Annotated in this window: 429 protein-coding genes, 7 tRNA genes, 2 pseudogenes and 1 riboswitch (1 of these 439 cut by a window edge); of the genes and pseudogenes, 190 read left to right on the forward strand and 248 right to left on the reverse strand. The window is 71.0% G+C overall.

Features of this window, described 5'->3' with window-relative positions:
* Positions 1-270 precede the first annotated feature (270 nt).
* A complete protein-coding gene (sepH, locus tag ACFY1S_RS12195) occupies positions 271-1,359 on the forward strand; it encodes a septation protein SepH (protein WP_387116084.1) in 1,089 nt (362 codons plus the stop codon).
* A gap of 205 nt (positions 1,360-1,564) precedes the next feature.
* Here the strand turns inward: sepH and thpR are convergent, their stop codons facing one another.
* The 5 genes from thpR to ACFY1S_RS12220 all read right to left on the reverse strand — a co-directional run bounded on the left by thpR (position 1,565) and on the right by ACFY1S_RS12220 (position 6,136).
* Entirely contained in the window at positions 1,565-2,143 is a 579-nt protein-coding gene (gene thpR / locus ACFY1S_RS12200) for an RNA 2',3'-cyclic phosphodiesterase (RefSeq protein WP_387116087.1), read from the reverse strand.
* A 5-nt stretch (positions 2,144-2,148) separates the two neighbouring features.
* Positions 2,149-2,658 carry a hypothetical protein gene (locus tag ACFY1S_RS12205; protein ID WP_364368924.1) on the reverse strand — a complete coding sequence of 170 codons (510 nt, stop codon included), beginning with the start codon at positions 2,656-2,658 and terminating at the stop codon, positions 2,149-2,151.
* 80 nt (positions 2,659-2,738) lie between these two features.
* The gene (locus tag ACFY1S_RS12210; protein ID WP_387116092.1) at positions 2,739-4,022 is read right to left on the reverse strand and encodes an MFS transporter; all 1,284 of its coding nucleotides are present in this window, start codon (positions 4,020-4,022) and stop codon (positions 2,739-2,741) included.
* Positions 4,023-4,092: 70 nt separating this feature from the next.
* Positions 4,093-4,542: a MarR family winged helix-turn-helix transcriptional regulator gene (locus ACFY1S_RS12215; RefSeq protein WP_387116095.1), complete on the reverse strand. Its 450-nt coding sequence runs from the start codon at positions 4,540-4,542 to the stop codon at positions 4,093-4,095.
* 115 nt (positions 4,543-4,657) lie between these two features.
* Positions 4,658-6,136, reverse strand: a complete 1,479-nt coding sequence (locus tag ACFY1S_RS12220) for an NCS2 family permease (protein WP_387117608.1) — start codon at positions 6,134-6,136, stop codon at positions 4,658-4,660.
* Positions 6,137-6,224: 88 nt separating this feature from the next.
* Between ACFY1S_RS12220 and ACFY1S_RS12225 the strand changes: the two genes are divergently transcribed.
* Complete coding sequence (locus tag ACFY1S_RS12225; protein WP_139584040.1) at positions 6,225-6,470, forward strand: DUF2530 domain-containing protein; 246 nt, start codon at positions 6,225-6,227, stop codon at positions 6,468-6,470.
* Positions 6,471-6,488: 18 nt separating this feature from the next.
* Here the strand turns inward: ACFY1S_RS12225 and ACFY1S_RS12230 are convergent, their stop codons facing one another.
* Positions 6,489-7,418 carry a DUF3027 domain-containing protein gene (locus ACFY1S_RS12230; protein WP_387116098.1) on the reverse strand — a complete coding sequence of 310 codons (930 nt, stop codon included), beginning with the start codon at positions 7,416-7,418 and terminating at the stop codon, positions 6,489-6,491.
* Between ACFY1S_RS12230 and ACFY1S_RS12235 the strand changes: the two genes are divergently transcribed.
* Positions 7,417-9,018 (forward strand): MFS transporter, encoded by a 1,602-nt coding sequence (locus ACFY1S_RS12235; RefSeq protein ID WP_387116101.1) that lies wholly within the window; start codon positions 7,417-7,419, stop codon positions 9,016-9,018. The genes ACFY1S_RS12230 and ACFY1S_RS12235 overlap by 2 nt on opposite strands.
* Positions 9,015-9,665, forward strand: coding sequence for a futalosine hydrolase (locus ACFY1S_RS12240; protein ID WP_387116104.1), 651 nt, complete (start codon positions 9,015-9,017; stop codon positions 9,663-9,665). The genes ACFY1S_RS12235 and ACFY1S_RS12240 overlap by 4 nt, the downstream gene beginning before the upstream one ends.
* On the opposite strand, the gene ACFY1S_RS12245 is transcribed toward ACFY1S_RS12240, so the two are convergent.
* The gene (locus ACFY1S_RS12245; RefSeq protein WP_387116107.1) at positions 9,628-10,497 is read right to left on the reverse strand and encodes a GNAT family N-acetyltransferase; all 870 of its coding nucleotides are present in this window, start codon (positions 10,495-10,497) and stop codon (positions 9,628-9,630) included. The two genes, ACFY1S_RS12240 and ACFY1S_RS12245, sit on opposite strands and share 38 nt — an antisense overlap.
* 585 nt (positions 10,498-11,082) lie before the next feature.
* Here ACFY1S_RS12245 and ACFY1S_RS12250 point away from each other — a divergent pair.
* The gene (locus ACFY1S_RS12250; protein WP_387116110.1) at positions 11,083-11,913 is read left to right on the forward strand and encodes a 1,4-dihydroxy-6-naphthoate synthase; all 831 of its coding nucleotides are present in this window, start codon (positions 11,083-11,085) and stop codon (positions 11,911-11,913) included.
* On the opposite strand, the gene ACFY1S_RS12255 is transcribed toward ACFY1S_RS12250, so the two are convergent.
* Both ACFY1S_RS12255 and ACFY1S_RS12260 read right to left on the reverse strand, forming a co-directional pair.
* Positions 11,874-12,260, reverse strand: a complete 387-nt coding sequence (locus ACFY1S_RS12255) for a cold-shock protein (RefSeq protein WP_088986676.1) — start codon at positions 12,258-12,260, stop codon at positions 11,874-11,876. The two genes, ACFY1S_RS12250 and ACFY1S_RS12255, sit on opposite strands and share 40 nt — an antisense overlap.
* A 27-nt stretch (positions 12,261-12,287) precedes the next feature.
* A complete protein-coding gene (locus tag ACFY1S_RS12260; RefSeq protein WP_387116114.1) occupies positions 12,288-12,911 on the reverse strand; it encodes an HAD family hydrolase in 624 nt (207 codons plus the stop codon).
* Positions 12,912-12,995: 84 nt separating this feature from the next.
* Between ACFY1S_RS12260 and ACFY1S_RS12265 the strand changes: the two genes are divergently transcribed.
* On the forward strand, positions 12,996-15,482 hold the full coding sequence (locus ACFY1S_RS12265; RefSeq protein WP_387116117.1) for a helicase-associated domain-containing protein: 2,487 nt from the start codon (positions 12,996-12,998) through the stop codon (positions 15,480-15,482).
* A gap of 28 nt (positions 15,483-15,510) precedes the next feature.
* On the opposite strand, the gene ACFY1S_RS12270 is transcribed toward ACFY1S_RS12265, so the two are convergent.
* Both ACFY1S_RS12270 and ACFY1S_RS12275 read right to left on the reverse strand, forming a co-directional pair.
* Positions 15,511-15,747, reverse strand: a complete 237-nt coding sequence (locus ACFY1S_RS12270) for a hypothetical protein (RefSeq protein ID WP_387116120.1) — start codon at positions 15,745-15,747, stop codon at positions 15,511-15,513.
* Positions 15,748-15,842: 95 nt separating this feature from the next.
* The gene (locus ACFY1S_RS12275) at positions 15,843-16,721 is read right to left on the reverse strand and encodes a L,D-transpeptidase family protein (protein ID WP_387116123.1); all 879 of its coding nucleotides are present in this window, start codon (positions 16,719-16,721) and stop codon (positions 15,843-15,845) included.
* A gap of 137 nt (positions 16,722-16,858) precedes the next feature.
* Here ACFY1S_RS12275 and ACFY1S_RS12280 point away from each other — a divergent pair, with 137 nt between their 5' ends.
* Positions 16,859-18,538, forward strand: coding sequence for a DNA repair helicase XPB (locus ACFY1S_RS12280; protein WP_387116126.1), 1,680 nt, complete (start codon positions 16,859-16,861; stop codon positions 18,536-18,538).
* A gap of 138 nt (positions 18,539-18,676) precedes the next feature.
* On the opposite strand, the gene ACFY1S_RS12285 is transcribed toward ACFY1S_RS12280, so the two are convergent.
* Positions 18,677-19,249, reverse strand: a complete 573-nt coding sequence (locus ACFY1S_RS12285; protein ID WP_387116129.1) for a TetR/AcrR family transcriptional regulator — start codon at positions 19,247-19,249, stop codon at positions 18,677-18,679.
* Positions 19,250-19,337: 88 nt separating this feature from the next.
* Between ACFY1S_RS12285 and ACFY1S_RS12290 the strand changes: the two genes are divergently transcribed.
* Complete coding sequence (locus ACFY1S_RS12290; RefSeq protein ID WP_387116132.1) at positions 19,338-19,709, forward strand: DUF4267 domain-containing protein; 372 nt, start codon at positions 19,338-19,340, stop codon at positions 19,707-19,709.
* A 112-nt stretch (positions 19,710-19,821) separates the two neighbouring features.
* On the opposite strand, the gene ACFY1S_RS12295 is transcribed toward ACFY1S_RS12290, so the two are convergent.
* From ACFY1S_RS12295 to ACFY1S_RS12315, 5 genes are all read right to left on the reverse strand, one after another.
* Positions 19,822-21,159: a hypothetical protein gene (locus ACFY1S_RS12295; protein ID WP_387116135.1), complete on the reverse strand. Its 1,338-nt coding sequence runs from the start codon at positions 21,157-21,159 to the stop codon at positions 19,822-19,824.
* A 172-nt stretch (positions 21,160-21,331) separates the two neighbouring features.
* Positions 21,332-21,520, reverse strand: a complete 189-nt coding sequence (locus ACFY1S_RS12300) for a toxin-antitoxin system HicB family antitoxin (RefSeq protein WP_387116138.1) — start codon at positions 21,518-21,520, stop codon at positions 21,332-21,334.
* A gap of 1 nt (position 21,521) precedes the next feature.
* A complete protein-coding gene (locus tag ACFY1S_RS12305) occupies positions 21,522-22,547 on the reverse strand; it encodes a hypothetical protein (RefSeq protein ID WP_387116141.1) in 1,026 nt (341 codons plus the stop codon).
* Positions 22,548-23,026: 479 nt separating this feature from the next.
* Positions 23,027-24,094: a protein kinase gene (locus tag ACFY1S_RS12310; protein ID WP_387116144.1), complete on the reverse strand. Its 1,068-nt coding sequence runs from the start codon at positions 24,092-24,094 to the stop codon at positions 23,027-23,029.
* Positions 24,095-24,484: 390 nt separating this feature from the next.
* On the reverse strand, positions 24,485-24,712 hold the full coding sequence (locus ACFY1S_RS12315) for a winged helix-turn-helix domain-containing protein (RefSeq protein WP_387116147.1): 228 nt from the start codon (positions 24,710-24,712) through the stop codon (positions 24,485-24,487).
* Between the two features lie 452 nt (positions 24,713-25,164).
* On the opposite strand from ACFY1S_RS12315, the gene ACFY1S_RS12320 reads away from it, so the two are divergent.
* Positions 25,165-25,431: a hypothetical protein gene (locus ACFY1S_RS12320; RefSeq protein WP_387116150.1), complete on the forward strand. Its 267-nt coding sequence runs from the start codon at positions 25,165-25,167 to the stop codon at positions 25,429-25,431.
* Between the two features lie 56 nt (positions 25,432-25,487).
* Here ACFY1S_RS12320 and ACFY1S_RS12325 read toward each other — a convergent pair whose 3' ends face one another.
* From ACFY1S_RS12325 to ligD (ACFY1S_RS12340), 4 genes are all read right to left on the reverse strand, one after another.
* Complete coding sequence (locus ACFY1S_RS12325; protein ID WP_364368964.1) at positions 25,488-26,450, reverse strand: zinc metalloprotease; 963 nt, start codon at positions 26,448-26,450, stop codon at positions 25,488-25,490.
* Positions 26,451-26,609: 159 nt separating this feature from the next.
* Positions 26,610-27,362 (reverse strand): TIGR03089 family protein, encoded by a 753-nt coding sequence (locus ACFY1S_RS12330; protein WP_387116153.1) that lies wholly within the window; start codon positions 27,360-27,362, stop codon positions 26,610-26,612.
* A 534-nt stretch (positions 27,363-27,896) separates the two neighbouring features.
* Positions 27,897-28,811: a non-homologous end-joining DNA ligase gene (gene ligD / locus ACFY1S_RS12335; RefSeq protein ID WP_387116156.1), complete on the reverse strand. Its 915-nt coding sequence runs from the start codon at positions 28,809-28,811 to the stop codon at positions 27,897-27,899.
* A complete protein-coding gene (ligD, locus tag ACFY1S_RS12340; protein ID WP_387116159.1) occupies positions 28,801-29,742 on the reverse strand; it encodes a non-homologous end-joining DNA ligase in 942 nt (313 codons plus the stop codon). Before ligD (ACFY1S_RS12340) ends, ligD (ACFY1S_RS12335) begins: the two co-directional genes overlap by 11 nt.
* A gap of 85 nt (positions 29,743-29,827) precedes the next feature.
* Between ligD (ACFY1S_RS12340) and ACFY1S_RS12345 the strand changes: the two genes are divergently transcribed.
* The 6 genes from ACFY1S_RS12345 to ACFY1S_RS12370 all read left to right on the forward strand — a co-directional run bounded on the left by ACFY1S_RS12345 (position 29,828) and on the right by ACFY1S_RS12370 (position 35,140).
* A complete protein-coding gene (locus ACFY1S_RS12345; protein ID WP_387116161.1) occupies positions 29,828-30,835 on the forward strand; it encodes a Ku protein in 1,008 nt (335 codons plus the stop codon).
* Positions 30,836-30,907: 72 nt separating this feature from the next.
* Positions 30,908-31,546, forward strand: coding sequence for a DUF4241 domain-containing protein (locus ACFY1S_RS12350; RefSeq protein WP_387116164.1), 639 nt, complete (start codon positions 30,908-30,910; stop codon positions 31,544-31,546).
* Between the two features lie 100 nt (positions 31,547-31,646).
* Complete coding sequence (locus ACFY1S_RS12355; protein ID WP_387117611.1) at positions 31,647-32,366, forward strand: FKBP-type peptidyl-prolyl cis-trans isomerase; 720 nt, start codon at positions 31,647-31,649, stop codon at positions 32,364-32,366.
* Between the two features lie 183 nt (positions 32,367-32,549).
* Entirely contained in the window at positions 32,550-33,374 is an 825-nt protein-coding gene (locus tag ACFY1S_RS12360; protein ID WP_387117614.1) for a hypothetical protein, read from the forward strand.
* 32 nt (positions 33,375-33,406) lie between these two features.
* Positions 33,407-34,060, forward strand: a complete 654-nt coding sequence (locus tag ACFY1S_RS12365; protein WP_387116167.1) for an HAD family hydrolase — start codon at positions 33,407-33,409, stop codon at positions 34,058-34,060.
* A gap of 69 nt (positions 34,061-34,129) precedes the next feature.
* Positions 34,130-35,140, forward strand: coding sequence for an NADPH:quinone reductase (locus ACFY1S_RS12370; protein ID WP_387116170.1), 1,011 nt, complete (start codon positions 34,130-34,132; stop codon positions 35,138-35,140).
* 188 nt (positions 35,141-35,328) lie between these two features.
* Here ACFY1S_RS12370 and ACFY1S_RS12375 read toward each other — a convergent pair whose 3' ends face one another.
* Positions 35,329-36,963, reverse strand: a complete 1,635-nt coding sequence (locus ACFY1S_RS12375; RefSeq protein ID WP_387117617.1) for a fatty acid--CoA ligase — start codon at positions 36,961-36,963, stop codon at positions 35,329-35,331.
* 71 nt (positions 36,964-37,034) lie between these two features.
* Here ACFY1S_RS12375 and ACFY1S_RS12380 point away from each other — a divergent pair, with 71 nt between their 5' ends.
* Complete coding sequence (locus ACFY1S_RS12380) at positions 37,035-37,526, forward strand: NUDIX domain-containing protein (protein WP_364368992.1); 492 nt, start codon at positions 37,035-37,037, stop codon at positions 37,524-37,526.
* Positions 37,527-37,570: 44 nt separating this feature from the next.
* Here ACFY1S_RS12380 and ACFY1S_RS12385 read toward each other — a convergent pair whose 3' ends face one another.
* The 3 genes from ACFY1S_RS12385 to ACFY1S_RS12395 all read right to left on the reverse strand — a co-directional run bounded on the left by ACFY1S_RS12385 (position 37,571) and on the right by ACFY1S_RS12395 (position 41,805).
* On the reverse strand, positions 37,571-39,259 hold the full coding sequence (locus ACFY1S_RS12385) for a hypothetical protein (RefSeq protein WP_387116173.1): 1,689 nt from the start codon (positions 39,257-39,259) through the stop codon (positions 37,571-37,573).
* Between the two features lie 186 nt (positions 39,260-39,445).
* The gene (locus ACFY1S_RS12390) at positions 39,446-41,122 is read right to left on the reverse strand and encodes an MDR family MFS transporter (protein WP_387116176.1); all 1,677 of its coding nucleotides are present in this window, start codon (positions 41,120-41,122) and stop codon (positions 39,446-39,448) included.
* Between the two features lie 146 nt (positions 41,123-41,268).
* Positions 41,269-41,805: a type 1 glutamine amidotransferase domain-containing protein gene (locus ACFY1S_RS12395; protein WP_387116179.1), complete on the reverse strand. Its 537-nt coding sequence runs from the start codon at positions 41,803-41,805 to the stop codon at positions 41,269-41,271.
* A 139-nt stretch (positions 41,806-41,944) separates the two neighbouring features.
* Here ACFY1S_RS12395 and rfaE2 point away from each other — a divergent pair, with 139 nt between their 5' ends.
* Both rfaE2 and ACFY1S_RS12405 read left to right on the forward strand, forming a co-directional pair.
* The gene (gene rfaE2, locus ACFY1S_RS12400; protein ID WP_387116182.1) at positions 41,945-43,762 is read left to right on the forward strand and encodes a D-glycero-beta-D-manno-heptose 1-phosphate adenylyltransferase; all 1,818 of its coding nucleotides are present in this window, start codon (positions 41,945-41,947) and stop codon (positions 43,760-43,762) included.
* Complete coding sequence (locus ACFY1S_RS12405; protein ID WP_387116186.1) at positions 43,759-44,637, forward strand: glycosyltransferase; 879 nt, start codon at positions 43,759-43,761, stop codon at positions 44,635-44,637. Before rfaE2 ends, ACFY1S_RS12405 begins: the two co-directional genes overlap by 4 nt.
* Before the next feature lie 8 nt (positions 44,638-44,645).
* Here the strand turns inward: ACFY1S_RS12405 and ACFY1S_RS12410 are convergent, their stop codons facing one another.
* From ACFY1S_RS12410 to ACFY1S_RS12420, 3 genes are read right to left on the reverse strand one after another with little or no spacing between them, the layout of a single operon-like run.
* Positions 44,646-45,752 (reverse strand): glycosyltransferase family 9 protein, encoded by a 1,107-nt coding sequence (locus ACFY1S_RS12410; protein ID WP_387116189.1) that lies wholly within the window; start codon positions 45,750-45,752, stop codon positions 44,646-44,648.
* A 7-nt stretch (positions 45,753-45,759) separates the two neighbouring features.
* Positions 45,760-46,308: an Hsp20/alpha crystallin family protein gene (locus ACFY1S_RS12415; RefSeq protein ID WP_387116191.1), complete on the reverse strand. Its 549-nt coding sequence runs from the start codon at positions 46,306-46,308 to the stop codon at positions 45,760-45,762.
* The gene (locus tag ACFY1S_RS12420) at positions 46,305-46,811 is read right to left on the reverse strand and encodes a DUF2231 domain-containing protein (RefSeq protein WP_387116194.1); all 507 of its coding nucleotides are present in this window, start codon (positions 46,809-46,811) and stop codon (positions 46,305-46,307) included. Before ACFY1S_RS12420 ends, ACFY1S_RS12415 begins: the two co-directional genes overlap by 4 nt.
* A 154-nt stretch (positions 46,812-46,965) precedes the next feature.
* On the opposite strand from ACFY1S_RS12420, the gene ACFY1S_RS12425 reads away from it, so the two are divergent.
* Positions 46,966-47,583, forward strand: a complete 618-nt coding sequence (locus ACFY1S_RS12425) for a pyridoxamine 5'-phosphate oxidase family protein (RefSeq protein WP_387116197.1) — start codon at positions 46,966-46,968, stop codon at positions 47,581-47,583.
* Here ACFY1S_RS12425 and ACFY1S_RS12430 read toward each other — a convergent pair.
* Positions 47,574-47,918, reverse strand: a complete 345-nt coding sequence (locus tag ACFY1S_RS12430) for a VOC family protein (RefSeq protein ID WP_387116200.1) — start codon at positions 47,916-47,918, stop codon at positions 47,574-47,576. The genes ACFY1S_RS12425 and ACFY1S_RS12430 overlap by 10 nt on opposite strands.
* Before the next feature lie 47 nt (positions 47,919-47,965).
* On the opposite strand from ACFY1S_RS12430, the gene ACFY1S_RS12435 reads away from it, so the two are divergent.
* Entirely contained in the window at positions 47,966-48,610 is a 645-nt protein-coding gene (locus ACFY1S_RS12435) for a methyltransferase domain-containing protein (RefSeq protein ID WP_387116202.1), read from the forward strand.
* Between the two features lie 39 nt (positions 48,611-48,649).
* On the opposite strand, the gene aroA is transcribed toward ACFY1S_RS12435, so the two are convergent.
* A complete protein-coding gene (aroA, locus tag ACFY1S_RS12440; protein ID WP_387116205.1) occupies positions 48,650-49,903 on the reverse strand; it encodes a 3-phosphoshikimate 1-carboxyvinyltransferase in 1,254 nt (417 codons plus the stop codon).
* A gap of 199 nt (positions 49,904-50,102) precedes the next feature.
* On the opposite strand from aroA, the pseudogene ACFY1S_RS12445 reads away from it, so the two are divergent.
* A pseudogene (locus ACFY1S_RS12445) lies at positions 50,103-50,397 on the forward strand (DUF1330 domain-containing protein).
* Positions 50,398-50,526: 129 nt separating this feature from the next.
* Here the strand turns inward: ACFY1S_RS12445 and ACFY1S_RS12450 are convergent.
* Positions 50,527-50,600 (reverse strand) — tRNA-Thr (locus ACFY1S_RS12450).
* A 115-nt stretch (positions 50,601-50,715) separates the two neighbouring features.
* Between ACFY1S_RS12450 and ACFY1S_RS12455 the strand changes: the two genes are divergently transcribed.
* Complete coding sequence (locus ACFY1S_RS12455) at positions 50,716-52,452, forward strand: metallophosphoesterase family protein (protein ID WP_387116208.1); 1,737 nt, start codon at positions 50,716-50,718, stop codon at positions 52,450-52,452.
* A 12-nt stretch (positions 52,453-52,464) separates the two neighbouring features.
* Here the strand turns inward: ACFY1S_RS12455 and ACFY1S_RS12460 are convergent, their stop codons facing one another.
* From ACFY1S_RS12460 to tmk, 6 genes are all read right to left on the reverse strand, one after another.
* Complete coding sequence (locus tag ACFY1S_RS12460) at positions 52,465-53,304, reverse strand: stage 0 sporulation family protein (protein ID WP_387116211.1); 840 nt, start codon at positions 53,302-53,304, stop codon at positions 52,465-52,467.
* Between the two features lie 278 nt (positions 53,305-53,582).
* Positions 53,583-54,263 carry a hypothetical protein gene (locus tag ACFY1S_RS12465; RefSeq protein ID WP_387116214.1) on the reverse strand — a complete coding sequence of 227 codons (681 nt, stop codon included), beginning with the start codon at positions 54,261-54,263 and terminating at the stop codon, positions 53,583-53,585.
* Positions 54,263-54,568, reverse strand: coding sequence for a hypothetical protein (locus ACFY1S_RS12470; protein WP_387116217.1), 306 nt, complete (start codon positions 54,566-54,568; stop codon positions 54,263-54,265). Before ACFY1S_RS12470 ends, ACFY1S_RS12465 begins: the two co-directional genes overlap by 1 nt.
* A 1-nt stretch (position 54,569) precedes the next feature.
* Entirely contained in the window at positions 54,570-54,899 is a 330-nt protein-coding gene (locus tag ACFY1S_RS12475) for a YbaB/EbfC family nucleoid-associated protein (protein WP_007454690.1), read from the reverse strand.
* A 145-nt stretch (positions 54,900-55,044) separates the two neighbouring features.
* Positions 55,045-56,304 carry a DNA polymerase III subunit delta' gene (locus ACFY1S_RS12480; protein WP_387116220.1) on the reverse strand — a complete coding sequence of 420 codons (1,260 nt, stop codon included), beginning with the start codon at positions 56,302-56,304 and terminating at the stop codon, positions 55,045-55,047.
* Complete coding sequence (gene tmk, locus ACFY1S_RS12485) at positions 56,304-58,562, reverse strand: dTMP kinase (protein WP_364369045.1); 2,259 nt, start codon at positions 58,560-58,562, stop codon at positions 56,304-56,306. The genes ACFY1S_RS12480 and tmk overlap by 1 nt, the downstream gene beginning before the upstream one ends.
* A 149-nt stretch (positions 58,563-58,711) precedes the next feature.
* Here tmk and ACFY1S_RS12490 point away from each other — a divergent pair, with 149 nt between their 5' ends.
* On the forward strand, positions 58,712-59,920 hold the full coding sequence (locus tag ACFY1S_RS12490) for an alanine racemase (protein WP_387116224.1): 1,209 nt from the start codon (positions 58,712-58,714) through the stop codon (positions 59,918-59,920).
* A gap of 19 nt (positions 59,921-59,939) precedes the next feature.
* On the opposite strand, the gene ACFY1S_RS12495 is transcribed toward ACFY1S_RS12490, so the two are convergent.
* Positions 59,940-60,542: a TetR family transcriptional regulator gene (locus tag ACFY1S_RS12495; protein ID WP_364370744.1), complete on the reverse strand. Its 603-nt coding sequence runs from the start codon at positions 60,540-60,542 to the stop codon at positions 59,940-59,942.
* Positions 60,543-60,768: 226 nt separating this feature from the next.
* Here ACFY1S_RS12495 and ACFY1S_RS12500 point away from each other — a divergent pair, with 226 nt between their 5' ends.
* A complete protein-coding gene (locus ACFY1S_RS12500) occupies positions 60,769-62,085 on the forward strand; it encodes a D-arabinono-1,4-lactone oxidase (RefSeq protein ID WP_387116227.1) in 1,317 nt (438 codons plus the stop codon).
* A 50-nt stretch (positions 62,086-62,135) separates the two neighbouring features.
* On the opposite strand, the gene ACFY1S_RS12505 is transcribed toward ACFY1S_RS12500, so the two are convergent.
* The 7 genes from ACFY1S_RS12505 to ACFY1S_RS12535 all read right to left on the reverse strand — a co-directional run bounded on the left by ACFY1S_RS12505 (position 62,136) and on the right by ACFY1S_RS12535 (position 71,460).
* Positions 62,136-63,362 carry a CapA family protein gene (locus ACFY1S_RS12505; protein WP_387116230.1) on the reverse strand — a complete coding sequence of 409 codons (1,227 nt, stop codon included), beginning with the start codon at positions 63,360-63,362 and terminating at the stop codon, positions 62,136-62,138.
* A gap of 79 nt (positions 63,363-63,441) precedes the next feature.
* Positions 63,442-66,279 (reverse strand): type I DNA topoisomerase, encoded by a 2,838-nt coding sequence (topA, locus tag ACFY1S_RS12510; RefSeq protein WP_387116233.1) that lies wholly within the window; start codon positions 66,277-66,279, stop codon positions 63,442-63,444.
* Positions 66,280-66,630: 351 nt separating this feature from the next.
* Positions 66,631-67,356, reverse strand: a complete 726-nt coding sequence (locus tag ACFY1S_RS12515) for a hypothetical protein (RefSeq protein WP_387116236.1) — start codon at positions 67,354-67,356, stop codon at positions 66,631-66,633.
* Entirely contained in the window at positions 67,347-67,889 is a 543-nt protein-coding gene (locus ACFY1S_RS12520) for a hypothetical protein (RefSeq protein ID WP_364369060.1), read from the reverse strand. The genes ACFY1S_RS12515 and ACFY1S_RS12520 overlap by 10 nt, the downstream gene beginning before the upstream one ends.
* A gap of 102 nt (positions 67,890-67,991) precedes the next feature.
* On the reverse strand, positions 67,992-70,352 hold the full coding sequence (locus tag ACFY1S_RS12525; RefSeq protein WP_387116239.1) for a sodium-translocating pyrophosphatase: 2,361 nt from the start codon (positions 70,350-70,352) through the stop codon (positions 67,992-67,994).
* Between the two features lie 317 nt (positions 70,353-70,669).
* The gene (locus ACFY1S_RS12530; protein WP_364369066.1) at positions 70,670-71,107 is read right to left on the reverse strand and encodes an ATP-binding protein; all 438 of its coding nucleotides are present in this window, start codon (positions 71,105-71,107) and stop codon (positions 70,670-70,672) included.
* Positions 71,104-71,460, reverse strand: coding sequence for an STAS domain-containing protein (locus ACFY1S_RS12535; protein ID WP_387116243.1), 357 nt, complete (start codon positions 71,458-71,460; stop codon positions 71,104-71,106). The genes ACFY1S_RS12530 and ACFY1S_RS12535 overlap by 4 nt, the downstream gene beginning before the upstream one ends.
* A gap of 140 nt (positions 71,461-71,600) precedes the next feature.
* Between ACFY1S_RS12535 and ACFY1S_RS12540 the strand changes: the two genes are divergently transcribed.
* The 3 genes from ACFY1S_RS12540 (at position 71,601) to ACFY1S_RS12550 (ending at position 75,006) form a co-directional block, all read left to right on the forward strand.
* A complete protein-coding gene (locus ACFY1S_RS12540) occupies positions 71,601-74,021 on the forward strand; it encodes a DEAD/DEAH box helicase (protein WP_387116247.1) in 2,421 nt (806 codons plus the stop codon).
* Positions 74,022-74,121: 100 nt separating this feature from the next.
* Positions 74,122-74,328, forward strand: coding sequence for a hypothetical protein (locus tag ACFY1S_RS12545; protein ID WP_364369072.1), 207 nt, complete (start codon positions 74,122-74,124; stop codon positions 74,326-74,328).
* A gap of 99 nt (positions 74,329-74,427) precedes the next feature.
* On the forward strand, positions 74,428-75,006 hold the full coding sequence (locus ACFY1S_RS12550; protein WP_354816220.1) for a hypothetical protein: 579 nt from the start codon (positions 74,428-74,430) through the stop codon (positions 75,004-75,006).
* Between the two features lie 77 nt (positions 75,007-75,083).
* Here ACFY1S_RS12550 and ACFY1S_RS12555 read toward each other — a convergent pair whose 3' ends face one another.
* The 7 genes from ACFY1S_RS12555 to ssd all read right to left on the reverse strand — a co-directional run bounded on the left by ACFY1S_RS12555 (position 75,084) and on the right by ssd (position 80,358).
* Complete coding sequence (locus ACFY1S_RS12555) at positions 75,084-75,503, reverse strand: Rv3654c family TadE-like protein (protein WP_387117621.1); 420 nt, start codon at positions 75,501-75,503, stop codon at positions 75,084-75,086.
* A gap of 22 nt (positions 75,504-75,525) precedes the next feature.
* Positions 75,526-75,843, reverse strand: a complete 318-nt coding sequence (locus tag ACFY1S_RS12560) for a TadE family type IV pilus minor pilin (RefSeq protein WP_387117624.1) — start codon at positions 75,841-75,843, stop codon at positions 75,526-75,528.
* A gap of 116 nt (positions 75,844-75,959) precedes the next feature.
* Entirely contained in the window at positions 75,960-76,127 is a 168-nt protein-coding gene (locus ACFY1S_RS12565) for a DUF4244 domain-containing protein (protein WP_151492073.1), read from the reverse strand.
* A gap of 22 nt (positions 76,128-76,149) precedes the next feature.
* On the reverse strand, positions 76,150-76,803 hold the full coding sequence (locus tag ACFY1S_RS12570; protein ID WP_387116251.1) for a type II secretion system F family protein: 654 nt from the start codon (positions 76,801-76,803) through the stop codon (positions 76,150-76,152).
* Positions 76,803-78,047 carry a hypothetical protein gene (locus ACFY1S_RS12575; RefSeq protein WP_387116254.1) on the reverse strand — a complete coding sequence of 415 codons (1,245 nt, stop codon included), beginning with the start codon at positions 78,045-78,047 and terminating at the stop codon, positions 76,803-76,805. The genes ACFY1S_RS12570 and ACFY1S_RS12575 overlap by 1 nt, the downstream gene beginning before the upstream one ends.
* The gene (locus tag ACFY1S_RS12580) at positions 78,044-79,255 is read right to left on the reverse strand and encodes a TadA family conjugal transfer-associated ATPase (protein ID WP_387116257.1); all 1,212 of its coding nucleotides are present in this window, start codon (positions 79,253-79,255) and stop codon (positions 78,044-78,046) included. Before ACFY1S_RS12580 ends, ACFY1S_RS12575 begins: the two co-directional genes overlap by 4 nt.
* A complete protein-coding gene (ssd, locus tag ACFY1S_RS12585; RefSeq protein ID WP_387116261.1) occupies positions 79,252-80,358 on the reverse strand; it encodes a septum site-determining protein Ssd in 1,107 nt (368 codons plus the stop codon). Before ssd ends, ACFY1S_RS12580 begins: the two co-directional genes overlap by 4 nt.
* A gap of 213 nt (positions 80,359-80,571) precedes the next feature.
* On the opposite strand from ssd, the gene ACFY1S_RS12590 reads away from it, so the two are divergent.
* The 8 genes from ACFY1S_RS12590 (at position 80,572) to ACFY1S_RS12625 (ending at position 89,662) form a co-directional block, all read left to right on the forward strand.
* On the forward strand, positions 80,572-81,021 hold the full coding sequence (locus ACFY1S_RS12590; RefSeq protein ID WP_387116264.1) for a hypothetical protein: 450 nt from the start codon (positions 80,572-80,574) through the stop codon (positions 81,019-81,021).
* A gap of 1,202 nt (positions 81,022-82,223) precedes the next feature.
* Positions 82,224-83,381 carry a DUF4238 domain-containing protein gene (locus ACFY1S_RS12595; RefSeq protein ID WP_387116267.1) on the forward strand — a complete coding sequence of 386 codons (1,158 nt, stop codon included), beginning with the start codon at positions 82,224-82,226 and terminating at the stop codon, positions 83,379-83,381.
* A gap of 233 nt (positions 83,382-83,614) precedes the next feature.
* A complete protein-coding gene (locus tag ACFY1S_RS12600; RefSeq protein ID WP_387116270.1) occupies positions 83,615-84,643 on the forward strand; it encodes an HNH endonuclease in 1,029 nt (342 codons plus the stop codon).
* A 67-nt stretch (positions 84,644-84,710) separates the two neighbouring features.
* Positions 84,711-85,694 carry a hypothetical protein gene (locus ACFY1S_RS12605; protein WP_387116274.1) on the forward strand — a complete coding sequence of 328 codons (984 nt, stop codon included), beginning with the start codon at positions 84,711-84,713 and terminating at the stop codon, positions 85,692-85,694.
* Positions 85,684-86,196 carry a hypothetical protein gene (locus ACFY1S_RS12610; RefSeq protein ID WP_387116277.1) on the forward strand — a complete coding sequence of 171 codons (513 nt, stop codon included), beginning with the start codon at positions 85,684-85,686 and terminating at the stop codon, positions 86,194-86,196. The genes ACFY1S_RS12605 and ACFY1S_RS12610 overlap by 11 nt, the downstream gene beginning before the upstream one ends.
* An 898-nt stretch (positions 86,197-87,094) precedes the next feature.
* Positions 87,095-87,865 carry a DUF5131 family protein gene (locus ACFY1S_RS12615; RefSeq protein WP_387116280.1) on the forward strand — a complete coding sequence of 257 codons (771 nt, stop codon included), beginning with the start codon at positions 87,095-87,097 and terminating at the stop codon, positions 87,863-87,865.
* A gap of 30 nt (positions 87,866-87,895) precedes the next feature.
* Positions 87,896-89,056: a three-Cys-motif partner protein TcmP gene (gene tcmP / locus ACFY1S_RS12620; protein ID WP_387116283.1), complete on the forward strand. Its 1,161-nt coding sequence runs from the start codon at positions 87,896-87,898 to the stop codon at positions 89,054-89,056.
* 168 nt (positions 89,057-89,224) lie between these two features.
* Positions 89,225-89,662 (forward strand): hypothetical protein, encoded by a 438-nt coding sequence (locus tag ACFY1S_RS12625; RefSeq protein ID WP_387116286.1) that lies wholly within the window; start codon positions 89,225-89,227, stop codon positions 89,660-89,662.
* A 551-nt stretch (positions 89,663-90,213) separates the two neighbouring features.
* On the opposite strand, the gene ACFY1S_RS12630 is transcribed toward ACFY1S_RS12625, so the two are convergent.
* Together ACFY1S_RS12630 and ACFY1S_RS12635 are read right to left on the reverse strand one after the other, a co-directional pair.
* Positions 90,214-90,681 carry an NUDIX domain-containing protein gene (locus tag ACFY1S_RS12630; RefSeq protein ID WP_387116289.1) on the reverse strand — a complete coding sequence of 156 codons (468 nt, stop codon included), beginning with the start codon at positions 90,679-90,681 and terminating at the stop codon, positions 90,214-90,216.
* A gap of 24 nt (positions 90,682-90,705) precedes the next feature.
* A complete protein-coding gene (locus ACFY1S_RS12635) occupies positions 90,706-91,929 on the reverse strand; it encodes a helix-turn-helix domain-containing protein (RefSeq protein WP_387116292.1) in 1,224 nt (407 codons plus the stop codon).
* A 383-nt stretch (positions 91,930-92,312) separates the two neighbouring features.
* On the opposite strand from ACFY1S_RS12635, the gene ACFY1S_RS12640 reads away from it, so the two are divergent.
* The 4 genes from ACFY1S_RS12640 to ACFY1S_RS12655 all read left to right on the forward strand — a co-directional run bounded on the left by ACFY1S_RS12640 (position 92,313) and on the right by ACFY1S_RS12655 (position 94,611).
* Positions 92,313-92,573 carry a hypothetical protein gene (locus ACFY1S_RS12640; protein ID WP_387116295.1) on the forward strand — a complete coding sequence of 87 codons (261 nt, stop codon included), beginning with the start codon at positions 92,313-92,315 and terminating at the stop codon, positions 92,571-92,573.
* A 292-nt stretch (positions 92,574-92,865) separates the two neighbouring features.
* A complete protein-coding gene (locus ACFY1S_RS12645) occupies positions 92,866-93,276 on the forward strand; it encodes a hypothetical protein (RefSeq protein ID WP_387116298.1) in 411 nt (136 codons plus the stop codon).
* On the forward strand, positions 93,273-93,608 hold the full coding sequence (locus ACFY1S_RS12650) for a hypothetical protein (RefSeq protein ID WP_387116301.1): 336 nt from the start codon (positions 93,273-93,275) through the stop codon (positions 93,606-93,608). Before ACFY1S_RS12645 ends, ACFY1S_RS12650 begins: the two co-directional genes overlap by 4 nt.
* 199 nt (positions 93,609-93,807) lie before the next feature.
* Positions 93,808-94,611: an HAD family hydrolase gene (locus ACFY1S_RS12655; protein WP_387116304.1), complete on the forward strand. Its 804-nt coding sequence runs from the start codon at positions 93,808-93,810 to the stop codon at positions 94,609-94,611.
* Between the two features lie 58 nt (positions 94,612-94,669).
* On the opposite strand, the gene ACFY1S_RS12660 is transcribed toward ACFY1S_RS12655, so the two are convergent.
* Positions 94,670-95,416: an oxidoreductase gene (locus ACFY1S_RS12660; RefSeq protein WP_387116307.1), complete on the reverse strand. Its 747-nt coding sequence runs from the start codon at positions 95,414-95,416 to the stop codon at positions 94,670-94,672.
* A gap of 249 nt (positions 95,417-95,665) precedes the next feature.
* Here ACFY1S_RS12660 and acs point away from each other — a divergent pair, with 249 nt between their 5' ends.
* The 5 genes from acs (at position 95,666) to ACFY1S_RS12685 (ending at position 105,117) form a co-directional block, all read left to right on the forward strand.
* A complete protein-coding gene (gene acs / locus ACFY1S_RS12665) occupies positions 95,666-97,630 on the forward strand; it encodes an acetate--CoA ligase (protein WP_387116310.1) in 1,965 nt (654 codons plus the stop codon).
* 259 nt (positions 97,631-97,889) lie between these two features.
* Positions 97,890-100,685 (forward strand): immune inhibitor A domain-containing protein, encoded by a 2,796-nt coding sequence (locus ACFY1S_RS12670; RefSeq protein WP_387116313.1) that lies wholly within the window; start codon positions 97,890-97,892, stop codon positions 100,683-100,685.
* Positions 100,686-101,030: 345 nt separating this feature from the next.
* The gene (locus ACFY1S_RS12675) at positions 101,031-103,481 is read left to right on the forward strand and encodes an immune inhibitor A domain-containing protein (RefSeq protein WP_387117627.1); all 2,451 of its coding nucleotides are present in this window, start codon (positions 101,031-101,033) and stop codon (positions 103,479-103,481) included.
* Between the two features lie 59 nt (positions 103,482-103,540).
* The gene (locus ACFY1S_RS12680; protein ID WP_387116317.1) at positions 103,541-104,080 is read left to right on the forward strand and encodes a hypothetical protein; all 540 of its coding nucleotides are present in this window, start codon (positions 103,541-103,543) and stop codon (positions 104,078-104,080) included.
* 104 nt (positions 104,081-104,184) lie between these two features.
* A complete protein-coding gene (locus tag ACFY1S_RS12685; protein WP_364369166.1) occupies positions 104,185-105,117 on the forward strand; it encodes an alpha/beta hydrolase in 933 nt (310 codons plus the stop codon).
* Between the two features lie 22 nt (positions 105,118-105,139).
* Here the strand turns inward: ACFY1S_RS12685 and ACFY1S_RS12690 are convergent, their stop codons facing one another.
* The gene (locus tag ACFY1S_RS12690; RefSeq protein WP_387117630.1) at positions 105,140-105,505 is read right to left on the reverse strand and encodes a hypothetical protein; all 366 of its coding nucleotides are present in this window, start codon (positions 105,503-105,505) and stop codon (positions 105,140-105,142) included.
* On the reverse strand, positions 105,502-108,213 hold the full coding sequence (locus ACFY1S_RS12695; RefSeq protein WP_387116321.1) for an SseB family protein: 2,712 nt from the start codon (positions 108,211-108,213) through the stop codon (positions 105,502-105,504). The genes ACFY1S_RS12690 and ACFY1S_RS12695 overlap by 4 nt, the downstream gene beginning before the upstream one ends.
* Before the next feature lie 152 nt (positions 108,214-108,365).
* On the opposite strand from ACFY1S_RS12695, the gene mycP reads away from it, so the two are divergent.
* Positions 108,366-109,583, forward strand: coding sequence for a type VII secretion-associated serine protease mycosin (gene mycP, locus ACFY1S_RS12700; protein ID WP_387116324.1), 1,218 nt, complete (start codon positions 108,366-108,368; stop codon positions 109,581-109,583).
* 85 nt (positions 109,584-109,668) lie between these two features.
* Here mycP and ACFY1S_RS12705 read toward each other — a convergent pair whose 3' ends face one another.
* Together ACFY1S_RS12705 and ACFY1S_RS12710 are read right to left on the reverse strand one after the other, a co-directional pair.
* Positions 109,669-109,962, reverse strand: a complete 294-nt coding sequence (locus ACFY1S_RS12705; RefSeq protein ID WP_139586784.1) for a WXG100 family type VII secretion target — start codon at positions 109,960-109,962, stop codon at positions 109,669-109,671.
* A 22-nt stretch (positions 109,963-109,984) separates the two neighbouring features.
* The gene (locus ACFY1S_RS12710) at positions 109,985-110,305 is read right to left on the reverse strand and encodes a WXG100 family type VII secretion target (RefSeq protein WP_139586785.1); all 321 of its coding nucleotides are present in this window, start codon (positions 110,303-110,305) and stop codon (positions 109,985-109,987) included.
* 284 nt (positions 110,306-110,589) lie between these two features.
* Here ACFY1S_RS12710 and eccE point away from each other — a divergent pair, with 284 nt between their 5' ends.
* From eccE to rarD, 4 genes are all read left to right on the forward strand, one after another.
* A complete protein-coding gene (gene eccE, locus ACFY1S_RS12715) occupies positions 110,590-112,467 on the forward strand; it encodes a type VII secretion protein EccE (protein ID WP_387116328.1) in 1,878 nt (625 codons plus the stop codon).
* A 61-nt stretch (positions 112,468-112,528) separates the two neighbouring features.
* Positions 112,529-112,915, forward strand: a complete 387-nt coding sequence (locus tag ACFY1S_RS12720; RefSeq protein ID WP_364369179.1) for a phage holin family protein — start codon at positions 112,529-112,531, stop codon at positions 112,913-112,915.
* A gap of 126 nt (positions 112,916-113,041) precedes the next feature.
* Entirely contained in the window at positions 113,042-113,539 is a 498-nt protein-coding gene (locus ACFY1S_RS12725) for a GNAT family N-acetyltransferase (RefSeq protein WP_387116332.1), read from the forward strand.
* Positions 113,536-114,459, forward strand: coding sequence for an EamA family transporter RarD (gene rarD / locus ACFY1S_RS12730; RefSeq protein WP_387116335.1), 924 nt, complete (start codon positions 113,536-113,538; stop codon positions 114,457-114,459). The genes ACFY1S_RS12725 and rarD overlap by 4 nt, the downstream gene beginning before the upstream one ends.
* A 32-nt stretch (positions 114,460-114,491) precedes the next feature.
* On the opposite strand, the gene ACFY1S_RS12735 is transcribed toward rarD, so the two are convergent.
* From ACFY1S_RS12735 to ACFY1S_RS12745, 3 genes are all read right to left on the reverse strand, one after another.
* Entirely contained in the window at positions 114,492-115,208 is a 717-nt protein-coding gene (locus tag ACFY1S_RS12735; RefSeq protein ID WP_387116338.1) for an anti-sigma factor family protein, read from the reverse strand.
* Positions 115,205-115,720, reverse strand: a complete 516-nt coding sequence (locus ACFY1S_RS12740) for a sigma-70 family RNA polymerase sigma factor (protein ID WP_357990566.1) — start codon at positions 115,718-115,720, stop codon at positions 115,205-115,207. Before ACFY1S_RS12740 ends, ACFY1S_RS12735 begins: the two co-directional genes overlap by 4 nt.
* A 260-nt stretch (positions 115,721-115,980) precedes the next feature.
* Positions 115,981-116,763 (reverse strand): IclR family transcriptional regulator, encoded by a 783-nt coding sequence (locus ACFY1S_RS12745; RefSeq protein WP_387116339.1) that lies wholly within the window; start codon positions 116,761-116,763, stop codon positions 115,981-115,983.
* 154 nt (positions 116,764-116,917) lie between these two features.
* Here ACFY1S_RS12745 and ACFY1S_RS12750 point away from each other — a divergent pair, with 154 nt between their 5' ends.
* Positions 116,918-118,135, forward strand: a complete 1,218-nt coding sequence (locus ACFY1S_RS12750) for an MFS transporter (protein ID WP_364369194.1) — start codon at positions 116,918-116,920, stop codon at positions 118,133-118,135.
* On the opposite strand, the gene ACFY1S_RS12755 is transcribed toward ACFY1S_RS12750, so the two are convergent.
* From ACFY1S_RS12755 to paaA, 26 genes are all read right to left on the reverse strand, one after another.
* Complete coding sequence (locus tag ACFY1S_RS12755) at positions 118,111-119,196, reverse strand: polyprenyl synthetase family protein (RefSeq protein WP_387116341.1); 1,086 nt, start codon at positions 119,194-119,196, stop codon at positions 118,111-118,113. The genes ACFY1S_RS12750 and ACFY1S_RS12755 overlap by 25 nt on opposite strands.
* Positions 119,197-119,285: 89 nt before the next feature.
* Entirely contained in the window at positions 119,286-120,839 is a 1,554-nt protein-coding gene (gene nuoN, locus ACFY1S_RS12760) for an NADH-quinone oxidoreductase subunit NuoN (protein WP_387116344.1), read from the reverse strand.
* Positions 120,836-122,371, reverse strand: a complete 1,536-nt coding sequence (locus ACFY1S_RS12765; protein ID WP_364369203.1) for an NADH-quinone oxidoreductase subunit M — start codon at positions 122,369-122,371, stop codon at positions 120,836-120,838. The genes nuoN and ACFY1S_RS12765 overlap by 4 nt, the downstream gene beginning before the upstream one ends.
* Before the next feature lie 64 nt (positions 122,372-122,435).
* Positions 122,436-124,361, reverse strand: coding sequence for an NADH-quinone oxidoreductase subunit L (nuoL, locus tag ACFY1S_RS12770; RefSeq protein WP_387116348.1), 1,926 nt, complete (start codon positions 124,359-124,361; stop codon positions 122,436-122,438).
* 11 nt (positions 124,362-124,372) lie between these two features.
* A complete protein-coding gene (nuoK, locus tag ACFY1S_RS12775) occupies positions 124,373-124,672 on the reverse strand; it encodes an NADH-quinone oxidoreductase subunit NuoK (RefSeq protein WP_030486270.1) in 300 nt (99 codons plus the stop codon).
* Between the two features lie 58 nt (positions 124,673-124,730).
* A complete protein-coding gene (locus ACFY1S_RS12780; protein WP_364369210.1) occupies positions 124,731-125,501 on the reverse strand; it encodes an NADH-quinone oxidoreductase subunit J in 771 nt (256 codons plus the stop codon).
* Positions 125,498-126,139, reverse strand: a complete 642-nt coding sequence (gene nuoI / locus ACFY1S_RS12785; RefSeq protein ID WP_007454597.1) for an NADH-quinone oxidoreductase subunit NuoI — start codon at positions 126,137-126,139, stop codon at positions 125,498-125,500. Before nuoI ends, ACFY1S_RS12780 begins: the two co-directional genes overlap by 4 nt.
* A 1-nt stretch (position 126,140) precedes the next feature.
* Complete coding sequence (nuoH, locus tag ACFY1S_RS12790) at positions 126,141-127,493, reverse strand: NADH-quinone oxidoreductase subunit NuoH (RefSeq protein WP_387116354.1); 1,353 nt, start codon at positions 127,491-127,493, stop codon at positions 126,141-126,143.
* Complete coding sequence (locus tag ACFY1S_RS12795; protein ID WP_387116357.1) at positions 127,490-129,997, reverse strand: NADH-quinone oxidoreductase subunit G; 2,508 nt, start codon at positions 129,995-129,997, stop codon at positions 127,490-127,492. The genes nuoH and ACFY1S_RS12795 overlap by 4 nt, the downstream gene beginning before the upstream one ends.
* Entirely contained in the window at positions 129,997-131,313 is a 1,317-nt protein-coding gene (gene nuoF / locus ACFY1S_RS12800; RefSeq protein ID WP_139585189.1) for an NADH-quinone oxidoreductase subunit NuoF, read from the reverse strand. Before nuoF ends, ACFY1S_RS12795 begins: the two co-directional genes overlap by 1 nt.
* Entirely contained in the window at positions 131,310-132,467 is a 1,158-nt protein-coding gene (gene nuoE, locus ACFY1S_RS12805; RefSeq protein WP_387116360.1) for an NADH-quinone oxidoreductase subunit NuoE, read from the reverse strand. The genes nuoF and nuoE overlap by 4 nt, the downstream gene beginning before the upstream one ends.
* The gene (locus ACFY1S_RS12810) at positions 132,464-133,789 is read right to left on the reverse strand and encodes an NADH-quinone oxidoreductase subunit D (protein WP_139585187.1); all 1,326 of its coding nucleotides are present in this window, start codon (positions 133,787-133,789) and stop codon (positions 132,464-132,466) included. The genes nuoE and ACFY1S_RS12810 overlap by 4 nt, the downstream gene beginning before the upstream one ends.
* Positions 133,790-133,841: 52 nt before the next feature.
* A complete protein-coding gene (locus ACFY1S_RS12815; RefSeq protein ID WP_387116363.1) occupies positions 133,842-134,579 on the reverse strand; it encodes an NADH-quinone oxidoreductase subunit C in 738 nt (245 codons plus the stop codon).
* Positions 134,580-134,634: 55 nt separating this feature from the next.
* Complete coding sequence (locus ACFY1S_RS12820) at positions 134,635-135,312, reverse strand: NADH-quinone oxidoreductase subunit B family protein (RefSeq protein WP_364369227.1); 678 nt, start codon at positions 135,310-135,312, stop codon at positions 134,635-134,637.
* 14 nt (positions 135,313-135,326) lie between these two features.
* Positions 135,327-135,692 carry an NADH-quinone oxidoreductase subunit A gene (locus ACFY1S_RS12825; protein ID WP_007454588.1) on the reverse strand — a complete coding sequence of 122 codons (366 nt, stop codon included), beginning with the start codon at positions 135,690-135,692 and terminating at the stop codon, positions 135,327-135,329.
* Positions 135,693-135,827: 135 nt separating this feature from the next.
* Positions 135,828-137,105, reverse strand: coding sequence for a geranylgeranyl reductase family protein (locus tag ACFY1S_RS12830; RefSeq protein WP_387116367.1), 1,278 nt, complete (start codon positions 137,103-137,105; stop codon positions 135,828-135,830).
* Positions 137,106-137,244: 139 nt separating this feature from the next.
* Positions 137,245-137,469: a hypothetical protein gene (locus ACFY1S_RS12835; protein ID WP_387116370.1), complete on the reverse strand. Its 225-nt coding sequence runs from the start codon at positions 137,467-137,469 to the stop codon at positions 137,245-137,247.
* A 70-nt stretch (positions 137,470-137,539) separates the two neighbouring features.
* Positions 137,540-138,250, reverse strand: a complete 711-nt coding sequence (locus ACFY1S_RS12840) for a demethylmenaquinone methyltransferase (RefSeq protein WP_387116373.1) — start codon at positions 138,248-138,250, stop codon at positions 137,540-137,542.
* Positions 138,251-138,385: 135 nt separating this feature from the next.
* Entirely contained in the window at positions 138,386-139,612 is a 1,227-nt protein-coding gene (locus ACFY1S_RS12845; protein ID WP_387116376.1) for an LPXTG cell wall anchor domain-containing protein, read from the reverse strand.
* 412 nt (positions 139,613-140,024) lie between these two features.
* Positions 140,025-141,215, reverse strand: coding sequence for a cyclic dehypoxanthinyl futalosine synthase (mqnC, locus tag ACFY1S_RS12850; RefSeq protein ID WP_387116379.1), 1,191 nt, complete (start codon positions 141,213-141,215; stop codon positions 140,025-140,027).
* Positions 141,216-141,292: 77 nt separating this feature from the next.
* Positions 141,293-141,694, reverse strand: a complete 402-nt coding sequence (locus ACFY1S_RS12855) for a hypothetical protein (RefSeq protein WP_387116382.1) — start codon at positions 141,692-141,694, stop codon at positions 141,293-141,295.
* A complete protein-coding gene (gene paaE, locus ACFY1S_RS12860; RefSeq protein WP_387116385.1) occupies positions 141,691-142,800 on the reverse strand; it encodes a 1,2-phenylacetyl-CoA epoxidase subunit PaaE in 1,110 nt (369 codons plus the stop codon). The genes ACFY1S_RS12855 and paaE overlap by 4 nt, the downstream gene beginning before the upstream one ends.
* Positions 142,797-143,273, reverse strand: a complete 477-nt coding sequence (gene paaD, locus ACFY1S_RS12865) for a 1,2-phenylacetyl-CoA epoxidase subunit PaaD (RefSeq protein ID WP_387116388.1) — start codon at positions 143,271-143,273, stop codon at positions 142,797-142,799. Before paaD ends, paaE begins: the two co-directional genes overlap by 4 nt.
* Positions 143,267-143,992, reverse strand: coding sequence for a 1,2-phenylacetyl-CoA epoxidase subunit PaaC (paaC, locus tag ACFY1S_RS12870; protein WP_387116391.1), 726 nt, complete (start codon positions 143,990-143,992; stop codon positions 143,267-143,269). The genes paaD and paaC overlap by 7 nt, the downstream gene beginning before the upstream one ends.
* 58 nt (positions 143,993-144,050) lie before the next feature.
* Positions 144,051-144,338: a 1,2-phenylacetyl-CoA epoxidase subunit PaaB gene (paaB, locus tag ACFY1S_RS12875; protein ID WP_139585175.1), complete on the reverse strand. Its 288-nt coding sequence runs from the start codon at positions 144,336-144,338 to the stop codon at positions 144,051-144,053.
* The gene (paaA, locus tag ACFY1S_RS12880; protein ID WP_387116395.1) at positions 144,335-145,414 is read right to left on the reverse strand and encodes a 1,2-phenylacetyl-CoA epoxidase subunit PaaA; all 1,080 of its coding nucleotides are present in this window, start codon (positions 145,412-145,414) and stop codon (positions 144,335-144,337) included. Before paaA ends, paaB begins: the two co-directional genes overlap by 4 nt.
* 373 nt (positions 145,415-145,787) lie before the next feature.
* Between paaA and ACFY1S_RS12885 the strand changes: the two genes are divergently transcribed.
* Together ACFY1S_RS12885 and ACFY1S_RS12890 are read left to right on the forward strand one after the other, a co-directional pair.
* Positions 145,788-146,780 carry a hypothetical protein gene (locus ACFY1S_RS12885; protein WP_387116398.1) on the forward strand — a complete coding sequence of 331 codons (993 nt, stop codon included), beginning with the start codon at positions 145,788-145,790 and terminating at the stop codon, positions 146,778-146,780.
* The gene (locus tag ACFY1S_RS12890) at positions 146,780-147,739 is read left to right on the forward strand and encodes a hypothetical protein (RefSeq protein WP_387116401.1); all 960 of its coding nucleotides are present in this window, start codon (positions 146,780-146,782) and stop codon (positions 147,737-147,739) included. The genes ACFY1S_RS12885 and ACFY1S_RS12890 overlap by 1 nt, the downstream gene beginning before the upstream one ends.
* A gap of 75 nt (positions 147,740-147,814) precedes the next feature.
* On the opposite strand, the gene ACFY1S_RS12895 is transcribed toward ACFY1S_RS12890, so the two are convergent.
* Positions 147,815-148,666 (reverse strand): menaquinone biosynthetic enzyme MqnA/MqnD family protein, encoded by an 852-nt coding sequence (locus tag ACFY1S_RS12895; RefSeq protein WP_387116404.1) that lies wholly within the window; start codon positions 148,664-148,666, stop codon positions 147,815-147,817.
* Positions 148,667-148,737: 71 nt separating this feature from the next.
* On the reverse strand, positions 148,738-149,601 hold the full coding sequence (locus ACFY1S_RS12900) for a LysR family transcriptional regulator (protein ID WP_387117634.1): 864 nt from the start codon (positions 149,599-149,601) through the stop codon (positions 148,738-148,740).
* Positions 149,602-149,703: 102 nt separating this feature from the next.
* On the opposite strand from ACFY1S_RS12900, the gene ACFY1S_RS12905 reads away from it, so the two are divergent.
* The 4 genes and pseudogenes from ACFY1S_RS12905 to ACFY1S_RS12920 all read left to right on the forward strand — a co-directional run bounded on the left by ACFY1S_RS12905 (position 149,704) and on the right by ACFY1S_RS12920 (position 154,252).
* A complete protein-coding gene (locus tag ACFY1S_RS12905; protein WP_387116407.1) occupies positions 149,704-150,420 on the forward strand; it encodes an SDR family oxidoreductase in 717 nt (238 codons plus the stop codon).
* Positions 150,421-150,479: 59 nt separating this feature from the next.
* Positions 150,480-151,394 (forward strand): annotated as a pseudogene (locus tag ACFY1S_RS12910) (DUF222 domain-containing protein); the annotation flags it as partial.
* A gap of 73 nt (positions 151,395-151,467) precedes the next feature.
* On the forward strand, positions 151,468-151,731 hold the full coding sequence (locus ACFY1S_RS12915; RefSeq protein WP_387117637.1) for an HNH endonuclease signature motif containing protein: 264 nt from the start codon (positions 151,468-151,470) through the stop codon (positions 151,729-151,731).
* Positions 151,732-152,143: 412 nt separating this feature from the next.
* On the forward strand, positions 152,144-154,252 hold the full coding sequence (locus ACFY1S_RS12920; RefSeq protein WP_387116410.1) for a HelD family protein: 2,109 nt from the start codon (positions 152,144-152,146) through the stop codon (positions 154,250-154,252).
* Between the two features lie 29 nt (positions 154,253-154,281).
* On the opposite strand, the gene ACFY1S_RS12925 is transcribed toward ACFY1S_RS12920, so the two are convergent.
* From ACFY1S_RS12925 to ACFY1S_RS12940, 4 genes are read right to left on the reverse strand one after another with little or no spacing between them, the layout of a single operon-like run.
* Entirely contained in the window at positions 154,282-154,887 is a 606-nt protein-coding gene (locus ACFY1S_RS12925) for a hypothetical protein (protein WP_387116413.1), read from the reverse strand.
* A 2-nt stretch (positions 154,888-154,889) separates the two neighbouring features.
* On the reverse strand, positions 154,890-155,228 hold the full coding sequence (locus ACFY1S_RS12930; RefSeq protein WP_357982660.1) for a YbaB/EbfC family nucleoid-associated protein: 339 nt from the start codon (positions 155,226-155,228) through the stop codon (positions 154,890-154,892).
* Positions 155,229-155,238: 10 nt separating this feature from the next.
* The gene (locus ACFY1S_RS12935) at positions 155,239-156,165 is read right to left on the reverse strand and encodes a WXG100 family type VII secretion target (protein WP_387116417.1); all 927 of its coding nucleotides are present in this window, start codon (positions 156,163-156,165) and stop codon (positions 155,239-155,241) included.
* The gene (locus tag ACFY1S_RS12940) at positions 156,162-156,557 is read right to left on the reverse strand and encodes a type VII secretion target (RefSeq protein WP_357982654.1); all 396 of its coding nucleotides are present in this window, start codon (positions 156,555-156,557) and stop codon (positions 156,162-156,164) included. The genes ACFY1S_RS12935 and ACFY1S_RS12940 overlap by 4 nt, the downstream gene beginning before the upstream one ends.
* 133 nt (positions 156,558-156,690) lie before the next feature.
* On the opposite strand from ACFY1S_RS12940, the gene ACFY1S_RS12945 reads away from it, so the two are divergent.
* From ACFY1S_RS12945 to ACFY1S_RS12965, 5 genes are all read left to right on the forward strand, one after another.
* Entirely contained in the window at positions 156,691-157,329 is a 639-nt protein-coding gene (locus ACFY1S_RS12945) for a transporter (protein ID WP_387116420.1), read from the forward strand.
* A complete protein-coding gene (locus ACFY1S_RS12950) occupies positions 157,326-157,637 on the forward strand; it encodes a transcriptional regulator (RefSeq protein WP_387116423.1) in 312 nt (103 codons plus the stop codon). Before ACFY1S_RS12945 ends, ACFY1S_RS12950 begins: the two co-directional genes overlap by 4 nt.
* A complete protein-coding gene (locus tag ACFY1S_RS12955; protein WP_387116426.1) occupies positions 157,634-158,554 on the forward strand; it encodes an ABC transporter ATP-binding protein in 921 nt (306 codons plus the stop codon). Before ACFY1S_RS12950 ends, ACFY1S_RS12955 begins: the two co-directional genes overlap by 4 nt.
* A 12-nt stretch (positions 158,555-158,566) precedes the next feature.
* Positions 158,567-159,304, forward strand: coding sequence for an ABC transporter permease (locus ACFY1S_RS12960; RefSeq protein WP_387116429.1), 738 nt, complete (start codon positions 158,567-158,569; stop codon positions 159,302-159,304).
* 95 nt (positions 159,305-159,399) lie between these two features.
* Positions 159,400-160,164 carry a VOC family protein gene (locus ACFY1S_RS12965; protein ID WP_387116432.1) on the forward strand — a complete coding sequence of 255 codons (765 nt, stop codon included), beginning with the start codon at positions 159,400-159,402 and terminating at the stop codon, positions 160,162-160,164.
* An 18-nt stretch (positions 160,165-160,182) separates the two neighbouring features.
* Here ACFY1S_RS12965 and ACFY1S_RS12970 read toward each other — a convergent pair whose 3' ends face one another.
* The 4 genes from ACFY1S_RS12970 to ACFY1S_RS12985 form a co-directional block, all read right to left on the reverse strand.
* Positions 160,183-160,992: an ABC transporter ATP-binding protein gene (locus ACFY1S_RS12970; RefSeq protein ID WP_387116435.1), complete on the reverse strand. Its 810-nt coding sequence runs from the start codon at positions 160,990-160,992 to the stop codon at positions 160,183-160,185.
* On the reverse strand, positions 160,989-162,086 hold the full coding sequence (locus ACFY1S_RS12975; RefSeq protein ID WP_387116438.1) for a FecCD family ABC transporter permease: 1,098 nt from the start codon (positions 162,084-162,086) through the stop codon (positions 160,989-160,991). The genes ACFY1S_RS12970 and ACFY1S_RS12975 overlap by 4 nt, the downstream gene beginning before the upstream one ends.
* 13 nt (positions 162,087-162,099) lie before the next feature.
* Positions 162,100-163,029, reverse strand: a complete 930-nt coding sequence (locus ACFY1S_RS12980) for an ABC transporter substrate-binding protein (RefSeq protein ID WP_387116441.1) — start codon at positions 163,027-163,029, stop codon at positions 162,100-162,102.
* A gap of 354 nt (positions 163,030-163,383) precedes the next feature.
* A complete protein-coding gene (locus ACFY1S_RS12985; RefSeq protein WP_387116444.1) occupies positions 163,384-165,264 on the reverse strand; it encodes a M14 family metallopeptidase in 1,881 nt (626 codons plus the stop codon).
* A gap of 210 nt (positions 165,265-165,474) precedes the next feature.
* On the opposite strand from ACFY1S_RS12985, the gene ACFY1S_RS12990 reads away from it, so the two are divergent.
* Positions 165,475-166,812 (forward strand): C39 family peptidase, encoded by a 1,338-nt coding sequence (locus ACFY1S_RS12990; RefSeq protein ID WP_387116447.1) that lies wholly within the window; start codon positions 165,475-165,477, stop codon positions 166,810-166,812.
* Positions 166,813-166,887: 75 nt separating this feature from the next.
* On the opposite strand, the gene ACFY1S_RS12995 is transcribed toward ACFY1S_RS12990, so the two are convergent.
* The 3 genes from ACFY1S_RS12995 to mqnE all read right to left on the reverse strand — a co-directional run bounded on the left by ACFY1S_RS12995 (position 166,888) and on the right by mqnE (position 168,867).
* Positions 166,888-167,175: a DUF4229 domain-containing protein gene (locus ACFY1S_RS12995; protein ID WP_387116450.1), complete on the reverse strand. Its 288-nt coding sequence runs from the start codon at positions 167,173-167,175 to the stop codon at positions 166,888-166,890.
* A 61-nt stretch (positions 167,176-167,236) separates the two neighbouring features.
* Positions 167,237-167,674 (reverse strand): hypothetical protein, encoded by a 438-nt coding sequence (locus ACFY1S_RS13000; protein ID WP_364369327.1) that lies wholly within the window; start codon positions 167,672-167,674, stop codon positions 167,237-167,239.
* A 23-nt stretch (positions 167,675-167,697) separates the two neighbouring features.
* Positions 167,698-168,867, reverse strand: coding sequence for an aminofutalosine synthase MqnE (gene mqnE, locus ACFY1S_RS13005; protein ID WP_053652193.1), 1,170 nt, complete (start codon positions 168,865-168,867; stop codon positions 167,698-167,700).
* A 236-nt stretch (positions 168,868-169,103) separates the two neighbouring features.
* On the opposite strand from mqnE, the gene ACFY1S_RS13010 reads away from it, so the two are divergent.
* The 4 genes from ACFY1S_RS13010 to ACFY1S_RS13025 all read left to right on the forward strand — a co-directional run bounded on the left by ACFY1S_RS13010 (position 169,104) and on the right by ACFY1S_RS13025 (position 174,957).
* A complete protein-coding gene (locus ACFY1S_RS13010) occupies positions 169,104-170,639 on the forward strand; it encodes an NlpC/P60 family protein (RefSeq protein WP_387116455.1) in 1,536 nt (511 codons plus the stop codon).
* Positions 170,640-170,735: 96 nt separating this feature from the next.
* The gene (locus tag ACFY1S_RS13015) at positions 170,736-172,214 is read left to right on the forward strand and encodes a hypothetical protein (RefSeq protein ID WP_387116458.1); all 1,479 of its coding nucleotides are present in this window, start codon (positions 170,736-170,738) and stop codon (positions 172,212-172,214) included.
* Positions 172,215-172,408: 194 nt separating this feature from the next.
* Complete coding sequence (locus ACFY1S_RS13020; protein ID WP_387116460.1) at positions 172,409-174,229, forward strand: DEAD/DEAH box helicase; 1,821 nt, start codon at positions 172,409-172,411, stop codon at positions 174,227-174,229.
* A 107-nt stretch (positions 174,230-174,336) separates the two neighbouring features.
* Complete coding sequence (locus ACFY1S_RS13025; RefSeq protein ID WP_387117640.1) at positions 174,337-174,957, forward strand: putative glycolipid-binding domain-containing protein; 621 nt, start codon at positions 174,337-174,339, stop codon at positions 174,955-174,957.
* 4 nt (positions 174,958-174,961) lie between these two features.
* Here ACFY1S_RS13025 and ACFY1S_RS13030 read toward each other — a convergent pair whose 3' ends face one another.
* From ACFY1S_RS13030 to ACFY1S_RS13040, 3 genes are read right to left on the reverse strand one after another with little or no spacing between them, the layout of a single operon-like run.
* Positions 174,962-176,053 carry a PLP-dependent cysteine synthase family protein gene (locus ACFY1S_RS13030; RefSeq protein WP_387116463.1) on the reverse strand — a complete coding sequence of 364 codons (1,092 nt, stop codon included), beginning with the start codon at positions 176,051-176,053 and terminating at the stop codon, positions 174,962-174,964.
* 27 nt (positions 176,054-176,080) lie between these two features.
* The gene (locus tag ACFY1S_RS13035; RefSeq protein ID WP_387116466.1) at positions 176,081-176,911 is read right to left on the reverse strand and encodes an SDR family oxidoreductase; all 831 of its coding nucleotides are present in this window, start codon (positions 176,909-176,911) and stop codon (positions 176,081-176,083) included.
* A 47-nt stretch (positions 176,912-176,958) separates the two neighbouring features.
* A complete protein-coding gene (locus ACFY1S_RS13040) occupies positions 176,959-177,417 on the reverse strand; it encodes an Lrp/AsnC family transcriptional regulator (RefSeq protein ID WP_387116469.1) in 459 nt (152 codons plus the stop codon).
* A 269-nt stretch (positions 177,418-177,686) separates the two neighbouring features.
* On the opposite strand from ACFY1S_RS13040, the gene ACFY1S_RS13045 reads away from it, so the two are divergent.
* Positions 177,687-177,953, forward strand: a complete 267-nt coding sequence (locus ACFY1S_RS13045) for a BldC family transcriptional regulator (protein WP_007454516.1) — start codon at positions 177,687-177,689, stop codon at positions 177,951-177,953.
* Positions 177,954-178,014: 61 nt separating this feature from the next.
* Here ACFY1S_RS13045 and ACFY1S_RS13050 read toward each other — a convergent pair whose 3' ends face one another.
* Positions 178,015-178,659: a UbiX family flavin prenyltransferase gene (locus tag ACFY1S_RS13050; RefSeq protein ID WP_387116472.1), complete on the reverse strand. Its 645-nt coding sequence runs from the start codon at positions 178,657-178,659 to the stop codon at positions 178,015-178,017.
* Positions 178,660-178,818: 159 nt separating this feature from the next.
* Here ACFY1S_RS13050 and ACFY1S_RS13055 point away from each other — a divergent pair, with 159 nt between their 5' ends.
* A complete protein-coding gene (locus ACFY1S_RS13055) occupies positions 178,819-179,781 on the forward strand; it encodes a terpene synthase (protein WP_387116475.1) in 963 nt (320 codons plus the stop codon).
* 491 nt (positions 179,782-180,272) lie between these two features.
* Here ACFY1S_RS13055 and ACFY1S_RS13060 read toward each other — a convergent pair whose 3' ends face one another.
* A complete protein-coding gene (locus ACFY1S_RS13060; RefSeq protein ID WP_387116478.1) occupies positions 180,273-180,845 on the reverse strand; it encodes a TetR/AcrR family transcriptional regulator in 573 nt (190 codons plus the stop codon).
* 49 nt (positions 180,846-180,894) lie between these two features.
* On the opposite strand from ACFY1S_RS13060, the gene ACFY1S_RS13065 reads away from it, so the two are divergent.
* The gene (locus ACFY1S_RS13065; protein ID WP_387116481.1) at positions 180,895-181,677 is read left to right on the forward strand and encodes a class I SAM-dependent methyltransferase; all 783 of its coding nucleotides are present in this window, start codon (positions 180,895-180,897) and stop codon (positions 181,675-181,677) included.
* 29 nt (positions 181,678-181,706) lie between these two features.
* Here ACFY1S_RS13065 and mqnP read toward each other — a convergent pair whose 3' ends face one another.
* The 3 genes from mqnP to ACFY1S_RS13080 form a co-directional block, all read right to left on the reverse strand.
* Entirely contained in the window at positions 181,707-182,618 is a 912-nt protein-coding gene (mqnP, locus tag ACFY1S_RS13070; RefSeq protein WP_387116484.1) for a menaquinone biosynthesis prenyltransferase MqnP, read from the reverse strand.
* Positions 182,618-184,078 carry a menaquinone biosynthesis decarboxylase gene (locus ACFY1S_RS13075; RefSeq protein ID WP_387116487.1) on the reverse strand — a complete coding sequence of 487 codons (1,461 nt, stop codon included), beginning with the start codon at positions 184,076-184,078 and terminating at the stop codon, positions 182,618-182,620. Before ACFY1S_RS13075 ends, mqnP begins: the two co-directional genes overlap by 1 nt.
* 75 nt (positions 184,079-184,153) lie before the next feature.
* The gene (locus ACFY1S_RS13080) at positions 184,154-184,708 is read right to left on the reverse strand and encodes a carboxymuconolactone decarboxylase family protein (RefSeq protein WP_387116490.1); all 555 of its coding nucleotides are present in this window, start codon (positions 184,706-184,708) and stop codon (positions 184,154-184,156) included.
* Positions 184,709-184,781: 73 nt separating this feature from the next.
* Between ACFY1S_RS13080 and ACFY1S_RS13085 the strand changes: the two genes are divergently transcribed.
* Both ACFY1S_RS13085 and ACFY1S_RS13090 read left to right on the forward strand, forming a co-directional pair.
* Positions 184,782-185,258, forward strand: coding sequence for a MarR family winged helix-turn-helix transcriptional regulator (locus ACFY1S_RS13085; RefSeq protein WP_387116492.1), 477 nt, complete (start codon positions 184,782-184,784; stop codon positions 185,256-185,258).
* Between the two features lie 67 nt (positions 185,259-185,325).
* Positions 185,326-185,568, forward strand: a complete 243-nt coding sequence (locus ACFY1S_RS13090; RefSeq protein ID WP_387116495.1) for a hypothetical protein — start codon at positions 185,326-185,328, stop codon at positions 185,566-185,568.
* Between the two features lie 124 nt (positions 185,569-185,692).
* On the opposite strand, the gene ccsB is transcribed toward ACFY1S_RS13090, so the two are convergent.
* From ccsB to hemL, 6 genes are read right to left on the reverse strand one after another with little or no spacing between them, the layout of a single operon-like run.
* On the reverse strand, positions 185,693-186,667 hold the full coding sequence (ccsB, locus tag ACFY1S_RS13095; protein WP_387116498.1) for a c-type cytochrome biogenesis protein CcsB: 975 nt from the start codon (positions 186,665-186,667) through the stop codon (positions 185,693-185,695).
* Positions 186,667-188,292, reverse strand: a complete 1,626-nt coding sequence (locus tag ACFY1S_RS13100) for a cytochrome c biogenesis protein ResB (RefSeq protein ID WP_387116501.1) — start codon at positions 188,290-188,292, stop codon at positions 186,667-186,669. Before ACFY1S_RS13100 ends, ccsB begins: the two co-directional genes overlap by 1 nt.
* Positions 188,292-189,110 (reverse strand): cytochrome c biogenesis CcdA family protein, encoded by an 819-nt coding sequence (locus tag ACFY1S_RS13105; RefSeq protein WP_387116504.1) that lies wholly within the window; start codon positions 189,108-189,110, stop codon positions 188,292-188,294. The genes ACFY1S_RS13100 and ACFY1S_RS13105 overlap by 1 nt, the downstream gene beginning before the upstream one ends.
* Positions 189,110-189,679, reverse strand: a complete 570-nt coding sequence (locus ACFY1S_RS13110; RefSeq protein WP_387116507.1) for a TlpA family protein disulfide reductase — start codon at positions 189,677-189,679, stop codon at positions 189,110-189,112. Before ACFY1S_RS13110 ends, ACFY1S_RS13105 begins: the two co-directional genes overlap by 1 nt.
* Complete coding sequence (locus tag ACFY1S_RS13115; protein WP_354815974.1) at positions 189,679-190,326, reverse strand: histidine phosphatase family protein; 648 nt, start codon at positions 190,324-190,326, stop codon at positions 189,679-189,681. Before ACFY1S_RS13115 ends, ACFY1S_RS13110 begins: the two co-directional genes overlap by 1 nt.
* A gap of 5 nt (positions 190,327-190,331) precedes the next feature.
* Positions 190,332-191,669, reverse strand: a complete 1,338-nt coding sequence (gene hemL, locus ACFY1S_RS13120; protein ID WP_364369395.1) for a glutamate-1-semialdehyde 2,1-aminomutase — start codon at positions 191,667-191,669, stop codon at positions 190,332-190,334.
* A gap of 154 nt (positions 191,670-191,823) precedes the next feature.
* Here hemL and ACFY1S_RS13125 point away from each other — a divergent pair, with 154 nt between their 5' ends.
* Positions 191,824-192,159, forward strand: coding sequence for an STAS domain-containing protein (locus ACFY1S_RS13125; RefSeq protein ID WP_007454492.1), 336 nt, complete (start codon positions 191,824-191,826; stop codon positions 192,157-192,159).
* Positions 192,160-192,261: 102 nt separating this feature from the next.
* Here ACFY1S_RS13125 and ACFY1S_RS13130 read toward each other — a convergent pair whose 3' ends face one another.
* Both ACFY1S_RS13130 and ACFY1S_RS13135 read right to left on the reverse strand, forming a co-directional pair.
* On the reverse strand, positions 192,262-193,935 hold the full coding sequence (locus ACFY1S_RS13130) for an ABC transporter permease (protein WP_387116512.1): 1,674 nt from the start codon (positions 193,933-193,935) through the stop codon (positions 192,262-192,264).
* Complete coding sequence (locus tag ACFY1S_RS13135; RefSeq protein ID WP_364369402.1) at positions 193,932-194,828, reverse strand: ABC transporter ATP-binding protein; 897 nt, start codon at positions 194,826-194,828, stop codon at positions 193,932-193,934. Before ACFY1S_RS13135 ends, ACFY1S_RS13130 begins: the two co-directional genes overlap by 4 nt.
* Before the next feature lie 91 nt (positions 194,829-194,919).
* Here ACFY1S_RS13135 and ACFY1S_RS13140 point away from each other — a divergent pair, with 91 nt between their 5' ends.
* Positions 194,920-195,417, forward strand: a complete 498-nt coding sequence (locus ACFY1S_RS13140; RefSeq protein WP_387116515.1) for a GbsR/MarR family transcriptional regulator — start codon at positions 194,920-194,922, stop codon at positions 195,415-195,417.
* Positions 195,418-195,426: 9 nt separating this feature from the next.
* Here the strand turns inward: ACFY1S_RS13140 and ACFY1S_RS13145 are convergent, their stop codons facing one another.
* On the reverse strand, positions 195,427-195,981 hold the full coding sequence (locus tag ACFY1S_RS13145; RefSeq protein ID WP_364369408.1) for a response regulator: 555 nt from the start codon (positions 195,979-195,981) through the stop codon (positions 195,427-195,429).
* A complete protein-coding gene (locus tag ACFY1S_RS13150; protein ID WP_387116519.1) occupies positions 195,978-200,345 on the reverse strand; it encodes a HAMP domain-containing protein in 4,368 nt (1,455 codons plus the stop codon). The genes ACFY1S_RS13145 and ACFY1S_RS13150 overlap by 4 nt, the downstream gene beginning before the upstream one ends.
* 268 nt (positions 200,346-200,613) lie before the next feature.
* Here ACFY1S_RS13150 and ACFY1S_RS13155 point away from each other — a divergent pair, with 268 nt between their 5' ends.
* Positions 200,614-202,668, forward strand: a complete 2,055-nt coding sequence (locus tag ACFY1S_RS13155) for a SpoIIE family protein phosphatase (RefSeq protein WP_387116522.1) — start codon at positions 200,614-200,616, stop codon at positions 202,666-202,668.
* Positions 202,669-202,677: 9 nt separating this feature from the next.
* On the opposite strand, the gene ACFY1S_RS13160 is transcribed toward ACFY1S_RS13155, so the two are convergent.
* Positions 202,678-204,036, reverse strand: a complete 1,359-nt coding sequence (locus ACFY1S_RS13160) for an FAD-binding oxidoreductase (RefSeq protein ID WP_387116525.1) — start codon at positions 204,034-204,036, stop codon at positions 202,678-202,680.
* Between the two features lie 96 nt (positions 204,037-204,132).
* Here ACFY1S_RS13160 and ACFY1S_RS13165 point away from each other — a divergent pair, with 96 nt between their 5' ends.
* Complete coding sequence (locus ACFY1S_RS13165) at positions 204,133-206,229, forward strand: S9 family peptidase (protein ID WP_387116527.1); 2,097 nt, start codon at positions 204,133-204,135, stop codon at positions 206,227-206,229.
* A gap of 14 nt (positions 206,230-206,243) precedes the next feature.
* On the forward strand, positions 206,244-206,399 hold the full coding sequence (locus tag ACFY1S_RS13170; protein ID WP_387116530.1) for a hypothetical protein: 156 nt from the start codon (positions 206,244-206,246) through the stop codon (positions 206,397-206,399).
* A 1-nt stretch (position 206,400) separates the two neighbouring features.
* On the opposite strand, the gene ACFY1S_RS13175 is transcribed toward ACFY1S_RS13170, so the two are convergent.
* The 4 genes from ACFY1S_RS13175 to ACFY1S_RS13190 are packed head-to-tail and all read right to left on the reverse strand — an operon-like array spanning position 206,401 to position 209,757.
* The gene (locus ACFY1S_RS13175) at positions 206,401-207,924 is read right to left on the reverse strand and encodes an FtsX-like permease family protein (RefSeq protein WP_387116533.1); all 1,524 of its coding nucleotides are present in this window, start codon (positions 207,922-207,924) and stop codon (positions 206,401-206,403) included.
* Positions 207,921-208,622 carry an ABC transporter ATP-binding protein gene (locus ACFY1S_RS13180; RefSeq protein WP_387116536.1) on the reverse strand — a complete coding sequence of 234 codons (702 nt, stop codon included), beginning with the start codon at positions 208,620-208,622 and terminating at the stop codon, positions 207,921-207,923. Before ACFY1S_RS13180 ends, ACFY1S_RS13175 begins: the two co-directional genes overlap by 4 nt.
* Positions 208,619-209,155, reverse strand: a complete 537-nt coding sequence (locus ACFY1S_RS13185) for a PadR family transcriptional regulator (RefSeq protein ID WP_139587091.1) — start codon at positions 209,153-209,155, stop codon at positions 208,619-208,621. Before ACFY1S_RS13185 ends, ACFY1S_RS13180 begins: the two co-directional genes overlap by 4 nt.
* 32 nt (positions 209,156-209,187) lie before the next feature.
* Complete coding sequence (locus tag ACFY1S_RS13190) at positions 209,188-209,757, reverse strand: TIGR03086 family metal-binding protein (RefSeq protein WP_387116539.1); 570 nt, start codon at positions 209,755-209,757, stop codon at positions 209,188-209,190.
* 31 nt (positions 209,758-209,788) lie between these two features.
* Here ACFY1S_RS13190 and ACFY1S_RS13195 point away from each other — a divergent pair, with 31 nt between their 5' ends.
* The gene (locus tag ACFY1S_RS13195) at positions 209,789-210,598 is read left to right on the forward strand and encodes a DUF6597 domain-containing transcriptional factor (RefSeq protein ID WP_387116543.1); all 810 of its coding nucleotides are present in this window, start codon (positions 209,789-209,791) and stop codon (positions 210,596-210,598) included.
* Between the two features lie 10 nt (positions 210,599-210,608).
* Here the strand turns inward: ACFY1S_RS13195 and ACFY1S_RS13200 are convergent, their stop codons facing one another.
* From ACFY1S_RS13200 to ACFY1S_RS13225, 6 genes are read right to left on the reverse strand one after another with little or no spacing between them, the layout of a single operon-like run.
* A complete protein-coding gene (locus tag ACFY1S_RS13200) occupies positions 210,609-212,138 on the reverse strand; it encodes a SpoIIE family protein phosphatase (protein ID WP_387116546.1) in 1,530 nt (509 codons plus the stop codon).
* 11 nt (positions 212,139-212,149) lie between these two features.
* Positions 212,150-213,511, reverse strand: coding sequence for a sensor histidine kinase (locus ACFY1S_RS13205; protein WP_387116549.1), 1,362 nt, complete (start codon positions 213,509-213,511; stop codon positions 212,150-212,152).
* Positions 213,508-214,527 carry a SpoIIE family protein phosphatase gene (locus ACFY1S_RS13210; protein ID WP_387116552.1) on the reverse strand — a complete coding sequence of 340 codons (1,020 nt, stop codon included), beginning with the start codon at positions 214,525-214,527 and terminating at the stop codon, positions 213,508-213,510. Before ACFY1S_RS13210 ends, ACFY1S_RS13205 begins: the two co-directional genes overlap by 4 nt.
* A complete protein-coding gene (locus ACFY1S_RS13215) occupies positions 214,515-214,934 on the reverse strand; it encodes an ATP-binding protein (RefSeq protein WP_387116555.1) in 420 nt (139 codons plus the stop codon). The genes ACFY1S_RS13210 and ACFY1S_RS13215 overlap by 13 nt, the downstream gene beginning before the upstream one ends.
* Complete coding sequence (locus tag ACFY1S_RS13220) at positions 214,931-215,341, reverse strand: STAS domain-containing protein (RefSeq protein ID WP_364369450.1); 411 nt, start codon at positions 215,339-215,341, stop codon at positions 214,931-214,933. Before ACFY1S_RS13220 ends, ACFY1S_RS13215 begins: the two co-directional genes overlap by 4 nt.
* Positions 215,341-216,201 (reverse strand): STAS domain-containing protein, encoded by an 861-nt coding sequence (locus ACFY1S_RS13225; protein WP_387116558.1) that lies wholly within the window; start codon positions 216,199-216,201, stop codon positions 215,341-215,343. Before ACFY1S_RS13225 ends, ACFY1S_RS13220 begins: the two co-directional genes overlap by 1 nt.
* A gap of 166 nt (positions 216,202-216,367) precedes the next feature.
* On the opposite strand from ACFY1S_RS13225, the gene ACFY1S_RS13230 reads away from it, so the two are divergent.
* The gene (locus tag ACFY1S_RS13230; protein ID WP_007454464.1) at positions 216,368-216,724 is read left to right on the forward strand and encodes an STAS domain-containing protein; all 357 of its coding nucleotides are present in this window, start codon (positions 216,368-216,370) and stop codon (positions 216,722-216,724) included.
* 13 nt (positions 216,725-216,737) lie between these two features.
* Here the strand turns inward: ACFY1S_RS13230 and ACFY1S_RS13235 are convergent, their stop codons facing one another.
* Positions 216,738-218,021: an MFS transporter gene (locus ACFY1S_RS13235; protein WP_387116562.1), complete on the reverse strand. Its 1,284-nt coding sequence runs from the start codon at positions 218,019-218,021 to the stop codon at positions 216,738-216,740.
* Positions 218,022-218,071: 50 nt separating this feature from the next.
* On the opposite strand from ACFY1S_RS13235, the gene ACFY1S_RS13240 reads away from it, so the two are divergent.
* The 4 genes from ACFY1S_RS13240 (at position 218,072) to ACFY1S_RS13255 (ending at position 220,159) form a co-directional block, all read left to right on the forward strand.
* Entirely contained in the window at positions 218,072-218,788 is a 717-nt protein-coding gene (locus tag ACFY1S_RS13240) for a FadR/GntR family transcriptional regulator (protein WP_387116565.1), read from the forward strand.
* Positions 218,789-218,827: 39 nt separating this feature from the next.
* Complete coding sequence (gene mscL / locus ACFY1S_RS13245) at positions 218,828-219,301, forward strand: large conductance mechanosensitive channel protein MscL (RefSeq protein ID WP_387116568.1); 474 nt, start codon at positions 218,828-218,830, stop codon at positions 219,299-219,301.
* Positions 219,302-219,384: 83 nt separating this feature from the next.
* Positions 219,385-219,633, forward strand: a complete 249-nt coding sequence (locus ACFY1S_RS13250) for a hypothetical protein (RefSeq protein ID WP_387116571.1) — start codon at positions 219,385-219,387, stop codon at positions 219,631-219,633.
* A 154-nt stretch (positions 219,634-219,787) separates the two neighbouring features.
* Positions 219,788-220,159: a hypothetical protein gene (locus ACFY1S_RS13255; RefSeq protein ID WP_387116574.1), complete on the forward strand. Its 372-nt coding sequence runs from the start codon at positions 219,788-219,790 to the stop codon at positions 220,157-220,159.
* 10 nt (positions 220,160-220,169) lie between these two features.
* Here the strand turns inward: ACFY1S_RS13255 and ACFY1S_RS13260 are convergent, their stop codons facing one another.
* Positions 220,170-221,405: a benzoate/H(+) symporter BenE family transporter gene (locus tag ACFY1S_RS13260; RefSeq protein ID WP_387116577.1), complete on the reverse strand. Its 1,236-nt coding sequence runs from the start codon at positions 221,403-221,405 to the stop codon at positions 220,170-220,172.
* 56 nt (positions 221,406-221,461) lie between these two features.
* On the opposite strand from ACFY1S_RS13260, the gene ACFY1S_RS13265 reads away from it, so the two are divergent.
* The 8 genes from ACFY1S_RS13265 to ACFY1S_RS13300 all read left to right on the forward strand — a co-directional run bounded on the left by ACFY1S_RS13265 (position 221,462) and on the right by ACFY1S_RS13300 (position 227,872).
* Positions 221,462-222,067 carry a helix-turn-helix domain-containing protein gene (locus ACFY1S_RS13265; protein ID WP_387116581.1) on the forward strand — a complete coding sequence of 202 codons (606 nt, stop codon included), beginning with the start codon at positions 221,462-221,464 and terminating at the stop codon, positions 222,065-222,067.
* 36 nt (positions 222,068-222,103) lie between these two features.
* Positions 222,104-222,823, forward strand: coding sequence for a PP2C family protein-serine/threonine phosphatase (locus tag ACFY1S_RS13270; RefSeq protein ID WP_387116585.1), 720 nt, complete (start codon positions 222,104-222,106; stop codon positions 222,821-222,823).
* A gap of 103 nt (positions 222,824-222,926) precedes the next feature.
* Complete coding sequence (locus ACFY1S_RS13275; RefSeq protein WP_364369473.1) at positions 222,927-223,265, forward strand: PadR family transcriptional regulator; 339 nt, start codon at positions 222,927-222,929, stop codon at positions 223,263-223,265.
* Positions 223,262-224,107: an ATP-binding cassette domain-containing protein gene (locus ACFY1S_RS13280; RefSeq protein WP_387116588.1), complete on the forward strand. Its 846-nt coding sequence runs from the start codon at positions 223,262-223,264 to the stop codon at positions 224,105-224,107. Before ACFY1S_RS13275 ends, ACFY1S_RS13280 begins: the two co-directional genes overlap by 4 nt.
* Entirely contained in the window at positions 224,104-224,796 is a 693-nt protein-coding gene (locus tag ACFY1S_RS13285) for a hypothetical protein (protein ID WP_387116591.1), read from the forward strand. Before ACFY1S_RS13280 ends, ACFY1S_RS13285 begins: the two co-directional genes overlap by 4 nt.
* Positions 224,797-224,849: 53 nt before the next feature.
* On the forward strand, positions 224,850-226,040 hold the full coding sequence (eis, locus tag ACFY1S_RS13290) for an enhanced intracellular survival protein Eis (RefSeq protein WP_387116594.1): 1,191 nt from the start codon (positions 224,850-224,852) through the stop codon (positions 226,038-226,040).
* 191 nt (positions 226,041-226,231) lie between these two features.
* Positions 226,232-226,624: a hypothetical protein gene (locus tag ACFY1S_RS13295; RefSeq protein WP_387116597.1), complete on the forward strand. Its 393-nt coding sequence runs from the start codon at positions 226,232-226,234 to the stop codon at positions 226,622-226,624.
* A gap of 69 nt (positions 226,625-226,693) precedes the next feature.
* Entirely contained in the window at positions 226,694-227,872 is a 1,179-nt protein-coding gene (locus ACFY1S_RS13300; RefSeq protein ID WP_387117643.1) for a hypothetical protein, read from the forward strand.
* On the opposite strand, the gene ACFY1S_RS13305 is transcribed toward ACFY1S_RS13300, so the two are convergent.
* Both ACFY1S_RS13305 and ACFY1S_RS13310 read right to left on the reverse strand, forming a co-directional pair.
* A complete protein-coding gene (locus ACFY1S_RS13305; RefSeq protein WP_387116599.1) occupies positions 227,866-228,948 on the reverse strand; it encodes an NAD-dependent epimerase/dehydratase family protein in 1,083 nt (360 codons plus the stop codon). The genes ACFY1S_RS13300 and ACFY1S_RS13305 overlap by 7 nt on opposite strands.
* An 81-nt stretch (positions 228,949-229,029) precedes the next feature.
* Positions 229,030-229,332 (reverse strand): hypothetical protein, encoded by a 303-nt coding sequence (locus ACFY1S_RS13310; RefSeq protein ID WP_387116602.1) that lies wholly within the window; start codon positions 229,330-229,332, stop codon positions 229,030-229,032.
* A 222-nt stretch (positions 229,333-229,554) separates the two neighbouring features.
* Between ACFY1S_RS13310 and ACFY1S_RS13315 the strand changes: the two genes are divergently transcribed.
* A tRNA-Lys gene (locus ACFY1S_RS13315) sits at positions 229,555-229,626 on the forward strand.
* 85 nt (positions 229,627-229,711) lie between these two features.
* Here the strand turns inward: ACFY1S_RS13315 and ACFY1S_RS13320 are convergent.
* The 3 genes from ACFY1S_RS13320 to ACFY1S_RS13330 are packed head-to-tail and all read right to left on the reverse strand — an operon-like array spanning position 229,712 to position 232,694.
* Positions 229,712-230,932: a tyrosine-type recombinase/integrase gene (locus ACFY1S_RS13320; protein ID WP_387116605.1), complete on the reverse strand. Its 1,221-nt coding sequence runs from the start codon at positions 230,930-230,932 to the stop codon at positions 229,712-229,714.
* The gene (locus ACFY1S_RS13325; RefSeq protein WP_387116608.1) at positions 230,932-231,129 is read right to left on the reverse strand and encodes an excisionase family DNA-binding protein; all 198 of its coding nucleotides are present in this window, start codon (positions 231,127-231,129) and stop codon (positions 230,932-230,934) included. The genes ACFY1S_RS13320 and ACFY1S_RS13325 overlap by 1 nt, the downstream gene beginning before the upstream one ends.
* Positions 231,126-232,694, reverse strand: a complete 1,569-nt coding sequence (locus tag ACFY1S_RS13330) for a replication initiator (protein WP_387116611.1) — start codon at positions 232,692-232,694, stop codon at positions 231,126-231,128. Before ACFY1S_RS13330 ends, ACFY1S_RS13325 begins: the two co-directional genes overlap by 4 nt.
* 1,548 nt (positions 232,695-234,242) lie before the next feature.
* Between ACFY1S_RS13330 and ACFY1S_RS13335 the strand changes: the two genes are divergently transcribed.
* Together ACFY1S_RS13335 and ACFY1S_RS13340 are read left to right on the forward strand one after the other, a co-directional pair.
* Positions 234,243-236,390: a tetratricopeptide repeat protein gene (locus ACFY1S_RS13335; RefSeq protein ID WP_387116614.1), complete on the forward strand. Its 2,148-nt coding sequence runs from the start codon at positions 234,243-234,245 to the stop codon at positions 236,388-236,390.
* 409 nt (positions 236,391-236,799) lie between these two features.
* Positions 236,800-237,840, forward strand: a complete 1,041-nt coding sequence (locus ACFY1S_RS13340; protein WP_387116617.1) for a serine/threonine-protein kinase — start codon at positions 236,800-236,802, stop codon at positions 237,838-237,840.
* Positions 237,841-238,124: 284 nt separating this feature from the next.
* On the opposite strand, the gene ACFY1S_RS13345 is transcribed toward ACFY1S_RS13340, so the two are convergent.
* On the reverse strand, positions 238,125-238,349 hold the full coding sequence (locus tag ACFY1S_RS13345) for a winged helix-turn-helix domain-containing protein (protein WP_091269831.1): 225 nt from the start codon (positions 238,347-238,349) through the stop codon (positions 238,125-238,127).
* Between the two features lie 698 nt (positions 238,350-239,047).
* Here ACFY1S_RS13345 and ACFY1S_RS13350 point away from each other — a divergent pair.
* The gene (locus tag ACFY1S_RS13350) at positions 239,048-239,221 is read left to right on the forward strand and encodes a hypothetical protein (protein WP_387116620.1); all 174 of its coding nucleotides are present in this window, start codon (positions 239,048-239,050) and stop codon (positions 239,219-239,221) included.
* A gap of 460 nt (positions 239,222-239,681) precedes the next feature.
* Here ACFY1S_RS13350 and ACFY1S_RS13355 read toward each other — a convergent pair whose 3' ends face one another.
* Both ACFY1S_RS13355 and ACFY1S_RS13360 read right to left on the reverse strand, forming a co-directional pair.
* Positions 239,682-240,071, reverse strand: coding sequence for a hypothetical protein (locus ACFY1S_RS13355; RefSeq protein ID WP_387116623.1), 390 nt, complete (start codon positions 240,069-240,071; stop codon positions 239,682-239,684).
* Between the two features lie 218 nt (positions 240,072-240,289).
* Positions 240,290-241,048 carry an ATP-grasp domain-containing protein gene (locus ACFY1S_RS13360; protein WP_387116626.1) on the reverse strand — a complete coding sequence of 253 codons (759 nt, stop codon included), beginning with the start codon at positions 241,046-241,048 and terminating at the stop codon, positions 240,290-240,292.
* Between the two features lie 117 nt (positions 241,049-241,165).
* Between ACFY1S_RS13360 and ACFY1S_RS13365 the strand changes: the two genes are divergently transcribed.
* The 3 genes from ACFY1S_RS13365 (at position 241,166) to ACFY1S_RS13375 (ending at position 242,796) form a co-directional block, all read left to right on the forward strand.
* The gene (locus ACFY1S_RS13365; protein WP_387116629.1) at positions 241,166-241,384 is read left to right on the forward strand and encodes a hypothetical protein; all 219 of its coding nucleotides are present in this window, start codon (positions 241,166-241,168) and stop codon (positions 241,382-241,384) included.
* 141 nt (positions 241,385-241,525) lie between these two features.
* Complete coding sequence (locus ACFY1S_RS13370) at positions 241,526-242,017, forward strand: hypothetical protein (protein WP_387116633.1); 492 nt, start codon at positions 241,526-241,528, stop codon at positions 242,015-242,017.
* A 47-nt stretch (positions 242,018-242,064) separates the two neighbouring features.
* Positions 242,065-242,796: a hypothetical protein gene (locus ACFY1S_RS13375; protein ID WP_387116636.1), complete on the forward strand. Its 732-nt coding sequence runs from the start codon at positions 242,065-242,067 to the stop codon at positions 242,794-242,796.
* Positions 242,797-242,805: 9 nt separating this feature from the next.
* On the opposite strand, the gene ACFY1S_RS13380 is transcribed toward ACFY1S_RS13375, so the two are convergent.
* Genes ACFY1S_RS13380 through ACFY1S_RS13400 form a run of 5 tightly spaced genes read right to left on the reverse strand, consistent with a single transcriptional unit; the run spans position 242,806 to position 246,860 of the window.
* The gene (locus ACFY1S_RS13380) at positions 242,806-243,378 is read right to left on the reverse strand and encodes a hypothetical protein (RefSeq protein ID WP_387116639.1); all 573 of its coding nucleotides are present in this window, start codon (positions 243,376-243,378) and stop codon (positions 242,806-242,808) included.
* Positions 243,375-244,697, reverse strand: coding sequence for a hypothetical protein (locus ACFY1S_RS13385; RefSeq protein ID WP_387116642.1), 1,323 nt, complete (start codon positions 244,695-244,697; stop codon positions 243,375-243,377). The genes ACFY1S_RS13380 and ACFY1S_RS13385 overlap by 4 nt, the downstream gene beginning before the upstream one ends.
* Positions 244,694-245,494, reverse strand: a complete 801-nt coding sequence (locus ACFY1S_RS13390; protein WP_387116645.1) for an ATP-binding cassette domain-containing protein — start codon at positions 245,492-245,494, stop codon at positions 244,694-244,696. Before ACFY1S_RS13390 ends, ACFY1S_RS13385 begins: the two co-directional genes overlap by 4 nt.
* Before the next feature lie 11 nt (positions 245,495-245,505).
* Complete coding sequence (locus ACFY1S_RS13395) at positions 245,506-246,312, reverse strand: zf-HC2 domain-containing protein (RefSeq protein ID WP_387116648.1); 807 nt, start codon at positions 246,310-246,312, stop codon at positions 245,506-245,508.
* Positions 246,309-246,860 (reverse strand): RNA polymerase sigma factor, encoded by a 552-nt coding sequence (locus ACFY1S_RS13400; RefSeq protein WP_387116651.1) that lies wholly within the window; start codon positions 246,858-246,860, stop codon positions 246,309-246,311. Before ACFY1S_RS13400 ends, ACFY1S_RS13395 begins: the two co-directional genes overlap by 4 nt.
* A gap of 328 nt (positions 246,861-247,188) precedes the next feature.
* On the opposite strand from ACFY1S_RS13400, the gene argS reads away from it, so the two are divergent.
* From argS to ACFY1S_RS13420, 4 genes are all read left to right on the forward strand, one after another.
* The gene (argS, locus tag ACFY1S_RS13405) at positions 247,189-248,907 is read left to right on the forward strand and encodes an arginine--tRNA ligase (RefSeq protein ID WP_387116654.1); all 1,719 of its coding nucleotides are present in this window, start codon (positions 247,189-247,191) and stop codon (positions 248,905-248,907) included.
* A gap of 108 nt (positions 248,908-249,015) precedes the next feature.
* Positions 249,016-249,786: an IclR family transcriptional regulator gene (locus ACFY1S_RS13410; RefSeq protein WP_364369530.1), complete on the forward strand. Its 771-nt coding sequence runs from the start codon at positions 249,016-249,018 to the stop codon at positions 249,784-249,786.
* 280 nt (positions 249,787-250,066) lie between these two features.
* The gene (locus ACFY1S_RS13415) at positions 250,067-251,503 is read left to right on the forward strand and encodes an extracellular solute-binding protein (RefSeq protein ID WP_364369534.1); all 1,437 of its coding nucleotides are present in this window, start codon (positions 250,067-250,069) and stop codon (positions 251,501-251,503) included.
* Complete coding sequence (locus ACFY1S_RS13420) at positions 251,500-253,536, forward strand: ABC transporter permease subunit (protein ID WP_387116659.1); 2,037 nt, start codon at positions 251,500-251,502, stop codon at positions 253,534-253,536. Before ACFY1S_RS13415 ends, ACFY1S_RS13420 begins: the two co-directional genes overlap by 4 nt.
* Here the strand turns inward: ACFY1S_RS13420 and ACFY1S_RS13425 are convergent, their stop codons facing one another.
* Entirely contained in the window at positions 253,537-254,496 is a 960-nt protein-coding gene (locus tag ACFY1S_RS13425; protein ID WP_387116662.1) for a helix-turn-helix transcriptional regulator, read from the reverse strand.
* A gap of 107 nt (positions 254,497-254,603) precedes the next feature.
* Here ACFY1S_RS13425 and ACFY1S_RS13430 point away from each other — a divergent pair, with 107 nt between their 5' ends.
* Complete coding sequence (locus ACFY1S_RS13430) at positions 254,604-255,065, forward strand: VOC family protein (protein WP_387116665.1); 462 nt, start codon at positions 254,604-254,606, stop codon at positions 255,063-255,065.
* 16 nt (positions 255,066-255,081) lie between these two features.
* On the opposite strand, the gene ACFY1S_RS13435 is transcribed toward ACFY1S_RS13430, so the two are convergent.
* The 3 genes from ACFY1S_RS13435 to ACFY1S_RS13445 all read right to left on the reverse strand — a co-directional run bounded on the left by ACFY1S_RS13435 (position 255,082) and on the right by ACFY1S_RS13445 (position 258,016).
* On the reverse strand, positions 255,082-255,978 hold the full coding sequence (locus ACFY1S_RS13435) for a GNAT family N-acetyltransferase (protein ID WP_387116668.1): 897 nt from the start codon (positions 255,976-255,978) through the stop codon (positions 255,082-255,084).
* A 19-nt stretch (positions 255,979-255,997) separates the two neighbouring features.
* Positions 255,998-257,152 (reverse strand): low temperature requirement protein A, encoded by a 1,155-nt coding sequence (locus tag ACFY1S_RS13440; protein WP_387116671.1) that lies wholly within the window; start codon positions 257,150-257,152, stop codon positions 255,998-256,000.
* Positions 257,153-257,227: 75 nt separating this feature from the next.
* Positions 257,228-258,016: an SAM-dependent methyltransferase gene (locus ACFY1S_RS13445; protein WP_387116675.1), complete on the reverse strand. Its 789-nt coding sequence runs from the start codon at positions 258,014-258,016 to the stop codon at positions 257,228-257,230.
* Between the two features lie 145 nt (positions 258,017-258,161).
* Between ACFY1S_RS13445 and ACFY1S_RS13450 the strand changes: the two genes are divergently transcribed.
* A complete protein-coding gene (locus tag ACFY1S_RS13450; protein WP_387116677.1) occupies positions 258,162-258,626 on the forward strand; it encodes a hypothetical protein in 465 nt (154 codons plus the stop codon).
* A 17-nt stretch (positions 258,627-258,643) separates the two neighbouring features.
* On the opposite strand, the gene ACFY1S_RS13455 is transcribed toward ACFY1S_RS13450, so the two are convergent.
* Entirely contained in the window at positions 258,644-260,998 is a 2,355-nt protein-coding gene (locus tag ACFY1S_RS13455) for a glycoside hydrolase family 65 protein (RefSeq protein WP_387117646.1), read from the reverse strand.
* A 215-nt stretch (positions 260,999-261,213) separates the two neighbouring features.
* On the opposite strand from ACFY1S_RS13455, the gene ACFY1S_RS13460 reads away from it, so the two are divergent.
* Positions 261,214-261,843, forward strand: coding sequence for a phosphatase PAP2 family protein (locus ACFY1S_RS13460; protein ID WP_387116680.1), 630 nt, complete (start codon positions 261,214-261,216; stop codon positions 261,841-261,843).
* Positions 261,844-261,866: 23 nt separating this feature from the next.
* Here the strand turns inward: ACFY1S_RS13460 and ACFY1S_RS13465 are convergent, their stop codons facing one another.
* Positions 261,867-262,601, reverse strand: a complete 735-nt coding sequence (locus tag ACFY1S_RS13465) for a prepilin peptidase (protein WP_387117649.1) — start codon at positions 262,599-262,601, stop codon at positions 261,867-261,869.
* Between the two features lie 785 nt (positions 262,602-263,386).
* Here ACFY1S_RS13465 and ACFY1S_RS13470 point away from each other — a divergent pair.
* From ACFY1S_RS13470 to ACFY1S_RS13525, 12 genes are read left to right on the forward strand one after another with little or no spacing between them, the layout of a single operon-like run.
* Positions 263,387-263,848 (forward strand): hypothetical protein, encoded by a 462-nt coding sequence (locus tag ACFY1S_RS13470; protein ID WP_387117652.1) that lies wholly within the window; start codon positions 263,387-263,389, stop codon positions 263,846-263,848.
* Positions 263,842-264,783 carry a hypothetical protein gene (locus tag ACFY1S_RS13475; RefSeq protein ID WP_387116683.1) on the forward strand — a complete coding sequence of 314 codons (942 nt, stop codon included), beginning with the start codon at positions 263,842-263,844 and terminating at the stop codon, positions 264,781-264,783. Before ACFY1S_RS13470 ends, ACFY1S_RS13475 begins: the two co-directional genes overlap by 7 nt.
* Positions 264,780-265,439: an SAF domain-containing protein gene (locus tag ACFY1S_RS13480; protein ID WP_139583321.1), complete on the forward strand. Its 660-nt coding sequence runs from the start codon at positions 264,780-264,782 to the stop codon at positions 265,437-265,439. Before ACFY1S_RS13475 ends, ACFY1S_RS13480 begins: the two co-directional genes overlap by 4 nt.
* A 2-nt stretch (positions 265,440-265,441) precedes the next feature.
* Entirely contained in the window at positions 265,442-266,242 is an 801-nt protein-coding gene (locus ACFY1S_RS13485; RefSeq protein ID WP_387116686.1) for a ParA family protein, read from the forward strand.
* A complete protein-coding gene (locus tag ACFY1S_RS13490) occupies positions 266,232-267,779 on the forward strand; it encodes a CpaF family protein (protein WP_387116689.1) in 1,548 nt (515 codons plus the stop codon). Before ACFY1S_RS13485 ends, ACFY1S_RS13490 begins: the two co-directional genes overlap by 11 nt.
* A 4-nt stretch (positions 267,780-267,783) precedes the next feature.
* Positions 267,784-268,686, forward strand: coding sequence for a type II secretion system F family protein (locus ACFY1S_RS13495; RefSeq protein ID WP_387116692.1), 903 nt, complete (start codon positions 267,784-267,786; stop codon positions 268,684-268,686).
* A complete protein-coding gene (locus ACFY1S_RS13500) occupies positions 268,686-269,555 on the forward strand; it encodes a type II secretion system F family protein (RefSeq protein ID WP_387117655.1) in 870 nt (289 codons plus the stop codon). The genes ACFY1S_RS13495 and ACFY1S_RS13500 overlap by 1 nt, the downstream gene beginning before the upstream one ends.
* A 26-nt stretch (positions 269,556-269,581) precedes the next feature.
* Entirely contained in the window at positions 269,582-269,791 is a 210-nt protein-coding gene (locus tag ACFY1S_RS13505; RefSeq protein WP_364369572.1) for a hypothetical protein, read from the forward strand.
* Between the two features lie 10 nt (positions 269,792-269,801).
* Positions 269,802-270,251: a TadE/TadG family type IV pilus assembly protein gene (locus ACFY1S_RS13510; RefSeq protein WP_387116695.1), complete on the forward strand. Its 450-nt coding sequence runs from the start codon at positions 269,802-269,804 to the stop codon at positions 270,249-270,251.
* A complete protein-coding gene (locus ACFY1S_RS13515; RefSeq protein ID WP_387116698.1) occupies positions 270,248-270,715 on the forward strand; it encodes a TadE/TadG family type IV pilus assembly protein in 468 nt (155 codons plus the stop codon). Before ACFY1S_RS13510 ends, ACFY1S_RS13515 begins: the two co-directional genes overlap by 4 nt.
* The gene (locus tag ACFY1S_RS13520) at positions 270,712-271,140 is read left to right on the forward strand and encodes a pilus assembly protein TadG-related protein (protein ID WP_387116701.1); all 429 of its coding nucleotides are present in this window, start codon (positions 270,712-270,714) and stop codon (positions 271,138-271,140) included. Before ACFY1S_RS13515 ends, ACFY1S_RS13520 begins: the two co-directional genes overlap by 4 nt.
* 16 nt (positions 271,141-271,156) lie before the next feature.
* Positions 271,157-272,245 (forward strand): LysM peptidoglycan-binding domain-containing protein, encoded by a 1,089-nt coding sequence (locus ACFY1S_RS13525; RefSeq protein ID WP_387116704.1) that lies wholly within the window; start codon positions 271,157-271,159, stop codon positions 272,243-272,245.
* 24 nt (positions 272,246-272,269) lie between these two features.
* Here the strand turns inward: ACFY1S_RS13525 and ACFY1S_RS13530 are convergent, their stop codons facing one another.
* Positions 272,270-273,199: a DUF1963 domain-containing protein gene (locus ACFY1S_RS13530; RefSeq protein WP_387116707.1), complete on the reverse strand. Its 930-nt coding sequence runs from the start codon at positions 273,197-273,199 to the stop codon at positions 272,270-272,272.
* A 65-nt stretch (positions 273,200-273,264) separates the two neighbouring features.
* Positions 273,265-274,116 carry a Rieske 2Fe-2S domain-containing protein gene (locus ACFY1S_RS13535; protein ID WP_387116710.1) on the reverse strand — a complete coding sequence of 284 codons (852 nt, stop codon included), beginning with the start codon at positions 274,114-274,116 and terminating at the stop codon, positions 273,265-273,267.
* Positions 274,117-274,233: 117 nt separating this feature from the next.
* Between ACFY1S_RS13535 and ACFY1S_RS13540 the strand changes: the two genes are divergently transcribed.
* Positions 274,234-275,034, forward strand: a complete 801-nt coding sequence (locus ACFY1S_RS13540) for a crotonase/enoyl-CoA hydratase family protein (protein WP_387116713.1) — start codon at positions 274,234-274,236, stop codon at positions 275,032-275,034.
* 1 nt (position 275,035) lies between these two features.
* Here the strand turns inward: ACFY1S_RS13540 and ACFY1S_RS13545 are convergent, their stop codons facing one another.
* The 7 genes from ACFY1S_RS13545 to ACFY1S_RS13575 form a co-directional block, all read right to left on the reverse strand.
* Entirely contained in the window at positions 275,036-278,674 is a 3,639-nt protein-coding gene (locus ACFY1S_RS13545; protein ID WP_387116716.1) for a discoidin domain-containing protein, read from the reverse strand.
* Between the two features lie 167 nt (positions 278,675-278,841).
* The gene (locus ACFY1S_RS13550) at positions 278,842-280,491 is read right to left on the reverse strand and encodes a glycoside hydrolase family 13 protein (protein ID WP_387116719.1); all 1,650 of its coding nucleotides are present in this window, start codon (positions 280,489-280,491) and stop codon (positions 278,842-278,844) included.
* A gap of 98 nt (positions 280,492-280,589) precedes the next feature.
* Positions 280,590-281,477: a carbohydrate ABC transporter permease gene (locus ACFY1S_RS13555; RefSeq protein WP_387116722.1), complete on the reverse strand. Its 888-nt coding sequence runs from the start codon at positions 281,475-281,477 to the stop codon at positions 280,590-280,592.
* A gap of 13 nt (positions 281,478-281,490) precedes the next feature.
* Positions 281,491-282,447: a carbohydrate ABC transporter permease gene (locus tag ACFY1S_RS13560; RefSeq protein ID WP_387116725.1), complete on the reverse strand. Its 957-nt coding sequence runs from the start codon at positions 282,445-282,447 to the stop codon at positions 281,491-281,493.
* Positions 282,448-282,524: 77 nt separating this feature from the next.
* Positions 282,525-283,904, reverse strand: a complete 1,380-nt coding sequence (locus ACFY1S_RS13565) for an ABC transporter substrate-binding protein (protein WP_387116728.1) — start codon at positions 283,902-283,904, stop codon at positions 282,525-282,527.
* A gap of 283 nt (positions 283,905-284,187) precedes the next feature.
* Positions 284,188-285,192, reverse strand: coding sequence for a LacI family DNA-binding transcriptional regulator (locus ACFY1S_RS13570; RefSeq protein WP_387116731.1), 1,005 nt, complete (start codon positions 285,190-285,192; stop codon positions 284,188-284,190).
* Between the two features lie 91 nt (positions 285,193-285,283).
* Positions 285,284-286,759: a dihydrolipoyl dehydrogenase family protein gene (locus tag ACFY1S_RS13575; RefSeq protein ID WP_387116734.1), complete on the reverse strand. Its 1,476-nt coding sequence runs from the start codon at positions 286,757-286,759 to the stop codon at positions 285,284-285,286.
* Positions 286,760-286,850: 91 nt separating this feature from the next.
* On the opposite strand from ACFY1S_RS13575, the gene ACFY1S_RS13580 reads away from it, so the two are divergent.
* Positions 286,851-287,921, forward strand: coding sequence for a serine hydrolase domain-containing protein (locus ACFY1S_RS13580; RefSeq protein ID WP_387116737.1), 1,071 nt, complete (start codon positions 286,851-286,853; stop codon positions 287,919-287,921).
* On the opposite strand, the gene ACFY1S_RS13585 is transcribed toward ACFY1S_RS13580, so the two are convergent.
* Positions 287,922-289,244: a cryptochrome/photolyase family protein gene (locus ACFY1S_RS13585; protein ID WP_387116741.1), complete on the reverse strand. Its 1,323-nt coding sequence runs from the start codon at positions 289,242-289,244 to the stop codon at positions 287,922-287,924.
* A complete protein-coding gene (locus ACFY1S_RS13590) occupies positions 289,241-290,164 on the reverse strand; it encodes a phytoene/squalene synthase family protein (RefSeq protein ID WP_387116744.1) in 924 nt (307 codons plus the stop codon). Before ACFY1S_RS13590 ends, ACFY1S_RS13585 begins: the two co-directional genes overlap by 4 nt.
* 65 nt (positions 290,165-290,229) lie before the next feature.
* On the opposite strand from ACFY1S_RS13590, the gene ACFY1S_RS13595 reads away from it, so the two are divergent.
* The 9 genes from ACFY1S_RS13595 (at position 290,230) to ACFY1S_RS13635 (ending at position 296,911) form a co-directional block, all read left to right on the forward strand.
* On the forward strand, positions 290,230-291,372 hold the full coding sequence (locus ACFY1S_RS13595; RefSeq protein WP_387116746.1) for a polyprenyl synthetase family protein: 1,143 nt from the start codon (positions 290,230-290,232) through the stop codon (positions 291,370-291,372).
* A 28-nt stretch (positions 291,373-291,400) separates the two neighbouring features.
* Positions 291,401-292,882: a phytoene desaturase family protein gene (crtI, locus tag ACFY1S_RS13600; RefSeq protein WP_387116749.1), complete on the forward strand. Its 1,482-nt coding sequence runs from the start codon at positions 291,401-291,403 to the stop codon at positions 292,880-292,882.
* Positions 292,879-293,496 carry an isopentenyl-diphosphate Delta-isomerase gene (idi, locus tag ACFY1S_RS13605; RefSeq protein WP_364369624.1) on the forward strand — a complete coding sequence of 206 codons (618 nt, stop codon included), beginning with the start codon at positions 292,879-292,881 and terminating at the stop codon, positions 293,494-293,496. The genes crtI and idi overlap by 4 nt, the downstream gene beginning before the upstream one ends.
* Positions 293,486-294,430: a MerR family transcriptional regulator gene (locus ACFY1S_RS13610; protein WP_364370793.1), complete on the forward strand. Its 945-nt coding sequence runs from the start codon at positions 293,486-293,488 to the stop codon at positions 294,428-294,430. The genes idi and ACFY1S_RS13610 overlap by 11 nt, the downstream gene beginning before the upstream one ends.
* Positions 294,431-294,507: 77 nt before the next feature.
* Positions 294,508-295,296 carry a polysaccharide deacetylase family protein gene (locus ACFY1S_RS13615; RefSeq protein ID WP_387116752.1) on the forward strand — a complete coding sequence of 263 codons (789 nt, stop codon included), beginning with the start codon at positions 294,508-294,510 and terminating at the stop codon, positions 295,294-295,296.
* A 153-nt stretch (positions 295,297-295,449) separates the two neighbouring features.
* A tRNA-Glu gene (locus ACFY1S_RS13620) sits at positions 295,450-295,522 on the forward strand.
* 31 nt (positions 295,523-295,553) lie between these two features.
* A tRNA-Asp gene (locus tag ACFY1S_RS13625) sits at positions 295,554-295,627 on the forward strand.
* A 99-nt stretch (positions 295,628-295,726) separates the two neighbouring features.
* Positions 295,727-295,800 (forward strand) — tRNA-Phe (locus ACFY1S_RS13630).
* A 493-nt stretch (positions 295,801-296,293) separates the two neighbouring features.
* Positions 296,294-296,911, forward strand: coding sequence for a GNAT family N-acetyltransferase (locus tag ACFY1S_RS13635; protein ID WP_387116755.1), 618 nt, complete (start codon positions 296,294-296,296; stop codon positions 296,909-296,911).
* An 85-nt stretch (positions 296,912-296,996) separates the two neighbouring features.
* On the opposite strand, the gene ACFY1S_RS13640 is transcribed toward ACFY1S_RS13635, so the two are convergent.
* The 4 genes from ACFY1S_RS13640 to ACFY1S_RS13655 all read right to left on the reverse strand — a co-directional run bounded on the left by ACFY1S_RS13640 (position 296,997) and on the right by ACFY1S_RS13655 (position 300,861).
* A complete protein-coding gene (locus ACFY1S_RS13640; protein ID WP_387116757.1) occupies positions 296,997-297,794 on the reverse strand; it encodes a metallophosphoesterase in 798 nt (265 codons plus the stop codon).
* Positions 297,791-298,315, reverse strand: coding sequence for a hypothetical protein (locus ACFY1S_RS13645; protein ID WP_387116760.1), 525 nt, complete (start codon positions 298,313-298,315; stop codon positions 297,791-297,793). Before ACFY1S_RS13645 ends, ACFY1S_RS13640 begins: the two co-directional genes overlap by 4 nt.
* Before the next feature lie 62 nt (positions 298,316-298,377).
* Positions 298,378-299,448, reverse strand: a complete 1,071-nt coding sequence (locus ACFY1S_RS13650; protein ID WP_387116763.1) for a DUF5937 family protein — start codon at positions 299,446-299,448, stop codon at positions 298,378-298,380.
* A 369-nt stretch (positions 299,449-299,817) separates the two neighbouring features.
* Positions 299,818-300,861: a hypothetical protein gene (locus ACFY1S_RS13655; protein WP_387116766.1), complete on the reverse strand. Its 1,044-nt coding sequence runs from the start codon at positions 300,859-300,861 to the stop codon at positions 299,818-299,820.
* Positions 300,862-301,025: 164 nt separating this feature from the next.
* Between ACFY1S_RS13655 and ACFY1S_RS13660 the strand changes: the two genes are divergently transcribed.
* Positions 301,026-301,553, forward strand: a complete 528-nt coding sequence (locus ACFY1S_RS13660; protein WP_387116769.1) for an SRPBCC family protein — start codon at positions 301,026-301,028, stop codon at positions 301,551-301,553.
* A gap of 6 nt (positions 301,554-301,559) precedes the next feature.
* On the opposite strand, the gene ACFY1S_RS13665 is transcribed toward ACFY1S_RS13660, so the two are convergent.
* Positions 301,560-302,282: a DUF2786 domain-containing protein gene (locus ACFY1S_RS13665; RefSeq protein ID WP_387116772.1), complete on the reverse strand. Its 723-nt coding sequence runs from the start codon at positions 302,280-302,282 to the stop codon at positions 301,560-301,562.
* A 127-nt stretch (positions 302,283-302,409) separates the two neighbouring features.
* Between ACFY1S_RS13665 and ACFY1S_RS13670 the strand changes: the two genes are divergently transcribed.
* A complete protein-coding gene (locus ACFY1S_RS13670; protein WP_387116775.1) occupies positions 302,410-302,850 on the forward strand; it encodes a hypothetical protein in 441 nt (146 codons plus the stop codon).
* Positions 302,851-302,907: 57 nt separating this feature from the next.
* Here the strand turns inward: ACFY1S_RS13670 and ACFY1S_RS13675 are convergent, their stop codons facing one another.
* A complete protein-coding gene (locus tag ACFY1S_RS13675) occupies positions 302,908-303,297 on the reverse strand; it encodes a hypothetical protein (protein ID WP_139586146.1) in 390 nt (129 codons plus the stop codon).
* Positions 303,298-303,453: 156 nt separating this feature from the next.
* Between ACFY1S_RS13675 and ACFY1S_RS13680 the strand changes: the two genes are divergently transcribed.
* Complete coding sequence (locus tag ACFY1S_RS13680) at positions 303,454-304,797, forward strand: ABC transporter substrate-binding protein (RefSeq protein ID WP_387116778.1); 1,344 nt, start codon at positions 303,454-303,456, stop codon at positions 304,795-304,797.
* A gap of 62 nt (positions 304,798-304,859) precedes the next feature.
* On the opposite strand, the gene ACFY1S_RS13685 is transcribed toward ACFY1S_RS13680, so the two are convergent.
* Entirely contained in the window at positions 304,860-305,603 is a 744-nt protein-coding gene (locus ACFY1S_RS13685) for an enoyl-CoA hydratase/isomerase family protein (protein ID WP_387116781.1), read from the reverse strand.
* Complete coding sequence (locus ACFY1S_RS13690) at positions 305,600-306,457, reverse strand: 3-hydroxyacyl-CoA dehydrogenase family protein (RefSeq protein ID WP_387116784.1); 858 nt, start codon at positions 306,455-306,457, stop codon at positions 305,600-305,602. The genes ACFY1S_RS13685 and ACFY1S_RS13690 overlap by 4 nt, the downstream gene beginning before the upstream one ends.
* A 177-nt stretch (positions 306,458-306,634) precedes the next feature.
* On the opposite strand from ACFY1S_RS13690, the gene ACFY1S_RS13695 reads away from it, so the two are divergent.
* Entirely contained in the window at positions 306,635-306,922 is a 288-nt protein-coding gene (locus ACFY1S_RS13695) for a hypothetical protein (protein WP_030491406.1), read from the forward strand.
* Between the two features lie 50 nt (positions 306,923-306,972).
* Here ACFY1S_RS13695 and ACFY1S_RS13700 read toward each other — a convergent pair whose 3' ends face one another.
* The gene (locus ACFY1S_RS13700; RefSeq protein WP_387116787.1) at positions 306,973-307,752 is read right to left on the reverse strand and encodes a class I SAM-dependent methyltransferase; all 780 of its coding nucleotides are present in this window, start codon (positions 307,750-307,752) and stop codon (positions 306,973-306,975) included.
* Between the two features lie 54 nt (positions 307,753-307,806).
* Between ACFY1S_RS13700 and ACFY1S_RS13705 the strand changes: the two genes are divergently transcribed.
* Positions 307,807-308,196 (forward strand): PPOX class F420-dependent oxidoreductase, encoded by a 390-nt coding sequence (locus ACFY1S_RS13705; RefSeq protein ID WP_364369664.1) that lies wholly within the window; start codon positions 307,807-307,809, stop codon positions 308,194-308,196.
* A 66-nt stretch (positions 308,197-308,262) separates the two neighbouring features.
* Here the strand turns inward: ACFY1S_RS13705 and ACFY1S_RS13710 are convergent, their stop codons facing one another.
* Both ACFY1S_RS13710 and ACFY1S_RS13715 read right to left on the reverse strand, forming a co-directional pair.
* Positions 308,263-308,472, reverse strand: coding sequence for a BldC family transcriptional regulator (locus tag ACFY1S_RS13710; RefSeq protein WP_007073996.1), 210 nt, complete (start codon positions 308,470-308,472; stop codon positions 308,263-308,265).
* Between the two features lie 250 nt (positions 308,473-308,722).
* Positions 308,723-309,562: a hypothetical protein gene (locus tag ACFY1S_RS13715; protein ID WP_387116791.1), complete on the reverse strand. Its 840-nt coding sequence runs from the start codon at positions 309,560-309,562 to the stop codon at positions 308,723-308,725.
* A gap of 193 nt (positions 309,563-309,755) precedes the next feature.
* On the opposite strand from ACFY1S_RS13715, the gene ACFY1S_RS13720 reads away from it, so the two are divergent.
* On the forward strand, positions 309,756-310,838 hold the full coding sequence (locus ACFY1S_RS13720; protein ID WP_387116794.1) for a Glu/Leu/Phe/Val dehydrogenase: 1,083 nt from the start codon (positions 309,756-309,758) through the stop codon (positions 310,836-310,838).
* Between the two features lie 302 nt (positions 310,839-311,140).
* Complete coding sequence (locus ACFY1S_RS13725) at positions 311,141-311,356, forward strand: DUF3073 domain-containing protein (RefSeq protein ID WP_007454329.1); 216 nt, start codon at positions 311,141-311,143, stop codon at positions 311,354-311,356.
* Positions 311,357-311,500: 144 nt separating this feature from the next.
* On the opposite strand, the gene amcA is transcribed toward ACFY1S_RS13725, so the two are convergent.
* The 5 genes from amcA to ACFY1S_RS13750 form a co-directional block, all read right to left on the reverse strand.
* On the reverse strand, positions 311,501-311,737 hold the full coding sequence (gene amcA / locus ACFY1S_RS13730; protein WP_139586138.1) for a multiple cyclophane-containing RiPP AmcA: 237 nt from the start codon (positions 311,735-311,737) through the stop codon (positions 311,501-311,503).
* Positions 311,706-312,809 (reverse strand): cyclophane-forming radical SAM peptide maturase AmcB, encoded by a 1,104-nt coding sequence (gene amcB / locus ACFY1S_RS13735; protein ID WP_387117659.1) that lies wholly within the window; start codon positions 312,807-312,809, stop codon positions 311,706-311,708. The genes amcA and amcB overlap by 32 nt, the downstream gene beginning before the upstream one ends.
* 174 nt (positions 312,810-312,983) lie before the next feature.
* Positions 312,984-314,138, reverse strand: coding sequence for a phosphoribosylformylglycinamidine cyclo-ligase (gene purM / locus ACFY1S_RS13740; RefSeq protein WP_364369673.1), 1,155 nt, complete (start codon positions 314,136-314,138; stop codon positions 312,984-312,986).
* A gap of 61 nt (positions 314,139-314,199) precedes the next feature.
* The gene (purF, locus tag ACFY1S_RS13745) at positions 314,200-315,738 is read right to left on the reverse strand and encodes an amidophosphoribosyltransferase (RefSeq protein ID WP_364369676.1); all 1,539 of its coding nucleotides are present in this window, start codon (positions 315,736-315,738) and stop codon (positions 314,200-314,202) included.
* 156 nt (positions 315,739-315,894) lie between these two features.
* A complete protein-coding gene (locus tag ACFY1S_RS13750) occupies positions 315,895-316,260 on the reverse strand; it encodes a sterol carrier family protein (RefSeq protein WP_387116800.1) in 366 nt (121 codons plus the stop codon).
* 162 nt (positions 316,261-316,422) lie between these two features.
* On the opposite strand from ACFY1S_RS13750, the gene ACFY1S_RS13755 reads away from it, so the two are divergent.
* Positions 316,423-318,417: a carboxypeptidase-like regulatory domain-containing protein gene (locus tag ACFY1S_RS13755; RefSeq protein WP_387116803.1), complete on the forward strand. Its 1,995-nt coding sequence runs from the start codon at positions 316,423-316,425 to the stop codon at positions 318,415-318,417.
* A gap of 90 nt (positions 318,418-318,507) precedes the next feature.
* Here the strand turns inward: ACFY1S_RS13755 and ACFY1S_RS13760 are convergent, their stop codons facing one another.
* The 4 genes from ACFY1S_RS13760 to purS all read right to left on the reverse strand — a co-directional run bounded on the left by ACFY1S_RS13760 (position 318,508) and on the right by purS (position 322,924).
* Positions 318,508-319,263: a 2-phosphosulfolactate phosphatase gene (locus ACFY1S_RS13760; RefSeq protein WP_387117663.1), complete on the reverse strand. Its 756-nt coding sequence runs from the start codon at positions 319,261-319,263 to the stop codon at positions 318,508-318,510.
* Between the two features lie 4 nt (positions 319,264-319,267).
* The gene (gene purL, locus ACFY1S_RS13765) at positions 319,268-321,913 is read right to left on the reverse strand and encodes a phosphoribosylformylglycinamidine synthase subunit PurL (RefSeq protein ID WP_387116806.1); all 2,646 of its coding nucleotides are present in this window, start codon (positions 321,911-321,913) and stop codon (positions 319,268-319,270) included.
* A 67-nt stretch (positions 321,914-321,980) separates the two neighbouring features.
* Entirely contained in the window at positions 321,981-322,664 is a 684-nt protein-coding gene (gene purQ, locus ACFY1S_RS13770) for a phosphoribosylformylglycinamidine synthase subunit PurQ (protein WP_387116809.1), read from the reverse strand.
* Positions 322,661-322,924 (reverse strand): phosphoribosylformylglycinamidine synthase subunit PurS, encoded by a 264-nt coding sequence (gene purS, locus ACFY1S_RS13775; RefSeq protein ID WP_030332194.1) that lies wholly within the window; start codon positions 322,922-322,924, stop codon positions 322,661-322,663. Before purS ends, purQ begins: the two co-directional genes overlap by 4 nt.
* A 357-nt stretch (positions 322,925-323,281) precedes the next feature.
* Between purS and ACFY1S_RS13780 the strand changes: the two genes are divergently transcribed.
* Together ACFY1S_RS13780 and ACFY1S_RS13785 are read left to right on the forward strand one after the other, a co-directional pair.
* Positions 323,282-323,965 carry a S1 family peptidase gene (locus ACFY1S_RS13780; RefSeq protein ID WP_387116812.1) on the forward strand — a complete coding sequence of 228 codons (684 nt, stop codon included), beginning with the start codon at positions 323,282-323,284 and terminating at the stop codon, positions 323,963-323,965.
* A 24-nt stretch (positions 323,966-323,989) separates the two neighbouring features.
* On the forward strand, positions 323,990-324,553 hold the full coding sequence (locus tag ACFY1S_RS13785; RefSeq protein WP_364369697.1) for a YbjQ family protein: 564 nt from the start codon (positions 323,990-323,992) through the stop codon (positions 324,551-324,553).
* 11 nt (positions 324,554-324,564) lie between these two features.
* Here the strand turns inward: ACFY1S_RS13785 and purB are convergent, their stop codons facing one another.
* Positions 324,565-325,989, reverse strand: coding sequence for an adenylosuccinate lyase (gene purB, locus ACFY1S_RS13790; RefSeq protein ID WP_387116815.1), 1,425 nt, complete (start codon positions 325,987-325,989; stop codon positions 324,565-324,567).
* Positions 325,990-326,162: 173 nt separating this feature from the next.
* Between purB and ACFY1S_RS13795 the strand changes: the two genes are divergently transcribed.
* Positions 326,163-328,472, forward strand: a complete 2,310-nt coding sequence (locus ACFY1S_RS13795; protein ID WP_387116819.1) for a PKD domain-containing protein — start codon at positions 326,163-326,165, stop codon at positions 328,470-328,472.
* Positions 328,473-328,537: 65 nt separating this feature from the next.
* On the opposite strand, the gene ACFY1S_RS13800 is transcribed toward ACFY1S_RS13795, so the two are convergent.
* Both ACFY1S_RS13800 and ACFY1S_RS13805 read right to left on the reverse strand, forming a co-directional pair.
* Complete coding sequence (locus tag ACFY1S_RS13800; protein WP_387116822.1) at positions 328,538-330,883, reverse strand: hypothetical protein; 2,346 nt, start codon at positions 330,881-330,883, stop codon at positions 328,538-328,540.
* The gene (locus tag ACFY1S_RS13805) at positions 330,876-331,853 is read right to left on the reverse strand and encodes a glycosyltransferase family 2 protein (RefSeq protein ID WP_387116825.1); all 978 of its coding nucleotides are present in this window, start codon (positions 331,851-331,853) and stop codon (positions 330,876-330,878) included. The genes ACFY1S_RS13800 and ACFY1S_RS13805 overlap by 8 nt, the downstream gene beginning before the upstream one ends.
* 281 nt (positions 331,854-332,134) lie before the next feature.
* On the opposite strand from ACFY1S_RS13805, the gene ACFY1S_RS13810 reads away from it, so the two are divergent.
* A complete protein-coding gene (locus ACFY1S_RS13810; RefSeq protein WP_387116828.1) occupies positions 332,135-334,465 on the forward strand; it encodes a PKD domain-containing protein in 2,331 nt (776 codons plus the stop codon).
* Positions 334,466-334,533: 68 nt separating this feature from the next.
* Here the strand turns inward: ACFY1S_RS13810 and ACFY1S_RS13815 are convergent, their stop codons facing one another.
* Positions 334,534-335,826: an acetyl-CoA C-acetyltransferase gene (locus tag ACFY1S_RS13815; protein WP_387116831.1), complete on the reverse strand. Its 1,293-nt coding sequence runs from the start codon at positions 335,824-335,826 to the stop codon at positions 334,534-334,536.
* Between the two features lie 56 nt (positions 335,827-335,882).
* Here ACFY1S_RS13815 and ACFY1S_RS13820 point away from each other — a divergent pair, with 56 nt between their 5' ends.
* The 7 genes from ACFY1S_RS13820 to ACFY1S_RS13850 all read left to right on the forward strand — a co-directional run bounded on the left by ACFY1S_RS13820 (position 335,883) and on the right by ACFY1S_RS13850 (position 342,912).
* Complete coding sequence (locus ACFY1S_RS13820) at positions 335,883-337,250, forward strand: 3-oxoacyl-ACP reductase (RefSeq protein ID WP_387116835.1); 1,368 nt, start codon at positions 335,883-335,885, stop codon at positions 337,248-337,250.
* A gap of 131 nt (positions 337,251-337,381) precedes the next feature.
* The gene (locus tag ACFY1S_RS13825; RefSeq protein ID WP_387117666.1) at positions 337,382-338,197 is read left to right on the forward strand and encodes a MaoC/PaaZ C-terminal domain-containing protein; all 816 of its coding nucleotides are present in this window, start codon (positions 337,382-337,384) and stop codon (positions 338,195-338,197) included.
* A gap of 81 nt (positions 338,198-338,278) precedes the next feature.
* On the forward strand, positions 338,279-339,031 hold the full coding sequence (locus ACFY1S_RS13830; RefSeq protein ID WP_387116838.1) for an NUDIX domain-containing protein: 753 nt from the start codon (positions 338,279-338,281) through the stop codon (positions 339,029-339,031).
* Positions 339,028-339,999 carry a serine/threonine protein kinase gene (locus ACFY1S_RS13835; protein ID WP_387116841.1) on the forward strand — a complete coding sequence of 324 codons (972 nt, stop codon included), beginning with the start codon at positions 339,028-339,030 and terminating at the stop codon, positions 339,997-339,999. The genes ACFY1S_RS13830 and ACFY1S_RS13835 overlap by 4 nt, the downstream gene beginning before the upstream one ends.
* Before the next feature lie 9 nt (positions 340,000-340,008).
* Positions 340,009-340,968, forward strand: coding sequence for a hypothetical protein (locus tag ACFY1S_RS13840; RefSeq protein WP_387116843.1), 960 nt, complete (start codon positions 340,009-340,011; stop codon positions 340,966-340,968).
* Entirely contained in the window at positions 340,965-342,227 is a 1,263-nt protein-coding gene (locus ACFY1S_RS13845) for an adenylosuccinate synthetase (protein WP_387116846.1), read from the forward strand. The genes ACFY1S_RS13840 and ACFY1S_RS13845 overlap by 4 nt, the downstream gene beginning before the upstream one ends.
* A 64-nt stretch (positions 342,228-342,291) precedes the next feature.
* The gene (locus tag ACFY1S_RS13850) at positions 342,292-342,912 is read left to right on the forward strand and encodes a DedA family protein (RefSeq protein ID WP_387116849.1); all 621 of its coding nucleotides are present in this window, start codon (positions 342,292-342,294) and stop codon (positions 342,910-342,912) included.
* 12 nt (positions 342,913-342,924) lie between these two features.
* On the opposite strand, the gene ACFY1S_RS13855 is transcribed toward ACFY1S_RS13850, so the two are convergent.
* Together ACFY1S_RS13855 and ACFY1S_RS13860 are read right to left on the reverse strand one after the other, a co-directional pair.
* The gene (locus ACFY1S_RS13855) at positions 342,925-343,566 is read right to left on the reverse strand and encodes a response regulator (protein ID WP_387116852.1); all 642 of its coding nucleotides are present in this window, start codon (positions 343,564-343,566) and stop codon (positions 342,925-342,927) included.
* Complete coding sequence (locus ACFY1S_RS13860; RefSeq protein ID WP_387116855.1) at positions 343,563-344,714, reverse strand: sensor histidine kinase; 1,152 nt, start codon at positions 344,712-344,714, stop codon at positions 343,563-343,565. Before ACFY1S_RS13860 ends, ACFY1S_RS13855 begins: the two co-directional genes overlap by 4 nt.
* Positions 344,715-344,884: 170 nt before the next feature.
* Between ACFY1S_RS13860 and ACFY1S_RS13865 the strand changes: the two genes are divergently transcribed.
* Positions 344,885-345,529: a DedA family protein gene (locus ACFY1S_RS13865; RefSeq protein WP_387116858.1), complete on the forward strand. Its 645-nt coding sequence runs from the start codon at positions 344,885-344,887 to the stop codon at positions 345,527-345,529.
* Between the two features lie 11 nt (positions 345,530-345,540).
* Here ACFY1S_RS13865 and ACFY1S_RS13870 read toward each other — a convergent pair whose 3' ends face one another.
* Positions 345,541-346,179, reverse strand: coding sequence for a TetR/AcrR family transcriptional regulator (locus tag ACFY1S_RS13870; RefSeq protein WP_364369731.1), 639 nt, complete (start codon positions 346,177-346,179; stop codon positions 345,541-345,543).
* A gap of 68 nt (positions 346,180-346,247) precedes the next feature.
* Here ACFY1S_RS13870 and ACFY1S_RS13875 point away from each other — a divergent pair, with 68 nt between their 5' ends.
* The 3 genes from ACFY1S_RS13875 to ACFY1S_RS13885 all read left to right on the forward strand — a co-directional run bounded on the left by ACFY1S_RS13875 (position 346,248) and on the right by ACFY1S_RS13885 (position 349,671).
* On the forward strand, positions 346,248-346,700 hold the full coding sequence (locus tag ACFY1S_RS13875; protein WP_364369734.1) for an SCP2 sterol-binding domain-containing protein: 453 nt from the start codon (positions 346,248-346,250) through the stop codon (positions 346,698-346,700).
* Position 346,701: 1 nt separating this feature from the next.
* On the forward strand, positions 346,702-347,916 hold the full coding sequence (locus ACFY1S_RS13880) for an acyl-CoA dehydrogenase family protein (RefSeq protein ID WP_387116862.1): 1,215 nt from the start codon (positions 346,702-346,704) through the stop codon (positions 347,914-347,916).
* Between the two features lie 192 nt (positions 347,917-348,108).
* The gene (locus ACFY1S_RS13885) at positions 348,109-349,671 is read left to right on the forward strand and encodes an AMP-binding protein (RefSeq protein WP_387116865.1); all 1,563 of its coding nucleotides are present in this window, start codon (positions 348,109-348,111) and stop codon (positions 349,669-349,671) included.
* Between the two features lie 7 nt (positions 349,672-349,678).
* Here ACFY1S_RS13885 and ACFY1S_RS13890 read toward each other — a convergent pair whose 3' ends face one another.
* The 5 genes from ACFY1S_RS13890 to ACFY1S_RS13910 form a co-directional block, all read right to left on the reverse strand.
* Entirely contained in the window at positions 349,679-350,512 is an 834-nt protein-coding gene (locus tag ACFY1S_RS13890) for a hypothetical protein (RefSeq protein ID WP_387116868.1), read from the reverse strand.
* Positions 350,505-351,026, reverse strand: a complete 522-nt coding sequence (locus ACFY1S_RS13895; RefSeq protein ID WP_387116871.1) for a SigE family RNA polymerase sigma factor — start codon at positions 351,024-351,026, stop codon at positions 350,505-350,507. Before ACFY1S_RS13895 ends, ACFY1S_RS13890 begins: the two co-directional genes overlap by 8 nt.
* Positions 351,027-351,087: 61 nt before the next feature.
* Positions 351,088-352,338 carry a phosphoribosylamine--glycine ligase gene (gene purD, locus ACFY1S_RS13900; RefSeq protein ID WP_387116874.1) on the reverse strand — a complete coding sequence of 417 codons (1,251 nt, stop codon included), beginning with the start codon at positions 352,336-352,338 and terminating at the stop codon, positions 351,088-351,090.
* A gap of 79 nt (positions 352,339-352,417) precedes the next feature.
* Complete coding sequence (locus tag ACFY1S_RS13905) at positions 352,418-353,359, reverse strand: hypothetical protein (RefSeq protein WP_387116877.1); 942 nt, start codon at positions 353,357-353,359, stop codon at positions 352,418-352,420.
* 152 nt (positions 353,360-353,511) lie between these two features.
* The gene (locus ACFY1S_RS13910) at positions 353,512-354,801 is read right to left on the reverse strand and encodes an adenylosuccinate synthase (RefSeq protein WP_387116880.1); all 1,290 of its coding nucleotides are present in this window, start codon (positions 354,799-354,801) and stop codon (positions 353,512-353,514) included.
* A 124-nt stretch (positions 354,802-354,925) separates the two neighbouring features.
* On the opposite strand from ACFY1S_RS13910, the gene ACFY1S_RS13915 reads away from it, so the two are divergent.
* Positions 354,926-355,936: a diacylglycerol kinase family protein gene (locus ACFY1S_RS13915; protein ID WP_387116883.1), complete on the forward strand. Its 1,011-nt coding sequence runs from the start codon at positions 354,926-354,928 to the stop codon at positions 355,934-355,936.
* A gap of 69 nt (positions 355,937-356,005) precedes the next feature.
* Positions 356,006-358,315: a MinD/ParA family protein gene (locus tag ACFY1S_RS13920; protein ID WP_387116886.1), complete on the forward strand. Its 2,310-nt coding sequence runs from the start codon at positions 356,006-356,008 to the stop codon at positions 358,313-358,315.
* Between the two features lie 43 nt (positions 358,316-358,358).
* Here the strand turns inward: ACFY1S_RS13920 and ACFY1S_RS13925 are convergent, their stop codons facing one another.
* On the reverse strand, positions 358,359-358,787 hold the full coding sequence (locus ACFY1S_RS13925; protein WP_357990730.1) for a DUF3151 domain-containing protein: 429 nt from the start codon (positions 358,785-358,787) through the stop codon (positions 358,359-358,361).
* Between the two features lie 248 nt (positions 358,788-359,035).
* Between ACFY1S_RS13925 and ACFY1S_RS13930 the strand changes: the two genes are divergently transcribed.
* Positions 359,036-360,229 (forward strand): LOG family protein, encoded by a 1,194-nt coding sequence (locus ACFY1S_RS13930; protein WP_387116890.1) that lies wholly within the window; start codon positions 359,036-359,038, stop codon positions 360,227-360,229.
* A 57-nt stretch (positions 360,230-360,286) separates the two neighbouring features.
* On the opposite strand, the gene fbaA is transcribed toward ACFY1S_RS13930, so the two are convergent.
* Together fbaA and ACFY1S_RS13940 are read right to left on the reverse strand one after the other, a co-directional pair.
* Positions 360,287-361,312 carry a class II fructose-bisphosphate aldolase gene (gene fbaA, locus ACFY1S_RS13935; protein WP_357990736.1) on the reverse strand — a complete coding sequence of 342 codons (1,026 nt, stop codon included), beginning with the start codon at positions 361,310-361,312 and terminating at the stop codon, positions 360,287-360,289.
* 135 nt (positions 361,313-361,447) lie between these two features.
* A complete protein-coding gene (locus tag ACFY1S_RS13940; protein WP_387116894.1) occupies positions 361,448-361,831 on the reverse strand; it encodes a phage holin family protein in 384 nt (127 codons plus the stop codon).
* Positions 361,832-361,956: 125 nt separating this feature from the next.
* Here ACFY1S_RS13940 and ACFY1S_RS13945 point away from each other — a divergent pair, with 125 nt between their 5' ends.
* Positions 361,957-362,169: a hypothetical protein gene (locus tag ACFY1S_RS13945; RefSeq protein WP_364369779.1), complete on the forward strand. Its 213-nt coding sequence runs from the start codon at positions 361,957-361,959 to the stop codon at positions 362,167-362,169.
* 143 nt (positions 362,170-362,312) lie between these two features.
* Complete coding sequence (locus ACFY1S_RS13950) at positions 362,313-363,884, forward strand: LPXTG cell wall anchor domain-containing protein (RefSeq protein ID WP_387116898.1); 1,572 nt, start codon at positions 362,313-362,315, stop codon at positions 363,882-363,884.
* A 60-nt stretch (positions 363,885-363,944) separates the two neighbouring features.
* Here ACFY1S_RS13950 and ACFY1S_RS13955 read toward each other — a convergent pair whose 3' ends face one another.
* Both ACFY1S_RS13955 and ACFY1S_RS13960 read right to left on the reverse strand, forming a co-directional pair.
* Positions 363,945-365,009, reverse strand: a complete 1,065-nt coding sequence (locus tag ACFY1S_RS13955; protein WP_387116900.1) for an LCP family protein — start codon at positions 365,007-365,009, stop codon at positions 363,945-363,947.
* A complete protein-coding gene (locus ACFY1S_RS13960; RefSeq protein WP_387116903.1) occupies positions 365,006-365,491 on the reverse strand; it encodes a SigE family RNA polymerase sigma factor in 486 nt (161 codons plus the stop codon). Before ACFY1S_RS13960 ends, ACFY1S_RS13955 begins: the two co-directional genes overlap by 4 nt.
* Before the next feature lie 183 nt (positions 365,492-365,674).
* Between ACFY1S_RS13960 and ACFY1S_RS13965 the strand changes: the two genes are divergently transcribed.
* Both ACFY1S_RS13965 and ACFY1S_RS13970 read left to right on the forward strand, forming a co-directional pair.
* The gene (locus tag ACFY1S_RS13965; protein ID WP_387116906.1) at positions 365,675-367,234 is read left to right on the forward strand and encodes an LPXTG cell wall anchor domain-containing protein; all 1,560 of its coding nucleotides are present in this window, start codon (positions 365,675-365,677) and stop codon (positions 367,232-367,234) included.
* A 164-nt stretch (positions 367,235-367,398) separates the two neighbouring features.
* A complete protein-coding gene (locus ACFY1S_RS13970; protein WP_387117669.1) occupies positions 367,399-368,181 on the forward strand; it encodes a DedA family protein in 783 nt (260 codons plus the stop codon).
* A gap of 170 nt (positions 368,182-368,351) precedes the next feature.
* Here ACFY1S_RS13970 and ACFY1S_RS13975 read toward each other — a convergent pair whose 3' ends face one another.
* The 10 genes from ACFY1S_RS13975 to ACFY1S_RS14020 form a co-directional block, all read right to left on the reverse strand.
* The gene (locus tag ACFY1S_RS13975) at positions 368,352-368,729 is read right to left on the reverse strand and encodes a helix-turn-helix transcriptional regulator (protein WP_030332125.1); all 378 of its coding nucleotides are present in this window, start codon (positions 368,727-368,729) and stop codon (positions 368,352-368,354) included.
* A 57-nt stretch (positions 368,730-368,786) separates the two neighbouring features.
* On the reverse strand, positions 368,787-369,326 hold the full coding sequence (gene pyrE, locus ACFY1S_RS13980; protein ID WP_364369798.1) for an orotate phosphoribosyltransferase: 540 nt from the start codon (positions 369,324-369,326) through the stop codon (positions 368,787-368,789).
* A 167-nt stretch (positions 369,327-369,493) separates the two neighbouring features.
* Positions 369,494-370,303: an SDR family NAD(P)-dependent oxidoreductase gene (locus ACFY1S_RS13985; RefSeq protein WP_387116910.1), complete on the reverse strand. Its 810-nt coding sequence runs from the start codon at positions 370,301-370,303 to the stop codon at positions 369,494-369,496.
* Complete coding sequence (locus ACFY1S_RS13990; RefSeq protein ID WP_387116913.1) at positions 370,300-370,962, reverse strand: hypothetical protein; 663 nt, start codon at positions 370,960-370,962, stop codon at positions 370,300-370,302. The genes ACFY1S_RS13985 and ACFY1S_RS13990 overlap by 4 nt, the downstream gene beginning before the upstream one ends.
* 72 nt (positions 370,963-371,034) lie before the next feature.
* Positions 371,035-371,811 carry a hypothetical protein gene (locus tag ACFY1S_RS13995; protein WP_387116916.1) on the reverse strand — a complete coding sequence of 259 codons (777 nt, stop codon included), beginning with the start codon at positions 371,809-371,811 and terminating at the stop codon, positions 371,035-371,037.
* A 92-nt stretch (positions 371,812-371,903) separates the two neighbouring features.
* A complete protein-coding gene (locus ACFY1S_RS14000) occupies positions 371,904-372,485 on the reverse strand; it encodes a DUF4178 domain-containing protein (RefSeq protein WP_387116919.1) in 582 nt (193 codons plus the stop codon).
* Between the two features lie 82 nt (positions 372,486-372,567).
* Complete coding sequence (locus ACFY1S_RS14005; protein WP_387116922.1) at positions 372,568-373,422, reverse strand: hypothetical protein; 855 nt, start codon at positions 373,420-373,422, stop codon at positions 372,568-372,570.
* Positions 373,423-373,491: 69 nt separating this feature from the next.
* Positions 373,492-373,899, reverse strand: a complete 408-nt coding sequence (locus ACFY1S_RS14010; protein WP_387116925.1) for a hypothetical protein — start codon at positions 373,897-373,899, stop codon at positions 373,492-373,494.
* Positions 373,900-373,996: 97 nt separating this feature from the next.
* Positions 373,997-376,588 (reverse strand): ATP-dependent chaperone ClpB, encoded by a 2,592-nt coding sequence (gene clpB / locus ACFY1S_RS14015; protein ID WP_387116928.1) that lies wholly within the window; start codon positions 376,586-376,588, stop codon positions 373,997-373,999.
* A gap of 85 nt (positions 376,589-376,673) precedes the next feature.
* Positions 376,674-377,318 carry a TetR/AcrR family transcriptional regulator gene (locus ACFY1S_RS14020; RefSeq protein ID WP_387116931.1) on the reverse strand — a complete coding sequence of 215 codons (645 nt, stop codon included), beginning with the start codon at positions 377,316-377,318 and terminating at the stop codon, positions 376,674-376,676.
* A gap of 85 nt (positions 377,319-377,403) precedes the next feature.
* On the opposite strand from ACFY1S_RS14020, the gene ACFY1S_RS14025 reads away from it, so the two are divergent.
* Positions 377,404-378,537, forward strand: a complete 1,134-nt coding sequence (locus ACFY1S_RS14025; protein WP_387116934.1) for an epoxide hydrolase family protein — start codon at positions 377,404-377,406, stop codon at positions 378,535-378,537.
* A gap of 71 nt (positions 378,538-378,608) precedes the next feature.
* On the opposite strand, the gene ACFY1S_RS14030 is transcribed toward ACFY1S_RS14025, so the two are convergent.
* The gene (locus tag ACFY1S_RS14030; RefSeq protein WP_387116936.1) at positions 378,609-378,866 is read right to left on the reverse strand and encodes a hypothetical protein; all 258 of its coding nucleotides are present in this window, start codon (positions 378,864-378,866) and stop codon (positions 378,609-378,611) included.
* A 240-nt stretch (positions 378,867-379,106) separates the two neighbouring features.
* On the opposite strand from ACFY1S_RS14030, the gene ACFY1S_RS14035 reads away from it, so the two are divergent.
* The 3 genes from ACFY1S_RS14035 to ACFY1S_RS14045 all read left to right on the forward strand — a co-directional run bounded on the left by ACFY1S_RS14035 (position 379,107) and on the right by ACFY1S_RS14045 (position 381,399).
* Positions 379,107-379,607: a TrkA C-terminal domain-containing protein gene (locus ACFY1S_RS14035; protein WP_364369831.1), complete on the forward strand. Its 501-nt coding sequence runs from the start codon at positions 379,107-379,109 to the stop codon at positions 379,605-379,607.
* 5 nt (positions 379,608-379,612) lie between these two features.
* Positions 379,613-380,824: a cation:proton antiporter gene (locus ACFY1S_RS14040; protein WP_387116939.1), complete on the forward strand. Its 1,212-nt coding sequence runs from the start codon at positions 379,613-379,615 to the stop codon at positions 380,822-380,824.
* A 143-nt stretch (positions 380,825-380,967) separates the two neighbouring features.
* Complete coding sequence (locus ACFY1S_RS14045) at positions 380,968-381,399, forward strand: hypothetical protein (protein ID WP_139583603.1); 432 nt, start codon at positions 380,968-380,970, stop codon at positions 381,397-381,399.
* Positions 381,400-381,476: 77 nt separating this feature from the next.
* Here ACFY1S_RS14045 and ACFY1S_RS14050 read toward each other — a convergent pair whose 3' ends face one another.
* The 5 genes from ACFY1S_RS14050 to dnaK form a co-directional block, all read right to left on the reverse strand.
* Positions 381,477-381,671 carry a hypothetical protein gene (locus ACFY1S_RS14050; RefSeq protein ID WP_387116942.1) on the reverse strand — a complete coding sequence of 65 codons (195 nt, stop codon included), beginning with the start codon at positions 381,669-381,671 and terminating at the stop codon, positions 381,477-381,479.
* Between the two features lie 129 nt (positions 381,672-381,800).
* Complete coding sequence (locus tag ACFY1S_RS14055) at positions 381,801-382,241, reverse strand: heat shock protein transcriptional repressor HspR (RefSeq protein WP_030332087.1); 441 nt, start codon at positions 382,239-382,241, stop codon at positions 381,801-381,803.
* A gap of 30 nt (positions 382,242-382,271) precedes the next feature.
* Positions 382,272-383,459 (reverse strand): molecular chaperone DnaJ, encoded by a 1,188-nt coding sequence (gene dnaJ / locus ACFY1S_RS14060; RefSeq protein WP_387116945.1) that lies wholly within the window; start codon positions 383,457-383,459, stop codon positions 382,272-382,274.
* A gap of 82 nt (positions 383,460-383,541) precedes the next feature.
* The gene (gene grpE, locus ACFY1S_RS14065) at positions 383,542-384,300 is read right to left on the reverse strand and encodes a nucleotide exchange factor GrpE (RefSeq protein WP_387116948.1); all 759 of its coding nucleotides are present in this window, start codon (positions 384,298-384,300) and stop codon (positions 383,542-383,544) included.
* A gap of 47 nt (positions 384,301-384,347) precedes the next feature.
* On the reverse strand, positions 384,348-386,225 hold the full coding sequence (dnaK, locus tag ACFY1S_RS14070) for a molecular chaperone DnaK (RefSeq protein ID WP_387116951.1): 1,878 nt from the start codon (positions 386,223-386,225) through the stop codon (positions 384,348-384,350).
* A gap of 219 nt (positions 386,226-386,444) precedes the next feature.
* Here dnaK and ACFY1S_RS14075 point away from each other — a divergent pair, with 219 nt between their 5' ends.
* Genes ACFY1S_RS14075 through ACFY1S_RS14085 form a run of 3 tightly spaced genes read left to right on the forward strand, consistent with a single transcriptional unit; the run spans position 386,445 to position 391,227 of the window.
* Positions 386,445-388,262: an ABC transporter gene (locus ACFY1S_RS14075; RefSeq protein ID WP_387116953.1), complete on the forward strand. Its 1,818-nt coding sequence runs from the start codon at positions 386,445-386,447 to the stop codon at positions 388,260-388,262.
* Entirely contained in the window at positions 388,259-389,947 is a 1,689-nt protein-coding gene (locus ACFY1S_RS14080; protein WP_387116956.1) for a GTPase, read from the forward strand. The genes ACFY1S_RS14075 and ACFY1S_RS14080 overlap by 4 nt, the downstream gene beginning before the upstream one ends.
* A gap of 56 nt (positions 389,948-390,003) precedes the next feature.
* The gene (locus tag ACFY1S_RS14085) at positions 390,004-391,227 is read left to right on the forward strand and encodes a hypothetical protein (protein WP_387116959.1); all 1,224 of its coding nucleotides are present in this window, start codon (positions 390,004-390,006) and stop codon (positions 391,225-391,227) included.
* A gap of 97 nt (positions 391,228-391,324) precedes the next feature.
* Here ACFY1S_RS14085 and ACFY1S_RS14090 read toward each other — a convergent pair whose 3' ends face one another.
* Positions 391,325-391,945, reverse strand: coding sequence for a phosphatase PAP2 family protein (locus ACFY1S_RS14090; RefSeq protein WP_387116962.1), 621 nt, complete (start codon positions 391,943-391,945; stop codon positions 391,325-391,327).
* A gap of 87 nt (positions 391,946-392,032) precedes the next feature.
* Between ACFY1S_RS14090 and ACFY1S_RS14095 the strand changes: the two genes are divergently transcribed.
* From ACFY1S_RS14095 to ACFY1S_RS14125, 7 genes are all read left to right on the forward strand, one after another.
* Positions 392,033-392,695, forward strand: coding sequence for a hypothetical protein (locus ACFY1S_RS14095; protein WP_387116965.1), 663 nt, complete (start codon positions 392,033-392,035; stop codon positions 392,693-392,695).
* 642 nt (positions 392,696-393,337) lie between these two features.
* Positions 393,338-394,513: a pyruvate dehydrogenase (acetyl-transferring) E1 component subunit alpha gene (pdhA, locus tag ACFY1S_RS14100; protein ID WP_387116968.1), complete on the forward strand. Its 1,176-nt coding sequence runs from the start codon at positions 393,338-393,340 to the stop codon at positions 394,511-394,513.
* A complete protein-coding gene (locus tag ACFY1S_RS14105) occupies positions 394,513-395,502 on the forward strand; it encodes an alpha-ketoacid dehydrogenase subunit beta (protein WP_364369866.1) in 990 nt (329 codons plus the stop codon). Before pdhA ends, ACFY1S_RS14105 begins: the two co-directional genes overlap by 1 nt.
* 5 nt (positions 395,503-395,507) lie before the next feature.
* Entirely contained in the window at positions 395,508-396,971 is a 1,464-nt protein-coding gene (locus ACFY1S_RS14110; protein ID WP_387117672.1) for a dihydrolipoamide acetyltransferase family protein, read from the forward strand.
* Positions 396,972-397,190: 219 nt separating this feature from the next.
* Positions 397,191-397,328 carry a hypothetical protein gene (locus ACFY1S_RS14115; RefSeq protein WP_167517372.1) on the forward strand — a complete coding sequence of 46 codons (138 nt, stop codon included), beginning with the start codon at positions 397,191-397,193 and terminating at the stop codon, positions 397,326-397,328.
* Positions 397,329-397,662: 334 nt separating this feature from the next.
* Complete coding sequence (locus ACFY1S_RS14120; RefSeq protein ID WP_387116971.1) at positions 397,663-400,290, forward strand: hypothetical protein; 2,628 nt, start codon at positions 397,663-397,665, stop codon at positions 400,288-400,290.
* A gap of 124 nt (positions 400,291-400,414) precedes the next feature.
* Positions 400,415-402,253 carry an NHL domain-containing thioredoxin family protein gene (locus ACFY1S_RS14125; RefSeq protein WP_387116973.1) on the forward strand — a complete coding sequence of 613 codons (1,839 nt, stop codon included), beginning with the start codon at positions 400,415-400,417 and terminating at the stop codon, positions 402,251-402,253.
* Positions 402,254-402,256: 3 nt separating this feature from the next.
* Here ACFY1S_RS14125 and ACFY1S_RS14130 read toward each other — a convergent pair whose 3' ends face one another.
* From ACFY1S_RS14130 to ACFY1S_RS14140, 3 genes are read right to left on the reverse strand one after another with little or no spacing between them, the layout of a single operon-like run.
* Positions 402,257-403,006, reverse strand: a complete 750-nt coding sequence (locus ACFY1S_RS14130) for a LamB/YcsF family protein (protein ID WP_387116976.1) — start codon at positions 403,004-403,006, stop codon at positions 402,257-402,259.
* Positions 402,990-403,853 (reverse strand): biotin-dependent carboxyltransferase family protein, encoded by an 864-nt coding sequence (locus ACFY1S_RS14135; protein WP_387116979.1) that lies wholly within the window; start codon positions 403,851-403,853, stop codon positions 402,990-402,992. The genes ACFY1S_RS14130 and ACFY1S_RS14135 overlap by 17 nt, the downstream gene beginning before the upstream one ends.
* A complete protein-coding gene (locus ACFY1S_RS14140) occupies positions 403,850-404,563 on the reverse strand; it encodes an allophanate hydrolase subunit 1 (protein WP_387116982.1) in 714 nt (237 codons plus the stop codon). The genes ACFY1S_RS14135 and ACFY1S_RS14140 overlap by 4 nt, the downstream gene beginning before the upstream one ends.
* 172 nt (positions 404,564-404,735) lie before the next feature.
* Between ACFY1S_RS14140 and ACFY1S_RS14145 the strand changes: the two genes are divergently transcribed.
* Entirely contained in the window at positions 404,736-405,413 is a 678-nt protein-coding gene (locus ACFY1S_RS14145; RefSeq protein ID WP_387116984.1) for a hemolysin III family protein, read from the forward strand.
* A gap of 94 nt (positions 405,414-405,507) precedes the next feature.
* Here the strand turns inward: ACFY1S_RS14145 and ACFY1S_RS14150 are convergent, their stop codons facing one another.
* Positions 405,508-405,792 (reverse strand): DUF6458 family protein, encoded by a 285-nt coding sequence (locus ACFY1S_RS14150; protein WP_364369889.1) that lies wholly within the window; start codon positions 405,790-405,792, stop codon positions 405,508-405,510.
* A 112-nt stretch (positions 405,793-405,904) separates the two neighbouring features.
* On the opposite strand from ACFY1S_RS14150, the gene ACFY1S_RS14155 reads away from it, so the two are divergent.
* Complete coding sequence (locus ACFY1S_RS14155; protein WP_387116988.1) at positions 405,905-406,444, forward strand: SixA phosphatase family protein; 540 nt, start codon at positions 405,905-405,907, stop codon at positions 406,442-406,444.
* A 40-nt stretch (positions 406,445-406,484) separates the two neighbouring features.
* On the opposite strand, the gene ACFY1S_RS14160 is transcribed toward ACFY1S_RS14155, so the two are convergent.
* The 4 genes from ACFY1S_RS14160 to ACFY1S_RS14175 all read right to left on the reverse strand — a co-directional run bounded on the left by ACFY1S_RS14160 (position 406,485) and on the right by ACFY1S_RS14175 (position 410,888).
* Positions 406,485-406,754 carry a DUF6458 family protein gene (locus ACFY1S_RS14160; RefSeq protein WP_030332052.1) on the reverse strand — a complete coding sequence of 90 codons (270 nt, stop codon included), beginning with the start codon at positions 406,752-406,754 and terminating at the stop codon, positions 406,485-406,487.
* 286 nt (positions 406,755-407,040) lie between these two features.
* Positions 407,041-408,897, reverse strand: a complete 1,857-nt coding sequence (locus tag ACFY1S_RS14165) for an acyl-CoA dehydrogenase (protein WP_387116991.1) — start codon at positions 408,895-408,897, stop codon at positions 407,041-407,043.
* 129 nt (positions 408,898-409,026) lie between these two features.
* Entirely contained in the window at positions 409,027-410,154 is a 1,128-nt protein-coding gene (locus tag ACFY1S_RS14170) for a PP2C family protein-serine/threonine phosphatase (protein ID WP_387116994.1), read from the reverse strand.
* Positions 410,155-410,255: 101 nt separating this feature from the next.
* Entirely contained in the window at positions 410,256-410,888 is a 633-nt protein-coding gene (locus tag ACFY1S_RS14175) for a septal ring lytic transglycosylase RlpA family protein (protein WP_364369902.1), read from the reverse strand.
* A 188-nt stretch (positions 410,889-411,076) separates the two neighbouring features.
* On the opposite strand from ACFY1S_RS14175, the gene ACFY1S_RS14180 reads away from it, so the two are divergent.
* Genes ACFY1S_RS14180 through ACFY1S_RS14190 form a run of 3 tightly spaced genes read left to right on the forward strand, consistent with a single transcriptional unit; the run spans position 411,077 to position 413,182 of the window.
* Positions 411,077-411,628, forward strand: coding sequence for a phosphoribosyltransferase family protein (locus ACFY1S_RS14180; protein ID WP_387116997.1), 552 nt, complete (start codon positions 411,077-411,079; stop codon positions 411,626-411,628).
* Between the two features lie 33 nt (positions 411,629-411,661).
* Entirely contained in the window at positions 411,662-412,702 is a 1,041-nt protein-coding gene (locus ACFY1S_RS14185) for a hypothetical protein (RefSeq protein WP_387117000.1), read from the forward strand.
* Between the two features lie 48 nt (positions 412,703-412,750).
* Positions 412,751-413,182 (forward strand): ASCH domain-containing protein, encoded by a 432-nt coding sequence (locus ACFY1S_RS14190; RefSeq protein ID WP_387117003.1) that lies wholly within the window; start codon positions 412,751-412,753, stop codon positions 413,180-413,182.
* Between the two features lie 10 nt (positions 413,183-413,192).
* On the opposite strand, the gene ACFY1S_RS14195 is transcribed toward ACFY1S_RS14190, so the two are convergent.
* Positions 413,193-414,071: an LLM class flavin-dependent oxidoreductase gene (locus tag ACFY1S_RS14195; RefSeq protein ID WP_387117006.1), complete on the reverse strand. Its 879-nt coding sequence runs from the start codon at positions 414,069-414,071 to the stop codon at positions 413,193-413,195.
* Positions 414,072-414,252: 181 nt separating this feature from the next.
* Here ACFY1S_RS14195 and ACFY1S_RS14200 point away from each other — a divergent pair, with 181 nt between their 5' ends.
* From ACFY1S_RS14200 to ACFY1S_RS14210, 3 genes are all read left to right on the forward strand, one after another.
* A complete protein-coding gene (locus ACFY1S_RS14200) occupies positions 414,253-414,957 on the forward strand; it encodes a dihydrofolate reductase family protein (protein WP_387117009.1) in 705 nt (234 codons plus the stop codon).
* 31 nt (positions 414,958-414,988) lie between these two features.
* Positions 414,989-415,633, forward strand: coding sequence for a dihydrofolate reductase family protein (locus tag ACFY1S_RS14205; protein WP_387117012.1), 645 nt, complete (start codon positions 414,989-414,991; stop codon positions 415,631-415,633).
* Between the two features lie 106 nt (positions 415,634-415,739).
* Positions 415,740-416,270, forward strand: coding sequence for a DUF6886 family protein (locus ACFY1S_RS14210; protein ID WP_387117015.1), 531 nt, complete (start codon positions 415,740-415,742; stop codon positions 416,268-416,270).
* A 38-nt stretch (positions 416,271-416,308) separates the two neighbouring features.
* On the opposite strand, the gene ACFY1S_RS14215 is transcribed toward ACFY1S_RS14210, so the two are convergent.
* From ACFY1S_RS14215 to ACFY1S_RS14240, 6 genes are all read right to left on the reverse strand, one after another.
* The gene (locus ACFY1S_RS14215) at positions 416,309-416,980 is read right to left on the reverse strand and encodes an HAD family hydrolase (protein WP_387117018.1); all 672 of its coding nucleotides are present in this window, start codon (positions 416,978-416,980) and stop codon (positions 416,309-416,311) included.
* A 506-nt stretch (positions 416,981-417,486) separates the two neighbouring features.
* The gene (locus ACFY1S_RS14220; protein ID WP_387117022.1) at positions 417,487-417,948 is read right to left on the reverse strand and encodes a nuclear transport factor 2 family protein; all 462 of its coding nucleotides are present in this window, start codon (positions 417,946-417,948) and stop codon (positions 417,487-417,489) included.
* A 34-nt stretch (positions 417,949-417,982) separates the two neighbouring features.
* A complete protein-coding gene (locus tag ACFY1S_RS14225; protein WP_387117025.1) occupies positions 417,983-419,062 on the reverse strand; it encodes an LLM class flavin-dependent oxidoreductase in 1,080 nt (359 codons plus the stop codon).
* 235 nt (positions 419,063-419,297) lie between these two features.
* Complete coding sequence (locus ACFY1S_RS14230; protein ID WP_387117028.1) at positions 419,298-419,843, reverse strand: TetR/AcrR family transcriptional regulator; 546 nt, start codon at positions 419,841-419,843, stop codon at positions 419,298-419,300.
* A gap of 258 nt (positions 419,844-420,101) precedes the next feature.
* Positions 420,102-420,581, reverse strand: a complete 480-nt coding sequence (locus ACFY1S_RS14235; RefSeq protein WP_387117030.1) for a nuclear transport factor 2 family protein — start codon at positions 420,579-420,581, stop codon at positions 420,102-420,104.
* 753 nt (positions 420,582-421,334) lie between these two features.
* Positions 421,335-421,408 (reverse strand) — tRNA-Gly (locus ACFY1S_RS14240).
* 204 nt (positions 421,409-421,612) lie between these two features.
* Here ACFY1S_RS14240 and ACFY1S_RS14245 point away from each other — a divergent pair.
* Complete coding sequence (locus ACFY1S_RS14245; RefSeq protein WP_387117033.1) at positions 421,613-422,596, forward strand: zinc metalloprotease; 984 nt, start codon at positions 421,613-421,615, stop codon at positions 422,594-422,596.
* Between the two features lie 68 nt (positions 422,597-422,664).
* Here the strand turns inward: ACFY1S_RS14245 and ACFY1S_RS14250 are convergent, their stop codons facing one another.
* Entirely contained in the window at positions 422,665-423,222 is a 558-nt protein-coding gene (locus ACFY1S_RS14250) for a pyridoxamine 5'-phosphate oxidase family protein (RefSeq protein WP_387117036.1), read from the reverse strand.
* Positions 423,223-423,318: 96 nt separating this feature from the next.
* On the opposite strand from ACFY1S_RS14250, the gene dcd reads away from it, so the two are divergent.
* Complete coding sequence (gene dcd, locus ACFY1S_RS14255) at positions 423,319-423,897, forward strand: dCTP deaminase (RefSeq protein WP_364369958.1); 579 nt, start codon at positions 423,319-423,321, stop codon at positions 423,895-423,897.
* Positions 423,898-423,957: 60 nt separating this feature from the next.
* On the opposite strand, the gene ACFY1S_RS14260 is transcribed toward dcd, so the two are convergent.
* Positions 423,958-424,998, reverse strand: a complete 1,041-nt coding sequence (locus tag ACFY1S_RS14260; RefSeq protein WP_387117040.1) for an NlpC/P60 family protein — start codon at positions 424,996-424,998, stop codon at positions 423,958-423,960.
* Positions 424,999-425,011: 13 nt separating this feature from the next.
* Positions 425,012-425,147: riboswitch (cyclic di-AMP (ydaO/yuaA leader) on the reverse strand.
* A 234-nt stretch (positions 425,148-425,381) separates the two neighbouring features.
* Between ACFY1S_RS14260 and ACFY1S_RS14265 the strand changes: the two genes are divergently transcribed.
* Complete coding sequence (locus ACFY1S_RS14265; protein ID WP_387117042.1) at positions 425,382-427,361, forward strand: N-acetylmuramoyl-L-alanine amidase; 1,980 nt, start codon at positions 425,382-425,384, stop codon at positions 427,359-427,361.
* 70 nt (positions 427,362-427,431) lie between these two features.
* Here the strand turns inward: ACFY1S_RS14265 and ACFY1S_RS14270 are convergent, their stop codons facing one another.
* The 5 genes from ACFY1S_RS14270 to ACFY1S_RS14290 form a co-directional block, all read right to left on the reverse strand.
* Positions 427,432-428,445, reverse strand: coding sequence for an NlpC/P60 family protein (locus ACFY1S_RS14270; protein WP_387117045.1), 1,014 nt, complete (start codon positions 428,443-428,445; stop codon positions 427,432-427,434).
* A gap of 167 nt (positions 428,446-428,612) precedes the next feature.
* Positions 428,613-429,614, reverse strand: coding sequence for a hemolysin family protein (locus ACFY1S_RS14275; protein WP_387117047.1), 1,002 nt, complete (start codon positions 429,612-429,614; stop codon positions 428,613-428,615).
* Positions 429,607-430,920: a hemolysin family protein gene (locus ACFY1S_RS14280; protein WP_387117050.1), complete on the reverse strand. Its 1,314-nt coding sequence runs from the start codon at positions 430,918-430,920 to the stop codon at positions 429,607-429,609. Before ACFY1S_RS14280 ends, ACFY1S_RS14275 begins: the two co-directional genes overlap by 8 nt.
* A gap of 117 nt (positions 430,921-431,037) precedes the next feature.
* The gene (locus ACFY1S_RS14285; protein ID WP_387117053.1) at positions 431,038-433,236 is read right to left on the reverse strand and encodes a (Fe-S)-binding protein; all 2,199 of its coding nucleotides are present in this window, start codon (positions 433,234-433,236) and stop codon (positions 431,038-431,040) included.
* Between the two features lie 287 nt (positions 433,237-433,523).
* Positions 433,524-433,787, reverse strand: coding sequence for a cell division protein CrgA (locus ACFY1S_RS14290; RefSeq protein WP_357989847.1), 264 nt, complete (start codon positions 433,785-433,787; stop codon positions 433,524-433,526).
* Between the two features lie 222 nt (positions 433,788-434,009).
* Between ACFY1S_RS14290 and ACFY1S_RS14295 the strand changes: the two genes are divergently transcribed.
* The 4 genes from ACFY1S_RS14295 to ACFY1S_RS14310 are packed head-to-tail and all read left to right on the forward strand — an operon-like array spanning position 434,010 to position 437,421.
* Complete coding sequence (locus ACFY1S_RS14295) at positions 434,010-434,813, forward strand: DUF881 domain-containing protein (protein WP_387117057.1); 804 nt, start codon at positions 434,010-434,012, stop codon at positions 434,811-434,813.
* A complete protein-coding gene (locus ACFY1S_RS14300; RefSeq protein WP_387117059.1) occupies positions 434,810-436,480 on the forward strand; it encodes a class E sortase in 1,671 nt (556 codons plus the stop codon). Before ACFY1S_RS14295 ends, ACFY1S_RS14300 begins: the two co-directional genes overlap by 4 nt.
* Positions 436,481-436,483: 3 nt before the next feature.
* A complete protein-coding gene (locus ACFY1S_RS14305) occupies positions 436,484-436,768 on the forward strand; it encodes a hypothetical protein (protein ID WP_387117062.1) in 285 nt (94 codons plus the stop codon).
* 2 nt (positions 436,769-436,770) lie between these two features.
* Positions 436,771-437,421 (forward strand): aminodeoxychorismate/anthranilate synthase component II, encoded by a 651-nt coding sequence (locus tag ACFY1S_RS14310; protein WP_387117065.1) that lies wholly within the window; start codon positions 436,771-436,773, stop codon positions 437,419-437,421.
* Positions 437,422-437,424: 3 nt separating this feature from the next.
* Here the strand turns inward: ACFY1S_RS14310 and ACFY1S_RS14315 are convergent, their stop codons facing one another.
* Genes ACFY1S_RS14315 through ACFY1S_RS14350 form a run of 8 tightly spaced genes read right to left on the reverse strand, consistent with a single transcriptional unit; the run spans position 437,425 to position 447,124 of the window.
* Positions 437,425-438,111 carry a vancomycin high temperature exclusion protein gene (locus tag ACFY1S_RS14315; protein WP_387117068.1) on the reverse strand — a complete coding sequence of 229 codons (687 nt, stop codon included), beginning with the start codon at positions 438,109-438,111 and terminating at the stop codon, positions 437,425-437,427.
* A 27-nt stretch (positions 438,112-438,138) separates the two neighbouring features.
* Positions 438,139-439,956 (reverse strand): Stk1 family PASTA domain-containing Ser/Thr kinase, encoded by a 1,818-nt coding sequence (gene pknB / locus ACFY1S_RS14320; RefSeq protein ID WP_387117071.1) that lies wholly within the window; start codon positions 439,954-439,956, stop codon positions 438,139-438,141.
* Positions 439,953-441,368 carry a protein kinase gene (locus ACFY1S_RS14325; RefSeq protein WP_387117074.1) on the reverse strand — a complete coding sequence of 472 codons (1,416 nt, stop codon included), beginning with the start codon at positions 441,366-441,368 and terminating at the stop codon, positions 439,953-439,955. The genes pknB and ACFY1S_RS14325 overlap by 4 nt, the downstream gene beginning before the upstream one ends.
* A 1-nt stretch (position 441,369) precedes the next feature.
* Entirely contained in the window at positions 441,370-442,875 is a 1,506-nt protein-coding gene (locus ACFY1S_RS14330) for a peptidoglycan D,D-transpeptidase FtsI family protein (RefSeq protein ID WP_387117077.1), read from the reverse strand.
* Complete coding sequence (locus ACFY1S_RS14335) at positions 442,872-444,362, reverse strand: FtsW/RodA/SpoVE family cell cycle protein (RefSeq protein ID WP_387117080.1); 1,491 nt, start codon at positions 444,360-444,362, stop codon at positions 442,872-442,874. Before ACFY1S_RS14335 ends, ACFY1S_RS14330 begins: the two co-directional genes overlap by 4 nt.
* A gap of 30 nt (positions 444,363-444,392) precedes the next feature.
* Positions 444,393-445,847 (reverse strand): protein phosphatase 2C domain-containing protein, encoded by a 1,455-nt coding sequence (locus ACFY1S_RS14340; protein ID WP_387117083.1) that lies wholly within the window; start codon positions 445,845-445,847, stop codon positions 444,393-444,395.
* Positions 445,844-446,329, reverse strand: a complete 486-nt coding sequence (locus ACFY1S_RS14345; RefSeq protein ID WP_074315675.1) for an FHA domain-containing protein — start codon at positions 446,327-446,329, stop codon at positions 445,844-445,846. Before ACFY1S_RS14345 ends, ACFY1S_RS14340 begins: the two co-directional genes overlap by 4 nt.
* 6 nt (positions 446,330-446,335) lie before the next feature.
* Positions 446,336-447,124, reverse strand: coding sequence for a DUF3662 and FHA domain-containing protein (locus ACFY1S_RS14350; RefSeq protein WP_139586798.1), 789 nt, complete (start codon positions 447,122-447,124; stop codon positions 446,336-446,338).
* A 207-nt stretch (positions 447,125-447,331) separates the two neighbouring features.
* Between ACFY1S_RS14350 and ACFY1S_RS14355 the strand changes: the two genes are divergently transcribed.
* The 3 genes from ACFY1S_RS14355 to ACFY1S_RS14365 all read left to right on the forward strand — a co-directional run bounded on the left by ACFY1S_RS14355 (position 447,332) and on the right by ACFY1S_RS14365 (position 449,401).
* A tRNA-Leu gene (locus ACFY1S_RS14355) sits at positions 447,332-447,414 on the forward strand.
* 68 nt (positions 447,415-447,482) lie between these two features.
* On the forward strand, positions 447,483-448,598 hold the full coding sequence (locus tag ACFY1S_RS14360) for an NAD-dependent epimerase/dehydratase family protein (protein ID WP_387117086.1): 1,116 nt from the start codon (positions 447,483-447,485) through the stop codon (positions 448,596-448,598).
* The gene (locus ACFY1S_RS14365) at positions 448,595-449,401 is read left to right on the forward strand and encodes a WecB/TagA/CpsF family glycosyltransferase (protein ID WP_387117089.1); all 807 of its coding nucleotides are present in this window, start codon (positions 448,595-448,597) and stop codon (positions 449,399-449,401) included. Before ACFY1S_RS14360 ends, ACFY1S_RS14365 begins: the two co-directional genes overlap by 4 nt.
* Positions 449,402-449,466: 65 nt before the next feature.
* Here the strand turns inward: ACFY1S_RS14365 and ACFY1S_RS14370 are convergent, their stop codons facing one another.
* Positions 449,467-451,026, reverse strand: a complete 1,560-nt coding sequence (locus ACFY1S_RS14370; RefSeq protein ID WP_387117092.1) for a S8 family serine peptidase — start codon at positions 451,024-451,026, stop codon at positions 449,467-449,469.
* A gap of 218 nt (positions 451,027-451,244) precedes the next feature.
* Between ACFY1S_RS14370 and ACFY1S_RS14375 the strand changes: the two genes are divergently transcribed.
* On the forward strand, positions 451,245-451,829 hold the full coding sequence (locus ACFY1S_RS14375; protein ID WP_387117095.1) for a hypothetical protein: 585 nt from the start codon (positions 451,245-451,247) through the stop codon (positions 451,827-451,829).
* Here the strand turns inward: ACFY1S_RS14375 and ACFY1S_RS14380 are convergent.
* On the reverse strand, positions 451,812-452,026 hold the 3' portion of the coding sequence (locus ACFY1S_RS14380) for a hypothetical protein (protein ID WP_387117098.1). The gene runs 172 nt beyond the window's last position; the window shows 215 of its 387 coding nt (coding positions 173-387); its start codon lies beyond the right edge, outside the window; the stop codon is at positions 451,812-451,814. The genes ACFY1S_RS14375 and ACFY1S_RS14380 overlap by 18 nt on opposite strands.

A 452,026-nucleotide genomic window follows, 5' to 3' on the forward strand; every position in this document is an offset into this window, starting at 1 on the left:
GGGGGGGCGGCGGCCGCGGGCGGGGGGGGGGGGGGGGGGGCGGGGGGCCCCCCCCCCGGCCTGGGGGGGGGGGGGGGGGGGTTGGGGGGGGGCGGGGGGGGGGCGGGGCCCCCCCCCCCCCCCCCCCGACCGTGATCATCGTTGCAGCTCAGTCGCGACATGCGGGGTGTCGCTTCCCCCACCCCGAGACAGATGCGCGTACGGTGGTCCGAGACGCCTGGGTGGCCGACTCGTGGCGTGCGGCCAACGAAGCGGGACGGAGGCAACGCTATGCGCCCAGTACGCTTCGTCGCCCTCTCCGAGGACGGCCATGCCCTGGTTCTCGCCGACGAGGTCGGGCGGCTGCTCGCCCTGCCGATCGACGAACGGATCGCCGGCGCGTTGCACGCCGAGCCGGGCGCGCCGCCGCTCCCGGCCGCGCCGACGACCGTCGACCTGGTTCCGTCGCTGTCCCCTCGGGACATCCAGGCCCGCATCCGCTCCGGTGAGTCCGCCGAGGACGTCGCCCGGATCGCCGGGGTGCCCGTGGACCGGGTGCTGCGCTACGCCGGCCCGGTGCTCCAGGAACGCGCGATGCTCGCCCAGCACGCCCGCCGTACCCGGCTCAAGGGTGCGGAGAAGCCCACCCCGCTCGCCGAGGTGGTCAACGGCCGGCTGAGCCAGCACGGCATCGACACCGAGAAGATCTCCTGGGACGCGTACCGGCGGGACGACGGCACCTGGCGGATCATCGCCACCTGGCCGTCGGGCAAGGCCACCGCGCAGGCCATCTGGGATCTCGACAAGACCCGGCAGGCGGTCACCCCGCACGACGACATGGCGCAGTATCTGTGCGCCGAGCGGCCCACGCCGATCCTCGGCCAGGAGCCGGCGCCGGAGCGGGGTGGGCACGCCCTGCCCGGTCCCTCGCGGGGCGAGCCGAGCCGTGGTGGTCACGGGCTTCCGGCGGCGTCGGAGCACCCGCGCCCCGGCCGGGATCCGATCCGTGCCGGCCGGGACGCCCTGCTCGCCTCACTGGACCGTCCGCTCGGCTCCTCGTCGGGTCGCGGGCTGGAGCCACGTACGCCGGCTGCCCTCGCCGGTTCGGACGCTCCCCGGCAGCGGCCGGTCGGTGGCGGTGCGGCGGCGCTGCTCGGCGGCGGCCAGGGTTCGGCCTTCGACGACGACTCGGACGCGCCCAAGGAGGTGCCGGCCGTGCCGTCGCTTGCGGTCCTGCGGCCGCGTCGGACCGGCACCGCGGCGGCTGCCGCAGGCAGCGGTGGCGAGTCCACAGATGCCAACGGCAAGCCGCGTAAGCGGCTGCCGAGCTGGGACGACGTGCTCTTCGGCAGTGGCCCCGCCGCGCGTGAGTCCTCCTGACGCTTCGCGTTGACGGGTGGCGGTTCGCCACCCGTCGGCGCGAGGCACGCGGCGGGTCCGCTGCCCAACCTTCACCGACTGCTTGTGGTGTCGTCGGCGCCCCTCCGGTCGAGGTCCGCGACATCGCCCGCTTCCTCGACTTCATCAGCGAAAGCATCATCCGCGCCGCCGAACAGGTCCGCCAGGTCCTGCACACCAGTCCGGGTCAGAGCGGCCAGGCGGCGAGCCGGTCGTAGCGCGGTCGAGGGCCGAGGTGGCTGCGCACCAGCAGCAGCTCGGTCGCCGACCAGTCCGGCCCCTGGTAAGCATCCAGAGTGGCCACGTCGGCGTCGAGGTCCGCCGGGGTCATCCGGTCGCCGGGGCGGGCGATGGTCAGGTGCGGCCGGAACGGCTTGTCGTCGTACGGGAGGCGGGCCTCGCGCAATCGGGACCGGATCAGCCGGGCCAGGTCGCGCAGCGCCTCGACGTCGCCGCGCAGATCCACCCAGAGCACCGTGGACCGGTCCCGGCCGAACCGGCCGCCGCCGCCGAGGCTCAACCGGGGTACGGCGTACCGACCGTCGCGGAACCACTCGGCGGCCAGCCCGAGCGCGCTCTCCACCTCGACCAGCCGGGCGGCCTCGGCCACGCCGAGGAACGCCAGGGTGAGGTGCAGGTGTGCGGGGTCGGCGAGCCGTACCTTGACGCCGGAGGCGGCCGCCGCTCCGACCCGCAGCCGGGCGACCTGCGCCCCGAGATGGTTGACCGCCTCGACGGGCGGACAGACCGCGACGAAGAGCCGCACACCGTCTAGTGGTGCCGTTGCCGGTGCCCCGCCCGGGCCGCCGGCAGGGTCAGACCGGCGGCGTGCAGCACGCCCTCGACCCGTACCCGCTCGATCTCCTGGTCGACACCCTCCAGCTCGGCGAGGTGTTCGGTGATGCCCAGGGCGCGGCACGCCAGTCGCAGCCGGTCGTCGTACGCCTGGAGCACCGCGCCGTGCCACACCATGGACCGGCCCGTCCCGCCGAGCCGCTGGCCGGCGAGGCGGCGCAGGTCGGCGGCGAGGTGCTCAAGAGGCCGCCTGTCGGTCCTGTCGAACTCGCTGAGGTCGATGTCCCGGGTCAACGCGTCGGCTTCGATGGCCCGGTCGAGGCGGGCGATCGTGCGTTTCTCCCGTCTACGCTCACGCCACTCCGACCAGCCGCAGACCACCCGGTCGAGGATCTCGTCGTAGCAGAAGAGCAGCGCGAACGCCGCCGGAAGGCTGGCCACGGCGAGGAACGCCAGGGCCAGCATCAGCGCGCGTCCGACTCCCACGTATCGACGCTAAGCCCCGTCGTGCCGCCTCGCCAGCGATTTGGCCGCATCCGCGCCATCCGCTCATCAAGGCGGGTGCGTCAGCAGTCGGTGGAGGTGACGTAGAAGCGGGGCATCGGCAGCACCCGGAAGCGCAGCCGGGCGCCGGAGCGGCGCAGCTGCCAGGTGAGCGCGATCAGGGCTGCGGCCAGCGAGATGAGGCCGCCCATCCAGATGCTGGCACCGGCGCCGAAGCGCTCCGCGACCCAGCCGATCAACGGCGCGCCGACCGGGTTGGTGCCCAGGAACACCAGCACCCACAGCGCCATCACCCGTCCCCGGAACGCCGCGTCCACGCCCAGCTGGACCCGCTGGTTGGCGGCCTGGGCGAAGAAGACCATGAAGAACCCGGTCGGCACGAGCAGCGCCACGACCAGCCAGTACGTCCCGGCGAAGCCGACCAGGGTGCCGAAGCTGGCGCAGGCGATCGCGGCGCCGAGCACGAGCCAGACCGACGGCCGGCTACGCCTACCGGTGCCGCTGAGCGCACCACCGAGCGCACCGACGGCCAGGGCGGTGCTGAACAGGCCGAAGGAGGCCGCACCGGTGTGGAAGACCGTCTTGGCCAGTGCGGCGAGGGTGAGCTGGAAGTTGAAAAGCGACATGCCGATCACCGACATGACAGCCATCGGCAGCAGCAGGTCCGGTCGGCGCCACACGTACCGCAGGCCGTCGACCACCTTCGCGGACGCCCGCTCGTCGCGCGGCAGCAGGGCGTCGCGGTGCAGTTCGGCCGTCCGCATCCGTACGACGTTGACCAGCGGCGCGACCGAGCTGAGGGCCGTGAAGAGGAAGACCGGGCCCACGTCGAACGCGGCGATGGCCAGGCCGGCGACGGCCGGGCCGACGATCCGGGCCGAGTTGAACACGGCGGCGTTGAGCGACAGCGCGTTGGGCAGCAGGGGCGTACCGACCAGCTCGGAGACGAACGCCTGGCGGACCGGGGTCTCCACGGCGTTTGCCGTGCCGAGCAGCGCGGCGAACGCGAAGACGTGCCAGAGCTGCACCAGGTCGGTGAGGACCAGCACGGACATGCCCAGGGCCAGGACGGTCCAGAAGGCGTTCGCGGCGAAGAGCAGCACCCGCTTGTCGTACCTGTCGGCGAGCCGGCCGGAGAAGAGGGTGAGCAGCAGCACCGGGGTGAACTGGCACGCGGTGACCACGCCGAGCGCGGTCGCCGAGTTGTCGGAGAGGTCGAGGACGAGCCAGTCCTGGGCGATGAACATCATCCAGACACCGATCAGTTTGATCAGTTGCCCGGTGGCGAAGAGCCGGTAGTTGCGGACCTGTAGGGACTGGAACATCGTGCTCAGCTTGGCCTGCACTCTTGGTGCGCCTCCTCGGACGTACGCGTCATCGACAGGTGACGGCACGGCCCGGTGGCGCGGGCGTGGCTCAGGCGCGAGCGAGCTGCTGGAGAATCTGGGCGGCCCTGTGCAGGGTCTCCCGTTCGTCTTCGTCGAGCGCGGCCAGCCGGTGGGCCAGCCACTCGTCGCGGGCCCGCTCGAACTGGTCGAGCACGGCCTGCCCTCCTTCGGTAGCCGCGAGGATGACCTGCCGGCCGTCGGTCGGATGGGGTGTCCGCCGCACGAGGCCGCGGTCCTCCAACTTCCCGATGATCTTGGTCATCGTCGGTGGCTGCACCCGCTCGACGTCGGCAAGCTCCCGGGGCGTCATGGCGCCCGCCAGCCGCAGGCTGGTGAGCGCGGAGACCTGGGTGACCGTGAGGTCGCCGACCGGTCGGGCCTGGCGGACCCGCCGGTTGAGTCGGGTGATCGCATCACGCAACTGGGGAGCCAGCTGCGCCGGTGGCACGCGTTCCGCCGTCACCGTCCGCTCCATCACGTTAGTTAGCTTAACTAATGAGCATGGCTAACGACATCCGTTATGACCAGGCTCACGAGAATGTTTGTGCACGTCCGGGCGGGGAATCCGGTTCGATTCCCCGCCCGGACGCAGGTCAGAGCACCAGGGACTCGATGGGCCCGCGCAGGAAGTACAGCACGAACAGAGCGGCCACCCCGTACAGCAGCGGGTGGATTTCCCGGGCCTTGCCCCGGGCCAGTTTGACCACCACGAAGGTGATCAGACCGGCGCCGATCCCGTTCGAGATCGAGTAGGTGAACGGCATCAGCACGATGGTGAGGAACGCCGGGATGGCGATCTCGTAGTCGGACCAGTCGATCGTCCGAACCGCCGTCATCATCAGGAAACCGACCACAACGAGCGCCGTCGAGGCCGCCTCGAACGGCACGATCACTACGAGCGGCGCCAGGAACATCGCCAGCAGGAAGAGCGCGCCGGTGACCAGGTTGGCCACCCCGGTCCGCGCACCCTCCGCGACACCCGCGGCGCTCTCGATGTACGACGTGTTGCTGGAGGTGCTCGCCGCACCGCCGGCCGCCGCGGCGATCGAGTCGACGAGCAGGATCTCCTTGGCCTTCGGCGGGGTGCCCTTCTCGTCGAGCAGGCCACCCTCCTGGCCCACCGCCACCATCGTGCCCATGGTGTCGAAGAAGTCCGTGATCAACAGGGTGAAGACGAACATCAGCACGACAAGCCAGCCGGCGCGACCCCACGAGTCGAGCACGTTGAACTTACCGAGCAGCGACAGGTCCGGCAGGTCCACGACGGTCTTCGGCAACTCCGGCACGTTCAGCGACCAACCCTTCGGGTTGGGCTTACCGTCGACGAACGACGGCCCGATGTTGCCGACCGCCTCCACAATCACCGCCAGCACCGTCGACGCGAGGATGCCGATCAGGATCGCGCCCTTCACCCGGCGCACCACAAGCACCAGAGTGATCAAGAGGCCCACCACGAAGACAAGCATCGGCCAGCTCACCAGCTTGCCGCCGATGCCCAGGCCGACCGGGACCGTGGTGTTCGCGGCATCCGGGATCCGTCGGACGAAGCCGGCGTCCACCAGACCGATGATGGTCAGGAAGAGACCGATTCCGACCCCGATCGCGGTCTTCATTTGAGTGGGCACCGAGCGGAACACCGCGGTCCGCAGACCGGTCAGCACCAGCACCGCGATGATCACACCTTCGATCACCACGAGGCCCATCGCGTCGGCCCAGGTCATCTCCGGCGCGATCTCGTACGCCACCAGGGCGTTGACGCCCAGACCGGCGGCGAGCGCCAGCGGGAACCGGCCGACAACCCCCATCAGGATCGTCATCAGGCCGGCGACAAGCGCCGTCGCGGCGGCCAGCGCGGGAATCGGGAGGGTCTTGCCGTCCCCGTCGACGGCCCCACCGAGGATCAGCGGGTTGAGCACCACGATGTACGCCATCGTGAAGAAGGTCGCCAGGCCACCGCGTACCTCACGGCTCATCGTCGAGCCGCGGGCGGAGACCTCGAAGAACCTGTCGAAACCGTTACGCGGGTGAGCGGGGTCGGGGGTTGTGCCGTTCTCGGGCGGCGCTACTGCCATCGGGTCCTCGCAGGTGATCTTCCGGATGTCGCGCGCATCGTCCCAGATCACCGGCGGGCAGGGGAAGTGGATCGCGTACGCTTGCCCGATGCCGAACGAGCAGCCGCCGCGGCCCGCGCCACTCGACCCGCCGATGGTGCCGTTCGCTGTCGCCGGGCTGATCGCCTGGGCGGTGGCCGGGCTCGTCCTGTTGATCTTCTTCCGGGGCTGGCTGACCGACAACGGTCACGAGAACTGGCTCTGGACCTGCCTCGCCGGGTTCCTCTGGGGCTTCCCCGGCCTCGCCGTGATGCTGCGCCACGACGCCAACCGGCGCCGCCGCCGCGCGAGCTGACCCCGCCCGCGCGAACCGTCAGGGGTGCCCGTACGGCTCCGCCGGCTCGGTGGCCTCCACCGACCCCGGTGCGCGGCTCACCGACATGGCCTCCACGGCGCTGTCGTCGTACACCGTGGGCATTTCCTCGACGGCGGTCTCGACCGCTTCGATAAGCGTCTCGGAGTGGGCGCCACACCCGTGGTCGGCGCTGACCACCCGGCCGTCGTCGGGGGCGTAGAAGTTGCCACACGCGCCGAAGGCCTGCCGCATCGCACCCGCCAACGGCAGGTAGAAGCCGCAGGTGCCGCATCGGGCGGCGGCCGGCGCGGCCGCGGAGATCGCGGCGGACGGGCCGTGCTCACCGTCGTACCAGCGCTGCGCCGCCTCGATCCGGCCCTCCCGGGAGAGCACCCGCGCACGCCCCAGGCCCAACTCCCAGGCTGTCTCCTCGACGGCCGGGTCGTCGGAGAGCAGGTAGCCGGGGACCAGCCGGTCGTCGTCCGGCGGGGTCGGCAGCAGGTCACCCGGACCGAGGTCGCCCGGCTTGAGACGCTCCTGCCAGGGCAGCCAGCCGGGCGCGAGCAGCGCGTCCGAGCCGGGCAGCAGCACCGTCTCGCAGATCGTCACGGTCTTGCTGCGCGGCACCCGGGTGACGGTGACCGCCCACCGCCAGCCGCGGTAACCGGCGAGCCGACATTCGAAGTAGTGGGTGACCAGCCGATCGCCCTCGGCAACGACCTGCAGATGGTCGCCGACGTCGTCGGCGTCGACCTCGGTGATGCCGGCACGAGCCACCTCGACGGCGGCGGCGCAGACCTGGTCGAGACGAGCGGCGCGGGTGGAGGCGGGCCTGGTCACCCGACCATTGTTCCCCATGCCACCCGCAGGGGTGACAGGGACTCCCGGGGAACCTTTCCCCGCAGTGGTGCGGCGCACCTGGATCAGATGGGCGAGGATGGTGCACATGCCGTCGTACTCCCGCTCCGGGCGTTCCGTCCTCGGGCGGACCGTCGGCACCGGCATCCGGGCGGTCCGCCTGCTGCTGCGCGGTTCGGTGGGCAGCGGGCGCTGGGTGACCCGCCGGGCCGGCCGGGCCCGGGCGCGCGGCGCCGGCGGCGAGGTCGGCATGGTCCGCCTGTTCGATCTGCACGCGCTGTCCTGCGCCGGTGACACGCTCATCGCCATCGGCCTGGCCGGGACGATCTTCTTCAACGTGCCGCTGGGCGAGGCCCGCAGCAAGGTCGCGCTCTACCTGCTGGTGACCATGGTGCCGTTCGCGATGCTCGCTCCCGTGGTGGGCCCGCTGCTGGACCACTTCCGGCACGGCCGGCGGTACGCCCTGGCCGCCACCATGCTCGGCCGCGCGTTCCTGGCCTGGCTGATCTCCGACTACATCCACGGGTTCGGGCTCTATCCGGCCGCGTTCGGTGTGCTCGCGTTGTCCCGCGCGTACGGCGTGGCACGCTCGGCCGCCGTGCCCCGGCTGCTGCCCGAAGGGCTCGGCCTCTCGCAGGTGGGCGCGCGGGCCAGCGTCTACGGCACGGTCGCCGGCGCGTTGGTGGCGCCGATCGGGTTGGCGGCGTTTTGGTTCGGGCCGCAGTGGCCGCTGCGGGTCGCCTCGGTGATCTTCCTGGTCGGCATGGTGATCTCCCTGCGTCTGCCGCCTAGGGCCGACTCGGAGCCACCCGAGCGTGTTCCCCGGCCGCTGCGGGCACTGGGCCGCCGTGGCGGCGACCGGCCGCTGGGTCGGGGGCGACCCGCCGGGCGGCTGGTGATCGCCACCCTGATCGGTGCCGCGACGCTGCGCGCGGCGTACGGCTTCCTGCTGCTCTTCCTGGCCTTCGCGATCAAGAAGGGCGACCTGACCACCGACGTGTTCGGTCGGGAGCTGGGCGCCGAGTGGGCGTTGGGCCTGGTCGGCGGCGCGCTGGCGGTCGGCAGTTTCCTGGCCACCGCCGTCGGCACCCGGCTGCGCATCCACCGCCCGGCCACCATCCAGTCGAGCAGCATGGTCATCGTGGCCGGGGTGGCGGTGCTCGCCGTGATCCAGTTCTCGCTGCCGATGGTGGCCCTGCTCTGCCTGGTCACGGCGCTGGTGAGTGGGGTGGCGAAGCTGGCTGTGGACGCCTCGATCCAGGAGCGCATCCCGGAGCGGTTGCGGGCCAGCTCGTTCGCCCACTCGGAGACGGTGCTGATGTTGGCGTTCGTCGCCGGTGGAGGCCTCGGGCTGGTGCCGTTCGACGGGAGGATGGGCATCGCGGTCGCCGCCGGGGTGGCTGTGCTGGCCGCCACCCGGGGTGTGCTGGTGGCCGCCCGGCTGCGCGGCGAAAAGCTGGCGGGCCGGCCGCTGGGTGACGACGAACTGGCCGACGACGAGTCGGTGGACGAGGCGGCCGACCCGACGCCCACCTCCCCGGCACCCAACCAGGCCAGCTCGCCGCAGTACGACGGGTCGAGGCTGACCCCGCCGGGCTACCACATCTACCGGCCCTCCTCGGCGGTCGGCGGCCCGGGTGGCGGCACCGACGAGGAGTCCCGCCGGGAGTCTCCCGGGCCGCTGTCGTGAGTGGCCTGCTCGTGGTGACCGCGGTGCCGGCCGAGGCGGACGCGGTCCGGGCCGGCCTGACCGACACCACGGTGACCGTCGCTCCGGTCGGGGTGGGTCCGGCGGTGGCCGGTGCCGCCACCGCCCGGCTGCTGGCGCTGGCCGAGGCGGCCGGGCATCCGTACCGTGCGGTGGTCAGCGCCGGCGTGGCCGGCGGCTTCGCCGGGCGGGCCGCGGTCGGCGACACGGTGCTCGGCTCCGCAAGCATCGCCGCCGACCTGGGCGCGGAGTCGCCGGACGGGTTCATCCCGGTCGACGAGCTGGGTATGCCACCCGCGCTGCTCGGCGGTGGCAGCGTGGTGCCGGCCGACCCGAGGTTGCTGGCGGCGTTGCGCGGCGCCCTGCCGGCCGCCACCGTCGGCCCGGTGCTCACGGTCAGCACGGTCACCGGCACCGCAGCCAGCACCGAGGGGCTGCGTCTGCGGCATCCGGAGGCGGTCGCCGAGGCCATGGAGGGGTACGGGGTGGCGGTCGCCGCCGCGCAGGCCGGGGTGCCCTTCGCGGAGCTGCGTACCATCTCCAACCCGATCGGCCCGCGCGACCGCGATGCCTGGCGGCTGCGCGAAGCCCTCACCGCCCTGACCCTGGCGGCCCCGGCGCTGCGCTGACAGGCCCGACTTCGAGCGTGAGCGCCGACGGCCGACTTGGCTGTAGCTCGAACCCGCAGGCGAGCAGGAACTCGACGTTGCCGGCCTCGGCCATCGCGTGGGTGGTCCGGATGCCGGCCTCCGCCATCTCCCTGGCCAGCAGGCCGATCAGCTGCCGCCCGATGCCCAGGGTCCGCAGGCCGGGAGCAACGAGAACGCCCTCCAACACCAGCTCACGCCGGTCGCCCCAATCCTCGCCGAGGCGCAGATCGAAGCTCCGCTCATGGGCCCTCAGCTCACCGACCGGCCCGACACCTGGCACCTCCGCGAGAAAGCGCCACGATGTGGTCGGCAGCCCTTCGGTGGCACGCCGGAACCGCACCTGGGCCCGCGTCCGGTTCCGCAACCGTCGCTCGTCGCGCCGCGCTCGACCCAGGTCGTAGGTCAGCTCCGGGACGCGGACCGGCCACAACCGCTGCGAAAGCGTGTACGAGTGCACCCACCAGGCGCCTGGCCAGTCCTTGAGGGTGAGGACCCGACGGACGTCGAGGTGCGCCGGGTACCGACGGCCGGCCTCGTCCCGTGGCTCGTCCTCCCGCGTATGCTCTGGCTCGCTTACCGCCTCGCAGGAGGGGTCGCCGGGCATCGTGACGGCGAGCTCGCCGCCGGCCGCACGGACCAGCAGCTCCACCGTCCGGAACGCCGGCCGGGCACCCTGCCCCGCCTCGATCCGCGCCACAGTGCTCTTCGGGACCCCGGCCTGCTCGGCCAGCTCCCGCTGGCTCAGATCGGCGCGCCGACGAAGATCCCGCAGGGCCGCCCCCACGTCGATCGCACCCTTGTCGGCAGCCACCCCACAATGGTTTTCCGCTCAGATCGCGCCGTCAACAGCACCCCGTCCACCTGTGGACAACCCTGTGGATAGTGTCGCCGTCGCTGTGCACATCCCTTGCTGAGTGCCTGTAGAGCTGCCCCGTGGGTGGGGCAAGCCTGCCTGGCGCACGTCTTCGGCCGGGCGGGGCACGGCACGTCCCCGGCCGCGCCGGGCACGGGACGTCCCCGGCCGCGCCGGGCACGGCAGGTCCCCGGCCAGGCCGAGCCCGGCGGGTCCCCGGCCGCGCCGGGCACGGCAGGTCCCCGCCGGACCGGGCACGGCAGGTCCCCGCCGGGCCGGGCACGGCAGGTTCCGGCCGGGCCGAGCACCGCAGGTCCGCACCTCACCCTGACGCACAAGGTCCGGCCCACCCCGCCGGGTGGCCGTACCCACACGCTGATCATCACCGCCGCCATCGCGCCCCACTCACGGGGCAGCTCTACAGGGAGCAGCGGTGACCACCGCCACCCCGCCCAGGCCGCCACCCCGACGATGGCTGGCTCGCACCTCACAGACCCGGCACCACGAAGAAGGCGTCAGCGGGTGCGGGACTAACGTGAGGGCGTGGCGCTCTCTCTGGCGATCTCCCCCTGCCCCAATGACACGTTCGTCTTCCACGCGCTGGTGCACGGCCGGGTGCCGGGTGCGCCGCCGGTCGAGGTCACGTACGCGGACGTGGACGTCACCAACACGGCCGCCGAGCATGGCGCGTTCGACCTGGTGAAGGTGAGCTTCGCGGCGCTGCCGTGGCTGCTCGACGACTACCACCTGCTGCCCTGCGGCGGGGCGCTCGGGCGCGGCTGCGGGCCGCTGGTGCTCACCAGGGGCGACCGCACCGACCTGACCGGCGCCACGGTGGCGGTGCCGGGCGACCGGACCACCGCGTACCTGCTGTTCCGGCTGTGGGCGGCGGGTCAACCGCCGGCGCGGATCGAGGTGGTCCCGTTCCACGAGATCATGCCTGGCGTCGCGGCCGGCCGCTACGACGCCGGACTGGTCATCCACGAGGCCCGGTTCACCTACCACCGGCACGGCCTGACCGCGCTTGTCGACCTCGGCGAATGGTGGGAGGCCGACACCGGCCTCCCCATCCCCCTCGGCGCGATCCTCGCCCGGCGCGGCGCGGTCGACCCGCAAGCCGCCGCCGGCTGGGTCCGCGAGTCGGTCCGGCAGGCCTGGGCGGACCCGGCGGCCAGCCGGGAGTACGTCCTCGCGCACGCACAGGAGATGGAACTCGACGTGGTGGACCGGCACATCGGCCTCTACGTCAACGAGTTCACCGCAGACCTGGGCGAGGCCGGCTTCGCCGCGGTGACGGCGCTCCTCGACCGCGCCGCCACCGCCGGGCTGGTGCCTCAAACCTCCAGCTCGCGCGCGACCGCGTGGACCAGCTGAGCGATCTTCTGCGCGGTCTTCTTGTCCGGATACCTGCCACGACGCAGGTCCGGCTGGACCTTCGCCTCCAGCACCTTGATCATGTCCTCGACGAGGCCGTGCAGCTCCTCGGCCGGCCGGCGACGCAACTCCGCCATCGACGGCGGCGCGTCCAGCAGCTTGACGCCCATGGCCTGCGCGCCCCGGCGGCTGTCCACCACGCTGAAGTCGACCCGCTGACCACCCTTGAGGTCGGTGACGCCCGCCGGCAACGCGCCCTTGGGCAGGAACACGTCACCGCCCTCGTCACTGGTGACGAAGCCGTATCCCTTGGCCGTGTCGTACCACTTCACTCGACCCGTAGGCACCTGAAAACCCCTGCTTCACTTGAGCCGCTACTGCTCCAAGGCTAGCTGGATCATGCCGTCGAGCGCCCCTGGGAATCCGTAGAGATCGTCCAGAACCACTTTCGCACCCGCCGCGCGCAACTCGTCCGGCGAGCACGGACCGGTCGCCACGGCGATCCCGGGCACCCCGGCGACCCCGGCCGCCACCATGTCCGCCACATGGTCACCGACGTAGTGGGTGGCGTCGTGCTCCCGCAGGGCTGTCGCCTTCTGCTCGGCGAACAGGTCCCCGGCCAGCTCGTCGACAGGGAAACCGAGGTGCTCCAGGTGCAGCCGCGCCAGCCGGCCCATCTTGGCGGTGACGACAAGCACCCGACCGCCCCGCGCGCGGATCGCGTCGATGGCCTCCCGCGCACCGGGCATCGGGACCGTCGGGGTGATCGCGTACGCCGGGTACAGCTCGCGGTACGCGTGCACCGCCGACTCGACCTGCTCCGGCGGGAACCAGTGCGCGATCTCGGTGCGCAGCGGCGGGCCGAGCCGGGACACGGCCAGGTCGGCGTCCACCGGCACGCCCGTCCTCGCGGTCAACGCCCGGAACGTCGCGGCGATGCCGGGACGGGAATCCACCAGGGTCATGTCGAGATCGAATCCGACGGTCAGCGCAGACATGTCGAGAAACGTACCCGGAGACTCCCGACCGGGCGGACGTCCGAGGGGCGCGATGACCGGGTGCCGGGCTAGCGTGGAAAGACGATGAGCACCTCACTCGCCGACCACCTGCGGTCGCTGCCCGACGAGTCACTGGCCGCACTCCTGCAACTGCGGCCCGACCTCGTCGTGCCCGTACCGGCCGACATCTCCGCACTGGCCATCCGGGCCCAGTCCCGGGTCTCGGTGGCGCGCGCGCTGGACGGGCTGGACCAGTTCACCCTCCAGATCCTCGACGCCGCCCGCCTCACCCGGAACCCGGACGACGGCACCACGGCCACCGACGCGGTGCTCGCCATGGCGACCACCGGGCCGCACCCGCCGGCACCGACGGCCGTCCGGGCCGCCGTGGGCAGGCTACGGGCGCTCTTCCTGCTGTACGGCCCGGAGCACGCGCTCCAGGTGACGCCCGCCGTCGACGAGGTGGCCCCGTACCCCGCAGGACTCGGCCGGCCCGCCGCGGACCTGGACCCGCGCACGGCCGCGCTCTGCGCGGACGCGGCGAAACTGCGTCGGACGTTGCTCGCCGCGCCGCCCTCGGCCCGGGCGATCCTGGGCCGGCTGGCGGCCGGTCCCCCGGTGGGCAGCGTGCCCCCTGGCGCGTTGCAGGCGCCGCCCGTCGGCGCGGAGGACCCGGTCCTCTCCGACCCGACGAACGGCGGCGCCCCGGCCGGCTCCCCGGTGCGCTGGCTTGTCGACAACCGGTTGCTCGTGCCCATCTCGGCCGGCTCGTCGACGGCGAGCGGCACCGTCGAACTGCCCCGTGAGGTCGGCCTGCTGCTGCGCCGCGACAGCGGTCCGCTCGGCCCGCTGCGTACCAGTCCACCGCCGGTGGCCGCCGCGCCGCGCGAGGCGAAGGCCGTCGACTCGGCCGGCGCCGGGCAGACCATGGAGGTGGTCCGGCACACCGAGGGGCTCCTGGAGCAACTCGCCGCGGAACCAGCGCCGGTGCTGCGCTCCGGCGGCATCGGGGTACGTGACCTGCGGCGGTTGGCACGTACCGCCGGGCTGGACGAGCCGACGACCGCGCTGCTGCTGGAGGTCGCGTACGCGGCGGGGCTCGCCGGTGAGCTGGAGATGCCCGGCGCGGCCGCCACCCGGTACGGGGTGGATCAGCAGGTGATGCCCACCGGCGGGTACGAGGTGTGGCGGGCCGCGTCGCTGGCGCAGCGCTGGGAGCAGCTGGCTCGCGCCTGGCTGACGATGACCCGGCAGGTGGGGCTGGTCGGTCGCCGCGACGACCGGGACCGGCCGATCACCGCGCTCTCCGCCGAGGCCGAACGGGCCGGCGCGCCGGCCACCCGACGGGCGGTCCTCGGCGTACTCGCCGATCTGGAGCCGGCGACCGCGCCCACTTCGGAGGAGGTGCAGGACCTGCTGGACTGGCGTGCGCCGCGGCGCAGCCGGGGCCGGGAGGCGGGCCACCGGGAGGTGCTGGCCGAGGCGGCGCAGCTCGGCGTCACCGGGCTGGGGGCGCTCACCTCGTACGGGCGGCTGCTGCTGGGCGACCTCACGTCGGCCGACGAGCGAGGCGCGGACGACCCGCTGGGCGTGCACGCGGACGTCGAGAGCGGCGACCCGTCGGACGCCGCCCGCGCACTTGACGCGTTGCTGCCCGCGCCGGTCGACCACTTCCTGGTGCAGGCCGACCTGACCGTTGTGGTGCCCGGCCCGCCCGAACCGGCGTTGGCCGCCGAGTTGGAGGCGATGACCGAACTTGAGTCGGCCGGCGGGGCCAGCGTGCACCGGGTCACCACGGCGAGCGTGCGCCGGGCGCTGGATTCCGGCTACTCGGCAGGTGACCTGCACGACGTGTTCCGCCGACGCTCCCGTACGCCGGTGCCGCAGGGCCTGACCTACCTGGTGGACGACGTGGCCCGTAAGCACGGCGGGTTGCGGGTCGGCCTGGCCGGGGCGTACCTGCGCAGCGACGACGAGGCGCTGCTCAGCGAGGTGCTGGCCGACCGGCGGCTGGAGCCGTTGACGCTGCGCCGGCTCGCGCCGACGGTGCTGTGCACCCCGTACCAGGTGGGTCGGCTGCTGGGTGCGCTGCGCGAGGCCGGGTACGCGCCGGTGCAGGAGGACGCCACCGGCGGCACCGTGCTGTCCCGGCCCCGGATCCGACGGGCACCGGCCCGGGTGCCGATGACCACCCGGACGCTGGATCCGCTTGCCGCTCCGAAGCTGCCCATGCCCCGCCTGCTCGGCGTGGTGGAGCACATCCGGCGGGGTGACGCGGCGGCGCGGGCGGCCCGGCGGGCGCCTGCGGTGGTGCGCGGCGGCGCGGCGGGGCTGGGCGGCGGTCCGGTGCCGGCGCACACGCACACCGAGGCCCTCGCAGTGCTCCAGCAGGCGGTCCGCGACAAGGCGCTGGTCTGGGTGGGGTACGTCGACGCCCACGGGGCGACCGCGTCCCGGCTGGTCAAGCCCGTCTCGATCGGTGCCGGGTATCTCCGCGCCGAGGACGAGCGGACCGAGATGCTGCACACGTTCGCGCTGCACCGGATCACCGCGGCGGTGCTCGCGGACTGACCGGGCGTGCCGCCGCTGGCGTGGTCGGTCAGCGGCGGCTGCGGCGTACGGTGCCGACGACGGAGACGACGAGCAGCAGCGCGAAGCCGGCCCCGGCGGCCTCCCCGACCGAGTCGACGAAGCCCTGCTGGAGCACCAACCACCCGAAGAGGAACCACCCGAACAGCAGCATCGCCGCGACGGCGTACGCGATCACGGTCGCTCGGGACACCTCGTCGGGCGGCGCCTGCTCGTACTGCGCGATCACTTCACGGTCGACCGTCATGCCCAGCCTCCCCGCCCGGTCCGGCCCTGGACTCCCAGGGTGACACTCCTGGGACCGGTGTGACAGGGGATAAACCCTCGATCCGGGGGCGTCGGTCAGGTGCCGGGGCGACGGCCGACCAGCACGACGCGGGTGCCGACCTTGCCCAGCTCCCACATCCGCACGGCGTCGGCGTGCAGCAGGTTGACGCAGCCGTGCGAGCCGATCGACTTGTCGTGCAGGTAGGTGGTGGTCTCGTGGAAGCCCATCCCCTGGGTGAAGTGCTGCCAGTAGGGCAGCCACACCTCGTACGGGTCGGACCACTCCTTCGGGTTGCGGAAGTTGACCGTGTACGTGCCGGCGGGGGTGCGGTAGCCGGACATGCCGGTACGGGTCACGGTCGGCTCCATGACCACCTTGCCGCCCCGCACCGCCCAGACGGTCTGCCGGGTCAGGTCGACGCAGAACGTGGTGCCGGTGCCGGCCTTGCAGCTGGCCGGGTTGGTGGTGGCGAGGCGCTGGGCCACGTCGTAGGTGGTGGGGCCGGCGCGACCTTCGACGGGGCGGATGCCGTACCTCTTCTGGAACTTCTTGATGGCGGCGCAGTCGGCGGCGGACTGCCGGCCGTCCACCGTCACGGCCCCGAAGCCACCCAGGCGGGCCAGGTAGGTCTCCACGGCGCGCTGGTGCTGGCCCTGGGGGCAGCCGGCGACTGTCGACGTACTCGGGGCGGCTGTCGGCGTGGGGGCCTTGCGTGTCGGTTTCGGGGTGGGCTTCCGGGAGGGTTTCGGGGTGGGCGTGGTTGGCGTGGGTCGGCCGCGCTGGCCCGGCCCGGACGTGCCGCTCGCCCCCGTTGCCTGTTCCGCGACACCGGCTGGGGCGGCTCCCCCGCCGCCACTCCCGCCGGACTGCGGATCGAACGTGCACGCACCGGCACCGACCAGCACGACCACCAGCAGGGCAACCAGCCGGAAAGTGCTCTGGACACGCCTCATGGCACCTCCCCTGGACAGTTGTCCCTTTGCTAGACGTTCGTGGGTGCCGTCCCGGTTGCACCTGGTGAGCATCTTTCTTTCGACATCCCCCACCGTGCAACACTTGATGGTCGGCCAACCGAGGAGAGGACACTGGCGTGAGCGGTGGACCACTGATCGTGCAGTCGGACAAGACCCTGCTGCTGGAGATCGACCACCCCGACGCGCAGGCCTGCCGGATGGCGATCGCGCCGTTCGCCGAGTTGGAGCGTTCACCGGAGCACGTGCACACGTACCGGTTGACCCCGCTGGGTCTGTGGAACGCCCGGGCGGCGGGGCACGACGCCGAGGGGGTCGTCGACTCGCTGCTCAAGTACTCCCGCTACCCGGTGCCGCACGCGCTGCTTGTGGACGTGGCCGAGACGATGGACAGGTACGGCCGGCTCCAGCTCGCCAACGATCCGGCGTACGGGCTGGTGCTGCGTGCGCTCGACCGGCTGGTGCTGATCGAGGTGGCCAAGAGCAAGAAGCTCGCCGGGATGCTCGGCGACAAGATCGACGACGACACCATCCGGGTGCACCCGTCCGAACGCGGCCGGCTCAAGCAGGCGCTGCTGAAGCTGGGCTGGCCGGCGGAGGACCTGGCCGGTTACGTCGACGGTGAGGCACACCCGATCGAGCTGGCCGAGGCCGGCAAGGACGGGCGCAAGCCGTGGACGCTGCGGTCGTACCAGCGGGAGGCCGTCGAGGCGTTCTGGGCCGGCGGGTCGGGCGTCGTGGTGCTGCCCTGCGGCGCCGGCAAGACGCTTGTCGGCGCGGCGGCGATGGCCGAGGCGAAGGCGACCACGCTCATCCTGGTCACCAACACCGTCGCCGGCCGGCAGTGGAAGCGGGAGCTGATCGCCCGCACGTCGCTGACCGAGGAGGAGATCGGCGAGTACTCGGGTGAGCGCAAGGAGATCCGTCCGGTCACCATCGCCACGTACCAGGTGCTCACCTCGCGGCGCGGCGGCGCGTTCACCCACCTGGACCTGTTCGGGGCCCGCGACTGGGGCCTGGTCGTCTACGACGAGGTGCACCTGCTGCCCGCGCCGATCTTCCGGTTCACGGCGGACCTCCAGGCCCGCCGCCGGCTGGGCCTGACGGCGACTCTGGTACGCGAGGACGGCCGCGAGGGTGACGTGTTCAGCCTGATCGGGCCGAAGCGGTACGACGCGCCGTGGAAGGACATCGAGTCGCAGGGCTGGATCGCGCCTGCCGAGTGCACCGAGGTCCGGGTGACGCTTACCGACGCGGAGCGGATGTCGTACGCGACGGCGGAGGCCGAGGAGCGGTACCGGATGGCGGCGACCGCCCGCACCAAGCTGCCGGTGGTGAAGGCGCTCGTGGACCGGCACCCGGACGACCAGGTGCTGGTGATCGGCGCGTACATCGATCAGCTGCACCAGCTCGGCGAATACCTCGACGCGCCGATCATCCAGGGCTCGACGACGAACAAGGAGCGGGAGCGGCTGTTCGACGCGTTCCGCACCGGCGAGATCCGCACGCTGGTGATCTCGAAGGTCGGCAACTTCTCCATCGACCTGCCCGAGGCGGCGGTGGCGATCCAGGTGTCCGGCACGTTCGGGTCACGCCAGGAGGAGGCGCAACGGCTCGGTCGGGTGCTCCGGCCGAAGGCCGACGGGCGGCAGGCGCACTTCTACACGGTGGTGTCCCGGGACACGATCGACACCGAGTACGCGGCACACCGGCAGCGCTTCCTGGCCGAGCAGGGCTACGCGTACACGATCGTCGACGCCGACGACGTCCTCGGCCCGTCCCTACCGTCCTTCGACTGACCGCCCGCTCGGCGCTTGCGCCTTGATCGACTCCACGTCGCCGACGTGGCGGTATCCCAGCAGGTCGATGCCCCCACATCGGCGATACGGAGTCGATCAAAGGGTTGGCCGGTCCGCCACCCGCCGCGGGTGCCGCTCTCAGCGGGAGAAGCGGTCCACCAGCACCGCAAGTCGTCGGTCGTGGTCGGCGCGGCGGAGTCGGCCGCTGCGCATCAGCGTGACCAGCCCGTGCAGGCCGCTCCAGAACGTCTCGGTGACGGCCTCCAGGTCGTCGTCACCGGCGATCGGACGCACCGCGTCGGCCAGCTCGGCGAAACCCCGGGCCAAATCGGTCGGGACGTCCTGGCTGGCGAACGGCAGGTCCACAGCGAGGGTGAACATCGCGTCGTACAGCGCGGGTCGCTGTTCGGCGAAGGTGGTGTACGCCGCGGCGATGTCGGCGACCGCCTGCCGGGGGTCGGCGGCCGAGGTTCGGGCCGCGGCCAGGGCGGTGGCCAGCTCGGCGAAGCCCTCGACGGCGACCGCCGCCATGATGGCGTCCTTGCCCTTGAAGTGGCTGTAGAGGACGGGCTGGCTGTATTCGATCTCGGCGGCGAGCCGCCGGGTGGTCACCGCGTCCCAGCCCTCGGCCAGGGCCAGGTCGCGTGCGGCGGCGACGATGGCCCGTTCCCGCTCCGCCCGCTCGCGCTCCCGGCGCGTCTGAGTCGACATTACCGAATCCTAGCATCGCTAGCGTTCCTATCATCACTCTGCTAGCGTCGCTCACATATCTAGCGGCGCTAGAACATTGGAGCGGATCATGTTGTCACCCCTGGCCTACGGGCTCGCCGTCGTGCTCAGCCTCTTCGTCGTCTTCATCGGTGCGCGGTTCCTGCTGGTGCCGCAGGCTGCGGCCGCCGGCTACGGCGTGCCGGCCCGGCCGGATGGCGACCCGGCCTACCTGACGGTCAAAGGGCTGAAGGACCTCACCTTCGGGCTGATCGGCCTCGCCCTGATCGCCTTCACCACTGCCGACGCGGTCGCGTGGTTCATGCTGATCGTCGCGCTCGTCCCGCTGGGCGACACGCTCATCGTGCTGCGCAACGGCGGAACGAAGGCCGTGGCCTTCGGCATCCACTTCGCGACGGCCGTCGTCGTCCTCCTGGACGCCGCCCTGCTGTTCGCCCTGTAACCCAACCCCCTCCCCCTCCCAGGTTGATCGAAAGGTTTGCGTCACCGACGGGCCGATCGGTGACGCAAACCTCTTGATCACCGCGGCCGGGGCCAGGCCCGGGGGCCGGGGGTCAGGGGGTGGGGGGTGGGCAGCGGTCGGGGAGGTGGACCTCGCCGGGGCGGTGCTCGAAGGTGTCCATCGTGAACCACTCGTCGAGTTCCGGGTCGAAGAGGTTCTGCAGGCCGAACTGCAACACCTGCCACCACCGGGTCGGGTCGCGCTGGTCGACGTAGATGTCGCCGAGCGCGAGCGGGAACCGGAAGAACTCCCCCGGCACTGCGGAACCTCCGACCACGCCCACCCGCCAGTGGTCCACGTGCCGGTCCTTCTCTCCCTGCAGGATCTCCGGGCCGACGTAGCGGGCGGTCTTCAGCTTGTCGTTGAAGATCTGCCGGTTGAAGAACCCCGGGATCTTGCTGCACGCGCGGGGCGGGAACAGCGGGATGTTCGGCCACCTGTAGGTGAGCGTGTAGAGGGTGTTCTCGTAGATCAAGTTCGTGAACCAGATCGGGTGCTCCGGCCCGCCGGCGATCATCTGGCTGTCGCCGTCACGGCCCTGCCAGGTGAACGGGACGTCGATGCCGAGATCCCGCACGACGTACCGGCCGGTGCCCTGGAAGTCCGCCGGCAGCAGCGGAGGGCGCGGCTCGCGCGTGTCGGGGGCCGTCGGACCATCGGCCTGGGCCGCACGAGGCAATGGCGCCGCCGCCGGACCCGGCGCGACCACGCCGAGGGCGAACAGCCCGCCGGCAACCGCCGACACCACCATCCGATGTGTACGCCTCGAAGCCATCGACCCCTCCGCCAAGCCGTCAACATGGGCGGGCGCTCGCACCGCGCGCCTGCCTTCGGCGAAGCGTATGAGCAGGCCAAGCTGTGGAATGGCGGATCCTATCGGCTCCACCGGACGGGTGACGAGACGCGCACCGGCCCGGGACCAGAACGGTCCCGGGCGGCCCGGTCGCCACCGTCTGGCACGCGGGTCGAGATCGCTCAGCATCCGCACCTCGATGGCGGCCTTGCCGACCAACCCTGGGCAGGTGTAGCCGAAGTCCACACCGGAGCCCGCGAGGTCGTACGGCGGGTCGACGGTGCCGGCGCACAGGTGTCCGTCAGTGCTGACGGTCATCTCCCTGAGCAGGTAGTTCGCGAACGATGCGGACGAGGCGAGGACTGGCACGTCCGAAGCCTGGAAGGAGATCGCGCTGTCGAGCAGAACGCGGTCCTGCGGCAGCAGGCCGAGCCGGACGCCGAGCAGGGTCAGTTTGTCGACGCCGCCCGGCTTCCACGTCAGGTGCACCACCTCGTGGCGGTCCGCGTCCGCCACGATGGTCACGGTCTGCGGATAGCCGTACGGGTGGGCTGCGGCGGGGACCGCCGTGGCGAGCAGGGTAAGGGCGAACGCCACCGAGATCACGACGCGGCGGGCCACCGTCGATTGCGGGCATGCCAGCGCTCCGCTCCACAGGTGCTGTGGCACGCCGGTGGGCGCGGCCGTTCAGTGACCCCGCCGGCCGTCGGCGAACTCGCCAGACGAGCTTGATGAAAAACGGGCGCAGCGGGAGCGAGCAGTTAGTTGATCAACTGCGCTCTCCAGCGCGCCATAAGCTGCCCGACCGTTCAGGCGGGCGCTGAGCTTCCGGAGGACTTACTGGTTGAGGCTCAGGCCATCCGAGGCGGCGTTGATGGCGCGCGCGGCGCAGGCTCTCGCCGACGCGCAGGTTGAACTTGCCCGAGTAGCTGCGCTCGGCGAACGGCTGCGGCACCACCTCAACGACTTCGCGTTGCTAACAGTCTCGCGGATCGCGCCTTCACGGCAGCGGTGGCTGCCTTCTTGGCCAAGTCTCCAGCCCTAGACATTGCCTTGTCCACCTCGTCCGCTTGGCCAACCAGAAGCTCTTCCTCGGCCCAATACAGGGCCGCTAAAGCGGCAGCCTCATTTTGCCTGAAAGCCAGAAGCGCGCTAATAGCTCTCTGATAATAATCGCGACCTCTATTGATTTGCCCCAACTTAAAGAGGAGCAGCCCGCGAGTTGCGATTGAAATAGCAGAACTGGTGTCGCTCGGCTCTGTTGACCGGATACGGTCGAGGGCAGCCTCTGCCTCAGCCAGGCGCCCTGAACGAGCACAAGCGAATGCGTAGTTATTGAGAAGGATTTCAGCATGCGGATAGGCGCGCAAGCCAGCAGAAGCGGCTTCGGCGGCCCTGCTGTCGTCGCCCGCCAGCACCGCCGCAGTGTAGGAGGTAAAGATAGCAGGGTCGAGGGCAAATGGCTGATCAGCCAACCACATCATGCCATTAGTGACGGCCTTTTCGTAGTCACCCGTGCTGGCAAAGTAGAGAGCTCGTGCTTCATATCCAGTGGGCGCTTCAAGAAGGTCAGCCCGTTCTGCCTCCGCCGGTAGCGCAAGCCCGTGAGATGACGACCATTCGGCTTGGGCTAAAGAGTTTTCCGTCGGTTGCTCAAGCGCCACGGCCATCATCTTCCGCGCCTGGCGGATACGACCAGAGCGGAGTTCCACGGCAGATATAGCACTCGCAAGCTCACTAATGTGCCACGGCCCTATACTTCGATCTTCAATCATCTTCCGCCCACGACGAATATGCTTCGAGGTTCGGTCAGTGAAGTTCGACGTAGCAATTTCAGCAGACAGGACCCAGGGATCAGAAAGGTGACCATGATGATTGTTTAGCAGATATAGTGCTCGATCAGGCTCGTCTCGATAAATATAAAACCTTGCAGCGGCCCGCAATAAAAAGCGGTTGACAGGCCCTACGTGGAGCGCCACAATCATCGCCCTATGCGCCGCATCACCGGATCCTAGAGCGGCATGAGCACGCGCTAAGTCGGCCCACCTAATTGCGTTCTGCGGTTCGCGCGTGAGGATTTCGCGTAGGTGCCGAACCCGACTCCGAATACCTAATACGTCGAGTTGCGGCGGCGCTTCCGCCTGTACAAGGCCCTTCTGCTCACCGACCATGTGTCGCGCAAGCCGCTGCACTGAAGCAGGCGCGTCCCCTTTTGACAAAATGAGGGCCGCCGCCGAAGTTACGGCAGGTGAGCTAGACCCTACGACGGCGGCTGCCGAAAGGAGGTCTCCAGCCGTGTATACCCCTGGCCCGTTCTCAAAGGCTCGTTGGTGCTCGGCGAAGGCGTGAGGCGGCGGCTTACGATCGCCTCTTACCAAAGGGTCGAGCTCTCCGCTACGCCGCGCCAGCCCCCACTGTCTCCATCGAGGCAGAACATGCCGTGGTGTATGGTTTGGTAAGGCTGTCATCGAACACCGCGTCGTAGATCAATCTCAGCTCTCCTGGTCAGAAGGTCGAATCGGGTGACCACGCGACCTAAATCGTAAGGGTTACCGGAAATCTGTCTTCTACTTTCAGGGTGACCGCGACGGTCAGGGTCAGGGTCGCAGAGATAACGGATCATTTCTATGATCTCGCCCCTGATTGGCGCTGGGATATCCTCGGCTATGCGAGCGAGTACACGACCGAACGCATCTTGCAGGTAAGGCAGAACTTCATCGTATGTACCGCCCCAGTTGCGCCAGGAGTGCATTGGGTGCAACTCCTGGTGGAGGAGAGCGTTTATCGATGCCCCCGTAAAGAGGAAGGCGGTGAAGCTCCCGAGCTGATGTAGGTCGCATCCCAATCGGCGCGGGCCGAAATCCGCTGGAACAAATCCATACATTTGCTCAGGGGGCGCGTAGCTAGGGTCACCTGCAATTGGAAACTCGTCGTGGGCTGCGGGAATAGCCTTATCTGTTGCCCTGCCAAGGTCTGAAACCTTACTTACGTCCGCCGGCTCGGAGCCCTGACCGCCAAAGACAAGAACGTTCGAAGGCTTAAGATCCTGATGTGCAATCTGCTGCCTGTGTAGCTGCTGGAGGCCAGTCGCAACGTGATGCAGGCAACGAAGCCTCGCAGCAACGTCCACCTGAGCGGCTGCGTTGAGCGCGGCTCTGATGTCGCCGCCTGCCTGCTCGAAGATTATGTAATTTACCCTTGGGAAGGTAAACCCTGGAACATCCACCACGCCTTGATCAATTGCCAAGACTACGCGCGACATTCGGGCCTCGGCACACTTGTTGAGAATGTCGCATTCGAAATTGTAGGCTTTCGTCAACTGTTCGAGGAGTTTCGCGGGATCGGGCGAACTGAGGGCTCTCGCAAGGTTGAGCGCCTTGCAAAAGCCTCGCCGCCCCTCGTCGCTTTCAACCAGGTATCCGGTGCAGAAAGTGCCACCAGTTGCATAGGGGCCCGGTTCAAGCTTCTCCAGGACTCGCCATCCCCCATCCAGTTTTAGGCCTATAAGGTTTTCAGCGGCATCTGCGGTCATCCTCAAACCCTCCTCGGATGGGGAATCCTACCCCTTGGATGCCGACCTCCCGTTCTAGCGCACCACGAGCCGGCAAAATTAGGCCACACAGCCCAACAGGAGGCAGCCGATCGGTTTAACTTCAGAGTCGATTTGGTTGCTATGCCAGTAAAATATTGGATACCGGGCGCCCTTGACGGCTCGAAGGGTAAACCCATCATCTACGGCCGAGCCCGCTCGGATGACGCTGCCACACGGCGTGCCCAAAGGCGGAGGCGCATTACTTAGATGACACGGGAAGCTCTCGCACGTAAGAGCAACCGAAGCCACGAGCTGCAGAATCTCGCAATCGAGTTATCGGCGGTGTAGCAGTCGTTCTGCGGGCCGACTCGCCACCGGGTCTGGCCCCAATCAGGACCGTGGAGCCTCCGCCACAAAGACGCCCCGACCCGGACGGCCGACCAACACGCCCTGCTCACGCAGGACCGCCACCGCCCGGTGGATCGTCGACACCGACACGTCGTAGTGGTCGGACAGCTGCTGAGTAGACGGAATCTTTGACCCGGGCTGGAACTCGCCCACCTCAATCCGCCTCAGCAGATCGTTGATCAACTCGTCCATGGTCGGCGGAATCGGCACGTGGAGGCCCCTTGCAGTCGGTTGGCCCTCCCAGTATCGAGCAACAGGTGAAAGAGCGGCAACAACTGACGCAGGAGAAGCAGGTGAGCAGTGACAGCTAGATTCGACAGGTAAGAGAGCGTTGACAGAGGTGACAGATATCGGTAGCGTCACTGTCGGTGATGCGGTGCTGCTGCGGTCGGTTGGCGCCTCTCGTACCGGTCTCGCATCGCCGCCGAGACCTCACCCTCCGCGCTCCCCCGGCGCGGCCCTGCTGCCGTACCGCCGATGAAGGCTGCGGTCGCAGGGTGGGGCGGTCTCCGCCGCCCGCAACCGGCGGAGGCCGCCCTCTCCACTTCGACGCGATCCGAAGAAGGGCGGTGCCCCGTGCGCGACCTGAACCGCCGGCTGGCGAACCGACGCCAAGAACGACAACCGATGGCAGCAGGCCAGAACAAGTCCCACCGTTACCGATGACCGATCGCTGGGTGATCCACCTGCCGGTCACCGCGCCCGATCTGTTTCGGGCCCGGATCCTCGCCCGGACCGCCGCGCGCGTGCTGGCCCGGCTCAGCGCCCGCGTCGAGCCGGGCGGGGTGACCGTGTCGGCCGAGGATCAGCAGGGCGTACGCCACTGGGTCTTCTGCGACCGGCGACTAACCGGCGGCGGCCGGTGTGCCCTGCCGACCGACCACAACACGCCCTGCTCGCGGCGCCCGCCCTGGCTCAACCGGCGGTGAGGACGAACGCGAAGGGGCTGGCGGGACGCAGCCCGCCAGCCCCGACAACGCCTGCGTCAGCCGGCGCCGCCGGCGCGGAACGCCACCCAGGCGTCGCTCATCCGGTCGGCCTGACCGGCGGTGAACATGTTCATGCAGGAGTCCTGCGTGTAGTCCATGAAGTTGTGGATCGGGTCGAGCCCGGGCGCGGTGCAGGTGTCAGCTCCCACCGGGCAGTCGAACTGCGGTGCCGCCTCGCGCGGGGTGTCCGCGACGAAGTCGCCGGAGGCGGAGCAGCCGTGCGCGAAGGTGTGCTCCAGCATCAGCCAGTGCCCCACCTCGTGCGTCAGCGTGTCACCGAGTGCGTACTTGCCGGCCGTGCCGCCCGGCATCGACTCGTCGAGCATCACCACGCCGTCGATGTAGTCGCGGCCGTTGTTGTAGCCCTTCGGGAAGTACGCCCAGCCGAGCAGCCCGCCGCCGATATTGGCCGCGTACACGTTGAGGGTTTCCGAGTCACCGGTGTACAGCGCCTTCTTCATGTCCCGCTCGTTCTTGCCGGGCTCCACCGTGTACCAGGCGCTGTTCACCGTCCACGTGGTGTCGACGAGCGAGAACCGGAACGGCGTGTTGGAGGCGTCCGCCGCGGTGCGACCCGCGAACGAGTCGTTGAGCACCGTCATCTGCGCGGCGATCAGGTTGTTCCACCTGGTCGTCTCGGCGGTGGTGAGCGGATGGTCGGAGATCATGTGGAAGACCGTCGGGATGGTGACGCTGCCGTTCGGCAGGCGCGGAGCGTCCTTGACCACGCCGTAGGCGTTGGCTTCGTTCTTTGAGTACAGCTCCGGTTCCTGGGCGGTGGCGCCCTGGGCGAGCCGGGCCGCGCCGTGCGGGTCGGCGCCCGGCTCGCACGCCGCTACGCCCGGGGAGGCGGTCGCGGGGGCGGCCGTGGCGAGTGCCCCGGAGGCGCCGCCGGACGCCAGGAGCGTCGCGGCGGTGGCGGTGAGGACCGCCAGTCGGAAGGTCGGTCTCCTGCGCATCGGTGCACCTTTCAGTGAGGGAGGCGGTGCGGCGTCGATGACGTCCTTGCTCGGGTATGAGAACACGCCGACGACATCGACAACAGACCCTCTGAGCAGGGCGGACGGCGATGTAACGGATCCGGATCGGCAAGCGCTGTTTGGCCGCTCCGGCGGAGTTCAGAGGACCCGGGTGGCCTGCTCGGCGGCGACCACGGCGTCCCGCCGGGCCGGGTCGAGGTTGGCGCTGATGACCACTGACGCGCCAGCCGACAGCGGCGCGAGCAACCACTTCAACGGCTGCTCGTGTTCGGCCGCGTCGACGAGCAGCCGGTCACCGGGACGCAGGCCGAGCATCCCGGCGACCTCCCGGGCGAGCGCCCCCCACTGGCCGTAGGTGGTGCCGTCCGCGCTGGCCGGATCGGACGGGCGGATCGCGGTGTGGTCGGGCGTGACGTCCGGGTGGCGGAGCACCTCGGCGGACCAGTCCAACCAGCCCAACGGCACGTCGGCCAGCCGGCCCGGCCCGGTGCCGACCAGGTAGCGGTGCGGCGCGTCCGGCACGTCCTCCAGCCAGTCGTCCTGCCGCTGCGGAGTCACGAAAACCGCGTCGAACGGCCGGTCACCGCCGGGTTCGAGCACTGGCAGACCCGCCGTGGCGCGCGGCCGGAACGACACCGCCAGGCCGCACGCCCACGCGCCCAACAACACCGCAGCCGTACGCCAGTGCGGCGGCAGTAGCACCGCTACGCGGCTGCCGGGGCCGAGCCCGCAGCCGTCCCGCAGCAGACTCGCGCTGCGCGCCGACCAGGCGCCGACCTGCTGTGCGGTCAGGTCGACGCGTTCACCCGTCGCCTCGTCGCGGTAACTCAGCAGCGGGCTCTCGGCCGCTGTGGGCGGGACGATCGGGTCGGCCGTGGCGTGTGGCTGCATCTGCGTGCTCCCGGGTGACGACGTCGGCACCACCCTACGCAACGACGTTGGTGGTCAGCGTGCACCGGGAGCGGCGGCAGGTGCCCGCCGTCGTCGCGATCGCCCTGGTCGGCGGCGGCTGCGCCCCTGCTCGCCTGTTGGTCATCTCGTGGCGAGCGAGGACGGTCGCCCGCTGCCGCGCACCTCCCGGCTCGGTGCCCGCTTACGACGGATGTCCGGCCGATCACACAAGGTGACGCCGAGCGCGGTCCGCCACCCATCACCCCCGGCCTTTGCTCTGCATACCTGTACGCGACACTCACGCTGCGCGAGCACGACGATGGCCGCCGCCCAGGAAGGCCGGCATGAAGTCGCAGCTCAACGTGGGTGTTGCCTATTGGTATGCAGAGCAAAGGGGTTGGTCGGTCCGGCCGGGGGCACGGGCAGACTTGCGCTCAGTGACGTAGACCCCGTCGCGGAGCCTGGGAAACCCAGAGTGAGCCCTCGATCTTCGGACGATGGCAGAACCCTCATCGGGAACCACGCCGTCCCACCTCACCTCAGAGGCAGTTCCGGGCCGCCGTCGAGCAGCGCGGCCAGCAGGTCGCCGTACTCCTCGACCCGGTCCAGGACCTCGGCGGCGGTGAACTGGCGGACGGCAGGCCTCCGGCCGCGGGCGCCGGCCTCGACCTCGTCCCAGGTCAGCGGCGTCGACACCGACGGCACCGACTGGGCCCGCAGCGAGTACGGCGCCACTGTCGTCTTCGCCGCGTTGTTCTGGCTCCAGTCGATGAAGACCTTGCCGGGGCGCAGGTTCTTCGCCATCTTCGACACGATCAGCTTCGGGTGCGCCTTCTCCAGCTCCTGCGCGATCCGCTTGGCGTAGTCGGAGACGACATCGGACGACTGGGTGCCGGCGATCGGGCAGCAGAGCTGCATGCCCTTCTTGCCAGACGTCTTCGGGTACGAGTCGATTCCGTCATCGGCGAGCCGGTCACGCATCAGCACCGCCACCGGGCAGCACTCGGCGAGCCCGGCCGGCGGGCCCGGGTCCAGGTCGACAACCATCATGTCGGGGTGCTCGCCGACCTTCCACTGGGGCGTGTGCAGCTCCAACGCGGCCAGGTTGGCAAGCCAGACCAGGGTGGGCAGGTCGTCCGCGACCACGTAGTCGATGGTCTCCCGGCCCTTCGTGGAGCCGGGCGCGGGCAGATTCTCCACGCGTACCCAGTCCGGGGTCGCGGCCGGCGTGTTCTTCTCGAAGAACGACTTGTCGTCCACCCCGTTCGGGAAACGGATCCGGGTGACCGGCCGGTCCCGCAGGTGCGGCAGCAGCACAGGCGAGATCCGCGTGTAGTAGTCGATCACCTCGCCCTTGGTGAAGCCGGCCGCCGGATAGAGCACCTTGTCCAGGTTGGAAAGCTCAAGCGGGCGGCCCTCGACATCCACCCGTAGCCGCTCAGCCGGCATCGTCGACCTCCTCCGGCGGCTTGTCCGGGCGCAACCGCAGCACCCGGGGGAAGCGCAGCCGGCCGTCGGGGGTGCGCTGGCCGTACTTCACCTCCACCACCACCCTCGGTTCTACCCAGATGGCGCCCCGGGCATCCTCGCGCGGCACACCCGCCGCGAACGGCGACGCGCCGGAGCGCAGCGGCTCCAGCTCGGCGAGGAGCGCCCGTTCGATGGCCACGCCGATCCCGCCGCCGACCCGCCCCCGGTAGATCAACCGACCGTCCGGGCCGGGCACTCCGACGAGCAGACCACCGATCCGGCGCGCTCCCGGCCGCCAGCCGCCCACCACGAAGTCACCGGTCACCTCCAGCTTGACCTTCACCCAGTCCGGCGAGCGCACCCCGGGGCGGTAGACGGCGCCGACCCGCTTCGCCATCACCCCCTCCAGGCCGTGCTCACCTGCCGCCTCGTAGGTGGCCGGGCCGTCGGAGAAGACCGGCGGGATCGCCCACCGGGCACCGCCGAGGGCGAGCGCGTCAAGGGCCTCGCGGCGGCGCTCGTACGGCCAGCCGGTCAGATCGTCGCCGTTCCACCGCAGCAGGTCGAAGATCATGTACGTCACCGGCATGACCGCCGCCAGGCGGGCCGCTCTGCTCCGGTCCCGCACGTGCATCCGCTCGGCGAGAGCCGTGAACGACGGCTGCCCACCCTCGCCGAGCAGCACCACCTCGCCGTCGAACAGCGCGTCGTCGACCTGCTCGTGCAGCGTGGCCAGCTCCGGGTACGCGGCGGTGATCTCCGCGCCGGAACGGGCATACAGGCGCTGAGCACCGTCGGAGATGTCGGCGAGGGCGCGGATGCCGTCCCATTTGAACTCGTACACCCAGCCGTCACCGGCCGGGAGCGACCCGGTCATCGCGAGCATCGGCTTGAGCGGCGCGCCGGGCACGACCCGACTGTAGTAGCAGGCCGAACACCTCGCGTCCGGTTCTTTCGGATGCGAGCATGGTCGATACCGGGGAAGGGAGCGCAGGATGCGTGCCATCTGGAAGGGAGCCGTGTCGTTCGGGCTCGTCTCGATCGGGGTGAAGTTGTACTCCGCGACCGAGGAGAAGGACATCCGGTTCCATCAGGTGCACCGCGAGGACGGCGGGCGGATCCGCTACAAGCGCACCTGCTCGGTCTGCGGCGAGGAGGTCACCTACGACGACATCGCCAAGGGCTACGACATCGGCGGCGGCGAGATGGTGATCCTCACCGACGAGGACTTCGCCGACCTGCCGCTGACCAGTTCACGCGCGATCGACGTGCTGGAGTTCGTCCCCGCCGAGCAGGTCGACCCGATCCTCTACAACAAGGCGTACTTCCTGGAGCCCGAGGGCACGGCCACCAAGCCGTACGTGCTGCTGCGCGACGCGCTGATCGACTCGGAGCGGGTCGCCATCGTCAAGGTGGCGCTGCGCCAGCGGGAGCAGCTCGCCACGCTGCGGGTACGCGAGGGTGTGCTGCTGCTCAACACGATGCTCTGGCCGGACGAGATCCGTACCCCCGACTTCGGGTTCCTCGACGAGGACCTCAAGGTGCGTCCGCCCGAGCTGGCGATGGCCAGTTCGCTCATCGACTCGATGACCGGCGAGTTCGAGCCGGACGTCTTCACCGACGACTACCGGGCGGCGTTGCAGGAGGTCATCGACGCCAAGGTGGAGGGTCGGGAGGTCGTGCAGCCGGAGGAGGTCGAGGAGGCCCCGGCGGCGGCGGTCGACCTGATGGCCGCGCTGAAGGCGTCGGTGGACCGGGCCCGGGCGGCCCGCGGCGAGCAGCCCGCGCGTGGCGGCGGTGGCGAGCCGACGCCTATCTCGTCGGCCCGTTCGGCGCAGAAGACGGCCGAGAAGAAGGCGACGAAGGCGCCCGCGAAGAAGACGGCGGAGAAGAAGGCCGCCGAGCCGGCGAAGAAGACCGCCGCCAGGAAGACCCCCGCGAAGAAGGCGGAGCCCGCGAAGAAGACGACCGCGCGCAAGACCGCGCCCCGCAAGAGCGCCTGACCGTACGCCGCACCGGGGGTGTCCGCCGGACCGGGTACGCTCCGCCGGCCAGTGGCCACCGGAGGAGCCCCCATGCCGTACACCCCTGATCTGGGTCGGTTGTTGACGCCCGGCGCCCGATTCACGGACCAGCACGGCGCGTACCTGATCGAGGTCCACCCGGTGGGCGACATCGCGCTGCCGACCGGTCAGGTGGTCGGGTGCGACCCGCTGGTCCGGCCGGAGGCCGAGCCGTTCACGGTGACCGTGCCCCCGGGGCGGCATCCGGCCCGGGCCTGGGTGGCCGCGGTGCTCCGGGAGGACGCCGAGGTGGACCGGCGGGTAGCCGCGCTGGAGCTGGTGATCTCCGACGGGCCGACGGTCCGCTGGGAGCCGGCAGTCGTCGGCGACCAGGACGTCACCGACCTCGGCGCCGACGACTACTTCGGGTACGGGGTGGACGCGGGCGCCGGCACGCTGGCCGACCCGACTGCGCTCGCCGTCCTGGAGACCTGGGACGAGGAGCAGGTCGAGGAGGTGTTCATCCCGGCGGAGCTGCCCTCGTCGCCGGTCCCGGGGCTGATCACCGCAGTCCTGGACGAGGCGACCGGCGCGAACGTCGTCACCGTCGCCACCGGTTGGGGTGACGGTTGCTACGGCACCTGGATCGGTCGGGCCGCCGACGGGCGGGTCACCTCGTTCGTGACCGACTTCATGGTCGTCCCGGGATAATCGCCTCCGACGGCGTCCCTGGGCGATCCGTGCCGTCCGGGGCGGGCACGGTAGGCCGCCGGGCGGGTACCGTGTGCGTCGGCTTTCCCCCCGGCACCGGGTGCCGGCCACACCTTCGCAGCAGGGAGTCGACGACGTGAGCGAGCGGACGCAGCAGAACCGGTCGGAGGGCCAGAGCCCGGCGACGAAGGCGGGGCGGCGGCTGGCCGCCCAGCTGGCGGAGCAGAAGGCCGCCGAGGCGAAGCGCCGCCGCAACGCGTGGGCCGGCGGTCTCGCCGGCATCGCCGTGATGGCACTGCTGATCGGCGGTTTCGTGTGGATCGACAAGACGCGGGGCGACGACGACAAGTCCGCGAACCAGGCCGCCGCGACCCCGAGCGCCTCCGCCGCGGCTCCGGACGCGCCCACCGCGCCGCCCGCCCCGCAGCTGCCCGAGGGCGCCGACCCGGCGCTGGGCAGCAAGCCGAAGGTGACGGCGGGCAAGGGCGAGCTGAAGAAGCTCACGGTCACCCCCGTGATCAAGGGGACGGGCCCGGCGGTGAAGCAGGGGCAGACCATCACCACCAACTACGTGGGCGTGTTCTACAAGGACGGCAAGGAGTTCGACTCGTCCTGGAACTCCGGCCAGCCGGCCTCCTTCCCGATCGGTGTCGGCCAGGTCATCCCGGGCTGGGACCAGGGCCTGGTCGGCGTGACCGTGGGCAGCCGGGTGCAGCTCGACATTCCGGGCGAGCTGGCGTACGGCAACGACGAGGCCGCCGCCGGTGGACGCCCCACCGGGCCGCTGCGCTTCATGGTGGACGTGCTCGCCGCCCAATGACCTGCCCGGATCGTCCCGGTTGTCGCCGGGCCGCGATGGAGTTGTTCACATGGGGCTTCCGGCCCGTCACCCTCCGGCAGTAGGTTCGGCGTCACCCCGGGCGGCCCACCGTCCGGGGTGACCATGCGGACGCGGGACGCGGAGGTGCACGTGACTGACGAGCCTGGGCGTACGGCCCGGTTGATGTGGACGCATTTCGAGCCGGTGCACGCGGTCACCTACTTCCACCCCCGGGCGCGGGCCGCGTACGAGGCGGTCGGGCTGCGCGGCTACTGGCGGGGTTACTTCGCCGGGCGGGCCGCTCCGCTGGGCCCCACCGAGGCGGCCCCGGTGATCTCCGCGTTCTTCACCTTCGCGCCACCCATGGTGACCAGGGCTCTGCCAGCGGTGTGGCGGTTGGCCACTCCGCAGGAGGCGCTGCGTGCCCGGCTGACAGGCGCGGTGCAGGCCCTCGCCGAGCTGACGTACGAACTGCCGGAGACCCATCTGGTGGAGACCGCCGATCTGTTGGAGCGGGCCGCCGGGGCGGCGCAGACGGCCGGCCGGCTGCTCGGCGCGGTCAACGCGGCGCTGCCGGTAGGCGAGTACCCCCTGGCCCGGATGTGGCAGGCCGCGACCACGCTGCGCGAGCACCGGGGCGACGGGCACGTGGCGGCGCTTGTGGCTGCCGGCCTGGACCCGGTGGAGACCCTGGCGTGGCGGGTCGCCGTGGACATGTCGCCGGTGAACCTGCTGGGTCGGGGCTGGTCGGAGGAGCAGTGGGGGGCCGCCCGCGAGCGGTTGGCGCAGCGGGGCTGGTTGACACCGGACGGGACGGCCACCGAGCACGGCCGGGCCGGCTTCCAGGCGGTCGAGGACGCCACAGACCTCGCCGCCGCCCACCCGTGGCAGGCCCTCGGCTCCGACGACACGGACCGGCTCCGGGAGCTGCTGGAGCCGATCGCCAGGTCCTGCCACACGCTGATCCCGGAGGGCAGCCCGATCGGACTGCCCGCGCTGCCCGGCTGACCGGACGCCTCCGGGTCGGGCAGGATGGGCCCGTGGCGGATGCGGTGGTCTTCGACCTGGACGGCGTGATCGTGGATTCCGAGCCGGTGTGGGAGGAGGTCCGGCGGGCGTACGTGGCGGCGCACGGCGGCACGTGGCAACCGGACACGCAGCGCCGGTTGATGGGCATGAGCACCGGCGAGTGGGCGCACTACCTCAGCGGCGAGCTGGGGGTGGACCGCACCGCCGGGCAGGTCGCCGACGAGGTGGTCGAGGAGATGACCCGGCGCTACCGGGACCACGTACCCCTGATCGACGGCGCCGACGAGGTGGTGCGCCGGCTGGCCGCGCGGTGGCCGCTGGGGCTTGCCAGTTCGTCGCCGACCCGGCTGATCGCGGCGGCGCTGGCCGCCACCGGTCTCACCGACGCGTTCGTGACGACCCTGTCCACCGAGGAGACCGAACGCGGCAAGCCGGCCCCGGACGTGTACCTGAGCGTGGCGCGGCACCTCGGCGTCGACCCGGCCCGCTGCGTGGCGGTGGAGGACTCGTCGAACGGGGTCCGGTCCGCCGCCGCCGCCCGGATGCGTGTGGTGGCGGTGCCGCACGGGTCGTACCCTCTCGACCCGGACGCGGCCGGGCTGGCCGTGGTGTCGCTCGCCGCGATCGGCGAGCTGACCCCGGAGCTGGTGGACGACCTGGGTTGATCGAGGCTGAGCGGGGTACCGCAGCCGCGGTGCTCGGCGCGGAAGCCGTGCAGGGTGAGGAGACCACGGATGAAAGCCATCGTGTACGAGCGCACCGGCGATCCTTCGGTGCTGGAACTGGTCGACCGGCCGGTGCCGGAGCCGGGAGCGGGCGAGGTCCTGGTCCGGGTGGCGGTCTCGGGGGTGAATCCGACGGACTGGAAGTCCCGCCGCAGCGCCGCGCCGGACGGGTGGCAGATCCCCGGGCAGGACGGGGCGGGTGTGGTGGAGGCGGTCGGCGAGGGGGTCGGCCGTGAGCTGATCGGTGAGCGGGTCTGGATCTGGGAGGCGGCCTGGCGGCGGCCGTGGGGCACCGCCGCGGAGTACACGCTGGTGCCGGTCCGGCAGGTGGTACGCCTGGGCGACGCCTCGTTCGAGGTGGGGGCCAGTCTGGGCATCCCGTTCCTCACCGCGCACCGCTGCCTGACCGCCGGTGAGTTCATGCCTGACGCGCTGCGCGCCGGCGCCCTGGCCGACCACACGGTGCTGGTGCAGGGCGGGGCGGGCGCGGTGGGCAACGCGGCGATCCAGCTCGCCCGCTGGGCCGACGCCACGGTGATCACCACGGTGAGCAGCGCGGAGAAGGCGCAGCTCGCGGCGGCGGCCGGCGCCTCCCACGTGATCAATTACCTGGAGCAGGACGTGGTCGAGGAGGTCCGCAGGATCGCCCCCGACGGGGTGCACACGATCGTGGAGGTCTCCCCCGCCCGGAACGCCGCAGTCGACGTGCAGGTGCTGCGGCACGGCGGCGCGGTGTGCATGTACGCCGACGATGGCGGGGGCGAGGTGACCATCCCGGTCCGGCCGATGATGGCGCCGAACGCGCGTTGGCAGTTCGTGCTCGTCTACACCGAGCCGAAGGCGGCCAAGGCGCAGGGGGTGGTCGACGTGGCGGCGGCGGCCAACCAGGGCGGCATCCGGGTCGGCGCGGGCGCGGGCCTGCCGCTGCACCGCTATCCGCTGGCCGGGACGGCCGACGCACACCAGGCGGTGGAGGACTCGGCGGTGGGCAAGGTGCTGATCAGCACCAGCGACGCCTGATCGGGTCGCTCACCACCCGATTTCCCCGTCATCGGGACAGAGGCGAACAAGTTTCGCAACAATGACAGTGCGGGTCGCCCCGCGTGGAACGGGCGGCCCCGGCGCGGTGCGAACGCCGGGGCCGCCCCCCTGGGGAGGAATGTCAGGAGTAATCCCTCACCCAACAGGCGACGGTGCCCGGAAATACGTTACGGGGCTGTCAGCTCCCGGACAGTCAGCTCGCCCCCGGCGTACTGCGAACGGACGACCTTCTTGTCGAACTTGCCGACGCTGGTCTTCGGCACGGCGTCGATGAACGCCCACCGCTCGGGCAACTGCCAGCGGGCCACCGAACCGGCCAGGAACTCGCGCAGCTCCTCGGCGGTCACCGAGGCGCCCTCCCGGACCACAACGGTGGCCAGGGGCCGCTCGTCCCACCGCTCGTCCGGCACACCCACCACGCATGCCTCAAGCACCGCCGGGTGGGCCATCAGCGCGTTCTCCAGCTCCACCGACGAGATCCACTCGCCACCGGACTTGATCACGTCCTTGGCGCGGTCGGTCAACGTGATGTACCCGTCCGGCGAGAGGGTGCCCACGTCCCCCGTACGCAGCCAACCGTCGCGGAACTTCTCCTCGTCCGGGACGTCGTCGCCGACGTACCGGGCGGTCACCCAGGGCCCTCGGACCTCCAACTCCCCCACGGCCGTGCCGTCGACGGCAAGCGGCTCGCCCAACGGGCCGACGATCCGCGCCTGCACCCCCGCCGGCACCCGCCCCTGCGTGTAGCGGTACCGCCACGCCTGCTCACCGCTCGCGCCGGCCGGTGGACGCGAGACCGACCCCAGCGGGGACATCTCCGTCATCCCCCAGGCGTGGATGACGTCGATCCCGTACCGCTCGTCGAACGCGTGCATCAACGCCGGCGGACAGGCCGACCCGCCGACGATCACCTCGGTGAGCGAGGAGGTGTCCACGTCGTGGTCGTCCAGGTAGGCCAGCAGGTCGGTCCAGATCGTCGGCACCGCGCCGGCCAGGGTGGGCCGCTCCGCGGCGATCATCTCGGCGATCGGGGCGGCCTGGAGGAACCGGTCCGGCATGATCATCGACGCGCCGGAGAGGAACGCCGCGTACGGCAGGCCCCACGACATGGCGTGGAACATCGGCACGATGGCCAGCTCCCGGTGGGTCGGCCCGAGACCGAAGCCCTCCGGCATGCAGACCTGCAAGGAGTGCAGGTAGATCGACCGGTGCGAGTACGCGACACCCTTCGGGTTGCCCGTGGTGCCGGAGGTGTAGCAGAGCGCCGCCGCGTCGCGCTCGTCCACCTCGGGCCAGTCGTACACCTCGGGCCGGTCGGCGAGCAGCGCGTCCCAGTGGTGCACGGTGATCCGGTCACCGGCGGCCGCGACGAGCGGCGCCGGATCGCCGCCGCCGACCACCACCACGTGCCGAACCGTGGTCAGCTCGCCGATCACCCGGGCCAGCAACGGGATGAGGGTGGTGTCGACGAGCACCACCCGGTCCTCGGCGTGGTTGGCGATGTAGACGACCTGGTCGGGAAAGAGCCGGATGTTGAGGGTGTGGAGCACCGCGCCCATGCTCGGCACCGCGAAGTAGGCGACCAGGTGCTCGTTGTTGTTCCACATGAAGGTGGCGACGCGCTCGTCGCCGGTCACCCCGCACTCGTCACGCAGCGCGTGCGCCAGCCGGGCGGCGGCCCGACCCACCTCGGCGTACGTCATCCGGCGGGGTTCGGCGCCGGTCCAGGTGACCACCTCCGCCGCGCCGTGCACGGTGGCGCCGTGGTCGAGGATCCGGGAGACCTGAAGGGGGGCGTCCATCATCGTGCTACGCATGGGTAACAAGCTAGTGTCGCCGGTCACACCTTGGGAACCCCCGTAAATTGTCGCAGGTGAGCATCTCCTGGGCCGATTCGTACGTGGGACAGTTACGCGCGCTCGCCGGGGACCGGACGCTGATGTTCGTCGGCGCCCGTGCCGTGGTCAGCGACAACGCCGGACGCATCCTGCTGATCCAACGCTCCGACAACGGCCAGTGGGCCATGCCCGCCGGGGCCATGGAGCTGGGCGAGTCGATCGCCGACTGCGCGGTGCGGGAGGTCCGCGAGGAGACCGGGCTGAGGGCGCTGCGGGTCTGCGCGTTCGCCCTCTACACCGGCCCGGACCGGACCAGCACCAACATGTACGGGCACACGTACCAGGTCTTCACCACGGCGTTCAAGGTCGAGGAGTGGGACGGGCAGTTGACCCGGACCACCGACGAGACCACCGACGCCGGCTTCTTCCCCCGGGACCGGTTCCCCGCCCCGCTCTCCGGCTCGGTCCTGGAAACCCTGGCCGACCTGGACGTCTTCGAGAAGACCAACCGCCTGATCCTCAAGTAGGAAGGCCCCGGAGCCGGTCGGCTCCGGGGCCTCACCAGGTCGGATCAGGTCGCCGGCACCACACCGACGTCGATCGTCACCACACCGCCGTCGACCACCTCGATCACCGTGCTGTCGGCGTACGGGGCGTTGTACGGAGACTCCGGCACCAGCGTGACGTCCGAGTCGGTCGCGTCGTCCCCGACGTCAGGGGTGGTGGGCAGCCAGCCGTAGGTCAGCCCGGCCCGGACCACGTACCGTCCCGGCGGCAACGCGCGCTCGTAGTCGCCGTAGATCGAGAATCCGGACCTGGGCGCCTCGATCGGGGACCCGCCCTCGGGGATGAACGTCAGCGTGTTCACCGGCGGCTCGTAGCCGATCAACGGCTCACCGGCGTCCCGCTGGCCGTCGCGGTTCTCGTCGTACCAGCCGGTGCCGCGTACGGTGCCCTGGGGCAGGTAAGCAGTCGTTGCCGAACGGGTGTTGTTGGCCTGGTCGGTGTCCGGGTTCGCGGAGGTCACCGCCGCCGTCAGGGTCAGTGGGCCGGCGGGCGTACCGGCGCCGACGGTGACGTCGAGCGGGAGGTAGTGGTACTCGCCTCGGTACACGGCGTCCCGCTGGCACTCCCAGTACCAGACGCCGCTCCCGGCCTCCTGCCCCGGCTCACACGTCCAGTCCGGATTGCCGGCACCGCCGGCCGTCGGCCGCACCGTGGGGGCGAGCAGCAGACGGACCCGGACGTCCTCGGCCGGCTGGTCGGACAGGTTCTCCACCACGACACCGACAGGCACGGTGTCGCCCGCGACCACCTGGTCGTCGAGGAGCACCACGTTTGTGACCGCGATGTCGGTGGCGTCCACCGGGCCGGGACCGACGTAGCGGTACAGCACGTCCGTCTCGTTGTTCGAGTCGGTCATCCACTCCCGGCTGGACGTGGTGACCCGTCCGTGCACGGAGAAGCGCTCGTCGTCGACGCCTGCCGCAGCCCGCATGGGGATGGTGATGGCGGCGGTGGCGTCCGGGGCCAGCGGACCGGCGGTACAGATCAACGGCGTCGACGCCAGATCGCAGGTCCAACCGTCGGCGCCGGACGGCTCGCCGTCAAGCGTGACGCCAGTCGGGCGGTCGACGACCAGCCGAAGATCCTGCGCGGTCGCTGTACCTGTGTTCTTGACCGTGAACATCGGCTGGAGCAGGCCACCATCGACCGGCACGTCCGTCTCGCCCCACACTCCGGTGTCCGGGCCGGGCAGCAGGTGCAGGTCCGCGGCGAGCGCGTAGGTCGTCCGGACCTGGTCGGTGTTGTTGGTCCTGGTCACCTCACGCGCGCTGGTCGAGGCCGTCGCCGCGATGGTGGCGACCTTTCCGGCAGGTCCGGCCGGGAGGTTGAGGTAGATCAGTAGCGGCTCCGCCGAGCCGCCCGCCGGCACCGCGCCGTAGGAGTGGACGCATTCGAATGTGGTGTAGTCGCACTGCCAGGATGCTCCGGCGATCGAACTGCCGGAGGGCAGCTTGAAGGAGACCCGGACATCGTCCACGCCCGCCGTGCCGATGTTGTCGACGCTCGCCCGCACGACCACGGTCGTCCGGTCCGGCCAGATCATGGCCGAGGAGCTGACTGTGGTCAGGTCGAGCCGTAGGTCGGCGCGGCCGGCGGCTGCGGCTGGCGTGGCCTGCGTCGTCGCGACTGCCGCAGCTGAGGTGAGCAGCGCGAGACCGACGCCGAGCAGGCGGCGTCCGAGGTACTGAGGCATGCACGTCCCCCGAGTAGGTAGGAAGACCGCGCGCGGCCGGCGGAGCCGCCGCGAGCGGCGCCGGCCGGTACGCCCCGTGCGACCGGCCGGGGGAACCGCTGATCGGCCGTTCCCCCCTGAAGGACGTCGAAGGTCGTGATTTCGTTACGCGGTCCACACGCCGGGACGGGGCCCGGAGGGGCCAGGTCAGATCATCGTCTGGGACTTGGCCTCCATGTCAGCGGCCGCCTCGTCCTTGGACTCGCGGGTCAGCGGCTTGCCGCCGGGTGCCGGAGCCTCGCCGCCGAGCGGGTCGGCACCGCCCTTGGCACCCTGCGGACCGGCACCGCGCAGTTCCTTGTTGGGCATCGCCAGGGTCACCGCCACCGCCACGATCGCGATCAGGCCGGCGGTCAGGAAGACCATGTCGAGCGCGTCGACGAAGGCGTTCTGGATAGCCGACCGCACCGGCCCGGGCAGGGCCATGATGGTCGCCGGGTCGTTGATCGAGATGTTCGTACCGCCGCTCGCGGCTACCTGTGCCTGCTGCTGCGGCGGGAGCTGGGCGATCGCGCCGGGCAGCCGGTCGGACAGCCCGCCGGCGAGCCGCGTGGAGAGCACCGCGCCGAGGATCGCCACCCCGAACGAACCGCCGAGCGACCGGAAGAACGTCGCCGCCGAGGTGCCGGCGCCCAGGTCGCGTACGGAGACCGCGTTCTGCACCGCGAGGACCAGCGACTGCATGCAGAGCCCCAGGCCGACGCCGATCACCACCATGAAGGCGAACGCGAGCCAGAGCGAGGTGCCGACCTTCAACTGGGTGAACAGGAACATGCCGACAAGCAGCGTCACCGACCCGGCGACCGGGAACCACTTGTACCGGCCGATCCGGCTCATCGCACGCCCGGTGAGGATGGAGGTGACGATGATGCCGGTCATCATGGGCAGCATCAGCAGACCGCTGCGGGTCGGCGAGGCGCCCTTGACGATCTGGAGGTAGAGCGGGATGAAGATGATCGACCCGAACATGACCAGACCGAGGACGAACCCCGCCGAGTTGGCGAGCGCGAACGTGGCGCTGCGGAACAGACGCAGCGGCAGGATGGGTTCGGCGACGCGGGCCTCCTGGAGTACGAAGAGCACGGCGAGTACGGCACCCGCGACGAAGAGCCCGATGATCACCCCGGAGCCCCACGCGTACTCGTTGCCGCCCCAGCTCAGCGCCAGCAGCAGACAACTCACCCCGGCGACCAGCAGGCCGGCGCCGAGCCAGTCGATCGCGTGGTCGCGGCGCTCGAACGGGATCAGTCGCATGACGTGGTAGCAGACCACGATGGCAAGGATCGCCAGCGGCACGTTGATGTAGAAGATCCACCGCCAGTCCGTCTCCGCGAAGTAACCGCCGACCAGCGGGCCGGCCACCGAGGAGATGCCGAAGACCGCGCCGAACAGTCCCTGGTAGCGGCCACGCTCGCGGGGGGACACGACGTCCGAGATGATGGTGAACGCCAACGTCAGCAGACCACCGGCGCCCAGGCCCTGGATGCCCCGGGTGACGATCAACTGGGTCATGTTCTGCGACAGTCCCGCCAGCAGTGACCCGACCAGGAACGTGCCGATCGAGAACAGGAACACCGGGCGGCGCCCGTACAGGTCGGCCATCTTGCCATACAGCGGGGTCGACGCCGTCGAGGCGAGCAGGTACGCGGTCACCACCCACGAGTAGTGGTTGATGCCGCCAAGCTCACCGACGATTGTCGGCAGGGCCGTACCGACGATTGTCTGGTCGAGTGCGGCAAGCAGCATGCCGGTCATCAGACCGATCATGAGCAGCCGGATCTGCTGACGGTTCAGCACCGGCGCGGCGGAGGCTTCGGTGGTCATGTGCCCTTCTATCCCGCGAGCCGCAGAACATGCGCCGAGCCGCGAAAAACCCCAACCCGCCCCACCGGCGTTGATCATGAAGTTATCGCCACGACACGCCGGCCGCGATGGCGCAACCTCATGATCACACCGGTGGGCGGGTGGGGTCAGGCGAAGGCCTTGGTGATCTGGGCGCAGAAGGCGGGGAGGTCGTCCGGTTTGCGGCTGCTGGTCAGGTTGCCGTCCGTCACGCACTCCTCGTCGACCCAGGTGGCGCCGGCGTTGGTCAGGTCGGTCCGCAGGGTGGGCCAGGAGGTGATCCGCCTGCCCCGCACCACGTCGGCCTCGACAAGCGTCCACGGGCCGTGACAGATCACCCCGACCGGCTTGCCCGCGTCGAAGAACGCCTTCACGAACCGCACCGCGTCCGGGTCGCCCCGCAGGAAGTCCGGGTTCGCCACCCCGCCGGGCAGCACCAGCGCGTCGTAGCCGGCCGCGTCCGCCTCGTCCGCGGTGACGTCCACGTCGTACGTGCGGGACTTGTCCAGGTGGTTGAACGCCTGGATGGAACCGGGCTTGAGAGAGACCAGCTCGGCCGTCGCGCCTGCCTTCTCGACCGCCTCGCGCGGCTGTACGTACTCGACCTCCTCGACGCCGTCGGCGGCCAGGAAGGCGATCCGCTTGCCCTGAAGTGTCGCTGCCATCTCGGTACATCTCCTTTCCGACGGGTACCACAGTTCCCTTCCCGGCCCGCAATGCCCGAAACGACCCCAGTCAGTAAGGAAGGGCACGACCCGTCGGCGCGCAGGTTTGTCCGGCAGGCCGCTGGGGACCCGGGGCGGCATGGCAGGAGCAGCAGCGGAACAGCGCCGGCTCGCCACCGTCGTGGAGAGCTGGCTCGGACGCCCGGTCCTCGTCGTCGGCGACGCCATGCTGGACGAGTGGCGGTTCGCCGAGTCCGACCGGCTGTGCCGGGAGGCACCCGCCCCGGTCCTCACCCTGCGCCGCCGGATCTCCGCGGCCGGCGGTGCCGCGAACACCGCGGTCAACGTGGCCACCCTGGGCGGCCGAGCGGTGCTCGTCGCACCGGTAGGCGCGGACGTCGCCGGCGACGAACTGCACGACTGCCTGGACCGCGCCGGCGTCTGGGACCGTACGGTCAACCAGCCGGGCCGGCCCACCCCGGTGAAGCGGCGGATGCTGGCCGGGAACCAGATCCTGCTCCGGGAGGACTCCGGTGATCCGGACGACGCCCTCGACCCGGACGGCGTGACCCGGCTGCTCACCGCCCTGGACTGCACCACCGAGGAGTTGCGCGCCGCCGCCGGCGGGGAGGCGCCGACGCTTGTGGTCTGCGACTACGGCCTCGGCGCGCTGCCCGCGCCGGTGCGCGCCTGGCTGGTCGAGCAGCGGGAGCGGTACGCCACTGTCGCGCTGGACGCCCACGACCTGGCCGACTGGCGGGGGCTCGCGCCCACCGTGGTCACTCCCAGCTTCGCCGAGGCGACCCGACTGCTGGCCCGCGCCGGCGGTGCGACCCGACCGGCGACCGGCCCCGGTCTGCACCTGGAACATCCCGACCACGATCCGGCCGACGGCCCGTCCGAACTCAGCGTCGGTGCCGCCCCGGGCGGAGCCCGCGCCGACGACGCCACCGACGACCGCCAGGGCCCGGTCGGTGAGCCCACACCCGGCGAGGGCCGGGTCGCCCTGACCGGTGACGGGCTCAGCGTCACGGGCACCGGCGTCACAGTGAACACCGAGGCCGGGGCGGGCGTCGACCGGGCCGTCCTGGCCGAGTCACGCCTCGCCGAACTGCGCGCGCACACCGGGGCGGACGTGGTCGCCGTGACCCTGGACACCGAGGGCGCGGTGGTCGGCGGCGCCGACGGGGAGCCGCGGCGCAGCCACAGCACGCCCGTGCCGGCGAGCCACGCCGTGGGCGCCGGCGACGCGTACCTGGCGGCGATGACGCTGGCCCTGGCCGCCGACGCACCGCTGCCCACCGCCGCCCAACTCGCCCAACTGGCGGCCACCATCACGGTCTCCGACACCGGCACCTGCGTGTGCCGTCGCGAGGACCTGCTGACCGCGCTCGACCTGCCGCCGGAGACCGCCGGGCACCCGTCGCTCGTCGACACCGACGAGTTGGAGGCGCTCGTCGCCGAGCACCGCGAGGCGGGACGGTCGGTGGTGTTCACGAACGGTTGCTTCGACGTGCTGCACCGGGGACACGTCCGCTACCTGGAGCAGGCCCGCGCCCTGGGCGACCTGCTGATCGTCGCGGTCAACTCGGACGGCAGCGTCCGTCGCCTGAAGGGCCCGGACCGGCCGGTCAACCCGGTCGAGGACCGCGGCGCCCTGCTCGCCGCCCTGTCCTGTGTGGACCACGTGGTGGTCTTCGAGGAGGACTCACCTGCCGCGCTGATCGAGGCCGTCCGCCCCGACGTGTACGTCAAGGGCGGCGACTACCCACCGGAGCTGGTGCCCGAGGCGCCGCTGGTGCGCCGGCTGGGTGGACAGGTCCGCACCCTGGGGTACGTGCCGGACCGGTCCACGTCCGCGATCATCGAGCGGATCCGGGCGCACAGCCAGGACCGGGAACCCGAGCCGGCCCGGGAATCCGACCCGGCGCTGAACACCCGCACCCGCGCGTCGTGAACCGCCCACTCGACCCCGGCACGCCGGAGGGCTTCCGCGCCGACCGGCTGGTCGACGTGCTGATCCCGACCCGCAACCGGCCGGCCGAACTGGCTGTCACCCTGGCCGGGCTCGCCGCCCAGGAAGGGGTGCCCGGCTTCGGGGTGGTGGTCAGCGACCAGTCCGACGGTGAGCCCGCGTACGCCCACCCGGCGGCGGCCACCATGGTCCGGGCGCTGCGACACCGGGGGCACCCGGTGCTGCTGACCCGCCGGCTGCCCCGGCGCGGGCTGGCCGAACACCGCGCGTACCTGCTCGCCGCCTCGGCCGCCCGGTACGTGCTCAACCTCGACGACGACGTCTGGCTCGAACCGGGGGCGCTACACCGACTGGTCACCGCGATGGGGGAGCTGGGCTGCGGCTTCGTCGGCAACGGCGTGCACGGCCTGTCGTACGTCGAGGACGTCCGACCGGAGGCGCACGCGCACTACGAGGAGTGGGCGGGGCCACCCACGCCGGAGCGGATCCGGCCGGGCACCCCGCAGTGGGACCGGGCCCGGATCCACTCGGCGGCCAACCTGCTGCACGTCACGGACCAGGTGGCGCTGCCGCCCGGCGCGTGGCGCGCGTACAAGGTGTCCTGGATCGGCGGGTGTGTGCTCTACGACCGGGCGAAGCTCGTCGACTCCGGCGGGTTCGACTTCTGGCGTCGGGTGCACGAGAAGCACCAGGGCGAGGACGTCGCCGCCCAGCTCGCCGTGCTGGCCCGGCACGGCGGGGCGGGCATCCTGCCCAGCGGCGCCTACCACCTGGAATCCCCCACCACCGTCACCGAACGGGACGTGGAGGCGTGGGAGGTGGTCCTCGCCGACGAGGACACCCCGCAGCCGGCCTGAGCGCCCCGCTACCGGCTGAGCAGGTCCCGCGCGGCCTCCAGCACCTCGACCACAGGCACGTCGGTGACGAACGAGTCGCGGTGCGGGCATTCGCCGTCGCCGGGCCGGTGCGGGTAGATGCCAGGCGTGCAGTCCACTCCGCAGACCGGGCAGTGCACCATCCAGGAACTGATCGGCCGGTGCCGGCCCCGCAACGGATTCGCCGTGGTGATCAGGTTGCCGACCCAGAAGATGCCGACCGTGGGCGTGCCCACCGCGGCGGCCAGGTGCACCGGGCCGGTGTCGTTGGAGACGACGAGGGCGCAGTCCGCGTAGCAGCCGATGAGGCCGCCCAGGCTGAACGTGCCCACCTGCGGCCGGACCGGCACCCCGGCCGCCGCGACCACCCGGTCCACCACCTCCTGCTCGGCGGGCGTACCGGTGACCAGTACCTCGTACCCGTCGTCGTGCAGCGCACGGGCCACCTCGGCGAAACGTTCGGCGGGCCAGCGACGGCGGGTGTCGGTGGCGCCCGGGTGCAGCGCCACCCGGGGCCGGTCGGCCGGCCCGAGCACCCGGGCCGCCTCGGCCCGGTCGTCGTCGGTGACGGCAAGCGTCGGCACGATCGTGGTCGCCGGAGCGCCCACCAGCCCCACCACCTCCAGGTAGCGGATCACCTCGTGCTGGTAGTAGATGTACGGCAGACACCTGTCCAGCGGCGGTGCGTCGTCGGCGCGCAGACCCACGGTCAGCCGGGCGCCGAGCCGACTGACGAACGGATTCGAGTTGGCCCCTCCGCCGTGGATCTGCACCGCAATATCGAAGTCCTCGCCGACGGCGGCGGCCACGAAGTCGTCAATCGACGACTCCGGCTCACCCGACTCCGGCGTACGGATGCCGGGGGCGGGCGGCACCACAAGGACCCGGTCCACCGGGCCGGGCCGGTCCTGCCAGAGCTTCACGTGCCACGGCGCACCGAGCAACACGATCTCCGCCGAGGGGTACGCGGCACGCAGCGCGTCGAGCGCCGGCAGCGCGAACACGAAGTCACCTAGCGCGTTCGCGCGCAGCACGGCGATCCGCCGCACGTCGGGGACGAGCCCAGCCGTCGGGCCGAGCAGGGACGGGGTGGCCACGCGGCCGCTACGGCCTGTCGATCTCGCCGACGGTGTCGGGGTGGTGCAGCTCCCGGTCCGCCGCGGGATCGGCAGGCATCGGCGTACCCCCGGAGGCGTTGCCGGAACGCGGCCCGGTGCGGCCGACGGTGATGGTGCGCGGCGTGGGCCGGGTCGCACGGGGCACTCGGACGCGGAGCAGACCGTGGTCCATCACCGCGTCGATGCCGTCGGGGTCGACCCGGGACGGCAGGTCGATCCGGTACTCGAAGCCCCGCGTCTCGAAGCCGCCGGGAATGCCCTGGTCGGCGTTGACCTCCGCCTCGGAACGGGCCCGCACGCACAGCTCCCGGTCGTCCAGCTCGACCGCCACCTCCTCCGGCGCCACGCCGGGCAGCCGGACGACCACCTCCCAGCCTTCGGAGGTCTCGGTCAGCTCGACGTCTGACGACGCGGACCGGCCACCCACCAGGCGACTCAGCTCGGCGCGCAACGACTGCAACTCTCCCATCGGGTCCCAGCCCTGCTGGCGGCCTCGCCACCCCCTGCTGAAACCGCCGCTCTGCTGCTCGCTCATCTCACCTCTCCGATCCGCTGAGGGGCCGTGGTCGGCCGCAGGGAGCTGGGCGCGTCCAGGCCGGCGTCCCGGTCGACGCCCACACCGAGCCGGTCGACCAGCTCACCGCCGAGCCAGGCACTGATGCCGAGGATCGCCACCGCGACGATCTCGATCGCGATCAAGGCGCCGCCGGCGGCCCGGGAGTCGGCGTTGAGCCGGACCGCCCAGACGGCCGCGAAGAGCAGGATCACCGCGACGTTGGCACCCGCGTGAAGCAGACCCACCCGCTTCGCGCGGGTGCCGGTCGGGATCGCCAGCAGGTCGAAAGAGCCGGCCGCCGCCGCGAGCAGGCCGCCGATCAGACCGACGGTGATGTTCCAGTACGCGACCTCGCCGAGGAAGTCGGGACCGCCGACCGTGTCCACCACGTCGAACAACACTGCGGTGACCAGCAGCGCGACCGGGAACATGACAAGCATCGGATGGACTGGGTGACCCAGCACCTTGAGTCGGCTCTCCATCTCCTGGCCTCCACGTGTCGGCTGCACTGCGCGACGGTCTCGTACGGCGGGCCGTACCCCGGGCGACCCGGCGCAAACCTCGCGCTGGTCACGGCGGCCTAGGCTGGCGACCGGTGGTACCCGCCACCGGCTCAACGGTCGAGGGAGGATCGACGTGACGGTGGAGATCACTTCGCATGAGGAGCTACGGGACCTGCTCGGCGTGCCCCATCCACGGGCCGCCAACAAGGACCGCCCCCGCCTGCACGAACGCGACCGCGACTGGCTCGCCGCCTCGCCGTTCTGCCTCGTGGCCACGGCCGGGGCGGACGGCACCTGCGACGTGTCGCCCAAGGGCGACCCGGCCGGGTTCGCCCTGGTGCTCGACGACACGACAATCGCGCTTCCCGAACGGCCGGGCAACAAGCGCGCCGACGGCTACCGCAACATCCTCGACAACCCGCACGTCGGTCTGCTCTTCATGATCCCCGGCCGCACCGACACGCTGCGGATCAACGGGCGGGCTCGGCTCGTGCGCGACGCGCCCTGGTTCGACGACATGGTGGTCAAGGGACATCGGCCGATCCTCGCCGTCGTGGTGGAGATCGAGCAGATTTTCTACCACTGCGCGAAGGCGTTCCTGCGCTCCGATCTGTGGCGGCCGGACACCTGGCAGCCGGACGCGCTGCCGACCCGCGCCCGACTGATCAAGGAGGTCGAGGCGCCGGCGGAGAGCCTGGAAGACCTGGAACGGCACTACGGCCCGGAGTACGTGAAGACCATCTACGCCTGACGGCTGCCGGGCGGGCACGCTCGCCAGGGGGTGACCGACACCATCCACAGGTGACCGTCCGGGTCGGCGAAGGTGCCCGCGTACCCCCAGGGTTGCGCCGCCGGCTCGGTGACCACCTCGGCGCCGGCCGCGCGCGCCCGCTCGACGTGCGCGTCCGCGTCTGCGGGCGAGGCGACGTCGAGGATGAGCACGCACTCGCTCTGCCCCCGTGCGGCGACCTCGTTCGCACCGATCACCCAGCCGAAGCCACCGCTCGGGAGCAGCATCAGCCGCAGCCCGTCGTTCACCGCGAACTGCAACGGCTCCGGAAGACCGTCGTCGGCCAGCTCCCCCACCGCGTCACGGTCACCGCGCCAGTATTCCGTGAATTAGGGTGGCCGTGGTGACCGTTGACGACTGGTTGGCAGACACCCGCACCTCCTACGACACGGTCGCCGTCGACTACGCGCACCTGGTGCGCGACTTCCTGGCGAACGCACCGTACGAGCGAGCCGCCCTCGCGCTGTTCGCCGAACTCGTGGCCACCGCCGGAGGTGGACCGGTCGCCGACGTCGGTTGCGGGCCCGGACGCATCACCGCCCACCTGGGAACCCTCGGCGTCGACGCCTTCGGGATCGACCTGTCGCCCGGGATGATCGCCGTGGCACGCCGCGACCACCCGAACCTCAGGTTCGCGGTGGGCTCGATGACCGACCTCAGCCTCGCCGACAGCTCGGTCGCCGGCCTGATCGCCTGGTACTCGCTCATCCACATCCCCGACGACCAGCTCGGCGCGGTCCTCGCGCACTTCCGGCGGGTGCTACGCCCCGGCGGCCCGCTGCTGCTCGGCTTCCACGTGGGCGACGAGACGACCCTCAAGACGGAGGGCTACGGCGGCCACCCCATGAAGATCAAGGTGCATCGCCGCCAGCCGGCCACGGTGTCGGCGCGGCTGCGGGAGAGCGGATTCCGGGTCGAGTCGGAGACGACCCTCACCTCACCCGAGAGCAAACTCGGCGCGATCATCTTCGCCCGCCGCGAGCCCTGACCGACGCCATCGAGCACCGCCTGTGAGCGCCTCCCCCGGTCAATCGCCTCGGGCGGCGGTACGACTCCACTGCTCGCGCAATTCGCCGAAGACCTGGTGGAATCCGGGAAACGTCTTCTTCACACATTCCGGATCGTCGAGTTCGATGCCGTCGGCACGAAGCCCGGTGACGCTGAAAGCCATGGCGATCCGATGATCCGCATGGCAATCGATCAGGGCGGGCCTCGGACGGCCGGGCTGAATCTCGATCCAGTCGCGACCCGTTGCCACTTGGACGCCCATTGCGCTCAGATTCTTGGCGCAGGCGTCGAGACGGTCACATTCCTTCACGCGAGTGTTGTAGACGTCCTCGATTCGCACCGGACCGTCGGCGTAGGGGGCGATTGCCGCCAGGGTCGGCATGGTGTCGGAGATGTCACGCATGTTCACGGTCAGGCCGGCGAGCCGGCCGGTTCCGGTGACTGTGGTCCGGTCACTGTCGACTGTCACGTCGGCGCCCATCCGGCGAAGGATGTCGACGAATCCGATGTCGCCCTGCATGACCGAGGCGCCGAGACCCGGAACGGTGACGGTATCGCCGGTGAGGGCCGCGGCCGCGAAGAAGTAACTGGCCGTCGAGGCGTCCGGCTCGACGCGGTAGTCGCGGGCCGCGTACCGCTGCGGAGGCACCGTGAAGGTGTCGTCGTGCCACTCGACCGACACGCCGAAGTCGCGCATCATCCGGACCGTCATCTCGACATACGGCCGCGACACCATGCCGGTGACCTGCACTTCCAAGCCCTCCGTCATGGCCGGCGCGGCCATCAGGAGCGCGGTCAGAAACTGCGAGGAGATCGAGGAGTCGAGGCGAAGCCTGCCACCGCGCAGTCGGCCGGCGTCGATGACGACGGGCAGGTGGTCGTCGCGGTCCTCGAATCGCAGATCGGCGCCCAGCTCCCGTAGCGCGGCGGTCACCGGCCCGACCGGGCGTCGGCGCATCTGCGGCGAGGCGTCGAACCGGAACTCGCCGTCTCCGAGGGCACCGAGGGCGGGAAGGAAACGGGCCGCTGTGCCGGAGTCGCGACAGAAGACATCGGCGGAACGGGAGGGCGGACCAGCCGGGTCGCCGTCGATGCTCCAGACCTCGTCGGTGTCGGAGACCCGGTAACCGAGTGCACGCAGCCCGGATCGGAACGCTTGCGTGTCATCGGAATCCAGGGCACCTGTCAGTCGCGAGGTGCCCTGCGCCATGGCCGCGAGGAAAAGCGCTCGAGCCGTGACGGACTTCGAGCCGGGAACAGGTACGTTCGTCAAATTCCCCACCTCTGCCCTCTCCCGCGGCCCGGAAGAACTGCAACAGTCTACTTGCCGCGCCCGTTGGTGACCGTCTGTGGCACCGACCACTGGCCTCTGGCATATGGATGGCACGGCAACTCAGGATGATGAAAAGGTGATGGCACGGGGATCCGCCCGACAGATCGCCAGATCTGCACTTCCGAACACTGGAGGTTCCGTGGCCAAGGGCTACTGGGTCAGTGCCTACCGCACCATCTCAGAGCCCGAGAAGCTGGCTGCCTACAACAAGCTGGCCGGTCCGGCTGTCCAAGCCGGGGGGCGGGCGGCTTCTCGCCCGGGGCGGTCGGGTCGCTGCACACGACGCAGGAATCGCCGAGCGCACCGTCCTGATCGAGTTCGACAGCTTTGAACAGGCCGTCGCGGCACACGAGAGTGAGGCCTACCAGGAGGCGCTTGGCGCCCTCTCCGACGGCGTCGAACGCGACTTCCGCATCATCGAAGGCGTCGACTGACAGGAGGCTCGGGCCGGCGTTCGACTGCCACCACCGGCAGACCTGCTCTGGTTGGCCACCGCGCCGCGGCGGTCTGATCATCTTCGCAAAACGGCGAAGCCCAGGTCGATGACCTGGGCTTCTGTACCGAGCCGCCTGACGGAATCGAACCGTCGACCTACGCATTACGAGTGCGTCGCTCTAGCCGACTGAGCTAAGGCGGCAACGATCAGCAAGTGTACGGCACCCCTCGCCCGCCGGCCGAACGGGATACCCCTCCCCGCCCCCCGTATCACCAAGCGGACATCGGCCGCCAACTGGACGTTTACCGGACAGCGCATGATCGGGTCCGGTACTACGCTGCGGCGGGTGAGCGACGAACGCGACCACCCCGAGCGGGCCGTCCGACGGCCACGCAGCACCGATCCGCTGGAGTTAGGTTTCACGCCGCGCAAGCCGGTGCCGTGGCTGGCGCCGTTCCTGCTGATCAGCACGGGCATCCGTACGCTGCTGGCGGTGCTCTTCGGGGCGTACCTGGACAAGCGGGAGTTGCAGAACGCGTTCGGCGACGACGTCTTCCGCCAGGTCGGGCCGGACGGCGGGGTGTGGCTGGACTACGTAGCCGACCTGGGCGACGGCTTCAACGCCACCTACTCGGTGGCGTACCTGCTGGCGCAGGCCGAGCTGACCGTGGACGGGCACCGGCTGCCCCGGGCGCAGACTCTGGTGATGGGCGGCGACCAGGTGTACCCGTCGGCGGCGTACGCCTCGTACGAGGACCGCTGCAAGGGCCCGTACCAGGCCGCGCTGCCGGTGATGCCACCCGAGCAGCCCACCCTGTTCGCGGTGCCCGGCAACCACGACTGGTACGACGGCCTTACCGCGTTCCTGCGGCTGTTCGTCCGCTCCCGGGACCGCAACTTCGCCGGTTGGCGTACCGGGCAGTCCCGGTCGTACTTCGCCGTGGAGTTGCCGGGGGGCTGGTGGCTGTTGGGTGTCGACGACCAGTCCGGCTCGTACCTGGACGACCCGCAGCTGGCGTACTTCGACGAGGTGGCCCGCCGGCTCGGCCCCGAGTCAAAGGTGATCATCGCGGCGCCGGCGCCGACGTGGGTCAAGGCGGCGGACAGTCCGACGGCGTACGACTCGATCGACTACTTCATCCGCACCATCATCGACCCGACGGGGGCGCAGGTCCGGCTGCTGCTCTCCGGCGACCTGCACCACTACGCCCGCTACGCCGGCACGGACAGGCAGTTGATCACCTGTGGTGGCGGCGGCGCGTACCTCTACCCCACCCACAAGTTGCCCGAGCGCATCGAGGTGCCGCCACGGGACACGCCGACCCGGCGGGCCAGCCCCACCCAGCCGTACGACCTGGTGGCCCGTTACCCGGACGCGGCCCGGTCCCGTCGCTACGGCTGGAGTGTCTTCGGCCGGCTGCCGTTCCGCAATCCCGGCTTCGCGACGCTGCTCGGCACGCTGCACACCCTGCTGATGCTGGCGATGGCGGGAGCGACGGCGAACTGGGGCGACAGCAGTGACCAGCGGCTGTTCAGCGTCCCGCTTGTGGTGATGGTGCTCGTGACGGTGGTGGCGGCGGCCCTGTTCGCCAAGCCGCCGAGCGCAAGCGGCAAACGGCACGCGCGGCACTGGATCCTCGGCGTCGGCCACGGCGTGGCCCATGTGGCGCTGGCCGCCGGGGGCACCTGGGTGTGGTTGTCGCTGCCGTTCTACCACTGGCCGTGGCCGTTGCCGGCGGTCGCCGCGGCGGTGCTGTACGGCCCCGTGATCGGGCTGGTGGCCAGCGAACTGGTGGCGGCGTACCTGCTGGTGGCGAGCCGGTTCGGGGTGAATGTCAACGAACTCTTCGCCGGTCAGGGCATCGAGGACTCCAAGGCGTTCCTTCGGCTGCGCATCGCCCCGGATGGCACCCTGACCATCTACCCGATCACGGTGGACCGGGTCTCCAGGGACTGGCAGATCAACCCCGACCAGTCCCCCACCGCAAGCTGGCTGACCCCCAAGGCCCCGCTGAACCCCCGCCTGGCCGAACCCCCGATCACCCTGCGCTGAGCGGTCGGATGGTCAGGGGGTGTAGTGCTGGTCGTGGGCTTGGCGGGGGGCGCAGACCGACGCGCGGGAGCAGGAGCAGCGGGAGCCGTCGGCGTCCAGACGGACCGTCACCGCGTCCCGTGGAACGCTGTGGCCGACCACCCGGCCGTCGCCCTCGGGCGTGGAGACCCGGCTGCCGACCGCCGGGGCGGTCTCCTGGAATCGCTGGTACAGGGGATGTTCGTACTTCAGGCAGCACATCAGCCGCCCGCACGCCCCGGAGATGCGCAGCGGGTTCAGGGGCAGGTCCTGATCCTTGGCCATCCGGATGGTCACCGGCTCGAAGTCGGTGAGGAACGTGGCGCAGCACAGGTCGCGACCGCACGAACCGATACCGCCCTGCACCCGCGCCGAGTCGCGGGCGGAGAGCTGGCGCAGCTCCACCCGGCAGTGCAGCGTGGCACCCAGGTCGCGGACCAGGGAGCGGAAGTCCACCCGGTGCGGCGCGGTGAAGTAGACGGTGCTGCGCTCGCCACCACCCTCGGCGGAGCCGAGCACATGGTCGACGGCCACCACCTTCATCGGCAGGCCGTGCGCGCGGATCAGCCGCTTCGCGGCCACCTTCGCCTCGGCCTTGCGGCGGCGTAACGCCTCGTCCCGACGCAGGTCGTCGTCACCGGCCAGCCCCACCAGACGGGGAAACCCGTCGGTCTCCTCGGTCACCCACTGGGCGGCCCACACGCACTCGGCCACCTCGGGCCCGTCGTCGGTCGGGACGAGCACCCGGTCGCCGACCTGCGGACGCAGGTCGCCCGGATCGAGGTAGTAGAGGCGCCCGTACCGGTTGAAGCTGACCGCGCAGAGCATGCCCATCCCCCCACCCTACGACGGGACACCGCCGCGAGCGCGCCGGCCGGCCACGGCCGCCGCCATCCATGACCGTCGACTTGACCTATTGCCCGGCGACCCGTCGTGCCGTTGCGCCTCGCCCGGACGGTTGAATCCGGGCCGGCGCGCAGGACAAACGCGCCTGGGCGGCGTTGAGTGGAGGCAGACCTGCGGGGGGTGCAGGGGGAAGACCACGGCGTCGCCGTGGGCGCCGGCTCACGTCGGGTGCCCGCGAGCGGCGCCGTGGTCTGTCCCGAACGCGGCTACCAACCGACGCGGGTGGGCTGCCCGTAGCGGGGCCTGCCGTCCACCGGCGGACGCCAGGCGGACTCGGCCAGGCTCGGCGCCCACTGACGCAGCAGTGTCTCGGCCCCGTCGTACGCGACGCAGAGCACCGCCAGCACCCGCGCGGCGATCTCGGCGGCGTCGGCCACCCCCGGCCCGACCGGCCCGGGCGGCAGCGGCGGACCCGCGGCGGTGGCGGCGACCACGGCGACCGCCTCGGCCGAACGGAGCACGTCGGCGAGTGTCCGGGCCAGGGCCAGCCGGCTGCCCTCCACCCAGTCGGCGAGCGCGTCCGCGTACCCGGCTGTGGATTCGAGCCGGCCGACAAGGCTCTCCGGACCCTCGTCCAGGTGGCGCAGCAGCGCCGCGCGTTCCTGCCCGTACGCGGAGGCGGCCGGACCGGACCACAGGACCGGGTCGGTGAGTGTGGCGCAGACGTCGTCGTACCCCCGCACGAGCCGGTGCACGGCGTGCCCGGCGCCGGTGAGCGGCGCCGGATGCAGGTCGAGGAAACCGCGGACCGCGTCGCCGGGCAGGACCTGCATGCGGCGCAGCAGTGGCCAGACCCGGTGCCCCTCGGGGACGCCCGCGGCGAGCAGCGCGTCCACCCGGTGCAGCAGGTCGAGGCCGGGCTCGGCGAGCCGGTCCAGCGGATCCATCACGGCTCTCCGGTGAGCCGGCGGCGGGCGGCCCGGTCGACCTCGCCGTAACGGTCGGCGGCCTCACGGATGGCGGACGCGGCGGCGGCCAGCCGGACGGCGGCGGCCCGCGCCTCACGTGCCCGGTCGTCGGTGGCGGCGGTCCACTGCCTGTGCAGCGCCCGGCCGATCTCGCCGGGGCGGCCGGGGGCGTCCGCGCCGAACGCCACCTGGGCGGGATCGCTTGCGGTGACCCGGTGGGACAGGCTGGTGAGGGTGGCGCTCGCCTCGTCCAGCCGGGCGGAGAGTGCGCGCAGAGTGTCCATCTCAGGCCCCCGCGAGCGGTCGATAGGCGGCGAACGTCTCGTTGTGCAGCTTCTCCCGCGCCCACTCGGCGGCGTCGGCCGCCGCGGTGACAGCGGCCTGCACGGAACCGGCCACGTCGCGCGGGCTGCGGGTGTGCAGCGGGCCGAGGAACCGGACGTCGGTGATCCGCCCGCCGGCGGTGACCACGACCTCGACCAGGCCGTCCGGCGACCGGACGGTGACCTCGACGGTCGACACCGCCTGGTCGAACTCGGCCTGGAGGGATTCGATGCGGCGGTAGCGCCGCACCGCCTCCTCGATCCAGGCTTCGTCGATCTCCCCCCGCGGCATCGGCCGACTCCTCCCGGATGACCCTTACTGAGCGTGCCGCCACCGTCACAGCGGCACACCGGACCGTACCGCACAGCAATCGCGCCTGTCGATGCCTGTGGATGACCGGTCCCCCAGGTGGGACCACGGGCCGGGGAGCTGCGGGTCAGCCCTTCCAGAGGGCGAGCATCATGGCCTCGACGGCGATCCGCGGCTTGACGTTCGCCTCGATCGCCGCCCGGCAGGCGAGCACGGCCTCCAGGCGGCGCAGCGCCCCCTCGGCGTCCCACTTCTGCGCGCCGGCACCGGCCAGCGCCGCCGTGTCGGTGTGCACCGGGGCGACGGGGGCGCGCAGCGCCATGGTGAGCGCGTCGCGGTAGAAGCCGGCCAGGTCGACGAGCGCCCGGTCCAGCGCGTCACGCTGCGCCCGGGTGGCCCGGGACTTCTGCCGCTTCTCCAACTCCTTGAGCTGGCCGGCGGCACCCCGGATCGCGCCTGCCGCGCCCCGCCCGGTGCCGCCCGCGCCGAGCGCCGTCTCCAGGGCCGCCCGCTCGGCCGTGTCCGATTCGGCGACCGACGCCTCGGCCTCCGCCTCGGCTGCCTCGATCAGCGCCGACGCCGCGTCGAACGCCGCGCCGACACCGGTCAGCCGGCGAGGAACGGCGAGCACCGCCTCGCGTCGCTTACGGGCCTCCGGGTCGCGGGCCAGCCGGCGGGCCCTCCCGACATGCCCCTGCGCGGCCGCCGCCGCCCACTGCGCCACGTCGGGCGCGATGCCGTCCCGCCGGACCAGCACCTCGGCCACCGCCACGGCCGGCGGCTGCCGCAGGGGTACGACACGACAGCGCGACCGGATGGTCACCGAGACGTCGTCCGGGTGGGTGGACGGGGCACAGAGCAGGAAGACCGTACGCGGTGGCGGCTCCTCGATCGCCTTGAGCAGCGCGTTGCCGGCCGCCTCGGTGAGCCGGTCGGCGTCCTCGATGACCACCACCTGCCACCGCCCGCCGGACGGGGTGCTGGCCGCGCGCAGCACCAGAGCGCGCATCTCGCCGACGCCGATGGACAGCCCCTCGGGCACCACCATCCGCACGTCGGCGTGGGTGCCACCCATCGTCGTGTGGCAGCCGGGGCACTCGCCGCAGCCGGTGCCGTACGCGCACTGGAGCGCGGCGGCGAAGGCCCGCGCGGCCACCGAGCGGCCGGAGCCGGGCGGGCCGGTGAAGATCCAGGCGTGGGTCATCCCGCTGGACGGGTCCACGCCAACGGGCGCGGCGTCGGTGCCGCTGGTCGGGCCGGCGGCGATCAGCGCGGGCTCCCGGTCGGCGGCACCGGTACGCAGCACGGTCGCTGCCGCGACGGCGGCCCGGCGCAGTTCGGCGACCGCCTCGTCCTGACCGACCAGGTCGGCGAAGACGTCAGGCATCAGGTCTTGTGCTCCATCGTCACCAGCTCCGCGTCGGATAACTCAGGCTGCACCGACGTGTCCGGGCCCTGCGCCGGGCGGGGGTGCACGATGCCGCCCGGCTTGCCGAGCATCTCCTCGACCCGGCGGACCACCTGCGCGGTGATCTCGTCGGCCGGCCGGGACGCGTCGAGCACCAGGTAGCGCTTCGGGTCGGAGGCGGCGAGGTCGAGGAAGGCGTACCGGACGCGCTCGTGGAACGCGACGGACTCGGCCTCCAGGCGGTCGGTGCCGGTGTTGCGCGAGGCCACCCGGGACAGGCCGGTGCGCGGCTCGACGTCGAGCAGGACCACCAGGTCCGGCTTGAGGCCGCCGGTGGCCCAGGAGGAGAGCCAGGAGACCTCGTCGACCGGGAGAGTACGCCCCGCACCCTGGTACGCCAGGGACGAGTCGACGTACCTGTCGCTGATCACCACACCACCCCGGACCAGCGCGGGACGGACGACGGTGGCCACGTGGTGCGCCCGGTCGGCGGCGTACAGCAGCGCCTCGGCGCGTGGGGACGGCGCGTCGTCGCCGGAGGTGTCAAGCACGAGGGACCGGATCCGTTGTCCGACGCCTGTGGCCCCCGGCTCGCGGGTGACGACGACGTCGCACCCCTGATCGCGCAGCCGCTCGGCGAGCGCGGTGAGCTGGGTGGACTTCCCGGCGCCCTCGCCGCCCTCGAAGACCACGAAGAGCCCGGCGGAGACGAACGGCTCGGACGGCATGAGCGGACGACCCCGGATGGAGCCCCAGAGGTCGGCGAGGACCGGTACGCCCTTCTTGTCGTCCATCTGCCCGAACGCGCTGATCCCGGCGAAGATGCCTGCGGCACCGGCGGCGAGCAGCAGCAGTCGGGTCGACGAGATGGACAGGCCCAGGTCGGCGATCTCCAGCTTGCGTGAGCCACCGACGCCGACCAGCACGCTGCTCAGCCCGATGGCCAGGATCAGCACCAGCCGGGTGCCGATCTGCACCACCGCGAAGACCCGGCCTCGCACCTCGTCGGCCACCTCGCCGCCCAGCAGGGTGGTGCCGGCCAGGAAGGCCATGCCGGCGCCGGCGCCGACAAGCACCGCGCCGACGATCGCCATGGACAGGTGGATGGCGAAGGCGAGGGTCATCACGGCGGCGCTGGCGAGGACGATGCTCATGCCGAACCAGCGGCGCCGGGACATCTCCTTGACGACCATCGGGCCGAGCCCGATGCCGAGCGCCAGGCCGACGAAGATCGCGCCGAAGAGCAGTGAGAACGCGGCGTCACCGGCGCCCAGCGAATTGGCGAAGAACTTGGCCGTGCCGACCACGATGCCGCCGCCGGCGAAGGCGCCGAAGATGCCGAGCACCAGGCCCCGGACGAGCGGTGTCTGACCGATGTACTTCCAGCCCTCGGAGAACTGCCGGAACATGCTCTGCTCGGCACGCTCCGCCTCGCCGCGCTGCGCCTCGCTGATCTCCTTGATCCCGAACGCCACCACCAACGCGGTGGCGAGCCGGGAGAAGGCGTTGAACCAGAGCGCGAGCTGGGCGGGCTCCGCCCAGGAGGGCAGGTCGCCACCCACGGCGCCTCGGACACCACGGTCGAGCACGGCGAGGCCGATGGCCGCGGCGACCGGGGTGAGGCCGTAGGTGGTGATGAGGGTGAGCTGGTTCGCCGCCTCCAGTCGGGCCCGCGGGATCAGGTTGGGGACCGCGGCCTCCTTGGCCGGAATCCACAGCAGGGTGAGCGACTCGATCAGGAAGGTGGCGATGAGCGCCCAGCCGACCACCAGGCCGCCTGCGGCACCGCTGAGGGCGTAGAGCGGAATGGAGGCGAAGAGCACGAAGCGCAGCAGGTCGCAGATGACCATCGTCCAGCGCCTGTCGAACCGGTCGGCGAAGACGCCGGCCACCGGACCGAGCACCAGCGCGGGCAGCAGCCGGATCGCGGTGACCCCACCGAACGCGGCACCCTGGGCGGTGCTGCCCTGCACCTGCGAGGCGGCGAAGAGGGCAGTGGCCAGCAGGCCGAGCCAGTCCCCGAAGGAGGCCGCGCCGAGCACGATCCAGAGCCTGCGGAACGGCCGGATGCGCAGCACCGAGCGGATGGCGGCGTAGCCGGACGCGTCGACCTGGCCGCCGTTGGGCTTGTTGGCGGCGTTGCCCGACTGGTCCCCCGGGCGCGACACGCCGGGCGACTCGCCGCTGTTCTGGCTTTCGATGGCCGTACCTCCACGTGCCGGCCCATCGCTGGGCATTCCCGGTGGAACACTCTAGTCCCGGTGGGGGGCCGCCCCACTGGCGACATTCTCCTGCTCGCTGAGCCTAGGCCGCTTGAGGCACCGACCGCAGCCCGGACGTACGCGAGGGTGTTTCGCATTCATCGTCGGACAGTTAGCGTGCACACGTGGCCATCGAAAGCGACAAACTTCGCGAGCGCCTGGACCGGGCGACCACCCACCTCGACCCGCCGTACGCCGTGGTCGACCTCACCGCCTTCGACGCCAACTCGGCCGCGCTTGCCGAACGCGCCGCCGGCAAGCCGGTCCGCCTCGCCAGCAAGTCGGTCCGCAGCCGGGAGTTGATCAGACGGGCGCTCAGCCGGCGCGGCTGGCGGGGCGTGATGGCGTTCACCCTGCCCGAGGCGATCTGGCTCGTCCGGGCCGGCGTGAGCGACGACGTGCTGCTCGCGTACCCCACCGCGGACCGGGCGGCCCTCGCCGAGCTGGCCGCCGACCCGGCACTGGCCGCTGCGATCACCCTGATGATCGACGGCACCGGGCAGCTCGATTTCATCGACCACGTCCGCGCCCCCGGGCAGCTCGCCGAGCTGCGGCTCTGCCTCGATCTGGACGCGTCCTGGCGACCGCTGCGCGGGCGGGTGCACGTGGGCGTACGCCGCTCACCTGTGCACAGCGCCCGGGCGGCCGGCGCCCTCGCCGCCACAGTCGCCGGCCGGGCCGGCTTCCGGCTGGTCGGGCTCATGTCGTACGAGGCGCAGATCGCCGGCCTGGGCGATGCTCCGCCGGGGCAGACGCTGCTGGCCGGCGCGATCAGGCTGGCCCAGCGCGGGTCGTACCGCGAGTTGCTGGCCCGCCGGGGCGCGGCGGTGGCCGCGGTACGCGAACACGCCGACCTGGAATTCGTCAACGGCGGCGGCACCGGCAGCGTGGCCGCGACCAGCGCCGATCCCGCGGTCACCGAGGTCACCGCGGGATCGGGCCTGTACGGGCCGACGCTGTTCGACGCCTACCGCGCCTGGCAACCCACCCCGGCGGCGTTCTTCGCCTGCGCGGTGGTCCGCCGGCCGACGCCGGAGCTGGCGACGGTGCTCGGCGGCGGGTGGATCGCCTCAGGTCCGGCCGCCGACAGCCGGCTGCCCCGGCCGTGGCTGCCGGCCGGGCTGAAGCTGGTCGGGACCGAGGGCGCCGGCGAGGTGCAGACCCCGCTGGCCGGCCCGGCAGCTGCTGCCCTGCGCGTCGGCGACCGGGTGTGGTTCCGGCATGCCAAGGCCGGCGAGCTGTGCGAACGCGTCAACGAGCTGCACCTGGTCGAGGGGGACGCGGTCGTGGCGACCGTGCCCACCTACCGGGGCGAGGGGCAGGCCTTCCTCTGAGGCCGGCCCCGGCGCCGCGTCAGGCGGGTTGCGCCGCCCCGGCCGGCTCGTCGGCGGTCCGGTCGCTGTCCCGGCCGTCGACCTGACGGTGCAGATACTCCCGGATCAGCGCCTTCGCTTCCAGCAGCACCCGCTCGTCACCGTTGGGCTTCCGGCGGAAGGCGAGCTTGATCAGCGCGTCCGCCGCCTCCACCGCGATCTCCAGCACGAAGCGCAGCTTCGGTACGTCGGTGAGGCCGAAACGTTCGGTGAGCACCCGTGCCAACTGGTCGGCGATCACGCCGTTGTTGTCCCGTTGCTCGTCGAGCAGGTGCAGGTCGACCACGTCGCCGAAGTGCAGGGTACGGAAACCGGGGACGGTGCGGTGCATCGTGATGTACTCGTCGATGCCCGCGTCGACGCCGTCCCACCAGTGGGTCATCTCGTCGGAGGCGAACCGCTCGTCGAGCCGCTGGAGGTAGGACTCCATCGTGCGCAGCGTCAACGCCTGAACGATCGCCCGCTTGTCCGGGAAGAACTGGTAGACCGACCCGATCGCCACCTCGGCACGCTCGGCGAGCAGAGTGGTGGTCAGCCCCTCGTACCCCACCTCGTCGACGAGTTCGGCGCAGGCATCCAACATGCGCTGTACCCGCGCGACACTTCGACCCTGCACCGGTACGCGGCGCAGCGGCCCGGTCGTGGCGGCTGGTGTGGACACTCGGTGCCACCCCCCTTCGACGGATGAACATATCTACACGTCACGAGTCCGTGACTACCGGTACAACGAGCGGGGCTCGATTGCGGTATTTACCAGGTACAACGTTCCTGATATGAAGTCAGTTCATATTCATGAATGAGGAGTGCGCATGGTCGGCACCGCACCGCCCACCGCCCGTTGGTCCAACTGGGCCGGCAACCAGCGTGGCAGCGCCACCGCCATCCTGCGCCCCGCCTCGCCGGAAGACGTCACCGAAGCCGTCCTCGACGCGGCGGCGACCGGTCACCGGATCCGGGTGACCGGCAGCGGCCACTCGTTCACCGCCGTCGCGCTCGCCGACGACAGGCGGATGGAACTCTCCGAACTGGCCACCACCATCAGCGTCGACGTCGAACGCCGGCTGGTCACCGTACCGGCGGGAATGACCCTGCACGCGCTCAACAGCCTCCTCGCCCGGCACCGGCTCGCGCTGCCCAACCTCGGTGACATCGACGCGCAGACCGTGGCCGGGGCGATCTCCACAGGCACCCACGGCACCGGCGCCGGCTACGGCTGCCTGTCCACCTTCGTCGAGGCCGTCACCCTGGTCACCGGCACCGGAGAGGTGCTGCGCTGCTCGGCTGACGAACACCCCGACGTCCTCGCCGCCGCCCGGGTGTCCCTCGGCGCGCTCGGCGTCCTGGTCGAGGTCACCCTGCGCTGCGTGGACGCCTTCGTGCTGCGCGCCCACGAACGCCCCGCAGCCCTGTCCGACGTGCTCGACGAGCTGCCCGCGCTCATCGGCAGACACGACCACGTCGAGTTCTACTGGTTCCCGTACACGTCCCGGGTCCAGGTCAAGGCCAACGACCGGGTACCCACCAACGACCGGCCGCTGCCCCGCTGGCGCGGCTGGCTGGACGACGACTTCCTGTCCAACACCGTCTTCGCCGGCGCCTGCCGTCTCGGCCGGGCCGTGCCGGCACTGGCCCCCGGCATCAGCGCCGTGTCCGCCCGCGCGCTCACCGAACGCCGCTACACAGGCCGCTCCGACCGGGTCTTCTGCACCCCACGCCGGGTCCGCTTCGTCGAGATGGAGTACGGGCTTCCCCGCGAGGCGCTGCCCGACGCGCTCGCCGCGCTCCGACGGATCGTCGACGGGCTGCCGTTCAAGGTGCTGTTCCCGGTCGAGGTGCGCTTCACCGCCGCCGACGACATCTGGCTCTCGCACGGCTACGGCCGGGACAACGCGTACATCGCCGTGCACCAGTACGTCGGGATGCCGTACGAGCCGTACTTCCAGGCCTTCGAGAAGGTCGCCACCGAGCTGGGCGGTCGCCCGCACTGGGGCAAACTGCACTACCGCGACGCGGCCTCGCTGGCCACCGCGTACCCCCGCTTCGCCGACTTCCAGGCCGTCCGCGACCGCCTGGACCCCGACCGGGTGTTCGCCAGCCCTCACCTGACCCACGTCCTCGGGGCCTGACGGCTAGAGCGCGAGGTCGTCCAGGTCGGCGGCGTCCTCGGCGGCGGCGCTCAGCCGCCCGACGCCACCACCTGGTCCGCGCCGGCACCCAGGGCCCGGACGTAGCCGAGCACCCGCTGGTACGCCGCCCGGTAGTCGCGCCGCAGACCTGGCGGGGTGCCCGGGTCGGCAAGCGCTGCGGTCAGGTCGACCAGCCGGAGGGCCGGCGCCAGGTCGGTCCAGGTTGGCAGTGCCTCCATCCGGGTCACCGTCCAGCGCCCCGGGGCGGTCTCGGTGAAGGTCGCCCGGGCCATCACACCCTCGCGGTTGTCGTCGATCGGCTCCTCGTGCCGGGCCAGCTCGTTGCCCATGCCGAAGACCACCCACTTGTCGCCGAAGCGCTGGAACGGCTGCACCGCGTGGGCGTGATGGCCCAGGATGAGGTCCACGTCGGGCGAAGAGATCAGCTGCTGGGCCCAGGCCCGCTGGTCGGCGTCCGGCAGGTGCTGATACTCCGTACCCCAGTGCAGGCTGAGCACGACGATGTCGGCGCCGGCGCTGCGGGCCTTGTGGGCGGCGGCGAGGATCTCGGGCGGATCGATCAGGTTGGCCAGCCACGGCTGGCCCGGGGGGCGGCTCAGCCCGTTGAGATTCAGGCTGTACGCCAGGTGGGCGACGCGGACGTCGCCGACCTGGTAGATCCGGGGCCTGGCCGCTTCGGCGGCGCTGCGGGCGCTGCCGGTGTGCCCCAGCCCGGCGGCGTCGAGTGCGCGGATTGTCCGGGCCACCCCGTCGGCGCCCTGGTCGAGGGTGTGGTTGGAGGCGGTCGAGCAGCCGTCGAATCCGGTGGTGCGCAGCCCGTCGAGCACCTGCGGGGGCGCGTTGAACGACGGATAGCCGGCGAACGGACCCTCGGGATCGGCAAGTGGCGTCTCGAGGTGGCACAGCGCCAGGTCGGCGCCACGGACCGCCGGGGCGACCCCGGCGAACATCGGCGCGAAGTCCATGCCGCCGGCACGGGCACCGTCCCGGCGCGCCTGGTCGGTCACCGCTGGATGGATCAGAACGTCACCGGCGGCGACGAGTCGCACGGTCCGCCGGTTGGCGGGATCCCGGGTCGGCCCGGTGGACGCCCTGGGGGCGCCGGTGTGCGGGGAGGCGTGCGACGCGGTGGCGACGGCTAGCGAGGGGCTGTCCGCGTCCATCGTGCGGATGCCGACCGCGGCCACGGCGAGCAGCACCGCACCCGCCGCAGCACCGACGAGCACGCGCCGCCGCGGGACAGGAGCTGCGAACATCCCCTCACATTAGGCAGTCCACACCAGAGCCTCGCCACCAAATTGGACATCTAACCCATTAGGGGCGGCTTGCTGGCTGTCACTCCTCGGCAGGACTGGCGGTGGCCTTCTTCGGGGCCGCCTTCTTCGCCGGGGCCGCCTTCCTGGCCGCCGTCGCCTTGGCGGTGGTGGTCTTCTTAGCGGCCGTGGACTTGCTGGCGGCGGCCGTCTTCTTGGTGGCCGTCGCCTTCTTGGCGGGCGCCTTCTTCGCCGCCGCCTTCTTGCGCGGCGCCGGACCCTTTGCCCGCTTCTCGGCGAGCATCTCGGAGGCTTCCTCCAGGGTCAACGCCTCAGGGGTCTGCCCGCGCCGCAGCGACGCGTTGAACTCCCCGTCGGTGACGTACGGGCCGAAGCGCCCATCCTTGATCACCAGGGGCTTCTCGGTCGCCGGGTCGACGCCCATCTCCCGCAGCGGCGGCGCGGCGGCCCGCCGTCCACGGGTCTTCGGGGCGGCCAACAGGGCCAGCGCCTGGTCCAGACCGACGGTGAACATCTGGTCCTCGGACTCCAGCGAGCGGAACTCCTCGCCCCGCTTCACGTACGGACCGTAGCGGCCGTTGTTGGCGAACACCTCGACACCGTCCGGCGCGACGCCCACCAGCCGGGGAAGGCTGAGCAGCTTGAGTGCCTCGTCCAGGGTCAGCGAGTCAGGTGTCTGCGTCCGCAGCAGCGACGACTTGCGCTCGCCGCTGGACACGTACGGGCCGAACCGGCCGGACTTGAGCACGATCGGCTCGCCGGTGGCGGGGTCGTCGCCCAGCTTGCGCTCACCACCGCCGCCGAGGAACAGCTCGTGGACCTTCTCCGGGGTCAGCTCGTCCGGGGCCAGGCCCTCGGGAATCGGCGCCCGGTCGCCCTGGGCACCGGCCTCCTCGCCCTCGGCAGGTGTCGTCGGGGCTTCGCCGGGCACCGCACGCTGGAGGTACGGCCCGTACCGGCCGACCCGTACGACGACCTCGCGGCCCTCGTCGTCGGTGAAGAGGGGGATCGAGTTGACGCTTCGCGCGTCGATGTCGCTCAGGTTCTCGGTGACCAGCTTCTTCAACCCGCCGGAGCGGGCGATGTCCTGGTCGCCGGCGCCGTTGGCGCTGCCGAAGTAGAACGCGGTGAGGAAGTCGACAGCGGCGTGGTCACCGCCGGCGATCTCGTCCAGCTCGTTCTCCATTGTGGCGGTGAAGTCGTAGTCGATGAGGCGCGGGTAGTGCCGCTCCATCAACCCGATGACCGCGAACGCCAGGAAGGTCGGGATCATCGCCTGACCGCGCTTGGTGACGTACCCCCGGTCCTGGATCGTCTGCATGATCGACGCGTACGTGGACGGGCGGCCGATGCCCAGCTCTTCCAGGGCCTTGACCAGCGACGCCTCCGTGTAGCGCGACGGCGGCTGGGTGTGGTGGCCCTGCGCGGCCAGCTCGTCGGCGGTCAGCGGCTGGTCCTTGACCAGGGTGGGCAGCCGGCGCTCGGCGTCCTCGGCCTCGGCGTTCTCGTCGTCGGAGGACTCGACGTACGCGCGCAGGAAGCCCGGGTCCGTGATGGTCTTGCCGGTCGCGCCGAAGTCGGCCTCCTCCTGCGAGGTGGAGACCGCCCGGATCCGCACCGACACGCTGGAGCCGACCGCGTCGGTCATCTGCGAGGCGATGGTCCGCCGCCAGATCAGCTCGTAGAGCTTGAACTCCTCGGCGGACAGCTCCTTGGCCACCTCGCCCGGGGTGCGGAAGTTGTCCCCCGCCGGGCGGATCGCCTCGTGCGCCTCCTGCGCGTTCTTCACCTTGCCGGTGTAGCGGCGCGGCTCCGGCGGCACGCTGCGCTCGCCGTACAGCTCGACGATCTGCCGGCGGGCCGCCGAGATGGCCGTCTCGGACAGGTTCACCGAGTCGGTACGCATATAGGTGATGTAGCCGTTCTCGTACAGGCGCTGCGCGGTGCGCATCGTCTGCTGCGAGGACAGGCGCAGCTTGCGGGCCGCCTCCTGCTGGAGGGTGGAGGTGATGAACGGCGCGTACGGCCGGCGGCGGTAGGGCTTCTCCTCGACCCGGGTGACTGTGAACGGCCGCCCGTCGAGGCGCGCCGCGAGGCCCCGAGCGCCGCTCTCGTCGAGGTGGACGACCCCGGCGCCGGCGCGGACGCGGCCCGTGGTCGGCTCGAAGTCCTTACCGGTGGCGATCCGGTCGCCGTTCAGCGCGATGAGTGTGGCGTTGAAGTTGCGCGGCCCCTCGCCGGCGTCCGCCACGGCGAGGGTGGCCAGGATGTCCCAGTACTCGGCGGTGCGGAACGCCATCCGCTGCCGCTCCCGCTCGACCACGATCCGGGTCGCCACGGACTGCACGCGGCCGGCCGAGAGCCTCGGCATGACCTTCTTCCACAGCACCGGGGAGACCTCGTAGCCGTAGAGCCGGTCGAGGATCCGCCGCGCCTCCTGGGCGTCGACCAGGTCGCGGTCGATCTCCCGGGGGTTGGCCACCGCCGCCTGGATCGCCGGCTTGGTGATCTCGTGGAAGACCATCCGCTTGACCGGCACCTTGGGCTTGAGCGTCTCCACGAGGTGCCAGGCGATCGCCTCGCCCTCGCGGTCCTCATCCGTGGCCAGGAAGATCTCGTCGACCTCCTTGGCCAGCTTCACCAGCTTGCTGATCTGCTGTTTGCGGTCGGCGGAGACGACGTAGAGGGCGTGGAAGCCGTTGTCCACGTCCACGCCGAGGCGGGCCCAGGACTCACCCTTGTACTTGGCAGGCACGTCGGCGGCGTTGCGCGGCAGGTCGCGGACGTGACCGAAGCTGGCCTCCACGACGTACCCCGGGCCGAGGTAGCCCGAGATCGTCTTGGCCTTCGCCGGTGACTCGACGATGACCAGACGGGTGGTTCCAGCGTTGCTCGGCACGTCTCTCCCCGACCTCACTCCTGCTCGTGGCCTGCCGGCGCCCGGACAGCGACCGCTTTCGACCCCGCCGTCGCACCGGCGGTCCGGATGTCCAACGTAACGCGCCGTCCGCGTTTCGGGCTTCGCGGGCGGCAAACCGCCACCGCGCGACTGTCAACTCCCGCCCCGCCGCGCTCGGCACTGCCGGACGGCGCCACCGTACACCGTGGGTAGGCCCCGAAGCGGGTCACTGTGACGATGGCGGACCGTCGGCCGAGGTCCCACCCGCCCGTTTTCGGCCTGGATCGACCCGCCGGACTGTCCTACACCTGACACCTCGCCGCCCAGGCCCGCCCCCACCCGACAGGGAGCTCAGGGACGCACCGGCCAGGCGTCGGCCGGAGTGGCGGGCGGGGGGCCGCCGACCAGCTCGGCGAGCCGGGCCAGGCGGCGACGGCCGGTGATCCGGTACGCCGGTCCGCCCTCGTCAGAGCCGATGAACGTGCCGGCCAGCCCGGCGGCGGCGAGCGCCGCGCCCACCGGTTCCCAACACTCCCGGTCGCTCTCCCCGAGCCCCAGCAGGAACCCGCCGGGCGGCTCCGGCGTCCCGGCGGCGGCGAGCCACAACCGCAGCCGCCGGCCGGTGAGATGGAAGGTGGCAGGTGGGCGTTTCGCCGGGCCGTTCAGCCAGGCCGCCGCGAGCGGTTTCAAGACCCGGGTGTACGACGTACGGACGGCGTGTCGCTCGTCCCCGGTCGGCTCCCAGCTCGCCGCCAGCCCGCGCTGTCTGAGTTCGGCGACGAGCACGTGCACCCGCCAGGCGGCGTCCACACGTACCGAGAGGCGTGCGGTGCCGCCCATCCGTACCACCTCGCCCGGACCGGCGAGCAGTCCGGCCAGGTCGGCGACCGTCGGCTCGGCCGCGTCGGCGCCGAAGAAGACCAGTTGCCTGCCGGCGTCGTCGGCCGGGACCTGTGGGTCAGGGTGGGTCGAGCCTCCGCGCCGCCGCGCGGGTACGGACACGTCGGGCTCGGGCGCGGGGAACAGCGCCGGGGGCGGTTGCGCCTTCCCGGGGTCACCGAGCCCGCTCAGCGACACTCCGGCACCTCGTCGAAGGCCTGTTTCAGCTCCTCGGAGTTGAGCTGGCTGGTGTCCAGGGCGCTGGCGTCGTACTCCTTGTTGAGCGTCTCGACGGCGGCCCGCACACCGGCGTAGAAGGCGGTCGGCTCGCTCGTGCTCAGCTTGTCGATGGTGTCCCGGGCCCGGCCGTACGCGTCCCGCATCTTCTCCAGGGAGCCACGGAAGCCTGCGGAGATCACCTCGCCGTTGTCGGTCTCCGGCACGCCGGCCTGCTCCACCTTGCGGCGTGCGGTCTCGCTCGCCTGCTCCGCCCCGCCGAAGAGCCGCACCAGGTTCTCCTTGGCCTGCGCCGGGGTGGTCTGCGCGGTCATCTGCTCATCCGTGCTGCTGGTCAGCTTGTCGATCTCGGAGCGCCACGGGGTGAGCGCACCGCAGACGGTGGCCGCCCAGGCCCGGGGGCTGGGGTTCCCTCCACAGCCGGTGAGCACGACGACGATCGTGGCCAGGACCACCGTGAACTTTCCGGCGGCAGACGCCCGGCACGTACGCATGCGTTGCAGCGTACGGCCTTTGGCCAGGCGTGGCACCGGTCCGGACGGCCGGGGTCCCCGGCCGACGCGTACGTCGACCGGGGACCCCGGTGCCGTCGACGGTCAGGCGCTGACCGTCTCCGGGCGGTGGTCCGTACTGCCCGCGCCGGTGTTGCCACCGGCGTCGGAGTCGTCCATCGCGATGCCCTTGCGCTTGCTGAACATCACCGACGCCACGATGATCGCCGTCGCCACCAGCGCGATGGTCACCCGCAGACCGACGTTGCGGTCGTCGCCGACGCTCCACGCCACCACGGCCGGCGCGATCAGCAGCGAGACCAGGTTCATCACCTTGATCAGCGGGTTGATCGCCGGGCCGGCGGTGTCCTTGAACGGGTCGCCGACGGTGTCGCCGATGACAGTCGCGGAGTGCGCCTCGGAGCCCTTGCCGCCGTACGCGCCGTCCTCGACGAGCTTCTTGGCGTTGTCCCACGCTCCACCGGAGTTGGCCAGGAAGACCGCCATCAGGGTGCCCGCCCCGATCGCCCCGGCCAGGTACGACGCCAGCGCGCCGGGCCCGAGACCGAAGCCGACCGCGATCGGCGCCAGGATGGCGAGCAGACCGGGGGTCATCAGCTCGCGCTGCGCGTCCCGGGTGCAGATGTCGACGACCTTGCCGTACTCCGGGCGCTGGGTGCGGTCCATGATGCCGGGCAGCTCACGGAACTGCCTGCGGACCTCCATCACCACGGCACCGGCCGAGCGGGACACCGCGTTGATGGCAAGCCCGGAGAAGAGGAAGACCACAGCCGCGCCGATGATGAGGCCCACCAGGTTGCGCGGGTTGGCCACGTTCAGCGAGTTGAGGATCTCCGACCCCACGTCGCCCACCCCGGCGTCCGCGTACGCGGTGCGCAGCGAGTCGGTGTACGAGCCGAACAACGCGGTGGCGGCGAGGACCGCCGTGGCGATCGCGATGCCCTTGGTGATCGCCTTGGTGGTGTTGCCTACCGCGTCCAGCTCGGTGAGCGTCCGCGCGCCGTGCTCGTCGATGTCGCCGGACATCTCCGCGATGCCCTGGGCGTTGTCGGAGATCGGCCCGAAGGTGTCCATGGCGACGATGACGCCGACGGTGGTGAGCAGGCCGGTGCCGGCCAGCGCCACCGCGAACAGCGACAGCGTGATGGAGCTGCCGCCCAGCAGGAACGCGCCGAAGACACCGGCGCCGATGAGAAGCGCCGAGTAGACAGCCGACTCCAGACCGATGCTGATGCCGGCGAGGATGACCGTGGCCGCACCCGTCTGGGAGCTCTTGCCGATGTCCTGCACCGGGCGACGGTTCGTCTCGGTGAAGTAGCCGGTCAGCGCCTGGATCGCGGCGGCCAGCACGATACCGATCACCACCGCGCCGATGGCCACCAGCCGCGGGTTGCCTGACGCGTCGGTCAGCCCACCGTCGAACTCGCCGAAGGTGGCCGGCAGGTACGCGTACGCGGCGACCGCCACCAGCACCGCGGAGAGCACCGCCGAGATGTAGAAGGCCCTGTTGATCGCGGTAAGCGCGTTGCGGTCCGCCGAACGCAGGCGGGTGATGAAGACGCCGACGATCGCGACGAGCACACCGATGGTGGAGATGATCAGCGGGAAGACCAGGCCGTCCTCGCCGAACGCGGCCCGGCCGAGGATGAGCGCGGCGACAAGCGTCACCGCGTACGACTCGAACAGGTCGGCGGCCATGCCTGCGCAGTCACCGACGTTGTCGCCCACGTTGTCGGCGATGGTGGCGGCGTTGCGCGGGTCGTCCTCCGGGATGCCCTGCTCGACCTTGCCGACCAGGTCGGCGCCGACGTCGGCGGCCTTGGTGAAGATGCCACCGCCGACCCGCATGAACATGGCGAGCAGCGCGGCGCCAAAGCCGAAGCCCTCCAGCACGGTCGGCGCGTCGCCCCGGTAGACCAGGACGACGAGTGCCGCACCGAACAGGCCCAGGCCGACGGTGAGGAAGCCGACCACGCCACCGGTCCGGAAGGCGATCTTCATGGCGGCCTCGCGGCCACCCTGTCGCTCCCGGGCGGCGGCGGCGACGCGCAGGTTGGCGCGGGTGGCCAACCACATGCCGGCGCCGCCGATGAACGCGCTGAACAGTGCGCCCACCACGAAGAAGAGCGAGCGGCCGATCTTCACGGCCGTCTCGCTGCCATCGGTGTCGTGCACCGGCAGCAGGAAGAGCAGCACCACGGCGATCACAACGAAGATCGCCAGGGTGCGGAATTGGCGGAGCAGGTAGGCGGAGGCGCCCTCCTGGACCGCCCCCGAGATCTCCTGCATGTTGGTGGTGCCCTTACCGGCTGCCAACACCGCCTTTGTGAGGGCGGCGGCGAAGACGAGCGCCACCAGCGCGATCACCGCGGCGATGACGACGTACGTCACATTGCTTCCGGTAAGGGAAAGCCCGCCGCCGTCGGCGGCCAAGGTCTCGGACATCTGTGTCCTCCTGTTACCGAACACTCGCGCCGGTGGGTGGAGACGCACCGACCAGCGCCTGGATGCGGAATCGCAAGCGCGCCAACCCACACCAGCGGACCAGCGATGACCACCCATACCCGCTGGCTGCGGGATGGATCACTTGCTGACAACCCGGGTACTGTAGCCCTCCACAGTGTTGGAGGTCACACCCAGGTGGCACCGTGTCTCGATGATCTTCATCGCTGTGTTATGAAACGAAATCTGATATAGGGATCGATCCATGACAGGAAGGCCGCATCCCGACGGGGATGCGGCCTTCGTACGACAGTCGTGGATCAGCGGCCGACCGGCCACACCATCCGCACCTCGGTGCCGACGCCCTCGTCGACAGGTCGCACCTGGAGGTCCTCGACGAAGCCGGCCAGCAGCGCGAAGCCGACGCCTGTGGTCAACGCCTCGTCGGTGAGCGACTCGTTGGCCAGTTCGTCCGGCGGCAGCGCCGCCAGCCCGATGCTGGCCTCGATCGGCGCCCGGTCGACCACCCGCACCGCGTACGAGCCACCGTCGGACATCTCCACAAGCACCGGATCGGGCACGCCGTACTGCCGGTGCAGGGCGACCGCCCGGGTGCACGCCTCGCCGATGGCCAGCCGCACCTCGTCCAGCAGGTCCTCACGGACCCCGGCGCGCCTGGCGACGGCGACGCCGACCAGCCGGGCGGTGCGTACGTGCACCGGCGCCGGGGAGAAGGAGAGCCGGACTGTCGCCATCACGCGTCGGCGCCGCTCGGCTCCGCGCCGACCGCGGCATCGACAGTGGGATGCAGCGGGAACACCTGGTCCAACGCGGTGATCCGGAAGATCTTGAGCAGGGGCTCCTTGTCGCAGACCAGGGCGAACGAGCCGCCGGCCGTACGCAGCCGCTTGAGCGCGCCGACCAGCACACCCAGCCCGGTGGAGTCGAGGAAGTCCACCCGACCGAGGTCGACCACCACGTGCCGGGCGCCGCCGTCGATCAGTTCGAGAAGCCGTTCGCGGAGCCGGGGCGCGGTGTAGACGTCCACCTCACCGCCGACCTCGAGCACCGTGTGCTCACCCACGGTGCGGGTCGCCAGTGACAGCTCCATCGGTCCTCCTCGCCAGAGCCGTAAACTCTTCTGGGCATCTAACCATTACCGCCGGGCCAGCCTGCGGTCGCCGGCGGAGGCTTCCCTTTACCCCCCGGCCCGACTTTTCATCTCCGAACACCAGTGCGAGAGTGCAGGGCGTGACCTCCGACGACTTCAGCTCCGCGCGTCTGTCGCCGCGGCATGACCTGGAGCCGTCGGCCAGCGCCACCGTATCCGCAGGTCGAGGCGTCGGGCCAACGCCTGTCGACCTGCTGCGTCGGCTGCGTGCCCGAACCGCCGGCGACCCGGTCACCCACGTCGAACGGGTACCGGCCCGCGCCGGGGTGCCCGCGCCGTGGCCGCCGTGGGCACCGCCGGAGCTGCGCGAGGCGTTCGCCCGTCGCGGCGTCGCCGCGCCCTGGCGGCACCAGGCCGAGGCGGCCACCCTCGCGTACGACGGCGGGCACGTCGTCGTCGCCACCGGCACCGCGTCCGGCAAGTCGATGGCGTACCAGCTCCCGGCGCTGGCCACCCTGCTCGCCGACCCCCGGGCCACGGTGCTCTACCTGGCACCGACCAAGGCGCTCGCCGCCGACCAGTTGCGGGCCGTCGCCGGTCTGGAGCTGGAGGGCGTACGCCCCGCCTGCTACGACGGGGACACTCCGCGCGCCGAGCGGGAGTGGATCCGCAGGCACTCCCGGTTCGTGCTGACCAACCCGGACATGCTGCACCACGGCATCCTGCCCGGGCACGCCCAGTGGTCCGGTTTCCTGCGCCGGCTCGCGTACGTGGTGATCGACGAGTGCCACACCTACCGGGGGGTCTTCGGCTCGCACGTGGCGCACGTACTGCGTCGGCTGCGCCGGCAGTGCGCCAGGTTCGGGGCCACCCCCGTGTTCGTGCTCGCCTCGGCGACCTCCGGCGACCCAGCGACCGCGGCCGGGCGGCTGACCGGCCTGCCCGTGACGGCCGTCACCGAGGACGCCTCACCGCGCGGCGGGGTCACCTTCGCGCTCTGGGAGCCACCGCTGCTGCCACCCGACTCGGGGTCCTCGCCCCCGGTGCCCCCGCAGGCGACCGGCGACCACGACGACCTCCACCAGGTCCGCCGGTCGGCGCTGCGCGAGACCGCGGACCTGCTCGCCGACACGGTCGCCGAGGGGGTACGCACACTCGCGTTCGTCCGCTCCCGCAAGGGCGCCGAGGTGGTGGCCGCCAACGCCCGCCGGGCACTTGACGACGCCGTCCCGGGGCTCGGCGACCGGGTGGCCGCCTACCGGGGCGGCTACCTGCGCGAGGAGCGGCGCGAGCTGGAACGGGCGCTGCTGCACGGCGACCTGCTCGGCCTGGCCTCCACCAACGCGCTGGAGCTGGGCGTCGACCTGATCGGGCTGGACGCCGTGCTGATCTGCGGCTACCCGGGCACCCGGGCGTCACTGTGGCAGCAGGCGGGCCGCGCCGGGCGCTCCGGGCAGGAGGCACTGGCCGTGCTGGTGGCCCGCGACGACCCGCTCGACACCTACCTCGTGCACCACCCGGAGGCGATCTTCGGGGCGCCTGTGGAGGCGACGGTGCTCGACCCCGCCAACCCGTACGTGCTGGCCCCGCAGCTGGCCTGCGCCGCCGTCGAGGCGCCCCTCACCCCTGCCGACCTGTCGCTCTTCGGCGACGGGGCGAAGGAGGCGATCGACGAGCTGGTGGCCGCCGGGGCGCTGCGGCAACGGCCCACCGGCTGGTACTGGCGGCACCGGGAACGCCCCGAGGTGGACCTGCGCGGCGAGGGCGGCGCACCGGTCTGCGTGGTGGAGTCGGCCACCGGCCGGCTGCTCGGCACCGTCGACGGCGGCTCGTCGCACTTCCTGCTCCATCCCGGCGCTGTCTACCTGCACCAGGGCGTCTCGTACGTGGTGGACGACCTCGACCTCGCCGACGGCTGCGCGCTTGTGCACGTCGAGGAGCCGGACTGGTCCACCCACGCACGGGACGTCACCGACCTGTCAGTGGTGTCGGTGCGTTCCTACGTGGACGCCGGCCCGGTCGGCATGTTCCTCGGCGAGGTGGACGTGACCAGCCAGGTGGTGTCGTACCAGCGGCGGCGGATCGCCACCGGCGAGGTGATCGACACCCGGCCGCTGGACCTGCCCACCCGCGAGCTGCGCACGGTGGCGGTGTGGTTCACGCTGTCGCCGCAGTCGTTGGCCTCGGCCGGGGTCCAGCCGGCAGACGTGCCTGGTGCGCTGCACGCCGCCGAACATGCCGCGATCGGCCTGCTGCCGCTGATGGCCACCTGTGACAGGTGGGACATCGGCGGGCTCTCCACCGCCGTGCACCCGGACACGGAGGCGCCCACCGTGTTCGTCTACGACGGGCACCCGGGCGGCGCGGGCTTCGCGGAGCGGGCGTACGGGACGGCGTCGGCGTGGCTGCGGGCCACCCGGGACGCGATAGCGGAGTGCGGCTGTGAGGCCGGCTGCCCGTCGTGTGTGCAGTCACCGAAGTGCGGCAACGGCAACAACCCCCTCTCCAAGCCGGACGCGGTCCGGGTGCTCGACGTGGTCCTCGCGAACCTGCCCGCCTGATCGACCCTTGCATGAATCCACCCGGCACGGGGCACAATGCATGGGAGCGCTTCCATCGATGCCTGTCCTGCTGTTCACCCCCGCGCCCCGAGGAGGAGCCGTGGCCGACACCATCGCCGAGACCGTCGACCTGCTCTACACCATCGACCAGGAACAACTCACCCTCGACCAGCAGATCGCGCTCGGCTCCGCGCTTGCCGCGCTGGCCCAGGCGGAACGGCTGGAGCAGATCAACGAACGGCTGCGCGGCATCCACCAGGTCCTCAACACGTGGGCGCTGCGCGTAGCGACAGCGGACGGCCGCTGACCTCACGGGCGGGTCGCCGGCACCGGTGGTGAGAGCGGGGGCGCGGTTGGTTGCCGGGCTGTGCGAGACTCCGGCGCATCATTTCCCTGAGGAGATCAGATGCAGCTCGACAACTTGCAGAGCCAGCACCAGTTCCACGTCCGCCAGCGGCTGCGGATGATGGTCAACCAGTACGAGGTCCGGGCGGTCTCCCCGGACGGCACCGAGGGTGAGCTGCTCGCGTTCGCGCAGCAGAAGCGACTCGCCTTCAAGGAGCAGGTGACGATCTACACGGACGACTCGAAGCAGCAGCCCCTGCTCGGCTTCAAGGCCCGTCAGCGCCTCGACCTCGGTGCCACGTACGACGTGACCGACGCTGCCGGCAACGCGATCGGCCTGTTCCGCAAGGACTTCGCCCAGTCGCTGCTGCGGTCGACCTGGCACGTCGAGCAGGCCGGTCTGCCGCAGGTGACGGGTCAGGAGCGCAGCTTGCCGGTTGCCCTGCTGCGCCGGTTCGTCGACTCGCTGTCCTGGCTGCCGTACCACTTCGACTTCACCGCCAATGGCCAGCCGGCCTTCACCGTGGTGAAGAAGTGGGGCCTGCGCGACAAGTACGTCGTCGAGGTGCAGAACCCGCAGCTCGACCGCCGCCTCGTCATCGCGATGGCCGTGGCGCTCGACGCGCTCCAGTCGCGCTGACAGTCCAGACCCTGTGCGCCGCCCGCCGCTGATCCGCGGCGGGCGGCGCTCTGGCGCGCGGCGCGTCAGGTTGCTGCTCAGCCGCGCAGCGGGCCGGCCCGGGCCGTCGACGTCGCGACCCGAGACATTCCGGGTAGGGGCGTGAACGCCACCTCGACGGTCACCAGCATGTCCAGCCCGTCGAGGCGACAAGCGGTCAGCCGGCCCCCGTTGCGTCCGGCGATGTCACTTGCCAACGCGCAGGCCCTCTCGTCGCCGTCGAGTGCCCGGGCGGCGCCGGCCAGGGCGCCGAGATCGGCTGCCACCGCTGCCCGTTGACGCGCCATCCCGGCGGCGGCGACGGCCGCGCCGAACGTCCCGAACAGCACGAAGGCCAGCCCGATCGCCAGGATCAGGACTGTCGCACCCCCGCGCTCCGCCTCCAACAGACAGTCGTCGAGTCGGTTGGCGTCAGGGGTGTGCCTGGAGCGACACGACGCGCTGTCAGTTCGTCGCAGCCCGACGCGGTCCGGCGAGCAGTCAGTTCGTCGCACTGCCGACCCCCTCGGCAGCGCCCGGTTCCATCGCGGCGACAGCGGTGGCGGACACGGTGATCCGCCCAAGCCGGCCGCCCAGCGTCCGAACGGGTGCGCGCACCGTCGCCCGCACCCGCTCGCCCTCGACGGACACCGACACCTCCGCGTCCGGCGGTCCCGTGGGCCCGCCTCCCGCGCCCCGGGCGGCGGCCAGTGCCGCCTCCCGGGCGGTGTGCAGGCAACTCGCCTGGGTGCTGACGGCGTTGACCGCGGTCAGCCCGGCAAGCAGGAGCAGGAGCAGCGCCGGCAGACCGGCCGCCAGTTCGGCGGTGAACGACCCGCGGTCCCCGCTGGCGGCCCGTACCGCAGCGCGGAATCTGAACCCACCACCAGCCGCACGCCCGGACCTCCGATCGCGGCCGGCCTGCCGGCGCCCGATCACTTCAACGCCCGGTCGATGACGGCGGTCAGCGCCGACTGGACGTTGCCGGACGTCAGCACCTTCAGCAGGATCCCGGCGAACGCGACAGCGGCGAGCGTGCCGACGGCGTACTCGGCCGTGTTCATCCCGGCGTCGCCCCGCAGGCGGCCGATGAGTTTGCGCATGGCTGTTCCCTTTCTCGATGGGTCAGAGCACGTCGCCGAGGACAGCGACGATCACCGGCACCAGGCCGGCGAGAATGAACGCGGGCAGGAAGCAGAGCCCCAACGGCAGCACGATGAGCACGCCCGCCCGGCGGGCCGACGCCTCGGCGGCCGTGCCCCGGTCGGCGCGCAGGTCGTCGGCGAGCCGGGTCAGCGCACCGGCCAGGGCGGCACCACTGTTTGCCGAACGCAACGCGGCCGATGCCAGCCGCTCCGCACCCGGCACCCCGTCGAGCGCCGACCACGCCTCCGCAGGACCGCCACCGAGCAGCAGGGTGCGACCGACCCGGGCCAGCCTGCCGGCGAGCGGACCGTCCAACGCCTCCGCGACGGCCAGCACCGAACGGTCCACCGGAGCACCGGCCCGCATCGCCGCGGCCAACAGGTCGGCGGCGAGCGGCAGGTCGACGGCCTCCCGAAGCCGGCGTCTGCGGACAGCCGGCGGTTCGATCCGCCGCAGGCCCACATCCAGCAGGTACGCGGCCAGGGCCCCGCCGAGCAGCCCGAACCACCCTTCGATCACCACAGCCACGGCGAGCCCACCCAGGCCCGCCGCGAGCCGGATGGCGTCCGGCCGCCGCCACCTGGCGGATCCGCGCTTCGTCGCTGGCTCGCTCCCCGCTCCACGCTGGGACATCAGGCGGCCTGCCCCGGGGTGGCGCCCAGCCGCTCGGCCCAGAGCAGACCGACGACCTGGAGGGCAACCGCGACGATCGCGCAGATGCCGCCGACCGTGTCGTGCAGGAGCACCGCCACGGGATCGACGCCGATCCCGTACCCGAGCCCGATCCCGCCGACCGGCAGGCCCGCCAACAGCCAGGCCGTGGCCCTGGCGCCAGCCGCCTGTGCCGCGGCGGCGGCGAGCCCTCGGTCGGTGGCCCGCGCGTCCGCCTCGATCCGCTCGACGAGTTCCGCCAGGGGTGCGCCCGTCCGGTCCGCCAGCCGCACCGCAGCCGAGGTCAGCTGACGGAGCCGGTCCGAGCCGCCGACCGAGGCGATGTCGATGGCCGACGGCGCGGGCAGGCCGGCTCGCAGGTCCGCCGCGAGGCCACAGAGCTGGTCCAACGCACGCCGCCGGACCCGGTCGGCGCGCCGGTTGGCCCGCCGACGCAACAGGCCACGCACGATCAACGTGCCGTACCCGCCCATTGCGACGCCGCCGACCGGACCGGCGACCACGGCACCGGCACCGGCCCCCACCAGGCAGACCAGCAGCAGTGCGCGCGCCGGTCGTGCCCCTGCGGTCGCGGTCGCGCGCGACCCGCCACCAACTCGGTCGGCGACCCGTGGGTCCTCGTTGCCGACATCCCTTGGCAGGACCGTCGGAATCGCAGTCGCGTTGCGGCTCAGCTCGTCCGCGTCCCGGGCGATGCGACTGTCGGCCGGGCCGACTGACGGGCCGGTCAGACGATCGACCTCGGGCTCCCCGACACCGACCGTCGGCACGGCCACGGAGCCGTCGGCGCGGGGGTCCGCGTCCAGGACCACCGCTCCCGGCCGGGTGGTGCCGGCGGGGCGACGGAGGTCCCGGCGGGTCGGCGGACGGGCCGGGCCCGGCGGACGAGTCGGGCCGCCCTCCCCCGCCCATCTCGTGCCGCTCAGAGTGTCCCGCGTGTAGGGGGCGGCCAGCGTCCGTCCGCCACCGGCGGTCGGCGGGCGAGGCGAAGCGGTGGTCGGGCGGCCAGAAGGTGGCGGATCTCCGGGCGTGCGGCCCAGTTCCCTCACCCACTGCACGAGGGCCTCATCCGGATCAACGCCGGCGGTGCCTCCACCCCCGGCCAGCACCCGACGGCGGCGGGCCCGGACGGTCCGCACCGGCCACGCCACCAGAACCGCGGCGGCCACGAGCAGCACCACCACAAGCATCGTTCCGCCGGTCATGCCGGACCCGCCGTTCCGGGCCACGGCTCACCGAGGATCGGTGGCACCGCCACGCCACGCTCGTGCAGCAGCGCCCCCAGCGCACGGGCCGCCTGCCCCAGACCACGACCACGCACCCAGGCGGGGACCACCGTGACCAGCCGGTCCGGTCCCTCCGGGAGCAACAGACAGATCGACTCCAGGACCCGCCCACGGTCGCCACGTCGTACCTGAAAAAGGACCTGCAACGCGGCGACCACCTGGGCGTGCAGCGCGGCCCGGGGCAGGCCGCCCAGCATGCCGAGCGCCTCCAGCCGCGCCGGTACGTCGGACGGCGCGTTGGCGTGCAACGTGCCGGCGCCGCCGTCGTGGCCGGTATTGAGCGCGGCCAGCAGATCGACCACCTCACCGCCCCGGCACTCGCCCACCACCAGCCGGTCGGGCCGCATCCGCAGCGCCTGCCGGACCAGGTCCCCGAGACTGACCACGCCCGACCCCTCGACGTTGGCGGTACGTGCCTGGAGCCCCACCACGTGCGGATGGCCGGGGCGCAGCTCGGCGGCGTCCTCCACCAGCACGATCCGCTCGGTCGCCGGCACCAGGGCGAGCAGTGTGTTGAGCAGGGTCGTCTTGCCCGACCCGGTGCCACCGGTCACCAGGTACGCCAGCCGGGCGGCGACCACGGCAGCGAGCACGGGAGCCACAGGTCGGGGCACCGTCCCCTGGCGCACCAGCTCGTCGAGGGTGAACGGCCGGTGCCGGAAGGTACGCAGCGACAGGTAGGGACCCTCGGTCGCCACCGGCGGCAGCACGGCGTGCAACCGGGTGCCGTCGGCCAGCCGGGCGTCCGCGTACGGGGAGCCGTCGTCGAGCCGACGTCCGGCGCTGGCGACGAGTCGCTGCGCCAACCGGCGGACGTCCTCCACTGTGCCCACCGGCACCGGGACCTGGTGCAGCCCCGCTCCCCGGTCGACCCACACGCGGACGCCGTTGACCAGTACGTCGGTCACCTCCGGATCGGCCAGCAGCGGCGCCAGCGGCCCGGCGCCGACGAGGTCGTCGTGCACCCGGTCAGCGATGCGCAGCACGGCGGTGTCGCCGAGCACCGCGGCGGCGGGTTCCGCGCGTACGGCGGACACGATCGCCGCAGGCGTGACCGGGGTGGTGGCGCCCGCGATGCGCTGCCGCACCCGGGCGGCGAGGGAGGGGTCGTCCGGCCGGCCCGTCATGCCGCACCTGCAGCGGGTACGCCGGTGAGGTCGGCGACCATCCGTTGGCAGAGCGCCGCCAGTGGCCCCTTCCCGGCGGCGGCCGGCGCCTCGCCCCGTTCCAACCCCCGGCACAGCCCCGGCTCGGGGCGCAGCGTGCCGGCGAGGGGCAGCCCGAGCGCCCGCGCCACCTCGGTGGCACGTAATCGACCCGGGGCGGGCCCGCGCACCACCACCGAGAGCCCGGCGCAGTGCGGGGCGGCGGCGGCCACCACCCGGGCGGCAGCGGCGACGGCGCGCAACTCCGCAGGTACGACGACGTACGCCTGATCAGCCGCCTGCAGCGCGACCACGGCGGCGTCGTCCAACTGCCGGGGCAGGTCGATGACCACGAAGTCCCGGCCACGTCGGGCGGCGTCGACTGTCGCCGCCATCGCCGACGCGGGCAACGCCAACAGGTCGCCGCGATCCCAGGAGAGGACCACCAGGTCGCCCCGGCTGGGCAGCGCCCGGACCAACGCCGGGGCGTCGACCCGCCCGTCGGCGCCACTGAGCGACGGCCAGCGCAGCCCTTCCAACTGCTCCCAACCGAGGACGAGGTCGAGACCACCGCCGAGCGGATCGGCGTCGACCAGCAGAGTGCGCAGCCGCGCCCGCGCCGCGGTGACCGCCAGGCCACCGGCGAGAACACTCGCGCCGGCGCCACCGCGCCCGCCGAACAGCGCCACGATCCGTGCACCGGAGCCGTCAGCATCACCGGGACTCTGCTCGGCGAACCGGTCCACCAGCCACGGTTCGGCAGTCGGCAACGTGGCGACATGCTCGGCGCCGATCAGCTCGGCGATCTGCCAACCAGGGTCGAGCTGACCGGCCCGGCCCACAAGCACCAGCCGGGGCCGATGGGGCAAACGGGCCCGCAGGCACGACTGCGCCTGGTCGGCGCCGAGCAGGACCAGAGGCGCGGGAAGCCAGCGGGTACGGGCCGCCGCCGGATCGGCGGCGAGCTCCACCTCGGTGCCGCCGGCGGCGGCGAGCCGGAGCAGATCGTCGAGCAGGTCATCGTCGCCGGTGACGAGCAGGGGAAGCCGTCTGATCGGGGGCGGAACGGAGGTACGGGGTGGCATCGCGGCCTCCAGCGGTCGGCTCGGTTGTGCCGCCGACACTGCTCTCGACCAGCCGTCGCTGAACGCCCCTGATGGGCCTTCTGTGGATAACTGGGGCGCCTGTGGACAACGCCCGCCGGGACAATGGATCTGCTATGCGCGAGGATCGCGGATCCGCACCTCCACGACAGCGCCGGATAGCCTGCACCGACCGCGACGACCACGGAGCCCGACATGAAGCTGCCGCCCGGAGCCACCGGCTTCAACCGGCCGCCCGGCACCCACGCGGATCTCAGGGTCTTCACCGCCGTCTGTCACCACGCGGCCCGCGCCATCGACGCCACCGTCACCGGCGTCACTCCCGCAGGTGTCACGCCCAACTTCCACACGGTCGATATCGCCGACGCCCCGCACCACATCGCGGTGCTGCGGCACATCACGCTGCCGTTCGTCGCCTTCGCCCGCCCCCACGCCATCGGCGACGTCACCGTCACGTTCGTCGACCATCCAGACCTCGCCGACGCCATCAACGCCCTGACTCGCGTCCAGGCCCTCACCGTCGACCAGCTGCAGACCCCTCTGACACAGGTTGACCTGGGCGCCCTCGACCCCAGCGAGCACGACCAGATCAGCTACTGGAGGCCGACCACCCTCGGCGAGCTGCTGTTCAACTTCTGGGACTGAACGCCAGCAGCCCGAAACAAGGAACGACGAAGATCGTCTAGCCGGACCTGTCACGGATCAGGTGACAGCGATCCGTGGCGACCTCGTAGACCTGTACGCGGCAGTCGGCGCCGTCGACCTACCGGACATCGGTAACGGTTTCTTCCTGCACACAGCCTCCGATGAGGCCCGCACCCACGAGTCACGGGACCCTGCCCCGGACCTGCCTACCTCGACCGCTTGCTTGAGGCCGTGAAGGCGTTCGCCGCCTCGGGCAGGCCGCCAGCTTGTGATCGGTCGTCTGGATCGAGCGCCAAGCACGTGGTGGGCCCGACACGCCGGCAGTCGGTCACTGGCGTACAGCCGCAGAAACGCCCACGGAGGGAGACGACCTGTGAGCTGCGGTGGAGCGCTCCCCGGAAAGGGACGACCCCCGTCGGGGGGAAAGTGACCTGACGTAGCAGCGAGTGTGATCAAGTGCCGTACCGCGTGGTCAGACATACCGGAAGTGCTGTCGAGCATGATCGGGAGTCGCCACGCGGTACGGCGTTCGCTGACGATCCGCTGACTTCCGGATGATGCGCTGCGGGCGCCCGAGGACGGCCGGAGGCCGCCCGCAGGGCATTCCGCAAGCGCGCACCTACTTCCGACCTCTGCATCGCAAAGATCAAGACGATTGTCGGCCGGCGTAGGCTACGCGGCTGACCTGTTCGTCTTCGTCGGCTCGCGTCCACTCATGAGCGGGCCGGTCGGCCGGCTTGGCTGTACGGATGGCTGTACAGCCACCCTCTGATCCGTAGATTCCCAAGACCACTCCGCAGCCGTTCGGCAACGTCCAGGTCGCCTGGTCGCCGCGCTTTCAGCAACTGCATCCGTCCGGGCTCGTACGGCGCGGTTCGCCCCGGTGGCTCACCTAGGGCTCCCAACGCAAACCCTCTAATCCGTAGGAGCGTCCCGCATGCGCCGCCAACCGCCTCGTCTCCCCACTTGCTGGTGGCCGGCGTTCATCCGGTGGCGGCTGTGGGCGTCGTGCTGGGTCAGGTTGGGGTCAGAGACTGGCAGCTTGGGAATTGCACAAGATCGGGCTCTGGGAGGCGTCTGACGCTTCTCGGTGCGGTCCCGCCGCGAAGGACCACCCAGTGCAGGTGGCACCGGAAGGATCGCCGGAAGTCGCTGGGCAGCCGACCGCCGCTCAGGCACGATTAGGTTCGCTCCTGCAGTAGATGGGAACCAACATGGCGGACTCACACGGGCGACGGCAAGGTCTTCCGTCCTCTTGGGCAGATGCACTGCTGTCCACCAACCCCGACCTTGTTACGAAAGTCGATGACTGGTGGGCCAGCACGTCGCCTGACGTCAACGTCGGAAGCCGCCACCACACGGTGCCCAAGTCCTACCTTCAACGGTTCGCTCGGAAGGAACAGCTGCTGGTACGGGACCGTGCGACCGGGAAGGCGAGTATCCGGAACATCGGTGACCTAGCGATCAAGAACTTCTACACGTTCATGAATCAGGACGGACAACCAGACGGCCGTCTAGAGACGATCCTGGCCGATGTAGATAACGAGGGTTCGCGGCTCTTCACCCGCCTGCTTAGCCCCTTCCACGTTCCTCGCCCGCTTGACCAGGAGGAAAGATTGACCCTCGCCCAGTTCATCGCCTTCCAGTTTGTCCGGGGCGCTCGTCGGCGGCGGGAAGGGGAGTTGTTGGCGGACTATGGGATTAAGCTGGTGAACCAGGGCCGCCTGCCCAAAGACGCCAGTGACCTGCGTATCATCCCTCACCCGAACGAGCACTTACGGGTGATTAGCATGTCCGCACCCAAACTCATGGAGGCTTTGCTGGGGCGACCTGTAACGCTGGTCAACATAGATCAACCGTTGTTCATTACGTGCGACGAACCGGTGATTGCTGTATTTGGGGACGATTACGTGCGACACCGTCCACAATGCTTCGCAACCCCAAAACAGCGGCGGAGGAACGCTAAGAGGCCAAGCCGAAGTCGCAAGCGCAAGCACGAAATCGTGCACTTTTATCCGACGCGGCCGTCTGGCCTGGCGATTGCGGAGGAGGTCGCCCTGCCGGTCAGCCCGACCGCGCTCATCGTGCTCGGCCCGCACGGGGAACGAGCAGAGCTGCGTCTCGGGCTGTCCGGAGCGGATGCCGTGGAGCTGGCGGCGGACGTAAACCAACGTCTAGTGGACCAGGCTTTTGAGTGGGTTGCAGCGCACCCTGACCACCCCGCGTTCCGGGACATGACCTTTCCCCCACCGGGGCCACTCATCCAGGTGTGCGACGGCATGACGCCGATGGGGCAGGCCCTCGATCAGGCGCCCGAGCCGCGCCGGCCAGAGCGTCTGAATCAGCATTGGCGCAACTGATCGAGCATGTGAGCTGGGTCGGGCCCGCGACCGAGGGACTAGTGGCGACTCGGTTGGAACACGTGGTGTACGAGGTCAGAAGGGTTGTAGCCGCCCCGTTCGTCTGCATTCAGCCTTCTCGGCTGCTGTACCTCGCTGCTGTACTGCTGGGCTGGCCGTGCCTACATCTGGCGCTAGAAACCCTGTCGTACCCCTCGAATAACATGCGGCCACACGAGGGAGGGCCTACGCGCATGCATGTCGATCAGCTCACCGACCGCGCTGCTGTGTACGGGGCAGCAGAGGAGCACAGGCAGATCGGCCGTACAGCTTTCAGGGAGCGCTACGGGTTCGGCGCCGCGCAGAAGTATTGGGCCGTTGTCGACGGTCAGCTCCATGACGCGAAGGCGATCGTAGGGGCGGCTTACGGCTACCAGTACCCGGAACGCGGCAGCCTCCGCCACGACGAGTTCAGCGGTGGAGAGACAGGGGCCAACCCTGATGCCAAACGCACCAAGGAAGTAGATCCAGATGGTGTTGCAGTGGGAGTTCTACACCCTGGTCGTCACTACGCCGACGACTTGAACGACGCCGGCATCCTGTACCACTACCCGAGTACAAACCGGGCGGGCAAGCGGGACGACAGCGAGATCCTCGCAATGAAGCGGGCCGCCGAACTCAGCGTGCCGGTGTTCGTCATCTCAGATCCTGGACACAAATCCCAATGGCGTGAGGTGCGCTTGGCGTGGATCGAGGGCTGGGACGACCGCGCAAGAATCTTCTCGCTGGCCTTCGCTGCGGATGCACCAAAGAGGGTGCTCGACCATGACGACTCCGATGACCAGTCGTTTGAGCTGTTCGGCAACTCAAGCCGACGCGAGGTGAGGTCTACGCGCGAACGCCCAGGCCAGCCTCGCTTTAAGTTGCAGGTCATCCAGAGATACGGCGCGGTGTGCCCTCTGTCCGGGGTCACAGTGCCGGAGATGCTCGAAGCGGTGCATCTCGTGCCCGACGCCGACGGTGGCACAGGAGACCCCCGCAATGGGTTGATCATGAATGCCGCCCTTCACCGAGCCTTCGACGCCGGCCTGTTCGCCATCCACCCAACCACGCATGCCGTTGAGATCCGTCCTGGCCTGACCTTGTCTGACCTAGGGGTCAAGTTCCCGACACTGGTCAACCTGCCTAAGAAGCCCCACCCTGACGCCCTCCAGTGGCGTTACGACTGGTGGGCGGCCAAGCCCAAGAACAACTTACGGCAAGAACGGCATACACATGCGTGATTGCCCACATCGGACGAATGTCGTACGGTGTAAATAAGGTCACCTCTAGAATAACTTGGGGCGTTTAATGAGCAGGCATGCGTTCGCCGCTTACGGCTTGTACGTTGCACGGCGGTACCGGCCCGATGAGCGGCTGCCGCTAGACGACATCGGTGGCACTGGACACAACCTGCTCGCGCTCATTCACGGACTTCTTAACGATCTGGAGAAGGAGCCATACAGGAACGATGACGCGGAGGAATACTACGCGGTTAAATCGATCGATCCAGCAGGACGCCAAATAGCATTCGTTGCAGACTACGGGCGGTTCGGCCTAACGGGGGACATTCGCCATACCCGTCATCACGGAACTACCCATACTTACAGTAGGGATGAATCCGCCGTCGTCTCGACGCGGAATATGATCGTCTGGGCGCCGCAGTCAACAACTGCAATGTTTCTTACCGAACGGTATGGAAATCGCGGCTCGGGTGGCTTCTTCTTGCGCCAGCTGGAATTGGCATTCCGGGAAAATTTCAACGGGCAGCTGCTGCTTCACACCGAAAGCCTAATTGATTTCGAGCGCTGGCAGGAGTATCGCGATAATGCAAAGCTAACGAACATCAAGGTTGTACGCTTCGGTGGTACGCATGACATCGGCAATGGCGTCGATCCAGACCTCATCGGGAAATTGGTGTTCGAGGCCAAACCCCGCTGGGGCAGCGAAGGCTTCGGGAGTTCCATGAAGTCGGGCCTTCTAGAGGGAACAGTCAGCGCGCAAACAATCTTCGGGCTGGGAGTTCATGCACGAGATGAAACGCGACTGACCCTAGATGACGGAACCCAGGAGCGTACGGTGATCGTAGGCCGTGAGAATCTGCCGGCACTGATCCACCCAATTGAATATGACGGCGACGGCCGAGCCGATGATCATATTGTCTACGCTAGCATGAAGGAAGCTGCCCCGACTCTTGCCGCCGGCCTGGGGAGGGAGCTGCTGGGCGACTGGGACACCGAAGAATGGCCGAAAGCACATCTACTGGCAAAGATGGGGGCCATACGTGAGCGCTAAGTGGTCGGTGACACCGATCATCAGACGGCAACTCGACACCCTCGTTGACCAGAACGACCCTAAGCAAAGACTCCGAATCCAGGACTTTCTGGGCCTTTTTATATTTCCTGCCGCTTTAGCCGTAAGCGGATTTTTCTTCGACTTTCGCCTCCGAGGTGTAGAAGGGATTCTCGCCGGCGTAGCAGTGTTTACAGCCTTGCTATTCGGCTTGCTGGTCCATGTCTTCACCCTTGGACTTCGACTTACAGATGATCCTCGGATTTCAAAACGCGGACGCACCGCTCAGCTTGTCGATCAGTTACAGCAAAATGTGGCCTACGCCATTGTTGTGGGCCTGTTTACAACATCAGTCCTGATCGTTGGCGTTAGCACAACGGTCAAGGACCGCGCGCTAGGTACACCAATCAGCGCACTTGTGGTATTTAGCGTGGTGCATCTTATCCTTTGCATGCTGATGGTTCTTAAGCGCACGCAAGCCGCCTACGATGAGTTCCGCTCGTAATGCATAGAGGTCACCAGAACAACCGTTGGTAGGGGCACTCTGGGAGGCTCGAAATCCCAGCCTGTTCCTGACGCTCAGATACTTGTCATCCCGTCCGCCGTCGACCCACACACCGTGGAGCGGGCCTGCCCCTGGGCGCCAAGGTGGAGCGCCCCACTGGACGTACGACCTTGGCGCCCAGGGGCAGGTCTGCCCGGCTCGCCTGGGTCGTCGGTGGTCGGGGTGACAACCCTCATCCCAGAAGCCCGAGTGCTCCCGCCGGAAGCTCGGCTTCATCGTTGGACCACATCTACTTACCTTGGCAGCGGTCGGCCGGCGCCCCAGCCGGGTGGGGGTCCACGTCCCGGGGGTGCCGGGCCGGGGCGCCGGCCGGGCCGCGCGCCGCGGGCTGTGCGGCGCCTTGATCCTAAAGAGACTGTTTCGGCAGTGGGTACCGCCATCACCCACCGGATCAGTCGTTGCGTCAGGTCTAGGCGACGTCTCGTTTACAAGCTCTGTGCACCTCGTGTGGCGAGGTCCGGCCGCATCCACAGCCTCGGGCAACTGTCCGCCCTCGGCAGATGCCGGCTGCCCCTGTCGCGTCCAGTTGCTGTCACCACTGCTGTCAACAGCGGACTGCCCGGTGCGCGCCAACCTTCCCCGTCCGACAGTTCGATCGTCGCCGGCGCGTCTCCCGGCTTATCGGTAAGGCGGCTGGCGCGCAGTGCACGATCGGGCGCACTCGGAGCCGCCCTACGCCCTCTGAGGGGGCTCGGCCGGCTCTAGCCGTACCCATCCCACGGGCATGACGTTTCAGTCTGAGAGGTGGGCAGGGATCGTCGCCAATCTGTGCCGCCCAACCACTTCCGCTCCGTACAAGCGTTCGACATGATGGCTTGATCACAAGGATGGAGCAACCATGGCAGACAGAAGCTCGATCGAGTGGACCGAAGCTACCTGGAACCCCACTACGGGTTGCGATCGGATCTCGGATGGCTGCGATAACTGCTATGCACTGACGCTCGCTAAGCGACTCAAGGCTATGGGCTCGCGGAAGTATCAGAACGACGGTGATCCTAGAACTTCCGGTCCTGGCTTCGGTGTCACAGTCCACCCAGACACGCTTGCCACTCCTCTGCGGTGGAGGGAACCACGGGTTGTCTTCGTCAACTCGATGAGTGACCTCTTTCATGCACGGGTTCCGTCAGCCTTCGTCAAGCAAGTGTTCGAGGTTATGGAGTCCACGCCTCGGCATACCTACCAAATCCTCACCAAACGCGCCGCTCGGCTCCGCAAACTAGCCGGAGCACTGCCTTGGCCGCAGAACGTGTGGATCGGAGTGAGCGTCGAGGACTCTTCTGTGTTGAGTCGGATAGACGACTTGCGAGCCGCCCCAGCGGCGGTTCGCTTCATCTCGGCAGAGCCCCTCATCGCACCTCTTGGCCGGCTGGATCTTGAAGGAATTGACTGGCTGATTGCCGGAGGAGAGTCGGGTACGAAGGCTCGGCCCGTGGCCGTGGACTGGGTCCGCGAGCTTCGTGACCAGTGCCGGACGGCCGACACAGCCTTCTTCTTCAAGCAGTGGGGAGGACGCACCCCGAAGGCAGGCGGTCGCATCCTCGATGGATGCACGTGGGATGAGATGCCGCAGCCCAAGCGCCGGGAGGCAATCGCGACGCTTGCAAGATGAGATCCCAGACCCCTTCCCTTGGCTCCTGGCATGACGCAGGATGGATCAACCGAGCGTGCTGGTTCGAGTACAGACGGTTTCGTGTCGATTGGGGGTCAACATCGCATGCCACCACCTCAGGACACGCTGTGGCGCAGTCAACCGAGGGTGCTCATCAAGCATCAGGTGTATCGACACTATTTGCAATGCTGGATGGGAAAGATTTGCAGGTCTTTTGATCAGTCGAGCATCGTAGACGCGTTCTCAGGGCCGGGTCAGTATCTTGATGGGCCTGACGGGTCACCGCTCGTAATTTCAAAGACTTTCTTGGAACATTCCGCGTTCTCGCAGTTCAATACTTTGCGGTTTATCTGCAACGAGAAACGTGCGGATCGACGAGAGCATCTGACCCGGAAAATGAAGGAGCTGCCGCCGTCTCCCAAATTGAAGTTTCATTCCGCAGAGCCAGCGGGGACAGCGGACACTTTCGAAGTTTTGGACGCGTTGGCACATGGCGGTAGCCGCAAGGACATCCCCACTCTGTGGATACTGGACCCCTTCAATCTTGCCGGTGTGCCGTTCGAATTGATACAGAAGTGCCTTCGCCGATCGCGCGACGAAGTGCTCATTACCTGGTTCTCGGACGAAATTTACAGGTTTTGTGAGGACTCCAGCAAGGCGAACGCAATGAGCAGTCACTTTGGTGGCGACCATTGGAAGAGCGCGCTGGAGCACAAAGGTGAGACGGCCCGCAAAGAAGCCTTGCTGACGGCGTACCAAGACGGTCTACGATCGCTTGGTGTGCTCACGAACGCTGTTTCTATCTCCAGCCGGAATGAGACAGCTCGGTATTCGCTTGTCTTCGCTACTCATGACGATCGCGGCCTAGAGTGTTTTAATCCGGTTAAATGGCGACTAGACCCCGTTAAAGGCTCGACCATCAACGAGAACAGAGGGATGCAGCAGGGCGACTTGTTCTCTGAGCTGCCAGTTGTTGAAGAGCTGCGTGCCTACCTTGAGTCCCTAGCCGGCGAGGCTGCCTCGTTTTTGAGCCTAGTACGGGAAGCTCAGAGGATGGGCTATCTGGAAAAGCACCTAAGAACAACGCTTGACGAACTCGCGGTAGATGGCCGCGCCGTCCGGGAAACCCCTCTGAAAGCATCAACCCGTTGGCCCGCCGAGTCCGTGATACGTTTCTATCCGCCTGCATAATCGCCCGCGTGAAGAAAAATCGGCACATCACGTGGATCGTCCTTGATGGACGTGCACGGGGCCGCAAGACGCCCCTTTGGTCGCCACCAGACGGGTCATCGCGGAAGGTCTTGAGAATTCCGCGCGTGGATCAGGCATCTTCTTGCGCCGCGCGCGTACGGTGAAACCATGAGTCGCGAGTATGCGGAATTGCTTGCTCAGGTTATTCCTGTCGTGGCGCTAGCCCTGGGCTTCGAGATCAGATCGCTGGCAAAGCGCATACGCGAGTCGGGGAGCAAGCCGGTACCGAACTGGCAGCGCAACCTGCTCTTTCAACTGTGCATCATACTCGTAGTGCTAGCCCTGGGCGAAATGCGTGCTCTAAGCGTCGTTGCAGGAGACGGCTTTGTAGGCTCATTCACCGTTACGTTGGTGTTGGCCATCACGGCTGCCTTCGTTGCGCCCCTGTTTGATGCAATCAAGGAGTCAATGCCTCCGGTTAAGCGTGAGGACCTCAGACTCATCTTCCGCACAAAGTTAGGTCTAGCGTCTTTGCCTCTCTTTTTCGCAATCTTGCTAGTTATAGCGGCAGCGATTGCAATGCAGCTCATGAGTCCTTTCTCTTAACGCTCCCAACCCCTCGTGTTCGACCCACCAATCGTGAAGAATTAGCCATCCCGTCTGCCGCCGACCCGCCCATCGGGGGAGCGGGCCGCCGCTCGGTCCGCCGAGTCAAGACGGCCTTGACGCACGTTCGGAAGCTGGCGGGCCGGGTGGTGGTCTGCTCGGCTCGCCCGGGTCGTCGGCTGGCGGGGTGGCCTTGCGCAACCACCCACGGACCGCGACGCGCGACGGACCCCCGACCATCTCGGAGTCGTTGCGCCCCCCGCCGGAGGCGCGGTAACCGCGACCAGCTCGCCGCCGCGACCCGCCGCGCGGACCCGGCGTGCCCGTCGCCGCGCCGCTCGGGGCGCGGCCCGGTCGGCTGCCGGCCCACGAACACCAACCACCCTCGGCTCCACCGTCTGCGGCGGCCCCGGGCTTCCCGCTCTCCGCGCCAGCCGCCGGGCGAGTTGCGTGTCCGGAGTCGGAGCGCCAGCGGAGCGACGGACGCGCGCCCAGGCGGCGGCGCGTGCGGCCCGTGTCGGGCCGCCTTGATTGTGTATCGAAACTGCGGTCTAGATTGCGCTGCCGTGCTCGGCATACACGGACACGCCGTTATTGCGTGCTGCGATGGCGGTGCGGATTCTGCGGGCGAGCCGGGGTGGGCTGTGCTCTTCCAAGGACTCTGCGCTGACGTAGCGCCACTCGGTCAGTTCACCGTCCGCGAAGCGGATGTCGCGCTCCTGCTCTGCACCGAGTGAGCCGCCGTCGAAGATGAAGAGGAGCTTGTCACCTTCATGTTCGACGGGTGCCCAGTCCACGACCAGCATCGGTCCAACTACCAGGGTGAGGCCCAGTTCCTCTTGGATTTCGCGTATGCAGGCGGCTCGGGGTGACTCGCCGGGTTCGACGTAACCACCGGGGATGTCCCAGTGTTTTTTGTAGCTGGGGCGCACCAGGAGCACGTGGCCTTCGTCGTTGAAGAAGAGGGCGCCGGCGGCGACGCGTGGGGTTGCCATGGGTGGCATCTCGTTGGTCGTCACCAGGGCAGCCTAGATGGACTGGGTTCAGTCGAGCACCTTGAGTCGCTGGGCCAGGCCGACCAGTTCGGCTGAGGGCTTGCCGCGCTGCCGTCGAATCCAGGTCAGGGCGAGTTGGCGGCTGAGGAAGTGGTGCCGGACCTGCTCGGGTGCCATCTGTTCGGCGTCGAGGATGACGGCCTGGGCGTCGTCGACGCGGTTCCACGAGCTGTAGGCGCGGGCGACTTCGAGAGCGTGGCGTACCCGGCGTTCCATCGGTAGGCCGGCGGTGTCGACGCGCGGGCCGAGGTCGATGGCGACTTGTAGGTCGCCGAGTTCGGCGGCGGTGGCGACGCGGTGGATGGCGACGTTCGTGGGGCCGAACGCGGTCCAGAGGTGGTTGGCGTCGGCTCCGAGTTGGCCGGCGGCGTGGTCGGCGGTGGCGAGGAAGGTGCGGGTGGTGGTGGCGTCGTTGGAGCGGGCGGCGGCCATCGCGCCGGACAGGAACAGCGTCCCGTAGACGGAGAGCAGCGCTGGTGTGGCGTGCTTGAGGTGGGGCTCAAGGTAGCCGGCGGCGTCTTCGGTGAGGCGTACCGCTTCGGCGTAGCGCCCGGTGGCGTGCAGGGCGTGTCCGACGGAGCGGAACAGGGACCCGGTGACGAGTGGGTCACCTGTGGGTCGGACGGCGGTCAGGCCGCGGTCGGCGGCGATCCAGGCGAGCTCGCTTTCGCCGAGCTTGGTGAGTTGGGTGGCGGCGAGTTGGTACGCCAAGCCGAGGAGCCGACGAGCCTGGTCCTGGTCGTCGCCGTTGTGGTGGTCGGCGGCGGCCTGGGCGCGGTGTAGCAGCTCGGGCAGGCGGCTGGTGACGTACCCGAATCGGGAGTCCTGGTAGGCATCCCAGAGCGCGCCCACCTCTTTCCTGAGCACGGCGACGCTCGTCGGCTCGGTGTCCGTGCCGCTGACGAAGGGGCCGAGGGCGCGGTAGTCCATGAGGGCGGCGCGGAGGGCGGGGACGGTCGTTGTGCCGCTGTCGTCAGTCCAGTCGAGTAACCCCGGTTCGCCGAGTAGGTCGCCGAGGGAGACGTCCAGGACTTCGGCGAGGGACTTGATGACGGAGAGTCGGTCCAGCTCGATCCGGTTGTTTTCGATCTTGCCCAGCCAGTCGGCGGTCCGGCCGATGAGTCCAGCTAGGACCTCCTGGGACAGGCCGCGTCGGTAGCGGTACCAGGCGACGCGTTCGCCGATGGTCAGGTTGTTGGTTCTTCCGCGCACTGGTCCACCGTCTCCCCTCGGTCGGCTGCGACCCCGGAAGGATTTTCCGGGTAGCTGGGCAGTTTGTGCCACAACCTGTCTGCATGACGGGGCTGAACGCATCGACCAACTGTCAATCCTGCTCGGGTGCGGGGTGGAAGTACACCCTCGCCCGCACCGCCGTACGGGCAATCGGGCGTGGCGCAGAGCGGACCCGCGCCGTGGCGCGTCGGTCATGCCTGGACTGCGCGGGATCCGGTCGCGCGTCGAGCTGCTGAGGCTGGCCCGGGGTGGGTGCTGGTGTAGGACCTCGACCCGAACGACGGTCCGTGAATGGCCCGCCCGCCCCGGTGCCTCGCACCGTCACGCCGCCTCGGCCGGGTGTCCCTGTTCCAGGTGACCTGGTGCTGATCGACGGTCGGGCGTCGGTGCAGTTCGGCGGTGACCGGGCGCTGTGGCTGCGGGTCACCTCGGTCTGCGACAAGCCGACGTATCACGGCTGGGTGTGGCTGACCGGATATTCCATCAACCTGGCCACCGGTGAAGCACTGGCCCGGCGGGAGGTCTTCGCTCAGATCGCCGGTCTTCAGATCCAGCGGCCTACCACTGAGAACGCGCCGCCTCGCAGCAACGCGGCGTCAAAGACGAGGAGACGCGGTGTTTGACGTTCGGGTACGGCTCGGAGCGGTGCTGGACATCGACGCGACCGATCGCCTTCTGCCGTCAGACGGGCCGGTGCGGTTGTGGGTTACCGGGGTGCGGCTGGTGGTCAACCGCCCTCCACAGGACGAATGGATCTGGGTTGAGGGCATCAGGCTCTCCCCGTCGGGCCGTCGCGGCCCTCAAGCGCAGATTCTGGTACGGGCGAGCAAGCTTCCACCGCAAGGCCCGGTCCCGTGAGCGTCTACGTGTCGGGCGCGGTACGCGATCGACGGCGGGCTTTTGCACGTCGCCCAGGTGGCCGTGGAGACCCACGGCGGGGTTGTGCTGCGGGCGTACCCGAAGAGTCGGGCTGGCGTGCGGGCGGTGCCGATGCCGCCGTTCCTTGTCGACGAGCTGCGCCAGCAGGGCGGCCCCACCTCGCCGGACGGCCGCGCGCTGGTCTTCGCCGACCGGGACGGCGGGCCGCAGCGGCGGTCGAACTTCCGTCGGCGGGTATGGCTGCCGTCGTTGGTGCGGGCCGGGTTGCTCGGCCGGGTCACCGAGGTAGCGCCGGGCCGGTGGATGGCGACGTGGCCGGACCGGGACGGCCGGGAGCAGCGGGCGGAGTTCCGACGGAAGCTGCGGCGGTGGCGCACGCGGCGGCCTCGGCGGTCGGCGGACTGCGGTTCCACGACCTTCGGCACTCGTACATTACCTGGCTGGTGACGGACGGCGTACCGGTGAACGTGGTGCAGCGGGTGGTCGGGCACGAGAAGGCGTCGACGACGCTGGACCGGTACACGCACACGCCCGAGGACTACGCCGACCGGGTCCGGCTGACCTTCGCTGACGATTCGCTGACTTTCCGCCCGTCGCCTCGACCGGCGGACCCGGGAGGCACGCCTTCACCTGGCCGGAAGCGCTCCCGGGAAAGGGACGACCCCCGTCGGGGGGAGACGGGGGTCGTCGATGGTTCGGCTCCGGGGGGGTCGAGCCGAACCACTCAGCGGTCACGGGGGGTGCAACCGCCGAGGGTCTGTCTGTTTTCGTGGATGTGAAAGCTCGTCGTACCGACAAGTCTGCCTGAGCGCGCCCGTCACGTCGAGTGGTGCCGTCTCCACTCAGTGCGAAAATATCCTCGCGCAGTGTGAGCGTGATCACGCGGAGCGGAGATGGCGGTGCCGGCCCGCAGGTCTGAGGGGTGGCGTGACCCCGGGCACCCGCCGACGATAGACCATCGGGCTAGACTTTCGCGCCGTGGGCCGAAGTGCCGCTTTCTTCGATCTGGACAAGACCGTCATCGCCAAGTCGAGCGCCTTGGCGTTCGGTAGGCCGTTCTACCGGGACGGGCTGATCACCCGGCGTGACGTGGTCAAGTCGGCGTACGCGCAGCTGATGTTCCGGCTGGGCGGCACCGACGAGCAGACCATGGCCCGAACACGGGACTATCTGGCTGCGCTCTGCAAGGGCTGGCAGGTGGAGCAGGTCCGTCAGATCGTCGCGGAGACGCTGCACGAGCTGATCAACCCTTACGTGTACGCCGAGGCTGCCGCGTTGATCGTGGAGCATCAGGCTGCCGGTCGGGACGTGGTGCTGGTGTCCGCGTCGGGCGAGGAGATGGTCCGGCCGATTGGTGAGCTGCTCGGGGTGACCGACGTGATCGCCACCCGGATGACGGTGCGCGACGGCCGGTACAGCGGCGAGGTGGAGTTCTACGCGGCGGGTCCGAGCAAGGTCGAGGCGGTCACGGAGCTGGCCGCCCTGCGGGACTACGACCTTGCCGACTCGTACGCCTACTCCGACTCGTACAGCGATCGTCCGTTGTTGGAGTGCGTGGGGCACCCGAGTGTGGTGAACCCGGATCGGCAGTTGCGGCGGCTGGCGTCGGAGAACGCGTGGCCGGTGTTGGAGTTCCGGCACCCGATCCCGCTGGGCCGCCGGCTGCGGGAGCGGCCTGCCGTCCCGGTGGCCGCGGCGGCTCTGGGTGTCGGCGTGGGCGTGGCCATCGGCATCGCCTGGTACGGCAGGCACCGGCGCACCCGCGCCGCCACCACGGCCTGACACCCACTCCCGGGTCGGAGCCACGCCCCGATGATCGGCGCCGCTGACCGGCGCGGGGTCAGGCGGCGGCGAGGATCTCGTCGCCGATGGCGGTGAGCTGGTCGGCGCCGACCTCGACGGCGGCCATGTAGTGGCGCAGCCAGGAGCGCAGGCCGTCGGGGGTGCCGGTGGCGAAGGCGCCGGCAGAGCCGACGTACTCCGGTTCGCGGTCGCGGTGACCGACGTCGACGGCGAGCAGGCCACGCGGGTCGAGGCCGCTGGAGAGCAGCACCAGGCGGGCGGCGCCGCGGGCCACCACGCCGGACGGGCCGGCGAACGGGCGCAGGTTGAGCAGTTCCCCGTGTACGACGGCGGCGAGCACCAGCGGGGAGACCTTCGTGCCGCCGGCGACCAGCCCGGCGAGCCCGTCGAGTCGGGCGGCGACCACCGGGTCGGCCACCGGGCGGCCCAGTTCGGCCTCCGGCACGATGTCGCGGGCGGCGAGGACGTGCAGTTTGGCGAGGGCCTGCCGGGGTGCCCGGGGCCAGAGTTCGCTCAGCCCGGGCAGCGCACCGGCGACCCGTAACGCCCCCTGGAGTACGGGGTCGGTCACGGTGCCGGCCCGGACCTCTTCGCGCTCGTGCACGGCCCCTTCGAGGGCGGCGCTGGCCACCGCCGAGCGCAGACTGACCTCGGCCGCGACCTGTCCGCCGTTGCGGCGCAGCGCACGGTGCCCGAGCGCCTGGTCGAAGCGCTCGCGGGCCTGGTCGACGGCGGATGCGATGTCGGCGAGCGCGAGCAGCGGGGCGAGCGGATCGGTGGTCACCCCGCCCACGCTAGCGACCCGGCCCGGCGTGGCGGGTCGCACCCGCCCGCATCGCGACCCGGACCACCCGGCCCGGGGCGAGGCCGATCAAGGCGTACCCGCCGGGTCCGGGCACTGACGGGCCGCCGGGCGCGCGCCGGTGGCCGCTCGGCGCGACGGAGTGGGCAGCGCTCGCCGGCCGGGGACGCCACGACTACCCTCATCCGCAGCGAGACGCAGGTCACCACCCCGAGGACGAGGAGTCACGGCATGAGCGAGGCATTGGCAAATCTGCTGAACGAGACGCGCCAGTTCCCCCCGCCAGCCGAACTCGCCGCGCACGCCAACGTCACAGTCGACGCGTACGCCGAGGCGCAGAGCGACAGGCTCGCGTTCTGGGCGAAGCAGGCCGACCGGCTGGCCTGGTCGAAGAAGTGGGACGAGGTCCTCGACTGGTCGAATCCGCCGTTCGCGAAGTGGTTCGTCGGCGGGCAGCTCAATGTGGCGTACAACTGCCTGGACCGGCATGTCGAGGCGGGCCTCGGTGACAAGGTCGCGATCCACTGGGAGGGCGAGCCGGGTGACACCCGCACCATCACGTACGCGGATCTGCACGAGCTGACCTGCCGCGCGGCGAACGCGCTCACCGACCTGGGGGTGACGGCCGGCGACCGGGTGGCGATCTACCTGCCGATGATCCCGGAGGCGGCGGTGGCCATGCTGGCGTGCGCCCGGATCGGCGCGGCGCACAGTGTGGTCTTCGGTGGTTTCTCCGCCGACTCGCTGAGCAACCGCATCCAGGACGCCAGCGCCAAGGTCGTCATCACCGCCGACGGCGGTTACCGGCGTGGCAAGCCGTCGGCGTTGAAGCCGACGGTGGACGAGGCGGTGGCGAGCTGCCCGTCGATCGAGCACGTGCTCGTGGTCCGCCGCACCGGCGAGGAGGTCGCCTGGTCGGAGAAGGACCACTGGTGGCACGAGACTGTGGAGACCGCGTCGGCCGAGCACACCGCGCAGCCGTTCGACGCCGAGCACCCGCTGTTCATCCTGTACACCAGCGGCACCACGGCCCGGCCGAAGGGCATCCTGCACACCACTGGCGGCTACCTCACGCAGGCGTCGTACACCACGCACGCGGTCTTCGACCTGAAGCCGGAGACGGACGTCTACTGGTGCACCGCCGACATCGGCTGGGTCACCGGGCACTCCTACATCGTGTACGGCCCGCTCTCCAACGGCGCCACCCAGGTGATGTACGAGGGCACCCCGGACACGCCGCACAAGGGCCGGTTCTGGGAGATCGTCGACAGGTACAAGGTGAGCATCCTCTACACGGCTCCCACCCTGATCCGGACGATGATGAAGTGGGGCGAGGACATCCCGGCCGGCTTCGACCTGTCGTCGCTGCGCCTGCTGGGCAGCGTCGGCGAGCCGATCAACCCCGAGGCGTGGATGTGGTACAGGCAGCACGTCGGCCGGGGTGAGCTGCCCATCGTGGACACCTGGTGGCAGACCGAGACGGGCTCGATCATGATCTCCCCCCTGCCCGGCGTGACGGCGGCGAAGCCGGGTTCGGCGATGACGCCGCTGCCGGGCATCGTGGCCGACGTGGTGGACGACCAGGGCCAGTCGGTGCCGAACGGCGGTGGCGGTTACCTGGTGCTGCGTGAGCCCTGGCCGTCGATGCTGCGCACGATCTGGGGTGACGACAACCGGTTCATCGAGACGTACTGGTCGCGGTTCGAGGGCATGTACTTCGCCGGGGACGGCGCGAAGAAGGACGACGACGGGCACATCTGGCTGCTCGGCCGGGTGGACGACGTGATGCTGGTGTCCGGGCACAACATCTCGACGACCGAGGTGGAGTCGGCGCTGGTGTCGCACCCGTCGGTGGCCGAGGCGGCGGTGGTCGGCGCGACGGACCCGACTACCGGTCAGGCGATCGTCGCGTTCGCCATCCCGCGCGGCAGCACGGACATCGCCGGCGAGGCAGGTGAGCAGCTCATCTCTGACCTGCGCAACCACGTGGCGAAGACACTCGGCCCGATCGCCAAGCCGCGGCAGATCATGCTGGTGCCGGAGCTGCCGAAGACCCGTTCCGGCAAGATCATGCGCCGGTTGCTGCGGGACGTGGCCGAGAACCGGTCGCTCGGCGACGTGACCACGTTGCAGGATTCGTCGGTGATGGATCTGATCTCTTCCGGGATGAGCGGCGCCAAGTCCGACGAGGACTGACGGCAGGCGTACCCCCGGCGGGGGTGGCGGTCCGGACGGACCGTCACCCGTCGTCGTTTGTGGAGGTACGACCGGAAGCGCTCCCAGCTAATCTCGGACATCGACTGTCCAGGCAAGGACGCGCAGATAACGCATCGATCACGATCCCGCCGTTTGGCTTGTTTCTCATTTAGTTTCACGCGCGTCAGGTGTTGTCGATGCGCCCTCACCGCGTCTCGGGACCGCCGACGTCCTCAGCCCATGCCGAGAACGGAGTGGCATGAACAAGAACTCCCATCCGGGGTCGCGCCGACGACTACTCGTCGCGCTACCCGCCATCGCCCTCGCGGCCACCACACTGACCGTGGGTGGCAGCGCGGCGGCCCAGTCGGCGTCCGGCACCCCCCGGGCGGTGATCGGCGCCGACGAGTACTACATCAACTACGCCGAGCCCGAGGTGCAGCCCGACAGCACCGGCCGCGAGGTGAAGGGCAAGGGCGGCGTGTACGCGCCCGCCGGCGACGCGGCCCGCGCATTCGACCGCAAGCACGCCCGGGGCAACCCGGTCACCGCCAAGCAGCTGGCGAAGATCGAGGCCAAGTCGATCCAGACCGGCAAGAACCCCCGCAAGATCAAGCAGGCGCCGACCACGCAGACGGCGAAGCTGCTGACGCTGCTTGTCGAGTTCAACGACAAGGCCAACGACGACTTCACGAACGTGATGGTCCCGAAGACCGTGTTCGAGGACCGCACCTGCGTGCCGGGCACCGTGCAGAACGGGCCGAAGCACAACAAGATCCCGGACCCGGGCCGGCTGCCGCACGAGGACAACAACTCGATGTGGGTGCCGGACTTCTCGCCGTCGCACTACAACAAGATGCTGTACAGCAAGAAGGGCATCACCGAGCGGGTCCGCACGGACCTCAGGGGCCCGGACGGCAAGAAGGGCATCGACATCTCGGGCCGCACCATGCACAACATGTACCTGGAGATGTCCAAGAACGCGTACACGGTGGACGGGCAGGCCAGCCCGTGGATCACCGTGCCGCACTCGGAGGGCTGGTACGCGGCCAACCGCTGCACCCAGGACGAGAACGGCAACTGGGTTCCCGGCCGGGAGCAGTCGATGAACGGCCACCCGGACAACCCGGCCGGTGCGGGCCGGCTGGCGGGCGACGCCATCGAGGCGCTCGCCGCGAAGGACCCGAACTTCCCGTGGGCCGACTACGACATCGAGGACCAGGCCGACCGCGACGGTGACGGCAACCTCTTCGAGCCGGACGGCGTGATCGACCACCTCGTGCTGGTGCACGCCGGGCAGGGCAAGTCGCGCGGCGGCGGCGACCAGGGCGTGTACGCCGTCTGGGCGCACTCCTCCTCGGTGCCGGGTGGCTACACCATCCCCGGCACCAACCTGAAGGTGTCGAACTACATCGTGCAGCCGGAGGACGCCGGCGTCGGCGTCTTCGCCCACGAGTTCGGCCACGACCTGGGCCTGCCGGACCTCTACGACACCTCCGGCAACGCCGACTCCGACGTGGACTTCTGGGACCTGATGGCCTCGGGCTCGCACTCCGGTGAGATCTTCCAGGCGCTGCCGACCCACATGGGCATCTGGGACAAGTGGGTGCTCGGCTGGGCCGACCCGCTGACCATCCGCCCCGGCTCGAACCCGCGTGAGGTCAAGCTCGGCCAGACCTCGCGTACGCCTATCGACTCCGAGGACGGCATCAAGGTCGACCTGCCGGACAAGATCACGACCCTTGCCACGCCGCACAGCGGCACCAAGATGTGGCACAGCAACAACGACCAGAGCTGGGCGGACGTCAAGCTGAGCCGCTCGGTCGACGTGCCGTCGGCGGCCGACGCCAAGTTCTGGATGTGGAACAACTACATCATCGAGGAGGACTGGGACTACGGCTTCCTCGAACTGTCCACCGATGGCGGCACGACCTGGACCGAGCAGAAGGTCTACGCCGAGGACGGCACCGTGGTCACCACCCCGGACAACTACGGTGACCCGAACGGCCGGATGAACGACTTCGGCGGCAAGAAGTACGGCCTGACCGGCAGCACCGACGGCTGGCGTCACGACTACGTCGACCTGTCGGCGTACGCCGGGACGACCGTCCAGGTCCGGCTGCGTCTCGCCACCGACGAGGCGTTCGAGGAGCGCAACTGGTTCGTCGACGACTTCTCGGTCACCGGCGGCGGCGCCACCACCTGGAGCGACGACGTCGAGGGCGGCGACAACGGCTGGACCGCCACCGGCGGCACCTTCGTCGACACCACCGGCGCGGGCTGGAAGGTCTCCGGCGGCGTCGAGACCCACGCGCACTACTACCTGGCCGAGTGGCGCAACTTCGACGGCTTCGACAAGGGCCTGAAGTACGCGTACGACACGATCTACTCCCACGAGGCGTGGAAGGTGGACCGGATCTCGTACAACGCGCCTGGCATGCTGGTCTGGTACCGGGACACCGCGCTCGGCGACGTCAACCACGTCACCGGTCAGATGACCGCGCTGCCCAGCTACGGCGCGAAGGGTGGGCTCCTGATCGTGGACTCGCACTTCGACCCGTACCGGCGCACCGGCGAGGCGGCAGTGAAGGACCCGTCGGTGACGGACAACCTGCCCAGCCGTCCGCAGTCGGCGAACGCGGCCTTCGGCCTCCAGAAGACGTACCCCTTCACGGAGTGCCTGGAGGCGGCGGACGAGCCGTACAGCGAGTACTGCACGAAGTTCAAGGCGCAGAAGCCGGTGAAGGCCTTCACCGACGCCAAGGGCTGGTACCCGGGCATCGAGATGCGGGACGGGGCTCCCTACGCCCGCGACAACGACGCCTCGGTGGTGCTCCCGTCGCGGAACAACGCGCCGTACACCACCCGGGTGACCAACCCGGACGGTAGCCCGGCGCCGGAGTTCTACGGCGTGACGCTTGGCGGCGGCGCGATCGTCCTGGGCACCGGTAACCCCGGTGACGCGGGCGTGAACTTCGGCGTCTCGCTGACGGTGAAGAAGGCCGCGAAGGACAACTCGTCAGCCACGATCTTCGTCACCCCGGCGAAGAAGTGACGGTTTCCCGCTTGGGTGACTGACAACAGCGGTATCGGTGGGGCCGGTGGGCGGAGACGCCCCCGGCCCCACTGTCGTACGGTCGATCAAATTGATCGAAAATCGTCGCTGCAAAGACGTTCGGACGAGCCGGGCTGGCCAGCGTGGCTGATGAAGCGCGGGTGTGTGACGGAGAAAAGCACCGCGAACAAAATCTTGCAACAAATCGACGCGTGCATCTTCCCACCCGTCCCAGCAGTGTCTATGTTCACCATTGGTCCCACTCGTGGGATCGATCTCCCACCGGCCTGTACCCCCGTTGGGCCGGTTCCCTCACACCGGAGGTACCACGTGCGCAAAGTCGCAGTGGGTCTGATCGGGCTCTCACTGACGGCGACGGGTCTTGCATTCGGCCCGTCCGCCTCGGCGGCGCCTCAGCCCAAACTGCCGGCAGCAGCACCGGCCGCTGCCGAACCGCAGGCGCTGAAGGACGAGCTGCCCGACAAGCTCGAAGAGAAGCGTCGCGAGCTGCGGGAGCAGGGGCTCAGCGACGTGCTGAGCGGTCGCAGCAAGCCGATCGAGCGCAACGGAAGCAAGGTCGTCAAGGTCGGGAAGGTCGGCAAGGCGGGCGGCAACGCCAACGCCCGCACCGCTGGCGCACAGGCCACCCAGGATCAGTACGTCGAGCTTGAGCGTGAGCAGACCGACAAGATCTTCGTGATCCTTGCCGAGTTCGGCAACGAGCGGCACCCGTCCTACCCGGACAAGGACATCAACCCGGACATCGCCGGGCCGTCGACGTTCGAGGGGCCGCTGCACAACAAGATCCCGCAGCCCAACCGGGCCGTGGACAACTCCACCGTCTGGCAGCCGGACTTCAGCCCGGAGCACTTCCGCCAGATCTACTTCGGCACCAACCCGGGCGACGAGTCGCTGAAGCAGTACTACGAGGCCCAGTCCTCCGGCCGGTACACGGTCGAGGGTCAGGTCACCGACTGGGTGAAGGTCCGGTACAACGAGGCCCGCTACGGCCGCTCCGACGACCCGATCCCGGACCCGAAGCCCGGCGAGCCGGCGGACCCCCGGGACGACCGGGCCGTCTGCACCGGCAACGTCTGCTCGAACACCTGGAACCTGGTCGCCGACGCCGCCAACCAGTGGGTCGCCGACCAGAAGGCCAAGGGCCGTACGGAAGCCCAGATCGCCGAGGAGATGCGGTCCTACGACCAGTGGGACCGGTTCGACTACGACGGTGACGGCGACTTCAACGAGTCGGACGGCTACATCGACCACTTCCAGATCGTCCACTCCGGCGGCGACCAGGCCGACGGTGACCCGCAGCAGGGTGAGGACGCCATCTGGAGTCACCGCTGGTCGGCATTCAACAGTTCGCCGGTCGGCCCGCCCAACAACCAGAACGGCGGAACCCAGATCGGCAACACCGGGGTCTGGATCCGCGACTACACGATCCAGCCGGAGAACGGCGGCCGCAGCGTCTTCTACCACGAGTACGGCCACGACCTGGGTCTGCCGGACGACTACGGACCGGCCGACAACAACAACGAGCACTGGACCCTGATGGCCCAGAGCCGGCTCGGTGCCAAGAACGACCCGGCCGTCGGCGACCGCGGTGGCGACCTCGGTGCCTGGAACAAGCTCCAGCTCGGCTGGCTCGACTACGAGGTAGTGGTCGCGGGGCAGAAGCGGACGCTGCCGCTCGGTCCGCAGGAGTACAACTCGGACAAGGCCCAGGCCGCCGTGGTGGTGCTTCCCCAGCGGGAGTACACGTTCAACTACGGCGCACCGTTCGAAGGATCGAAGCAGTACTTCTCCGGTAACGAGGACAACCTCGACAGCAGCATGACGAGGACGTTCGACCTCACCGGCAAGTCGTCGGCCTCGATGTCCCTCAAGGGCAAGTACGCCATCGAAGAGGAGTACGACTACCTCTACTTCGAGGCCTCGACGGACGGCGGCAAGACCTGGGTCGACCTGAACGGCACGGTCAACGGTCAGCCGATCGGCGTGGACGGCGCGGGCCGCCCGGCCCTCGACGGCACCAGCAACGGCGCCTGGGCGGACATCAACATCCCGCTGACCTCGCTCGTCGGCAAGGTGGCGCAGGTCCGCCTGCACTACGTCACCGACGGTGGTGTCTCCGAGGGTGGTTTCTTCGGTGACGCGATCACGGTGACCGCCGACGGTCAGACGGTGTTCACCGACGGTGCCGAGAGCGCCGACGCGGGCTGGACCTTCGACAAGTTCCAGGTGGTCGGACCGACCTACACCCGGCTGTTCGACAACTACTACATCGCCGGCAACCGGTCGTACGTCTCGTACGACAAGTACCTGAAGACGGGCCCGTACTTCTTCGGCTACGCGAACACCCGCCCGGACTACGTGGACCACTACGCGTACCAGGAGGGCCTGCTCATCTCGTACTGGAACACCCGCTGGTCGGACAACAACACCGCACCGGCGTCGGCGACGAACCCGGGTGGTCACCCGGGTGAGGGTCGTAACCTGTACATCGACGCGCACCCGCGCCCGATCTACAACCTGACCGGCGCTCCGTGGCGGGCCCGCGTCCAGGTCTACGACGCTCCGTTCAGCCTCAAGAAGGCCGACTCGTTCACCCTGCACCTCAACAGCCAGCCGCAGTACATCCGCGGTCAGGCCGCCGAGCCGCTGTTCGACGACACCGAGAAGTACTTCTACGAGGAGCTGCCGAACCACGGCGTCAAGCTCCCCGCGACCGGTGTCAAGATCAAGGTTCTGGAGCAGGACGGCACCTCGATGAAGATCCGGATCAGCTGACCACTGATCCCGCACCACCAAGCGACGCCCGGGCAGTTCATCTGCCCGGGCGTCGCCCCTTGTCCGGCCGGGAACCGTTCGACCTGCTGGAACGTCCCACCACCGTGCCCCTCACCACCCGCGTCACAGTCCTCGCCGCGCTCCTCCTGCTGCCCCTGACCGCCTGCGGCGAGCCGCAGGCCAGCGACAGCGCCTCCTCGGCCTCCAGCGCTCCGACGCCGACCGAGCCCGTCCCGACCGAGCCCGTCCCGACAGTCGCCGCCCCGACCGGATCCCCCTTCACGGTGCCTCCGCCCGGGCGCACCGCCCCACCGCCCCTGTCCCGCACCGTCCGGCCGAGCCTCCCCGCCGCGCCCAAGCCACCCAAGCCGACGGGCCCGACCGACAAGCGAGCGTCCGACCTGGTCTCCGGCCACATCACCAGGGGCGGATCAGGCCCCTGCTACGGGCTCGTCTCCGAGGACGGCATCGAGTACGCGGTGCACGGCACCGGCTTCGGCAAGCTGACCGAGGGCAGCTTCGTCACCCTCCGGGTCATCTCCCGATCCTCCGAGGTCGACTGCGGCCCGGGCGTCCGCGTCAGCATCGTCATCAGGTGACCCGCCGGCCCCACTGCCGTGCCGGTAGGGGACAACCCGGGATTCTCCCTGTCCACCGCGACCACCAGGGTCATCTGAGGCATCCGGGTCCTAGGCTGTCTGCCATGACCGACCAGCGCGGCGGAGCCGTCGACGAGTCCTGTGTCCTCACCGAGGGGCCGTGGACGCACCGTTTCGTCGGCGCCAACGGCACCCGGTTCCACGTGGTCGAGGCCGGCACCGGTCCGATGGTGCTCTTCCTGCACGGCTTCCCAGAGCACTGGTGGGCGTGGCACCAGATGCTCCCGGCCGTCGCCGACGCCGGCTTCCGGGCGGTCGCCGTCGACCTGCGCGGCTACGGCGCCAGCGACAAACCACCCAGGGGGTACGACGGCTACACCCTCGCCGCCGACATCGCCGGGCTGATCAGGGCGCTCGGTGAACGGTCCGCGACACTTGTCGGCAGCGGCGTCGGAGGCATGGTCGCCTGGACGGTGGCGTCGTTCCACCCGGCCCTGGTCCGCCGGCTCGTGGTGCTGGGAGCACCGCACCCGCTGCGGCTGCGGGCAGCCATCTTCGCCGACCCGCGCGGGCAGTTCGCCGCCTCCACCCCGGCGTTGAAGTTCCAACTGCCCCGCTACGAGCACGTCCTGACCCGGGACGGGGCGGCGGCCGTGGAGGAGATCCTGCGCCGCTGGGGTGGGCCACGGTGGGTGGCCGGATCGGACTTCGAGGCGTACGCGCAGCGGTGCCGGGAGGCGATGCGCATCCCGCAGGCCGCGTTCTGCGCGTTGGAGGGCTACCGGTGGGCGTTCCGCTCGGTGCTGCGGCTGCACGGCTACCGGTTCGTACGCCTCATGCAGAAGCCGCTCGTCACTCCGACCCTCCAACTCCACGGCGCCACGGACGTCGCCTCCCTGCCGAGGACGGCCCTGGGCTCCGGACGGTACGTCGTGGCCCCGTACGAGTGGCGGCTGCTCGACGGCGTGGGCCACTTCCCGCACCTGGAGGCACCGGACCTGGTGCTCGGCGAAGTCCTACGGTGGGCCAAGTCCTGACCTGTCGCACCAGGTGCGGTAGTCAGACCCGCTGCTCCCGCAGGTCGGTGACCTCGGCGGCCGGCGCCCAGCCCTGGTAGACGCCGAAGTCGAAGACCTCCAGCCGCATCGCCTCGGCCACCGGCCACCGGCCGCCCGTGTACTCGACGCGCAGCCAGGCGTCGTGTTCGCCGAGCACGATGAACGGTTGCCCCTTCCACGTGCAGGTGGTCCGCACGTACGCCAGGTCCTCGATGTCGCTGGCCGGCAGCACCCGCACGTACCGGCCGGGTCGGACCTCCTCGAACCCCTCCGCCGGTTCGGGCTGGTAGAGCCGGATGTCGTCGCCGTCCGGGCTGGCCTGGTACTCCCGGCCCCGCCAACGGGCCACATAGCCGTCGCGCATCACGCCTCCGGAACCCGTCGCCACACCACCGCGTCCGTGTCGAGCGACGCGACCACCCGTTCGGTGCCGTCCGCGCCGATCCGCCAGAGCTGCGCGCCGTGCGGCAGACGGGCGCTGTCCACCTTGAACTCGGCCACCACGTCGCTGCTCTCGCCGGGCGCGAAGCCGTTGCCCCGGAACGGTGGGCGTTCGATGACCCAGCCCTCCATGGCCCGCATCGCCGGCTCGTTCTGCCCGCCGTACGGGATCCGGTAGAGGCTCGGCCGGTGCGCCGGCCAGCGCAGCACGTAGATCTCCTCGGCGTCCCGCACGAACGGCGAGGCCGGATAGTTGAGGCCGAGCGCGTCGTACAACTGGGCAGGCGTGGTCAGGTGGGCCAACTCGCCCGCCCGGTGCACGAAGCCGGACACCCGGTCGTATCCCCGCTCCAGGTAGTACGCGAGCTGGCTGGGTGCGATCGCCTTCTGCATCACCGTCGGGCGGGCCGGGTCGACCGCCGCCGGAGCGTACCGGGGGCGGGTGGCGGGCTCCGCCACGGCGGGCGCCTCCTCGGTGTCGACCTCCAGGTCGTCCCCGAGCCCGACTTCGGCGGCCCAGTTGGCAAGGGCGACGATCTGCTCACCGGGCAGCTTCGCGCCGACCGGGGTGCCCGGATTGACGGCGAACGACCAGTCCTCGTCCGGCCAGCGCCGGATCAGTTGGGCGAACTTCACCCCTACCGTGTCGACGTCACCGTCGGTGTGGTCGGCGAGGCGCTCCGGCGACGTGTAGACCACCACGTACGTCTCGTCGTCGAGCTGGCCGGTACGCCAGACGAAACCCGGGTCGCCGGGTCGGCTGCCGGGCACCGACTCAGGTGCGGCCGGCAGCAGCACCCGGGCCAGGAGCAGGGTGGACAGGAACGTGTCGGTGCTGCCCGCGCCGGCCGCGTTGAGCAGGTCCTCCTCGACCGTGTTGGCCGGCGTGAAGTCGACGGGCGCCGGCTCCGCCGGGCGCGGCTCCTCGCCGCCCGCAGCCGGGTACGGGTCGCCGCCGCCGGTGTCCGCGCGGGAGGGCTTCGGCAAGGGTGACGGCGTGTCACCGGCCGTGCGGGGCGGCTCCGGGACGCTGTCCGTGCGGGGCGACGGGGAGTCGACAGGGTCGCCTCCGGCCCGGTCCTCGACGAGGTCGTCGGCGTACGGCCCGGCGGATCGACCCGCGGCGACCGGCTCGGTCAGGTCACGGGACTCGATGACGGTGCCCTCGATGACGATGGGCGCGAACCCGCGGCGCGGTGCCGGCGGGCTCGAGACCGGCTCCGCGACGGACGGCGACAGCTCCTCCACCGGCTCGTACCGGGCCTGCTCCCCCGGCCGGCCACGCGGGATCGGCTGCGTCTCCTCGGCCGCCGTGTCGGGACGAACGGGTGCGGGCCCACCTGTCGCCCGGAAGGCGCGGGTGGGCTCCTCGGCCAGCGGATCCGGGCGGCGCGGGGGCAACGGCTGGGTGGGCTCGTCGCCCGAGGTCAGCGGGTCGCCGGACGGCGGCCGCAGCGGCTGGCTGACTGTCGCCTCGCCAACCGGAAAGGCCCGGGTGGCACCCTCGGCGGCCGCGTCGGTCATCGGGAAGGCCCGGGTGACACCCTCGGCGGCCGCGTCGGTCATCGGGAAGGCCCGGGTGGCACCCTCGGCTGTCGCGTCGGCGGGACGGCGGCGGGGGAAGGGTTGGCTGCCCCGCGCGAAACGGGACGGCGGCGTGGCCCGGTCGCCGGGCCGGCCCCCGCCCGGCGTCGGGCCGGCGGCGCGGTCCCGGCCGGACGCCGGTTCGAAGAAGGAACGCCTGTCGTCCTGGGCCGTGCCGTTGGCCGGGGCGGCCACGGCGTCGCCGGCCCGGCCGACCGGCGGGCGGCCGGTCGTGGTCGGGCTCGGCTCGGTCGGAACGGCAGCAGGACGCTCGATGGGAGTCGACGGCGCGGACCGGGGTGCGGCCGCTCGAGCGGCGTCCGGCACGGAGTCGGTGCGCGGCACGGCGTTCGGGTGTCGCGGGCCGACCGCGGGCATGTCGTCGGTGCCGGACAGACGGGACAGGTCACCGGGCCTCGGCGTGCTCCGCGGCGCGCCAGGGGCCAGCGGGTTGGTCATCCGGGGCACCGCCTGCCGCGTCGGCGCCTGTCGCACGGGCGGTGCCGCCACCGGCTCGGGGCCCTGTGGCGGGGTCGAGCCGGACGGCGTGGGGCCGGGGCTCGGCGTCGCGCCGGCGGCGTCCCGACCGGTCGCGCCGTTGCGGGTGCGGGCGAGGGTCTCCGCCCGTTCCAGCCGGGCGCGGGCCCCCATGGCGCGCCCGGGAAGTCGGACGTCACCGCGGGAGAGCTGGGAGACGAACCAGGCGGGCAGGTAGCCCTCGACCGGTAGCCCGGGGTTGACCGCCAGCCACCACTCGTGGTTGGGCCAGCCGACCGCGAGGTCGGTGAACGGGACCCGCCGGTTGCTGCCCGGATGGTCACCGAGGCAGGCCCGCAGCGCGGCGGCGGAGGTGAATGCCAGCACGTGCGTACGGCCGCCGGTGGTCCAGGTGCCCCAGCCGGGCGACGTCTGACCGGCCAGCGCCGGCGCGGCGACGGGCAACAGCAGATCGGTGCGGGACAGGAGCCGGAAGTACAACTCCTGGTCGTTGGCGCGCAGCGCGTCCCGCATCGCCACCTCGGCCTCCGTGGCCGGCTCCCATTCGGTCACGGCCACCTCTCCTTCCGAGAACAGGCCACAGGTATCGCGTACAACCTACAAGGTGGTATCAAGATCACAATGGCTGGCCGGCGGCGGTCCGCCGGGGCGTCGACGAGGCGATAACATCCCGTCCCGGAGCCGACACGATACGGAGGCCGTCGATGTCCCGGTCGATCGCGCGCCCGGTCCTCGCAGGCCTGGCGGCCGGCATGCTGACCGCGCCGGCACTTCCGACAGACGCCGCCGACGCCGCGTCGCGTGTGGCACCGACCTGCGCGAACCCCCTGGCGCCCGTCCGGCCGGTCGCGGCCCTGCCGTGGACGCAGCAACGGTACGACCCCGCCCGGCTCGCGCCACTGGCCACCGGCAAGGGAGTGACAGTGGCGGTGGTCGACTCCGGGGTCGACCGGGTCCACCCGCAACTGGCCGGGCAGGTGCTGGCCGGCACCGACCTGCTCGACCAGGGCGGAGACGGCAGCCGCGACTGCGCCGGGCACGGCACCGGTGTGGCGAGCATCATCGCGGCGCAGCCCCGCCCCGACGTCGCCTTCCACGGCCTCGCACCGGGTGCCCGGATCCTGCCGGTACGGGTGAGTGAGCAGCAGGTGGTGCAGGGACGGGAGTCGGGGCGTACGGTCAGCGCCGCCGACTTCGCCAAGGCCATCCGATGGGCCGTCGACCACGACGCCGACGTGGTGAACCTCTCCGTCGTCCTGTACGCCGACGACCCGGCCGTGCACGCCGCCGTCGCGTACGCCGTCGAGAGGGACGTGGTGCTGGTGGCCGCCGCCGGCAACCTGCACGACAGCGGCGACCCGCGTCCGTTCCCGGCCGCGTACGACGGAGTGCTCGGGGTGGGCGCGATCGGGGCCGACGGTGCACGGGCCGGCTTCTCGCAGACCGGCCCGTACGTCGACCTGGTCGCACCGGGCAGTGAGGTGCTGACCGCCGCGCCCGGGCAGGGCCACCAGCGGGTCGAGGGAACGAGCTACGCGGCGCCGTTCGTGGCCGCCACCGCCGCCCTGCTGCGCCAGTACCGCCCCGAGCTGACCGCTGCCCAGGTGGCCGAACGGATCATCGCCACCGCCGATCCGGCTCCCGGCCCGGGGCACGGGTACGGCGCGGGCGTGCTGAACCCGTACCGGGCGGTCACCGAGACCGGACCGGGTCAGCCGGGCGGGCCTCGGACGGTCGCCGCGCTCGCCGACGACCGGGCCGACGCGGCGCAACTCGCCCGCGACGCCCGCCGGGCCGCGGCCCGGGACCGGGCCCTGCTGGTCGGCGCTGTGGTCGGGACGACTGCCGTCGCCGTGGTGCTGCTCGCCCTGGTGCTGCCCCGGGGCGCGCGCCGCCGGTGGCGGCCCGCCGACCCGGTGTGACCTCGTCGGGCTGCCGGGGAACGCCCCGACCGGAGCCGGCCGGGGCGCGGGCCCGGACATGGTCAGCGCTTCCGAACCACCGGGATCACTGGAACAGCCCGGTGTTCTTCTTCTCGGTGTCCAGATAGTCGGCGGCGGAGTCGTTCACCGCCAGCCTGATGTCACGCAGCATGGCCTGAAGGTCCTGCGAGGCGGATCGCCACCGCGCCTGGCGCTGCTCGTACGCCTCCCGGGCCTCACCCGCCCAACCGGCCACCAGCGGCGCGGCGTCGCGTTCGAGTTGGCCGAGCTGCGAGTCGAGCGTGTTCAGCGCCTTCTGGATGTCCGCACCGGCCTGCTGAAGCGCGGTGAAGTTGACGACCAGCACACCGTGGTCCATCGGAGCTCCCTCCCGAGCGGGGTCAGAGCGGCAGTTGGATGCCGCCGCGGTTGGTGCCGGCCACCCGGCTGGCCGCCTCGTCGTCCGAGACGTCGTACTGCCGACCTGCGGTGCGGATCGCCCCGGCGGTCTCCCGCAGGGCGCGGTGCAGCGCGGCCTGGTCCTGCGACCACTGCTGCTTGACCTGCTCGAACGATCGCCCACCGGCGCCGCGCCAGGCCTGCTGCAGCACCTCCAACTCGGCCAGCAGGCCGGTCAGCATGGACTGCAACGACTGGTCAACCTGCTCGAACTTCGCGGCGGTCTGCTTCATCACCGCGGCTTCTGCCTGGGTCTGGGACACCCGGACGTCACCTCGTCTCCTCGATCGCGCCTGGCCGTCGACGCGCCCGGAGGGCGCGTCGGTCGCGTGGCCCGCTCGTCGACGCACGTCGGATGCGGGTCAGCGATGCACTTCGTGGCTGACGGTAGCGGCCTGGTTGCGGTTCTGCTACCCCCGACCTCTCCCCTGTGGACAACCACGGCAGCCATCGGTCGCTTACGATGTGCCGCAGCCACGTCGCGGCGCGTGACGGGTCAGCGAGGGGCCTGCCGTCCGGAAAGGTCCACACTGGTCGAGGAGGCTCGGTGCGGGCGATCACCACCGGAGGCCCGCGGCAGCAGGCCCCGATCGACCCGGGCCCGGCCGCCGTCGGCATTCCCTCCGGTCCGGGCGTCGCCGCGCCCCGTCGGCGCGGCGGTCGATGGGCGACGCTCACGCGGGCCGGCACCGGCGTACGCGCCGGCCAACTGGTCGCCGCGCAGGTCGCGGTGGCGCTCGTCCTCGCCGCCCTCGGTCGGAGCGCGCCGGTGACCGTCACCGCCGTGACGGCGGCAGCGCTGCTGATCGTGGCAGCCGGCGCCCGGCTCCGGGGGCGATGGCTCTTCGAGTGGCTGGGCACCGCCGCCGGGCACCTGACCCGCCGCCGGGCGCTTGTGGGGTCCGCAGGGCCGGCCCAGCTGCTCGACCTTGTCGCGCCGGGCGCCGTGGCCCGCTCCACGGAGCTGTCCGACGGGGCGGCGGCGGTCCTTGAGGACACCGGGGGCATGGTCGCGCTGTTGGAGCTCGGCGGTCCCGGCGACCTGCTCGGCGACGCGTCGCACGCGATCCCGCCGCCGTCCGCCCTGCTGCCCGCTCCGGGAGTGGACGTCCCGCCGCTGCGGATCCAGCTGCTGCTCGCCGGAGCGCCGGCGCCGGCGCCGGCGGCCGGGGGCACTGTCGGCACGTCGTACCGGCAGCTCACCGACGGCCGGCTGGCGGGGCGGGAGCAGGCGCTGCTGGCGGTGCGCGTGCTCCGGGTCGACGGCTGGTCGGAGGAGGCCCTGCGCCGGGTACTCGCCGGCACGGTACGCCGCATCGTCCGCCGGCTGGGGCCGCTGACCGCGCGGCCGCTCGGCGTACCCGCGGCGCTGCGCGTCCTGGGCGAGCTGGCCCACCACGACGACGGCCAACCGGTGCGCGAGTTCTGGCCGGCACTGCGGTCGGGCCCCCTGGTCCAGGCCACCTTCCGGCTGACCCGGTGGCCGGACGCCGACGGCGCTGGCGCCCGCCAACTCGCACCGCGACTGCTCGCGCTGCCGGCGACCGCGACGACCGTGTCGATCTGTGCCGGCCCGCCGCCGGCCAGCGGCGCCGCCGAGGTGCCGACCGAGCTGACCGTACGGCTGGCGGCCGGGACGACGACCGAGCTGACCCTGGCTGCCGAGGCCCTGCACCGGTTGGTGACCGGCCTGGGCGGAGGGCTCCGGCGGCTGGACGGGGCCCACCTGGAGGGGTTGGCCGCCACCCTGCCGCTGGCGCTGGCGACGGCGGGCGCGCAGCCCCGACCGGCGCTCGACGACTGGGAGCTGACCCTGGGCCAGGCGGGGATCATGGTCGGCACCAACAGGCACGGCGGCGCGGTCACCGTGCGGCTGTTCCGACCGGAGAGCACAAGGGTGCTGCTGGTCGGTGGCGTACGCGCGGCCCAGCTGGTGGCGCTACGCGCGATGGCGCTGGGAGCCCTGGTGGTGGTCCAGACCGCGCGACCACGCGCCTGGGAGCCGTTCGTCAGGGGGGTGGGCGCCCCGGGCCTGACGATCCCGTTGATCCCGCCCGGCCGTGCGGTGGCCGACGGGGTGGCGACCGCGCTGCGGCCGTTGCTGCTTGTGGTCGACGCCGCCGGGCCGGTGCCGGCCGAGGCGGAGCGGGGAGCACCGTGGCGGACCACCCTCGTGGTGCGCGACGAGTTGACATCTGCGGACACCGACGTGCTGAGTCGTGCGGACCTGGCGGTGCTGCAACCGCTGGGCACTGCCGAGGCGGCGCTTGCCGGTGCGGCGCTGGGGCTTGGCGGTTCAGCCGAGTGGCTGACCCGGATGCGTGACGACATGGTGGCAGTGGTGAACCGGCGAGCGCTGCGCTGGGCGCTGCTCGCCCCGACCCCGATCGAGGCGCAGCTGATCGGCCGGCCGGCGCGCGGCTGACCTGGTCGCGCGTCGAACCGGCGGGTTACGCGGTCGCGGGTGTCGTGGCACGATCCCCGCCATGGGTTTTCTGAAAGGTCTGCTGATTCGGCTGGCCAGCACAGCGTTGGCTTTCTGGCTTGCCACGTTCCTCATCCCGGGCATTTCTCTGGAGTCGAGTTCCGCCGCGGAGACGGTGACCACGCTGCTCCTGGTGGCGGTGATCTTCGGCGTGGTCAACGCGGTCCTCCAGCCGATCATCAAGACCGTCGGTTGTGGTTTCTACCTGCTGACGCTTGGTCTCATCGCGCTGGTCGTCAACGGGCTGCTGTTCCTGCTCACCAGTTGGATCGCCGACCAGGCCGGGCTGCCGTTCTCGGTTGACGGTTTCTGGCCGGCGGCGGTGCTCGGTGCCCTCTTCGTGAGCATCGTGACCTGGATCCTCGGCGCCGTCCTCGACCGGGACTGACCGGCGATCTGCCCGCACCGACCCGGCCCGCCCGGGCTCCGACACGGCCGGGGCCGGGGCGGGCCGATGACCAGAGTTCGGGAATTGGCCGGCAGGCGCGCCCATCGTGGCGGCTAGCGTCGCAGGGTGTTCTCACAGACCCGCGCCGACGGCCACCTGCTCAGCACCGACCCGGCCCGGCTCGACCTGAGCCTGGTGCACCACTGGTTGTCCACCGACGCGTACTGGGCGCTGGGGCGGGACCGGGCGACTGTCGAGCGGGCGTTCGCGGGCTCTCTGCCGTTCGGCGTCTACCGGCCCGGGGACGGCCGCCAGGTCGCGGTGGCCCGGGCGGTCACCGACCGCGCCACCTTCGCCTGGCTCTGCGACGTGTACGTCGACCGCGCCTCCCGGGGCGACGGCCTGGGCGGCTGGCTCGCCACCGCGGTCCGCGACCACCTGGCCGAGCTGGGCGTACGCCGGATCCTGCTGGTCACCAAAGACGCGCACGAGGTGTACGCACGGGTGGGCTTCACGCCGCTGGACGCTCCGGAGCGGTGGATGAATCTCGACCAGCGGCCGCCGGTGACCCCGATCACCGGAAAGGAACAGCGAGCAGCTGGACCCCTTACGGTGGAGTCGTGACGCCACTCCGCCTGGGATACCTCTACGGCATCGGCGCGTACCTGCTCTGGGGTTTCTTCCCGCTCTACTTCAAGTTGCTGCGACCGGCCGGCCCGCTGGAGATCCTGGCCCACCGGATCGTCTGGTCGGTGCTCTTCGTGGCGCTGCTGCTGGGCGCGCTGCGCAACATCGGTTTCCTGCGGGCGCTGCTGCGCCGGGGCTGGGCGGTGGCCGGGATCGTCGCCGCCGCCACGCTGATCGCTGTCAACTGGGGCACCTACATCTACGGGGTCAGCTCCGACCGGGTGGTGGAGACCGCGCTCGGTTACTTCATCAACCCCCTCGTGGTGGTGCTGCTCGGGGTGACGGTGCTGCGGGAGCGGCTGCGCCCGGGGCAGTGGGTGGCGCTGGGCATCGGCGGGTCGGCCGTGGCGGTGCTCGCCGTGGACTACGGCCGCCTGCCCTGGCTGGCGCTGACCCTGGCGTTCAGCTTCGCCGGGTACGGCCTGATCAAGAAGCGGCTCGGGCTGCCTGCCGCCGAGGGACTGTTCGTCGAGTCGGCCGTGCTGGCGCTGCCCGCACTCGGCTACCTGATCTGGCTGTCCTACCGTGGCGGGATGGCCTTCGGGCACGTCTCGGCCGGGCACACGGCGCTGCTGGTGCTGGCCGGCGCGGCCACCGCGATCCCGCTGCTTCTCTTCGCCGGAGCCGCGAACCGGCTGCCACTGACCGGCCTCGGCATGATCCAGTACCTGGCGCCCATCCTCCAGCTCGCCTGCGGTGTGCTCATCTTCCACGAGCCGATGCCGCCGGCCCGGCTCGCCGGCTTCGCGCTGGTCTGGCTCGCCCTCGTGGTCTTCACCGCCGACGCGATCCGCCACACCCGCCAGGCCCGTCAGGCCGCCCGCGTCCCCACCGCCGCCCCCGTCCCGACCCCCTGACCCCACCCCCGCCACGGGGCGTGGTGCCGGGGTCAGGGGACGTCGTAGGTCAGCAGGGGGGTGCCGTCGGCCCGCTGGAGTTCGACGCTCACCAGCTCCGCGTCGGTGAACCTGGTGGCACCGGTGAACTGGAGGCTGTCGCCCGGCGCGGCGAGCCAGGAGCCGATCTGTTCACTGGCGCCGTTCGGGCCGTGCGCCACCAGCCGGAACGGGTACGCCTTGCCGTAACTCGTCCGTGGGTCGTACCCGCAGCGCATGGTCACCTCGGTGCCCCACTTCGTGCTGTTCAGCCCGACCTCGGCATGCACCGGCCCGGCCGTGGCCACCGGCCGCATGGCGACCATCGACACCCGTACGCCAGGTGTCCCCACCGCGTTCGGAGTGACCGGAGAGCTCGGCCCGCCCCGCAACGCCGTAACCGTGCCGACGCCCACCACCAGCGCCATCGCGGCGGCGACAAGCCCCGTCACGGCGTACCCCCGGCGGTTGGACCACCGCTCGCGGCGCCGGCGGGCGCGGGCCTCCTCGAGCAGCGCGGGCACCCGGGGTGGGGTCGGGGGCGGAAGGAACTGTTCCAGGCCGGACGGGTCGAGGCGGCCGAGCAGTCCGGGTAGGACGGCGATCTCGGCGACCGCGTCGCGGCACTCGGCGCAGCCGGAGAGGTGGCGCTCGTAGGCGGCCCGCTCGGCGGGGGCGAGTGCGCCCAGCACGTACGCGCCGTCGTCGTGCGCGAACTCGCACCGGGTCATCCCGTCACTCCCATCTCAGCCAGGACCAACCGTAGTGACCGCAGCGCGTAGTGGGTGCGGGACTTGACGGTGCCCGGTGGCACGCCCAGCCGCGACGCCGCCTCGGCCACCGACCGTCCCTGGTAGAAGCACTCGATGAGCACCTCCCGGTGGGTCGGGCTGAGCCGGTTCAACGCCTCGGCGACGGTCCACGCCTCCACCGCGCGTTCGGCCTCGTCGACGACCTCGGGTGGCTCCGGCATCTCGTCGGTGAACACCTCGCCGACCCGCGTGGATCGGCGACGCCAGGCGTCGATGGCCAGGTTGCGGGCGGTGGTGAAGAGCCACGCCCGCACCGAACCCCGGCGGGGGTCCAGGGATTCCGGGTGCCGCCAGGCCCGCAGCAGCGTCTCCTGCACCAGGTCCTCGGCACGCTGCCGGTCGCCGTTGACCAGCCGCAGGGCATGTACGTACAGCGCCTCCGCGTGCTCGTCGTGCAGCGCGCGCAGCAGTTGGGCGTCATGGTCGCTGATGGCGGTCTCCTCGCTTCCGGCGCGCGTCCGGCTGTGCGTCCGCCCGGGAATACGTGCGGTGACGCCTTTCGGTTCAGCCCGAGGTCAGACCGGCTGCGGGTCGATACCGACCGGAGAGGTGTTCACGCCCGGTTCACTCGCAGCCGGCGAGCACGGCGTCGAACTGGCCGGACGGCGACTACGCCAAGCCGGGCGTGGTGGTCACCTGGCGCATCGAGGGGCCCTCTCCCAGCCCGGGAGGGGCCCCTCGGTCGTACGGGTCAGTGGTCGGCGGCGATGCCGTCGGCGACGCTGCGGGCGACCGTGAGCAGCTTGGCGCGTACCACCCGGGCCGAGGTCATCATTTCGCTCGCCGGCAACGCGCACGCCAGCACCACGCGGCGCTCCATGTCCTTGTCCGGTGCGACGAGCACTGCCGCGCACGCCACACCCTGACGGAACTGCCCCAGCTCCAGCTGCATCCCCCGCCGGTCGCCGGCGGCCAGGTCGGCCTCGAAGGTCTCGTTGCTTGTCAGGGTGGCGTTGGTGAACGGCCGCATGCCGTACTCCCGTAGGTAGCGGAAGCGCTGGTCGGCGGTGAGGGTGGCAAGCAGCGCCTTGCCGAGGGCCGTGGCGTGTGCCCCCTCGTCGAACCCGGGGACCAGATCCTCCAGGTAGGGCGACCGGTGCCCCTCGGCGACCGCCGTGATGGCAACCTGACCGCCGACGAAGCGGCCCAGGTAGTGGCTGTAGCCGGTGTCCAGGGCTGCGCGGCGCAGCGCCTCACCGACCGCCGGTGGCCCCCGGAACGCGGTCACCAGCTCGCGGTACCGGTCGGCCACCTCCAACCCCACGATGTACGTGCCGTCCTCGCGACGGATCACGTAGCCCTCGTACGCCAGGGTGCGCACCAGGTGGTAGGTGGTGGCAACGGTCAGCTCGCACCGCCGTGCGATCTGCTTGACGGTCAGGCCCTTCGGGGCGCGACCGACCGACTCCAGCACCCGCAGCGCTCTGGAGACGCTGCGGATCAGGTCCGAAGGTTCTGCCAAGGGGTCGCGCACAACCACCTCCGCCGCCGGGGACTTACACCATATGAAATACAGGCCCGGTGCGAAATGCCTGTTCGGGTCGAGGATGCCAGATCACCATCCACACGTTGTGCCCCGACGGTCACGAGGAGTGCTTTGAACACCTCTCGCGTAGGTTTGCCGGACGATGAACGACACAGTCCTCACCCCGACCTCCGCCCGCCCGCGTCCCGTCCGGGCGAGCACCGGTGCCGTCGCCACGACAGTGGCCTGCGTGCTGCCCGTCTTCCTGCTCGGCGGCCTCGCCGTGCAGATGGGCGCCGACATCGGCTTCTCCCCGGCCGGCCTGGGCGTGGCAGTGGCCGTCTACTTCGGTGTCAGCGCCCTCGCGTCGGTGCCCTCGGGTCGGCTGGTCGAACGGTACGGACCGGCGGTGGTGGCCCGCTGCGGCATCCTGCTGGCCGCCGGGTCGATGCTGGCCGTGGCGGCTCTCGCCCGGTCGTACCCGGTGCTCGTGGGGTTGCTGGCACTCAGCGCCGCCGCGAACGCCCTCGGCCAGCTGGCCAGCAACGCGGCCCTCGCCCAGCACGTCCCGGCCCGCCGGCAGGGCCTGTCGTTCGGCGTCAAGCAGGCGGCCATCCCGGTCTCCACACTGCTGGCCGGCGCGGCGGTGCCCACCGTCGCGCTGACCGCCGGCTGGCGCTGGGCGTTCGTGGTCGCCGCCGGTGCGGCACTGACGACGCTGCCGCTCGTACCCCGGCAGGAGCCCGGCCCCGCCCGCGGGGCCGGCGGCGGGCGCACCGGCCGGGCCACCGGCGCGCTGGTGGTGGTCGGCGCGGCGGCCACGCTGGCCGCCGCCGCTGCCAACGCACTAGGCACGTTCCTGGTGGACTCCGCCGCCGCCCGAGGTCTGTCCCCGGGCCTGGCCGGCCTCACCCTGACCCTGGGCAGCGCCGTCTGCGTGGTGGCCCGGGTGGGCGCGGGCTGGTTGGCCGACCGCCGCGCCGACGGCCACGTGGCGCTGATCGCCGCGATGCTCGTGGTCGGCGCGGTAGGTCTGGGACTGCTCGCGCTGACCGGCGCGGTGCCGCTGGTCGCGGGCGTGGTGCTCGGCTTCGGCCTCGGCTGGGCGTGGCCCGGACTGATGAACTTCGCGGTGGTGCGGCTACACCCGCAGGCGCCGGCCACCGCCACGTCGATCACCCAGACCGGTGTGTACGCGGGCGGCTGCCTCGGTCCGCTGACCCTCGGCCCGCTCGCCGCCCACCTCGGCTACCCGACGATGTGGTCCACGGCGGCGGTGTCCATGCTGCTCGCCGCCGCCCTCATGCTCGTCGGCAGTCGGCTGCTGACCGCCGCCGGAAACGACCGGAGCGAGGATCAGCTGGTGCGGTCGGCGATGTAGTCGCAGAGCGATTCGAGGGCACGACGCGACGCGCCGGCCGGAAGCGGGGCCAGGCGGGCGCGGGCGTCCTCGGCGTAGCTGCGCACGGTCTCCCGTGCCCGCTTGAGCGCCGGGCTCTCCCGGAGCAGACCCAACGCCTCCGCGTGCAGGACGTCGTCGGTGAGCGGGCCGGTCGCCAGGATCTCCCGCAGACGCACCGAGGAGGCGTCGGAGTCGTCCGCCGCACGGGCGTACAGCACCGGAAGCGTCGGAACGCCCTCCCGCAGGTCCGTCCCGGGAGTCTTGCCGGACTGCACCGACTCGGACGCGATGTCCAGCAGGTCGTCGGTGAGCTGGAACGCGACGCCGATCGTCTCGCCGTAACCGGCGAGGGCCTCGACCTGCTCGGCGGGGGCACCACCGAACATGCCGCCGAACCGCACCGACGTGGCGATCAGCGAGCCGGTCTTCTCGGCGATGACGCTCAGGTAGTGCGCGACCGGGTCGTCCCCGGGGCGCGGGCCCACCGTCTCCGCGATCTGACCGTGCACCAGGCGGGCGAAGGTGCGCGCCTGCAACCGGACCGCCTCGGGGCCCAGATCGGCCGCGATGTCCGCCGCGCGGGCGAAGAGATAGTCGCCGACCAGGATGGCCACCGAGTTGGTCCAGCGGGAGTTCGCACTCGGCGCACCCCGGCGGACGGCCGCCTCGTCCATCACGTCGTCGTGGTAGAGCGTCGCCAGGTGCGTGAGTTCCATCACCACGGCGGCCGGTACGACCTGCGGGCCGCTCGGATCACCGAACTGGGCACCTAGCGCCACCAGCAGGGGGCGGAACCGCTTCCCGCCGGCCTCCAGCAGATGCCGGGCGGCCTCCTCGACGAAGGGGTCCGCGCTCGACACACTCGCCCGCAGCTCGACCTCCACCGCGTCGAGCAGACCCAGCACGGACGCCTCGACGCGGGGATCGGCGAGATGGAGGCCGAGCGCGCCGAACTGACTCGTACTCGCCCGACCCCGACGACCGCCGGAGCCCGGGGCACCTGAACGCTCGCCAGCCGGATTCACCACGCCATCAACCATGCCACACCCGTTCTACCTGCTCCGGGTCGGGGATAGCACCGGAGGCCGGCACGCGAACGCGTACCGGCCTCCGATCGTCGAGACTCGCGTCATCGTACGAATTCGGCAGCTCCGGCGGCCAGATCGAGCAGCGGCGCCGGGGCGACACCGAGCACCAGGGTCGCCAGTACGCCGATCATCAGCGCGGCGGAGGTGAGCCCACCGGGCACGGTGACGGTCGGGGTGGACTCGCCCGGCTCGGACAGCCACATCATCACCACGACCCGCAGGTACGGGAACGCCAGCACCATGCTGGTCAGCACGCCGGCGATCACCAGCCAGGCGTGCCCCTCCTCCAGGGCCGGCCCGAAGATCGCGAACTTGCTGGTGAAGCCGCTGGTCAGCGGGATACCCGCGAAGGCCAGCAGGATGAACGTGAACAGCGCGGCGAAGAACGGCGAACGCCGGCCCAGCCCGGCCCACCGGGACAGGTGGGTGGCCTCCCCGTCGGCGTCACGCACAAGCGTCACCACGGCGAACGCGGCAAGCACCGAGAACCCGTAGGCGACCAGGTAGAACATCGTGCCGGACAGCCCGTCCTTGCTCGGCGCCAGCACACCGACCAGCAGGTAGCCGGCGTTGGCGATCGAGGAGTACGCGAGCAGCCGCTTGATGTCGGTCTGGGTGACCGCGAGCACCGCGCCGACCAGCATGGTCAGCACCGCGACCGCGCCGAGAACCGGCGTGAAGTCCCAGCTGGCGTCGACGAACGCGACGTGGAAGACCCGCAGCAGCGCGCCGAACGCGGCGACCTTCGTGCAGGCAGCCATGAAGCCGGTGACCGGGGTCGGCGCGCCCTGGTAGACGTCGGGCGTCCACACGTGGAACGGGGCCGCCGCCGCCTTGAAGAGCAGACCGATGGCGAGCAGCGCCATGCCGGCGAAGAGCAGCACCGGGCTGGCCGGCGACTCGGTCACCGCCGCGTTGATGGTGGCGAAGTCGACGCCCGCCGTCCGACCCGGCATCCCGGCGGTGAACCCGTAGATCAGGGCCACCCCGAACAGGAAGAACGCCGAGGCGTACGCGCCGAGCAGGAAGTACTTCATCGCCGCCTCCTGGCTCAGCAGACGCCGGCGACGGGCCAGCGCGCAGAGCAGGTACAGCGGCAGGGAGAAGACCTCCAGGGCGATGAACATGGTCAGCAGGTCGTTCGCCGCCACGAAGATCAGCATGCCGCCGATCGCGAACGTGGTGAGCGGGTACACCTCGGTGAGCCCGTTGCGCCCCTCGGCCTGCCGCCTGTCGTCGGTCGACTCGGCCGTCACCGCCGCCTGGGCGACGAACGCGCCACCCCGCTCCACCGAGCGGTCACCGATCAGCAGCAGCGCCATCGCGGCCAGCACGAGGATCGCGCCCTGGAGGAAGAGCGTCGGCCCGTCCACCGCGAGCGCCTGACCGGCGGTGATGATCCGGTCGTCGGCGTTGAAGACCACCATGGCCAGCGCGGCGAGCACCGCCAGCAGGGCCAACGTCAGCTGCACCACGTGCCGCGAACGCCGGGGAACGAAGGCCTCGACGAGCACACCGAGCAACGCGGTGCCCAACATGATCAGGATCGGGGCGAGCGCCGCGTAGTCAAGCGACGGCAGTTTCAACTCGGTCACTTTGCCGCCTCCTGGACGGTGCCGCCCACGGACGGCGCCGGGTCGGTTCTGCCGATGTCGTCCATGGTCGCCTGGACGGCCGGGTTGATCACGTCAGTGACCGGCTTGGGATAGAAGCCGAGCAGCACGATCAGCGCGATAAGTGGGGCGACCACGAACTTCTCGCGCAGGTTGAGGTCCTTGCGCATCCCGTCGACCTCGGTGAGAGCCGGGTTGAGCGTGCCCTGCGTGGTGCGCTGCACCATCCACAGCACGTACGCCGCGGCCAGGATGATGCCGAGCGTCGCGATGACCGCGACCGGCTTGTTCACGGTGAACGTGCCGATCAGCACCAGGAACTCGGAGATGAACGGCGCGGTGCCGGGAAGCGCGAGCGAGGCGAGACCGGCGAAGAACAGCACCCCGGCGAGCACCGGGACCAGCTTGCCCGCCCCACCGAAGTCGCTGATCAGCGCCGAACCCCGCCTGGCGATCAGCATGCCCACCACCAGGAAGAGCAGCCCGGTGGCCAGGCCGTGGTTGAGCATGTAGAGCACCGCACCCGTGCCGGCCTGCGTGGTGAACGCGAAGATGCCCACCCCGATGAAACCGAAGTGCGCGATCGAGGTGTACGACACCAGCCGCTTGAGGTCGTTCTGGCCGACCGCCAGCAGCGCGGCGTAGATGATGCCGATCACGCCAAGCGCCAGCGCCCACGGCGCGAACCACTTCGACGCCTCGGGGAACAGCGGCAGGCAGTACCGCAGGATGCCGAACGTTCCCACCTTGTCCAGCACACCGACGAGCAGCGCCGCGGCTCCCGCCGGTGCGGCGCCACCGGCGTCCGGCAGCCAGGTGTGGAACGGGAAGAACGGCGCCTTGATGGCGAACGCGAGGAAGAACCCGAGGAACAGCCAACGCTCGGTGCCAGTGCTGATGTCGACCTGCGACAGCGCCTGCCAGTCGAACGTCTTGCCGCCGACCACCCACAGGCCGATCACCGCGGCCAGCATGAACAGACCGCCGACAAGCGAGTAGAGGAAGAACTTCACAGCCGCGTACTGCCGCTGGTGGCCGCCGTAGCTTCCGATGAGGAAGTACATCGGGACCAGCATGACCTCGAAGAACACGTAGAACAGGAAGACGTCGGCGGCCGCGAAGACGCCGATCATCGTGCATTCGAGGACCAGCAGCAGCGCGAAGTAGACAGGCACCGACCGCTTCGACGACTCCGCGTCGTGCCAGGACGCCAGGATCACCAGCGGCACCAGGACCGCGATCAACATCAGCATCACCAGCGCGATGCCGTCGGCGGCGAAGGTGAAGCTGACACCCCAGTTCGGGATCCACGAGTACGACTCGCGGAACTGGAAGCGGTCACCGCCGGCGTTGAAGCTGACCCACATCACCACCGACAGCACAAGCACGAGCAGCGACCAGGCGAAGGCCACCTGCTTGGCCAGCTCCGGCCGGTGGCGCGGCAGGAAGGCCACCACCAGGGCGCCCACCAGTGGCGCCACCGTGAGCACCGAGAGGAACGGGAAGTTGGACATTATGCGGCCTTACCTCCGTCGTGGATGCGTAGTCCGCCGGCGGGGGCGGCCGGAAAGAGGTCGATCACGCCAACCACCCCGCCTGCACCGCCAGGAACGCCGCCATCACCAGCAGCGCACCGGCAAGGATCGAGGTGGCGTACGAGCGGACGAAGCCGGTCTGCATCCGCCGGAGCCGGCCCGATCCACCGCCGACCGCGGCGGCGAGCCCGTTGACCAGCCCGTCGATGCCCCGGTTGTCGAGGAAGACAAGTGCCCGGGTGAGGAAGATGCCCGGCTTCTCGAAGACCGCTTCGTTCACCGCGTCGGTGTAGAGGTTGCGCCGGGCGGCGGTGACCAGCACACCTGCCGGCTGCGGCGCGGTGGCCGTACCGGCCCGGAACAGGAACCAGGCCAGCCCGGCGCCGAGCACGGTGACCAGCAGCGACAGCGTGGTGATCACGGCGTGCGAGAGAACCGCCTCGTGCTCGGCGTGCTCGCCGCCGAGCCCGGCGGTCGCCGTCAGCCAGTCCGGAACGGACGTGGAGAGCAGGAAACCGGCGCCCACCGAGCCGACCGCCAGCAGGATCAGCGGGATGGTCATCAGCTTCGGCGACTCGTGCGGGTGCTCGATGTCTTCGGTCCACCGCTTCGGGCCGTGGAAGGTGAGCACGAACAGCCGGGTCATGTAGAACGCGGTGAGCCCGGCCCCGAGCAGCGCCGCGCCGCCGAAGAGCCAGGCGGTCCAGTCGTCCCGCTCGAAGGCGGCCACGATGATCGGCTCCTTGGAGAAGAAGCCGGAGAACGGGAACATGCCGATGATGGCCAGCCAGCCCATCATGAAGGTCAACCAGGTGATCTTCATGTACTTCGACAGCCCACCGAACCGGCGGATGTCCACCTGGTCCTTCATCCCGTGCATGACCGAGCCGGCGCCCAGGAACATGTTGGCCTTGAAGAAGCCGTGCGCCAGCAGGTGGACGATGGCCAGCGCGTACGCCCCACCGCCCAGACCGACGCCGAGGAACATGTAGCCGATCTGGCTCACCGTCGACCAGGCGAGCACCCGCTTGATGTCGTCCTTGGCCGCACCGATGATGCAGCCCATCAGCAGGGTGAGCGCGCCGACGCTTACCACCACGAGCTGGAGGGTCGAGTTCGCGGAGAAGATCGGGTTGGAGCGGGCGATCAGGTAGACGCCCGCCGTCACCATGGTCGCGGCGTGGATGAGCGCCGACACCGGGGTCGGGCCCTCCATGGCGTCCGGCAGCCATGCCTGGAGCGGGAACTGGCCGGACTTGCCTGCCGCGCCGAGCAGCAGCAGCAGACCGAGCACCAGCACCGTGGTGGCGGTCAGCCCGCCGACGCCGGTGAACACCTCGTCGTACTGGGTGGTGCCCAGCGTGGCGAACATGATGAAGATGCCGACGGCCAGACCGGCGTCGCCGACCCGGTTCATCAGGAACGCCTTCTTACCGGCGGTGGCCGCGCTCGGCCGTCCGTACCAGAAGGAGATCAGCAGGTACGACGCCAGACCGACGCCCTCCCAGCCGAAGTACAGCATCACGTAGTTGTTGCCGAGCACCAGCAGCAGCATGGCCGCGACGAACAGGTTGAAGTACGCGAAGAACCGGCGGCGGCCACTGTCGTGCGCCATGTACTCCACCGCGTACAGGTGGATCAGGAAACCCACCCCGGTGATCAGCAGCACGAAGACCGCGGCGAGCGGGTCGAACAACAGGCCGAAGTCGACGCGGAGGTCACCGACCGCGATGAAGTCCCAGAGGCTCAGCTCGACCGACTTGTTCTCCAGGCCACGCAGCTGGAAGAAGAAGGCCAGGCCGAGCACGAAAGCGGCACCGATGGCGGCGACGCCCAACCAGTGCCCCCAGCGGTCGGCCCGACGGCCGAGCAGCAGCAGGATGGCCGCGCTGACCAGCGGGATCGCCACCAGCAGCCATACGCTGCCGAGCAAGCCCGTGGCACCGGCGTACTGCACAGTCTCTTCCACTTGCTTGCCCCTTAGTACTTGAGCAGGTTGGCGTCGTCGACGCTGGCGGAGCGTCGAGTACGGAAGATCGACATGATGATCGCGAGCCCGACCACGACCTCGGCCGCGGCCACCACCATCACGAAGAACGCCATGATCTGACCATTCAGGTCACCGTTGATCCGACTGAAGGTGACAAGGGTCAGGTTGGCCGCGTTGAGCATCAGCTCCACGCACATGAAGAGCACGATCGCGTTGCGCCGGACGAGCACCCCGGCGGCGCCGATGGTGAACAGCACCGCGGCCAACACCAGGTAGTAGTCAGGTGTCATGACTGGGCTCGCCTTTCGTTCGCGACTGCGGGGCTCCGCTTCGCTGCACTCCTCGCGCTCACTGGTCCGTCCCCTTCAGGGTGGTCTCCTGCGCGGTCAGCTCCCGCACCGGCAGGATGTCCGGCGTGCTCCGGTCGGTGAGCCGCCCGTCCGGCAGCCGCGCCGGGGTGGCCACCGAGGAGGAGGTCGCGAAGACGCCGGGGCCCGGCTTGGGGCCGGGGTAGTTGCCCGGCGCGAAGCGGGCCTTCATGGTCGACGGCTGATCGATCTTGTCCTGCTTGCGCCGCTCGATGTGCGCGAGCACCATGGCGCCGACCGCCGCGGTGATGAGCAGCGCCGAGGTCAGCTCGAACGCGAAGACGTACTTGGTGAAGAGCAGCCGGGCGATGCCCTGCACGTTGCCCTCCGCGTTGGCCTGCTCCAGGCCGACCGCGGTGGTGCCCTCCAGCGCCCGGTAGAGCGCCCCGCCGACCAGGCCGGCGAAGCCCAGGCCGAGCACGATCGCGGCGACCCGCTGGCCGCGCAGCGTCTCGATCAGCGAGTCCGTGGAGTCCCGGCCGACAAGCATCAGCACGAACAGGAAGAGCATCATGATCGCGCCGGTGTAGACGATGATCTGCACCATGCCGATGAACGGCCCGGCCTGGAGCACGTAGAACACGCCCAGGCAGAGCATGGTGAGCACCAGCCAGAGCGCCGAGTGCACGGCGTTGCGGGCGGCCACCATCCCGATCGCGCCGATCAGGGCGAGCGGCGCGAGGATCCAGAAGGTGACCTCCTCGCCGCCGGACACCCCGCCCGCCGCGGCCAGCACCGTAGACGTGGTCATGCTCCCTCTCCCTTGCCGGCCGCCGCGCGCTGGGCGGCCTGCTCGGCACCCGGGAACGTCACACCGGGGTGCTCCTCGACCTGGTAGCGGCCGGGGCCCATCGGGGACGTCTCGGCACCGGCGGAGGTGCCCGGGTTGTCGAGCGCGCCGACGTAGTAGTCCTTCTCGCTGTCGCCCAGGCGCATCGGGTGCGGCGGCTGCTCCATGCCCTCGAGAAGCGGCGCGAGCAGCTGCTCCTTCGTGAAGATCAGGTCCTGCCGGTTGTCCCGGGCCAGCTCGTACTCGTTGCTCATGGTGAGCGAACGGGTCGGGCAGGCCTCGATGCAGAGCCCACAGAAGATGCACCGCGCGTAGTTGATCTGGTAGGTGCTGGCGTACCGCTCACCAGGCGAGAAGCGCTGCTCGTCGGTGTTGTCGCCGCCCTCGACGTAGATGGCGTCCGCCGGGCAGGCCCAGGCGCACAGCTCGCAGCCGATGCACTTCTCCAGCCCGTCCGGGTGCCGGTTGAGGATGTGCCGCCCGTGGTAGCGCGGCGCCGACACCGGCGGCTTGAACGGGTAGTCGGTCGTGACGACCTTCCTGAACATGTGCGAGAAGGTGACACCGAATCCCTTGAACGTTCCGGTGATCGCGCCCACGTCACACCTCCCTGGAGTCCGAGCCGGCGACGATGTTTGCCGGCTCCCGCTCGGCGACCACGCGCGTGATACGCGGGCTCGGTGGTACCTGTAGATCCATCGGTGGCAGCGGGAAGCTCCCGTACGGCCGGTTGTCGACCTGTTCCTGCGTGGTCGGCTTCGGCTGCGGCCGGCGGTTGGGCCAGAGCAGCGTGGCGATCAGCAGCACGCCGGCCGGGATGCCGACCGCGATGAGCTTGCTGCGCGAGTCCCAGTCCTCGATGGAGCGCAGGCCCGACAGGACCAGGATCCACACCAGGTTGATCGGCAGCAGCACCTTCCAGCCGAAGCGCATGAACTGGTCGTAGCGCAGCCGGGGCAGCGTGCCGCGCAGCCACACGAACACGAAGACCAGCGCGATCACCTTGCCGAAGAACCACAGCATCGGCCACCAACCGGAGTTGGCGCCCTCCCACAGGGTGATCGGCCACGGTGCCCGCCAACCGCCGAGGAACAGCGTGGTGGTGACCGCGGACATGGTCACCATCGCGACGTACTCGCTGAGCATGAAGAGTGCGAACTTCAGCGAGCTGTACTCGGTCATGAAGCCGGCGACCAGCTCGGACTCGGCCTCCGGCAGGTCGAAGGGCGCCCGGTTGGTCTCACCCACCGTGGCGATGAAGAAGATGATGAAGCTGGGCAGCAGCAGGATCGCGTACCAGCCAGGCGCCGGGATCTCGGTGCCGAAGACGCTCAGCTGGGTGGCGTCGCCCTGAGCGGCGACGATCCCGCTGGTGCTCATCGTGCCGGCGGTCATGAAGACCGCCACGATGCTCAGCCCCATCGCGACCTCGTACGAGATCATCTGGGCGCTGGACCGCAGACCGCCCAGCAGCGGGTACGTCGAGCCGGAGGCCCAGCCGCCCAGCACGATGCCGTAGACGCCCATCGAGGAGCAGGCCAGCAGCAGCAGCACCGCCACCGGCACGTCAGTGACCTGCAACGGCGTGTGGTGACCGGCGATACTCACCATCGGGCCGAACGGCACCACCGACAGCGCGGTGACCGCGCAGATCACCGAGATGGTCGGCGCGAAGAAGTAGACGACCTTGTCGGCCGCCTTCGGCAGGATGTCCTCCTTGAAGGCCATCTTCAGGCCGTCGGCGAGGGTCTGCAGCAGGCCGAACGGGCCGACCTGGTTGGGGCCGGGCCGCACCTGCATGTAGCCCACCACGCGCCGCTCGAACCAGACACCGAGCAGGGTGGCCAGCAGACCGAACGCGAACGCGAAGACGATCTTGCCGAGGATCAGCCACCACGGATCCCTGCCGAAGTCGGCAAGCGTCGGGTCCTGGGCCAGGATTGACGGACTCACTGGGCACCCCCGGTGTTGAGGAGCGGACCCGGCAGACCGGTCTCGTCGGCCGCCACCCGCCCGGCCGGTACGGCCGCGCTCGGTGCGGGGACGGAGATCCGGACGACCGCGCCGGACGTCGCCCCGAGGCTGCGTCGCACGGTCGAACCGGGAGAGTTGGTCGGCAACCAGACCACGCCGTCCGGCATCTCGGTGAGCTCGGCCGGCAGGGTGAGCGCGCCCCGGTCGGTACCGACGGTGACCGCGTCGCCGTCGGCCACGCCGAGCGCCTCGGCGGTGCCCTTGCCCAGCCGGACGACCGGCGGGCGGGCGGTGCCGGCGAGGTGCTCGTCGCCGTCGGTCAAGCTGCCCAGGTCGACAAGCTGGTGCCAGGTGGCCAGTACGGCCTCCCCGGCGCCCGGGTGCGGCACCGCGCCCGGCGACACCGACGGGGGAGCCGGCCGGGACGTACGGCTGGCCGGCAGCGAGCCCAGCTCCCGACGCACAATCGGCACGTCTGCGGTGCCGAGCCGCACGTCGAGCAGCGCGGCCAGCGCGTCGAGCACCCGACCGTCGGTCATCGCGGCGGTGTTCAGCACCGCCTCGAACGGACGCAGCCGGCCCTCCCAGTCCAGGAAGCTGCCGGCCTTCTCGACCACCGGCGCGACCGGCAGCACCACGTTCGCCCGCCGGGTCACCGCGCTGGCGCGCAGCTCCAGGCTGACCAGGAACGGCACCGCGTCCAGGGCGGCCTCGGCGAGCCGAGGGTCCGCCAGGTCGGCCGGGTCGACACCGCCCACCACCAGGGCGCCGAGCTGGCCGTTGGCCGCGGCCGCCAGGATCTGGTCGGTGTCCCGGCCGGCCTGGCTCGGGATCACCCCGGCCGGGATGTCCCACGCCTCGCCCAGCTCGGCCCGCGCGGCCGGCTCGGTGACCAGCCGGCCACCGGGCAGCAGGTTCGGCAGGCAGCCCGCGTCGACCGCGCCACGGTCACCCGCGCGTCGCGGCACCCAGGCCAACTTCGCGCCGGTACGCCGGGCCACGTTCGCCGCGGCGGAGAGCCCACCGGGGACGCTCGCCAGCCGCTCGCCGACGATCAGGATCGCGCCCGGGGCGCTGAGCGCCTCGGCGACCGTGGCGTGCTCGGCGAGCACGCTGGCCTCCTCGCCGGGCACCACCCGGGCCAGCTTGGCGCCGAGCTTCTCCAGGCCGCGGGTCGCGAACGGCGCGATCGCGTACACCGTCAGGGTCTTCTTCAGGTACGCCTTGCGCAGTCGCAGGAAGAGGATGGGGCACTCCTCCTCCGGCTCCAGGCCGACGAGCACCACCGCCGGCGCGTTCTCCACGTCGGAGTAGGTCACGTCGGTGACGCCGGCGACCGAGCTGGCCAGGAAGTCGGCCTCCTCGCGGGAGACCGGTCGGGCCCGGAAGTCGATGTCGTTGGTGTTCAGTGCCACCCGGGCGAACTTCGCGTACGCGTAGGCGTCCTCGACGGTCAGCCGGCCGCCGGTGAGCACCGCCGCGCCCTGCCCGCCCTCGCGGGCCGCGTGCAGCCCCTCGGCGGCCACGGTGAGCGCCTCACTCCAGGACGCCTCCCGCAGCTCACCGGTGCGCTCGTCGCGGACCAGCGGGTTGGTCAGCCGGTCGGTGGCGCGGGTGTACTGGAAGCCCCAGCGGCCCTTGTCGCAGTTCCACTCCTCGTTGACCTCCGGCTCGTCGCCGGCCAGCCGGCGCAGCACCTTGCCGCGCCGCCAGTCGGTGCGCTGCCCGCAGCCTGCGGAGCAGTGCTCGCAGACGCTCGGGCTGGACACCAGGTCGAACGGGCGGGCCCGGAAGCGGTACTGGGCGCCGGTCAGCGCACCCACCGGGCAGATCTGCACGGTGTTGCCGGAGAAGTAGGAGTTGAACGGGACGTCCCCGGCGTCGCCCTCCTCGCCGTACGCGTCGTCCCGGTAGATGTTGATCTCCTCGGCGGACGACCGGCCCATCAGGTCGATGAACTTGTCGCCGGCGATCTCCTCGGAGAACCGGGTGCACCGCTGGCAGAGCACGCAACGCTCGCGGTCCAGCAGCACCTGGCTGCTGATCGCCATCGGCTTCTCGTACTCCCGCTTGTGCTCGTGGAAGCGCGAGTCGGTGCGGCCGGTGGACATCGCCTGGTTCTGCAGCGGGCACTCGCCGCCCTTGTCGCACATCGGGCAGTCCAGCGGGTGGTTGAGCAGCAGCAGCTCCATCACCCCCTCCTGCGCCTTCTTGGCGACCGGGGAGGTGAGCTGCGTACGCACGACCATGCCGTCGGCGACGGTCTGGGTGCAGGAGGCGACAGGCTTGCGCTGCCCCTCCACCTCGACCAGGCACTGGCGGCACGCGCCGGCCGGGGCCAGCAGCGGGTGGTCGCAGAACCGGGGGATCTCGGTGCCCATCTGCTCGGCGACCCGGATCAGCAGGGTCCCCTTGGGCGCGGTGACCTCGACGCCGTCGATGGTGAGGGTGACGGTCTCGGTCTGCTTGGCTACGTCGGTCATCAGTGCGCCCCTACCAGGGTCTTCTCCGACAGCTTGGGTGCGGTCCGACCCTCGATGTAGTCGAGGTAGTCCTGCTTGAAGTACTTCAGCGACGAGGTCACCGAGCTGGTCGCGCCGTCACCGAGGCCGCAGAACGAACGACCGAGGATGTTGTCGCAGGTGTCCAGAAGGGTGTCCAGGTCCTCGTGGGTGCCCTGACCGGCGAGGATCCGCCGGTAGACCCGGACCATCCAGTAGTTGCCCTCGCGGCACGGGGTGCACTTGCCGCACGACTCGTGGTGGTAGAACTCCAGCCACCGGTACGTCGCGTAGACCGGGCAGTCCTGGTCGGAGAAGATCTGGGTGGCCGTGGTGCCCAGGATCGAGCCGGCCGCCGCCACCCCCTCGAAGTCCAGTGGCACGTCGAGGTGCTCGGCGGCGAGCAGCGGCGTCGACGATCCACCGGGCGTCCAGAACCGCAGGTTGTGACCGGGCTGCATCCCGCCGGCCAGCTCCAGCAGCTCGCGCAGCGTGACACCCATCGAGCACTCGTACTGGCCGGGGTTCGCGACCCGGCCGGACAGCGAGTAGATCATCGGCCCGGAGGACTTCTCGGTGCCCATGCTCTTCCACCAGTCGGCGCCACCGAGCACGATCGGCGGCACGCTGGCGATGGTGCCGACGTTGTTCACCACCGTCGGGCTGGCGTACAGGCCGTGGGTGGCCGGGAACGGCGGGCGCAGCCGGGGCTGACCCCGGAACCCTTCGAGCGAGTCCAGCAGCGCCGTCTCCTCGCCGCAGATGTACGCCCCGGCGCCGGAGTGCACCACCAGCTCCAGGTCGTAGCCGCTGCGCAGGATGTTGCGGCCGAGGTAGCCCTTGTCGTACGCCTCCTGGACCGCGTTGCGCAGTCGGCGCGCGGCGTGCACCGCCTCGCCCCGGATGTAGATGTAGGCGCGGCTGGCCCGGATCGCGTACGAGGCGATGATGACGCCCTCGACGAGCGCGTGCGGGTCGTGGGTCATCAGCGGCAGGTCCTTGCACGTGCCCGGCTCGCCCTCGTCGGCGTTGACCACCAGGTAGTGCGGCTTGCCGTCGCCCTGCGGGATGAAGCCCCACTTGAGCCCGGTGGGGAAGCCCGCGCCGCCACGGCCGCGCAGCCCGGAGTCCTTGATCAGCTGGATCAGGTCGTCCGGGTGGGCCTTGAGCGCCTTGCGCAGCGCGGCGTAGCCGTCGAGCTGCTCGTAGGTGCCGATCCGCCAGGCGTCCGGCGACAGCCAGCGCTTGGTCAGCACCGGCGTCAGCTTGGCCAACGTCTCCGGTCGGGGAGTGGTCACTTCTGGGCCCCCGTTTCGTTCGCGCCGGCGGAGTTCGTGCCATCGGTGCCCGCCGACGCTTCGTTGAGGTTGCGCTCCTGCGCGCCGGTGGAGTCACCGGCGGGCTTCCCGTCGCCGGCCGGCGCGTTGGCCGCCGCGCCGGCGGCCTCCGCCTCCCGCGCGTCGCGCGAGGCCGGCGGCGAGGTCTCCGTCGGAACCTTGGTGCCTGGTGCGTCCGGAACTGCGGTGTCCGCGTCCGGTTGCCGGGTCTCGGCGGTACGCACCTGCGGCGACTTGTCGTCAGGCGCCTTCACGTCCGGAGCGGTGCTGCCCGTCACGGACTCCGGCTTCGCCGGCTCGGCGACGCCTGCCGCGCCCGTCGGGGCGGACGCTCCGTCGCCGCCCTTGACCGGAGCCGCGCTGGCCTCGGCGGGCGCCGGCTTGGCGGCCTCCGCCTTCGCCTTCGCCTCGGCGGCGGCCTTGTCGGCCTCGGCCTTGCTGCGGATCGGGGTGTTCGGGTCGAAGCCCGGCACCGAGACGCCGTGCTGCTGGGCCAGCCGCAGTCCGCGCAGGGTGGGCTCGCCCGGCCCGCCGTCGGCGACCGCGCCGTCGCGCTCGTCGGCGAAACCGGCGAGCTGCACCGCCATCTCCTTGAGCGTGCAGAGCCGCGCGCCACGGGTCGGCATCGGCCGACCGCCCGTACGCAGCTCGTCGACCACTCCGACAGCCGTCGACGGGTCGACCCCGTCGAAGAAGTCGTAGTTGACGGTCATCACCGGGCCGTAGTCGCACGCCGCCAGGCACTCGGCGTGCTCAAGCGTGATCGTGCCGTCGGCGGTGGTCTCGTCGTGCCCGACGCCCAGGTGCTCGGAGAGCGTGTCGTAAACCTCCTGGCCACCGAGCACGTTGCACATCGTGTTGGTGCAGACGCTTACCAGGAAGTCACCTGTCGGCTTGCGCTTGTACATGGTGTAGAAGGTGGCCACGGCGCCCACCTGGGCCTTGTTCAGCCCGAGCACCTCGGCGCAGAACGCCACGCCGGCCGGGGAGACGTACCCCTCCTCGGCCTGGACTAGGTGCAGCAGCGGCAGCAGCGCCGAGCGGGACCGGTCCGCCGGGTAACGGGCGATGATCTCGCGCGCCCGCTCCCGCGTCTCGTCGGTGAAAGTCGTCATCGGTCACAACCACCCATCACGGGGTCCAGCGAGGCGCCACCGGCGATCACGTCGGCGATCAGGCCGCCCTCGGCCATCGCCGGGAGGGCCTGGAGATTGACGAAGCTCGGCTCCCGGTAGTGCACCCGGTACGGTCGCGTGCCACCGTCGGAGACCGCGTGCACGCCCAACTCGCCGCGCGGCGACTCGATGCCGACGTACACCTGGCCGGGCGGGACCCGGAAGCCCTCGGTGACGAGCTTGAAGTGGTGGATCAGCGACTCCATCGACTGACCCATGATCTTCGCGACGTGCTCCAGCGAGTTGCCCATGCCGTCCACGCCGATGGCCAGCTGCGCCGGCCAGGCGATCTTGCGGTCGGCGACCATCACCGGGCCCGGCTTCAACCGGTCCAGTGCCTGCTCGACAAGCTTCATCGACTCGCGGATCTCGGCGAGGCGCACCTGGTAGCGGCCCCACACGTCACCGTCGGGGTGGGTCGGCACGTCGAACTCGTACGTCTCGTAGCCGCAGTACGGCATCGTCTTGCGCAGGTCCCAGGCGAGGCCGGCGGAGCGCAGCACCGGGCCGGTGACGCCGAGCGCCACGCAGCCGGTCACGTCGAGAACCGCCACGTTCTTCGTACGCTCCAGCCAAATCGGCTGGCCGGAGAGCAGATCCTCGTACTCCTTGAGCTTCTTCGGCATCATCTTGAGGAACTCGCGGATCTTGACGATCGCCTCGTCCGGCACGTCCTGCGCGACACCGCCCGGCCGGACGTACGCGTGGTTCATCCGCAGGCCGGTGATGGTCTCGAAGATGTCGAGGATGTACTCCCGCTCCCGGAAGCCGTACAGCATGATCGAGATCGCGCCCAGCTCCATGCCGGTGGTGGCCAGCCAGACCAGGTGCGACGAGATCCGGTTGAGCTCCATCATCAGCACGCGGATGGTGGTGGCCCGCTCGGTGATGTCGTCGGTGATCCCGAGCAGCTTCTCGACCGCGAGGGCGTACGCCGTCTCGTTGAAGATCGGCGCGAGGTAGTCCATCCGGGTCACGAACGTCGAACCCTGCACCCAGTTGCGGTACTCGAGGTTCTTCTCGATGCCTGTGTGCAGGTAGCCGACGACGGAACGGGCCTCGCGGACCGTCTCGCCCTCCAGCTCCAGGATCAGCCGCAGCACGCCGTGCGTGGACGGGTGCTGCGGACCCATGTTGACGACGATGCGCTCGTCGTTGATCGGGTCGGTGCCCGAGACGATCGTGTCCCAGTCACCGCCGGTGACTGTGAAGACGCGCCCCTCGGTGGTCTCGCGCTCGGTCGCGTAGTTCGACGTGGTCACAGTGCCCGTCCTCCGTTCGCGACTGCGGGGCTCGCAAGCTCACTCCTCGCGCTCACTGGTAGGACCTCCTACGGTCCGGCGGTGGGATTTCCGCGCCCTTGTACTCGACGGGGACGCCGCCGAGCGGGTAGTCCTTGCGCTGCGGGTGGCCCTCCCAGTCGTCCGGCATGAGGATCCGGGTCAGGTTGGGGTGGCCGTCGAAGACGATGCCGAACATGTCGTACGCCTCCCGCTCCTGCCAGTCCGCGGTCGGGTAGACCGCCGTCACGCTGGGCAGGTGCGGGGCTTCGACGGAGACCGCAGCCTCCAGTCGCACCCGACGCCGGTAGGTCATCGAGGTGAGCTGGTAGATCACGTGCAGGCGACGCTCGTCGGCGCCGAGGTAGTCCACCCCGGACACGGAGGAGCACAGCTCGAAGCGCAGCGCCATGTCGTCGCGCATCACCTGGCAGACCTCGGCGATCCGCTCGGGGCGTACGTGCAGGGTCAGCTCACCCCGGTCGACGACCACCTTCTCGATCGCGTCGCCGAAGGCCGGGTACGCCTCCTCCAGCGCGTCGCGCACCTCGTCGAAGTAGCCGCCGTACGGGCGGGCGGCCTCCTCGATGGGCTGGCGCTGGCGGACCAGGCCGCCGTAGCCGGACACGTCGCCGGAGCCCTGGTTGCCGAACATCCCCCGGCCGGCCGGGCTGGACGGCGGGTACTCGGCCGGGGCGGTGCCACTGGCGCCGGCCGGCACCACCGGCAGGGGCACCCCGCCGTCGTTGTTCCTGTCGTTGGGTGCGGTCACCGGGCCTGCCCTCCGTTCGCGACTGCGGGGCTCCGCTTCGCTGCACTCCTCGCGCTCACCTGGGTCCCCCGTGCGGGTGGAGGTGGTTCTGGGCGTTCATCCAGTTTTCGATCCGCAACTGCTCCTCGCGCCCCTCACGGACCGCCTTGGTCCACTCGGCACGCCGGGCCTTGTCGTTGCGGTACGAGGACGGCATGGAGCCGTAGGGGACGACCGGGACGTCGCCGCGCTCCTGCCGGGCCGCAAGCATCTTGCGGCCGTTCGGGCCGAGCGGCTCGTACATGATCTTCTCGCGGAGCTTGAGGATCGCGTCGATGAGCATCTCGGGGCGGGGCGGGCAGCCGGGCAGGTACATGTCGACAGGCACCACGTGGTCGACGCCCTGCACGATCGCGTAGTTGTTGAACATGCCGCCGCTGCTGGCGCAGACGCCCATCGAGAGCACCCAGCGGGGCTCGGCCATCTGGTCGTAGATCTGCCGCAGCACCGGGGCCATCTTCTGACTCACCCGGCCGGCGACGATCATCAGGTCGGCCTGCCGGGGCGAGGCCCGGAAGACCTCCATGCCCCAGCGACCCATGTCGTAGTGCGGACCACCGGCGGCCATCATCTCGATGGCGCAGCAGGCCAGGCCGAAGGTGGCGCCCCACACGGACGACTTCCGGGACCAGTTGACCAGCTTCTCCACCGAGGTGAGCAGGACGCCGGCGGGAAGCTTCTCCTCGATGCCCATCTGACGTTCCTTCCTCAGTCCCAGTCCAGGCCGCCGCGACGCCACACGTAGGCGTACGCGACGAAGACCGCGACGATGAACAGGACCATCTCCACGAAGCCGAAGATCGGCAGGGCGTCGAACGAGACCGCCCAGGGGTAGAGGAAGATGATCTCGATGTCGAAGACGATGAAGAGCATCGCCGTCAGGTAGAACTTGATCGGGAACCGCCCACCGCCGACCGGCTGGGGGCTGGGCTCGATGCCGCACTCGTAAGCCTCGAGTTTGGCCTTGTTGTAACGACGTGGACCGGCGAAGCGGGCGGCGCCAACGGAGAACAGCGAGAACGCCGCGGCGAGGGCGAACAGCCCGATGATCGGTGCGTAAGGCGAGAGCGACATCGTTTTCTCCTGCTCGTCCTTCCCTGCCCTCGGTGCTTGACGAAAATCACACTATTCACGTCCCTCGCGGTGGCTGCCGGCGGGGGTCGATCTTTGTCGGTATCGGTGCTGTGACCAGCACCGATACCGTCCTACTTACACAGCTGGCGCGGCCTTCGTCATCGCGTTGATGACCCGGTCCATCGCATCCCCGCCACGCGGGTCGGTCAGATTGGCCAACAGCTTGAGTACGAAACGCATCAGCGTCGGGTGGGGCATGCCGTGTTTGGTGGCGATCCGCATGATCTCCGGACGGCCGATCAGCTTCACGAAAATGCCGCCGAGTCGGTAGTAGCCGCCGAGGCGGGCCTTCAGCTCGTTCGGGTACGCCATCAGCGCCCGCTCGCGCTCCGGCCCGGCCGGCCGCGCGAGGGCCTGCACCGCGACCTCCGCCGCCAGTTCGCCGGACTCCATCGCGTACGCGATGCCCTCGCCGTTGAACGGGTTGACCATGCCGCCGGAGTCGCCGACCAGCATGACGCCGCGGGTGTAGTGCGGCACCCGGTTGAAGCCCATCGGCAGAGCGGCGCCGAGGATCGGGCCGTCGGCGTTGGTCTCGTCGGTCATCCCCCAGTCGGCGGGGGTGTTGGCGAGCCAGTCGGTGAGCAGCCGGCGGTAGTTGGTCTTGCCGAACGCGGAGGACGAGTTGAGCACGCCGAGGCCGACGTTCACCCGTCCGTCACCGAGCCCGAAGATCCAGCCGTACCCGGGCAGCAGGTTGTCGCCGCTGTCCTTGCTGCGCAGCTCCAGCCACGACTCCAGGTAGTTGTCGTCGTGCTTGACCGGTGAGCGGTAGTAGCGGCGGACGGCCACGCCGATCGGTCGGTCCTCCCGCTTGGCCAGCCCCAGCGCGAGCGGGAACCGACCGGAGACCCCGTCGGCCGCCACGACGAGCGGCGCGTGGAAGGTCGTCGGCTCCTTGCCGGGACCCACCTCCGCCTCGACGCCCGTCACCCGGCCGTCGCCGTCGAGCACGGGGCCCAGCACGTTGACGTTTGTACGCAGCTTGGCGCCGGCGGCCACCGCCCGCTGGGCGAGCAGGTCGTCGAAGTCCAGTCGGGTGCGCACCAGCCCGTAGTTGGGGAAGCTCGCCAGCTCCGGCCAGTCCAGTTCCAGGCGTACGCCGCCGCCGATGACCCGCAGGCCCTTGTTGTGCAGCCAGCCGGCCTCGGGTGAGGTGTCCACACCCATCCGGACGAGCTGGCGCACGGCGCGCGGGGTCAACCCGTCGCCGCAGACCTTCTCCCGGGGGAACTCGGTCTTCTCCAACAGCAGCACCCGTACGCCATGCCGGGCCAGGTGGTACGCCGTCGCCGATCCACCGGGACCGGCGCCCACGACGATGACGTCGGCGTCCTGTTCCACCGCGGTCATTCGCGCCTCCTCCCGCACGCTCGTGAAATGCTTCACAAGCCAGACGGGACGAGTGTATGACCGGCGTCATACCAGCGCAGGATCAGGGGTACCTAACTCGCCGATGTGACAGTCGAGGACCGTCCACAGCAGTCGAGTGTCAGGCCGGGCTGGGTGCCTCCAGGCCCGCGTCGACGCGGATCGCCTCCGGCAGGTGCTCGCGCAGCGCGCCTCCGGCCGCCCGGTCCAGCGCGGCCAGCACCTCGGCGACCACCTGCCGGACCTCCGCCGGGTCGGCGCCGGCCAGCGCGCGGAGCTGCGCGATGAGTTCGGCAGCGTCGTCGTCGGTGGCGGCCACCGGGTCCGCCCGGTCTGCTCCGGTCATGCGGACGAGCGTACGGGGCAAAGTGGACTAAAGCCCGACATTCACGAATTGTCCATCCCGAGTGGCGTATCTACTCGCGGATGCCCCGGTGCAGGGCCACCACACCGCCTGTCAGGTTGCGCCACGCCACCCGACCCCAGCCGGCCGCGGCGACCCGCCCGGCGAGGGCCGCCTGGTCCGGCCAGGCCCGGATCGACTCGGCCAGGTACACGTACGCCTCCGGGTTGCTGGAGACCGTGCGGGCCACCGCGGGCAGGGACCGCATCAGGTACGACAGGTACACCGTCCGGAAGGCCGGGTTGACCGGGGTGCTGAACTCGCACACCACAAGCCGCCCACCGGGCCGGGTGACCCGAGCCAGCTCGCGCAGGGCCGCGTCGGTGTCGTTGACGTTGCGCAGCGCGAACGAGATGGTCACCGCGTCGAAGCTGGCGTCCGCGAACGGCAGCCGGAGCGCGTCACCGGCCAGCAACGGCACCTGCGGTCGGGCCCGCTTGCCCGCGTACAGCATGCCCAGCGACAGGTCCGCACCCACCGCGTACGCCCCGGACTGCGCCAGCTCCAGCGTCGAGACGCCGGTGCCCGCGCCCACGTCCAGCACCCGCTCGCCCGGTCGCAACCCGAGCGCCGCGCGGGTGGACCGACGCCAGGAGCGGTCCTGGCCCAGCGAGATCACCGTGTTGGTCAGGTCGTAACGCTCCGCCACGCCGTCGAACATCGCGGCGACCTCGTGCGGCTGCTTGTCCAGGTTGGCTCGCTGGCCCTGCGGGGTACGGCTCACCCCTCTACTCTGCCAGCCACGCCCCGGCGGTCGACCGCTGGGTCCGCGTACCGCCGGGTGCGGGACCGGCGCGGCCCGGCCGGGGACGCGAAAGGGCGGGGTGGTCGCCCACCCCGCCCCCGCGTCGCTGCTACGTCAGTCGGTCGACTTCTCGTCACCCGGGGTGACCAGGACGACCTTGCGGCGACGGGAGAGCACCAGCAGCGCCCCACCCACGAGCAGGATCAGACCGCCGATGCCGCCGATCAGGCTGGCCTGCACACCGGTCACCGGCAGTCCTCCGCCCGCACCGCCGCCGGCGCCCGGCGAGGTGGTCGCTCCCGGCGTCGGCGTGCCGGTCGGCGTCACGGTCGGCGTGGGCGTCGGGGTCGGCTGCGCGCGGAGGTCGACGAACGCCTCGAAGGTGGTGTGGTTGTCCAGCACGTCGACCTCGGTGAAGGTCTTGCGCTGCGCGGAGGTGGCCGCCTTCGGCTCCTGCTCCGGCTTGCCCTCGGCGGCGTCCAACCCGTACCCGAAGAGATCACCCTCGTGCAGGATCGGCTCGGTCACGCCGTCGCCGACGGTCACCTGGACGTCGGCGGTGTAGTACTGCCCGGGCTTGACGACCGCGCCGGCGTCCTCGCAGAACAGCTGCTGCTTGCCCAGGTAGACCTGCTCGAGGCAGCCCTGTGGCTTCTTCGCGAAGGTGACGCCCACCGGCAGGGTAAGGCCGAAGAAGATGCCTGTGGCCTTGCGGCTGCCGTCGTTGTAGACGGCCCAGCCCAGCGGCACCGTCGCCCCACGGGGGACCGGCTTGAGATCGGGCTCGTCGATGACGGCGCCGTTGACCACGACGTTGGCCTGCACATCCTGCGCCCAGGCGGTCAGGTCGTAACCAGGTTTCGCGACGGTGATCGGCACCTCGACGGTGTCATCCACGATGTCTTTCTGCGGCGTCACTGTGGCGACCTCGACGACCAGCACCCCACCGTCACCGCGGCCGCCCGTGCTGAAGAGCGGGATGCCGAAGTCCTCGCTGGTGCCGGCCGGCAGATCGCCGAGGGTGCAGCTGTAGATCTCGGTGGTGTTGAGCACGCAGTCGGCGGGAGGGACCAGACCGACCCGCTTGCGCTTCAACTGACGGGTGTCCACCCGGACCGTGACGTTCTTGGCATCCACGGAGCCGGAGTTGGTGACTGTGAACTTGAACGGCTTCGCGCGCGCCGCGCCGACACCCTTGGCAAGGGTCGTACTGATCGGTTGCAGGCTGATCTCGGCCGTGTCGGCGGCGTGCGCCGGGGCGGCGACGGTGGCCAGGCCACCGGCCGCCAGCAGGGCCACGACGCTGGCACGAGCCAGCGCCGAGCGGTGGAACGCGGTCATCAGTCCCCCGGGGGATAGGGAAATCAGTGGTTGCGGAACCGGGGGGACGTTATCGGAGGTCGATGTCCCACGCCAGCGGCGCGCACCACTTTGAGCCGTCCGGTCCGGACCCGGAGACGGTACGGGCGGGATGGTGACCCATCCCGCCCGTACCGCCGTGCGTTATGTGGACGACCCTCACGGGCCGATGGAGGACAGCCCTGACCAGGACCATCAGACCATCCGCCAGCAGCAGGGTCGCGCCGATTTCGTCGATCCACGGTGGCGACGGATACGAGCCGGGACGCTAGCCGCCGACGATCATCTCCACCAGCCCCGGACGGGACAGCCGGACGTTGCGACGGCCGGGACCACCCGTACCGGCCACCGTGGTCGGGCGGGAGCACGAGCCCCGGTCAGCCGAACGGGCGGGTCAGTTGACCTCGACGAGGGGCAGCGACCGGCCCGCCCCGCCGCCCGGCAGGGCGATCGAGGAGAAGTGCGAGACCACCCGCTCGTCGGTCGGGTCGTCGGCAGGCGTGTGGTGCACGGCGAGCCGGTTGTAGAGCGTGTCCCGCTGCGCGGGGATCCGGTCCGCCGAGCGGATCATGCCGATCAGCTCGTGCAGGTTGGAGCGGTGCCGCGCGCCCGCCGAGGAGATCACGTTCTCCTCCAGCATGATCGAGCCGAGGTCGTCCACGCCCATGTGCAGGGAGAGCTGCCCGACGTCCTTGCCTGTGGTCAGCCAGGACGCCTGGAGGTGCGGGACGGTCTCGAAGAACAGGCGGGCCACCGCGACGAGGCGCAGGTACTCGAGCGTGGTCGCCTGGGTGCGGCCCTTGAGGTGGTTGTTCTCCGGCTGGTACGTCCACGGGATGAACGACCGGAAACCCCGGGTGCGGTCCTGCACGTCACGGATCATGCGCAGGTGCTCGATCCGCTCGGCGTGCGTCTCACCGGTGCCCATCATCATCGTGGCGGTCGACTCGATGCCCTGCCGGTGGGCCAGCTCCATGACCTCCAGCCAGCGCTCGCCCGACTCCTTGAGCGGCGCGATGGCCTTGCGCGGACGCTCCGGCAGCATCTCCGCGCCGGCACCCGCGATCGAATCCAGACCGGCGGTCTTGATGCGCGCGATGGCCTCGTCCAGGCTCACCCCGGACACCTTGGCCATGTGCAGGATCTCGCTCGGGCCGATCGAGTGGATGGCCAGCTGCGGGTACGCCTGCTTGACCGAGGAGAACAGCTCCTCGTAGTACTCGACGCCGTAGTCCGGGTGGTGCCCGCCCTGGAGCATCACCTGGGTCGCGCCCAGCTCGACCGCCTCACCGCACCGCCGCAGGATCTCCTCGGTCGGGTGGGTCCACCCTTCCTTGTGCTTGGGCGCGCGGTAGAACGCGCAGAACTTGCACGCCGTCACGCAGACGTTCGTGTAGTTGATGTTGCGATCGATCAGGTAGGTGACGACGTTGTCCGGGTAGCGCCGCCGGCGCACCGCGTCCGCCGCCTCGCCCAACGCGTGGAAGGGCGCCTCGGTGTAGAGCAGCAGCGCCTCCTCGGGCGTGATCCGCCCGCCGTCCGCGCCGCGCTGCAGGATGTCGTCGATCTCCCGGCTCACCGTCACACCCCGAGCGTACGTCGCCGCACGCGACTCGACCGCCTGGCCCCGGCAGGGTGCGGCACGTCCCACAGCCGCGACCGTCAGCTCTCGCGCACCTCGACGTGTACGCCGTAGGTGTCCCGCAGCTCCGTCGCGAACTCCGACCCCGCCCATGCCGGCAGGTACGCCTCCCACCACGACCGTTCGGAGCGCCCCGGCATCGGCTGTTCGGAGAGCACCGCCCGGAACCGTTCGTCCGCCGCCTCGATCCGCTCCCGGACCCAGCCCATCTGCGGGAAGCCGAACAACCGTTCGTCGGTCAGCAGCCTCTCGATGGAGTCCCGGATGCTGAGGTCGAACCAGTACTCGTCGAGGTTGTCGTGGTAGCCCTCCTCACAGAACCCGACGAACTGCTCCCATCCCTCCACGTACCCGGTCGGACGCCGCCCGCCGGTGACCTCGGCGAACCGCTCGACGAACTCCCGGTCGTCAGGCGTCGTCATGCGTCGTAGTCGACAGTCAGCTTGTCGGTGGTCGGGCTGGACTGGCAGGTCAGGACGTAGCCGGCGGCCAACTCGTCGGGCTCCAGGGCGTAGTTGCGGGCCATCGTGACCGACCCGTCCACGACCTTCGCCTTGCAGGTCGAGCAGACACCGCCCTTGCAGGCGTACGGCAACTCGCCGCGCACCTTCAACGCGGCATCCAGCACGCGCTCCGCGCGGCCCATCGTGAAGCTCGACGACCTGCCGTCCAGGACGATCGTCACCTCGGTGCCGGCACCCGGCTGGTCGACGGGCCGGCGCACCGGCTCCGGCGGGGTGTCGACGTGGAACAGTTCGGTGCGTACCGCCGACTCGGGCAGCCCGCGCGCGGTCAGCACGTCCCGGACGTCGACCACCATGCCGTACGGGCCGCAGAGGAACCATTCCTCGATGACGTCGCCCGGCACGATCGTGTCCAGCAGACGCTCCAGCCGCTCGGCGTCGATCCGGCCGGAGAGCAACGGCGACTCGCCCTGCTCCCGGGACAGCACGTGCACCAGGTGCAGCCTGGTGGGATAGCGGTCCTTCAGGTCGGCCAGTTCCTCGGCGAACATCACTGTGTTCGCCGTGCGGTTGCCGTACACCACTGTGAACGTGCTGGCCGGCTCGACGGCCAGGGCGGTCGCGACCAGCCCGAGCACCGGCGTGATGCCGGAGCCGGCGACGACCGCGCCGTAGTGCCGCACCCGGTCCGGCGCGAACGCCGTGGTGAAGGTGCCCAGCGGCGGCAGCACCTCGACCGTGTCGCCGCCGCGCAGCGCGCCGCAGGCGAACGCCGAGAAGGCGCCGCCGGGGACCTCCCGCACCCCGATCCGCAACCGGCCGTGCCGGGTCAGGTCGTCGGGGGTGGAACAGATGGAGTACGACCGGCGCACGTCCTCGCCGTCGTCGGTGACCCGCCGCACGGTGAGGTGCTGGCCGGCGCGGAAAGCGAAGGTCTCCCGCAGATCCTCGGGTACGGCGAAGGTCACCGCCACGGAGTCGTCGGTGAGCCTGTCGACTGCGGCGACGGACAGCGGGTGGAAGACCGGCCGGCGGCGGACCGGGCGGGTGATGGTGACAGTCACAGCGCCTTCAGGTGGTCGAAGGGTTCGGAGCAGGAACGGCAACGCCACAGCGCCTTGCAGGCGGTCGAGCCGAACCTGCTGACCTGCTCGGTCTCCGGTGAGCCGCACTGCGGGCACCGGACCGCGAGGGTCAACGACACGACGCCGGGGGCGCGTACCGGCTCCGGCGGGGCGATCCCGGCGGCGGCGAGCTTGGCGCGCCCACCCTCGGAGATCCAGTCGGTGCTCCACGGTGGGCTGTAGACGGTCCGGATCTCCGCGTCGGCGTGGCCGGCGGCGGCGAGCGCCCGCCTGATGTCGGCCCGGATCACGTCCATCGCCGGGCAGCCCGTGTAGGTCGGGGTGATGGTGACGGTGACCCGGCCACTCGCCGGATCCTCCTCGACCGCCCGCAGGATGCCCAGCTCGTCGATGGTGATCACCCGGATCTCCGGGTCCACCACCGACGCGGCCGCGTCCCTGGGGTTCACCACGTCGCCCCGGGATGGGCGCGGTGCAGCACCTGCATCTCGGCGAGCAGGTAGGACAGGTGCTCGGTGTGCACACCGGCCCGGCCGCCGGCCGGCGCCCAGGCGCTCTCCGGCCGGGTCAGCGTCGCCTCGGTCAGCACCGGGCCGACCGTCTCGTCGAACGCCTGCCGCAGGGTGGCCGGGTCGACAGGCGCCGCCGGGTCCGCGGTGAACAGCTCATGGGTGTACGGCCACATCTCGTCGACTGCCGACTGCATGCGACTGTGCGACTCCTCGGTGCCGTCACCGAGCCGCTTCACCCACAGCGCGCTGTGGTCGAGGTGGTACGCCGACTCCTTGCGTGCCTTCGCGCCGATCGCGGCCAGCCGCTCGTCGCCGCAACCAGCAAGCGCCGTGTAGAGCGGAAGCTGGTACGCGGCCAGGAAGAACAGCTTCGCCGTCGTCACCGCGAAGTCGCCGTTGGGCAGCTCGACCAGGAGCACGTTGCGGAACTCGCGGTCGTCGCGCAGGTACGCCAGCGCGTCCTCGTCCCGGCCCGCGCCCTCCAGCTCACCGGCGTACGACAGCAGCAGGCGCGCAGCCCCGAGCTGGTCGAGGGCGATGTTGGCGAGCGCGATGTCCTCTTCCATCTCCGGCGCGCGGGCGGTCCACTCGGCCAGCCGCTGCGCGGCGACCAACGCGTCGTCACCGAGGCCGAGAGCGAAGTCGAAGGGCCCGTTCACGACGCCACCTCGCCGCGCTCGGCGTTGCTGAGCTGGCTGGTTCGCTCGCTCCACCCGCTCACAGGTGGGCCACCCCGTCCGGCACCTCGTAGAACGTGGGGTGGCGGTAGACCTTGTCGGCGGCCGGGTCGAAGAAGGCGTCCTTCTCGTCCGGGCTGGACGCGGTGATCGCGCCGGCCGGCACCACCCAGATCGACACGCCCTCCTGCCGCCGGGTGTAGAGATCCCTGGCGTTACGCAGGGCCAGTTCGGCGTCTGGGGCGTGCAGGCTGCCGACGTGGGTGTGCGACAGCCCACGCCGGGCGCGCACGAAGACCTCCCACAACGGCGAGTGTTCGGTGCTCACGCGGCCACCTTCTCCTTCTGTTCCGCCCGCTTGGCGGCGTACGCCGCGGCGGCCTCGCGTACCCATGCGCCGTCGGCGTGGGCGGCCCGCCGGTGCGCCATCCGCTCCCTGTTGCACGGCCCGTTGCCGGAGATCACCCGCATCAGCTCGTCGTAGTCCGGCTGGGTGTAGTCGTACGCCTGCCGCTCCTCGTTCCAGCGCAGGTCGCCATCGGGGATGCGCAGCCCGAGCACCTCGGCCTGCCCGACGCACATGTCGACGAAACGCTGCCGCAGGTCGTCGTTCGAGAAACGCTTGATCTTCCAGGCCATCGACTGGGCGGAGTGCGTGGAGTCGCCGTCCGGCGGGCCGAACATGGCGAGCGACGGGTACCACCAGCGATCCACCGCGTCCTGCGCCATGGCCTTCTGCCCGGTCGTGCCGTGCGCGAGGGTGTGCAGGATCTCGTAGCCCTGGCGCTGGTGGAACGACTCCTCCTTGCAGACCCGGATCATCGCCCGGGCGTACGGGCCGTAGGAGCAGCGGCACAGCGGCACCTGGTTGACGATCGCGGCGCCGTCCACCAGCCAGCCGATCGCACCCACGTCGGCCCAGGTCAGGGTGGGGTAGTTGAAGATCGAGCTGTACTTCTGCTTCCCGTCCAGGAGCAGTTGGACAAGCTCGTCGCGACTGATGCCGAGGGTCTCGGCGGCGGCGTACAGGTAGAGCCCGTGGCCCGCCTCGTCCTGCACCTTGGCCAGCAGGATCGCCTTGCGCTTGAGCGACGGCGCCCGGCTGATCCAGTTGCCCTCCGGCTGCATGCCGATGATCTCGGAGTGGGCGTGCTGGGCGATCTGCCGGATCAGCGTCCGGCGGTACGCCTCGGGCATCCAGTCGCGCGGCTCGATCTTCTGCTCGGCCCCCACCACGTCGGCGAAGTACGCGGCCAGGTCCTCGTCCGGCGCGGGTCCGCCGCGCCGCTCGCGCGCTGCTGCCGCGCGCAGGTCGGCCTCGGCCGCCTCGACCTCACCCAGCAGGCCGCCACCGGGCGGGTCGTCCGGAGCGTCCGCCGGCGCGGAGAAGTCGTTGCCATACATGAGGACAAGTGTTACAGCTTGCGCCTAGATGCACCAGGGGGTGTAACAGGAAACCGGAGTCACCTTCGGTCACGAACAGGCGGTTTTTCCTCACGTTGCGCGACCCGTCGGACTATGAGCTAGCTCACGGCCGAAAGATGAACCCTCTCAGAAGCCGCATACCGTGCCGATATTCCGTCTTCATTGCAAGTTGCCTGGTGTCGGGTTCTGGCGAGCCGCCGGTCCGGACGTAGACTTCTGCCGGTCACATCGATCGGCTGCCCAGAATCGCCGTCTCCACAGAGGCCACCTCCCCCGGCCTCGGCGATCGCACCGGTCGCCCCGGACAACAAGCCGGTCCCCCCGGCCCTGACATCTGGAGCTCACCCAACTCATGCGATCTCGCGTGACCATGGTGCTCGCCGTCGCGGCGGTCCTGCTCGGTGGCGTCCTGCTGGTCCCCACCGCGTACGCCCGACTGGCCGACGGCACCAGCAGCGCAGGCGGAGGCGGCGGCGCCGCCTCGACAGTCGCCGCGCCCGCACCCACCCCACCACCGCCGCCCACCCTGGCGGCCGGCCCGGTGTCGGTGAGCTTCAAGGGCGAGTTCTTCTCATGGGCGCTGATGGACAGGCAGACCGGCAAGATCTCCGGATCGCCCAACATGACCTCGACCAGCTCCACCGAGTCGATGATCAAGGCGTGGATCGTCTCCGACTACCTGCGGCAGCTCGGTGACAGGGAGCCGCCCGCGGCGCTGAAGGAGGCGTCCCGGCTGGCCATCATCGACAGCAACGACGGCGCCGCCAACAAGGTCCACTCCGCCGCCGGTGGCTCGTACCGGGCCTCGACCAGCAGCACGCCCGACGCGGTGATCCAGCGGGCAATCAAGATCTGCGGGCTGACCGACACCAAGCGGGGCAACGTCAAGCCGTACACCGGCTACTGGAGCTTCACCCGGATGTCCCCCCGCGACGCCGTCCGGCTCGGCGACTGCATCGCCGACGGCAAGGCCGCCGGCCCGAAGTGGACGAAGTGGGTGCTCGACCAGATGAGCAAGGTCAGGGGCACCACCGCCGCCAAGGACCAGAAGGCAAGCTCGGGCGGCGGCCGATGGGGGATCATCGACGGCCTGCCCAAGTCGATCACCGCCCAGGGCCCGGTCAGCATGAAGAACGGCTGGACCCCCATCGCGTACGACGGCAACTGGCACGTCAACTGTCTGGCCGTCAACGGCAAGTGGAGCCTCGCGGTGATGCTGCGCTATCCGATCAGAAGTGGACTGGACTACGGGGCGCAGGTCTGCGCCAGCGTCGCCACCCAGTTGGTCACCCCGCAGCCGGGCGCCGCGCTGAAGGTGCCGCAGCAGCCCGTCGGGAAGCTCTGATGGCCGGCAACCGTCGGGCCGACAGGCGCGGCGGTGGTGAGGCGTCCCCACTCCGGTTGATCGCCATCGCGATCATCCTGATCGGGCTGGTGCTGGTGTCGCTGCGACTGCTGCCCGGGTCGCCGTTCGAGTCGTCCGCCGCCGCGCGGTGGGGTGATTCCGGTACGCCCGGCGGCCGGTCCACAGGCACAGCCATCGACCGCAGCGCCCGCCAGCCGGCCGCGCCGTCACCCAGCCCCAGCCCGTCGCTGGAGCCGCTGCCGTTCGTGGCGAAGGACCTCAAGCTCGACATCGAGGGCTGGTACTCCTGGAGTGTGCTCGACCGTCGGACCGGAAAGATCATCGGTTCGAAGAACATGGGCGAGACCAGCACCACCGCCTCGATGATCAAGGCCTGGATCGTCGCCGACTACCTCCGCCGCGCGGCCGACAACGGTCAGACGCCGAGCGACGCGAAGCTCGCCGACGCGACGCGGATCATCAGGGACAGCGACAACACCCGCGCCGAGCAGTTCTACAACACGGTGGGCCGGGACGCCTCGATCAAGCGACTGATCTCCATGTGCAAGCTCACCGACAGCAGCGTCGCCCCCGACAAGGGCTGGTCCCGGACGGCACTCTCCCCGCGCGACACCGCCCGCCTGGGCAACTGCATCGCCACCGGCACGGCCGCCGGCCCGAAGTGGACCAAGTGGCTGCTCAACGAGATGAAGCTGGTGCGCGGCGCCGGTGACTTCGGCATCCGCAAGGCGTTCCCGGCAGCCGAGCAGAAGCAGATCGCCATCAAGAACGGGTGGATCGACCGGACCAGGGAGCAGGAGATGCACATCAACTGCCTGGCCATCGGCGACACCTGGACGATGGGCGTGATGGTCAAGTACCCGATCGACATGGGCTACGACTACGGCATGAAGAACTGCGAGAAGATCACCGAGGCGCTGCTCCGCCCCGGCACCTGACCCGCAGCTCAACGCCAGCCGGCCGGCCGCGCCGGCTGGCGTGCCGGCGGCTCAACCGGATGGCGTGCCCGCGGCTCAGCCGGCGAAGAACTCGGGGCCGCCGTCCGGCAGCTCCGGAACCTCCCCGAGCGCCGCGACCCGCCTGGCGAACTCTCGCAGCCCCGCGACCTGCCGGTCACCAAGCGAGAAGTCAAGGGTCCGGAAGTACGTGGCGAGCGTCGCGGCGTCGAACGTCTCCCACCGGGCAGCCGCCTCGGCGACCTGGTCCAGCTCGGCCAGGCACAGGTCACGCGAACGCAGGAACGCCTCGTGGACCTCCTTGACCAGGCCCGGATGGGCGGCGGCGAAATCGCGGCGAACCGCCCAGACGGCGAAGACCATCGGCAGCCCACTCCACTCCCGCCACGCCTGACCGAGGTCGGTGACCGTGAGGCCGCGCTGCGGCGCGTCGTAGAGCGCCCGCAGCGCCACGTCCCCGATCAGCACACCGGCGTCGGCCTCCAGCAGCATCTGGGTCAGGTCCGGCGGGCAGCGGAAGTAGTCGGGCCGCACGTCGTACCGCTCGGCGAGCAGCAGCTGGGCCAGCATCACCCCGGTGCGGGACGTCGAGCCGAGCGCGACCTTCGCGCCGTCCAGCTCGGCGAGGGGCCTGGTCGAGACCAGGTTGACCGAGAGCACCGGCCCGTCGCTGCCCACCGCCAGGTCCGGCAGGAGGAGCAGCTCGTCGGCGTGCCGCAGGTACTCCATCAGCGTGATCGGGCCGATGTCGAGGTCACCGGCGACAAGCGCCGCGCTCAACCGGTCCGGCGAGTCCTTGTGCAGGTCGACGTCGAGGAGGGCACCCGAGCGCATCAGGCCCCAGTAGATCGGCAGGCAGTTCAGGAACTGGATGTGCCCTACTCGCGGGCGTGCGATGCGCTCAGCCATGACCCGACCGTATCCCCGGCGTTCCGGCGGGGCTCGGCGGGCCGGCCCGGAGTGGCAAAGCCCGCATCCGCTCACGAGCCAGACAGCGCGGTGTTGCGAAGGTCGGCAGCGGAACGGACGAGTGAGGCAATTGCCAGGGAGCGGCTGTTCGGCGGCCAGGCGATCACGGTCGTGACTGTCGGCGCGTCGACCACCGGCACCGCGACGTGGTCGGGCCACTGCCAGGCACGGCTGGAGGCAGGAATCACCAGCAGCGTTTTGCCGAGCGCGACGAGCTGAGCGAGCTGCGACTGGGTGCGCACCTCCGGTCCCGGACCGTCCGGGTACGACCCGTCCAGCCGGGGCCATCGCGCGATAGGCAGGCCCGGCACGTCGCGGACCTCGGCCATCGTGAGCTGGTCGCGGGACGCGAGCGGGTGCCCGGCGGGCAGGAGAGCGACCTGGCCTTCGACGCAGAGGTCCTCGGTGTCGAACCCGGCGAGGTCGTCGAAGGGACGGTGCATGAGTGCCACATCGGCGCGCCCGGCGCGCAGCAGCCCCGCCTGCTCACCGACCTCACACAGGAGGACTTCGACAGGCGCCGCACCGGGTTCGCTCGCAGCCGCGCCCAGGAGCCGTTGCAGCAGCTCGTGGGACGCGCCGGCCTTCGTCGCGAGCACCAGCGGCCGTTTCGGATCACCGGCACGCCGTGTCCGTCGCTCAGCGGCCACCACCGCGTCGAGGGCTGCTCGCGCCTCGCCGAGTAGCACCCTTCCGGCATCCGTGAGCGCGGTTCCCCGACGGTCCCGGTCGAGGAGGTCGACACCGAGCCGGTGCTCCAACTGGCGGATCGCGCGCGAGAGCGGCGGTTGTGCGATCCCGAGCCGGACAGCGGCACGCCCGAAGTGCAGTTCCTCGGCGACGGCGACGAAGTAACGGAGTTCGCGTGTCTCCAGGTCACTCACGGACAGAGCCTAACGCGCCTGATACCTGCCGAGTATCACTGCGTACCGGATCGGTCTTGGACGCCGGCTCACGACCCGATGAGCATGAACCGCGTGAACGACAAGAAGATCGCGCTGGTCACCGGCGCGAACAAGGGAATCGGTTTCGCCATCGCCCACGGCCTCGGAAGGATCGGCTTCACCGTCGCGGTGGGCGCCCGCGACGACGCCAGGCGCGAGGAGTCCGTGGAGCGTCTGCGTGCCGCGGGTCTCGACGCGACAGGGGTCGCCCTCGACGTCACCTCCGACGACAGCGTCACCGCAGCGGCGGCGATCATCGAGCGGACGGCGGGACGACTCGACGTGCTCGTCAACAACGCCGGCATCAGCGGCCGGACCGACGGTGGCGCGCAGGACCCGACGACACTCGACCTCGACGTCGTCCGCACCGTCCTCGAAACGAACGTGTTCGGGGTGGTCCGGGTGACGAACGCGATGCTCCCGCTGCTGCGCCGCGCCAGCTCGCCGCGCATCGTCAACATGTCGAGCAACATGGGCTCCCTGACGTTGCAGACCGGCCCGGTCCTCGCCGCGTACGCACCGTCGAAGTCGATGCTCAACAGCGTCACGGCCCAGTACGCCCGCCGGCTGGCCGACACGAACGTCATCGTGAACGCCGCCTGCCCCGGCTACGTGGCGACCGACTTCACCGGGTTCAACGCGCCACGGACACCCGAGCAGGGTGGCGCGATAGCGATCCGGCTCGCCACCCTGCCGGATGACGGGCCGCGCGGCGGCTTCTTCGACGACGGGGGCGTCGTCCCCTGGTGACCCGGACGGCACCCTGATCTTGAGCCGAAAGTGTCGTACGCCTGTTCGATTGTCGGTTCATGTTGAGGGCGTTGGCGCAGGCGGACGGTGTCGTTGACGACTGTGCCGAAGCCGTTGCCTGGGCGCTGTCCGACGACGACCTGCTCGCATCGATCGACGCGGCACACGCGGTGGCGCAGCGGTTGGCGACCGTTCAGCTCGGTCTCGTGCGTGAGCTGGACGCCCGTGGCCTCGCGGTCTCCCGAGGCGCCGCGTCCACAGCCGTCTGGCTGCGGGAACGGCTCCGGCTCTCGAGCCGATCGGCCTGCCAGATTGTTCAGCTCGCCACCACGATCGGCGCCGCGCCACCACCGGTCCGCGCGGCCCTGCTCGGCGGCACTCTCACCGTCGAGCAGGGCCGGGTCGTGGCGGAGACGATCGCGGCCCTGCCGGTCGAGGTCGGCCCGGAGGTGGCGGACAAGGCCACCGAGCTGTTGATCGCCTGGGCAGACCGCTTCGACCCGACCATCCTGAGCCGCCTCGGCGAACGGGCCCTCACGCACGTCGCACCCGACCTGGCCGACCAGGCCGAGTTGGCCGCCCTCACACGGGCCGCCGAGCGGGCCGAGACCCGCCGGCACGTCACCCTGTCCGAGCAGAAGGACGGGCAGGTACGCCTCAGCGGCAACCTCGACACCGAAACCGCGAGCCTGCTGCGCGAGGCGATCGATCCACTCAGCGCCCCGTCCGGCGACCACGACGACCGCAGCCCCGGCCAGCGCCGGGCGGACGCGCTCGGCGAGATCTGCCGGCTGGCTCTCTGCACCGGCAGCCTGCCCGACAACGGCGGCGACCGGCCGCACCTCGTGGTGACCATGTCGCTGGACGCGCTGCTCAACGGGGTACGCGCGGGCACCCTGGAGACCGGCGCGCGCCTCCCACCGGGCGCGGTCCGCCGCCTCGCCTGCGAGGCCGCCGTACTGCCGGCAGTGCTGGGCGGCAACAGCCAGATCCTGGACGTCGGGCGTCAGCGCCGACTCTTCACCGGCCCCCTGGCGACGCGCTCTGGTGCTGCGCGACGGCGGTTGCGCCTTCCCGGGCTGCGACCGGCCCTCCCGTTGGTGCGACGGTCACCACGTCCGGCACTGGGCAGATGGTGGTGTGACAGCCCTGGGCAACGCCGTCCTGCTCTGCGGGCATCATCACCGGCGCATCCACCAGGGCGACTGGACGGTCCGCATCGCACCGGACGGCCAGCCCGAGTTCCTCCCACCCGGCTGGCTCGACCCGCTCCGCACCCCACGCCGCAACCTCTACCACCGGCGCTGCTGAGCCCACCGAAGCTGCCTTCTCCTTTCAGAGCGCGAGACGGACTGGTCAGAGCGCGAGGCGGACCGGCCACGCCACCACCCAGCGCCACACCACACCCAGAGCAAGCCACGCCGGACCGGGCCGCGCCCAGAGCGAGCCGCGCCCTGGTCCGGCCCGCCGCGCCCGGGTCTGCCCGCCCACGAGCACCCCCGCGTCACACCCGGCCCGCCCCCGCCCAAGGCCGCGCCACGCCGTCACCATCGAGTGGCCGCTTCGGTAATTCGGTAGTGGGGGTGGGCCGGAGAGCGTAGGGTTGCAGGCCGCTTGACGGCCGAGGTGAGCTGCACCGGAACGGACGTCCCCGCGCCGGGCGGCCGGCCATCCGCCCCCGGACACGCGAGCGAGCAGCAGATGTGAACGATGGGACGTCAGCATGCCCGCACTTGACCTTGACACCCACCTGGACGGCACTCCTCTCGACGCCGACCTGGCTGCCGAGCGCGCACATCTGGACACGTCGCGGGCGGCGCTGCGGCGGATGCGGGAGCGGGCCGAAGCCCTGTTCTCGACGGGTGACCAGGTGGCCGGTGACGCGTACGCCGCGGAGACCCTCGGCCGCACGCTGGCCCGCCGGGTTGCCGAACTCGCCGACGACCCGACCACGCCGCTGTTTTTCGGCCGTCTCGACTTCGCCGGGACCCCGCAGGCTGAGGAGACGGGCGACGGCGACAGCACCGGCACCGGCGATCACGACGGTCGGCGGTACCACGTGGGGCGGCGGCACGTCACCGACGAGCTCGGCGAACCGTTGGTGCTGGACTGGCGTGCTCCGGTCTCCCGGTCGTTCTACCGGGCCAGCGCCCGGGATCCGCAGGGGGTGGCGGCCCGGCGGCGGTTCGGGTTCAGCAACGGAATGCTCACCAGCTTCGAGGATGAGCGGCTGGATCGGGGCGAGGAGCTGGGTACGACCAGTCGGATCCTCACCGCCGAGATCGAGCGGCCGCGCGTCGGGCCGATGCGGGACATCGTCGCGACCATCCAGCCGGAGCAGGACGAGCTGGTCCGGGCCGACCTGGCCGACTCGATCTGTGTGCAGGGAGCGCCGGGCACCGGGAAGACGGCTGTTGGTCTGCACCGGGCCGCGTACCTGCTCTACCTTCACCGGGAGCGGTTGCGGCGGGCCGGTGTGCTGATCGTGGGACCGAACAGGGCGTTCCTGTCGTACATCGCGGCGGTGCTGCCGGCGCTCGGCGAGGTCGAGGTCGAGCAGGCGACCGTGGAGGAGCTGATCGCGCGGGTGCCGGTCCGGGCCGTGGAGCCGCCGGCGGTCGCCGCGCTCAAGCACGACGCGCGGATGGCGGCCGTGCTGCACCGCGCGGCGCAGGCACAGATCGGTACGCCGACGGACTCGATCACGGTGTCGGACGGCTCGTTCCGGTGGCGGATCGGCGTGGAGCCGCTACACCGGATCGTCGAGGAGACCCGTCGGGAAGGGCTGCCGTACGGCACCGGTCGGGAACGGGTCCGCGCGCGGGTGGTGAGCCTGCTGCAACGGCAGGCCGAGGCGCGGCGGGCGGAGTCGCCGAGCGACGCGTGGCTGCGCCGGATGGGCCGCTGCCGGCCGGTGCTGGACTTCCTGGACGCGGTCTGGCCGGCGCTCACCCCGGAAGGGTTGGTCCACGGCCTGCTCTCCGACCCGGCCCGGCTCGCCGCGGCGGCGGACGGCCTGCTCACCGACCCCGAGCAGGCGCTTCTCATCTGGGCGAAGCCGGCACGTACCCCCAAGGCGACCCGCTGGACCGCAGCCGACACGGTGCTGCTCGACGAGGCGGCCGGGCTGCTCGAACGGCCCTCCGGGTTCGGGCACGTCGTGGTGGACGAGGCGCAGGACCTCTCCCCGATGCAGTGTCGGGCCATCGCCCGGCGCAGCGAGCACGGCTCGATCACCCTCCTCGGTGACCTGGCCCAGGGCACCGCGCCCTGGGCAGCCACGGACTGGGCGCAATCCCTTGCCCATCTGGGCAAGCCGGACGCCGTGGTGGTCCCGCTGACTGTCGGATTCCGGGTGCCCGCGGCGGTTGTCGCGTTCGCCAACCTCCTGCTGCCGGCGCTCGCCGTGAACGTACCGCCGGCCGAGTCGCTGCGCCGCGACGGCGGCCTGGACGTGCGTACCGTGACCGATCTGACTTCGGCGACGGTCGCCGAGGTGCACGCGGCCCTGGCACACGACGGCTCGGTCGGCGTGATCGCCGCGGACGACGCCGTCGACGGGCTTCGCGCGGCGCTGGCCGCCGCTAGCGTGGCGACCGCGACCGCCGACGACGTGACGGCCGCGGAGCGCGTCACTGTGGTGCCCGCGACGCTGGTCAAGGGCCTGGAGTACGACCACGTCGTGGTGGTCGAGCCGGCCGCGATCGTCGCGGCCGAGCCGCGTGGGCTGCACCGGCTGTACGTGGTGCTCACCCGGGCGGTGTCGCGGCTGTCGGTGCTGCACCACGAGCCCCTGCCCGCGCCACTGCCGAGCCAGCCCGCCAACGGCTGACCGCCCGGCGGACCAGCGGCGGCTCAGGGTCAGCGGGCGTTCAGGGCGGCGGCGACCTCGCGCAGCGGTTTGCCGGACTCGGCGATCGGCACGGTGAAGGCCAACCACGAGCCGTCGGTGAAGTCGATTCGGAGGCGCTTCGGGTTGAGCCGGTGCCAACCGACCCGGGCGGCGGCGACCTCGGCCCGGGGCACCGACCAGACGATCGTCGTCTCGGCTGCCGCCCGCTCGTCGTCGGCCCGGCTCGACCAGAGCTTGACCGCCCCGGACTCGCAGACGAGGAACCGCTTGTCGGTGACGGCGAGGATGGTGTCCCTGATGGAGGTCGCGGGCGGCACCGGCCGGCGGGCGTACTGGAGGGTGGACGCCGCCGAACCGGGAGCGCCGCGGCCGGCCACCCCGTGGGTGATCCGGTCGACGAGCCGGTCCCCCGCCGGGAAGGAGACAAGCGGCGAGATCAGGTTGAGCAGCGCACTGGCGACGACGCCTCCGGGGCGGGAGGGTTCGGGTCGCTGCGGGTCCGGTGGGTCGGCCGGCAGGGAGCCCTGGGCGATCCCGGTCTTCGCGACGGCGAGCACCTGCTCACCGGGCTCGACGAGCTGGGTGAGCCGTCCGGAGTAGTCGACGTCCGCCATGTTCAGTACCGATCCGGGTGGGACTGGCCCGCGCCGGGCGCGTCGGCCATCACCTCACCCACCAGTTCGCGTACGCGGGCGGCGGCCGCCTCCTGGGCACGCTTGGCGGCGGCGGTGAACTCCTCGGCCAGCGTGTACGAGTCGAACCGCATGGCGCGGGCGTTGACGTCGGTCGAGACGATCGTGCCGTCCGCCGAGGCGGTGACCCGCACCAGGCCGGAGTCGCTCACGCCCTCGGCGCTGCTGTCCTCGAGTTCGGCCATCTTGCCGGCCAGTTCACGCTGCCAGCCGTCCAGGTTGCGGGCCAGCGCCTCGATGCGGTCCAGACCGGGAAAGGTCATGTCGGTCCCCTCAGGTCAGGATTGAGTCGAAGACATTCTGCACGCCCTTGGTGTAGGGGCCCAGATCCTCGCGGTAGGTGCCGTCCACCAGGTAGTTGCGGTCCTTGGTGCCGTCGGAGACGTCGTGCAGCCCGACGCCGGTGTCCAGGAGGGAGCCTCCCAGGCCGGGGATGTTCACCGGGGACGCCTGGTTGATCAGGAACTTGCCCGGGAAGAGGGTCTTGAATTTCTCTATCTGGAAGGCCCGCGCCTCGGCGGTCCAGCCGGACTTGTTCCACGCCCGGTACGCCTTCTTCGCCTTGCGGATCTCCAGCACCGCGCGGCGGTACCTCATCAGCAGCTCGGCGACCTTCTGCATCTTGGTAGCCAACTTCGTCAGGATCTCCGCGAACCGCGCCACGATCTTGACCATCCGGCCGACCGTGGTGGCCAGCCTCGCCAGCACCCGGACCACTGTCGCGGCGAGCGAGATGCCGGCGCTGAGCGCCGCCGCCACCGCCGCGATGATCACCTCGGTGAGGAACCAGAGCAGGAACTCGAGGATCAGCTCGACGAGCAGGTTGAAGGCGTCGACAGCCGCGTTGGCCGCGTCGACGAGCACCTCCTTGGTGCCGTCCAAACCCTTGGCCAGTTCCTCGATCGCCTCCTCCACCGAGGCCATCGAGGCGTGGAAGCTCTCGGCGGCGTCGCCCGTCCAGTAACCGCGCAGCCGGGCCCGGTCCTGGATCTGCTCGCCGGCGATCTCGCGGACCGCCGCGCCGGTGTCCAGGCAGAGCTGCGCGGCCCGCATCAGGTCGTCCGGTTCGCCCGCGACAAGCTCGAGAAGTTGCTCGAAGGGCCAGAGCACCGCGTTTGACAGCGGCTTGAACGGGTCGGGGGTGCCCGAGACGATCTGCTCGAAGTAGGTCTTGTTGCGTTGCAACGCCTCGGTGCTCATGCGGGCACCGGCCCGGTCGTGCCGCCGGTGCCGGGCGACCAGGGGCCCGGCGCGATGACGTCGGGTGCGGCCGGGCGGCCAGGTACGAACATGTCGGTGTTTGCCACGTCGGTGCCGGTGTACGCCCCGGCGGTGTCGCGGAGCCCTTCGGCGATGTCCGCCATCACCTCGGCGCCGTCGGCAAGCCCTTGGAGGCACGCCTCGAACTGCTCGGCGTACGTCGCGGCGAGGCTGAACGACGCGGGCATCACCCCGAAGGCGTGCCGGGGCACGTGGCCGTCGCCGAACGAGCGGTGCAGCTCGCGAAAGCGGGCCGCCCGGTCGGTGGAGGCCGCGGCGAACGCCGTCAGCGCCTCGGGCTGGACGTCCAGCTCTCTGCTCGGGCTCGACACGGACCCTCCCCTGTGTCCTGTGCGACGGATCAGCCGCTACAGCCACCCACCATAGGCACTGTGCGCCGCAGTCGGTAACCCGACGGCGGAACGGGGTCACACCACATCAACTTTGTCTCGTAAAGTAGTTTGCATGGCCTCCGACGACGACCTGCCTCCCACCGACGCCGCAGCCGCGCTCCGGCTCATCGAGGACCAGCGCTCGCAGACGGCACGCCGGCTCGAGCCCGATCCCCGGGTGCTCTACTGGCCGTGGGGCGTCGCCTGGCTTGTCGGCTTCGGGTTGTTCTTCCTGCGCTTCGCACCGGACGACCGGGTGCTGGTGCGGATGCCCGGGTGGCTGCCGCTGACCGTCCTGTTCGCCCTGCTCCTGGGTGCCGGCGCGAGCCAGGCGGTGGCGGGCATGAAGGCGTACGGCCAGGTGACCGGCGACTCGGCGACGCGCGGGCGCTGGTACGGCTGGGCCTGGGCGCTGGGGTCGGTGAGCGTGTACACGGGGCTCGGCCGGATCAGCGAGCACCTGCCGCACGACCTGGCTGCGCTGCTCTGGTCGGCGACGGCCGTCGGACTCACCGGCGCGCTGCACATGGCCGGCGGCGCGATCTGGCTGGACCGGGACCTGTTCCGGCTGGGCGTGTGGATAAGCGTGATCAACGTGGTCGGCGCGTTCGCCGGACCGGGCTGGCACTCGCTTGTGGTCTCCGTGGCCGGCGGTGGCGGCATCCTCGTCGCCGGCCTGTTCGCCCACCTGCGCCGCCGGGGCGCACGATGACCGAGCTGGACCCGGTCATCCACGCCCAGGCCCGGCTGCGCGTGGTGGCGAGCCTCTCCGCGCTGAACGACGGCGACCGGATCGCCTTCCCCCGCCTCCAGGACCTGCTCGCGATGACCGCCGGCAACCTCTCCGTACACCTGCGCAAGCTCGAGGACGCCGGCTACGTGGAGATCAGCAAGACCCACCGTGGACGCACCCCCACCACCCTGATCCGGCTCAGCCGGCGGGGCCGGCTGGCGTTCGAGGAGTACACCGAGACCATCCGCACCCTGCTCGACCCCTCCCCGTCGAAGGAGCAGCCATGACCCTCGCCCGAGCCGACCAGGCCAGCCGCCGGTACGGCGACGTCCTCGCCCTCGACCGAGTCGACCTGGAGGTGCGGGCAGGTGAGCTGGTCGGCCTGCTCGGTCCGAACGGCGCCGGCAAGAGCACCCTGATGAACCTGCTCGTCGGGCTGCGCAAGCCCAGCTCCGGGCGCGTCGAGCTGTTCGGCGGCGACCCGCGCGACCCGGCGTCGCGACGACAGGTAGGCGTCACCCCGCAGGAGACCGGCCTGCCCGGCACACTGCGCGTCGGCGAGGTCGTCGACTTCGTCTCCGCGCACTACCCCGACCCGGTGCCCCGGGGTGAACTGCTCGACCGCTTCGGCGTCGGCGACCTCGTCCGGCGGCAGACCGGTGGGCTCTCCGGCGGGCAGCGTCGCCGGTTGGCCGTTGCGCTGGCGTTCGTCGGTCGGCCCCGACTCGTCCTGCTCGACGAGCCGACCACAGGCCTGGACGTGACCGCCCGGCACACCCTGTGGGACGCGATCCGCGCGTTCCACGACGACGGCGGGACCGTCCTGCTGAGCAGCCACTACCTCGAGGAAGTCGAGGCGCTGGCCCGCCGGGTCGTGGTGATCGGGCAGGGCCGGGTGCTCGCCGACGACACCGTGGACGCGGTGCGCGGCATCGTCGGCGTACGACGGGTCAGCCTGCTCGCCGACGAGCTGCCCGACCTGCCCGGCGTGGTCCGCACCGAACGGATCGACGGTCGGTTGCACCTGCTCACCACCGACGCCGATGAGCTGGTCCGGGCGCTGGTCACCACCGGCACCCCCTTCACCGACCTGGAGGTCCGGCCGACCTCGCTGGAGGAGGCGTTCCTCGCCATCACCGGCGAACATCGGCCCACCGCCGACGCTCAGCCCGCCACCGTTGCCGCCCGACCGACCACCGTCTGAGGAGGCGACCCGATGCAGCTCGCCCTGGTCCACGCCCGCTACCAGCTCCTGGAGATCATCCGGATTCCGGTGGCCGTCTTCGGCAGCGCCTTCTTCCCGGCCGCCGCCATGATCTTCTTCGTGGTGCCGTTCGCGGGTGACGACGCGGTAGGCGCCACATACGCCACCGCGTCGATGGTCACCTTCTCGGTGATGAGCGCCAACATCTTCCAGTACGGCGTCGGCGTCGCCGAGGACCGCGACCAGCCCTGGAACCCGTACACCCGGACCCTGCCGGCCGGGCCGGCACCCCGCTTCGCCGGCCGGGTGCTCGCCGGCCTGGCCCTGACGTACCTCTCGCTGATCCCGGTCGTGGTGATCGGCGCGACACTGACCGCGGCCCAGCTCGCCCCGGCGGCGTTCCTGCTGGCCCTCGGCACGGTGGCAGTCATCTCGGTGCCGTTCACGCTGATGGGGCTCGCCATCGGCTACTCGCTGCCCAGCAAGGCGGCGATCGTGGTCGCGCAGGTGGTCTTCCTGCCGCTGGCGTTCGGCGGCGGCCTGCTCTCCGCGCCCGGCGAAGCGCCCGGGTTCATCGAGACGATCGCGCCGTACCTGCCCACCCGCGGCGCGGCCGAACTGATGTGGTCGGCGGTCGGCGACTACCGCGTCGAGCCGCTGGCGCTGGTCATGCTCGGCGTCTGGGTGGTGCTGCTCGCGGCACTGGCCGGCTGGGCGTACCGGAGGGACGAGGGTCGCCGGTTCAGCTGACGATTCGTCCGTTTCCGCCCCGAGCCGCGGCGCGACGGTGCCAGGATTCCGGCAGGGGGCCGCCGTGGCCGCCCGGGCCGAGAGGGGTCTTGACCGTGAGCACCGTCCCGCCGGGTACGCCCTGCTGGGCCGACCTGGCCACCCCGGACCTGACCGACGCGCGGCGCTTCTACCCGGAACTGTTCGGCTGGACCGGCCAGGTCACGCCGGAACCCGAGGCGGGCGGCTACACGATCTTCCAGCTCGACGGCCGGGCCGTGGCCGGCGCCGGGCCGCCGGCCATCCCGGACCAGGTGCCGATCTGGTCGACGTACGTCGCCACCGACGACGCCGAACTCGTCGCCGGGCGGGTCGAACGGGCCGGCGGGCAGGTGGTGGTGCCGCCGTTCGAGGTGTTCGACAGGGGTTGGATGGCGGTCTTCGCCGACCCGGCCGGCGCCACGTTCAGCGTCTGGCAGCCACTGACCATGGCCGGCGCCGAGGTGGTCGGCGTACCGGGTGCGATGAGCTGGAACGAACTGGTCACCCCCGACCCCGAGGGCGCGAAGGTCTTCTACGAGCTGGTGTTCGGCTGGCAGCCCGACGACCAACCGGTTGCCGGGACGACGTACACCGGGTGGCGCCTCGGGGCGCGGATCGTCGCCGGGATGATGCGGCCACTGGCCGAGGACTTCCCGGCCGATCTGCCGGCGTACTGGACCGTGTACTTCGCGGTGGCCGACGCGGACGCCGCAGCGGCCCGCGCCTCCGAACTCGGCGGCACGATCCTGGTCCCGCCCCGCGACATCCCCTCCGGCCGGTTCGCCGCCCTGCGCGACCCCCAGGGCGCTCTCTTCTCGGTGATCGACCTCGGCCCCTGACGCACTTTCGGTCGTGCTTCAGGGAGCGGGGCGGGGTCGCACGGGCACCACAAGGGGGCCGTGGGCTCCGGGCACCACCCGGACGCTTGCCCGGTAGTGGGTGGCGAGCAGATGCTCGGTCAGCACCTCGTGCGGGCTTCCCGATGCCACCACCTGACCGTCGGCGAGCAGCACCATGCGGTCGGCGTACTCACCGGCCAGGGACAGGTCGTGCATGGTGGCGACCACCGTGAAGCCGTTCTCCCGGCGGAGCTGGTCGACCAGTTCCAGCACCTCCTGCTGGTGGCCGATGTCGAGGGCGCTTGTCGGCTCGTCCAGCAGCAGCAGCGTCGCGCCCTGGGCCAGCGCGCGGGCCAGGAAGACCCGCTGTCGTTCGCCCCCGGAGAGGGTGGCCAGCTCGCGTCGGTGGAAGCCCACGAGGTCGAGCCGGTGCAGCACCTCGTGTACGGCGTCCACGTCGGCGGCCGACTCCCGGCCCAGCGGCGGGATGTACGGGGTGCGGCCGAGCAGCACGTAGTCCAGCACCGACATGCCCGGCGGTACGACCGGGGACTGCGCCACGGTGGCCACCACCCGGGCGCGGTCCCGGCGACGCAGCGCGGCGCTCGGCGTACCGAAGAGGGTGATGGCCTCCGGCGCGGGCAGCAGGCCGCCGATGGCGCGCAGCAGTGTCGACTTGCCGGCGCCGTTCGGACCGATCACGGTGACCCACTCGCCGACGGCGATTCTGAGATCGACGCCGGTGAGGATCGGGGTGCCGTCCAGGCTGACGTGCAGCCCCCGCACCTCGACGGCCCGCCCCCCGGCGGCGGTCCGGTCGGGACTCATGTGAGCACCCGCCGCGCCGTGCGCAGCACGAGGACGAAGAACGGGCCGCCGAGCAGCGCGGTCACCACCCCGATGGGCACCTCGGCAGGCGCGGCGGCGGTACGGGCCACCACGTCGGTAAGCGCCAGGAACGCGCCGCCGAACAGCAGCGACAGCGGCAGGATCACCCGGTAGCTCGACCCGGCGAGCAGCCGGACGGTGTGCGGCACGATGATGCCCACGAAGCCGATCAGCCCGGTCGCGGAGACCGCCGCCGCGGTGCCCAGGGAGGCGGCGGCGATCAGCAGGTACCGGGTGCGCTGCGGGTGCAGGCCCAGGCTCTTCGCCTCGTCGTCGCCGACCGCGAGGACGTCCAGCTCACGGCGGTGCAGCAGGACCACAACGGTGGTCAGGGCGGCGTACGGCAGCACCAGCAGCACGTCGTGCCAGCCGGCGGTGGCCAGCCGGCCGAGCAGCCACGAGTAGACCGGCTGGATGCTGTCAGCGTGTCGTTGCAGCAGGTACGTCTGCCCGGCGGAGAGGAACGCGGAGACGGCCACCCCGGCCAGGATCAGCATCGCCGGTGACCGGCTCCGGCCGCCGGCCCCGCCGAGCACGTAGGTCATCGTGACGGCGAGCAGCGAACCGGCGAACGCGGCAAGCGGGACGGTCAGCGGCAGCCCCGAGAGCGAGCCCTCCAGGCCGGCGCCACCGAGGGCGATCACGGCGGTGACCGCGAGGCCCGCACCGGCGGCGACGCCGAGCAGGTACGGGTCGGCCAACGGGTTGCGGAACACGCCCTGGTAGCAGCCGCCGGCCAGGGCGAGCAGGCCACCGACGAGCAGGCCCAGCACGACCCGGGGCAGCCGCAGCTCGGTGACGATCGCGGCCTCGCGCTCGGAGAGCCCGCTGTCGAGGTGCACGCCGGGGAGCAGGTTGAGCAGTTCGGCGGCGACGCTGCCCGGCGGCAGGCTCACCGGCCCGAGTGACACCCCGGCGACCAGCGCGACGAGCACCGCGAACAACCCCGCGACCAGCCATCGCACGCGTAGGCCGGCGGGCCGGGCCGCGGAGAGCAGCCCGGCGGGCCGAGCCGCGGAGAGCGGCTCGGTCATCGACGGACCAGTGTCACGCGGGCACCTTGGCGACCGCGTCGATGATCACCCGGAGCAGGTCCACGACTCGCGGCCCCCAGCGGGAGGCGACGTCGTCGTCAAGTGCGACCACCTGGTTGTTCTTCACGGCGGTGAGCCCGGCCCAGCCGCTGCGGGCCTTTACCGAGTCGGCGTTCTGCTGGCAGCACTTGGAGTCGGCCAGGAAGACGAAGTCCGGGTCGGCCTTGACGATGAACTCCTGGGACAACTGCGGGTAGCCGAAGTTCTTACCGTCCGCGTCTGCCGGGTCGGCGATGTTGGCGAGCCCGACCAGACTGTAGAGCGAACCGATGAAGGTCTTGCTTGTCGCGCTGTACAGCTCGGGGCCCAGCTCGTGGTAGTAGGTGAGCTTCTCGGCGCGCTGCGGCAGGTCCTTGACCAGCTTGGCGATGTCGTCCTTCATACGGGTGGCGAGGTCGGCGGCCTGGTCGGCGTGCCCGGTCAGCGTGCCCAGCTCGGTGATCTGCCGGTACGTGTCGTCGAGCGTCGTCGCCGCCGGGGTCTGGTACACCGGGATCTTCAGCTTGCCGAGCTGCTCGACGATCTTGTTCCGGTCGTCGGAGAGCACCACCAGGTCCGGGTTCTTACCGGCGATCGCCTCGGCGTTCGGCTGGAACGCGGAGAGGTCGCTCTTGGGCACGTCGGCCGGGTAGTTGGACTGGTCGTCGACGGCGATCACCTGCGGGCCGGCACCGATCGCGAAGACCATCTCGGTGGCGCTGGGCGACAGCACGACGATCTTCTCAGGGCGCTTGTCGAGGGTGAGCGCGCCGACAGTCACCGGGAAACTGGCGGCCGCGGTGCCGGTGGTCGGCTTGTCGTCGGCCTTCTCGGCGCAGGCGCCGAGGGCCAGCGCGGCGACCGCGAGGGTCGCGGCGAAAAGCCGAGGGGTACGTCTGAACATGGGGCCTCCTGTCGGTCGAGGAGTGTGGTGCTTCGCCGACAGGGACTTTCGTACGCCCGCCCACGAGGCGCCCTTCCTCGAGAGCGCGTGTCGCGACCGATCCGCAGGCGACCTGGCTCGTCCCCGCCGTCGGGCGGGGCATCACAGTTGCGGGACAGCGCCGGGTTGAGCACCGGCTTCGCTGCGGACTGGTCGGTAAGACGGTAGCGCACCGACCCGACATGCCGGATCGATCAAGGGTCGATCGACGACGCACGACGCCTGGACCGGCGCACATCGAGGGATATGTCCCGGATCAGGAGGCTCGGGGACGGGTGGCGGGGCCCCGCCGGGGCGGAGCGGGGCCCCACCCGATCAGGAGGAGGTGATGGTGACGTTGTCCACAGCCGCCTCGACGAGGCTGGCGCCGGAGGCGTCCGCCGCCTCGACGAGGATGCGGACGGACTGCCCGGCGTACGGGGTGAGGTTGAGGTTGGCCACCGCCCAGCTCCCGTTGCGGTTGGCGGCCGCTCCGGCCTGGGTGAGCAGGGCTGTCGTGCCGCCGTTGTGCACCATGCTGACCCGCAGGTAGTCGGCCGACGAGGCGTTCGAGCCGTGCGCCAGGTACCAGGCGAGGGAGAGGCTCAGGGTGCCGGACGACGGCAGCGTCACCGCCGGGGACCGGGCGCTCGTCACGCCGCCGTCGACGTCGTAGTCACCTGCCGCCGAGCCGGCGAGCCTCCCGGTGACCAGGTCGTTCGCGCCGGCGTACGGGGTGAGCTGCTTGGCGCCGGAGGACGTGGTCGCCTGGGCGGCACCCCGCTCGAACGCGCCGACCGTGGCGGTGTCGGTGCCGGACGGGTTGATGGTCCAGCCGGTGGCCGTCTCGAAGGTGTCCGACCAGACAGTGGTGCCGCCACCCCCGCTGCCGCAGTACTGCGCCTGCTTGCCGATGGCCCGGTACGGGCAGTCGGCGTACTCGCTGAGCAGCAGCACGGCCTCGCGGTTGCGGCTGGTCTGCGCCGGGATCACCTCGTCGGGCGGGTAGAAGCCGCCGCCGCTCGCCGAGCCGGGGTACATCTCGAAGGTGTACGCCCAGATGTTGTGGGTGGCCCACATCCAGTCGAGGCTGTCCCCGTCGGTGATGTAGAGGTCGCTCGACTGCTCCGGGGTGTAGTTGTTGGTGGCCGCCATCTGCTGGCCGATGGTGGCGAAGGTGTTGTACTGGTCGGCGTTCATCCCGGTCGCGGTGTTCGCCGTGGTGTAGCCGTACGGCCAGAGCACCAGCTGCGAGTACGTGTGGAAGTCGATGTTCGCCTTGATCTGCTGCGTCCCGCCCACCACTCGACTGTTGACGAAGTTGCGCAGCGCCTGCGTCTCGGGGGCGGAGAACGCCGACGGGCCGCGGTAGGTCTCCGACGAGGTGCTGCCGGACGAGCCGCCGCAGCAGCCCCAGTTGTAGCCCCAGTTGCGGTTCAGGTCGGTGCCGACGTTCGACGAGCCGCTGTTGGGTTGCCGGTTCTTGCGCCAGGAGCGGTACGACCCGGTGGCGATGTCGTACTCGCTGCCGTCCGGGTTGACGGTCGGCACGATCCAGATCTCCCGGCTGTTGACGATGTTGGTGATCCGGGAGTCGCCGCCGTAGCTGTCGGTGAAGAGGTTGAGCAGGTAGATCGCCATCTCGACGGTCAGGTGCTCGCGGGCGTGCTGCTGGGAGTTGAACAGGATCTCCGGCTCGTTCTCGTCGGTGCCCACGTTGTCGGAGATCTTCACCGCCATCAGGTCGCGGCCCTCGTACGACGTACCAATGCTGATCTTGCGGGCGATGGCCGGATGGTCGGCGACGACCTGGTTCACGACGGCGGTCAGCTCCGCGTAGTCGTGGTAGTTGGAGTCGGCGGGCGGGAAGGCGAGTGTGCCCACGTCGCCGGCCCCGCGTTCGGCGCTGGGCGGCGGGGCGAGCGGTTCCAGTCGGAAGCCGAGCTTGCCGATCGCGGCGGCCTCGGCGGCGGTGGCCGAGATGTGCAGGACGCCGTGCTCGGAGTAGTCGATGGCGGCTCCGGTGCGGGCCACCGCGTTGCGGTCGGCGAGGGTCCGGGGCCCGAGCACCCGGTAGCCGGTGGCGACCGGCTCGGCGCTGCGGTCCGGCGCCGGTCGGGCGGCGACCGGGCCGGTGGCGACGGTGACGATTCCCAGCCCGGTGACGACGGCGAGCACCAGGGCGCGGCGGATACGGATGGGCGTGCGGAGGGCCATGGACTTCCTCCTCGATCGGCGGGAGATCCGCTCGGTGGAGGACACTTCACCATCTGTCACATGGTCATATCAATATTGATCGCTGCCTTAAGCATCCCAGGAGGATCATCATGGCGGCAATGATTTTCCATCCCTGAACATCTGGCGAAACTTCCCTCCAAGCGGAACACTGACCAGCGACGATGTCCCTCTCGACACCGCGGAGCACCCATGGCCAGATCCCGCCTGCACGCGGCCGCCCTCGCCGGCGTCACCGCGCTCACCCTGCTCGCCACCGCCGCACCCGCCACCGCGGCCCGCCCGCCCGCCGTCGTCCACGACGAGCAGATCACCTTCCAGGACTGGTCCGGGCCCGCCGACTGGCACCGCGGCAGCCGGGACGGCACCCACGTCGTGCCCGGCGCCCGGGCGGGCGTCACCCTGGCCCGCCCGGCCGGCACCACCGAGTACGCCGATCCGCACACCGGCACCACCCGCACCTGGGAGTACGGCACCTGGACGTCGCCGGTGACCCGGATCGGGTTCGACGCCACCGAGCTGATCGCCTCCTGGAACGCCGAGACCCCCGCCGGCACCTGGATCCAGGTCGAGATGCAGGGCAGCTACACAAGCGGCGACCAGACCCCCTGGTACGTCATGGGCCGCTGGGCGTCCGGCGACACCGACATCAAACGGGCGAGCGTCAACCGGCAGGGCGACCCCTGGTCGACGATCTGGACCGACACCTTCAGCATCGACGACGCCGACGCCGGGGTGCTGCTGCGGTCGTACCAGCTGCGGCTGACCCTCTACCGGGCGCCCGGGCAGACCGCCGCGCCCGTGGTCCGGATGCTCGGCGCGATGAGTTCCACAGTGCCGGACCGGTTCACAGTCGCGCCGAGCGCCGGGCACATCGCCTGGGGTGTCGAACTGCCGGTGCCGCGCTACTCGCAGAACGTGCACGCCGGGCACTACCCCGAGTACGACGGCGGCGGCGAGGCCTGGTGCTCCCCCACCTCCACCGAGATGGTCGTCGAGTACTGGGGGCGCGGCCCGTCGCCGGCCGACACCTCCTGGGTGGACCCGACCTACCCCGACCCGACCGTCAACCACGCCGCGCGGATGACCTACGACTACGAGTACGAAGGCGCCGGCAACTGGCCGTTCAACACCGCGTACGCGGCAAGCTTCCCGGGCCTGGAGGGGCGGGTGACGCGGCTGCACTCGCTCGACGAGGTGGAGCGTTTCATCGCCGCCGGCATCCCCGTGGTGACCAGCCAGTCCTTCCTCGCCAGCGAGCTGGACGGGGCGAACTACGGCACCTCCGGGCACCTGTTCGTGGTGGTCGGTTTCACCGCCGACGGTGACGTGATCGTCAACGACCCCGCCTCGTCGAGCAACGACGTCGTGCGCAACGTCTACAAGCGGGCCCAGTTCGAGCAGATCTGGCTGCGGACCAAGCGCACGAACGCCAGCGGCGGCACCTCCGGCGGGTCCGGCGGCATCGCGTACCTGATCAAGCCGACGTCGAAGCCCTGGCCAAAGGTCCCCGGCTCCACCAACTGGTAGCCCTCACCGCCCCGGCGCCGTTGATCGTGAAGTTATCGCCCGAACGCCAGGCGTGTCGTGGCAATAACTTCATGATCAACGCTTCGGGTCGGGGCCTTCGCTGGGTGCGGTGGGGGGCTGGTCCTCGCCGGCCAGGGCGGAGCGCAGGCGTTCCTTCTCCGACTTGCGGCGCTCGGCGGCTTCGGCCATCTCGCCTGCCATCTCGTCGCGCCAACCGCGCAACAGGAAGAAGGAGAGCGCGGCGGAGAACGCCAACGCCAGCATCAGCTTCAGGAACACGTTCATGTCGACAAGCCAGAGGGCCGCCAGCACGGCGACGAACAGCCCGATCCGACCCAGCGTGTACTTGACCGCCGCGCTCACCCGCACCACTCCGTTCTCTCGTCAGCCGCCGGTCCCGGCGGAAGGGTCGACCTGGTCGCGGTCAGCCGGTCCGGCGGGCCAGCCAGCGGACGCCCGGAAACCACACGGCCGCGTACGCCACGGTGAACGCGGCCGCCGCCAACGCACCGGACAGCAGCGGCGGCAGCCCGGCGCCGAGCCCGGCGATCAGCAGCCCGGCGAACACCCCGACGGCCGCCGCGGCGATCGCCGCCACCACCCGGGCCGCACCGAACTCCCACGCCCGGAAGTCGTCCCAGAACAGCCAGGCCGGCAGGATCACCGCCAGCCAACCGTTGGTGTGCCCGAAGTCGCCGGCGCCGACCGAGGCGAACGCCCAGTCGAACAGCACAAGCGCCAACACGCCGATGACCACGCCGGCCAGGCACACCCCGAGCAGGTCACCCAGGGTACGGACGCGCCCCTCGGCGTCCCGGCGGGGAAACCCGCCCTGCTGCTCGGAACCGCTCTGCTCGGTCATCGACTGCGAGGGTACGTGGTGGCTCAGGCCCAGACCTGCTGCGGCTCGGCGCGGCGCTCGGCCAGCGACGGGGCCTTGTCGTACTCCCGGACCACGTTGTAGCGGGTGTCCCGCTCCACGGGCTGGAAGCCGGCGTCCCAGATCAGGTGCAGCAGGTCGTCGCGGTGCATCGTGTTCGGGGTGCCGTACGAGTCGGCGTCGTGGGTGATCTTGTATTCGACGACGGAGCCGTCCAGGTCGTCCACGCCGAAGTTCAGCGACAACTGGGCCACCGAGAGCCCGTGCATCACCCAGAAGTTCTTCAGGTGCGGCACGTTGTCGAACAGCAGCCGGGAGACGGCGAACGTCTTCAGCGACTCGGCCGGCGACGCCATCGTGGTGCGTGCCTGGATCCGGTTACGGATCTTGCCGTCCGCCGAGTCCACGAAGTCGTGCTGGTAGCGCAGCGGGATGAAGACAGCGAAACCGCCTGTCTCATCCTGCAACTCGCGCAGCCGCAACACGTGGTCGACGCGGTGCCGGGGCTCCTCGATGTGGCCGTACAGCATCGTCGCCGGGGTCTTCATGCCCTTGCTGTGCGCCAGGGCGTGGATGCGCGACCAGTCCTCCCAGTGGCAGGCATGGTCGACGATGTGCTGGCGGACCTCCCAGTCGAAGATCTCCGCACCGCCGCCGGTCAGCGACTCCAGGCCGGCGTCCATCAGCTCGTCCAGGATCTCGTCGGCGCTCAACCCGCTGATCTTCTCGAACCACTGCACCTCGGTGGCCGTGAAGCACTTGAGCTTGACGTTCGGCAGCGCCGCCTTCAACTCCCGCAGCACCTTCGGGTAGTACCGCCACGGCAGCGTCGGGTGCAGACCGTTGACGATGTGCAGCTCCGTGAGCTGCTCACCCTCCATCTCCTTGGCCTTGCGGACCGCCTCGTCGATGCGCATCGTGTACGCGTCCTTCTCGCCCGGCTTGCGCTGGAACGAGCAGTACGCACAGGACGCCGAGCAGACGTTCGTCAGGTTGAGGTGCCGGTTGACGTTGAACATCACCCGGTCGCCGTTGAGCTCGGTGCGCTTGTGGTGCGCCAACCGCCCCAACCAGGTCAGGTCGTCGCTCTCGTAGAGGGCGACCCCGTCCTCGCGGGTCAGCCGCTCACCGGCGTACACCTTCGCTTCGAGCTCACGCTTGAGTCCGGCGTCCATGCCACGTCCCTTCCACCTGCGGTCGGATCGAGCGTACGTCGGTACGCCGATCGGCCCGGCGGCACGGTCGCCGACAGCGACCCACTTCACCAGACTCTCAGCCTCCTGTAACCCGGCCACGCATCGACATCGGTGGCGGCGTGCGGTAGTAACAAGGTGGGGCGGAACACACACTGGTACCGTCCCGTCGGCCGCGCCCACCGAGCGCGGCGAGGAGCAGTCGGACGGGGAGCGGAATGGTCTACAGCGGGCGCGGGCGACGGCAGCGACGACGGAGCCCGGTGATCTCCCCGGTCCTGCGTCCGAAGCTCTGGGCCGCCCTGCTCGGGGCGATCGCCGCCGCCGTGCTGGCCACCCCCGCGTACGCCGAGCCAGGCGTGCCCACGACGGTGCCGGACACCGGCGCGCGCCCGCCGGCGATCGGCGCGCTCCAGGTGCCCGGCGGCGCACCCGTCGCCGGCGTCCCGGCCCCGTCGCTCGTCAACGTCGGCACCGGCCCGCTGGCCGCCCAGATCTCCGCCGGTGAGGTCCAGGTCGGCGCGCTCGGCGACGCCTTGCTGCTGAGCCAACAGAGACGCACCGCCGCGCAGGCCCAGCTCGATGCCGCCGGAAAGGCGCTGGAGACCGCGCAGGACGCCCTGCTGCGAGCCCAGCAGGCCGCCGACGCCGCCGCCGCGGACGCGGTGAAGGCCGCCGCCGCGCTGCCGCCCGGCGAGTTCGCCGAGGACCTCCGCGGGTTGAGCCGGCTCCAGCAGATCACTCGTGGCGAGAAGGTCGAGGGCGGCACCACAGGCGTCGCCGGGGAGCTGTCCCGCGCCCGCGCCGCCGAGCAGGCCGCGTACCAGGCGCACTCGACGGCCAAGGCGCAACTCGACGCCACCCAGGCCGAGTTCACCGCAGGTGAGACGGCGCTGCGCACCGCCGAGGCCAGCCTGCTCAAGCTGCGCCGGGACAACGCCACGCTGCTTGTCGAGATCGAGCGTCAGCAGGAGGCCACCGAGCAGCAGCTCGGCGCGGGCTACGTCTCCGGTCAGAACATCAGCGGCATGGCCGCGCACCCTCGGGCGCTGGCCGCCGTCAGGTACGCGCTGGCCCAGCTCGGCGACCCGTACAAGTGGTCGGAGGAGGGCCCGGACCGGTTCGACTGCTCGGGCCTCATGTGGGCGGCGTACCGGTCCCCGGGAGCCGACTACTTCGACCTGCCCCGCGTCTCCCGCGACCAGTACCGGGCCACCCGCGGACGGACGGTGCCGCAGACCGCGCTGCTCCCCGGCGACCTGCTGTTCTTCGCGTCCGGCAGCAGCTGGGAGACGATCCACCACGTCGCCATGTACATCGGCAACGGCAAGATGGTGCAGGCGCCCACCACAGGCGACGTCGTGAAGATCTCCGTTGTGCGCTGGTCCCGGCTCTACGCCGCCACCCGGGTGATCGGCGCCGTACCGGCCCCGCCGACCATTCCCACGATTCCGGTGCCTCCGACCAAGCCGCCGAAGCCGACGCCCAGCACGACGCCTACCAAGAAGCCCACCCCGAAGCCCACCCCGAAGCCGACGCCGACCAAGACGGTCACGCCGACCCCCACACCCACCGACACCGCGACGCCGACGCCGACGCCGACCAAGACGGTCGACCCGACCCCTTCGTCCACCTCGAGCAGCACGCCGCCGACCACCGCACCGGCCAGCACCACCCCTTCCGGTACGCCGGAGGCGAGCCGCAGCGGCACGGCGAGTGAAAGCCCGTCGGGCAGCCCGAAGTCCGGGAGCTGAGGCGCCAAGACGGACTCCGGCTGTCCGCTCGGGGCGATCTGTGGCACCGTGACATCCAGGCACATCCGGCTCGACGTCACGGGTCCGGGTGCGAGCATGGCACGGAGGGCGGAGATGGCCGAGCAGAAGGATCCGGCGGAGATTGTCGACCCCGTCGTCGATCGGGCTGATCCGCGGGAATCAGACGTCACCGACTCGACGACCGGCCCCGAAGCCAGCCCGTCCGACGACGGCGGCAGCGCCGAAGCCCCCGACGCCGGGAAGGCGGCTCCCCCCGACGCGGAGCAGGCGAATTCCCACGCGGAGCAGGCGGATTCCGACGCGGACCGGGCGGCTGCCCCCGACATCCAGGCCGAGACGCCGGCACCGGTACGGGCACGGGCGGCCGTCGCCACCGCCGGGGCCCTGCCCGGCGACCTCCCGGCCGCCGCGTCGGCGACCGCGACCACCTACCGGGCGACCGGGTCCGCCAGCCCGGTCGGCGTTCCGCTACCCGGCCAGCGGGACGGCTCGTCCGCCCCGGCCGCCCGGGCCAGCGCCACGGTGCCCGGCAGCAGCCGGGTCGCGGCCGGTGCCCTGGGCACCCCGGACTCCCGGGCGAGCACGCCCGCCGTCTACCGCTCCGGCCCGGTGAACACCGAGCCGCCCGAGCCGGCACAGCCTCCGGAGCCGGCCCAGCCACCCGCGCCGCCCACCCCCGAGCCGGAGCCGGCCCCCACGCCGCCCGGCCCGGGGCCGACCGAGCCGGCACCGCCCGAGCCCGTGCCCGCGCCAGGCCCCGGGCCGTACCCTCCCGGGCCGGCGCCGACGCCGGAGCCTCGACCCACGCCGCCGCCCGACCCGGTCCCGCCCGTTCCGGGCCCACCCGTACCGCCGCCCGCGCCAGTGCCCCCCATGCCGGGCCCAGCGACGCCTCCGGTACCCGGGCCGCCCACTCCGCCGCCCGGCCCGCCGGTGCCCACGCCGCCGTCGCCGCCCGGCCCGATGCCGGCGCCCCCGTTCCCGCCGCCCCCGGCGATGTCCCACCTGCCCGGGGTACGCGCGACCGCCTCGGTCTCCGCCCCTCCGGCGGGCCGGGCGTCCGGCGCCGGTCCCGCGGTGCCGACCTCCGGCACCGGCTGGGCCGGGGCACCCGTCTCCGCTCCGCCGGTCGTGCCCGCGCCCGCGCTGCCCGCGTGGCCGCCGTCCACCACCGGCGCCGCACCGACCACGCACCGGGGCACCGACACCACCCGGCCGACCACGACAAGCGCGGCGGGACGGGCCACGGCAGGTGTCCGGCACGGCCGGTCGGATGCCGGCGCCGATCTGGCCGGCACGGTCTACGGCGGCGGGGAGGGGCCCGGCTTCGCCACCGTCGCCATACCCGCCAACGCGGTGGAGAATTCGGGCTCCCTGACCGGGCACATCCTGGCCCAGGGTTGGGCTGACACGCCGGCCGACCGACCCCGTACGACGCGTGTCCTGCTCGTCCTGGCCGCCTCGTTGGGGCTGTTGGTGGCGATCAGCGTCCTGGTGGTTCTGCTGGCCAACAACGCTCTGGACGGTCTGATGGGCGACGTGCTCAACAGCTGAGGCAGCGGGGGCGATCGTGAGTCGGCCCACTACGGTCGGCCATGCGGCTGGCGAGTTGGGCGAACCGCCGTACACTTGTCGAGATCACTGACCTGGCGCGCGTGGTGCGCGCCCATGGGCGATCTTGCGGGCGATCCGGCGACAACAGCCGCGGCAGGCCATCGCGAAGATGCGCCCCGCTCGAAGGGCATTTGTTGACCACCTCTGCTGACCCCAGCATCGTTCCGTCCGTTTACGACCCCGCCGTCCCGGCCACCGAGGCCGTTCCGGCCCCGGTCGAGGCCGCACCCGCGGAGATCGACTTCGCCGCGCTCGGCCTGCCCGAGCCCCTGGTCCGCGCATTGGCGCGGCAGGGCATCACCACCCCGTTCGAGATCCAGCGGGCCACCGTGCCCGACGCGCTCGCCGGCCGCGACGTGCTGGGCCGTGGGCAGACCGGCTCGGGCAAGACGCTCGCCTTCGGCCTGCCGGTGCTGGCCCGGGTCGCCGCCGGCAAGCCGGCCCGCCCGATGCGTCCGCGTGCCCTGGTCCTGGTGCCGACGCGCGAGTTGGCCATGCAGGTCAACGACGCACTGCTGCCGCTTGGCAAGTCCCTCAACGTGTTCCTGAAGACCGCCGTCGGCGGGGTCCCCTACGACCGTCAGATCGACGCGCTGCGGCGCGGCGTGGAGATCATTGTGGCGACGCCGGGTCGGCTCGGCGACCTCATCGACCGTGGCATCTGCCAGCTCGACGACGTCGAGGTGACGGTGCTCGACGAGGCCGACCAGATGGCCGACATGGGCTTCCTGCCGGAGGTGACCGAGCTGCTGGCGAAGACGCCCGCGAACGGTCAGCGGCTGCTCTTCTCGGCCACCCTGGACGGTGACGTCGACGCGCTGGTCAAGCGGTTCATGAACGACCCGGTGACCCACTCCACGGCGCCGTCCACGGCCTCGGTGTCCACCATGGACCACCACATGCTGTTGATCCCGCCGCACGAGAAGTTCCCGGTGGCCGCCTCGATCGCCGCCCGGGACGGCCGGACCATGGTCTTCGCCCGCACCCAGCTCGGTGTGGACCGGCTGGTCGAGCAGCTCGCCGCGGTCGGCGTACGGGCCGGTGGCCTGCACGGCGGCAAGACGCAGCGGATGCGGACCAAGACCCTCGCCGAGTTCCGTGAGGGCCGGATGAACGTCCTGGTCGCCACGGACGTGGCCGCCCGGGGCATCCACGTCGACGGCGTCACCCTGGTGCTGCACGTGGACCCGCCGAAGGACCCCAAGGACTACCTGCACCGCGCCGGGCGTACCGCCCGGGCCGGCGAGTCGGGCGCGGTGGCCACGCTTGTGCTGCCCAAGCAGCGGCGGACCACGCTGGCGATGATGGAGAAGGCGGGCGTCGCGCCCGCCGAGACCCGCGTCCGGGTCGGCGACCCGGTGCTGGCCGAGCTGATCGGCGCCCGCGAGCCGAGCGGCGTTCCGGTGCGGGTGGAGGTCGAGCCGCGCGGCTACGGTGACCGCTCCGGCGGCTCGCGTCGTTTCGACGACCGGTCCGGTGGCCCCCGCCGCTTCGGCGACCGCCCGCAGGGTGACCGGCGCTACGGCGACCGGCCGCAGGGCGAGCGCCGCTACGGCGACCGCCCCACCGGCGACCGGCCCTACGGCGACCGCCCGCAGGGCGAGCGCCGCTACGGCGACCGGCCGACCGGCGACCGGCAGTACGGCGACCGGCAGTACGGCGACCGGCCGCAGGGCGAGCGCCGCTACGGCGACCGTCCGCAGTTCGGTGACCGGGACGGCCGGGGCGACCGGCCCACCGGTGAGCGGCGCTACGGTGACCGCCCGCAGGGTGAGCGGCAGTACGGCGACCGGCCGACCGGCGACCGGCAGTACGGCGACCGGCCGTCCGGTGAGCGGCGCTTCGGCGACCGGGACACCCGGGGTGGCTACCGCTCCGAGGGCCGTGGCCGGGACGACCGGCCGCGCGACGACCGGCGCGGTTTCGGCGGGCGTCCGCCGGCACGTACCCACTGATCCACTGATCCACCCGAACGCCGTCGCGGAGCGCCTGCTCCGCGACGGCGTTCGCGCATGGCCTGCCGATGTCGGCGCGGTCGCGTAACGTCCGGCTCATGCCGACCATGCCGAAGTCGATCTTCTGGTCCCGGACGGACACCGCCGGCAGTGAGCAGGTGCTGCTCGACGACGGCAACGGTCTCGCGGCCCGGGGCACCCTGCTCGCCGTGGACCCGATCCCGTGGACGGCACGCTACCGGGTGACCACCGCACCGGACTGGAGCACCACCCGGGTGGAGGTCGAGGCCGAGGGGTCGGGCTGGCTGCGCCGGGTGACGCTGGAACGGGCCACCGGCAGGTGGCGGGTGACCACCGCCGAGCAGGGCGACCTGGACGCCGCTCTGGTGGCGGCCGGCCACCCCCGGGCCGGCCTGCCGGGCACCGACGACCCGGACCGGCTGGCCGACGCCCTCGACGTGGACCTGAGCGGGTCGCCGCTGTTCAACGCCCTGCCGTTCCACAGGCTCGGGATGGCCGCCCAGGCCGCCGACATGCCCCGCCGGATCACCGTGGCGTGGGTGCTGCTGCCCGGCCTCGAGGTGGTGCCGGCCGAGCAGACCTACACCGGGCTCGGGCCGGGCCGGGTGCGGTTCGCCAGCGGCACCTTCACCGCCGACATCGACGTGGACGCCGACGGGTACGTGGTGCGCTACCCGGGGCTGGCCGAGCGGATCGACAGGCGCTGAGCGCTCAGGCGGGCCATTCGCCGCTGGTCAGGAACCGCTCGACGGTGGCCAGGTGGGGTGCCAGGTCGAGGCCCTGGGCGGCCACCCAGCCGTCGGCGTAGTACGTGTCGGCGTACCTGTCGCCGGGGTCGCAGATCAGGGTGACGACCGAGCCGGCCCGCCCCTCGGCGAGCATGTCGGCGATCAGGCCGAACGCGCCCCAGAGGTTGGTGCCGGTCGAGCCGCCGACCCGACGACCGAGCACCGCCGAGCCGGCCCGCATGGCGGCGATCGACGCCGCGTCCGGCACCTGGACCATCCGGTCCACCACGGATGGCACGAAGGACGCCTCCACGGTGGGGCGGCCGATGCCCTCGATCCGGGAGCCCCGGCCGGTGCGTACGGACCAGTCGGCGGCGAGCCAGGCGGGGTAGAACGCGGAGTTCTCCGGGTCCACCACGCACAGTTTGGTGGGCAGCCGCTGGTACCTGGCGTACCGGCCGATGGTCGCGCTGGTGCCGCCGGTGCCGGCGCCGACCACGATCCAGGCCGGGATCGCGTGCCGTTCCCGCTTCAGCTGCGCGTAGATCGACTCGGCGATGTTGTTGTTGCCCCGCCAGTCGGTGGCCCGCTCGGCGTACGTGAACTGGTCCATGAAGTGCCCGCCGGTGTCTTCGGCCAGCCAGCGGGCCTCGACCACCACGCTCGCCGGGTCGTCGACCAGGTGGCACCGGCCGCCCTGAAACTCGATCTGGGAGATCTTCTCCGGGGAGGTGGAGGCGGGCATGACGGCGATGAACGGCAGGCCGAGCATCCGGGCGAAGTACGCCTCGGAGACGGCGGTGGAGCCGGACGACGCCTCGACGACTGTGGTGCGCGGCCCGATCCAGCCGTTGCAGAGCCCGTAGAGGAACAGCGAGCGGGCCAGCCGGTGCTTCAGCGAGCCGGTCGGGTGTGACGACTCGTCCTTGAGGTACAGGTCGATCCCCCACGCCCGGGGCAGCGGGAACGACAACAGGTGGGTGTCGGCCGAGCGGTTCGCGTCCGCCTCGACGGCGGCGATCGCCTCGGTCACCCAGGTCCGGCTGGCCTCGTCGCACCTGTCGAGATGAGTCACGCCGGAAACCTAGCAAGCAGGCCGAGGTCAGCTCCGGTCCGGTGGGGCGGTCCGGCGCAGTTGGCGGCGCTGCCCGGCCCGGCCGGCGGCCCGGATGACCGGGGTCAGCGCGACGGCCAGCCGGGGCAGCGCGTCCAGCAGTCGGACCTGCGCCCCCCGCCAGCGGGGCAGGCTGACCACCGGGCGCGGCCGGCGGGCCAGCCGGACCGCGCGGGCGGCGACGCGCTGCGGGGTCAGCATCGTTCCGGTGAACGAGGCGAGCGCCCCCGCGTCGTCCAGCCGGTCGTGCAGCATCGGCGTCCAGATGCCGTCCGGGCAGAGACAGGAGACGTGCACCCGCCGGTAACCGGCCATCCGCAGGTCGGTCAGGGTGCCGAGGCTGAACGCCAGCAGTGCGTGTTTGCTCGCCGCGTACACCGTCTCGCCCGGCGCGGCGATCAGCCCGGCCAGCGACACGACGTTGAGCACGTGGCCGTGCCCCTGCTCGCGCATGAGCGTGAGCGCGGCGAGGGTGCCGTTCATCGCGCCGAACGTGTTGACGTCGAGCAGCCGGCGCCGGGTCCGGCCGTCGTGTTCCCAGGCCGGGCCGGTGACCAGGATGCCGGCGTTGTTGACCCAGAGGTCGAGGCCGCCCCGGCTCGCCGCCGTCGCCGCGATCTCCGCGCAGGCCACCTCGTCCCGTACGTCCAGGGCGGCCGACCAGCCGCCGAGCGGCGCGGCGGCGGAGGCCACCGCCGCGGCGTCGACGTCGGTGAGCAGCACCGTCCAGCCGTCGTCGTGAAGCGCGGCGGCGATGGCGCGACCCAGGCCGCCGGCGGCCCCGGTCACCACGGCCGTGCCACGTCGGGGCGAGGTCATCGGCGCACGCTACCGCCCGTGGGCGGGGCGGCACCAGGGGTACGCGGTCAGGGAGCCTGGGGGCCGACCGGCTGGGGGCGGTTCTCCCACTTGGTGCTGAGCGCGATGGCGGTGCGGGTCGAGGCGACACCTGGCGTCCGGTTGAGCCGCACGATCAGCTGCTCCAGCTCGGCGATCGTGCCAACCCGCGCCTTGAGCAGGAACGACTCCACGCCGGCCATGAAGTAGCAGGACTCGATCTCGGGCAGCACCCGCAGCGACTCGAGCATGTCGTCGGAGTCCGCCCCGGAGTCCTCGACGATGCCGATCAGCGCGGTGACGCCCAGCCCGATCGCCTCCGGCTCGACGTCCGCGCGGTAGCCGCGTACCACGCCGCTGCTCTCCAGCTTGCCGACCCGCTCGTGGACGGCGGGGGCGGAGAGACCAACCTGCCGGGCCAGTTCGGCGTACGACAGTCGGGCGTTGCCGCGCAGCAGGTCGACGAGGCTCAGGTCGATGGCGTCCACGGAGAGTGACCTTAACGGGTTGGGCGTAACGCGAAGGCTTCGGCACCCGTTGCACACAGCAGTGAGTAACTGTTCACAAACCGTCGGTCAAGGTAGGGGTTGCACCAGTACCATTTACTAACTTCCCACTCAGTGCATTTTTCGCGTTTGGCGGACAGGCCAGGTCCCTGGTGCTGTAATTGCCATACGTCCCTCATGACGGCTCTGGGCTCGCACCAGCCGGGGGCAGTGTGTTCAGCCAGGGGCTTCGTCGACGCGAGGAGGGGGCTGTGGACACTGGAGATCGCCTGCTGACACCGGGTGAGGTCGCCGCGCTGTTTCGGGTGGACCCGAAGACTGTGACGAGATGGGCGGCGGCCGGCCGGATAGGAAGCATCCGGACTCCAGGCGGGCATCGCCGGTTTCGGGAATCCGAGGTGCGAGCCCTGCTTGAGGGGGAGGGCATGCTGGACGAGGTGGACGAGGTCGGAAAGCCACGCAACGTGGGACCGGCCGCATCCACCGGGCCGGGTCCGGCCAACGCCGGCATGTACTGAACTGGTGCGGACAACGTCACGCGGGCCGGACACCAGTCCGGTCCGCGTCCCGCTGCGACGATCAGCGAGGCGGCTCGGCCGAGCGGGCTGAGCCGAGCTGACCGGACCACCGCCGGAACAGGGTGTGCGGGACGCCTAGCGCGTCCAGCACCTTGCCGGCCACGAAGTCGACCAACTGCTGGGCGCTGGCCGCCGCGCCGGCCCCGTAGAAGCCGGGGCTGGCGGGCAGCACTATCGCGCCGGCGTCGTGCAGGTCGATGAGGTGCTCCAGGTGGCTGCGGGTCACAGGCGTCTCCCGGGGGACCACCACCACCGGGCGGCGTTCCTTGAGGTTGACCTCGGCGGCGCGCTGCAACAGGTCCTTGGAGAGCCCTATCGCGATGCCCGCGCAGGCGGCCGTGCTCGCCGGGACCACTGCCATGCCGCGTACCCGGTAGGAGCCGCTGCTCGGCCCGGCCGCCAGGTCGCCCGCCGGCCAGTGCCGCACGTCCGCGCCGCTCAGGTCCCGTCCGAGCCAGGCCGCGAGGTCCTCGGCCCAGTGGGCGTCCCGGAACGGCCGGCCTGTCTCGTCGAGCACGGTGAGCCGCGCCGCCCGGGACACGACGAGGTCCACCGGCTCGCCCGCGTCGAGGAGTCCGCCGATGACCGCCGCCGCGTACGGCGTGCCGGAGGCTCCGGAGACACCGACCACCCATGCTTCCCGCATGCCCTCAGCCTGCCTGGTCGGGGTGTACGCCGCGCCGTGGCCCCCGTTGTTGTCCCGTCCGTCATCGTCCCGACCCGCCACGGACATCATCGACAGCCGATTTCTGACATGCTCGCACCGGAGGATCACCGTGCAGCGACCGGAGGGGCGGTACGACCGATGACGGCGGCGGCAGCCCGCACCCTACGTGCCGAATGTCCCCTTCCTTCGCGGTGCTCCCCCCACTCCCCGGCGACGCAGGAGTGGCTGGCCGAGTGGGTACGCCGCTTCGATCTGCCGCTGGACGACGTCGGCCTGCGCCGGCTGGACGCTGCTCGTTTCGCCTGGTACGCGGGTCGGCTCTACCCGGACGCCAGCGCGGACGACCTGCGTACGGTGTCCGCGCTCTGGACCTGGTTCTTCCTGCTCGACGACGCCTGCGACGGGCCGCACCGGGCCAGCGGGGCGGACGTGGCGGCCCTGCGGGACGGGGTGCTGCACCTGCTGCGCGGCGGTGTCGGCGCCGGGCCGGCCGCATTTCGCGGCCCGCTGCGCCTGATGCTCGCGGACGCGTGGCAGGCGCCGCGTGCCCGGATGCCGCTCGCCTGGCAGCAGCGCTTCGCCGACGCTGTCGCCCACCACCTGGAGGGCGACCGGACGGAGGCGGAGAACAAGACCCGGGGGCACCGTCCCGGTGTCGCCGAGTACGTCGCGCTGCGCCGCGCCACCTCGGCGGCGTACGTGTCGTACACCATGATCGAGTTCGTCACCGGCCACGCGTTGCCGGACGCCGTCTACCACCATCCGGCGCTGCGGGCGCTTGCGGCGACGGGAAATGACCTGCTCTCCTGGTTCAACGACCTGGTGTCGCTGGAGACGGACCGGCTGACCTCGGGCGGGCACAATCTGGTGCTGGCCATCGCCCGGGAGCAGCGCCTGCCGCAGGAGCGGGCCGTGGAGGCGGCGGTGGACCGCTGGCGCGCGGCGATGGGGCGGTTCATGAGGCTGCGGGCTGAGGTCCCGTCCTTCGGCCCGGCCCTGGACCCGGCGGTGGCCGCGCACGTGGAGGGGGTCGCCCACTCGGTGCGCGGCACCATCGACTGGTCACTGGAGAGCGACAGGTACTCGGCCTCCCACAGGTGAGTCAGCGGGCCTGCCGCTGGCGGTCGGCGAGCGCGTTGAGCAGGGCGGCGGCGGTGCCGGCGGATCAGCAGGCCGGTCTCGTCGACCCGTACGGTGAAGGCGAACATCGCCGCGAAGACGGCGACGAGCAGCGCCGCGACGATCAGCAGCGCCCACACGCCACTGATGACGGCGAGCGTGACAAGCACGACTATGGATACCGCGCCCATGGTGATGCCCGGTCCGGCGCCGGTCTGCCCGATCCAGACGGCCCGTTCGCTCGGGGCGAGGGGGACGCGGGGCGCCTCGGGCGCGACGGGGGCCTCCGCCGGCTGGGGCGGGTCACCGGGCAGGAGCACGCCGACGAGCACGGTCGGCACGAGAGAGCCGACGATCGCCAGGGTGAACGCGCCGCCGATTCCGCCTGCCTCGCGGGCGTCGGCGAGGCCGAGCTGCCCGCGCAGGTCGACCACGGCATGAGAGTGAGCCGATGCCGCTCCCGGCCTGCTGCGTCAGCGCAGGACGCTCGCCACGACGATGCGCACATCTTCGACCGGCGGATCGCCGTGGTGCTCGGTGAACAGCAGCTGCACGGCGCCGATCAGGGTCGGCGCCAGTACCTGCACGTCCGCGTCGGCGGCGATCCGACCGAGGTCGTGCTCGGCTGCCAGGTAGCCGGCCACAGCGGCGACCGACTCGCCCACCAGGGGAAACCGGGCGGTGCCTGCCGCGCGCAGGCGGTTGCGCAGCTCGTCGCGGGCGATGGTGAGCACGATGATCGCGGACATGACCGGCTCGAAGAGTTCGAATATCGCGTCGGTGAGGTTGCCGGCAACGGTCCCTGTCCCGGCCGCATCGCGGAGTGCAACACCTTTCGCCTCCACCCCCGCGATGCGGTCGAGCACCAGATCGACCAGGAACGCGTCGAAGTCGGCGAAGTGCCGATGCAGCACGCCCTTGGCCACTCCGGCCTCGTCGGTAATCGCGCGGCTGGTCAGCGCCGTGACGCCGCCGCGCATGAGCACCCTCACGGCCGCGTCGAACAGTTGCTGGCGCGGATCGCGCAGAGCTACGCCGGTGGGCATGGAAAGCTCCCGTTTTCTTTGATGGGCGATTGCCCATTAGAGTGGGCACATGGTCACTCTACCGCCCCAACCGCACAGAGCCCGCAGCGTCGCAGAGTCATTCGGGGGCGACCCCGGGCGCTACGACCGCAGTCGGCCGCCGTATCCGGATGCGTTGATCGAGCACATCGTCGCCGCCGCACCGGGCCCCGCATTTATCGACGTCGGTTGCGGGACCGGGATCGCAGCCCGCCAGTTCCGCGCCGCCGGGTGCACGGTCGTCGGTGTCGAGCCCGACCCTCGGATGGCCGGATTCGCCCGCGCGACAGGCATCGACGTCGAGGTTGCGACCTTCGAGACGTGGGAGCCTGCCGGCCGCAACTTCGACGCGATCGTCTCCGGCACGGCCTGGCACTGGGTCGACCCTGTCGCCGGAGCCGCCAAGGCCGCCGAGATATTGCGCCCGGGCGGCGTCCTCGCGCCGTTCGGCCACGTCTACGAACTGCCGTCGCCGATTGCCGCAGCGCTCGCTGCCGGGTTACGCCGGGCTGCGCCGAACCTGCCCTACCGACAGCCGACCGGTTCCATTCTCGACGGCTACCGCGCCCTCTACGACCGCGCCGCCGAGGGAGTCCGCGCGTCCGGCTGTTTCGCCGAACCCGAGATCCGCCGTTACGACTGGCAGCGCACCTACGCCCCGAACGAACTGCTCGAACTCATCACGACTTCCGGCGGCCTCGCGAGCGCGCCACCAGATGCTCTCGCCGAGATCCTGTCGACGGTCACCGCCGCGGTCGACGGCGATGTCACCCTCGCCTATGCCACCTGGCGCCTGACCGCTGTCCGCAGGTAACCCGCCGACGCCGCTCGCCGCGAAAGGCGCTAGGCGCGCAGCCCCAGCCGCACCACGAGGTCGAGCAGGGCGAACACGAACAGCGCGATGCCGACGAACCCGTTTGCCGTGAAGAACGCACGGTTGACTTTGCTCAGGTCGGTCGGGCTGACCACCAGGTGCTGGTAGCCGAACGCGACTGCGGTAAGCGCCAGCCCCACCCACCAGAGCCAGCCGAACCCGATGAGCGCGCCGAACCAGACGAACAGCTCGAACGTCACCACGTGCGCGACAGTGGAGGCGTGCAGCGCGAAGCGCCTGCCGTACCGGGCGGGCACGCTGTGCACGCCGATCTCCTTGTCGATCTCGGAGTCCTGGCAGGCGTAGATCAGGTCGAACCCGCCGATCCACAGCCCGACCGCGGCACCCAGCAGCCAGGCCGGCCAGGAGCCGTCCAGGGTGCCGGTGACCGCCAGCCAGGCGCCGACCGGGCCGACCGCCTGGGCGATCGCGAGGATGGCGTGCGGCCAGTTGGTGAACCGCTTGCCGTACGGGTAGACCACGAGCGGCACCACGGCGAGCGGCGCCAGCACCAGGCAGAGCGGGTTGAGCAGGGCGGCGGCGGCGAGGAAGACCACTAGCGCGACGGCCGCGCCGGTCCAGGCCGTCCGCACGCTCACCGCACCAGTGACCAGTTCCCGGTTGGCGGTACGCGGGTTCCGCGCGTCGATGCTCCGGTCGAGGATCCGGTTGGCGGCCATCGCGAACGTCCGCGCCCCGACCATCGCCACGGTGATCAGCAGCAGGTCGAGCCACCGCACCCGCCCGCCGGAAACCTGCATGGCAGTCAGAGCCGACAGGTACGCGAACGGCAGCGCGAACACCGAGTGCTCGATCGCGACGAGCTTGAGGAAGGACTTGACCCGGCCCGGCTTCTCGGCCGGAGCGTCGAGAACGGCCATCAGATCCCGTACTCCTTCCAGCGCTTGTCGACCAGGGTCGTGACCTCCGGGCTCATGCGCATCTCCTCCGGCCAACCCCGGGTGTAGCCCTCGGTCGGCAGCTTGCGGGTCGCGTCGACGCCTGCCTTGCCGCCCCAGAACTGCTGGTACGAGGCGTGGTCGAGGTGGTCGACAGGGCCCTCGGTGAGCAGCAGGTCCCGTGCGTAGTCGACGTTGCCGAAGGCGCGGAACGCCACCTCGTTGTAGTCGTGCACGTCGCAGTCCTCGTCCACGATCACGATCAGCTTCGTGAGCGACATCATGTGCGCGCCCCAGATCGCGTTCATGACCTTCTGCGCGTGCTTCGGGTAGCGCTTACGGATCGACACGATCGCGCAGTTGTGGAAGACGCCGGCCGCCGGCAGGTCGTAGTCGACGATGTCCGGGATCAGGAAGCGCAGCAGCGGCGCGAAGATCCGCTCGGTGGCCTTGCCGAGACCGTGGTCCTCCTGCGGCGGCTGGGACGTGACGATCGAGTGGTAGACCGGATCACGCTGCATGGTCATGCACTCGATGTGCATCACCGGGAACGGCTCCACGGGCGTGTAGAAGCCTGTGTGGTCGCCGAACGGCCCCTCGGGCATGCGCTCGCCCGGCTCGATGTAGCCCTCCAGCACGATCTGCGCGTGCGCCGGCACCTGCAACGGGACGGTCAGGCAGTCGACCATCTCGACGCGTTCGCCGCGCAGGAACCCGGCGAACAGGTACTCGTCGATCTCGGCGGGGAGCGGCGCGCTCGCCGAGTAGGCGACCGCCGGGTCGGCGCCGATGGCGATGGCCACCGGCAGCCGCTGCCCGAGCCGCTCGGCGACCGCGTGGTGCGCCGTGGAGTTCTTGTGGATCTGCCAGTGCATGCCGATCGTGTTGTGCGAGTGCTGCTGGAGCCGGTACAGCCCGAGGTTGCGCTTGCCGGTCTGCGGGTCCTTCGTGTGGGTCAGCCCGAAGTTGTGGAAGATCCCGCCGTCCCCGGGCCAGACCTGCAACCCGGGCAGCCGGTTGAGGTCGACGTCGTCGCCGCGGTAGACGACCTGCTGGCAGGGGGCCGTCTTGACCTTCTTGGGCGGCATGGACTTGAGCTGCATGACCTTGCCGAGGCCGCCCATCATGCCCGAGAAGCCCTGTGGCAGCTCCGGCTTGAGCATGTCGCCGATCCGCTCGCCGATCTCGTCGAGGCGTTCCACCCCGAGGGCCATGGCCATCCGCTTCTCGGTGCCGAAGAGGTTGACCGCCACAGGCATCTCACCCCGCGTCGGCCGCTCGAAGAGCAGCGCCGGCCCGCCGGCCCGCACCGTCCGGGTCACCACCTCGCTGATCTCCAGGGTGGGATCGACCGGAACGGTGACCCGGCGCAGCTCCCCCGCGCGCTCGAGCGCCGCGAGGAAGTCCTTGAGATCGGTGTACGGGAAGCCACGAGCCGCCATACCCGCCAGTCTCCCGCACCCGGTGCGGCACGGCCCAAGCCGGGTGCTGTGACATACGCCCGGACGCCCCTTTGGTCAGGCCGCGGGTGTCCAGGCGTGGTCGGCAAGCGGCGGGTCGAGCGGCGCGCGGGTGAGCCGGTTCGCGAACGTCGACATGGTGTACGCGCCGACGCCGAGCACGACGTCAAGCGCCTGCCGCGACAGGTAGCCGGCGGCGAGGAAGTCGTCCAGCTCGTCGTCGGGCACCGCGCCCCGGTGGTGGAGCACGGCGAGCGTGAAGCGGCGCAGCGCCTCCAGCCTCGGCTCGGGCAGGGCGGTGCGGGCGCGCAGCGCGGCGACCAGTTCGGGGGTGGCGCCGAGCGCGGTGAGCTTGCCGGTGTGCAGGGCGACGCAGAAGTGGCATTCGTGGCTGGTGGAGATGGTGAGGATGACGACCTCCCGTTCCAGGGGTGCGAGGGTCGTCTGTTCGAAGCCGGCACTTGCGGCGAGGAAGCCGGCGAGCAGCTGCGGCGACTCGGCCATCAGCGCCACCGGGGTGGGCAGCCAGCCGAAGCGGTTGCGTACCCCCTCGATGGCTCGCCGGGCGGCGGCTGGCGCCGTCTCGGGGGTGTGGGCGGTGAAGACGGGCATGGGTTACCTACTTCCTGCCGGGACCGTAAGATAGTCAATGTGGTTGACCAAATAGTAAACGAGGTTGTCGAACATGGCAACCGATGACCCGACCCGGCCCGGCTTCCAGCTCCCACTGCTGCTGCTCGCCGGCTTCCGGACGCTGATCGACGACCTGCACGCGGAGCTGGCCCGGGAAGGACATCCCGAGCTGCGGCCGCTGCACGGGTTCGTGCTCCAAGCCGTGGGCGCGGACGGCACCACCGCCACCGAACTGGGCCAGCGGCTCGGCATCTCCAAACAGGCTGCCGGCAAGACCATCGACCGGCTGGTCGCCGTCGGCTACCTGGAGCGGGTTGACGATCCCCGCGACGCCCGACGCCGGCTGGTCCGGGTGACTCCGCGCGGCGCCGACGGGCTGCGCCGTTCGGCGGAGATCTTCGACCGGCTGCGCGCGCGGTGGGCCGACACCCTCGGCACGGAACGGGTCGACGCCATGGAGGACGACCTGCGCACGATGGCCTCGGCCAACTGGTTCCGCCTGGACATGCCCGGCTGGTTCGGCGGCTGAGTCAAGCCCGGCGGGCACATCTCACCGGCCCTGGCGTGCCACGGCCGCTCGGGCGCAGACTGATGGCATGTCGGACGCGTACGTCGTCGGCGACCCGGACGGGTTGTCTCCCCTGCTGGTCGCGGTCCGCGACGCCGTCGCCAGGGAGCTGCACTCGCAGCTGGCCATGCGCGGGGAACGGATCGAGCTGGCCGATCTGCCGGAGGTGTCCTACCAGGTCACCGTCCAGGTCGAGCGGACGCTGCGCAACTGGCGATCGGCACGGATCCACACCGCGACGGGATCGAGAATCGTCACAGCTGATCACTAGGATCAGGGGTGCCGGTCGGGCTGGTCCCGGCGCCCGCGGACCTGGCACAGCTGACCGAGCCTGGCGGAACGACGCGGGCCGGTCACGGAGTCATCCGTTGCCGGCCCGCACATCGTCGAGAGGGTCAGTCCAGCCCGCCGTACGAGTGCAGGCCGGTGAAGAAGATGTTCACGCCGAACAGGTTCATCAGCACCGTGAGGAAGCCGACCACCGCGATCCAGGTGGCCACGTTGCGCTTCACGCTTGGCGTGGCGCGGGCGTGCAGGTAGCCGGCGTACACCACCCAGGAGATGAACGCCCAGGTCTCCTTCGGGTCCCAGCCCCACGGCCGCCCCCAGGCCGCCTCGGCCCAGATCGCGCCGGCGATCACCGCGAACGTGAAGATCGGGAACGCGAAGGCGTGCAGCGAGAAGGTCAGCCGCTCCAGGCTGGCCGCGCCGGGCAGCCGCTTGGCGAGGGTGTACGGGAAGCTCCGCTTGCCCTGCTCGTACCCACTGCGCATCAGGAAGCCGACCGCCGGCACCGCGCCGAACAGGAAGATGCCTGATGCGAAGACGATCGTCGACACGTGGATGACGAACCAGTACGAGTTCAGGGCCGGCACCAGCGGCACGATAGGCACGTACAGCACCAGCTCGGCGGTGGCCACGAGCAGCACCATCACCAGGGTGAGGAACAGGCCGAGCTTGCGCAGCGACGGCCGCTTCCAGAGCACCACAAGCCAGGCCGCGACCCCGATGAACGTCACCGTGAGCACGAACTCGTACATGTTGCCCCACGGCATCCGGTCGGCCGCGAGACCGCGGGTGACAAGTGCCGCGAGGTGCAGGGCGGCTGCGACAGCCGTGGCGCCCACCCCGATCAGGCCCGCGAGTCGGGCACGTGCCGCCGGGCGGTCGGCGGCGGGCGACGACGGTACGGGCGCGGGCGGCGTCAGGACGACACCACCGCCACCGGCACCGACCAGCTCGCGTACGGGAGCCGCGGCGGCGACCCGGGTACGCGCGTTGCCCAGCGCGTACTCCACGGCGTGGCCGATCATCGCGATCAGATACGCCAGGATCGCGAAGGTCACCAGATTGTCGGAGAGTGCGGACATCACTCGGCTCCTTCTCGCGCGCCGGCCCGCCCGGCCGCCTGTTCGTCACCGCGGACAGCGGCGACAAGCTGTGCGAACTCGTCGGCGAACCCTGGATAGTCGGTGCGCGGCAACCCACCGGCCTCCATCAAGCTACTACCGCTCGTCGGAGATCGTTCCGCCGGGTCGGCGGGCACCACCCGGAAGAAGACCCGGCGGCGCTTGCCGAACAGCGAGCCCATCAGCCCGACCAGCAGGAAACCACAGCTCACCAACAGCATCGTCGAGCCGGGATCGTGCCGGACGGAGAGGGTGACGTACCGCTCGGTGCCCAGGAACTCGACAGTCGTGCCGTCGTCGAGCGTCCAGCTCTCCCCCTTGCGGAGCAGCTTGGTGCCTACCTCCTTGACCTTGCCGGCGCGTACCTGCCGCTGGTCGAGTTGGTAGACCGAGCCGGGGATGCCGGCGTCCAGACCGAGGTTGCCCCGGTAGGCGACCAGGTTCAGCGCCGGGTTGCGCTCGGTCGGGTACTCCGAGCGCACGAAGGGGGCCTGCTGCGGCGCGGTGGGCAGGTAGATGCCTGTGAACGCCATCTGCTGGTCCGGTGCCCGCTTGCCGGTCTTCGGGTCGACGTTGGCGTCCGGGAAGGCGGCAAGCCCCTCGCCGGTCAGGCCCATGTCGCCTGTGGTGAGGAATGGCGTGGTGCTGGTCTGGCTGCGACCGAACCGGTCGGTGTAGCGGATCACCGGGGCGTACCCGTGACCGAGCAGGTAGACGCTCGCGTCGTTCAGGCGCAGCGGCGCGTTCACCGAGAAGTCCGCCCGGCGGGTCGGCTCGTCGGGGCCGTCGACGGTCACCGTGGCGTTGAAGAACTCCGGCTGACCGCTGTCCAGGAACCGGGCCTGGAAGTCGTCCAGCCGCAGACAGAAGCGGGGCAGGTCGGCGCTGTCCACCCGGGGGCCGAGCTTCGCCTCGGCGTACTGCTGACGGGTGTTGCAGAACGCGTTGTCCGCACCCGCCACCAGCAGGCGGTTGCCGCTCCAGCCGTACCACGAGCCGAGCGCGACGCCGATCAGCACCGCGATCAGCGAGGTGTGGAACAGCAGGTTGCCTGTCTCCTTGAGGTAGCCCTTCTCGGCGGAGACCTCGTCGCCGCGTACCTCCACGCGCCAGCGCCGCTTGCGCAGCACCTCGGCGACGGCCGCCGCGCCGCCGGCCGGGGCGGGCAGCACGGTGTGCTGCGGCAGCCGCGCCAGCCGCTTCGGCGCGACAGGCGGCCGGGACCGCAGCGCCCGGACGTGATCGCGCAGGCGGGGCGTGATGCAGCCGATCAGCGAGGTGAACAGCAGCAGGTAGATGGCGGAGAACCAGACCGAGCCGAAGACCTCGAACGCGCCGATCCGGTCCAGTCGCGGCGCCCAGTCGGGGTGGTCGACGAAGTACTGGTTGACCTTCTCCGGGCTGATCCCGCGCTGCGGCAGCACCGAGCCGGGAATGGCGGCGACCGCGAGCAGGAAGAGCAGGATCAGCGCCGTACGCATGCTGGTGAGCTGTCGCCACGAGTTGCGCAGCAGGGCCAGCAGCCGGTTGGGCCGGCGCCGGGGTGCCGGTGCCTCGGCCTCCGGCCGGTCGTCGACGACAGTCATCAGATGCTCACCTCGCCCACCCCTACGGTGGTCTGCAACCAGATCACGAAGCTCTGCCACCCACCGGTGACAAGCGCCAGGCCGATCAGGATGAGCAGGGCGCCGCCGACCCGGGTGACCCAGCGGCTGTTGCGCCGGATGGCGCGGAAGACCCCGAGCAGGCGCTGGAAGCCCAGCCCGAACACGACGAACGGTAGCCCCAGCCCGAGGCAGTACGCCACGGCGAGCACCACGGCACGGTCGCTCTGACCGCTGGTGGCCGCCATCCCCATCACCGCGCCGAGCGTCGGGCCGGTACAGGGCACCCAGCTGAGCGCGAAGACAGCGCCGAAGACCGGTGCGCCCAGCAGCCCCGCCGACGGCAGCCGGGAGATCCGGAACTCCCGTTGCAGCGCCGGGATCATCCCGAGGTAGCCCAGCCCGAGCACGATGATCAGCGCCCCGACGACGATCTCCATCTGCCGCTCGTACTCGAAGAAGACCCGGCCGATGCCGGCGAACAGGATCGCGGTGGCGACGAAGACGACTGTGAAGCCGGCGATGAAGAGCAGCGTCCCGGCGAGCACCCGACCCTTCACGGCCACCACGGCGGACCGTTCCCGGACCGCGACGCCCCCGATGCCGCCGGGCGCCGGGTCCGCCTGAGGCCGGCGGCCTTCGAGGTCCGCGCCGGCCAGACCCGTGACGTACGACAGGTAGCCGGGGACCAGCGGGAGCACGCACGGGGACAGGAAGCTGACCAGGCCGGCGAGTGCCGCCGCGCCGATGGCGAGCAGGAGCGGCCCGCTCAGCGCCAACTCCCGGAAGGTCTCGCCCATCAGTTCGGGGTCGGCTTCTCGGCGGCGATCCGCTCGACGATCGGTTGCAGACCCTCCTGCTTGACCGCTGCCCGGATCACGGCGGCGGTCCGACCGTCCCGGTCGAGCACCACGGTCGCCGGGACGGTGTTCGGTGGGATGTCCAGGTCGAGCGCCAACCGGCTGGACGGGTCGAAGAGGCTCGGATAGGTGACCCGGCCCTCCTCGAACGCCTTGGCCTTGTCCCGCGAGTCCTGGACGTTGATGCCGAGGAACGTCACCCCTGAAGCCTTGGTGGCCTGGTAGGTAGCCTCCAGGTCGTCGGCCTCCGCGCGGCACGGCGCGCACCAGGAGCCCCAGAAGTTGACCACCACGACCTGCCCACGGGCCTGGTTGACGTCGTACGTGCCGCCGGTGAGCAGCTCACCGGCGAGCTTCGGCGGGGCCGAGCGCTGGTCCGGCGCGCACTCGAAGATCCCGTCGGTGGTGGTCGTGCAGGTCTTCTCCTGCCCCTTGGACGACGTGCAGCCGACAAGCGCCACCGCGGCGACTGTGGCGAGCAGACCGGCGGTCCACCTCCGGGCGTTCATCAGGCCCCCTTGGCCGTCCGGGCTGTCGCGGAGAGAGCGATCAGGTGGGCGGCGGGCTCGCTGTAGCCGATGCCCACCACCTTCGCGCCGTCGAAGTGGAACGACGTGAGGCTGGCCAGCCCGCACTGCCGTTTGCGCGGGTCGTGCCAGAGCCGCTTGCGCTCGACGTACCGGCGCAGCGTCCAGATCGGGAGCTGGTGCGACACCAGCACCGCCTCGCGCCCCTCGGCGGCGACCCGGGCGGCGTGCACGGCGGCGAACATCCGCTCGGCGATCACCCGGTACGCCTCACCCCAGGACGGCGTCACCGGGTCGCGCAGCACCCACCAGTTGCGCGGGTCGCGGAACGACCCGTCACCAGGGGACACCTTCTTGCCCTCGAACCAGTTGGCGCTCTCGATCAGCCGCTCGTCCACCCCGACCGGCAGCCCGAACTGGGCGGCGATCGGCTCGGCGGTCTGCTGGGCGCGTTCCAGAGGGCTGGCCACCACGTGCACGATCTCCCGCTCGGCGAGACCCTCCGCGGCGGCCTTGGCCATCTGCACACCCAGCTCGGACAGGCGGAAACCGGGCAGCCGGCCGTAGAGGATCTGGTCGGGGTTATGCACCTCGCCGTGCCGGAGCACGTGGACCGTCGTCTTGCTCACCGTTGCTACCCCCCGTGACCAGCCGCTGCCGCCGCGTTCGCCGCCGTCGGCAGCGCGGCCGCGATGTGCTCCAGAGCGGCGTCGTCGATCGCCGCCGACACGAACCACGACTCGAACGCGCTCGGCGGCAGGTAGACGCCGGCGGCGAGCATCGCGTGGAAGAACGCCTTGAACGCCGGCACCTGCTGGGTACGGGCGCTGTCGTAGTCCACGACGTCGGCGTCGGTGAAGAAGATCGAGAACATGCTGCCCGCGTACGACAGTCGGTGCGGGACCCCGGCGGCGGCAAGCGCGTCGGACGCGAGCTTGCCCACGACGGCGGCCGTCTCGTCGAGGCGCCGGTAGAGCGCGTCGTCGGCGAGCCGCAGCGTGGCCAGGCCGGCGGCGCAGGCCAGCGGGTTACCGGAGAGCGTGCCGGCCTGGTAGACCGGGCCGGCCGGCGCGAGCCGCGACATGATCTCCGCGCGCCCGCCGAACGCGGCGGCGGGCAGGCCGCCCCCCATGACCTTGCCGTACGTCCACAGGTCGGCGTCGGAGGCGTCGAGGCCGTGCCACCCGGCGCGGGAGACCCGGAACCCGGTCATCACCTCGTCCACCACGAGCAGCGCACCGTGGGCGTGGGCGATCCGGGCGAGCTGCTGGTTGAAGCCGTCGCGGGGGGCCACCACGCCCATGTTGCCGGCGGCCGCCTCGGTGATCACCGCGGCGATGTGCTGGCCCTCGGCGGCGAAGGCCTCCTCGACGGCCCGGATGTCGTTGTACGGCAGGACGATCGTCTCGCTGGCCGCCGCGCCCGTCACGCCCGGCGAGTCGGGCAGGCCGAGGGTGGCCACGCCGGACCCGGCGGAGGCGAGCAGCGCGTCGACGTGGCCGTGGTAGCAGCCAGCGAACTTGACGATCTTGGAGCGGCCGGTGAAGCCGCGAGCCAGCCGGATCGCCGACATGGTCGCCTCGGTGCCGGAGTTGACCAGGCGTACCTGCTCCATCGGCGTCCGGTCCACCAGCTCGGCGGCCAGCTCCACCTCACCGGGGGTGGGGGTGCCGAAGCTGGTGCCCCGGGCGGCGGCGGCCTGCACGGCGTCCACCACCTCCGGGTGGGCGTGCCCGAGGATCAGCGGACCCCACGAGCAGACCAGGTCGACGTAGCGGCGATCGTCGGCGTCGTACAGCCACGCGCCCTCGCCACGGACCATGAAACGTGGGGCGCCGCCGACCGCCTGGAAGGCACGCACGGGGGAGTTCACCCCGCCCGGCACGATGGCGCGGGCGCGGTCGAACAGGGCCTCGGAGGCCGGCGCGTCGGCCGGGTAACGGCCAGATCCGGCGGAAACGATGTCGGTCACGATGCCGCCATTGTGTCAGCGCCGAACGGCCAACCAGCAGCCACCCCGGGCCGGGGTTACCGGGCTCACCCGCCATCGGCGCTCGTCGGAGCCCGTCGGGCGCGGCTCGCGGCCTCGACAGGCCGGGTCGCCTGGATCGCGCTAGGCTGACCGGGTGGATCGTGCCGAACTGTCCATCACGCTACACCGGACGGGCGACGAAGCAGTGCTGCGCCTGGCCGGTGAGATCGACATGCTCACGGCCGCCCAGCTCTCCACAGTCGTCAACGAGGTGCTGGCCGACCCGCCGCCGCGCATCGTGCTCGACCTCGGTGGCGTCACGTTCTGCGACTCGCAGGGCCTGGGCACACTCGTCGTCCTCAGCCGCAAGGCCAGCCACGCGCAGAGCCTGCTGATGCTCACCCACGTGGGCGACTTCCTGATCCGCGTCCTGGACATCACCGGCCTGCGCAGCGCCCTGATGATCCGCAACGACCAACCCACCGGCTGACAACCCGCACGCCGCCGGTCAAGCGCCGTTGATCATGAGGTTGACGGGCGATCAGGTGCCCGTACCACCCGCCAGCCTCATGATCGGCGCGGGTCAGGTGGGTCAGAGGGTGGGGATGTCGCGGGATCGGAACGTGCGCAGGGCCAGGGCCAGGAGCGCCGCCGCGATCATCGTCAGCGCCGCCAGCGGCGTTGCCGTCCAGGTGTCACCCAGGACCTGCGGGGTGTGCGTGAACGGGGAGACGTCAAGCGCCCACTGACTCAGCTTGAGCACCGCGCCCAACTGACCGAGCAACAGGCAACCCGCGAGCACCGCCCATGCCGCACCGGAGAACCGGGGCAGCCAGCCCACCAGCAGCGCCGCCAACCCGGCCAGCACCCAGACCGCAGGCACCTGGGCCAGCCCGGCACCGAGCATCCGGGGCAGCTCACGGCCGACGTCACCCACACTGAGGCCGTACGCCAGCCCGGTGGCGAGCCCCGCCACGGCCAGCACCAGCGCCGGGCCGAGCAGCGCGAAGAGCAGGTGCGCCGCCAGCCAGCGGGTCCGGCTCACCCGGGTGGCGAGCAGCGGCTCGGCCCGCCCGGCGGTCTCCTCGGCCCGCGCCCGCAGCGCGGCCTGGATGCCGTACCCGGCGGCGGCCAGCGCGGTCAGGCTCAACGTCCCACCGAGGTACGCCTCGGCGAGCGCCGACGTGCCGCCGAGGCGGGCCAGGATCTCGGCGACCTGCTGGTTGCCCTGCACCGCGTCGCCGGCCGCGTCAGCCGCGCCGCCCAGCACGAGGCCGAGCAGCCCGAAGCCGACGGTCCACCCGAGCAACTGACCCCGGTGCAGTCGCCAGGCCAGGCCGAACGGGCCGGTGAGCCCACGACCGGCGCTCGCCGGGCCGAGCCGGGGCGGGAACACTCCGGCGCCGAGGTCACGACGCACCGAGACGGGGTACGCGACGAGCGCGACAGCCACGCTGAACAGCACCGGAAGCAGCAGCACCCACCACCGCTCGTCGGCGAAGGCCCGCCCCCGGGCCGCCCAGCCCAGCGGTGAGAGCCAGCTCAGCCACTCGGCGCTCCCGCCGGTGCCGCCCGACCCGCCGGCGTCGCCGCCCAACCGCAGCAGGAACGCCAACCCGAGCACGCCCAGGCCGATCCCGCGCGCACCCCCGGCGCTCTCGGTGAGCTGCGCGGCCAACCCGCCGACGCTGGCGAAGGCGATGCCGGTGAGCGCCACCCCCGCGCCGAAGAGCAGCGAACCGGCACCAGGCTGGCCCGCGGCGACCAGGCCGGCGGCGGTGAGCAGACCCAGCAGCACATTCGCCGCGTACGTCACCAGCAGCGCGGCGGTGAGCCCGGCGTACCGGCCCAGCACCGTCGCGCCGAGCAACTCCCGGCGACCGGCCTCCTCCTCGGTACGGGTGTGCCGCACCACGGTGAGCACGCTGACCAGGGCGACGACCAGGGCGAGCAGGCCGGCCCGCTGAACGGTGAGCGCGCCGACGCTGTCGCCGTACACCGGGCCGAGCAGTGCGACGATCGACGGGTTGCTCGCCGTGCCGGCCCGGTACGCGGCCCGCTCGGCGGCGGTCGGGTACAGCTCGGCGTACGTGCCGGCGTAGCTGGCCGGAAGCACCGCCAGCAGCAGGATCCAGATCGGCAGCAGCACCCGGTCCCGGCGCAGGATGAGCCGCACCAGGTGCCGGGTGCCGGTCAGCGCGGTCGCTGATCTGCGTTTCGTTCGCGACTGCGGGGCTCGCAGGCCCGGCTCACTCCTCGCGCTCACGACCGCACCTGCTCGGCCTGGTAGTGCCGCAGGAACAGCTCCTCCAACGTCGGCGGTTGGCTGACCAGGCTCCGTACGCCGATCTCGGTGAGCCGGCGCAGCGCGGCGTCCAGCGCGGCGTTCTCGACGTCGAAGCGCACGCGGCTCCCGTCCACCCGCAGGTCGTGTACGCCGGTGAGCTGGCCCAGCCCGTCCACCGGTCCGGTCAGCTCGGCCTCGATCGAGGTGCGTCGCAGGTGACGCAGCTCGGTCAGGGTGCCGGTCTCCACGTCCCGTCCGTTGCGGATGATCGTCACCCTGTCGCAGAGCGCCTCCACCTCGGCCAGGATGTGGCTGGACAACAGCACGGTGCGGCCGTCGGCCTTCGCCCGGCGGACCCAGTGCTGGAAGACCTCCTCCATGAGGGGGTCCAGGCCGGAGGTGGGCTCGTCCAGGATGAGCAGTTCGGCGTCGGAGGCGAGGGCCGCCACCAGGCCGACCTTCTGCCTGTTGCCCTTGGAGTAGGCCCGGCCCTTCTTGCGGGGGTCCAGCTCGAAGGTGTCGAGCAGTTCGGCCCGGCGGGCCGGGTCGAGGCCGCCGCGCATCCGGCCGAGCAGGTCGATGACCTCGCCGCCGGAGAGGTTGGGCCAGAGCGTGACGTCGCCCGGCACGTACGCCAGCCGGCGGTGCAGGGCCACCGCGTCGCGCCACGGGTCGCCACCAAGGAGGCGGAGGGTCCCGGCGTCGGTCCGCAGCAGGCCGAGCAGCGCCCGGATGGCTGTCGACTTACCGGCGCCGTTGGGGCCGAGGAAGCCGTGCACCTCGCCGGCGCGGACGGTCAGGTTCAGACCGTCGAGCGCCCGGGTCCGGCCGAAGGTCTTGACCAGGCCGGACACCGAAATGGGAGTTTCCATACATCGGAAGCTACACTCGTTTCACGAAGTTGTGAAGACTGTGAGACCTCGGCACCATCGAGGGCTACACCACACACGGAAGGGGACCACCATGGCAGCCGGCGACAGCCACGACCCGGTGCACCTCTTCGTCGAGCGGATGGCGTTGACCTTCGCCGAGGTCGGCTTCCCGCGGATGGCCGCCCGGGTGCTGTTCACGGTGATGAGCGCCGACGATCCGCTGACCGCCGCCGAGATCGGCGAGCGGCTCGGGGTGAGCGCGGCCGCGGTCAGCGGTGCCGTCCGCTACCTCACCCAGTTCGGCATGCTGATCCGCGAGCCGGTCCCCCGCTCCCGCCGGGACCGCTACCGGATGCCTGACAACCCCTGGTACGAGGCCACCATCACCAAGACCGGGCTCTACAAGACCTTCATCGACGTCGCCGACGGCGGAGTGGCAGCCCTCAACGGCCCCGACACGCCCGCCGGCGAACGGGTGGCCGAGATGCGCGACTTCTTCGTCTTCGTCCAGGAAGAGATCGACTCGCTGGGTGAACGCTGGCGGGTCCGTCGGGCCGCCACCGGCCATGCCCGACCCGGCGAGGCCTGACCGCCCCGGTCAGTCGGTGTTGCCCCAACGGGCCTGCTCCAGCAGACGCACGGCCCGGTCACGGGCCTGGACGTCGTCCGAGCGGAGCAGCGTCGTCGCTTCGTCGACCGCGTCGGTGAGCCGCCGCCACTGCGTGTCGCGCTCCCGGACCAGGTCCGACTGGGCGGCCAACTGCCGGGTCTTCACCCACAACTCCACGAAGACCGACACCTTGGCCCGCAGCACCCACGGGTCGAACGGCTTGGTGAGGTAGTCCACAGCGCCCACCTGGTAGCCCCGGAGCGCGAGCTGGGCGTCCCGGTCGGCGGCGGTGAGGAAGATGATCGGCACGTGCCGGGTCCGCTCCCGACGCTTGATGTGGCTGGCCGTCTCGAAGCCGTCCATGTCCGGCATCTGCGCGTCCAGCAGGATCACCGCGAAGTCGTCCACAAGCAACTGCTTGAGGGCCGCCTCGCCGCTCTCCACCGCCACCGACTGGACCGGCAGGCCCTGGAGGATCGCCTCCAGGGCCATCAGATTCTCCCGCCGGTCGTCCACGAGCAGCGCCTTGGCCATCTGGGTCACGAGGTCTCCTCAGTCCGGCTGCCGCTGATCCAGGACGACATCAACTCGATCAGGTCGTCCAGGTCGACCGGCTTGGTGATGTAGTCGCTGCCACCGGCCGCGAGCGCCGACTCGCGGTCACCAGGCATCGCCTTCGCGGTCAGGAACACCACGGGCAGGTCCGCGAACCGGTGGTTGCGGCGGATCTGGCGGGTCGTCTCGTACCCGTCCTGGTCGGGCATCATGGCGTCCATCAGCACGATGTCTACCTCCGGATGCTCGGCCAGCAGGCGGACGCCGTCCGCCCCGTTGTCCGAGTACAGCACGGTCATCCCGTGCAGCTCCAACGCACTGGTCAGGGCGAAGACGTTCCGCACGTCGTCGTCCACGATCAGCACCGTGGCGCCGTCCAACTGCCGGGTGACCGGCGCCTCCGGCCGCTCCGCCAACAGCTCCAGCGGCGGCATCAGCAGCGACGACGGCAGACCGGCGCGCTGCGGCGACGGCGGCGCGGGCGCGACCACCGCGTCCGGAGCCAGCACCTGGGGTACGAAGAGCGTGAACGTCGAACCCTGACCGGGCGCCGACGACACGGTGATGGTGCCACCGATCAGCCGGGCCAGATCGCGGCTGATCGACAATCCGAGGCCGGTGCCACCGTAGCGACGGCTCGTGGTGCCGTCCGCCTGCTGGAACGCCTCGAAGATGATCGACAGCTTGTCGTCGGAAATCCCGATCCCGGTGTCGATCACCGTGAACGCGATCACCTGCTGGGCGTTCGTCAGCGCCGGCACGTCGAATACCGCGTTCTCGGCAGCCGGGGCGATCCGCAGCGTCACCGCGCCGTTGTCGGTGAACTTCACCGCGTTGGACAGCAGGTTGCGCAGGATCTGCTGCAACCGCTGCGCGTCGGTGACCAGCGCGGGCGGCAGATCCTTGCTCACGCGTACCTGGAAGTCGAGGTTCTTCTCCTCGGCCTGCGGCGCGAACGCCTGCTCGACGTACCCGCGGATCTCCGTGAAGCGGATCTCGGTCGGCTCGACGTCCATCCGGCCCGCCTCGATCTTGGACAGGTCCAGGATGTCGTCGATGAGACGCAGCAGGTCCGACCCGGAACCGTGGATGGTCCGGGCGAACTCGATCTGCTTGGGGCTCAGGTTCTGCTCCGAGTTCTCCGCGAGCAGACGCGCCAGCAGCAGCAAGGAGTTCAGAGGCGTACGCAGCTCGTGGCTCATGTTCGCCAGGAACTCCGACTTGTACGCCGACGCCCGGGTGAGCTGCTGCGCCTTCTCCTCCAGGCCGAGCCGGGCCAGCTCGATCTCCCGGTTCTTCGTCTCGATGTTGCCCTTCTGCTCGGACAGCAGAGTGGCCTTCTCCTCCAGCTCGGCGTTCGTGCGCTGCAACTCCGCCGACTGCTCCTGCAACTCGTGGGCGAGCCGCTGCGACTGGGCCAGCAGCTCCTCCGTACGCCTGTTGGCCTGGATGGTGTTGACCGCGATGCCGATGGTCAGCACCAACCGCTCCAGGAACGACAGGTGCAGCTCGGAGAAGGCGTCCACGCTCGCGAACTCGATCACCCCGAGCAGCTCCCCCTCGAAGAGGACGGGGAGCACCACCAGGTCGGACGGGGGTGTCTCGGCGAGGCCGGAGCGCAGGGTGAGTCGGCTGTTCGGCGAGGCGCTGACCCGGATCGTGCGGCGGGACAGGGCGGTCTGCCCGACCAGCCCCTCACCCGGGCCGAAGGTGACGTCGTGCCCCCGCGCCACGTACCCGTACGACGAGGTCAGCCGCAGCCGCATGCTGCCGTCGGTGTCGTCGGCGAGGAAGAAGGCGCCGAGCTGGGCGTCGACGAGCGGGGTCACCTCCGTCATGATCATGCGGCAGACCTCGCCCAGGTCCCGCTGACCCTGCAACAGGCCGCCGATGCGGGCCAGGTTGGAGTCCAGCCAGCCCTGCTCCGCGTTCTTCTTGGTCGTCTCCCGAAGGGTGACGATCATCTGGTTGATGTTGTCCTTCAGCTCGGCGACCTCGCCCTGCGCCTTGACCGCGATCCGCTGGGTCAGGTCGCCCCTGGTCACCGACGTGGACACCTGGGCGATTGCCCGCAGCTGGGTGGTGAGCGTGGAAGCGAGCTGGTTGACGTTCTCGGTGAGGTCCCGCCAGGTGCCGGAGACGCCCTTGACCTGCGCCTGACCACCGAGCTTGCCCTCGATGCCGACCTCGCGGGCGACCCGGGTCACCTCGTCGGCGAACGACGACAGCTGGTCGACCATCGTGTTGACAGTCGACTTCAGCTCCAGGATCTCGCCCTGCGCGTCCACGGTGATCTTCTGGCTCAGGTCACCCTTCGCCACAGCCGTGGTCACCGAGGCGATGTTGCGGACCTGGCTGGTCAGGTTCGACGCCATCGAGTTCACGTTGTCCGTCAGGTCCCGCCACGTACCGCTCACGCCCTTGACCTGGGCCTGCCCGCCGAGCTTGCCCTCGGTGCCCACCTCGCGGGCGACCCGGGTCACCTCGTCGGCGAACGACGACAACTGGTCGACCATCGTGTTGACAGTCGACTTCAACTCCAGGATCTCGCCCCGGGCGTCCACCGTGATCTTCTGCGACAGGTCACCCTTGGCCACCGCCGTGGAGACCTGGGCGATGTTGCGGACCTGGGCGGTCAGGTTCGACGCCATCGAGTTCACGTTGTCGGTGAGGTCGCGCCAGGTGCCGGCGACCCCGCGTACCTGGGCCTGCCCGCCGAGCTTGCCCTCGGTGCCCACCTCGCGGGCGACCCGGGTCACCTCGTCGGCGAACGACGACAACTGGTCCACCATCGTGTTGACAGTCGACTTCAACTCCAGGATCTCGCCCCGGGCGTCCACCGTGATCTTCTGCGACAGGTCACCCTTCGCCACGGCCGTGGTCACCGAGGCGATGTTCCGGACCTGGCTGGTCAGGTTCGACGCCATCGAGTTCACGTTGTCCGTCAGGTCCCGCCACGTACCGCTGACGCCCTTGACCTGGGCCTGACCGCCCAGGTTGCCCTCGGTGCCCACCTCACGCGCGACCCGGGTCACCTCGTCGGCGAACGACGACAACTGGTCAACCATCGTGTTGACCGTGTTCTTCAGCTCCAGGATCTCGCCCTGCGCGTCCACGGTGATCTTCTGCGACAGGTCGCCCTTGGCCACAGCCGTGGAGACCTGGGAGATGTTGCGAACCTGGCTGGTCAGGTTGCCGGCGAGCTGGTTGACGTTCTCGGTGAGGTCCCGCCAGGTGCCGGAGACGCCCCGGACCTGGGCCTGACCGCCGAGCTTGCCCTCGATGCCCACCTCACGCGCGACCCGGGTCACCTCGTCCGCGAACGACGACAACTGGTCCACCATCGTGTTGACGGTGTCCTTCAGCTCCAGGATCTCGCCCTGCGCCGCCACGGTGATCTTCTGCGACAGGTCACCGCGTGCCACTGCTGTGGAGACCTGCGCGATGTTGCGGACCTGGGCGGTCAGGTTCGACGCCATCGAGTTGACGCTGTCGGTCAGGTCCTTCCACGTGCCCGCCACGTTCGGCACCTCGGCCTGGCCGCCCAGCTTGCCCTCGGTGCCCACCTCGCGGGCCACCCGGGTCACCTGCTCGGCGAAGAGCCGCAGCGTGTCCGTGAGGTAGTTCATGGTGGCGGCCAACTCCGCCACCTCACCGCGTGCGCCGACCGTGATCTTCTGCGACAGGTCGCCCTTAGCCACCGCCGTCGCCACCTGCGAGATCGACCGCACCTGGCCGGTCAGGTTCGACGCCATGGTGTTCACCGAGTCGGTGAGGTCCTTCCAGGTGCCGGCGACACCCCGGACGTCCGCCTGACCGCCCAGCTTGCCCTCGGTGCCCACCTCACGGGCGACCCGGGTCACCTCGTTCGAGAACGACGACAACTGGTCGACCATCGTGTTGACCGTGCGCCCGATGCGCAGGTACTCACCGCGCAGCGGCCGTCCGTCGATCTCCAGCGCCATGTGCTGCGACAGGTCGCCGTCGGCGACCGCCACGATCACCCGGGCGATCTCCGTGGTCGGCCGGCCCAGGTCGTCGATCAGCGAGTTGATCGCCCGCTGCCCCTCCGCCCAGGACCCGTCCAGCCCTTCGTCGTCCAGCCGTTCGGTGAGCCGACCGTCCCGGCCGACGATCCGGCTGATCCGCCGCAGGTCCAGGTACTGCCGCTCCTGGAGCGACACCACCTCGTTGAAGGCGTCCGCCACCTCGCCGGCCTTGCCAGCACGGCGGGGAAGCCGGACCTTCAGATCGCCGCAGCCGATCCGTCGCAGCGCCTCGGTCAACTCACCGAGGAGCGCCTCGTGGTCGGACGCGGACGGATCCGCCACCGACTGCTTCGCCGTGGTCATCATTCCTCGCTCAACTCGGGGGCGCCGGTCCGTACGGACACACCGGCACCCCATATTGTGCCTGCGCGCGCCGCGGTGCCAGGGTTCGCGACCCGCCGGACCCCCCGGGTACCGCAACCGATCCACCCACCGGCAACCGATCCGGTACGGTGCGTCGCAGACCTCGTCCGGGTGACGAAACAGCGCAGCACAGCCCGGGGAACCACGAACGTCCGCCACGACGGTGATCGGCTTGGCAGCCGGCGCAAGGACGATGGAGGATACGAAGGTGTCAGCCGAGGCGAGGCCCGCGACGGCCGGGGCCCGGAACGGGGCGGTCCGGCATGTCAGACTGCCCGCCGACCGGCGTACCCCCGCCGCCGCCCGCGCGGTCGTCCGCTCGGTGCTGACCGAGGCGCACCTCGACGAACTGGCCAACGAGGCTCTGCTGCTCACCACCGAGCTGACCACCAACGCCGTCGAGCACGCCCGCACCGAGTTGGACATCGACGTCGTCGCCGACGAGGTGGGGCTCACCGTGACCGTCTCCGACTTCGCGGCCGGGCCCGGCGACGAACTGACCGTCGGCACCCGGAACGACGCCACCGAGATCAACGAGGTGTCCGAGCGGGGCCGTGGCCTGCTGCTGGTCGACCACTTCGCCAGCCGGTGGGGCACCACGTACCTGCCCACCGGCAAGGGCGTCTGGTTCCGGCTGGACCGGCCCGACGCCGACCCGCCCGACGCCGCCGGCAACGCGACACCGACCGGCACGGCCGCGGGCAGCGCCGGCCCGAGCGCCAGCGCCATGAGCGAACTCATGCAGACCACCCCCGACATGTACGCGGACGACCCACTGCCCGACTTCGCCGCCGGCCTGCTCAGCAGGCTCGCCGAGATGGTGGGAGCGGCCGGCGGCGTGATCCGCCTCGACCGGGGCGACGGGCAGGGCCGGCAGGTGCTGGCCCGCATCGGCCGGCAGCCGCGCCTCGGCAGCGAACTGCTCCAGGTGCCACTGACCGTGCACCGCCCGTACGGCGGGGAGCTGGAGTTGGACGCCGCGCCGTCCGCGTACGCCCGGCCCCTGGCGGTGCTGACCGCCGAGCGGCTGTCGCTGCACCTGGAGAACGACAGGCTGCGCCGGGCCGACGTCCGCCGGCAGGCGTGGTTGACGTTCCTGGCCGAGGCGAGCGAACTGCTGGCCCAGTCGTTGGATGTCGAGCTGACAATGGCGTTGATCCCGCAGCTGGTGGTGCCGCGGCTCGGCCAGTGGTGCGCGGTGCACACCACCGACGAGTGGGGCCGGCTGCGGTTGGCGGCGGCGACCCACGCCGACGAGTCGGTGCTGCCGCAGCTGCACAAGGTGCTGGCGGAGACCGGTCCGGACTCGATCCAGGCGCGGCTGCGCGAGGCGTCGCGCAGTGCGGCGCAGATCCCGCTCGGCGGTCCGATGGAGGGTTTCGCGGTCCCGCTGATCGCGCGCGGGCAGCGGCTCGGCACCCTAGCCGTGGGCCGGCACCAGCGGCACCGGCACGACCCGGACGAGGTGTCCGTCATGGAGGACGTCGCCCGTCGGGCCGCGCTGGCCATCGAGAACGCCCGCATCCACGCCGAGCGGCGGCGCGTGGCGCAGACCCTCCAGCAGTCCCTGCTGCCCCCGGTGCTGCCGGTGGTGGACGGGATCGGCTTCGCCGCCGAGTACGTCCCGACCGGCGACGACGCGGAGGTCGGCGGCGACTTCTACGACGTGGTGCCGCTGCCCGACGGGCGTTCGCTCGTGGTGATCGGCGACGTCTCGGGCAAGGGCGTGCAGGCCGCCGCGGTGACGGGGCTGGTCCGGGACGTGATCCGCGTGCTGGTCGGCGACGGCAAGCCGCTGCCGGAGGTGCTGTCCCGACTCAACGAGACGCTTGTCGAGCGGGGCGGCGGCAGGTACTGCACGTTGGCTCTGGCGGCGATCGGGCCCGGCGGTGGCGACCAGCTGGACGTCGCGCTGCACCTGGCGGGGCACGACCGACCTGTGCTGCTGTCCGGAAAGGGCGGCGCGGGGTTCGTGGGCACCGGCGGCACGGCGCTCGGCCTGCTCGACACGATCACCTCACCGACGGCGGAGATCACCCTCGGCCCCGGCGACTCGCTCATCTTCTACACCGACGGCGTCACCGAGCGGCGACGCGGCCGGGAGCTGTTCGGTACCGACCGGCTGCGGGACGCGGCAGCGCCGCTGGCCGGCTACTCGGCCGACGTGGTGGCCGCCCGACTGCGCGCCGCCGCGATCAACTTCTCGGTCGAGCCGCCCCGCGACGACATCGCCATCCTGGTGCTGCGCAACGACGGCGTCTGACCGGACGGGTCACAGGCCACCGGGCAGCCGGCCGGGGGCGAGCCGGTGATCCGGGTCGAGATGCTCCTTCGCGGCCCGCAACTGGGCCAGACCGGCGATCTCGCCCCAGAGGTCGACGGCCCGCCGGACCGGCGCGGGAGCGGAGACCACGACGCAACGACCCTCCCGGGCCATCAACACCCCCCGGACGGCGGCCAGGATCGACGCCACCCGGTCGGGTGCCAGCGCGCCGGGCAGCGCCGCGTGCACCACGCCCAGCCCCGCCGAGCCCCGCACCGGCACCGGGGCGCCGGCCGCGTCGCGCAGCGCGTACACGGCCGCGTGCAGGTCACTGATCGGCACCTCCAGCCGCAGCGCCGTGTCACCCGGCGCGAACGGGTAACGCCGCCACCACGTCGGGGCGGAGTGCGCGACCGTCGCCTCGCCGTGCAGCAGGCCCACCAGGCGTTCGGCGCGTTCGGTGACGTCGGCCGGGCCGCCCTCCAACAGCACCACCAGGCTGCCCGCGCGGGACGGCGCACCGGGCCGGCCCGACATCGACGGGTGACGTTCCCGGGCGGTGGCGGACGGGTGACCGGGCGGGTACGGCGTCCGCGGCCGGGGCGTACCGGCGGGGAGGTCCAGCTCGACGGCCGCCGGGTCCAGTCGGGCGGCGAGGATCATCCGGACCAGGTCGTGCACCTCCAGCGGCGTCCACACCGGACGGGACACCCACAGCCGGCTCGCCGGCGCCGGCTGCACCCGGAGGCTCGCCGAGACCAGCACGCCGAGCGCGCCCTGCGAGCCGCAGAGCAGCCGGGCCAGGTCGAGACCGGGCGCGCCGCCTCCGGCGCTGACCAGCTCACCGTCGGCGCCCAGGTAGCGGACGCCGAGCAGTTGGTCGCAGGGGCTGCCGTGGCGGTGCCGCAGCGGACCGGCCTCGCCGGCGGCCAGCACCCCGCCCACCGTCGCACCTGGCGACGGGGCGTCCAACGCCAGCCGTTGCCCGGTGCGCTCAAGCGTGGCCTGCACGGCCCGCAGCGGTGTGCCGGCACCCACCTCGGCCACCGGCGCACCGACCGGCTCGTGACCGATGCCGGCCAGCCGCCCGGTGTCGAGCATGATGTCGACCTGCACCGGCGGGGCACCCCAGTCGATCTTCGTGCCGGCGCCCCTGGGCACCACGGTCAGGTCGTGTGCGGCGGCCAGCCGCAGGACCTCGGCGGCGGCGTGCGGGCCGCCCGGCACGGCCACCCAGCGCGCCGCCCGCCCCGCCACCTCGTCGGCCGGGCCACCGAGCCGGGAGAACGGCGGACCGCAGATCGCCGCCAACCGTCGGGTGATCTCGAGGGCTCCGGACCGGCCGAGGGAACTCGCTGCTGCCGCCATGCCGGCTATCGTACATGTGTTCGAAAGCAGTGGTGAGGGATGTCGGGATGCCGCTGCTCCGACGCGCGGAGCGGGCCGGCCGGTAACGTGGCCGCCGTGACCACCGAGACTGCCCCGCCCGCGGCGAAGCGGGTGCCCGCCGAGCGCACCCACCACGGCGACACAGTCGTCGACGAGTACGCCTGGCTCGCTGTCAAGGACGACCCGGAGACGATCGCCTACCTGACCGCCGAGAACGAGTACACCGACGCGCGCACGGCGCACCTGGCCGAGCTGCGCACCGCCCTGTTCGAGGAGACCCGGCGGCGCACCCTCGAGACCGACCTGTCGGTGCCGAGCCGCAAGGGCGGGTACTGGTACTACACCCGGACGATCGAGGGTCAGCAGTACGGGGTGCACTGCCGCCGAGCCGTCCGGGACGGCGAGACCGACCCGCCGGTCAGCGCGGACGGTGCCCCGCTCGACGGCGAGGAGGTGCTGCTCGACGGCAACCAACTGGCCGAGGGGCACGACTTCTTCTCGCTCGGCGCGTTCGACGTCAGCCCGGACGGGCGCTGGCTGGCCTACTCCATCGACTTCTCCGGCGACGAGCGGTTCACCCTGCGCGTCAAGGACCTGACCACCGGCGAGCTGCTGCCCGACGAGGTGCCTGACACCTTCTACGGCACGGCCTGGTCGTCCGACGCGTCGGTGCTGTTCTACGTGACAGTCGACGACGCCTGGCGGCCGAACCGGGTGTGGCGGCACACCGTCGGCTCGGCCTCCGCCGACGACGTGGTCGTCCACCAGGAGGACGACGAGCGGTTCTGGGTCGGCGTGGAGCTGACCCGCTCGGAGAAGTTCGTCCTCATCGACATCCACAGCAAGGTCACCAGCGAAGTGTTGGTGATCCCCGCCGGCAACCCGACGGGCGCCCCGGCCGTTGTCGCGCCACGCCGGCAGGGCGTCGAGTACGCGGTGGAGCACCACGGCCACCGCTTCCTCATCCTGCACAACGACGGCGCGGAGGACTTCGCGCTGGCGTTCACCTCGGCGGACGCGCCGGGCGACTGGGTGCCGCTGATCGAGCACACACCCGGCACCCGGCTGGAGGCGGTGGACGCGTTCGCGAACCACCTGGTGGTGTCGCTGCGCACCGATGGGCTCACCGGCCTGCGGGTGCTGCCGGTGGGCAGCGACGACGCGCACGACATCGACTTCCCCGAGCCGCTGTACAGCGTCGGGCTGGACACCAACCCGGAGTACCGCACCGGGCAGATCCGCCTGCGCTACTCGTCGCTCGTCACCCCGGACTCGGTGTACGACTACGACCTGGTCACCAGGCAGATGGTGTTGCGCAAGCAGAAGCCGGTGCTGCCCGGGCCGGACGGACGGCCGTACGACCCGGCCGAGTACGAGCAGCACCGCGACTGGGCGCTCGCCGACGACGGCACCCGCGTGCCGATCTCGCTGGTCTGCCGGGTGGGCACTCCCCGGGACGGCTCGGCGCCCTGCGAGCTGTACGGCTACGGCTCGTACGAGGCAAGCATGGACCCGTGGTTCTCGGTGGCCCGACTGTCCCTGCTGGACCGGGGTGTGGTCTTCGCCGTGGCGCACACCCGGGGCGGCGGTGAGCTGGGCCGCCGCTGGTACGACCAGGGCAAGATGCTGGCCAAGAAGAACACGTTCACCGATTTCGTGGCCTGCGCCCGGCATCTGGTCAAGGCCGGCTGGACGGCAAGCGACCGGCTGGTCGCCAGGGGCGCCTCGGCCGGTGGCCTGCTGATGGGCGCGGTCGCCAACCTCGCCCCTGACGCGTTCGCGGGGATCGTCGCTCAGGTGCCGTTCGTGGACGCGCTCACCTCGATCCTCGACCCGTCACTGCCGCTTACCGTCACCGAGTGGGAGGAGTGGGGCAACCCGCTCGACGACCCCGAGGTGTACGCGTACATGAAGTCGTACACGCCGTACGAGAACGTGGCGGCCGTGGACTATCCGGCGATCCTCGCGGTGACAAGCCTCAACGACACGCGGGTGCTCTACTCGGAGCCGGCGAAGTGGATCGCCCGGCTGCGGGCGACCGCCCCGCAGGGCGACTACCTGCTCAAGACCGAGATGGGCGCCGGGCACGGCGGGCCGAGCGGCAGGTACGACGCGTGGCGTGAGGAGGCGTTCATCAACGCCTGGATCCTGGACCGCCTGGGTCGGGCCTGACGACGGCGGCGGCGATGACCGATGAGGACGAGCCGGGGTCGGCGCCCCGGCGCATGTCCGCCTGGCTGATCCTCGCGGTGGTCGCCGCCGCCCTGCTCGTCTGCTGCTGCTCGGCCGCCGTCGGCCTGCTGATCTCCTGGTCGGCCGGCCTCTTCCACACCCCGACCTGACTCAGGCCGTCCGCAGCTCGTCCAGGGCGGTGCTGACCCGCAGGAAGAGCAGGCCGACGCCGACCGTCACCAGCACCGCGGCAAGGGCGCCGGCACCGAGCCAGGCCAGGTGTTCCAGGGGTACGTCCGGCACCCGCTCCGACCCGGGGGTCTCGACGATCCGCGTGTACCGCTCGCGGGTGGCCGGGTCACCGCAGAGCGCGGCGGTGGCGTCGCAGACCTGCGCCGACGACCCTCCCGTCGCCGCTCGCGGGAAGAGCCCTCGACCGAGCACTTCACCCACTCCGAGCGCGAGCAGGATCGCCGGCACCGCAGGGGTCAGCGCCTGCCAGACCACCGAGCGGCTCAGCGTGCCGCGCGGCACCCCGGTGGCGACGAGTGCTGCGTAGGCGCGACGACGGGCGACGATCCCCTCGACGAGCGCGACCATCAGCCCACCCGCCGCGATCAGGATGGCCACCGCGACGGCGGCGTCGACCAGGTCCATGGTGGACAGGTAGAACGGGTCGGCGCCCCCGTCCGCGCCGGCGAGCTGGCTCTGGTCCCGTTCGAGCTGGTCCTGGGTGACGAAGTAGGCGCGCAGCGCGGCCGCGCCGGCACCGAAGATCACCGCGGCCAGTAGCGCCGCGAACGTGCGGCTGCCCGCCCACGGGTCGGCCATCAGCCGGCCCGCCGCGAGCAGGGCCGGCGGCCTGCGGGCGTACCGCCGCAACAACCGACCGCAGGTGTACGAGATCCAGCCGGTGCCGATGACCACCCCGATCATCGCGGCGAGCGCACCGGCCACGAAGAACAGTGGCACCAGCCAGCCCAGCACCTCGTCGTTGCCGTCGAACCGGTACGCCACCGGGCGGACCGCGGCGAACGTCGCCACGCCGACCCCGATCAGGATGCCGGCCCACGGCCGAGGGCCACGCTCGCGAGGTGCCCTACGGCTCACCCCGAGCGGACTCGCGGTGACCGTCCGCAGCATCAGGGCCGTGGCCAGCGCCGCGAGCACCGGCAGACCCAGCACCACCGCCGCGATGGCACCTGTCGACGGCAGCACGTCGGTGGGCAGCGCCAGCCGGCCCTGCGCGTCCGGCCGGTGCAGCACCTCGCGACCGGCCAGGTGGACGCCCAGCCCGACGAGCGTGCCCAGCAGGGCGGCCACGCCGGTCTCCAGCACCGCCAACCGGGTGACCTGACCGGGTGTGGCACCGGCCAGCCGCAGAGCCGCAAGCCGGCGGTCCCGGGCCGGAGCGCCGAGCCGGGCACACTGACCGGCCAACGCCAGCACCGGGATGGTAAGCATCAGCAACGCGAACGCCGTCCCGCCGCGCAGCCCCGGTTCACGCAGCAGCGCGTTGCGGTACTGCTCCGACTCCGCCCAGGCGTCGCCCGGCGGCTTGTCGATGGCCAGCACGGTGAGCGCCGCCAACCCGGCCAGGGTCGCCAGCAGAGCGCTGACCACCGTGAGCACCACCCGGGCGGTGTCGGTGCGGGTGCCGGCGAGAGCGAGCCGGACCAGCGTCCCCGGTCTCACCGCGCGCCGCCGGCCAGGGGCACGTCCAGCCCCAGGCCCGTGTGGTCCACCAGGCCGTCGCGCAGCATGATCTCCCGATCGGCGTACGCGGCGATCCGTGGCTCGTGGGTGATCAGCACGACGGACGTGTGCTGCTCACGGGCGAGCCGGACCAGTTGGGTGAGGACCTGCTCACCGGCGAGCGTGTCCAGTGCGCCGGTCGGCTCGTCGGCGAAGAGCACCCGGGGCTCGGTGACCAACGCCCGTGCCGTGGCGCAGCGCTGCTGCTGACCGCCGGACATCTCACCCGGCCGGACGTCGGCCAGTTCGGCCACCCCGAACCGTTCCAGCCAGGTGAGCGCGGCCGTCCGTGCCTCTCGCCGCCCCGTGCCGGCGAGAAGCAGCGGCAGGGAGACGTTCTCCGCCGCGGTCAGCTCGGCCACCAGCTGGCCGAACTGGAACAGCACCCCGAACTCGGTGCGCCGCAACCGGGACCGGGCCGCCTCCGGCCAGGTGTCGATCCGGTGACCACGCCAGGTGACCTCACCGGCGTCCGGGCGGAGGATCCCCGCCAGACAGTGCAGCAGTGTCGACTTGCCGCAGCCACTGGGCCCGGTGACGGCGACGATCTCGCCCTCCGCCACGTCGAGCGTCACGCCACGCAGGGCGGGCGTCGGGCCGTACGCCCGAACCACGCCGCGAGCCTGGAGTTGCGTCACGGGTGCACCTCCCGGTGCCAGTCGGCGACCCGGTCCAGGGTGGCGCGCAGCCACCGCAGGTCGGCGTCGAGGTGGTCGATCGCGAAGTCGGCCGCGATCACGTCGCTGAGGGTGGCGGCCGGGTCGGCCTTGGCGGCGGTCAACTCGCGCAGCCGTGCGCTGTGCGCGCCGCGCTGGGCGATCAGGTAGGACCGGGCCCGGTCGACGTCGGCGACCAGCAGCGCCACCACGACCTTGGTGAAGAGCGTGCTGGCCACGTACGGCATGGGTGGTTCGACTGTGGACAGCCATTCGTCGAGTGCGGCCCGGCCCGGGTCGGTCAGCGCGTACGTCGTGCGGTCCGGACCGGCCGCCCGGTCCTGACCGGCGGCGGCCACCAGGCCGTCGCGTTGCAGGCGGCCGAGGGTGGCGTAGACCTGCCCGAAGGCCAACGGCCGGGCCCGGGGCAGCCGCTCGTCGTGCGCGCGCTTGAGGTCGTACCCGTGCCGGCTTCCGGCGGCGAGCAACCCGAGCAGAACGTGCGACGTGGACACGTCGCCCACTATTCACCAAGCGAATACCCGAGTCAACGACTCCAGGTGGGCGCCCGGCCGGTCTGCGACAGGAGGTGGGCCAGGTCTGGCGCTCCGGGCGTGGGAGTCGGGACGGGGTCGGCGAAGACGCCCACCCGGCGGGCCGTCGGACCCAACCGCTCGACCAGCCCGTGCAGCTCGGCCACGACCTCCGGGGCCGGCTCGTACGGCTGACAGGTGGCGACGGCGAGGTCCCAGCCGTGCACGGTCAGGTCCAGCAGGGCCATGCCACCGACAACGGCCTGCGGCATACCCATTCCTGGCGAGACACCCTCCAGGGTGGACGGATCCGACCAGGCGGCGACGAGGCGGTCGGTCTCCACGGCGAACCGGTCCCGCCAGCCGTCGCCCAGGTGGTCCGGTTTCTCGGCCCACTCCACCTGGCGCTTCACGGCCAGATCCTGGAAGTTCACCACCACCTGGAAGAGGTGGTTGAGCAGGTCGCGGACAGCGTAGTCACGGCACGGCGTGGGCAGGTCGAGCTGGTCGTCGGCGATGCCGCGAACCACGTCGACAGTTCGCGGCGCGGCAGCGGCCAGCAGATCGCTAGTCTGAGTTGCCATAGGGCCAGCGTATGAGGGTGGTCTTGAACAAATGCGACAGCGACCGCGCAACGACAGCCGGGGGATCCTCGACCCGATACGGATGCTGCGCGAGGTCCACTTCCGTCGGCACCTGCCCGCCGAGTCGCTGCGCCATTGGGTCGAGCACTACTGGCTGATCGACTGGGCGTTGGACGCGCCCTTCGAGCAGCGGGTGGTGCCGCACCCGGCGGTGAACGTGGTGTTCCGGCGCGACGACGACGGCACCGACGAAGGGCCGGAGGACGGTGAGGTGGCCGGGGTGGGTCGCGACCTGTTCCGGATCACGCTTACCGGCACCGGCCGGGTCTGTGGTGTCCAGTTCCGCCCCGGCGGCTTCCACCCGTTCTGGCGCGGGTCGGTCGCCGAGTTGACCGGACGCCGGCTCCCGCTGCCCGCCGGCCGTCTGCCCCGACCCGACGGTCCGGTCTGCGGCGGCACCGACGACGACCGGCGCCGCGCGCTGGACGCCCTGCTCACCGCGTGGGCCCCGGCCCCGGATCCGGCGACGCAGGAGGCCATCCGGCTGGCCGAGGCGATCCGGACCGACCGCACGGTGCTGCGGGTCGACGACTTCGCCGCCCGGCACCGCGTGCCGGTCCGCCGCCTGCAACGGCTGTTCACCGAGCACGTCGGCGTCGGCCCGAAGTGGGTGATCCGCCGGTACCGGCTCCAGGAGGCCGTCGAACAGGCCGCCGGCGGCCCGTTGAACTGGGCGGACCTCGCCGCCGACCTCGGCTACAGCGACCAGGCCCACCTGGTACGCGACTTCAGCGCCGTCGCCGGCGTGTCACCCGCCGCGTACGCCCGCTCGGTCCGCTGACACCTGCGTCTCAGCGGCGGCGCAGCACGACCACCGCCACGTCGTCCTGGATCTCCGGTGGGGCCAGCTCCACCAGCAGCCGCTCGCAGAACCGGTCCAGGTCCTCGTCGACGGTGCCGGTGAGCGCGGCGAGCGCGGCCAACCCCTCGTCGATTGTGGCGTCCCGCCGCTCGATCAACCCGTCGGTGTAGAACACGAGCGTCGCCCCGGCCGGCAGCACGAACTCCAGGTCGGCCGGACGGGGGGCGCGGACGCCGAGCAGCGGCGCCGAGTGCTGCACGAACTCGACCTTGCCGTCCAGACTGAGCACCGGCGGTAGGTGGCCGGCGCTGGCCAACCGGACCCGCCCGCTCGGCGGGTGCAGCAGCAGCACGCAGAGCGTGGCCAGCTCGTTCGGCAGGAGCGTGCGCATCAGCTCGTTGACCCGGTGCAGGATCTCGCCGGGCTGGTGCCCCTCGACCGCGTACGCCCGCACGGCGTGCCGCAGTTCGGCCATCACTGTCGCCGCGTGCAGCGAGTGACCGGCCACGTCGCCGATCGCCAGGAGCAGGTGCCCGTCGAGCATCACCAGCTCGTAGAAGTCGCCGCCCACCTCGGTCTGCGCGCTGGCCGGCTCGTAGCGCACCGCAAGGTCCAGGCCGGCCACGTCGGGAAGCCCGCGCGGCAGCAGGCTGCGCTGGAGGGTGACGGCGATCCGGTGTTCCTCGTCGAACGAGCGCTGGGCCTCCACCGCCGCCGCGACCGCCTGGGCGAGCTGCACCAGCACCGGCGTCCGGGCGGTCTGGGTGGCGGTGGGGACGACCACGTACAGCGGGGCCCGGTCCTCGCGGAGCCGGGCGGCGGCCACTGTCACCGAGTCGCCCTCCGGCCAGCCGAGCAGCCCCCACTGCGCCGGCTCCTGGACCCGCACTGTCGCGCCGGTCGGCACCCCCGTGTCGTCGACGACCCACGGCACCACCTCGGCCTCCAGGCCCGGGCCGGCGCAGATCCCCGCGAGACAGTCGCCGTCGAACGTCTCGGCGACCACCGCCGCCGGGCTCTTGAAGATCTGGGCGGCACCCTCGGCGGCGGCCTTCAGCAGCCGGGCGAAGTTCGGTGCGGCGTGCACCGCCACAGTCGTGTCGGCGAGGACGAGCAGTCGCTCGGCGAGCAGTTCGGCGCGCTTTCGGGCCTGGTAGTAGCGCAGCACCGCCCGGGTGGTGGCGATCAGCTCCTCGGGCTCGATGGGCTCGGTCAGGTAGGCGTCCGCACCCCGGGTGAGGCCCTGGGCGCGGTCGGACACGTCGACGGCGTGCGCCGACACGTGGATCACCGGCATGGCCGGGTGCCGTTCCTTGATCCGTTCGCAGACCTCGTACCCGCTGAGGTCGGGCAGCCGGACGTCGAGCACCACGAGGTCGATCCGGTCCACGTCGACGCGGGCCAGCGCCTCGGCGCCGTTCTCCGCCTCCAGGACGGTGAACCCGGCCCGGGTCAGCCAACTGACAAGCAGGTAGCGCTTGGTACGACTGTCATCGACCACCAGGACGGTCGCCGGCATGCCGTCCACCGTCACACTCCGCCGGTGGGCAGGGAGACGGTGAACGTGCTGCCTCGGCCCGGTTCGCTGGCCAGCTCCAGCGTCCCGCCGAGCAGCGTCACCAACCGCCGGGCGTACGGTAGGCCCAGGCCGGTGCCGCCGACACGGGTGGCGCCCGGCACCTGGTAGAACTCCTCGAAGATCCGATCGTGCAGCTCCGGGGCGATGCCGGGGCCGGTGTCGCTGACCTTGAAGCTCCACCTGTCGCCGTGCCGCTCGGCGCGCAGCCGCACCTGGCCGCGCTCGGTGAACTTCAGGCCGTTGTGCAGGAGGTTGCGCAGCACCTGGCCGAGCAGCACCTCGTCGGTGCGCAGCACGGCGGGCACCGGCGGCTCATCCACCACCAGCTCGACCTCGGGGCGGGTGGCGAGCGCGCGCAGTGTGCCGCGCAGCTGGCCGAAGACCGGGCGCAGGTCCACGTCCGCCCAGTCCGGCTCGATCCGGCCGGACTCGGCCTTGGCCAGGTCCAGAAGTTCGTTTACCAGCCCGAGCAGATCCTCCGCCGACGAGCGGATCAGACCGACCTGGCGGGCCTGCTCGGCGGTGAGCGGGTCGGAGGACGAGTCGGAGAGCAGCCGACCCAACCCGATGATCGCGGTGACCGGGGCGCGCAGCTCGTGGCTCACGTTGGCCAGGAACCGGCTCTTCGACTCGCTCGCCGCGCGCAGCTGGGCCGACTTCTCGTCCAGCTCGGCGTAGAGGGCGACCACACCCCTGTTGGTCTCCTCCAGCTCCTCGGTGAGCTGGTTGTAGAGCGCCAGTACACCCCTGTTGGTCTCGGCCAGCTCGTCGTTCAGCACCGCCAGCTCGTCGCGCTGGCTGCGTACCTCGTCGAGCGCCGCGATGAGCTGCCCGTTCTGGACTGTCAACTCGTCAAGCGCGCTGGCCGGCGCGGTGCGGCCGAGTTCGGTACGGAACTCGGCGAGCCGCTCCGGGGTCGGCGTCGGCGCGCTGGCCGGGACTCGTCGGGACATCCTCACGACCGTAACCCCCTCGACGGTCGACACGCTCAGTGTGTCGACCAGTCGGGACACCGCGCCGGACTGCGGCTCGTACCGGCCGCCGGGCAGCGGGGTCACCGGGGCCAGGTCGGCGCGGAGGTGGAAGCGGCCGTCGATGCCCGCATCGATGTGGAACGAGACGTCGGCGCCGCCGGTCGTACGCAGCAGGTCCCGGGCGACCTCGCTGAGCGCGGTGGCGATCCGCACCTGGTCCTGGTGTTCGAGGCCGACCACGGCCGCCACCTCCCGGCCCCGCTGGCGGATCACGAAGATGTCCTGCTCGACCCGCAGCGCCATCTGCAACAGCGGCAGCGCGGCCGGCTCCGCGGTCATGTCCAGGACCTCGCTACCAGTACGCAGGCGTCGTCGCGTCGTACGCCGGCGTCACGCAGCAGGGTGGCCGCCATCACCAGTGGTGACCGCTCGGCGAGACCGGGATAATCGGTCAACCGCCACCGGTCGACGACCCCGTCGCTGTGCATCACCAGCCGGGCGCCCGGCCCGAACGGGTAGTCGTACTCCCGGATTGTCGGCCGCTGGTGCCCGGCGATGCCGGGCAGCGACACCAGTCCCCGCCGCTGCCCGTCCCCCTCGACGATCACGCCGGAGATGTTGCCCAGCCCGGCGTACCGCAGCATGCCCCCCTCCGCCAGTTCGGCGACGGCGAGCGCGGCGCCGCGGGTGTGCGACATGCTCCGGTGCAGGTGTCCGACGACTGCCGCCGGCGGGCCGGCCGGGGCGCTGCGGAACGCGGCAAGTGCCGCCTCGGTGGCGTTGTTGGCCAGTGGGCCGTGCCCCAGGCCGTCGCTGACCAGCACCTGGTGGCGGCCGTCGGCGACCCGGACGGCGTACCCGTCACCGCTCACCGTCTCGCCTGTGATCGGCCGGACGAGGGCGCCGGCCCAGGACACCCCGGGCGGCGCGGCGGGCCAGACCTGTACGGCGAGGACGGTGCCCCGGCCGGGCAGCGAGTACCCGTCGAACCAGCTGGCCTGTCGGACGATCGCGCCGAGGCCGATGCCGAGGGTGCCGCTGGTGGAGTGCCCGTCCCGGGACGAGACGGTCAGGTCGGCCATGCCGGGCCCGGAGTCGATGGCTACCAGTTCCACACCGGCCTCCCCGGCGCGGCGGACCGGCCGCAGCAGCAGGACACCGTCGTCGGCGTGCTTGACCAGGTTGCTTGTCAGTTCGGCGGCGACGATGGCGAGGTCGGCGATGCGTGCCGCACCCATCTCCACCTGTGCGCCGAGGCGTTCGGCGGCGCGTCGGACGGCGCTTGCTGCGCTGCCGGCGTCCACCCGGAACCAGATGCCGCTGTCGGTGACCGCGTCCCCGCTCACCGTGACCACTTGGTCACCGTGATGCGTGTTCCGGTCTCCGCCGACGTCTCGATCTGGAACTCGTCGACGAGCCGGCGGGCGCCGCTGAGGCCGAGGCCGAGGCCACCGCCTGTGGTGTAGCCGTCGGTGAGGGCCAGATCCAGGTCGGGGATGCCGGGCCCGGAGTCGGCGAAGACGATCTGTACGCCCTTGCGTCGGCCGTTGTCGACGATCACCACGTCGACCGATCCGCCGCCGCCGTACACCAGTGTGTTGCGGGCCAGTTCGCTCGCCGCCGTGACCACCTTGGTCTGGTCGACGAGTGACAGCTTGACGGCCACCGCCACGGCACGGACCAACTGCCGGACGCGCACCACGTCCTCGTCGCTGCGGATCGCCTGCGCCTGCGGCTGGCCCAGGTCGACGCCAGTAGTCACAGCGTGGCCGTCTCGGCGTCCGGATCGTCGTCGAGCTGGTACTCGAGCTCGTCGGCGCGGGCCGCCGCGATCAGTTCCATGCCGCGTTCGACGTTCAGCGCGGTACGGATGCCGTTCAGCGACAGCCCCAGTTCGACAAGGGTGATGGCGACGGCGGGTCGCATCCCGACGACAACCGTCTCGGCGTCGAGCACCTTGGAGATCGACGCGATGGTGGAGAGCATCCGGCCGACGAAGGAGTCGACGATGTCCAGGGCGGTGATGTCGATGATCACGCCGTGGCAGCCGGTGTCGACGATCCGCTCGGCGAGGTCCTCCTGGAGCTGGACCGCGGTCTGGTCGGACATGTCGAGCTGAATGGAGACCAGCAGGATGTCGCCGATCTTGAGGATCGGCACGCGTTCCATCAGGCGTCCCTACGCGGCTGGCGACGGGGGGTCTCCACACCGGTGAGCCGCAGCACGTGGCGCAGCGCGTCGGCGAGGCTCGCCTTGGTGGCGATGTCGCCGAACTCGATGCCGAGCGCGACGATGGTCTGGGCGATCTGCGGCCGGATGCCGGAGATGATGCAGTCGGCGCCCATCAGTCGGGCGGCCACCACTGTCTTCAGGATGTGCTGGGCGACCTGGGTGTCGACCGCCGGGACGCCGGTGATGTCGATGATCGCGTACGGCGAGCCGGTGTCGACGAGGGTCTGCAGCAGCCGCTCCATGACCACCTGGGCGCGCGCCGAGTCCAGGGTGCCGACCAGCGGGACGGCGACCACACCCTCCCAGAGCTTGACCACAGGCGTGGAGAGCTCCAGGAGCTGCTCGGCCTGGTCGGCGATCAGGCTCTCGCGGGTGCGGACGAAGCTCTCGAAGGTGAACAGGCCCAGCTCGTCGATCAGCTTGGAGAAGGCGATGTAGTCGTGCAGCGCGTTGGCGCCGCCGGCCTCCTGCACCAGCTCGGCGAGCACGTCCTTGAGCGCGAAGATGCTGATCGTGGTCTCGCTGGCGGAGAAGCCCTGCCGGGCCCGCCCACGGGACAGTTCGGTGAGCGCGGCACGCAGCTCGCCCGAGCTTTCGGCGGACAGGTCGACGGCACCCTGCCCGGCCGTGGTGGTGATGGCGCTGTGCAGATCCTGGACCTGCCGGCGCAACTCGGCCTGGCTGAGCCGGCCACGCAACGAACCGGTGACGATCTCGGTCCACCGAGCCGTGACCTGTTCGGCGTGTCCGCCGAGCAGTGCGGCGAGCCGACCACTTTCCTCGGCGTTCAACGCCATTGCGAAACCCCCCTCGACCTGGAACGGCCGGACTCTACCACCGGGAACTGGCGAACTACTTGCCCCGTAGCAACGGAAATGAGGATGGCCACCGGATAGCGGCTCCCCTTCTGCGTACGACCCCGGTCGTGGGATACCGTTCCCCCGATAACAGGAGGTCTGCCATATGTCCCTGACGGTGCACACGGAACAGCGCGGCGACGTGGTCGTCGTGTCGGTCGCGGGCGAGCTGGACATGGCGACCGCACCGCAGTTGCAGGACCAGATCACCGACCTGCTCGACAAGGGCCGTAACCGGCTGGTGTTCGACCTGGCGGACGTGTCGTTCTGTGACTCGACCGGTCTGTCGGTCTTCGTCCGCGCCAAGAACAGCTGCGACGAGGCCGGCGGTGTGGTGCGGCTGGCCGCCCCGCAGCGCGGTGTGCTGCGCATCCTCGAGGTCAGCGGGCTGGTCGAGGTGCTGCACACCTACCCGACGGTGGATGAGGCCGTCGCCGGCGAACCGACGCCGGCGTCCTCCTGACCACTGCCGTCGATCACTCGTCCTCGACGTAGCGGGGACGAGCGATCGCCATGCCCGCCGCCGTCTGCACGGCGAGCGCGGCCAGCAGGAATCCGATCGGCGCGGTCCAGCCGCCGGTGATCTCGTAGAGGATGCCGACCATCAGCGGGCCGAGCGCCGCGATGACGTACCCGGTGCTCTGCGCGAACGCGGAGAGCGCGACGGTCCCCTCGGCGGTGCGCGCGCGCAGGCCGATGGCGGTCAGGATCATCGGGAACGCGCCCTGGCCGATCGCCAGCAGGGTCACCCAGAGCAGCGCCGCTCCGCGCGGCGCGAGCGCCAGCCCCAGGTAGGCGAGCGTCGACGCGGTGGTCAGCCCGAGCACCAGGGGCCGCAGGCTGGTCATCCGGCCGGCCACGGTGGGCATCAACAGCGCGATCGGCACGCCGAGCGCGGTCACCCCGGCGAGCAGCAGCCCGGCGGCCTCCGGCTGGTAGCCGGCGTCGCGGAACAGCTGGGCCAGCCAGCCCATGATCGCGTACCCGCTGAGTGACTGCGCCCCGAAGTAGAGGGCCATGGCCCAACCCAGGCGGGTCCGCGCCGGCCGGACCCGGGTGGGCGCGGTGACGGCCGCCGTCGCGGTCGCGCGCCGTGCGCGCGCCCGGGCCCGCAGCGCCAGCGGCACCCACGGGAGTACGGCCACCGCAGCCATCGCGGCCCAGACGCCCAGCCCGGCCCGCCAGGAGCCGAAGGCGTGCGCGATCGGCACGGCGGAGGCCGCGGCCACCGTCGTCCCCAGGGTCAACGCCATCGTGTACGCCCCGGTGACCAGCCCGGTGCGGTGCGGGAAGTGCTGCTTCACCAGCATGGGCAGCAGGATGTTGGCGACCGCGATGCCGGCCAGCGCCAGCGCGCTTGTGAACACGAAGACCCAGGCCGAGTCGGTGGTGGCCCGGAGCACCTGCCCCGCGGTGAGGGCGAGCATGGCGACCACGAGCACCCGGGCCGGCGCCACCCGGCGGACCAGCCACGGGGTGAGCGCGCCCAGCCCGGCGAACGCGATCGTGGGCAGCGTGGTGACGAGGCCGGCCATGGCGCCGGAGAGCCCCAGCCCGTCGCGGACCTCGTCGAGCAGGGCGCCGAGGCTCGTCACCACGGCACGCAGGTTGAGCGCGACAAGCAGCATCCCGACCAGTACGAGCGCGCCACCGGTCGCCGGGTGCGTCCGACGCCCCGCCTGGTCGCGCGCCGGGCCGGTGTCGACGGCGACGGCGACGGGAGCGGGAGCCGCCGGAGCGGCGGTGGGTGGCGGAGTCATGGCCTCTAACCTACAATCATGGGATGAATTTGGGCCCGGTGATGTAACGAGTGCCACCGTCTGTCGATTCCGCCTCCGCGCCACCGGTGCCACCGCACGGCCAGCCCGCCGTGCCACCCCGCGGCCACCGCGTCCGGCAGACCATCGAGCAGCTCCGGGCCCGGATCCTCGGCGGTGAGTGGCCTGTCGGTGGGCGCATCCCCACCGAGCCGCAGCTCGTCGCCGCGCTGGGCGTGGGACGCAACACGGTCCGCGAGGCCGTCCGCGCCCTGGTGCACGCCGGGGTGCTGGAGTGCCGGCAGGGCTCCGGCACGTACGTGGTGTCCACCGACGAGCTGGCCCCCGTGGTGGCCCGCCGACTCGGCGACGACCGGATGACCGAGGTCATCGAGGTGCGGCGCGCCTTCGAGGTGGAGGCCGCCCGGCTCGCCGCGCTGCGGCGTACACCCGAGGACCTGGCGGCGCTCGACCGCGCGCTCGCCGACCGCGAGGCCGCCTGGCACGCGGGCCGGGTCGACGCGTTCGTCGAGGCCGACGCGGCGCTGCACACGGCTGTGGTCGCCGCCGCGCACAACGCCATGCTCGCCGAGCTGTACGCCTCGGTCGGCGCGGCCCTGCGCAGCACCGTCGCCCAGGCGATGGGTGACGCGCTCACCCCCGAGCGTTACGTCGACCACTCCCGGCTGGTCGAGGCTATCCGGGCCGGCGAGCCCGGTCGGGCGGCGATCGAAGCCGGCGCGTTTCTGGAGCCCGCCCGCGAGGCATAGGTTGTGCCGGACGGAAAACCGGACACCTCGGGAGTACGGATGCTCAAGGGCTTCAAAGATTTCATCATGCGCGGCAACGTCGTCGACCTGGCGGTCGGTGTCGTCATCGGTGCCGCGTTCACGGGCGTGGTCACCCAGCTCACCAAGTCGTTCCTCGAACCGCTGATCCGCGTCTTCGTGCTGCTCATCACGGGCAGCGACAAGGGCCTGGCCGGCACGGCTCCCACGTTCCGTGGCATCCCGTTCGACTGGATCGCCTTCATCAACGCGGTGATCACCTTCCTGCTCACCGCGGCGGCGCTCTATTTCCTGGTCGTCTACCCGATGAACCGGCTGGCCGAGCGGCGCAAGCGGGGCGAGGAGCCGCCGCCCTCGGCGCCGAGCGAGGAGGTCAAGCTGCTCACCGAGATCCGGGACGCCCTGGTCTCGGCCGGGCACACCACCCCGGGCCAGCAGCGCGGAGCGCTCGACGACGTGCTGGGTCGCCGGCACGAGCCGCCGGCGCAGCGCTGACGCCGAACGGATGCACATCGGCCTCTGTGGGAATCCCGCAGGGGCCCGCATCTTCTCGTACGTATGTTCGATAGAGTCCCGCCATGGAGCAGCGAAAGCACTGGTGGAACGGGAAGTGGGGGCGGCTGGCCCGGCGGGACGTCTTCCTGCGGGTGGACGCCGACCGGTGGCATGTCGAGCAGCGGGCCGGCGGCGCCGAGGGCATCTCCCGTTTCTACGAGTACGGCAGTGCGGACGAGGCCGAGGAGACGGTCCGGGCCCTTCTCGACGGCACGGACACCTGGCGGGAGCTGTCTCCCCGCCCGCCGGGCGGCTGGTCGACGTCCGGCTGACTCCGGGGCTCACGGCCGTCGCGGACGCGGCCGAGGGGCGGTACTGCTCTCGAGGGGTATGACACCTGGGTATGAATATGACCCACGGTCATACCCGGCGCACCACCGCCCGTCCCGGCGTTTAGCGGCTCGCCGCCCCGGGAACCGCTGGAGGATGGATCAGCAGGACGAGCAGCAGGCGACCATCTCGCGGATCACCACCGGGATGTCGGTGATCGACGTTGCCGGCACCGAGGTCGGGACGGTGGATCTCGTCCAGCGGGGCGATCCGAACGCGGTGACCGTGCAGACGCCGGCCGCCGACCCGGGCAGCAGCCTGGACGAGCTGATCGAGGCGACGGCGGTCGAGGAGCCGGACGTGCCGGCCGACCTGGCGGCGCGGCTGCTGCACACCGGCTACCTGAAGGTCACCACCGAGCTGACGCAGAGCGGCGCGGTCTACGTACCGGCCGACCAGATCGGGGCGGTCGCCGACGGTCGGGTGCGTCTCGCCGTGGGCGTGACCGACCTGCCTCCCGAGGAGTAATCCACCCGCCTCATGACGACGCCCGCACCCGGTCGGCCGGGACGTCGTTACGTCGCTGATCCGGTGTCGATCCCTCCGACGGAGCCTCGGGAGCGGATCGGCGGTGGAAGAGCAGCAGCATCAGGCAGCCGGCGACCAGTCCCCAGAATGCGCCGCCCACACCGATCAGCGTCACCCCGGAGGCGGTCACCACGAAGGTGACGACGGCGGCGTCGCGGGTCGCCGGGTCGGTCACCGCCGCCGCGAGCGCCGTGGCGAGCGCACCCAGCAGGGCCAGACCGGCGACGGCCTCGATGAGGATCGGCGGGGCGACGGCGACAAGCGCGGTGGCGACGCCGGCACCCAACCCCAGCAGGGCCAGTCCGACGCCAGCGGTGACCGAGGCGACCCACCGGCGCTCAGGGTCCGGGTGGGCGTCCGGGCCGGCGGCCAGGGCTGCGGTGATCGCCGCGAGGTTCACCGCGTGCCCGCCGGCCGGTGCGGCGAGCAGGCTGGCCAGTCCGGTGGCCCGCAGCGCGGCCCCGAACGGCGGCCGATAGCCGTAGCCGACCAGCACCGCCAGGCCTGGCACGTTCTGCGCGGCCATGGTGACCAGGAACAGCGGCAGGGCGAGTCCGACAAGCGCGGACGCGTTCCAGGCCGGCGCGGTGAGAGTGACCGACGGGATCAGCGCGGCGCCGCCCACGCCTGTCGACGGCGAGGTCAGCGCGATCGCCACGACCGCCACGAGCAGCGCGCCGGGCACCGCCCAGCGGCGGGCGAACCGGTGCAGCAGCAGCCAGCCGACCACCACCGGGCCGGCCACGGTGGGCACCTCGACGAGCGCGCGGACCGGGGCGGTGCACAGTGGCAGCAGCACCCCGGCGAGCATCGCGCCGGCCACCGGCTTGGGGATGGCGGCCACCGCCCTGCCGAGGGGCGGGAACAGTCCGGCCGCGACGATCAGCAGGCCGGAGACGAGGAACGCGCCCACCGCGACAGGCCATCCGCCGGGCGGTGACCCGGTCGCCACGAGCAGCGCCGCGCCCGGCGTCGACCAGGCCACGCTCATCGGTATCCGGTGTCGCCAGCCCAGCCAGACGGCGGTGAGCCCGCACGCGACGCAGAGGGCGAGCAGGCCCGAGGCCGCCTGCGCGTCCGACGCGCCGGCGGCCCGGAGGCCGGCCAGTACGACTGTGAACGAACTGGCGAAGCCGACGAGTGCGGTCACCACGCCGGCCAGCACCGGTTGCGCGCGTCCAGCCATCCCACCCTCCCCGAGCGTTCCGTTTACGGAACGACAGCGTGTAGCACGATAGCCGGGTGCCGCACCCACCACCAGCCCGTCGGCCGGGCCTCGACGTGGACCCCGCAGTCGTCGGACGCCGGGTCCGCGCCCTGCGCGAGGAGCGGGGGATCTCGCTGTCCACACTGGCCCGGCTCGCAGGCGTCGGAAAGGCCACCCTCTCCGGCCTGGAGAACGGCACCCGCAACCCGACCCTGGACACGCTCTGGGCAGTCACCGCGCAGCTCGGCGTACCGTTCACCGCCCTGCTCGCCGAACCGACAGCCGAGCCCGTCGTGCACGGCACGGCCGTCACCGCAACCCTGCTTGAGGTGTTCACCGACACCGACGCGACCTACGAGCTGTACCGGATGCGCGTCGCGCCAGGCGTCACGCAACTCTCCCCCGCCCACCAACCGGGCGTCACCGAACACATCACCGTCTTCGCCGGTGTGCTGCGGGCCGGCCCGGCCGACGCGCCGCTCACCGCACCGGCCGGCGGTCACCTGCGCTGGGTCTCGGACGTGCCGCACACCTACGCAGCGGTGGGTGACGAGGAGGTCGCAGCCAGCCTGCTGCTGCGCTACCCGAGCCGTCCAGACCGGAAATCGCAATCATTTCTCGACCCGACGCAGGAGCCGTAGAGACGAACGCGGGTTGTTCTTGGCAAGCTTGTCCCCATGACGCTGATCCTCCGCTCGGTCATCCTCAACGACATCGGCCTGGTACGCACCAACAACGAGGACTCCGCCCTCGCCGGTGACCGCCTGATCGCCGTCGCCGACGGCATGGGCGGGCTGCCCGCGGGTGAGGTGGCGAGCGAGATCGTGATCCGGATCCTGGACGAGCTGGCCCCGCCCACCGACCCCGACGGGGCCGCGGACGCCCTGCGTGCCGTGGTCAGCACCGCCAATCAGCGCATCCACGCCGCCATCACCGTCGACCCGACCCGTGAGGGGATGGGTACGACGCTCACCGCGGCGCTGCTCGCCGGGGAGACGCTGGTGCTGGCCCAGGTCGGCGACTCCCGCTGCTACCTGCTGCGCGACGGGGAGCTGACCCAGCTCACCCGCGACGACACGTTCGTGCAGGCGCTCGTCGACCAGGGCACGCTCTCCCCCGACCAGGCCCGGCACCATCCGCAGCGGTCCCTGGTGACCCGGGCCGTGCAGGGCGCCGACACCCCGCCGGCCGTCGGTGTGCTCGCCGTCGTGCCCGGCGACCGGCTGCTGCTGTGCAGCGACGGGCTCTCCGACTACGTCGAGGACGACGCCATCGCCGCGGCGCTGGGCATGTACGCCGACCGCCAGCAGTGCGGCGAGCAGTTGGTGAAGCTGGCCCACCACGCCGGCGCTCCGGACAACGTCACGGTCGTCGTCTCCGACGTCACGACTCGCTGACCTCGCCCGACCCGTCCGAGCGGTCACCTGACCGTCCGGCCGGGTCTCCGGTCGGCCTCGGTAGGTAGTTGTGCCATCTAGGTTGCGCCGCTAGTGTCCGCCTGTGGATTCCGACAGGCGCGGGCAGTGGCTGCGGGGGGTGCTCGACATCTGCGTACTGGCCCTGCTGGCCGAGCGCGAGTCCTACGGCTACCAGCTCGCCCAGGCGCTCGACGCGGCGGGCGTCGGGCCGATCCAGGGCGGCACGCTCTATCCGGTGCTCCTGCGCCTGCAGAAGACCGGCCTGGTCACCGCGCAGTGGCGCGAGGGCAGCGCCGGGCCCGCCCGCAAGTACTACCGGCTCACCGACGACGGGCACGCGGCGCTGCGCTCGGGCGGCAGCGCCTGGCTGACCTTCGTCCGGCCGGTGAACGACATCGTCACGAAGGGGGTCGCCGGGTGAACGCCGACTACTGGCTCCGCGCGCTCACGGCCGAGCTGCACCAGCGCCGGGTCGCGCCGGACGCCGTCCGGCACGTGGTCGCCGAGGCCGCCACACACCTGCGCGAGGGAGGCGGCGACCCCTGGGTCGTCTTCGGTCCACCCCAGCAGTACGCGGGCGCGATAGTGGAGAGCATCGGCACCGCGCCCGCCCCGCGACCCGGCCCGGTCCGGCTGCACGCGACGGGCATCACCAAGCGGTACGGCCGACAGACCGTGCTGCGCGACGCCTCGCTCACCGTCCGGGCCGGACAGATCGCCGCCGTCGTCGGCGCGAACGGGTGCGGCAAGAGCACCTTCCTGCGGATCTGCGCCGGGCTGATGTCTCCCGACGCCGGCGAGGTGACCGTCTCCGGGCGGCTCGGCTACTGCCCGCAGTCCGGCGGCACCGCCGACTTCCTGCTCGCCGACGAGCATTTCGTGCTCATCGGCGCGGGTCAGGGGGTGCCGCGGGGGCCCGCCCGTCGCGCCGGTCGGGTGGCCGCCCGACAGCTCGGCTGGGAGGCGGGCGGGGACACCCAGGCCCGACATCTCTCCGGCGGCACCCGGCAGAAGCTCAACCTGACCATGTCCACCCTCAGCGAACCCGACGTGCTGCTGCTCGACGAGCCGTACCAGGGCTTCGACCAGGGCACCTACGTCAACTTCTGGGACCAGCTCGGCCGGCTGCGCGACGCGGGCACGGCGATCGTCGTGGTGACGCACCTGCTCAACCAGCTCGACCGGGTGGACATCGTGCTCGACCTGACCCCGGCACAACAGTCCGGGCGGGTCGCGCCCGGCGTTCGAGGAGGCCGCGCGTGACCCGGCTCGTCACAGTCGCCGAGATGACCGTACGGGATCTGCTGCGGCGTCGGGGCGTACTCCTGCTGTTGTTGTTGATGCCGTTGACCTTCTACCTGATCCGGCGGGACGCCTACCTCGGGCAGTCGGTCCGGTCGCTGCTGCTCGGCGTGGGTTGGGCGGTGAGCACCGCCGCGCTCTTCGCCACAAGCGCGGCGCGGGAGCTGGAGCCGAGGCTGCGGCTGGCCGGCTACCGCCCGCACCACCTCTACCTGGGTCGGATGCTCGGCCTGTGGACGGTGGGGCTTGTCATCTCCGTACCGTTCCTCCTGCTGCCCGTGCTCGACGGCGCGGACCTGCGGTACGGCGGCCTGGTCGCCGCGATGCTCTGCTCCGTGGCCGTGGCGGCGCCGTTCGGGATGTTGATCGGCACTCTGCTGCCCCGCGAGCTGGAAGGCACGCTGCTGCTGCTCACCGTGGTGACGGTGCAGATGCTCATCGACCCGGCCGGGTCGGGGGCGAAGCTGACGCCGTTCTGGTCGAGCCGGGAGATCGCCACCTGGACGGTGGACCACACCGACGCGGGTTACCTCAGCCGGGGCCTGCTGCACGGGCTCGTCGTGACCGCCCTGCTCGTGCTCGGCGTGGCCACAGTCGCGAGTGTGCGGCTGCGCCGCCGCCGGCACCTGCGCCACCTGCCCGTCGGCTGACGGATCCGGCCAATCCGGTTGCCGGCGCCGGCACGGCGGGTTGAGATGAGCGGATGACCATCCGACGGGTGACCGCCGACGAGCGTCTCACCACCAGTTTCCCGCTGGCCGCGTACGCGTTCGAGTCGTCACCGCTCGCCGCGACGCGGGTCGAGCAGTTCCGCGACTACCTGCCCTACCACCAGGGCAACACGACGCTTGCCGTGCAGGAGGACGGCGAGACGCTTGCCGCCGTCTCGGCCATTCCGATGCGGCAGAACCTGCGCGGAACGGTCCTGCCGATGGCGGGCGTCGCCGGGGTGGCCACCCATCCGCTGGCCCGCCGGCAGGGGCACGTACGGACGCTGCTGCACCGACTCCTCGACGAGATGCGCGACGAGGGGCACCCGCTCAGCGCGCTCTACCCGTTCCGGCCCAGCTTCTACGCCCGGTTCGGTTACGTGGGCCTGCCCAAGCCGCGCACCGTCACCTTCACGCCCGCGGATCTGGGGTCGCTGCTGCGTGCCGAGCTGCCCGGTGAGTTGGGATGGGAGCGGATCGCCACCGGCTATCCGGTGTGGCGCGCGTTCACCGAGCGCTGCCTCGCGCAGCGGCACGGCTTCGCCGTCTTCCCTGACTACCGGGACGCCGGCCTGCGCGACCGGGACGAGTACTGGCTGGTCACCGCCCGGGTGGACGGCGCGCTCACCGGCGCGGTCACGTACCGGATCGACGAGCACGGCGGCACCCTGCACGGCAACGAGCTGCTCGCCACCGATCCGCTCGCGCGGGCGCTGCTGTTGCAGTTCTTCGCCAGGCACGTCGACCAGGTCGATCGGGTCACCGTCCAGGTCCCGCCGGACGAGCTGCCGGAGCTGTGGCTCACCGACCTGGACGTGCACGTCGAGGCGCGGGTGGGCCGGCCGGGCTCGTCCGCGCCGATGGCCCGGCTGCTGTCGCTCGACGCGCTGCGCGGGCTGCCCGCCGGGCCGGGCCGGGTACGCGTCGAGCTGACCGGGGACCGGTGGCTGACCGGCACGCATCTGCTGGACGGCACGACAGGCACCCTGGAGGTCGTCGCCGGTGACAGCGGCCCGGCGCCGACAGCCACGCTCACCGCCGCCGGGCTCTCCGCCCTGGCGTACGGGGTGCTGGACCCGGTCGAGCTGCCGTTGCGGGGGCTCGGCGACGTCCCGGCCGACGCCGCCGCCGAGCTGCGCGGCATCTTTCCGCGCGCGGTGCCGTACCTCTTCGCGGACTTCTGAGCGCGGTTTGCCGCGGGTGCCCCACCGGGCACGGTCCCGGGAATGCCGGAGTGGTTGCAGGCGGGTTCTCGCCCGACGTGGCGCTCGGCACCGCAAGCGGTCCGGCGACCAGCAGCCCTCCGAGGGCGACAAGCCCGGCTCCGGCTCGGCGATCGCCGTGGGCGCGCTGCTTGGACGGCATACCGGAATCGGTGGTGATCGGTGCCAGCCTGCTCAGCGGTGGCGCGGTCAGCGTGGTCACTGTGGTGGCGGTGTTCCTCAGCAACGTGCCGGAAGGGCTGTCCAGTGCGGCCGGCATGCGTCAGGCCGGCCGGTCCCGACGGTACGTGTTCCTGCTGTGGACCGGGATCGCGCTGGTCAGCGGGGTCGCCGCACTGGTGGGCAACACGCTGCTGGACGGTGCACCGCCGGAGGTGCTGGCCGCCATCACGGCGTTGGCGGCCGGGGCGATCCTCGCGATGATCACCGACACGATGGTCCCGGAGGCGTTCGAGAACGCCCACCTGCTCGTCGGTCTCATCACTGTCGCCGGCTTCCTGACCGCCTTCGCCCTCTCCCACGCCGGAGCGTCCGCCCAGCCCTGAGCCGGGGATCGAACCGGCATGGCGGATTCGTCTCGACGCCGTGACGGCTCCTAGCATCACCTGGTGCGCATGACGTCGCTAGCCGCTCTGCTCGTCCTCGGTGTCGCCACCGCGACCCTTCCCGCCTGCGCGTCCGACCAGCCGACGCCGGCCACCGCGCCGACCGCCTCGTCCGGGGCCGTGACGACCGGCGACCAGGACGTCGTGCCGGCCGGCCGCGACGGCCTCGGCGGTCCCGGGGCGAGCGCCAGCCCGAAGCCCGCGACGAAGGCGCTCGCGGCCGGCAACCCGAACGGCAAGGCCTCCGTACCTGCCGAGGCCCGCGCGGTGGACACCTCGAAGCCGACCCGGACCATCGGCACCGGCACCCCGGCGAGCTGCACCTCGGCGGCTGTGGTGAAGGCCGTCGCCGCAGGAGGCGTCATCACGTTCGACTGTGGACCGGCCCCGGTGACGATCAAGATGGCCGCCACCGCGAAGGTCCGCAACGCCAACGGGCCGACTGTCGTCCTGGACGGCGGCGGCACTGTCACACTCAGCGGCCAGGGGCAGCGCCGCATCCTCTACATGAACACCTGCGACGAGGCCCAGGGCTGGACCACCTCGCACTGCCAGAACCAGGACCACCCGCAGCTCACCGTGCAGAACCTGATCTTCGCCGACGGCAACTCCACAGGCGACAGGGCCGAGGGGGGCGGCGGTGGCGCGATCTTCGTGCGCGGCGGGCGGCTCAAGGTGGTCAACTCGCGCTTCGTCGACAACCGCTGCGACCGCACCGGCCCCGACCTGGGTGGCGCGGCCGTCCGGGTGCTGAGCCAGTACGAGAACAAGCCGGTGTACGTGGTGGGCAGCACCTTCGACGGCGGCTCCTGCTCGAACGGAGGGGCGCTGAGCAGCATCGGCGTGTCGTGGGTGGTGCTGAACAGCCTGCTGAGGAACAACGAGGCGATCGGCAGCGGCGCCAACCCGGCCAAGTCGGGTACGCCAGGCGGCGGCAGCGGCGGTGCGATCTACTGCGACGGCAACGAGTTCACCGTCCGCATCGCGGGCACGGTCATCGAGAACAACAAGGCAAACGAGGGCGGCGGGGCCATCTTCTTCGTCAGCAACAACCGCACCGGCACCATGAAGATCGAGAACTCGACAGTGCGCCGCAACCCCAGCGGCACGTTCGAGACCGCCGGCTACCCCGGCATCTTCTTCCTGGGAGCGCGAAACCCCACGGTGACCAGCTCCAAACTTCAGTAGGGGTTGCCCTGGCCCGGTGGCCTTCCCGCGAGGAGGCCGCTGGGGCGGCCGGGCTGGTTCGCGACTGCGGACATCGGCGGGCTGCCGGTGTGGTCGCCGCCTGCCATCCCGATGAACAGCTCCTTGAGGGCGGTGAGCGCGTCGATCTTCGGCGTCCAGCCCAGCTCGGTCTCCGCCCGCTCACTGGACATCAGCGGCGCGTTCAGGCCCAGCTCCACCCAGCCCTGATCGACAGGTTGCAGCCGCGCCCGCCAGGTCAGCGCCGCCGCCACCCGCAGCACCGGCGCCGCGACAGGCACCGTCCAGCCGTGGAAGTGCCGGGCCACCAGCTCCGGGGTCAGCACCGGGTCCGCGGCGACATTGAAGGCGCCGCGCGCATCACCCAGAACCGCCCTGGCGTACGCGTCAGCCACGTCATCGGCGTGCACCGCCTGCATCCGCAGCCGGCGGTTGGCCGGTACGAGCGGGATCCGGCCGAACCGCAGCAGCCGCACCGGCGCGAACGGGCCCAGGAAGTAGCGGGTGATCTCCACCCCGGCGTCCCGCTGGAAGATCAGCCCCGGCCGCAGCCGCACCACCCGCAGCTCGGGACGCTCCCGCTCCAACCCGTCCAGCAGCGCCTCGACCTCCGCCTTGTGCTCGCTGTACGACGAGCCGGGCACCCCGGTGGCCGGCCACCGCTCACTGATCGGGTGATCCTTCGGACCTGGCGCGTACGTGCCGACCGACGACGCGTACACGAGCGCCGGCACCCCCGCCCGGGCCACCGCCTCGAACACCGCCCGGCTGCCGTCGACGTTCGTCCGGCGCAACACCCGCTGATCATGGCTGGGCTGGATCTGCCAGGCCAGGTGCACCACCGCGTCCGCACCCGCGAAGATCTCGGCCAGCTGGCCCGCCGCAGCCGGCGCGCCGATGTCGCAGGAGTGCCACTCCACCTGGTCGTACGGCGTACCAGCATCCGGGCCGGGCAACCGCCGAACAACCCCGGCCAGTTCTACACCCCGCTCCCGGCGCAGCCGCCGCAGCAGCGCCGTACCGACGTTGCCGCTCGCCCCCACCACCACGATCCGCATGCCCGACCCCGTACCCGTCCAGCACGCCCTCAACCGCCCGCCCCTGGCGTCGCCTGATCAACCCGGTGTACTGCTTCCCGATCAGGGGCGCGGCGAGTTCCGGACCCAGCCGTGCTTCTCCTTGCCGCGCCGGCCTGCCGTGGCCGCCAGGCAGCGCGGGCAGATCCAGCCCACCGCGTCGGCATCGGTGAGCACGTCGGTGCCCGAATAGTCGAACCGCACGTGCGGGAAGCGACGCAACCGGGTCCGGCTCAGCGCCAGGCCGCAAACGGTCTGGTTCTGGCCGGGCAGCCAGGCGTGCACCTCGCCGCCAGGCTGTCGTACGCCGTCCGGCCCGATCTCCTCCCCGGACGCCGCCACGGCCGGGCTGCCACTCACTCTCATGCCCAACGTGGTTCCCCGGCCGTCCCCACCCATGCGCGGAGGCCGGCGATGTCGCTTGATCCACTCCACATCGCCGACCTGGCGGTATCCACCGCCCCCGGACACCACCACATCGCCGATCTGGTGATGATCAGGTGTGGTCCGGGTCGGTGCGGCCAGGCATCGACGGCCGGCCGGAAGCCGAGAGCCAGCGGTGCCGACTGTCAGGTAACCTGAGCGCGCGGGCCGCTAGCTCAATGGCAGAGCTGTGGACTTTTAATCCATAGGTTCAGGGTTCGAGTCCCTGGCGGCCCACTCCTTCGCAGGTCAGCGGCCCTAACGAGGGCCGCTGGTGTCGCGATCAGAGCCGGTACAGCAGCGAAGTACAGCAGTAGCCGCCTCACCGGTCGAGCGTGCTGCCGAGCCGCTTGAGCGCGTCGCGGGTGGCCGCCGAGGACACCACCGTGTAGATCTCCATGGTGATGGCGAACTGCGCGTGCCGGAGGATCTGCATCGCCACCCGGGGGTGCACGTCCAGGTCGGCCAGGAGTGAGGCGCAGGTCCGCCGGGCGTCCCGGACCGTGATCCGCCGGACTCCGGCCGCGTCGCAGCGTCGGTCCCAGAACCGGTTGACATTGCGCGGCTCGACCGGCCGGCCATAACGGGTGGTGAAGATGAGATCCGACGGCTGCCAAGCCAGGCCAGCGGCGTCCCGGGCGACGGCCTGCGCCCGCCTGCGGCGGTCGAGCGCCACGGTGCAGATGTCGGGCAGTGGCAGGGTGGCGTCCGAGGCTTCGGTCTTCGTCTCCCGGTGCAGCAGTTCGGCACCGACCCGCTGAAGCTGCCGATCGATGGTCAGCTCCCCCGCGTCGAGGTCGACGTCCGCCCAGGTGAGCCCCAACATCTCGCCCTTGCGCAGACCGAGCACCAGGACCAGGACGTACGCGGCGTAGAGCGGGTCATCGTCAGCACGAGCCGACTCCAGGAACCGCCGCGCCTCGTCGCTCGTCCACGCCTTCCGCTTGCGCTTCCGCACCGGGGGCAGCTTCACCAGGGATGCAACGTTGCGGGTGATCAGCCCTTCGGTGATCGCCTGGGAGAGCAGCGTCCGGAGCACGGTCCGCAGATGCGTGACGCTGGTTGCCGAAGGCAGATCCTGGCAGCAGCGGCCGAGGGCACAGCAGCGACGTTGGGCGGGCTTGCGCCGCTCGTCCTTGCCCTGGGCGCAGCACTGGCAGGTCCGGCCCACCTCGTTGATCCAGGTCTGCACGTCGCTGACCCGGAGCTTGTCGAGGCGCTTCCGACCCAGCCCTGGCACGAGGTAGAGCCGGATCACCACCTCGTAGGTGACGTAGCTGCCGGGGGCCAGGTTCGGCTTGACAATCTCGCGCAGCCAATAGCCGGCATACTCCCCCACCGTCGGGGAGCGGGTCGCCACCGGGCCGGCCTTGGCCTGCCCGTGGAGCTTGATCCACTTGTCGTGGACCTCCTCGCGGGTCTTGCCGTAGACCCACTTCCGGCCGCGCTTCCCGTCGGGCTTCTCGACCCAGACGTACGCGGCGAAGCCGTTCCGGTAAGGGAAGATGGACCCTTCGCCGTTGGCTCGTGCGCGTGCGGGCATCAGGCGGCCTCCTGGCGTTCGACCTGTTCGCGGATGTAGTCGTCGACCCATTCGGGAAGGATGCGGCGGTACTTGCCGTCCTTGATGGAGCGCAGCTCACCGGTGGCGATCTTCATCTTGACCTTGGAAATGCCGAAGCCGAGCAGGATGGCCACCTCGGCGGGTGAGTACCAGCGTGGGGTGAGGTCATGGCTCATGCGGCGGCCCCGATGGGCCAGGCTTCGTGGGCGAGTTCCTCGCGGCCGATCCGTCTGCTCTCTCGTCGCTGCCGGGCGGCGGTGTTGGCGAGGAGCGCGTCTCCGTCGGTGAGCCAGCCGGCCCCGATGTAGGTGAGGGTGCCGACGGTGACGGTGTCGGCGGGGTCGTCGTCTTCGGTGCGGTGGTAGGTGGCGCGGGTGTCGCGGAGCAGTCGGAAGGTGACTGAGTAGCGGCGGGCTTTGGTGAGGAAGTGGCCGCCGAAGCCGAGCATGTGCGCCCAACGCCGCAGCCCGGCGTAAGCGTTCGGTTCGGTGTCAAGCCTGTCTTGACGGTCGTCGTCCGTTGTGGCGCCGCTGGCGGTGTCGGTGTGGACGGGCCTGCCGAGGTGCCAGCACGCGTCGATGAGGCGGGCAGTGTGGTCGCCTTCGGGGTCGGCGTAGTCGTCGACGGTAGCCGGGGTCAGCCGGGTGAACGAGTGGCCGGTGGCCTCGGTGGCCTTGGTGGCGTACTTGGCGAGGTAAGCGGCCACCTTTTCGTCGGTCAGTTCGCCGCTGGCGCTGTTGATGCGTCGGACGTCGACCTGTCCGCCCCAGGCCACCACCCAGCCTTCCGGCTGGTCCGGGTGCGCGGGCGTGGTGACGGTGATCCGGGTGACAGCGGCGTGGACCGCTTCCTCCAGGTCGTCGACGGTGATACCGGCCGGCGGCGGCACCAATGCGTCCGCGTCGTCGGCGTCGACGCCGTCGAGGCGCAACAGGACGTGGAAGTGCACGGCAGCCCGGCGCTGCATCTCGGCGACCTTGCCATGTGACACCCGCACCGGCGGCACCCAGCGGACCTTGCCCGAGGCGGTGACGGCCCGGACGAGCGGGATGCCGCGCTTCCGGCAAAGGGCGGCGAGGTGGCGTTCAATGGCCTGCTTGGTGCGACGCCACAGCTCTCCTGAGAAGTAGTTCCAGACGACCTGGTGGGTTTGGTCGTAGCAGTCCAGGCACAACGGCTGCCCGAGCCGTGGATCGTCGGCGTCGTGGCGGGCGAAGCACGCCGCGGGCTGCCCGTGTAGGCAGGTGCCAGCGGTGCTCCGGGCGCGGCAGGGCGCGGGCCGGCAGTCGCAGCGCTGCCGGGTGGCGCAGGTGTGGCGGGCGACGTGCCGGTGGTGGACAGCGCCGAAGGATGGTGCGGTGAAGGTGGCGAAGACGGCCGGGTGCCGGCCGACCGACGCGGGGAGGCCCTTGCCGCCGGTCAGGCCGCAGCGGACCAACTGGTAGGCGTCGCCCTGGTAGACCCAGGCGCAGTCCTGGCACTGTGATTCGCGGCGGTTGCCGCACGCCTTGTAGAGCGTGCGATCGGGCAGCTCGTCGGTGTGAAGCCGGTCGGTGATGCGGCCAGTGTTTCGGTCGACGGCGGCGATGGTGCCGGTGAGGCGGATGGGGCGGGAGCAGCCGCCGGCGGGGCGGGTGTGCTCCAGCCAGCCGGAGAACTCCGGAGAGGCAGCGCGGTGCAGGACCTGGGCGTCACGGCCGACGGCGGGACCGGGACGGTAGATGGTGAGCGGGGTGGACACGACTGTCTCCTCATCAGGGGGTGGCAGGGACCGGAGACGAAGCACCACCAGCCGTGGACGTGGGTCCGCTGGTGGTGTTCGTCGTGTCTCCTGGCACCGCCGAGAGGGCGGCTGACGCCGGAGGGCGGAATCGTGGTGGTGCCACTTCCCGCCGATGGATGTCCTTTCACGCTCGTGGACCTGTGAATGTGCGGCCGGCACGGGTGGGGCGCCTGGAATATCGGCATCCGGCAGGTTGCCGCAGGCTGTCCCCACCCGTGGGGAGGAGCGAATCCGGGCCATCGTGGACGGCCGGGCAGGCCGTGCTGGGCCGCTCAGCGGATTCGGGGCCGGCATAGTGGCCGGTGCGATCGAGAGCCGACGGGACGTAGCCCGCATCAGCGGCAGGAAGGCCGCTCGGCATCTCCGGAGTCGAGTCCAGCGATCCGGCACGAAAGCCGCGCTAGCGTGCTCGACGAGCGCCAGAGTAGCACCGGGCACGGACACGTCAACCCGCCGCAACTCCTGCGGCCGGGATTGGACGGCCGGCTGCCGGCCGGTGTGGGAGGACTTTCTGTACGTCTATCAAGGCGGCCCTGAACGGGCCGCACGCGCCAGCCGCCTGGGCGCGCGTCCGTCGCTCCGCTGGCGCTCCGACTCCGGCCACGCAACACGCCCGGCGGCTGGCGCGGAAGCGGGAAGCCCAAGGGGCCGCCGCAGAACGACAGGACGGTTGACGGGGGTGGTGGACCGGCAGCCGGCCAGCCGCGCGGCCAGTAGCCCGCGCGGCGTAGCACAGCGCACGCCGGCCGCGCCGGCGAGTTGGTGGCAGTCGCGTGGTTGCGGGTTACTGCGCCTCCGGCGGGGGCTCTCCGGCTCCAGGATAGCCGGGGCTGCGTCGGCGGGTCGCGGTCCGTGGGTGGTTGCGGTAGGCCATCCCGCCTGCCCTCGACCCGGGCGAGCCGAGCAGACCACCGCCCGGCCCGCCAGCGTCCGCACAAGCCGTCAAGGTCCGCTTGACGTGGCGGGCCGGGCGGCGTTCCGCTCCCCATGAGGGCGGGTCGAGGGCATACGGGATGGCAGCTAGTCGCTGGCTGGTCGGGTTGGGGTTGCTCGGGCTTGCTGCGCGGCGTGGTATCGAGCGACGTCCTAAGTAGCTGCCCTTGTGGCCTTCAGCATGATGGAAGGATGACCCGGCATCGATGGTGGCTTACCGGCATCGCACTTGCCCTCTTGACGATGGCAGTGACAGGCGCTGTGACATGGTTGTGGAAGCCGCTCCCCCTGAAGTGGGGTTGGCTGGAACCAGCGAGTTGGGTGATCGCCGTTGTCTTCACTCCAGCTGCATTCCTCCTAGCGGTCATCATGTGGCGTCGGCCGAAAGGTCCCCCCGAGGCGGGGTCGATAGCCGACTTGTCACCACGCCTTCTCCCGGTCTCCGCCTTCAGCGCTGCATGGGCGGGCGTGCATCCGACTGTACGTCTAGAAGGCGCGCCGCAGGGTGATAGAAAAGACGGGGATGTGCAAGAAGAGGCTCCGCTGTATATCCAACGAGTTATCGACCAGGAGATGAACGACCGGCTCTCTAAAGCGCGGGAACGTGGTCAGGGGTTCCTGCTTCTAATCGGGAACTCTGCGGCAGGTAAGACTCGATCGGCCTACGAAGCGGTCGTGAGCAACTTCCCGGACTGGAACGTATTCCTGCCCGCGTCGGGCGAAGATCTTCAGTGGCTTAGTAGGCAGCAGATTAGGAAGCCCACGATCGTCTGGTTGGACGAGTTACAGAGGTTCCTGCCTGGCGAAGGTAGTAGCGGCATAGGCAAGGAGAGCTTCCTCGCCCTATGGTCCAAGCGCAAGCCCGTCATTTTCTTGGGGACAATCTGGCCCGACCGATACCAGCATTATTTATCACTACCCGAACGATCCGAGGGTTACGCTGCTCAGCGAAAGGATCGCATTGTAGGGGTTCTGCGTCTCGCCGAGCGGATTTACGTTGAGGACAATTTTGCAGCCTCCGAGGAGTCTACCGCACGAGCGCTCGCGAAGAGAGATTATCGGATTAAGGTCGCCCTTCAGGATTCTCACTACGGCGTCACGCAGGTACTTGCAGGTGCGCCCGAGTTGGTTGCCTCGTGGCAAGATGCCGATTCCTATTCGAAGGCGTTAATCACGGCCGCCGTCGACATACGTCGTTTAAGGATCGTAGGTGGCTTAACGCCAGCCCTGCTTAAGCGAGCAACCAGCATCTACCTCAATAATGAGGAAGTCGCTCGGGCCTCGGCGGATTGGTTCGAAAGGGCCATCTTGTACTGTACACAGCGGAACCGAGGTGCAACCTCTGTATTGATCCCCCTATCAGGGGCCGAATTCGGCATCGCCGCCGGTTATGAACTGGCAGACTACATCACGTCCTACGGTGCCCGTGTTCGTGAAAGTGAGCCGATACCGGCAGAACTCTGGGGTATCTTGGGAGAGCAAATTCATGATTCTATAGACCTTCAACAGCTCGCTTCCGCCGCAGATACACGTGACGTTCGGCGCTATGCCGAGGCCATGTACAGGAGATCGTTGGCTCTCGGCAACGCTGAAGCCGGCTTCTGGCTTGGCTTGATGCTTCTAGACCAGGGCCGGAAGAAGGAAGCAGTTGAGGTGCTTAGACAAGCCGCGAATATGGGCAGTAAGGACGCGATAGAAGCCTTTGCCGATTACGGTCCTGGCGACGAGGCCATCAAAGTGTTGCGCCGCCTCCTCGCATCTGGCGATGAATTGCCACACTACGATGTACGCTTAACCATCGCGCGACTCCTGGATGACGAGGGTCGCTGTGACGAGGCTGAGCAGGAGCATCTGCAGGCGATTGCCGAGAAGCGGAAGCATGCAGTTCATTACTACGCACTTCGCTTTGAAGAACGCGGCAACCTGGCAGAGGCATTGGATTGGTACCTGCGAGCCATTGATGCGGGCGATCTGGCTGCGTCAGAGCGTGCTTGCCATTTACTGGCGAAGGACGGGCGGTTTGCTGAAGCCAAGGCGATTTACGAGGTCGTCATGAACAGCGGCGATGAACGCGCACCGGATTGGTGGGCGAGGATCCTAGTAGATGCCGATCGCCTAGATGAGGCACTTGCGCTTGCCAAATCAAGCGGGTCATACCATCAGATTGGCAAAGCTCTGGCGTTGGCTGACAGGGTCGATGAGGCATTGGCCGTGTATAAGAAACAGATCGACCGAGGCGACGTCTGGGCGCATTACTACAGCGCGGAACTCCTGGAGTCACATAATCGCTATGAGGAGGCATTCCCGCACCGGATCGAAAGCCTCAGTCTCGGTCCTTACGTTTCAGGGTACGCGGTCGTCCAGCATTTTGCGCTTAACGGTGATCTCGACGTGGCACTGACACTACACCGCTACTATTTCGCCAAAGGTGTCGATGTGATGTCAGACGAATTGGCGGCCGCGCTGATTAAGGCGGGTCGCCTACCGGAATTGCTGGAGATGGTCGGGCGCTCGGCGATGCGCGGGAACGATGGGGGTAATGTTCACCAGCTCTGCCGAATGCTCGAACGTCACGGATATGGGGAAATTGCGGAGGTTTTGCGGAGGCACGGCCTCACAGCTGAAGGTACTCCAGCGGCGCCCTTACCCTTCCCGGAGCGCCCGCCTAACGGTATGGATCCCCCCGACGGGCTCGCCGCCCAGCTGCATCGTCCTGAGTAGCCAAGGCTGTGTATCCGCCCGAAGTTCCCCGTACGGCAGCGGGCGGAAGGGCAGACCAGCGCCGCCCGACGGTGGCCACGCTGTGTCCGCTGCTGGCAGTGTGGGGCACACCGGGGGCACAAGACACTGTCAAACGTCGTCAAACAGCCACCAACGATGGCAGCCTGAGACGCCCTGCGAGCAGGTGTCGTGGGCCATTCATGCTGGTGGCCGAACGGCGGCTCCATGTTCCGCTTCAACTCACACTCTCTTCGTTTGCTCGGCGAACTCAGGCAGTCGACGAGGCTATGGGACGGCGATTGACGTTGCTTGCTCCAATAACCCGACTCGTGGGGAGATGCGTAAATTGCGGTTATTTTCCTTGCTGCGCCAGCTCGCCTCGCAACTCGTATCGCCGTAATCTATGCGCGTGGCAATTGAGACGATCAACGACAGGTTCGAGATCACTAGCCGGCTGGGATCTGGCGGCATGGGTGAGGTTTGGCGAGCTTACGATCAACTCCTAGGTCGTGATGTCGCGATGAAATTCATTGGTGAGCGCGAGTTGCGGGAAACTCCTGGTGCTGAATCTATTCTTCGAGACGAAGCACGGGCCGGAGGAAGCCTGCTCGGACATCCCCAGGTCGTAAGCGTCCTAGATTTGCTGGATGTTGACACCTCCTTGCATAAAGGGCCAGCGCTAGTAATGGAATACGTCGAGGGATGCAACCTTGCCGAATGGATTGCTCAACATGTGCCAAAGCTTGATGAGCGTACGCGGCAGGTGCTCGGGCTCTTCATTTCATTAGAAATTATTCAGGCGATACAAGCAGCCCATCGTCGCGGAATTTTGCACAGGGACGTCAAGCCACTTAACGTCCTGCTATCCACTGACGGACGCGTGAAGGTGGCGGACTTCGGCTTAGCGCGAGTAGTGGAAGCTATTACGCGAACGCACACTGTTAAGGCTCGGCAGACTCCCCTTTACGCCGCACCCGAGCAGTGGCGGGAAGAAAAGTTGGACAAGAACACTGACGTTTACCAACTTGCGGCCACCCTCTATCACCTTCTCGCCGGGCGCCCAGTGAACGAGGGCCAGGGGCTTTGGGGGCTGTACCGCTGGCACGAGGTCGGCAAGCCTGTCCCACTCAAGGAGCACGTGCCGTCCCTTCCTTCCGAAGTAGCTGATGTGATTATGGAGGGGCTAAAGGAGAAGGGGGAGGATCGCCCCTCCCTGTGGTCAATGTTCGATCCGATCTCTACTGCATTGATGAAGCCGTGTCGCCTTGAGGTGGAGGTGGCGGGCTGCACGGATGAGCAGGTTACTCAAATTGCGGAGGTCACCGACTTCGACGAAGAGCTGCTGCGCACGCCAGGCAACGGCTTTCTCTTCCCTAATCCATTAGAGGCGGCACAGGAAGGCATTGCCGCAGTATTGCTAGGAGGAGATAGTAAGATCCTAGCGCCGTAATCAGAGGAAATGTCTCGGTGAGGTGGGATGAGTTCCGTTAGCGCCACGCGGATCGCCGCCCCCCAGGTATGTACGTCGGCCTGCCAAGGTGCGAGCGAATGTTCTCGACGCTAATGGCTTCATGCTATCGACAGCAACGGTGACAGCAACGAGCCCGGACGAGAACGGCCACCGACCGGCGGAGCGCGGATCGTCGACCGAGGTCGCGTACGAGGACGGATGTCGCCGCGTAAAGCGCCCAGAACTTGTAAGCGAGACGCCGCGTCTCAGAGGGCGAACCAGGCTTATCGAGGAAGCGGGTTGGCGACGTAGACGCCCTTGCCCTGCCGGCCGTCGATCAAGCCCTCGGCCTTCAGCAGCAGCATGGCGGCCCGGATGACCGTGTTGCTGACCTTGTAGTGCTCGCAGAGGGCGGCGAACGACGGCAGTTTGTCGCCCGGCTTCAACTGGCCGGAGCTGACCTGCTCGCGGATATCTCGGGCGACCTGTAGGTAGGCAGCTTCAGACATAGGTGGTGCTCCCAGCTTGGCGGCTGGTGCAAGCAGACCACATCGCAGGCTCGACTTACAACGCTATGTGTCGTAGCTGTTGACCCTGCGCACATTGCGTCCTAAGTTGCTCGTGGGGCTACCCAGCTTGGCGGCCGGGTGTCCTGCCGTGGGTGCCCTGTCTCCGGACACGGCTGACCGGGTGCCCACGGGACCGCAAGCGTCGGCGGGAGCTGTGATGACCGAACCGAGCGATGCAACTGGTCCGACCGCAGATGACGCGCGAGATACCGGCTACCACCAGAGGCGGGACAACAGCCGGCGGCGCGTGTCCTACGACGAGTACGTCCTGACGGCGGCGCTCACTCTCGCCCGTCGGCACCGACCCGTCTGGTCATGGCAGCACTGGCGCCGCATCTGCCGCTGCGGAAGCGACCTACCCTGCCGAAGCCATCATCCCATCCCGATCAACCGCGGCCACTGGCCGAGCCAGGATGCGCCGCGATGACGACCCATCTCCCGATTACACCGGCTTGGACCTGCGGCGGTTGCGGTGCCGACTGGCCCTGCCGGACCCGGCGGCGGGAGCTGCGAGCCGAATACGACCGCGCCCCGGTGTCACTCGCCCTGTACCTGGCCGCCCAGCTCGTCGACGCCACGCAGGACCTAGCCCACGTCCCCGCCGGCCACCTCCACCACCGCTTCCTCGGCTGGACCCGATGAGCATCCTGCGACCCGGCGACGAGAAGCTCCACTACAGCGACGGCTCGCACAAGTGGATCCCACCGGACCCGGACTACGACCAGGAGGTCTGGGACGAGCAGGTCCGCCAGCACAAGCAAGGCCATCTCAGGAACGAGCGCCCGAAGGTCCGCATCCAGCGCCTCGTGTGATGCCAGCAGTACAGCAGCGAAGTACAGCAACCGTGCCAGCCAAACCCGGCCGAGAAGCACCCAAGCAGGCCGAATGACCTCGCACCGCACCCGATCAGGCCGACTCGCCGGCAATCCATAGGTTCAGGGTTCGAGTCCCTGGCGGCCCACTCCTCCACAGGTCAGCGACCCCGACCGGGGTCGTGTTGCCGAGATCCGGGTCGATACAGCAGCAGCGGCGCCTTACCGGTCGAGCTCGCTGCCGAGCCGCTTGAGGGCGTCGCGGGTGGCTGCCGAGCAGAGCACTGCCCGACCCGCCAGCGGCCGTACGAGCCATCAGGGTCCGCTTGACGTGGCGGGCCGGCCGGCTCCCCAGGAGGGCGGGTCAATGGCAGACGGGATGGCTAGTTCGACGGCGTCTGCTGCGCCGCCTGCTGTCCGGCGGGGTGGCGGCCGGTGCCGGCGGGGTGGCGGCCGGTGCCTACCGGTCGGCCGTTGCGCGAGCGATCAGGGGAGGCCCCTGATCGGGCAGGACGACGATGAACTGCCACGGTCCGTGCTCGACCCTGGCAAGCCCGACGGATCCGTTGACGCTTAGCGCCCCGATCAGGGCGGGGCTGCCTTCGACGATTCGGTCCAGCTGGGCGTAGTGCTTGGCCAGACTGGCGGCGGGGCCGTTGATCCACGGCTTGATCTCGGCGCCTCGGCGCAGAGCGTCGAGCAGGTCCTCGCGCACCGGTCCGGCCGCAGCCGCCAGGAGCCGGTCGTGCAGGCGTTCCTGCCCACAGGGCCGGGTGGGCGCGGCGGCGGCCCGCTGCCGGCAGGTCACGCAGGCCGAGGCGTCCTCACGGTCGAAGAGATGCCGGTACAACTCGATCTGGTCCTCGACGAGGCCGCACAGGCTTTCCTCGTCGCCCTAAAGCGTGCTGCACGGAGGGTGTAAGCGGGTGGATCGCATTGCCGAACTGGGCCGGGACCCGTGCTGCGGCGAACGACCAGCCTTCTTGATCAGCAGAGGTCACGGCGCGAGGTTACCGACCTGAGGGCTGAGGCGTTGTACCCCTGCCCCCGGGCCCAAGGGCTCAGGGGCTAGTCCGGGCGCTGCGGCTGTCGGATGAACTGTCGGTCGCGCGCGCTAACCGAGGCCGATGGGCCGGCCGCTCGGAGGACGACGTCGAGGACCAGATCTGGGTCTGCTTCGTAGGCGCCGCTGGCCCACGCGGCATTTGCCTCGATGACGGCCCAGCGGCCGTCGGTTAGTCCCACGTCTACGACGATGGCTGAGGGCAGCGTGTGCCCGTATCGGGCGATGAGGTCCGCGCCGAAGGCCAGCGCGTCGGTCGACGGAGGGCCGAGGTGCAATCGGCCGTCCTCGGCGTACTGGCTGCCTGCATAGACAACACCGTCGAGCAGGTGTAGCCGGTACTCGGCGGAGAAGTCGACGATGTCGCTGACGAGCACTGGAGTCCGCCGGTCGAGAGCATCGGGGCCGGGAAGGCGGGAGCCGTCGGTATAGATCATCGCCGGGATGTTCTTGTCGTTGGGTGACTTGATGAAGGCTGGTCGACGGAGTTCGTAGGCCTCCCCGATAGCAACCAGTTTGATCTCCCGGCGGGTGAGGTCGCGGGGAAGCCGAGTCAGCCAGCCGGGCTCGGCCTCCAAAGGTGCGATCCCGAGCAGCGGTGCGACGACGTCGGCGAAGCTTGGTCCCGCATGGAGGTGATCAGCATGCATTTCGGCGGGTACTTCGAAGGTGCGGAGCTGGATGGTGCGTAGTCCGCGTCGGTGAGCGGCGTCGCGCAAGCTCTGAGCCGAGGCTGTGAGGCGCGGTGGCAGGACAAGTGTCACGAACGATGATCCTGCCCCGACACGCCGCCACTGTTACACCGGTTATCAGGTGTCCAGGTCGCGAGCGGCCGAATGCGGGCACCAAGGACAAGACGAGTCGTCCCTAGCATGGCGGCCATGAACGTTGGTGAGCTCCGAGAGTGGCTTTCGACCCAGGACGAGCGATCTCCCGTGTACGTCCTGGGCGTCAGCGAGAGCGGCGAAGCTGTGCAGGAGTGGAACGTCAACATGGGTACCGGTCAGGGCCCGTCCGACGAGGTGGACGCCGTGATCATCTCGTGGGTGCACTCCGCAGAAGCCGAGGCGAGGTACCAGGAGCGGTACAAGGAGCAGTGAGCAGCGGACGAGGGCACAGCTACGGCCCGCGCTGTCGCTCTTGCAACGGTTGAGAGTGACCCGGTAACGGGACTACGGGGTGATCAGCGGCGCGGCACACTGTCTGCTGTGGGGACGCCGGCGCCAATCACGGTTCATGACATGACTGTCGCTCTGGACTACGGGCAGTTCACTCTCTCCGGTACGACGGACGTCGACTCGGACCTGAGCATGCTCGGGCGGGAGGCGCAGGCCGGCCAGCACATCGCCAGCGACGATCACACGGTGCTCGTGTACGTGCCGCACCAGAACAACTTCGAGATGCCACTCCGGGTCGAGGTGTGGGCCGAGCCGCCGCCCCGGGATTTCGGGCAGTGGGAAGAGATTTTCGAGTGCGCGTTGGAGATCGACGGCGGAGAGCTGTGGTACGGCTCGCCGACGTTGGAGTACAGGCGGTGTGAGGTGCCCGACGGGCGATACGGGGTGCGCATCTGCGGCCGGGGCTTCGTCAACCGGGGCTGGCCCGGTTCCACCAGACCAGGCGACGTCTGGCGCGTGCAGCTGTGGCCGTCCACGAGGAACCTGCCGGACCGCAGGATCCGGGCCTGGCATCCGCCGGAGCCGACGACCGGGCCCGTCTCGCCGACCACGTGAGCGAGCGCTGGTAGCTTGACGCGTCCCGCGAGAAGTGGAGTCTGTCCGTGCCCAGGATGGTGCTGCGTAGGTTGGTCGCGGTGGTGGCCGTTTCGGTGGTGACGAGCTGTGCTTCTTCAACGGCTCAACCGGTGGACCAAGCGGCCGACGAAACGAAGCCGACGACAGCCACACTTCCGGCGACCGGCGGATCCGGGTACTCGGCGGCGCTGTCCGCACGCTTGGTGAACTCGGACTCGCTGCCACCCGGGTTCGCCGTGGACATTGCGACTGTCATGGCGCAGGACGCCGGCGACAACCATTCCGGCGGCGCCTCGTCCTGTACGCACGAGACGATCCCGCTGCTGTCGGCCCGTCGGCTGACCGGCACTCCGTCGGCGATGGCCGCAGCCACCCTCAGCCATGACGTGGGTCCCGATGACTTCTGGGTGGGCACCGAAGTCATCCGGACCTACGCCGACGACGGTGCCCGACGAGCGATGGCCGACCTGCGAGCCTTCATCGACCGTTGCCCCACCGTTTCGACGTCCGGCCAACTCGGCGGCGGTAGCCACCGCTACGCAGCGGCGTCGGGGCCCCGGTTGGGCGATGAGAGTGTCCACGTCAGCTGCACCGCGACGTCGACGGACGTTGAGGCGCTGAAGTGCGACGTCCTGCTCGTCCGGATCGGGACCACTCTGCTGGTGATTCAGGAGGAGGGCAACAAACCCGGTAACGACGAGCTACTCACCCAGGTCGCCGAAGCTGCGCTCCGCAGATACCAGTCGACCGGATCCTGAGCTCCGCCGTCACTCGCGCCTGGCAGAGCCGCGCAAGGCGTACGTCACAAGGCCCGCCACCGCCAGGACGGCCGCGACCGCCGCCGCCGGCCGGCTGGCGTGGGGCTGGCCCGCCCAGGTGGCGAGCGCCCCCCATGTGCCCGGCTGGGGGAACAGGGCGGCGGCGACCGCCCAGCCCAGGGGGAGGAACCAGGCGCGGGCCGCGCCCACGACCGTCGCGCAGAGGGCGGTGAGGCCCAGCAGGCCTGCGGAGTCGCGGATCACGAGCGCGGCGGGGCCGAAGCGGGCGCCTGTGGGTTGGGTGGCGAGCAGCACGACGAGTACGAGCGCCAGGGCGGCCAGCAGGTGCAGGGCTCGTCGCCACGGCCAGTGCAGTGCGGCTGTGCGTTCCAGGTCTTCGTCGGGGGCGGCAAGCGTGGTCGACAGGACCGCAACCATCAGCATGACCGTCAGGACGACGAGCAGGAGGATGGCGTCGCGTTCCTTGGAGAGGGTCAGCCACAGCGCCCAGATGAGGGCTGCGGCGCCGACGGACGCGGCAAGTGCCAGGGGTACGCGTCGTGCGCGCAGGTGCAGGGTCATTTCGACAGCAGTCCGGTGGGGTCCTGGCAGGTGAGGATCGCGTCGCGTACCGCGGTCACGCGGGAGAGCGCTTCCGGTGCGGGGAGCTTCTGCAGGCCCTGCCACAGGGCGACCGCCTCGGCGTTGAGCTGCGGTTCCTCCTCGATCATCTCGGGGATGACGCCGACGTCGGAGACCGGCTCGCGGCCGAGCAGGTGGTAGGCGGCTGCCCGTTCGACGGCGCCGTTGCGCTCGCATTCCGCGTTGCCGTAGCCGGCACCCAGGCCGAAGACCATCTCGGGGACCATGGCGTCGGGGTGGGCCAGGCCGCCGTGGTCGTCGATCCGGACGGTGATCGTGACGACGTCGGGGTCGCGGGCGGCCGCGTCCCCGGTGAACCAGGCCCGCGTGTCCTCGTGCGCCTGGGTGGGGGCGTCCGGCATCTTCGCGAGGACGGACAGGCCCTGGCGGGCGAGCGGGGTCAGCGCGTCCAGCACGTTCGCGTGGACGCGTGTGACGCAGACCTTCGGCGCGTCGTCGGTGCAGACGAGTTCCCGGGCCACGGGGTCGATCGGTGCGATGAGGCTGGCCTCGTCGCGGGGGACGATCACCGCCGCGACGCCGAAGCCGAGCAGCACCGGCAGCGCGGCGGCCACCGACGTCCGTGGGCCCCGGGCGACGATCAGGAGTACGCCGGTCAGCGCGAGCCCGCCCATGAAGATGGCGAGCACTGCGGTGACCCGCGGGTCGATGGTCTGGAACGGGTAGAACGGTGTGCTGCCGTACGCGGGGGACAGGATCGCGCTCATCCAGTCCGGTCGCATGATCGCGGTGAAGAAGACAAGCAGCACACCGGCCACGGCGAGCACGGGTGCGGTCACCAGAGCGGGCAGCAGTCGTCCGATGCCCAGGCCGAGCCACGCCGCCGCCACCAGGGAGAACGCGCCGACAAGCGTGATGGCGACGAAGCTCGGCGGGAAGTAGGCGGCGGTCGAGACGATCCGCAGGCCGGCCGCGCCCATCACGAGCAGGAAGGCGAGCCCGAGCGAGGCTCCCATCGCGACGAGGACCGGCAGCATCCGGCGGGCGCGGGACCGGGGCGTGGTGGCGAACAGCTCGCCGACCTTGGCCCGGTGCTCGCGGCGGCCCTGCCACGCTCCGGCGGCCAGGGCGATCGGCCACAGCAGGATCATGTACTCCTTTGTGGTCAGCGCGAGGGCCATCCAGCCCTCCGACCAGCGGCCCGGGGCGGTGTAGAGGGCGGCGACGCCGACCACCAACGCGATCAGGGCGGCGCCGGCCGCTGCGGAGCGCCGCAGTTCGATCCCGAGGACGCTCATCGGGCGGCCTCCGCGAGGTGGCGGCGCAGCAGGGCCGAGTAGCCGCGTTCGGCGGGGCTGTCGCCCGGGTGGCGTTCGTCGCCCTGCTCGGCCAGCGCGGCGGGGGTGCCCTGCCACACCAACCGACCCTCGTTGATCAGCACGACCTCGGTGCAGGCGGCGACAACGTCCTCGACGAGGTGGGTGGAGACCAGCACGCAGGCGTCCGTACCCAGGTCGCGCAGCAGCTCGCGCAGGTCGAGGCGCTGCTCGGGGTCGAGGCCGACGGTCGGCTCGTCCAGCAGCAGCACCTGCGGGTCGTTGACGATGGCCTGGGCGGCGCCGGCCCGGCGCAGCATCCCGCCGGAGAGTGTCCGGAGCTTGGCGTCGGCCTTGGCGCTGAGCCCCACCCGGTCGATCGCGCGCTGGGTGGCCGCCGGGATGTCGCGCTTCGGCATCTCCTTCAACCAGGCCATGTACGACACGAACTCGCGCACACTGAACCGCGGGTAGTAGCCGAAGTGCTGCGGCAGGTAGCCCAGCGCGCGCCGGGCCTGGCGCAGGTCGGCGCGGCCGTCGACCGAACTGCCGAGCAGGGTGAGCTGACCTCCGGCCGGCTTGAGCACAGTGGCGATGGCACGCATCAACGTCGTCTTGCCGGCGCCGTTGCGCCCCAGCAGGCCGTGCACGCCCGTGCCCAGGCTCAGGTCGAGCCCGTCGACGGCCAGGTGGCGGCCGGCCCGTACCTTCAGCGCCTCGGCGTGTACGGCCCAGGGGTGGATGGTGGTGGCCGTCTCGGCCGTACTCACCGCTCGCATCGTGGTTCCCTTCAGAACGAGGTGAGGCGCCGGAAACTGTTGGCGCGCAGGAGGGTCAGGGCGGCCAGCACGACAGTGGCGACCGCCCATCCGCCGACGGCTGACGGCTGGAGGAGCACCGGAAGGTCGGCGGTGGCCAGGCTGGGTGCGACCACTGCGGCGGCCCAGGCCGCCATCAGGCCGATCGCCGCGCGGTGGACGCCGACGAGGGAGCCGAGCAGCAGCGTCGCGGCGGTGAAGGCCAGACACGGCAGCAGCATCAGCGCCGGGTCCGCCCGGCTGTCGCCGAGGACGGCGAACGCGGCGAGCACCGGGATGACGAGGACGAGCACCACGGCGGTACGACGCAGCATCATCGTCAGGCCTGCCGAGGGGGTGCCGACGATCAGCTCCCAGGCCGGGTCGCCGCGTCTGCTCCAGGCCGCCGCGATCGCCGGCAGCGGCGCCAGGGGCGCGAGCAGCAGCACGATCGACGGCAACTCGGACAGGAAGTAGGTGAGCACTGCCGCGGTGCCGAGCACCCCTGCGGTCATGGCGACCCACGGCAGCAGCGCCGCCACGAACCAGCGCTGCCGCACCGGCGTACGGAAGAAGCTCCTGGATCGTGGCGCGGGCCCGGCGGCGATCCCACGGTGGACGGCCGCCGCGACCTCGGCGACCAGGGCGCGCGACTGGGCGGTGGTGCTGCCGGCCAGGCGGGCGCGGCAGTCCGCGCAGCTCTCCAGATGCACCTCGATCGACCAGACGGTCGCCTCGTCGAGGCCGGGATCGCCGTCGGCGTAGCGGTCGATGTCGTTCAGGGTGGGGTGCGTGGTCATGACAGGGCCTCCCGCAGGACGATCCGGGCGCGGCGGATCCGGGACTTGACGGTGTTCTCCGGTACGCCCAGCAGCACGGACGTCTCGCGGACGGTGAAGCCGTCGAGGACTGTGGCGCGCAGCACCGCGCGGACCTCGGGAGGCAGCACGGCGAGGGCCTGTTCGAGTTCCTGCCCGACCCGGCTGGCCAGCACCTCGTCCTCGGCGGCGGGTACGACCGTCTCGACCTGGTGCACCTGCGGCATCCGGGCCTGCCGGGAGCGGCGCCGGAACGCGTCCACCAGGCGGTGCGCGGCGATGGTCCACAACCAGCCGACGGCGCTGCCGCTGACCTGGTCACCGGCGAAGCTGCCGGCCGCCCGCCAGACCGTCAGGTAGGTCTCCTGGAGGACGTCGGCGACCACGTCCGCGTCGGCGCACCGACGTCGCAGCCGCACCTCCAGCCAGGGTGCGGTACGCCTGTAGAGCTCGTCGAAGGCCCGCCGGTCGCCGCGGGCCACCCGGCGGACGAGTTCCTGCTCGTCGGCCGCGTCCAGACTTCGTCTCACATCAGGTAAGACGACGACCTCCTCGCGATCGGGTCACGCATCGGTGTGACCGCCGTCACCAATGCCCGTTGGCAGTCATCAACGTTGCACTGCCCCGGGTCGGCTGGTTAGGTTGACGCCATGTCCAGCTCGTACGCGTTCCCGACGGCGTCCCCCGACGTCCTGTTCGGCGCGCTGCGACGCCGGCGGTCCTGCGACCGCCCGCGCTGAGCATCCCTCACCTGCGACCGGCGGATCGAGCCGCCGGTCATCACCGATCGTCCTCGGTCCGCCCGCATCCCCTTCCGGTGATCCGCGAGCGGCGGATCCGAGCGAGATCGGCGTACCCATGGATCTGGAAGAACTGCTTACCGACCGGCTGGCACCGGCGTTCGCGACGGTGGCCGGCGTACCGGTGAACCCTGTCGTGCGGCGGTCCGGGCGCGCGGACTTCCAGTCCGACGCGGCGCTCGCGCTGGCCCGGCGGCTCGGCCGGCCGCCGCGCGACATCGCCGCCGAGGTGCTGGGGTACGCCGATCTTTCCGACCTGTGCAGCGTCGCCGAGGTGTCCGGGCCGGGCTTTCTCAACCTGACAGTCGCCGACACGGCCCTGGCCGGGCTGGTGTCGGCGCTCGCCACCGACCCCCGGCTGGGTGTGCCGGTGGCCGCCGAGCCGGAGACCGTGGTCATCGACTACTCGGCGCCGAACGTGGCGAAGGAGATGCACGTCGGCCACCTGCGCTCGACGGTGATCGGCGACGCGACGGCCCGGCTGCTGGAGTGGCTGGGGCACCGGGTGCTGCGGGCCAACCACCTGGGCGACTGGGGCACCCCGTTCGGGATGCTGATCGAGCACCTGGTCGACCTGGGTGAGGTGGAGGCCGCGCAGGAACTGTCCGTCGGTGACCTGGATTCGTTCTACAAGGCGGCCCGGTCGGCGTTCGACGCCGACGAGGCGTTCCGCGAGCGGTCCCGGCGGCGGGTGGTGGCCCTGCAGGGCGGCGACGAGGTGACGCTGCGGCTGTGGCGGCTGCTGGTGGAGCAGTCCGAGCGGTACTTCATGACCGTGTACGACAGGCTCGACGTCACCCTCACCGAGCGGGACTTCTACGGCGAGAGCAGCTACAACGACAGGCTCGCCCCGGTGGTCGAGGACCTGGGTCGGCTCGGTCTGCTGCGGGAGAGCGACGGCGCGTCCTGTGTGTTCCCACCCGGCTCGGTGGGCCGGGACGGCGAGCCGCTGCCGTTGATCGTGCGCAAGTCCGACGGCGGGTACGGCTACCCGGCGACCGACCTGGCGGCGATCCGGCACCGGAGCGGCACGCTCGGCGCGACGCGGCTGCTCTACGTGGTCGGGCTGCCGCAACGGCGGCACTTCGAGATGGTGTACGCCGTCGCCGCGCAGGCCGGCTGGCTGTCCCCGCCGGCCCGGGCCGAGCATGTCGGATTCGGCTCGATCCTCGGGGCGGACGGGCGGATGCTGCGCAGCCGGGCCGGCGGGTCGGTGAAGCTGGTCGGTCTGCTGGAGGAGGCCATCTCCCGGGCGACCGCGCTGACCCGGGAGCGGAACCCGGAGCTGGGCGAGGCAGAGGCGGCCGAGGTGGGCCGGGCGGTAGGCATCGGCGCCATCAAGTACGCCGACCTGTCCAGTGACAGGCACCGGGACTACGTGCTCGACTGGGAACGGATGCTGTCCCTGGACGGCAACACGGCGCCCTACCTCCAGTACGCGTACTCCCGGATCCGGTCCATCTTCCGGCGGGCCGGCGTGGCGGCCCGGCCGGACGCGGCCGTCTCGCTGGTCGAGCCGGGGGAGCGGGCGCTCGCCTTCGAGCTTGTCGGCTTCGGCCGGGTGGTCGGCGAGGTGGCGGAGAACCTGGAGTTCCACCACCTCGCCGGGTACCTGTACCGGCTGGCCGCGGCGTTCAGCGCGTTCTACGAACGGTGTCCGGTGCTGCGCGCCGACGAGCCGGTCCGGGACAGCCGGCTGGTGCTCTGCGACCTGACCGCCCGGGTGCTCCGGCAAGGGCTGCACCTGCTGGGCATCCGGACCCCCGAACGCATGTGAGCGGAAGTCCGCAGCCTGGCGCCGACGGCCGACGTAGCTATCCTCTTCAGGTGCTGGTCCGTGTGGAGATCATTGACACGGGTCCGGCACTGCGAAGGGACTTTCGACATGCCCCGTGTGGTACCGGCGGTCATCCGCGCGCTCGACGTCCTCGAACTGTTCCTGGACTGTCCCCAACTGTCGGCCCGCCAGGTGATGGAGCGGCTCGACCTGCCGCGCACCACAGTCCACGAGCTGCTGGTCACGCTCGAGGCGCGCTCGTACCTGATCTCCGTGCCGGGCCAGCCGGTGCAGTACCGGCTCGGCATGCCGCTGTTCCAGTTGGGCGCGGCGTTCGCGGGTCGGCTTGATCTGGTACGCGAGGCGCAGGGCGTCGCGCGGGACGTGGCTGCCAAGTGCGACGAGGCAGTTCATGTGGCGGTGCTCGACGGCGCCGATGTCATCTACCTCGTCAAGTTCGACAGCACCCACCCGGTCCGGATGGTTTCCGGGGTCGGACTGCGGCTGCCGGCCCACTGCACGGCGGTCGGCAAGGTGCTGCTGTCGGCCCTCGACCAGCCGGCCCTTGATGCCGTCCTGTCGAAGGGTCCGCTGCCGGGCATGACGCCGGACAGCATCACCGACCCGGACCTTCTCCGCGAGCATCTCGACCGGGTCCGGGCGGAGGGCGTGGCGGTCGACGTCGGCGAGTCCGACAGCGCGATGCGCTGCGTCGCCGCGGCGATCCGGGACCATTCCGGCGCCGTCATCGCCGCGATGAGCCTGTCCGCGCCGATCATTCGCTGGACGCCTCAGGTGCAGGTGGAGTGGACCGGGCTGGTTCGCGAGGGCGCGGCCGCACTGTCGGCTCGCATGGGCTACCGGGCTCAGCCTCGATAGCCTCCCGTTTCCTTTCGAAATAAAATCGAAACATTGACACCTCTTGCGTAGGTGCTCTAGCGTCGCGTCCACTTGAAACGGTATTTCGAACTTCGTTCGAAATTTCGAACGAACAGGGGCCTGCCGACGCCACCGCGGCAACCCCACCAACTCCACTGACGGACACGCCAACCCGCTGGTCACAGAGGGCGACGTGTCCGTCGCCGTCGACGTGGTGACACGCGTTTTCGCCGAGTGCGCCTCCAGGTGCGCAGCGGTGCAGGGGAGATGAAGGAGGCGAATGTCCATGAAGGACAAGTCGGGGTGGTCTCGGCGCGGCGTGCTGGGGATGGGCGTAGGAGTCCTCGGCGCGGCCGGTCTGGCCGCGTGTGGAGGCGAATCCGAATCGCCGACCAGGGTGCAGGCGGAAGTCCCGCAGGAGCTGATCGACGCCGCCGCGGCGATGAAGGGCTCCTCGATGGGGATGCTGTCGCAGAAGCTGTACTCGACGGCGGCGAACGACGCCCTGGACAGCTCGATCAAGAAGTTCGCCGACACCACCGGCACGAAGATCGAGAACAGCCTCGTCCAGGCCGACGCGGGTGACGTGGTGGCCAAGATCGACGCCGAGGTCAAGGGCGGGGTGGCCCGTGACCTGGCGTTCATGACCGACTCACGGTTCGTCGCGCAGTTCCAGGCACTCGGCGACCTGGAGGACGTGACGGACGTCGTCCAGGCGCTGACCGCCAAGTACGGCGAGCCCTGCGCCGAGGCCAAGAACTTCTGCGTCTTCGACGGCAAGTGGTTCGCGATCCCGTACCACTTCATCGGGATCGGGTCGTTCCTGCGCAAGGACTGGATGAAGGACAAGGGCATCACCCCCAAGGACATCTACAGCTGGGAAGAGCTGCGGGACGTCTGCCTGGAGATCTCCGATCCGGCCAAGCGCCGGTTCGGCTGGGGCATGACGATCAACCGGTCCGGTGATGCCAACGGCATGATCGAGGCGCTGATCAACGCGTACGGCGGGTCGATCGCCTCCAACGACGGCCGGAAGGTCACCTTCGACTCCCCGGAGACGGTGCAGGCGGTGACCTTCCTGGGCGACATCTACACGAATTCGAAGTACAAGCGGATGCTGCCGCCGGGGATCGCGAGCTGGACCGACACCAGCAACAACGAGAACTGGCTCGCCGGGATCCTGGGCTACACCCGCAACCAGTTCAGCGTCTACGCGGACTCCCGGACCAAGAAGAACCCGGTGCACGAGAACACCCACGTGTTCTCCGACTGCATCGGACCGGCGACCAACAATCCCCTGCTGCTCGGCCAGTCCCAGGGCTTCGTGGTCTTCAAGGGCGCCAAGAACCCGGCGCTCGCCAAGCTCCTGGCGCAGTACCTGGTGACCGCGCCCGCGCTGCTCGGCGTGGCGAAGGAGGCACCCGGCCTGGTGATGCCCGCCTGGGAGAAGGTCTGGGACGCCGACCCGTTCTTCACCAGCGGCGATCCGGCGTTCCCCATGCTGCGCAAGATCACCGAACTTCAACTGCCGCTGAACACGAAGAACGGCCTGACCTTCCCGCAGAAGGCAAGCGCCGGCCAGCAGGCCGTCGGCTCGGCGTACGTGCTCACCGACATGATGCAGCAGGTCGTGCAGGGCACCGCGCCCGCGCAGGCCGTGAAGGCGGCCCACACCAAGATGGTGCAGATCTTCAACCAGCAGGGGCTGCCGCAGTGAGCTCGGTCCGTCCCGCGCGGGTCCCGACGGCGGCGAGGAAGACGCCGCCGTCGGGGCCCGGCTCCCTCACGGCGACCCAGCGGCGACTGGGTCGTGACTGGCGGCTGGCCGCGCTGTTCCTGGCGCCGATGGCCGTGCTTGTCGGCGGTCTCGTTCTCGTGCCGATCGCCCGGTCGATCATCACCAGCACCACCGAACGGCACGGGCAGGAGTCCGTGTTCGTCGGCGCGGACAACTACCTCGCCCTCATCGGCGACGACCAGTTCCACACGGGCGTGGTGAACTCGTTCGTCTTCACCGCGTACGCCGAGATCTTCAAGGTGGTGCTCGGGCTGGCCGCGGCCCTGCTGCTGCACCACCGACGCCGCGGGCGGGCGGTGCTTGCGGGTCTGCTGCTGGTGCCGTGGGTGGTGCCGACGGTGGTGACGGCGTTCAGCTGGCGCGCGCTTCTCGACCCGATCTTCGGCAGCGTCAACAACCTGCTCACCTCCACCGGGATCGGCCCGCTGCTTGTCGACCTGCACCTGGTGGACAGTTGGCCGGCGGGCTGGCTGTCCGACCCGGATCTGGCCATGCCGTCGGTGATCCTCGTGAACGTCTGGAAGGGCGTGCCGTTCTTCACCGTGTGTTTCCTCGCCGGGTTGAAGGCCATCCCGACGGACCTCTACGAGGCGGCGACCATCGACGGGGCCTCGTCCTGGCAGCGGTTCGCGAATGTGACGCTGCCCGGCCTCCGCCACGTGATCACCGTGACGGTGACCCTGTCGTCGATCTGGACGTTCAACAACTTCGACCTCGTCTGGTTGCTCACGCAGGGCGGCCCGGGCGACGTGACCGCGCCGTACGTGCTTGTCGCGTACTCGAAGGCGATTCTGCAGTTGCAGTACGGCGCCGGCGCGGCGGTCACTCTCGTCATGCTGCCGGTCATCGGCGGGCTGGTGTTCGTCCTGGTCCGGCTGCTGCGCCAGGATTCGGGGGCGAGACTGCCCCGGGCGCGCCGAGCGGCGCGGTGGGTCGGAACGCGGTGGGCCCCGACGGCGCGCAGAGCGCTGCCGTGGGTCATCACCGCTGTGGTCACCGGTCTGCTGTTCTGGGCGTCGCCCCATATCTTCTGGAAGGCGGCCGTCGTCCTCGGGGTGATCCTGCTGGTCGCGGCGGTGGTCGGCCGGGTGGTCTCGGCCCTGAGCTCCCGGGGCGGTCGCCGGTCGTCGTCAGTGGTGTCGGGCCTGGGGTCCTGGGTGGCGCTGGCAGGCTTGCTCTTCTTCGTGCTGGGCCCGCTGTACTGGATCGCCGTCACGGCCTTCAAGTCCGAGGGCCAGGTCGTCATGCGCACCGACGACCTGTGGCCGACCCCGTGGACCATGGAGCAGTTCAGCGCGCTGTTCGCCAACCAGCCGTTCGGCCGCTGGTACCTCAACACCATCCTGGTGTCCGCCGCGTCCACAGCTGTGGCGCTCGTCTGCGCCGCCCTCGCGGGCTACGCGCTGGCCCGGCTGCGGTTCCGCGGAGCACAGGGCTTCACCGTCACCGTGCTGCTCACCTACGTGATGCCTGGCGCGCTGCTGTTCATCCCGCTGTACCAGATGCTCATCGGCGCACGACTCACCGACTCGCTGTGGTCCCTGGTGGTGACGTACCCGACCTTCACGCTCCCCTTCGCCACCTGGCTGCTCGTGGGCTACTTCTCGTCGATCCCCGTCGAGTTGGAAGAGGCGGCGCTCGTCGACGGCTGCACGCGCCTCCAGGCGTTCGGGCGGGTGGTGCTGCCCCTGGCCAAGCCGGGGCTGCTGGCGGTCGCCCTCTTCACGTTGACCAACGCCTGGAACGAATTCCTCTTCGCCTTCGTGTTCATCACGAAGGACGAGTACAAGACGCTCCCCGTCGGGATGCAGTCGATGATCGCCGGTGACGTCGTACCGCAGGGCCAACTCGCCGCCGCGTCGCTGCTCGTCAGCATCCCGGTGGTCATCATGTACGCCCTCGGTCAGCGCTTCCTGACCGAAGGCCTCACCGCCGGCGCGGTGAAGGGCTGATCAGCTTGCCACGGCCCTGGTGAATCGGCGGCCGAGGTGCGCGAAGGCGTCGGTCAGCTCGCCCGGGCCGACGACGTCGATGTCGGCGTCGTACCGGGCGAGCGTGGCCGCGAGGCTGGGCCAGGACCAGGAGCCGAGGGTGAGCCGGCAACGGCCGGGGCCGGCCTCCTCGATGATGCCGTCGCGGGTGTAGAGGGCGACCGTGGCGGCGGGCAGATCGAGGATCACCGTGCCCCGGCAGGGCCACCCGCCCCCGGCGCCCGCGCCCCGGAACGTGCCGACGAGGTAGCTGGCGACGTCCGCGCCGGGGAGTTCGCGGGGGACGAAGCGGGGTCCGTTGGGGGTACGCAGGGTCATCCGGTCGACGCGGAAGGTCCGCCAGTCGGCGCGGTCGAGATCCCAGGCGATGAGGTACCAGCGTCCGTCCCAGGTGACGACGTGGTGCGGTTCGACGCGGCGCGCGGGCCCGTCGGCGGAGCCGTAGTCGAAGCGCAGGACCTCGTGGGCGTGGACCGCCGCGCCGAGTGCGAGCAGCAGTTCACCGTCGACCGGTGCGGTCGGTCGTGCGCTCGGCCGCTCGACGCTCGTGACGTGCAGGGCCTCGACGCGGTTACGGAGCCGGGCGGGCATGACCTGATGGACTGTGTTCAGCGCCCGGGCCGCGGCGTCGGCGAGGCCACCGGAGGTGGTGGCCGCCACCTGGAGGGCGACGGTCAGGGCGACGGCCTGCTCGTCGTCGAACAGCAGCGGTGGTAGTTCGGTGCCGGCGCCCAGCCGGTAGCCGCCGTCCGGGCCCTTGACCGCCACGATCGGATAGCCGAGCTCGCGCAACCTGTCGATGTCGCGGCGGACGGTCCGCAGGCTGATGTCGAGTCGGTCGGCCAGCAGCGTGCCGGGCCAGTCCCGCCGGGCCTGCAACAACGACAGCAGGGCCAGCAGTCGGGCGGACGTCTTCGGCATGGATCCGATTCTCCCCGGAGTAGGTGCCACACCCTGGCACCTACCCCTGCGAATCTTGGTCTCGCGCCGGACAGCACCGGCCGCCCCTCGAATGACGGAGACCTGACATGGCAATCACCACCACGACCCACCTGAACTTCCGCGGCGACGCACGGCGGGCGCTCGAGTTCTACCAGTCGGTGTTCGGCGGCGACCTGACGGTCGTCGCGTACGGAGACTTCGGAATGCCGAAGGAACTCCCCGACGCCGACAAGGTCGTCTTCGGTCAGCTCACCGCCGAGAACGGTTTCCGCATCATGGCGTACGACGCACCCGGCCAGTCACCGTCCCCGATCGCGCCGACCGCCACCACCCGCGTCGACGGCATGACGGTCACCGGCGAGCGGTTCTTCGTCGCGGTCGGCGGCGACACCGCCGAGGAGATCGAGGCGCTGTGGGACGGGCTCGCGGACGGTGCCGAGATCATCGAGGCGTACGCGCCGTCGCAGTTCTCCCCAGGCTTCGGGATGCTCACCGATCGCTTCGGTGTCACCTGGATCCTCCAGGTCAACGCCACCCGGGCCGGCTGAACGTCGGCGGCACGCCTCACGGTGCGAGGTGCTTCTCGAACCAGTGGTGGGCGTAGCGCTCGGTGTTGTACGCCTCGATCTCCCGGTAACCGGTAGCCCGGTACAGGGCGATCGCCTCGGTGAGGGCGCGGTTGGTGTCCAGTCGCACAGCTGTGGCGCCGCTCTCGGCGGCGTACCGTTCCAGCTCCCCCAGCAGCCGGCGTCCGACGCCGAGCCCGCGTACGGTGTCGGCGACCCAGACGCGCTTGATCTCGACGGGTGCGTCGCGGTGGAGTTTGACGGCGCCACAGCCGATCGGTTCGGCGTTGAGGGTAGCGAGCAGGAGCACCCCGGCTGGCGGGACGAGTTCGTCGTCGTGGATCGGGCTGCTCAGCGCGGGGTCGAACCCGTCGTCGAATCGTCGGGCGACGTCCCTGGCGTACGCGCGCAGGCAGGCACGTGCCCGCGGATCGTTCGGGGGGCACGGCTCGATGACGACCATCGAGCCGACGAGCAGCCGTTCGACCTCGGCCATGGCGGTGACGAGTCGTTCGCGGCGGTGCTCGGTGAGGGGTTCGAGGATCGAGACGGCGAGGTCGTCGGACCGCTGGTCGAGCTGTGTCCATTCAGCCCGGCCGGCCTCGGTGAGTCGGGCCGTGCGGACCCGGCCGTCGCCGCCGGCCTGCTCGACCGGGCCCACCGTGACCAGCCCGTCGTTCTCCAGGGTGCGCAGGAGTCGGCTGAGGTATCCCGAGTCGAGGCCGAGCCGCGCCCGCAGCGCGGCGACCTCGGCGCCGGCGGGGCCGATCTCCCAGAGCAGGCGGGCCTGCCCGAGGGGGCGGCTCTGGGCCATGTACTCGTCGTCGAGCGCGCCCACCCGCTGGGTGACCGTCCGGTTGAACCGCCGCACGGCGGCAACGAGTGTGGAGTCCATATGCCTGACTTTAGTCAGGTTATTGACGTTGGCGATAGCGCATGACGCCGGCCCGGTCCAGGACAACCACCACGAGCGCCACACCTGTGGCGGTCGCGGTGACCGCCAGCAGCGGCGGCCGCAGGGCGACCGCCGCACCGGACAGCACGAACAGGGCGGCCACCCGGGGCCACGAGATCCGCCTGTGGATCGCCACCGAGAACAGGATCCGTCCGACGAGGAACAGCGTCGGTCCGCCCAGGATGGCCAGGACAGCCGCCGTGTCGCCGGTCTCGGTGGGGTGGGCGATGCTCAGTTCCGCCCCGACCGCGGTGACCACCAGGCCGGCGACCATCACCAGGTGCAGGTATCCGGTGATGACGCCGAGCCGAGCCGGGTCGGCGTGCTCGATGGCCGGGGCCAGGCGCAGGCCGGCGGGCGTCACGTAGAGCAGCCCGATGAGCACGGCGGTGGCGAAGACCAGCAGGAACGCGGCGGTCTCCGGCAGATCCAGACGCGTGTCGGCGTACGAGAGGCCGGCGACCAGGACGAGCTCACCGAGCGCGATGATCATGATCTGTTGGTACCGCTCCGCGAAGTGCTCGCCGGCGAGATGCAGTTCCTCCGACGCGGCGCGACCCAGGCGGGGCGTCGGCCAGCCGAGTCGCGGGCCGATCACATCGATCGCGAGCGCGAGCACCCACAGCGGCACCCGCCAGTCCGGCAGGAACGCGCCGGCCAGCCACGGCACCCCGGAGAGGCTGTACCAGGTCATGATCCGCAGCGCCCGGCGCTGACGTGGATGCCCGCGCAGCGCGACGGCTGTGACGATGCTGCGGCCGACGTGCAGCACCACGTACGCGCCGGCGAACAGCAGGCCCCGGTCCCCCAGCGCCTGCGGGATCGCCACCCCGGCCAGCAGACTGGCAAGCGCGGCGGCGATCAGCAACCCGCGCACCGCCGGGCTCTCCGGGTCGTACCAGTCGGCGAACCAGGTGGTGGTCACCCAGATCCACCAGACCCCGGTCAGCAGCAGGGCGGTCCGCAGCGCGCCACCCGGCGTGAGGTCGTGCAGCAGATGCTCGGCCAACTGGCTGAGGGCCAGGACGAACGCCAGGTCGAAGAAGAGCTCCAGGAACGAGGCGCTCAGCGGCGCACCGCTTCCCCGCAGCAGCCTCTCGGGCTTGCTCGCCATCGGCGCTCCTCCCGGTGGCCGCACGCCCTGCGTCCGTCGTACCACCCGAAGGAGGCCGCCCGAGGCGAAAGAGGATCAGCGGCGGACGCCGACCCCCGCGTAGCCGTGCGAGTCGATCAGTTCCGGTTCCCCGTCCCGCCGCCACCTGGTGGTCTCCACGAGGCCCGGTTCGACCAGGTCGTACCCGGTGAAGAAGCGCAGCGTCTCGGCGTGCGTGCGCGGCACCAACGGCGCGCTGCTGTTGCGGTAGATGGCCTGCCCGCGCTCGGCCAACTCCGGCGGGATGCCGTCCAACGTCAGGTGCGACAGCACCAGCTGACTGCCGGGCACCGTGGCGTCGCGCAGCCGGGCGACAGCCGCCCACGGGTCGTCGGCGTCCGGCACGAAGTGCAGCACCGCGAGGAGCAGCACCGCCACCGGCCGGTCCAGGTCGAGCGTGCCCCGCACGTCCGGGTGCGCGAGCAGGTCGTCGGGCCGCCGCAGGTCACCCTGGACGACCGCCGTGCCGGGCACGTCCGTCAACAACTCCCGGGCGTACGTGACGGCCACCTCGTCGTAGTCGACGTAGACGACCCGCGCGCCCGGCGCCACCGTACGCACCACCTCGTGCACGGTGCCCTGGGTGGGCAGGCCGGCGCCGATGTCCAGGAACTGGCGTACGCCCTGCGCTGCGGCGTACCGGACTGCCCGGCGCAGGAAGTGCCGGTTGGTCTGGGCTGCCACCCCGGTCTCCGGGAAGATCTCCAGCACCCGTTCGGCGGCGGCCCGGTCGGCGGCGAAGTTGTGGCTACCGCCGAGGAAGTAGTCGTACATCCGGGCGACGTTGGGTCGGGCGGTGGCGTCGGCTGCCGGCTGGTCGGTCACGAGGGGTCCCTTCGACGGCGCGATCGGATCTCGATGTCTAGCACCCGGGGCGACGACCCGCCGCCCCCTCGTGTCGTTGATCCGGCTGCACCCATGGTCATCGCAGACCACGGTGGGGGCACCCACTCAACGAGGAGGGACGCCGATGACAGCTCAACGGGAGACCGTGCATGTCGACAACGACCTGTTCCGCGCCGTGTACGACTCGCCCGGTTCGCTGCCCGGCCGGCACCGGTGGACCACCCCCGAGTCGGACGTCCGGCGGTTGGAGAAGCTGCTCGGCATGCCGCCGCGCAGCATCGGCGCCCCGCTCTGGGTCAGCGGCGACGAACCGGACTGCCCCAAGTGCGGCAGGCGGATCACCTGGTACGACATCGTCTCGTCGGCGCTCTCCGGCCTGCACGACAAAACCATGATCGCGACCGTCATCCTGGGCGAACGCAAGTACGTCAACACCGAGGTCCCCGATGCCATCGCCGGGGTGCGCTGCTCCGACTGTCACATCGCCATCGACGGGCTGCGCAGCTTCAAGTGCCACAACTGGGCGTACGCCTTCGAGGCGCTGGAGGCCGTCCGCGAGCGGATGGCGGGTGGCCCGGCGCCCGCCTGAGCGGGTGCCGGATGACCTCAGTCGGACGAACGGCGGGTGGGGCGCCGACCGGGCGGGGAGAGCGGCTCGGGGCCGGGGTCCGGCACCTGCGGCATCGGGCGGGTGACCGGCGCGGCGCCTGTCACCACCACCGACTCGCCGTGGTGCCACAGCTCGACCTCGACGTCTCCGGTGGCGTCGGGCAGCTCGTAGCGGGCCTCGGTCGGAGTCAGCGTGACCCGCAGCCGGTCACCGCGCCAGCGCAGGCTGAACGCCAGCCGGTCGAGCCGCCCGGGCAGCCGGGGGTCGAAGGAGAGCACTCCACGGTCGTCGCGCATCCCACCGAAGCCCTGCACCAGCGCCAGCCAGGCACCGGCCAGCGACGCCAGGTGCAGTCCGTCGGCGGTCTTGTCGCCCAGGTCCTCCAGATCCTGGAGAACCGACTCGGCGAACAGGTCGTACGCCAGATCGAGGTGCCCGACCTCGGCGGCCAGCACCGCCTGCGGCGCGGCCGACAGGGACGAGTCGCGGACCGTGCGGGCCTCGTAGTAGGCCAGGTTGCGGGCCTTCTCGTCGGCAGTGAACTCACCCGGGTTGAGCTGCATGGCGAGCACCAGGTCGGCCTGCTTGACCACCTGTTTGCGGTACAGCTCCAGGTACGGATAGTGCAGCAGGAGCGGGTAGTCGTCCTCGTCGGTGGCCGCGAAGTCCCACTCCGGCTGCTCGGTGAACCCGGCGGCCTGCTGGTGCACCCCGCGCTCACTGTCGTACGGGATGAACATCGCGTCGGCAGCGGCCCGCCAGCCGGCCACCTCGTCGGGGCCCACGCCGAGCCGGCCGGCCAGCTCGGGTAGGCGCTCGGCGGCGTCCGCCGCGCCACGCAGATTCCGCCGCGCCATCAGGTTGGTGAACAGGTTGTCGTCCACCAGGGCGGCGTACTCGTCGGGCCCGGTCACCCCGTGCAGGTGAAAGGTGCCCGAGTCGGACCAGTGGCCGAAGCCGTGCCACAGCCGGGCGGTCTCCACGAGCAGTTCCAGCCCCGCCTCGGCGAGGAACCGCTCATCGTCGGTGGCCGCCAGGTAGCGCAGCACCGCGTCGGCGATGTCGGCGTTGACGTGCAGCGCCGCGGTGCCCGCCGGCCAGTAGCCCGAGCACTCCCGGCCGCCGATGGTCCGCCACGGGAATGTCGCCCCGGTCAGCCGCAGCTCGGCGGCCCGCTCCCGGGCCTGCGGCAGGTGGGCGTGCCGCCAGCTCAGCGCCGAGCGGGCCACCGCAGGGGCCAGATAGGTGAGCACCGGCAGGACGTACGTCTCGGTGTCCCAGAGCACGTGCCCGTCGTAGCCGTTGCCTGTCAACCCCTTGGCTGAGATGGTCCGGTCCCCGTCCGGGCGGCCCGCCTGGATCAGGTGGAACATCGCGAACCGGACCGCCTGCTGGAGTTCCGGATCGCCGTCGAGCTGCACGTCGGCGACCTGCCAGGCGGCGTCCAGGGCGGCACGCTGGTCGGCGAGCAGAGCGTCGAAGCCGTCCGCGCGGGCCGCGTCCGCCTCGGCGGTGACCAGGTCGGCCAGCTCGTCGACGGGCGTCCCGTCGACTGGCGTGCACTCGTACGCGGCGAACTTCGTCAACCGCAGGCGCTCCCCCGGGTGCACCCGGCCCGCCACCGTCACCCGTACCCGGTCCGGGGTGCCGTCGCCGCTGACGGTCACCGTGTCCGGCGCGTCCAGCAGGTGGCTGACCGCCACCGCGACCCGCTGGCCGCTGCGCTCGGTACGGTGCACGAGCACCCCGTCGAGCCCGTCCGCGCGGTACGCCTCACCGGTCAGCGGATCGGTGAGCGTCGAGGCGGCACGCGGGTCGTCGGAACTCTCCGGCACCCTCTCGTTGGCCAGCAGGTCCGAGCAGACCCGCAGATCGACGGGCCCGTCCAGTGGCTCGACCTCGTATCGGACGGCGGCCACCGGACGGCGGGGCAGGGACACCAGCCGGGTGCTGCGCACGAGCACCCGCCGCCCGGCCGGCGAGACCCACTCGGTTTCCCGGCGCAGCACACCCGCCCGCAGGTCGAGCACCCGTTCGTGGCCGCGCACCGTCCCGGTCCGCAGGTCCAGCGGCTCGTCGTCGACCCACACCCGGATCAGCGCGGCGTTCGGCGCGCTGACGACCGTGTCGCTGGCCTGGGGAAACGCGTACCCCTCCTCGGGGTAACTCAGCTCACGCCGCTCGTGGAAGCCGTTGACGTAGCTGCCCGGCATCCCACACGGCGCGCCCTCGTCGAGGACACCACGCCAGCCGACCCACCCGTTGCCCAGCGCGAAGATCGACTCGGTCTCGCCGAGCCGGTCGAGGTCCGCCACCGTACGCCGGATCCGCCAGGTCTCGTCTCCCACCATGTCGGCGGCGAGAGATGGTTGACCTGTCGTCGAACTGGTGTGCACGAAGCCTCCTGGTGATGCCGACGTCCCCGACCAGCCAAGCAGAAACGCCTGAGTGGTTGCTGGACGAAGGTCGTGGGGCCGACCTGACCTTCGTCCGCAGCGGTGCCCTGTGCCGCGTTACTACGATGTCCCCCTGGTGACCGGGGTATGAACATTTAGTGAGGTGATGCATGGTCGACAACGGCAGCACTGACGTTCCGGAGATCAGCGCCGAGTGGTACCACGACGTCGTCGACGCCGCCGCCGGCAGCCCCGACCCGTTGCGGTGGTTCGTGGGGCACGCCACCGAAGGGGTGATCCTGCTCCTTGGCGCGCTACTGGTCGTGGCCGCGCTGAGCCGCCTGTCCGGCGGCCCCCGCGATCGCGCACTCGCCCTGGTCTCGCCGCTGCCGACCCTCCTGGCGTACGCGGGCAGCGAATGGCTCAAGACCGTGGTGGACGAGGACCGGCCGTGCCGGAACCTCGGCCGGGCGATCATCGCTGGTGCCTGCCCGCCACCGGGAGACTGGTCGTTCCCCAGCAACCACGCCACCATCGCGGGCGCCCTGGCGGTCACCACGCTGCTGCTCTCCCGCCGGCTCGGCCTGGTCGCGCTGCCGCTGGCCGCGCTTGCCGCGTTCTCCCGGGTCTTCGTGGGCGTGCACTACCCCCACGACGTCGCCGCGGGTGTGCTGCTCGGCGCCCTTGTCGCCGCACTGCTGACCCCGCTGCTGGCCCGCCCGACGGCTGAGGCGCTGCGCCGCCGCGCCGACCGCGCCACCCGCCCGACCCCCAAGCTGGCGAGCCGCTCCCGCCCCTGACCGCTGGAGATCGCGGGCCGGGGTCAGGCTGTCAGGAGGAGGGCTGCCGTCGTGCCCAGCAGCAGGAACGGGCCGAACGGGAGGTGGGTGCTCCAGCGGGCCCGTCGGGCAGCCAGCAGTCCCACGCTGACAAGCGCGGACAGGGCGGACGCGAGCAGGATCCCGAGCAGCAGCACCGGCCAGCCGTACCAGCCGAGCAGCGCCCCCACGCTGAGCGCCAGCTTGGCGTCGCCCAGCCCGAAGCCGCGCCGGCCGAGCAGCAGCGTGCTGGTGGCGAAGAGCAGCGCCAGCACCGTACCGGCGGCGGCGGCGCGCAGCCACGGACCGGGGGCGGCGTCGGCGAGTGCGGCCAGGCCGAGCAGCAGCCAGGTCCCGGTGGCCGCCGGCAAGGTGAGCCGGTCCGGCAGACGGTGGACGGCCAGGTCGACGATGACCGCCGGGACGGTCCAGCCGAGCCACCAGGCAAGCGCCGAGAGCGGTCCGATCGGCGGCCCGACCAGCACCAGCAGCACGACAGCGCCGAGCGCGGCCAGCTCGACGGTGCCCGGTGGCGGGCCGACCCTCGCCCGGCAGCGGCCGCACCGGCCGGCCGGGCCGAGCGCCGGCCACGACCGGGTCAGGCCGATCGCCGCGCCGCAGGCGTCGCAGCCGGCCCGGTCGGCGGTGCCCGACGGTACGGCGTACCGCAGGGCGGCCAGCCGCAGCAACGGGCTGACCGTCACGATCGCGAGCACGGCCGCGAGTCGGTCGTGACCCAGGCCGCGCCGCGCCGGTCGTGGGCGACTCTCGCGCCGACCGGTCGGGTCCGGCTGCCCGGGAGCGGACGTCGGAGGTCCGGTCAGTGCCACGTCGGCCGCCCCACTCGCTCGAGGCTCCCCGTCAACGTGAACACGGATCGTGACTGAACCATCGCTTCGGTGTAGCGGATGGCGCAGAAAGCGACCTGCGCGCCGGGCCGCCGGAGGCCGCCGCCGTCGGTGCTCGAGCCGGCGGTCCGAACGACCCGCCGGACTGGCCGTCCGGCCGAGAGTGCCCGCGCGATGCCGGGATGACGCCGCGATGCCCCACTCCCGCTACCGGCGGAAGGGCCGGCGGGACTCCACCCGACGCGGCGACGCCCGATCGGCGACGGCCGCCCATTCGGCCATTGATCGGGATGCAGCACTGACACCCGCCACCACCACCTGACATCACGGAGCGTGTTCGCTTGAATTGCCTCTGTTGCATCGGCGGTCGTCAGCTTATGCTCGCCCCTTGAGTGTGACGCAAGCCTCACTACAACAACTGGACGACACAGGACCTTGCATTTGTAGAAGATCCGTAACGGTGAATGCAGAAGCGCAATGACCAGCTCCGGATGTGCTGATCCGGGCGCGCTTCCGCATGCCCTGCGCCGGTGATCGGTCACCGCGTCGGGCGACCACGAGGAGGCTCGACGGTGCGCGGACGGCAGCTCAGACGAGCGGCAATCTGCCTGCTGGCGGTCGTGGCGGCGGTACCTGTCACGGCCTGCGCCAGCGGACGGGAAGTCGCCGAAAAGCCGATGGCGGCCCCCCAGGAAGGGCAACGGACCGATCCCGATGTCGAACGGCAGGCCGCAGAAAAGGCCGCGCTGGCCGCGTACTCCGGTTATCTCGCGGCTTCCCGTACGGCGAGCGTACGCAGTGATCCGCGCGCGCCGGAACTGTCCCGTTTCCTCGCTGATCCACTTCTCACCCGGGTCCGGTTGTCCATTCACGAGGCCAAGGAGCACGGCGCTATGCGTACCGGGACTGTGAAGTCCGACCCGACCGTGACGGCGGTCAGCCTGGACGCGACCCCTGCCACCGTGGACATCCAGGACTGCCTGGACACGAGCGCGTACCGGCTGGTCTACGCCAAGGACAAGCGTGTGGTGCCGGGCAGCGGCGGCGGCAGGCACCTCTCCACCGCCACCGCCACCCGCTATCCGGACGGCCGCTGGCTCATCAACTCCGGCTCGACCCACCGGGACCAGCCGTGCTGACCCGGAAAGGACGGGGCAGGCCCCGCCGGGCCCTCACCGGGATCGGCCTCGCGCTGCTGCTGGTGATCGGCGGCACCCTGCCGGCCACCGCAGCCCGGCGCGCCGACCCGGGGGCCAGCTGCCCGCCCGACCAGCCCGACTGCAGCGTCTGGGACGACGAACCCGGCACCCCCGGCGGCGGCGGAGACAACGGTGGTGGCGGCGGGAACGACGGCGGCGGTGGAGGTGGCGGCGTCTGCCAATGGGACGGAAAGACCATCCCCTGCTACCACCCGGTGCTGGGCTGGTTCAACAACGGCGATGGCTGCTACTACAAGCTGGAGGAGCCGCAGCCTGCCAACACCCCAGAGGGCAAGCAGTGGTACCTGCTCACCTGCAACGGCGGTGACCAGGGCAGCCAGCGCGAGGAGCTGCGGGACGGTCCACCGGCCGGGTACGGCGCGCCACCCGACCCGGAGGAGCTGGCCCGCCGCGCCCTGGCGTCGATCAAGCTGCTGCCCGCCCGACTCCGCGTCGCGCCCCGCAAGGACGTCGGCCCCGGCCTGGTCGGCCTGCCGGTGTGGATGTGGGCGACGCCGAGCCCCAGCTACTTCGGCCCGTTGCGCGCGTCCGCGTCCGACCGTGGTCTGACTGTCTCCATCGAGGCGACTGTCGACCGGATCGTCTGGGACATGGGCAACAAGAAGGACACCGTCACCTGCACCGGTCCCGGCACCCCGTACGACGCCAAGGGCAGTTACGCCGGAAAACCCTCCCCGGACTGCGGCTTCGACGAGGGCTACCCGAAGGCCGGGACGTACCGCGTCGGCGCCACCACGCACTGGAAGGTGCGCTGGTGGACCGACGACGGAAGCGCGAGCGACGTGATCCCGGTGACCAGGACCAGCGGCACCGTTCCGATCCAGATCAACGAACTCCAGGTGGTCACCAGATGAGCCTCGCGACGCGCAACGGAACCGGGTCGGTCGACGCGCCGGTCACCCCGCCCAAGGTGGTCCGACAGCGCCGGGTCCGCCCGGGGCTGCTGGGTCTGGCCGTACTCCTGATCGCCCTTGGCGGGTTGGGCGCGGCGTTCGCGGTCACCTCGGTCCGCGCCACCGGCAGCTACCTTGCGGTGGCCCGGCCGGTGGAGGTGGGCCGCGAGATCGGCACCGCTGACCTGATCACCGTGCAGGTCGCCGGAGGGCAGGGGCTGCGGCCGGTACCCGCAAACCGGCTCGACGAGGTGATCGGAAAGCGCGCCGCCGTGGCGCTGGTGCCCGGCACCCTGCTCACGCTGGCGCAGATCACCGACGATCCGCTGCTCGGGCCCGGCCAGCAGCAGATCGCGCTGGGCCTGAAGACCGCACAGGTGCCGGCCCGCAGACTGCACCCCGGGGACAAGGTCCTGCTGGTCAGCACCCCGGACAGCAACGCCAACGGAGAATCGGCCGCCGCCGGCACCCGCTTCTCGGCCACCGTGATCGACGTGGTCAACCAGGCCAACGACGACCAGGTCGTGTACCTGGCGCTCACCACCCGGGACGTGCCCGCTGTGGTGGCGCTCGCCGCGCAGAAGCGGCTCGCCGTCGTCCTGACCGAGGCGGCCTGAGCATGGCGATCGTCGCGCTGGTGTCCGCGAAGGGTTCGCCGGGCGTCACGACCTCGGCCCTTGCCTGCGCGTTGGCCTGGCACCGCCGGCTGGTGCTCGCCGAATGTGACCCGTCCGGCGGTTCGATCCTCGCCGGTTACCTGGGCGGCCAGTTGGACGGGCCACGCGGCATCGGTGAGCTGGCCGTCGGTGAGCTGCGCGACGGCAACCTGGAGACCGCGTTCTGGTCCCAGCTCGTCGACCTGGACGCGCCACGCCGCGAACGGCTGCTGCTGCCCGGGCTCGTCGACCCGACGCAGGCCGGCAGCGTCACCCCGCTCTGGCAGCGCTTCGCCGACTACTTCAACGCCCTGGACCGCGGCACCCCCGGCTACGACGTCCTCGTCGACTGCGGCCGGCTACACGTCGCCGGCCCGCCGTGGCCGCTGCTGCGCGCCGCCTCGGTGGTGCTGCTGGTGACCCGCGCCCACCTGCCCGACCTCTCCGGGACGCGGGCCGCCGTCACCGCCATCGAACGGGACTTCGCCGAGCATCGGGTGCCGCCGGGCACCCTGCGGCTGCTGCTGGTCGGGGACGGGCACGGTCGGGCGGAGATCAGCCGCTCGTTGAAACTGCCTGTCATCGCCAGGTTGCCGCACGATTCGCGTACCGCAGGGGTGCTCCGCCTCGGTGGGACATTGCGGTCCGGACGGCCGCTGCTGCGCGCGGCGGCCGCGTTGGAGGTGCCGATCGGTGCCCTGCTCGAACGCCGGCAGGCACGACTTGCCTGGCCCGTGCAGCAGGGGGTGCCGGATGCGGTTTGAGCCGGTCTCCACCGACCCCCGCCGGCAGCCGCCGGGCGCCACCTCCACCGCGCCGCCGCTGCCCGCGCCGAACGGCCGTCACCAGCACCAGCCCGTGTCGATGCCGGCACCGGCGCCAACCGTCGGCCCGCGGACGCCGGAGCAGCCGTTGCGCCCCCGGATGGACTTCCAGGTCGTCAGGGAGCTGCGCCGGGAACTCACCGAACGGCTCACCCTCTGGCAGCGCGGCCGGGAGTTCACAGTCGACGAGGAGGACACCGAGCGGGCGCGGCTGGCCGTCACTGTCGTCTCCGAGTACGCCGACGCGGTCCGTCGGGCCGGCACCCCGATGGCCGCCGACGAGGAACGGCTGCTGCTCGACCAGGTGACCGCCGAACTGGTCGGCCTCGGCCGGCTCCAGACGCTGCTGGTCGACGACACGATCGAGGAGGTGCACATCCTCGGCTGCGACCAGGTGCGCATCACCCGGCACGGCGGCGGGGTGGACTGGGCCGAGCCGATTGCCGACAGCGACGCCGAACTGGTGGAGATCCTCCAGGCGGCGGCCCGCCGGGCCGGCGCGACCGAACGGTCCCTGTCGACAGTCAAGCCCACCCTCGACCTGCAACTGCCCGACGGCAGCCGGCTGGCCGCGGTGTTCCTGGTGAGCCACCGCCCGTACGCGGTCATCCGCAAGCACAACACGCTCGACGTGAGCCTCGACGATCTGGCCGGCGCCAGGGGTGACCTGGACGAGATGATCGACCCGCTGCTGCGTGACTTCCTGCGCGCGGCGATGCGCGCCGGACTGAACATCATGGTCGCCGGGCTGGCCGGTGCCGGTAAGACCACGATCATCCGGGCGTTGATGAACGAGATCCCGCCCGACGAGCCGTACGTGCTGCTGGAGGAGAGCCGGGAACTCCTGCCGGCCCGCCGCCGCGAGCGGCACCGGGCGGTGATGAGCTTCGAGGCGCGCGAAGGGCACGGCGAACGCGGCTTCGACGGCCGCCCGGCCGGTGAGGTGACGATCGCCGACCTGATTCCGCTGTCGCTGCGGATGGGCGTGCTGCGGATCATCGTGGGTGAGGTGCGGTCCCGGGAGATCGTGCCGATGCTCCAGGCGATGACCACGAGCCGGGGTTCGATGTGCACAATCCACGCCCGTACGGCAGCCGGTGTGGGTGAACGGATCGTGGAGCTGGCGTTGGCGCACGGCCGCGAGATGACAGTCGACCAGGCCCGCCGGATGGCCGGCAACGCCCTCGACCTGATCGTCTACGTCACCGTCGAGGACGAGACGGCGATCGGCGGACGCAAGCACCGGTTCGTGTCGCACGTGGAGGAGGTGATCGGGGCCGGCGAGGCTGGCCGGATCACCACCACCACCGTCTTCGGCCCCGGCCCGGACGGTCGCGCTGTCCCCCGGCACCTGCCCGAGCGCGTCCGCGACCAGTTGCTGCGGGTGGGTTACGACGTCCGGCTGCTGACCCGGTGGATCGAGGCCGGCACTGGTGCCTGGCGTCGCGCCCGGCAGACCCGGCTGGCCCGACGGTGACGTGATGGGAAACAGCCTGGAGTTGGTCGCGGTGGTGTCCGGCGCCGCATGTGTGGCCGGGCTGCTGCTTGCCGTTGTGGCGTTGGTCGGCACCCGCCGGCCCGCCGGCCGGTCCCCGGGAGCCGGGCCGGGCCTGAGCCGGCTGTGGCGCGGCCCCGGCAGCACTCCCGCCGAGCAGCGCGGCTATCAGGCCCTCCTGGTCGCCGCGGTGATCGCCGGAGCGTTTGCCTTCCTGCTGACCGGGCTGCCGGTGGTGGGCCTGCTGGTGGCCGTGGCGGTGCCCGGCACGCCGTGGCTGTTCGGCGTGGGCAAGGCCGAGCAGCGGGCGATCGCCCGGATCGAGGCGGTCGGCGAGTGGACCCGCCGACTCAAGGACGTCTCCAGCACCGGGCAGGGCCTCCAACAGTCGATCATCGGGACGATCGGCAGCGTTCCACCGGGCATCGAGGACGAGGTCCGGCTGCTCGCCGCCCGGCTCCAGGCCGGCTGGACGGCGCGTTCCGCGCTGCTCGCGTTCGCCGACGAGATCGGCGATCCGGTCTGCGACCAGGTGGTCGCGGCGCTGATCCTGCACCTCAGCGACCGGGGTGAACGGCTGGGTGACGTACTCGGTTCGATCGCCGGCGCGGCGGCGGCCGAGGTCGCGACCCGTCGGGAGATCGAGGCCAAACGGACCCAGCCACGGTTCGCGGTCCGCTTCCTCACCGGGATGACGCTCGCCACCCTGGCGTACGGGCTGATCAACACCGAGTACATCAAGCCGTACGGAACTCCTGTCGGCCAGGTGGTGATGGCCGCCCTCGGTGCCGCGTTCATCGCCCTGCTGGCCTGGGTGCGGTCGATGAGTCAGCCGCAGCGACCGGCGCGCTTCCTGCCCGCACCAGACCCGGACGAGGTGATCGCGTGATCGTCAACTGGCAGTTGGCCATCGCGGTGTGCGGCGGGTCGGCGATCGGGCTCGGCCTGTTCCTGGTGGTCCGGGAGTTGGTGCCGGCGACACCGGCGCTCGGCCCGGCGCTGCGTCGGCTGCACCAGCCTCCGGGCGTCGGGCGGATCCCGACCCCCGCGTCCCGCCGGCTGGAGTGGATGACCGGGCTGTCCCGCTGGTTGCGGCCGCCGCACCGGCAGCTCGCCCTGATCGGGCAGACCCCCGAGCAGTACGCGCTGTCGGTGCTGTTGTCGGCGCTGATCGGGCTCGCCCTGCCGACTCTGCTCGGGGTGGCGCTGCTGGCGTTCGGTGTCTCGTTTCCGCTCGCCGTACCGGTGCTCGGCAGTCTCGGCCTGGCGCTGATGGCCGGCCTGCTGGCCCACCGGTCGGTGCTGGCCAAGGCGGATGCCGCCCGCGGCGAGTTCCGCCAGGCCGTGTGCACGTACCTGGATCTGGTGGCGTTGCAGCTGTCCGCCGCGCACGGGCCGGTGCAGTCGCTGGAGCGGGCGGCGGCGGTCTGCGACGGCTGGGTGTTCGACAGGCTCCAGGAGTCGTTGCGGATCGCCCAGATGCAGATGCACGCACCCTGGGACGAGCTGCGCGACCTCGCCGACAAGATCGGCATCCCGGAGTTGGGCGACGTCGGCGCGATCATGCGTTCCTCCGGCAGCGAGGGCGCGCAGGTGCACGAGACCCTGCGCAGCCGGGCCGACTCGCTGCGCGACCAGATCCGCACCGACAACCTGGCCCGCGCCGAGGGGGTGACCAGTCGACTGGACATCCCTGGGGCACTGCTCGTCTTCGTGCTGCTCGGCTTCGTCGTCTATCCGTTCATCGCCCGTATCTGACCCCCGTCCGCACAAAGGAGTACGCCATGTCCATCCTCAGCTATCTGCACGTCGTGGTGACGACGCGCCTGGCCGAGCTGAGCCGTGACGGCGAGCGCGGCGACAGCCCGGTGCCGACCGCCGTGATCATCTTCGGTCTGGTCTTCGTCGCCACCGTCGTCACCGGCCTGGCCCTCGCCAGGGCCAACAACTGGATGACGAACATCCCGACCTTCTCGAACCCGACGGCCCCCTAGCAGCCACCGGATGTGCCACGCCGCGTTCCCGAAGTGGCGCCGGGCGGTGATCGCCGTCCGGCGTCGCTTCGCGGCCGGTGACCTGGAGCGGGGGGCCAACCCGGTGGAGCTGGCCGTGATGATGCCGGTCATCCTGGTGCTGCTCTTCGGCTCGATCCAGGTCGCGGCCGTCTTCCTGGCCCGCTCCACCGCCCTGAACGCCGCGCAGAGCGGCGTCAACGCCCAGCGGGTGCAGCAGGCGGAGGACGGCGCCGGGGTGGCACGCGCGACCCAGTTCCTCGGGAACGCGGGCGGCTGGCTCGTCGGCTGGGACACCCCCGGACCGACCTGTGTGATCACCGACGCGGACACCGAGGTGACCTGCACGGTCACGGGTCGGTCCCTGTCGGTCATTCCGGGTGTGGACTTCGCGGTGCAACAGACCGCCCACGGAACCGCGGAGAGGGTGACCCAGCCGTGAACCGTACCGCCGAGCGGGGCTCGGTCTCCATCGAGGTGGCGGTGCTCGCGCCCGCGTTCATCGCGCTGATGGTGCTGGCCGGGGTGGCCGGTCGCAGCGCGGTGGCGGCGGAGTCGCTCGAGACCGCCGCACACGACGCGGCGCGCGCCGCCTCGATCTCCCGGGACGCCGGCACCGCCCGGACGGCCGCCGTGGAGGCCGCCCAGAAGCAGTTGGACTGGCACGGGCTGGCCTGCTCCAACACCCTCAACCCGACGTTCTCCGGCTCGGTGGCCGGCACCGCGACCAGCTTCGAGGACGCGTTCAGCAGCCCGGTCGGTGTGAACGCCACGGTGACCGTGCGGATCAGTTGCCTGGTGTCCTTCCGGGACGTGTCGCTGGATGTCCTCCCCGGGATGCCGACCGAGAACCTGGTCACGGCGAGTTTCACGTCGCCGTTGGACCGGTACCGGAGCCGGAAGTGACCAGGCCAACCAGCGGGGACGACGGCCGGGTGAGCATCTTCCTGGCGGTGGCGATGCTCGGCGTACTGGCAATCGTGGGCCTCTCCTTCGACGGCGCCGGGCAGCTGCGCACCCTGCAACGCGCCGACAACCTGGCCGCGGAGGCGGCAAGGGCCGGCGGTCAGGCCATCGACCGGGCCACCGCGATCGAGGGCGGCCCGAAACGGATCGACCAACCGGAGGCGACCGCGGCGGTCGCCACGTACCTCACCTCCGCCGGCACCACCGGCCACACCGTGAGCTTCCCGCAGGTCGGCGGAGAAACCCTGATCCGGGTGACAGTCACGGTCACCTACCAGCGCTCGATGCTCGGGCTGCTCGGCTTCCCCCAGACGGTCACCGTCACCGGCGAAGCGACCGCGCGGGCCGTCACCGCAGGACCGTAGGAAGGGAGAGGCAGCCATGCCCGCACCTGGTGGTTCGGTCGTACGGCGCACCGGACGCATCCTCACCGGCGTCGGCGCGCTTGTCGTACTCTGCGCGTTGCTGGCCGGCGCGCCGATCGCGCTCATCGCCTTCGCCGGCAATCCACTGCCCGACCATCTGCCCACCATCAGCGAGGTGGGCACCGCGCTGACCAGCCGGGACGACGGTCAGCTCTTCCTGCGGGCACTTGCCCTGGCCGGCTGGTTCGGGTGGGCCACGTTCGCCTTCTCGGTGCTCGTCGAGTTGGGCGCGCAGACCCTGCGCCGACCCGCCCCGAAACTGCCAGGGATGAGCCGTCAGCAGAAGGCCGCCGCCGCGCTTGTCGGCTCGGTCGCGCTGATCCTCGCCGCCAGCCCGGCCGCCGCCAGCGCCACGGCGGTCTACGCCGATCCGGGGTACGCCGCGCCGACCGTCGCCACCCTGGCCGCGCCGGCGTCGAACCCGTCGACGGGCACGACCGGGATCGGGCCGCTCGGGCGGGTCGTGCCGGGCGGGCCGAGCGCGGGTGACGGGCCCGCGCCGGTGTACCGGGTGGCGCGGGGCGACTATCTCGGCGAGGTGGCCGAGCGGTACCTGGACGAGTTCGCCGACTACCGGCAACTCGCCGAGCTGAACCGGCTGAACGACCCGGACCGCATCCGTCCCGGGCAACTGCTCCGGCTGCCCCACGAGGCCCACGACCAGGGCGTCCGGGCACACGCCACCGGTCGGCTGGTCGCCAAGGCCGCCGCGCCTCGGCCACCGGCGCCCCGGCCGACCCCCGAGCAGCGCGCACCGGAACAGGCGAAGCCGGCACCGCCGAGCCAGTCGACCGGCGAGGCACCCACGATGACCGTCGGCGCGGCGCGGGCCGGCACGGACGACCGGGTGAACCGGCCCCTCGCGGTCTCCGCCGTGCTGGCCGTCGCGAGCATCGTCGGCGCCCAGATCGGCGCGGTACTCGGCCTGCGCCGCCGGCCGGCCCAAGTTGGGTTACCGGGAGCCGGAAGTGACCGGGCCGTAGCCGCTGGTGCGGCCGGGGATGGTGACGACGGGCCACAGGGCGGTCGGCACCGGCGCGGCTGAGCCGGCAAGGGACCTGCGCGCGGCCTATTCGGTGAAGGCGGTGAAGGAGAGCGCCTTCTCGAACCGGCGGGCGACGAGGTCGTCGTGACGGATCAGGAAACGTCCCCGGTGCACGGAGTCCGGCGTGAACTGGACCAGCGGCACCCACTCGCGCATCACCCGCAATGTCTCCATCTCCAGGTCGCGCTGCCACTCCCCCGGCGCGCTGGCGGGTTCGCCGGCCTCCCGTCGTGCCGTGATGTTCTCCCCCGCCATGTCGGTCTCCGGGGTGTCCGACATGAGGTTGGTGGCCAGCCCACCGATGCCACCCGTGTATCCGCCCAGGTAGAAGTAGGCACCATGGTCGGGCTCCGGCCAGAGCTCGCGCACCAGCGCGCGGAGCTCGGCCCGGTGTGGCAGGTCGAGGCCCAGGTGCTCCCCGTCGTCGGACCGCGGAAGCCCGGCCCTCGCCTTCCTGTCCGTCTTGAGCCAGCGGGGCAACTCTGCGGCGACCGCGGCGAAGAGAACGTGCTCCGGTTCGACGAACTGGCGGCTGCTGTCGTGGTACATCTCCTCGTCGTGGTCAGGCTCCGCGGCGAGGGCGGTCTCGGCGCCGGCCGGTACGTACACGATCCGCGCGTACCGCTGCTCGCCGGTGACCTCGTCGTCTTCGACGGCCCGCTCGTGGTCCAGGAAGAAGAGCAGCGAACCGTCCGTCGGCAGGGCGAAGCCGGCCACCCTGGGCAGCGCCGCGCAGTCGAACGAGGCCACGAACTGTAGCGGTCGCGCCCCGACGGACGGCCACTCCATGCCCACCGGCAGCGACGGCAATCCGCCGCCGCGCCCGACGGGCGGGCCGTCGTAGGCCGGGCTCGTCCAGATCGCGAACCGGAGGAACTCGGCGAACCTGCTGACCTCGTCCTCCGGAATGCCCTGCTCGATCGCGGCGCGTCCGAATAGTTGATGTTGGTCCATGCCAGGGCATTATGCCCTTGTCGATCAAGGTGATCGACGGCGACCAGTGTCGACGGTGGGGCCGGTCAGGGGACGCGGGTCTCGAGCACGCCGTCGCGGATGCGGGTGGGCAGGATCTGCTGGTCGTTGCCGGAGGGCCCCTGCACGACCTCGCCGCCGTTGAGCCGGAACGCGCTGCCGTGCCACGGGCAGACCACGCAGGCGTGACCGTCGATCTCCTGGACCTCGCCCTCGCCGAGCGGCCCGCTCTGGTGGGGGCAGCGCTCCAGCATGACGGTGACCTCGTCACCGTGCCGGTAGAGGATCACCGAGACGTCGTCCACCTCGCGGGTCACCAGGGTGCGCTGCGGCAGGGCGGACATCTCGACGAGCGAGTGCCAGCCGTCACTCATCCGGCGCAGCTCGGAGATGCTCTGGTTGACCTGCGCGCCCTGCTTGTACGCCAGGTGCCCGCCGATGTACGCGCCGAGGCTCGCCGCGGACAGCCCGAGGAAGCCCAGGGCGCGGCCCATGTTGTGCCGGCCGGACAGCCGCGCGGCCAGCGAGCCCGCGTAGAAGGTCAGGCCGATGCTGTTGGCGGCGGCGTGCACCAGGCCGACCCGACGCTGGTCGGGGGCGAGGGCCGCCCAGTCGTTCAGGCCGACGATCGCCGCCGGCACGGCGCTGACGGTGCCCAGCCCGACCAGCGCGGTGGCCGCCCGGCACTGCCCGGGCATCAGGTCCAGCACCGCCGCGCTGATCCAGGAGCCCACCGGCACCTGCACCATCGCCGGGTGCAGGGGATGGCCCAGCGGCACCCCGTGCAGCAGGTCGCGTAGCTTCCGCGGACGCAGCGTCCCCAGCACCACCCGTTGCAGCCGGTCACCGACCCGGTCCAGCCGGGACGCCTGCTCGATCTTCGTCAGGATCTCTCGCACGAGTACCGACTTCCCGGCGAACGCCGTCGCAAACCGGTCGGCGGTGACGGACCTGTAGCAATACGTGCGGATGATCCGGTGGATGCGCTTCCGCTCTGCGGCGGGCACCATGGGCCGATGGGTGTACGGGTGGAGCACGCCGGACCGGTGACGACGGTGATCCTGGACCGCCCGGCGGCCCGCAACGCGGTCGACGGGCCCACCGCGCGGGCCCTCGCGGACGCGTTCCGCGCCTTCGACGCCGACCCGGATGCCTCGGTGGCCGTGCTGTGGGGAGCCGGCGGCACGTTCTGCGCTGGCGCCGACCTCAAGGCGATCGGCACGCCGAGCGGCAACCGCGTCGAGCCCGAGGGGGACGGCCCGATGGGTCCGACCCGGATGACGCTGGGCAAACCCGTGATCGCCGCCATCTCCGGGTACACGGTGGCCGGCGGGCTGGAGCTGGCGCTCTGGTGTGACCTGCGGGTCGCCGAGTCCGACGCCACGTTGGGGGTGTTCTGCCGACGCTGGGGGGTGCCGCTGATCGACGGCGGCACGGTCCGGTTGCCCCGGCTGATCGGCGAGAGCCGCGCCATGGACCTGATCCTCACCGGCCGTGCGGTGCCGGCGGACGAGGCGTATTCGATGGGGTTGGTCAACCGGTTGGTGCCGCCCGGCCAGGCGCGGGCCGCGGCCGAGGAGTTGGCGGCGGCGATCGCCAGGCATCCGCAGACCTGCCTGCGTAACGACCGGGCGGCTGTCCTGGCCGGCGCCGGCCGGCCAGAAGGCGAAGCCATGGCGGCCGAGTTGGCGTACGGGATGGAGTCGCTGGCCACCGACGCGGCGCCTGGCGCGGCCCGGTTCGTCGCGGGCGAGGGCCGGCACGGCACGACGCCGCCGGGAGGGTCGGGCCTCCCGACGGCGTCGGCTACCGGGTGAGTCAGTTGCGGTTGATGGTGAAGGTCGACGTGGTGTTCTGGATGTCCACGGCGTTGTTGCTCAGCCGGAGGCTGTTGAAGGTGACCGAGCCGACGGCCGGCCCCTGGCCGGTCTCCGGCATCGGGTTCGCCCAGATCGCGAAGCCGGACTTCGCGTCGTAGGCGTCACCGCTCTTGCGCGCCCCGCTGATGGAGATGTTCGTGAACACCGTGTCGGTGATCGGGAACTGCGGCTGCCCGTTGAGGTAGTTGGTCTGGAACATGATGCCGCTGTAGGTCGGGTCGACGATGTCGACGTCGCTGACCCGGATGCCCTGGAACACCTTCGAGGCGGAGAAGACCCAGATCGCAGGGAAGGTCTGCGCGCCCCAGAAATGCCCACCGGCACGCACGATCGAGATGTTCTCGAACCGGGTGGGCGGGCTCGCGCCGAAGCCGTTCATCGGGTAGCCGAAGTCGAGCGAGCTGATCGTGATGCCGGAGTAGACGAGCGTGTCCGCGATGTAGATGTTGCGGAACGTGTTGCCGTAGCCGCCGTACACGGCCACACCGGCGGCCCGCCAGGTGAGCGTCGACGTCAGGTTCTCGTAGACGTTGTCCCGCATGTCGGCGCCGCCCGCGTCGATCGCCGAGAACAGGGCGAAGCTGTCGTCGCCGGTGGCCCGGGCGTCGTTGTTGCTGACCAGGTTGTTGGTGCTCCCGTTTGTCATGTTGATGCCGTCGGCGAACATGTTGCGGATCCGGGAGTTCTTGATCGTCATGTAGTCGGTGTTCGCGCCCCAGTAGAGGCACACCATGTGCTCGTTCCAGATGTTGTCGATCACGATGTTCGACACGTTGGCGAAGTCGAACACCTTGCCCGGACCGTCGATCCGCGAGGTGTAGTTACCGAAGTAGGCGAAGTTCTTGAAGGAGGAGTTCGCCGCCGAGTTCTCGGCCCGGAAGCCGATGTCGGTGTTGTCCTGGCCCGCCGGGGCGTTGAACCGGGTGTACCAGGGGCCGGCGCCGGTCACCTGGACCGCCTTGCCGTACACCTGGAACTTGGACGAGGTGGAGTAGTTGCCGGCCGGCAGGTACACCCCGATGAGGTTGCCTGTGGTGTCCATCCGCACCCGGTCCAGGGCGTCCTGCACGTCCTGGTGGGTGAAGCCGCTCGGCGTGGTGTAGCGCGCCGGGTCCGGGTTGGCGATCGGCGCCACCTGCTCGGTGTTGATGAAGTCGATCGCGTACGTGGTGGTGTTGGCCGGGTCCTTCTGGAGGCGGATCTTGCTGCCGGCCGGGACTGTCGAGTTGAGCATGACGTTTGCTTCGTCGTAGATGTGCCGGGGCCCGCCCGCGCTCGGCGAGTTGCCCGGGCTGGTCTCGTTGCCGTACAGCCAGGCGTAGCGGGACGTCAGGTCGATGGCCTTGTGGAACGTGCCGTTGACGTAGACGTTGAGCGTCGAGTTGATCCCGCCGCCGCCCGGGGCGTCCGGGATGGAGAAGCGGGTGACAAGCGTGTTGGTGCTGGCCCGGGTGGTGAACTCGACGTAGCTCCCTGTCGAGTTGAGGGTCACCGCCCGTCGACCGGACGCCTCGCCGGCCAGGTCGCCGACCTCCCGGTTCGGCCCGACGACGCTGGCGCCGCCGCCGACGACGCCGTCCTCGGCCTCGTACATGTCGTACGGCATGTTGGCGCCGCGCCCGACGAAGAGCGGCCGGTCGCTCGTGTTGTTGGCCTGCTTGACCGGCAACTCGTTGGCGTCGGTGGCGAGCACCACCCGGACGGTGTACTTGCCGTTCGCGGCGGTCCAGGTGCCCAGGTTGACCGGGCCGACTGTCGCACCGGCGTTGATCACGCCGGAGTACGAGCCGGTCAGGGTACGGACCACGGTGCCGGACTCGTTGAGCACGGTGAGGGTGATGCCGTGCGCGCCGGACGCGGACGCCTGGTTGCCGGCGTTGCGGAGCGACACGGAGAACGTGACCGTGTTGCCGGCCGACGGGTTGCCAGGCGACCAGCCGACCGCCGAGGCGACCAGGTCGGAGCTGGCGACCGCGCTGACCACCAGCGGGCTCGGGTTCGTGTAGCTGTTGTTCGTGTCGTCCTGCTCGACGACCGTGTTCGACTCGTCGACCTTCGCGCTGAGCGGGTAGCTGCCCGCGTCCCGGGTGCCGATGCTGGCGTTGACGGTGGTCGAGGCGCCGGCCGCGAGGGCACCGACGGACGCGGTGCCGACCCGGGTGGAGCCCAGGTAGAAGTTGACGTTCGTCGCGCCGGAGGCGGCCGAGCCGGCGTTGCGGACGGTCGCGGAGAGGGTGATGCTGCTGGTCTCCACGGGCGCGGACGGGCTGAACGACATGCCGGTCACGGTCAGGTCCGGGTTCGGCGCGGGGGTGCCGAAGACCTGGAACTCGGCCACCTGCCCGGCCGGAGCGCCGGTGTTCGAGGCGATCGAGAGCCGTACGTCGGCCGCCGCGCCGGAGACCGGGATGGTCACCGTGTTGCCGCTGCCCGGGTTGAAGGTGTAGTTCGCCGCGCCGACCAGCGTGGTGAAGCTCGACGAACCCTGGTCCCGGCCCTGGACTGTGATGTTCTGGGTACGCGTGCCCCAGGCCGAGTCCGGGTTGAGCTTCAGCACGATCTGGCTGAGGCTGGCGTTCGCGCCGAGCTGCACGGTGAGCGTGCTCGGGTTGCCGTTGCCCTCCCAGTAGGTGGCCACGTTGTTGTCGTTGGCGTTGGTAGCCACGAACGTGTGCACGTACCCGGAGGCGGTGATCGGCTTGCCGACCGCCAGGTTGGTGCCGGTCGGCGGGGTGCCGGTGCCGGTCCGGGTCACCGTGTTGCTGTTCGCCGACTGGTTGCCGGCCGCGTCCTTGGCCCGGACGTAGTACGAGACAGTGGCGCTGTCGGGCTGACTGTCGGTGTACGTGAGCGTCGAGCCGCTGACGCTTCCGCGCAGTGCGCCGTTGGCGTACACGTCGTAGCCGGTCACCCCGACGTTGTCGGTGGACGCCGACCAGGTGAGCCGTAGCTGACCGCTGGCGGGCTGGGTGTAGGCCAGGTTGCCGGGGACGCTCGGCGCCTGGCTGTCCGTGCTGCCGCTGGCGCCGTACACCTCGACCTCGGAGAACTGCGCGGCCGGCCAGCCGGTGTTTCCCGTGACCTGCACCCGTACGTAGCGGGTGCTGGCGGCGGTGAAGCTGACGGTGGCGGTGTTGCCGCTGGCCGGGTTGAAGGTGTAGCCGGCGGACGCCTTCAGGGTGGTGAAGGTCGAGCCGTTCGTGGAGCCGAGCACCGACAGCGTCTGCGTACGGGTCTGCCAGTCCGACGCGGGCGGCAGCTTGAGCACCACCCGGTCGACGTTTACCGTGGCGCCCAGGTCGGCTTGGATCCATTGCGGGAAGGCGTTGTTGGCGCTCTCCCAGTAGGTCGACGCGTTGCCGTCGTTGGCGTTGCCCGCCACGTAGTTCTGGTTGTAGCTGCTGGCGGTCATGGTGGCGGACACCCCGGCGAGCAGCGCCATCCGGGTCGCGGACGCGTCGACCGCGGATGCGGCGCCGGCCGTGGGGGTGACGACAGGGGCTGCGGCGAGGAGCAGGCCGGCGAGCGTGCCGGCGAGCAATCTGCGGGTTCGTCTGGTGACAGTTGTTCTGGACATGGGGTCGCTACACCTCTTTCGGGGGTGGTGTGGGTGCGGTGCCCGGCGACGGGTGCGGGGGATGCCCGTCGTGGTGCGTGTCCCCTCGGTCCTCCTTCCGTGCGCGGCGCGCGGGTGGTGGGTGGTGCCGGCGGCCGGGACGGGACCGCCGGCACCACGGCGGTGGGTCAGGTCAGGGCCGCATCCACTGCGGGCGTGTCGGCGGTACGCAGCCAGACGGCCGTGTCCGACGGCAGCAGCCCGTCGTCGAGCGGCCCGCTGGCCAGCAGCAACCGCGCGTCGGCGGGTATCGCCACCGGCGCGTCGGAGAGGTTGACCAGGCAGCGGAAGCCCTCGCCCCTACTGAACGCGAGCACCCCGGCCGGGGCGGGCAGCCAGCTCAGCTCGCCGTCGCCGAGGACCGGTTCGGCCCGGCGGATCGCGATGGCCGCCCGGTACAGCTCCAGCATCGAGGCGGCGTCGCCGGTCTGCGCCCGAGCCGTGCGGTCCTTCCAGTCGGCGGGTTGGGGCAGCCACGGCGCGGGCGAACCCTCGGGGCTGAACCCGAACGGCGGCTCGTCGCCGGTCCACGGCAGCGGTACGCGGCAGCCGTCGCGGCCGGGGTCGACGCGGCCGGAGCGTTCCCACATCGGGTCCTGGCGCATCGCGTACGGGATGTCCTCGACCTCGTAGAGGCCCAACTCCTCGCCCTGGTAGACGTAGGCGGCGCCGGGCAGCGACAGCGACAGCAACGCGGCGGCGCGGGCCCGGCGAGTGCCCAGTTCCAGGTCGGTGGGGATCCCCTCGCGCTTCGCGGCGAAGCTGAACGTCGTGTCGGCCCGGCCGTAGCGGGTGACGTGCCGGGTGACGTCGTGGTTGGAGAGCACCCAGGTGGCCGGCGCGCCGACAGGCGCGTGGGCGCTCAGCGTCCCGTCGATGCTCTCGCGCAGCGCCGAGGCGTCCCAGGCGCAGCCGAGGAAGTCGAAGTTGAACGCCGCGTGCAGCTCGTCCGGGCGCAGGTAGTTGGCGAACCGCTGCCGGTCCGGGAGCCACACCTCACCGATCAGGGCCCGGTCCGCGTACTCGTCGGCCACCCGCCGCCAGCCCCGGTAGATGTCGTGCACCCCGTCGAGGTCGTGGAACGGGTGCGGCCGGTCCGGCAGGACCTCGGGCAGCGTCCCGTCCTTGACGAGCAGACCTGCCGAGTCGATCCGGATGCCGTCGACGCCCCTGTCGAACCAGAACCGCAGGATGTCCTCGAATTCGGCGCGTACCCGTGGGTGGTCCCAGTTGAAGTCCGGCTGCTGCGGCGCGAACAGGTGCAGGTACCAGTCACCGGGAGTGCCGTCCGGGTTGGTGGTCCGGGTCCAGGTCTCGCCACCGAACTCGCCGATCCAGTCGGTGGGCCGCTGGTCGCCGTTCGGGCCTCGGCCGGGCCGGAACCAGAACAGGTCCCGTTCGGGCGCACCCGGGCCGCCGGCGAGCGCCGCCTGGAACCACGGGTGCGCGTCGGAGCAGTGGTTGGGTACGACGTCGACGATGGTCCGGATGCCGAGCGCGTGGGCCTCCGCGATCAGTGCCTCCGCCTCGCCCAGCGTGCCGAAGACAGGGTCGATGTCGCGGTAGTCGGACACGTCGTAGCCGGCGTCGGCCATCGGCGACGGATACCAGGGACTGAACCAGATGGCGTCGACGCCAAGCGCGGCCAGGTGATCCAGCCGGGACCGGATCCCGGCTATGTCCCCGATTCCGTCGCCGTTTCCGTCGGCGAAGCTACGCGGATACACCTGGTAGATAACCGCTCCACGCCACCACGGACCACTGTCTGCTGTGGACACGAGCACCTGCTTTCTGGATCAGTACGTCGGCGGTTTCGCCGGACCTGGATATGTGTCGGGCGAACTGTCGTTGTTCACCGCGGGAGGCGCGCTGCTGGCTACCCCTTGATGCTGCCCGTGGTCAGGCCGGACATGATGTTCCGTTGGAAGATCAGGAAGATGATGACCGTCGGGATGGCGGCGATGACCGACGCGGCGATCACCACGTTCATCGGCGTGCCACCGGCGAAGGTGTAGATGCCCACGCTCACCGTCCGGGTCTCCGGCGAGGGCATGACCAGCTTCGGCCAGAGGAAGTCCTTCCAGACCGCCGTGACGGCGAAGATGGAGACCACGCCGAGGATGGGACGCGACAGCGGCAGGATGATCGACCACAGCGTGCGCAGTGACGACGCCCCGTCGATGAGGGCGGCCGCCATCAACTCCTCCGGAATCGAGTCGAAGAACCGCTTCAACAGGAAGATGTTGAACGCGTTGGCCACAAGCGGCAGCCAGATGGCGAACGGCGAGTCGAGCAGGTTGATGTGCAGGATCGGCAGGTCGAGCACTGTCACGTACTGCGGGACGATGAGCACCATCGCCGGGATCATCAGCGTGGCCAGCATGAGGCCGAGGATCACGTTGCCGAAGACCGGCCGAAGCTTGGACAGGGAGTAGGCCGCCGCGCTGTCGAGGACGAGTTGGAACAGCACCGCGCCCATCGCGTAGTAGAAGGTGTTGAACAGCAGCTTGGCGAGCGCCAGATTGTTCCAGGCGTCGATGTAGTTCTGCGGCTGCGGATCCTTGGGGAACAACGACGGTGGCGTCTGCGCGATCTCCTGGCCGGACTTGAGCGCGCCGGTGACCATCCAGTAGAGCGGCCCGAGGAAGACAAGCGTGAAGCCCACGACGACGACGGTGAGCAGCGTCCAGTAGATGACCTTGCCGCGCCCCCGGCTGATCTGCGTGTGCGAGATGAGGGTCCGGGTTCCGGAATCCTGTGCCATTGCCCGCCCCGTCCTAGTCCTGTTTCGCAGTGAGCCGCACGTAGACGGCGGAGAAGCCGGCCAGCACCAACAGCATGATCACACCGAGCGCCGCGGCGCCGTTGAGATCGTTCTGGAAGAAACCGTGCTGGTAGATGAGGTACGCCACGGACGTCGCGGAGTCCTCCGCGCCCGCGCCGTTGGCGAGGATCAGCGGCTCGATGAAGAGCTGCATCGTGGCGACGATCTGCAACATCGCCAGCAGCGCGAGGATCAGCCGGGTCTGCGGGATCGTCACGTGGCGGATGCGCCGCCAGATCCCGGCGCCGTCGAGTTCGGCCGCCTCGTACAACTCGCCCGGGATGTTCTGGAGGGACGCCAGGTAGATCAGCACGGCGCCACCCATGTTCATCCAGGTGGACGCGATCACCATGGCGGGCATCGTCATCTCGGGCGATTGCATCCACTGCGACGTGGGCAGGTGCAGCGCCTTGAGGATCGCGTTGAAGAGCCCCGCCTCACTGGGGTCGTACGCGTAGAACTTGAACAGGAACAGCGCCGAGGCGGGCGGCAGCATCACCGGCAGGTAGACCAGGATCCGCAGGTACCCCTTGGCGTGGCGGAACTCGTTGAGCAGGATCGCCACGAAGAACGGCACCGCGTACCCGAGCACGAGCGCCAGCACCGTGAAGTAGAAGGTGTTCTTCCAGGCGGGCCAGAAGCTGGGGTCGGCGATGATGCGGGTGTAGTTGTCCCAGCCCACCCAGGTGGTCTCGCCGCGCCGGGTGCGCTGGAAGCTCATCACGATGCCGCGCACCATCGGGTACCAGGAGAAGACGACGAAGCAGAGCACCGCGCCGATCAGGAACGCGTGACCCGTGAGGTTGTCCCTTACCTTGCGGCCGAGGCTCGTGCGCTGCGGCCCCGACGGGTACGGCGACGGCGGACGGCCCGCTTTCCGAGGGATCTGCGGGACGGTGGTGATCGCCAAGGCAACTCTCCTGGGTGAGTCGGTGCGGCGTGGACGGTGTGGGGGCCGGATCGGCGTGCCGGCCCCCACACGATCGGTCAGCTCTCCGCGGCGAGGAGCTGGTTGACCTTCTCCTCGGCGGTCTTGAGCAGCGCGTCGATGTTGGCGTTGGGGTTCGTCAGCACCCCGGACATCGCGGCGTCGAGCACCGCGTAGATCGCCTGCGCGTTGCGCGGCTCACCCTTGATCGGCACCGGGGTCGCCTCGAAGAGCGCGAAGTTGGCGGTGTCGACGTTCGCGTTCGCCTTACGCAGCTCCAGCTCCTGCTTCTGCGCCTCGCTGCCGTTGGCGAAGAGCAGCGGCTGGGGCAGACCCACCGGGTAGTTCTGCGGCTTGGCCCGGACGTAGTCGAACTGGCCCTTGCCCGGGGTCAGCTTCTGGTACGCGATCCACTTCATGCCGGCCTTGACCTGCTCCGGGGTGAGGTCCTTCTTGAAGAAGTAGCCCTCGCCGCCACCGAGCGTCCCCTTGGCCGGGCCGTCCTGGCCGGGCAGCGGGCTCATCGCCCAGTCCTGGAACTTGCCCTGGAACTGGCTGACGATCGCCTGGGTGGCGTCCGGCGCGCCGATGAACATGCCCACCTTGCCCGCGCCGGCGTTCGTCAGCAGGTCACCCCACTGGAGGAGCTGACGGGAACCCATGCTGTTGTCGCCGTACCGCATGTCCTTGAGGTTCTGCAGGACCTGCTTGCCCATGGCGTTGTTGAAGTCGGCCTTCTTGCCGTCCTCGGTCAGCACCCGCCCGCCCTGCGAGTAGAGCAGCGAGGTGAAGTGCCAGCCGCCGGTGTTGCCGGCGCTGTACTCCGAGTACCCGGCGATGCCGTTGCCCAGCGCGGAGATCTTCTTGGCGGCGGCCCGGACGTCCGCCCAGGTCTTCGGCGGGTTGTTCACGTCGAGCCCGGCCTGCTGGAACAGGACCTTGTTGTAGACCAGGCCCATCGAGTAGTTCTTCACCGGGACGGCGTAGAGCTTGCCGCCGTCGGTGAAGACCTCCTTGAGCGCCGGGTCGACGCTGTCCCAGGTGGGGATGTTGTCCTTGTTGGCGTACTGGGTGATGTCCATCGCCTGGCCGGAGTCGAGCACCTGCTGGACGTCGGTCATGTACCCGTAGAAGATGTCGGTCACGGTGCCACCGGCGAGGCGGGCGGTGAAGTCGGGCGGGTTGTTGCACTGTTCGCCGACGCTCACGCTCTTGACGACGATGTCCGGGTTCAGCCGCTGGAACTCGACGACGTCGTCGTTCCAGTTCTTCAACAGCTCTTTCTGGGCGCCGACCGGCTGGCAGTCGACAGTGATGGTGACCTTGCCGCCGGCGGTCGTGTCCTTGTCGCCGCTCTTCGTGGAGCACGCCGTGAGGCTGAACCCCAGGCCGGCCACGAGCGCCAGCGCCGCAGCCTTTCGGTATTGCGGTACGGACATCTGTCCATCCCTTCGGGAACGGGTGTCTCCAGGGTTTCGCTGATCTGCGGTGATGCGTCCTGACGCCCTGTAGCTGCGCCGGAGCCAGGTGTGAGTGGAGTCACTGTAACGAGGCCGACTCATTTCAGCAAGGTGTCGACCTAGTGTTGAAAAGACGCGACTTCATTACGACAGATATCGACAGGCTCTACGCTTGCATTGGGTTTGGTCCGTTTTGGACCACAAAAAGGCCGCCGACCGCGGGAAGCGGTCGACGGCCCGGAGCGCGTCGTGCGGGTGCGGCCTAGCGGCCGGGTGCGGGAGCGGTGGAGCCACGCACCACGAGCTCCGGCTCGAACAGCAGCTCGTCGTGCAGCACGCCGGCACCCTCGATCTGGGTGACGAGCAGATCCACAGCGGCCTGCCCCATCGTCTCGATCGGCTGCCGCACGGTGGTCAGCGGCGGGTCGGTGCAGGTCATGAACGCGGAGTCGTCGAAGCCCACCACCGACACGTCGGTGGGCACCGTACGACCCAGCCGGCGGGCCGCGCGGATCGTGCCCAACGCCAGGACGTCGCTGGCACAGATGATGCCGGTGACGCCCCGCTCGACAAGCTTCGTCGCGGCGACCCGCGCCCCCTCCATCGAGAAGCTGGAGCGCTCGACACACTCCGCGTCGGCCTCGTCCCAGCCGGCGGCCTGGACCATCGCGTCGAGTTTGCGCCGGGAAGGCACGTGGCCCTCAGGGCCGAGCACCATCCCGATCCGTTCGTGCCCGAGCGAGCGCAGGTGCCCGTACGCCTGCTCGACGGCCACCGCGTCGTCGGTGGAGACGCGGGGGAAACCCAGCTCGTCCACACCCGCGTTCACCAACACCACCGGAAGACCCCTGTCGGTCAGCCGCCGGTAGTGGTCGTGCCGCGCGTCGGCAAGCGCGTACGAACCGCCGGCGAAGATCACCCCGGAGACCTGGTGGTCGAGGAGCATCTCCACGTAGTCCATCTCGGAGACACCACCGATGGTCCGGGCGCACAGAGCAGGGGTGTAGCCGCGCTGCGCGAGGGTCCCGGTGACGACCTCGGCCAACGCCGGGAAGATCGGGTTCTGCAACTCGGGCAGCACCAGCCCGACCAGCCGGGCGCGTTCGCCGCGCAGCTTGGTCGGCCGCTCGTAGCCGAGCACGTCGAGCGCGGTCAGCACCGCAGTCCGGGTCGTCTCGGAGACTCCGTCGCGGCCGTTGAGGACCCGGCTGACGGTGGCCTCGCTGACGCCCGCCTTCTTGGCAACTTCAGTCAACCGCTTGGTCACGGGCGCAATGGTACGTCACCTGACTGAAAGAAATGAACAGCAATCCTGCCGGAATTTGCTGCCCATCTGCCGCGTCGAGCGCGGGTCACCGTCATCCCAGGTCGCGCAGAGCGTCCTCGATGGCCCTGTGGAACGTCGGATACGCGTAGATCATGTGCCGGAGCTGACTGATCGGTACCGCCGCGTGCACCGCCACCACAAGCGCGGAGAGCACTTCACCACCGGCCGGGCCGACAGAGGTCGCGCCGATCAGCACGCCCTGGTCGGCGTCCGCGATCACCTTGATGAAACCCTCGTCGCCGACCTGGTGGATCCAGCCGCGCGTCGAGCTGCCCAGCTTCGTGTAGCCGACCTGCACATTGATGCCACGGTCGCGGGCCTGCCGCTCGGTCAGCCCCACCGCGCCGACCTCGGGATCGGTGAACGTCACACGGGGCAGCGCACGGTAGTCGGCGCGCGGCACACTGCCCGCCGATCCGCTCGAACCGCTGGCGGCCAGTGAACTCGACGCGCCCATCGCGCCGCCGACCACACTGGCGGTCCCGCTGGCGTCCGGCCCGGCCGTCGCGAGCCGGGCATGCGCCAGGACATCGGCGATCACGATCGCCGCCTGGTACATGGCGATGTGGGTGAACGCGCCCTCACCTGTCACGTCGCCCACCGCCCAGATGCCGTCGGTGACGTGCAGCCGGTCGTCCACCGGCAGGAAGCGCTGGCCGGCGTCCACCCCGACCGTGTCCAACCCCAGCTCGTCCAGGTGCGCGCGGCGTCCGGTCACCACAAGCAGTTGATCGGCGGTGAACTCCGCCCCGCCGGCGCCCCGCAGGGTGAACCGGCTCCCGTCGTGCTCGACCCGCTCGGCCCGTACCCCGGCGTGGATCTCCACGCCGTCGGCGCGCAGCGCCGCGGCGGCGACCTCGGACGCCTCCGGCTCCTCCAGGGCCAGCACCCGCTCCAGCGCCTCCACCACCGTGACCCGCACGCCGAAGCGGGCGAAGACCTGGGCCAGCTCCAGCCCGATGGCGCCGCCGCCCAGCACCAGCAGCGACGCCGGCAGCTGCTCGACCTCGATCGCCTGGTGGTTGGTCCAGTACGGGGTGTCGGCCAACCCGTCGATCGGCGGCACCGAGGGACGGGTCCCGGTGCCCAGCACGATGCCGTGGCGGGCCTGGAACACCTGGTCACCGACGCGGACCCGGCCCGGGCCGTCGATCCGGCCACTGCCCCTGACGAACCGGCCGCCCCGGTCGGTGAACCGACGCACCGCCACCGTGTCGTCCCAGGTGTCGGTGGCCTCCTCACGGATGCGCTTGGCCACCGGCGCCCAGTCCGGGCGGACCTGCGCCGTCCCGGCCAGCCCGTCGACCCGGCGTGCCTCGGCGAGTGCGTTGGCCGCCCTGATCATCATCTTGCTCGGGATGCAGCCCCAGTACGGGCACTCCCCGCCGACCAGGTCCCGTTCGACACCGACGACGCTCAGGCCCGCCTCGGCGAGACGCCCGGCAACCTCCTCGCCGCCGACACCGAGCCCCACCACGACCACATCCACCAGCTCCGGTTCCGCCACCCTGACAGCATCCCCCAGCGGCATCACCCCAACCACCAGGGCGGAACGAAAAGTCGACTCCGCAACAGACGCGACGGCCTACGGTTACCGCATGCACGCACGCTTCACCCCGGTCCGGGACTACTTCCACGACCTGCTCGCCACCGGGCGTGAGAGCGGCGCGAGCCTCGCCGTCTGGTACGACGGGCAGCAGGTGATCGACCTCGTCGGTGGCTACCGCGACGTGCCGGGCGGTGCGCCGTGGCGACCGGACACGCTTGTCAACGTCTACTCGGTAGGCAAGCCGGTGGCCGCGCTCTGCCTGCTGCTGCTCGTCGACCGGGGACAGGTCGACCTCGACGCGCCCGTCGCGCAGTACTGGTCGGAGTTCCGCACCCCGGCCACCGTCCGGCAGGTGCTGTCGCATACCGCCGGGCTACCGGCCTTCCCGGTGCCCCGGCCGGCCGCCGCGATCGCCGACTGGGCGCTGCTCGCCGGGGACCTGGCCGCAGCCGACCCCGAGTGGACGCCGGGCTCGACGGCAGGCGAGCACGCGTGGACGTACGGACATCTGGTGGGCGAGCTGGTCCGGCGGGTCGACGGGCGGCCGCTGAGCCGGTTCCTGGCCGACGAGATCGCCGACCGGTGGCGGCTCGATCTCGGTCTCGGACTGGGCGAGGCGGACCAGCGGCGCTGCGCTGACCTGCGCTACGGCGACCCGCGGTGGCCGGTCCGCAAGCTCGGCGAGCCGGGTTCCCTGCGGGCGCGGGCGCTTGGCAATCCGGCCGGCGGGCTGGACCTGGCGGTGCTGAACAGCGCGCTCTGGCGGGGGGCCGAGATGCCCGCCGTCAACCTGCACGCCACCGCGTCCGGCCTGGCCCGGCTCTACGCGGGTCTGCTCGCCGGCGGTGTCCTGGACGGCGTCCGGCTGATCGGTGCCGAACTCGTCGCCGAGGCGACCCGGGTCCAGTACGACGGACCGGACCTGGTGCTGGACCGGCAGGTCCGCTGGACCCTCGGCATGCAGTGGGAACCGGACGGCAGCTGGGGCATGGGCGGCATCGGCGGCAGCAGCGCGTGGGCCGACCCGGAGCGGGGGTACGCCTTCGCGTACACCACTGCCGTGCTCGCCGAACACGACCGCGTGGACGAACTGGTCGAGGTGCTGCACTCCTGCCTCTGATCAGCGCAGCCACACCGGGTCGGTGCCGGGCACGGCGAGCGGTGGCGGGTAGTCAAGGGTGCGACGCAGCTCGTCGGGCAGCCGCCACGGCTGGTGCGCCGCCTTGCCCGGCACCCCGGCCAGCTCCGGCACCCAGCGGCGTACGTAGTCGCCGGCCGGGTCGTACCGCTCGGCCTGCCGGACCGGGTTGAACCCCCGGTACGGCTTGGTGTCGTTGCCGGTGCCGGCGACCCACTGCCAGTTGCCCGAGTTGTTCGCCACGTCGCCGTCCAGCAACCACCTGAAGAAGACCGCCACCCCGGCCCGCCAGTCCTGCCCGAGGTGCTTGGTCAGGTAGCCGGCCGTGATCAGCCGGGCCCGGTTGTGCATCCAGCCCTGGGCCCGCATCTGCCGCATCCCGGCGTCCACGATCGGCATGCCGGTGCGTCCTTCGGTCCACGCCGACAACGCGTCGTCGTCGTAGCGCCACCGCTCGGTGGCGCCCGAGCGGTACGCCCTGGTCGAGATCTCCGGGAAGGAGGCGGTGACCTGGTAGTAGAAGTCCCGCCAGCAGATCTGCCTGACGAACGGGCCGGCCCGGTCACCGGCACGGTTCGCCACCGCCAGCGGCGACACGCAGCCGAACCGCAGGTACGGGCTAAGCCGGGAGGTGTCGTCACCTGCCATGTCGTCGTGCTGGTCGCCGTACCGGTCGAGGTCGGGAAGCCAGTCGGTGAGCCGCTTACGGGCGACCCGCTCGCCACCGACGGCCGCCTCGGGTGACAGGCCGGGCGGCAGCGCCGGCAGGCGTCCCACGCGTACCCCGTCGGGAATCGTGATCCGGCCCGGCGCGGCCAACTCCTCGCGCCATCGCGACGCCGCCCAGGCCCGGTGGTACGGACTGAACACCCGGTAGTGGTCCCCGCCGCCCGGTCGCAGGGCGCCCGGCTCGACCACGGTCAGGCCGGGAAACAGCCGCAGGTGCAGGCGGTGCCGCTCGCACTCGGCGCGCAGCAGCCGCTCTCGCCGCCGGGCGTGGTGGCTCACGTCGGCGGAGAGCGCGACTGCTGTGGCGCCGACCTCGCCGGCCAGCCGGACCGTCTCGGCCACCGGGTCGCCGTGCCGTACCACCAGATCCCCGCCACGCTCGCGCAGCTCGGTACGCAGCTCGGCGAGCGCCTGATGCAGGAACCGCGTGCGGTTGGCCGACAGGCCGGCCAGCGCCGGGTCGAGCGCGTACAGCGGGACCACCCGCTCGAAGGCCGCACAGGTGGTCGCCAGCGCCGGGTGGTCGTGCACCCGCAGGTCGCGGGTGAAGAGCACGACCGCGGCGCCTGCGGTCACCGGGCCGCCGGTTGGATCGTCGGCCCGGGGATGGAGACAGGCGTACCTGTCGACGTGAGCAGGGCGCGCGCGGCCACCGCCATCCGACGCCGCTGAGGCACCAGGGCCCGCCGGGTGAAGACGTCGTAGTCCTGCGCCGCCACCTCGTCGAGGATGCCGCCGTACAGCGCGTACGCGGTGCGCATGCAGGCCTGCGAGGCGGGCGCGAGCATGGTGATGCCGGGTGCGGCGGCGGCGTAGTGCGCCTGCGCGCGGGTCACCTCGTACTCGATCAGCTCGCGGATGCGCGGCGTGCCCCGTCCCTGGTCGCGGGCCTCGAGCAGGTCGTCCCGGGTGACACCGAACTTCGCCATGTCCTCGTCGGGAAGGTAGGTGCGGCCCCGGTCGAGATCCTCGGCGACGTCCCGGATGAAGTTGGTGAGCTGGAAGGCGAAGCCGAGCTGGCGGGCCGGCTCGCGGGCCGCCGCCGGGTCGGAACTGCCCAGGATGGGCAGCATCATGGTGCCGATGACCGCCGCCGAGCCCTCCATGTAGTCGAGCAGGTGGTCGTAGGTCGGGTACGCGGTCACGGTCAGGTCCATCGCCATGCTCTTCAGAAACGACGCAAAGTCGTCCCGGTCGAGGTCGAAGATGGCGATCGTGTGCAGCACCGCCGGCAGCAGCGGGTCGTCGACCGGCGCACCGTGCAGGCCGGCCACGAAACGGCTGGCCCAGTCGTCGAGCAGGGCGGCCCGCTCGGCCGGCGGCAGGTCCTCGGTCTGGTCGACGATCTCGTCCGCGTAGCGCGTGAAGCCGTAGAGCGAGTGCACATGTCGTCGTTTCCAAGCGGGAAGCAGCCGGGTGGCGAGATAGTAGGTGCGGCCGTGGCGTTTGTGCAGCTCACGGCACCGGTCATAGGCAGCGGTGAGATCTGTGTCCACCGGCCCTCCTCTAATATCGACGCACCAATCGACGCAACTCATCACCCTAGGGTACGCTCGCCCACATGGCCAACGACGCAGTTGCGGACAACGCGCTCCGCCTGGCGCCAACACGGCCGGGCGACGGGGACGATCCGGTCCGTGCCGTACTGGCCGCGTACACCAATGACCTGATCACCGCGGTGGACGACACACTCGCGACCTTCCTCACCACCGAGATCGACACCCTCGACGAGATCGACGCAGGGATGGGCGGTTTCGCGGCCGCCGCCCGCGACGCCGTCCTGTCCGGAGGCAAGCGGATCCGGCCCACCTTCGCCTACTGGGGCTGGCGCGGCGCGGTAGGCGGCGGCGAGCCGCTGGCGCCGGTGCTGCCCGCGCTCGCCGCTCTCGAACTGCTGCACACCTTCGCGCTGGTCCACGACGACGTGATGGACGCCTCCACCACCCGGCGCGGCCGGCCCACCGCACACGTGGCGCTCGCCGAGCAACACATCGCCGCCGGCCACCGGGGAGATCCCGGCCGGTTCGGCGAGGCGGTCGCCGTGCTCATCGGCGACCTCTGCATGGTCTGGGCCGACCGGCTCCTGGCGCAGGCCACTGTCGCGCCGGGCAGGCTGTTCGAGGTCCGCCGCTGCTACGACCAGATGCGCGTCGACACCGTCGCCGGGCAGTATCTCGACGTGCTCGGTGAGAACGACCCGACCAACTGGTCGGTCGAGCGGGCCCTGCGGGTGGCGCGCTACAAGACCGCCAGCTACACCGTGCAACGACCGCTGCTCTTCGGCGCCTGCCTGGCCGGGGTGCCCGCCGACGCGGCGCTCGCCGACGCCTACACCCGCTACGGCCTGGCCGTCGGCGAGGCGTTCCAGCTCCGCGACGACCTGCTCGGTGTCTACGGCGACCCGGCCGCCACCGGCAAGCCGGCCGGTGACGACCTGCGCACCGGCAAGCCGACCGCACTGCTCATGCTGGCCCGCCAGCTGGCCACGCCGGCGCAGCTCACGGCCCTGGAGCAGGCCCAGGCGGGGCCTGTCGAGCGGCTCGCCGAGCTGGTCGCCGAGACCGGCGCCGCGGCGCGGGTCGAGCGGATGATCGCCGAGCGGGTCGGGGACGCGCTCGCCGCGCTCGACGCCGCTCCGGTGGACCGGACGGCGCGGACCGCGCTTACCGGCCTGGCCACCGCCGCCACCAATCGGAGGGCCTGATGAGCGATTTTCCCAAGGAGGGGGTCACGTGCGGACGGTGACAGGACGGACGGACCGCGTGGTGGTCGTCGGCGCAGGACTGGGCGGGCTCGCCTGCGCGCTGCACCTGGCCGGCAGCGGACGACAGGTGACTGTGCTGGAACGTGAGCCGGTGCCCGGCGGGCGGGCCGGACGGCTCGCGGTGGACGGCTACGAGTTCGACACCGGCCCCACCGTGCTCACCATGCCCGACCTCATCGCCGAGGCGCTCGGCGCGGTCGGCGAGGAGCTGCGGGACTGGCTCGACCTGACCCCCCTCGATCCGGCCTACCGGGCGTACTACCCCGACGGGTCGACCCTCGACGTGCTCACCGACACCACCCGGATGGCGGCCGAGATCTCCCGGGTCTGCGGCCCGCGCGAGGCCGACGGCTACCTGCGCTTCGTCGACTACGCCAGGGAGCTGTGGCGCCTGGAGCGGACCGACTTCATCGAGCGCAACCTGGACGCGCCGACCGACCTGATCACCGGCAACCTCCTCAAGCTGCTCACCGGCGGCGCGTTCCGCCGTCTCCAAACAAAGATCAACCAGTTCTTCCGGGACCCGCGTACCCAGCGGATCTTCTCCTTCCAGGCCATGTACGCAGGTCTGGCCCCGCACGACGCGCTCGCCATCTACGCAGTCATCGCGTACCTCGACTCGGTCGCCGGCGTCTACTTTCCGCGCGGCGGCATCCACGCCGTCTCCCGGGCGATGGCCGGCGCCGCCGAGAAGCACGGCGTGCAGATCAGGTACGACACCACGGTGACCCGGGTGGAGACCGCCAACGGTCGCGCCACGGGCGTCCTCACCGCCGACGGCGAACTGGTGCCGGCGGACGTGGTGGTGCTCAACCCCGACCTGCCTGTCGCCTACCGGGACCTGCTCCCCGCCGCACCGGCACGTCGCCTCACCTACTCGCCGTCCTGCGTCGTCCTGCACGTCGGTTCCCGGCAGGGATATGCGAAGATCGCCCACCACAACATCCATTTCGGACGCGCGTGGAAGGGCACCTTCGATGAGGTCATCCGTCGGGGCGAGCTGATGACCGACCCGTCGCTGCTGGTCACCAACCCCAGCCGCACCGACCCGTCGGTGGCGCCACCGGACCGGCACACCTACTACGTGCTCGCCCCGGTGCCCAACCTCGACCGGGCGCCCTTCGAGTGGCGCGGCGACCTGACCCAGCGCTACGGCGACCAGCTGATCGGCACCCTGGAGGAGCGCGGCTACGTCGGCTTCGGCGACGGCGTCGAGGTGTTGCGGGCGATCACCCCCGCCGAGTGGGCGGAGCAGGGAATGGCCGCGGGCACCCCGTTCGCCGCCGCGCACACCCTCTTCCAGACCGGCCCGTTCCGCCCGTCGAACCTGCACCGCGACCTGTCGAACGTGGTGTTCGTCGGCTCCGGCACCCAGCCCGGAGTCGGTGTGCCGATGGTGTTGATCTCCGGCAAGCTGGCGGCCGGCCGAATCACCGGGGAGGGCAGATGAGCCGCGAGGAGCACCTCGTCGAGTTGGTCGACGACGTCGGCACGGCCCACGGCGAGACGAGCGTCGCGAACGCCCACCAACCACCAGGTCAACTGCACCGCGCGTTCTCCGTGATGCTCGTCGACCCGGACGGCCAGGTGCTGCTCCAGCGCCGGGCCGCCGTCAAGACGCGCTTTCCGCTGCGCTGGGCGAACTCCTGCTGCGGCCATCCCCGCCCAGGCGAATCCCTCGCCGAGGCGGCCAACCGGCGGCTGAGCGAGGAACTGGGCGCGGGCCCGGTCGAGCTGACCGAGGTCGGCGTCTACGTCTACTACGCCGAGGACCCGGCCACCGGTCGGGTCGAATTCGAGTACGACCACGTACTGCGCGGCGAGTTCCGGCCGGCGGCACCGCTGCGACCCGACCCGGAAGAGGTGGCCGAGCTGCGCTGGGCCGATCCCGTCGCCCTGGAGGCAGAACTCGACAGGGACCCCCGGTCGTACGCGCCCTGGCTGGGCGGGGTGGTGAGCCGCCTGTTACGCCCCTCGGGGCCGACGTCCGGCGCGTCCGGCCCGGCCGTGACCCCGGCCGGATCGTCGGCGGATGACGCGGCGGAGCGGTCGGGTGGCCGATGAGGCGCTGAGCGCGGGCGCCGTCGCACGCCGGTTGGGGGTCGCGGTCACCACGCTGCGCACCTGGCATCAGCGCTACGGGCTCGGGCCGAGCGAACACATCCCGGGCCACCACCGCCGGTACACACCGGCCGACCTGGCCCGCCTGGAGATCATGCGTCGGCTCACCGCCGAGGGGGTCAGCCCCGCCGAGGCCGCCCGCTGGGCCCGGCAGGCACCCGACCCGGTGACCCCCGACGTGATCGTGCACACCCGCATCCGCCCGCACACGCGGGACGGCGGCGGAAGCATCCCGGTGGGTCGCGCGGGACCGGCCGCCCGCGGGCTGGCCCGCGCCGCCATGCGGCTGGACGCGGCGGCGATAAGTGAAACGATCGCGCACACCGTGGCCGCCAGCGGCGTCGTCGCCACCTGGGAGGGCCTGCTGCGTCCCGTACTCGCCGGCATCGGCGAACGGCACGCCGCCACAGGGGCGCTGATCGAGGTGGAACACCTGGTCTCCCGCTGCGTGTCGGAGGCGCTCTCGGCGGCCAGCCGGGCCAAGGTGCCCACCGGGCCGGCCCGCATCCTGCTCTCCTGCGCGGACGAGGAGCAGCACACACTTCCCCTCGAGGCGCTGGCCGCCGCCCTGGCCGAGGCCGGGGTGAGCTACCGCATGCTCGGCGCCCGGGTGCCGGTCGCCGCCCTCGTCGAGGCGGTCACCCGGACCGGCCCCGCCGCCGTCGTGCTCTGGTCGCACATCCGGGCCACCGCCGACCCGGCCCAGCTCAGCGCGGTGCTCGCCGCACCCCGCCGGCCACTGCTCGTACTCGCCGCCGGCCCCGGCTGGAGGGCCGACACCCTGCCCGCCGGGGTGGTCCGGCCCGTCGACCTCGCCGAGGCGGTATCACTCTCCGTGGCCGTCCGAGACTCGCTGGACCAGTCCACCGAGGGATGACCGCCCTGTCCCACTCGCGGAGCGTCCACTAGCGTCGGGGAATCCGCCTACCCCGAACCCCCTCCGGGAGCGAGCAGATGCAAGCCCGCGCTGTCCTGGCGTCCGTCCTCGCCATGGCGCTGGTCTTGTCCGGCTGCGCCCAGCCGGACGGCACCATCGCACCCGTCGGCGCACCGCTGCCGGTGCAGTCGACCATGCCGCCCACCCCCACACCGAAGCCGAGTCCGACTCGCGCCAAGCCGCCGAAGCCCCAACTGCGTCCGCTGCCGGCCAAGCTCCCCGCCGGGCTGCGACGCAACACGGGCGTACGCCCGGTCGCCCTGACCTTCGACGACGGCCCCAGCCCGGCCTGGACGCCGAAGGTCCTCGACCAACTGCGCGCCGCCCGGGTCACGGCCACCTTCTGCGTGGTCGGCCGCGAGGCGCAACGCCACCCGGAGCTGATCCGGCGGATCGTCCGGGAGGGTCACCAGCTCTGCAACCACAGTTGGCGGCACGACCTCGACCTCGCCCGGCGGCCGGTCGCCGAGATCCGCGCCGACCTGGTCCGCACCAACAGGGCCATCCAGGCGGCCGCTCCGGGCGCCCCGGTGGCCTTCTACCGGCAGCCGGGCGGCAGGTGGACGTCTGAGGTTCTGGGCGTGGCGAAGGAACTGGGGATGCTTCCGCTGCACTGGGCCGTCGACCCGCAGGACTGGGACAAGCCGACCGCCGCCACGATCGCCAAACGGGTCCACAACGCCGCACGTCCCGGTTCCATCGTGCTGCTGCACGACGGCGGCGGCGACCGGGCCGCGACGCTGGCCGCCTGCCCGCACCTGATCGCCGACCTGAAGCACCGCTTCGGCGTCGCCCGACTGCGCTGAACGCCTCTGACCTGCGCAAATGCGCCGCAGGAGGGGCACCCCGATACCGATTTTGTCCACCGACCGGGCATCACGTATGCTTTCCAAGCCTCCGGCGGGGCCGGATGGGAGCAAGTCCGCTTGAAGTTGCGAGTGTGCAATGATGGCGGGGCCGCCCTCATCGTCTAGCGGCCCAGGACGCCGCCCTTTCAAGGCGGTAGCACGGGTTCGAATCCCGTTGGGGGCACGACCGGCGCAAGCCGGAGCAACACAAGCTAGGTCCTGTGGAGCAGTTGGAGTGCTCGCCGCCCTGTCAAGGCGGAGGTCGCGGGTTCAAGTCCCGTCAGGACCGCAGCGCCGACGCCGCGCCTCGCGCGGCGTTCTGCGTATCGGAGCGTGTGACCCTGCCAACGGTTCGTCCGGTCGGCGGGTAGCATGAGCCGAGCGACACGGCCAGGTAGCTCAGTTGGTACGAGCGTCCGACTGAAAATCGGAAGGTCGGCGGTTCGACCCCGCCCCTGGCCACATAGCCTTTCGCCGGGCTACAGAGGTCCCCACCAGCGGCAACGCAGGTGGGGATCTTGCTTTCTGCGCCCCTGCCCGGGTGGATCGCCGTTGCCCGTGGTTGACCGCTCCTGGCCCTTGATCGCCGCCGCTAGTTGCACGTTCGCTGCACGCCGCTCTCCGGTGAACCGATCACATCGGCCCTGGACGCAACCCGTCATCCCTCACAATCAGCCCGATCTCGCGCAGGCGAGCTGACCGCCGTTGATCCTCGGCTCCCGTGTCAACGGACACGCAACGGGCACGGCGACCGAGGGATCATGAGATCAAGTTGCCTACCCCGTACGACCTCTGCACACCGGGGTTTAGCAGTGGAAGAGGCTCTCGTCGTCTCACACCGCTGCCCCGCTGTCCGTCGACCTTATGCGGAAGACCAACTGCGGACTGCTGACGGTCAGGATGCCGGTGCGGGAACTTGATTGCTGTGGTGGCCCGTCTTGCTGATAATCGCCGCGTGAATGATCTTCCGCGAACGGACTTCGCCTTCAAGCCCACACTCGTCGGCCAGAAGGTACTCCTGCGCCCGTTCCTCCTGGACGAAGACGCTCCCGCTCTTCGCTCGCTCCTTCAGGATCCGGAGGTGGGTCGCCTGACCGGCAGTGACCACGGCGCAGAAGATCCTGAGCCCTGGGACGAGGCCGCCGAGGAGCGGATGCGCGCGTGGTATGGCTCCCGTCACGAACAGTCAGACCGACTGGACCTGGCGGTGGTCGATCGGGCGACCGGCGCCTGTGTGGGCGAGACGGTGCTCAACGAGTGGGACAGCGGCAACCACAGCTGTAACTTCCGGATCGCGCTGGCTGCGGCGGGCCAGGACCGCGGGCTTGGCACCGAAGCGGTGAGGTTGATCGTCGGCTACGGCTTCGAGCGGCTCGGCTTGCACCGGATCTCGCTGGGGGTGTTCGCCTTTAACCCGCGGGCCCGCCGTGCCTATGAGAAGGCGGGATTTGTCGTGGAGGGCGTGCGGCGCGACGTGCTGCTGTATGGCGGTGTGTGGGTCGACGACATCGTGATGTCGATCCTCGCTTCCGAGTGGGAGCGTCACCACGGCCATCCGGCAGCCGCCGAATGATCTCGCCGCACCCAGCTCGGGCAGGGGTATTCAGCAGGGCGATCCCCAGAGTCTCGTGATCGCTTCTGCCTGGGCGGCGGCCGTACTAGGGTTGACGGAGTTGAGTGAGCAGGATCCGGCCGCCCTCATAGACGCCGCCGTCGATGGCGATGACTCTGTCGTCGGCGTACGGGAGCGCAGCTGTGACGCCCTGCGGCGCCACGCCGAAGTGCTTGGTGAGGGTGCTGTGGCCGTGGACGAGCACGTTGCCCCCGAGCGTGCGCAGCATCGTCGATACCGGATCGTCGGGTTTCGCTGGCTCGGCGTCGCGGAAGGCACCCCGATCGCTCATCCGGTCACAGAAGTCTAGCCATGTTGCGGCGTCGCTGGAGCTTAGGGCCATGGTGACTGCCGTGTTCACGGTGGCCACACTGGATCCAAGTTCCAGGTATCGGGCGGTGTCGGAGTGCACCAGCAGGAACCCGTCGACAACCGCAACCGCAGGCAGATGCGTCATCCACTCAACATGCTGTGGCGTCAGCCGACGCAGGTCGTTCTCACGTCCGCCGAACCGCGCCCAGCCACCTTGAAACCCGCCAGGCTCGTCCCACCCGGCAACGGGCATGGTGCCGAACCGGTGCGCGGCGAGTAACTGCACCTCGTGGTTGCCCAACAGCGTCCCGACGTGGCCGCCCAGGGCAGTTGCGGAGACTGCGAGCCGCTGGATGTCGTTGATGACGCCGATACCGTCCGGGCCGCGATCGACGTAGTCGCCGAGTAGCCACAACCGCGCGCCACCCCCGGACCAGCGCCCAGTGCGGTCAACGAGCCCGGCCTCGCGAAGCGACTCCCAGAACTCGGACCGGTGACCATGGATGTCCGCCGCCACGTACAGCGGCGTCATGCCGCTGCCGCCAGCTCACCCAAATGAATGGCCGCATGCCAGTACGGCTCATGGCCTGGGACGGTCATGGCGTACTGCGCCAGCTCACTCATCGACCGTGATCTGCCACCCGGCAGATCGACCGGCGCCGACCACCGCTCCTCGTCGTATCGGCTTAGGTCGTCGATCAGCGCGCCCCGCACCACCTGGAAGCGGTGCACAACCAGTTCCACGGGCAACTCCCGCCCGGCCATCACGCCGGAACGGTTGAGCCGCGTGCCCACCTGAGGCTCCTCCCAACGCGCGTCCAGGCTCCAGTGCGCACGCCCTTGGCGCGCCTCGGCCAGTACGGCGAGGTTGATCTCGTCCCACATCAGCACGTGTGCGACCAAATCACGGAGCGATTCGCAAAAATCGCCGAGAGGACCACCACGCACCCGATACCCTGCGGACAGCTCCTCCTCTGTCCGATCCGCGATCCGGTCCATCAGCACGTCCCGGTCGTCGGCCAACCGCCGCATCGTCTCGTCGAGCGTCAACATGGCCGCCACGGTAGAAGGTACCGCTGGCCGGCAGCCAATGCCTGCAAGTCTTCGGCAGGGAATCACCGGCGGAGCACGTCGAGCAGGTCGCCTCCGATCGTCCGGATGGCAGACGCCTCCAGGGAGTACCGGACAAAGTGTCCAACCCGCTCTGCGCGGACCAGTCCAGCGACGCGCAGGGCGGATAGGTGCTTGGTCACTGCAGTCTCATCGAGGCGCCAGAGCCGGGCGATTTCTCGCGCCGACCTAGGCTCGACTGCGATGGCGCGGCACACCTCCAGGCGCGCCGGATGAGCGAGCACGTCGAGCCGCCGCAGGGTCAGTCGCCGGTCGGCCGCACGCTCCGGCGGCGGGAACGGGTAATGCACCACCACCGGACGGCCCGCCTCGTCGGCGACGTACACATGTGGAGTGCCGAAGACGGTGGGAACCAGCACCAGCCCACGTTCGGACACCGCCAGTGACTTGCTCTGCACCTTGTCTATGGCGACCCGGCCATCCTCACCGATGGCGATCGCAGGAGACAAGCCAGACAATGCGGCGCGGAGGTCGCCTCGCGCACTCGTGCGCGATCGCGACCGCACCTCACCACGTAGCGCGGGCTCGATTTTGCCCCACTCGGCCGCGAAGAAGGCCGACCAGCAGCCCTCTAGAAGACCGACCACGGCGGCCTGTGCCGCGCCAGGCTTCTCCAGGCACAGTCGTACCGCCCGCACCGCCCCCGCTCCCCGCGCCCGCGTCAGAGCCACCAATTCGGCACGCACGCGATGGTCGGCCAAGTCGCCGGATCGACCGCCCACCCGCAGCAGCGGTCGAAGCATTGCAGCGGCGAACTGTGCGGGAGGCATCCTCCGGAGCGCCGTCACCGCCTGATCCCAGCCGGAGGCTAACGGCAGCGTCGGACCCGCGAGCACGGTCGCGCGGACCGCCCGTACCGCAAACGACCATGCGTCCAACTCTGCGGCCAGGTCGTCTGGCAACTCTCCGAGGACTCGCGCCGCCCACTCCGCACGCTCCGGGTGATGCTCGGCACCAACCAGGACATGCCATGCCCAGGCCAGCTCCACCGTCGGCGAGACCGCGAACGTCACCGCTGCGGCCCGACCTGCAGGAAGCTGAAACGTGATCGGCACGACCACGACCCTAATGTCAGCACGATGACCCCCGCGTTGGCAGCGGTCTGACCTCTTACGGTGGATCGAGCCACGCCACACCCTGCTTACCCGTGACCTTCGGGGGCGAGATGCACGGTTGGTCGCAACATGCTGGACGGAACCCATTCGCCGCCATCGGTAGGCATGATCTCGAACGGCGGCTGCCGTACTAGCAGCCAAAGCCACTAGTGGGAAACCGCCGGGCGATGGGCATTGGTGGATCTCCTCGTCGGGCAGTTGTTGACCGTCCAGCCTCCCCGAACGGGGACAGGTGTAGCGCCGCACCGGACGAACGACCTTGGCCCCGTCCGGGGAGGCTGGTAGCCCTTGTGGTCAGCGCCGAGTCGATTACTGATCTTGGCGTCCCTGCTGGCGGCGCTGCGCCACGCCGCCCTGGATCGCCTCCCACACGCTGCGCCCGGCCTGCCACAGGGTCTCCCCCGCCTGCTCGGCGAGCTGCGCGGCCGTGTGCGCCCCACCGGCCAGGCCACCGCCCTGACCATCGTCACCGTTACCGGACGGCCCGCTCCCGGCAGCGGACGTTGCGCCGGGTCGGTCGCGGGTTTCGCCGGACGGCGGCTGCCCGGGCCGCTGAGCGCTCGCACCCGCACCGGCCGACTGTCGTCCCCCACCCTGCCCCTCTGGCTGTCGCTCCTGCGCGCCGGACCCCGATCCCTCCGCACCGCCGGCCCCGGGGCCACGACCCTGCGGCCCGCCCGCGGCCGGGCCGCGATCGTCCGGACCGGCGGATCCCGGTCGCGGCCCCTCCGGACCGCCGGGCCTGGAGGCAGCACCGGTCGCCGCAGCGGCGGGCCTGGCGGCGGCGCCGGCATCAGGTCGTACCTGTTCGGCCGGGCCCGGGCCACCGACGCGCGGGCCGGGACCACCGGTCGCCGGCGCCGGTCGCCCGGACGTGGACGCGGCCTGGTCGGCGACAGTACCCACGCGCCGGCCGGGTTCGTCGAGTACGGAGGCGGAGCGCCGGGCCGACGCGGCCACCTCGGCGGCCCTGGTCAACTGTTGCTCGCTGCGGCTCACGTCGTCGATTGCCGTACCGGCCGAGCGGGCGAGCATCTCGATGACCTGCGGGTTGTGGTCGATCGTGTCGAGCGCCCGGCCCAGGACCGTCACGAGCTGCTCCAACCGCACCCGCAGTTGCGCCTCGGCGTGCACCCCGTTGATGTCCAGCTCGACACCGCGCAGGTGCACGCGTACGCCCGCGTCGATCTGGAGCAGATTGGCCAGCCGTGCCCGCAGGGAGAGGTCGGCGTCCAGCCCGTCGACCGCCAGCCGGATCGAGTCGACCGACACCCTCGGAATGTCCAGCAGGACGTCCGGGTCCTTGTCGCCGACGTCCCGGTCCGGCTTCTGCTGCTGCGCGCTCTCGCTCATGATCTCCCGCCCCGCCGCACACCTACCCGGTCGTCCGGGTCGTCCGGCGCGGTTACCCGCTTTCCGGCGGTACATCCCGTCGGTGACGGCCCGGCGACCGACTGTCGAGAACCGGCCGGCCCGAAAGCTGCACACGCGGGCACCAGCCGGTATGGTCCGGGCCTATGGGACAGGAGATGACTGATCCGGCCGACATCCGGCAGGACGCGGAGCGGTTCTCCTTACGGTGCAGCCTCCTCGTCCCCGGCTCCGCCGAGCACGCGTTCGCCGTGTTCACCGACGAGCTGACTGACTGGTGGGTCATCGAGTACACCTGGTCGGGCCCGGAGTCCCTGGCCGAGCTGGGCATGGAGCCGCGGGCCGGCGGGATGCTCTACGAGATCGGCCCGTACGGTTTCCGGTCCGACTGGGGCCGGGTGCTCACCTGGGATCCGCCCCGCCGGCTGGTCTTCGCGTGGCAGATCGGCCCGGACCGGGTTCCCGTACCGGATCCGGCCCGGGCGAGTGAGGTGGAGGTGCTGTTCCTCCCGGAGGGGGCCGAACAGACCCGCGTCGAGCTGGAGCACAGGCACTTCGACAGGCACGGCGAGGCCGCCGAGGGGTACCGCAAGGCGCTCACCGCCGGCTGGCACGAGTTGCTGAGCCGCTACCTCGCCTCGGTGTCGCGCCGGCACCCCGAGACGTCCGCCTGACAGCTGTCAACGGCCGAGCCGCCGGGCGACGGCGGAGCTGCCGTTGAGGTTCGGACCGCCCAGGTCGGCGCGACTGCCGGCCTCGGCCCCGGAGCTGAAGCCGGTGCCGGCCAGCCGGCGAGGCGGTGCGGTACGCAGTCGCGGGTACTGCTCGGCGAGCCGTCGTTGCACCCGGTCGGAGCGGTCGGCGAGCACCAGCGCCACCGACGGGGTGCCCGATCCGCTGACCGCCGCCGTCTCGGCCGCCGCCGTCTCCGCCGCCCGGAGCCGGCCTCCGATGACCTCCGCGAAGCCGGCCAGCCACGAGCGGCGGAAGGCTGCCGGGTGGTCGTCAGCCGGCACCGGCGTGGCCGCCAGGCCGTGCGCCGCCTGCACGAGCAGTGAGGTGAAGAGCAGGTCGACGCGTTCCAGGTCGCTGGCGAAGCCGAACAGGTGCAGAGCGAAGCCGTTGCCCTGCCGGCGGCGTACGCACCGGCAGCGCAGCGGCTCGGCGACCGCGGCGAGCAGCCCTACCTTGTCGCGGGCGTACGGGGCGACGATGTCCAGCACCCGGTCGCCGACCGGGTCGGTGGCCGGGTCACGGGCGGCGAGCAGTGCCCGGTCGACTCCGTAGCGGGCGATCAGGTCGGTGGCCTTGGCGGTGAAGGCGGCCGACTCGGCGGGCGTGCAGGCCGGGTCCTCCGCCTGGGCGAGCAGCTTGCGCACCTTGCTGAGCATGGCCTCGGACATGCTCCAGAGCTATCACACGGGCAGGACAGAACGGGGACCGAGCGGGGCATCGATCGATATGTATCATCGTCACGGTCCGCTCGACCGTCAGATACGGACGGTCAACTCACCACCATCGGAGGCACGCATGTCATCCCCGAACGCTCGCCTGCTCGCCGTCGCCACGGCCACCGCACTGCTCGCCGCCGGTGCGCCGGCGCGGGCCGCGCAGACCACCCCGGTCACGCCCGCCGCCCCCGGGACGAACCTCTTCGCCACCCAGGCCACCTGCTACGGCGGTGCCGTGCGGTCGTTCTTCCAGACCGGCGGCTACGGCGGCCAGGCCGGCACCTACCGCACCACAACCCGCTGCCGGGACATCAACGTCCGCAACGCCAGCGCGTACGGGACGGATGCCTGCGTGATCTTCGTGGACAAGACGAGCGCCTGCAACTACTGGACGTACCTGCCAGCCAACTCGGGCTGGATAACCGTCGCGACGAACGTCCGCGACGGGGTCAACTTCCGGGTCCGTTTCGAGAACCTGCGCTACGAGTACGAGCCGCTTGTGGCGTACCACGCGTTCTGAACCGCCCGCGCCCGGCGCGGCGTCCGACCCCCCGTCGGACGCCGCACCCGCGGCACGTCACCCCGCGCGGCTGCGCAGCGTGGCGATCGTCGAGCCGGCGAGCGTGAGCAGACAGTCGGGCAGCTGCCCGTCCGCGACTGCCGCGCCGAACAGTGCCTCCCCGGTGGGTACGTCCCGGTTGGCGTACGCGCTGACGAAGCGGGCCACCCAGCGGGTGTCGTACTCCGCCTGGTCGATCCCTGGGAACTCCAACGCCGCTCCGCTGCCCGGTGGCGGATCACCGACCATCGTCGCGGCCAGGCACCAGGCGACCCCGTACGCGCCGCTCAGGCCGGCCCGGTCGACGACCGCGTCGAACGCTCCCACCACCGCGTCCTGGTCCCCGTCCAGCGCCGAACTGAGCACGGCGGCCGCGTCATCGAACGTCTGCTGTGGTAGGTCGGTCACGCAGCGCACAGTACGAGGGACGGTCAAGGCCACCCAGCTCTGGTCACTCTCCGTGGTCGAGGCGGGCGACCTGCGCTTTACGCCACCTCCACGGTCCCGCCGCCGGGCTGGGCACGCTAATGTGCGCAGCGGACCTTCGCCGGAGGAAGGACGACCATGCTCGTATCACGCCGCTCGCGGGTGGCCACACTGGCTGCCTGCGCGACGATCCTGCTCGCCACAAGCGCTTGCGGGGATGACAAGGCCAACGAGGGAAGCGCCCAACAGGTGCGCCTCTACGGCACGGACGGCAACATGCTCAACTCCTATCCAGCGGAGTTGAAGGAACGCGCGAACCTCGTCGACGGGATGAAGGGAACCACGCCCCTCACTCCTCTGCCCGAGGACTTCAAGAGCCGGCTACGGTCCGTCAATCCGGCGCTGACGGACTACCTGTACTCCGCCGAGACGTACGACGCGGTGGTGATCGGGGTGCTCGCCGCCCAGTTGGCCGGCAGCACCGACCCGGCGGCCATCGCCAAGCAGATCGTCGGCGTGACGAACAACGGCCAGCGCTGCGAGGACCCGGCCAGCTGTCTCGCGCTGGCCCGCAACGGGCAGGACATCGAGTACCGCAGCGTGTCGCTGACCCGGGCGGGTTTCACCGACAAGGGTGAGCCGGCCACCGCGAGCTACGCGACGCTGACCTTCGACGGGCAGCAGATCAGCGACGGCAAGACCGAGTTCGTCGGGGCGGGCATCGAGTCGGCGGCGAGCACCAAAACTCCACCGAAGCCGAAGAAGCAGCGCCCGGGCGCCAACCCCGACCAGGAACCGCTGATCCTGGGTGGGCTGCTGCCCAAGACCGGTGACCTGTCGATCGCCTACCCGCCGATGGCCGCCGGCGCGGCACTGGCGATCAAGGAGATCAACGCCGCTGGCGGCGCGCTCGGCAAGCCGGTCACCTGGATCGACGGCGACGACGGCACGAACCCCACGGTGGCCAAGGCGACAGTGGCCAAGCACGTGGCGGACGGGGTCAGCCTGATCATCGGCGCGGGCGCCTCGGGCATCTCCCGGGAGGTGCTGCCGGACGTGGTCGAGGCCGGGAAGATCCTCTTCTCGCCGTCCAACACCGACGCCAGCCTCACCGACGTCGAGGACGATGGCCTCTACTTCCGTACCGCCCCGCCGGACAGCCTCCAGGGTCGGGCGCTTGCCGACGTGATCCTCCGCGACGGATCGCAGAAGATCGTCATCGTCGCCCGCAAGGACTCGTACGGCGAGGGCCTCCAGGCCACCGTCCGTGACGAACTGGAGAAGGCCGGCATCCCCGACGACCGGCTCAAGCTGATGACCTACGACCCACCGGCCGACGCGAAGGCGGCCCCTGTCGACTTCGGCGGTGGCGCGAAGGAGATCAAGGAATTCGGCGCGGACGCCGTGCTGATCATCGGCTTCGGTGAGTCGGCGCAGGTGATTCGCGGGTTGGCCGACAACGGGGTCCAGTTCCGCAGCTAGCACTTCCGCAGACTCGAACGGCCGCACCGGTATCCCGGTGCGGCCGTTTCGTCGTCCACGCGTCAGCGCGTACGGCGACGCTCCAGAAACTCGGTCATCCGGCGGTGCTTCTCGTCGTCCTCGAAGAGCACCGCCTGGCTGACCAGGTCGAGTTGCGGGTGCGCGGCGGCCGGCGCGTCCACCGCCATTTTGGTCAGGCGCAGTGCCAGCGGCGAGCCCAGGGCGATCTCGTCAAGCAGCAGGTGCGCCACCTCCAGCAGCTCGGCAGGCTCGTCCACCACCCGGTTCACCAAGCCGATCCGCAGCGCCTCGTCGGCGTCCACCCGCCGGCCGGTGAACAGCAGCTCCTTGGCCCGGCCCTCCCCCACGAGGGCGGGCAGCCGGTGGGTCGCGCCGGCGCCGGCCAGGATGCCCAACCGCACCTCCGGCTGACCGAAGACCGCACGCGCCGTGCACACCCGCAGATCGCAGGCGTACGCCAGCTCCGCGCCGCCGCCCAACGCCGGGCCGTCCACTGCTGCCACGGTCGGCATCGGCAGCGCCCGGATCCGGGCGAACGCCGCCGAGTTGATCGCGGCGAGAGCGTCGGTGCGGCCCCGTTCGCGGAGTTCACCGATGTCCGCGCCACCGGCGAAGATGCCCGCCGTGCCGCCGGTGAGCAGCAGCAGCCGTGGCCGGGCCTCCAACTCTGCGCAGACCTGGTGCAGCTCGGCGATCAGGTCGGCGTCGATGGCGTTGCGCTTCTCCGGCCGGTCCAGTGTGACCACCAGCCGGTCCGGCCGTTCCTCGATCCGCAGACCACTCACTGCTTGACCCCGCCTTCCCAGCGGTAGAAACCGTGCCCGGACTTCTTGCCCAGGCGCCCGGCGGCCACCATCTCCTCCAGCAGGGGCGGCGGTGCGAACCGGTCCCCGTACGCGGCCTGGAGGGTGCGGGCGATGTCCAGCCGCACGTCCAGGCCGACGAGGTCGGTGAGTTCCAGCGGGCCGATCGGGTGCCGGTAGCCGAGCACCATTGCCTTGTCGATGTCGGCCGGGCTGGCCACCTCGTCGGCGACCATCCGGATCGCCTCCAGCCCGAGGGTGACACCGAGTCGGGAGGTGGCGAAGCCGGGCATGTCGCGTACCACGACGGGGTCCTTGCCCAGCCGGCCGGCGAGCGCGACGGCCGCGGCTGTGGTCTCCTCGGCGGTGGCCGGGCCGACCACGATCTCCAGCAGGGCCATCGCCCACACCGGGTTGAAGAAGTGCAGGCCGAGGAAGCGCTCGGGCGCGTCCAGCCCGGCGGCCAGCTCGCCGATGGGGATGCTCGACGTGTTGCTGCCCAGCAACGCCGGGTCCAGCGCGGCGGCGGCACGCAGCACCGAGCGTTTGAGGTCGAGCCGCTCGGGCACCGCCTCGACGATCACCTCGGGGGCGGGCGCGACGTCGGCGACGCTCTGCCGCAGCGTGATCCGCTGCCGGTTCGCGGCGGCCTCGTCGGCGCTCAACTTCCCGCGCTGCACGGCCCGCTCCCACAGGTCGGCCAGCCGGTTCAGTGCGGCGGCCCCCCGCTCGGGGTCCACCTCGACCAGTTCCACGGCGTGCCCCGAACCGGCCGCCACGTACGCGATGCCCAGCCCCATCGTGCCGGCACCGACGACAACGAAACGATCGCTCATCACGCCTCCCTGTCCCGCCCGGCGACGCGCGGGGTCCCCGCCACGCCGGCCCGGGCGATCCGCCCGCTCCGCTCGCTCATGGTGCGACCCTATTCAGCGCGAGGACCCGGCCCATGCGTGGGGGAGCGTGGGATCGGGTACTGACCGACGGTCAACCGAGGGAAGGACCGCACCGACATGAGCCAGGCACCGGAGAGCGTCACCGACTCCGAGATCGTGGAGACCCGGGGCGACGAGCGGGTGGAGTTGCTGCGCGCCGACACCAACAATGACGGCAAGACCGACGTGTGGGTGGTGGACACCGACGGCGACGGCAAGGCCGACCTGTTCCAGTTCGACACCGACGGCGACGGCAAGGTGGACATCACCATGGTCGACATCGACGAGGACGGCCAGCCGGACGAGGTGGTCGACGGCGACGGCGGCCTCCCGCCCGAGCAGCTCCCCCCGACCGTCCAGGTCTGAGACGTACGACGGCCCCCCGCCTCCGCCCCGGAGCGCGGGGGGTCGTCGCCTCAGTCGGCGAGGCGCAGGGTGGCGAGGTAGTAGGGGGCGTCCCGGTCGTCCACATCGGTGAGTCGCCATCCGCTGCCGTGCACCAGGCCGGCGAACTCGTCGGCCGAGCAGACCAGGTAGTCGAACCATTCGGTGCCCAGTTCGCGGTAGCGCAGCCGCAGCCTGAGCTGACCGCCGAGCCGACCGCGCCGCCGGTTGCGCTCGTGGTAGGCGGTGTGCAGCGGGTCGCGGGTGCCGTACGGGTCGGTGCCGTGCGCGATGATCTGCGCCCCCGGCCGGGCCAGGGCGGCGAGCGCGGCCAGGAACCCGGGTGCCCGGTGTCGGCCCTCGAAGAGCCCGAGGTTGTTGCCGAGCAGTAGGAACGTGTCGTACCGCTGGCCGTCGGCGACGTGGCTGTCCACCGTGCCGTGCACCAGCCGCCGCACGCCGCGACGCCGGCTCACCTCGAGCGCGCCGGCCGAGGTGTCCAGTCCGGTGACCGGTACGCCGCGCTCCTGGAGCAGCAGGGCGATCCGGCCGGCGCCAGTGCCGACGTCCAGGGTCTCGCCCCGGACACGGTCCACGGCCCGGTGGTCGTACGGCTGCCAGTCGGCAGGCCCGTCCAGGTAGTGCGCTGCCGGCGCGCCGTTGATCAACCCGTCGTCGCGTTCGATGATCTCGATGACCGGTCGGGGCAGCCGGCCGCCGACAAGCGGTCGAGGACCCACCCCGGTGGCCACGGCGAGGGTGTCCCGCAGCAGTTCACCGATCACGTCACCGATTTGAGGCTCGCCCGTCACGACGTTCACGCTATCCGGCCACTCAGTGGCCCGTGGCAGCCGTATCCTGGCGGCGTGACCACGCTGGACCGGCTGTCGGCCGAGAAGTACATCCTGCTCACGACCTTCCGCAAGGACGGCCGGGCGGTGCCGACGCCGGTCTGGGCGGTACGCGACGGCGACGCGTTGGCGGTCTGGACCAGGGCCGACTCGGGCAAGGTGAAGCGGATCCGCCGCAACGGCGACGTGACTGTGGCGCCGTGCGACGTGCGGGGTCGTCCGCACGGGGCGGAGGTGCCGGCCCACGCGACGATCTGCGGCAATGGCGACATCGGTCGCATCCGCGATCTGCTCAAGCACAAGTACCGGCTGATCGGCCGCCTGAGCCTGCTCGGCAGTCGGTTGCGTCGCGGGGAGGGTGGCACGGTCGGCATCCGGGTGACGTTGACCGAGGGGGCGCGCTGACCCCGGGCACGGAAAAGGGCGGCGGATCGAGATCCACCGCCCTTTTCCGAAGAAACCCCTACCGGGTCAGTCGCCCTGCCGCTGCTGCGGGATCTGGCCCTGCAACAGCGCCCTGACCTCCGACTCGCGGTACCGACGGTGGCCACCCAGGGTGCGGATGGCGCTGAGCTTGCCGGCCTTGGCCCACCGGGTCACCGTCTTCGGGTCGACACGGAACATCGACGCCACCTCGGCCGGTGTGAGTAGCGGCTCTGGTTCGTGCGTTCGCGATGCCATCGGTCACTCCTCCACATGTATAGACATCGGCCGGGGTCCCGCCGGCCGACGCGTCTCCCATGGTCCGGCTAGTCCCCGATGTCCGACATGGGCCGAACGGATGAAGGTCCCTAGACGGACGGATGAACCATGCCCGATTTTTACGACTTTTACACGGCAGAAACTACCTTATTCGGACTCATGATCACGGTTCGTGATGCGTCAACTACGAGCACACCTCGCCTTGGGAGCGCTCCTCGGGCAGTTTGCCCTAGTTGCACCGCTCCAGCAGCTGCACGGCACGCCACCGGGCCACCAACGTGTCGTACGCGGCCGACGCCTCCTCGGCCTCACCCCGGGACAGCCCTGCGAGGCCCCCAGCCACCAGCTCCGGCGAATCGTCCGCGGCGAGTGTCTCGTCCGAGAGCAGGTTGACCAGGCCGCCGTAGTCCAGCTCCACCACCGAACGCGGATGGAACTCCTCCAGCCAGCGGGCCGCCTCCTCCACCGCGTCGGTGATCGGAGCCTCGCCCACCGACTTGCGCAGCACCGACAGCGCCCGCGACGAGCGCCGCCGAGCCTTGGAGATTTCGGTGCGGTAGCGCAACGCCCGCCGGCCCGGCTCCGTGACGAGGTCACGCTCCGCCGCCTCGAAGAGCACGAACCACCGCAGCGGTACGCCCCAGGTCGCGATCTGCTCGTGGACGCGCGGCACTCCGTGCTCCAGCACCCGCGCGCCGCTGCGCCAGTCGTCCACCACCGCCCTGGCCTGCCCCGCGAGCACCGGCGGCACGAACGCGTCGGCGAGCACCGAGGGCACCCCGTCCCGGGCGCTGAGCGCCGCCTCAGCGACCCGGATGCGCAGGTTCCAGGGGCAGACCAGCAGGCTGTCGTCCGTCTCCAGGACGTACGCCTCCTCGGGCAGGTCGGGCAGCCTGGTCCAGCCGGCGCCCAACGCCTCGATGACCGCCGTCCGTTGCCGGACGGGACCCTCCACGGGCGCCACGGCCCGCCCCTCGGACACGTAGCGACGCCAGTAACTCTGACGCTCCCGGTCGAAGGCGGTCAGCGGCTCGTACACGCGCAGGTAAGAAGCGAAGAGCGACGGCACGGCGCGATCCTCCCACGAACCGCACACGAGCGCGGTCAGCGCCCGGACCGCGCGCGCCGCAACGTGGGACGGCGGTGGCGCGTCGAGCACCCGCGCGGCTGCCGATACTAGGCTCGATCACACCGGCATCATCCCCGCCGGGGTCCACCAGGTCCGCGTCCCACAAGGACGCACACCACTCCAGGAGCCAGCCATGGGCGTATTCGCGAGCACCGACGACCCGGTATCGACAGGTCACGAACAGGTCGTGTTCTGCCAGGACAAGCAGAGCGGCCTGAAGGCGATCATCGGGATCTACTCGACCGCGCTGGGGCCGGCGCTGGGCGGCACCCGGTTCTACCCGTACGCCAGCGAGGACGAGGCGCTCGCCGACGTGCTCGACCTGTCCCGGGGAATGGCGTACAAGAACGCGCTGGCCGGGCTCGACCTGGGCGGGGGCAAGGCGGTCATCTGGGGTGACCCGGAGCAGATCAAGAGCGAGGCGCTGCTGCGCGCGTACGGCCGCTTCGTGGAGTCGCTCGCCGGCCGGTACTACACCGCCTGCGACGTCGGCACGTACGTGGCGGACATGGACGTGATCGCCCGGGAGACCCGGTACGTGACCGGTCGCAGCGTCGAGCACGGTGGCGCCGGCGACTCGTCGATCCTCACCGCCTGGGGTGTCTTCCAGGGGATGCGGGCCGCCGCCGAGCACGTCTGGGGCACGCCGAGCCTGCGCGGCCGGCGAGTCGGCGTGGCGGGCCTGGGCAAGGTCGGCAAGTACCTGACCGGGCACCTGCTCGAGGACGGCGCCGAGGTGGTCGCCACCGACGTCAACCCGAAGGCGCTGGCCTGGGTCCGCGCCAACCACCCGCAGGTAACCCTTGTCGACGACGCCTCCGCGCTGGTCGCCGCCGACATCGACGTGTACGCCCCGTGCGCGCTTGGCGGCGCCCTGAACGACGACACCGTGCCGGCCCTGCGGGCCAAGGTGGTGACAGGTGCGGCAAACAACCAGCTCGCCCACCCGGGCATCGAGAAGCTGCTTGCCGACCGGGGCATCCTGTACGCCCCGGACTACGTGGTGAACGCCGGTGGCGTGATCCAGGTGGCGGACGAGATCGAGGGCTTCAACTTCGACCGGGCGAGGCTGCGGGCGACCAAGATCTTCGACACCACCCGGGAGATCCTGCACCTGGCCGACGCCGAGGGCGTACCGCCTGCGGTGGCCGCGGACCGGCTGGCGGAGCGGCGGATGGCAGAGGTCGGCCGGCTGCGCACCATCCACCTGCGCTGACCTGTTCCCCGGAGGGGGATCGATCGTTATCCGCCTCCGGGCCCGCCCGTCGGCCCGTCTCGGTACGCTGGAGTCAGATCAAGTTTGGCGTGGTTTGTCCCGTGTCACGGGTGCTCTCCGCTCCGCTCCTTACCAGGTACACTGGGTGACGGCCGGATCGACGCGACGCGCAGAGCCGGCCGACGGTAACCCGAGGTGCCGAACGATGGCATCCCCATGTACCGTAAGAGCCACGAGAGATGCCTGACGTCATCGGGGCCCGCCTTCGGGCTGCCCCGCATTCTGTGCGAGGGGGTCGAGCCATGGGGCGCGGCCGTGCTAAGGCCAAGCAGACGAAGGTGGCGCGGGAGTTGAAGTACCACTCCCCGAACACCGACCTCACCGCCTTGCAGCGCGAACTGGCGGGTGCTGGTAAGTCTGAGCACCACTTCGACGACGACTCTAAAGAGTTCGTCGACGACGATGATGAGAATCATGCGGACGACGACCCGGATCCCTGGGTCCGCCCGACCCGCTGACCTCTCGACGTGAGCTGAGCACGCGGTGACCCCCGCGTGCTCACGCATGTGCCCGTCGGGAGCCGTATCGGTGCCGACGCTCAGGGGCCTGCCCTGGCCGGGAAGTCACCCGGCCGGCCGACAGGCCCCTGATCGCGGCCACCCTCAGCGCGGCCTGTTGTTCCAGTTGTAGAAGGTCGGGATGTTCTCGAAGTGGTTCCAGGCGCAGACCGCGCTGGCGCCGTCGGAGCCTGACACCTCCGCCCGAAGCCGCCGCGCGTCCTCGGCCTCCTGAAGGAGCGCGACGAGCCCGGGGGCCGCCTCCCGTACCCGCTCGGTGACTCCGTCCGGAGCTTCGTCCGCTTCGCGCTCAGGCCGCCGGTGACTGGTGGTCTCGGGCATGCTCCAACACTCCCTCCAATAGGCGGATCTTGCTGTTGCGGCAGTGCTCGGTCTCCGTACCGTCGAAACGCCCCAGCTCGAAGTAACGGTTGGCGGCATGGCCACCACCACAGAAGCCGAAGTACGGGCAGGTCGTGCGGCACGCCTCCACGCCTGCCAGGAACTCCCCCACCCAGGGCGTGGCCGCCGCGCCGGTGAGGATCTCGGCCAGCGGGGTGGCCAGCACGTTGCCGCTGCTGAAATCGCCGTAGCGGGCGTCCGTGAAGCCCGCCAGCTCCGGCGAGAGCACCGTCACCGAACCGTCGTGCCCGATCGTCGGGATCGGGTCCAGCCGGCGGGGCAGCACCCCGTCCGCCGAGTCGTCGAGCACCGCCGCGGCGTACCGCAGCGACCACTCGACCTCACGCAGGTGGATCCGGGGTTCCCGCCGCCAGGCCGACACCAGCTCGGCCCAGAACGCAGTCACCGCCGCCGGGTCATGGCGGTTGTCGCGGGTGTTGACGCCCTCGGTCTCCTCGATGTTGATGCCCAGCACGTCACAGCCCAGCTCGAGGAAGTAGTCGTACAGCTCGGTGGCGAGCCCCGACTCCGGTCGGGACACCACGGCCAGCGCGGAGAACGGCAGGCCGTGCCGGCGAAGCGCGGCGACACCGCGCAGGATCCGGTCGTACGCCGGCTGGCCGCCCCGGTTGACCCGGTCGCCGTTGCGCTCCCTCGGCCCGTCCACGCTGACGCTCACCCGCACCTCGTGCCTGGCGAAGAAGTCACACCACTCGTCGTCGATCAACGTGGCGTTGGTCTGCACGTGGTGTTCCACAGCGGGGCCGAACGGCGCGATCAGGGCCGCCAGGTGATCCCGGCCCGTGGCCAACGGCTCCCCGCCGTGCCACACCACCGAGAACCGACCCGCCGTCGCCCACGGATTGACCGCCGAGGCCACCGCCTCGGCCACCGGCACACGCATCCGCCGGTCGTCGGCCCGGAACGGCAGATAGCAGTACGCGCAGTCCAGGTTGCACAGGGTGGTGGGCTGCATGACGACGTACGACGGGACCGCGGCGAGGCCGCGCATCCCGCTGAACGACTGTCCCCGAGCAGCCATCGCCCTCCTCCGCCTGGCCTGAGAGGCGGTCGGGAAGCCGCGAGGCGGCTCCCGAGCGTCTCTGAAGGGTGCCCTTCAGGCTAGGCGGCGATGGCCACTCGGGTGAAGCCCTGATCAGGTGCCCGTACGATCACCGGACTGTGATCATCCGCGGGTGTGCTGGCCGACCATCTGCACGTTGCCGGTGCCCTCGATGATCTCGCCGGCCTGCCACGCCTCGACCCCACGGCCGGTAAGCGTGGCCAACGCCCGGTCGGCGTCCTCCGCCGAGACGATCGCGAACATGCCGACGCCCATGTTGAAGGTCGACTCCATGTCGTGGTCGTCGATCCGGCCCTTCGACTGGATCAGGTCGAAGACCGGCTGCGGCTTCCAGGTGGAGCGGTTGACCACGGCGTCCACGTGCTCGGGCAGCACCCGGACCAGGTTGCCGGGAATGCCGCCACCGGTGATGTGCGACAGCGCCCGCACGTCCGCCTCGGCGATCAGCTTGAGGCAGTCCTTGGCGTAGATCTTGGTGGGGGTGAGCAGCTCCTCACCGAGGGTCCGCTGCCGGCCGAAGTCGTCGATGACGATGTCCAGCCGCATCCGCGCCGCCCCGAGCAGGACGTGCCGGACCAGCGAGTACCCGTTCGAGTGCAGGCCGGACGAGCGCATGGCGATCACCACGTCGCCCACCTGTACGCGGTCGGGGCTGAGGATGTCGGCCTCCTCGACCACGCCGACACCAGTGGCGGAGATGTCGTACTCGTCCGGGCGCAGGACGCCGGGGTGCTCGGCGGTCTCCCCGCCCAGCAGCGCGCAGCCCGCGTACCGGCAGCCGTCGGCGATGCCCGCGCCGATCTCGGCGACCTTGTCCGGAACGACCTCGCCGGTGGCGATGTAGTCGAGCAGGAACAGCGGCTCGGCGCCACAGGCCACCAGGTCGTCGACGACCATCGCGACCAGGTCGATGCCGACCGTGTCGTGGATGTCCATCTGCTGGGCGATCACCAGCTTGGTGCCCACGCCGTCGGTGGAGGACGCCAGGATCGGGCTCTTGTACTTCTTCGTGTCCAGCCGGAACAGGCCGGCGAAGCCGCCGAGGTCGCCGAGCACCTCGGGACGGCGGGTCTGGCGCACCTTCGACTTGAGCAGCTCCACAGCGCGGTCACCCGCGTCGATCGAGACGCCGGCGTCGGCGTACGAGACCGAGCGTTTGCGCGCCTGGCGGCCGGCGCCGCCCGTCCAGGGCTGGCGGTCGCCGCCGGCGCCGGTCGGGCTGCTTCCTGCGCCGCTGCGCTCGGACACGTGCGTCACGGTTCTCCCCTTTGTGGTTCTCGGTGCCGCGCCGGCGGTGGCCGGGCCGCGCCGGTTGGTGCTACGGGCGGTTTGCGGTCACGCCACCAGGGGTGGCGACGAACGAGCCGTTGGTGTGCGGGGCCTCCGGCGCCGACTCGGCGACCCGACGTCCCACCCCTTCGAGCACGTGCTTGCCGATCAGGTTGCCCGCCGGCAGCTCGATCGGGTACTCCCCATCGAAACACGCCCGACACAGCCGGGTCTTCGGCTGCTCGGTCGCGGCGATCAGGCCGGGAAGCGAAACGTAGCCCAGCGTGTCGGCGCCGATCGAGCGCCGGATGCCGTCGTTGTCCAACCCGTTGGCCAGCAGTTCCGCCCGGGTGGCGAAGTCGATCCCGTAGAAACAGGGCCAACTTACCGGCGGGGACGAGATGCGGACGTGCACCTCCAGCGCGCCCGCCTCGCGCAGCATCCGGACGATGGCCCGCTGGGTGTTGCCCCGGACGATCGAGTCGTCCACCACCACGAGCCGCTTGCCGCGCACGTTCTGCCGCAGCGGGTTGAGCTTGAGCCGGATGCCGAGCTGACGCAGGGTCTGCGACGGCTGGATGAAGGTGCGCCCCACGTATGGGTTCTTCATGAGGCCGGCGCCGTAGGTGATGCCGGACGCCTCCGCGTAACCGATCGCGGCCGGGGTGCCGGACTCGGGCACCGGGATCACCAGGTCGGCCTCGACCGGATGCTCCTTGGCCAACTGCCTGCCGATCTGCACCCGCGCCGCGTGCACGTTGCGCCCGGCGATCGTGGCGTCCGGACGCGCGATGTAGACGTACTCGAAGAGGCAACCCTTCGGCTCCGGCGCGGCGAACCGGGTGGACCGCAGCCCGTCCTCGTCGATCGCGATCAGCTCGCCCGGCTCGACCTCGCGCACCACGCTGGCGCCGACGATGTCCAGGGCGGCGGTCTCGCTGGCCACCACCCAGCCGCGTTCGAGTCGGCCGAGCACCAGCGGGCGTACGCCGTGCGGGTCACGGGCCGCGTAGAGCGTCGACTCGTCCATGAAGACGAAGCTGAAGGCCCCCCGCAGCTGCGGCAGCACCTCCATCGCGGCCGCCTCGACCGACAGATCCGGTCGGCTGGCCAGCAGCATGGTCACCAGGGAGGTGTCGTTTGTCGAGCCGTCCGCGACGAGGCCGCGCTCGGCGACCTCCTTCTCCAGTTCGGCGGTGTTGACCAGGTTGCCGTTGTGGGCAAGCGCGATGGTCGTGCCCGAGCTGGTCGACCGGATGGTCGGCTGGGCGTTCTCCCAGTTCGACGCGCCTGTCGTGGAGTAGCGGGCGTGCCCGATCGCCAGGTGGCCACGCAGGCTGGCCAGGGTGGGCTCGTCGAAGACCTGGGCCACCAGGCCTAGATCCTTGTAGACCACCACACCGGAGCCGTCGCTCACCGCGATGCCCGCCGCCTCCTGGCCACGGTGCTGAAGGGCGTAGAGACCGAAGTAGGTCAGGTTGGCAACTTCTTCGCCGGGGGCCCACACACCGAAGACGCCACAGGCGTCCTGTGGGCCGGGTCGTTGGGGATCAAGGTCGTGGCTCAAACGGCCGTCGCCTCGGGGCACTACCGCTCCCTCACGCTGGTCTGGACCGGCCTGGCGGGGATCACGGGGCGGATCCACACTCCTGGGCCGGGACCACTGTCGTCGCCTGACAGTGTACGCGAACAGCTATCGATACAGATAGTCACGATTTCCCTGCTGAGAGTCACCAAACCTCGGTCATCGGAGCACTCGGAGGGGCAGAAACGCCGAGAGGTCCGCCCGGACACCACTCACCTGAACACGACCGTCGGCGACCGCCTGTGCCCAGTCGATCCGACCGAGCGCCAACGCGAGCCAGGTTTCGGGCGACATCTCGACCACATTTGGCGGGGTTCCCCTGGTGTGTCGAGGACCGGGGACGCACTGGATCGCCCCGTATGGTGGGACCCGTACCTCCACCGATCGGCCCGGGGCACGCTCCGCGAGGACTGCCAACAACGTCCGGACCGCTTCCCGGAACACCGACCGTTCGGGTGTACGCCCCTCGTCGAGCGCCGACAACACCGCCGCAACCGCGACGGACTTACTGTACGGAGAGGACACGACGGGACGATACGACCCGCAGGTCGAGCACTCGACGCTGGCCCTGGGTCGCGCCGATCCAGTGAGACAAGGCATAGTTGCCGACGGCGTATTCGTACCGTGATGATCCCCGGCCCGGCGCCCCGCCGGTCACCAGGGAAGTCAGCCCGGAAGGCGGTGGACGTGTCAACACACCGACGTGCCTGGAAGCAGCGGGCCGGTGTGGTCGTAGCGCTGGTTGCCGGCGCTCTGCTCGCCGTCCCCGCCACACCAGCAATGGCCGCGAGGATCAGCACCGCTGACAACTCGGTCACGATCGACGCTGGCAAGAACGGCACTGTCAACGTGCTGGTCAGGCCCGACGTCGGCGAGACGTCCGCGGACATCGACGTGACCGGCCTGCCCGACGGCGTCACCTGCGGTGGATGCGGTCCGATCAACTTCGAGGGAATAGCGCCGAAGCAGGTCACCCTGACCCTGTCCGCCTCGTCGAACGCACCGGCGGCCAACGGGACCCAGGCGAAGATCACGGTCACCGGCGACGACAACGGCCGCACGCTCCGGGTCACCGTCAAGGCGGCTGCCGCTCCGCCGCCGGCGCAGAACCAGACCGTGCGGTCGGTCTCCGGCAAGGTGGTCAAGAAGGCCGACGGCAAAGCAGTCCCGAACGCGATAGTCATCCTGCAGGACAGCACCGGTAAGCGGATCGACACCATCAGCAACGGCAGCGGCGACTTCCGCTTCACCGGCACCACGGAGAAGCCGATCGCTCCGGGCCGTATCGATCTCGGTGCCAGCTTCGACAACATCACCGCCACCAAGAGCTTCAACGCGAACGCGGGGCAGTCCGTCACCGGGCAGCGGATCAGCCTGGAGATCAAGGTCGAGGTGACCCCCAGCGCCACCCCGTCCGCCACCGCCGAGGCGCTTCCCAGCGACGAGGCGACCGAGGAAGGCGCCGAGGAGCAGCCGTCCGAGGCGGCCAGCCCGGGCGCCGCGGCGAACGCCTCGAACGAGGATGACGGCGGCGGCTTCGGCTCGTACCTGATCATCCTGCTCGGCGGTCTGCTGGTGGCCGCCGGCGTCGGCACGATCGTGCTGCTCTGGATGCGGCGCAAGGAGAACGGCGACGACGAGGACGCCCCGGACGGTGCCGGCGCGGTCGGTGCGGTGCCGGCTGCCCGTGGCGCGTTCCGTGGCGGCGACGACCAGACCCGGGTGGTCAACCGGGCCGGCGGCGGACCGGACCCGACCATGGTGGGCGGCGCGGCGCTGAGCGAGGCGCCGACGATGATGCACCGCCCTGTGGTCGACGACGTTCCCCCGGACCCGTACGGCGCGCCCGCGCAGCCCTACGGCGCGGCGGGCGGGCAGGGCTGGGGTGGCACGGGCTACGGCGACGAGCCGGCGCCCGGCGGCTACGGCGCGGGCGGCTACGGCAACGCTCCCGCCTCGGGTGGCGGCTACGGCACGGCGGCGGCCCCCGAGGGCGGTTACGGTGCCGGAGCCGCAGGTGACGGCTACGGCGCGACGCCCGGCTCCGGCGCGGGTTACGGCGCCGCGCCCTCCTCGGGCGGCGGCTACGGGAGCCGCGACTACACGGCCCCGGCCGGCGCGGCTGGTTACCCGCCGGCTCCCGCCGGTGGCGCCCCCTACGGCGAGCGCTTCGACGAGCCGACCGGCCGGTACACCGGCGACACGCAGTACCCGGCTCCGGCCGACCCGTACGCCACAGGCGTCTACCAGCCGGAGCAGGGCCAGGGCTACGGCCAGCCCGACCCGACGGCCCCGTACGGCGGTCGACCGGCCGAGCCCACAGGCGGCTACGGCCAGCCGGCCGGCGGGTACGACCAGGGTGGCTACGGGCAGCAGGCCGGCGGGTACGACCAAGGCGGCTACGGCCAGGAACCTCCGGCGCAGCGCGGCGGGTACGACGACCGGGGCTACGACCAGGGCGGCTACGGGCAGCAGGCCGGCGGGTACGACCAGGGCGGCTACGGCCAGGAACCTCCGGCGCAACGCGGCGGCTACGGCCAGGAACCTCCGGCACAGCGCGGCGGCTACGACGAGCCGGGCTACGACCAGGGCGGCTACGGGCAGCAGGCCGGCCGCGCCCGGCCGGACGGCCCGCCGCCGACCGAGCGGGGCGGCCGACGCCTCGACTGGCTCGACGACTGACCCCCACCACAGCGCGAGGAACGGCCACCCGGTTTTCCGGGTGGCCGTTTCGCTGTGCTGAAGGTGGCGAGCAGGGGCACGCCACGTCTGTCAGGCGGCGGAGAAGACACCCTGGCGGAGCACCGGTACGACATTCGACACGCCCACCCGGACGGCGACCTCGACGTCCTCGGCGAAGCCGCTCTCGGTCAGCTGCCGGCCGGAGACGCTGCCCCGGACCGCAGCGGGCACGTCCGGGGTGCTGGCCAGCGCGGCGAGCGCCATCGCCGCCTCCACGGAGAGCCCGTCCGGTACGCCGGAGAGGGCGTCGAGCACACTCGCCGCGCCGAGCAGGTCCTCCACCGACGGGCGCAGCGACCCGTCCGGCCACCGCTCGCCCGATGCGATCACGCCGATCGGGGCGTCAAGCGTCCCGTACCCCTGGCGGCTCAGCCACCGCCCGACGGCGCGTGCGTTACGCAGGCACCCCGCGACCACCGGCAGGCCTGTGGCGCTTGCCGCGGCGCTGATGGCCGAGCCGTTCGGCGACGGCAGCACGAGGTCCGCCACCACCGGCGCGGTGCTCAACGCGGCGGGCGACAGCGACCACGGATGGTCCGCTGTCGTCTGTCGCCGGCCCACCGCGGCCACCGCGCCAACCCGCACCGCGTAGTCGGCGGCCTGCTCACCCCACGGAAACGGGTGCACCCGCATGCCCCGGGCCACCGCCACCTCGACGGCGGTGGTGAACGACAGCACGTCCACCACCACCAGCGCCGCGCAGACCCGGCCGAGTTCGGCCGCCCCGGTCAATCCCCAGTCGAACCGGGCGCCCGATCCGGGTTGGCCGTGGACGGCAGCCGCCAACGCCTCAGCGCTCGTCAGGCGTCGGCTCGGTGTCACCGGTGTCCGACTCGGACTGCTCCGACCCGATCGGCTCGACGGCACCGGTCTCCGGCGACGGACCTGACGAGGCGATGGGCTCGGAGAGCACCTCGGCCGGGTCGACAGGCTCGGCCGGAGCGGCCGGCAGCGGCACACCCTCGACGGCACCCGCCACACCGGCGGCCGGTGCGGGCACCTCGACGGCAGCCGTACCCCCGAAGAGGCGCGGCAGCGTCTCGGTGTGCGCGGCGCGCAGCTCGTCCAGGCCGATCCGGAACTGGCCGTGCACCTCGAGCGCACCGCCGGTCGGGTCGGTGACGCCGATCAGCTCGAACGGCACGCCCCGCTCGGCGCAGAGCGCCGCGAACGCCTTGTCGTGGCCGCGCGGCACCGACACGAGCGCCCGCGTGGCGGACTCGCTGAACAGGTACACGAACGGCATCGAACCGCCGGCGAACTGCTCCGGCACCGCGATCCGGGCGCCGACGCCACGGCGCAGGCAGGACTCCACAAGGCTCTGGGCGAGCCCACCGTCGGAGAGGTCGTGCGCGGAGGCCAGGTGACCCACCCGGGCGGCCTCGGCCAGCAGGTCGGCCAGCGCCTTCTCCCGGGCGAGGTCGATCTGCGGCGGGATGCCGCCCAGGTGCTCGTGCGTCACCCAGGCCCACTCCGAGCCGGACAGCTCGACGTTCGTCTCGCCGAGCAGGTAGAGCTGGTCGTGGTCGCCGCCGGGGCGCGGGACGAAGCCCATCGGCACCCGGTCGGCCACGTTGTCCAGCACGCCCAGCACGCCTACCACCGGGGTCGGGTGGATGGCCGCCGCACCTGTCTGGTTGTAGAAGCTGACGTTGCCGCCGGTGACCGGGATGCCCAGCTCCAGGCAGCCGTCCGCGAGGCCGCGCACGGCCTCGGCGAACTGCCACATGACACCCGGGTCCTCCGGGGAGCCGAAGTTGAGGCAGTCGGTCACGGCGATCGGCTTCGCGCCGGTCACCGCCACGTTCCGGTACGCCTCGGCGAGGGCCAGCTTGGCGCCGTTGTACGGGTCGAGCCGGGCGTACCGACCGTTGCCGTCCACCGACAGCGCCACACCGAGCCCGGTCCGCTCGTCGAGCCGGATCACGCCGCCGTCCTCCGGCTGCGCGAGGACCGTGTTGCCCAGCACGTACCGGTCGTACTGCTCGGTGACCCAGGTCTTGTCGGCCAGGTTCGGCGACGCGATCATGCGCAGCACGGTCTCCCGCAGCGCCTCCGGGTCGGTCGGGCGGGGCAGCGTCTCGGCCCGGTCGGCCTGGAGCAGGATCAGGTCGGCCGGTTCCCGCATCGGGCGGGCGTACACCGGGCCGTCGTCCACAAGTGAGCCCGGCGGCACGTCGACGACCAGGTGGTCCTGCCAGGTGATCAGCAGTCGACCCGGGCGGCCGTCTGGTTCCGGTGCGGTGACCTCACCGATCGCGGTGGCGAGGACGCCCCACTTCTCGCAGGTCTTGAGCACCGCGTCGAGCTTGTCCGGCTCGACGACAAGGAGCATCCGCTCCTGCGACTCGCTGGCCAGGATCTCGTGCGGGTCCATCGAGGGCTCGCGCAGCGGCACGCGCTCCAGCCAGACCCGCATGCCGGTGCCGGCCGCGGCGGCGGTCTCGGTGAGCGCGCAGGTCAGCCCGGCACCGCCGAGGTCCTGGATGCCGACCACCAACTGGCCGTCGTACAGCTCCAGGCACGCCTCGATCAGCAGCTTCTCGGTGAACGGGTCGCCGACCTGAACGGCGGGGCGGCGTGCCTCGCTGCCCTCGTCGAAGGTCGCGCTGGCCAGCACCGACACACCGCCGATGCCGTCCCGGCCGGTCTTGGCGCCCATCAGCACCACGACGTTGCCGGGGCCAGCGGCGGCCTTGTTCTGGAGTCGGTCGACCGGCAGCACGCCGAGGCAGAGCGCGTTGAGCAGCGGGTTGCCCTGGTAGGAGGGGTCGAAGACCAGCTCACCACCGATGTTGGGCAGGCCCAGGCAGTTACCGTAGCCGCCCACGCCGGCGACGACGCCGGTGAGCACCCGGGCGGTGTCCGGGTGGTCCGCGGCACCGAAACGCAGCGGGTCCATCACCGCGATCGGGCGGGCACCCATGGCGAGGATGTCCCGGACGATGCCGCCGACGCCCGTCGCCGCGCCCTGGTACGGCTCGACGAAACTCGGGTGGTTGTGCGACTCGACCTTGAAGGTCACCGCCAGCTCGTCGGACACCCGCACCACACCGGCGTTCTCACCGATGCCGGCGAGCAGCCTGTCGCTCTGCGGTGCCTTCTCGCCGAACTGGCGCAGGTGCACCTTGCTCGACTTGTAGGAGCAGTGCTCACTCCACATGATCGAGTACATGGCCAGCTCGGACTGGGTGGGCCGGCGGCCGAGGATCTGCCGGATCCGGTCGTACTCGTCGTCGCGGAGCCCCAGCTCGGTGTACGGCTGAAGCTCGCCCGGGGTGCCGTTCGCGCGCGGCACGGTGTCCACGCCGTCGGTCCAGTCGGCGATCGCCGGCTGGACCGGAGCGGCGGGCTGCGCCGGGAGCGGTTCGGCCGACTGCGCCGGGGCGGAGTACGCCTCCGGTGTGTCGCGTACCGGGTCCGGATGGGTGGTCATGACCTCTCCTCGCTGCGCTCGTGCCCGCCAGACCGGCGGTTGAGCAGACCGATGATCGTGCCGCCGGTCACGCCGGCGTCCCCACCAGATGCTTGAGGACCGAGGTGAAGAAGCCGAGGCCGTCCAGCGAGGGGCCGGTGAGCGCCTCCACCGCGTGCTCGGGGTGCGGCATGATGCCGACGACGTTGCCGGCGGAGTTGGTGATCGCGGCGATGTCCCGCAGCGACCCGTTGGGGTTGCCGCCGACGTAGCGGGCGACCACGCGGCCCTCGGCTTCGAGCTGGTCCAGCGTCGCGGCGTCGGCGACGTAGCAGCCCTCGCCGTTCTTCACCGGGACGAGCACCTCCTGGCCGGGCTGGAACGTGTTGGTCCACGCCGTGCCTGCCGACTCGATGCGCAGCACCTGGTCCCGGTTGCGGAAGTGCAGGTGCTGGTTGCGGGTGAGCGCGCCCGGCAGCAGGTGCGCCTCGCAGAGGATCTGGAAGCCGTTGCAGATGCCGAGCACCGGCAGACCACCCTGGGCGGCGGCCACGATCGTCTCCATCACCGGCGCGAACCGGGCGATGGCACCGCAGCGCAGGTAGTCGCCGTAGGAGAAACCGCCGGGCAGGACTACCGCGTCGACCCCGTGCAGATCCGGGTCACCGTGCCAGAGCCGGACCGGCTCGGCGCCGGCGATCCGGACGGCCCGGGCCGCGTCCCCGTCATCGAGCGAGCCAGGGAAGGTGACCACACCGACCCGGGCGGTCACGAGCGGGCGTCCGCGGTCTCGTCGGCCTCGACCAGGCGCACGGTGAAGTCCTCGATGACCGGATTGGCGAGCAGCTTGTCGGCGATCTCCCGGGCGCGGTCCAGGTCCGGTTCACCTGTGAATTCGATCTCGATCCGCCTGCCGATCCGAACCGAGGCGACGTCGCTGACGCCGAGCCGGGGCAGCGCGTTTGCGACGGCCTGGCCCTGCGGATCGAGGATCTCGGGCTTGAGCATGACGTCGACGACGACGCGAGGCACTGGGCACTCCTGACTGTGTACGCAGTTGGGTGCCGACCCACAACGGGCGAGCGCAGCCAGCGTACCTGGCAGATTCCGTCGCGGACGCACCGGTCGGGTGCAGTTCAGACGGTGATCAACATAACGGGTGCCCGGGGCGGTCCGCCAGTCAGGACACGCGGTCTCACCAGGGCATATACGGCGTACGGGGTGGCCGAATCGTTACATTGAATATGCTCGATCAAATCCTTGAAAAACGCTGGCTGTCCGCCCTACTGTACATCGACACAACTCGATGCATAGCGATGGCGGGGACCTCCCGCCGTCGCCGTCCGGCACCCGGCGACCCCGGGCCCGCCCCGTCCAAGGAGTCACCCGATGCGCATCCGTCCCCTGCTCGCCGTGCTCGGCACCGCGCTGGTCGGCGTCCTCGGCGCCACGTCCGGAGCGGTCGCCGCCCCGGCCGGCCCGCAACCCATCATCGGCGGCGGCACCGTCTCGTCGGCCCCCTGGGCCGCCGCAGTGCTCAGCAACGGCTCGTTCACCTGCTCCGGCAGCGTGATCGCCCCGCAGTGGGTGCTCACCGCCCGGCACTGCATCAACGGCACCATGTCGGTACGCGTCGGAAGCGTGAACCGCACCTCCGGCGGGGTCACCCGCACGGTCAGCGCCACCTACACCCGTAACGACCTGGCCCTCATGCGCCTCTCCAGCACCGTCAGCACCTCGGCGGTGAGCCTGGCCAGCAGCAACCCGCCGATCAACTCGACCAACTCGATCTACGGCTGGGGCATGACCTGCTACAGCGGCTGCTCGGCGTCCACCACGCTGAAGACCGCTACCGTCCGGGTCACCAGCAACAGCGCCACCGACGCGTACGGCGGGCAGGCGATCCGCAGCACCCGGATCAACGGCAACGCCTGGCGCGGTGACTCCGGCGGACCGCAGTTCTACAACGGCCAGCAGGTCGGCGTCGCCTCCACCGCCGACGGGTCGAGCATCCAGAACTACGGCAGCGTTGCGTACAACCGGGCCTGGATCTCCTCGACTGCCGGTGTCTGACGGTTAGCGCCCCGCGCGGCGTGGATGGTCGACCGAGTGCCGACCGTCCGCGCCGCGCTGTTTTGCAGCATCCGATCAGGTGAACAATGCACCCGATCGGGGCTCCCCGCTCCTGACAGCATCGGAACCGTGCTGGTCGTGACGACGGATCAACTGCCCGGCTACGAGATCCGCCAGATCCTCGGTGAGGTGGTGTCATCGATGGCCAGGACGCGCAACCCGTACCGCGAGGGTGTCAAGAACCTGCGCGGTGGCGCGTACGACCCGATGGCACCTGACAACCTGACCCGGTGGCGTACCGACTCGGTGTCCCGCCTCGGCGAGGAGGCCCTGCGGCTCGGCGCGAACGCCGTGATCGGCATGCGGTTCGACAGCCGGGACTGCGGCGAGATGTGGATGGAGATCTGCGCGTACGGCACGGCGGTGATCGCCGTACCCAAGATGCCCGAGGTCATGCCCTCCGACCAGCCGGTGGTGGCGGCGGAGACCGCCACCGACCCGGCCTTCGCCGAGTCTCTCGGCGGCATCGCCGAACCCGCAAGCGCCCCCAACCTGAGAACCGCCGCCGAGACCCCCACCGGCGAGTAACCCCGGCGGGGTTACAGGATCGGGGGCGGGGAGTACGTGGCGGCGTGCGGGTGGGCCTCCACCACCGTGGTGATACGCCTGGTCACCGCCTGGACCTGGGCCGTCGCGGTGCCGACGAAGGCGGTGCGGTCGGCGACCAGGGTGTCGATGTCGGCGCGGGACAGGCCCAGCCGGCCGTCGGCGGCCAGGCGGTCGAACAGGTCGTTCTCCGGGGCGCCCTTCTCGCGCATGGCAAGCGCCACGGCGACCGAGTGCTCCTTAATCACCTCGTGGGCGACCTCCCGGCCGACGCCGCGCCGGACCGCCGCCACCAGGATCTTCGTGGTGGCCAGGAACGGCAGGAACCGCTCCAACTCCCGGTTGATCACCGCCGGGTACGCGCCGAACTCGTCGAGCACCGTGAGGAACGTCTGGAACAGCCCATCGGCGGCGAAGAACGCGTCCGGCAGGGCCACCCGGCGGACCACCGAGCAGGACACGTCCCCCTCGTTCCACTGGTCGCCGGCCAGCTCACCGACCATCGACAGATAACCCCGGATGATCACCGCGAAGCCGTTCACGCGCTCCGACGAGCGAGTGTTCATCTTGTGCGGCATCGCGCTGGAACCGACCTGGCCCGGCTTGAAGCCCTCGGTCACCAACTCCTGGCCGACCATCAGCCGGATCGTGGTGGCCAGCGACGACGGCGCGGCGGCGGTCTGCGCCAACGCGGCAAGCACGTCGAAGTCCAACGAACGCGGGTAGACCTGCCCCACGCTGTCCAGCACCCGTGAGAAGCCCAGGTGCTCGGCGACCCGGCGCTCCAGGTCGGCCACCCTGTCGGCGTCGCCGTCGAAGAGGTCGAGCTGGTCGGCGGACGTGCCGACCGGCCCTTTGATCCCCCGCAGCGGGTAGCGGGCGATCAGCTCCTCCAGTCGCTCGTACGCGATCAGCAGCTCCTCCGCCGCCGACGCGAAGCGCTTGCCCAGCGTGGTGGCCTGCGCCGCCACGTTGTGCGAGCGGCCGGTCATCACCAGCTCGGAATGCTCGTGGGCCAGCCAGGCCAGCCTGGCGAGGGTGGCCACCACCCGGTCCCGGATCAGTTCCAGCGAGGCACGCACCTGGAGTTGCTCGACGTTCTCGGTGAGGTCCCGCGAGGTCATCCCCTTGTGCACGTGCTCGAAGCCGGCGAGCGCGCTGAACTCCTCGATCCGGGCCTTCACGTCGTGCCGGGTGACCCGCTCCCGCTGGGCGATCGAGGCGAGGTCGACCTGGTCGAGCACCCTCTCGTACGCCTCGACCACGCCGTCCGGCACCGGTACGCCCAGATCACGCTGGGCGCGGAGCACGGCGAGCCAGAGCCGCCGCTCCATCCGGACCTTCTCCTCGGGCGACCAGAGGGCGACCAACTCGGGTGAGGCGTACCGGTTGGCGAGCACGTTGGGGATCGTCGTCACGTACCTCATTCTCTCCTACCCGGCGGTTCGCCCAGCCGGGAGGCCACGCCGGGAGCCGGTGGGGCGTGTCAGCCGTTTTGTCGCCCGGGGCGTTGCGCTGCCAGCAGGTATCGGATCATGGTCTCCGTCTGATCTCCGGCGAAGCCGAATCCACCCTCACGACAGAGGCATGCATGCGTAGAAGATCCCTCGCCGGCCTCACCGCGATCGCGGTGACCGGCGGCACCCTGCTTGCAACCGGCGCACCCGCCCAGGCAGCCGAAACGACCCTGTATGTCAAGAAGGCCGCCGCGAACTGCTCCGACCAGGGGCCCGGCTCCTCGACGGAGCCGTTCTGCACGATCGGCGCCGCCACCGCCGTGGCCACCGCCGGCCAGACCGTCCGCGTCTACGACGGGGACTATGCCGAGCGCGTCACCTTCACCCGCTCCGGCACCCCCGACGAGCCGATCGGCTTCATCGCCAACGGCAGTGCGGTCCGGCTCGTCGGGCCGACCGCTGGCCTGGTCATCGACGGTCAGCACGACATCGGCCTCCAGGCTTTCAAGGTCGCCGGGACGGGGCTCGACATCCCCGCCCTGGACATCCGCAACTCCTCGAACATCGAGGTCGCCGGCGGCACCTACACGATGGCCAACGCCGCGACGGCACCCGCCGTGCGGCTCACCGGTGTGACGATGGCCAGCCTGCGGGACATCATCGGCAGCGGAACGGCGCTCACCAACGGAATCACTGTGGACGCCACCTCCGCCGACGTGACCGTGGAGCGCGCGATGCTGCTCACCGGATCGCAGTACGACAGCGTCGACCACAGCTCGGGCATCCGGGTCCAGGGGGCTCGCAACAGCGTCCTCGACAGCATCGTCGGCGGCTTCACCGGCGCCGCCATCGAGATCGCGCCGGGCGCCTCCGGCACGGTGCTGGCCAACAACGACATCAGGGGCGGGGCCGGTCACGGCATCCACAACCGCGGGGCCGCCAACACGGCGATCACCAACAACTCCGTCAAGGACCGCTGCGTCGACGGCGTCCGGGTCGACGGGGCGTCCTCCGCTGTCTCCGTGCAGAACAACACGTTCAGCAACAACGGTCAGTCCCGCCAGAGCTTCTGCGACCCCCAGCTCACCGGCGGGGTCGAGATCGGCGTCCACGACCAGTCCCTGACCAGCACCGTGGTCGACTACAACAACACGTACCACAGCGCCTCCCCGTCCTCGACGAACTACTCCTGGAACGGGACCGTCATGGGCCTGGCCCCGTTCCGCACCGCGTCCGGCCAGGCCGCGCACGACCGGGACACGGCGAACGCCAAAGACCGGATCGACTCGGCGAACTCGGCGGCACCCGGCTTTCCGGAGCTCGACAGCCAGAACCGATCGCGTCGTGACGACCCGGCGGTGGCGAACACCGGAGCGGGCCCGATCACGTACGCCGACCGGGGCATCATCGAGAGCATCAAGTCCCCGCAGGTGTTCTTCGACGTCAGCCTGGACCTGGGCACGAGCTCGGTCACCGTGGACGCCTCCTCCTCCACGCCGGGCTTCGTCCCGATCAAGGAGTACGTGTTCAACTTCGGCGACGGCACCGACGTCGTCACCCAGGCCGCCCCGACCGCCACGCACCGGTACGCCAACCCGGGCACGTACGACGTCACGGTCCTCGCCCGCGGCGAGGACGACATGCAGGGCAGTAGCACCGAGCAGGTGAGCGTGCTGCGGCGTACCGCGAGCGTGGGTCTGCTCGCGCTGTCCAACCTCAGGTACGTCGGTGCCGTACCCATGCGACCGGACCAGGTCAGCTTGACCGCCACCGCGCAGTACGACCTGGCGGACGCTGGCGACGGCCAGGTCGCCCTCGTCGCACGGGCCAACGGCCGCTACGTCACGCAGTCGGCAAACGAGAACCTGGACGCCGAGAGCCAGGTCGTCGGCACGCCGGAGAGGTTCACTGTCGTCCGGAACACCGACGGCACCATCAGCCTCAGGGCGAGCAACGGCCTGTACGTCACCGCCGACCCCAGCGGCTCCTTCACGGTGTCGGCGAGCAGTCCGGCGATCAGCACCTGGGAGAAGTTCCACCAGGTCCCGGTCGTCGACGCGAACAGGTCGCTGAAGGCCAGCGTGAACGGCCGGTTCGTGATGTCCGACAACACCGGGACGAAGCCGCTGATCGCGAGTTCGACGACCGCCAGCACGTGGGAGCGGTTCGACATCGTCGACCTGGGCAACGGACAGGTCGCCCTGCTCGCCCGCGCCAACAGGCGCTTCGTCACTGCCGACGGCGCCGGCAGCAAGCCGCTGATCGCGACCCGTCCCACGGTCAGCCTGTGGGAGCAGTTCACGATGGTCCGCAACAGTGACGGCACGGTGAGTTTCAAGGCCACCGTCAACAACAAGTACGTGAGTGCCGACGGCGCGGGCAGCAAGCCGTTGATCGCCAACGGCCCCGCGGTCAGCACCTGGGAGAAGTTCACCCTCGGCTGAGTCGTCCCCGCCGTTCGACGCCCGCCGGACCTTCGGGTCCGGCGGGCGTCGCCGTGTGAAGGGGGTCAGCGCAACTCGTAAACCGTGACGCTGCCGGAGACGAGACGCACCTGGGCCAGCCCGGCCAGCGCCTGTGACACCTCGCCGGCCCGCGTGTCGGCGAACAGCCAACGGACCCGGTACTCGGCGCGCAACCGGTCCAGGTCGGCGACGGTGGGCGTGCGGAAGACCCGCTCGTTCAGCGCGAACCGGGTCGGGTCGGGCGGGTCCTGCCGTACGTAGCCGAGGCCCCGCCGACCGTTCGCGGCGACTGCGGCGTCCGTGTAGGCCCAGCTCTCGATCACCGTCCGGTGCCCGCCCAGCCCGGTCACCCAGTAGGCGCGGGCGTCGCAGTGCGCGGTGGTAGGTACCGGCCGACAGTGCACGTTAGTGGCCACCACGTCGTCGTCCGCGGCGTGCTCGTCGAGCCAGAGCGCGGCCCGCATCTCCGCAGCCGTCACAGTGGACGGCAGCGCGACCGACGCGGATCGACCCGGCGCGACCTGGACGTACCGGACGGCGCCGTCGACCCCCCGCGCGACGCTCGCCCCCAGCAGCGCCGCCGTGATGCCGGCCAGCGCCACTGCCACGACCCGTCGTCGTCCGCCGCCGGCCCGGCGACGGCGACCCAGCAGCGCGTGCACGCCTACCGCGATCAGCGCGGCCAGCAGGAGAAGGACCGCGAGCCGCAGGTACGACCGCCCGAGGATGCCCGCCCAACCGGCCATGGTCGCGGCCGGCCGGGCCATCAGGGGTACGACGAGGTACGACGCCACGCCGAGCAGCGCGGCGCACACAGCCACCGGCCAGGACGGCCGGAGCATGGTGAGCAGCCACACGGTCAGCACGGCGCCGAACGGAAGCACGTCCAGCCAGAAGTAGACCTGGCTCAGCGAGGGATGGTGCAGCGTCCAGATGCCGCCCGCACCGGCCAGGATCGCGCCGGAGAGCAGCCAGGGCGCCGGATCGGCGCGCCGCGGCCCGGTGAGGATCAGCATGCCGATCAGCCGGGGCAGCTGCACCAGCAGCCACCAGCCGAGCAGGGCGAACGTCAACAGCCATCCGGCGGCCCCCGCCCGGGCGAGACCGAACGGCAGCAGCCCGCCGCCGCGCACCCCGTCACCCGCGCCGATGGTCTCCCGGTACTGCGGCATGGCGTGCAGGAACGCGAACGCCTGCGGGCTCAGGGTGCCCGCCCCGCCCCCGGCGAAGAGCAGGTAGCCGGCACCCATCGGCGCCACGAGACACAGCAGCGTGGCGAGTGCCGGCCAGGGCACCCGCCGCCCCTGCCACCAGGTGGCGACAAGGGCGACACCGACGCCGGCGATCAGCGGCGGCAGCGCGCTGGACTTCGAGCCGGCGCAGGCCAGCCCGAGGGCGGGCAGCAGCGCCCAGGCGACACCCAGCGGTCGCCCGCGTACGGCGTCGACGCAGATGCCGCCGAGCAGCACGAGCAGCGGCAGGACGTACGTCTGGGACGGGCTGGAGAAGGAGAAGGCGAACGCGCCGTCCGCGATGGCCGAGTTGACGGCCACCGGCATGCCGAGCCCCGCCGCCGCGCCCGCAAGCGGTCCTGCCCACCAGCGTTCGGACAGGTCCCGGGCCAGCCCGGCGGTGACCAGCACGGTGATGATGGCGACCGGTGCCAGCCACAACCGGAGCAGGACCGTCGCGGGCGGAATTCCGGTGATCATGCTGCCGGCGGCCATGTGCGCGTCGGACAGGTAGTGGTAGCGCAGCGGTTCACCGGCCATCTGCGGCAGTTGGAACGGCAGATCCCGGGTCAGCTCCTGCACCAGCGACAGGTGGTACAGCAGATCCTGGTAGTACGTGTGGTTCACCGGCGGCAGCGGCACCAGACGCCACTGCGCGACAGCCCAGAGCAGCACCAGCAGCAGCACCGCGACGATCGACCAGTGCCAGGCGAGCGGGAGCGGCCGGCGGGGCCCGACCCGCCAGTGCCGGCGCAGCCGCGGAACGACGGCGAAGGCCAGCACCACGGGCACCGGCCACCACCGCAGCAGGTGCTGCTGGCCGGTGGCGGCGGCGGCGACCCAGGCGCCGAGTTCGAGAAGAAGGCCTGTCGCCGCGCCGTAGCCCAGGTCCTCCGGCAGGTTGCCCCGGCCACCGCGTACCGCCCGGTGCACCAACGTGCCGGGCAGCAACAGGGCCAACGACCAGTACGCCGCGTAGCGGACCACGTCGCCGGCGGGCACGTCGGTGTACCACCAGGCGGCCGGCAGCGCGGCGAGCAGGACAGCCCACGGCAGGGCGGCGGCCACAGTGGAACCGATGGACCGGGCGGGCCGCCGGTCGGGCGTCGTCGCGGGGGCGGGCGCGGCCGGTTCCACGAGCGCGAGCGAGTCAGCCACGGACGCTGCCCACAGGCGTGCCGGCGATCGGGGAGGCCAGCTCGGTGTCCGCCGAGTCGGCGCCGACGTGGTACATCGGCCGGCCCTGCACCGTCGCGTAGATCCGCCCGACGTACTCGCCGAGCAGGCCCAGGCAGACCAGCTGCACGCCGCCGAGGAGCAGGACCGCGACGAACGTCGACGTCCAACCCGGGATGGTCAGACCACGCAGGTACGCCACGACGCCGAACCCGACGAGGCCCAGACAGGCCAGGAAGCTGACCGCGCCGAGCCAGGTGGCGAGGCGCAGCGGCGCGGCGGAGAAGTTGGCGACGCTGTCCCAGGCGAGCGCGATCATCCGCGGCAGCGGGTACTTCGTCTCGCCCGCCGCCCGTGTCTCCCGGACGTAGCGCACCTCCGCGCTGGCGAATCCGAGCGCGGGCACCAGCAGCCGGTAGACAGGGGTGCGTTCGGGAAGCTGACGCAGTGTCTCGACCACCTCCCGACTGACCAGTCGGAAGTCGCCGGCCTGGGCGGGCACCTCCGCGCCGACGAGCCGCCGCATCAGCCGGTAGTAGAGCTGCGCCGTACGCCGTTTGAACACCGTGTCGGAGCTGCGGTCCGCGCGTACGCCGTACACGACGTCGACGCCCTGCGAACGGGCCACCCGCAGCATCTCGGCGACCGCCTCCGGGGGGTCCTGGAGGTCGGCGTCCAGGCTGACCACCCACTGCCCTCGGGCGCGGTACAGGCCGGCGGTCAACGCCGCCTGGTGTCCACTGTTGCGGCGCAACCGGACCAGGCGCAGTTGCGGCCAGTCCCGCGCATGGGTGAGCAGCACCGCGACTGTGTCGTCCCGGCTGCCGTCGTCGACGGCCACCACCTCGTAGTCGACGCCTAGCGCGTCGAGCACCGGACGCAGCCGGGCGATCAGGGCCGGGATGACAGCGGCCTCGTTGTACATGGGAATGACGACAGACAGCACCAACACTTACCGGCCCCGTTCCGGACGCCTGCGGCATCGAACGCACCTCGTTCGGGGTGCGGACGGTCACCGTTACCCGGCAACCTCACCGGCGGTCGGCCACCCGTTGAACAGGACGTGAACGTCGACGTGCTTCCTCCCCGATCTCTGCGTCCGGTCGGGCGGCGGGCCGGAACGGCTCCGGTGGCCGTTTTGTCGCCCCGGTCAGCGCCTCGACCTGGTGTGGTGCATGATCGGCCTCATCTGATTCCGGCGTCGCCGGGTCCTCCTTTTTCCTCGAGGCCAGCATGCGTAAATCCCTCTTCTCCGGTCTCGTGACCATCGTCCTGACCGGCGGCGCACTGGTGGGCACCACAGTGCCCGCCCAGGCCGACACACCGACGACGCTGTACGTCCGGCAAAATCCCGCCGCCAACTGCTCCGACGCGTACCCGGGCACCCTGGCGCAGCCGTTCTGCTCGATCGGGGCCGCCGCCGCGATCGTCACCGCCGGGCAGACGGTCGACATCGGTGGCGGCGTCTACCTGGAGCGGGTAAACGTCACCGCGTCCGGCACCCCGCAACAGCCAATCGTGTTCACTACCAACGCCAGCTCCAACTCGGCCACCCTGTCCGGCGCGACGGCCGGTTTCGTCATCGACGGCCAGCACGACGTGGTGTTGCAGAACATGCGTGTCTTCGGGTCAGCCGGCGTGCCAACCGTGGACGCCCGCAACTCGTCGGGCGTCACCATCCGCGGTGGCGGCTACGGTCTGAACAGACCCGCGAACTCCCCCGTGATCCGGTTCGCCGGTGTCACCGGTTCGAGCGTGTCGAATACGACAGTCATCGGGTATGCCTCCACCGCCGGCGTCGCCGTGGACGCGGCCAGCAGCGACGTCCACATCCTGGGCGCCACCGTTCAGGGCGATGCCAGCTACACCGCCGCCGACCACACCGCCGGCGTCCGGATCGACGGGCCGCGCAACTCGTACGTGGGTGGCCAGGTCCACGGCTTCACGGACGCGGCCGTCGCGCTCGGCCCGGACGCGACCGGCACCGTGGTGGCCAACAACCTGATCTCCGGCGGCGCCGGTCACGGCGTGCACAACAACGGTGCCACCGATACGGCGATCACCAACAACACGATCAAGGACCGCTGCCGCGACGGCATCCGCGTCGACGGAGCCTCGTCCGGCGTCTCCGTCCAGAACAACGTCCTCATCACGAACGGCTACTTCAGCCAGGGCTACTGCGACCCGGCGTTCCTCGACGGCGTCGAGATCGGCGTCTACGACGGCGCAGTCGGCAAGACGATCGTCGACTACAACAACGCCCACCACTACTACAACGACTCCCCGCAGATCTACGCCTGGAACACCCGGATGAGCCTCGCGGCGTTCCGGGCGGCCTCCGGTCAGGCCGCACACGACCGGGAGACCGGACAGGCCCCGGACAGCTACGACTCGGCGAACTCCGCAGCCCCCGGCTACCCCGAACTCGACCGCACCGGACAGCAACGGATCGACGACCCGACAGTGCCGAACACCGGCGCCGGCCCGGTCACCTACGCCGACCGCGGCGCCGTGGAAACCATCCGCACCCCCGTGGTGCGGTTCGATATCGGCCTGAACCTGGAGAACCGCTCGGTGACCGTGGACGCGTCCGCCTCCACCCCCGGCCTGGCCCCGATCGCCTCCTACGAGTTCAGTTTCGGCGACAACAGCGTGGTCACCCAGGCCGGCCCGATCGCCTCACACACCTACACGAACCCGGACCACTACACCCTCAGCATCAGGATCACCGGCACCGACGGCCGGTCGACGACTCGGACCGAGGACATCAGCGTCCTGCGGCGGACCGGCACGGTGGGTCTGCGCGCCCTGTCCAACCGCCGCTACGTCAGCTACGAGACGGGCGGCGTACTCCTGCCGAACCAGGCCGAGCCGAGCACGATCGCACAGTTCGACCTGGTGGACGCCGGTGACGGGCGAGTCGCGCTCTTCTCCCGCGCGGTCGGGCGCTACGTGGGCCTCTCCGAGTTCGACGCTGTCACTGTGGTGGCCCGGAGCACGCGCGTGCGCTCGCAGGAGCAGTTCACCCAGGTCCGCAACAGCGACGGCAGCCTCAGCCTCCAAGCCATGAACACCGCCCAGTACGTCACCGCGGATCCCGGCGGCACCCTCGCGATGAGCGCCAGCAGCCCCACCATCAACACCTGGGAGAAGTTCCTCCAGGTGAACCTCCCGGACGTCAACACGTCCCTGAAGGCCAAGGTCAACAACCGCTACGTCAGCGCCGACGGCGCGGGCGCCAAGCCGCTGATCGCCTCCGCCCCGACGGCGAGCCTGTGGGAACGGTTCGACGTGATCGACCTCGGCAACGGCCAGGTCGGCCTCCTCGCCCGGGTCAACAACAAGTTCGTCTCCGCCGACGGCGCGGGCTCCAAACCTCTCATCGCCAGCGCACCGACCGCCAGCACCTGGGAACGGTTCACCATGGTCCGCAACAGCGACGGCACAGTCAGCCTCCGAGCCGCCATCAACGGCAGGTTCGTCAGCGCGGACGGCGCCGGCTCCAAGCCCCTGATCGCCAACGGCCCGGCCATCAGCACCTGGGAGAAGTTCACCCTCGGCTGAGCCGCTCAACGATCGACGCCCGCCAGACCCTCGGGTCCGGCGGGCGTCGTCGTTCACAGCCTCTGCGCTCAGCGCTCCAGGATCGCCGTCACGCCCTGGCCGCCTGCGGCGCAGATGGAGATCAGGCCTCGTCCGCTGCCCTTCTCGGCCAGCAGCTTCGCCAGCGTGGCCACGATCCGGCCGCCGGTGGCGGCGAACGGGTGGCCGGCGGCCAGCGACGAGCCGTTGACGTTGAGCCGGTCGGTGTCGATGGCGCCGAGCGGAGCGTCCAGGCCGAGCCGGTCCTTGCAGAACTCCGGCGACTCCCAGGCGGCGAGGGTGGCCAGCACCTGCGACGCGAACGCCTCGTGGATCTCGTAGTAGTCGAAGTCCTGCAACGTGAGCCCGGCCCGGGCCAGCATCCGGGGCACCGCGTACGTGGGGGCCATCAGCAGCCCTTCGTCGCCGTGCACGAAGTCCACCGCCGCCGTCTCGGACCAGCTGAACCAGGCCAGCACCGGCAGGTTGTGCGCCGCCGCCCACTCCTCGCTGGCCAGCAGCACCGTCGAGGCGCCGTCGGTGAGCGGCGACGAGTTGCCTGCGGTCATCGTGGCGTGCTCGGCGTCCGGACCGCGGGTGCCGAAGACCGGCTTGAGCGAGCCGAGCTTCTCCACGCTTGTGTCCGGGCGGAGGTTCTGGTCGCGGGTGAGCCCCAGGTACGGGGTCATGAGGTCGTCGAAGAAGCCCCTGTCGTACGCGGCGGCGAGTCGCTGGTGCGACCGCAACGCCAGTTCGTCCTGGGAGCGCCTGTCGATCTGCCAGCGCACTGCGGTCTGGGCGGCGTGGTCCCCCATGGACAGGCCGGTACGCGGTTCGGCGTTGCGGGGGATGTCCGGCTTGAACGGCTGGAGCGGGCGCAGCTTCGCGGCGATCTTCAGCCGTTCGCCGAGAGTGCGGGCGGAGTTGAGTTTGAGCAGCGTACGGCGCATGTCCTCGTTGACGGCGAGGGGCGCGTCGGAGGTGGTGTCGACACCGCCGGCGATGCCCACGTCGAGCTGCCCGAGGGCGATCTTGTTGGCGACCAGGATCGTGGCCTCCAGGCCGGTGCCGCAGGCCTGCTGGATGTCGTACGCGGGGGTGTGCGGGTCGAGTCGCGACCCGAGGACGACCTCACGGGTGAGGTTGAAGTCGCGGGAGTGCTTGAGCACGGCGCCGGTGACCACCTCGCCGACCCGCTGCCCGGCCAGCCCGTACCTGGCGATGAGACCGTCCAGCGCGGCGCCGAGCAGGTCGGCGTTTGACGCGTCCGCGTAGCGGGAGTTCGAACGGGCGAAGGGGATGCGGTTGCCCCCGATGACCGCGACCCGCCGGATGCTCTGCACGATCCGCCTCCTCCGAGATGTGTTGCACCAACCCTACTCGCCAGTAGGCTACGCCCATGACCGACAGGTACGCGAGCTTCGTCCAATCGGCCGCCGGCCGCACGCTGGTCAAGCGCCTCGGGCTTCCCGACCCGCCCCGACTGCGCCGGCACCACCCCGGCGACCCGCTGCTGACCGGGCCGGCCCTGCTGGGTGCGGCCACCGGCGGCCGGCTTGCCGAGCCGGTCGCGGAGATCCTGACCGCCGCCGGGGTCGAGCTGGCCGACCCGGCCGCAGAGCCGCAGAGCGACACCCCGCAGCGGTACGGTGCGCTGCTCTTCGACGCCACCGGGATCACCGATTCGGCCGGCCTGCGCCAGCTCTACGACTTCTTCCACCCGCAGGCCCGGGCCGTGCTGCCCAGCGGCCGGGTGATCGTGCTCGGCACCCCGCCAGACGAGTGTCCGACGCCTCGCGAGGCGACTGCGCAGCGCGCCCTGGAAGGGCTGGTGCGCAGCATCGGCAAGGAGTTCGGCCGGGGCACCACCGCGCAGCTCGTCTACGTGACACGTGACACAAGCGCCGCCGGCACCCGGACGAGCCTCGAATCGACAGTGCGGTTCCTCCTGTCCGGCCGGTCCGCGTACGTCTCGGGGCAGGTCGTCCGGGTCGGCGCCGGCGAGGCGAGCGCCCCGGCGGACTGGGACCGCCCGCTGGACGGGCAGGTCGTGCTTGTCACCGGCGCGGCCCGGGGCATCGGCGCGGCGCTTGCGAAGGTGCTCGCCCGCGACGGCGCGCAGGTGATGGCCCTGGACATTCCGGCCGCCGGTGACGCCCTCGCGGCGGTGGCGAACGAGATCGGCGGGACGGCCGTGCAGCTCGATTTGACCGCACCGGACGCGCCGACCCGGCTCGCCGACCACCTGGCCAGCCGGCACGGTCGGGTCGACGTGGTGGTGCACAACGCCGGAATCACCAGGGACAAAACACTCGGCCGGATGGATGCCGACAGGTGGGATCAGGTGATCGACGTCAACCTCTCCAGCCAGGAGCGGATCAACGACGTACTGCTGGAACGGGGGCTGATTCCGACCGGCGGGCGGATCGTGGCGGTCTCCTCGATCGCCGGGATCGCCGGCAATCGGGGGCAGACCAACTACGCCACGAGCAAGGCCGGCGTCATCGGGCTTGTCGACTCGCTCGCCCCGGCCCTGCGCGAGCGGGGAATCAGCGTCAACGCGGTGGCCCCCGGCTTCATCGAGACCCGGTTGACCGCGCGCATCCCGCTCGTGGTCCGGGAGGCGGGCCGGCGGATGAACAGCCTGTCGCAGGGCGGTCTGCCGGTGGATGTGGCCGAGACAATCAGCTGGCTGGCCTGGCCGGCGTCTGGCGCGGTCAGCGGCAACGTGGTCCGGGTCTGCGGCCAGAGCCTGCTGGGGGCGTGATGGGCGGCGCGGACGACGAGCTCTCACTGCACGAGCTGATCGACGGCCCGACGGAGACGCTGTCGGCGCGGACCCAGGCCGCGGCACGGCGTCCGGAGTCGGGCGGCCGCACTCTGGTGGAGCTGCCCCGGATGCCGGCGGCCGGCCCGCTGTACCGGCGGGCCGTGCTCGGTGCGCTGCCGGGCCTCGGCGGCGGCCGACGCGGGACCGACCTGCCGACTGTCGAGTTGGCCGCCGGCGGGGTGACAGTCGACCGAGCGCACCTGGCCGACTACGACCGGGTCTGCGGGTTCCGTCTCACCGATCGACTGCCTGCCACGTATCCGCACGTCATGGGCTTTCCGCTGGCGCTGCGTCTGATGACCGCGCCGGAGTTCCCCATCCCGCTGATCGGCCTGGTGCACATCGGCAACCGGATCACCGTGCACCGCCCGATCACCGCTGACGAGACTGTCGACTTCACCACGTACGCGCAGGACCTGCGTCCGCACGACCGGGGCCGGCAGGTGGACGTGGTGCTTGTCGGCTCGGTCGACGGGGAAGAGGTCTGGCGCGGCGTCTCGACGTACCTGGGTCGGGAACGCACGTCCGGTGGCGGTGCTCGGGGTGAGCGTCCCGAGGCACCAGCCGCTTCGGCCCGTTGGCGTGTGGAGCCCGGCGTCGGCACGGGGTACGCGCGGGTGTCCGGGGACCACAACCCGATCCACACGTCCCGGCTCGGGGCGCGGCTGTTCGGGTTCCGCCGGCCGATCGCGCACGGCATGTGGAGCAAGGCGCGCTGCCTCGCCGCGATGGAGAGCCGGCTGCCGGACGTCTACACGGTCGAGGTCGCCTTCAAGTTGCCGGTGTCCCTGCCGAGCACTGTCAGCTTCGCCCTCCTGCCGGACGGCGGGTTCGCCCTGCACGACTCGCGTGGTCGACCGCATCTGGCGGGTCTTCTGCGCTGACGCGATTTCGGGCTTGGCAGGGACACCATCGCGCGCTAAGTTGTTCTCACACCGAGATGTTCTCATAGTGAGGGTGACGGGATGAACGAGCAGGAGTTCCTGGAGGCGTACGACCCCCGGGCCTACCCGTCGGTCGCCGTGACAGTCGACGTGGTGGCGTTGACCATCCGCGACGACGCGCTGCACCTGCTGCTGATCAGGCGGAGCCAGCCACCCTTCGAGGGTCACTGGGCGTTGCCCGGCGGCTTCGTCCAACCCGACGAGGACCTGAGCGCCGGCGCCCGACGGGAGCTGGCCGAGGAGACCGGGCTCGGCGGCGAGAGGCTGCGCCGCGTACACCTCGAGCAGTTGGGCAGCTACGGCGATCCCGACCGTGACCCGCGGATGCGCGTTGTCTCGATCGCCCACCTCGCGTTCGCCCCGGACCTGCCCGACCCGGCCGCCGGCAGCGACGCCGACGCGGCGATCTGGCTGCCGGTGACCGCGTTGACCAGCCGGCAGCTCGCCTTCGACCACGGCCGGATCATCGACGACGCGCTGGAGCGCGCCCGGTCCAAGCTGGAGTACACACCGCTGGCCACCCGCTTCCTCGCCACCGAGTTCACCATCAGCGAGCTACGCGCCGTCTACGAGACGGTCTGGGGTCACCCGCTGCACGCCGGCAACTTCCACCGCAAGGTGCTCTCCGTCCCCGGCTTCGTGGAGAGCACAGGCGCCAGCACCGAACGCGGCGGCACCCGGGGCGGCCCCCGCGCCCGGCTCTACCGGGTCGGCGACGCCCGACTGCTGCATCCGGCCCTGCTGCGCCCCGCCCGCGAGGAGACCGTGCGATGAGAACCGTGGAGGCCATCGACCTGGTCACGGCCGCCCGCACCGACACCGACCTGTTCGGCACGGACCACCCGGCCCGCCGCTACCGCGAGCTGGTCGCGGCCCTGCACCCCGACCGCCTGCCGGCCGACCCGGCGGTACGCGCCCAGGCCACCGACGCGTTCATCCACGTCACCACCAGGTGGCAGGCCCGGCACGTCACCGTTATCGGCGACTACCGCCTCGGCGCGCCGGCCCACTCGGGTGACCTGGCCGACCTCTACGACGTGGGCGACGACCGGCTCCTCAAGCTGCCCCGACGCCCCAGCGACAACGACCTGATGGCCCGCGAGGCGCACGCCCTGCGCACCATCGCCGAGCGCGGCGACCCGCGTTACCTGCCGTACGTGCCCCGGCTCGTCGACGAGTTTCCGCACCGCGACACCTCGACCGGTGCCGAACGACGGATCAACGTGCTCGCCACCGCGCCCGGCCTGCACGACCTGACCGAGGTACGGCGCGCGTACCCCGACGGGTTGGACGCCCGGGACGTGGCCTGGATGTGGCGGCGGCTGCTGGTGGCGCTCGGCCTGGCCCACCGGGCGGGCGTGGTGCACGGCGCGGTCCTGCCACCACACGTGCTGATCGAGCCGGACGCCCACGGCGTCGTGCTGATCGACTGGTGCTTCTCCGCCCCGATCGGCGGCACGATCCCGGCGATGGGGCCCGGCCACCAGGACTGGTATCCGCCGGAGGTCTTCCAGAAGCGGCCCAGCGGGCCGGGCACCGACATCTGGATGGCCACCCGCTGCATGACCTGGCTGCTCAACCGCCACGCACCCCGCGAGCTGCTCGACTTCGCCCAGGACTGCCGGCACCGCTTCCTGGCCGACCGGCCCGACGACGCCTGGCGGCTGCTGCGCGAACTCGACCAGGTGCTGGACCGGCTCTACGGGCCACGCACCTTCCGACCCTTCACCCTTACCCCCTGAGGAGCTGTCATGGGCAGTGGAACCTGGTCCACCGACGTGTACGACGCCGCCGACCGCTACCGGCGCAGGACCGGCCGCAGCGCGTTCTCCTACAGCGACAGCGGGGCGCGCACCGTGCACCCCGCGCTCGACCCCCGCGACGCGACACGCGAGAGCCGCGACTCGGACGAGCACCCCCGCTCGACGCCAGTCGCGGTGCTCTTCGACGTGACCGGCTCGATGCTCAAGGTGCCGCGTGTCCTGCAGACCAAGCTGCCGCAGCTGCTCGGGCTGCTGCAACGGCAGGGCTACGCCAGCGACCCGCAGATCATGTTCGGCGCGATCGGCGACGCCACCTGCGACCGGGTGCCGTTGCAGGTGGGCCAGTTCGAGTCGGACAACCGGATGGACGACGACCTCGGCCGGATCGTCCTCGAAGGCGGTGGCGGTGGGCAGATGACCGAGTCGTACGAGCTGGCCATGTACTTCATGGCCCGGCACACCACCACCGACAACTGGGAGAAGCGCGGCCGGCGCGGCTACCTGTTCATCATCGGCGACGAGCTGGCGTACCCGCAGGTCAAGGCGCGGGAGGTGACCGGCCTGATCGGCGACGAGCTGGCCGAGGACCTGCCGCTGCGGCAGGTCGTGGACGAGGTGACCCGCCGCTGGGACACCTACTACCTGCTCCCCGCCGGCAGCCACTACTCCGGCAACGCCAAGGTGTTGGACTTCTGGCGGGACCTGCTCGGGCAGAATGCCGTCGTGCTCGACGACCTCGACGCGGTCTGCGAAACCATCGCGCTCACCATCGGCCTCGGCGAGCAGGCCATCGACCTCGACGAGGGTCTTCGCCACCTGGACCGCGCCGGCTCCGGTGCCACCGGGACCGTCTCCAAGGCGCTGGCCCGCCTCGGCCGGGGGCGGCGGGCCGAGGTGTCGACGCTGCCGGCGTTCCGCGACACGGCAGGTGGGGTGACCCGGCTGTGAGACACGTGGCGGTGGTCGACCTCGGCTACGGCGACGCCGGCAAGGGCACTGTCGTGGACTGGCTCTGCGCCACCCGCCCGGTGCACACGGTGGTCCGCTTCAACGGGGGCGCGCAGGCGGCGCACAACGTCGTCAGGCGCGACGGGCGGCACCACACGTTCGCGCAGTTCGGGGCGGGCACGTTCCACCCGGGTGTACGTACGCACCTGTCGCGACACGTGGTGGTGGATCCGCTGGCGCTGGCCGCCGAGGCCGACCACCTCGCCACGGTGGGGGTGCCCGACGCGCTGGACCGGCTGACCGTCGACGGGGAGGCGCTGCTCGCCACCCCGTACCACCGGGCCGCCAACCGGGCCCGGGAGATCGCCCGGGGAGCCGACCGGCACGGCTCCTGCGGGCTGGGGGTGGGCGAGGCTGTCGCGTACGGTCTCGCCCACCCCGACGACGCGCCCCGGGTCGCCGACTGCCGCCGACCGGCGCTGCTGCGCCGCAGGTTGACCGCCCTGCGGGATCGGCTGACCGCCGAACTCGGCAGGCTGGACGCGCCGCCGGTCGAGGACTGCCTGCCCGCGTTCAGCGGGTTCGCCGGGCGGGTCGCGATCGTCGACGGGGCGTGGCTCGCCGGAGCACTGCGCGCCGGGACCTGCGTCTTCGAGGGCGCGCAGGGGGTGCTGCTGGACGAGTGGCACGGCTTCCACCCGTACACGACGTGGAGCACCACGACGTTCGCCAACGCCGACAGTCTGCTCGCCGAGGCGGGTCTGGCCGGCGACGTGACCCGGATCGGGGTGCTACGCGTGGTCACCACCCGGCACGGGCCCGGCCCGCTGGTGACCGAGGACCCGGCCCTCCCCTTCGCCGACAGCCACAACCCGACGAACCCGTGGCAGGGCCGGTTCCGGTTCGGCCACTTCGACGCGGTCGCCCACAGGTACGCCCTCGACGTGGCCGGCGGGGTGGACGGCCTGGCGCTCACCCACCTCGACCTGGCGGGCCCCGATCTGCGGATCTGTCGCCGCTACGACACCACCGCGCGGCTCACCCCGGGCCCACCCGGTGACCTGGACCGACAGGCCGCGCTCACGGACCGCCTGCTGCGTTCCCGCCCGGTCTACGACGATCCGCCAGCCGACTGGGCGGAGGCGGTACGCGCGGAGCTGGGCGCACCAGTGGTGCTCACGTCGCGGGGCCCCACTGCCGACGACAAGACTCCGCACGGCCCGCTGCTCGCCCCGCCGGCCGTGGTGTGCTCGGTCTGACGTCCGGAGGGGGCGATCCGGCGACTCGGCCACCGAGCGGCGCACGCCCGGCGAGCATTGGTGCATGGACGCCCTGCTCGACCTCCTGCGTGGGACCGTCACGTCACCCTGGGTGTACCTGGTGATCTTCGGGCTCACCGCGGTCGACGCGTTCTTCCCCGCGGTGCCGGGCGAGGCAGCGGTGATCACTGCGGGGGTGCTCGCGGCGAGCGGCGAGCACCCCAGGTTGACCCTGGTGATCGTGAGCGCCGCCATCGGCGCGCTGGTCGGCGACCACATCTCGTACGCCATCGGTCGGGGCGGCGGCGCTCGCCGGCTGGCCCGGCTGCCCGACGGCAGCCGCCGCCGGGCCAGCTCCGAGTGGGCCCGCCGCGCCGTGGACCGGCGCGGCGGGATGATCCTGACCACCAGCCGGTACGTGCCGGGCGGCCGCACCGCCGTCACCCTCACCATGGGGGCGGTGCGCTATCCGCGGCGGTCGTTCCTGCTGTACGACGGCATCGCGACGGTCAGCTGGGCGCTGTACTGCGGACTGCTCGGCTACTTCGGTGGGCTGGCCTTCGAACGAGACCCGGTGAAGGGCGTCCTGGCCGGTGTGGGAATTTCGGTGGTCGTCACGTTCGGACTGGAGGGGATCAGGTGGCTGCGCCGTCGGGCGCACCGCCAGGCCGCCTCCCGGCACTGACGGCCGGGCACGTCACAGCAGATCGGCGTCGTACACCAGGATCGCCACCTGGACCCGGTTGGCCACCTGAAGCTTCGCCAACGCGCGGCTGACGTGTGACTTCACGGTGGCCTCGCTCATCGTCAGCCGCCGCGCGATCTCCGCGTTGCCGTGCCCGCGCGCCACCTCCCGGACGATCTCCAGCTCGCGGGCGGTGAGCGGAGCGAGCCGCTGACGCGCCGCGTCCCGACGGGCCGGTCCACGCTCGGCGAACGAGCTGATCAGCCGCCTGGTCACCGTGGGGGCGAGCATCGCGTTCCCGGCGGCCACCGTGCGGACGGCGGCGGCCAGCTCGCGGGGCGGGGTGTCCTTGAGCAGGAAACCGACAGCTCCGGCCTGCAGTGCCCGGTGCACGTACTCGTCGAGGTCGAAGGTGGTCAACATGATCACCTTGACGCCGGCGGCGATCACGTCGGGCGCGGCGGTCAGCCCGTCAATGCCCGGCATCCGCACGTCGAGCAGCAGCACGTCAGGTCGTAACCGACGGGCCTGTTCCAGCGCTCCCGCGCCGTCCGACGCCTCGCCCACCACACTGATGTCCTCCGCGGCCCCCAGGATCAGCCGCAGCCCGGCTCGGACCAGTTGCTCATCGTCGACCACCACCACCCGGATCACGCGGTTCCCGCCAACGGGATCAGAGCCCGGATCTGGAAACCACCGTCCACGGGCGCCGCCTCCAGCCGACCGCCGAGCAGTTCCACCCGCTCGCGCAGCCCGAGCAGTCCCTGCCCGGCACCGGGCAGAGCCGGCCCACCGCCGGACGGCCCGTTGCGGACCACCACCTCCAGCCCGTCGGCCAGGTAGCGCAGGCAGACTGTCGTCTCCGCGTCGGCAGCGTGTTTACGCACGTTGGTCAGCGCCTCCCGAACCACCCGGTACGCGGTGCGCCCCACCGTCGCCGGCAGCGCCGACGGAACGCCCTCGTCCCGGCGGCACACCCGCAGTCCGGCGGCGCGGGACTCCCCGATCAACCCGTCCACCTCATCGAGCCCCCGCTCCGGCACCACGGCCGGACCGGCTTGTCGCAGCACGCCCAGCACCTCACGCAGGTCGGTGAGCGCCTGCCGGCCGGTCGTACGGATCAGCGCGGCGGCCTCGACGGTCGTCGCGTCGGCAGCCGTCACCTCAAGCGCACCGGCGTGCACCACCATCAGCGAGACCCGGTGCGCCACCACGTCGTGCATCTCCCGGGCGATCCGGGTCCGCTCCTCGGCACGCGCCCGGTCGGCGCGAGCCTCCTGCTCGCGTTCCAGCCGGTCGGCCCGATCCCGCAGAGCGGCGAGCGTGTCCCGGCGCGCCCGCACCCAGAGGCCGAAGACCAACGGAAGTCCGACCAGGCCGGCGGCTAGTAACAGCACGTTGCCTGTGGCGGCGGTGGTGATCCGGCGTGTGCCGCCGACTGCCAGCCCGACCAGCACCCCACAGGCGAGCACCAGGGCCGCGGCGGCGAGGAAGCCGACGAGTCGCCTACCACGCAGCCGCAGACCCGCCTGGTACGAGGCGACCACCCCTGCCGCCGCGGCGGCGAGCACCAGCCAGCCCGCTGCCGCGGCCAGGTACAACGGCCAGCGGCGCCGCCGGATCGTGCCGGCGGCCCAACCCGAGGCCATCGCGAGGGACAGCGCGACGACCCCCGGCAGCGGTGAACGGACGCCTATGTCACCGGTCGAGCTGGCCCAGACGGCTGCCGCGACGGTGACGGCGAGCAGCACGGAGGCGTACCGCTGGACGGCCCGCCGGACGGCGACGGCGCTGGAGGCCACGTAGCGAGCGTAGGACCCCACGAACGGATCGGGCCGTCCCGCGCAGCCGAACCCGGGTGCGGTGAGGGATGACCCCTAGCCGCCGTCGGGGCTGGATGCGACCTAAGTAGCGGTGCCCGTCTGACCACTGGCCGAGGGCGGGAGCCGCCGCCCACACCAGCATCAGGATCATGGATCTGCTCAACCTGCTGCACGAGACGATGTCCTCGCCCTGGGTGTACCTGGCGATCTTCGCGATCGCGGTGCTCGACGGCTTCTTCCCGGTGGTGCCGAGCGAGACGGCGGTGATCACCGCAGGGGTGTTCGCCGCCTCCGGCGCGCCGTACCTGTCGGCGGTGATCCTGGTGGCCGCCGCCGGGGCGCTGGTGGGTGACCACGTCTCGTACGCCATCGGGCGGGGCGGCGGCGCGCGGCTGCTTGACCGGCTGCCGCCCGACGGTCGGCGTCGTGACGCCGTCGAGTGGGCCCGGCGGGGAATCGCGACGCGCGGTGGGCTGATCCTCACCGTGTCCCGCTACGTGCCTGGCGGCCGGACCGCGGTCACCCTCACCATGGGCGCGGTGCACTATCCCCGCCGACGCTTCCTGGCCTTCGACGCGCTCGCCGCCGGCTCGTGGGGGCTGTACTCGGCGCTGGTCGGTTACGTGGGTGGGCTGGCCTTCGAACAGGACCCGCTGCGTGGGCTGCTACTCGGTCTGGGCCTCGCGCTGGCGGTGACGCTGGTCGTCGAGGTGGTCCGCTGGTTGCGCAACCGCCGCCGGCCCGCGCGGCCGGCACCGGTGACCGCGCCGCTGGACCGGACCCCGGTGCGGTGACGTCCAAGTGGTCAGTCGACAGGCGGACGCCAGGTGACGCCGTGCAGGAGCTGGGCGGCGCCGAGCCAGGCCACGTTCATCATCCGGGTGGCCGTCTTCTCCGGGTCGGCGTCCGGGTGGTCCGCGAGCCAGTCGGCGAGCGACTCGGACGCGCCGACAAGCGCGTACGCGACGACCTCCAGGTCGATGGCGGCGATCTCGCGGCCCTCCGCGCGCAGCGCGTGGTCGAGCATCCCGGCGACCACCTCGACCAGCCGGGCGCGCATCGCTGCCAACTCACCGGCGAACGGCTGCTCGCCCCGGGCCTGCCGGTAGAGCACCGCCCAGCCGTCGCGGTGTGCGCCCACGAAGCCGAAGAACGCCCGCAGCCCGCGCCAGAGCCGTTCGTCGGCCGGCAGGTCCGGGGCGGCGGCACCGGCGATGGCCTGCATCATCCGGGTGCCCTCCCGGTGCAGGCAGGCGACGAAGAGTTCCTCCTTGGTGCCCAGGTACGCGTACACCATGGGCTTGGAGATGCCTGCGTCCTCCGCGATCTCGTCCATGCTGGCGGCGTGGAAGCCGCGCCGGGAGAAGACCTTCACTGCCGCGTCGAGCATCTGCTGCTCCCGGACGGCGCGTGGCAGGCGCTTGAAGGCGGGGACGGTGGACACCTTGCGAGCATACCTACTCGTGCGTAGGGTTACGCACGAGTAGCCAAATCTTCCGGAAGGCACACCTGATGACTGACTTCGACCCGGCCACCTTCGCCAACGTCGGCCCCAAGGAGTTCGCCCAGCTGGTCAAGTCCACCCCGGACGACAAGATCGCCCAGGTGATGTCCGGTGACCTGCGCGGCAAGATCCTGGGCGAGGTGTTCGGCCGGATGCCGTCGCTGTTCCGCGCCGACCGGGCCGGCTCCACCAACGCGGTCATCCACTGGATCATCACCGGGCGTCCGGACGGCGGCAACGACACCTACGAGGTCGTCATCGCAGACGGCAAGTGCGACGTGAACGAGACCCCGCAGCACGACCCGAAGCTGAGCCTCACCATGGGCCCCGTCGAGTTCCTGAAGATCGTCTCCGGTGGCGCCAACCCGGTGATGATGTTCATGACCGGCAAGCTGAAGGCCAAGGGCGACCTCGGCCTCGCCGCCAACATCGCCAACCTGTTCGACATCCCCAAGGCCTGACATGGGCGAGTTCTCGCTAGACCTGAACGAGGAACAGCGGGATCTACGCGACTGGGTGCACGGCTTCGCCGCCGAGGTCGTGCGCCCGGCCGCCGCCGAGTGGGACGAACGCGAGGACACCCCCTGGCCGGTGATCCAGGAGGCCGCCAAGGTCGGCCTCTACGGCTTCGAGTTCCTCGCCACCTGCTGGGCCGACCCGACCGGGCTGTCGCTGCCGATCGCCAGTGAGGAACTCTTCTGGGGTGACGCCGGCATCGGCCTGTCCATCTTCGGCACCTCGCTCGCTGTCGCCGCCATCTACGGCGCCGGCACCCCCGACCAGATGGTCGAGTGGGTGCCACAGTGCTTCGGCGACGTCGACTCGCCGGCCGTCGCCGCGTTCTGCACAAGCGAACCCGAAGCCGGCTCCGACGTCGGCGCGATGCGCACCCGGGCCGTCTACGACGAGGCAACCGACGAGTGGGTGCTGAACGGCCAGAAGGCGTACGCCACGAACGGCGGCATCGCCGGCGTGCACGTGGTCACCGCCTCCGTCGACCCCACGCTCGGCTCCCGGGGCCAGGCGGCGTTCGTCGTACCGCCGGGCACCCCCGGCCTCACCGCCACCCGCAAGCTGCGCAAGCTCGGCCTGCGCGCGTCGCACACCGCCGACGTCTTCCTCGACGGGGTACGCGTACCCGGCCGTTGCCTGCTCGGCGGCAAGGACTCCCTCGACGAGCGGTTGTCCCGCGCCCGCTCCGGGCAACGGGCCAGTGGGCAGGCCGCCATGCGCACCTTCGAGCTGTCCCGACCCACGGTGGGCGCGCAGGCCCTCGGCGTGGCCCGGGCCGCCTACGAGTACGCGCTGGACTACGCCAAGGACCGGGTCCAGTTCGGACGGCCCATCATCGAGAACCAGGCCGTCGCCTTCGCGCTCGCCGACATGCGGATGGAGATCGACGCCGCGCGGCTGCTCGTCTGGCGGGCCTCCTGGATGGGCCGCAACAACCGTCCGTTCACCGCCGGTGAGGGCTCGATGTCCAAGCTCAAGGCCGGCGAGGTGGCGGTGTCGGTCACCGAGAAGGCGGTGCAGCTGCTCGGCGGAGCCGGCTTCCTGCGCGACCACCCGGTCGAACGCTGGTACCGCGACGCCAAGATCTACACCATCTTCGAGGGCACCTCGGAGATCCAGCGGCTGGTCATCGCGCGGGCGATCTCCGGAATGCAGATCCGCTGACCCTCGGGTCGGCTGCCGCTCGGGTCGGACACCTGCTGATCCGGCCCGGGCGGCGCCCCCTACCTATCCGTGCCGTCTTCGTCACCCCCGCCGACGCAGGCTGGGCCCGCTGCCACGCCCGGTGCATGATCAAGGAAGACGCCCCGACGGACGGGGCTGTCCGCGTACCGCCCCGACAAGGAGGTCTGCGGCATGGACCTGCCGTTCATCGTTGCCACGCTGACCCGTCGCGGCCTGCTCACCCCGGGCCGGCCGGTCCGGATCGCCTCGCAGCTCAACGCGTTGCGCACCTGGGGGTGGAGCCTCGCCGGCGAGCTGCGCCAGGCAGCCGCGCGCGACCCCGGCCGGCTGGCCCTCATCGACGAGGACGGCACCGAGCTGACCTACCACGACCTGCTCGACCGAGCCGAACGGATGGCCCGGTCGATGCGGGCCGGGCTCGGCGTACAGGCCGGCGACCGGATCGGCGTGCTCTGCCGCAACCACCGCGGGCTGATCGAGACGATAGTCGCGGCCACCCTGCTGGGCGTCGACTCGGTCCTCGTCAACACCGGCCTCTCCGCCGCCCAACTGGCCACCGTCGCCGAGGAGCAACGACTCCGTCTATTGGTGCACGACGACGAGTTCGCCGAGCGGGTCATCGGCCTGCCCGCCGAACTTCCCCGCCTCGACGAACACGCCCGCGAGGAACTCGTCGTCGGCGCACTGCCAAGTGAGCTGCGCCCGCCGGAGCGCGACGGCCGGATCATCGTGCTCACCTCCGGCACCACAGGGGCGCCCAAGGGCGCCCGCCGGCCCACACCGAGCGGCTTCGGCCCGCTGGTGTCCATCATCGACCGCATCCCCCTGCACGTCCGGGACCGCGTGATGATCGCCGCGCCGATCTTCCACACCTGGGGATTCGCCGCACTCCAGGTGTGCTTCGCGCTCCGCGCCACAATCGTGTTGCAGCGCCGCTTCGACCCGGCCGCCACGCTCACCGCCCTGGTCACCCACCGCTGCGACGCCATGTTCGCCGTACCGGTGATGATCCAGCGCCTGATGGAGGTCCCGCCGCCGGACCCGCGCCCCAAACTCACAGTCGTCGCCGTCAGCGGCTCGGCCCTGCCCGGAGGGCTGGCGCCCAGGTTCATGGACGTCTACGGCGACGTGCTCTACAACCTCTACGGCTCCACCGAGGTCTCCTGGGCCTCCATCGCCGGCCCGCCGGAGCTGCGCCAGGCGCCGACCACCGCCGGCCGGCCGCCCCACGGCACCCGCCTGGCGATCCTCGACGACGAGGGCAAGCCGGTGTCCGACGGCAGCGTCGGACGGATCTTCGTCGGCAACGAGATGCTCTTCGAGGGGTACACCTCCGGTGCCAGCCGGGAAACCCGTGACGGGCTGCTTGACACCGGCGACCTCGGCCGACTCAACGCCGACGGGCTGCTCTTCGTCGACGGCCGAGCCGACGACATGATCGTCTCCGGTGGGGAGAACGTCTTCCCGTCCGAGGTGGAGGACCTGATCGCCAGGTTGCCGCAGGTCCGCGAGGCCGCGGTGATCGGCGTACCCGACCCCGAGTACGGCCAGCGACTCGCCGCATTCCTCGCCCTGCACCCCGGCGAAACCCTCGACCCCGACGCGGTCCGCGAGTACGTCCGCCACTACCTGGCCCGGTTCTCCGTCCCCCGGGACGTGATCTTCGTGAAGTACCTGCCCCGCAACGCCACAGGCAAGGTGCTGAGCCGCGAGTTGCGCCGCTACTACGGCTGAAGCCCTCTTACGGATAGAGCGTCAGACCTGGTGCCCGCGCCAGCTCGACGAGCTCCTGTGAGGTCAGCAGCGGCTCGGGTGCTGTGGTCTTCGGCGTGCCGTCGGCCGCGACGACGATGTTGTCCGCCGTGACAGTCACCGACGTCCCGTCGACCCTCCGCAACTGGACCCAGCGCTGCACTCCACCGCCCGGGTCCCTGCTGGTGCTGATGACCACCACCCCATCGTCACCCAGCGTCCGAACCTGGCAATCCCGGTCGTCCGGCGCCTCCGCGCAGTCCGCCGGGTCACCCGCCGCAGTAGGCCGCATGGCCACGATGAGGTGGCCGCGCACCCCATCCCGGCCAAGCATGGCGATGGTCGTGTACTCCCGGTAACGGGAGTGGTAGGCGAACTGTGGCTTGGCACACTCGGGCGCCGCTCCGACGACAGTCACGTCGGTCGGCACGACGGCGTCGACCGCCGCGTGCAGCGCTGCCGTCAGCCGGACCTCACCGTTCCGAGGACTCTCGACCGGGCGGGAACGTACCGTGTCGTACGTCTGGAGCGGCGGTTCCGGCCCGCTGGGCGAAGGCGCGACCGTCCCACAGAGAGAGGGGGCCGAGCTCGCTCCGGGTGCCATCGGTGGTAGAGCCATCTGTTCTCCGCCGTTCCCAAGGCCCGCGAACAACGCCGGCGTGACTGCTACGGCAGCGACCACCGCCACCACACCGGCGGTGGCGAGCGTCCACATCCGGTTCTGACGACGCTGACGGCCGTCGGCGATCAACCGGTCCACGTCGATCCGGGTGGGTGGCGACACCGCCGTCGCCGCACGCAACTGATCAGTGATCTCATCCATTGGTCCGTACCTCCTCGGTGGGCGACGGCACGCCGACGAGACGCCCCCGAAGCGTCTCGATCGCCCGAGCCGACTGGCTCTTGACGGTGCCCGGGGTACAGCCGAGCTCGCGCGCTGTCTCCTCGACGGACAGGTCGCAGAAGTACCGCAGCACGAGGACGGCGCGGCGGCGCGGCGGCAGCTCGGCCAGCAGCGCGAGGATGGTCAGTCGGTCAGCCGCGCCATCGGTGCCGCTGGCAACGGCCGGGTGATCCGGCACCTCGGCCCACGCCGCCTCGCGACGCCACGGCCGTCGCCGCTCGTCCAACCACACCCGCAGGAGCATCCGCCGGACGTACGCGTCCGGATTCTTCATGGCGGACACCCGCCGCCAGTGCCGGAGAAGCTTGACCAGCGCCGCCGACACGAGGTCGTCAGCGGTGTGCCAGTCACCGCAGAGCAGGTACGCCGTACGCCGCAGCGCCTCCAGCCGCGCACCGACAAAGTCGCGGTAGCCCTCGACATCAAGCGGCAACCCCGCCACCCCCTCATCTCACCTGTCAAACGGCGGCGAGGAGGGCAGGGGTTGCCCAGGTTCAGCTGGGGATTGTGATCCGGCCGTCGACCGCGGCGGCGGCAATGTCGGTGCGGTGCTGCGAACCCGCCAACTCCACCCCGTCCACAAGCGCGTACGCGGCGTCCCGGGCGGCGGCCAGGTCGACGCCGGTGGCCGTACCGCAGAGAACCCGGCCCCCGGCGGACACCAGCGCCCCGTCGCCGGCCCGCCGCGCGGTGCCGGCGTGGATGATGCCCTCGCGGTCCGCGCCGGTGATCACATCACCGGTACGCGGCGCGGCCGGGTAGCCCTGCGCGGCGAGCACCACCGTCACCGCCGCGCCGTCCCGCCAGCGCAGCGGCGGGTGCTCGGCCAACGTGCCGGTGGCCGCCGCGTGCAACAACCCGCCAAGCGGAGTCTCCAGCAGCGCCAACACCACCTGCGTCTCCGGGTCACCGAAGCGCGCATTGAACTCGATCACCCGAGGGCCGGCGGCGGTCATCGCCAGGCCGACGTAGAGCAGGCCGGCGAACGGGGCGCCCCGACGCCGCAACTCGGCAAGGGTGGGGTGCACGACGTCGCGCATCACCTCGTCGACCAGGCCGGACGGAGCCCAGGGCAGCGGCGCGTACGCCCCCATGCCGCCGGTGTTCGGGCCCGTGTCGCCGTCGCCGATCCGCTTGAAGTCCTGTGCCGGCAGCAGCGGCAGCGCCGCCTCGCCGTCGGTGACCACGAAGAGGCTGACCTCCGGGCCGTCGAGGAACTCCTCCACCACCACCCGGCCAGACTCGGCGGCGTGCGCCAACGCGGCGGACCGGTCGTCGGTCACCACCACACCCTTGCCGGCGGCGAGCCCGTCGTCCTTCACCACGTACGGCGCGCCGAACTCGTCGAGCGCCCGGGCGGTGCTCTCCTCGTCCGTGCAGACGTACGCCCGCGCGGTGGGCACGTTCGCGGCGGTCATCACGTCCTTGGCGAACGCCTTCGACCCCTCCAGCCGGGCGGCCTCGGCCGACGGGCCGAACACGGCGATGCCCTTGGCGCGTACCGCGTCGGCGACTCCCGCGACAAGCGGCGCCTCCGGCCCGATCACCACCAGGTCAGCAGCCGTCTCCACAGCCAGCGCCGCAACGGCGGCCGGGTCGGAAGCGCTAACGGCCCGCAGCTCAGCCACTGAGGCGATCCCCGGATTACCGGGCGCGGCTACGACCGCCGAAACAGCCGGATCCGCAGCCAACCCGAGCGCGAGCGCATGCTCCCGCCCGCCACCACCCACCAAAAGAACCCGCACAACCCGGAATCCTACTGTCCCCACCACCCACCCCCGTTGATCATGAGGTTGACGGACTGTTCAGTGATCCTTCGGTCCGTCAACCCCATGATCGACGGATGCGAGCGGCGGCGATCGCACGATGGACTGTCTGCGGGATGTAGTTGGGGTGGAGAGTGTCCTGCCAGGTGAAACGGAGGATGGTCCAGCCGGCGTTGACCAGGCGGTTCTGCCTGCGGCGGTCAGCGAAGATGGCCTCCGCCGAGCCGTGTGCGTCCCGGCCGTCAGCTTCGGCAATCACCTTCGGACCGCGCCAGCCCAGGTCACCGATGCCGAGCAGGTATCCGTCGGCGTCGCGAACTTCCAACTGGAGCGTGTCTGGCGGAACCCGCCCATCGACGCATCGTAGACGGGTGCGGGTCTCCAACGGAGATTGGGCCCGGCCATCCGCTTCGGCGAGGTAGCCGCGTGCCGCGACCGCGCCGCGCCGACCCCGGATCATCGCTGGAATCGCTGCCAGCGATTCGGGCGAGAGGAGACCTTGGTTGAGCGCCGAGTCGAGCACCGACACCGCCGCGTACCGGTGCTCCCGCAGAATGATTTCGGAGACCGTCAGCCGGGGCTCCGTGGCCGCGATCCCGTTCACCCGCACCACCGCGCCCGGAGGGTGCTCGAGCTGGTGCAACACGATCGCGGGATCCGACACCCGCGCCAGCTTCGCCGCCCTGCCCGGCAACCCCACATGAATCTCGTCACGACGTGGCAGTCCGGCAATGCCGTACAACTCGGCCGCGGTGCCGAACACCGCGTGAGCGTTCGTGCCCAGCGAGAGGAGGGCCGCCCGGATACGGCAACGACGACCAGGCGAATCGCCGCATCGGCTGTCCGTCAGATAGACCGCTCGAGCGAGAGCCAGCCATCGACTGATGGCCACCAGGTGGTCGATCTCGTGCCGACTGAAGCCGGCCTGAAGCGCCTGCGCTCGGGTTATCAGGCCATCCTGGGCGCCAGCAATCGAGCGAACGAGGTCTGCACGGTCCACGAAGCCCACGCTGGCCGCTCACCGACCAACACCACCACCCCTGTGGACAGCAGCGCCTGATCGACGCGTGATCATGAGGTTGACGGGCTGTTGGTAGATCGAATAGCCCGCCAACCTCATGATCAACGAGGAGGGCCCCCGGGGGCGGGGGGTTAGGGGAGGAGGGGGTGTTGGACTACGTTTTCTTCTCGGCCGGGGCCTACGCCGATCACGCTGACGCGGGTGCGGCAGAGTTCCTCGATGCGGGCGATGTAGCGGCGGGCGTTCTCCGGCAGCTCATCGACGGTGCGGGCCTTGGTGATGTCCTCCCACCAGCCGTCCAGCTCCTCGTAGATGGGCGTGGCGTGGTGGAAGTCCGTCTGGCTCATCGGCATGTCGTCGACCCGAACGCCGTTGATCTCGTAGCCGACGCAGATCGGCACCTTGGCCAGCCCGGTGAGCACGTCCAGCTTGGTGATGACCAGGTCGGTGACGCCGTTGAGGCGGCAGGCGTACCTGGCGACGACGGCGTCGAACCACCCGCAGCGGCGCTCACGGCCCGTGGTGGTGCCGTACTCCGCACCGATCTTGCGCAGGTGCGCGCCGTTCTCGTCGAACAGCTCGGTGGGGAACGGCCCGGAGCCGACCCGGGTGGTGTACGCCTTGCTCACCGCGATGACCTTGTTGATCGCGGTGGGCGGGATGCCGGCGCCGACGCAGGCACCGCCGGCGGTCGGGTTGGACGAGGTCACGAAGGGGTACGTGCCGTGGTCCATGTCCAGCATGGTGGCCTGGGCGCCCTCCAGGAGCACCGTCTCGCCCCGGTCCAGGGCGTCCCAGAGCATGGCGCGGGTCTCGGCGATGTACGGCTTGAGCCGCTCCGCGTACGCCAGGTACTCCTCGACTGTGGCCTCGAGGTCGATGGCCTTGCGGTTGTAGACCTTGAACAGCATCTGGTTCTTCTCGCGCAGCGCGAGTTCCAGCTTCTTGCGCAGGATGCCCGGGTCGAGCAGGTCCTGGAGCCGGATGCCCATCCGGGCGACCTTGTCGCCGTACGCGGGGCCGATGCCGCGGCCTGTGGTGCCGATCCGGGACGAACCGAGGTACCGCTCGACCACGCGGTCCAGTGCGCGGTGGTGCGGCATGATGAGATGCGCGTCACCGGAGATCCGCAGCCGGGACACGTCGACGCCCCGCTCGGCGAGGCCGTCGATCTCGGCGAGCAGCACCTTCGGGTCGACCACCACGCCGTTGCCGATGACGATCATCGCGCTGGGTGACAGCGCACCGGAGGGCATCAGGTGCAGCGCGTACTTCTGGCCGTCCGGGGTGATCACGGTGTGTCCGGCGTTGTTGCCGCCGGAGTAGCGCACGACGTAGTCGACCCGCTCACCCAGCAGGTCGGTAACCTTGCCCTTGCCCTCGTCGCCCCACTGAGCGCCGAGGAGCACGATCGCTGGCATCTTTTCCGCCTCCAGAAGGCTCGGGTGCCAGGTGGCGACCGGTTGGCGAGCCCGGGGTGTCAGGTTAACAAGTAGTGACGGCGCGGCCGGCAGGGGTCGCGGCGAGAGGCAGGAGGCTCCTTCCGTGTACGACGTGGTGCTGCTCACCCTCGATTCGGAGCGGGACGCTTCCGGGGGCTGCGGCAGCGGCGGAGCCTGCTGCGGCGGTTCGACCGAGTCCGACAAGACCCCGGGGGCCGGCGACGCGGAACACTGCGCCACCGATCGGCCCCGCGTTCCCGTGCTGGCCTGCGCCGACGCGCTGAACGCCCGCGGCGCCCGGGTACAGACGGTCACCGCCCGCTCGAACGCGGAGATCGACGAGGTGCTGGCGCTGTTCGACGGGCCGGCCCGTCCGGACGGCCTGACCTGGCCCGACCCGGACAGCAAGACCCGGCTGGTCGTCGCGACGGCAAGCGACGGGCAGTTGCGCGCCGTGCTGCGCCGGCTGGTCCGGCGGTACGCGCCGGCGCCGAGTCGCCGCCCGGCTGACCTGCCCGACGGCCGGACCGTGCCCGACCTGCCGCCGGTGGCCGTCCTGCCGCTGGACCCGGCGCGCGGCGGCACCCAGCGGGACCTGGCCGCGCAGCTCGGTCTGCCGCGCGACCCGGCGGCGGTGGCCACCGCGGTGCTGGACGGCACGCCGCGCCGGCTGGACCTGCTGCGCAACGACGGCGGCTCGGTGACCCTGGACGGCGCTCTGCTCGGCGCCGCCGACGACGCGGGCCGGCCGCTGCACTGGCGGGCCCGGGTGGAGGTGGACGACACCATCCTCACCAACGGTGAAGAACCGCTGCTGGCCTGCGCGGTCGGCAACGCGGGCGGGTACGCGACGCTCGACGACGTGACGCTGCTGGCCGCGCCGGACCCGGCCGACGGCCAGGTCGAGGTCGCGGTGGCCGTGCCGGTGGTGGTCCGCTCGGCGTTGGGTCGCAAGCGGGTACGCCTGGAGGTGCGCCGGGCTCGCGGGCGGGCCGTGTCGGTGCTGCCCCGGGAGGAGAAGGTGCCCTACCTCGATGACGGCGTCGAGGGTGAGCTGACCCGGAAGCGGTCCTGGTGGATCGAACCGGGTGCCTGGGCGGTCTGGTCGAGCTGACCCGGCTGCGTCGACCGGCCCCGGTCGGCGGGTGCGCCTATCCTCGCAGGAGGACTGGGGAGGGCCGTAATGGACGAAAACGCCGACCGGGCGCGGAAGCCCGGCCAGCAGCCGGCGCCGGAGCGGGACATCGAGCCGCTCTGGCCGCCGGATCCAGCAGACCCGGGCGCGGCTGGCGTGGTGCCGCCGTGGGCGTCGGTCGTCGAGCAGAGGGGTACACCGCCGTCGACCGCGCAGTCGCCTGTGACTCCGCCGGTGGCGACGCCGCCGATCGGCCGCCCACCGGTTCCCGGGCAGCCCGGGGCGCCGGCGCTACCTCCGCCGTCGCCGTCGGACTACCCGTCGCTCACCGGTGCGGTACCGGCACCGGGCGGGTGGGGGAACAACGGCCCCACCTCGGGCTGGGCGCCGGCGCAGCCGAGTTGGCCGCCGCCGGCCGACCCGCCCGCGCCGAACGTGCCGAACGTGCCGGCCGCGCCGCCGAACGGCACGGCCGGGCCAGCGGGCCGGGACCAGCCGGACAACACCGGAGCCGCCGTTGCCGGCATCCCCGTAGCCCCGGTCGCCAGCACCCCCGAGGTGGCGAGCACCGCCCCCGGCGCGGGGACGTCGCCGGCGGAATCGGGCTCGGCCCTTCCCGCCCCTCCCGTCGGGTCGGGCGGCGTCGACCTGGACATGCCGTTCTCCCTGGACCGCCCGGCGGCGTCCGCCGCGCCCGCCGACAGCCCGGGCACCGGCGACAGCGCAGGCCCGGGTAGCCCGAACGGCGCCGAACCGGCGGCGTCTGCCCCCGCGCCGGCCGGCCCGGCAGGCCCTCAGGCGGGCGGCCCGACAGCAGCCGCCCCGGCAGGTCCGCAGGCCGGCGCCCCCACCGCAGGAGGCCCGGCCGGCCCGCAGGCAGGCGGCCCGACGGCTGCGGCCGCCGCCGCTCCGGAGTCGTCGCAGGGCGGTGGGGCCGGGCAGGACGGGCCAGCTGTCGGAACGGCGCGACCGCCCGCCGAATCACCCTGGGCGTACCCGCCGCAGCGACCCGCCAGCGCTGCCGAGCCCACCTCCGACGAGGCGTCCACCGCGACGCCCCCGATTCCCGCCCCGCCGCCCACCGTGCCGCAGCAGCAGTCCGGTGGCGCGGCCGGCCCGCAGGCCGGCGGGGGGCAGACCTACACCGCTCAGACCTACTCCCCGGGGATCCCCGGCCAGGTCCCGCTGCCGCCGCCACCTGACCCGTCGCAGTTCGGCGACCCGCCGCACGGTGGGGCCGTGCCCCAGCAGAGTGCGGCGGCTCCGCCGCCGGGGCCCTTCCCGCCGTCGCCGGGCTGGTATCCCCCGCCGTGGCAGCAGGGCACGCCCGGAGCTCCGCCACCGCCGCCGCAGCACTACCAGGAGGCGGACGGGGTGGCCCGGGTGCCGGCCGCCGGCTACCAGGACGCCGCCTGGGCACCGGAGAGCGCCGCCGCGCCGACCGCCGAGGACTTCGCGAGGCGCCGGCAGGTCCGCCCGCCCGAGCCGGTGGCGACCATGGGCGTACGCGCGGTGGTCAACAAGATGGGTCTGCTGAGGCTGTCGCCGGGCAGGCACGAGCAGGAGCTCAAGCGGGACATCGAGATGGTGCGCCGCAACTTCGGTGGCCTGCGGCAGGTGACAGTGGTCAACCCGAAGGGTGGTGCCGGAAAGACGGTGGCCATCCTTCTGCTCGCCATGACGTTCGGGCAGAAGCGCGGCGGTTACGTGCTGGCCTGGGACAACAACGAGACGCAGGGCACCCTGGGGATGCGGGCCCAGCAGGACTTCCACTCGCGCACGGTGCGGGACATGCTGCGCGACCTCGGGCAGTTCCAGGGTGCGCACGGGCGGGTCGGTGACCTGTCGCAGTACGTCCGCTCGCAGGGCGAGGGGATGTTCGACGTGCTCGCCTCGGACGAGTCGGCCACCGGCGGCGAGATGCTGACGGCCGCCGCGTTCGCCGAGATCCGCGAGGTGGTCAGCCGGTTCTACAAGTTGATCTTCGTGGACACCGGCAACAACGTACGGGCACAGAACTGGCAGGCCTCGATGGACGCCACCGACCAGTTGGTGGTCACCATGTCGGCCCGTAACGACTCGGCGGAGACCGCCGCCCGGATGCTCGACCACCTGGAGCAGAGCGGCAGGCAACGGCTGGTCCGGCAGGCGGTGACAGTGGTGTCGATGCCGCCGTCGCGCAAGGAGATCGACCTGCCGGCGATCCAGGAGCACTTCGCGGCCCGTACGCGGGCGGTGCTGCTGGCCCCGTACGAGCGGCTCATCGACAGCGGCGAGCCGATCCGGTACGGCGGGCTCTCCTCGGCCACCCGGGACGCCTGGCTCAAGATCGCTGCCGCGGTCGCCGAAGGTTTGTAGCCCACGGAAGGCCGGCCCGGTGTCGGGCCGGCCTTCGGACGTGTCAGTTGCTGGCCAGCGCGTCCGCCGCCGACGGGTCGCAGTCGCGCAGGAACTGGGCGCATCGGGCCGCCTCGTCGGCCTCGCCGATCTCGTCGGCGGCCCGGGAGAGCACGTACAGGCAGCGCAGGAAGCCCCGGTTCGGCTCGTGCGACCACGGCACCGGGCCGTGGCCCTTCCAGCCGCTGCGGCGCAGCTGGTCCAGGCCGCGGTGGTAGCCGGTGCGCGCGTACGCGTACCCCGTCACCACCTGACCCTGCGCGAACGCCCGGGCCGCGAGCGCGGCCCACGCCGCGCTGTAGGTCGGGAAACGGGCCGCCACCTCGGCGAACGCCTCGTCCGTGCCGGCCTCCTCGGCGGCGGCCAGGGCGGCGTCAGCCTCGTCGTGCGCGGGCAGGAGGGTGGCCGGTGGCTCTGGCAAAAGGTTCTGCATCGCCCCATTCAACCCGCTGGACAGGGCGACATGCGAGCGGGTCGGCCGGCGCGTTCGGCTGAACGGCTGAGGCTTTGCTCACGCCTGCGGCCTATGCCGCCGGCAGGTGTTTTCCATTACAACTAATGGTCCGGAGCCTCCCCAGGACCCGGTTACGCAGGAGCCCGGCGGCCACGGCCACCGGGCTCCTGTCGTGCCACCGCCGGCCCCGGGTTTGGCCGGTGGCGGCGGGCGGGCAGGATTGCCGGGTGCCGACCCCACCTCCCGCGGACGTCATCGAGCCGCATCTGCACACCGACGAGATCCAGACCCGCGACGAGTTCGACAGGCAGTTGGCCACCGGCCGACTGACCGGCCTGACCGTGCAGGGGCTGCGCCTCGACCTCGACCCGGTGCCCGACCTGACAGCCATCGAGGTAGCGGGCACCCTCTTCGTGGGCTGCCGGTTCGCCTCCCGGGACGTGGGCGCGGACCTGGTCCGGCGCGGTGCGAACGTGGTGCCGCCGTTCTCCGGGCTGCCGTACCCGACCCAGCCGACGCACCTCTACACCCCTGAGGAACTGGCCGAGGGGTTCGCCGAGGGCGGGTTCGCCGGGATGTACGACACCCGGGTGTACGAGCACTACCGGGCGCACGGCGGCGCGCTGCCGGACGTCAAGGAGGCGCTCGGCCAGCGGCTGCACGACCACGGCGTCGACAACGCGTTGGGCGACGCCACCCGGGCCTGGCTGTCCGCGTACGGGCCGCAGTCGGTGGTGGGGATCATGGGCGGGCACGCGGTGCGACGCGGCAGTGCGGCGTACCGGATGGCTGCCGTGCTGGGATGGGAGCTGGCGCGGGCCGACCGGCTGGTGGTGACCGGCGGCGGGCCCGGCGTGATGGAGGCGGCGAACCTCGGCGCGTACCTGGCGGACCAGCCGGGGGCGGAGCTGACGGCGGCTATCGACCTGCTGGCGGCGGCGCCCGACTTCACCGACCACCACCGGTACACGGCTGCGGCGTTGGCGGTTCGGCAGCGGTACGCGGGAGTGCCCCGGCAGCGTGGCACCGACGCCGGATGGGCGCGCGCCGGTGGGCTGGCCATCCCGACCTGGCTGTACGGGCACGAGCCGGCGAACCTGTTCGCCGGCCGGATCGCCAAGTACTTCTCCAACGCGATCCGCGAGGACACCATCCTGCGACTCGCCCGGGGCGGCATCGTCTTCGCCCCGGGGCGGGCGGGCACCGTGCAGGAGGTGTTCCAGGCGGCCACGAAGACCTACTACGGCACCGACGGGGCCAGCGGCGCGTACATCTTCCTGGATCGTGGCTACTGGACCACCGAGCTGCCGGTGGAGGCGTTGCTGCGCCCGCTGCTGGCGGCGTCGCCGTTCGGCGACCTGTCGGCGACGATCCACCTCACCGACGACGTCCGCGAGGCCGTACGCCTGCTGACGACCTGACGACCTGACGGCGACGGCCGGCCCCCGTTTGGAGAGCCGGCCGTCTGTCGAACGTCGTTACTTGGCCATCGTGGTGCCGGTGGAGCGCAGGTGCTCGCACGCCTCGACGACCCGGGCGGCCAGGCCGGCCTCGGCGGCCTTGCCCCAGGTGCGCGGGTCGTACTGCTTCTTGTTGCCGACCTCGCCGTCGATCTTCAGCACGCCGTCGTAGTTGCGGAGCATGTGGTCCGCGACGGGCCGGGTGAAGGCGTACTGGGTGTCGGTGTCGATGTTCATCTTCACGACGCCGTAGTCCAGTGCCTCGCGGATCTCGCTGAGCAGGGAGCCGGAGCCACCGTGGAAGACCAGGCTGAGCGGCTTGTCCTTGCCGTACTTGGCGCCGACCGCCTCCTGGATCTGGTTCAGGATCTCCGGGCGGAGCTTGACGTTGCCCGGCTTGTAGACGCCGTGCACGTTGCCGAAGGTCAGCGCCGCCATGTAGCGGCCCTTCTCGCCGAGGCCGAGCGCCTCGACCATGGCCAGGCCGTCCTCGACGGTGGTGTAGAGCTTGTCGTTGATGGCGTTCTCGACGCCGTCCTCCTCGCCACCGACGACGCCCACCTCGATCTCAAGGACGATCTTGCCCTTGGCGGCCTCGTCGAGCAGCTGGGCGGCGATCTGGAGGTTCTCGGCGACCGGCACGGCCGAGCCGTCCCACATGTGCGACTGGTACAGCGGCTGCTCGCCGCGCTTCACCCGCTCCTGCGAGATGCCCATCAGCGGACGCACGAACCCGTCCAGCTTGTCCTTCGGGCAGTGGTCGGTGTGCAGCGCGATGTTGACCGGGTACTTCTTGGCCACCTCGTGCGCGTACGCGGCGAACGCGACCGCGCCGGTGACCATGTCCTTGATCGAGGGACCGGAGAGGTACTCGGCGCCACCCGTGGAGACCTGGATGATGCCGTCGCTCTCCGCGTCGGCGAAGCCCTTGAGCGCCGCGTTCAGCGTCTGGGAGGAGGTCACGTTGATCGCGGGGTACGCGTACCGGCCAGCCTTGGCGCGGTCCAGCATCTCCGCGTAAGCCTCGGGGGAAGCGATGGGCATGTGATGCGCTCCTTACTTACCACTCTCGGCCGTGCTGGCCGCTGTTGTTCACGTGTGCGCCGGACCGCGCTGTCCTCCACCCGGAAGTATCCCGTAGGTGAGGTGCGTCGGAACAACCGACCCGGGTACGGCCGTTCACCGGCGGTCCAGGTTGTCCGGCACGATGACGCTGATCAGCCAGGTGACCACTGTCATCACGATCGCTCCCCAGAAGGCCGGCCAGAAACCGTCCACCTGGAACGGCAGGTCGAGCCCGCTGGCGATCCGGTCGGTGAGAAGGAAGAGCAGCGCGTTGACCACCAGCGCGAACAGGCCCAGGGTCAGCAGGTAGAACACGCAGCCGACGACCTTGATCACGGGCTTGAGCACCGCGTTGATCACGCCGAAGATCAGGGCGACCACGAGCAGGGTGAGGACCGTGTTGCGGCCCGAGCGGCCGTTCACGTCCACCCCGGGCACGATCAGCGTGGTGATCCACAACGCGACAGCGGTGATCGCCAGTCGAATGAGGAAGCCCACGGCCCCATCCTGGCATCGGCGCGCACCCCCGAGGGGGCGATTCCGCCGACTCGGCTTCCGGGCGTGCCGCCGGCACAGCCCGTACGGTGGGTGGGGACCGTGCACCGAGACCCCCGGGAGGGACGATGGGTCAGCCCGACGAGGACTTCACCCCCGGCGACCACCTCGCCGCGGACGAGCGTGACCCCGAGGCGGAGCCGGCCGACGCCGTCGAGCAGGCCACGGTGGTCGGCCCCGCCGACGTCGACGGCGAGCCGCAGCGGGGCCTGGAGGTCGACGACTGGGACGCGATGGAGCAGGCCCGGGTGGTCACCGGGGACGAGGACGACTACCGCTAACCACCGCGGGGCCCACTGCCCGTTGCGGCAGAGGTGGCAGGCCGTTCGGGCCTTTTGACGGACATCTATCCGCCAGAGCCACCGGAGATGCCGCCGTCTCCCTAGGTTGGACGGGCGCCACCGTTTTCCACGGGAGGACCCCCATGTTCAAGCACCCGATCCGCTGGCTGGCAGGCCTCGGCGCCGCAGGCGCGTTGGTCGCCGCCTCCGTCACCCCGGCCGTGGCCGCCCCCGCACCCACTGTCGAGCCCTACTTCCAGGACTCCACGCTGGCCGTCGGCGCGGCGCCGGTCACCCGCCGGCTGTTCCTGTTCGCCGACCGGTCGACGGTCCTCACCGACGTCTCCCTGCGGTACGACTACCGCTCCCTGGCCAACAAGATCACTGTTGCCCCGGCCGACGGTCAGACGTGCACAGCGCCGGAGCCGGGTGTCCTGGTCTGCGAGGATCCCTTCGGCATCGACCTCAGCGAACTGCCGCCGCTGGGCAGCGGGATCCACCGCGGCGTGGCCGAGCGGGTACGCATCGCCGCCACCGACGACGCGCAGCTCGGCGACTCCGGCGACATCGCGGTCAGCTTCGAGGCTGCCGGCGGGCAGCGCGGCAGCTACACCTCGCAGGTCCGCATCGGCGAGGGGGTCGACCTTGCCGGCGGTCCGTTCACCGACCACTCCGCCACGCCTGGCGGAACTGTCACGCTTCCGCTTGTCGTGGCCAACGTCGGCGCCACGACCGTCAAGGGTTTCGTCGCGGTCTTCGACCTGCGCTACTCGTTCCGGGCCACGGACCGGTTCAGCAACTGCCTCTACTCGGGCGACCACCTGCTCTCCTGCCAGTTCGACGAGGAGATCCCGGTCGGCCAGGCAGTCGGCACCACGTTGGACTTCCAACTCGCCAGGGACACCTACGCCCCGAGCAACCAGTCCGGCTACGCCCAGTTCATGACCAAGGCCGACTTCGAGGACCTGGGCCGGGTACGCGACGCCGTCGGCGCCCGGGCGGCTACCCGTGGCGGCGGCGCGAAGCTGACCCTGGCCGAGGCTCCCGGCAGGATGCGGCAGGCCGACCAGACCGACGTCGGCCCCGGCTTCGACTACACCGGGTGGGACGTCAAGATCACCGGCAGGAACGGCACCGACCTCGCGGCCATCGGCGACACGCTCAAGGGCGGCGTCGGCGCGGTCGTCACGGCAACCGTCGGCTTCCGGAACAACGGCCCGGCGACGCTCGACAAGGTGAACGCGGACTACGAGGCCGCCACCCACACGGACGTCGAACTGCCGCCGGGCACCACGGCCGTCCGGATCCCCCTCGGTTGCCACCTGCGCCAGGGCACCCGGACGTACCTGTGCGCCTCGGAAATGCTCCTGGTGGCAGGCAAGATCTACACCATGGAGTTCCAGCTACGCATCGACAGGGTCATCCCCAACGCCCGGGGTGCGGTGCGGGTCAACGCGCCGTGCGAATGCCCCGCCGGCGGCAGCTTCGGGGACGACATCAAGCCGGCCAACGACAGGGCCACGATCCTGGTCAACGAGCGGGCCGCCGGCGGTGGCCCGGGTGACGGCGGTGGCGGTGGTGGCGGTGACGGTGGCACGCTACCCATCACCGGGGCCCCCACCGGTCTGCTCGCCGGCATCGGTGGCCTGCTGCTCGTCGCCGGTGTGGCCAGCTACCTGCTCGCCCGGCGTCGGACGACCCAGTTCGACGCCTGACGTCCGCGCGGCGCCCCGCCATCCAGATCTGGACGGCGGGGCGCGTCGCCGCACACCGCCTCAACGGACGGCGTCGACCCGCTTCGGGTGGCGGGCCGTCCAGTCGCCGAGCCGGTCCTCCCGCAGCGCGGCCAGGAACTCGGGCGCACCCTTCGGGTCGAGGCGCAGGTGCCAGGCAGGTCCGGCCGGCTCGACGACCGGCAGGCTGAGCCCGACCGGCTCGACCGACCGCAGCGCCGGGACGAGCCGCAACAGGTCCAGCGCGGCGGCCCGGTCGGGTGACACCACGAGGTCCGGGCCGGCGGCGGCCAGCAGCCTGGCGAGGCGTACCGGATCGGTGAGCACACCCTGGTCGGTGGCCTGCCGGAGCAGACCGGCGGCGAAGAGCCGGGCGTTGCGTTCCCGGTCCTGGCCGCCGTTCGGCAGGCCGTAGCGCTGACGCAGCAGGTCGACCGCCGCGGCTCCGCCGAGACGCTGACACCCGGCCGGGAAGACGCGCTTCGTGTGCACCGAACGCACCTGCTCGGGCAGACACACAGGCACCCCGCCCACGGTGTCGGTAAACGTCCGCACCGCGGAGTAGGTCAGCACCACGCCGGCGTCCACCCGTACGCCGGTCAACTCGGCCACCGTACGGCGGGTCAGCTCGTAGCCCTTCGCGGCCTGCGGCCTGCTGAACCCGGCACCGAGCGGGAACGCGGCGTTCAACTTGTCCGTGCCGTGGCCCGGGATCGACACGTCCAGGTCACGTGGCAGCGACACCAGGTACGGGCGACTGCGGTCGGCCGGGATGTGCACCAGCAGCAGCGCGTCCGACCGTGACGCCTCCGGCCCTTCGCCGTCGAGGCCGAGCAGCAGGATGTTCAGGGCGCCCGTCGGAGCCGGTCGGCTGGACTCCCCGAGCAGATCCGCGACCGGTGGCGGCCCGGCGCGCTCCGGGGTCAACAGGGGCACCCCGATCCCCAGGACGCCGAGCAGCGCCAACGCCGCACCACCGGCCTGCCACCGCCGCCGACGGCGACGCCGACGCGCCACCAGGCGGTCGATCGCGGCCCGCAGCGGGCCCGTCGGCGGGGTCAGCGGCTCGTGCCGAGCGAAGGCGGCACGCAGGTCATCCTCGATCATGAGCGAACCTCCACGTACTCGGCCCGGAGCGTGGCCAGGGCCCGGGAGATGGACGAACGTACGGTCCCGACGGCACAGCCGAGGATCTCGGCGATCTCGGCGTCGGGCAGGTCCTCGTAGTACCGCAGCACGAGGGTCGCGCGTTGGCGGCGCGGCAGCCGGGACAGCCAGGACCAGACCTGGTCCCGGTCCACTGCCGACTGGGCGTGGTCGGCGGACGCCCGCACGGACTCGTCGGGCTCTCCGCGCAGGAGCACCCGGCGCATCCACGAGCCGCGCTTCCAGTCGACGTACTGGTTGGTGAGCATCCGGCGCACGTACCGCTCGGGCGAGTCCGCCCGGGCGATCCGCCGCCAGTTCAACTGGACCCGGACCATCGTCTCCTGCACCAGATCCTGCGCCTGGTGCGGATCGCCGGTGAGCATCACCGCGTACCGCAGCAGCGGTGCCAGTCGCGTGTCCGCGAACTCCTCGTACGTCACTGCACCTCCCGGGCTCCTGCCTCAGATGACGGGAGCGGGTAGCCGGAACGTTGCGGTGACACTGATCAACCGTTCGGCTCGTGTTGGCTTCCCGGCGATGCTCGGGGCGGTGCGCAACCTTAGGGATTCCTTAAGATCCACGGGCTGCACCCTGAATCTTCCCCGCACTGGAGGAACCCCCTCATGCTCACCCACTCCACCCGGCGCTGGCTCGCCGGGCTGGGCGTCGCAGGCGCGTTCGTCGCCGCCTCCGCCAGCCCGGCCGTCGCCGATCCTGCCCCGGAGTTCGATCTTTACTTCCAGGACGTCACAGTTGCCGCCGACTCGGCCGGCGTCGTGCGGTCGCCGTCGCTGTACAGCAACGAGTCCACGGTGCTCAACGACGTCTCGGTCCGCTACGACTACCGCAGCCTGACCGGCAAGATCACCCTGGCCGGCGAACGCAGTGACATCTGCGAGGCCGACGGGGATGGCGTACTGCTCTGCCGCGAGTACCTCCCGCTCTCCGTCGACGAGCTCTACGGCGGCTTCTTCAACAACATCGTCATCGCGCCGACCGACAAGGCGGCCACCGGCGACACCGGCGAGTTGAAGATCAGCGTCAAGACCGCGGACAAGCAGATCGCCAGCTACACCTCCCGCATCCGGGTCGGTCAGGGCGTCGACCTGCAGGCCGGCCCCGACACCACGGCGACGGCGGCGCCCGGCGGCAAGTTCCAGGCTCCGCTCGCGGTGTTCAACTCCGGCACGACCGAGATCGATGGTTTCGTGGTGCTGTTCGACAACGACTACGGCATCCGGACCAGGGAGCGGTTCGACAACTGCCTCTACGCCGAGGACTTCCTGTTCGCCTGCGAGTTCGACGCGAAGATTCCCGTCTCCGGTGGTGCGTCGACGACGCTCAACTACGAGCTGGCCAAGGACACGTACGCGCCGGGCCGCGAGTACGGAGGCGCCTGGTTCATGACCCCGGCCGATTTCGAGGACCTCCTCGGCGTCCGGGAGGAGGCGGGCGCTGAGAAGGCTCGCCGGGGCACCGGCAAGACGCTGTCGCTGAAGACGGCCTCCACCGCGCGCGCGGCTCGCGCCGTGCAGACCGACACCGACCCCGACAACAACACAAGTGTTCTGCAGGTCGATGTGACGGGCGAGAACGGGGCCGACCTGGAGGCCATCGGTGCCACGCTCACCGGTAAGAAGGGCGCGGTCCTGACCGCCCCGCTGGGCTTCCGGAACAACGGTCCGGCAACGCTTGACTACATCCGCAGCGACTCCCAGGTGACCTACATCGACGTGACGGTTCCGACCGGCACCACGGCCATCGAGGTGCCGATCGAGTGCGCACCGCGCGCCGGCAACAACGCCGAGTGGGACGAGGCGGGCACGCCCGGTGCCGCCGCGTACCGCTGCTACCCGGGGCCGTTCGCCCCGGCTGGTGAGGAGCTGACCGGCGAGTTCTCGTTCCGCATCGACAAGGTGGTCGCCAACGCCAGCGGCACCGTCAAAGTCAACGTGCCGTGCGAGTGCGAGGGCGGCTTCTATGCCGACCTCAAACCGGCCAACGACACTGCCAAGATCCTGGTGAACGCGGCCACCGGCGGCGAGGGCGGCGGTGACGGTGGCGCGCTGCCGATCACCGGTGAGTCCACCGGCCTGATCGCCGGTATCGGCGCGCTGCTGCTCGCCGCGGGTGTCGGCGGCTACCTGGTGGCCAAGCGTCGCCGGACCCGCTTCGTCGCCTGATCCATCCCGTACCAACCGGTGCCCCGTCGACCACCAGGTCGGCGGGGTACCGTCGTCTGCGACGACGGCGCGGGTGGGTGGGAAGGCCCGGTCCGGCGCGGCCCGAGGCGGCGCCTTCGGTACCCTTTGTGGCCGTGGACACAGCTGAGACGACCCGCGCTCTCATGGAGAGCGTCGCCCTGAACCCGCTCGACCCCAAGGAGCTGTTGCAGACCTTCGGGCTGATCGGCGTCTGGGTGATCCTCTTCGCCGAGACCGGCCTGCTGGTGGGCTTCTTCTTCCCGGGGGACTCGCTGCTGTTCCTCGCCGGCGTGGCGGCTTCGCCGGTGGCGGACGCCATCTTCGGTGACGGCACCCGGCTCTCTCTGGCCGGCCTGCTGATCGGTGGGCCGATCTGCGCGATCGTCGGTGCCCAGCTGGGGCACTGGCTCGGATCGCGGTACGGGCGACCGATGTTCGAGCGGCCGAACTCGCGGTTCTTCAAGAAGGAGTACGTCGAGAAGGCCGAGTACTACTTCCAGAAGTTCGGCCCGGCCAAGGCAGTGGTGCTGGCGCGCTTCATCCCGATCGTCCGCACCTTCCTCAACCCGGTCGCCGGTGCGCTGGGCATGCCGGCGCGGCAGTTCCTCATCTGGAACATCGTCGGCGCGGTGCTCTGGGTGGACGGCATCCTGCTGATCGGCTACCTGCTTGCCGACCGGATCTACCAGGCGATCGGCGACAAGATCGACCATTACATCCTGCCGGTGGTGGCCCTGATCATCGTGCTCTCGGTGCTGCCGATCTTCTTCGAGTTCCTGCGTGACAGGCGGGCCCGTAAGCGCGGCGAGGCGGTCGCCGTGGTCGCGGCGGCCAGCGCCGCGGGTGCGGTGGACGCGGTCCGCGAGGCGTTCGACCACGACGACGAGCACGACCGGCGGCGGCCGGAGCACGGCCAGGGCCGCTGAGCATCGGGTACGACGACGGCCGGCCCCCTGGTGCGGGGGTCGGCCGTCGGCACGTCGGACCCGGCCTCCGGCGGTGCGGCCGGGGACGAGCAGGTATCAGTGACCGGTGGCGCCACCCCTGGCTCGCCACCGGACACCGTCCCGGAGTGGGACGGTGCGCAGCGCCTACGTCAGCGGGCCTTCTTGGTGGCCCGCTTGCGCGGCGGGGTCAGCAGGTCCGCGATCGTCGCGATCGCACTCGGGACCAGGCTGTAGTACGCCCAGACACCGCGCTTCTCCCGCTGCAGCAAGCCAGCCTCGGTGAGGATGCGCAGGTGGTGACTGACCGTCGGCTGGGAGAGGCCGAGGGGTGCGGTCAGGTCACAGACGCACGCCTCGCCCTCGGGGGCCGACTGGATCAGGCTGAGCAGCCGCAGCCGAGCAGGATCGGCGAGGGCCTTGAGGACCCCCGCGAGACGCTCGGCATCGGCACGTTCGATCGGCTCGCCGTTAAGCGGCGAGATCTGAGGCATAGTCATTTCGGCCAACGCAGTTCCCACGTATTCCATCCTTCCACCAGCAGCATCGATCCGCCTGCATATCAGCAGATCCGAATCGGCAAATTTTTACGCCACAAGGCCGAGGTCAGCCAACGTATAGGCCGCCCGGTACGGCAATCCGGCGGCTCGCACCGCGTCGCCGGCGCCTCGATCAACAATAACCGCCACACCCACGACTTCCGCTCCGGCCTCACGTAGCGCCTCGACCGCGGTCATAACGCTTCCGCCCGTCGTGGACGTGTCCTCCACCGCCAACACGCGGCGGCCGGCCACCTCCGGTCCCTCGATCCGCCGCTGCAGACCGTGCGCCTTGCCCGCCTTGCGCACCACAAAGGCGTCCAGAGCGCGACCGGTCGGAGCGGCGGCATGCAGCATCGAGAGCGCGACAGGGTCCGCGCCCAGGGTGAGTCCGCCGACGGCGTCGTACTCCCAGTCGGCGGTGAGGTCGAGCAGCACTCGACCGACCAACGGAGCGGCCTGGTGATGGAGCGTGACACGTCGCAGATCGACGTACCAGTCTGCCTCGCGCCCCGAGGACAGCACGACCCGTCCGTGCACCACAGCCAGGTCGGTAATGAATTTACGCAGGTCGTCGTGGTCCCCCATGGCGATAGAGGTTACTGCGCAAGTCTGGACGCCGTGTGGACGGCCCACCCCGTTCAGGCTGACGAGGGACCGATGGTTGGCGATGTATGACTACGCTGAGCGATCGGCTCGATTGCGGCGCGCCAACGTTGTCATGGCGGCGACCGGGCGTCGGGCGGGTGCGGCGCTCAGCTTTCGTCGCGACCGATCCGGCCGCGGGTGTCCCGCGCGACCACCTGGAGCAGCCGGCGCGGCGCGTGGCGCAGACCGGCGACGGCCATCTTGTACTTCCACGCCGGGATGCTTACCAATTTGCCTTTGCCCAGGTCACGTAGGGCTTCGTCGACCACGTCCTCGGCTTTCAGCCACATCCACTCAGGTGTCTTCGACATGTTGATGCCGGCCCGCTTGTGGAATTCGGTGCGGGTGTAGCCGGGGCAGAGGGCCATCACCCGCACCCCGTACGGCCGCGCCGACTGGCCCACAGACTCGCTGAAGTTGGTGACCCACGCCTTGCTGGCCGAGTACGTCGATCCCGGCATCACCGCGCCAAAACCCGCAACGGAAGAGACATTTATCACTGCCCCGGCGCGCCGTTCGGTCATCGGTCGCAGCGCTGCGAGGGTCAGTCTCATGACGGCGTGCACATTGAGCCGCAGCAGGCGCGCCTCGTCCTCGGCCGTGGAGCGGAGGAACGGTTTGTTGAGGCTGATGCCGGCGTTGTTCACCAAAAGGTGCACCGGGCTGCCGCTGCTCAGCCGATGCTCGACGGCGTCGCAGCCGTCGTCGGTGGACAGGTCCGCCGACAGCGTCTCCACGTCGTGGCCGTGCCGGGACCCCAACTCGGCAGCCAACTCCGTCAGCCGGCCCGCGTCCCGGGCGACCAGCACCAGGTGCCAACCGTCGGAGGCGAGCCGTCGAGCGAACGCCGCACCGATGCCGGCTGTCGCGCCGGTGATCAGGGCCCGTCGCTCGGCGGTCGCGGGGTCGAGCGTCACGGGCGGTCCTCACCTGGGCGGATACGGGGCGGCGGCTGGTGCGGTGCGGGTGGGAACCCGGGCGGAGCGGCTGGCGCGGTCGGCCCCGACGGGCGGTGTCGACCGAACCAAGCGTTCGCCGCCGGCAGTGCCAGCAACGTAGCTACCACAAGGTAACCGAGGCCCTGCCCCACGGAAAGACCGGCGTTGACGGGAATCCACCACGACGGGTACGCGTCCGCGATCAGGCCCAGCAGCTCCGCCGTGGCCCGTTCACCGTCGCCGAGCCGCAGCGGCGCGGCGCGCTCACCGACGAGCACAGCCACGCTGCAACAGCCGGCGAGCAGGCCGAGCCCGCAGACGACCCAGGTGGCCACCCGAACGCCACGCCTACCGGTGAGCAGCGCCAGTGCCAGGCCGGCCATCAGGACCGCGGAGAACGCCGCCACCACAGCCGTCAGCACCGTGGACAACCGCAACAGCGTCGCCACCTCGTCGATCTGCTGCGGGTTCGCCGACGTGTTCCGGGCGGCCGAGCGGAACGCGTCGACAGTCCGCCCCAACACCGCCAGGTCGACGACGGTGTACGCGAGCGCGGCGACAGCCATCACCAACAGCACCGCCGTGGCCAGCAGGACCACGGCGGGCCGTCGGGCCGGTGCCGATTCGGGGTACGACACGACGAATCCCTCCGGTAGGCGTCGGGTTGCAACCTACTCGGAGGGATCGTCGGCGTCGTGCTTATCGAGCCGTCAGCTCGACGGCGGGGTCGTGCCGGGACGGTCGGCCGGCGGAGTGTCGTCCGGCCGGTCCGCACTGGACGGCGGCGTGCTCGGCTGCACCGGGCCCGGCGTCGACGGGTAGCCCGGCTCGCCGGTCGACGGGTAACCCGGCTGACCGGACTGCCCGGGAGTCTGCGGGTACCCCGGGTAGCTGGCCCCCGGCGTCGGCGGCTCCCAGCCAACGGCGGGCTTACGGAAGAACTCGTTGGCCTTCGGCAGCGCCAGCAGGATCAACGCCGCGAGAAGGGCGAGCAGGCTGACCACACCCAGCAGCAGGCTGACCGGGGTGACCCAGGACGGCACAGCCTCCTCGATGCGGCGCTGGACCTCCTCGCCGCTCGGCCCACCGGCGGTGTCCCCACCGCTGGTGAAGCTGCCGGCCGCACCACTGATGAGGCCGCCACCCGTGCAGCAGATCATGATGCCGCCGACGATCCAGGTGGTGATCCGGGAGCCGTTGCGGCCCTGGTTGTTGAACAGGGCCAGCACGCCCAGCACGATCGCGAGCAGCAGCAGCAGGATGCCGCTCCCGATACCGATGGCGAAGAAGACATCCGCCACCTGGTCGGGATTTTGAATGGAACTGCCCGCGTACGCGTCGCGGATCGCGTCCCGCGTCTTGCCGATGGTGGCGAGCGTGATGATCAGGCTGATCACCTGGCACGCGAGGAACAGGAAAAGCAGATAGCTGGAAATCGTCACGATGGATGGCCGCTGACGGGCCGGCGTGCTCTGGGTATCGACCACGATTCTCCTTCCCTAGATCGCGCCCACACCGTATCGACAACCGGCCACCGGGGCATGCCGTGGCGGGCCGGCGCGTCCCCGCCCGACCGGGCTCAGTGCCCCTCGGTGGTGGGTCGGATCGCCAGCTCGGCCGGGTCGAGCAGGTCGCCGCGGGCGACCCGCCAGCCCTCCTCGCCGTACGCCTCGAAGGAGAGTCGCGCGGCGCCGCCGGACTGGTAGTCGTGGTAACGCATCGTCCCGGCCGACGGAAGTTCGGTCTCACCGATGGCGGTGTAGCGCGCCTGCCCGGTCTCGGACCAGGTGTACCGCCGTCCGTCGAGGTCGATCGTCGGGGCGCCCGGGCTGACCTTCGCGCCGGGCTCGGCCGTCCAGAGCACCAGCTCCAACTCGGGGCCATCCTCGACGGAGAGCCGGCGTCGACCGCCGGACCCGTCGTCGAGCAGGTGCTGCACCCAGCTCCAGTCCCCCTCGACGAGGCGGATGGTGCCGCTGACGACGTACTCCTGTTGGCGGATCCGCACGCGGTCGCCCAGGGCCAGGCGGTGCGGGCCGCCGGTCGGCGCCTCCGCCGGCCGGCCGCCGGGCCGGGCCGTCGCCGCCCGTCGGGCCCGCACGACGGCCACCACCGCCGCGAGCACCCCGCCCGCCACCAGGGACGTCACCAGCGCGTCCACCCGACCACCTCCCCAGGTACGTCGGCGCAGACGTTAACAATCCTCGGCACCTGCGAGGGCCGTGCTGTGGCCGACAGCTCAGCTAGCGGGGGCCGTCGGGTGCGTCGTCCGGTGCCACCGCCGGCGGTTCGGGCGTCGTACCCGGGGCGAGGTGTGCGCTTGGGTCGGGGCAGATGAGGTAGCCGGGCGGGACCGGCTGGCCCGGCGGCAGGAAGCCCGGCACACCCGCACCGGGCGGCACCAGTGGGACGCCCGGATAGCCGTAACCGGTCGGGGCGCAGGTCAGAACGGGCATCGTCCAGGGGACGGTGGGCGCCTCGGCGGGTGCGGTCGCCGGCACGAACCAGCGGTTCGCGGGCGGCAGGGCCAGTAGCAGGACCACCGCCGTGGTGAGCGTCAGGACGGTGAGTACGCCCAGACCCGCCGCCGGGAAGAACAGGTCGTCCCAGGGGTCGGTGCCGGCGTAGAGCGTGTCGAAGAACGTGGAGGTCTCCCATTCCGCGTCCCACTCCGCCGGCGGCTCCGTCTCCATCTCGGCGGTGGTCAGCAGGGGCACGAGGAACCCGCCGGAACAGCACTGGGCGAAGCAGACGAGCAGTTGCGTGCCACTGGCGACGAAGACCAGGATCCGCGCGACGTTGGCGCCCCGTCGGACCGGGGCGGCGGTCACCGCCAGCCACACCGCGAGCAGCACCGCCGGTATGCCGAAGATCAGCGCCATGGCGACGTTGCCCTGCCGTTCCCCGGCCACCTCGGCCGGGTCGGCGTCCGGCACCAGTCGCACCGCGCGGTCGATCTGGCTGTCGAAGTGCACCGCCTCGGCGGCGGCCAGCGCGGCCAGGCCGAGCAGGACCAGCACCACGGTGAGTTGCAGCCAGAAGGCGATGGTCACGGTGGCGGGCCGGGGTGGACGGATCGCGGTGGCGGGCGGACTCATGGCTCGCAACGTACGGCGGGTCATCAGCCGCCGGCAGGACCGATCGGACAGCCCCGACCGGCGAATGGATCATGCTGCGGTGAGGCGCTGGGTGGCGTAGTTCCCGAGGGTCTCGCGGTCCATCACGCACCCGACGAACGTGGTGAACTCGGTCGGGTCGTCCCGCAGCGACGTCCACGCCGCCCGGGCCGCCGCCGGATCGAGCCGTTCCAGCAGCGTGGCCGCGTACGCCCGGCCGGCGGGTGTGCCGTCGGCCAGCACCCGGTCGAGCTGTCGGCGTACCTCCTCGGGGTGGTCGGCGAGGGCGGCCTCGACCCGGTGGTACGCCTCGGTGACCGGCAGCAGCGTGTTGGCGATGCCGACACCGCCGAAGGCGAGCGTGTCAGCCGACACCAACTGGTCGACGGCCGCACCGAGGTCCCGTTCCCACGCTTTCCGCATCCCGAACATGCCCTCACCCTTTCCCCGATCGTCCACCTCCCACCCTGTTGATCAAGAGGTTTGCGTCATCTGCAGACGCCCCGATGACGCAAACCTCTTGATCGTCGCCGCAGCAGGCCGGCGTGGGGCGCTGTCAGGCCGGGGTCACCGTGAGGGTGTTGGTGGCGGGGTCCAGGTCCGTCTTCACCGTGTCGCCGTCGCGGACCGACCCACTCAACAGGGCCTTGGCCAGCTGGTCTCCGATGGCCGTCTGGACCAGGCGGCGCAGCGGGCGGGCACCGTAGATCGGGTCGTAGCCGTGCTCGGCCAACCACTGGCGCGCGGACTCGGTGATGTCCAGCGCCAGTCGGCGATCCGCCAGACGCCTGCGCATCCGGTCCAGCTGGATGTCGACGATGGACCGCAGGTCGTCCCCCCGCAGCGAGGCGAAGACCACGATGTCGTCCAGCCGGTTGAGGAACTCGGGCTTGAAGTGCGACCGGACCACGGCGAGCACACCCTCCCGGCGCTGCTCGTCGGCGAGCGTCAGGTCGCTGATCACCGACGACCCGAGGTTCGAGGTGAGGATCAGGATCGCGTTGCGGAAGTCCACAGTGCGGCCCTGACCGTCGGTGAGCCGACCGTCGTCGAGCACCTGGAGCAGTACGTCGAACACATCCGGGTGCGCCTTCTCCACCTCGTCCAGCAGGATCACCGAGTACGGGCGGCGGCGCACCGCCTCGGTGAGCTGACCGCCCTCCTCGTAGCCGACGTAGCCGGGCGGTGCGCCGACCAGGCGGGCCACCGAGTGCTTCTCGCCGTACTCGCTCATGTCGATGCGGACCATGGCCCGCTCGTCGTCGAAGAGGAACTCGGCGAGCGCCTTCGCAAGCTCGGTCTTGCCGACACCTGTGGGGCCGAGGAAGAGGAAGCTGCCCGTCGGCCGGTCCGGGTCGGCGACACCCGCCCGCGCCCGGCGTACGGCGTCGGAGACCGCGCTCACGGCCTCGGCCTGGCCGACCACCCGGCTGGCCAGCGACTCCTCCATGCGCAGCAGCTTGGCCGTCTCGCCCTCCAGCAGCCGTCCCGCCGGGATGCCAGTCCAGGAGGCGACGACGGCCGCAATGTCGTCCGCGCCCACCTCCTCCTTGAGCATCGCGCCGTCGGCCTGGAGTCGGGCCAACTCCTCGGCGGCCTGCGTCAGCTCCACCTTGAGGGCGGGGATGCGGCCGTAGCGCAGCTCGGCGGCGCGCTCCAGCTCGCCGTCGCGCTCGGCCCGCTCGGCCTCGCCGCCCAGGCGCTCCAGCTCCTCCTTTGCGGTGGAGAGCTTGGTGATGTGGCTCTTCTCGGTCTGCCACCGCTCGGAGAGCACGGTGAGCTGTTCGCGCTTGTCGGCCAGTTCCTTGCGCAGCCGCTCCAGCCGCTCGGCGGAGGCCGCGTCCGGCTCCTTGGCCAGGGCCATCTCCTCGATCTCCAGCCGGCGGACCGCCCGCTCGATCTCGTCGACCTCGACCGGCCGGGAGTCGATTTCCATCCGCAGCCGGGACGCGGACTCGTCCACCAGGTCGATCGCCTTGTCCGGCAGGAACCGGTCGGTGATGTAACGGTCGGAGAGGGTGGCGGCGGCGACAAGCGCGGCGTCGGTGATCCGTACGCCGTGGTGCACCTCGTAGCGCTCCTTGAGCCCTCGCAGGATGCCGATGGTGTCCTCGATGGTCGGCTCGCCGACAAGCACCGGCTGGAAGCGCCGCTCCAGCGCCGGGTCCTTCTCGATGTGCTCCCGGTACTCGTCGAGCGTGGTGGCGCCGACCATCCGCAGCTCACCACGGGCGAGCATCGGCTTGAGCATGTTGCCGGCGTCCATCGAGCCCTCACCCTTGCCGGCGCCGACGACCGTGTGCAGCTCGTCGAGGAACGTGATGACCTGCCCGTTGGAGTTCTTGATCTCCTCCAGGACGGACTTCAGCCGCTCCTCGAACTGCCCCCGGTACTGCGCGCCGGCGACCATCGCGCCGAGGTCCAGTGAGACCAGCTTCTTGTCGCGCAGCGACTCGGGGACGTCGCCGGCCACGATCCGCTGGGCGAGACCCTCGACGATCGCCGTCTTTCCGACGCCGGGCTCGCCGATCAGCACCGGGTTGTTCTTGGTACGGCGGGAGAGGACCTGGATCACCCGGCGGATCTCCGAGTCCCGGCCGATCACCGGGTCGATCTTGCCGTCGCGGGCGCTGGCGGTCAGGTCGACGCCGTACTTGCTGAGGGCCTGGTAGGTCTGCTCCGGGTCGGCGGTGGTGACCCGCCGGTCCCCGCCCCGGACGGTCGGGAAGGCCGCCACAAGGGCCTCCTCGGTGGCGCCCGCGGTCTTCAGCGCGCCGGACACCGTGCCACCCACCCGGGCCAGACCGGCGAGCAGGTGCTCGGTGGAGGTGTACTCGTCGCCAAGCGGCCGGGCGATCTGCTCGGCGGCGCCGATGGCGTTGACGAACTCGCGGGCCAGTGTGGGCTCGGCGATGCTGGAGCCGCGCGCCGCAGGCAGGGCGTCGACCGCCCGCTGGGCGGCCCGGCGCAGCTCGGCGGGGTCGGCCCCGACGGCGCGCAGCAGGCCGGCGGCGGTCGAGCCGTCGGTGTCCAGCAGGGACAGCAGCAGGTGCCAGGGCTCCACTGTGGCGTGGCCGCGCTGGTTGGCCAGCGCGACGGCACCGGTGATGGTTTCGCGGCTCTTGGTGGTGAGTCTTTCCGTGTTCATGGGCTCCCCCGGATCGGCGTTGTCCACTGGGTTGGACGCAACCAGAGTTGAGCGTATTCCACTCAACCTTAGCCTGTGGCGGCCGTCACGTCCGCTGCCGCCACCGCCAGTCGAACTCACCAGCCGCCGGGGGCGGGCCGGGCAGCGGGTCGGAGTCCGGCACCGTGGACAGGCCGGCCAGCAACACCGCGAGCTGCCGGCGGCGCAGCTGCCCGGTCCGTTCCGGATCGGGTACGCGGACCGCGGCGCAGGCCTCCAGCAGCAGCCCGAGGTCCTGCACCACGACATCGGGGCGCAGCCGGCCGCTGTCGTGCGCCCGGTCGACGAGTGCGGTGGCCAGCTCCCCGGCGCGTACCGCGTCGCGCCCCATCTCCTCGGTCGGGGCGAACGTGCCGGCCAGGTGGACGGTGAGCGAGTGCACGTCGGCGTCGACCACCCGGGCCAGGAACCCGGCGAAGGCGGCCCAGTCGTCCGGCTCGGCGAGCGCCTCCTCGGCCACGGCGATGTAGCGGCGCAGCCCGTCGTGGCAGAGCTGACGCAGCAGCGCCTCCTTGCCCGCGTACCGCCGGTAGAGCGCGCTGATGCCGACGCCGGCTCGTTCGGCGACGGCGGCGATCGGGGCCTTCGGGTCGTCGAGGAAGACGGCGCGGGCAGCTTGGAGGATCACCTCGTCGTTGCGGGCGGCCTGCGCCCGGCGCCCGGCAAGCGCGTTTCCGGAAGTCGTCGGCATGGCTCCCACAGTAACAGTGGAACGGATCGTTCCGGTCTGCTACTGTTCTAACAGAACGAAACATTCCGTTCCAAAGGAGCCCCGCATGACCGGTACCGCGATCCGCCCGTTCCGCGTCGAGATCCCGCAGACCGCCCTCGACGACCTGGCCACCCGACTTGGCCGCACGATCTGGCCCGCCGAGCTGCCCGGCGTCGGCGACACGTACGGGATGAGCGGCGACCGAGTCCGCGCGCTCGCCGACCGTTGGCGCGACGGGTTCGACTGGCGAGCCGTCGAGGCCCGGCTCAACGCCCACCCGCAGTTCGTCACCGAGATCGACGGCGAGCAGATCCACTTCCTGCACGTCAGGTCGTCCCGGCCGGACGCCACCGCCCTGGTGCTCACCCACGGCTGGCCGGGCTCGGTGCTCGAATACCTGGACGTCATCGGCCCGCTCACCGAGCCGAACGACCCGGCAGCGCCGGCCTTCCACGTGGTCATCCCGTCGCTGCCGGGCTTCGGGTTCTCCGGCCCCACCCGCAGCGCCGGCTGGAACCGGCACCGCACGGCCCGCGCCTGGGCCGAGCTGATGAACCGCCTGGGGTACGACAGCTACGGCGCGGTCGGCAACGACGGCGGCTCGTTGATCTCGCCGGAGCTGGGCCGGATCGACCGCAAGCACGTGCTCGGCGTGCACGTCACCCAGATCTTCTCGTTCCCGTCCGGCGACCCGGCGGAGTTCGCCGACCTGTCCGAGGCGGACCAGGCGGCGCTGGCGCACCTCCAGTGGTTCTACGAGAACAAGTTCTCCTTCAACCAGGTGCACAGCCAGCAGCCGCAGACCCTGGCGTACGCGCTGGCCGACTCGCCCGTCGGGCTGCTGGCCTGGAACGCGCAACTCTTCGACGAGAGCCTGGACGCCGAGTTCATCCTGGCCAACGTCGCCCTCTACTGGTTCACCGGCACCGCCGCCTCGGCGATCCGCTTCTACTGGGAGGACGCGCACACCGACGAGCAGCCGGCCGAGCCGACGACGGCGCCCACCGCGGTGGCCATGTTCCCCGGCGACTTCCAGTCCATCCGCCGCTTCGCCGAGCGGGACCACGCGAACATCGTCCGCTGGACGGCGTACGGCACGGACGTCGATGGGCGCGGCGACGTCGGCGGCCACTACGCCGCCCACCAGGCGACCGACGTCCTGGTCGACGACATCCGCGAGTTCTTCGCGCAGCTCTGATCCACTCGGTTTCCTGGAAGTCGGGGTGTCCGGATCTCTCGGACACCCCGACTTCCGTGATGTCGAGTCGATCAGGCTAGCCGGGGTAGGCGGGCGGTCCAGGGCGTCTCGTGGTCGGCGCGGAGCACGCAGCGCCGGCCACCCTCCAGCCGTCGGTCGCAGAAGACCCAGTGCCGTACGCCCTGGTCGTCCTCGGCCGAGACGGTGATCCCGCCGAGGTCGATCCGGGCCAGAAAGGCCAACGACCGGCCGGCGGTCCGGCCCAGCATCTTGGCGCGGGCCAGGTCCGGCGCGGAGATCGGCAGGTGGATGACGAAGCGCCCGGTCATCGCCGCCGCAATCGGTGAGGCATGGCTGACGGTCCTCGCTGGAAGGCGTCGGCGTGTTCGTGGCGGAGAAGCCACCGACCTCCTGACGGGTCGACGGCTCTAGATCGACACGAGATCGCCGATGTCGGGGTGTCCCGCTCGCTGGATACCCCCACATCGGCGATGTCGAGTCGATCAAGGCTGCGCTGCCGATCAGCGTCCAAGATCTGCCGTTTGTTAACGAGGCGGTAGCCTTGGTGGGTGCGAGTACGTGTCGAGCAGACCGCCTTACCCGGGATCGGGGTACGTCACGATCTGGTGACGGAGTCCGGACGCCGCCTGGGCGTCGTCTCCCACCGCAATGGTCGCCGGGACCTGGTCCTCTACGATCCCGACGACCCCGACTCCTGCCAGGCGGACATCCCGCTGACCGACGACGAGGCGGAGGCGCTTGCCGACATCCTCGGCGCGTCGCTGATGCTCGGTCAGCTCTCCGGGCTCCGCGAGCAGGCCGCCGGCCTGCTCACCGAGCAGATCGCCATCACGGCGGGGTCGCGGTACGTCAACAGGCAGCTCAGCGAGACCAAGGCGCGTACCCGCACCAGCGCCTCCATCGTGGCGGTGCTGCGTGACGGCGAGGTCATCGTCTCGCCGCTTCCCTCGTTCCGCTTCGCGGCCGGTGACGTGGTGGTCGTCGTCGGGACCCGCAGGGGTCTCGACGGCGTGTCCGCCATCCTCGCCGACAGTGACCCGGACGGCTGAGGCGGATGCACGATTTCACCACACTGCTCATCGAGGTCGGCGCGCTCCTTCTCCTGCTCGGGCTCCTCAGCCGGCTCAGCCGGCGCTTCGGCCTCTCGCCCATTCCCCTCTACCTGCTGGCCGGGCTCGCTTTCGGGCACGGCGGATTGCTGCCGCTGGATGCCAGCGAGGAGTTCTTCGCGGTCGGCGCCGAGATCGGCGTCATCCTCCTGCTGGTGATGCTCGGCCTGGAGTACTCGGCGAACGAACTCGTCGGCAACCTGCGGTCGGCCGCCCCGGCCGGGGTGATCGACGGCGTCCTCAACGCGCTCCCCGGCGCGGGTTTCGCGCTGCTGCTCGGCTGGGACTGGGTGGCCGCCCTGGTGCTCGGCGGCATCACCTGGGTCTCCTCCTCAGGGGTGATCGCCAAGGTCCTCGGCGACCTGGGTCGGCTCGGTAACCGGGAAACCCCTGTCATCCTGTCGGTGCTCGTCATCGAGGACCTGGCGATGGCGCTCTACCTGCCGCTTGTCACCGCCGTCCTGGCCGGAACCGGTCTGCTCGGCGGGGGTATCGCACTCACCGTCGCGGTGGGCACGGTGCTCATCGTGCTGGTGGTCGCCATCCGGTACGGCCACCTGATCTCGTCCGCCCTGTCGGCGAAGGACCCGGAGGCGCTGCTGCTCGGCGTACTCGGTCTGACCTTGCTGATCGCCGGCATCGCCGCGAAGCTCCAGGTGTCGGCGGCGGTCGGCGCGTTCCTGGTCGGCATCGCGCTCTCCGGTCCGGTCGCACACCACGCCACCGAACTGCTGTCGCCCCTGCGGGACCTGTTCGCCGCGGTGTTCTTCGTCTTCTTCGGCCTGACCACCAGCCCACATGACATCCCGCCCGTGCTGCTTCCGGCGCTCGCGCTGGCCGTGGTCACCATGGCGACGAAGACGCTCACCGGCTACCTCGCGGCCCGCCGGGTCGGCATCGCCGAACCGGGTCGCTGGCGGGCCGGCCTGGCACTCGTACCCCGTGGGGAGTTCTCCATCGTCATCGCCGGCCTCGCGGTGGCGGCCGGGAGCGTCGAGCCGAGGTTGGCCGCGCTCGCGGCGACGTACGTCCTGATCACCGTGGTGACCGGGCCGATCGTGGCCCGGATGCCGGACTTCCCGTGGTTCAAGCGGTGGCTGCGTACGCGCGCCGCCGCGGCGGCCAACCGGGCGGCGGTGGTTCCGGTTCACGACTGACGCGCGTTCCGGCCAACGGTTGCCGAATTGCTCCGCACGGGGACTACCGCAGCACCCGGCGGCGGGTTACCGTTTCGCCCCAGCAGCCAGCGTTCGCGGGGTGGGCACGTGCCCACCCGCGGGCGAGAGCGGAAGGTTGGCCGGTGAGCGTGCAGGAGTCGACGTTCCACGGCTTCGCCAACCCCGTCGATCCAACTCCGGCGGAGTTGCGAGCTTGGGCGTACCAGCCCGATTCGGTGCCGTTGGCTTCCATGCCACCGGACTGGGACCTCCTGGTCTCCGGTGACCGGCTGGTGCTGACGCTCTTCGATCTGGCAATGGACCCGACCTGCCCGGCCCGGCGCTTCGCGCTGCACTGCCTCTACATCTACGCGGCCGACGGCATCCGGACGAAATTCCGCGCCCACCCCAAGCGCCGCTTCCGCAAGCTGGTGGAGCAGGCCGAGCGGGAGGGCGACGAGCTGATGAAGATCTGGGCGCACAACGGCCGCGTGCTGCTGGCCCGCCCGGATCTGTTCGTCTACCGGGACTGGTGCGAAGGCGGCCTGGTCCGCGAGAACCGCCGCCTCGGCTGAGCTGGTCGCGGCAGGGAGTCAGCAAGGCGAACGGGCCGGGACCCCCCGTGGGTCCCGGCCCGCACGTCGGTCACCGGTCAGTCCCGCTTGCGTTCGGTCTCGGCTCGGGCCTGGTCGACGCCGTGGTCGGTCTGGTCCGCGAACCGCCCCTCTTTGATCCGGTCCCGGAAGGTTCCCTCGGTGACCTTGTCGAACTTCTCGCGGACGGTGTCGGCCAGGTTCTCCAACCGTTCCTCGGCCTGTTGGGCAACCTTCTTCGCCGGCTCCGCCACTGCTCCCCCTCGCCATGCCGACAGGTCCGAATTAAGCCGGTTGGACCTGTATTGACAAGTTAACGGAAACGACCCGGCCCGCGCCGGGAAATCGGGGCGCGGGCCGGGCCGGAAAAAGCGAAGAAGAGGTCAGCGATCGGGCGTACGGCGGGGCCGCCAGACCACCAGCGCGGTGGACGTGCGATTGGTGGGCACGAGATCGCGGCCCGGGAAACGGGCGAGCGACTCCAGCTCGGCCACCCGGCGGTACGCGGCGTCCAACTCCGCCTCCAGCCGGGCCACCCGCTGCTGCGCCTGCTCCAGCAGACGCTCCAGCCCGATGATCCGCTTGACCCCGGCGAGGTTGATCCCGTCGTCCTGGCTGAGCCGCTGCACCTCGCGCAGCAGCACCACGTCCCGCACGCTGTACCGACGCCCACCACCGGCCGCCCGACCGGGCTGCACCAGCCCCAGCCGGTCGTACTGGCGCAGGGTCTGCGGATGCATCCCCGCCATCCGCGCCGCGACCGAGATCATCAGCACCTTGGCCTCGTAGGCAGGGTCACCCGAACCGAGGAACTCGCCCGACATGCCGCTCACCTCCGCGTCCATCCCACCGGACTAACTGACCCGACGCACCCGAGCGTCGAGATGTTCCCGCGCAGCCGGCGGACTCTGCTCGGCGAACGCCTCCAACGCCGTACGCGCCTCGTCGGACAGTCGAGCCGGCACCACCACGTCCAACGTGACAAGCAGATCGCCTGCCTGCCCGTCGCGGCGCACCACACCCTTGCCCCGCGCCCTCAGCACCCGGCCGCTCGGCGTACCCGGCGGCACCCGCAGGGTCACCGCGCCGTCGAGCGTGGGCACCCGCAGGTCCGTGCCGAGCACTGCCTCCGCGAACGTCACCGGCACGGTAAGGGTCAGGTCGTCACCGGTACGCCCGAACAGCTCGTCCGGCCGGACCTTGACGTGCACGAACAGGTCGCCGGCCGGACCGCCGCGCTCGCCCGGCTCACCGCGCCCGGCCAGCCGGATGCGTTGGCCGTCGGCCACCCCGGCCGGGAAGCGCACGTTCATCGTGCGGGTCTTGGTGACCCCACCGCTGCCGTGGCACTCGGGGCACTTCTCCTCGACCACGGTGCCGACGCCCTGGCAGTTGCGGCACGGCTCGGAGAAGCTGAACGACCCCTGGTTGCGGGTGGTGACCCCGGCGCCGTGGCAGACCGGGCAGGTACGCGGCTGGGTGCCGGGCTTGGCGCCGTTGCCGTGGCAGGTGTCGCAGACACCCGGGGCCCGCAGCGTGAGGGGCAGTGTCACCCCGCGTACCGCGTCGCCGAAGTCGAGCGCCACCTCGGTCTCGACGTCCCGACCACGGGCCGGACCGCGCGGCGCGGCCTGCCCGGCGCCCTGCCCACCGGAGAAGATCGAACTGAACAGGTCCTGGAAGCCGGCACCGCCGAAGCGACGGTCACCACCTCCGGCAGCGCCGCCGCCGAACAGGTCGGAGACGTCGAACGGCATACCGCCCGGCTGGCCGCCGCTCCGGGCGTTGCGCCGGAACGCGCCCGACCCGAACAGCGAACGCATCTCGTCGTACTCCCGGCGGCGGCCGGCGTCCGACAACACGTTGTACGCCTCGGACGCGGCCTTGAACCGCTCCTCGGCCTTGGCGTCGCCCGGGTTGTGGTCCGGGTGCGACTCCCGCGCCACCTTCCGGTACGCCTTCTTGATGTCATCCGCGGAGGCGGCCTTGTCCACGCCGAGCACGGCGTAGAAGTCCTTCTCGAGCCAGTCCTTCGAACTCACCGGTCCACCCCCTTCCAACAGTCGTGGCCCGGCCGTCCCGCCCGCCGCGCGGCGGGCGGGACGGCCCGGTCACCGTCTCGCACTATTCCGGATCCGCGACCGCGACGAGAGCGGGGCGCAGCAGCCGCTCACCGAGCTGGTAGCCGCGCCGCATGACCTGCACGCAGGTCGGTTCGCTGACCTCGGTCGAGGTCTGGTGCGCGACCGCCTCGTGCCGGGTCGGGTCGAACGGGTCGCCCTGCTCGCCGAAGGCGTTCAGACCGAACTTGCCGAGCGCGGTGGTGAGCTGTTCCGCCACCGTGCCGAACGGCCCGACCAGGTCGCCGTGTTCCCGGGCCCGGTCCAGGTCGTCCAGGATCGGCAGCAGCGCGGCGAGCACCGAGCCGGTCGCCTGCTCCTGCACCAGGCTGCGGTCCCGGTCCACCCGCTTGCGGTAGTTGGCGTACTCCGCCGACACCCGTTGCAGGTCGCGGGTCCGCTCGTCCAGCTCGGCCCGCAGCGCCTCCAGCTCGGCACCGAGCGCGGTGCCGGGGGCACCGCCGTCGGCCGGCTTCGCCGGGGCGTCCACCACCGGCGGGCCGGACGGCTCCGGACCGTCGGTGGAGTTGACCTCGACCTCGATCTCGTCGACCACGATCTCGGCGTCCTCGACGAGGCCCTCGGCGGGAAGGTCACTCCCCGCGTCGGCGGCCGCGCCCTCCGGCTCCGTCGCGTCGCTGATCTTGCGGTTGTTGCGGATGACGACCCGCTCCTCGGCACCGGTGTTCGGCTCCGTGGGCGCGGAGCCACCCGGCGTCGACCCGGTGTCGCCCGGGTCGGCGGCTCGTGGCTTCTGCGTCATGCGGCTACCTCATCCCTTCGCCGTGGATTCGTGTCGGAGGCCGACGGTCACTTCTTGCCGTCCTCGTCCACGATCTCCGCGTCGACGACGTCGTCGCCGCCACCGGTGCCGCCGGCCTGCGGGCCGGTCGGACCGGTCGCGCCGGTCGCACCCGGGCCGGCCTCGCCGCCCGGCTGCTGACCCTGCTCGGCCTGCTGGGCGTAGAGCAGCGAACCGGCCTGCTGGGAGACCTGCGCCAGCCGCTCGTGCGCCGACTTGATCTTCTCGATGTCCTGACCACCGAGGGCGCCGCGCAGCTCGCCGAGCGCCTCGTTGAGCTGCTCCCGGTTCTCGGTGGGCAGCTTGTCGCCGCTCTCGGCGAGGAACTTCTCGGTCTGCCACTGCAGCGCCTCGGCCACGTTGCGGGTCTCGGCGTCGTCGCGGCGACGCTTGTCCTCCTCCGCGTGCTCCTCGGCGTCCCGGCGCATCCGCTCGATGTCGTCCTTCGGCAGCGAGGAGCCGCCGGTGATCGTCATCTTCTGTTCCTTGCCGGTGCCCAGGTCCTTGGCGTGCACGTTGACGATGCCGTTGGCGTCGATGTCGAAAGCGACCTCGATCTGCGGCACGCCGCGCGGCGCCGGCGGAAGGCCGGTCAGCTCGAAGGTGCCGAGCTTCTTGTTGTAGGCCGCGATCTCCCGCTCACCCTGGAACACCTGGATGAGCACCGACGGCTGGTTGTCGTCAGCCGTGGTGAACACCTCGGAGCGCTTGGTCGGGATCGTGGTGTTGCGCTCGATCAGCTTGGTGAAGATGCCGCCCTTGGTCTCGATGCCCAGGCTCAGCGGGGTCACGTCGAGCAGCAGGACGTCCTTGACCTCACCCTTGAGCACACCGGCCTGGAGGGCGGCGCCGACGGCGACTACCTCGTCCGGGTTGACGCCCTTGTTGGGGTCGCGGCCGGTGAGCTGCTTGACCAGGTCGGTCACGGCGGGCATGCGGGTCGAGCCACCGACGAGGATGACGTGCTCGACGTCCGAGATCTTGATCCCGGCGTCCTTGACGGCCTGCTCGAACGGGCCCTTGCAGCGGTCCAGCAGATCCTGCGTCATCCGCTGGAACTCGGCGCGGCTGAGCGTCACGTCGAGGTGCAGCGGGCCGGCGGAGCCGGCGGTGATGTACGGCAGGTTGATGTTGGTGGTGGTCGCCGCCGACAGCTCGATCTTGGCCTTCTCGGCGGCCTCACGGAGCCGCTGGAGGGCCATCTTGTCCTGACCGAGGTCGATGCCGTGCTCACCGCGGAACGTCTTGACCAGGTGGTCGATGATCCGCTGGTCCCAGTCGTCGCCACCGAGGTGGTTGTCACCGCTCGTCGACTTGACCTCGATGACGCCCTCGGCAAGCTCCAGCAGCGACACGTCGAAGGTGCCGCCGCCGAGGTCGAAGACCAGGACGGTCTGCTCCTTGGAACCCTTGTCCAGCCCGTACGCCAGGGCGGCCGCGGTCGGCTCGTTGACGATCCGCAGCACGTTGAAGCCGGCGATCTCACCGGCCTCCTTGGTGGCCTGGCGCTGGCTGTCGTTGAAGTAGGCCGGAACGGTGATCACCGCGTCGGTGATCTGCTCGCCCAGGTACGCCTCGGCGTCCCGCTTGAGCTTCATCAGGGTCCGGGCCGAGATCTCCTGCGGGGTGTACTTCTTGCCGTCGATGTCGACGGACCAGTTCGTGCCGACCTCGCGCTTGACCGAGCGGATCGTCCGGTCCGGGTTGGTCACCGCCTGGCGCTTGGCGACCTCACCGACGAGCACCTCGCCGTTGCGGGCGAACGCGACGATCGACGGGGTCGTCCGCGAGCCCTCCGCGTTAGCGATGACGGTGGGCTCACCGCCCTCGAGAACGCTGACGCAGGAGTTCGTCGTGCCGAGGTCGATACCGACCGCACGTGCCATCTTCGCTTCCTCACTTCGTAAGGTTGTGCAGGTGACGGGCACCGCCCGCGCTGCCTGGCGGGCACCGCCCGCAGCGGACCACACCACAAGTTGAGTGAACTTGACTCAATAGTGCCACGCCCCGGCGAATCGTCAAGTCGACTTGAGCCGACCCGACGCAACCCACCCGTTACTACCGTCCGGTTGTCTTCCCTTGCATCGGTCGGGCACGCTTTAGCGGTGACGACGCACGGCGATTCCGCCACCCGTTCCGGCGCGCCCGCCGTCGCCGCCCGCACCGGCCCGCCGGACGCCGCGGAGGAGCCGCCCGCCACCACCGGGGACGACAGCCTCCCCGGCGCGCTGACGGGCCTTCGGGCCGCGATCGGTGCCACCCGGTATCCCCTCGCGCTGCCCTCCGCCGGGTCCGCCCGGCACACCGCCGCCGCCCTCACCGACCAACTCGACGACTACCTGCTGCCCCGGCTCGCCCGGCTCGACGCACCCCTGCTCGTGGTGGTCGGCGGCTCCACCGGCGCGGGCAAGTCGACCCTGGTCAACAGCCTGGTCAAGGCCCGGGTCAGCGCCGCCGGTGTGCTCCGGCCCACCACCCGCTCCCCGGTGCTGGTCTGCAACCCGGCCGACGCGACCTGGTTCCGGCAGGGCGACCTGCTGCCCGGGCTGACCCGCACCACCGAGCCGAGCGAAGATCCACGCGCGCTGCACCTGGTCACCGCCCCCGCCCTGCCACCCGGGCTGGCCTTCCTCGACGCACCTGACATCGACTCGGTGGTCGACGCCAACCGGGCGCTTGCCAGCCAGTTGCTGGCCGCCGCCGACCTCTGGCTCTTCGTCACCACCGCCGCCCGGTACGCCGACGCGGTGCCCTGGGAGCTACTGCGCAGCGCCCGGGCGCGGGGCGCGGTCATCGCGATGGTGCTGGACCGGGTCCCCGCCGAGGCCACCGACGAGATCGCCGCGCACCTGGCCGAGATGCTGGAGGCGCAGGACCTCGGCAGGGCACCCCTGTTCGTCCTGCCCGAGACGTGGGTCGACGGCCAGGGGCTGCTGCCAGAGGGGGTCACCGCACCGCTGGCCGACTGGTTCGCCCGGCTGGCCGCGGACGCCGACGCCCGGGCCGCTGTCGTCCGACAGACCCTGGACGGCGCGCTCGCCGCGCTGCACCCGGCCGTCGAGGAACTGGCCGACGCCGCCGACGAGCAGGTCGCCGCCGCCGACGGGCTGGACGAGCGGGTCCGGGCCGCGTACCGGGGCGCCGAACGGACCGTCGAGCAGGGCCTCCAGGACGGCCGGCTGCTCCGCGGTGAGGTGCTCGCCCGCTGGCAGGAGTTCGTCGGCACCGGCGAGCTGTTCCGCACCCTGGAGGCGCGCATCGGACGCCTGCGGGACCGGGTGGTGGCCGCCGTCACCGGCCGGCCGGCGCCCTCCGCCGAGCTGCGCAACGCCATCGAGTCGCAGCTCGTCACGCTGCTGCGCGGGGTGGCGTCCGAGGCCGCCGAGTCCGCGTACACGTCGTGGAAGGCGCACCCGGCCGGGGCCGCTCTGGTCGATCCGGCGCTCGCCCACCCGAGCGGTGACCTGCCCGAGCGGGCCGAACGGATGGTTCGCGACTGGCAGCGGGGCGTGCTGGAGCTGGTCCGGGTCGAGGGCGGTGACAAGCGCTTCGTGGCGCGTACGGCCGCGTACGCGGTGAACGCCACAGGGCTGGCCGTGATGATCGCCGTGTTCGCGTCCACCGCGTTCATCCCGACCGGGCTGGAGTTGGCCACCGGTGCCGGCACCACAGTCGCCGCGCAGGCCGTACTCCAGGCGATCTTCGGTGACCAGGCGGTGCGTACCCTTGCCGCCAAGGCCCGTGGTGACCTGCTGAAACGGGTACGAACGCTGCTCGACGCGGAGGCCGACCGCTTCCTGAGCCGCACCGCCGAAGCCCGGCCCGACGCGGAGGCCGGCGACGGGTTGCGCCGCGCCGCCGGCCGGGTCGAGCTGGCCCGTCACCGCAGTGGCCTGGCCGCCGACGAGGAGGACTCCCGGTGAGCAACATCACCGGTCGGATCCGGGAGGCGTTCCGGAGTGACAAGCGCGTCGACCCCGACGTGCTGATCGCCCGCCTGGACGCCGTACGCCGGTTCCTGACCGCTGTGGACGGCCTGCTGCCGGACGCCGAACTGGTGCCCGCGCACACCCTTGTCGAACGCGCCGGCACCCGGCTCGCGCTGTCCCGCGACCACACGGTGGTCGCCCTCGCCGGTGCCACCGGCAGCGGCAAGTCCAGCCTGTTCAACGCGCTGGCCCAACTGGAACTGTCGCCGGTCGGTGTCCGCCGGCCGACCACAGGCGTCACCCACGCGTGCGTGTGGGGGCCGCTGGAGGGCGCGAACCGGCTGCTCGACTGGATCGGCGTACTGCCCCGGCACCGCTTCGTCAGGGAGAGCGCGCTCGACGCGGACGACGAAACCGCCCTGCACGGGCTGATCCTGCTCGACCTGCCCGACTTCGACTCGGTGCAGCGTTCCCACCGGCTGGAGGTGGACCGGCTGCTCGGCCTGGTCGACCAGGTGGTCTGGGTGGTCGACCCGCAGAAGTACGCCGACCGGGTCATCCACGACAGCTACCTGCGCGAGTTCCACAGGCACCGCGACGTCACACTTGTCGTGCTCAACCAGGCCGACCGACTGCCCCCGTCCGAGCTGCCCCGGGTCCTGGACGACCTGCGCCGGCTGCTCGACTCCGACGGCCTGACCGGCGTACCGCTGCTGGCCACGACGGCCATCGACCCGGCCGGGATGGTCGGGCTGCGCAGCGCGCTGGAGCGGACGGTCGCCGAGCGGCAGGCCGCCCTGCGTCGGCTCGCCGGCGACGTCGACTCGGTGGTCGCCGGCCTGGACGAGCTGGTCGGGTCGGCACGCCCGGCGGGTGGCCCGGACGACGCGACAGTCGCCGGGTTGAACAGGGCACTGGCCGGCGCGGCCGGCGTACCTGCGGTGAGCGAGGCGGTGGAACGGGCGTACCGGCATCGGGCGGGCGCGGCCACCGGCTGGCCGCTGGTTCGAGGCTGGCGGCGGCTGCGGCCCGACCCGCTGCGCCGGCTGCATCTGCCCGCACCGACAGGCGAGGCCGCCGACCCGGCGGCGGAGAGCCTGGTCGCGGCGACCTCGGTGCCGGATCCGACTGTCGCGCAGCGTTCCGCGCTGGGCCTGGCCGTCCGCGCGGTGGCCGATCGGGCCGCCGCCGGCCTGCCCGCCGCCTGGCCCACAGCGGTCACCGCGGCCGCCCGGTCCCGCCACGACGACCTGCCGGACGCGTTGGACCGCGCGATCGCCGGCACCGACCTCGGCCTGGACCGTCGACCGCTCTGGTGGCGGATCGTCGGCGGCGTGCAGTGGCTGGTCACCCTGGCCGCCGTGGTCGGCCTGGGTTGGCTGGTCCTCGGGTACGCACTGCGGGTGCTCGGCCTGCCCGCGCTGGACGACCCGATGGTCGGCGAGGTGCCACTGCCCACCGTGCTGCTGCTCGGCGGCCTGCTGGCCGGGCTGCTGGTGGCGGCGCTCACCCGGCCGGTGGTGCGCTGGGCCGCCCAGCGGGCACGGGCCCGCGCCCGGCAGCGGCTGACGGTGCGGGTCGCCCAGGTGGGTGAGGAGTACGTGCTCGCCCCGGTGCGGATCGTGCTCGCCTCGTACGCGCAGGCACGGGACGCGCTGCACGACGCCGCCCGCCGCTGACGCACCCACGGCTCGCTACTGCTCTGCGTACCGGCGCAGCGGCGTAGGGTCGGAGTATGGCCACGCCTCAGACCCCCTACGACGCGGTGCTGCACGCCGCACGCGACGTGACCAAGCTGGAGTCCGCGCTCGACGCCGAGATGCTCGGCAGCGCCCTGCTGGGCAGCGTCTACGCGATCGCGGAAACCGACCGGGACACCGCCGTACGGGAGTTCGTCACCGGGTTCCTCGCCGCGACCGCCCGTCGTCGAGTGGCGTCGGCGACCACCATCCGGCAGGTCTTCGCCGCGCTCGTCCCCACCGCCGACGGCACCGAGCGGGTGCGCCCGGGCAGCCAGGCGCCCAGCTGGACGGGCCAGCTCGGCCGGGTGCACCTGACGGGCAGTTGGGCGTACGGCGACGTGTACGGCGACCAGACCTCCTACCTCGCCACCTTCGCCTACGACGACGCCTCCGGGGGCGCGGAGCACGCGCTCGTGGCCCTCGTGGACCACAACATCGGCATCACCAAGGACATCTTCGTCGGCGGGCCGGCGGAGCGGATCCTGGACCAGGTCCGGCAGATGTGCGCGGACGACGAGTTGACCTGGTTCCGTACCGAGGATCCGGCCCGCCTGCGCGGCGAGGTGGCCCGGCACCTGGCGGTCACCGACGAGCTGAGCGAGTTGCCCGGCGAGGGCTCCCTCGCCACCGATCGGGCGCTTGTCGGCGCCCGGTTGGCACTGCTGCCCACCGCCGCCGACCCGACCGGCCCGGCCGAGGTCGAGCCGCTGTCCGCCGCCGAACGCACCGACCTGGTGCGGCGGTTCCTGGCCGCGCCGGAGGCCGCCCGGTTCGGGCTGGACACCGTCGACGGCCCGGAACTGGCCTCGCTGCACTTCTGCCTGAGCCTGCTGCTGGACCACTCGGCGAGCTTCCCGGACGCCGACCCGATGCGGTGGAGCCCTGCGGTGTCCGGGCTCTTCCTGCTCGACTGGGTGCACCGCCGCGCGGTACTGGACATGGACGACGCGGCGATGCTGCCCCGGGTGCTGCGCGCCTGGGCCCGGTACGCGTCGCGCCAGCGGGGCCTGCCCGAGGCGGCCGCGACACGGACCGACGAGGCGATCGAGGAGATGGTGCCGGAGTTCGCGCGGCTCTACTCGACAGGTGAGCGGCGCAGCCCGGCCACGGCGGCCGTGGCGCAGTTGATGGCCGACGGGGTGGACCCGGACGACCCGGCCGCGTTGGACGCCTGGATCGAGGCGAACCGGCACCGTCTCGCCGACGACGGCGCCTGAGCGTCTCCCGGGCGGACGGCCACCTCGCCGGCCGCCCGGGCCGCATCCCCGACCCGGACGTCCGAGCCGCCCGGGGGCCGGCGCCGGTCGAGCCCGCTCACCGCAGCAGGCCGAAGACCACGCCGGCGATCAGCGCGCCGATCGTCCCGCCGGCCAGCACCTGCGGCACGGTGTGGTCCCGCAGCCGCACCCGGGACCAGCCGACGACGGCCAGCAGCGGCGCGGCGACGAGCAGCCGGCCGCCGAAGATCAGCGCCAGGATGACGAGCGTGCCGGCGGCGACCGCCGAGTGGATCGACATCTTCCACCAGTGGCTGACCGTGACGGTCACGACGAGGCCGATCAACCCGGCGACCGCGAGCGCCAGCACCGGACGCGGACCGTCGAGCACGGTGAGCAGCGCGAGCCCCGCCGTCACCGAACCGAGGCCGATCAGCAGGGGCACCCTACGCTGCTCCCGACGGCCGAGGTGGTGGTCGGTGAGCCGGCCACGTCGTACGCCTCCGACGATGTAGGCGAACGGGATCCCGGTGACGAAGAGCGTGGCGAGCAGGCCCCAGGCCAGGCCGTGACCGGTACGCCGGGTGCTGTGCCAGCTCACCGTGAAGATCAGCAGTGACACCAGCACGGCCGGAGCGGTCAGCTCGGTGACGAGCCGGGCGACCCGCAGCCCCGGGCCGGGTCGGGTGACCGGGCGGAGTTCCCCACCGCCGCCCACGCCACCCCCTCCGGTACGCGCCTACCCCCGAACAGCGCCGGCACCGGACGGGCCGCGCCTGACCGTCACCGTACCGCCGGGGACACCGTGGGGTACGTCGGTCCGGCGAGCGGCGAGGGGGTCACCGGGCGCGTCGGCGGGCAGCCGGGCGACGTCACGGCGGTCGGGGCGGGTCGGCTGGCCGGTGGGGGCGTCGGCGACGTGTCGCGTGTCGCGGCCGGCTCGGACACGGTGGCGCTCGGCACCGGTGTCGTGGCCGGTGTGGACAGGGTGGTGGTCGGGACTGCCGTCGCGGTCGACGAGACGGTGTCGGTGGGCGTCGGACCGGCTGTCGTCGTCGGTGTTGGCGTCGGGTCCGGCGGAGCGGTCCGCGTGGGCGTCGGCGTCGGGCTGGCGGGCGGTGGGGGCACGGCCGGTCGGGTGCTCCGGGTGGGCCCCGGCACCGGTGGCAGCCCACGGTCGACGTGCACCGGGTCGACGGCTCCCGGTCGCTCCGCCGTACGCCTGGGTGCGGCCGGCAGCCAACCGGGCGTCGCGGTCGGGCCGGCGCCGGGCGTGCCGAGCGGAGGTGGCGCCGGCTGGCTGGCCATCGGAGGGGGGAGCAGCACCGGCCCGACCGAGGGCGTCGGGATGAACGGGGTGCTGCTGTCCGGCAGGGCGGTGCTGCCCGGGGTGGCCGAGCCGGCGCTGATCGCGGCGAGGATGGGCATCGACGCGGTGCCGGCCAGCAGTGCCACGGTGAGCAGGTAGCCCCGGGAGGGACCACCCACGCCGGGAGCCCGGTGCACGCCGACCACCCGCCGGTAGCCTCCGCCCGACCGGTGCCGGCCGAGCGCGGGTGTGCCGGGACCGTCACCTGGCTCGTACACCGCACACTCCTTGTCGTCGGCCGTCGCGGGACGTGGATGGACGTCACCGGCGGCAGAACCCGGCAATTGACCCGATCGACGTGATCTGGCGGTAATCAGCCTCGCCCAGTCACCCTCCGTCAGCCAACCTCCACCGCGTGTCGACACGCGATGCTGTCCGAACGGTGACGAATCATCGCCGGAACACCCGGTGGACGAGAGAGAGCACGATGGCGACAAAGGACAACAAAGGGTGGACGGTCGGAATGCGGGGCGGGCGTACTGTGGGCCCGCTCACCTGCTCTGCGAATATGGAGCACGACGGCAACGCAGCCGTGACCTCCGCGCACCCTCGCGGCAGGCGCGGTTGAGTGCCGGCGCTCCCGAACCGGATTCGGCCAGAATCCGGCTCACGCCGTGCGGCAACCCCCACCGGGGCTAGGCGCGGCCGCCAGGAACCGGTCCGGCAGCAGCCGGGCAGGCGCACGAGTTGCGCGGCCGGGTGACCCCCCGGTGCCGACGCAGACACGACAGGGAGAGACCGATGGCAAAGGGCGACCCCGGGGGCACCACCCGCGGCAGGCGGGCTGCACCCCGCTCCAGGAAGGGCACGGCCGGCGACCCCGCGCTGGTACAGCTGCTCACCCCCGACGGCGAGCGGATCGACAGCGCCACCGGGCCGGACGGCACCGAGTACCGCGTCGACTTCACCGACGAGGAATACCGCGGTCTCTACCGTGACCTGGTGCTGGTCCGGAAGCTGGACGCCGAGGCGACCGCACTCCAACGCCAGGGCGAGCTGGGCCTCTGGGCCAGCCTGCTCGGCCAGGAAGCCGCACAGGTCGGCTCCGGCCGGGCGCTGCGTACCCAGGACATGGCCTTCCCGACCTACCGGGAGCACGGCGTCCTCTACTGCCGGGGCATCGACCCGATCATGCCGCTCGGCCTGTTCCGCGGCGTCGACCAGGGCGGCTGGGACCCGAACGAGTTCAAGTTCAACATGTACACGATCGTCATCGGCGCGCAGACCCTGCACGCGACCGGCTACGCGATGGGTATCACCATCGACGGCAAGACCGGCACCGACGACGGCGAGGCCGCGATCGCCTACTTCGGCGACGGCGCCACCAGCCAGGGCGACGTGAACGAGGCGTTCGTCTGGGCGAGCGTGTTCAACGCGCCGCTCGTCTTCTTCTGCCAGAACAACCAGTACGCGATCTCCGAGCCGCTGGAGCGGCAGACCCGCGTCCCGCTCTACCAGCGGGCCGCCGGCTTCGGCTTCCCCGGCGTACGGGTGGACGGCAACGACGTGCTGGCGTCGTACGCGGTCACCCGCACCGCGCTGGACAACGCCCGGCACGGGCAGGGCCCAAGCCTGATCGAGGCGTACACCTACCGGATGGGTGCGCACACCACCTCCGACGACCCGACCCGCTACCGGATCGCCAGCGAGGTCGAGGCGTGGCAGGCCAAGGATCCGATCGCCCGGGTCAAGGCCTTCCTGGAGAAGCAGCAGATCGCCGACGCGGCCTTCTTCGCCGAGGTCGACGAGCAGGCCCGCCGCGAGTCGGTGCACCTGCGCGAGCGGGTGCTCGAGATGCCGAACCCGGAGCCGGTGACGATGTTCGACCACGTCTACCCCAACGGGTCTCCGCTGCTCGACGAGCAGCGCGCGCAGTTCAGCAGGTACATGGAGTCGTTCGAGGGGAGCGCCCACTGATGGCCACGGAGACGCTCACCATCGGCAAGGCCCTCAACACCGGTCTGCGCCGCGCATTGGAGAACGACCCGAAGGTCGTCATCATGGGCGAGGACGTCGGCAAGCTCGGCGGCGTCTTCCGGATCACCGACGGCCTCCAGAAGGACTTCGGCGACCAGCGGGTGATCGACACCCCGCTCGCCGAGTCCGGCATCATCGGCACCGCCGTCGGCCTGGCGATCCGCGGCTACCGGCCGGTCTGCGAGATCCAGTTCGACGGCTTCGTCTACCCCGCGTACGACCAGATCGTGTCGCAGGTGGCGAAGATGCACTACCGCTCGGGCGGCAAGCTCAACATCCCCATGGTGATCCGGATCCCGTTCGGCGGCGGCATCGGCGCCGTCGAGCACCACTCCGAGTCGCCGGAGGCGTACTTCGCCCACACCGCCGGCCTGAAGGTGGTGACCTGCGCCAACCCGCAGGACGCGTACGTGATGATCCAGCAGGCCATCGCCTCGGACGACCCGATCGTCTTCCTGGAGCCCAAGCGACGCTACTGGGAGAAGGGGCCCGTCGACCTGGACGCGCCGCTGTCCGACGCGTACCCGCTGCACTCGGCCCGGGTGGTGCGGCCCGGCACGGACGTGACGGTGCTGGCGTACGGCCCGATGGTGCGGACGTGCCTGGACGCGGCGACCGCCGCCGCCGAGGACGGCCGGGAGCTGGAGGTCATCGACCTGCGCTCGCTCTCCCCGTTGGACCTGACGGCGGCGTACGAGTCGGTGAAGCGCACCGGCCGCGCCGTCGTGGTGCACGAGGCGCCGTCGAACATCGGTCTCGGCGCCGAACTGGCCGCGCGGATCACCGAGGAGTGCTTCTACTCCCTGGAGTCGCCGGTGCTGCGCGTGACCGGCTTCGACATCCCCTACCCGGCCGCCCGGGTGGAGGAGGAGTTCCTGCCCGACCTCGACCGGGTGCTCGACGCCGTCGACCGCACCTACGGCTGGTGAGCGGCATGTCCCGGATCAAGACGTTCAACCTGCCCGACCTGGGCGAGGGGCTGACCGAGGGTGAGATCCTGACCTGGCTGGTCAAGGTCGGCGACATCATCGAGCTGAACCAGCCGATCGTCGAGGTCGAGACGGCCAAGGCGGCTGTGGAGATCCCGGCGAAGTGGGCCGGGCAGGTGCAGGCGATCCACCACCCGGAGGGGACGACTGTCGAGGTCGGTACGCCGATCATCGCCATCGACACCGACCCGGGTGCCGGCCCGCTGGACGTGCCGTCGACCACTGCGACGCCCGGCGATGACCTGCCCACCCCGTCGGCGGCGTCGCTGGCGGCCGTGGAGCTGGCACCGGCCGAGGGCATGGTCGAGCCGGGTCTGATCGGCGGTCCCGCCCCGGGCGGGCGGACGGCGGTCCTGGTGGGCTACGGCCCGCGTACCACCGCCGCGAAGCGGCGCCCGCGCAGGGGCGGTGTTCCGGCGCAGCCCGCGGCCCTGGCGGCGCCCGCGCCGGTCCTGCCTGTCGCACAGCCGGCCGTCGCGCCCACGCCTGCGCCCGCGTCGAACGGGCAGCGTGCCGCGCTGGTGCTGGCCAAGCCGCCGGTGCGCAAGCTCGCCAAGGACCTCGGGGTCGACCTGGGGACGCTGACCGGGTCGGGCCCGCTGGGCTCGATCACCCGGGAGGACGTGCAGCAGGCGGCGAGCGGGACCGTGGCGGCTGCCGAGCCGGTCGCCGTCACGTCGGCGGCGACCAGCGCCGCGAGCTTCGGCGTCGACCGCGAGCAGCGCATCCCGGTCAAGGGGGTACGCAAGCTGACCGCCGAGAACATGTCCCGCTCTGCGTTCACCGCCCCGCACGTGACGGAGTTCCTGACCGTCGACGTGACCCGGGCGATGAAGGCGCTGGACCGGCTGCGCGGCCGGCGGGAGTGGCGGGACGTGCGGGTGTCGCCGCTGCTGCTGGTGGCGAAGGCGGTGCTCCTGGCCGTCAAGCGTCACCCGATGGTCAACTCGACCTGGGCGGGCGACGAGATCGTGGTCAAGGAGTACGTCAACCTCGGCATCGCGGCGGCCACCGAGCGTGGGCTGATCGTGCCGAACGTCAAGGACGCCGGGCGGCTCTCGCTTCGGGAACTGGCGGACGTGTTGAATGACCTGGTGCAGACGGCGAAGTCGGGCCGTACGTCTCCGGCGGACATGTCCGGCGGCACCCTGACCATCACCAACGTCGGTGTGTTCGGGGTGGACACCGGCACGCCGATCCTCCCGCCGGGTGAGTCGGCGATCCTGGCCTTCGGCGCGGTGCGGGAGATGTCCTGGGTGCACAAGGGCAAGGTCAAGGCCCGCCAGGTCACCACGCTGGGGCTGAGCTTCGACCACCGGATCATCGACGGTGAGCTGGGGTCGAAGTTCCTGCGCGACATCGGGGACTTCCTCGCCGACCCCGAGGCGGCGCTGCTCGCCTGGACCTGACCGTCCGGATCACCAGCCACGGCCGGTGTGCCACGGGTTAACGCCCGGCACACCGGCCGTTTCCGTTGGGCGACGAAAACGTCGGCTCGGGTGCCTGTTGACCTTCGATTGTTAGGCAAGTGTCTCAGCTCACCTAATAATCGATGGAAGTTGGAGACGTTCTGCTGTTGAATAGAGGCATCAGGGGCCGACAACCGAATAAGCCAGGGGGACCCACCAATGAGCATGATCGAGCGAATCCGCAACCACCGCGACGCCACCCGCCGCGCCCGTGCCATCCAGCACGCGCTGCGCTCGGCGAACACGCCGGCCGTTCGCGAGGAACTCCTCGTCATCGCCCAGCGTCACATGAGCTGACGCTCCACGACATTCCTCACCTCCTCCAGATCGATGGCCCACCCGGCCCACCGGGTGGGCCATCGGCGTATCGCCGCCACGTGGCACCGGGATTCCGCCCTGTCGCCACGCCCGGTACGGTGGGCTTCGGTCGCCGCCCGCCGACCCCCACCGGCCGAGTCGATAGAAGCTGCTCGACACCACTCGGCAACACGGAGTGACGGGCGGTGCTCCTTGGACACCCCGTGCCGCCACCCGATACGGTGCGGGGAGCCGGCACGCCGGTGACGCCGGCAGCCATGCCGAGGAGACCGATCGGCACCGGCGGCCGACATGTGATGGAGGAGGCGCACCCATGACGTCCGAGGGCCCGCACCGTCCCGGCCAGGAGCCGGACGAGGTGTCACCGGGCGCCGGCGGACCGGCGCCGTACGGCGACCGCCCGGCGCAGCCGGACAACGGCTACAACGCCGCCGGCCCCGACCTGGGTTGGGCGCCACCCCCGCCGGCGCAGCCGAACCAGGGCACCCCGGCCTGGGCCAACCAGCCCGAGCAGCAGCCGAACCCAGCCTGGGGTGCTGCCGCCGCGCCGCAGCCCGCCGAGCCGGCACAGCCCGCCTGGGCCACCGGCGGTGGCGCGAGCGAGCCGCAGCAGTCCGGCGCCTGGGCCGGCAACAACCCCGCCCCCGACAGCCCGCAGCAGCCCGCCCAGTGGGCCGCGCCGCAGCAGGGCTGGACGCCGCCCGAGCAGGCCGCGCCCACCTGGGCCGCCGGCGCCACCGAGCAGCCCGACTGGGCGCAGGCCCAGCCGACCACGAGGGGCGCCGCGCAGGTCCCGCCGGCCACCACCGCCTGGCCCGCACAGGAGGACCCGTCCCGTTCCGGTGGCTGGGGCACTCCCGCGCAGGTCAGCCCGGCCGCCGGTGACTGGCGCGGCGACGAGCAGCAGCCCGAAGCGGCGCAGTCCGGTGGCTGGCCCGCAGGGGCGGGCCAGCAGGACCAGCCATCGTGGAGTCCGGCGGAGCAGTCGCCCCCGTCGTGGGGCCAGCCCTCCCAGCCGGCCGAGCAGCAGGCCCCCGCGTGGGGGCAGGCCGAGCCGGCCGCCGCGCGCGGCGCCGCCCAGGTGCCGGCACCGTCGACGAACTGGCCGGGCCAGGACGACCCGGCCCGCTCCGGCGGGTGGGCCGCCCAGCAGCAGGCCCAGCCCGCCAACTGGGGCGACAACGCCGACGCGCAGCAGGACGAGCCCCAGCAGCCGGCCGCCTGGGGTGGCCAGGCCGAGGCGCGTCCCCAGCAGCCCGACTGGGTGCTCGCACAGCAGGACCAGCAGGCCGGACGTCCCCAGGCCGAGCAGCAGGCCGGCGGCGGCTGGACCCCGCCGGAGCAGCCCGGCCTTCCGGCCCGGGCCAGCGCCAGCGTGCCCGGCAACGACGGCACGCCCGGTTGGGCAACCGCTCCGGACAATCCGACCCCGCAGAGCGGTGCCGGCTCGGCGGAGATCCAGCCGTGGGCGCCCGGCGAGGTGTGGGGCCGCGCCGAGGCGGAAGCCTCCGCCCAGTCCCGCGGCGGCTGGGAGGCGGACCAGCGCGACGACTCGCCCATCTACCAGCCCGCGCCCGCGCCGGGCATCTCGCCCGCCAACGCCGTACCGCTGCCGCCGCAGGAGCAGCGCGTGCCGGGCGCCAGCCTGGCCGCCGCCCCGCCCGCCGACTTCGCGCCGCAGAACCAGTACGCCCCGATCCCCGAACAGCAGGCGTACGCCGAGCGGGAGACGCCGGAGGCGGCCGCACACTACGAGGCCGAGCCGGCCGGTTGGGGTCGCGCCGAGGAGGCTCCCGCGAGCGGTGCCGTGGTGCCCGCCCCGCGTACCTCCCCCGAATCGGGTCGCACGGTCGTACCAGCGCCGGAGGCCGAGTCGGCGGCCGGCGCCGTGGGCCGGGCCTCGGCGAGCGCCTCGGTGCCGCTGGCCAGCCGGGTGATGCCCCCGACGGACCAGGCGATGCGGCCGTCCGGCACGCCCGCACCCCAGCCACGGGTGTACGGCCGTCCCCCCGCGCCCGAGCCGGCGAACGAGCCGGAGCAGGACGCCTTCCCGGCCGAGCAGGCCTCCGAGCGTCCGGGCGCACCGGACTGGCAGAACCCGCCGGCCGCCCCCGACTGGCAGAACGGCCCGGAGCGCCAGGGCGCGCCGGACTGGCAGCAGGGTCCGGACCGGCAGGCCGCCCCGGGTTGGGGTGGCGAGCCCACGCCGGACCCGCGCTTCGACGACCGAGACCGGCCGTCGACGCCGAACGGGTTCGGTGAGGCTCCGTCCGCACCTCCGGCGTTCCCACCGGGTGTGCCGTCCTTCGTCGACGCGCCGGGCAACAACCGACAGGTGAACGGGGTGCGGCCGCAGGCCGGCGCCGAGCGACCGGCCGACCGGTTCGGCAGCGCCGCAGCACCGGCCGCCGGTGCCGCCACGGTCAACGGGGCGCCGGGCTTCGGCGGTCCGCCGTTCGGTGGCCCCAACGCCGACCAGGCACCGAGTGCCGGCTTCCCGCCAGCGTTCCCGCCGGCAGCCCAGCCGTCCGCGCCGTCCTCCTGGGGTCAGGAGCAGGAGCAGGGCCGCTTCGACGCGTTCAAGCCGGACGCCGAGGAGCCGAAGGTCGAAGCGCCGACGCCGAAGGTCCGCAACGGCCGGGTGCTGGCCGCCGTGCTGATCGCCGCGGTGCTCATCCTGGCGGTGCCGCTCGGCCTGCTGATGCTGCTCGGCAAGTTCGGCGGTGGCGACGAAACGCCGGCGTTCGACCCGGCGGTCGGCACCTGCGTGAAGAAGTCCGGTGACGGTGCCTCGGCGGCGGACTGCGGCGAGGCGGGCGCGTTCACCATCGTCTCGAAGGTGGAGGCGAAGGAGAAGTGCACCGACACGACGCAGCCGTACGTGGTGCTGCCCGGCGACGGCGCCAACCGGGTGCTCTGCCTCAAGCCGGCGACCCCGTAGACACACGGTGAAGGCGGGGCCACGGACGTCCGTGGCCCCGCCTTCGTCGTACGCCGAGCGGGTGGCGGTGATCAGGTGACGGGTCACGGCGGCCGGGCCGGTGGGGCGTGGCAGGCTGACAGGTATGGGAACGACAGCGCGTGTACGTGCGCCGGAGCTACGCGGCCGGGGATGGCTCAACACAGGCGGCCAGGACCTGCGCCTGCAGGACCTGCGCGGCAAGATCGTCCTGGCGGATTTTTGGACCTTTTGCTGCATCAACTGCCTGCACGTGCTCGACGAACTCCGCCCGCTTGAGGAGAAGTACGGCGACGTGCTCGTCGTGATCGGCGTGCACTCGCCGAAGTTCGAGCACGAGAAGGACGCCGACGCGCTGGCCGCCGCCGTCGAGCGGTACGGGGTGCACCACCCCGTACTCGACGATCCCGAGATGGACATGTGGCAGCAGTACGCGGCCCGGGCCTGGCCGACGCTGTCGGTGATCGACCCCGAGGGTTACGTGGTGGCCACGATGGCCGGTGAGGGGCACGCCGAAGGGCTGGCCCGCCTGATCGACGAGCTGATCGCCACCCACGAGGCCAAGGGCACCCTGCACCGGGGTGACGGCCCGTACGTGCCGCCGCCCGCGCCGGACACCACGCTGCGCTTCCCGGGCAAGGCGGTGGTGCTGCCGGACGGCAACCTGCTGGTTTCGGACTCGGCGCGGCACTCGCTTGTCGAGCTGGCCCCGGACGGCGAGTCGCTGGTGCGCCGGATCGGCTCGGGCGAGCGGGGTAGGGCCGACGGGCCGGTCGGCGCGGCGTCCTTCTCCGAGCCGCAGGGCCTCTGCGTGCTGCCCACGCACGTCGCCGAGGTGGCGGGCTACGACCTGGTCGTCGCCGACACGGTCAATCACCTGCTGCGCGGCGTACGCCTGGAGACCGGCGAGGTGGTGACCGTGGCCGGCAGCGGTAGGCAGTGGCGCGCGTCGGTCGACGACCACGCGCACGACGCGCTGGCCGTTGACCTCTCCTCCCCGTGGGACCTGGCCTGGTACGACGACAAGCTGATCATCGCGATGGCGGGCATCCACCAGCTCTGGTGGTTCGACCCGATCAAGCGGACCGCCGGCATGTACGCGGGCACGACTGTGGAGGCGCTGCGCGACGGCCCGCTGGCCGAGGCGTGGATGGCGCAGCCGTCGGGGCTCTCCGTCTCGGCTGACGGCGTCCGGCTGTGGATCGCCGACAGCGAGACGAGCGCGGTGCGGTACGTCGAGAACGGGGTGATGGGCACCGCCGTCGGGCAGGGCCTGTTCGACTTCGGGCACGTGGACGGGCCGGCGGAGTCGGCGCTGCTCCAGCATCCGCTGGGGGTGTGCGCGCTTCCTGACGGTTCGGTGCTGATCGCCGACACGTACAACGGTGCGGTGCGTCGGTTCGACCCGGCCACCAACCAGGTGTCCACCGTCGCCGACGGGCTGGCCGAGCCGAGCGACCTGGTGCTGACGCCTGCCGGTGAGGTGCTGGTGGTGGAGTCCGCGGCGCACCGGCTGACCCGCCTCGCCCCGGGCGCGCTGTCTGCGGCGGGTGCCAGCACTGTGGACGGGCCCCGGCACCGTACCGAACGCAAGCCCACCGACATCGCGTCCGGCGAGGTCACTCTGGACATCGTCTTCACGCCCGCGCCCGGGCAGAAGCTCGACGAGACGTACGGGCCGTCGACGCGGCTTGTGGTTTCCGCGTCGCCGCCGGAGCTGCTGGTGGAGGGTGCCGGCACGGGCACCGAGCTGTCCCGCCGGCTGGTGCTCAACGGCGAGGTCTCCGGCGGGGTGCTCCAGGTGACGGCGCAGGCGGCGACCTGCGACGCGGACGTCGAACACGCGGCCTGCCACCTGACCCGGCAGGACTGGGGCGTACCGGTGCGGGTGGTCGACGGGGCGGCGGAGCGGCTTCCGCTGGTGCTGCGGGGTCTGGACGCGTAGCGCTCAGGCGAACGCGGCAAGGGTGACCCCGGCGTCGATCAGGCTGGCGCGGACGAGTTCGGTGGCGGAGACCGCGCCCGGTGTGTCGCCGTGGACGCAGATCGAGTCCACCGGGCAGGGGACGACTGTGCCGTCCACCGCGACGATTGTCCGTTCGGTGGCCATCCGTACCGCACGGGTGGCCACCTCCTCCGGGTCGGTGACCAGCGCGCCGGAGGTGCCGCGCGGCACGAGCGTCCCGTTGGGCAGGTAGCCGCGGTCGGCGAACCCCTCGGCGACCACAGGTAGGCCGGCGCCGACGGCGAGCTGGGCGAGCACCGAGCCGGGCAGGCACAGGACTGGCAGTTCGGGGTCGTAGCCGCAGATCGCGGCGACGACGGCGGCGGCCTGGGACTCGTCGGTGGCGGCGGCGTTGTAGAGCGCGCCGTGCGGCTTGAGGTAGCGGACCCGGGTGCGGAAGAGCCGGCAGAACGCGTCGAGCGCCCCCAACTGGTAGGTCACCTCGTCGCGCAGCTCGGCGAAGTCGTACGCGATGCGCCGCCGGCCGAAGCCGGCCAGGTCCCGGTAGCCGACCTGCGCGCCCACCGCGACCCCGCGCTCGGCGGCGCCCTCGCAGACCCGCCGCATGGTGGACGGGTCGCCGCCGTGGAAGCCGCAGGCGACGTTCGCGGAGGTGACCAGGTCCAGCAGTGCGTCGTCGTCGCCGAGTCGCCAGATGCCGAATCCCTCGCCCAGGTCAGCGTTGAGGTCCATGGAATCTGACGGTAGTACCTGGCCGGGCCTGCGCGAGCGGTGTCACGTCGGTGACCACCCCGATGACCGGGTATCCGCCGGTGGTCGGATGGTCGGCGAGGAAGACCAGGGGTTGGCCGTCGGCCGGCACCTGCACCGCGCCGAGCACGATGCCCTCGCTCGGCAGTTCGCCGGCGACCGCGCGGGGCAGCGGCGCGCCGGCGAGGCGCGCGCCGACCCGGTTGCTCACCGGGCTCACCGTGTACGGGGTGCCGAACAGCAGGTCGAGCGCGGTAGGGGTGAACCAGTCGTCGCGGGGGCCGAGGCGCACGGTCAGGCGCAGCTCCGGCGGGTGCGCCGTGCCGATGGCCAGGTCGACGGGCGCGGGGTCGCCGAGCGGCCGACCGACGGGCAGCAGGTCACCGTCGCGCAGCGGGGGCGGGCCGAGCCCGGAGAGGGTGTCGGTGCAGCGGCTGCCCAGCACCGGCGGTACGTCGATCCCGCCCGCCACGGCCAGCCAACTGCGTACGCCCCGACGGGCCGGGCCGATCCGCAGCACCGCCCCGGCCGGCACGCTGAGTGGACGTCCGGTGTCGCCGGGCCGCTCGCCGACCTGCACGGGCACCTCGGCACCGGTGACGGCGACGGTGGTTGCCCGGGTCGGCCGCAGCACACAGCCGGTCAGGGTGATCTCCAGACCGGCGGCTCGCTCGGGGTTGCCGACCAGCCGGTTGGCCAGTCGCAGGGCGGCCGGGTCGAGCGCGCCGGACCGGGGTACGCCGAGGTGCGCCCAGCCGGGCCGGCCCTGGTCCTGGACGGTGGTGAGTGCTCCGGCGCGCAGTACCCCGATCTGGGTGTGCCCGGTCACGCCGCCACCATCCGCACCTCGGTGCCCGGGGGGAGCCGGGCCGGTGGGTAGGCGTGCACGTCGAAGAGGACCAGCTCGGTCCGACCGACAAGCAGCCACCCGCCTGGGGACGCGCTCGGGTAGATGCCGGCGTACGGCCCGGCCAGAGCCACCGAACCGGCCGGTACGCGGGGCCGGGGCGTGGGCAGTCGGGGCAACGCCAGCTCGGCGGGGAGGCCGGTGAGGTAGGGGAACCCGGGTGCGAAGCCGCAGAAGGCGACCCGGAACCGGGTGCCTGTCAGACGCCGCACCACCGCCGGAACGTCGACACCCCAGTGCTCGGCGACTGTTGGCAGATCCGCCCCGTCAAACGCGACCGAAACAGGAACCGCCCTCCCATCCCGTTCTGTCGGGAGAGAAAGTGCAGGATCGCCGCGGTTGGGGGCTGGTGTGGGACCGCTTGCGGCTCTCGCGGTCGCGGTTTGCCGCGCGGTGGTGGTTACCGTCGGCGCCCAGCGGGACAGCAGGGCGGCGGTGGTGGCGGGATCCGGAAGTCCGTCGAGCAGCACGGTGCTGGCGGCCGGCACGATCTCCACGGCGGTCAGGTCTCCGCGTTCCCGGCGCTGCCACAACTCGGCCCGCCAGGCCTCGACCAGGTCAGCCGTGAACCCGTCACCGAGACCTGCGCAGTCAATCAACAGGGCGTCCACCCCGACAGGCCAAATCCGCATCGACCCATCTTCACCCCCATCCCTCGCGATCTTGCACTTTCTGCGACGACGAAAATGGGCAATCTTCCCATTTAGCAGACAGGAAGTGCAAGATCGACGCTAGGCCCTGAGGGTGCCACGCGTCACCGCGGCAACTACTTGCAGGTAACCTACGGTGCCGTAACCTGAGGTGGTGACCACCTCCGCCCCGCTTCGCCTGAAGCCGGTCGACATCGGTAAGCCCCGGATGCGCGGCTGGCTGCACACGTACGCCTTCTTCGTCGCCCTGGTCTCCGGCATCGTGCTCTGCTCGATCGCGGCCACCCGGCCGGGCTGGGCACCCCTGGTGAGCTGCGTCGTCTACAGCCTGACGGTCTGCGGGCTGTTCGGCACCAGCGCCCTGTACCACCGTCGCGTGTGGTCCGAGCGCGGCTACCAGGTGATGCGCCGGATGGACCACTCGATGATCTTCGTGTTCATCGCCGGGACGTACACCCCGCTCTGCGTCATGCTGCTCTCGACCCGGCAGGCGACCATCATGCTGGCCCTGGTCTGGGGTGGCGCGCTGGGCGGAGTCGCGCTCAAGCTGATCTGGCCGCATGCGCCGCGCTGGGTGTCCGCGCCGCTCTACCTGGCGCTCGGCTGGGTGGCGGTGGCCATGCTGCCGGACATCCTGCACGGCGGCGGCGTCACGACCCTGGTCCTGCTGATCGTCGGTGGGGCGATCTACAGCATCGGCGCGGTGTTCTACGCCCTGCGCCGGCCCAACCCGTGGCCGACCGTGTTCGGGCATCACGAGTTCTTCCACGCCTGCACCCTGCTGGCCGCGCTCTGCCACCACATCGCGATCTACTTCGCGCTGTTCGCCTGACCCGCCGGAACCGACCCCGCCGGAACCTGACCCGCCGGAAAACGCGAGCCGGGGCCCCGCCACGCTGCGGGACCCCGGAGTTCGCGAACGAGGGTCAGGCCGGCGGACCCGGCCGACGCACCTCGCGGTACTCCTGCACGACCCGGTCGTCCTGGACCGGCACCACCCGGTCGGCCACGACGCGCTCCTCGCGCACCGGCGCGGCCACCACCCGGCGGCGGCTGTTCCAGAAGTAGAGAGTGGTGAGCAGGCCGGCGACACCGGCCAACATCAGCACCCAGCCGACCACTGACAGGTTCAGCCAACCCATGTCGGCTTCCACGGCGAATGCGAGGATCGCGCCCAGCGCGATCAGGAAGATGCTGCCACCAATGCCCATGTTTCGCTCCTCGGCTCTAACCTGGCGTACTGCCCGCCGCGGCCGTCGGTAGGGGTGCGGCATCCATCGACTTACCCCGGCACGGAGATCGCCAATCGGGCAAGCTGGGTACATGACGGACGCCCACGCCGAGACACGGACACTGGTGCTGCTCCGGCACGCGAAAGCCGAGCAGGGCAGCGACGCCGCGGACGACGCCAACCGCCCACTGAGCCCGCGCGGAGACGCCGACGCGGCAGCCGCCGGCGCGTGGCTGGCCCACCACGGGCTGCTGCCCGACGTGGTGATCTGCTCGACCGCGCGGCGCACCAGGCAGACCTGGCACGGCGTGGCGATGGGCATGACCGGCGCACCGCCGGAGGGCGGGCCGACCGGGCCGAGCCCGACCGTCCGCTACGAGCCGGGCGCGTACGACGCCCATCCCGAGGAACTGCTGGCGCTTGTCCGCACCGTCGACCCGGCGGCCCGGACGGCGTTGCTGATCGCCCACAACCCGGGCATCTCGCTGCTGTCCGCGTTCCTCGACCCGGAGGGGACGGACGAGGAGGGTCTGCGGACCGCCGAGTCGGCCGTGCACACGAGCACCAGCGCCTGGGCGGATCTGGGCCCGGCCGGGGCGCGGCTCACCGCGCGGCACACGGCACGAGGTTGAGCCACCCGCCGAGGACGACGGGTGGCTCAGGGTGGGCCGCTCAGGAGGGTGGCGCGGTCGGCGGCGGCGGGTCGGGCGGCGGCGGCATCATCGCCGTCGGATGGGAGAGCCGGTTCTCCTCGACGATGAGGGTTCGGGCCCGCTTACGCCGGTCCTGCCAGAACCAGAGGGTGGTCAGCAGGACAGCCAGCCCGGCCAGGATGAACACCCAGCCGACCGCCCGCACGTCGATCCACCAGACGTTGGCTCTCAGCGCGAAGGTCAGGATCGCGCCGATCGCGATGAGAAAGATTCCGCTTCCTACACCCATGTGCGCTGCACTCCCCCGTGCGGTGGCTCTGGGCGTTCACCTTCGTTGTCACGCGACGGTTACCCGCCACGGCACCGGCTTACCCGACGCGACGCCGCGAATACCCGACCGACAGGGCCCGTCCCCGCCGACCCCGACAGCCGACGCGGGCCAGGCGAAACCGCCGGGCCGCTACGGCCCGGTTGCGGAAAACGGCGACGGCCGGCGGGGCGAAGTGCCCCCGCCGGCCGCCGGCCGTAGGTGCCAGGTGGTGCGAACCCGGAACCTCAGGCATGCCGTGGAACGGTCAGAACGCTTCCTCCGGGAGGTCCATGATGTCGAGGTCCGTGCCCTCGATGATCCGCCGGTCGGCGCCGATACGCGGCAGCACCTCGCGGGCGAAGAAGCGCGCGGCGGCCACCTTGCCGGTGTAGAACGCCTTGTCGCTGGCGGAGACCTCGCCGGCCAGGGCCTTGAGGGCCACGTCGGCCTGCTTCTGGAGCAGCCAGCCGACCACCAGGTCGCCGATCGCCAGCAGGAACCGACGGCTGCTCAGCCCGACCTTGTAGAGCGCGCGGGCCTCGCCGCCCTGCGCCTCGCCCAGCCACCCGGTCATGACACCGAGAATGTTCTGGACCTCGCCGAGGGCCTTGCCGAGCGCCTGCCGCTCCTCCTTGAGCTGGCCGTTGCCGGCCTCGGAGGAGATGAACTCCTGGATCTCGCCGGCGACCGCCATCAGCGCCTTGCCGTTGTCCCGAACGATCTTGCGGAAGATCAGGTCGAGGCTCTGGATGGCGGTGGTGCCCTCGTACAGGGTGTCGATCTTGGCGTCCCGGACGTACTGCTCCAGCGGGTAGTCCTGGAGGAAGCCGGAACCGCCGAAGGTCTGCAGCGCCTCGTGCCCGAGCAGCTCGTACGCCCGCTCCGAGCCGACCCCCTTGACCAGCGGCAGCAGCAGGTCGTTGACCCGCTTGGCCAGCTTGGTGGCCTTCTCGTCACCGGCCGCCTCGGCGACCGCCACCTTGTCCTGCCAGGTGGCGGTGTAGAGGACCAGGGCCCGCAGACCCTCGGCGTACGACTTCTGCAGCAGCAGCGAGCGGCGCACGTCCGGGTGGTGGGTGATGGTGACCCGAGGCGCGGTCTTGTCCATCTGCTGGACCAGGTCGGCGCCCTGCACCCGGTTCTTCGCGTACTCCAGGGCGTTGAGGTAGCCGGTGGAGAGGGTGGCGATCGCCTTGGTGCCGACGAGCATCCGGGCGTACTCGATGATCATGAACATCTGGCGGATGCCGTCGTGCTTGTCGCCCAGCAGCCAGCCCTTGGCCGGTACGCCGTGCTCGCCGAAGGTCAGCTCGCAGGTGTTGGAGACCTTCAGGCCCATCTTGTGCTCGACGTTCGTGGCGTAGACGCCGTTGCGCTCGCCCAGCTCGCCGGTGGTCTCGTCGAAGTGGAACTTCGGCACGACGAAGAGCGACAGGCCCTTGGTGCCGGGGCCGCCGTGGCCCTCCACGCCCACCGGGCGGGCCAGCACGTAGTGCACGATGTTGTCGGTGAGGTCGTGCTCACCCGAGGTGATGAAGCGCTTCACGCCCTCGATGTGCCACGAGCCGTCCGGCTGCTGGATGGCGCGGGCGCGGCCGGCACCGACGTCCGAGCCGGCGTCCGGCTCGGTGAGCACCATGGTGGAGCCCCACTGCTTGTCGATGAAGAGCTTGGCCCACCGCTTCTGCTGCTCGGTGCCCTCGACCTCCAGCACGTGCGCGAAGGACGGGCCCGAGGCGTACATCCAGATGGGGGCGTTCGAGCCGAGCACCAGCTCGGCGAGGGCCCACCAGAGGGCGCGCGGCGCGGTGGTGCCACCCAGGTGCGGCGGCAGGTCCAGGCGCCAGAACTCGGAGTCCATGAACGCCTGGTAGGACTTCTTGAACGACGCCGGCAGCGGCGCGGTGTGCGTGGCCGGGTCGAACACCGGCGGGTTGCGGTCGCTGTCCGTGTAGCTGGCGGCCAGGTCCTCGCGGGCGAGGCGGTCAAGCTCGGCGAGGAACGTGCGGGCCGTGTCGGCGTCGAGTTCCGAGTACGGTGCCTGGCCGAACGCCTGGTCCGCCCCGAAGACCTCGAACAGGTTGAACTCAAGGTCCCGCAGGTTGCTCTTGTAGTGGGTCATGCTCGCTGGCCCCGCTTCCGGACAGGTGTTACCGATCAGTAACCCACACTGTATTACTCGCGGGTAGGCAGCGACAAGCAGATCAACCGAGTGACAGCGATTACACACACGCTTGTAACAAACGGGCGCTCAACTCTCGGCCGCGCCGACCTCCCAGCTCGGTACGGCCGCGGCGGCGCCGGTGCGGGCACCCACGTACTCCATCAGGACCAGGGCGATGTCGTCATCGAGCCGGCCTTGCACCCACTCCACCAGGGCCGTCTCCAGCGAGGCCAGCCCGTCGGCTACGGTGCCGTGCCCCAGCAGCCGCCAGGCCCGGTCAGCGGTGGGGAAGAACTCGCCGTCCCGCCGCGCCTCACCGAGACCGTCGGTGAACAGCAGCAGCCGGTCGCCGGGCTCCAGGCGCTCAACCCGGGGGCGGACCACGGGCATGAACCCGAGCGGAGGCGCCGGCGCCGGCGGCTCCAGCGGAATCACCGCGCCCCGGCGGAGCAGCAGCGGCGGCGGGTGCCCGCAGTTGACGATGGTGAGCGTGCCACCCCGCTCCTCGACCAACGCCGCCGTCACGAAGTCCTCGTCGCCGACGTTGCGGGCGACAGCCCGGTCCAGGTCGGCGACGACGGCCCGGAGGTCCGCCCGCTCGTAGGCCACGTGCCGGTACGAGCCGAGGACGATGCTCGCCAACCGCACCGCGTCCAGCCCTTTGCCGCGCACGTCACCGATGATCATGCGTACGCCGTAGGGCGTGTCGATCGCCTCGTACAGGTCGCCGCCGATCTCGGCGGTCGCCGTCGAGGAGATGTAGCGACCGGCCACCGAGAGCGTGCCGACCTGCGGACCCAGTGGACGCAGCACCGCCTGCTGGGCCACCGAGGCGAGCTTGGACAGCTCGGCGATCTGAACGGCCTGCCGCTGTCGTACCGCCGCCACCGCCACGGCCAGGCCGGTGCCGAGCACGACGGCGACCACGTTGACCGAGGTGACCAGCTCCATCTTCGGCTCGATGACGGCGAAGCCGACCCCGAGCACTGCCGCCGCCGCGCCCACGCCCAGCACCACCCGCCAGGACGCCAGGGCGGCGGCCAGGACCGGCGCAGCCGCCAGCAGTGCGATGTAGTGCGCGCCCCGACCGTCCGCCGCCTCAAGCCCGGAGACGATCACGAGCAGGGCGATGGCCGCGCCGAGGCCGGCGCGGGATCCGGGGCTCAGCGGGCGACGGCCCGACTGGAGGAGTCGCGTGGGTACGAGGGACAGCATGCCTGATCCACGTGAGCGCGTGAATGAACCTGGCCCGTCGTCCGAGGAGGTTCTGACCGGCCGGCCCGGGTGTCCGGCCGGATCGGCGGGAACCGAACCACTCAGCCGAGCACCTCGTAGCGGACGGTGAGCGCACCGACGTCCACCGACGCGATGGTGGCGAACGCGGCCCGGGAGAGATCCAGGCAACGGCCGTCGATGAACGGACCCCGGTCGTTGATCCGAACCACCACCGACTTGCCGCTGTTCGGATTGGTCACGCGGACCTTGGTGTTGAACGGCAGCGTCTTGTGCGCTGCGGTCAGCTCGTTCGGGTTGAACGACTCGCCGTTGGCGGTGAGCTGCCCGTCGGAGTAGAACGAGGCGCCGCACGAACCGCTCTGGAGCACCTTCGCCGCAGCCGTGGTCTTCTTCGCGGTGGGGCTCGGCTTCGGGGAGGCGGTGCGGGCCTTGGCCCGGGAGGCGGCCTGCTTGGACCGGCTGGGCGAGGGGCTGGCCGTCGCGCTCGGCGAGGCGCTGGCACTCGGGGAGGCCGCCGGGCTGGTCGCGTCGAGGCTGCTGGGGGCGGTGGTCGGGGTGAACTCGAGGGCCGCCTGGCCCGCCGGCTCGGAACCCGAGGTCAGCTGGACGGCACCGACTGTGCCTCCGACGGCGAGGACGACGCCGACCGCCGCGGTGGCCGCGATGCCCGCCGGAGAGGAGAAGATGCGGGTACGGGAGTGCCTGCCTGCCACCGGCCCGGTTCCTTTCGTCGACTGAACAAACCGGCTCGGACCGTAACGAGAGAAGCACTTCCGACGTCAACGTGATCGTTGTGGTATGCCCGCATTTAACCTGGTACGTGTAGCCGATCATCCGAGCCGGCATGGGTCGACCGGCCCCGGTGCGGCTGTATCGAGCGCCCGTGCCGCACGATGGGCGGATGCCCAGTGAGCTGACCGAACGCCTGGCCGCCCTGTTCCGGTGGATCGACCCCGGCCCCGGTGCCAGCCACCTGGTCAGCGACATCTCCGGCTGGTGGCGCGACCCAGGCGTCCTGGCCGACCTGGGACCGGCCCTGGTGGCGCCGTACCGGACGGCCCGACCGACTGTGGTGCTCGCCCCTGCGGTCACCGGTCTGCTGCTCGGCCCGCTGGCCGCCACAGCCCTCGGCGTCGGTTTCGTGGCCGCGCACAAACCCGGCGACGGACGCCTGCCGGCCGGCCCGCTCACCTGGGCCCAGAGCCCGCCGGACTACCGGGGTCGGCGGGTCGAGCTGGCCGTGCGGGACCGACACCTCGGCCCCGACGACCGGGTCCTGGTGGTGGACGACTGGGTCCGTACCGGGGCGCAGATCCACGCGCTCCACGACATCTGCGCGACACGCGGCGCCGAAGTGCTGGGCGCCGCGGTGGTGGCCCTGGACTGCCCACCCGAGGTCGCGGCCGCGCTACGGATCACCTGTCTGATCACCGGAGCGGATCTGCGGGGTTGACCTCAAGCTCGGTTCATCTTCGACGATCGAACCATGAGCGACGGAATCCTCGACGAGGCGTACGAACGGCTGCACCGCACCGGTCCCGAATACGAGGGCTGGCTCTCCAACCACGGGCCGATGGCGGTCGAGGCGCTGACCCGGCACGGGCACCAGCAGCGGGTGCACCGCTGGCTCGACGGGTACCTCGGCCGGCTCGACGAGCTACCCCGGGGCCTGCACCCCATCGCCGACTGGCGCACGGCGCTCGGCGACGCGAAACGGGCCGGCGACTGGCTGGCCCACTTCGACAGCGAACTGCGCGAACACCCCTGGCGCGAGGTGCTCGGCACCTGGTGGCCCCGACTGCTGCCGGGCATCGCGGCCGGCGCCACCCACGGCGTGATCCGGGTCGGGCACGCCGTACGCGCGCTCGAAGCGGACGACACCACCCCCCACCGGATCACCGAACTGGCGCAGGCCCTCGGCTACTGGGCGGCCCGGTGGCAGCCCGTCCCCGGCGCCGACCGGCTCGTCGCCGACCCCACCGCCGCGCGGGAGCAGGTGGACATCGACGCCGCGCTGGCCGGGGTGCCCCGGATCGACGACCAGAGCGGGGGCGTCCGGGACCGGCTGGGTCGGCTCGCCCGCGTACCCCGGTGGGAGCCGGCGCTGGCGGCGCTGCGCCCCGCGCGGACCCCGGCCGAGGCGCAGCGGGGGCTCACCACGCTCGTGCACCGCGCCGGCCTCAACTACCTGCGCTACGGGCACGCGTCGCCTGTCATGCTCGTACACGCGGTGACCGCCCCGACCGCGGTGCTGCGTACCCTGCCGGCACTGGACCGGGCGCTGTGGGCGCCGAGCCTCGCCGCGGCCTGGGCCGCGACGGCGGCCATGACCTCGGTGTACGCCCCGACCGACGGGATCGCGCCGCCGACCGTGACCGCCGCGACACCGGCGGAGGTGTTCGCCCGCGCGGCCCGGCACGGCGACGAGCACGTGGTCAAGCTGGCCGACGCGGTCCTCGACGCGCACGCGGCGACGGGCGACGAGCGGCTGCTCACCGCCGCCGGCTACGCCGGGCAGCTGATCTGAGCAAGATTGCGGCGGCGGGCCGGGCCGCGCTCGCCTAGCCTCGGCAGGATGTGGCCTCGGATCGGTGAACTGCGCACCCTCGCCCTCGGCACCCCCGGCGAGCTACGGACGACCCTGAACACCCTCGTGCTGGCCGGCGTGAAGACCGCCACCGCCGGCCGGCTCGCCGAGTACGAAGAGGAGGGCGAGGAGTTGGAGCAGGTCGGCGAGCGGGTGGCACTCGTCGTCGACGACGACGCGCTGGCCGGCGTCGTCGAGATCACCGGCGTCGAGGTGGTCCGCTTCGGCGACGTGCCCTGGGAGTTCGCCCGCGCCGAGGGTGAGGGCGACCGGTCGATCGAGGAGTGGCGGGCCGGCCACTCGGCCTACTGGGCGCGGCTCGGCACCCCTGTCGACGACGACACGCCGATCGTGTGCCTGCGGCTGGGGCTCGTCTCCGGCGGCGAGGGCGGCGTGGCAGGCGGCGACCTCGGCACCTGACGGTAGGGCCTCAGCCCCGCAGCGCGGGCAGCAACCGGGTCGCCACATCCTCCAGCACGGCCTCGTCACCGGCGTACCAACTGCTGGCCCTCGGCCAGTGCGTCACCACGTCGGTGAAACCCAGGTCGGCGGCACGGCCGACCTGATCGGCGAAGAACTGCGCGCTGCTGAGCGAGAACACCGGCGCCGCGTCCAGCGAGAGGTAACGGTCCAGTGTGGCCGGATCGCGGCCGGCCTCGTCCAACGTGCGGTCCATCCGCGCCGACAGCGCCGAGACGGTGTCCCACCAGCCCTTCACGTCGTCGGCGTCGGTGCCGGTGGTCACCCAACCCTGACCGAACCGGGCCACGAGGCGCATCGACCGTGGCCCGTTGGCGGCCACCACGAACGGCACCCGGGGCTGCTGCACGCAGCCGGGATTGTTGCGGGCGTCCGCCGCGGCGAACCACTCGCCCCGCCAGGTGGTGCCGTCCTCCCGCAGGATCAGATCCAGCAGCTCGGTGAACTCGGCGAACCTGTCGACCCGCTGACGCGGCGGCAACGTCTCGCCGCCCAGCACCGCCGAGTCGAAGCCGATCCCGCCCGCGCCCAGGCCCAGCAGCAGCCGGCCATCCGACACGTCGTCCAGAGTCGTGATCTGCCTGGCGAACGCGGCCGGGTGGCGGAAGTTCGGCGACGCCACGAGGGTGCCCAGCCGGATCCGCTCGGTCACCGTGGCGGCGGCGGTCAACGTGCCCATCGAGTCGAACCACGGGCCGTCGACGAGATCCCGCCAGCCCAGGTGGTCGTACGTCCAGGCGTGGTCGAAGCCCCACTCGTCGGCCTGCCGCCAACGACTGCGCGACTCCGCCCAACGCTGATCCGGCAGGATCACAATGCCAATCCGCATGATCGCCAGCCTAGCCGCGCCGGATGCACCTGCCCTGGCGGTCGTCCACCGCTTCACGACAGCCGGCGCACCAGTGTGGCGCCCGTCACAGTTGCCTGCTGTAGGGGCTTGCCGATCGGCTCCGACCCCTCCCTGAGTAGGCACCGAAGCCCGGTGCCATCGAGGAGAGGAACCACGCGAGATGACGAAGGTGACTGCACAGCTCTCCGTGTCGGCGGACGGTTTCTACGCCGGCCCGAAGTTCACAGGCGACGGCGACTGGATGGACTCGGCCGAGAGCGCGGGATTCTTCCGGGTCACACGCTGGGTGACCGAGGCGATGTCGTGGCGCGAGCGGCAGGGCTTCGCCGGCGGGGAACAGGACACCAACTCCGCCGTGGTAGCCGAGTCGTTCGAGGCGGCCGGCGTGTACGTCATGGGTCGCCGGATGGCCGACGGCGGCGAGGTGCCGTGGGGGGCGGACCCGCCGTTCCGGGCACCTGTCTTCGTGGTCACGCACCGCCCCCGCCAGACCCTGCTGCGCGACGGCGGCACCAGCTTCACCTACGTCACCGACGGCGTGGCCAGCGCCGTCGAGCAGGCGCGCGCCGCGGCAGGCGGCAAGAACGTCGCCGTTGCCGGAGGCGGCAGCCTCGTCCGGCAGGTCCTCAAGGCGGGGCTGCTCGACGAGTTGGAGCTGCACGTCGTACCTGTCGTGCTCGGCACCGGGCTGCGGCTGTTCGACGCAGACCTCGACCTCGGCGACAAGGAAGCGATCGAGTTGACGCCGACGCGGGTCATCCACACCCCGCAGGTCACCCACATCCGGTACGACGTGCGCGGTCGCGCCCCGGTGGTGCTCGACGACAGGGGCAGCGGCGGCGGCCCGACGGTGACCACGAACTGAATCACCACCCACAACTCGGAAGGAGACGCCAATGCCACAGCTGCTGCGGGTGCAGTGCTTCAACGTTTCGCGCGACGGGTTCGGGACCGGAGAGGGGCAGAGCCTGGAGCGGCCCTTCGGCCACGCGGACCCCAACCCGCTGTTCTCCTGGCGGGCCGCCACCGCAAGCTTCGTGTACCGCACCGAACCCGGCGGCACTCGCGGCCTCGACGACTACCTGACCCGCGACGCCGAGTGCAACATCGGCGCGGAGATCATGGGTCGCAACAAGTTCGGCCCCCAGCGTGGCCCCTGGGAGAACCACGACTGGCAGGGCTGGTGGGGAGACAACCCGCCCTTCCACACGCCGGTCTTCGTGCTCACCCACCATGTGCGGCCGTCGTTCACCCTGTCCGACACCACGTTCCACTTCCTCAATGCCAGCCCTACCGAGGCCCTGGACCGGGCCAGACAGGCAGCCGACGGTCGGGACGTACGCCTCGGTGGTGGAGTCGCGACCATCCGCGAGTTCCTCGAGGCCGACCTGGTCGACACGATGCACATCGCCGTCGCGCCGGTCGACCTCGACCGGGGCGAGCGCTTGTGGAACGGCCCCGACGAACTTCTCGACCGCTTCCACCTCGAGTCGGTGCCCAGCGCCAGCGGAGTCACCCATCTCCTGTTCTGGAGACGATGAACCCGCCGACCCCGAGTCCGTGCCGCCTCGTACGGATGCCGGAAAGTGGTAGAGCTCTGCACCCCACAGAGGTAGAAACAAGCAGATACGACCGGAGCCCGGGCAGGTGCTGCATTTCTCGAAGGATCCGACGATCAGGCGTTTCGTTCCGCATGTCGCCGCGACCGCCCAGCAGCCGGACGCCTACGTGTGGGCCGTCGACCACGACCGGGCTCACGACTACTGGTTCCCGCGCCAATGCCCCCGGGCCATGGCCTGGGTGCTGCCGACCACCTCCCGGGCGGATCGTGATCGCGTCATCGGAGCGGGCTGCGGCGGGCGGGTCCATGCGATCGAGTACGGCTGGCCGGAGGCGGTGGACAGGGCGCGACTGTTCGCGTACCGGCTACCAGCCGATCGCTTCCAACCCTTCGGCGCTCCCGAACCGCACGCGCTCCTGGCGGTCGAGCCGGTGACACCCCTCGGCCCTCCCGAGCCGGTGGGTGACCTGCTGCGGTGCCACGCCGAGGCGGGAATCCAGCGACGAGTGCTGGACAACCTGTGGCCCTTCTGGGACGTGGTGACCGACAGCTCGGTCGGCTTCAGCGGCATCAGGCTGCGCAACGCCAACCCTCGCCCCTGCCGCAGCGACGAGTAACAGGGTGCGGCGCCGTTGACGATCCCGGGCAGTCCGACTTACCCCCGAGACGGCTGGTGAAGCAGGGTGGGCAGGTCGCCAAGGGCCGCGAACGCCGGCCCGCCCCAGCTCGGGTCGGTGTCGTTGTGCTCCGTGGTCCTCAGCACTGTCATGCCGACCGCTGCCGCCCCGGCCAGCTCGCCGTCTGCGCCGTCGCCCACGTAGACGCACGCTGCCGGCGCGACGCCCAGCCGCTCAGCGGCAGTGTGGTAGATCGCCGGACCGGGCTTGGCCAACCCGACCTCACAGGAGAAGACCGCGACGTCGAAGCGGCTGGCGAGCGGGCTCCGCGGCCATGCCTCGGCGGTCTCCGAGGTGGCGTTGCTGATGAGGGCCAGCGGATGCCCGTCGGCACGGAGCGCGTCGAGCACGTCCATGGTGGCGGTCGAAACACCGCCCAGTACCCGGCGCGCGAGGTCCCGCCGATGCTCCCCGGCCCGCGTCACCTGTTCGTCGGTCGGCGTGCCGCCCAGACGTCCGACGAGGATGCGGAGTGTCTCCTCCACGTCCCACCGGACCAGCCGGTCCCGCCAGGTGGCGTGGTACGCCGCGATCAGAGCGGCCGGAGCCACCCCGACCATGAGCGCCATCTCGCCGACCACCCGGTCACGCTCGTCATCGGCGCCGTGAACGAGGGTGTGGAAGAGGTCGAAGATCACTGGTCGGCGCATTCGCGCATGCTACTGAGATCATCACGCCGCCACCTGCCCGCCGGTAGCCGCCGGTGAAACGACGGCCAGGGCAGCGCATCCCACTCGACGAAGCGCTTGCCGACACTGCACTGCCAATCCCCACACTGACAGGATCGAGCCATGCTGCGATCCGTCGAAGTCACGGCTGTGCTGGCTGTCAGCGACTCGCCCTTCCACAATCTGCACTGGACGGACGACGTCGAACTGAGCCTCGACTGCTTCATCTGCCGAAGGACCGGCCGTACGACGGGGTTGCAACACGGCGCGGAGCACGGCACATGCTCCGGCGACAGCCGGACCGGCCAGCACCCGGCGGCTGCCCGGATCTCCGCCTTCGACCGCACCTCGGAACAGAAAAGGACGCTCCTGCGGGTGGTGGTCGACTACTGGTGGTCGCCCTTCCACGACGCCAAACGGGACCAGACATCACTCGCCCTGACAGGCGTCCCGTGGGTCCGTGTCACCACGACCAACGTACGAGCGCGTTACCCTAGCTCGCTTGTGGACTGCGCATCGGTGGCGCCATTGTCGGAGGTCGGCATGCCGTCTTCGTCTCCGTTGAGAACCGCTGCGTTGCCCGAGTCCCACAGGAGTTCGACGATGAGCGCCGTGATCCGCCACCCGTGGGCACCGCGGCGCAGGCGGGTGGTGTAGGTCCCGCCGTTCGACCACAAAGGCCCGGCGGTGGCACCACGTCGTACGAGGTGTGCCTGTGTGTTCGCGGTCGCGGTCGCCTCGTCACCGTCGACGGACACCAGCACCCCGGTGATGACGTGCTGGGTCGCGTCGAGATGCGCGAGGTCCCGTTCCCAACGGTTGGCCTGGTCCTGCCCTCGAAGCACCTCGGCTTCGCCACCCCAGACCGCCGTGTAGTCGACACGGATCATGTCCGCGAAGACCTCGTCGGCCAGGCCCTTCCAGTTGCGTCGGTCGATGTACCAGGCCATTCGCACAAGCGTGTCCTGCACGGCCGAGCGGTCGTCAATGTGTGGATGCAAGGCGGTTCCCTTCGGGAAGGCGAGGCTCTGACAGGCCCAGGGCGCGGGCCAGCCTGCGGTAGGAGTCGTACATCTCTGCGCGGTCGTAGGTGCTGGTGGTGACGAGTACCTCGTCGGCGCCGCTCGCTGTCACGATCGTCGCCAGTTGTTCGGCCACGTCGTCCTCCGTGCCGTGGATGTGGCCGCGCAGAGCGTCTTCGTAGTGCTTCAGTTCCTTGGCCGTCATCGACCGCGCTTCGGTCTGGTCGGCCGGGGCCAGGGGCGGGAAGACGCCGTGTGTGCGGGAGTGCGCCATCGATTTGGCTTCCGGTATCAGCAGGCGTCGTGCCGCGTCGGTGGTGGCGGCGACGGCCACTGTGCCGGACACGACGACGTAGGGGTGTTCGGACCATCGGGAGGGGCGGAAGCCGTTCCGGTAGGTGTCGATGGCCCCGAGCATCCGGTCCTGATCGCGCAGGTCGCCTATCACGAGGGGCAGCCCCTGATCCGCGGCGATCGCGGCACCAGCACCCATGGCCAGGATGAAAGGTGCGGGGCGCAGACCCTCGGCGGGATGGGCGTGGACCTGCGGGTGGGCGGTCTGCTCGCCGGTGAACCAACCCAGCAGTTCCCGCAACTGTTCCGCGAAGTCGTCGGCGTCGTGCTTGTCGCGGCCGAGTGCCTTGCGGACGCCGTCGGTGAACCCGACCGACCGGCCGAGCCCCATGTCGATGCGGCCGGGGAAGAGGGATTCGAGGACCCCGAACTGTTCGGCGACGACGAGGGGTCGGTGGTTGGGGAGCATGACGCCGCCGGTTCCGACCCGGATCCCTGACGTCGCGGAGCCGATCGCTGCCGCGAGCACGGTGGGGGCGGAGCCGGCGACGCCGGGCACCCCGTGGTGCTCGGAGACCCAGAACCGGTGGTAGCCCAGGGCCTCGGCCTGCTGGGCGAAGCGGACGGTGGCCCGCAGCGCCTCGGCCGGGTCGTCGCCGGTACGGGTGCGGGAGCGGTCCAGGACTGAGAACCGGGTCCTGGCCAGCACGTCGGCCGTTGTGCGGGGCGTCGAGCGTGTCGAGGTCACCCTTCATCCTCCTGCCGCTGGACGGGATCGCGAAGCGTCAGCTGTCGGGATCACAGGGCTGCGGGTGGTCCCGGCGGGCGGGTTGGCTGGCTTCGCCGAGGGGTCGGCGCCCGGCGACGAGGTCCAGGTTTCCGGTGAAGCTATGCGGTGGACCGCTTAATATTCCGGCCGTCACATGGCGGTCCGGCAGAGGGCACCAACGGCGGGGATGCCCGTTGGCGATGGGGAGTTGTCCTCAGCCGCGCAGCGTGCGGGCCCACGGTGCGTCGAGGGTGAGCGCGTCGATCGCGACCAGGACGTTGGACAGCAGTCCGTCGGCGAAGTAGCGGCGCAACTGCTCGTCGGAGCCGCCGGAGACGGCGCGGACGTACTCGACCTGCTTGGCGTAACAGGCGCGGATTGCCTCGCCGATGACCGGCTCACCCGCGCAGCCCTGCGCGTGCAGGAGGATCATCAGCACGTCGCGGTCGGCGATGACCCCGTCGTACGAGGCCGTGAGCGCCCCCAGCACCACCTTGGGATCGGTGCTCTGCACCGATGCGGCAGCGGCGGCGGCGCCTTCGAGCAGGCGGGTCGAGCAGTAGTCGACCAGAACCGCGAACAGCGTCTGCTTGTCCTTGAACAGCCGGTACAGGTATCCCTGGGAGATGCCGGCGGCCTTGGCCACGTCCATCGTCGAGGTCCCGTAGTAGCCGCGCTCGGCGAAAGTCTTGATCGCCGTACGCATGACCGTCGCCCGGCGCTCCTCGGCAGTGGAGCGCTGCCGTGTCCTCGTCTCCATGGAAGTAACCCACCACTTTCATAGGCACGACGTCAAATCGCCAGGACTGTGTCGGTCTTTGCTGAGGCGGAGAGCACTCGTCGGGTTCCCGAAGTCTCGGCGTACCGGTTGATCTTGCCGGTCCTCGTATCCACGACCAGGATGCGGGTCCGATTGTAGGCGCGGGCGGTGGAAGCGCCGGCCCGGGGCGCTGGCCGGCCCGGCGCGGGCGGGTCGCTGGTGGCGGCCCGCCCGCTACCGCGAGAGTGGCGCGGAGTGTCACTCGTTGCTGAAGGCGGAGACCATGTCCTCAGGGCTGTCGCCGAGGGCTTCCATGCCGACGATCGGGTTCCAGAAGTCGACGTACCGGCTGATCTTGCCGTCCCTCGTCTCCACGACCGAGATGTAGGTCTGGTTGTAGGGGCGGCCGGTGGTCAGTGCGGTGCCCCGGCTCTTGAACTCGGCGATGACCAGCGACGGGTCGGTGGTCTCGTGGAAGTGCAGATCGATGAACTCGACCTTGAAGTGCTGCGGGAAGTTCTTCATGTACTCGTACAGGTTCGCCTCGCCGGCGGTGCGGGTGGGGTAGCCCTCGGGGGCGTACGGGAACTCCAGTATTCCGTCCTCGGTGAACAGGGCCACCCACTCCGGGATCCGCCCGGAGGAGAGGTACTCCAGGTGGTTCTTGAACGCCTGCTGCGCGGCGGCCCGCACAGCGTCGACGTCGGTGTTCTGCGGGGTGGATACGGCGTTACTCATGAACGTCCTTCTCTGTCTGGGTGACCCGTCGGTGACGGGTCGGTCGGTCGGCGGTCGATCACTTTGGAATTGGTTGACCGCATCCTTTACTGAGCAAAGAGGTTCCGCGAACCCCCAGTGCGGGGGTCAACCTGCTCGACCTATCCCCCTCGAATCACTGCGATCCGGGGCAAACAGGCCGCGCGGGCGAGGCCCTTCACCTCCTTGCACTTCAACCCTGGCGGCTGATGTAAGTAATCAACCACTTTCATCTGAGGTTGTCAAGTGACCCGCCTGACAACGGCAGGCTCCGCCCGGGTGAAGCTGGACGATCGACCGCGCAGGAACCGGTGCCGATTCCTTGCCCCGACCAGCAGAAAGTCGCGGATCAGGAGAAGCTGGCAGAGCGGTCTGCAGGCGCTCGCCGAAGCGTGTGGAGTACGGCGATCCTCGAGGCACCGAAGCCGCGGGCTGACCACCGGCCGTCTCGGTGAACGCCGCCCGTCGGTCACCCGATCCTCAGGTCCTGGCAACCTCTTCGCGCCAGATGAGGGTGCCGTACCACAGGTCGAGGTCGCCGGAGGATGCGTCAGAGTGGTGCGCCGCCGAAGCTCAGTTCGTTGCCGTCCGGGTCGTAGAAGGTCGCTGTGCGTACGCCGCTGGGGTACGTCTCGAGTGGCCTGGAGCAGCCCGAGGCCCACGGCCGGTTTCGGCTCTTCCGACAACGCGAAAGCCCTGGTTGGGACTCATGTCCTGACCAGGGCTTTCGCACGTTGGAGCGGGTGACGGGAATCGAACCCGCACTGTCAGCTTGGGAAGCTGATGTTCTGCCATTGAACTACACCCGCAGGCGGCCCCACTGTACCCGAGTGGTCGAGCCGGTGCACCCAGGCACCCCCCGCGAGCCCGCCACCCCCGCACGCCCAGGAAGAAGTTTCCGGACGGCAACATATGGCCGTTCTCAAATGCGTCGATCAGTTGTAACGTCTGCCACACGTTGCCAGCCACGGCGTGACACACCCCCTGCCGCGCCGCCAGAAAGAGGTGGGCCCATGGGACCCCGTCCCAACCTGCTGACCCGGCGTGCCGCCGGTGTCGCGTCGACGACGCTCGCGCTGCTGCTCAGCACCGCCGCGGTGGGCGTCGTTCCGGCTGCTTCGGCCTTCTCCGCGGCGCCCGGCGGCGCCTGCGTGGAGCCGGCCGACAGCCACTCCAATGCCCGGATGAAGCCCGGTGCGGCGGCCAAGCACGACCCGAACGAGCTGACCGCGAAGCAGGTCCGCGAGCGGGACGCGGACCTCGCGGCGGCGCTGCGCGAGCGCGCCAACTTCCGCACCGGCGCCGGCGCGACGGCGCTGGCCACGGTCACCATCCCGGTGGTCGTGCACGTGATCCAGGAGAACAGCACGCGGGCCGGCGGCAACATCCCCGACTCGATGATCACCTCGCAGATCACCGTGCTGAACCAGGCCTACGCCGGCTCGACCGGCGGAGCGGTCACCGCGTTCGCCTTCCGACTCGACAAGATCAACCGAGTGACGAACCCGTCGTGGTACCCGATCGTGCAGGGCTCGTCGGCGGAGCGGTCGATGAAGTCCTCACTGCGGGTGGGCGGCAAGAACACCCTCAACATCTACCTCGGTGAGCTGAGCAACGACCTGCTGGGATGGGCGACCTTCCCGCAGCGCAACCTGAGCAGCATGGACGGCGTGGTCGTGCTGAGCGAGTCGCTGCCGAGCGGCACCGCCACCAACTACAACCAGGGCGACACCGGCACCCACGAGGTCGGCCACTGGCTGAACCTCTACCACACCTTCCAGGGTGGCTGCGGCGGCTCGGGTGACGGCGTCAGCGACACCCCGGCCGAGGCGTCGCCGGCCTACCAGTGCCCGACCGGGCGGAACACCTGCTCGGCGACCGGGCTGGACCCGATCACCAACTTCATGGACTACACCTACGACTCGTGCATGTACCAGTTCACCCCGGGACAGGCGAGCCGCATGATCACCGCGTGGAACGCCTACCGCGCCGCGTAGCTTCTCCGCGTACACCCGGTGCCGGCTCCGTCACGACGGAGCCGGCACCGGCGTCTTTCTGGCCGTGGTCAGGCGGCCGTGCACTGCACGTCACGGCTGCGACGGGTCGGCCGCGCCGGCGGTACGGCGACAGGCGCGGCAGCCACCGGCGGAGCGTGCGGGTCGAGCCAGACCTGCACGGCCGGCCGGCCCGGCGCGTAACCCGGAATGCCCGGGACGGGCTGCTCGCGGCGGGTCAACATCGCCACGTCGACGGTGAACTCGAACAGCCTCCAGTCGACGTACGGCTCGGCCCGGGCCCCCTCGGCCAACCGGGCCAGTTGGGCCGGGTCGGTCACCGGTCGGGCGTGACCCGCCACGTACGCCTCGTCGTCGCTCTCCTCCGGCGGGAACGAGTGCAGCGCGTATCGGCCGTCCCGTTCGAGGTCACGGCGCTTCGGGGAGTCGATGACGAAGCAAAAGAGGCCCTCGTCGGTGATGACCGGGGAGACCGGATGGACCCGGGGCCCGCCGTCGGCGCGGACCGTGGCCAGGTAGCCGAAGCCCGGCCCGTACTGCTGGAGGAGAACGCGGATCCCGTCGGCGAGTCGGGGCTCGTCGGCGGCGAATTCGGACCAGGAAGCCATGCGGGCATTCTATCGAACAAATGTACGACCAGCGACCTCGACGCGCTGGTCACCGGCACCGAATTCGGCTGGCACGCAAGGCGCTATGGTGGTCCGATGCTGCTCTCCGACCGCGACCTGGTCTCCGAGATCAAGGCCGGCTCGCTGGGCCTGGAGCCCTTCGAGCCCATGCTGGTTCAACCGTCCAGCATCGACGTACGACTCGACAGGTTGTTCCGGGTCTTCAACAACCACCTCTACACCCACATCGACCCGGCCATGCAGCAGGACGACCTGACCTCGGTGGTCGAGGTGCCCGATGGCGAGCCATTCGTGCTGCACCCGGGGGAGTTCGTGCTCGCCTCGACGCTCGAGGTGATCTCGCTTGGCGACCAGCTCGCCGGCCGGCTGGAGGGCAAGTCGAGTCTGGGTCGCCTCGGCCTGCTCACCCACTCCACCGCCGGCTTCATCGACCCGGGCTTCTCCGGGCACGTGACGCTGGAGCTGTCGAACGTGGCGAACCTGCCGATCACGCTCTGGCCGGGCATGAAGATTGGCCAGCTGTGCATCTTCCGGCTCTCCTCGCCGGCCGAGCACCCGTACGGTTCGGCGGTGTACGGCTCGCGCTACCAGGGCCAGCGGGGGCCGACGCCCAGCCGGGCCTGGCAGCACTGGCGCACCTGGCCGACCCGCTGAGGCAAGAACGACGAGGGCCCGCCGCGAACGGATCGCGACGGGCCCTTCGGTCACCTCTGATCAGCCGGGGCGGCCGTAGCTGTGGATCGGGCCGTCGTCGACCTTCTTCATCTTGACCGGCTGACCGGCCTGGGAGGCGTGCACCACCCAGCCGTTGCCGACGTACATGCCGACGTGGTGGATGTCGCTGTAGTAGAAGACCAGGTCACCGGCGCGCAGATCGGCCCGGCTGACGTTCTTCGTGACCCGACTCTGCGCGGCGGCGTTGTGCGGCAGGCTCACGCCGGCCTTCGCCCACGCGGCGAGCATCAGCCCGGAGCAGTCGTACGAGTTCGGGCCCTCGGCGCCCCACACGTAGGGCTTGCCGATCTGCGCGCAGGCGAACTTCACTGCCGTGCCGGCGGCACCGCCGGGGTAGCTCGCCGGGCAGGGCGCGGGACGCAGCGGGCCGCCGCCCCCGTTGCCGTACACCTTGAGGCGCAGCTTCTGGAGGCGGTCGATCTCCTCGTTGATCTGCTTCTTCTTCGCCGCCAGCTGGGCCTCGGTGCGCGTCAGCTGGGACACCATCTCGTCGAGCGGAGCCTTCTTCGCAGCCAGCTCGTCGCGCAGGTCGGCCACCTCGCGGACGTCCTGCTGCTGGTTGTGCGCGAAACGATCGAGCATTTCGAGCTGCCCGACGACCTCGCTCGGCGACCGGCTGCCCAGCACGGCGTTGACGGTGGAGACGTTCTCGCCCTTGTACGCGCGTACGGCCAAGGCGCTGACCTTGTCCATCGCCGCGTCGACCTGACGCTCCAGCGGGGCGATCTGGGCGGCCAACGCGTCGGCCTGCTTGCGCTTGGCGGCAAGGTCGATCCGGGTGGCGTTGTGCCGTTCGATGATCGGTTCGAGTTTGTTCCAGTCGGCGTCGATCTGGCGTTCGATCTCGGCGACGGACGGGTCGGCGTGGGCCGCGGTGGCGCTGCCGGTCAGGACGACGGCGACGCCGACCAGTGCGGCGAGAGCTGTGGTGAAGCGGGACCAGCGTGGGCGCGGCACGATCGCCGTCGGGCCGGCTGCTGCCGGCCGCTCGGACGACGGCCGCGGGGCATGGAGTGCCACCGGGGTTCCGTTCTCCTTCTTCCTGACCGCCTACCGGGTTAGCTGACGGGTTCGGGCGGGAAGTTGGCGCCCTACCGCAGTGGCTGCGGATTCACCCCGGGGGACGTGGGTCCCCGGTTCGCTCGGAAACGACTCGGCGGTGTCGGTCCGTTACCGCCCGGGCTGGGCGGACCTGCTGTCGGGCCGACAAATGACCAGAGTAGAGACGCCCGTTACCGATCCGCAACCCGCGCGGCCGTGACACTCCGTACCGATTGGAGAGAGTCACGGGGCGTACGCGAAGATTTCTTTCCGATGACTTCGACAGATGGAAAGGTATTGACGCGGGCTTCGGGCGGCGCGAAGGTGACCTCACCTTCATCCGCGCAAATCTGGAGGGTTCGATGCACCGTCCAACCCTGTCCGCCGGCCGGCTCGCCCTGCTCGCCGCCGCCGTGGTCGCCGCCTCGACCGCGATACCGCCACCCGCCGGCGCCGCAGCGGCGCCCGCCCCCGACCGCCAGCAGCAGTACGCCGCCGCGGCGACTGAGTACGGCGTGCCGACCACCGTGCTGCTCGGTGTCTCCTACCTGGAGTCCCGCTGGGACAGCAACGCCGGCACACCGAGCACCAGCGGCGGCTACGGCCCGATGCACCTGACCGACGCCCGCCATGTGGCCGCCCTGCCCGCACGCGGCCACCACGACACCGGCACCGAGGACCCGCGCGGCGACGACTCCCGACCCGCGCTGGCACCCGCGACCCCACCCGCCGAGGACCCCGCGCCGCCCCCGGCCGCGTTGCAGACCGTGGACGCCGCCGCCGCGCTGACCGGCGCCGCACCCGAGTCGCTGCGTACCGACCCGAACGCCAACATCCGTGGCGGCGCGGCGCTGCTCGCGTCGTACCAGCGGGAGTTGGGTGCCCCGGTCGGAGCCGGCACCGACCCGGCCACCTGGTACGGCGCGGTGGCCCGCTACGCCGGCGCGGACAGCGCCGACGCCGCGGCGGCCTTCGCCGACGAGGTCTTCACCACGATCAGCGCCGGCGAGACCCGGGTGACCGACGACGGCCAGCGGATCACGCTGCCGGCCAGCGCGGTACGACCGGAGCGTTCCTGGCTGGACCGGCTGGGCCTGCGTCGCCTCGCCCGCCCGGACGGGCTGGAGTGCCCCCGCACCATCTCCTGCGAGTGGATCCCGGCGCCCTACCAGGCGTTCGGCGACGGCGACTACGGCAACCACGACCTCTCCGACCGGCCCGCCCGGCAGAAGATCGAGTACATCGTCATCCACGACACCGAGGCGAGCTGGGCGACCACGCTGAAACTCGTCCAAGACCCGACGTACGTGAGCTGGCACTACTCGCTGCGATCGGTGGACGGGCACATCGCCCAGCACGTGAAGACCAAGGACGTCGGCTGGCACGCCGGCAACTGGTACGTCAACGCCAAGTCGATCGGGCTGGAGCACGAGGGCTTCGCCGCCCAGGGCACCTGGTACACCGAGGCGATGTACCGGACCTCGGCGAAGCTCGTCCGGCACCTCGCGCTACGGCTCGGCATCCCGCTGGACCGCCAGCACATCATCGGCCACGACAATGTGCCCGGCACCGTCGCGTCGACAGTACGCGGGATGCACTGGGACCCGGGGCCGTACTGGGACTGGACGCACTACTTCGACCTGCTGCACGCCCCGCGACTGGACACCGGCACCCCGGCCACCGGCCTCGTCCGGATCGACCCGAACTACGCCACCAACCAGCCCGCGTTCATCGGATGCGTCACCCCCGGCGTGCCGTGCACACCGCGCGGCTCCTCGTCGGTGGTGCTGCGCGCCGCGCCGTCCGCGGACGCGCCGCTGGTGAACGACATCGCGCTGCGCCCCGACGGCACCCCGAACACCATGGAGGTGTCCGACCACGGCGCCCGGGCCTCCGCCGGCCAGACGTACGCCCTCGCCGGCCGGCAGGGCGACTGGACGGCCATCTGGTACCTCGGACAGAAGGCCTGGTTCCGCAACCCGGCATCCGCCCCCACCGCGAGCTGGACGGTCGGCGTGGTTGCCGTCCCGAAGCCCGGCCGGGCCACCATCCCGGTGTACGGGCGGGCGTACCCGGAGGAGGCCGCCTACCCCGAGGGCGTGCCCTACCAGACCATCTCCCCGTTGCAGTACACCCTGGCCGCCGGTCAGCGGTACTCCGTCGGCGCGGTGCTGGCCGGCGAGTACTACCGGGCCAGCACGTTCGACGGCTCATCGCCCGGCGACTGGACGGTGATCCGCGGCAAGAACCGGTACGCGCAGATCCAGTTCGGCCACCGCATCATGTACGTCAACCTGGACGACGTGCAGTTGCTACCCTCCCCGATCGGCGCGCCCCGCTGACCGGCAACTCCTGAGAAACCACGACGGCCCCCGGTCGGTGACCGGGGGCCGTCGTCGTGCCTGGGGCGGATCAGCCGGGTCTGCGGAACCCGGCGACAGGCATGTTGTTGATGCTCGCCACCTGCACCGGCTTGCCGGCTCGTGGCGCGTGCACCATCTGGTCGTTGCCGAGGTACAGGCCGACGTGGTGCAGGTCGCTGAAGAAGAAGACCAGGTCACCGGCGCGAGCGTTGCTCCGGGAGATCGCCTTGCCCTCGTTCCACTGGTCGCCCGTGTGGTGGGTGAGGTAGATCCCCGCCGACTTGTACGCGTACTGGGTCAGACCCGAGCAGTCGAACGAGTTCGGGCCGGTGGCACCCCAGACGTACGGGTCGCCGACCTGCTGGCAGGCGGTCTTGATCGCCTTCTGCGCGGCGGAGCTGGCCACACCGTTGATGGTCGGGCAGCCCTCGGTCTTGATCGTGGTCTTCGGCAGGGACGCCTCGAGCTGCTTGATGTCGGTGTCGATCTGCTTCTTCTTCGCGGCCAGCTCGTTCTGCTGCCGCGTCTGCGTGTTGATCAACGTGTCGAGCTTCTGCTTCTCGCCGTCGTACTTGGCCCGTACGGCAAGCACGCCCTCGACCTCCTTGCGCTCCTGCGCAGCGAGCCGGTCGAGGACGGTGAGCTGCTCGGTGAGCGTGTCCGGCTTGGCGGCGACCAGCAGGGCGCCGATGTCGTGCGACGGGCCGGAGATGTAGTAGCGGGAGGCGAGGTCACCGACCCGGTTCAGGGCCAGCTCGCTCTGCAGCGCCAACGGCTCGATCTTCTTCTGGAGGTCCGCCGACTTCTGCCGGTTGACCTTCAGCTGCGACCGCACCTTGTTGTACTGCTCGATGGTGGGCTCCAACTGCTCCCACTTCTTGTCGATCTGGGCCTCGATCTCGTCGACCGTGGGCTCGGCCTGTGCCGGCGCGGCGAGCACACCGGCACCGACGGCCGCCGCGGCGACCAGGACGAGCAGACGGTGGGCGACCCGGCGCAGACTGCCCGGCCGCGCGGACAGCCCCGGGGCGTGACGATGAGGGGGCATGGTTGCCACCGGCATCGACTCCTTTGCAACCGACCGCCGGGCGCCTCGCGTGAGGGAAGGGCCGAGGCAGACGACCCACAGCGGTCGGTGCCCCACATTAGGGAAGCGCCGGACCGGAATCAAGGCGAACCCGGTCACGGTTACTGTCACGCAACCGCTTGCACACCAAGGGTATTGGTCGATCAGCCAACGATTGCGGTCAATACGTCATCGAGTGTCACCACACCGAGCGGACGCCGGCCGTCGCTGACCAGCACCATGTGCCGCCGTTCTCGGCGCATCGCGAGCAGCAGGTCCGCCAACGTACGCTCCGGCGGGACCACCGCCAGCGGCCGGTACACCTGCGCCGGCACCGGTGCCCGACGACTCTGCCCGGCATAGCCGAGCACGTCCTTGACGTGCACGAAACCGAGCACCCGCCGGGTCGACCGCTGCACCACTGGAAAACGGGACCTACCGGTCCGGGTCGCCAACACCTCGAGCGACGCCGGCGAGACGTCCTCAGCCACCGTCACCACAGTCGACCACTGCTGCAACGCGTCAGCCGCGGTCCGCGCGTGCAGCGCCAGCGCCCCCGTGATCCGGGCGTGCTGCTCGGCGTCCAAGAGTCCCTCGGTACGCGCCTGAGAGACCAGACCTGCCAACTCCTCGGCGGTGAACACCGTCTTCACCGCCTCGGACGCCTCGATCCGCCATAACGCGAGCACCCGGCGGGCCGCCCACTTCATCGCCAGCAGCAGCGGCTTGGTGGCCACACAGAACGCCAACATCGCCGGGCCGAGCCACAGCGCGGAGACCTCCGGACCGGCAAGCGTGATGTTCTTCGGCACCATCTCGCCGACGACCGTGTGCAGGAAGACCACCATGCCGAGCGCCAGCACGAAGGCCACCGGGTGCACCGCCCGCTCCGGCAGGCCCGCCGCGTGGAACGGCGGCTCCAACAGATGCGCGAGCGCCGGCTCGGCGATCGCGCCCAGCCCCAGCGAACAGACAGTGATGCCGAGCTGGGCGCCGGCGATCATCAGCGGAATCTGGTTCATCGCCGACAGCGCCCACCGGGCCCGCTTCGAACCGGCTGCCAACGGCTCGATCACCGTACGCCGGGACGCGATGAGCGCGAACTCGCTGCCGACGAAGAACCCGTTGCCGAGCAGCAGCACCACCGTCACCAGCAGCTCAGTCATCGTCGTCCGGATCCGCCGGGCGCAGCACCCGGACCTGCTCGATCCGGTGCCGCTCCACCTCCACCACGGTGAACTCCCACCCCTGTGCCTCGACAGTCTCGCCGGCCAGCGGGATGTGCCCGAGCCGGGCCATGAGATACCCGGCCAGCGTCTCGTACGGCCCGTCGGGCAGCCGGAACCCGGTCTGCTCGGCCACCTCGTCGGACCGCAGCACCCCGTCCACGAGCACTGTGCGTTCCCCGCCGGGCACCGTCAGCCCGACCGGGTCGACGTCGTCCACGGTGGCCGGATCGAACTCGTCGGCGATCTCCCCGACCAGCTCCTCGACCAGGTCCTCGACTGTCACCACGCCGTCCGTGCCGCCGTACTCGTCGACCACGATCGCCAGGTCGGCCCCTGCCGACTTCAACGCGGCCAGTACGCCGTCCAGGTTGAGGCTCTCCGGCACGTACACCGGCTCGCGGGCCACCGAGCCGACAACTGTCGACGCCCGCGCGGCCAGCGGCACGCCCAGCGCGTCCGGCACGCCGGCCACCCCGGTGACCAGGTCCAGGGTCTCCTCGTACACGGGGAAGCGCGTCCGTCCCGTCCGCCGGGACTCCTCCAGCAGCTCGGCCACGGTGGCGGTGGCCCGCAGCGCCACCACGTCCACGCGGGGCGTCATCGCCTCGGCCGCCCGCTTGTCACCGAACCGGATCGTGCGACGCAGCAGCATCGCCGTGTCGGTGGGCAGCGCGCCGGCCCGGGCGGAGATGGCCGCCAGGAGTCCCAGCTCCTCCGGCGAGCGGGCGCTCGCCAACTCCTCCTGCGGTTCCACACCGAGCGCCCGCACCAGCCGGTTCGCCGAGCCGTTCAACCCCCGGATCAGCCAGCCGAACGCGCGGGAGAAGGCGTGCATCGGGCCGGCGGTGGCAAGCGCGGCGGGCATCGGCCGGGCCAGCGCGGCGTTCTTCGGCACCAGCTCACCGAAGAGCATGGAGAGCAGGGTGGCCAGCGCCAGCGCCAGGAACGGCGTGAACCGCTCGGCGCCGTCCCCCGCGACCGGACGCAGCACCGGGGTGAAGATGCGCGCCAGGGCCGGCTCGGCCAGGTAGCCGGTGAGCAGCGCCGTGATGGTGATGCCGAGCTGCGCCCCGGAGAGCTGGAAGGACAGCTCACGCAGTGCGGCGCGTACCGTCAGGGCGGCCTGGTCGCCGGCGGCGGCCCGCCTGTCGATTTCCGAGCGGTCGACCGTGACCAGGGCGAACTCGGCCGCGACGAAGAACGCGTTGCCCGCGGTCAGCGCGACGAAGCCGACCAGGGGCAACAGCGTCGTCCAGAGTAGGCCGTCGATGTCGCCTCACCTCGGCGAGATTCTTGCACGACGACGGCGGCCCGCAGGGGGCCGCCGTCGTCGATGTTCACATCCCAGGTGTACGCGGCCTCAGCCGGCGACCGGCGCGGTCTCCTTGCCGCCCTGCGGCTGCTCCGGCTTGACCGAGCGGAGCAGCACGGTGGCCACGTCGATGACCTCGACCTGCTCGCCGGCGCCCTTGCCGTTGACGCCGTCGCTGAGCATCGTCGAGCAGAACGGGCAGCCGACCGCCACGGTCTTCGCGCCGGTGGCCATGGCCTCCTCGACGCGGTCCACGTTGATCCGCTTGCCGATCTTCTCTTCCATCCACATCCGGGCGCCGCCGGCGCCGCAGCAGAAGGAGCGCTCGCTGTTGCGGGGCATCTCGGCGATCTCGCCCTCGATGGCATCGCCCAGCACCTCGCGGGGAGCGGCGAAGACCCGGTTGTGCCGACCCAGATAGCAGGGGTCGTGGTAGGTGACCCCGCCGTCGACCGGCTGCACAGGCGTGAGCTTGCCGGTGGAGACCAGGTGGGCCAGCAGTTGGGTGTGGTGGACCACCTCGAACTCGCCGCCGAGCTGGCCGTACTCGTTGCCCAGGGTGTTGAAGCAGTGCGGGCAGGTCGCGACGATCTTGCGCTTGGCCTTCTCCCGGCCCTCGAACGCCTCGTTCAGTGTCTCGACGTTCTGCTGGGCGAGCATCTGGAAGACGAACTCGTTGCCGATCCGCCGCGCCGGGTCGCCGGAGCAGGTCTCACCCTCACCGAGGATCGCGAACTTCACGCCCGCCTCGTTGAGCAGCGTGGCCACCGCGCGGGTGGTCTTCTTGGCCCGGTCCTCGAACGCGCCGGCGCAGCCGACCCAGAACAGGTACTCGAAGTCGTCCACCTCGCCGACCCGGGGCACCTCGAAGTCCAGACCCTTGGTCCAGTCCTCGCGGGTGTTCTGCGGGGCACCCCACGGGTTGCCCTTGTTCTCCAGGTTGCGCAGCATCACGCCGGCCTCGGACGGGAAGCTCGACTCGATCAGCACCTGGTAGCGGCGCATGTCGACGATGTGGTCGACGTGCTCGATGTCCACCGGGCACTGCTCGACGCAGGCGCCGCAGGTCGTGCAGGACCAGAGCACGTCCGGGTCGATGACGCCACCGGACTCGGCGTCGCCGATCAACGGCTTGTCGCCCTCGGCGAGCGACAGGACGTCCAGGTGGGCGAGCTGCGCCTGGGTGGCCTTCTCCTCGCCGGTGAGGTCCTTGCCGCCGCCGGCCAGCAGGTACGGCGCCTTGGCGTACGCGTGGTCACGCAGGCTCAGCACGAGCAGCTTGGGTGACAGCGGCTTGCCGGTGTTCCAGGCCGGGCACTGCGACTGGCAGCGACCGCACTCGGTGCAGGTGCTGAAGTCCAGCAGGCCCTTCCAGCTGAACTGCTCGACGTGGGCGACGCCGAACTGGTCCTTCTCCGGGTCCGCCTCCTCGAAGTCGAGCGGCTTGCCCTGGCTCGTCATCGGGCGCAGCGCGCCGAGGCCGGAGCCGGCCGGCTTGGCCGGCTCACGCTTGAAGAAGATGTTGGGGAACGCCAGGAACCGGTGCCAGGCGACGCCCATCGTGACGTTCAGGGAGATGACGATCAGCCAGGTCATCGAAATGGCGATCTTGATGAGCGCGGCGACGCTCGCACCGTCCGACCAGTCGGGCAGCACCGCGCCGACCGCGTGACTGACCGGGGTGGCCCAGAGCGGGTACTCGAAGTGGTCGGTGGCGACCTTGAAGCCGCGAATCAGCAGGCCGAAGATCAGGACCAGGAGCACGATCCACTCGACGAAGTAGCCCTGCCACATGGTCGAGCCGGTGAACCGGGAGCGCCCGCCCGGCCGGTTCGGCCGGTTACGCAACCGGATCGCCATCAGCACCAGGATGCCGACCAGGCCCAGCACACCGATGATCTCGGTGACCAGGCCGAAGATCGTCCAGTGGCCGATGACCGGCAGCCCGCCGTTGGTGGTGCCCACCTCGAAGTACGCCTCGAGCACCAGCAGCGACAGCACGATGAACCCGACCATCACGAACCAGTGCGCCGCCCCCACCACGCTCCACTTGAGCATCCGGGTGTGACCGGCGGTCTCCACAAGCATGGTCTTCGTCCGGGCACCCTTGTCGGCGAACCGCTCCGGCGCGGGCTGGCCGAGCCGGATTACGGCCGTCATCTTCAGGACCGCACGCACCGCCAGCCACACCGCCACGGCGGTGATGCCGGCCGCGAGGATCGTGGTGACGATCTGGACGCTGCCCATCGAGTTGGCCTCCCGGTCTGCTGCCTGTCGAGCGGCTCGGCGACCGGGGCCGGATCAGGGCGCAGACGGCGTCACGCCGTTACCGCACCCGCGACCGGACCGGTCGATGACCTCGCTCCGCTCGGTCATGCAGTGCAGCCTACGCGCAAGGTTACTTAGCAGTAACGTGAGTCATCTCGCACCGGCCACGCCGCCCTGCGGACACCATAGGGTCCCCCGCCCAGTCCTGCCGGGCAGGGGCACGTGAGGTGACGTGGATCCTCCGGCGTCTCGGCGCCGGAGCCGACTCAGCGCCAGCGGGAGAGCAGCACCAGCGAGGCGACCATCGCACCGAAGCCCACCGCGAGGTTCCAGTAACCCCACGACATGACCGGGTACTGCTGCTCGGAGAGGTAGTAGACGACAAGCCAGCCGATGCCGGCGACGATCAGGGCGACAGCGGTGACCGGCAACCACACCGGGCTAGGCTTGCGCGACGTCGCCGCCGTCGTCGGACGCACGTCCGTCGGCGGGGTGTACACCTTCTTCTTGCGGACCTGTGACTTGGGCACGACGCTCTCCAGAGGGGGTGACGACCTCGTCCGGCCTGACAACCGGGCGCGGGGGCGACGGTCCATGGCCAATAATGTTCGAGAGCTAGCGTAGTCCGGAACGCCCGCCCGGACCACGAATGGGGTCAGGCCGGTGCACGGAGTGACCGAAAAAGGCGGGACTGTTCGCATCACCGGCCGGGCCGGGGCGGATCGATCCCCGACACGCGGAAGGAACGCTCGGTGGAGTACACATCCGGCGCTGCCTCCTGGCAGAAGGTCCTCCGACGGGCCGGCGCCGGGCTGCTGCCCCGACGGCCTCGCCAACGTCGACCGGGCTGGTCGATCGGGGTGCCCCTGATCGCCGCCGCGGCCGGGCTGCTCTTCACCACCTCCGCCACCACCGCCGACGGCACCGCGCTGCGCGAGGATCGTCGGCCGCAGCTCAACCAGTTCATCGAGGACCGCCGAGAGCAGGTAGCGGGGAGCGAACGCCGGGCCGCCGAACTGCGCGGCGAGGTCGAACAACGGACCGACTCGCTCGCCGACTCGGACGGCCCCATCAAGGCCCAGCGGGACCGCGCCGCGCGCAGCCTCCAGGCCGCCGGCTTCACCGCGCTCGCCGGCCCCGGCGTGACTGTCGAGCTGAACGACGCGCCGCAGTCGGACAAGGTCCACCCGGACGCCAGCAACGACGACCTGGTGGTGCACCAGGGTGACGTCCAGGCGGTGGTCAACGCGCTGTGGGCCGGCGGGGCGGAGGCCATGTCAATCATGAACGTCCGCGTGCTCGCGACCAGCGCGGTACGCTGCGTCGGTAACACCCTGCTGCTCCACGGGCGGGTGTACTCCCCACCGTTCAAGATCGTAGCAATCGGCGATCCCGCTGCCCTTCAGCAGGCCCTCGCCGGTTCCGAGGGAGTCCGGTTGTTCAAGGACGCAGTCGACGACTACCAGCTCGGTTACAAGGAGGAGGCCGTCGCCAGGGTGACGGTGCCGGCGTTCGAGGACTCGACCGCCCTGCGTTCGGCTACGGTGCCCAGGTGAGCGGCGCGGACGGGCGACACCGGGACCAGGCGGACGACCCGACGGAGTTCCTGCCGAAGGTCGACCGACCCGAGCCGGCGTCCCGGCCCGGCCCGGCGAGCAACTGGCCCACCCCGGAGCTGCCAACCCGCCCCCGGGCCACGCGCCCACCGACCAGCCCCGAGCCGCCGGCCGCGGTGCCCCCGCCAGCCGCCGCGCCGGCCGCAATGCCTCCGCCAGCCGCGCCGCCGCCAGCCGCGCCGCCGCCAGCCGCCGCGCCGCCGCCGGCCGCGATGCCTCCGCCAGCCGCGCCGCCGGCCGCGATGCCTCCGTCGGTTGGCGCGCCGCCGCCCTGGCCCGGTGCCGCGACACCCGGACCGCACGCCGGATCTGGCCGTCCCCCCGCGACTCCCGGTCGACCGACCGCACCCAACCAGGGCCCGGCCCGCGCGAGCAGCCTCGGCGACCTGCCCACCCGCACCCCCGCACCGGGGTCGTCGAGCCGGCCACCGGCCACCGGAGGCACGCCAGGCCCGCCGCAGGCCACGCCGACCAGCCCGGGTACGCCCGCAGGGCTACCGCCGCGGCCGTCCGCTCCCGGCCCCGCGATCCGACCGGCGGCCTCGGACACTCCGATCCCGGCGGGTGGTGACGCGCCCACCGCGTTCATCCCCAAGGTCGGCGCCGGTCCCGCACGGCCGGGCGCCTCCCCGACCTCACCTGCCGGCTCGATCCCCCCGGCCGGGCCTCAGCGCGCCGTCGACCCGTCCGCCACCGCGCTGATCCCCACCGTCTCCGGCGGCCCGTCGGTCCGCCCGCCGGCCATGGACTCGACGGCCCTGATGGGCGCCGTGCCCCGTACGCCGACGACCGACGACCCGACAGGTGCCAGCGACAGCCCCGCCGAGCCTCCCCGGCCCCGACGCGGTGAGCGGGTGGTCCAGCTCCGGCCGCACCAGACCGGTGAGGGCTACAAGAGCGTCTACTCGGAGCTCACCCGGCCGTCGTTCGCCTCCCGGGTGCGTACCGGCATCCGGATCTCCGGCGAGGTCCTCATCACCTTCGGCCTCGTGGTGCTGCTCTTCGCCGGCTACGAGGTGTGGGGCAAGTCGGCAATCGTCGACGCCCACCAGAACGACCTCAGCAGCCAACTCGCCGAGGCGTGGGCCCCCACCGACTCCCCGACCGTCGCGCCGTCGGCCGCCGCGCCCAGCGCCAAGCCGTCCCCGCCGGTGCACGGCAAGCCGATCGCGGGCCTCTACATCCCCAAGCTCGACAAGAACTGGGTGGTGGTCGAGGGCGTCACCCAGGCCGACATCAGGTACGCCCCCGGTCACTACCCGACAAGCGCGATGCCCGGCCAGATCGGCAACTTCTCCGTGGCGGGCCACCGCAACCGGGCCACCTTCTGGCGGCTCGACGAGCTGGACGACGGCGACGCGATAGTCGTCGAGGGCAAGAACGACTGGTACGTCTACCGGGTGTCGCAGTCGCGGATCGTCAAGCCGACGCAGGTCGAGGTGGTGGCCCCGGTGCCCGGCGAGCCGGACAAGAAGCCGACCAAGCGGATGCTGACCCTCACCACCTGCAACCCCAAGTTCGACAACTACCAGCGGCTGATCGTCCACGCCGAGCTGGACCGGACCCAACCCAAGTCGGCGGGCCGCCCGGCCGAGCTGGGAGGCTGACCCATGTACGCGTTCATCTGGCGCAAGCTGCCCTTCGGCCTGCCCGGAAAGCTGGCCGGTTCGGTGCTGCTCGCCGCCGCCGCGGTGGCCCTGCTCTGGTACGTGGCCTTTCCGTGGGCCGAACCACTGCTGCCCTTCGACGACGTGCAGGTCACCCAGGATTCGGGGGTTCCCGGTGACCCGGGCGGCGGTGACGCCGTGACCGGGGAGACCCCGGCCGGCGACGAGCACGACCTGCCGTACGACACCGACCAGAACAACCCCGCGCCTCCCGCCCCGAGTAGGTGACCATGCGCGTCCTGGTGATCGACAACTACGACTCGTTCGTCTTCAACCTGGTGCAGTACCTCGGCCAGCTCGGCGTGGAGTGCGAGGTCCGCCGCAACGACGAGATCGACGTCGCCGAGGTGGGCCGGGTGGGCGCGGCGGGTGTTCTGCTCTCACCCGGGCCGGGCAGCCCCGACCGCGCCGGCATCTGCCTGGACGTCATCCGGCAGTACGCGGGCGAGCTGCCGATCTTCGGCGTGTGCCTCGGCCACCAGGCGATCGGTGAGGCGTTCGGCGCGACAGTCGACCGCGCCCCCGAGCTGCTGCACGGCAAGACCTCCGAGGTACGGCACTGCTCGGTCGGCGTCCTCGCCGGGCTGCCGGACCCGTTCACCGCCACCCGGTACCACTCACTCGCGGTGCTGCCCGAGACGCTCCCCGACGAGCTGGAGGTCACCGGCTGGACCGGCTCCGGCGTCGTGATGGCGATGCGGCACCGGACGCTGCCCATCGAGGGCGTGCAGTTCCACCCGGAGTCGGTGCTGACCGAGGGCGGGCACCTGATGCTCGCGAACTGGCTGGCCGGCTGCGGCCACCCCGAGGCGCTGGAACGCGCCCCCTCGCTGGCCGCCGAGGTCGACGCCCGCCGCCGGGCCGCCTTCGCCGCCGCCTGAGGGTCAGCTTCCCCGCAGCGCGTCCCGGACCGCCGGATCGGCCGGCGAACGGACCGCCGGTGAGCGGCCACGGACAGCGTCCCACGCCGCCTTGCCGCTGGCGAAGTAGTCCCGGGCCGACTTCTCGACGAGCAGGGCGCGCCCGCAACCGGGGCAGCCGGCGGTCACCCCGTCGGCGTCGAGGCCGAGATGCCGGCACAGCGTCACCGCCCGGGACAGGTGGTAGGACTGCGTGACGATAAGCGCCCGCTCGATGCCGTACACCTCGCGGGCCCTGGCGCAACTGTCGTAGGTGTCCAGGCCGAACGGGTCGGCCACCACCCGTTTCGGGTCGACACCCAACTCGGCGAGGTACGACGTCATCACCGCCGTCTCGTCACCCGACGCGCCACCGCCGTCACCGGAGACGAGGACGACAGTCGCCCTCCCGCTGGTCACCAGGGCGGCGGCGGTTTCCAGGCGGCCGGCGAGCCGTTCGCCAGGCCGCTGCCGGTCGGCCGCTACCGCGGTGCCGAGCACGATCACCACGTCCGCCGTGGGCGCGTCGGCCGCCTCGTACACGTGGCCGCGGGCGGAGATCGTCGTCCACAGCCACGGCAGACTGACGAGCAGCAGCAGGACGGCGCCGAGGACGGCCAGGCGGCGCGGTCGCCGCCACCACCGTCGCACCGGCCGGGCATCGTCACTCACATCGTTGCCCGCACGTCGTACCCGGAATCAATCCTGCGGAAGCCGGGACGGTGGGGGCGGGAACGGCAGACCGATGCCACCTCCGTTGCCAGGCGTGGTCGGCGTGGTCGTCGGAGTGACGGAAGGCGTCACGGAGGGAGTCGGGTCGGTCTCCGGCTCGGGCTGACTGACCTTGATGGTCACCTTCGTACCCGTCGGCTTCTTGTCCTTGGCGTTCGGGCTCTGATCGGTGACCTTCCCCGCGTCGGCGGCAGGCACCTCCGGGCCCTCCTGGGTGACGACGGTGAAGCCGGCGTTGCGGAGGACCCGGGTGGCTTCCTCCTGGCTGAGCCCGACGACGTCCGGCACCTCGCGGACCTTGCCGTTCGAGACGGTGAGCGTCACCTTCGTGCCCTCGGGGACCCGCTGCCCCGACGGGGGGTCGACACTGAGTACCTCGTCCTGGCTCGCCTCGCTGTTGATTTCCTTGACGTCGGCGACGAGATTCGCTTCCTCGAGACGGGCGATGGCGCTCTCCAGCTTGCTGCCCTTGAGGCCTACCGGGACGGTCACCTCGGGGGCGCCGCCACAGATCTGGATGGTGACCTGACGCGTCTCCTCCAGCCGCGCGCCCGGCTGCGGATTCTGCCGGACCACCGTGTCCTTCTGGCAGTTGCTCTCCATCACCGGCTCGCCCACCACCGCCTGGAAGCCGGCATTGCGGATCTCGGTGATCGCGGCTTCCCGACTCTTACCCGTGAGGGTGGGCACCGACTTCAGGTCCTTGCCCTGCTGGCTCCAGAGCAGGGCGGCGACCAGAGCGATCACCGCCAGCACGCCTACCGCGCTGAACATCGCGATCAGCCAGGACGACGCCTTGCGCTGCCGCGGATCGCCCACCCGGGCCGGGATCTGCCGGGTCTGCTGCCCAGCGGCGGCAGCCGGGTAGCCGCCCCCGCCACCGGCCGGGGCCATCGCCACCGTCTCCGCCTCGCGCATCACAGGCGTGGCCAGCACGGGCCGGCCGGCGGCGGCGCGGAGCAGATCGGCGCGCATCTCACCGGCGCTCTGGTAGCGGTTCAGCGGGTTCTTCGACAGCGCCTTGAGCACGATCGCGTCGACGGCCGGGGTGACGTCCGGGTTGATGTCGCTAGGCGTCGGCGGGGTCTCCCGTACGTGCTGGTACGCGACGCTTACCGGACTGTCGCCCACGAACGGCGGGTGCCCGCAGACCAGCTCGAAGAGCACGCAACCGGCGGCGTACACGTCGGAACGGGCGTCCACGGCCTCGCCGCGCGCCTGCTCCGGGGACAGGTACTGGGCCGTGCCGATCACCGCGCTGGTCTGCGTCATGGTGGTCGCGCCACTGGCCAGAGCCCGTGCGATGCCGAAGTCCATCACCTTGACCTGGCCGGTCTGGGTGAGCATCACGTTGCCGGGCTTGATGTCCCGGTGGATGATGCCGTGCCGGTGGCTGAACTCCAGCGCCGCGCACATGTCGGCACAGATCTCCAGAGCCCGGCGGGGCTGCAACCGACCCTCGGCGCCGAGCACCTCCTTGAGCGTCCGGCCGTTGACGAACTCCATGACGATGAACGGCAGCGTCTCGCCGGTCGGCGCGGTCTCCTCGCCGGTGTCGTAGACCGCCACGATCGCCGGGTGGTTGAGCGACGCCGCGTTCTGCGCCTCCCGCCGGAACCGCATCTGGAACGTCGCATCCCTGGCGAGGTCGGTGCGGAGCATCTTGATCGCGACGTCCCGACCGAGCCGGAGGTCGCGACCGCGGTGCACCTCGGCCATGCCGCCATAGCCGAGCAGCTCGCCGACCTGGTACCTGCCACCGAGCAGGCGGGCCTGCGCTGTCATCGCGTCTGTCGTCCTTCGCTCGTCGTCGTCCCGCCGTCGACCGGCTGGAGCCGTACCTCACGACGGTACGACGTCCGGGTCGGATCGTCGCGTCCGTCGAGCCGCAGCGCGCCGGACGTCGCCGCATGCGGAGCCAGCGCACCGGTTTCGCCGGACTGCGACTGCTTCCGCAGGTTGTAGGAAATCACGCCCGAGCAGAGCAGGACCAGTACGGCGAGCAGGATGGCGAGAAGCACCATTCCGGGCCGGGACCTGTGAGGTTCGGGCGTGGACGGCGTCGGGCCGGCCTGCCGCACGTACGCCGGGGGGTGTTCCTGCCGGGTCTGTGCCGGCGGCACCGCCGCGGCGCCGCGCGGGTAGCCTGCCGCACCGGCCGCGGGCCGGGCGTACGGGACGGCCGGCGCGACGGCGGTGGGGCGGGGCTGCTGGGGCGGGGCGACGGCGGTCGGTCGCTGCCCGGCGGGCGCCGGACGGTGCGGGGCGCCCGGTGCGCGGTGGTGCTGCGACTGGGGCACCTGGGCCCGACCGGGCGCCGCCGGCGAGGCCGGCGCCCCGGAGACCGGGCCGGGGTGACCGCCGCCCCGGGCCTGCTGGGAGAGGGCGGCCTTGAGCTGACGGGCGACCTGCGCGAGGGCTGCGGCGCTGGGCCAGCGCGCGGCCGGGTCCTTGGCCAACGCCCGCTCCACGACGGCCCGGACCTGCGGCGGGATGTCCGCGGGCAATGGGCGGGGCGTCTCCCGGACGTGCCGCATGGCGATGTCGAGCGGGTTGTCACCCTCGAACGGGCGCCGCCCGGCGAGGCACTGGTACGCGACCACGCCGAGGGCGTACACGTCGGACGCCGGGGTGGCGACGCCGCCGGTGGCCTGCTCGGGCGAGATGTACGAGGCGGTGCCCAGCACCGACCCGGCGGCGGTGAGCTGGCCGACCAGGTCGGAGCGGGCGATGCCGAAGTCGGTGAGCACGAGCGTGCCGTTCGGCCGGACCAGCAGGTTGCCCGGCTTCACGTCCCGGTGCACGATGCCCTTCTCGTGCGCGGCGTGCAGCGCGTCGGCCGCTTGCGCGACGAGGGCCATCGTCCGGGCCGGGGTGAGCCGGCCGACCCGGCTCAGCGTCGACGACAGGGCGTCGCCCTCGACGTACTCCATGACCAGGAAGGCGATCTGCTGGTCGTTGCCGAAGTCGTAGACGTCCACGACGCCTGGGTGGTTGATGGTGGCCATCGTCCGGGCCTCGCCGCGGAAGCGTTCGGCGAAGTCCGGATCGTCGAGCAGGGCGGGGAGCAGGCTCTTCACCGCCACCGTCCGCCCGAGGACCTGGTCGGTGCCGCGCCACACGTCGCCCATGCCGCCGCTGGCGATCCGCTCGTCGAGACGGTAGCGGTTGCCGAGCTGGACCCCGGGGCTGAGCATGTCAGCGGCCCCCGGGGTCGGCGATGGCCGCGCGCATGATCTGACCGGCGATCCGGGCCGCCTCGGCGCTGCCACCGCTGCCTGCCTGCTCCAGCACCACGCAGACCGCGGAGACGGGCTTGTCGTTCTTGTCCAGGGCGAAGCCGATGAACCAGCCGTGGTCGGGCCGGTCCGGGGCGGACTGCGCGGTGCCGGTCTTGCCACCGACCTTGTAGCCGCTGATCGCGGCCTTCCTACCGGTCCCGTTCTGGACCACGCTGACCATCATGTCCCGCAGGTCGCTGGCGACCTGCGGGGTGACCGGCTGGCGCAGCTCCCGCGCGTTGGCGGTGTAGTAGCTGGTGGTGCGGTCCGGAGCGAGCAGTTGCCGCACCAGGTACGGCCGCATCTGCTTGCCGTTGTTGGCGACCGAGCCGGCGATCATGGCGCCCTCCAGCGGCGTCATCCGCACGTCCCGCTGACCGATCGAGGACTGGGCCAGCGCGGCCGGGTCGTCGCCGCCGTCGGTGTTCTGGATGGTGCCGGTCCGGCTGGCCGCCGTCGGCAGGCCACCCTCACCGAGCTGCCCGACAGTCAGGTCCTCCTGCTCGAAGCCGAACTGGCGGGCCTTCTCCTTGAGGGCGTTGGCGCCGAGTCGCACACCGAGCTGGGCGAAGCCTGTGTTGCACGACTCGGTGACCGCCTCCATCAGGGTGACCTGCGACTCCGGGCAGATCGAGGGGGCGGCGTTGCGGATGGGTTCGCCGGACGTGGGAGGGGTGTAGCTGGAGCCGGCCGGGATCGGGGTGTTCTTCGTGACGCCGTTCTCCAGCGCCGCCGCCGCGACCACGATCTTGAAGGTGGAGCCCGGCGGCAGCGTCTCGCCGAGCGCCCTGTTGTTCAGTGGACGTTCCGGGTCCTGTTCCAGCTTGTTGAACGCGGCCGCCGCCTCGTCCGTGTCGTGGCTGGCCAGCGGGTTCGGGTCGAAGCTCGGCATGGAGACGAGCGCCTGCACCGCCCCGGTACTCGGGTCGATGGCGATGGCCGCGCCCCGCTTCGCCCCGACCTGGTTGTTGCGCATCTGGTCGTACGCCACGTCCTGGGCCCGCTTGGAGAGCGTGAGCAGCACGTTGCCACCACCGGTCTGGTCACCTGTGAACATGTCCTTGAACCGGTCACCGATGAGCTGGTCGCTGGTGCCGGCCAGGAAGTCGTTCTCCACCTGCTCGATGCCCCGGTCCGCCAGGTTGACCGGCTTGTAGCCGAGCACGTGGGCGTACTTGGCGCCACCCGGGTAGGTGCGCAGGAACTTCAGCTTGCCGGTGGTCTCCTTGCTGGTGGCCAGTGCCGTGCCGCCGGCCTCGATGTTGCCGCGCTTGATCTTGTAGTCGGCGACCTGGACCCGACCGTTGTAGTCGCTGGTGCGGTACTCGTCCGCCTTGTAGGCCTGGATCCAGTTGAGATTGGCGAAGAGCAGACCGAACAGGACAATGACGACGACGCCGACGCGGCGCAGGGGTGCGTTCACGGCTTGATCACCTCCGTGGGGGCACCGTGCAGTTGCTCCGGCGGAGCACCGGCGGGCCGGGCGGCCTTGCCGCCACCACCGGTGACCGGCCGGCGGGCTCCGTCGGAGACCCGCAGCAGCACCGCGATGAGCAACCAGTTGGCCATCAGTGACGAGCCACCGGCGGACAGGAACGGGGTGGTCTGACCGGTCAGCGGGATGAGCTTGCTGATCCCGCCGACGATCACGAAGACCTGCAGGCCAAGGGTGAACGCCAGACCACCGGCGAGCAGCTTGCCGAACGAGTCCCGTACCGCGAGCGCGGCACGCAGCCCCCGCTCCACGATCAGCAGGTAGACCACCAGCAGTGCGGAGAGCCCGAAGAGGCCGATCTCCTCACCGATGCCGGCGAAGATGAAGTCGTTCTGCACCTCCGGCAGGATCTCCGGCTGGCCACCGCCGGGCCCCGCGCCGAAGAGCCCACCCGTGCCCAGGGCGAGCAGCCCCTGCACGAGCTGGTAGCCCTTGTCGTTCGGGTCGGCGAACGGGTCCAGCCAGATCTCCGCCCGCAGGTAGAAGTTGGCGAACGGGCCGCCGACCGTCGAGCCGAGGACGTACGCCAGGTAGGCGCCGCCGAAGAACAGGACCAGACCGATGAGCAGCCAACTGACCCGTTCGGTGGCGATGTAGAGGGTCACCACGAACATGCCGAAGTAGAGAAGCGAGGTGCCCAGGTCCTTCTCGAAGACGAGCACCAGAAGGCTGATCAACCAGACCACGACCACCGGGCCGAGGTCGCGCCCGCGCGGGAAGTCGATGCCGAGCACACGCCGGCTGGCAAGCGACAGCACCTCACGCTTGCGCACCAGGTAGTAGGCGAAGAAGACAAGAAGCGCCAACTTGGCGAACTCACCCGGCTGGATCGAGAAACCGCCCACCCGGATCCACAGCTTGGCACCGTTGATCTCCGAGATGCTGGACGGCAGCACCGCCGGAAGCATCACCAGCACGATGCCTGCCAACCCCAGGGTGTACGCGTACCGGGACACCGAGCGGTGGTCTCTCATGATGGCGAGCAGGCCGGCGGCGAGGATCACCGAGGCGAGCGTCCACGCCAACTGCCGCCCCCCGATGCCCGCGAACACCGCAAGGCTCTCCCGGTCGGCCACCGGCGCGTCACCCAGGTCGATGCGGCGCAGAAAGCCCACCCCGAGGCCGTTGAGCAGGGCCACCGCCGGCAGCAGGGCCGGGTCGGCGAACGGGGCGAGGAACCGGATGACCAGGTGCAGGCCGAGGAAGACCGCGCCGAGTGCGGCGGCGGGCATCCAGAAGTCCGGGGTGACGGTGTCGAGCAGGTTCGCCTCGACCGTCGCCCCGTACGCGGCCACCAGCACCATGGCGAGCAGCAGCAGGGACAGCTCGGCGTTGCGTCGGGACCGGGCCAGGCGTACGCCGGACTGCCCGCCCGTGGTCGCGGGCGAGGGCGCCGATGTGGCCGCTACGGTCACGGGTGGAATCCTCGGGATCTCAGTCGACGCTCACTCAGGAGACCGGCAACCGGCCGGATCGAGCGTCGGCGGTGTCGAGTCGGAGGGCGTGGCGTCGGGTGCGGTCGTCGGGCCGGTCACGCCGGCGGTGGCGGTGATCCCAGGGGTCGGGCCCGTTGTCACGGACCCGTTGGGAGTCGCCGGCGCGCTGGGGCTGCCGTTCGGTGGCGCGGGCGTCCCGTCCGGGGTCGGCGAGCCGGCCACCACCGTCGGGTCGGACGGGCAGAGCGGCTTCAGGTTGGGGTTGGTCGGGGTGTCGCTCGTCAGCTCGGCGAGCTGGCGCTCGGCGTCCGGCTCGTTCTTGGCCCGGATGCCCACCTTGACGGTGTCCTGTGCGGCGACGGTGAGGTCGTCAAGCCTGGTCCCGCTGGTGCGGTGCACGGTGGAGAGGTCCATCCCGGCGATCTGACCCTGGATGCCCCGGAAGACGGCGACCTGGCCCTCCTCGGTGGCGCCCACGTAGTACTGCCGCTGGGTGTACGTCCAGCCGCCGAAGGCCGCGCCGCCGACGATCACCAGCAGGGCCAGCGCCATGGCGGCGGTACGCACCGGCCGGCGCTTCGGCCGCTCCGGCTCGTCGTCCGACGCGTTCGGCTCCTCCGGCGCGGCCGGGCGTGGCGCGGAGAGCGCCGAGGCCCGGGCGGCCGGGGTGGAGTCGTCGGCGGAGGTGGCCATGCCCCGGTCCCGGGCGGCGGCGCCGCCGACGATCGGGGTCGCCTCGACGATGTCCTGGTCGGTGGCGTCGGCGATGATCACCGTGATGTTGTCCGGGCCGCCGCCGCGCAGCGCGAGCTGCACCAGTCGCTCGACGCACCGCTGCGGGTCGGTGTACTCCCGCATGGTCTCACCGATGGTCTCGGCGCTGACCACGCCAGACAGGCCGTCGCTGCAGATCAGGTACCTGTCGCCGGGCAGGACCTGACGCACCGAGTACTCCGGGTCGATGTCCCGGCCGTCCAGGGCGCGGGTCAGCAGCGACCGTTGCGGGTGGCTGCTCGCCTCCTCGGCGCTGATCCGGCCCTCGTCGACGAGCATCTGGACGTACGTGTCGTCCTTGGTGATCTGCGCGAACTCACCGTTGCGCAGCAGGTAGGCCCGCGAGTCGCCGATGTGGACCATCCCCAGCTTGCTGCCGGTGAAGAGGGTGGCCGTCAGCGTGGTGCCCATCCCCTCCAACTGCGGGTTGGCGTCCACCGTGTCGCGGAGTTGTTGGTTGGCGGTACCCACGGCCGAACGCAACGCGTCGACGAGAGCGTCCCCCGGGACGTCCTCGTCGAGCGGCGCCATGGCACCGATGACGATGTTGCTGGCGACGTCACCGGCGGCCATGCCGCCCATGCCGTCGGCAACGGCGAGTAGCCGCGGTCCGGCGTAGACGGAGTCTTGATTGCCGTCTCGGATCAGACCGCGGTCGCTGTGGGCCGCATAGCGCAGGGTCAGAGTCATGGCCGTAATTCGAGGGAAGTGCGGCCGATCCGGATCGGCACGCCGAGGGGGACGGGGGTTGGTCCGGTGACCTTAGCGCGATCGAGGTACGTGCCGTTAGTCGAGCCGAGGTCCTCGACGAACCACTGACCGTCGCGGGGCACGAGCCGGGCGTGCCGCGCGGAGGCGTAGTCGTCGGTGATGACCAGGGTGGAGTCCTCGGCCCGACCGATGGTGATCTGCGCTTCACCGAGAGTGATCCGGGTGCCGGCCAGCTGGCCGGCGGTCACCACCAGCTGGTGTGCCGCCCTGCCCCGTTTCACCTTCGCCGGCTTGGCCGCCTGCCCCGTCGAGGCGCCAACGGCTCGTGGCGCCGCCACCAGGCGACCGGACCGGGCCCCCGCGAACAGGTCCCGACGGATCACGCCGACCACCGTGAACACGAAGATCCACAGCAGGATCAGGAATCCGAACCGGGCAACGGTGATGACCAGTTCCGGCAAGGCGGGTCAGCCGTCCACGCGGAAGGTCAGCGTCGTGGTGCCGAGCTGGACCATGTCACCCGGGTTGAGGGCGACGGCGGAGACCCGCTGACCGTTGACCATGGTGCCGTTGGTCGACCCCAGATCGGTGAGCACCACCTGACCGCCGTCGAAATCCAGCCGGGCGTGTCGCCGGGAGATGCCGACGTCCGGCAGGCGCAGGTTGGCCTGGTCGCCGCGACCGATCACCGTCGACCCCATCTGGAGGGGATAGGTGCGGCCGTCGCCGGAGACCAGCCGCACGTTGCGGCCGCCACCGTGGCCGGGCGGCGGACCGTAGCCACCGCCCTGGTCGTACGCGGGGTAGGCGGGCGGGCCGGCGTCGTAGCCGGGTGCCGACACCGGGGCGACCTCGCCACCGGTGTAGACCTCGGCGGTGACGCGGAACATCCCCGTGTCCAGGCCGTCCCCCCGCTCGATCTCGACGATCACGTCACCGTAGACCGTCCAGGCCTGCTCGCCGATGAACTCCGCCTGCGACTGGGCCAGCTCCTGGGCCAGTGCGGCGGCGTACGGCGCCAGACGACTGTGGTCGAACGGCGAGAGATCGATCACGTAGCGGTTGGGCACCAACGTGCGCCCACCGGCCAGGATCGCCTTGTGCGCCTCGGCCTCCCGCTGCATGGCGTTGAGGATCTCCACGGGGTGGACCACCCCTTTGAAGACCTTGGCGAAGGCCCCCTCGACCAGGCCTTCCAGACGCTTCTCGAAGCGTTGCAGCACGCTCACCGGCTCCTCCTCGGGTCCCGAGGACATGATGGTATCCGGCCGGCGCGCGTGCAGCTCACACGCCGCTCGACCGCCTGCTCCCGGCCCGCTCGGAAGGACCGGGACTGCCGTGCTAATCTTTCGTCCGCCACGAACGGTAACCGCTCGTGGCGAGCGTCTGGGACAGCGTAGTATTCCCGAGGCCCACTGGAGACAGCGGGTTCGGGACGGCTAGATTGTTCCGGGTTGTGCCACGGGGATGTGGCGGAATGGCAGACGCGCACGGTTCAGGTCCGTGTGCCCGAAAGGGCGTGGGGGTTCAACTCCCCCCATCCCCACCCAAAAGACGAGGGCTCCGCAGATGCGGGGCCCTCGCGTCATATCGGGGCGTGCCGGACGTCACGCTATGCTCCGATGGATTCTGCCTCCAATGGACCAGGAGTGGCGTGTGAGTGTCGCGTTGGTGACCGGGTCTGGTGGTCTGATCGGCTCCGAGGCGGTCCGGCACTTCGCCGGGCTCGGCCTTGACGTCGTCGGCATCGACAACGACATGCGCCGGTACTTCTTCGGTGAGGACGGCTCCACATCGTGGAGCCTGGAGCGGCTCGGCCGTGACCTCGGTAGTGCGTACACCCACTTCGCGGTGGACATCCGGGACCGCGACGGCCTGGAGCAGGTGTTCAAGAAGTACGGCTCGGACATCGCCGTGGTGATCCACAGCGCCGCGCAGCCGAGCCACGACTGGGCGGCGAAGGAGCCGTACACGGACTTCGACGTCAACGCCGGCGGCACCCTCAACATGCTGGAGAACACCCGGCTGCACGCCATCGACGCGCCGTTCATCCACTGCTCGACGAACAAGGTGTACGGGGACCGGCCCAACAGCCTGCCGCTGATCGAGCTGGAGACGCGGTACGAGCTGCCCGAGGACCACAGGTGGTACAACGGCATCACCGAGGACATGTCGATCGACAGCTCCCTGCACTCGATCTTCGGCGCCTCCAAGGTCGCCGCGGACGTGATGGTCCAGGAGTACGGCCGCTACTTCGACATGAAGACCGCCTGCTTCCGGGGAGGCACACTCACCGGCCCGGCGCACTCGGCTGCCGAGCTGCACGGCTTCCTGGCGTACCTGATGCGCTGCGTGATGGAGGGCCGGACGTACAACCTGTACGGCTACAAGGGCAAGATGGTCCGCGACGCGATCCACTCCCGGGACGTGCTTACCGCGTTCGAGGCGTTCTTCCGGGCCCCGCGTTCGGCGGAGGTCTACAACCTGGGCGGCGGACGGCACTCCAACACCTCGCACATCGAGGCGTTCCGGATCGCCGAGGAGATCACCGGCCGCGAGGCGCGGATCAACTACGTCGAGCAGAACCGCACGGGCGACCACCAGTGGTACGTCAGCAGCATGGCCCGGTTCGAGGAGCAGTACCCGGACTGGACGATCACCTACGACGTCCCCATGATCCTGCGGGAGATCTACGAGGCCAACGTGGACAAGTGGGTGCCCCAGTCATGACCGCCCGGACCAAGCGCAACGTGCTCGGCGTCCTGGTCGACGCCACCGACTACGCCACGGCGACGGACGCCGTGGTGACCGCCGCGCACGAGCGGCGTCCCTTCGCGCTTACCGCGTTGGCCGTGCACGGCGTGATGACAGGCGTCCTGGATCCGGCGCACAACGCCCGGCTCAACTCGTTCGACATGGTCACGCCGGACGGGCAGCCGGTGCGCTGGGCGCTCAACCTGCTGCACCACGCCGGGCTCACGGACCGCGTCTACGGGCCGACGCTGACCCTGCACGTGCTGTCCCGTTTCGCCGACGAGGGGCTGCCGGTCTACCTGTACGGGTCGACCGAGGAGACGCTCGCCAAGCTGATCCCCGCGTTGGAGCGGATGTTCCCCGCGCTGAAGATCGCCGGCGTGGAGCCGTCGAAGTTCCGGGACGTCCAGCCGGGCGAGGACGCGGAGATCGCCGACCGGATCCGGTCCAGCGGCGCCCGACTGGTCCTGGTCGGGCTCGGCTGCCCACGCCAGGAGGTCTTCACGTACGCCATGCGACCGCTGCTCGACATGCCGCTGATGGCTGTCGGCGCGGCCTTCGACTACCACGCCGGGCTGCTGCGCCAGCCGCCGCCGTGGATGCAGCGTGCCGGGCTGGAGTGGTTCTGGCGGCTCGGTCTGGAGCCGAAGCGTCTCTGGAAGCGTTACGTGATCCTCAACCCGGCGTACCTGGCCCGGCTGGCGGGGCAGAAGACCGGCCTGTGGAAGGCGCGCCCGCCGGCCCCGGCCACCGAACGGCCGGCCACCTTCGCGGTCTGACCCCGATCCGGTACGACACGAGGCCCCACCCGCGGAAGCGGATGGGGCCTCGCTCGTGCGGGCGGTCAGACGGTGAGGGTCCAGCTGTTGATGTAACCGGTGTCGGCCGAGTACGTGTCGCGTACCTGGAGCCGCCAGGTGCCGTCGGCGGCCTCACCTGACACGTTGGCCGTGTACGTGGTGTTCACGTTGTCGGCGCTGTCCGAGGTGCTGCTGTTCTTCAGCCGGTACGCGCTGCCGTCCGGTGCGAGCAGGTCGATGACCAGGTCACCCCGGTAGGTGTGCACGATGTTCACCGCGACGGTGGAGGCCGACGAGGCGTTCCGGCCACAGCCGGAGATGGTGATCGAGCTGGTCACCGCCGCACCGGCGTCCGGGATCGACACGTCGGTGCCGTTGGTGCCGGTGCAGCCGGTCGGGGGCGGCGGGGTGGTGCCGCCGGAGCCGACGTAGAGCAGCCGGTTCGGCGAACCGGAGCCGGCGTTGCCCACCACGTTGGGTGTCGCGTTGGCCACCATCTGGTCGCGGACCTGCGCCGGCGTCCAGCTCGGGTTGGCGCTGGCCAGCAGGGCCGCCGCGCCGACCACGTGCGGCGTGGCCATCGAGGTGCCGCTGATCGTGTTGGTCGCCGTGTTGCTCGTGTACCAGGCCGATGTGATCGACGAGCCCGGCGCGAAGATGTCCAGGCAGGTGCCGATGTTGGAGAACGACGAGCGGGCGTCCGTGTTGGTCGTCGAGCCGACCGTGATGGCCTCCGTTGTGCGCGCCGGCGAGGTGTTGCAGGCGTTCGCGCCGCTGTCGTTGCCGGCCGCCAGGCCGTACGTCACACCCGAGGCGATGGAGTTGCGTACTGCGGTGTCCAGCGAGCTGTTCGCGCCGCCGCCGAGGCTCATGTTGGCCACCGCCGGCTTGATCGCGTTCGCGGTGACCCAGTCGACGCCGCCGATGACACCGGCGTTGGTGCCGCTGCCGGAGCAGTTCAGCACCCGTACGCCGACCAGCTGGACGCCCTTTGCCACGCCATACGAGGAACCGCCGACGGTGCCGGCCACGTGCGTGCCGTGGCCGTTGCAGTCGTCGGCCGACCCGCCGTCCACGGCGTCGTAGCCGGAGGTGGCCCGGCCGCCGAAGTCGTTGTGGGAGAAGCGGATGCCGGTGTCGATGATGTAGGCGTGCACGTTGCTCGCCGTGTTCGGGTAGGTGTAGGAGCTGTCCAGGGGCAGGTTGCGCTGGTCGATCCGGTCCAGACCCCAGGAGGGCGGGTTGGCCTGCGTTCCGGAGATCGAGACGGTGTGGTTCTGCTCGACGTACGCCACCGCCGGGTCGGCGGCGATGCGGGCCGCCGCCTTCGCGCTCAAGGTGATTTCGAAGCCGCGCAGCGCCGCGCCGTAGGTGCGTGCCACCTTGCCGCCGTGACGGCCGGACAGCCGCTTCGCGGTGTCACCGACCCGGTCGCGGGACACCGCGCTGTCCTTGAGTACGACGATGTAGCTGTCCGACACGGCGGTGGCTCCGCCGGCGGACCGGATCTCGCCGACCGGTTCGGCGGCCAGGGCCGGGGTGCCGACGGCCAGCACGGTCGCGGTGGCCACCCCGACCAGTACTGATCTGCGTGGAAGACCCATCTGCCTACCTCCCTCCGACCGGCGGCGGATCGCGACCACCGGCCCCAACATCGATCGACTGTTGCCGATCGAGCTGAGGGTATTTCAGCACTCGCCCGGGGGGACATGTCGAAACGTCCATAACATCGGAGGGATGACCCCCTACGGGACCTGGGTCCGGGGCGAACGGGGGGCTGGCCCGGATTCGCGCCGGCCCGATCCGGGAAAGACTCTCCGACATGGAGAGTCAGCTCACCATCCTGCTGCCGATCGCCGCCGTCTGGGTGGCCGCCGGCGTCCTGGCCGACAGCCTGCCCCGCCTGCGCAACACCCGCGCGCTGCGCCGGCGTACCGGATGGTTGCTGGCCCTCGCCGCGACCGGCGTGGCGCTCACCGCGGCTGTGCTCGCCGGCGGGCTGTTCAGCGCGGGCGCCGCCCCGATCGACCGGGCAGCCGCCGGGCTGACCCTGACCATGGGCCCCGCGCTCGTGGTGGCGGCCAGTTCGGTACGCCGCATCCGCCGGCTGTGGGCCGGAGCCGGCGCCTTCGCCAGCGCACCGGGCACCCCCGCGCCGTACGGCCTGCGCGCCGACGCGGCACATCCCCTGGTCGGGCTGCCGTTGCAGGTGAGCGCCCTGACCACACTGCCGGCGGTGATCGCGGCCGCCGGCGCCGACCTCGGCGCCGAGCCGGGCGTCACCGGTCCGGCGATCACCGTGGGCGCGCTCGCGGTGGCAGTCATCGGCGTCCGGCACGCGCTCCGGCACAGCCGGCTCGCCGAGCGGACCCGACCGGCGGTGTCGCCGTCAGCGCGAGCGGCCTGACCCCTGCACGTACAGCAGCTCCAGGATCGCCCGGGTCGCCTCGAACCAGCGGTCCAGCCAGCCGGGCGACGGGACGCTGCCCTTCGGCGGCAACTCCAGCAGCAGACCGCGCAGCAGCGGATGGTCGGCAAGCGACCCGGTGGCCTCCGGTGGCCAGCCGCTCGGCGGGAACGACGGCTCGACGAGCGGATTCGGGT

It is taken from the genome of Micromonospora sp. NPDC000663, from assembly GCF_042898105.1.
GTDB lineage: Bacteria > Actinomycetota > Actinomycetes > Mycobacteriales > Micromonosporaceae > Micromonospora.

What these genes read in the sequence shown, in the direction of transcription:
- sepH (WP_387116084.1), top strand. Translation starts at nt 271, where the DNA reads ATGCGCCCAGTACGCTTCGTCGCCCTCTCCGAGGACGGCCATGCCCTG.
- ACFY1S_RS12220 (WP_387117608.1), bottom strand. Translation starts at nt 6,136, where the DNA reads ATGGCAGTAGCGCCGCCCGAGAACGGCACAACCCCCGACCCCGCTCAC.
- ACFY1S_RS12225 (WP_139584040.1), top strand. Translation starts at nt 6,225, where the DNA reads ATGCCGAACGAGCAGCCGCCGCGGCCCGCGCCACTCGACCCGCCGATG.
- ACFY1S_RS12235 (WP_387116101.1), top strand. Translation starts at nt 7,417, where the DNA reads ATGCCGTCGTACTCCCGCTCCGGGCGTTCCGTCCTCGGGCGGACCGTC.
- ACFY1S_RS12230 (WP_387116098.1), bottom strand. Translation starts at nt 7,418, where the DNA reads ATGTGCACCATCCTCGCCCATCTGATCCAGGTGCGCCGCACCACTGCG.
- ACFY1S_RS12260 (WP_387116114.1), bottom strand. Translation starts at nt 12,911, where the DNA reads ATGTCTGCGCTGACCGTCGGATTCGATCTCGACATGACCCTGGTGGAT.
- ACFY1S_RS12265 (WP_387116117.1), top strand. Translation starts at nt 12,996, where the DNA reads ATGAGCACCTCACTCGCCGACCACCTGCGGTCGCTGCCCGACGAGTCA.
- ACFY1S_RS12270 (WP_387116120.1), bottom strand. Translation starts at nt 15,747, where the DNA reads ATGACGGTCGACCGTGAAGTGATCGCGCAGTACGAGCAGGCGCCGCCC.
- ACFY1S_RS12275 (WP_387116123.1), bottom strand. Translation starts at nt 16,721, where the DNA reads ATGAGGCGTGTCCAGAGCACTTTCCGGCTGGTTGCCCTGCTGGTGGTC.
- ACFY1S_RS12285 (WP_387116129.1), bottom strand. Translation starts at nt 19,249, where the DNA reads ATGTCGACTCAGACGCGCCGGGAGCGCGAGCGGGCGGAGCGGGAACGG.
- ACFY1S_RS12290 (WP_387116132.1), top strand. Translation starts at nt 19,338, where the DNA reads ATGTTGTCACCCCTGGCCTACGGGCTCGCCGTCGTGCTCAGCCTCTTC.
- ACFY1S_RS12305 (WP_387116141.1), bottom strand. Translation starts at nt 22,547, where the DNA reads ATGATTGTGGCGCTCCACGTAGGGCCTGTCAACCGCTTTTTATTGCGG.
- ACFY1S_RS12310 (WP_387116144.1), bottom strand. Translation starts at nt 24,094, where the DNA reads ATGACCGCAGATGCCGCTGAAAACCTTATAGGCCTAAAACTGGATGGG.
- ACFY1S_RS12320 (WP_387116150.1), top strand. Translation starts at nt 25,165, where the DNA reads ATGACCGATCGCTGGGTGATCCACCTGCCGGTCACCGCGCCCGATCTG.
- ACFY1S_RS12325 (WP_364368964.1), bottom strand. Translation starts at nt 26,450, where the DNA reads ATGCGCAGGAGACCGACCTTCCGACTGGCGGTCCTCACCGCCACCGCC.
- ACFY1S_RS12330 (WP_387116153.1), bottom strand. Translation starts at nt 27,362, where the DNA reads ATGCAGCCACACGCCACGGCCGACCCGATCGTCCCGCCCACAGCGGCC.
- ligD (WP_387116156.1), bottom strand. Translation starts at nt 28,811, where the DNA reads ATGCCGGCTGAGCGGCTACGGGTGGATGTCGAGGGCCGCCCGCTTGAG.
- ACFY1S_RS12345 (WP_387116161.1), top strand. Translation starts at nt 29,828, where the DNA reads ATGCGTGCCATCTGGAAGGGAGCCGTGTCGTTCGGGCTCGTCTCGATC.
- ACFY1S_RS12350 (WP_387116164.1), top strand. Translation starts at nt 30,908, where the DNA reads ATGCCGTACACCCCTGATCTGGGTCGGTTGTTGACGCCCGGCGCCCGA.
- ACFY1S_RS12360 (WP_387117614.1), top strand. Translation starts at nt 32,550, where the DNA reads ATGTGGACGCATTTCGAGCCGGTGCACGCGGTCACCTACTTCCACCCC.
- ACFY1S_RS12370 (WP_387116170.1), top strand. Translation starts at nt 34,130, where the DNA reads ATGAAAGCCATCGTGTACGAGCGCACCGGCGATCCTTCGGTGCTGGAA.
- ACFY1S_RS12375 (WP_387117617.1), bottom strand. Translation starts at nt 36,963, where the DNA reads ATGGACGCCCCCCTTCAGGTCTCCCGGATCCTCGACCACGGCGCCACC.
- ACFY1S_RS12385 (WP_387116173.1), bottom strand. Translation starts at nt 39,259, where the DNA reads ATGCCTCAGTACCTCGGACGCCGCCTGCTCGGCGTCGGTCTCGCGCTG.
- ACFY1S_RS12390 (WP_387116176.1), bottom strand. Translation starts at nt 41,122, where the DNA reads ATGACCACCGAAGCCTCCGCCGCGCCGGTGCTGAACCGTCAGCAGATC.
- ACFY1S_RS12395 (WP_387116179.1), bottom strand. Translation starts at nt 41,805, where the DNA reads ATGGCAGCGACACTTCAGGGCAAGCGGATCGCCTTCCTGGCCGCCGAC.
- rfaE2 (WP_387116182.1), top strand. Translation starts at nt 41,945, where the DNA reads ATGGCAGGAGCAGCAGCGGAACAGCGCCGGCTCGCCACCGTCGTGGAG.
- ACFY1S_RS12415 (WP_387116191.1), bottom strand. Translation starts at nt 46,308, where the DNA reads ATGAGCGAGCAGCAGAGCGGCGGTTTCAGCAGGGGGTGGCGAGGCCGC.
- ACFY1S_RS12420 (WP_387116194.1), bottom strand. Translation starts at nt 46,811, where the DNA reads ATGGAGAGCCGACTCAAGGTGCTGGGTCACCCAGTCCATCCGATGCTT.
- ACFY1S_RS12455 (WP_387116208.1), top strand. Translation starts at nt 50,716, where the DNA reads ATGATCGGGTCCGGTACTACGCTGCGGCGGGTGAGCGACGAACGCGAC.
- ACFY1S_RS12460 (WP_387116211.1), bottom strand. Translation starts at nt 53,304, where the DNA reads ATGGGCATGCTCTGCGCGGTCAGCTTCAACCGGTACGGGCGCCTCTAC.
- ACFY1S_RS12465 (WP_387116214.1), bottom strand. Translation starts at nt 54,263, where the DNA reads ATGGATCCGCTGGACCGGCTCGCCGAGCCCGGCCTCGACCTGCTGCAC.
- ACFY1S_RS12470 (WP_387116217.1), bottom strand. Translation starts at nt 54,568, where the DNA reads ATGGACACTCTGCGCGCACTCTCCGCCCGGCTGGACGAGGCGAGCGCC.
- ACFY1S_RS12475 (WP_007454690.1), bottom strand. Translation starts at nt 54,899, where the DNA reads ATGCCGCGGGGGGAGATCGACGAAGCCTGGATCGAGGAGGCGGTGCGG.
- ACFY1S_RS12480 (WP_387116220.1), bottom strand. Translation starts at nt 56,304, where the DNA reads ATGCCTGACGTCTTCGCCGACCTGGTCGGTCAGGACGAGGCGGTCGCC.
- tmk (WP_364369045.1), bottom strand. Translation starts at nt 58,562, where the DNA reads ATGCCCAGCGATGGGCCGGCACGTGGAGGTACGGCCATCGAAAGCCAG.
- ACFY1S_RS12495 (WP_364370744.1), bottom strand. Translation starts at nt 60,542, where the DNA reads ATGTTGGATGCCTGCGCCGAACTCGTCGACGAGGTGGGGTACGAGGGG.
- ACFY1S_RS12500 (WP_387116227.1), top strand. Translation starts at nt 60,769, where the DNA reads ATGGTCGGCACCGCACCGCCCACCGCCCGTTGGTCCAACTGGGCCGGC.
- ACFY1S_RS12505 (WP_387116230.1), bottom strand. Translation starts at nt 63,362, where the DNA reads ATGTTCGCAGCTCCTGTCCCGCGGCGGCGCGTGCTCGTCGGTGCTGCG.
- ACFY1S_RS12520 (WP_364369060.1), bottom strand. Translation starts at nt 67,889, where the DNA reads ATGCGTACGTGCCGGGCGTCTGCCGCCGGAAAGTTCACGGTGGTCCTG.
- ACFY1S_RS12525 (WP_387116239.1), bottom strand. Translation starts at nt 70,352, where the DNA reads ATGTCCGAGACCTTGGCCGCCGACGGCGGCGGGCTTTCCCTTACCGGA.
- ACFY1S_RS12535 (WP_387116243.1), bottom strand. Translation starts at nt 71,460, where the DNA reads ATGGAGCTGTCACTGGCGACCCGCACCGTGGGTGAGCACACGGTGCTC.
- ACFY1S_RS12550 (WP_354816220.1), top strand. Translation starts at nt 74,428, where the DNA reads ATGCAGCTCGACAACTTGCAGAGCCAGCACCAGTTCCACGTCCGCCAG.
- ACFY1S_RS12565 (WP_151492073.1), bottom strand. Translation starts at nt 76,127, where the DNA reads ATGCGCAAACTCATCGGCCGCCTGCGGGGCGACGCCGGGATGAACACG.
- ACFY1S_RS12570 (WP_387116251.1), bottom strand. Translation starts at nt 76,803, where the DNA reads ATGTCCCAGCGTGGAGCGGGGAGCGAGCCAGCGACGAAGCGCGGATCC.
- ACFY1S_RS12575 (WP_387116254.1), bottom strand. Translation starts at nt 78,047, where the DNA reads ATGACCGGCGGAACGATGCTTGTGGTGGTGCTGCTCGTGGCCGCCGCG.
- ACFY1S_RS12580 (WP_387116257.1), bottom strand. Translation starts at nt 79,255, where the DNA reads ATGACGGGCCGGCCGGACGACCCCTCCCTCGCCGCCCGGGTGCGGCAG.
- ssd (WP_387116261.1), bottom strand. Translation starts at nt 80,358, where the DNA reads ATGCCACCCCGTACCTCCGTTCCGCCCCCGATCAGACGGCTTCCCCTG.
- ACFY1S_RS12590 (WP_387116264.1), top strand. Translation starts at nt 80,572, where the DNA reads ATGAAGCTGCCGCCCGGAGCCACCGGCTTCAACCGGCCGCCCGGCACC.
- ACFY1S_RS12595 (WP_387116267.1), top strand. Translation starts at nt 82,224, where the DNA reads ATGGGAACCAACATGGCGGACTCACACGGGCGACGGCAAGGTCTTCCG.
- ACFY1S_RS12600 (WP_387116270.1), top strand. Translation starts at nt 83,615, where the DNA reads ATGCATGTCGATCAGCTCACCGACCGCGCTGCTGTGTACGGGGCAGCA.
- ACFY1S_RS12605 (WP_387116274.1), top strand. Translation starts at nt 84,711, where the DNA reads ATGAGCAGGCATGCGTTCGCCGCTTACGGCTTGTACGTTGCACGGCGG.
- ACFY1S_RS12615 (WP_387116280.1), top strand. Translation starts at nt 87,095, where the DNA reads ATGGCAGACAGAAGCTCGATCGAGTGGACCGAAGCTACCTGGAACCCC.
- tcmP (WP_387116283.1), top strand. Translation starts at nt 87,896, where the DNA reads ATGACGCAGGATGGATCAACCGAGCGTGCTGGTTCGAGTACAGACGGT.
- ACFY1S_RS12625 (WP_387116286.1), top strand. Translation starts at nt 89,225, where the DNA reads ATGAGTCGCGAGTATGCGGAATTGCTTGCTCAGGTTATTCCTGTCGTG.
- acs (WP_387116310.1), top strand. Translation starts at nt 95,666, where the DNA reads ATGAGCGAGGCATTGGCAAATCTGCTGAACGAGACGCGCCAGTTCCCC.
- ACFY1S_RS12670 (WP_387116313.1), top strand. Translation starts at nt 97,890, where the DNA reads ATGAACAAGAACTCCCATCCGGGGTCGCGCCGACGACTACTCGTCGCG.
- ACFY1S_RS12685 (WP_364369166.1), top strand. Translation starts at nt 104,185, where the DNA reads ATGACCGACCAGCGCGGCGGAGCCGTCGACGAGTCCTGTGTCCTCACC.
- mycP (WP_387116324.1), top strand. Translation starts at nt 108,366, where the DNA reads ATGTCCCGGTCGATCGCGCGCCCGGTCCTCGCAGGCCTGGCGGCCGGC.
- ACFY1S_RS12705 (WP_139586784.1), bottom strand. Translation starts at nt 109,962, where the DNA reads ATGGACCACGGTGTGCTGGTCGTCAACTTCACCGCGCTTCAGCAGGCC.
- ACFY1S_RS12720 (WP_364369179.1), top strand. Translation starts at nt 112,529, where the DNA reads ATGGGTTTTCTGAAAGGTCTGCTGATTCGGCTGGCCAGCACAGCGTTG.
- ACFY1S_RS12735 (WP_387116338.1), bottom strand. Translation starts at nt 115,208, where the DNA reads ATGACCCGGTGCGAGTTCGCGCACGACGACGGCGCGTACGTGCTGGGC.
- ACFY1S_RS12750 (WP_364369194.1), top strand. Translation starts at nt 116,918, where the DNA reads ATGAACGACACAGTCCTCACCCCGACCTCCGCCCGCCCGCGTCCCGTC.
- ACFY1S_RS12755 (WP_387116341.1), bottom strand. Translation starts at nt 119,196, where the DNA reads ATGGTTGATGGCGTGGTGAATCCGGCTGGCGAGCGTTCAGGTGCCCCG.
- ACFY1S_RS12765 (WP_364369203.1), bottom strand. Translation starts at nt 122,371, where the DNA reads ATGTCCAACTTCCCGTTCCTCTCGGTGCTCACGGTGGCGCCACTGGTG.
- nuoK (WP_030486270.1), bottom strand. Translation starts at nt 124,672, where the DNA reads ATGACACCTGACTACTACCTGGTGTTGGCCGCGGTGCTGTTCACCATC.
- ACFY1S_RS12780 (WP_364369210.1), bottom strand. Translation starts at nt 125,501, where the DNA reads ATGACCACGTCTACGGTGCTGGCCGCGGCGGGCGGGGTGTCCGGCGGC.
- ACFY1S_RS12795 (WP_387116357.1), bottom strand. Translation starts at nt 129,997, where the DNA reads ATGACCGACGTAGCCAAGCAGACCGAGACCGTCACCCTCACCATCGAC.
- nuoE (WP_387116360.1), bottom strand. Translation starts at nt 132,467, where the DNA reads ATGACGACTTTCACCGACGAGACGCGGGAGCGGGCGCGCGAGATCATC.
- ACFY1S_RS12820 (WP_364369227.1), bottom strand. Translation starts at nt 135,312, where the DNA reads ATGGGCATCGAGGAGAAGCTTCCCGCCGGCGTCCTGCTCACCTCGGTG.
- ACFY1S_RS12825 (WP_007454588.1), bottom strand. Translation starts at nt 135,692, where the DNA reads ATGTCGCTCTCGCCTTACGCACCGATCATCGGGCTGTTCGCCCTCGCC.
- ACFY1S_RS12830 (WP_387116367.1), bottom strand. Translation starts at nt 137,105, where the DNA reads ATGACCGCGGTGGAACAGGACGCCGACGTCATCGTCGTGGGCGCCGGT.
- ACFY1S_RS12835 (WP_387116370.1), bottom strand. Translation starts at nt 137,469, where the DNA reads ATGACCGGAGCAGACCGGGCGGACCCGGTGGCCGCCACCGACGACGAC.
- ACFY1S_RS12845 (WP_387116376.1), bottom strand. Translation starts at nt 139,612, where the DNA reads ATGACCGCGTTCCACCGCTCGGCGCTGGCTCGTGCCAGCGTCGTGGCC.
- ACFY1S_RS12855 (WP_387116382.1), bottom strand. Translation starts at nt 141,694, where the DNA reads ATGACGACGCCTGACGACCGGGAGTTCGTCGAGCGGTTCGCCGAGGTC.
- paaA (WP_387116395.1), bottom strand. Translation starts at nt 145,414, where the DNA reads ATGTATGGCAACGACTTCTCCGCGCCGGCGGACGCTCCGGACGACCCG.
- ACFY1S_RS12885 (WP_387116398.1), top strand. Translation starts at nt 145,788, where the DNA reads ATGCGATCTCGCGTGACCATGGTGCTCGCCGTCGCGGCGGTCCTGCTC.
- ACFY1S_RS12890 (WP_387116401.1), top strand. Translation starts at nt 146,780, where the DNA reads ATGGCCGGCAACCGTCGGGCCGACAGGCGCGGCGGTGGTGAGGCGTCC.
- ACFY1S_RS12895 (WP_387116404.1), bottom strand. Translation starts at nt 148,666, where the DNA reads ATGGCTGAGCGCATCGCACGCCCGCGAGTAGGGCACATCCAGTTCCTG.
- ACFY1S_RS12920 (WP_387116410.1), top strand. Translation starts at nt 152,144, where the DNA reads ATGCCCGCACTTGACCTTGACACCCACCTGGACGGCACTCCTCTCGAC.
- ACFY1S_RS12925 (WP_387116413.1), bottom strand. Translation starts at nt 154,887, where the DNA reads ATGGCGGACGTCGACTACTCCGGACGGCTCACCCAGCTCGTCGAGCCC.
- ACFY1S_RS12930 (WP_357982660.1), bottom strand. Translation starts at nt 155,228, where the DNA reads ATGACCTTTCCCGGTCTGGACCGCATCGAGGCGCTGGCCCGCAACCTG.
- ACFY1S_RS12935 (WP_387116417.1), bottom strand. Translation starts at nt 156,165, where the DNA reads ATGAGCACCGAGGCGTTGCAACGCAACAAGACCTACTTCGAGCAGATC.
- ACFY1S_RS12945 (WP_387116420.1), top strand. Translation starts at nt 156,691, where the DNA reads ATGGCCTCCGACGACGACCTGCCTCCCACCGACGCCGCAGCCGCGCTC.
- ACFY1S_RS12950 (WP_387116423.1), top strand. Translation starts at nt 157,326, where the DNA reads ATGACCGAGCTGGACCCGGTCATCCACGCCCAGGCCCGGCTGCGCGTG.
- ACFY1S_RS12955 (WP_387116426.1), top strand. Translation starts at nt 157,634, where the DNA reads ATGACCCTCGCCCGAGCCGACCAGGCCAGCCGCCGGTACGGCGACGTC.
- ACFY1S_RS12960 (WP_387116429.1), top strand. Translation starts at nt 158,567, where the DNA reads ATGCAGCTCGCCCTGGTCCACGCCCGCTACCAGCTCCTGGAGATCATC.
- ACFY1S_RS12970 (WP_387116435.1), bottom strand. Translation starts at nt 160,992, where the DNA reads ATGAGTCCCGACCGGACCGCCGCCGGGGGGCGGGCCGTCGAGGTGCGG.
- ACFY1S_RS12975 (WP_387116438.1), bottom strand. Translation starts at nt 162,086, where the DNA reads ATGACCGAGCCGCTCTCCGCGGCTCGGCCCGCCGGGCTGCTCTCCGCG.
- ACFY1S_RS12980 (WP_387116441.1), bottom strand. Translation starts at nt 163,029, where the DNA reads ATGTTCAGACGTACCCCTCGGCTTTTCGCCGCGACCCTCGCGGTCGCC.
- ACFY1S_RS12985 (WP_387116444.1), bottom strand. Translation starts at nt 165,264, where the DNA reads ATGGCCCTCCGCACGCCCATCCGTATCCGCCGCGCCCTGGTGCTCGCC.
- ACFY1S_RS12990 (WP_387116447.1), top strand. Translation starts at nt 165,475, where the DNA reads ATGGCCAGATCCCGCCTGCACGCGGCCGCCCTCGCCGGCGTCACCGCG.
- ACFY1S_RS13000 (WP_364369327.1), bottom strand. Translation starts at nt 167,674, where the DNA reads ATGACCGAGCAGAGCGGTTCCGAGCAGCAGGGCGGGTTTCCCCGCCGG.
- mqnE (WP_053652193.1), bottom strand. Translation starts at nt 168,867, where the DNA reads ATGGACGCCGGACTCAAGCGTGAGCTCGAAGCGAAGGTGTACGCCGGT.
- ACFY1S_RS13010 (WP_387116455.1), top strand. Translation starts at nt 169,104, where the DNA reads ATGGTCTACAGCGGGCGCGGGCGACGGCAGCGACGACGGAGCCCGGTG.
- ACFY1S_RS13015 (WP_387116458.1), top strand. Translation starts at nt 170,736, where the DNA reads ATGGCACGGAGGGCGGAGATGGCCGAGCAGAAGGATCCGGCGGAGATT.
- ACFY1S_RS13025 (WP_387117640.1), top strand. Translation starts at nt 174,337, where the DNA reads ATGCCGAAGTCGATCTTCTGGTCCCGGACGGACACCGCCGGCAGTGAG.
- ACFY1S_RS13035 (WP_387116466.1), bottom strand. Translation starts at nt 176,911, where the DNA reads ATGACCTCGCCCCGACGTGGCACGGCCGTGGTGACCGGGGCCGCCGGC.
- ACFY1S_RS13050 (WP_387116472.1), bottom strand. Translation starts at nt 178,659, where the DNA reads ATGCGGGAAGCATGGGTGGTCGGTGTCTCCGGAGCCTCCGGCACGCCG.
- ACFY1S_RS13055 (WP_387116475.1), top strand. Translation starts at nt 178,819, where the DNA reads ATGACGGCGGCGGCAGCCCGCACCCTACGTGCCGAATGTCCCCTTCCT.
- ACFY1S_RS13060 (WP_387116478.1), bottom strand. Translation starts at nt 180,845, where the DNA reads ATGCCCACCGGCGTAGCTCTGCGCGATCCGCGCCAGCAACTGTTCGAC.
- ACFY1S_RS13065 (WP_387116481.1), top strand. Translation starts at nt 180,895, where the DNA reads ATGGTCACTCTACCGCCCCAACCGCACAGAGCCCGCAGCGTCGCAGAG.
- mqnP (WP_387116484.1), bottom strand. Translation starts at nt 182,618, where the DNA reads ATGGCCGTTCTCGACGCTCCGGCCGAGAAGCCGGGCCGGGTCAAGTCC.
- ACFY1S_RS13075 (WP_387116487.1), bottom strand. Translation starts at nt 184,078, where the DNA reads ATGGCGGCTCGTGGCTTCCCGTACACCGATCTCAAGGACTTCCTCGCG.
- ACFY1S_RS13080 (WP_387116490.1), bottom strand. Translation starts at nt 184,708, where the DNA reads ATGCCCGTCTTCACCGCCCACACCCCCGAGACGGCGCCAGCCGCCGCC.
- ACFY1S_RS13085 (WP_387116492.1), top strand. Translation starts at nt 184,782, where the DNA reads ATGGCAACCGATGACCCGACCCGGCCCGGCTTCCAGCTCCCACTGCTG.
- ACFY1S_RS13090 (WP_387116495.1), top strand. Translation starts at nt 185,326, where the DNA reads ATGTCGGACGCGTACGTCGTCGGCGACCCGGACGGGTTGTCTCCCCTG.
- ccsB (WP_387116498.1), bottom strand. Translation starts at nt 186,667, where the DNA reads ATGTCCGCACTCTCCGACAATCTGGTGACCTTCGCGATCCTGGCGTAT.
- ACFY1S_RS13100 (WP_387116501.1), bottom strand. Translation starts at nt 188,292, where the DNA reads ATGACTGTCGTCGACGACCGGCCGGAGGCCGAGGCACCGGCACCCCGG.
- ACFY1S_RS13105 (WP_387116504.1), bottom strand. Translation starts at nt 189,110, where the DNA reads ATGGGCGAGACCTTCCGGGAGTTGGCGCTGAGCGGGCCGCTCCTGCTC.
- ACFY1S_RS13110 (WP_387116507.1), bottom strand. Translation starts at nt 189,679, where the DNA reads ATGAACGCCCGGAGGTGGACCGCCGGTCTGCTCGCCACAGTCGCCGCG.
- ACFY1S_RS13135 (WP_364369402.1), bottom strand. Translation starts at nt 194,828, where the DNA reads ATGGAAACTCCCATTTCGGTGTCCGGCCTGGTCAAGACCTTCGGCCGG.
- ACFY1S_RS13140 (WP_387116515.1), top strand. Translation starts at nt 194,920, where the DNA reads ATGGCAGCCGGCGACAGCCACGACCCGGTGCACCTCTTCGTCGAGCGG.
- ACFY1S_RS13150 (WP_387116519.1), bottom strand. Translation starts at nt 200,345, where the DNA reads ATGACCACGGCGAAGCAGTCGGTGGCGGATCCGTCCGCGTCCGACCAC.
- ACFY1S_RS13160 (WP_387116525.1), bottom strand. Translation starts at nt 204,036, where the DNA reads ATGGCGGCAGCAGCGAGTTCCCTCGGCCGGTCCGGAGCCCTCGAGATC.
- ACFY1S_RS13170 (WP_387116530.1), top strand. Translation starts at nt 206,244, where the DNA reads ATGACCGATGAGGACGAGCCGGGGTCGGCGCCCCGGCGCATGTCCGCC.
- ACFY1S_RS13190 (WP_387116539.1), bottom strand. Translation starts at nt 209,757, where the DNA reads ATGGCAACTCAGACTAGCGATCTGCTGGCCGCTGCCGCGCCGCGAACT.
- ACFY1S_RS13195 (WP_387116543.1), top strand. Translation starts at nt 209,789, where the DNA reads ATGCGACAGCGACCGCGCAACGACAGCCGGGGGATCCTCGACCCGATA.
- ACFY1S_RS13200 (WP_387116546.1), bottom strand. Translation starts at nt 212,138, where the DNA reads ATGCCGGCGACCGTCCTGGTGGTCGATGACAGTCGTACCAAGCGCTAC.
- ACFY1S_RS13205 (WP_387116549.1), bottom strand. Translation starts at nt 213,511, where the DNA reads ATGACCGCGGAGCCGGCCGCGCTGCCGCTGTTGCAGATGGCGCTGCGG.
- ACFY1S_RS13220 (WP_364369450.1), bottom strand. Translation starts at nt 215,341, where the DNA reads ATGGAACGCGTGCCGATCCTCAAGATCGGCGACATCCTGCTGGTCTCC.
- ACFY1S_RS13225 (WP_387116558.1), bottom strand. Translation starts at nt 216,201, where the DNA reads ATGGCGTTGAACGCCGAGGAAAGTGGTCGGCTCGCCGCACTGCTCGGC.
- ACFY1S_RS13230 (WP_007454464.1), top strand. Translation starts at nt 216,368, where the DNA reads ATGTCCCTGACGGTGCACACGGAACAGCGCGGCGACGTGGTCGTCGTG.
- ACFY1S_RS13235 (WP_387116562.1), bottom strand. Translation starts at nt 218,021, where the DNA reads ATGACTCCGCCACCCACCGCCGCTCCGGCGGCTCCCGCTCCCGTCGCC.
- mscL (WP_387116568.1), top strand. Translation starts at nt 218,828, where the DNA reads ATGCTCAAGGGCTTCAAAGATTTCATCATGCGCGGCAACGTCGTCGAC.
- ACFY1S_RS13250 (WP_387116571.1), top strand. Translation starts at nt 219,385, where the DNA reads ATGGAGCAGCGAAAGCACTGGTGGAACGGGAAGTGGGGGCGGCTGGCC.
- ACFY1S_RS13255 (WP_387116574.1), top strand. Translation starts at nt 219,788, where the DNA reads ATGGATCAGCAGGACGAGCAGCAGGCGACCATCTCGCGGATCACCACC.
- ACFY1S_RS13260 (WP_387116577.1), bottom strand. Translation starts at nt 221,405, where the DNA reads ATGGCTGGACGCGCGCAACCGGTGCTGGCCGGCGTGGTGACCGCACTC.
- ACFY1S_RS13270 (WP_387116585.1), top strand. Translation starts at nt 222,104, where the DNA reads ATGACGCTGATCCTCCGCTCGGTCATCCTCAACGACATCGGCCTGGTA.
- eis (WP_387116594.1), top strand. Translation starts at nt 224,850, where the DNA reads ATGACCATCCGACGGGTGACCGCCGACGAGCGTCTCACCACCAGTTTC.
- ACFY1S_RS13300 (WP_387117643.1), top strand. Translation starts at nt 226,694, where the DNA reads ATGACGTCGCTAGCCGCTCTGCTCGTCCTCGGTGTCGCCACCGCGACC.
- ACFY1S_RS13305 (WP_387116599.1), bottom strand. Translation starts at nt 228,948, where the DNA reads ATGCGGATCGTGGTGGTGGGGGCGAGCGGCAACGTCGGTACGGCGCTG.
- ACFY1S_RS13310 (WP_387116602.1), bottom strand. Translation starts at nt 229,332, where the DNA reads ATGAGAGTGAGTGGCAGCCCGGCCGTGGCGGCGTCCGGGGAGGAGATC.
- ACFY1S_RS13320 (WP_387116605.1), bottom strand. Translation starts at nt 230,932, where the DNA reads ATGCCCGCACGCGCACGAGCCAACGGCGAAGGGTCCATCTTCCCTTAC.
- ACFY1S_RS13325 (WP_387116608.1), bottom strand. Translation starts at nt 231,129, where the DNA reads ATGAGCCATGACCTCACCCCACGCTGGTACTCACCCGCCGAGGTGGCC.
- ACFY1S_RS13335 (WP_387116614.1), top strand. Translation starts at nt 234,243, where the DNA reads ATGAACGACCGGCTCTCTAAAGCGCGGGAACGTGGTCAGGGGTTCCTG.
- ACFY1S_RS13345 (WP_091269831.1), bottom strand. Translation starts at nt 238,349, where the DNA reads ATGTCTGAAGCTGCCTACCTACAGGTCGCCCGAGATATCCGCGAGCAG.
- ACFY1S_RS13350 (WP_387116620.1), top strand. Translation starts at nt 239,048, where the DNA reads ATGAGCATCCTGCGACCCGGCGACGAGAAGCTCCACTACAGCGACGGC.
- ACFY1S_RS13365 (WP_387116629.1), top strand. Translation starts at nt 241,166, where the DNA reads ATGAACGTTGGTGAGCTCCGAGAGTGGCTTTCGACCCAGGACGAGCGA.
- ACFY1S_RS13370 (WP_387116633.1), top strand. Translation starts at nt 241,526, where the DNA reads ATGACTGTCGCTCTGGACTACGGGCAGTTCACTCTCTCCGGTACGACG.
- ACFY1S_RS13380 (WP_387116639.1), bottom strand. Translation starts at nt 243,378, where the DNA reads ATGACCCTGCACCTGCGCGCACGACGCGTACCCCTGGCACTTGCCGCG.
- ACFY1S_RS13385 (WP_387116642.1), bottom strand. Translation starts at nt 244,697, where the DNA reads ATGAGCGTCCTCGGGATCGAACTGCGGCGCTCCGCAGCGGCCGGCGCC.
- ACFY1S_RS13390 (WP_387116645.1), bottom strand. Translation starts at nt 245,494, where the DNA reads ATGCGAGCGGTGAGTACGGCCGAGACGGCCACCACCATCCACCCCTGG.
- ACFY1S_RS13395 (WP_387116648.1), bottom strand. Translation starts at nt 246,312, where the DNA reads ATGACCACGCACCCCACCCTGAACGACATCGACCGCTACGCCGACGGC.
- argS (WP_387116654.1), top strand. Translation starts at nt 247,189, where the DNA reads ATGGATCTGGAAGAACTGCTTACCGACCGGCTGGCACCGGCGTTCGCG.
- ACFY1S_RS13410 (WP_364369530.1), top strand. Translation starts at nt 249,016, where the DNA reads ATGCCCCGTGTGGTACCGGCGGTCATCCGCGCGCTCGACGTCCTCGAA.
- ACFY1S_RS13415 (WP_364369534.1), top strand. Translation starts at nt 250,067, where the DNA reads ATGTCCATGAAGGACAAGTCGGGGTGGTCTCGGCGCGGCGTGCTGGGG.
- ACFY1S_RS13425 (WP_387116662.1), bottom strand. Translation starts at nt 254,496, where the DNA reads ATGCCGAAGACGTCCGCCCGACTGCTGGCCCTGCTGTCGTTGTTGCAG.
- ACFY1S_RS13430 (WP_387116665.1), top strand. Translation starts at nt 254,604, where the DNA reads ATGGCAATCACCACCACGACCCACCTGAACTTCCGCGGCGACGCACGG.
- ACFY1S_RS13435 (WP_387116668.1), bottom strand. Translation starts at nt 255,978, where the DNA reads ATGGACTCCACACTCGTTGCCGCCGTGCGGCGGTTCAACCGGACGGTC.
- ACFY1S_RS13440 (WP_387116671.1), bottom strand. Translation starts at nt 257,152, where the DNA reads ATGGCGAGCAAGCCCGAGAGGCTGCTGCGGGGAAGCGGTGCGCCGCTG.
- ACFY1S_RS13450 (WP_387116677.1), top strand. Translation starts at nt 258,162, where the DNA reads ATGACAGCTCAACGGGAGACCGTGCATGTCGACAACGACCTGTTCCGC.
- ACFY1S_RS13455 (WP_387117646.1), bottom strand. Translation starts at nt 260,998, where the DNA reads ATGGTGGGAGACGAGACCTGGCGGATCCGGCGTACGGTGGCGGACCTC.
- ACFY1S_RS13460 (WP_387116680.1), top strand. Translation starts at nt 261,214, where the DNA reads ATGGTCGACAACGGCAGCACTGACGTTCCGGAGATCAGCGCCGAGTGG.
- ACFY1S_RS13470 (WP_387117652.1), top strand. Translation starts at nt 263,387, where the DNA reads ATGGCGGCCCCCCAGGAAGGGCAACGGACCGATCCCGATGTCGAACGG.
- ACFY1S_RS13480 (WP_139583321.1), top strand. Translation starts at nt 264,780, where the DNA reads ATGAGCCTCGCGACGCGCAACGGAACCGGGTCGGTCGACGCGCCGGTC.
- ACFY1S_RS13485 (WP_387116686.1), top strand. Translation starts at nt 265,442, where the DNA reads ATGGCGATCGTCGCGCTGGTGTCCGCGAAGGGTTCGCCGGGCGTCACG.
- ACFY1S_RS13490 (WP_387116689.1), top strand. Translation starts at nt 266,232, where the DNA reads ATGCGGTTTGAGCCGGTCTCCACCGACCCCCGCCGGCAGCCGCCGGGC.
- ACFY1S_RS13495 (WP_387116692.1), top strand. Translation starts at nt 267,784, where the DNA reads ATGGGAAACAGCCTGGAGTTGGTCGCGGTGGTGTCCGGCGCCGCATGT.
- ACFY1S_RS13505 (WP_364369572.1), top strand. Translation starts at nt 269,582, where the DNA reads ATGTCCATCCTCAGCTATCTGCACGTCGTGGTGACGACGCGCCTGGCC.
- ACFY1S_RS13510 (WP_387116695.1), top strand. Translation starts at nt 269,802, where the DNA reads ATGTGCCACGCCGCGTTCCCGAAGTGGCGCCGGGCGGTGATCGCCGTC.
- ACFY1S_RS13525 (WP_387116704.1), top strand. Translation starts at nt 271,157, where the DNA reads ATGCCCGCACCTGGTGGTTCGGTCGTACGGCGCACCGGACGCATCCTC.
- ACFY1S_RS13530 (WP_387116707.1), bottom strand. Translation starts at nt 273,199, where the DNA reads ATGGACCAACATCAACTATTCGGACGCGCCGCGATCGAGCAGGGCATT.
- ACFY1S_RS13540 (WP_387116713.1), top strand. Translation starts at nt 274,234, where the DNA reads ATGGGTGTACGGGTGGAGCACGCCGGACCGGTGACGACGGTGATCCTG.
- ACFY1S_RS13545 (WP_387116716.1), bottom strand. Translation starts at nt 278,674, where the DNA reads ATGTCCAGAACAACTGTCACCAGACGAACCCGCAGATTGCTCGCCGGC.
- ACFY1S_RS13555 (WP_387116722.1), bottom strand. Translation starts at nt 281,477, where the DNA reads ATGGCACAGGATTCCGGAACCCGGACCCTCATCTCGCACACGCAGATC.
- ACFY1S_RS13565 (WP_387116728.1), bottom strand. Translation starts at nt 283,904, where the DNA reads ATGTCCGTACCGCAATACCGAAAGGCTGCGGCGCTGGCGCTCGTGGCC.
- ACFY1S_RS13580 (WP_387116737.1), top strand. Translation starts at nt 286,851, where the DNA reads ATGCACGCACGCTTCACCCCGGTCCGGGACTACTTCCACGACCTGCTC.
- ACFY1S_RS13595 (WP_387116746.1), top strand. Translation starts at nt 290,230, where the DNA reads ATGGCCAACGACGCAGTTGCGGACAACGCGCTCCGCCTGGCGCCAACA.
- idi (WP_364369624.1), top strand. Translation starts at nt 292,879, where the DNA reads ATGAGCCGCGAGGAGCACCTCGTCGAGTTGGTCGACGACGTCGGCACG.
- ACFY1S_RS13615 (WP_387116752.1), top strand. Translation starts at nt 294,508, where the DNA reads ATGCAAGCCCGCGCTGTCCTGGCGTCCGTCCTCGCCATGGCGCTGGTC.
- ACFY1S_RS13640 (WP_387116757.1), bottom strand. Translation starts at nt 297,794, where the DNA reads ATGACGCCGCTGTACGTGGCGGCGGACATCCATGGTCACCGGTCCGAG.
- ACFY1S_RS13645 (WP_387116760.1), bottom strand. Translation starts at nt 298,315, where the DNA reads ATGTTGACGCTCGACGAGACGATGCGGCGGTTGGCCGACGACCGGGAC.
- ACFY1S_RS13655 (WP_387116766.1), bottom strand. Translation starts at nt 300,861, where the DNA reads ATGAGCGAGAGCGCGCAGCAGCAGAAGCCGGACCGGGACGTCGGCGAC.
- ACFY1S_RS13660 (WP_387116769.1), top strand. Translation starts at nt 301,026, where the DNA reads ATGGGACAGGAGATGACTGATCCGGCCGACATCCGGCAGGACGCGGAG.
- ACFY1S_RS13665 (WP_387116772.1), bottom strand. Translation starts at nt 302,282, where the DNA reads ATGTCCGAGGCCATGCTCAGCAAGGTGCGCAAGCTGCTCGCCCAGGCG.
- ACFY1S_RS13670 (WP_387116775.1), top strand. Translation starts at nt 302,410, where the DNA reads ATGTCATCCCCGAACGCTCGCCTGCTCGCCGTCGCCACGGCCACCGCA.
- ACFY1S_RS13680 (WP_387116778.1), top strand. Translation starts at nt 303,454, where the DNA reads ATGCTCGTATCACGCCGCTCGCGGGTGGCCACACTGGCTGCCTGCGCG.
- ACFY1S_RS13690 (WP_387116784.1), bottom strand. Translation starts at nt 306,457, where the DNA reads ATGAGCGATCGTTTCGTTGTCGTCGGTGCCGGCACGATGGGGCTGGGC.
- ACFY1S_RS13695 (WP_030491406.1), top strand. Translation starts at nt 306,635, where the DNA reads ATGAGCCAGGCACCGGAGAGCGTCACCGACTCCGAGATCGTGGAGACC.
- ACFY1S_RS13710 (WP_007073996.1), bottom strand. Translation starts at nt 308,472, where the DNA reads ATGGCATCGCGAACGCACGAACCAGAGCCGCTACTCACACCGGCCGAG.
- ACFY1S_RS13720 (WP_387116794.1), top strand. Translation starts at nt 309,756, where the DNA reads ATGGGCGTATTCGCGAGCACCGACGACCCGGTATCGACAGGTCACGAA.
- ACFY1S_RS13725 (WP_007454329.1), top strand. Translation starts at nt 311,141, where the DNA reads ATGGGGCGCGGCCGTGCTAAGGCCAAGCAGACGAAGGTGGCGCGGGAG.
- amcA (WP_139586138.1), bottom strand. Translation starts at nt 311,737, where the DNA reads ATGCCCGAGACCACCAGTCACCGGCGGCCTGAGCGCGAAGCGGACGAA.
- amcB (WP_387117659.1), bottom strand. Translation starts at nt 312,809, where the DNA reads ATGCGCGGCCTCGCCGCGGTCCCGTCGTACGTCGTCATGCAGCCCACC.
- purL (WP_387116806.1), bottom strand. Translation starts at nt 321,913, where the DNA reads ATGACCACCCATCCGGACCCGGTACGCGACACACCGGAGGCGTACTCC.
- ACFY1S_RS13780 (WP_387116812.1), top strand. Translation starts at nt 323,282, where the DNA reads ATGCGCATCCGTCCCCTGCTCGCCGTGCTCGGCACCGCGCTGGTCGGC.
- ACFY1S_RS13785 (WP_364369697.1), top strand. Translation starts at nt 323,990, where the DNA reads ATGGTCGACCGAGTGCCGACCGTCCGCGCCGCGCTGTTTTGCAGCATC.
- ACFY1S_RS13795 (WP_387116819.1), top strand. Translation starts at nt 326,163, where the DNA reads ATGCGTAGAAGATCCCTCGCCGGCCTCACCGCGATCGCGGTGACCGGC.
- ACFY1S_RS13810 (WP_387116828.1), top strand. Translation starts at nt 332,135, where the DNA reads ATGCGTAAATCCCTCTTCTCCGGTCTCGTGACCATCGTCCTGACCGGC.
- ACFY1S_RS13820 (WP_387116835.1), top strand. Translation starts at nt 335,883, where the DNA reads ATGACCGACAGGTACGCGAGCTTCGTCCAATCGGCCGCCGGCCGCACG.
- ACFY1S_RS13825 (WP_387117666.1), top strand. Translation starts at nt 337,382, where the DNA reads ATGCCGGCGGCCGGCCCGCTGTACCGGCGGGCCGTGCTCGGTGCGCTG.
- ACFY1S_RS13830 (WP_387116838.1), top strand. Translation starts at nt 338,279, where the DNA reads ATGAACGAGCAGGAGTTCCTGGAGGCGTACGACCCCCGGGCCTACCCG.
- ACFY1S_RS13835 (WP_387116841.1), top strand. Translation starts at nt 339,028, where the DNA reads ATGAGAACCGTGGAGGCCATCGACCTGGTCACGGCCGCCCGCACCGAC.
- ACFY1S_RS13840 (WP_387116843.1), top strand. Translation starts at nt 340,009, where the DNA reads ATGGGCAGTGGAACCTGGTCCACCGACGTGTACGACGCCGCCGACCGC.
- ACFY1S_RS13850 (WP_387116849.1), top strand. Translation starts at nt 342,292, where the DNA reads ATGGACGCCCTGCTCGACCTCCTGCGTGGGACCGTCACGTCACCCTGG.
- ACFY1S_RS13865 (WP_387116858.1), top strand. Translation starts at nt 344,885, where the DNA reads ATGGATCTGCTCAACCTGCTGCACGAGACGATGTCCTCGCCCTGGGTG.
- ACFY1S_RS13875 (WP_364369734.1), top strand. Translation starts at nt 346,248, where the DNA reads ATGACTGACTTCGACCCGGCCACCTTCGCCAACGTCGGCCCCAAGGAG.
- ACFY1S_RS13880 (WP_387116862.1), top strand. Translation starts at nt 346,702, where the DNA reads ATGGGCGAGTTCTCGCTAGACCTGAACGAGGAACAGCGGGATCTACGC.
- ACFY1S_RS13885 (WP_387116865.1), top strand. Translation starts at nt 348,109, where the DNA reads ATGGACCTGCCGTTCATCGTTGCCACGCTGACCCGTCGCGGCCTGCTC.
- ACFY1S_RS13890 (WP_387116868.1), bottom strand. Translation starts at nt 350,512, where the DNA reads ATGGATGAGATCACTGATCAGTTGCGTGCGGCGACGGCGGTGTCGCCA.
- ACFY1S_RS13910 (WP_387116880.1), bottom strand. Translation starts at nt 354,801, where the DNA reads ATGCCAGCGATCGTGCTCCTCGGCGCTCAGTGGGGCGACGAGGGCAAG.
- ACFY1S_RS13920 (WP_387116886.1), top strand. Translation starts at nt 356,006, where the DNA reads ATGGACGAAAACGCCGACCGGGCGCGGAAGCCCGGCCAGCAGCCGGCG.
- ACFY1S_RS13925 (WP_357990730.1), bottom strand. Translation starts at nt 358,787, where the DNA reads ATGCAGAACCTTTTGCCAGAGCCACCGGCCACCCTCCTGCCCGCGCAC.
- fbaA (WP_357990736.1), bottom strand. Translation starts at nt 361,312, where the DNA reads ATGCCCATCGCTTCCCCCGAGGCTTACGCGGAGATGCTGGACCGCGCC.
- ACFY1S_RS13945 (WP_364369779.1), top strand. Translation starts at nt 361,957, where the DNA reads ATGGGTCAGCCCGACGAGGACTTCACCCCCGGCGACCACCTCGCCGCG.
- ACFY1S_RS13950 (WP_387116898.1), top strand. Translation starts at nt 362,313, where the DNA reads ATGTTCAAGCACCCGATCCGCTGGCTGGCAGGCCTCGGCGCCGCAGGC.
- ACFY1S_RS13955 (WP_387116900.1), bottom strand. Translation starts at nt 365,009, where the DNA reads ATGATCGAGGATGACCTGCGTGCCGCCTTCGCTCGGCACGAGCCGCTG.
- ACFY1S_RS13965 (WP_387116906.1), top strand. Translation starts at nt 365,675, where the DNA reads ATGCTCACCCACTCCACCCGGCGCTGGCTCGCCGGGCTGGGCGTCGCA.
- ACFY1S_RS13970 (WP_387117669.1), top strand. Translation starts at nt 367,399, where the DNA reads ATGGAGAGCGTCGCCCTGAACCCGCTCGACCCCAAGGAGCTGTTGCAG.
- ACFY1S_RS13975 (WP_030332125.1), bottom strand. Translation starts at nt 368,729, where the DNA reads ATGGAATACGTGGGAACTGCGTTGGCCGAAATGACTATGCCTCAGATC.
- pyrE (WP_364369798.1), bottom strand. Translation starts at nt 369,326, where the DNA reads ATGGGGGACCACGACGACCTGCGTAAATTCATTACCGACCTGGCTGTG.
- ACFY1S_RS14005 (WP_387116922.1), bottom strand. Translation starts at nt 373,422, where the DNA reads ATGAGTCCGCCCGCCACCGCGATCCGTCCACCCCGGCCCGCCACCGTG.
- clpB (WP_387116928.1), bottom strand. Translation starts at nt 376,588, where the DNA reads ATGAACACGGAAAGACTCACCACCAAGAGCCGCGAAACCATCACCGGT.
- ACFY1S_RS14020 (WP_387116931.1), bottom strand. Translation starts at nt 377,318, where the DNA reads ATGCCGACGACTTCCGGAAACGCGCTTGCCGGGCGCCGGGCGCAGGCC.
- ACFY1S_RS14025 (WP_387116934.1), top strand. Translation starts at nt 377,404, where the DNA reads ATGACCGGTACCGCGATCCGCCCGTTCCGCGTCGAGATCCCGCAGACC.
- ACFY1S_RS14030 (WP_387116936.1), bottom strand. Translation starts at nt 378,866, where the DNA reads ATGACCGGGCGCTTCGTCATCCACCTGCCGATCTCCGCGCCGGACCTG.
- ACFY1S_RS14040 (WP_387116939.1), top strand. Translation starts at nt 379,613, where the DNA reads ATGCACGATTTCACCACACTGCTCATCGAGGTCGGCGCGCTCCTTCTC.
- ACFY1S_RS14055 (WP_030332087.1), bottom strand. Translation starts at nt 382,241, where the DNA reads ATGTCGGGCGAGTTCCTCGGTTCGGGTGACCCTGCCTACGAGGCCAAG.
- grpE (WP_387116948.1), bottom strand. Translation starts at nt 384,300, where the DNA reads ATGACGCAGAAGCCACGAGCCGCCGACCCGGGCGACACCGGGTCGACG.
- dnaK (WP_387116951.1), bottom strand. Translation starts at nt 386,225, where the DNA reads ATGGCACGTGCGGTCGGTATCGACCTCGGCACGACGAACTCCTGCGTC.
- ACFY1S_RS14085 (WP_387116959.1), top strand. Translation starts at nt 390,004, where the DNA reads ATGGCCACGCCTCAGACCCCCTACGACGCGGTGCTGCACGCCGCACGC.
- pdhA (WP_387116968.1), top strand. Translation starts at nt 393,338, where the DNA reads ATGGCAAAGGGCGACCCCGGGGGCACCACCCGCGGCAGGCGGGCTGCA.
- ACFY1S_RS14105 (WP_364369866.1), top strand. Translation starts at nt 394,513, where the DNA reads ATGGCCACGGAGACGCTCACCATCGGCAAGGCCCTCAACACCGGTCTG.
- ACFY1S_RS14110 (WP_387117672.1), top strand. Translation starts at nt 395,508, where the DNA reads ATGTCCCGGATCAAGACGTTCAACCTGCCCGACCTGGGCGAGGGGCTG.
- ACFY1S_RS14115 (WP_167517372.1), top strand. Translation starts at nt 397,191, where the DNA reads ATGAGCATGATCGAGCGAATCCGCAACCACCGCGACGCCACCCGCCGC.
- ACFY1S_RS14120 (WP_387116971.1), top strand. Translation starts at nt 397,663, where the DNA reads ATGACGTCCGAGGGCCCGCACCGTCCCGGCCAGGAGCCGGACGAGGTG.
- ACFY1S_RS14125 (WP_387116973.1), top strand. Translation starts at nt 400,415, where the DNA reads ATGGGAACGACAGCGCGTGTACGTGCGCCGGAGCTACGCGGCCGGGGA.
- ACFY1S_RS14130 (WP_387116976.1), bottom strand. Translation starts at nt 403,006, where the DNA reads ATGGACCTCAACGCTGACCTGGGCGAGGGATTCGGCATCTGGCGACTC.
- ACFY1S_RS14140 (WP_387116982.1), bottom strand. Translation starts at nt 404,563, where the DNA reads ATGCGGATTTGGCCTGTCGGGGTGGACGCCCTGTTGATTGACTGCGCA.
- ACFY1S_RS14150 (WP_364369889.1), bottom strand. Translation starts at nt 405,792, where the DNA reads ATGGGCATTGGTGGCAGCATCTTCCTGATCGCGCTGGGCGCGATCCTC.
- ACFY1S_RS14155 (WP_387116988.1), top strand. Translation starts at nt 405,905, where the DNA reads ATGACGGACGCCCACGCCGAGACACGGACACTGGTGCTGCTCCGGCAC.
- ACFY1S_RS14160 (WP_030332052.1), bottom strand. Translation starts at nt 406,754, where the DNA reads ATGGGTGTAGGAAGCGGAATCTTTCTCATCGCGATCGGCGCGATCCTG.
- ACFY1S_RS14165 (WP_387116991.1), bottom strand. Translation starts at nt 408,897, where the DNA reads ATGACCCACTACAAGAGCAACCTGCGGGACCTTGAGTTCAACCTGTTC.
- ACFY1S_RS14170 (WP_387116994.1), bottom strand. Translation starts at nt 410,154, where the DNA reads ATGCTGTCCCTCGTACCCACGCGACTCCTCCAGTCGGGCCGTCGCCCG.
- ACFY1S_RS14180 (WP_387116997.1), top strand. Translation starts at nt 411,077, where the DNA reads ATGCCCAGTGAGCTGACCGAACGCCTGGCCGCCCTGTTCCGGTGGATC.
- ACFY1S_RS14185 (WP_387117000.1), top strand. Translation starts at nt 411,662, where the DNA reads ATGAGCGACGGAATCCTCGACGAGGCGTACGAACGGCTGCACCGCACC.
- ACFY1S_RS14190 (WP_387117003.1), top strand. Translation starts at nt 412,751, where the DNA reads ATGTGGCCTCGGATCGGTGAACTGCGCACCCTCGCCCTCGGCACCCCC.
- ACFY1S_RS14195 (WP_387117006.1), bottom strand. Translation starts at nt 414,071, where the DNA reads ATGCGGATTGGCATTGTGATCCTGCCGGATCAGCGTTGGGCGGAGTCG.
- ACFY1S_RS14200 (WP_387117009.1), top strand. Translation starts at nt 414,253, where the DNA reads ATGACGAAGGTGACTGCACAGCTCTCCGTGTCGGCGGACGGTTTCTAC.
- ACFY1S_RS14205 (WP_387117012.1), top strand. Translation starts at nt 414,989, where the DNA reads ATGCCACAGCTGCTGCGGGTGCAGTGCTTCAACGTTTCGCGCGACGGG.
- ACFY1S_RS14215 (WP_387117018.1), bottom strand. Translation starts at nt 416,980, where the DNA reads ATGCGCCGACCAGTGATCTTCGACCTCTTCCACACCCTCGTTCACGGC.
- ACFY1S_RS14220 (WP_387117022.1), bottom strand. Translation starts at nt 417,948, where the DNA reads ATGGCCTGGTACATCGACCGACGCAACTGGAAGGGCCTGGCCGACGAG.
- ACFY1S_RS14230 (WP_387117028.1), bottom strand. Translation starts at nt 419,843, where the DNA reads ATGGAGACGAGGACACGGCAGCGCTCCACTGCCGAGGAGCGCCGGGCG.
- ACFY1S_RS14235 (WP_387117030.1), bottom strand. Translation starts at nt 420,581, where the DNA reads ATGAGTAACGCCGTATCCACCCCGCAGAACACCGACGTCGACGCTGTG.
- ACFY1S_RS14245 (WP_387117033.1), top strand. Translation starts at nt 421,613, where the DNA reads ATGGGACCCCGTCCCAACCTGCTGACCCGGCGTGCCGCCGGTGTCGCG.
- ACFY1S_RS14250 (WP_387117036.1), bottom strand. Translation starts at nt 423,222, where the DNA reads ATGGCTTCCTGGTCCGAATTCGCCGCCGACGAGCCCCGACTCGCCGAC.
- dcd (WP_364369958.1), top strand. Translation starts at nt 423,319, where the DNA reads ATGCTGCTCTCCGACCGCGACCTGGTCTCCGAGATCAAGGCCGGCTCG.
- ACFY1S_RS14265 (WP_387117042.1), top strand. Translation starts at nt 425,382, where the DNA reads ATGCACCGTCCAACCCTGTCCGCCGGCCGGCTCGCCCTGCTCGCCGCC.
- ACFY1S_RS14270 (WP_387117045.1), bottom strand. Translation starts at nt 428,445, where the DNA reads ATGCCGGTGGCAACCATGCCCCCTCATCGTCACGCCCCGGGGCTGTCC.
- ACFY1S_RS14275 (WP_387117047.1), bottom strand. Translation starts at nt 429,614, where the DNA reads ATGACTGAGCTGCTGGTGACGGTGGTGCTGCTGCTCGGCAACGGGTTC.
- ACFY1S_RS14285 (WP_387117053.1), bottom strand. Translation starts at nt 433,236, where the DNA reads ATGGGCAGCGTCCAGATCGTCACCACGATCCTCGCGGCCGGCATCACC.
- ACFY1S_RS14305 (WP_387117062.1), top strand. Translation starts at nt 436,484, where the DNA reads ATGTACGCGTTCATCTGGCGCAAGCTGCCCTTCGGCCTGCCCGGAAAG.
- ACFY1S_RS14310 (WP_387117065.1), top strand. Translation starts at nt 436,771, where the DNA reads ATGCGCGTCCTGGTGATCGACAACTACGACTCGTTCGTCTTCAACCTG.
- pknB (WP_387117071.1), bottom strand. Translation starts at nt 439,956, where the DNA reads ATGACAGCGCAGGCCCGCCTGCTCGGTGGCAGGTACCAGGTCGGCGAG.
- ACFY1S_RS14325 (WP_387117074.1), bottom strand. Translation starts at nt 441,368, where the DNA reads ATGCTCAGCCCCGGGGTCCAGCTCGGCAACCGCTACCGTCTCGACGAG.
- ACFY1S_RS14340 (WP_387117083.1), bottom strand. Translation starts at nt 445,847, where the DNA reads ATGACTCTGACCCTGCGCTATGCGGCCCACAGCGACCGCGGTCTGATC.
- ACFY1S_RS14350 (WP_139586798.1), bottom strand. Translation starts at nt 447,124, where the DNA reads ATGTCCTCGGGACCCGAGGAGGAGCCGGTGAGCGTGCTGCAACGCTTC.
- ACFY1S_RS14360 (WP_387117086.1), top strand. Translation starts at nt 447,483, where the DNA reads ATGCTCCGATGGATTCTGCCTCCAATGGACCAGGAGTGGCGTGTGAGT.
- ACFY1S_RS14365 (WP_387117089.1), top strand. Translation starts at nt 448,595, where the DNA reads ATGACCGCCCGGACCAAGCGCAACGTGCTCGGCGTCCTGGTCGACGCC.
- ACFY1S_RS14370 (WP_387117092.1), bottom strand. Translation starts at nt 451,026, where the DNA reads ATGGGTCTTCCACGCAGATCAGTACTGGTCGGGGTGGCCACCGCGACC.
- ACFY1S_RS14375 (WP_387117095.1), top strand. Translation starts at nt 451,245, where the DNA reads ATGGAGAGTCAGCTCACCATCCTGCTGCCGATCGCCGCCGTCTGGGTG.